Below are 461,373 nucleotides of genomic sequence, written 5' to 3'. Positions count from 1 at the left end.
CGGACACCGCTTGGTCGCCGGCGCGGACGAAGTGGGCCGCGGCGCCCTCGCCGGCCCGGTCAGTGTAGGGATGGTCGCCATCGACGCGACCTCGGCCAAACAGATCCGCGGCGTGCGCGACAGCAAGCTCCTCACCCCGGCCGACCGGGTGGCCCTGGTGCCCAAGATCCAGAAATGGGCACTGGCCTACGGGGTGGGCCACGCCAGCGCAGCGGAGATCGACGCGCTGGGCCTGATGGCGGCCCTGCGGCTCGCCGGCGCCCGCGCTTGGGGCCAAGTGGTAGCGACCGCCCGGCCGGACATCGTGATCTTGGACGGCAACCACGACTGGCTCTCCGCCGGGGAGCCGTCATTGTTCGACGACGCTGCCCAGCCGGGCTGCGACGCGCCGGTCCTGACCCGGATCAAGGCCGACCTGCAGTGCCTCAGCGTGGCTGCCGCCAGTGTGCTGGCAAAGGTGGAGCGTGACGCCATGATGACCGGCTACGCGACGGAGTACCCGGAGTACGCCTGGGACATCAACAAGGGCTACGCCACCCCCGCCCATCGCGCCGCCCTGCTAGGCATCGGCCCGTCCGACCTTCACCGCCGGAGCTGGCGGCTGACCCCGGAGCAGCCGTTTATGCCCGCCGTCGATATTGCTAACTAAACACCGCCAGTCAATCTGGGGCAGGATGGGAATATGAGCGCCGAAGACCTTGAGAACTATGAAACCGATATGGAGCTGCAGCTCTACCGGGAGTACCGCGATGTCGCCGGCCTGTTCAGCTACGTCGTGGAGACGGAGCGCCGCTTTTACCTGGCCAACCATGTTGATTTGCAGGCCCGCTCGGCCGACGGCGAGGTCTACTTCGACCTGACCCTGCAAGATGCGTGGGTCTGGGATGTCTACCGGTCCGCCCGGTTTGTGAAGTCCGTCCGCGTCATCACGTTCAAGGACGTCAACGTCGAGGAACTCACCAAGAACGACGACCTCACCCTGCCCAAGGACGGCCTCGGCGGCTGACGGGCTACCGGCCGCCGACGCCGTCAAGGGTGATGTAGGTTTTCCGGACGGTGTCGTGGACTTCCCACGTACCTTTCCAGCCGGCGGGCATGACAACGGTGTCGCCGGCTCGCGCTTCCACCGGCTTTTGCCCCTCCGCGGTGATGGTTACCCGCCCGGCGAGGATCTGGCAAACCTCGTGGTAGCCATCCCGCACCGCGGTGAACAAACCGGGGGAACACTCCCAGATGCCCACGTTCAGGCTGTCCGCGCTCCAGACCTCGCGGGATGCCTCCTGCTGGTCTTCAGTGATCGCCGTGGGCTTAGGTGCAGGCGCTCCGAGCACTGCGCTAGGTGCCGCCGGAAGGTGGATGGTGTCAATGGACATGGTTGAGCCTTTCTAGTCGTGATCCGGGCTGGTCGAGCAGCGGTGCTTTGCGCTGCTCGACCAGCGTGGGGTGCTTCAGGCGCGCCCGGAGATGAGGTCTGCAGCCTTCGCGATCGGGGACGTGGATGTGCGGCCGGAGTTCTCCGACTTGTCTGCGGCGTAGTACGCCGCGTACAGGGCTTTGACGGCAATCCAGCGCAGCGGTTCCACTTCCCACTCGCGCACCTGGCGGTTCACCCACGGCATGGTGGTCAATTCGCTCTCGGAGCCCAGGACAAGGTCCCGCAGCGTCCGGCCGGCCAGGTTCGTCGCGGTCACGCCGGTGCCGACATACCCGCCGGCCCAGCCGATGCCGGTCTCCCGGTCCAGGCCGACGGTGGCCTTCCAGTCGCGCGGGACGCCCAGCACACCGGCCCAGGCATGGTCGATCCGTGCGCCGCGGGTGGCCGGGAACATGTCGTGCAGGATCGCGGCCAGGTTCTGGATGGTCTCGGGCTGGGTGGCTCCGTCCGTATCCGTCTTGGAGCCAAACCGGTAGGGCACGCCGCGCCCGCCGAGCGCAATCCGGTTATCGGCCGTGCGCTGGGCGTACATGTAGGCGTGCGCCATGTCGCCCACAGTGTCGAACTCATTCCACCCGATCGCCGCCCAGACGTCGTCTCTGAGGGGCTCGGTGGCGATCATCGACGAATTCATCGGGAGCCATTCGCGGTGCGAGCCCTTCAGGTTCGCGGTGAAGCCCTCCGTCGCTCGCAGAATGTACTCGGCCCGGACGTCACCCCTCTCCGTCCGCGCCAGCCGGGGGCTGATTTCGGTGACGGCGGTGTCCTCGTAGATGCGGACGCCCAAGGCTTCCACGCTCTCCGCCAGGCCGCGCACCAGCTTGGCCGGATGGATTCGGGCACAGTGCGGCTGGTGGACGGCGCCGAGCGTGCCGGCAATCCGGACCCGCTCGTTGCTTTCGGCCGCGCTCAGCAGGCGGACGCCGGCCTCGGGCCACTCGGCCTCGGCTGCGGCCAGGGCCTTGAGCCGTTCCAGCTGGGCCGGATTGCGGGCCACATTCAGCTCGCCGCCCTTGCGGACACCGGCGTCGATGCCCTCCGCACCGGCGACCGCGATAACCTCGTCCACCGTCTCGTTCAGCAGCGTCTGGAAGCGGCCCACCAGCGCACGGCCGTGCGCCTTGACGTACTGGCCGCGGCCGCCGGTGATGCTGTTGGTCAACCAGCCGCCGTTGCGGCCCGAGGCGCCGAAGCCGGCGAAGCGGCTCTCGAGCACAACGATATCCAGCTCCGGCCGGGCCTTCTTGAGGTAGTACGCCGTCCACAGCCCGGTGTAGCCGGCGCCGACGATGGCGACATCGGCCGTCGTGTCGCCGGCCAGGGCCGACCGGGGCGCGGGCAGCCCGTCCTCGGCAAACCAGAAGGAGACGTTGCCGTTGACCGTCGTGGCCGTCTCGTTGATCAGTTTTTTGCTCATGGTGGGATTTCCTAGGTCGTGGAGACGAGGTCGGAGTCTTCGAGCAGCACGCCGTCCTGGGCGGACCAGTAGACAACGGCATCGTCTCCGGGCCGCAGACCGTTGCTTTCGGACAACGGGGTGCGGACGATGCCGGTTGACCCGTCAGCCAGCTGCAGCTCGTATTTGTGGCCGGAGCCCAGATAGATGTTCTGGACCACCTTGACCGGAACGGTGACAGCCCCGCCGGGGGCTTCCTCCGCCTTCGTGGCGACGCGCAGCTGTTCGGGCCGCAGGACCAGGGCGCCCTTGCCGGAGACGCTACGGCCGGCGGGGCCGCGGAGCCTGGTGCCGTGGAAGTCCATGGACCACTCCCGGCCGGACGTATCGACGTCGGCACGGAATATGGTGGACTCGCCCATGAACCGGGCCACGAACAGGCTGGCGGGGCGTTCGTAGAGCTCCGCGCTGGTACCGACCTGCTCGATCCTTCCATTGTTGAAGATGGCGATGCGGTCGCTGAGAATCAGGGCTTCTTCCTGGTCATGGGTGACGAAGACGAAGGTGCGGCCCACTTCTTGGTGGATCCGCTTGATCTCCAGCTGCAGCTTCTCGCGCAGGTTCTTGTCCAGGGCACCAAGCGGCTCATCCATGAGCAGCGCGCGAGGGTTGAAGACCATGGCGCGGGCGAAGGCGACGCGCTGCTGTTGGCCGCCGGAGAGTTCGCGTGGGTAGCGGTCTTCATAGCCGGACAGGCCGACGGTCTTCAGCGCCTCGGCAATCAGCGTTTGCTGCTTGGACTTGGGAGTCTTGCGCTGCTGCAGCGGAAACGCGATGTTCTCGGCCACGCTCATGTGCGGGAACAGTGCGTAGTGCTGGAAAACGACGCCGAGCCCGCGCTTGTGCGCCGGCACGTTGTCCACGCGCTGGCCGTCGATTTCGATCGAGCCGCTGGTCAGGTCGGTGAAGCCGGCCACGAGATTCAGTGTGGTCGTCTTGCCGCTGCCGGACGGGCCCAGCAGCGTGATGAATTCACCCGGCTCGATGGTCAGCGACACGTCGTCCACGGCGGTGGATTTGGCATAGCGCTTCGTGACGTTCTGGATGTCGATCCGGGTGCCGGCCCCGGTGAGCTTACTGGACACGTTTCCTCCTACGCATACTGAGCAGCCCGACGGCAATGATGATTGTCGTCAAGAGCATGATCATGGTTGCCGCGGCCGCGATGGTTGGGTCCGTGTCCCTAGTGACGGACGAATACATCTTGACGGGCAGCGTTTCCAAGTACGGACTTTTGATGAAGATCGACAACACGACCTCGTCGAACGAGGTCACGAAGGCGAAGAGTGCCCCCGAAACAACCCCGGGCAGAATAGCCGGCAAAATGACCCTCCGGAAGGTGGACCACCGGTTCGCGCCCAGGCTTGCGGCCGCCGTCGCCAGCCGCTGATCGAAACCGCTGAGGGCCGCCGTGACGGAGACCACCACGAAAGGCACGGCCAGGACCGTGTGGGCCAGCACGAATCCGGTCACGGTGCCCAGCATCTGCAGCCGCAGGAAGATCGCGTAGATGCCGATGGCGAGAATAATCGCAGGAACCACGATCGGGGCCAGTAGCAGCGCCTGCACCGTCTTGGCGGCCCGGCGCCGCACAAACTTCTGCAGCCCCATCGACGCCGCGGTGCCGATGACCGTTGCCACGACTGCAACAACGACGGCGATCAAGATCGAATTGCCAAGAGCCGACATCCAGGCCCGGTCGCTAAAGAAATTCTCATACCAGCGCAGCGACCAGCCCGACGGCGGGAAGCTCAGCGAGGCCTTGTCCGTGAAGCTCAGCGGAATGACGATCGCGGTCGGCGCGATCAAGATCACGGCCACCAGGCCCGCATAGAACAACAGCAGGGACCGGGTCAGCACGGAATGTTTCACAGCAGCCCTCCTTCATCGCCGGCGGCACGTTTGCTCTTGCGCAGCAGCAGCGCCAGCAGGCCCAGCAGCAGCAAAGTGGCAACGAGCAGGATGACGCCCAGTACGCTGCCGCGCCCCCACTGGAGTTGGCCATTGACCTGCACGTAGATGTATTGCGAGATCAGCATCTCGGACGGGGAGCCGAGCAGCGCCGGCGTGATGTAGAAGCCGAGCGCCTGGATGAAGACCAGCAGGGAGCCGGACACCACGCCGGGCATGGCCAGCGGCATGAAGATGCGGGTGAAGGAGACGAAGGGAACGGCGCCCAGGCTGCTGGAAGCCTGCAGCAGCCGCAGGTCCACGTTGCGCATCGACGCATACAGCGGCAGGACCATGAAAGGCAGCAGCACCTGGACCATGCCGATCAGGACGCCGGTGGTGTTCCGGATCATTTCGAATGGCCCCAGTCCCAGGAAGCCGAGCATGCCGTTGATCAGGCCGTTGTCCTGCAGCAGGATGATCCACGCGAAGCTGCGGATCATCAGCGAGGTCCAGAACGGTATGAGGACTATGACGACCAGTGCGGCGCGCACCTTCGGGCCGGAAATCACCATGAAGTACGCATAGGGGTAGGCCAGCACCAGGCAGATGGCTGCGGACAGCAGCGCCACCCACAACGTTCGGCCAAGAACGGCCCAGTTCCCGGCGTTGGAGGCAAACCATTCGTAGTTCTGCGGGCCGGGCACCGGGTCCGCCACGCTGCGCCACATAGCCTCCGCCAGCGGATAGGCGAACACGCCGACCATCAGCGCCAGCGCCGGCAGCAACAACAACAACGGACTCAGCCGCCTGCGCTCTCCGGCCATCGGTGCCGGGTCCTCTCCCTTCCCCGTCCGGCCAGCCGGGGCTGCCGGCCGGACGGGGTCTTTGACTGCGTTGCTCATTAGGAGACCCAGGCCGTCCAGCGTTCCAAGGTCGACGCGTAGTTCTCGCCCCACCAGGCGAAGTCAGAGACCAGGACCTTGTCCGCAATCTCAGGCTCGGTGATCAGGAACTTCTTGCCGTTCTCATTCACCGTCGGTTTGGCGTCCACGTGGACCGGGGAATACGACGTTTCCTCCGTGAGCTTCTCCTGCTGTTCCTTGCCCAGAGCGTAGTTGATCAGCGCCATCGAAGCCTTCGGGTTCTTGGCGTTCGTGGGAACAGCAAGGACGTCCATCACGACGACGCCGGTTTCCCAGACCGGCTCGAACGGGGCTCCGTTTTCCAAAGCTCCGAAGCCGCGGCCGGACCACACCAGGGCCATGTCCACTTCCTCGGCTTCAAGCATCTGCTGCGACTGGGCACCCGTGGTCCAATACACGAGGTTGTCCTTGATCGTGTCCACCTTTTTCAGCGCCCGCTCGACATCGAGCGGGTACAGGTCCTCCTCGGCCACTCCGTCTGCGATCAGGGCGCCCTCCAGAAGGCCGCCTCCGACGTCGGCGCCTTGGACGGCACGCTTGCCGGGAAACTTCTTGGTGTCGAAGAAATCCGCCCAGCTCTGTGGCGCGTCGCTGAACTTCTCGGTGTTGTACACCATGACCGTGGCGTACTGCATGGCCGGCACGTAGCAGTCACTGGCCAGGCCCTCGGGGATATTGGACTTGTCGATGATCGAGTAGTCCAGCTTCTGCAGGAGCTTCCCGCACTGCCCGGCCGCCCAGTTGGAATCGGTGTCAACGACGTCCCACGTCACGTTGTTCGATTCCACCTGCGCCTGGATCTTCGCATACTCCATCGGACCGTCAGACAAGACGTTTGCCCCGGACTCCTCGGCGAACGGCGTCACTGCCGCTGCCATCTGTCCGTCCTGGTATATGCCGCCGTACGAGGCAAAGGTCATGTTCAGGCCATCCAAGGCCCCGGGCTTGACCGTGCCGGCCTCCGCAGGACCGGGACCCAGATCGATCTCGGCCGAGGCCGCACTGCCCCCGCCGCCGCAGGCCGAAAGGAGCAGGGCGACTGCTGCCGCCATGCCAACCGGCAAGGCACGCTTGCGGCGGTGTGTGGTATCTGCTGACATTTCTTCTCCTCTTTGAGTGTGGAACGCTGACTGTCGAAATGTGCTGACTGGAATGTTTCAAATGGTCGGCGGGCTGATGATCCACATGACTTCGGATTCGCCGTGGGCCAGGTTTCGAAGACCGTGCGGCGTGGACGAGAGGTATTCGACGCTGTCCCCGGACTTCAGCACATGGGACTCGCCGGAGAGGCGGACCTCCACCCGCCCCTTCAAGCAGACGAGGACCTCCTGGGCGTTGCCGTGCGCATACAGCTCCTCGCCCGTCCCGCCGTGAACGTCGAGCTCGCCGGCGTAGACCTCCAGATTCCGCTGCGGCGAGCCGGTGAGCAGGTATTTGTTGAGACCGTCGCCTGAGTGAAAAACGGGCCGGTCGGCTTTGCGCAGTACCCGACCCTCGGGCCTGGTGCCGTCAATCAGCTCTGCCGTCGTTGTTCCAAGCGCCTCCGCAATTTTCTTGAGCGTGGCGACGCTGGCGTTCGAGTGCTCATTCTCCAGCTGGCTGAGGAAGCCCGAGCTGACTCCGGTCAGCTGCGCAAGGCCGCGCAGCGAGAGGCCACGCAGTTCCCGGGCCGCGCGAATGCGATGTCCGATGGACTGCTCGTTGTAGAGTGCATCGTTCACCGAACACCTCCCTAAGTCTTACCGAACGGACTGATTTGTGACACTAATCACTTTGTTTAGTCAGACCCTAGCCCGAGAGCCGTCGGGAGACAAGGGATTTGCCAGCGTTTTTCGTGGGCGGGACATGTCGCCTGTATCGGCCGATCGCCGGTGCCGCCCCTTGGGTTATGCATCCAGGTCAGTTCCGAGGTGTAGTCGGGCCGTCGACAGCAGCAGCGAATTGCTGTAGTGAGGCGTGACCTTCGGGTCCTTCGTGGCTACGGCCATAATCAAGCCGTCGATGAGGGCTACGAACAGGTCGACGATCTGTTCGACGGGAGCGGCGGGGGCGAAGCGGCCGGCTTCGACGCCTTCATCAATGGCTTGGGCGAGTGTCTGCCGCCAGATGTTGTTGGTGTGCAGCACGACGGGTTGCACCTCCTCGTACCTACTGGCGGCCGCGCAGGACTCCAGCCAGACGGTGCAGTGTTGCGGATCAGTGACCGCACCGGCGAGAAGCGCACGGATCTTCGCGGCCGCGTCCTCCTGCCGTAGTGCCGGTAGCTGCCATTCCGTGGCCCTGCGCTCACAGGCGGTCACCAGCATTTCGCGGACTACTGCGTCCCGGCTGGGGAAGTAGTGCTGGATCATCCCGATCGAAATCCCGGCTTCGGTTGAGATGTCCCGCAGGCGGATTCCGTCGTATCCCCGGGCGGCCAGCAGTCGTTCCGCTGCCTCGAGGATGACCAGGCGACGCGGCTGGTCATCCTCGGGCGGGGCAGTGTCGGGGGCGTTAAGGGGAGTCATGGTTCCCTCCAAAGGAGCTGTGATACGGTTCACAATAATTCATTATTAACGCTAAGGACAGTGACTAACGCCTTCCCCGCTGCGGAGCCTGACGAGGCTCGGCCAGAAGGCGGAAGGTGCTGCCGACACCGCGACGAGGCGTTGAGGCAGTCGTCGCGGGCTGTGGCGCCTGGTGTGCACCCGAAACTGCCACTAACAGAAGCGAGGAACCCATGGACCGGCTAGTTGACCGCACCATCAGCGCGACCGCCTTCACCGATGAGGCCCGCCAGCCGCTGCCCGCCCGGGCCCGCACCGTCGTCGTCGGCGGGGGAATTGTAGGGGCCAGCATCGCCTATCACTTGGCGGCGTCGGGGGAGACGGACGTCCTCCTGCTGGAAGGCAATGTTCTGGGCAGCGGCACCACGTGGCACGCGGCAGGCTTGGTAACCGGCGCGAGGACCACGACGGCGATGACCAAGCTGGCCCAGTACGGCCTCGAGACATACCGCATGCTCGAACAACGCTCCGGGCTCGACGTTTCGTTCCAGCAATGCGGCTCGGTGATGGTGGCGCGGACCACCGGGCGGGTGGATGAAATGCGCTACGCCTGCGACGTGGCACGCCAGAACGGCACCGAGGCGGAGATCCTCGACGCCGCCGGCCTGGGCCGGCTATGGCCGCTGGCCCGGACCGACGGTGTGCTCGGCGCTCTCTACCTGCCGCATGACGGGCACATCAATCCCGGCTACGCCGCGCTGTCCTTTGCCAAGTGCGCCCTCGAGCTCGGTGCCGCCTTGCGCGAAAACGTGTCCGTCACCGGCATCCGCCAAGTCCAGGGCCGGGTGACGGGGGTCGTCACGGATCAGGGGATTATAGAGAGCGAACGGGTGATCCTCGCCTGCGGGCTGTGGACGCGAGACCTGGCCGCGACCGCCGGGGCGCATGTGCCGCTGTACGCCGCCGAGCACGTGCACGTGAGGACCGAGGAGATCGACGGCGCCGTGCCCGAACTGCCCGTCTTCCGGGACCTGGACAACAGCTACTACATCCGGCATGAGTCGGGACGGCTGCTGGTTGGCGCCTTCGAGCCGGACGGGTTGCCGCGGCCGGTGGACGAGATCGGCCGAGGCGGTTTCGCGGAGTTCGAGGCCGACTGGGAGCACTTCGCGGCGATCCGCAGCAAGGCCGAGGCAGCGGTGCCGGTACTGGCGACCAGCAGCTACGACCGCTTCCTGAATGCCCCCGAGAGCTTCACCCCCGATTCCAACTTTGTGCTCGGGGAAACGTCCGAGGTGCTCAACCTCTTCGTTGCGGCCGGCTTCAACTCCCAGGGCATCATTTTCGCCCCCGGCGCCGGCCGGGAACTGGCCGAGTGGGTGATCTCCGGTTCACCGGGCTTCGATGCAGCCGCGGTCGACGTCCAGCGGTTCTCGCGGCACCAGAGCAACCGCCGCTACCTCCATGCACGGACGCGGGAGGGACTGGGACGGCTCTACGCCATGCACTGGCCGCAACTGCAGCCGGCTACCGCGCGCAACGTCCGACGCTCGCCGCTGCACTCCCGGCTCGCCGGGCTCGGCGCCTGCTTCGGGGAACTCAACGGCTGGGAACGGGCCAACTGGTATGGCGTCCCCGGGACCGCACCGGACTATGAATACAGCTACGGCCGGCAGAACTGGTTCGACCGCGTCGGTGAAGAGCACCGTGGAGCGCGGGAAGGGGTGGTGCTGTTCGACCTGAGTTCTTTCGCGAAGATCGAAGTGGCAGGTCCGGAGGCGCTGGCAGTGTGTCAGCAGGCCTGTACCGCGGACGTCGACGTCCGCGTCGGCAAGGCCGTCTACACCCTGATGCTCAACGAAGCCGGGGGGATCGAACTGGACGGCACCGTGACCAGGCTCGAAGCCGACAGATTCCTTGTGGTGACGCCTGCCTTCAGCCAGGACAAGACACTGGGGTACCTGCGGCGGTTGGCGCACGGCAAGGCGGCCGCGGTCTTCGATGCGACCGCCGGTTTGGCGACCATCGGGGTCATGGGGCCAAAGAGCAGGGAACTGCTCAGCCGCGTCTCGCCGGGGGACTGGTCGGACGCCGCCCAGGCATACACCGAAGGGCGGACCATGGAGATCGCCGACGGCTTCGCCTACTCCCTGCGGGTGAGCTTTGTCGGCGAACTCGGCTACGAGCTGTATCCGAGCGCGGACATAGCCGTCAATGTGTTTGACGCGTTGTGGGCAGCCGGCCAGGACCTCGGCGTGCGGCTGGCCGGATACCACGCCCTCGACTCGTTGCGCAGCGAGAAGGGTTTCCGCCATCTCGGGCATGACATCGGGCCCGCCGACGACCCCTACTCCGCCGGACTCGGCTTCACCGTGGCGCTGGCCAAGCCAGGCGGCTTCGTGGGCCGGGACGCTGTGGCGAAACTGGATGCGGCATCGCCCCCGTACCGGACCGTGTACGTGGCGCTGGAGGACCCGGAGCCGTTGTTCGTGCACGACGAGACCGTTTTCTGCGACGGTGTGCCGGTGGGCCGGATGACCAGTGGCAGCTACGGCTACACGCTGGGACGCGCAGTTGGGCTCGCCTCAGTCGCAGGGGATGCCGACCTGTCCGGAAGAATCACGGTCGAATGCAAAGGCAAACTCGTCGCGGCCACGGTCTCCCGCAGGCCGTTCTACGATCCGAAAGGGGAGCGGCTGCGGGGCTAGCAGCCGGGGGTTTCCGCCGCCGCTCAGCGGCCCAGCGCGGTCGGAACACCCCAGTCGGCACTTTCCCCGAAACTGAAACGGCTCAACCGGTAGGGGCTGATGTCAGCCTCGGGCTGCTTGTCCTCGACGAGGTCGGCGACAATGATGCCCATCAGCGCTGAATATTTGAACCCCTCGCCGGCATCCCCGCATGCCACCACAACGCCGGGGATTGGCGAGTCGACGACGAACCTGCCGTCGGGGTGTCGGTCCAGACACAGACTTGTGCATCGAGCACATCGGGCTGCAGCGCTGACAAACTGTGGCGCACTCTTTTCTGGATGATGCCGGTGCGCACCTGATCCGGGGACCTGTCGACGTCCCCCTCGACGTAGTTTCTCAGCGGACTATCCAGACCGACCTTGTAGCCTATGCCGGGGCTGCTCATGGCGTAGATGCCGGGCGCTTCGCCTGTTGGTCCGTCAAAAAAGCAGGGATAGCCGTCGGCGGCGCCCCGTCGACGTGCATCACCGAAATGGACCACCTGCTCCAGGTACGGCCGAAGCGGCGCAGGCAAACCGAGCTGCGAGAGCAGGTCGCCGCTCCCCGGCCCGGCCGCTATCACCACTACATCCGCGTCGATGCGCCTGCCGTCCGAGAGGGAAGCGCCGGCAGCCCCTTCCGTTGCCGAAACCTCCGACACCGTGGCCCCTCGCAGAAATGTGCCGCCTGCCGCGCAAAACAGCCGAAACTGAGCCTGCAGGCTCACGTCGGCCAAAACCACGCCCGCGTCCGGCTGCCAGACGGCATCCCGTCCATCCGGCCTCAGACCCGGCAGGAACTGTGCAACGTCGCCCGACTCGACCTCCTCAAAGGGCACATCTTCGGCGAGAAGCGTTGACCGCAGGCGCGGCAGAGACGTTGTGTCGCGCCACAGCAGGCCCTTCCGGTGGTAGACCGGCGTCCCGGCCCTGCTCGATAGCCGCTTCATGGCCTCCAGCCCCAACTCGGACAGCCGCACGCGACCGGGGTCCGGGTCGGCAATGCGCCACATGCGCGTCGGACCATATGAGGATGACAGGGGGTTCGATACACCGAAGCGGTCGATCAGGGTGACGTGGTGCCCCCGACCTGCCAGCTCGGCCGCTGCCGGCAAACCCCATGCACCAGCGCCGACGACAGTTATCCTCACTGTGAGCCCTTCCTTGTCCGTGGACCGTTCCTGTCAACGCCCTCCCAGCGTGCCAGCGGCCCGCATCCAGACGGCGCCCATGCGGGCGCCCGGAGGTTGAAATCGAGCACAGGCCAAGATGTGCTGCGCGTCACTCCTTACCTTAGCTGAGGCTATGGGCCCTGCCCCTCCCGCCCCTCTGGCGAGGCGCACCTGTTCTGGGTCTCCCGCGCCAACTGCCCGCCCGCGGTTACCTGTGGTCCATGGCCTCGATTCCGCCTTGTCCTGCACAGATTGCCGTCGGGGGCGGGTTGTCCACATTCCGGGGTTTGCTGAAGATACCTCCTGCTGCCTGCCACCAGGCTGGAGGCATGAGAGCGAAGGATGAACTCGGGCGGCGCGGCGAGGATATGGCCGCGGCTTATTTGTCCGGTGCCGGCCAACAGGTGATCGACCGCAATTGGCGCAGCCCGGACGGGGAATTGGACCTCGTCACGGTGGACGGGGCGTCCATCGTGGTCTCTGAGGTGAAGACGCGTCGCAGCACCGACTACGGACACCCATTCGAAGCCATCACCGAGGCCAAGGTCCGGCGGCTCCGGTCTTTGGGGCACCAGTGGCTGCGGGACCACGGCATGGCCGGCACCGGCATGCGCGTGGACGCGGTCGCCGTGCTTTACGGACAGGCTCGCTGGCCTGTGATCGAGCATCTGAAGGACGTCGGCTGATGGGCCTCGGGCGGACGTTCTCCGTCGCTCTGGTGGGCTTGAACGGCCACATCGTGGAGGTCGAAGCGGACATCGGCCAGACACTTCCGGCGTTTGTGCTCCTGGGCCTGCCGGACGCGTCTCTGTCCGAAGCCAAGGAGCGAATCAAAGCGGCCGCGAAGAACGCCGGCGTCCCGCTCAGCCGGCGCAAAATCACTGTCAACCTGGTCCCGGCCTCGCTGCCGAAAAAGGGTTCCGGTTTTGATTTGGCCATCGTGCTGGCAGCCCTTCAAGCAGCGGATGACATCCGCCCCACCGCCCGAACGGTGTTCCTGGCCGAGCTCGGTTTGGACGGGCGGCTCCGTCCGGTGAGCGGGGTCTTGCCGGCGGTCATGGCGGCCGTCGACGCGGGCTATTCACAGGTGGTTGTCGCTTCAGCGAATGCTGATGAGGCCGCTTTGGTGCCGGGCGCGGAAGTGCGCAGCTTTGAAACCTTGGCCGAGGTGCTGCTGGCGTTTGGAGCCGATCATGACCGGCTCAACGTCGTCGCATCGGGACCGCCGTTGGGGTCCATAGCGGCTGCGACTGGCCCTGCTGGTCCGGCACCGGATCTGGCGGACGTGGCGGGACAGCACGAAGCCCGAATGGCGTTGGAAGTGGCAGCAGCAGGCGGACACCACCTGCTGCTGGTCGGACCGCCCGGAGCTGGGAAGACCATGCTGGCTGAACGGCTGCCCGGTATCCTGCCCGACCTCCCCGACCATCACGCCATGGAGGTCACCGCCATCCACTCCTTGAGCGCCACAGCAGGGCCGCTCACCGAACTGATACGACGCCCACCCTATGAGAGCCCCCACCACACAGCCACCGCCGTTTCCATCATCGGCGGTGGTTCCGGCCTGCCTCGGCCGGGCGCAGCCTCAAGGGCCCACCGCGGCGTGCTATTCATGGACGAAGCGCCGGAGTACGACCGGCAGGTCCTCGACGCCCTGCGCCAGCCGCTCGAGAGCGGGAAGCTGGTGGTGCACCGGGCCGCCGGAAGCGCCGCCTACCCCGCACGCTTCCAATTGGTCATGGCCGCCAATCCTTGTCCGTGCGGGCTTTCCGGAGGAAAGGGACTGGACTGTACCTGCACGGCTGAGCAGAAGCGCCGTTATTTTGGCAAACTCTCCAATCCCTTGACCGACCGCATCGACCTGCAACTGACCCTGCAGCGGCTGACGGTGGGAATGATGGCCGCCGGCACCAGCCGGGAGAGCAGTGCGGCCGTCGCCGCCCGGGTCGCTGCCGCACGGTCGGCCCAGCAGGAGCGGTTGCGCCGGTGGGGGATCGGGCTGAATTCGGAGATCAGCGGGGAACTGCTCACCGGCAAGTTGCGGCCTTCGCCGGCTGTCACCCGCGATTTGGACCGGGCCATGGAGAGCGCCGTGCTGACCGGGCGGGGCTACACCCGGGTACTGCGCGTGGCGTGGACGCTCGCGGACTTGGCCGGCTTGGAGCGGCCGGACCGGGACGCAGTAAGCACCGCGCTGACGTTCCGCCAACAGGTCAAGGCGGCCTGAGCGTGCTTTCCCCATCAGCGCCAGTCAGCTACGAGGAGATGACCAGAATGACGCAATTGCCTTCCGACGACGAGCGTCTGGCCAGGGCGTCGCTTTCCCGGCTGATGGAGCCGTCGGACTGGATTGGACTGGCATTGGTTGCCGTCGCCGGACCCATCGATGCCCTTCGTATCGCCAGCGGACAGGTAAGCGCCGGGCACGGCCTGCAGGCGGAGTTGCTCAGGACTCTGGACCGTCAGGCCGCGGCGGGCACGCAGCCGCTGTCCGATGCCATGGACCGGTGGGCGCCGCGGGTCAAGGACCTGGCGCCGGAACGCGACCTCGCTGTCATGGGCAGGCTCGGCGGCGCGCTGCTCATTCCGGGAGATGCCGCCTGGCCGGCCGCCCTGGCAGATCTCGGACTCGGTGAACCGCTCTGCCTCTGGGCGAGGGGCCGGTTCACTGACGGGATTCCGGAGGTCGGAACAACGGTTGCCGTCGTTGGCTCCCGTGACAGCACCAACTACGGCAACCAAGTAACCGGTGACATCAGCACCGGATTGGTACAGCGGGGCTACTGCGTCATCTCCGGCGGCGCCTACGGCATTGACGCTCAGGCACATCGACCGGCGCTCGCCGCAGAGATGGACCATGTCTCTACCATGGCGGTCATGGCAGGCGGCCTCGACCGGTACTACCCGGCAGGTAATGAGGAACTGCTCCGGGCCATCACCAGCCGGGGCATCCTGCTGGCCGAGGTGCCGCCCGGTGCCGCACCGACGCGTTGGAGGTTTCTGCAGAGAAATCGGCTGATCGCAGCGTTGGCGGCGGCAACTATCGTTGTGGAAGCACGTTGGCGTTCAGGTGCTCTAAACACGGCTCACCACGCCGCAGGCCTCGGCCGGGGCGTGGGCGCGGTTCCTGGATCCGTCTACAGCGCGAACTCGGCCGGCACCCACCGCCTCTTACGCGAGGGAACTGCAACGGCCATAACCGACGCTGCGGAAGCAGCCGAACTGGCGGGTCCGATCGGGTCGGTTCAGGAGGCTGGTAACCAGGAAGTCCTCGCGGACCACGATGGCCTCGGCGTTGACGACTTGCTACTGCTCGACGCCCTGCCGGTTCGCCGAGGAAGCACCGTGGACAAACTCGCAACAGTCGCCGGACTGCCGGTCCGCACGGTACTGGCTGGCCTCGGCCGGCTGGAGGCGGCAGGGCTCGCCGTACAGGATGCCGGCGGCTGGCGGCGCGGACGGAGGGATTGAACGCGGACGGACGAGCTGAAGGCCAGTCGAAGGGAATCAGGGTGACCTCCGGTGCACGGCGGGGCCGGGCGGGACAGAAAGTTTTGGGCTGCCTCCGTGCGCCTGCTTGAGTTGGTCCGCCCCGGCCAGCAAAGTAAAGGGATGAGCTCTGCAGACAAACCCGAACCGCAGGGCACACTCTCACTTCCGGAGGCTTTTAATACGGCTCTGGACGGCTTCGCCCGCTATCTGAGCGCCGAACGTGCCCGCTCCGAACACACTGTCCGGGCCTATCTGGCGGACGTCAGGCATCTGCTCTTCCACGCCGCGGAGGTCGGAGCCGAAGCCCTTCCGGATATCACTCTGGGAACGCTGCGCTCTTGGCTGGGCGCGATGAACAGTGCCGGGATGGCCAGATCCACGCTGGCTCGGCGTACCGCGACCGCCCGCAGCTTCATGGCTTGGGCGCTGCGCGAGGAACTCATCCCCACGGACCCTTCGCTGCGGTTGAAGGCACCTAAACGCAACAGCTCGCTGCCGACCGTGCTGCGGCCGGCCCAAGTGGACGAGCTATTCCGCACCCTCGCGGAGGAAGCAGCGGACGGCCAGCCGCTGCCGCTCCGCGACCGGGCGATGATCGAACTGCTCTACGCCACCGGCATCCGGGTCAGCGAACTGGCGGGTCTCGACATCGACGACGTGGATAACGAACGGCGGACCATCCGGGTACTGGGCAAAGGCAACAAGGAGCGCACCGTTCCGTTTGGGCTGCCGGCCGCCGTCGCGATGGACGACTGGCTGCGCCGCGGGAGGCCCAAACTCGCCGGCGCGGAGAGCGGCCCGGCAGCTTTTCTGGGCCAACGAGGCAAGCGGGTGGACCCGCGCCAGGTACGCTCCGTGGCGGCCCGGCTCTTCGCGCTGCTGGGGGATACTTCTGCCACCGGACCACATGCGCTGCGGCACAGCGCTGCCACCCACTTGCTGGACGGGGGAGCGGACCTGCGGGCCGTGCAGGAAATTCTGGGACACAGCACGCTGGCGACCACGCAGCTCTACACACACGTCTCGGTGGACCGGTTGCGCCGCAGCTACCAGCAGGCGCACCCGCGGGCTTAGGTCGCAGGTAGCGGAACCAAGGGTAATCGAGCGGCAATGAGCCAAAGGAGATCGAGCGGCGAGCCGGGTGGCGGCAGCTACTGGAGGGAGTGGCGAGCCGGGTTGCGGCAGCTACTGGAGGGAGCGGCGAGCCAGGTAGCGGAGGCCACTAACCGCGGGTACGGCGAGCCAAAACCTCATGCCCATTGGAGGAAGTCGTCGGCCTGACACAGGCCTGCTGGGCCAGAATTCCCGACACGGAATGGCACATTGGTAGTTACACTGGCGCAACTCGCCGCCGTACGGCAGAATGAGGATCGAAAGCGTCGGAAACAGCAGTACTGACAAGTTCCATCTGTCTCAAGGCTGAAGGTCGTTGGGGAAGACGTACCTACAGCAAATGGAGGATGGGATGTCTGTTGTGATGACTCGTGGCGTGCTGTTTGTGCATTCAGCACCTTCGGCATTGTGCCCTCATATCGAGTGGGCCGTCGGATCCGTCGTGGATAAGCGAACGGATCTCGAGTGGACCGCTCAGCCCGCCGCGCCCGGAATGTACCGGGCCGAGCTGTCGTGGGTCGGGCCCCAGGGGACAGGCGCCATGCTGGCTTCTGCCCTGCGCGGCTGGGCGCACCTGCGCTATGAGGTGGCTGAAGAACCGAGTCCCGGCGTCGACGGCGGACGCTGGTCGCACACGCCCGAACTCGGGATTTTCCACGCGATGACCGATGTTCACGGGAACGTCATGGTGAGCGAAGACCGCATCCGCTACGCCTACGAAGCCGGTGCCGGAGATCCCGCCGCTGTCTATCACGAACTGTCCCTCGCTCTGGGCGAGGCCTGGGACGAGGAACTCGAGCCGTTCCGCCACGCAGCCGAAGGCGCCCCCGTGCGCTGGCTGCACCAAGTCGGCTAACCGCAGGCTTCCAACCCTCCTCCAGCAACGCAAAAGGGAGGGCGGCCGGTCAACACCGGCCGCCCTCCCTTTCGTGCTTTCGTGCTGCCCGCGGGCAGTACCTTTAGCGAGGCGCTGCGATTAGACGTTGCGGAACACGACGACGGCGTTGTGCCCGCCGAAGCCGAAGGAGTTGTTCAGCGCGATGATGTCGCCCTGCGGCAGGTCGCGGGCGGAGGTGACCACATCCAGCGGGATCTCCGGGTCCTGGTTATCCAGGTTGATGGTCACCGGTGCGCGGCGTTCGTAGACGGCCATCACGGTCATCACGGACTCCACGGCGCCCGAGGCTCCGAGCAGGTGGCCGGTCTGCGACTTGGTCGCCGAGACGGCAACGTTCGAAACATGGTCTCCGAGCGCTGCCTTCAGTGCGGTGTACTCCGGCTTGTCGCCCACCGGAGTGGACGTCGCGTGGGCATTGACGTGCACCACGTCGGTTGCCTGCGCACGGGCGTCGAACAGGGCGGCCTTCAGCGCCCGGGTGGCGCCCATACCCTCGGGATCCGGTGCCGTGATGTGGTAAGCGTCGGCGGTGACGCCGGAACCGGCGAGCTCGGCGTAGATGCGGGCGCCGCGGGCCAGGGCATGTTCCTCGGCCTCCAGCACCAGCGCACCGGCGCCTTCGCCCATGACGAAGCCGTCGCGGTCCAGGTCGTAAGGACGCGAAGCACGCTCGGGATCGTCGTTGCGCTTGGACAGCGCCTGCATGGCGCTGAAGGCAGCGATCGGCATCGGGTGGATTGCGGCTTCGGCGCCGCCGGTCATCACCACGTCGGCCTTGCCGGCCCGGATCAGTTCGATGCCCATGGACATCGCCTCGGTGCCTGAAGCACAGGCGGAGACGGGGGTGTGGGCACCGGCGCGGGCGCCCAGGTCCATGCTGACAGCGGCAGCAGGTCCGTTAGGCATCAGCATGGGAACGGTCATGGGCAGCACGCGGCGCGGACCGCGGTCACGCAGCGTGTCCCAGGCGTCCAGCAGCGTCCAGACGCCGCCAATGCCGGTAGCGAATGCCACGGCCAGCCGGTCGTGGTCCACGTCTTCGATGCCGGAATCCTTCCAGGCTTCACGCGACGCGACGACGGCAAACTGGGTGGAGGGGTCCATCCGCTTGGCTTCGACCCGGGTCAGTACTTCGTCGGGCCGGTTGCTGGCCTTGGCGGCGAACGTTACCGGCAGTTCGTACTTGGTTACCCAATCATCTTCGAGGGTATGGGCCCCGGAAACGCCCTTGAGGGCATTGCGCCACATCGTGGGGACGTCGCCGCCAATCGGGGTGGTGGCGCCGAGGCCGGTGATGACTACTTTGCGTGCCATTGATTCAGTCTCTCAATAGTGATTGGGCGATAAATCTGGTGCGGCGGCCGGACTGGGGAATCACCCGCCGGCCGCCGGATCCCGGGCGAGCCCGGGCAACGCGGAACTAGGCCTGGGCGTTGACGATGAAGTTGACGGCGTCGCCGACGGTCTTGAGGTTCTTGACCTCTTCGTCGGGGATGCGCACGCCGAACTTCTCCTCGGCGTTGACCACAATCGTCATCATCGAGATGGAGTCGATGTCCAGGTCGTCGGTGAAGGACTTGTCCATCTCGACAGCCTCCGGGGCCAGACCGGTTTCTTCGTTGACGATCTCGGCCAGACCGGCCAGGATTTCTTCGTTGCTAGCCATGGTGGCTCCTTTTCTTGTGCTGCCGGACGGTGTCCGGACGGGGTTTCAAACCGCGTTCTGCGGCCTGGTTCTGGTTGGAATGTGGGGGAGGCCCGACTACCGCAAGGCAGTCTACGGCAGGACGATGACCTGCGCGCCGAACACCAGGCCGGCGCCGAAGCCGATTTGCAGGGCCAGTCCGCCGGAGAGCTCGGGGTTTTCCTGCAGCAGGCGGTGCGTTGCCAGCGGGATCGAGGCGGCCGACGTGTTGCCGGCGTCGGCGATGTCGCGGGCCACCACTACGCTCTCGGGCAGCTTCAGCTGCTTGACCATCTCGTCGATGATGCGCATGTTCGCCTGATGCGGGACGAAAGCGGCCAGATCTTCCGGCTGCAGCCCGGCGGCCGCCAGCGCCTGCTTGGCCACCTTGGCCATTTCCCACACGGCCCAGCGGAACACGGACGGCCCGTCCTGGCGCAACGTCGGCCAGAGCTTGGTGTCCTTTTCGTCAAAGGTGTCCGAGACGGCGGACAGCGAGCCGGCGGCCTCGGCAGCCAGCGACAGCTCGCGCACGGAATTGAGCGAGTGGGTCATGCTGATGGTGTCCCACTTGCTCCCGTCCGAGCCCCACACCGGCTTGCTGATGCCCGGGATGTCGGAGGGGCCCACGATGACGGCGCCCGCGCCGTCGCCCAGCAGGAAGGAGATGGTGCGCTCGGTGTTGTCGATGACGTCGGAAAGCTTCTCCGCACCGACCACCAGCACGTAATCGGCGGTGCCGGACCGGACCAGTGCGTCGGCCTGGGCGATGCCGTAGCAGTAACCCGCGCAGGCGGCCGATATGTCGAAGGCGGGGGCCGGCGTGGCGCCCACTCGGTCGGCCAGGGCGGCAGCGGCCGACGGCGTGGCGTACGGGTGCGACACGGTGGAGACGATGACGGCGCCGAGCTGGTCGCCGGTGATGCCGGCCTGAGCCATCGCTTCCTTGGCAGCGCCTTCGGCCATGTCCAGTACGGAGGTGTTGGCGTTGGCCCGGTGGCGGGTGACGATTCCGGTCCGTTGGCGGATCCACTCGTCGGAGGAATCGATCCACTGGCAGACATCGTCGTTAGTAACGATGACGTCGGGGCGGTAGGCGCCGATTCCCAGCACGCGAGAGAAGTCGCGGAGCGGGGTCTGCTGAATGACGGGGGTGCTCACTTCTCGGATTCTCCAGACATGCTGTTCAGGACGGGGGTCTGTTCGGTGTGTTCGGCGATGAAGGCTTTAGCTGCGTCCAGATCGTCCGGCGACTTCAGCGACATGGTGGCCACGCCCTTCATGCCGCGTTTGGCCAGCCCGGTCAGGGTTCCGGCCGGCGGCAGCTCCAGCAGCCCGGTGATGCCGACGGACAGCATCTTCTCCATGCACTTGTCCCAGCGCACCGGACGCGAGACCTGCGCGATCAGGCTGTCCAGGTTCTCCTCGCCGCCGACGACGGGTTCGCCGTCGTAATTGGAGAGCAGGGTCAGTAACGGCATCGCCGGCTTCAACTGCGGGCGCAGGTTTTCCAAAGCGCTCACCGCGGGGGCCATGTGCTCGGTGTGGAAGGCGCCGGCCACCTTCAGCGGGATGACCCGGGCCTTGGCCGGAGGGTTCGCGGCGAACGCCTGCAGCTGCTCCAAGGTGCCGGCGGCAACCGTCTGGCCGCCCCCGTTGGCGTTGGCCGGGGTCAGGCCGGCGGCCTCGATGGCGGCCAGCACTTCGTCCGGATCGCCGCCGAGCACGGCGCTCATGCCGGTGGGAGTCTGCGCGGCGGCACGGGCCATCGCGTTGGCCCGCTCGCGCACTAAGTTCATGGCATCGTTCTCGGTCAGCGCGCCGGAAACGGCGGAGGCGGTGATCTCCCCGACCGAATGGCCCGCGACGACGGTGGACAGGTCCAGCGCCTCGTCTGCGGTCAGGGCGCGGGCGGCCAGCAGGCCTGCGGCAACGATCAGCGGCTGGGCGACGGCGGTGTCCTTGATGGTCTCCTCATCGGACACGGTCCCGTGGGAGAGCAGGTCCAGCTGCGCGATGTCGCTGAGCAGCCCGAGGTGTTCGGCCACGCCGGGTACCTCAAGCCAGGGACTGAGGAATCCGGGCGTCTGGGAGCCCTGGCCTGGGCAGACTATTGCAAGCACGTATTCAAGCTTTCCAAAGAGGAGATGGTTTCCACGGTGTTTCGGCACACGAAGCTCGCCGGACCGCTTTGTAGGAAGTCTACAAGGTAGTGCCGATTGTCGCAGGCTACTGACGGGATGGCGAGCGGTCCTTCGGGCTCCGCGCCGGAGCAATCAGCCGGCCCACGCCGAGCGCGGTCTGGAGCACGAAGGCTTCGCGCGGCAGCAGCGGATCCCAGCCGGTCACATCGCACACCCGGCGCAGCCGGTAGCGCACCGTGTTGGCGTGGACGAACAGTTCGCGCGCCGTGGCTTCCAGCGAGTGCCCTAGGGACAGGTAGCTGGAGAGTGTTTCGACCAGCCCGTTGCCAGCGTTGACCAGCGGAACGTAGATGTACTTGTAGAGGTCCCGCCGGGCAATATCATCGCCGGACATTACTCGCTCGGGCCACAGGTCGTTGGCCGCCACCGGCCGCGGTGCCGCCGGCCAGGCCTTCGCGGCGCTGAGTCCGGCGAACGCGGCCTGCGCCGAGGTGCTGGCGTCCACCAACGAGCGGGCCTCGGGCCCGTAGACCACGGGACCGGGGCCGAAAAGGTCGGCCAGACGGACGAACGCGGTGTCTTGGTCTGTCACGCCGCCCAGCACCAGGATCAGCCGGTCGCCTTGGATGCCCACCAAGGTGTCGGCGGCATAGCGGGAGCTGGCGCGGCGCAGCTCGGTGACGAAGCTCGGGCCCGGTTCACCGGGGGAGCCGCCCACCATCACCGTGATCGGGCCGGTGGTCTTCCAACCGACCGCGGCAATCCGGGAGCGCAGCGCATCGGAGCTTTCGCCGCGCAGGATCGCATCTACCACCAGCGCCTCAAGCCGGGTGTCCCACGAGCCGCGGGTCTCGGCCGCGCGGGCGTAAACGTCCGCGGCGGCGAAGGCCACTTCACGGGAGTAGCGCAGCACGGCTTCGCGCAGCTGGGCTTCGTCGCTGCCGCTGGCCAGGTCCGCGACTTCGTCCTCCACCGCTTCGACCACCACGCGGATCAGCTGCAGGGCGCGCTGCAGGCTGATGGAGCGGGTCAGCTCGGTGGGGGCGGTGCCGAAGACGTCGTTCATCACCCACGCGGGGGAGGTGGGGCGTTCGTACCAGGTGACAAAGGACGCGATGCCCTTTTGTGCCACCAGGCCCAGGGCGGACCGTTCGTCCGGCCGCAGTCCGCGGTACCAAGGCAGGTCCGAGTCCAGCCGCTTCAACGTGGCCGTGGCCAAGGCGCCGATTTTGGACCGTAGCCGGTCCAGCGTCTCCGGGTTGCCGGTGGCCGCGCGGTCGGCCTGCCGCCCTGTGCCGGCGCGGCGGCGGGCGGGGGATGTTGCCGCCGTCGGCTTGGTTTCGGCGGGCTTTTGGGCGGACTTCTCGGCCGGCTTAGCCGCGGCGGACTGTTCAGAGGTCTGCTGCGGGGCGGTATCCCGGCCCTGCTGGGTGGCCTGCTGCTCAGCCGGCTGCTCAGCATCGTTGGCGGTCTCGGTCCGGGCTTGGGGCATGCAAAGAGCATACGCACTCGGCGGTGCAAGCTCCATTCGGGCTTTTGTGTGGTTCCTACTAAAACAAGCGGCGGACCCTGCCGTGGAAGGCTGGGTCCGCCGCTTGGACAGTGGCGCTGTTGCCGGGTTAGGACTCGCCTCCGGCGTTGCCCGAGGTGCCGGCGTTGACGTCCATCAGCCGGTACTTCTCGAACGCATCCTTGGGCACGTTCGCATCCACCTCGCCGCGCCGGGCCAGCATCTGCAGCGCCCGGACCACAATCGAGTGGCTGTCGATCTTGAAGAAGCGCCGGGCAGCGGCACGGGTGTCGGAGAACCCGAAGCCGTCGGCGCCGAGCGTGGCGAACTCGTTCGGCAGGTACTGCCGGATCTGGTCCGGCACGGCAGCCATGTAGTCGCTGACGGCCACGATCGGGCCGGTGGCGCCTTCGAGCTGCTGCGCGACGAACGGCTTGCGCGGCTCCGAACCGGGGTTCAGGAAGGCTTCTTCCTCGGCGGCCAGGCCGTCGCGGCGCAGCTCGTTCCAGCTGGTCACCGACCAGACATCGGCGGAGACGCCCCAGTCCTCGGCGAGCAGCTGCTGGGCTTCAAGCGCCCACGGCACGGCCACGCCGGAGGCCAGCAGCTGGGTGCGCGGGCCGTCGATCTTGGCCGGAGCCAGCAGGTAGATGCCCTTGACCAGTCCCTCGACGTCCAGTTCCTCGGGTTCCGCGGGCTGGACGATCGGCTCGTTGTACACGGTCAGGTAGTACATCACGTTGGGATCCGGGTGGTTCCCGCCGTACATGCGCTCCAGGCCGGAGCGCATGATGTGCCCGATTTCGTAGCCGTAGGCCGGGTCGTAGGTCACCACGGCCGGGTTCGTCGAGGCCAGGATCGGCGACTGCCCGTCGGCGTGCTGCAGTCCTTCGCCGGTCAGGGTAGTGCGTCCCGCGGTCGCGCCGATCACGAAGCCGCGTGCCATCTGGTCGGCGGCGGCCCAGAAGAAGTCGCCGGTGCGCTGGAAGCCGAACATCGAGTAGAAGATGTAGATCGGCACCAGCGGCTCGGCGTGGGTGGCGTAGGAGGTGCCGACGGCGGTGAAGGCGGCGGTGGAGCCGGCTTCGTTGATGCCGGTATGCAGGATCTGGCCCTGCGGGGACTCCTTGTACGCCAGCACCAGATCGCGGTCCACGGACAGGTAGTTCTGGCCCTTGGGGTTGTAGATCTTGGCGGTCGGGAAGAACGAGTCCATGCCGAAGGTCCGCGCCTCGTCCGGAATGATCGGCACCACGCGGGCCCCGAACTCCTTGTCCCGCATCAGGTCCTTCAACAGCCGGACGAACGCCATGGTGGTGGCGGCCTGCTGCTTGCCGGAACCGCGCTTGGCCACTTCGTAGGCCTTGTCGTCGGGCAGGTGCATCGGCTTGTGCTCGGTCCGGCGTTCCGGCACGGCCCCGCCCAGGGCGGCGCGGCGTTCCATCATGTACTTGATCTCCGGGGCGTCGGGCCCCGGGTGGTAGTACGGCGGACGGTACGGATCGGCTTCGAGCTGCTCGTCGCTGATCGGGATCCGCAGGTGGTCGCGGAAGTCCTTGAGGTCCTGCAGGGTCAGCTTCTTCATCTGGTGGGTCGCATTGCGGCCCTCGAAGTGCGTGCCCAGGCCGTAGCCCTTGACCGTCTGGGCCAGCACCACAGTCGGCTTGCCCTTGAACTTGGTGGCCGCATCGTAGGCCGCAAAGACCTTGTGGTAATCGTGGCCGCCGCGCTTGAGGTTCCAGATCTGCTCGTCGGTCATGTCCGCAACCATTTCCTTGGTCTGCGGGGTCTTGCCGAAGAAGTGCTCGCGGACGAACCCGCCGGACTCGGCCTTGTACGTCTGGTAGTCGCCGTCGAGGGTGGAGTTCATGATGTCCACCAGCGCGCCGTCGCGGTCCTTGGCCAGCAGCTCGTCCCACTCGCGGCCCCAGGTCACCTTGATGACGTGCCAGCCGGCGCCGCGGAAGAAGGCCTCAAGCTCCTGCATGATCTTGCCGTTGCCGCGCACCGGTCCGTCCAGGCGCTGCAGGTTGCAGTTGATCACGAAGGTGAGGTTGTCCAGCTTTTCGTTCGCGGCCAGCTGCAGGAAGCCGCGCGACTCCGGCTCGTCCATCTCGCCGTCGCCCAGGAACGCCCAGACATGCTGGTCGGAGGTGTCCTTGATGCCGCGGTTGTGCACGTAGCGGTTCAGCTGCGCCTGGTAAATGGCGTTGGCCGGGCCGATGCCCATCGACACGGTCGGGAACTCCCAGAACTCGGGCATGGACCGCGGGTGAGGGTAGGACGGGAGGGCATGGCCCTCGCGGGACTTTTCCTGCCGGAAGCCGTCAAGGTCTTCCTCGGTGAGCCGGCCTTCCATGAACGCGCGCGCGTACATGCCGGGGGAGGCGTGGCCCTGGAAGAAGACCTGGTCGCCGCCGCCGGGGTGGTCCTTGCCGCGGAAGAAGTGGTTGAAGCCCACTTCGTAGAGAGTGGCCGCACCGGCGTAGGTGGAGATGTGCCCGCCGACTCCGATGTCGGGGCGCTGGGCGCGGTGCACCAGCATGGCAGCATTCCAGCGCATCCAGGCGCGGTAGCGGCGCTCGATTTCTTCGTCGCCGGGGAACTCCGGTTCCTGGTCCACCGGAATGGTATTCACGTAGTCGGTGGTGGTCACCATCGGCACGCCAACGCTCTGCGCACCCGCACGTTGCAGGAGGGAGCGGACAATATATTGGGCACGTTCAGTGCCCCGGGAATCCACCAGGCCGTCGAAGGATTCGATCCATTCGGCGGTTTCTTCGGGATCGCGATCCGACAGCTGGCTTGTCAGCCCGCTCAGGATGTGCGAGGTATCTTCTCCTGCGCTCACGTCCAACCTCTCATACGTGCAGATTGTGTCTGCGCTTTACGTGGCATAGCGACCCGGCGCAAGGTCCGGCCGGGAGGATATTCTTCACTGCCACTCTAACTGTTCACCGCATTACAGCGCAGCCGAAGCCCCGCATGCCAGTTATTACGACGACGGCGGGCGGGCACCGCCGTCGACCGCCTCCGCCGCACGCTTCTTTAAGCCGCTAGCGCCGCCCCCGGACCCGACCCACCAAGGCCGCGCGCACCGCCGTCGTCCCTCTTCTGTGTCCCCCAAAAGAGGGACGCGACGTGACAAAATTCCGCCCGGTCTTGCGGGTGGCTTGATGCGATGGCGATTAGGGTGTTGGCTTGTAACTAGCAACACGCTCACTTTTTCCGGTGGGCGGATCAATACGTTCCATACAGGAGGAGCACAGTGGGCGAGGCCGAAGCCGCCGCAGTAGAGAATGTGGCAGGCAATTTGGGTTTCAAAGACGGAGACCTAATCCAGGAATTCGGCTACGACGAGGACGTGGACTTCGATCTGCGCGACGACATCGAGGACCTCACCGGCTCCGAGCTGCTCACCGAGGACGACCACGACGTGGTTGACGCGGCGATCCTGTGGTGGCGCGACGGCGACGGGGACTTGGTGGACACGCTGGTCGATGCTCAGACGACGCTCGCCCCCGGTGGCGTGGTGTGGTTGCTGACGCCCAAGTCGGGCCGCGACGGCTACGTGCCGGCATCCGACGTGCAGGAAGCGGCGCCGACCGCCGGCCTGCACGTGACCACTTCTGCCGGCGTTTCCACCGACTGGTCCGCAAACCGGCTGGTCAGCAAGCGGACCAACAAGTGAGCGCGGCCGCACCGCAAGTGGGCCTTCCCGCGCCCGAATTCGAGCTGGTCAACCAGTTCGGCGAACCCATCCGGCTGTCTGCACTGCGCGGCGGGAACGTGGTGGTGGTGTTCTACCCGTTCGCGTTCTCCGGCATCTGCACCGGAGAACTGTGCGAGCTGCGCGACGACCTTGGCGCCTTCCGCAGCGAAAACGCCCGCGTCGTCGCGGTCTCCGTGGACCACAAGTTCGCGCTGCGTGCCTTCGCCGAGCAGGAAGGCTACGAGTTCGACCTGCTGGCCGACTTTTGGCCACACGGCGAGGTGGCCAAGGCCTACGGCGTGTTCGACGAGGAATCCGGCATGGCCCTGCGCGGCACCTTCATCATCGACGCCGAGGGCATCCTGCGGCACGAGATCCGCAACCCGCGTGCCCAGGCCCGCGACATCCAGGAATACCACCGCGTGCTGAAAGAGCTTTAGCCGCCATGGAGTTGCTGGCGCCGGCACTCGAGATCTTGGCCGGACGCCGTCTGGCCGTCTTGACCGGCGCCGGTCTCAGCACCGATTCCGGCATCCCTGACTACCGCGGCCCCACCTCGGTGCCGCGCACCCCGATGACCTACCAGCAGTTCGTCGGCGACGAGGAACTGCGCCGCCGCTACTGGGCCCGCAACCATGTCGGCTGGCGGCACATGCACCACGCCGCGCCCAACCCCGGTCACTACGCGCTCGCCGCGATGGAGACCAACGGCGTGGTGGGCGGCCTGATTACACAGAACGTGGACCGGCTGCACGAAGATGCCGGCAGCGTGAACGTGATCGATTTGCACGGCCGCTTTGACCAGGTCATCTGCCTTAACTGCGGCGACGTCACCACCCGTTCCTCGTTGGCTGCCCGGCTGGAGGAACTCAACCCGGCCTACGCCGCCACCGGGGACGACGGCGACGTGGCCCCGGACGCCGACGCCGACGTGGCCCACACCGCCCACTTCGTGGTGGCGGACTGCCTGGTCTGCGGCGGCATGCTCAAGCCGGACTTCGTCTACTTCGGCGAGAACGTCCCCAAAGACCGGGTCGCGGCCGCCTACGCCATGGTGGACGACGGCGAGGCGCTGCTGGTGGCCGGTTCGTCGCTGACCGTGATGAGCGGCCTGCGCTTTGTCCGGCACGCCGCCAAGCACGGCAAGCCGGTGGTCATCATCAACCGCGGCGCCACCCGCGGCGACAACCTGGCCGACGTGAAGCTGGAGGCCGGCGTCTCCGAGGCGCTGGGCTATCTGGCCGCCGAGTTGCCCGGCCTGCTCCAGCAGCCCGCCTGAACTGCTCCAGCAGCCCGTGCTAACTGCCACAGCAGTCCGCCCGAACTGCTCCTGAAACAGACGACGGCGGAGCCTGCCGATGGTGCCCTAGCCCACCTGAGCAGCCGATCAGGTTTAAGGATCCATCGTGTTGCTTGCCACTGAAGTTTGGTTGGCGTTCACGCCCATTTATCCGGTAGAGTAAATCCTCGTGATGTTGCGGCGGATAACGCTCCGCGGTCCCGCTTTCGACATTACAACGGGTCTTTAGCTCAGCTGGTAGAGCGCCACGTTTACACCGTGGATGTCATCGGTTCGATCCCGGTAGGACCCACCTGCAACCCCGTGTTCTCTCGCCAAACTGGCGGGAAAACGCGGGGTTTCTTCGTTCCCGACCTCGCCCATGGTTCACCCACCTGTGCACTCGATACCGGATCGTTCAGTCTTGATCAGATCTTTGGCTATTGCCCCATCATGCAGGTGTAACGTGTATCTCCCGGCGATGGCTACATGGGGGTAGGGAGAACCGGATTGATGAGGTAACGGCCCCGTCCTCCGTGGGGGAGGGGCGGGGCCGCTCGTCGATATTGGGAGACTGGGCTGGTTGCGGCATTCGCCTCCAAGACACCTCGGCCAAGAATCCTCGGCAAAGAATCCTCGAAGTCTGCACATTGGGGCTGGCGTCAACACAAACCCTGCCGTGTACCGGCAGGACCCGAGTGAGTGAACCCGTGATTACTGGTTTTTTGAGAGGGGCTGCATCAAACCGACTTGCTCAACACGGCCTAGTCGGACGCGTCGTCGAGGAAGGTGACGTTTTGGATGCCCATCGAGTTGAACATGCCGGTTAGCAGGACTTCGGCGTTTTTGGCAGCCTGTTTCCGCAGCTCCGATTCCTCCGCGGCGGTCGCCATTCTTGTTTCAGCGAGTTTGTAGAACTCGGCTTGCTCGGGCGTCTTGAACGCATCGGCCACCCGGTCCATAATGCCGCGGTCCTGGTCGTAGATATAAGACCGGTCAAAATTGAGGTTGGGCTTGTCGAGTTGCGGCTCTGGCAACCTGACGGTCAGCGACTTCCCATCCGCGGACAGCTCCAGGTCCTTGTCGGCGAGATCTGACAAATCAATATAGGAATTGACGGTGCCCGCCGCGACAAAAAGCGTGCGTCGTCCAGCGATGAACCCGGGCCAAGCGGGGTCGTCCTCAACGTCGAGCACCACCTCGAAGTTGCCCACCACTGAGTGGAGCTGACTAATCTCTTGTACCGACTTCAACAGCACAGGCTGACTTCGGTCGACCCGGTTGTTCTGGAACGGATTGAACCCAACCATGTTCACGACCCCGAGCGCGGCCACTGCCAGAACGACTAGGAACGCGATGCGTTTGAAAAGCTTGGCGATCATCGTCGCCCTTCTATGCCCGCGGAACGACATGATGCCGTTCCTGTCTATGCGCCTGTCCGGCGGGTGCCGGCAGCCAAATTCAGCCTCAGTGTAGCGCCCATGTTCGAGGATGCCGGCGAACCCACGCCGGGCTGCCGGCGCCGGGCGAATACGCAGTTTCCGGCAAAGGGAAAGGCACTGTCCCTCAATGAGGGACAGTGCCTTTCGGGCAGCCGTTAGATGGGGGATCAACGGGACTGCCAGGGGATCGGCGGTGCAGCGCTTGGAGATGGGGGCTCCAAGGCATTCAAAGGCAACCGCCTCGAGCCAGTCTGCCATGGCGATGGGCATTTCTCAACCACAATCATTGAGTTTTCCAACGTGTCGTCCCGGGGGTGCAGGGCCTGGCAAAAACCCGCACGAATCAGCCCCCGCGGCGTTCCAGAAAGGGCCTCTAAGAGACGGGATCGCGCAGATGCTGAGCGAAGGCTGAGGGGACGCTGCATCATGCAATAACGGTTAAGCAACAGCGCTCCCGAACCCTCCCCAAGCACCTGACTGTCTGCAAGGCTGTACCGGTCATGCTGGTTTTCGTTGGGGGCAACATTGGACAGATTCTGCCGCAGTGCGGGCCACACCTTCATCCACACGCGCACCGTGACGTCCAGGCGCTGTGCCTATTGCGGCACACACCGCTGGCCGTGGTCAGTCCAGGATCCGGGCCAGATGACGCGGCGGGACCTGTTGGAGGAAAGCGCACTGCTCGCAGAAACCCAGCGGGACGCGATCAGCCCCGAGGCTCCGTTCGCCGCCACACCCAATGTCCAAGCAGCAGAGGACGCGGCCGACGGCGCTGCCAGACCGGGAGCTCCCACAGGGGACGCCGCCGGTGATGATGCCCTTGACGCCTGGCTGCGCTTCCGCCCCTCTACCGCATCGGGTGAATGAGCCGAAGCTAACGTCGGCACGCTTAGCCGGTGCCGCCGGTCGCGACTAGGCTTGTTGAGGAACCTCGGCCCGCTCGGGCTGTTCGCTGACGTCCCTGCCCGCGGGGACCGCCCACACTTGGAGATTCAATGAGCGCACACATCGGTGTGACAGGTCTGGCCGTCATGGGTGCCAACCTGGCACGGAACTTTGCCCGCAATGGCTACACGGTCGCCCTGCACAACCGCTCGGTGGCAAAGACGGACGCGCTGCTGCAGGCGCACGGCGACGAGGGCGAGTTCATCCGCACCGAAACGCTGCAGGAGCTGGTGGACAACCTGCAGAAGCCGCGGCGCGTGCTCATCATGGTCAAGGCCGGCAAGCCGGTGGACTCGGTGATCGAGCAGCTGGTCCCGCTGCTGGAAGAAGGTGACATCGTCATCGATGCCGGCAACTCGCACTACGAGGACACCCGTCGCCGCGAAGCTTCGCTGGCCGAGAAGGGCCTGCACTTTGTCGGCATCGGCGTCTCCGGCGGCGAGGAGGGTGCGCTGCTCGGCCCGTCCATCATGCCCGGCGGCTCCCGCCAGTCCTATGACTCGCTCGGCCCCATGCTGGAAAAGATCTCTGCCAAGTACGACGGCGAGCCCTGCTGCCGCTGGATCGGCACCGACGGCGCGGGTCACTTCGTCAAGATGGTGCACAACGGCATCGAATACGCGGACATGCAGGTCATCGGCGAGGCCTACGATCTGCTCCGCACCGGAGCCGGCCTCGAGCCGCAGCAGCAGGCCGAGATCTTCACCGCCTGGAACAAGACCGAGCTCTCGTCCTTCCTGATCGAAATCACCGCGGAGGTCCTGGCCCATACCGACGCCAAGACCGGAAAGCCGTTCGTCGACGTCGTCGTTGACTCCGCCGGCCAGAAGGGCACCGGCCGCTGGACCGTCGTCTCGGCACTGGAGCTCGGTTCGCCGGTGTCCGGCATCGCCGAATCGGTCTTCGCCCGCGGACTGTCCTCGCAGCGCGGCCAACGTGGCATCGCCCAGGATGTCCTGACCGGGCACGAAGAGGACGTCGAGGTGCCGCAGAGCTTCGTCGAGGACGTGCGCCAAGCGCTGTTCGCTTCGAAGCTGGTCAGCTACGCGCAAGGCATCGACATGCTCGGCTCCGCCGCTGGCGAGTACGGCTGGGAGCTGAAGCTGGACGAGATCGCCTCACTTTGGCGGGCCGGCTGCATCATCCGCGCCGAACTGCTGGACGACATCATGAAGGCCTACGCCGGCGACTCCAAGCCGGAGAACCTGCTCTTCGCCCCGGCGTTCGCCGAAGCCATCGGTGCTGCCGTGCCGGCCTGGCGCCGGGTGGTGGCCACCGCCGTCCAGCTGGGCATCCCTGTGCCGGTGTTCTCGTCCTCGCTGGCTTACTACGACGGCCTGCGCCGCAAGCGCCTGCCCGCCGCCTTGACCCAGGGCCTGCGCGACCTGTTCGGTGCCCACACCTACGGCCGCACCGACGCCGAAGGAACCTTCCACACCCTCTGGAGCGGCGACAAGTCCGAAGTCCCCGCCGTCGACACCCACTAACCATGCGGTGACTCACCGAAGTCGCCCTCACCGGTGATCGACCAAGGTTGCTCTGCAACCGCGTGGAGATCCTTAGCACCGACGAACGCCCCGCAGCTGTTCAAGCAGTTGCGGGGCATTCGCGCCTATACATGTTGCCCTACCGGCTACTCCAGGACCGCGTCGTCCGTCTCGGTCGTCTTTTTGTCGCGTTTCTTCGACTTGAACAGCCTTCCGACACTTCCACCCACCGAGTCGGCTGCACCTGCAAGGGCGCCGCCGACCCCCTTTACCGCAGTGAGGGCCTGGGGCTCATCCGGAATTCCATCTCCGTCAATGTCCACACTCCGAAACACGCGTGTCACCGAGCTCGCTGCGGTGGCTACGCCGGTGCCAACTGCTACTGCTCCCGTAGCGACGCCGCCTCCGACTGTGCTGGCGGTATCGGCAACCCAGTTGCCCGTCAGCTTCGCCGCGTCCTCTAACGCGGCGAGAGCTCGATTCGGCTCGGTCTCACCGTCATCGGTGTCATGGTTAGCCTTTACAGGGATGGCCAGATGAGCGGGGAACTCATCAGGGGGACCGCCAAACGCGGCCCGGGCCGCTTTGATGACCTCGCCACCGAAGACGAAGCGCGTGACGCCACCCGCCACGGCCCCGACTCCGTAATCGACCGCTGCCTGCTGTTTCCCGGTCAAATTCTCCCGCACAGGGTCGAGCTGCCCTGTTTGAATGGTCCGAACAAGACTCTGCGCTGACCCCGCGGGAAGCGTGTCCGCTAGCGTGGTTGCCCAGTGGGACCAATCCGCGCGGCCAGCAGCTACTTTTTGACCAACGCCGACGGCACCTTCTGCAGACACGCTCGCAAGATCGGTAGCCATCTTCGCGATCTGCTTCTGGCTCACACGATCATTTGTCAGGCCGTAGACAAGGGCGTGAGCCTGATCCTGATCCAGGTTCATTCCGTGGATGTCGGCGATTGCAAGTCCGAAGATCGCGGTAATCTCGAACTGCAACTGCTCATCCCCAGCCGGGAGGAGCGCGGCTACGCGCTGAGCGCCAGTTTTCGCCGTGCTGAGGGCCATGTTCTTCGCAGCCATCTTCGCTGTCTGCTTGGCCGCAACCTTCACGGCTTCCTTGGAGGCCTTCTTGGCAGCCTGTTGGCCGACGCTTTTGGCACCGGCTGCCGCGGCCCCAACGCCAGGGATCATCGCGATTCCCACATCAGCGGCGATTGCACCGGCGGAAATGAGAGCACCTGCGGTGCTAACCGAGGCCGCGTAGTGGCGCTCGAGCAAACGGATCAATTCGGCCGGTGTCGCGTCCGGACGCCGCCGGCGAAGCCGCATAACATATTTGCGCGCGATCGAGTGGCGGGCGCTGACAGCCTTGGCGATGTCACGCGCGGCGTCCTCGTCGATGAGCTCCGCCTCAAGGTTGTTGGTTTCAACTTCAGTCATCGCTAGGTCCTCTCTAGTCCTTGAGTGATGGGATTGCGACGGCTTGCTCTTCGTTGTCTTTCGAGAAAATGCATCCGGCCGCTCCGGCCGGCCCTCACGGTCCGGGAGCACTCCGTGCGCAGTCAGCGGCTTTTTAGCAACACGGACTGGTGCGTCATTGCGCCCCAGTCCGGAACATCCGCTAGTTCCGTGCAGCGCGGTAGCCAGCTGCGCTGGCTGCGGCTCCTGTCGTGAAGCACTCTTCTGGGTTCGTAATCGAGTAAGAACCGCCACCCGGAACGTGATAAATCCACTCGCCGGATGAGCTTTGGTTCCCCTTAACCGGGTAGCCCGACGGGCAGTTCCGGCTGCCCGAGCCTGCGATGCGGCCGGGCTTCTTGCCCGACTTGATGGTCAGCCACTGGGTCTTCGTAGCGGTGCGTGTGGAGGCTGATGACGGCAGGCGGTACTTTACGGTGGTCGTGACTTTGTACTTGCCCGCTTTGAGCGAAGCCAATTTCTTGTTCTTAGCCACGGTCTTGTTGCCCAGCTTGACGGTCAGGGTCTTGGCAACGACCTTCACGCCCTTGGCAGCAGTAACGTTCGGCTTGATGGTCGCCTTGCCGTTGTACGGGACCTTCTTGCCGGCGATCGCCTTCACTGCCACGGCATTGCGAACGACCAGTTTCTGGGTCTTGCTAGTGCTCTTGGAAGAGGAGTAGACCGGCTGGCCATCCTCCATGGCATAAGTCTTGTACTTTACGGCGATCTTCACCGAGTACGTGCCTGCTTTAAGCTTCGCCTTGGTCTTGTTCTTGACCACGGTCTTGTTGCCCTGCTTGACCGTCAGGACCGTTGAGGTGACGGTGATCCATCCAGCGGTGGAAAGCGCCGGCTTCACGGTTGCCGTTCCCTTGACGGGCGCCACCGGGCTAGCGATCTTCTTGATGGCTAGGCTCGTCGTGGGCGCGCGAGTCGGAACCGTTTCGTCGACGGTCATATCCGCTATGGGCGTTGTAGCTGGCAATAGTGCCGCGTGGGCGGCGGAGACCGAACCAAAGAGAAGCGAGACTGCGGCAGCTGAGGCCGCCATGCCACGCATGAACGATGCGAGTTTCAATTTCCCCAACTTTCCCGGGCTAAGCCAGGTTAATAGTTTGACGGTGATAATCGTATGCCAAGTCACAAGACGAATGCGGGTGCGCGCAGCGACAGTGCCCCAAGGCTTCGTCGAGGACGTCCGTCAGGAGCTGTTGGCCTCGAAGCCGTTCAGCTACCCCCAAGGCAGCGACATGCTCTGCTCCGCCGCCGGCGGAGTAAAGCCCGAACCTGCCGGATTTTCCGGGGGCGGCCGCCCGCGCAGCCTACATCATCATTTCCGGGGCCATATACAGCCCGGGCAGCAGCCAGGGATGGGCCGGAACGAAGCAGGCGAAGGCAATCAGCGCTGCGCCGGTCGCCCGGCTGAAGACGATTCCGTGGCGCCAGGTCTTTTCCAGCAGGACGGCGGCCGCAATGGCGGCCATCCAGGCCAGATTCATGACGCCGACGGTGATCAGCACCAGCATCAGCCCCCAACAGCAGCCCACGCAGTACAGCCCGTGGTACAGGCCCACACGCACGTCGCGGAACGCCCCCTTATAGCTGGATACATGCAGCAGGAAGGCCACCGGCGAGCGGCAGTGCCGCAGGCAGAAGTTCTTCAGCGGCGTCAGTTGGTAGATGCCCGCGGCCACCAGCAGTCCTGCACCGACCCAAGCCGCAGCCACCGGGGCATCGGTGGCCAGCGTGCCGCCCAGCAGGGACACGACGTACGCCAGGATGCCGAAGCCGGTCCAGGTGAGCAGGTATCCAGCCGCCAGAGCGGCGGTCCGGACGGCATGGACCCGGCTGCTTTGCTCCGCGCGGATGGATCTCAGGTACACGGAGAGCAGCGGGGCCAGCGACGGCAGCATCATCGCGGTCATCATCAGCGCCCAGCCAGCGAGGAAACCGGCCAGCCCCAGCCCCATAGTGCCCGGGCCCGGCGGCATCCCGGCGGCCAGTTGCACCGTGAGGAACCAGGCAATCAGGGCGCAGCCAATGAGGGCGAGCAGACCCGGACGGAAGCGTACGGCAGGAAAAACGCGACCTGGCATCCTAGGCTGACCAGGTAAAGGGGGCTGAAAAGGAGTTCTTGCCCGCGTTGTCCCAGGTCATCCCGAATACGTCGACGCGCGCGGCGGTTGCTGTGCCGGCGCCCAGCGGGTCGGCTGGGAAGCCCACGCCGCTCACCTTCACTCCTTGCCCGGTCGGGTCCAGATGCGACACGAAGTCCTCGACGGCGATGTCGACCCCGCCGCCGGCCCGGACCTGGTGCCGGCGTCCATCGTCGGAGTAGTTCATGTCGACCAGGTCCATGCCGGCCATCTCACCGATCAGCGGAGCCGCGCCCGCCATGGGTCCGCCCCGCTGGCCGCCAAAGACGGCGCCGAGGGCCTGGGCCTGTTCTTCGGACGCGGAGGCGTCCATCAGCACGCCCACCTTCCAGCCACCTTCGCTCATCACGGCCGGAGTATCGGCCACGATGCAGACGGTCAGGTTGGAGACGTCGATGCCGTCAACTTCCCCGGTATCTACGTGGAAGGCCAATGCGACCTTGCAGCGCTCGTTATCCGCAGCCGCGGTCATACCCGAAGTCGTACACGGGCAGATCATGTCACAATTGCAGTTTTCGAAGTATGTACCTTCGATGTGCCAGGACATTCGAGGCTCCCTTCAAAGAGACACCCCTCCTCGAATTGTCCTCCGCTGCAAAAAACCGGTCAACAAGCCGGTAACGGCGGTCATATCCACATTGCCGGCCGATGTACCTGGCAGCCAGAACCACCGCCGGCTTCATCTCTCGCGGCGGTCCTGGTAGAGGAGGGCCGGCATGGCCGCTACTGGATTCGCTGCGGACGTAGGGCCGGTCTGGAGCGCTCGGCAGTGATGAAGTGGACTGCGTTGTCGTACTGGTTAGAGTAGTGCGGCGTGGTCACGACGGCCTCGGGGACTGCCGCGGGGTTGGAGCCGCTCGCGTGTTGGCCCGCTTGTTTGCTGATCCCCCTGCGCTCCGCGCTGTCGATCTGGCCGACGGCTTCCAATCGCAGCCTTGCCTGCAGTCGATCGTTATGACGCAGACTTCTGCACCTTGGAGTAGAAGAACTGGAGGAGATCGGAACCGAATTCGGCGGTGAACAGGGCCGCGGTCCACCGGGTCGGTTTGGGAGCTAACAGCAGGCCGAAGACAAAGCCGCTGGCCACCCATTGGCCCAGGCAGAAAGGACACGTCAGCAGTTCGCCAATGGCCTTCCGTGGTCCGGAGCCGCGTACGCCTTCAGCCAGTTCGGCTGCCCCGCTCTGCCCTTCGAAGGTAGTAAAGGGAGCCCGCAGCGGGCTGGTCACCGGGGCCTTGGTCAGCAGGCGGGAGAGCTTGTGGGTGGCAACGGAAATAAGCGCCAGATCGCTCCACCGGGGTGTGCCCGGCAGGGTGCGGCCGGAGCGGCGGACGGCTGCTGTCCCCAATGCGAGGCCTGTGCCATGCACGCCCATCAACAACAAGAATGAGCCCAGCGGCCTGTGCTCTCCGTGGGTGTATTCGTCCTTCTCTCGCCGCAGCAGTGCCCGTAATCCCTTAGCGTTTTCCTGAGCCATGTGGTGCTTGCCTTCCGAATTGGTACGTGCGGCGAGTGTATCCGCGCCCCGGGACCGGCAACAGGGCGGGACACCGTAGGAATTGCACGACCGACGGGCAAAATCCGCCCGGTTAAGCGGAAATCGGCCCCTCCCCGGAAAGTTAAGGAGGTGCCGATTTCAGCCAGCTGGATTGCTAAGTCGAGGGCTAGAGCAGCTCGGCGCGCAGTTGAGCGGCCGACTTGGGGGAGAGCAGGCCGGGCGGGACGTCGAAGACGGTCACGGCACCGAACTGGCCTTGCTGGTTCAGTCGGTGGACCGCCCGGGCGTAGGCCACGAGGACGCTGGCGGTGAATTCCGGGTTGCTCTCCAGCGTGAGGCCGTATTCGATGACCTGCGCGTGCTCGTCGCTGGTGTTGCCGCTGCGGATGGTCATGCCGCCGTGCGGCATCGCGCTGTGGTCGCGGGCCAGTTCGTCGGCGGTGATGAAGTGGACTTCGGTGTCGTACTGGTCAAAGTAGTGCGGCATGGTCACGATGGCCTCGCGGACCGACGCAGGGTCGGCGCCGTCGGCCAGCACCACGAAGCATTCGCGGGTGTGCTTCTGCCGGGTTTCCAGTTGCGGGCGGCTGCCGTTGCGGACCTGCTCGATGGCAGGCTCCGACGGCAGCGTGTACTGGACGCCGGCGGCTACACCGGGAACCCGGCGGATGGCGTCGGAGTGGCCCTGGCTCAGCCCGCGGCCCCAGAACGTGTAGGTGTCGCCGTCGGGCAGCAGGGCTTCGCCTAAGACCCGGTTGATCGAAAACATGCCGGGGTCCCATCCGGCCGAAATGAGCGCGGTTTTCCCAGCAGCGCGCGCCGGGGCGTCGACGGTCTCGAAGTACTCCGGGATGCGGGCATGCGTGTCGAAGCTGTCCACCGTGTTGAAACGGGCCGCCATCACCGGCCCCTGCTGCGGCAGGTCTTCCTTGGAGCCGCCGCACAGAATCAGCACGTCGATGCGGTCCTCGTACTCGGCGAGGTCATCCATCGCGTACACAGAGGTCTCCCCGCGCAGCGTGGCCACATCCGCGGGGTTCCGCCGGGTGAAGACCCCCTCCAGCTTCATGTCAGGGTTCTTGGCCACCGCGGCCTCCACGCCGCGGCCCAGGTTTCCGTAGCCGGCAATGCCAATGCGAATCGATTCACCCAAGGGTGCGTCCTCTCGTCAGGTTCAACGGTTGTCAGGCAGTGGGTGTTAGATCCACATCGCCGGATCGATGTATTCGGCCGGGTCCACAGCAGGCTTGGTTTCGCGCTGCGGGTCCCGGTGCCGGAAGGTAGCCGGAATGCCGGTGATGATGGATTCCGGCGGGGCGTCCTTCACGACGACGGCGTTGGCCCCGATCGCGCTGTCCGCGCCGATGACCACGGGTCCCAGTACCTTGGCGCCGGCGCCAATCACCACGCGGTCGCCGATGGTGGGGTGGCGCTTGACCTTGGCCAGCGAGCGGCCGCCGAGGGTGACGCCGTGGTAGATCATCACGTCCTCGCCGATTTCGGCGGTTTCGCCGATCACCACGCCCATGCCGTGGTCGATGAAGAACCGGCGGCCGATGGTCGCGCCGGGGTGGATTTCGATGCCGGTTAGGAAACGGCCGGCCTGCGAGATCAGCCGGGCCGGCAACCGCAGCGACGGATTGGCCCACATCTTGTGGGTCAGCCGGTGGATCCAGATGGCATGCAATCCGGAGTAGGCCAGAAAATTCTCGACGCGGCCCCGGGCCGCCGGGTCGTGCGACCGGGCGGCCTCGAGGTCTTCACGCAGTCGCGCTAGGAAACCCATGTGCTCTTTCTGATCGGACATCGCGCCGGGCGGGCGGGCCGGACACTGGGCCCGCCGCAGCCCGCTTGGCGCAGGGAATGGTTAGCCGCGGATGTCGTCGTACAGGAGCGTGGAAATGTAACGCTCACCGAAGTCGGGCACCACGGCCACGATCAGCTTACCGGCGTTCTCCGGGCGCTTGGCCACTTCCAGCGCGCCCCAGACCGCCGCACCGGAGGAGATGCCGCCGAGGATGCCTTCCTTGATGCCCAGATCGCGGGCGACGGCGACCGAGGCCGACGTCGGTGCATCCAGCACTTCGTCGTAGACGCTGGTGTCCAGCACCTCCGGAATGAAGTTCGCGCCGAGGCCCTGGATCTTGTGCGGGCCGGGATTGCCGCCGGTGAGGATGGCGGAGTCTTCCGGTTCGACGGCGATGATCTGCACGCCGGGCTTGCGCTCCTTGAGCAGGCCGCCGGCGCCGGTGATGGTGCCGCCGGTGCCGATGCCGGCCACCAGGATGTCCACCTTGCCGTCGGTGTCGGCCCAGATTTCCTCGCCGGTGGTGGTGCGGTGGATCAGCGGGTTGGCCTCATTGGCGAACTGCTGCGCCCAGATGGAGTTTTCGGTGTGGGCCACGATTTCCTTGGCCTTCTCCACCGCGCCGCGCATGCCCTCGGAGCCCGGGGTCAGCACGATTTCGGCACCGAAGGCGCGCAGCATCACCCGGCGTTCGGTGGACATGGTCTCCGGCATGGTCAGGATGACCTTGTAGCCGCGGGCAGCGCCGACCATGGCCAGCGCGATGCCGGTGTTGCCGGACGTGCCCTCCACGATGGTGCCGCCCGGCTTCAGCGCTCCGGCCTTCTCGGCCGCGTCAACGATGGCCACGCCGATCCGGTCCTTCACCGAGTTGGCCGGGTTGTAGAACTCCAACTTCACGGCCACCTGGGCCGGCAGGCCTTCGGTGAGCCGGTTTAGGCGCACCAGCGGGGTGCGTCCCACAACCTGGGTGACGTCGTCGTAAATCGGTGACATGGGTGTTCCTGCCTTCTGGCCCGGAGGCCGCTACAGAGATGGGAGTAACAAAACTTCTTCAAGCCTAGTCAGGCCGCTGAACCGCCTGTTATGCGGTGAGCCATTCGGCGTAATATTTTCGGGCCTTGGCCAGCTTGGGATTGATGATCACCTGGCAGTAGCCGACGTGCGGATGCTTGGCGTAGAAGTTCTGGTGGTAATCCTCCGCCGGGTAGAACTCCGGCAGCCGGACCACTTCGGTCACGATCGGGTCCTGCCAGTCAGGCTGGGCGCGCTCAATGGCTGAAACGAAGGTCTGCTTCTGCTCGTCGTCGATGTAGAACATCGAGGAGCGGTATTGCGTGCCGACGTCGTACCCTTGGCGGTTCAACGTGGTGGGGTTATGCGAGGCGAAGAACAAACCGAGGATGACCTCCTCGGGAACCACCGCCTCGTCGAAAGTGACGGCGACAACCTCGGCATGTCCGGTGATGCCGGCGCAGACCGCCTCATAGGACGGGTTCTTCACCGAGCCGCCGGTGTAGCCGGAGACCACCTCCGTGACGCCGCGGGTCATGTTGTAGACCGCGTCCAGGCACCAGAAGCAGCCACCGCCAAGCACAAAAGTCTTCATGGGTTAAACAATGTCACGGAGCCCTGGAATGTTCCCGGGGCGTGAAGTCTTACGCTCAGAGCGTGTAGGCGGGCCGGAAACGGATGGGGTAGAAAAGGACTATGGTCGACGACGAACAGCCGCGCACCGGGGGCGACGCTCCCGCGGGATCCACAACTTCAACGGGAACCGCAACCCCGGCAGGTGCCGAGACTGCAGCGGGTACCGAAGCCCCGGCGGGTCCCGAAGCCCCGGCGGGCACTGAAGCCGGCGCTCCGGTCGAAGAGCACCCGAAGACGCCGGTCCTTGGCGATGTGCTGCTGGCGATCGAGGAACTGTGGCCCGAATCGCTGGCGGAGCAGTGGGACGCCGTCGGCCCCGTCGTCGGACGGCCGTCGGCCGACGTGCGGAAGATCCTGTTCGCCGTGGACCCCACCGCGGACGTGATCACCGAAGCCATCGAGTGGGGCGCCGACCTGCTGGTCACGCACCACCCGCTGCTGCTGAAGCCGGTCAATTCGGTGGCCACCTCCAGCTTCAAGGGCGACGCCGTGCACCGGCTGATCGAGAACGGCTGCGCCTTGGTCACCGTGCACACCAACGGGGACAGCGCCGTGGGCGGCGTCTCCGACGTGCTGGCCGATGCCCTCGGCCTGCAGGACGTGCGGCCACTGGCGCCGGCCGACAACGGTTTGCCGGAGGAAGGCATTGGCCGGGTGGGTGAGTTGGCGGAAGCCAGGACCCTGGGCGAGTTCGCCGAGCAAGTGTTCAGCATCCTGCCGGCCGTCGCCGGGGGAGTGAAGGTGGCCGGCGACCGCAACGGAATCATCCGCAGCGTGGCCGTCTGCGGAGGCGCCGGCGACTCGCTGTTCGACCAGGTCCGGGCATCCCGGGCTGACGTTTATGTCACGGCAGATCTGCGCCACCATCCGGCCTCCGAGGCCCGCGAAGGAACAGTGGACGGCCGGCCGTACCTGATCGACGTCTCGCATTTCGGCAGCGAATGGCTCTGGCTGACCCCGGCGTCGGCGGCGCTGGACAACGTCCTGACCGACCAGGGGTACACGGTGGAGGTCAAGGTCAGTCACACCAACACCGATCCGTGGGATTTCGTCCTCACGCCGGGCTAACAGCGCCGCGTCCGGACGGTAGGCTAGGACGAGGCTGAACCGCAACGGTTCCGCAGCGTGTTGAAAGGACGTACATGGCGAAGGCACCGGCTTCCGAGCAACTGAGGTTGCTCGACCTGCAGGCACTCGATGGCAAGCTCACCCAGCTGAGCCGCCGCGCTGCAGCCACTGCCAAGAACGCCGAGATCGACGCGCTGGCGCAGAAGCTGGCCGCTGCCGACTCCTCGCTGGTCGCCCTGAACACCGAGATCGCGGACACCGAGCGTGAACTGAAGCGCGCCGAAGCGGACGTGGAAACCGTCCAGTCGCGGATCGAACGCGACCAGAAGCGGCTGGATAGCGGATCGGGCACGCCCAAGGACCTCACCGCGCTGCAGCATGAACTGGTGTCGTTGAACAAGCGCCGCAGCGATCTGGAAGACGTGGAGCTGGAAGTAATGGAGCGGCTGGAGACGCTCCGGACCCGGCAAACCGAGCACCAGCAGGCCAACGACCAGCTGCGCGAGGAACTGTCCGGCCTGGAACGTACCCGCGACGACGAACTCGCCGCGATTGAAAACGAACGCGGCACGGTGTCGGCGGACCGCAAGGTACTGGCCGCCGGCTTCGAACCTGCCCTGCTGGCCGTCTATGAAAAGACCCTGGCCCACCGCGGCATCGGTGCCGCCCGCCTGTTCCACGGCAAGTCCGAGGGCTCCGGCATGCAGCTCAGCGCCGGCGACCTGGCCGACATCCGCAAGGCCGCCCCGGACGACATCGTCTTCTGCCCCGACTCCGGCTGCATCCTCATCCGCTCGGAGGAGTGGGGCAGCTAGCGGTCATCTTCGGGCCGGTCTCGCACGGAGACCGCCGCTAGCGAACTAGTTGTGTGGTTGCGGAAGCCAGCCCAGGTTTCCGAGCTTGTCCTCGATAACGCCCCGCAGGACCGCATAGCCCTCCGCGTTCAGGTGTGCACTGTTGCTGGAGAGACTGGGCGGCTTGTTGCCCCTAGCCTGTTCCAGCAGGTCCTCCGGCGTCGGTTGGATGCCTGTCATCTCCCAGATCCCCGTATGGGTCAGCAGGCGGTCCAAGTCCAGGAACCGGGGGCCGTACCGCGACTTCAGGGCATCGTTCACCCGGTCGACGCGCCGGCGCACAGGCGACGCTGCCGGTGTCCCGGTATTGACGAACTGTCCCCAGACCAGCACGTGCCCGCCGGCGTCGGAAAGCCACCCGTCAGCCGCCTCCGTCCATTCGATGATGGTGTCCGGGTCCGTCGTTGCCCGGTGGTTGCCGGTGAGGTTGTTCTTGCCAATGCTCAGGTGGCTGATGCCGTCCCGGAACAACCTGCCTTCGGCCGGGATAAACGGTGTGCCGTCACGGAACGGCGCGCGCTTGCCGGGCTCGCTCCGGCGGAAGCTGTAGCCAGGCTGAGCGCCGTGGGCCTTGGACAGCTTACCCGGGACGCCCGCAAGGGTGCCCACAGCGCTGAACGATGCAGCACCCTCGGCGCTCATCGACGGCGAGGTCAGGAGGACGGAGCCGGAGGACGGTACGGCACCGGCATCAAAGCGCGCCGGCCGGGACCCCAGCCGGGCGAGAATCTGTTCAGCGGTCTGCCCGCCGGCGCCGCCATTGAAGTACGTCATCCCGTAGGCAGAGGCCAGGGACGACAATTCCCGGAACATTCCTGCAGCTGTCGACGAACCCCAGCAGGCCATCTCCAGCGCGCCCGAGCGCAACAGGCCGGCCGTCATCGGAACCGCCGGACTGCCGGGAAGATCGGCAGCTACCGCGCAGGGGACCGCGGCCAGTACCAGGCCCAGTACGGCTCGGCGCCGGACGGGGCGCTGAATCGAGGACATCATGCCTCCCGTTCGGTCAGACCGGCAGTGGCAGTGCCCCTGTCACCGATAAATGGCGCCGTTCGAGCGCACGCCCAATATAGGCCCTCAGCACGCTGCGGATAAAGTGCAGCCGGAGCTGTTCACCTCAGCACCAGGCGGGACAGCCGCCGTCTGATCTTCCGTCGAATCTTCCGCTGCAGTTCCCTCGGCCGGAACGAACCCAAACCCCGGCGCGCCAAGGGAGCGGTGTGGTGCAGGGAGGCAGTGGTGCCTTCGGCGTCGGCTGGGTGGATGTGGACGGTTTTGCCGGTGGGGAGGGCGTAGAGTCCGCCGGCGCAGCTGAGGCTGACGGAGGCGTGGTATGTGCCCGGCGGCAGTGCCGAGATGTCGACGCCGGCGCCTTTGCGGGTGCCGAAGTGCGCGCCGGAGTAGTCGCTGAGTGCGTCGCCGAAGACGTTCGGGTCGCCGCGGAATCCGCCGGCGGCCAGGGTGAAGGCCTGGGTGCCGGCGGGTCCGTGCAGCACCAGGTAGTAGCGGGCGGCCTTGCTGTCGGGGATTTCCACGCCGCGGACGGCGAAATCCCCGTCCAGGTGGACCCGGGGGCCGCGGGCCCAGCTGGTGCGCAGCCGGAAGTAGGCCTCCTGCGGTGCGGTGCCGAGGACCGGCCGCACATCCAGCACGGCGCGGCCAGGCCGGGTGCGGAAGCGGTACAGCCGTCCGTCCAGCTGTGATTCGGTGTAGAGCGGTGTGCTGGAGGCCAGTGGCAGCTCGGCCTCCCGTCCGGGGACCGCCAGCCGCAGCCGCAGCTGGTACGTTCCCGCCGGCAGCCCGGCCAGATCAATGCCGCGTCTGTCCGGGGAGGTGAACTTCGCCAGCTTGTAGTCGCAGGCGGCTTCCTCGTAGTACCTGAACGGGATTGCCGGATCACCGGCCCCGGCCAGCGCGTGCTCCTGCCGGAGGCTGTCGCCGGACAGGACAAGTGCGGCGGCCAGCGAGGAGCGGCTTCGGATGTCGTGTCCGCGCAGGAACCCCACACCCTCCGGGAAGAACACCGACCCGGCCAGCCGCACCCCGGTGAGATTGGCGACGGCGGCGCCGGCCTCCCGCTGCCGCGACAGCAGTTCGTCGCGCGTCTGGGACGGCATCCGGTAGCCGTTGCGCACTCTGCCAAACCGCGGCGGGGTGTTGTCGGCCACGGCGGCCATGATGGAGAGCATCAGCGGCAGGTTGTAGCGGATTTCCCCGGCATGGTCCCAGACCAGGTCTGAGTCCGTCTCGATGTAGTTGAAGTTCGGGTACTTGGCGAACAGCGCTAGCGCCCGGCCGGTCTGCGCCGCGTGCGACTGGTCCTGCCGGGAGCTGAAAAGGTAGATGTTCTTGTCCGTGCCCTGGTCGGCGGCAACGGCGTCCGGAATCAGCGCGTCGAGCACTTCCTGCTCCCGGTCCCCGCCGTCCCCGGTCATGTGCGCAAAGGTCTTGGGCCGGTTCCGCCGGGTGTGCGTGCCGACGTAGATTTGCGGGGCGCAGGCGATGATATTGCCGAAGTTGTACTTGATGCCGTAATACAGTGCGGGGAAACCGCCCTTGGAAATGCCCGCCAGCGTGCACTCCTTGCGGCTCAGGCCCAGCCGCAGCAGTTCCGCGTCGATCAGCGCAATCACCGCATCCTCGACGGCGAAGTTCATGTCACGGCACAGCGTGTAGGCGGGCTGCGGCCCGAACTTGTCTTTAATCCACAGCCAGTTGGCTTGGTTCTCCTGTGTGGACTGACCGTCGAAGTCGTAAGTATCCCGCGGGCGGAGCCCCGTGAACATGACGATCAGGTGGCGCCGGTCCTGCTTGGCTTCGCGCGTCTTGTATTCCACCAGCACGCCATTGTGCAGAAAGTCGTGTTCGCTTTGAGGCATGCCGACGAAGCTACCGCGCCCGGATGAACGCTATGGAAACGTCGCCCGACGGCCGGGTGCGGGATCGAGGTTACTGCCGAACCAGCCTGCGCTTGATCCGGCGCCGGAGCGCCGTCGGCGCGAGGTGCACCATCCGCTTCCGGAACGACGCCGGTCCGGGTGCAGTTTCGTGCAGGGTGGCGCTGGTGGTGCCTTCGGCGTCGGCGGAGCGGACGTGGACGGTGTTGCCGGTGGGGAGGGTGTAGAGTCCGCCGGCGCAGCTGAGGCTGACGGAGGCGTGGTACGTGCCCGGCGGCAGTGCCGAGATGTCGACGCCGGCGCCTTTGCGGGTGCCGAAGTGCGCGCCGGAGTAGTCGCTGAGCGCGTCCCCAAAGACGTTCGGGTCGCCGCGGAATCCGCCGACGGCCAGGGTGAAGGCGTGGATGCCGGCGGGTCCGTGCAGCACCAGGTAGTAGCGGGCGGCCTTGCTGTGGGGGATTTCCACGCCGCGGACGGCGAAATCCCCGTCCAGGTGGACCCGGGGGCCGCGGGCCCAGCTGGTCCGCAGCCGAAAGTAGGCTTCCTGCGGTGCGGTGCCGAGGACCGGCCGCACATCCAGCACGGCGCCGCCGGGCCGGGTGCGGAAGCGGTACAGCCGTCCGTCCAGCTGTGACTCGGTGTAGAGCGGTGTGTTGGAAGCCAGCGGCAGCTCGGCCTCCCGGCCCGGCACCGCCAGCCGCAGCCGCAGCTGGTACGTCCCCGCCGGCAGCCCGGCCAGATCGATGCCCTGGTGCTTGCGTGAGGAGAACCGGGCCAGCCGGTAATTGCAGTAGGCATGCTGGAAGTACCGGAAGGAGATGCCCGCGTCCTCGTTCGCGCCCAGCTCAAACTCATGTCGGGAGTCTTCCCCGCTGAGCACCAGCGAGCTGGCCATCTCCGCCCACTGTCCGGTGGGGTGCCCGCGGAGGAACCCCACGCCCTCGGGGAAGAACATGGAACCGACCAGCCTCGCGCCGGTGAGATTGGCGACGGCGGCGCCGACCTCCCGCTGCCGCGCCAGCACCTCAGTGCCTAGCTGCGGTTCCATCCGGTTGCCGTTGCGCACCGAGCCGAAGCGCGGCGCAACGTTCTCTGCGAGCGCGTAGAGCGTGGCCAGGATCAGCGGCACGTTGTAGCGGGTCACATCGGTGTGCTCGTTAATCAGGTCCGAATCTGTCTCGATGTAGTTAAAGTTCGGATACTTGGCGAACATGGGCAGCGCGGGCACGATTTGCGCCGCGTGGAACTGGTCCCGCGGGGAGCTGAACAGGTAAATGTTCTTCTCCGTCTGCACATCGGCTGCCACGGCATCAGGCAGCAGCCGGTCCAGCTCCTCCAGCTCGGCCTGCCCGCCGCCACCGGTCAGATGCGCAAAGATCTTGGGCCGGTTCCCGCGGGTATGCGTACCGACGTAGATCTGCGGGGCGCTGGCAAGGATATTGCCGAAGTTGTACTTGATGCCCAAGTAAAGCGCAGCGAACCCGCCCTTGGAAAAACCAGCCAACGTGCATTCTTCCCGAGTCAGCCCCAGCCGCTGCAGCTCTGCATCGATCAACGCGACCACTGCCTGCTCGATGGAGAAGTCCATGTGTCGGCACAAGTAGTACGCGTGCTGCCCGTCAAACTTGTCCTTGACCCAGAGCCAGTGCGCCTGGCTGTCGCTGGAAGCCCTGCCGTCAAACTCATAGCTGTCCAGCTGTCCTACGCCCGCAAACATGACGATCAGGTGCCGCCGGTCCAGCTTGGCCGTTCGCCGCTTGTACTGCACCAGCACGCCGCTGTGGACAAAATCCAGCTCTCCGTCTGCCATGCGCCCCAACGCCTCCATCAATGCTCCAAGTACTCGGTCGCACCGAAACTACGTGGCCTTGATGAACGTCAGGCAAACTCGCGGCGATCCCTGGACCGAACCCAGGCTCGGTCCTCCGGTGATCGACTCAGGGCCGCCAGGCGTGCTCACCCGGTGATCGACCAAGGGCAGCCAGGCTCGCTCACCCGGTGACCGACCAAGGGCCGCCAGGCGTGCTCACCCGCTGATCGACCAAGGGCCGCCAGGCCCGCGTGGAGATCTACTCGCTCAAAACAATGTTCAGCGCGTGCGCCTTGCGGGCCGTTCCGTCCACGAGCTCGGCCTGCCAGACTTCCTGCGCCGCCGTCAACAGCGCGGCCGGTGTCTCGGGCGCTTTGCCGCGGCGGGTCAGCAGGTGTCGGGCCAGTTCGCCGCGGGTGTGCTTGGCAAAGTGCGAGACGACTGTGCGCTTGCCGTCGCGTTCCTGGAACACGTTGACCACCACGGTGCGGGCCGGCTCCGGCGTCCAGGCCGCGGCGTAGGTGCTGGAGCGGCAGTCGACCATCAGGTGCCCCTCGGCGTGCGCGTCCAACGCTTTCGGCAGCCGCTTCTTCCAGTACGAGGCCAGCTTTCCGGTTTCCGGCAGACCCACGGCCATGGACAGCCGGTAGGCCGGGATGCTGTCCGCGAAACCGATGGCGCCCCAGAGCGCTGAGATAACGACGACGGCGGCGTCCGCCTTGCGCTTCTGCGTGGCCGTCATGGTGCGGTAACCGAGCGCGTCGTACAGCACGCCGGAGTAGACGGTGTGTGCCGGCGCGGACGGTTCGTCGTGCAGTCGGGTATTGCGCTCCACCTCAGCAGCCAACGACGCGCCGACGCCAAGCTGCGCCAGCGCGTCCGGGCTTTGGCTGATGTGCGCGAGGGCGGCCAGCACTTCCTCCCGTGCCGGATTTAGCTCCGGGAACTGCAGGTCCTGCAGTTCGAACGGACGTCCCTTGGCGGCAGCGGTTTTTCCTTCGGAAGGCGGGAGCAGAATCAGCACCGTAGCAGCCTACCGTCGGACGACGCCGCCGCACGAAAGGCGGGAGCACCACCGTCGTCATGCTGGGAAACCGGCAGAAGCCGCAAGATTACTGGCTGCGGGGGAGCAGGCCGTATCCTGAAGGCGGGACGGGTTGGCTGGGCGATCGCGTCGGACGGGTCTGTGAAGGTTCGTCTGCCGAGGAAAGTCCGGGCTCCGCAGGGCAGGGTGGTGGGTAACGCCCACTCGGGGAAACCCGCAGGCTAGTGCCACAGAAAACAGACCGCCAGGGCTGCCTCGTGCAGCACCTGGTAAGGGTGAAACGGCGGTGTAAGAGACCACCAGCGCGCCGGGCGACCGGGGCGGCTAGGTAAACCCCACCCGGAGCAAGGCCAGACAGGGCACGATCGAGGGCTGCTCGCCCGAGTGTCCGGGTAGGCCGCTTGAGGGCACCGGCAACGGTGCTCCTAGATGGATGATCGCACCCGGCGGCGGGCAACTGCCGCAGGTGACAGAACCCGGCTTATAGGCCAACCCGTCCCCCCTGTTTCCGCCCCCGAGCGTGACTGAAACGCTGATTCAGACGGAAGCAGTCCCGCCGGGTTGGGGTGGCCGACGGGACCGCTTCACTGCGGAACTCCGCAGCAGTGTAGGGGGCTGCGGCGGACTTCGCTACGGCACAGTCTCGCTGTCTTTTATCGCAGTAGGTACCCCCCAAAGTTGGTTAGAGCCATGACGGCATGCCTGAGGTATCAAATGCTGCTCTGCGCTTGATTTCCCGTTCCCTCCGGAGGCAGAGGTTCATTGATGGCAAGCGCAGCGGAAGAAGTTCATCACCTTCTGACGGCGTCAGCGTCTCGGTCGATAGGTATCAACAAGTCGACCGAATGGTGTCAACGCGCGAACGTTAGTAGGGGATTCACATCAGGGCAATTCATCACGGCTCCAAGGGGCTAATGCGCACCGCCGGAACACTTCTGACGTTCGTGGTCCTCATGGGCGCGAGTTTGCCTGCTGTCGCAGCATCCCAGGGTCCAGACAAAACAGTCGCAGAGTCCACAGCAACAGCAAATGGTCGCGAGCAGGCGGGGAATGCCGGATCCGCTCCGCAAACCACTTCGAACCCCGAGGAGGCTCCCGGTTCTTCACAGAGTGGTGAAGATGCAGCCTCAACGCCCGCTAGCCCACAAACCGAACCTACCGCGCCGACCTCCTCAGAAGCCCCTGTAAGTCGTGACCTGCCATCCAACGGCCCGGACAGCGACACCGCAACCGCGGAGCTTCCTGACAACGCGTCAAAACCTCAGCAGGACGAAGCACAGCAAAAGCCGGAGCCTACGCAACCACCGAAGCCTAAGACGCTCACTCTGGCTGAGCCGCAGAAAGATTCGCAACCCGTATCCGAAATACCCGCCGCTGGGCGCACGGCAATAGAAAAGCGGGCCGCGGCACTGGGCCTCGTCGCCGTTGATGATCTTAAATGCGGTCTCGCGGGTAATGGCTGCGTACGGACATATGAGTCGGGTCGCAGAGACGCCAAGAGGTTTGTTATCTACTGGACAGCAAAGACTGGCGCACATGCCGTCGACCTTGGTCACCCGATATACATGGTTTTCAAGGAATCGAACTGGGGAGCCGGCCGGTACGGCTACCCGATCGGAGCAATGAAGGTCTATTCGGACGGAAGTGCCCTCCAGCCGTTCGATAAGGGCACCATTAAGTACTCACCACCTAGAGTCGAAGCTGGCAAGAAGGCATTGGACGCGAAAGCGCGTTTTCTCAAGCTCAGTGCCATCGGTGGCTATAACTGCACGATCGCAGGCGGAGGATGCACCAGGAACTACAAGACCGCCCAGGGCGATCGCTTTGCGGTCTACTGGAAGTCGGGAGCAAAGGCGTGGGGCGTTCAACGCAGTCATCCAATTGGCAAGAAATTTAGTCAGGCCGGCTATCAAGGCGGCAGGCTGAGTTACCCCGTGACCGACATGTACTGCAACGGTTCGGGCAACTGTATTCAGAAGTTCGAGACCGGACATGTGGTCTACTCGCCGGCCACGGGGGCTCAAATAGTGTCCGGCCAGTTCCTCGTGCAGTGGAACAAAGAGGGAAGCTATAAGGGCAAGCTGGGCTATCCTCTGCAGCCCGCTAAATCACGCAGCGGTAAGGCGACCCAGGTCTTCCAAGGCGGTTCCCTCGTTGCACAGACCTCTGGTGCGGCGGTTTTTCCCAAGAATGAGTGCTGGGCGTTAGGTGCAGGGATGACACGGTACAAGCATTCTTATGCAGACCGTGTCTCCCTCACCATTGCCGAGAAGTACGGGACGTACAAGGCCAGTTTTATCAACTGCGTCCGGGTAGGGGCCGTTTACAAGCAGGAATGGAAAACGAGTAAAGCGACAGTGGGTCTCAAAGGGTTTAAGAAACCGGGTGTAGCTTCCGGGCACACCATGCACCGCTGGTCCCCGCAAGGCAGTTTCACTGTCCACGAAGCTTTCGGCGAGGGAAACCCCGGCACCGACCTCATGTACAAGAAATTGAACCAGAATTCCAGGTGGTCCGGCACACTCGGTTCTTCCTACAACAAGTACTACGAAGCCCGGTCCGTCGGCTACGAACGCTGGCCGGACGAGAACATGTGGTTCTACATGCGCCTTCCCAGCGGCGATTACCGCCAGGGCGCCGTGATCGACTACAACCGGGGACCGGGACAGAAGATCAAGCAGGGGGCGGGTTTCGCCATCTTCCTGCATGCCAACCCCGTGCCGACCGCCGGCTGCATCGCACTGGACCTGAAAAACGTCGCCCGCTACTTGAAGACGGCAGACCCGGGTGACCGGATCATCATGGGTGTCAGGAACGACATCTTCAAAGCCTGACCGTTGCGGGCGACGCGCGGTGCTTCCCAGATGGGAACACCGTCCGCCCGACGGCCATCAAGGAGTGGGAAAGCGGGCCTGCCGTTATGGTCTTGTAACGTATTGGCATGACTTCCCAAGCGTCGCAGCGAGACCTTCGACTTGATACGGCCAAGGGACTGCTGATCTTTGCGGTGGTGCTAGGCCACTTCCTCGAAGAAATCGGCTCCTGGAAGGCGGACGGCACTCGGCTGGCGCTTACGGGCATTTATATGTTCCACATGCCTGCATTTGTCTTTCTGGCCGGAGTGACCGCCAAGACAAGCCGGCTGGGCCAACGCATTGGAACGTTCGCTGTCATTCTGGTGGCGTTTCAGACCTTGTACTTTGTCTTCGTCAGCGTGCTGGGCATCGACCGGAACTTTTCCATCGAGAGGCCGTTTTGGATTCTCTGGTTCCTGCTCGGGATGATGTGGTGGCTCTTGCTGCTCCCGGTCGTTACGAGGTTTCCCAAGGCGGCTATTGCCCTGTCCGTAGTTATCGCACTGGTCGTCGGCGCCTTGGACTCGGTCGGCTACACGTTGTCGCTCTCGCGGGCTTTGGTTTTCTTGCCGTTTTTTGTGCTGGGTGCCACTTATGGAAAGCGCATTGTTCGTGCAGTGGGGGAGGCGACCTGGGTGTGGAAAGTCACTGCTCTTGTTGCTGCTTTGGCTGGCTGGCTGCTGGTCTACAGCCAAGACATCCCGCACCAGTGGCTGTATGGCTCTTTCAGTTTCGACAGGCTTGACGTTCCAGATGTCTTGGGTCTGGGCACTAGAGCGGCGCTGCTCCTGATTGCAGCGGTAGCGATCAGTGCGCTGCTCTGCATTGCACCCAACCGGCAGGGGTTCATTGCCCACCTCGGCCGGCACAGCCTTGCGATCTACGTCCTTCACGGGTTCGTTGTCCTTGCCGCGGCGGAGGTGTTGCCTCCCCTCCAGGAGCTGTGGGGGAGTGCAGGAGTCCTCGCGCTGGGGCTAGCGCTGGCAGCGGTCACCACACTGCTGCTGGCTCTTCCGGTCTTTGAGAACGCCATTCGGCGTGCGTCAGGCCAGATAGTGAGGAGCTACTCGGCGGCGGTTGCAGAGCCGAGCGGCGAACGGGTCAATGCTCGCTAACGTGAGGCAGTTCACCTGTAGGCGTACGCCGATGCTGTCAGCAGTCCCTAGAATGGTTAGCAGGTAGGTGTGTCCGACGCCGCTTGAACAAGCGGCCACGGTGCGCAGACCTCAAAGCTTCCCGCCGGCAGTTGGCGGTGGCGTGCCGTTGAAACGGACAGTATTGTCTGGCGAAAGCGGCGTCGTCGTGAAAATCCACGGCGGTTGACAACCGGGCTCGAGGGAGAACCCGGCTGATGTAGGAAGGTAATTCTGTGAACCAGATGTCAGAGTCGGCCCTAGATGCATGGAGCAACCGCCAGGCCCTTGCCGAAGCGATGATCCCGATGATCGGCCGGTTGTACCGAGAAAACAACGTGGTCACCTCCATCCACGGGCGTAGCCTGATTAACCAGTCCGTGGTGGGCATCCTCAAGGCACACCGTTTCGCCCGGCAGATCGATGACGCCGAACTTCCGCTGGAAGAAACCTTCCCGGTGGTCGAGGCGCTGAGCGAGCTGGAACTCGGCGCCGGCTCTGTTGACCTGGCCCGCCTGCTGGCGAAGTTCAAGAGCGAGGCTGCCGGCGCCGACCTGAAGGAGTTTGTCCGTGCTGAGCTGGCGGACATCGTCGGCAAGCACGGCGCGGACGAGCGCACCAGCACCGATGTGGTGCTCTACGGTTTCGGCCGGATCGGCCGCCTGCTGGCCCGCATCCTGGTGGGCCACGCGGGTGGCGGGCACGGACTGCGCCTGCGCGCCGTGGTGGTCCGCAAGGGCAGCGACGACGACCTGATCAAGCGCGCCAGCCTGCTACGCCGCGATTCGGTGCACGGCCCGTTCGACGGCACCATCTCCGTGGACGAAGAGAACAAGACCATTCAGGCGAATGGCACGCTGATCCAGTTCATCTACTCCAACGACCCGGCCTCGGTGGACTACACCCAGTACGGCATCAAGGATGCCATTGTGGTGGACAACACCGGCAAGTGGCGCGATGAAGCCGGGCTGTCCCAGCACCTGCAGTGCCCGGGCGTCTCGCGCGTGGTTCTGACCGCACCGGGCAAGGGCGGCCTGAAGAACATCGTGCACGGCGTAAACCACTCGGACATCACGGACGAAGACAAGATCGTTTCCGCGGCTTCCTGTACCACCAACGCCATTACGCCGGTGCTCAAGGCCCTCAACGACAAGTACGGCATTGCGCACGGCCACGTGGAGACGGTCCACTCCTACACGAACGACCAGAACCTGATCGACAACTTCCACAAGGGCACGCGGCGCGGCCGTTCGGCGGCGCTGAACATGGTGCTGACCGAAACCGGCGCCGCCAAGGCCGTGGCCAAGGCCCTGCCGGAGCTTGAAGGCAAGCTGACCGGCAACGCCATCCGCGTTCCCACTCCGGACGTGTCGATGGCCATCCTGAACCTGAACCTGGAGCAGGACGCCACCAAGGAAGACCTGAACGAGTACCTGCGCGGCATGTCGCTGAACTCGGATCTGCGCAAGCAGATCGACTACGTCAACTCGCCGGAAATCGTCTCCACCGACTTCGTCGGCTCGCGGCGCGCCGGCGTCGTGGACGGCCTGGCGACCATCGCCAACGGCAAGAACGCCGTGCTCTATGTCTGGTACGACAACGAGTTCGGCTACAGCTGCCAGGTGGTCCGCGTGCTGGAGGAGATCGCCGGGGTCAACCCGAAGATCTTCCCGGCCGTGATGGAGCAGGTGGCGGAAACCGTATAACCGGGCGTATCCAGCACTCACGACGGCGGAGGCCGGCGGCAGCGAATGCCGCCGGCCTCCGCTATGGCTTTAAGCCAGACTGCGTTCCTACAATGGCGGCATGGTAGAGATGACGCGATGGGAACGGGCGCAAGCCAACCACAAGGAGGCCCAGCGGCTGCTGAATGCGGCGCAGGATGCCTACGCCCGCGGCGATGTGCCGGAGAAGCGCGTGGGCGAGCTCAAACGGCTGCGCGACATTGCGCTGGAGGACTTGCACCGCTGCGAGAAGGACCACAGGTCCGGCCTTACCGACAGCTGACCTGCCGCGGCCTGCAGCCAGGCTCAGGGATCAGTGGCCGAATGGGTCCGGATCGACGCCGGGCAGCCAGGTGTTGCCGGGGACACCCCAGCCTTCTTTCCTGATGTTTTTGCGGGCCCGCTTGCTCCACCGGTCGTTGAGCCGGTCAATGTACAGCTTGCCGTCCAGATGGTCGTATTCGTGCTGCATCACGCGCGCGAACCAACCCGTTGCCTCGAAGTCCACCGGAGCGCCGTCCGCGTCGAAACCGCGGACCCGCGCCCACTCTGCCCGCTTCAATGGGTAGCTGTGGCCCGGTACGGACAAGCAGCCCTCGTTTTCCTCGTCGGGGTCCGGTTCCGCACCGGAGACCTTGCCGAGCACCAGCGTCGGGTTAACCAGCACGCCCCGGGCCGGGACGTCGTCGTCGTTGGCAAACTCGTAGGTGAAGATCCGCAGGCCAACGCCCACCTGAGGAGCAGCCAGGCCAACGCCGTGCGCTTCGTCCATCGTCTCGAACATGTCCGCTATTAGGGCCCGGAGTTCGTCGTCGAACTTTTCCACCTCGACGGCGCGGCGGTGCAGCACCGGTTCTCCGGTGACGGTGACGGGGCGGACGGTCATTTTTCTCCTTCACTCAGGATGAAGCTTCTGCGGCGGCCTCGACGGAGCTGTGCGCTAGCGGGACATGCAAAGAGCCGTCCCGACGTGCGGGACGGCTCTTTACCTTCCGGCTGCTGCCGGACCTTCGGGGTGAGTAACGGGGATTGAACCCGCGACCTCCTGGACCACAACCAGGCGCTCTGCCAGCTGAGCTATACCCACCATGTGCCCTCTTGTTCCTCCCGACGGGCCCCGCTCAAGCGGTTCCTGCCGGTCTCCAACCAGTAAGGCAACGCAGACCAGTTTACATGCTTTTCATCTGGCTTTTGCCACTTTAGACCATTCCCTGCGGGAAAGTGGTGCACCTAACAATCTAGTCCGCCGGGGTGGCACTGATCTCCGCTGCGATCTTCTTGGCGGTGGCGGAATCCGGGCCGGGGGAGGGCACGAAGACCGCTTGGCGGTAGTAGCGAAGTTCGTTGATGGAATCTTTGATGTCTCCCAGCGCGCGGTGTCCGCCGCTCTTGGCCGGGGACTGGAAATAGGCGCGCGTGAACCAGCGCCGGGACAGTTCCTTAATGGTGGAGACGTCGATGATCCGGTAGTGCAAGTGGTCGATGACGCGCGGCATGTCCCGGGCCAGGAACGTCCGGTCCGTACCGACTGAGTTGCCGGCCAGCTGTGCCTTGCGCGGCTCCGGCACCCACTGTGTGATGTATTCCATCACCTTGTCCTCGGCTTCCGCCATGGTCATGCCGTGCGGGAGTTCGTCCAGCAGTTTGGAGGTGGTGTGCATGGTGCGGACGAAGTCGTTCATCTGGGCCAGGGCCTCCGCGCTGGGCTTGATGACAACATCGACTCCCTCGCCCAAAACGTTGAGTTCCGAGTCGGTGACCAGCACGGCAACCTCGATGAGCGCATCCGCCTCGAGGTCCAGCCCGGTCATTTCGCAGTCGATCCAGACAATGTGTTCGTTAGAGATTGGCACCCGTCAAATGTATCGCGTCCAGGTCTTGCCTCGGGGGACCGGTTCGCAGGGGCGGGCGACTGGCCCGGTGCTAACATGCAGAAAGCACCATCAGCAGCTGCCTGCTGACGCTGCGTCCGCCTGACCGTTCTGAGGCGTGCGGACCCACCGCCGAGACGATGACCGCACCGGACCAGGTGTACCGACCCCGGAGTGATTGGACCGCCGAGACGATGACCGCGCAAAGACCTACGGCCGAGCCTTCCGTACCTCGGGACGGAAGCGACGTTAAGGAGCGGTCCACCCTGAGCATCGTCGAGGGTGCCGTCGGTTCCTTCATGATGTTCCTTGGCTCCCTGGGCGTCGGGTGGCTGGCCTCGGTCTCCGAACTGCGCCGCTGGCCGCTGCTGATCTTCCTGCGGGTGGAACTGGTCGGCGTTATCCTCTCGGTGGTCCTGCTGGCCCTGGGCGGCATGATCCTGGTCCGCGCGTGGCTGCGGCTGGGGCAACAGTTCACCGTCTGGGGTGCCGAGGCACGCCGGGCCACGCTGACCGCGATCGTCGCCTGGGGCGCACCGTTGGCGTTGAGCATCCCGCTGTTCAGCCGCGATGTTTACGCCTACATCGCCCAGGGCAAAGTCATGGTCAACAACCTCAATCCCTATGTGGATGGGTATGACCAGTTGCAGAATTACCTGCAGACCGGCGCCGACGATCTTTGGGCGCGCAGCCCAACTCCGTACGGCCCGATCTTCCTGTGGATGGAAGAGTTCATCGTCTGGCTCAGCGGCGGGCACCCGGAATACTCCATCGTGATGTTTCGGATCCTCGCCATCGCCGGCGCCGCGATGTGCGTCTATTACGGACCCAAACTCGCGGAACTGCACGGGATCAATCCGAACCGTGCGCTCTGGCTGGCCTGCGCGAACCCGCTGTTCCTGACCACCTTCATTGCCAGCATCCACAATGATGCCCTGATGCTCGGGTTGGCGCTGGCCGGACTCTACTACGCGGCGACCCGGCGGGTGTTGCTGGGCATCCTGCTGGTGACACTGTCCATAGGCATTAAGCCGATCACGCTGATCTTTTTGCCCTTTGTCGGGCTGCTGTGGGCGGGCAAGGGCGCTAGTTGGCCGCGCAAATTCGGCTACTGGGCGATGACCGCTGGCCTTTCGTTCGGAATGCTGGCGGTACTGGGCGTCATCAACGGTCTGGGCTTCGGCTGGGTCGGAGCGCTCAGCCAGCAAGGCGCCGGACTGATGATCTGGTACGCGCCGGTGGGCCTGCTGGGAATCGTCCTCGGGCTGATTTCCGGCGGACTGGGGTTCGACGGCGCTGCGGTGCAGTCCGCCGTCTACACGGCCGGGAAAGTCGTGGCAGTGCTGATAGTGCTCTACACCATGTTCCGCGGCAGCTACGACCGAATCGTCCGGCGGTTGGCGCTGGCACTGGCCGCAGTGGTGTTGCTCGGGCCGATGATCCAGCCGTGGTACATCGTCTGGCTGCTGCCGCTCTTCGCCGCCACCGGTATCCGAAATGACTGGCAGGTTCGCACGGTCTACGCGGTGACGTCGTTCCTCATGATCTACGCGATCACGGACCAGCTGGACATCTTCCCGTACATCGAGTTCGACCTCGACACAGCCCGCCTTTTGGCCTGCATTGTGGCGGTCGCCTTCGCCTTGTATCTGGTGTTCTTGGATCCGAAAACCCGCAAACTCTTCCGCAAGAAATACGCTGATGCAGACGACCAACGCCTCTTCTGAGGTGCTGAACTGCATGCGGCAGCTACCTAGGAGACCGTAGGCCCATGACCAACGACGCCGAACACATCATCGCCGCAGACTTTGACGTCACCGACTGGGTTCCGGAACCATACGAAGTCGAAGGGACCAACTCCGATCTGAGCCGCGTGCTCGTGACCAAGGTTTTTGACGGTTTAATCACAGGAACCAGCCGGGCCGAGTTGCTGATGGCTGGCAATGCAACCGGTGCCGGTTACGTCGCCTCCGAAGTCTTCACCGGAACTGTGGACGGCCGTGAAGGCACCATGGTGATCCAACACTGGGGCCTCGCCGAGGGCGAAGCCGCGGCCAGCGACGGCCACATCATCCCGGGTTCTGGCACGGGCGCCCTCGAAGGAATTGTGGGCAAAGCCATCTACGCCCAGGACGCAGCAGGGCAGCACAGCCTTGAACTGCGAGTGTTTTTCCGCGAGGACGAATCTACGGTTCGCAGTTGAATCAACTAAACTCGGTAGGTGCACCGCCGGCCCCTACGGAATGGCGACGCTGCCATCCACGCGTAAGTAAGGGAAACTACCTGGCATGAGCCTTGCCGAATATGCGAGCGAGAACCGCCTCCACCGAGTCGGCGCCCGGCCCTCCCTTTTCCGGTATCTTTCGGAAGCCTGGGCCCGGCGCGACTTTGCCATCGCGATGGCGAGGGGCAAGATTGAGGCCTCCAACCAGCGCAACCGGCTTGGCATGCTCTGGATCTTCATTAAACCCACGCTGAACGCGCTGATGTACGGTGCGATCTTCGGCATACTGCAAGGCGCCAACAGGCCTGAGAACTTCCCGATGTACGTGGTGATCGGTGTTTTCCTCTTCGAGTTCTTTGCCACCTCCATGAACAACGGCGCCAAGTCGATCACAGGAAATGGCGCCTTGGTGCAGTCGCTGGCCTTTCCTCGCATCACGTTGCCCGTCTCTACGGTGATCCAGAATCTGATGACGCTCGTTCCCATGCTCGCGGTGATGTTCATCTACATCCTGATCTTGGGCGCCCCGATCAGTGTGGAATGGCTGCTGATCATTCCGTTGGTTGCTATCTTCACGATCTTCAACTTGGGTGTAGCACTGATCGCCGCCAGACTGACCGTCCATGTCAGAGACCTGACCCAGCTACTCCCGCTCGTCACTCGGATCTTGTTCTACACCTCCGGCGTCCTGTTTGCCATCGACCGAATCCTGAAGCACCATCCCTGGGCTGTCAGGTTTTTCGACTTCCATCCATTGCATGAAATCCTCTCCATTGCCCGAGGGATCCTCATGCCGGGGATGGATTACGATCCGATTTACTGGCTCTACTTTTCCGTCTGGTCGGTGGTGGTCTTCCTAGCCGGAGTCCTGTTCTTTTGGGTAGCGGAGGAGCGTTATGGCCGAGTTGACTAAGACAGGAGAAGAGTTGACCGGCACAGATGCGGCAGCTGAGGGGCGCAAGCCCGTGGTTGTTGTCGACGACCTCCATGTGAAGTACCACGTCCACGCGGGCGGCAAGATGGTCAAAGGGGCCGGACGGTCGCTTCTTCAGCGTGGTGCCAGCAGGGTGCGTACGGTCCATGCCTTGAAGGGGATATCGTTCACTGCCTATGAGAATGAGTCCATCGGAGTGATCGGATCCAACGGATCAGGTAAGTCCACTCTGATGCGGACTCTGGTAGGCCTCACTCCGCCTGCACAGGGCGCTGTCTACGCAACGTCCCGCCCCAATCTGTTGGGCGTCGGTGCTGCCTTGATCCCTGACCTTTCGGGAGAAAAGAACATCCAGCTGGGCGGCCTGGCCCTCGGATTCTCAAAGCAGGAGATCAACGAACTCCGCGACAAAATTGTGGAGTTTGCCGAGCTGGAGGACTTCATCGATCTGCCGATGCGGACTTATTCATCCGGTATGCAGGCACGATTGAAGTTCGCCATTGCCGCTTCGAAACAACACGAGATCCTGATCGTCGACGAAGCCCTCGCCGTGGGAGATCAGCGCTTCCGCGAACGCAGCGAGGCCCGCATCCGCGAGATCCGCGAAAACGCCGGCACCGTATTTCTGGTGTCGCACTCCATGAAATCCATTCTGGATACCTGCAACCGCGTCCTTTGGATCAACAAGGGCGTACTGGAAATGGACGGCGAGCCCAAGGAAGTCGTGGCCGCCTACCGGGAGTCTAGAAAATAGTGGCTTCTGCTTCCGCCCTGCCTCCGTTGGAGGAGTGCCCCGCGGTGTCCTACGTCATGCCGGTCCTCAATGAGGAAGCGCATATCGAGGACGCGGTCCTCAGCATCCTCGGCCAGGAGTACGAGGGGACCAAAGAAGTCGTGCTCGCCTTGGGGCCCTCAACGGATGGCACGAATCGGATCGTCGCCGAACTTCAGGCGAGGGAGCCGCGGCTGCGCAGTGTCATCAGCCCGACCGGCCGGACACCAGCTGGACTTAACCTTGCTCTTCAGGCCTCGAGCCATCCGGTCATCGTCAGGGTGGATGCGCACACCGAACTGGAACCGCATTACACTGCCCGTGCTGTCGAAACGTTACGGCGCACCGGTGCCGCCGATGTCGGGGGCCTGATGGATGCACAGGGCAAGACCGCATTTCAGCGGGCCGTGGCCGCGGCGTATGTCTCCCCGCTGGGACTGGGCGGCGCCGCGTACCATAGCGGTGCGCCGGAAGGACCAGCTGAATCCGCTTATCTGGGTGTTTTCCGGCGTGAGGCCTTCGATGCAGTGGGGCTCTTCGAGGAGAGCCTGTGGCGTGGACAGGACTGGGACATGTGCCTTCGGCTGCGCCAGGCCGGCTACGACGTGTGGTTCGACCCGGAGCTTAAGGTGACGTATTGGCCGCGTGCCAGCTTCGGCAACCTTGTCCGCCAGTTCTACGCGGCCGGGATTTGGCGTGCCGAGCTGGCCAACCGGCACAAAGAGGGCAAGTCCGTCCGGCACTTCTTGCCGCCGCTGCTGGTCGCCGGCTTGGGCCTTGGCACGGCAGCTTCCGGGATCTTGGCTACCGGCTCGGCAACGAGATGGCCCGCAAGCCTACGGGCTCTGGCGGGTGCAGCAGCAGCCATCCCTGCCGTGTACGCGGCGGGCGTGGCCTACGCTTCCGCGAGCATGGCAGGCGATCTCGGCAAGCCCGAGCGCGTTCGGTTGCTGGCCGTGCTGCCTGGCATTCACATCAGCTGGGGGCTGGGCTACCTTCGCGGCCGGCTTTTCGGCGCCGCTGGCACGGTCGACACCAGCCGGAGGAAGTCATGACCGGCACCACCCGCCCGGCCCGTCCCACGCTTGAGCAGCTGCGCGCCGTGGCCCAGCCGCCGGAGGTGCGCAGCCGCAAGAACGCCGAGCACTGGACCGCCGAGCTGTACCTGCGGCACATCTCCATCTACCTGACCAGCGTGCTGGTGCGAACCCCGATCAGCGCCAACGGTGTGACGGGGCTGATGATCCTGTCCGGTTGGGCCATCTCCGCCTGCCTGCTCGTCCCAGGCGTCTGGGGCCCCCTGCTGGCAGTGTTCTTTTCCCAGCTTCAGCTGTACTTCGACTGCAGCGACGGGGAAGTGGCGCGTTGGCGCGGAACCCAAAGCCCCAAGGGCATCTTCCTGGACAAAATCGGCCACTACACCACTGAGGGCCTGATTCCCATCGCCCTGGGTTTGCGTTGCCTCGGGGACCTTGGCCTACTGGGCAGCGATCCTGGACGGGCGTACTTCCTGCTCTTCCTCGGTGCGGTGTTGGCGTTCCTGATCGTGCTGAACAAAGCCCAGAACGAAATGGTGCACGCTTCCCGGGCGCTGGCCGGATTGGACAAGCTGCCGGACACCGCCGCGGCCAAGGCAGTCCCGTCTGGGACGCTGGTCGGACGGCTGCGCCGGTTGGCCCGCTTCCTGCCCTTTCACCGGGTCCTGCATTCGGTGGAAATGAGCCTGCTGATTCTGGCCGCCTCGGTGGTTTCCCTGGTTGCCGGCGTGCCGGTGCTGGGGGAGCGCTGGCTGCTCTACGTGATGGTGCCGGCCGTGCTGCTGGTCAACGTCGGCCACTTCGTGGCCATTATGGCGTCACCAAGGCTGCGAAAGTGAGTGCCCCAATGCCGGACAAAAGTTCGACGGCGCACCGCGACTTCGCTGCGGTGCCAACCTTTGGTGTCGTCATCCTGACGCAGGGCACGCGGCCGGACGAGCTGCAGCGCGGCTTCGCCTCACTGCAATCTCAACGTGGTGTCAGCCTGGACGTGGTCGTCGTCGGCAACGGCTGGAAACCCGAAGGCGTGCCCACAGGCTTCAAGACCCTGCATCTGGAGGAGAACTTGGGTATTCCGGCCGGGCGCAACGCGGGCGTGCCCGAGGTGTCCGGGGAGTTCCTCTTCTTCCTCGACGATGACGCCTGGTTGCCGGACGATGACTTCCTGCTCTGCTGCGCGCGGTTGTTCAGCGACCGGCCCGATATCGGCATGGTCCAGCCCCGGATCGAGGACCCGGAGGATCTTGACGCGCCGCAGCGCTGGATCCCCAGGCTGCGGAAGGGCAGCGCTCATGCATCCAGCAACGTGTTTTCAGTCGTCGAGATGGCCATCGCCATGCGGCGCGACGTGTTCGATCGCACGGATGGCTGGCCGTCAACCTTCTGGTACGCCCACGAGGGGATCGAATTCGCTTGGCGGGTCTGGGACACCGGCTTCCGCACCTGGTATGCGGGGGACCTCCGCGCCGGGCACCCGGTGATTGACCCGCGCCGGCACGAAGAGTTCTTCCGCCTCAACGCGCGTAACCGGGTGTGGTTGGCGCGCCGCAACCTGCGCTGGCCGTTTAGTTGGGTCTATGTAGCATCCTGGACGGTGGTGCAGATCCTCCGCTCGAAGCGCGATCCCGCGCAACTGAAGCCCTGGTTCGCCGGTTGGCGCGCAGGCTGGCAGCAAGACCCTTGGGGGCCAGGGGAGAGCAGGCACAAGCTGAAGTGGTCCACCATCGTCCGGATGGGCGTGTCGGGCCGCTGGCCTGTGCTCTAGCGGTAGTGCCAGCGCTATAGCTAGTCCTGCCCTAAGATGGCATGCAGGCAAAACTGAGGCATATGGAAGAGACGGGAAACACTGGTGGGTAAAACGGTTCTTACCTATGGAACATTCGACTTGTTCCATATTGGTCATTTGAACATCCTCAAGCGGCTGAGCGATTTGGGGGACCGCCTGATCGTTGGTGTGTCCACGGATGAGTTCAATGCAGTCAAGGGCAAGAAACCTGTGGTCCCGTTCGAGCAGCGGATCGAGATCGTGCGCGCCCTCAGATGCGTGGACATGGCCATCCCGGAGCAAAACTGGGAACAAAAGCGTGAGGACATCGAAAAGTACAACGCGGACGTATTCGGCATCGGCGAGGACTGGAAAGGCAAATTTGACGACCTTGAAGACAGGGTAGAGGTCGTCTATCTGCCGCGCACCAGCGGCATCTCTACCACCGAGATGAAGCGCGTCCTGAGCGCCTTCGACGAACGTCACGTCGAAGAGCTTAAGCGCACGCTGGACAGCATCAGCCAGATCGTCAAAGAGCTCAGTTAGGCATGGCCAGTAATACGAGCGAGGCGACGGTTGGCTTCGCCACCGCCCTCAAGACACTCAAAAGCGACACGAAGAGCTTGGGTTCCAATCTCGTCCTTGGCATTCTGGCCGTTGGCGGCTGCGCCTTGGTTCTCGCATCGTCGACTATTCCTCTAGCGTTACTTGGGACAGCAGTTGCCGGATTGGCCTACTCGACCATTCTCTGGCTGAAGCGTGGTTCGCTTCGGCGCGTGGACCGAGGAAGGCTCCTGGCCACCTACGTTTCGTTGCGCGTCGTCCTGGCAGTCACCGCGGCCGGTTTTTATGCCCGTATGGTGCCCGAAGGTGCCGCGTGGAGCTGGGCTGCGCTCGGCCTGACCATCGTCGTCGTACTGCAGGAGCCTGTACTGAAGCGCATTCTGGGCGGAAAGCGGCAGCAGACGGCGAATTTGCCGGGCGCCGCAGTCGCGCCTCGACGGCCCTTCGCGGCTGGTAACCTCACCCGTAACACATTGGCGATCATCGGGCTGGCCGTGGTGCTGGCCGCGTTCCGAGTTCCAGGTTGGATCCTGTTCATCCTGGCGCTGGCGCAGTTGGTTCCTGTATATCGGGTGCTGAAATTCGCCTTCGTCTCGTTGGCCGTGAGCAAGCGAAACTTTGACCGGCTGCCAGACCTCCTGAAAGGCCACAAGCCGGAATTCGCCGTCTACTATGCCGCACTCAAAGGTGCCGAGTACCAGCTGGGCATGTGGCTTCCCTACTTAGAACGTTTGGACCGTCCGTTCGTCGTCATCACCAAGAACCCGGCCACGGTGCCGGTCATCGCACGCCTCACCAGCGCGCCGGTTGTCAACGTGATGGAAGGCGCCGTCGGTGCGCTGGACCGTTTGGTCGTTCCCACACTTCGGGCCGCCTACTACGTCCAGGGGAGCCCCGGCAACGCCGCCTTCCAGCGCTATCGCAAGCTAACCCACATTTGGCTTAACCACGGCGACTCGGACAAGGAAGCCAATTTCCACCCACGGCATGCAACGTATGACAAGCTCTTCGTCTGCGGGGAGCAGGGCGTAGCCCGCTACGCGGCCCACGGCATCGATATTCCGCGGGAGAAGTTCGAATTGGTTGGGCGGCCGCAAGTTGAAAACATCGAATTCCGAGAAAACGCGACCACTCCTGCTTCCCCGACGGTGCTTTATGCTCCCACGTGGCAGGGCGGCCGTCCCAGCACCAGCTACTCGTCCCTGCCTATCGGACCCGACATCGTCAAGGCTCTTCTGGCACGGGGCGCGACGGTGGTCTTCCGGCCACATCCGCTGAGCTACGGAATTCCGGCTGACAAGAAGCAGGTGCTAAAGATCCACGATCTGCTGCGGAAGGATGCCGGAGCTTCCGGGCGCAGGCACGTCTTCGGTCGCGCCGCCGAGAAGGACCTCGACGTGGCGGGTTGCTTCAACCTCTCCGATGCCTTGGTCACCGATGTCTCAAGCATCGCTTCTGAGTATCTGGCCTCGGGCAAGCCGTTCGCGATGGCAGCCATCACCTCCGGCGGTGAGGCGTTCCTGCGGGAGTTCCCGACCGCGCAGGTCGCCTATGTGATCGAGAAAGACCTTTCGACGCTGTCATTGGCTTTGGACGACATGCTCGGTGCCGACCCCTTAGCAGCCCAACGCGCAGAGCGCCGCCGATACTGCTTGGGCGACGTTATCGGTCCGCAGGCGGCGGATCCCTTCTTCGAGGCATCCTTGGCCATTATTGATGGCGTACCGGCCGCCCAATCTTCCGTGTCATAAGGCGCAGCTGCGCGGTCAGGGGTTCTCTTTCGAGAGTTCGCACACTATGATCACGCTGCGCGCGGTTAAAGGTTAATCCATCCCAAACGGTTCCTGGTCCTTGCGCTCCATCGTTCCTCTGGTCAAGCAAGGAAGCATTGTGGCACGACGAATTCTGGCCCTTCTCATCGCACTTTTCTTGACCGGGGGTGCGGTCCAACTGGTGATGCCTGCCGCCCAGGCCGCGGCGCCAACCAAGCCCACGGGGGTGACCGTAACGCAGGTCAACTATGAGAGCTTCGTCTTCCGTTGGAAACCGGTAGCCGGTGCCACCAGCTACACCGGGAAACTGGCGACCAATTCAAAGTTCACCAAGGGCGTCGAGCAGTTCAAGACCAGCAAGACCACCCGCAAGCCAGTCAGCCTGAAGAACTGCACTACTTACTACTTCAAGGTCAGGGCGAACAAGGGCTCGGCATCAAGCAGTTATTCGTCTCCAAAGAAGGTGACTCTGAACTGTTTCTGGCCTCGCGAGTTCTCCACTATCAAGGTTGCGCCCAAGTCCGGATCAAGCATCGCCCTCAGCTGGAAGCGGCCACAGTTCGCCACTCGGTTTGAAATCTGGCGGTCAACCGCCCGGGACTTCAGCGCCGACCTGGTCAAGGTGAAGACCAGCAAAGACTGGTACCTGGACACGGACCTGAAGGCTGCCAAACCGGGCAAGAGCTACTACTACCGGATTTTGGCTTTCAACAAGTCCAACACCAAGAACGTGCGGTACTCGCCGAAGCTTGAGGCTAATTTGAAAGCGTCCGTGCCCCAAGGGCTGAAGGTGGTCAAGACCTCGCCGAACGGGGCTACGCTGAGTTGGAACACCGCGTGGAACGCCCGCCAGTATGAAGTCAGGGCTGCCGCTGACGCTGGCTTCACCAGCAATGTGAGGACCCTGAAGACCACTGATGGCCGCAACCAGTTGACCTTCAACACTCTGGCGTCCGGAAAGAAGTACTACTTCCAGGTCCGGGCCATCAACGGCCTGAAGGAAAACATCGCCCGCAGCACCTACAGCGGGACAGTCTCCGGGACCACGCTCAGGGCAGGTGTTCCCCTGACCGTGATGTCGTTCAACGTCAAGTCGGCCAAGTATGACGACGGCGTGTGCAGCCGCCGCTGGAACACCCGCAAGCCGGCCATCGCGTACACGATCGGCAGCAGCGGTGCGGATGTTGTGGGTGTGCAGGAAGCCTACGCCTCCGATGATTATCCCGGCGGGGATGGGGTCACGCCCCAATGGGAGGACCTTCGTCGGACCCTGGCCCCGAAAGGCTACCAGCGCGCGTTGACCGGAACTGACGGCGTCTACTCTTACAGCCAATGCAAAAAGGACGGATGCTGGAAAGACGAATACAAGCTCGACGGCAACCACATATTCTACAAGACAGCTACGGTGAGGCCCATCGGCCAGGGCGGCAGCATTGTCCTGTCCAACCCGGACGGCCGGGGGAGCGGTTACACCGCCTCGTGGCAGGTCTTCGAAAAGCGCGACGGAAGCGGTGTCCGCTTCGCCGCCGTGGATACACACCTTTACTCATCAGGCATTACCAAGCGGGGCGTGTACGAGGACCGGCGGACCGCCCAAGTCAAAGCAATTCTCAGCGCACTGAAGGATAATCAGGAGTTGGCAGGACTGCCCGTAGTGCTGCTCGGTGACCTGAACTCGCACGGAGACCACAAGCCAGTCACTACATTTCTCGCCGGAGGGTTTGCGGACACCGCCGGACTGGACGTCCCGCAAACCAAGGCCAACTTCAACAGCAGCCACGGGTTCCAGAACCCCCCGCCGAGCACCTTCGGCACCCAGATCGACTACGTCTTGGTCTCCAACGACGTCGCTGTGAAGAAGTGGGAGTTGGTCGCCAACATCGATGCGAAGACAGGCAAGTTTGTAGGAACGATCCCATCCGATCACCATGCAATCAAAGCGGTTGTGACCCTGCCCCGGTAGAGATCGGGGCGATCTGTTGGTCAGCCGCGTTCGCCACGCACGCCCCGAGGCGACCGCGCGGAATGGAAGGACACGTTTGCCTTGGCAAAGTGGCATGTGAATAGCCGGTAAACTGTTCCGGGCGGCGCCCAACGGATTGATTAATTAGGAGTATGTCTTTGTCTCAGCTACGGAACGTTGCAGTTGTACTAGCCGGAGGCGTCGGGTCTCGTGTGGGCCTAAATATTCCCAAGCAGCTGATCAAAATTGCTGGCCGTCCGATCATGGAACACACTCTCGACGTCCTCAATAGCCACCCCGCCATTGACGAGGTCTTGGTCATGATGACTCCTGGATATCTGGACAAGGTGCGAGAGATTGTGAAGCGTAACAACTTTGCGAAGGTCACCCAGATTCTCGAAGGCGCGGACAACCGTAACGACACCACGCAGCGGGCGTTAGCTGCTTTGGACGACGAGGAGTGCAATGTCATCCTTCATGATGCTGTTCGCCCCCTCCTCTCTCCGCGCATAGTTACCGACGTGGTTAGGGCGCTGGATACCCACGGCGCGGTCGATGTCGCCATCCCTTCCGCAGATACCATCATCTCCGTGGCAGGCGCCGAAATTGACGGCTATCCGGTGATAAGTTCGGTCCCGCCACGCGCAATGCTGCGCCGCGGCCAGACCCCCCAGGCGTTCAAGCTCAGCGTCATCCGGTCTGCTTACGCTGAAGCGGCTAAGGACCCGGATTTCGCAGCTACGGATGACTGCACGGTCGTGCTGAAGTACAACTCGGCAGTCCCGGTGGCGGTTGTCCACGGCGACGACCGCAACATGAAGGTCACCGAGCCGATCGATATCTACATCGCGGACAAGCTCTTCCAGCTCACCAGCAACGATGTCCAGGCTCCTTTGAACGAGGAAGGGTACCGGGCAGCGCTGGAGGGGAAGACCGTTGTAGTCTTCGGCGGCTCCTATGGCATCGGCGCCGACATCGCAGCCGTGGCCGCGCGCTATGGGGCAACTGTTAAAACTTTCTCCCGATCCACCACTAAGACCCACGTGAACCGCCGCGAGGACATCGTGGCAGCCCGCGACCAAGTGCTCGCCGAAACCGGACGCATCGACTACGTGGTTAACACCGCAGGGGTACTGCCCCGCGGACTGTTGAGTGAGACTTCCGATGAAACTATTTATGAGTCGACCGAAATCAACTATATTGGCCCGGTCCTGGTTGCTCAGACGTTTTATCCAGAACTGAAGAAGACCGGCGGGTCCCTGCTGCTGTTTACTTCCAGCTCCTACACCCGCGGACGGGCCAGCTACAGTTTGTACAGCTCAGCGAAGGCCGCCACGGTGAACCTGACGCAGGCACTGGCTGACGAATGGTCCGAAGATGGCGTTCGCGTAAACTGCGTCAACCCCGAACGCACGGGGACACCCATGCGCACCAAGGCATTCGGGCAGGAAGACCCGGCTGGTCTGCTTGAATCTGAGACTGTTGCCCAGGCGTCCCTCGACATTCTTATCTCGGAGAAGACGGGCCACGTCGTCGACGTCCGCAAGACTGACCCTCTGTCCGTTGCGTCTCTCGAGTACGAAGCGGAAATCACCAGATAGCCCGCTCCATTGGCTTTGGGACATTTTGAGCAGTAAAGGGATAGACAGAAGTATGGCAGCGAACAAGCATGGAACCGCCCAGGCGACAAGGTTCAGACAAGCACAGCGGCGGTGGACCAAATATGTGCCCAAAGGCATCAGACGCACATACCGTGGGATGTTTCCATACAAGTCTCGCAAGAAAGCCGAACAACCGCTCTTATCCGTCATTGTCCCTGTTTACAATGTCGAGAAATATCTCGCTGACTGTCTTCAAAGCCTGACCAGCCAGTCTTATAAGAATATCGAGATCATCGTGGTAGACGACGGGTCGCCCGATAACTCGTTTTCCATAGCCAGTAAATTCGCGTCGTTAGATCATCGGATCAGAATTGTGCGGCGGGAGAACGGGGGCCTGGGAGCAGCACGGAACACAGGCATTGCAGAGGCGCGCGGCGATTTCATCACATTCGTGGACTCCGACGATGAGATACCTGCGGATGCGTATCAGCAAATGATTGCCTCCGCCATGCTGACCGGGTCTGAAGTCGTCGTTGGTGCGATGGTCCGCAGCCGTAACGGTAAAATCATCACGCCCGAGTGGGTCAAGCTTGTTCACAGCGAGGACCGGCTCGGCATCAATGCGGCTGATTTTCCAGAAATACTTCGCGACTTCTATTCTCCTAACAAGATCTACAGTCGATCTTTTTGGCAGCGTCAAAACTTTGCCTTCCGCGAGGGGGTTCTGTTTGAAGACCAACCGGTCATCACGAACGCGCTCACGGCTGCGCGGTCCATCGACGTTCTGAAGGCAACTACGTATCGCTGGCTCATCCGGGAAGACGGTTCGTCCCTCAGTCAAAATATGTATACGGCAGAGAAGATCCAAGCGAGGCTTCATGCCATCCAGTTGACGAAGACGTATCTAGATGAGCTGGATAAACCGCAGATCATGGCTGCGTGGAAGTGGACGCTGCTGCAGTACCATTTCCCCAATTATCTCGGTCAGGCACGTTCCCTTGATGAGGAAGCCTACGAAGCAGTGCACCAAATGGTCCGCTTCGTAGTTTCGGAAGAGGAACTGCTGGAGCATGAAAAAGTCTCACCGCAGAACCGCGTCCTGATGTACTTGGCACTAACCCAGCCCCGAGCAGTACTCGAGGAATTTCTCAACCGGCGCGGGCGGGACCTGCGGTCCCATCCGGTTGAACATGAGGGTGAAAACGTCTACTCCATCCTCCCGTTTAGCACCGAGCCGGCATACGCAATACCTAGGAGGCTCCTCCGCATTCCACAGGAGGATCTCCAAATTGAGTCAGTCCTTCAGAGGGTAAAGTGGCTGTCACCCGTCAAGCTCGAAGTATCTGGCTGGGCCTACTTGTCGAACACGGATCCAGTGCAGAAGTCGCAGTCAATCCACGTCGTCGTACGCGACGCCGCTCGAGGCGAAGTCGTTCGAGTTCCTGTGGCGCACACTCACAATCCCGAGGCCACCGTGCGGGCCCGGCACCACAGGGTGGATTACAGCGGGACCGCCTTCGATGCGGTGGTGGATCTGACAGATCTGCTTAACTCGCTGCCGGATGTTGACGGGAAAATGGCACGTTGGTCGATTTCCGTGGAGGTGCAGCTCGGATCTTTGGTAGTGGAGAGCCCGTTCGGATCGCGTACTTTGGGCGGATCCACCCAGTCTCTGTCTATGAGCCACACCCACGATCGCGTGGTTCTACGGCCTAAATGGACGCCTGACGTCGGCCTTCAAATCTTCGCCGACCGCCGGGCGGCTGTCGCTCGAAGTGTTCAGGTCCGTAGTTCGATGGTCACCATCCAGTTGGAAAGTCCCTCATCCGAATTCATGCCGATCGTGGCTCAAGTGAGGGCCAAAGACGCAAATCTGGCTCGGTCCTTCGCCATCACTTCCAGTTCGGCCGGGCACTACTCGATCGATCTCGATATGGACGAATTGGTCTCGCTAGGCCTGCCCTTGTACATCTCTCTGGTCGATGCAGCCGGCGTTCGGCGCAAGTTGCATGTAGGGTCAGCCGACTCAATCGCCAATCCAGGTGAGCTGTTTGAGATCACTCGATCGGCAACCGGGGTCATGTACTTGGGCGCGGCCGCGGAGAAGATCAATCTGTCCGGTTGTTCCATCACCGACGATGGCTATTTCATCATCGAAGCCCCCAGAACTTCCGCCAGTGACTCGGGAATCTTCATGGAGCTGGTGTCATCGAAGCTGTCTTCGCGGCCTGTGAGGGCCACTCGCGCTGGCGACAGCATGCGGTGGGCCATCCCGGTTAGCCAAGCGCGGCCAGGCACAGACCGAGTCACCGTGCTTCCGCAAGCGTGGTACCGCTTGGTGGCGTACCGCGTGACGCCGCGCGGAAGCCGCGAGGTCCTGCCGGTGGTGGCTGATCAGGCATTGACAGAGCAAATGCCTCTGCGGCTGGAAGCCGCACGCGTGTACGGACAGCTTCTCAACCGGGGCGGGGCTGTCGGTTTCCAAGTTCAGGCGGCTCTGAAACTAGCTGACCGTTCAATGTACAAGCGGACTCAGTATCAGATGGCTTCTAGAGGGAGCACGCCTCAACTCAAGAACGCTATTTACTTCCAATGCCTCATTGGTGATTGCGCGACCGACAGCCAACTTTCGATCCACAATTATTTACGGGCAAACCATCCTGAGATTGAAACCTATTGGGGAGTTGTGGATTATTCGGTTCCACTACCCGAGGGCGCCATCCCGGTTATTATCCACACCGAGGGCTGGTTCGACGCCTTGGCCACTTGCAAGTACATATGCGTCAATCATGAACTTCCTCCCGCCTACGAAAAGAAGCCCGGACAGGTGGTGGTCCAGACGTACCACGGTCATCCGTTCAAGCTTATGGGGCTGCCGCGGTGGAAATCGCAAAACGTCAGTAACGCACAGCAGGCACGGAATCTGGCAGACAGGGACCGGTGGGATTACCTGCTGTCGCCTAGTCCTGATGCGACGAAGATGTATCGTGAGTGTTTCCCTATCTCAGCGGAGATTGTTGAGGCAGGGCATCCTCGTAATGACGTGCTCGTCTCCGACGAAGTAGATCGACGCAGTGTTGTTCGGAAGCTGCTGGGTATCCGCGATGATCAGACGGCGGTCCTTTACGCGCCCACGTGGAGGGACTACGAGGCGACAAACCCATGGGTGTCCCGGATGGTCGAGCTGCTGAATCCATACGAGCTGGCTGCCACATTGGGCGACGGCTTCGTGGTGCTTCTCCGAGGTCATCCAGCACACCAAAGGCACTCCAGCAGGCCGGTTCATCAGACGGGTGTAGTCGTGGTGACTGATTATCCCGAAATTAACGACTTAATCTTGGCCTCTGATGTCGGTGTATTCGATTATTCATCTATTCGGTTCGATTATTCTGTGACCAAAAAGCCCATGATATTCTTCGTCCCGGATGAGGAAACGTACTTTGCGAAGACACCACCGCTTATCCCATACAGCGAGACCACGCCCGGCCCTCGCGTAGATGACAACGAAGGACTCGCTGAAGCGATCAAATCATTGAACGAGTACTGGGACCGCTACGGTCCGGAGTACGAGGCCTTCCTAGCCCGATTCAACCCGCTGGACGATGGCCGCGCGACCGAGCGGCTCGTCGAGAGGATCTTGGGAGGCGCCACCGGCACCAGGCCGTGATGGCGGAGTCACAGCATTTCTATTTCTGCGCTAGGCGGACGTAAGGCTAAGTACTCGGCGTATTTCAACAGATGCTGGTGATATCGCCAAGGGGCCGCCGGCCAATTGTTCTCTCTACACCTCTATAGGATCAATTATTATGAGTAACGAACAAGTTCGCCGGCTGGTTGTACATACCGCTCCGGTTGTTCTTCCACGAAATAGCGCCTTAGTTCGCCAGCCGCCCCGCCCATTGGAGAAGCGCCAGGCGGAGTATGATAAGCAGTTCGACTCCCACACTCTTTTCTACGATGTGTTTCGAACTGACGGGCGGATCGTATTATCCGGCCCGCCGCTCCTGAACCTGCTTGGTGAGTTTCGCCAGTGTTCGATTACTGATTCGTCTGGCAAGCCTGTGCGCGGAATCTTCCGCGATATAGACCGTACCCAGCAGTCATCTGTCTGGGGGGCTGGCAGCACCGATTTTTTGTCTTTCAGTAGTAGCTCACTAAATTTCACAGCCGCGGTGGGCCCAGACCTTACCCAACTTTGCCTCGACAAGAACGTTCTGTTGACCAAGTCGAAGAATAATAACCTGCTGTGGATTCGCGAGTGGGTTGCCTTTCATGTTTCTGAACAAGGCGTTAACGCCGCGATCATTTATGACAACGGATCGACTGACTATACTCCGCAGGACGTGCTGGAATCGCTTGATGGCATTCCAGGACTGGATGTGGCCATAGTTGTGCACTGGCCGTTTCCCTTTGGTCCGCAAGGCGGTAACTTGATTGGAATTAAGGGTGCGCCGTGGGACTCCGATTTCTGTGAATACGGAATTTTGGAGCACGCAAGGTTTCGCTTCCTGAGTGGGGCCAACGCTGTTATTCAGGCTGATGTGGATGAACTCGTGATTTCCAGTAGGGGAAAGACTGTCTTCGAACTGCTGGAAGAATCGAGCAGTGCAGCCCTGCTGTACTCCGGTCGCTGGATAGAGACTGCCGGAGGACCCCAGGAAGGAATACCGCGATTCTCAGATTACTTGTACTTCAACAGCGGTAGGGGGGCTACCACCATCAAGTGGACTGCGAGCCCGTCGAGGACTGCAACGGCGGACCAATGGAAGACGCACACTATCACCGGAGTCTCGACGTCTAAGACCGATCTCGTACGGCATCGCCACTTTATGGGGATAAGTTCTAATTGGAAGATTAAGCGAACCAACACCGTTCCAATTGATCCAGAAGTGCATATATTGGACGAAGTGCTTCGAGACGCGCTGGCGAAATCGAATGCAAGGCTGGACATGCCTCAGCCGACCCCCGAAAATATGGCTACGAAAGATTCGGGTGCCAACGAGCCGGTTTTGGAGTTGTTGCGCGCGGCAATCCTCACTGACCCTGCTACCTACGGATCCCCCGGGCGCGTATGGTTTTACCGACCTTCGTGTCTTGTGCTCGACTATTCGTGGGAAGGCGAACCTATAGCTTTCGATATGGTGCCAGTTTCCACGGGAATTCGAGTTGTATTCCATGGCAGGACAGCGGCGGCCAAAAAGATTGTGGCTGAACTCATGAGGAAGCATGAGGCCCAGGCGGTAGCAGGTCGTTTCACTTTAGGTGTGCTCGCACTCGACGGCAGCGACGAAGAGGTTGTGCAGGGGGCGAGAGCTATGGTCAGTGGGGCGCTTGGGCTGGTTGACGAACAGGTAACGGAATCCTCCGATATTGTCGGCGCCTTGCCCGCCGGCCTCCAAGACTCGATTAAATCAGTCAACCGCCCAAAGCGACGGATGCCAGGACTGCTCAAACGCTGGTTGTAAACCGCTGCCAACATTCGCGAACCGATTCCAGTTCACCTTTGCTGGCGCAAGCACTTCCTTGACGCTCACGACTCCGAGGTAATGGCTTCCGTGTCCACGGTCGAAGCTGGCACGGTGGCCAGGGCGGGAGCGGCATCGGTGGCCAACACCTGCCTGACCGCGGCCTCGAAGCACTCGGATCGACTGTGGTAGCCGGCTGAATCCTCGCTGTGCGGATTACGGCCGCGCTCTGCACATTCCATCAGCCCGTCCGCATCAGTGGGGGAGCGCAGCAGTTGCGCGGCCCGCAACGACGGATAGCGCTCTACCATGCCGTCAACGGTCTGGGTAATAACGCCAATTGGCTTGTCGGTGACCGTATAGTCCACTAAGACGCTTGAGATATCGGTGACCAGAGCATCCGAACTATTGAACAGTCCTATGAGGTCGGCAGCCCGGGCCTCGCCGGAGGTCATGTGCAGCCCCCCGTGGCGGAGCAACAGTTCGTCCACGGAGGCTACAAGCCTCCGCTCCTCGGGTGACTTGCTGCTGAAGGGGTGCGGCCGGAAGATAATCCGGGCTCCACCTGCAATGAGGCGCTCCATGTAGGGGCCGGCGTGCGCAAGCGAACTGAGAGTTGAAGCGTTGTTGTAGCCAAGCCACGTCGGTGCATAGAGCACAGTGATCGGCTCGTTCGGGCCGCGAGTTCGTGGTCCTCGGTCTGCCCCGCGCAGTTGCGGCCGTCCGACGATGGCGAACTTTTCTTCCGGGATCAGCACGTTGTTGGCATAGTATCGCTCGATGGCGGCCTGTCCTGCGACAAAGATCTTGTCGTACATGGCGTGGACCGGGTGCGCTGATATCTCTTTGTCAGAATCCCCGTGGCCGAGGTAGACATGCGTCAGGTGCCTGTAGCTGACCATGTTGATGTTCGACGCCACGGAATTCACGTAGAAGACCGCGTGGACGGAGGGGGTAATGACTTTGTCCAGTTCTGCGGTGTTCAGGCAGGCGATCAGCGGTGTGCCCGCCAGCGCCGGCCGCTTGTGCAGCGAATCGGCAGCCTCATTGTGTCGAGTGATGACGGCGAAGGGCACTTGGAGTTCCTGCAACGGCCCCAGCCACTGCTCGATCTGGTAGGCACCACCGTCCTTGCGCCCGGTGTATATCAGGAACCGCGGGCCGTAGCTGTCGAGGGCCTGCTGGACGGCGGGCCAGCGTTGGCGGCGTTGGCGAGCTAGCCAGTAGGCGTAGCCTCCGACGCCGGCCATGGCAGCCCCGATGGCTGCTAGCCACAGGATCCACCACAACACGCTCCATCCGGCGTTGAGAATGGCGGCGGTACCGAGCAAGCTGGCACCAGCCAAAACGCTCGGCACCCAAACCTGAGGGGCAGTGGGCAGTTTGACACCGGGCAACCCGTATGCGGTGACGTGGTGAACGGCAAGGACCCGGTGGGTAATCGGAACCAAGACAACACTGAGGGCCGTTCCGATTCCACCTAGCAGCACCCACCCCACCCCAGCGGAGCCTTGTAGCGCGAGCGAGGCGGCGAGGAACCCCGCTCCGGCACCAAGCACCACGGTACCCGCGGTGAGGGGCAGGACGGTACGGAGTGCGCGCCTCACAACGGCCGCCTGGGCGCGTCGATTAGTTCTCTAGCGGTTTTGAGGAAGCCCTCGGCGTAACTACCTGCCGGGAAGTCGCCAAGATAATAGACCCGGGATTCTTCCCGTTGTGCTGCCAATGGGTCATGGATCAGCAGATTGTCCAGCGCTTGGTCCAGGTTCGCCAGGTCCTCCGCGATGACATAGGCGGCCTTGGACGCCGGAGCCTCCGCTTCCAATTCCGCTATGGAACGTCCTACGGAGACGATCGAGAAGGGTTTGCCGGACTGTAAGTAGTCTGACACCATCGCAGAAACGTCGGAGACCATGGCATCAGAGGCGTTGAAACAGTCCACGACGCTCATATCTTGCTCAGCCGCCATCCCATAGACGTGTTGCCGGCCGGTGGCTTGGGTGTCCGCCGCCAAGAGAGCGCCGATCTCGGCGATCCACTTGGCTGCCTCGGGGAAGCGGTAGTTGAACGGGTGGGCGCGGAAAATGACTGTGCAGCCGCGAGCCAGCAGGGCCTCCACGATGCCCCGCCCAGCGGGTAGAGAGTACACCGCTGAGTCCGCGTACGGTCCGCGCCAGGTCGGGGCGTACAGCACCGTCGGGTTGGGTCCAGGCGCACCTTGGCGGCGCTGGATGTCCTCCACCTGGGGTCTTCCGACAATCCTGAATTTCTCCCTAGGAATTGCAACGCCATGGCGGGCGTAACGGTCCACGCCGGCCTGCCCGGCACTAAAAATGTGGTCATAAATGGCATGCACCGGGTTGTAGCAGGCCGGCTTTTCCGAGTCACCGTGGTTGAGCCAGACATGGCGCATTTCGCGTCGCTCAATGAAATGGGTGTTCTTGACCGCGTTGTTGACGTAGAACGCCACCTTCAGGCTAGGTGGTACGACCTCTTCCAAGCTGCGCAGCGTGGGCCTGTGGATGACCGGGGCCTCAGTCAGTGCGGCGATTGCACGCATCATCCTGAGGGTCCGCGTGATGACGATGTAGGGCCGGCCGATCCGGTCTAGGTACGGCAGCCACATGCCCGCCTGGTAGTCGGCGCCGACATTGGAGCCGAAGTACAGGGCGAATTCGGGTGCCAGCCGTTCCGTAGTCTGCGACAGCTGTGCCTCGTGGCGCAGGTTCCGGTGACTGCGCCACCAGCCGGCGCCCAAAACCTTTGTGCTGAAGCCCAGTAGCAGCAAGGCCACTACGACCGCTGTAGCCAGGCCACTGCCGGGGCTGAAGAGGACGGTCACGAAGCCCGCGCCGAGGCCAACAACGCTCAAAACCGCCACGCAGCCACGGGGTAGGATTTCATGGCCCTGCGTATTGATGCCCGGCAGATTGCGAGCATCCAGGCCACGGGGGCGCCAGGCCGTTGCCGCGTACTGCTCCATGGCCGTGGCCGCCAGCCAGCAGAACATGCCTGCCGCTACCCAGCCCGTGGCCCCTGTCCAGCCTGGCGAGCCCAGCTGAAGCAGGAGTGCCAAGACAAGCAAGGCCCGTGGGGCAAGGTCGTTGCCGAGCATGGCGTTCAGCGGTCGGCGGCGTCGGAAGGCCCGGCGGTGGAAGAACAAGGACACAGCCACCGTCGCCAGTCCGGCTGTGCAGACCAGCCACACCGACGCTGTCAGCAAGTACGCGCACCAAGTGACTACCGACCCGGCCGCGGGAAGGATGAAGCGCAGTCCGGCCAACAGTCTGCGGCGTCCAGTAAGCGCGCGGCCACCATCCGCGCCTGCCGTCTCACCATCCTGTGCCAGCGCTTGCACCTCGGATTCGGCGGCTTCTGACGGTACAACCTGGTTGGGGCGCGTCGATGCGACGCTGCGTGCTGCCTCGATGAAGACTTCGGTGTAGCCCTCCACCGGGAAGTCACCTAGATAATCGGAGCGCAGAGCGGACCGGACATCAGCCATCTCGTCGGCTCCCAGCAAAGAGTCCAGAACTTGGTCCACATTGGTTAGACCGCCGTCGAGCACGTAGGAAGCCCTGGCGATCGGGTACTGGCGGACAAAGTCCTCCGGCGCGGCATTGACCGCAACCATGGCGAACGGCTTGCCGGAGTAGAGGTAGTCCGAAACCACGCTCGAGACGTCTGAAACCATAGCGTCCGAGGCGTTGATGCAGTCGACAATGCCTCGGACCGACTCCGCCTCAGCACCCCACAGATGCTTGCGGCCGGTGTCTTGTGCGTCCTCTCGTAGGAGCTCCTGAATATTGCCGATTAGCGCGGCGTCCTCGGGAAAATCGTAGCTGAACGGATGCGGGCGAAAGATCACAGTCGCGCCGCGATCCAGCAGCGAGCGGACAATCTTCTCTCCCACGGGCAGCGAGTGGAAGAAGGTCTCTTCCACATGCCCCCGCCACGTGGGAGCGTACAAGACCACGGGAACATCGCCCCCACTAGGCCGCGCGGGCTGGACGTTTTCCAGTTGCGGGCGGCCGACAATCTGGAACTTGTCGCGTGGAATCGAGACGCCATGCTCGGCGTAGCGACGGGTGGCAGCTTCGCCGGCGGCAAAGATCCGGTCATACATGGCATGGGTGGGGTTGTAGGACGGTGGCTTGTCCGAATCCCCGTGGCCTAAGTAAACGTGGGTGAGTTCATGGAATCTCACCATGGCACCGTTGCCCGAGGACGCGTTGACGTAGAACACAGCATTGACGCTGGGCACCACCACGTCGTCGAGGTCTGCCACCCGTCGGCACATCACCACGGGAGCATCGGTCATCGCGGCCAGAGCCTCGGCGGGCACCATCGCGCGGGTGACAATGACGAACTTCTTCCCGGTGCGCTGCAGATAGGGAAGCCACATGGCCACTTGGTAGGAGGCGTCGTCGGGGCGGGAGGTGTAGATGATGAAGTCGGGGGCATACTGCCGTAGCGCGGCGCCGAGATTCAGGTCGATGGCACGGCTGGCCACTGCCCGCCGGTAGGCGTTCAGTCCGGCCGCTCCAAAGAACCCGAGGGCCGCCACCGTGGCGGCGCTCCAAAGCCAGACCGGCCAACCCAATGCGGCGGTCCCAGCGCCTAGGAACGGCAAGATGAAGGAGCCGATCACATAGATGTGGGCATGGCCCTTCAGCTTCGCCACTGCTGAGACGCCCGGTAGGTGCATGGCGAAGGCCTGCCGCGCGCTTACCGCGCGGAGCAGCAAGGGCTCCAGCAGCACCATGCCCAGGGCAGCACCGGCCGTGAGCGCCACGGTCCAGCGACCTGTAGTCGACGACGCGGCCTGCATCAGGAGCAGGGACGCAGCGGCGAACGCCGCCGTCCGGGGGACGGCGAGGTGCTCCAGTAGCTGGTCGGGCCGCAAGCCGGGCACCGCCAATTGGACGGTACCGGCGGCACCCAACGCCAGGAGCATGCTTGCGGCCAGCCAGTCCGGGCCGCCGGAAGCCGCGACAACAGCGGCGGCGGTGGCGAGCAGTGTTAACCCCAGCCCGTAACCTGCTTCGCCGGCCAGGCCGCGCATCACCCGCCGGGCGCTGGGAAGCGTTTCGGATTCTTCAGCTGATATCAGTGCCATGTCAAGCTTTCACTGGGGGCTGTTGGGGGAATTCTAGGCAACGTGAGGCCATGTGGCGCTCACCCGCGCTGTGCGTGTCGCTTCAAACGGCGGAGCCGGTCCAGCAGTCCGGACAGTCCGTTGCGTTTCGGCAATAGTCGGTTGCGGTCGTGATGCTGCCCGTTTGCTGCCTCAGCGGCTCCGACCGTTGGCTTGTCGCTAGTGGCAGGTCGCTTCAGCGGCGCAAGCGTGCCCTCTGTCAGGATCAAGGGGACCTGCGAGCTGGTTCTTTCGCACTCAAGCTGCAAAACAAACAGGGGGACCGCATAGTCTGCGGTCAAGAGCGCTTTACCAGGAAGCGTAGACGCATCCGGCAGCCGGACGGCCAGCAGACCGTCGGGCAGCAACTCGTGTTCGAGCTGGAGCCGCCCGTGGGCGGTCAGCAGGGCGGCACCACGGAACGTCCCGCTGCTCGTCGGCAGCGTCAGCTTCAGATCGCCGTCGACGGAGCCCGAAATTCTGACCGCCGTGAATTTCGGCTCCTGGCCTTGGCGCACGCTGAGGCTGCCATGGGCTGTGGAGTAGGCCTCCAGATAGGCGGGAGCACCGCCGTCCGGTGGCAAGATCACAACCGCGCTAGCTTGGGCGGTATCTTCGGCGCGGGGATAGGCAGCCCGGGACGAACTCAGCGGTCCGTTGCTGTCGGACAACACCAGGTGCGCGTCCCACACCACCGGGACCTTCGGAGCCTGGGGGAGCAGGTTTGACCCAAGAGCGAATTTCCAGCGCTGGTCTCCCACCGCTTGGCCGGCCACGCTGACCGTGACCGGGGGACTGCTTCGTGTTGTCAACTCCATCGCTGGCGCTTGCAGGGCCAGACCGGCGACCTCTGTCAGCGCGGTTTGCAGGCGGTAGGTGATGGCCAGTCCACTGTCCGTGCCATCCAGTCCATCGAGGCTGTGGCGGAGTTTGCCAGGGTCCGTGACGCGGCGCAGTTCAGCAGGGATCAAAGAGTTAAGCTCCGTGCCGAGGTCGAAGTGCAGCCTGCCATTCTCGGCGACGTAGGACGGTCCCTCCGTCAGCTGGCGGTTGAGGTTTGCCATCTGGGCCACGGTGCCCGTCCGCGCCACGGCCAGCCGCAGCCTGGACCTGTCTTTTGCCGCCGCTAGGTCTTCGGGGCCCATGCTGGGAAGGACTTCCTGCTGGATCCGGCTGAGAAATTCCTTTTGCTCATCGGCGGTGGCGGTCATGAACGGCTTGCCCAGTCCCGGGGCCAAGGTCCTGAAAATCACCCGGTGGAAAAACCTCTGCCTGCGCCGGCCCGGCTCCGTGTGAGCCATGATGATTTCGGCCATCCGGGTGGTGGTCAGCAGTTTGTTCCGCAGTGACTGCCGTTGTTTGGAAACGTTGCCGCCGTCCTCACGCCCACGCAGATGGTAATAGTCGTAGTCCGCCAAGGTGGAGACCTTTGCAGCAGCGAGGTAGCACTGGGCCACGAAGACTTGGTCTTCGCCTTGGACCATGTCTTCCGGGAATTCGACCCCGAGACGGCGTACCAAAGAGGTGCGGAAAAGCTTCCAGGGGGAAAGTGTCCGCCACGCGCCGTCGTCGAGCAGATCGGCGTCGTAGACGGTCTTCAGATAGGTGGCCTGCCGGACCGTCCGATTGTCACCCACGGCAAGCGCCACGACGACGTCGGACCCGTGCTCGCGCGCCGCCGCAACCATCCGTTCCAAGGCTTCCGGGGAAAACCAGTCGTCCGAGTCCAGGAAGAAGACGAACTCGCCGGTGGCAGCGGCCAGGCCGCGGTTGCGGCCCACGCTCGGCCTGCCGGAGTTCTCCTGCCGCAGTGCCATCAGGTTCGGGTGCTCCGCCCGCAGGGACTGCAGGTAGTCCCACGTGCCGTCGGTGGAACCGTCGTCCACCACGATGATCTCGATCTCGGACTGGGGCAACGTCTGGTTGAACACGCTTTCCAGACATTCCTGAAGCAGCGGTTGGCAGTTGTAGGTGGGGGTGACAATGGAAATGGTGGGCGAGTTCACGTGTTGCCTCTACTTGATGCCGGAAAGAAGGCCGGGAAACGCATCCTGCAGCGGGTCCGGGCTGAGCGTGTCGGCGGGCCGCCGGGCCGCCTGGGCCATTTTGACGAAGTCCGTTTCCGCGATCTGATCGGCGGCGACGGTGGCCTCGGCGACCTCATCGCGCGCCAGCACAGTGAAAAAGTCCTCGAACTTGAAGTCGTCTCCGTGCAATGCATGATCCCCGATCCGCAGCCAAGTCCAAGGGACTCCGTAGGCGTGGGCGAGGATAATCCCGTGCAGCGACGACGAAATGCAGTGGCTCGCGTGGGCGATCTGGGCCACCACGCGCTCCAGCCCGTTGCCAACGTTGACCACGTTCAGTTGCGGACCCTTGACGGCGGCGAAATAGGGCTTGTGCGAATAGTGCGGCACAATGGCGATCTTGCCGGCTTGCTTGGATGCTGCCGGTTCCATGAACTTCGGCAGCAGCAGGGCTGGATCCCCGTAGACTTCGGGCACATCCCAGCCGAGTTTGGTGGTGAGTTCGTGTCGGGTCAGCCGTCCCCGCACGGCGTGAATGGCCGCCGGTTTGTTCGGTCCGATCCGACCGGCCTTTTCGGTCCCCAAGGGGTTGATGATCCCGGAGCCCCACAGCTTGTGCCCGGGAACATTCAAGTGCCCCACGACAGATCCGACGGTAAAAAGCGAAGGCTGCTGCGGCTCGGTCCACTTGCTGTTGACCACCGGACGGCCGGTCATGGCATTTACCAGCCACGGGCCGATGGTGTCCCCGAAGTTTGGTTTTTGGTCCCACCAGTAGGTCAGCACATGGCCGCCGGGGACTGGGCGATCCGGAGCCGCCTCGTGCGGCAGGGTTTGCAGCCGGTCGGTCAGCCACTGCATCTTGGCCAGCGTTTCCTGAACGATGCGCGGACGCGCACTGCGCCCACCTAGCCATTGAGCCAGCACATGGCGCTCACCCTTGTCCCGAACCATCGGGGCCTGGCCCACGAGGGAGCTGCGCAGCACGCGTCTGGACAGGGCGTCACGGCCCACCGCCGATAATTCCACTCTGCTGCCCTTCACCCGCAGGTCGAAGGCATAGGCCAGTGCGCCGTCCTTGAAATCCAGGCACACGCAGGTTTCCGAGTGCCTCCGGACCTGGGCCAAGCCGGGCATCGCTGCGGCCCGCTGCCCAAGGCGGCTCTGCAGCGACCGCAGCGGGTCCGGGTCGATTACCCGTCCATAGGCGCGGACCAGCCGCTTTGCCTGGATGCGCAGAGCCGTGACAGCGGAGGGCGTGCCGTTATTCTGCATGGCGGTGTGGTGCTGCCTTTCGCGCGTTACGGTTGCCGGCAGCAGGCAGCGGTAACAATCATGCCTGGCAGGGGTGAGCCGGTCTTTGGTCCAGCGGCCTCAGTGGTGGCCGCCCGTACTTGCCTCCGGCGGTGCGAAGGGCTGGAGGCAAGTACCCATCATATACAGGCTTGGCTGCGGGCACGGGCGGCTGGGCCCGATATCACAACCTGCCGGCCGGCTTGCGCGAGAATAGTCCGCTGTGCTCAAAGCGGGTGCCCGCGAAGAACCAACCCGAGCCGTCCGTCTTGGTCACCAGGAGGTCCGGCTTGCTGTCCTGGTTAAAGTTGCCCACTCCGAGGATCCGGTTGAACTTGTCCCAGCCTTTGGACGCGATTTTCCTCTCGGCAGCGAACCAGCCGTTTGCGGCGGAATACGAGGTGTACCCGGAGAGCAGCCACAGCGAGCCATCACGTTTTCTCGCCACGAGGTCGACGGCTCCGTCCCCGGTGAAGTCCCCGGTGGCGGCCATCGCATCGTAGCTTTGCCAGCCGGAATCTATCCGGGACTTCTTCCCTGTGCCTCCCATGCCGGTGCCTGCGTACAGGTAGGCGGTGCCATCACTTTGGACGGCAACCAGATCCCGTTTGCCGTCGCTGTTGACGTCGCCGGCGCCGAGCAGATGGCTGAACTTGTTCCAGCCACTCTTACCGATACGGACCTTGTTTTGGAACACTTGCTGGCCTGCGGCAGCACGGCCGGTCCCTGGGTAGAGCCAGAGAGATCCCTTCTGCCCGCGTGCCAACACATCGTCCCGGCCGTCGCCGTTGTAGTCGCCGACGCCCACCAAGAGGTTGAACTTGTTCCAGCCACTCGGGCCGATCTTGACGCGGGCGCCGTAGCCGCCATTGCCATTGCCGGCGGCAAACCACAAGGAACCGCTGGGCTTGCGGGCCAACAGGTCGGGATCCCCGTCGCCATTGAGATCGCCCGCCGGGAGCACAAGGTCGTACGTGTGCCAGACGGACTGTCCCGCGCGCACGCGGCTCTTGACTCCTGCGGAGTCCTTCATCTGGGAGCCTGCGAAGAATCCGAGATTGCCGTCGGGAAGGGTGACGACGACGTCGGGCTTGCGGTCGCGGTTGTTATCGCCGAGGCCAAGGATCTGCGTGAACTTCTCCCAGCCCTTGGAGGCGACGCGCGTGGCAGCGGTGAAGGTGCCATCCAGTTTGACGGTCCGGGTACCGCGCAGCACCCAGAGGGAACCGTCGGCCCGGCGGCCCAAGACGTCCGCTTTGCCATCCCCGCTGAAGTCCCCGGGAGCGGCCAGTTGGTTGTAGCCGCCCCAGCCGGACGCCACCTTGGTACGGGATCCGAAGCGGCCGGTGCCGAGGCCGGGGAAGACCCAGGCAGTCCCGTCGGACATCGTCACCAGGACATCCCGCTTGCCGTCCCCGTTCAAATCGCCAGGCACCAGGATGGAATGAAACTTCTCCCAACCTTTCGCGGATATCTCCACTCCCTTCTTGAGGGTGGCGTTGGAGGTGCCCGCCATGAACCACAGGGAGCCATCTGTGTGTCGAGCCAAAACGTCCGGGAGCTTGTCACCGTTCAGGTCCCCGGCACCGACAATTGCATCGTATTTCTGCCAGCCGCCGCTGCTGATTTGGCGTGCCGCGCCGAAACCCCCGCGGCCGTTGCCGGGATAGAGCCACATGGTTCCGTCGCTGCGGCGCGAGAGTAGGTCCCCATTGCCGTCACCGGTCATGTCCCCGGGTGCGGTATTACGCAGCTTGCGGTCGTAAAGGCCGGCGAAGTTTTTAAGATCGGTCCAGCTGCCGCGCCAGACATTGGAGTCGCCCACGAACGGTCCCGTGGAGCTGTACTGCCAAATGTCCCAGCTGGTCCAGCCAGCAGGCAGCGGATCCGGGTAGGCGACCCCGTACTCGGCGATATGCAGCGGATGGTCGCGGAACGCGGTGCTGTTGCCGGTGCACTGGTTCCACCAGCCGGCAGTGGTATAGATCGCCGGGATTCGGCCGGTGCGGGATTTGATGGTGTTGGAGAAATCCTTGATCCAGGCCACCATCCGCTTGGCGCTCATGTTGTAGCAGGTGTTGCCCAGCTTCTTGTACGGGTTGTATTCAATGTCCAGCAGCGGGGGGAGCGTTTTCCCATCGGCCGACCAGGCACCGCCGTTCTTGAGCATGTAGTCCGCTTGTGCCTTTCCGGTGGACACACTGGGAATGGCGAAGTGGTAAGCGCCCCGGATCATGCCCTGCTTATAGGACCCGCCGTACTGCTGGCCAAAGTAGGGATTCAGGTACGTTGTGGCTTCGGTGGCCTTGACATACGCGAAGCGGGCACCGAGGTTCCACTCCGTTTTCCAGCTAACCGTTCCTTGGTGGCTGCTGACGTCGATGCCCTGGATCCCGACTGGCCGCGCTTTGTTGCGGTCCGGCGCAGCAAGCGGTTGTACCGCTGCCATCCGGTCGATGGATAAGGCATCAGCCTCAGGTGCCAGCTCCTGCAGCAGCTTCTGCTCGAGTTGTTCTTGCTGTTCCGGTTTCGCCAGTTCTTGGCGAAGCTGCAGGCCTTGGCCCATCTGGGCGCCGTCTTCTCCCTGCAGGGCCTTCATCAGGCCGTCCAGTTGTTCCTGCGTGAGCTCGTCAACGTCAACCTCGGCCGCAGGATCGAGCAGTGCCTCCATCGTTTCGCTGATGGGTTCTTCGACGGCGGGTTCTCTTGTCTCTTCGGTAGCGGCAGGGGTTGGGTCTTGTTCTGTCGTCGCTGTCTCGACCGGATCAGCCGTAGGTTCCACGAGATTCGTTCCGGTTGGTTCGACGGCAGGTTCGGTTGCTGGCTCTGCGGCCGGTTCAGGCCCGGGGCCTGCGGCGGCCGTGGTGGGGCTGGCACTGCCAGTCGCTGCATCCAACGTGCCTTCCGTGGTGTGTTCCGGTGGCAGCTCGGCGGCTCCAGCGGCTGGCGGAACCATCAGCAAGGTGGAGGAGGCCAATGCCACGGCTGTCAGGGCCGAGACCAACCAGGACGGATTGCGGCGAATGGATGGGGTGCCTGCGGACAAAATGTCGCGATTGCTCATAAAGCTTCTCCAAGGCTTCCATACCGCTGCAGTGCGACAGCGGTAGGAAATGGCTGGGCCGGATTGACGCTTCACCTTAACATCAGGATCCGCGCAAAGCCCGCCCTAACGCAGTGTCGGAGCAGATTTGTACAAAGAATTTACAAACCTCAAGAAAATCCGCTTCCGATGGCCGGGCGCCGCGGGGCTCTTTGGACCCGTTCGGCCGGATGATGATAAGCCCCACGGTCCCTTCCAGCACGACGGCGAAGGGACCGCACGCGGCTCACGAGTGCCGGAGACGCTGCGCAGCCTGGACCACGTTGTACGGTTCCACCAGGACCTGGGTGAGGAACCGGACTGGTCGGCTGACCGTCAGGATGCAGAACACTACGGACCCGGCGAGGAACACCAGCGTGCGGAGCGTCGGCGGTCCCAGCTGCACCAGCGTGGACGCCCCGACAATGGTCAGCAGTGGCAGGTGGAGTAGGTACGGATACATGGTGTGGCGGCCTGCCTCGGCCACCCATGCGCCCACGCGTGAGGGCGCTCCCGGACTGCCGGGCAGCACCAGCATGAAACCCGTTGCCATGGCCGCCCCGACCGCCAGAACCATCAGCCGAACCAGCATGCCCTCGAGGCTGTCGAGGCTGAGCTCCTCGTAGCCGGCGTTGCCGAGGAAGGGTCTGCGCCAGAACTCCTCGCCCTGGACTCCCACGACCACCGCGCCGGCCGCGAGCACAGCAGCACCGGCCAGACGCATTGGCGGGTGCGGGCGCCAGATGGCCACCCGCTCCACGACCCACGGCCCGGCCACGAACAGCGGCAGGAAGATGAAAACCCGGGACAACGAAAGGAAACCGCCAATATCCGGGCTCATCCCCGCCAGCAAGGCCAGGACCAGAGCGATGGGCACTGTGCCGCGCAGTCCACGGAACCAGGGGCCGACCAGCCGCCATGCAGCCAGGGCCACCAGAAACCAGAGGCCGAAGGTCTGCTCTGCGAAGGCCCAGCTGGGCGCCGTGCCTTCGAACCGGTAGTTCACCCCGAAGGCCACAAGCTGGAACAACAGGTACGGCAGCAGCAACTGCCACCAGATCCTCACCAGGTTTCGCCCGTTGGCCTCGGCGCGCCTGGCTCCCCAGCCAGCCAGCAGAATCAAGACGGGGATGTGGAACATGTACACGAAGTTGGACACCATGACGGCGATGCCGCTGCTGCTGCGCAGCAGGCCTGCCGCGTGGCCGGCGACGACCAAGACTATGGCCGCCCAGCGGGCTTGGTCGATCCAGGTTTGGCGGACTTTTACTTCGGTGGCCGGTCCAGCCGGTGAAATCGCACGCGGGCGGTTCGGGTCAGGGGCCAAGGCAGCTACCCTGCCCCGGGGCGGGGAGCCGCCAACGCCTTGCTGATCGGCCGCTCCAGGTACGGGACCAGTGAGGAGGCATAGGTGGCGGTGATGTGGGAACCATCCCGATAGGCAACCACCGAACCGATCGCCGCCGGGCAGACATCGTCAACACAGAAGTACTTGTCCAGGTCCACCCGGCTGATGCCTGGCGTGGACAGCCTGCGGACCGCCTCGTCCAAAGGGTCCATCCAGTGCCAGCTGGACGGCGTCCCTGAGCAGGCGGCGGGGTTGCCGGGGTTCGAGGCGAGGCAGTCGGGGATGTTGCTGATCTTGGTGCCAGGGTAGGGCGGGTCCTTGATCGCCAGCACGCGGGTGCCAGCCGCGGCCCACTGCTTTAGATACGATTCGTAACCGGCGAGCGCGGGTGCTTGGGTGGTGCCCCAGCTCTCGCCCTGGACAGGAACTGACTGGCGTTCGGACGTGATGACCAGGTCGAACTTGGTGCCCTTGGTCTGCTCCATCACCCAGTCCCCGTAGGCCAGGCAGTTCTGCGTCTTGGCCTCGCTGCCCAGCTCCAGCGGGGCGTCGGTCACATTGCAGCGGGATGCCAGAAAAGTGGTGATGGTCCAGCCGTGGCGCTTGGCCAGCGCCTGCAGCGCGGGCAGCCACTGTCCGGCATGGGAATTGCCCACAAGCGCGATTTGCACCGGACCATTGCCGTAACGGCACACCGGCCGGTTCAGGAAATCACTGACCGCCCAACAGCCATCCCGGTAGGCGTCCGGCAGGTCCTTCTTGGCCAGGGAGGGATCCGGCACGAGGGCCGCCTGCGGATCCTGCGGGCACTCCTCGAAGCCCTGTGCTGCGGCGGCCGCACCGATGCACGGTTCCCGGCTCTGTGTCACCGCCTCCAACTGGCTGGCCGCCAGTTGCTGGCGCACGCCAACTTCCGCCAACTGGGCGCTGCCGAGGACCGCCAGCGCTGCCATGCCGACTGCCGCAAAACGGTAGCTGGGCAGCAGCCGGGCCGACGGCAGCGACCGCCGGAATCTGTCTTCGACATAGGTTTTCGTCACTGCCGAGAGAGCCAGTGTGAGAGCAAGAGCCGTCAACTGGGCCGTCAACCCTGCACCCATATAGACAGACAGCAGCACGATCAGCGGCCAATGCCACAAATAGATCGAATAGGACGCATCGCCGAGCCACTGAACCGGGCGCGGCCGCAGAACCCCGGTGGGGGAGTACGTCCGGGTGGATCCGGATAGCACCACGAGCGCGGTGCCCAGCACCGGCAGCAGCGCGGTATAGCTGGGGAAGGGGGTCTGGGTCGAATAGGTAACGCCGGCCAGCACGATAGCCGCCACGCCCGCCCAGCCAAGCGCCGCCGTCGTCGGCTGTGGAAGGCGAGTGGAGGCGAGCGGTGCGAGGGTGGCGACGAAGCCTCCCGCGGCCAGTTCCCAGATTCGCGTTGGGGTGATGAAGTAGGCGCTCGCCGGTTCGGCCGCCGTTTCCAGCACGGAGAAGGCCAGCGAAAGTACTATCACTGCTGCCACCATCCAGCGAACCGCCACCACCGAACGGACGTGGCGTTGACGGGCAGCTGCGAAGACCAGCAGCATGAGCACCGGCCAGCCTAGGTAGAACTGCTCCTCCACCGAGAGGGACCAGAAGTGCTGGACGGGCGTGGGAGCGTCGTCGGCGGCCAAATAGTCCACCGAGCTATTGGCCAGCAGCCAGTTCTGCACATACAGCGCCGAGCCGATGATTTGCCGGGCCGTGTCCTCCCACTGGGTGGGCGGAGCCAGCAGCCGCGAGCCCACCGCCGTGGCGGCGAGCACAACGAAGGCTGCCGGCAGCAGCCGCCGGATGCGCCGGCCCCAGAACTGGAGCAGGTCCCGGCCGGTCCGCGGCCGCTTGCCGAGCAGATGGGCAGTCATCAGGTAGCCCGAGATGACGAAAAAGACGTCCACGCCAACGAAGCCGCCGGCTAGTGCCCCGGGCCAGAGATGGTAGACCACGACCATGGACACGGCGAGCGCCCGCAGGCCCTGGATGTCCTGCCGAAAGCCGGCCCTGCAGGCCGTGCTGCCGGAGTCCTGGTTGGTTCCGGCCGGGGATGTTAGCTGTGCTTTCGTTTTGGCTCCTGACGAAGGTCACGGCCAAGGTGCGGTGTGCCGGTCAGTCTACCCGCCGCTCCCTGCCCGTAACAGGGAGGAACTGCGTCATCTGTACTGGCTGTTCATCCAACTGATCCGGCTCTTCGTCCAACTGCGCAGGTAGCTGACTTCCTTCGGCCAGGAGCCTTTGACGATGTGGTAGTCGCGCAGCTTCTGCTTGACGTTCCACAGCTTGAAGTTTGCCGTTGCCGAATTCTTGACCAGTTTGCTTTGGCTGGCCAGATAGGAATCACTCTTCTTCAGCGAAGCGTAAACCTGCGTCCAGCGCTTGCTGACGGCCTTTCGGAAACCGGGATCGTCATTCAGCCGGTTGAACCAAGTGTCCGCGGACTGCCGTGCGGCGATCTTGAGCGGATCGCGGAGGTACCAGCTGTTCGCGGTTTCCAGCTTGCCACCCCGGTCGGCGTTCCCAGCTGCAATATCAAAGTCCCAGAGCGGACCGAAATACAGCTTTCCATCGGCTTTCTTGTACATGTAAACGCTGGCATACATGTTGCCGTCGAGGGGCTTCATGAGTTCCATGGCGATGTAATAGTCAACGGCTGAGGGAAGGCTGATGTACTTACGCCAGCCTTTAGTGGAGGACTTGAAGTCCTTGCCGAACAGAGCCTTGTCCGCGGCATCGAGGTACCCGTCGATGTATTTGACCTGTGCCGCTGTGATGCCTTTTCCAGTGTCCTTGCCAGCCTCGTCATAGTCGTTTTCGGGTTCCTTGATGCCCACATAGCCGTGTTTGCCGACTGTCACGTTGTGATCGGCTCCTTTACGGAAATCCCACTCGAGGACGTAGCCGCCGGTCTTGTTGGCCGAGCTTGAGTCCAGCTCCGGGACGCTGACCCGGACTGCGTCGCCGGGCTTCTTCTTGGCAGGGTCGGTGACCGCGATCCTCTCGATCAACAGGTAGGAACCGCGGTAGGAACCATTGATGTAGAGGTCCACCGGCTTGGATCTGGGGGTCCAGGCCAGCTTCGTCATCTTCGAGCCAACGAAGCCGGCGAGCGAATTGCGCAGTAGCGACTTGTCATAATGGTTTGCTACCAGAGCCCATTTCTTGCTGCCGCCCATCCCGCACAAATCGACCTTCTTGTCGAGCTTGATCGTGTACGACTTCTTATCGAAGGTCCAGGACGAGTTGCCCCGTCCCTTGGCCGCCGCCAACTGCGACGAGATGGCCTTGCAGCCGGCACCGGCCTTGATGGCAAACTTGCCTTCGAAATAGCGGCTGCGGGTGCTGATCGACTTGCCCTCGTTGGTGTTCAGGTACACCACGGGAAGCCCGGACTTCTTAGTGGCGGTCTTGGCCGCGTACTTGACAATGCCGGTGACCGCTGCGGTGCTGCCGGTGCCGCTTACTGCGCGGTACTCGTGCTTGACCTCCAGCGGGTTGGAGATGCTGAAGGTCGCCTTGCCGCTGGCCTCCTGGGCGCCGGTGGCAACCGTCTTCCATGTCGAAGACGTCACTTCAACGGTCATGGACGTGACGAGCGTTTTCACTTGCAGCTTCACCGCCTGGCCGGTTACAGCCGGAGTGAATTGAGCGGTAGCCTTGGCAGCGGTTCCCGGTCCGCCGTCGACAATGGCCAATGTTGCGGTCGCCGCGTCGGCCTGCGGCAATGAGGGCGGCATCACCACCAGACCGAGCGATAGGGCAACCATTGCGGCAGCAGAAAATAGGCGTTTCATGATTCCCCCGAATCAGCGCGCAACCCCAAGATGCGATAGTGCCCGAACACTACTCCTCAGGCTGCGATAGAACAACACCTCAACACCTCGCGCCAAGCCACCCGTTAACTGGGACAGGACAGCTGCTCCTCGGAGAGGTATTGACTTGGGGCAGCGGCAGGGCCTCAGCCCGCCCGCAGCACCCTCTCGACCGCATCCAGGAAACGTCGGGTCCCAGCCCCCGGTGCCGTGTCGCCGAAATGGTGTTCCACCAGGGCCATCTGCTCTTGTGGCACGGGCCGGGACAGCATGCCGGCGAGGATGCTCGGGATGTTTTCCGCATCTGCGGCGTCCAGTAACGGCACGACGGCGGTGATCCCGCCGTTCTGGATGTCGGCTTCGGGATCCACCGGACGGGTAAGCAGCAGGGGCTTGGCATGCGGCAGCCAGTCCATGGCCACTGCCGAGATGTCGCAAACACAGGCGTCCGCCTCAGCCATTGCAGCGGCCACGTCGGGACGGCTGTCCAGGCAATGTCCCGCCCCGGGATCCTGCTGCTGCGTCTTTTTGATCAGGCCGGTGATGTGGCGCACTGCTGCCCGGTGGGCAGGGACGCGGACGCCGGTGCGCGGGTGCGGGCGGAAGATCAGCCGGTAGCGGGCATCGGCCAGTAGCGCCGTGACCAGGGAGATGCCGTGGCTGTCCGCCGAACCGTAGGACATCGCGGGCCGGTCACCCTCCCACGTGGGGGCATACAGCACCGTGGTCCGGTCGCCGTCGTACACCTTGACGTTCCGTACCGGTGTGTCCAGCTGGGGCCTGCCGATCTCCACCAGCTTGGCGGGGTCCATACCGTGGAGGTGGCCGAGGATGCGCTCGCGGGAGGCGGCGCCGGCGATGAATGCGTAGTCGTAAGCCTTGAGCTGGTTGGATGCCATCGAGATCTTGTCGCTCTCGCCGTGGCTTAGGTGCACGTGACGCGGGCCAGCCAGGCGCAGGACGGTGAAATTGTCCCGGTTGTTGTTCACGTAAAACACCAGCCTGACGCGGTGGGAGGCAATGAAGTCCTCCACCTGACCAATGCCGGTGGTCAGGAACACCGGCAGTGGCGATTCCGGCAGCAGCGCCGCGGCCGTTGTCGGGCGGTGCACCAGCACGGCGGTGGGATGCGTCTTGGCTAGCTCCGCCAGCGGCGCCAGCCATTGCCGGAGCTGGTAGGCGCTGCCGGGATCATCAGCGAAATAGACCACGGCATCGAACCGTTCCGGCGCGCCGGTATTGGCGGCGGCGAGCCGGGTCCGGACCCGTCGTTCCAGCAGCGTTCCTGCGGCACGGTCGCGTGCTAGCTCCAGGGCTCGTCGGGCGGTGGCGGCGATGGTCAAGGGCTTTCCTGCTTTCCGTGGGACTGTTACCAGCCTAGTATTCCTGCTGAGGGGACTACCGGCTCGCTGGGGGGGGGGAGGGAAGCGTATGATCGCTGCAGTGCGGGGCTGGTTCGCACGCACCCTCCCCAGACCGATGGTGCGGGCCCTGTTCAACCTCGTTTACGGCAGGACCGGGATGCAGCGCGGCCTCAAGAGGGCTGCGGACCACACCCGGCTGCGGGTCCAGCGCACCGAGCTGACCGAGGGGGAGGCCGCTGTGTCGGTGGCAGGGGGGCTGCTGCCGGCCCGCTCTGTGTCACGGTTCAGCGCGGTTCAGGCCATTGCGGACAACCGTGCCTTGCTAGCCGGAGCCCTCGAGGCCGCCGGCATCGCCTTCCAGGAAGCATCGCTGCCCGGAGGAGCCCCCACGCTGGACATCGCACCCGAGCAACTGAGGGACGCCGTGGCGGCTGTGGCGCGTGCCTCGGAGGGGAGACCGGTCTATCTGCTCGCCGAAAAGGGGGACGGTCCGCACCCCGTGGCGGACGCCAAGCCGGAGCCGGGTGAGCCGTTGACCTTTTTCGAGGCGCTGGAGGCAGGGGGAGTGGTGCTGGCCGACCAGCGGCACGGTAGTGTCCTGAGCGTGGCCGCGGGTCCGCGCCGGACCCTGCCGTGGTATTCGGACGTCACCTTTCCTATCGACGCCGTCTACACCTGGGTGGACGGCTCCGATCCCGAGTGGGCCGCCGAGAAAGCCGTTGCCTGGCGGGAGGCTTCCGCCCTCGGCGGAGTCGGCGGAAGCCGGTACAGCGAGTACTCCGCGAACGAGGCCCGCTTTCGGCAGCATGACGAACTGCGTTTCTCGCTGCGCTCGCTGGACTATTTCGCACCCTGGGTCAACCACGTCTATCTGGTCACCTCCGGACAGGTCCCGGACTGGTTAAACCTCTCCAACCCACGAATCTCGCTGGTGCACCACCGCGATATCTTTGCGGACCCCGGCGTCCTGCCCACTTTCAACTCGCATGCGATCGAGGCCCAGTTGCACCGCATTCCGGGGCTAAGCGAACATTTCCTCTACCTGAACGACGATGTCTTTTTCGGCCGCTCTGTGGATCCTGATCTGTTCTTCCTCGGTAACGGGCTAACCAAGATGTTCCTGTCCAGCAAAGCTGTAGACTTTGGTCCCGACAGCCCGGAGGACCTACCAGTGGACAGCGCGGCACGCCGGAACCGCGAGCTGCTGGAGACGGCATTCGGCAGGACAATTGCCTATAAATTCCAGCACGTAGCGCACCCGGAGCGGGTCAGCACGTTGGCCCGGATCGAGCAGCAGTTTCCGGACCAGATCCGAGCGACGATAGCGGCGAAGTTCCGCACGCCCGAGGACATCTCGGTAGCTTCCGCGGTTGCACACTACTACGGGTACCTGATCGGCAAAACGGTGCCGGGACGGCTGAGTTACCGCTACTGCGACATCTCTCAGCCCTCCGCACAGGGCAAACTGCTGCGGCTACTCCGCGACCGCAGCTCGGATGTCTTCTGCCTCAACGAAGTTGATAGCACCGGGTTGAACCCGGCGGAGCTAGACCGGATGATGCAGGAGTTCCTCGCCGAGTACTTCCCGGTGCCATGCTCGTTCGAGGTGCAAGGGTGACCGCGCAGTCTTCCCTCCGGAGCCTGCTGCTCTCGGCCCGGCAGCGCGCCGAGCACGTCCTGGACCGCAGCGCGCCCGGCGCCCGGCTGGAGTTGCACCGGCTGGACATCTGCCAGCAGGGCACGCAGTTGGCGGTGGGCGTGAGGCTGTCCGTGGAACTGACTCCGGTCGCCCTGTGGACCAGATCCGGCGAGGAAATGGTTCGTCTTGCCGACCTGAGCCTGGTGGGTCCGGGCACAGGCCTGCCTCCGGCCCCGGGCAACGGCGCCTCGCAACTCGCCGGACACACAGGTCCCGAGTATTCGGCGCTGATCGAGCTCGTGGACTTCCCCGGCGTCGTCGCTCAGCCAGCCGATGACGGCGAGGGCGGCGTCCTGCCGGTGCTGCTCGAACTAAGGGCCGCCGCAGACCGGCTGCCGCGCTACGCATCGAGGATTGAGGCAGAGGACGGGGATTCCCGCGGCTTCGTCTCCGTGGGCAGGTTTCGGCGCACTATGATCGGCCCGCTGCGGCCGGTCACGTCAAGCTCCGGCGCCGTCCTGGCGCTCTATGTAAACCGAAATGGCTTTCTCCGGCTTGCGGTCGACCGGCCGCTCAAGCCCTACCACGCCATCTATGTGGAACGACTCTCGGTGGCCGGCGCCGTCGTCCGGCTCTCCGGGCGGCTGCGCACGCGCCATGGCGAGGTTGTCCGTGCCGAACTCGTGCTCATCGGACGCCGCAGCGGAACCCGGTATGCCGCCCCGGCCCGCGTTGTTCTGGATAGCACCGCGACCCAGCGCAATTTTGGCCTGCGCGAATACCGGCTCTCGGTCCGGCTGGATTTGGCCGCTCTCCCGGATGACGCACTGTCCAAAGACGGCATTCTGGACGCCTGGCTGGAGGTCCACGACCGGGAAGCCCTTCAACCTCACCGAGTGCGGGTCGGCCGCACCCGATACATCGTCCGGAAGCTGACCCGGCCCGGCTGGAAGAACCGCGGCGAGCGCACGCTGTGCATCATTCCGTATTACACCTTCAAAGCGAAGAAGACTTCCTTCCACATTGAGCTGCTGGACACTGATGCCTTCGAGTGCCTGCAGGAGCGCACCCGTGGACGACTACGCGGGGTGCCCCATGGTGGCCAGGCGACGGGCCGGCCGGTATGGCTGGTAGGCGAGCAGCCTTACAAAGCCCAAGACACCGGATTGGCCTTCTTTCAGTACCTGCGCAGCCACCACCCTGAGATCGACGCCTACTACGTCATCGATCCGGATTCCCCGGAGGCCCGAAACCTAGAAGGCTTAGGCCACGTGGTCGCCTATCAGTCCAAGGAACACGTGGAAGTGGCGCTGAAGGCCGAGCGGTTCATTGGCTCGCACCACCCCGACTTCCTCTACCCGACGAGGCTGCCGCAGTTCCATCGTTCGGTGCGGGCCGTGAAGGTCTTCCTGCAGCACGGAGTGATGGGGACCAAATGGATGGTCCCGAACTACGGGCGCAATGCCCCGGGCTTCGAAACGGATCTCTTCTTGGTCAGCTCGGAGCGGGAGAAGGAGTACATCGTCAGCGACTTCGGGTACCGGCCGGAGCAGGTCGCGGTCACGGGCCTGTCCCGCTTCGACACCCTCTTCGCCGGGGACGTTCCAGTCAAGCCGAACCAGATCCTGATCATTCCGACTTGGCGGGACTGGCTGCAGGACCCGGGCCGCTTCGCCGAGTCCGATTACCTGCGCGCCTGGTCCACCTTTCTCCGGGACCCCCGGTTATCCGCTTTAACCGGAAAGTACGGAGCAGAGCTCGTCTTCTGCCTGCATCCCAACATGCAGCAGTACCGCTCCTTCTTCGACGGCGTCCCGGCCCGCGTCATTTCACAAGGGGAAGTCAACGTTCAGTACCTGCTCAAGCAGAGCGCACTGCTGGTCACTGACTACTCCAGCGTGGGATTCGATTTCAGCTTCCTGGATAAACCGGTGATCTACTACCAGTTCGACCGGGAACGTTTCCTTGGTCCGCGGGGGTCTCATTTGGACCTGGACGCGGAACTGCCCGGCCGGATAGCGTTTGACCGTGACAGGCTGCTGGATCTGTTGGAGGAGGCGCTTGGCGCCGGCTGCGTCGTCACCCCCGAATACCAGCAGCGTGCCCGTCGGTTCCTCACGCACAAGGACCAGCAAAACTGCCGCCGCATCTTCGACGCAGTTGTCAGCGCCCGTCCTGCGGCGCCGGGACTGCGCGACGCCGGGGTGCCGGAAATAGTGCAAACCGTCGGCCGTCGCCTCCGTGGCAGCCGGTTCTATTTCCCGGCCATGCGGCGATTGTTCCGCGTGGTGTCCCGCATGCCGGTTTCCGAGGACCTCATCGTGTTCGAGAGCGGGCTGGGCACCCAGTACGCGGACAGCCCCCGCTACCTCTACGAGGAATTGGTGCGGCGCGGGGACCAGCGCCGCAAAGTGTGGATCTATCCCCGGAAATTGCCCGGCAGCTATCCTCGGACCAAGGTGGTGCGCCGGCTTTCGCCCGGCTATTTCTGGTACCTGGCCAGGGCCAAGTATTGGGTGAACAATCAGAGCTTCCCGCACTACCTGCGGCGGCGCCGCAACGGCGAATTCATCCAGACCTGGCACGGCACACCGCTCAAGCGCATGCTGCACGACCTGGAACAGGTCCACGGCCGGGACGAAAACTATCTGGACCGGGTCGACCAAGCAGTCCGGCAATGGAGCGTGCTGCTTTCGCCCAGTTCGTATGCCACACGCGCCTTTCGCAGCGCGTTCGACTACCGCGGGCCGGTGCTGGAGGAAGGCTATCCGCGCAATGACGTGCTGGCGCTGGGCCGCGAAAGCGATGCGGGCAAGGTGATCCGGGAACGGCTGGGCATTCCGCATGGCCGCCGGGTGGTGCTCTACGCACCGACCTTCCGGGACGACCAGTCCACCGGCACAGGGCGGTTCGGCTTTGAGCTGCCGCTGGATCTAGAGGCCTTCCAGCGGCAGTTCGGGGCGGACACCGTGCTCCTGTTGCGCATGCATGTGCTGATCGCCAACCGTGTGGTTATTCCCGAGAGCGTGGCGGGCTGCGTCCGCGACGTATCCGGCTACCCGGAGATCCAGGAACTGTTTCTGGCCAGCGATGTACTGGTCACCGACTATTCATCGGTGCTGTTCGACTATGCGATTCTGCGCCGGCCGATCGTCTTCTTCGCTTATGACCTGGAGCACTACCGGGACACCTTGCGCGGTTTCTACCTCGACTATGGTGCGGACCTCCCCGGGCCGGTGGTCCAAACCCAAGAAGAACTCTTCGACGCGCTGGCCGAGGCGGCTGCCCCGGATCCCGGCCGCGGGCTCCGGCTGGAGGAGTTTGCAGCACGCTTCGCCCCAAAGGATGACGGCGGCGCTGCTCGGCGCGTGGTGGACGCGCTGCTGCCGCCGGTTCTGCCCCGGCAGCATGACGATTCGATGGTCGCCAGCCCGCCGGGCGACGAAGACACCCCGTAGCCGACGCGATCCCCGCCAGTCCAAGCCTCCGTCATTTTCTGGCCGAGACTCCTGCTTAGAACCAGATTGGCGGCACACCGGTCCTCGGCGCGGCCGGCGTATGCGGCACAATCCTCGGGCCGCCCTCCACGCGGCTTGGCGGCTGGACACCTTGCTTGGCAGGTTCGGCGATGATCAGGTCCGCAACCACGGGCATATGGTCGGAGGAATCTGTATCAACCACCGTGGCCCGGCGAGCGGAGATCGGCCCTCTGGTAAGAATGTAATCGATCCGCCGGTCCGGGTCGTCGTAGGGAAAGGTGGGTTCCCCGCTTTTTCCTAGCTCAGCCAGCACATCGTGGAATTCAGTCTTGGCCAAGGCCACCACCCGGGAGAAGGGCTGCGAGTTGAGGTCGCCGACGAAGATCGACGGCTTGGAGGACTGCCGCGTAATCGCCAGGATTTCCTTCATTTCGGCGAGACGCTGTTCCTTGCGCTGGTGGTCCAGATGAGTGTTGTAGAAGCTGATCTTGGTGCCTTTGATGTCAATCACCACCTCCAGCATGCTGCGCTGCTTGGTGGGGCGGTGCTTGTATTTGATGTTGGTCAGCATGTGGTTGCGCGCCGAGAGGATGGGAAACTTGCTCAGCACAACGACTCCGTGCAGGCCCGGCTTTTTGTGCCCTTTTTTCGGCGGTGTCTTGCGGTTGAGCCCGAAAGCAAAATCCATGTGGAGGCGCTTCGCCAGCCACTTCGCCTGGTCTACGTAATCACTCCGGGAGGAGCGGTGCCGGTCTACTTCCTGTAGCCCGACGATCTGTGCCTTGGCGGATTCGATGTCGTCGGCGACGCTCTCCAAGTCGAGGTCGTTATCCTCATCCGTGCCGTGGCGGATATTAAACGTCATGACCCGCACGTCGATCTGTGGCGTTCCGGCGCTACCAGTGCTGCCTCCAGCCGCCTTACTCTGGCCGGGCGGGGTTAGGCCCCAGGCTGGGACGTCAGCGGACAGAAACGAGGGGGTCAAGACGCCGGCGACAAGGAGCATCGCGGACAGGAAAGTCGCCGATTTAGACGGCATAACCAATGTGCGTGTGCGCATGGCTCCACCCGCTTTTCCCCCATTGGCTGCGGGCTGAAGCCGCGGTCCTTTCCACGGAAAGCCGTGCAGACGTCAGCCAGTATGGACCCGTGCATGGGTGCTGTCAACGAAGAGGATTCCGACTCTTCCCTGGGACGGGGCTTGCTTCGGGGGACAGGATGTGGCCATCGAATGGATGCTAGGAGGAATGCGCACGGGCCGCGGAGTCACGTCTGAAAGGACGCGTTAAATACTGCCGCGGCTGGGCGCAGGGAGCGCCCAGCCGCGGGACGTGCTAGCTACTGACCAGTTCCGGCGTCGCCGCCACCAACGGACGGGGCGCCTTGCTCGGCGGGACCGGGTTCCGGGAGCTCGTCCGGCGCCGGGGCCTGAGTCGGTTCCGGGGCAGGCTCGACGGTTTCGCCCGTTGTCGGGGCAGGGGCAGGGGCCGGGACCGGGGCCTGTTCGCTGCCGTTTGAGCTGTCATTTCCCGGCTCTTCAGTTTCCGTTGAGGTCTTTCCGCCGACGGAAGGACCGTCCGTCGACACGGTTTCGTCGGCCGCACCATCTCCGGTCTTCGCTGTGTCCTCGTCCTGCTTGGCCGGCTTGTCCGTTTGATCCGGCGCCTCTTGGTTGCCGGTCAAGGATCCGAGGGTCGTCTTGTGGGCGCTTGAGGCACGGTCGATACCGGTAGCCGACGAAACCAGGCTGGAGATCGGCTGGCTGGTACCAAATTCGACCGCGGTGATGCCGACCATCGCGATGCCGAAAGCCGCGGCGCTGGCGAGGCCGACCTTGACCCACGTCTTAGGGGCGATGCGCTTCCTGGCAGGCTTAGTCGCCGGTTCGATCTCCTCGGACGGAGCGCTGGCGGCCACCTCTTCAATGCCCCGCAAGGCACCCACCCGAGCCTTGGGGATTTTCTTCAGGGCCACAGTGGCGGCGGAACTCAGCGTCCGGGCATAGAGTGCAGCGCCCACCGTGGCGACGATGGAACCAATTGCGGCACCGATCAGCGTTCCGGCGACGCCGAGAAAGGACCCCACTAGTGCGGAGGTCACCGCGGCCAGCGCGGAGCCAATAGTTTGGGTGCCACTTAGTCCGAGAAACGGTTTGGGCTTATCGTTGGCAGCGGAATCGTCAGCCATATTTCGTACCTAGTTCGATCGAGAATATTACGGATAGGTAACGATACCTGTATGAAGCCGGTTCCCGGCACGCCTGGCCTTTAACTGAGATGCTGCTCACTCCAGGGCGTTCCCACTCGGCCACAGTGTCACCCCGCCACTCGCCAGGCACGCGCCGACGCCGCGTATTCGGCTCGGGGGCCTTCGTGCCTGAACGGAAGAAGACGACACCAAAGGTCGCCTACCTCCCGCAGGAACAACCGACTGCTGCGGGGATGAGCCCGGCATGACTCGCTCATTTCCACGGGTCAGCTCGCCCAGCGATGGGGGAGGCGTCCCGAGCGGATCATAGGGCAGGCGAGAGCCGGCGGAATCCCTGGAGCATGGAAGCTCGGGCACGTCTGGCGCTTCATTGAAGCAGACATCGCAGCATACGAATATTGCAGAAAACAGGCAGCATCTTCGACCTCTCAGATGGCGCACAGCGGCACCGCAAAGAATCATAGGAGTGGACGCCCCCATGCCTGAGTGGAATCAGATGCCCCAAAAGCTTGCTTACACTTTCGAGGAAGCCGCCTACCAGTCCGGCTACAGCATCCGCACGCTGAAGCAGCATGTTGCAGACGGCAATCTGCTGGCCAGCTATGCGAATACTAAAGGCGTCATCCGCCACGAAGACTTGGCCGAATGGCTGGATAATCTGCCCGCGGAGTCCTGCTGATGCCCGAGTGGAAGGACTACCAGCACGCGAACTGCTGTCCATGCCACACCACGCGCCAGCTCGCCTACACCGTAGACCAGGCAGCAGTCAGGGTCGGCTGCAGCCCCGAGATGCTGCGCGCACAGATCAAGCATGGATACCTCATTGCACGTTACGTAAACACAAAGGCGCTCATCGAACACGACGAACTAGTGGGATGGCTTAGCCACCTGCCCACGGAAACCCGCTAATACCGCTTGCCGCCTTGGGCCCACCAGGTAGAGGCTATGGATTATGGGGGAGTGGATACTGCAGCGTCCAGCAAGCGATTCCCCGAAGAGGGTCTGTCGTGTGCATAGTATTACGACGATGAGATTGAGGTTCTACGGCCGCAGCACAAGCACAGAGGCCAAGAAGTTCGGGACGAGTACACCCTGAAGGTGATGCGTAAGTGGGTGAAAGAAACCTGCGATTAGCAGTCATGTATCAGGGGTTGTACCAGTAGACTGCGATCCGGACATGCGGGCGGGTGTCCTAATAGTCGTCACTGCCCGGTTGGGGGAACCTTGGCGTCAATTGCATCTTCTTCGTCTAAAGCTTTGACCGCGTTCAGTTCGCTGGTTGCCGCGGTCATGGTGCTCTCAGTGCTCCTTGCCGGAGCTCCACCGGCCCTGGCCATTGGAGGCGAAGCTCTCATTCAAGGCACCGTCACCGACGGCGGCGGCACGCCTCTCAAGGATATTCAGATCGTAGTCTTTGCGCCGGAAGCGCCGGAAGCAGGGCCGGAGTTCCATACCGTCGCCAGCGCCATGACCGGCACGGACGGCCGATTCAGCCTGTCTGTTTACGAAGCTGCGGACTTAAAAATCCAGTTCAGTGACCCTGGCAGCCATCTCCGGCTTGCAGGCACCTACATTACTGAGTGGTACCACGATGCGCGTGACAGTTCCACTGCGGTCCCGGTGGCTGTAGCGGGCGGCCAAATCCTTAAGCTCGGACAAGTAACGCTTGAAAAATTAGTCTTGGGCAAGGTCACCAACGCCGTTGTGCCAAGCATCATCGGCACCCCCCGCGCCGGTTTCACTCTGAGCGTGGCACCTGGCGAGTGGGACCCAGAGCCCAGCCAATACACGTACGAGTGGTACCGCGACGGCAAGTCGATGGGCTACGGAGGTTCATCCCTTCAGATCCATCCCTCCTACGCTGGCAGCGTCTACAGCGCTAAAGTCACCGCGGCGAAAGCGGGGTACGACGCGGCTACTGCGGGCTCTGCCAACGTGTTCGTCCCGATCGAGGAGATCTACCCTGTACCGGCCATTTCGGGCACACCGAAGGTAGGTCAGACATTGAGTGTTGCTCCCAAAATTGGTGCCACGATAGGAAACGGCATCGGCCGGCGGACGATCCAGTGGTACAGGTCTGGAACGCCGATCAGCGGCGCCACGGCCGACTCGTATCGGGCAACGGCAGACGATCTCGGCCACGCCTTGTCGGCAAAGATCACTGTGACCCAAAACGGCTACAACCCCGTATCGGCTACCGCTCCGGCCACCGCAGCCGTAACGATGGGCACGCTCACTCAGACCGGGCATTACGTTCACGGAGACAGTGTGTTTGGCGCCACGCTCACCGCTCACCCGGGCACTTGGACTCCAGGAACCACGCTGACATACCAGTGGTACCGGTCCGGGGCCGAAATACTGAATGCGGTCAGCCAGACATACAAGCCTTCCCTTGCCGATTTGGGGAAACGGATTACCGTCAGGATCTCCGGGTCCCAGGCCGGCTACGGCCCCACCTCCGTGGTGGCGACATTGGGATCAGTGGTCCATCCGGGCACATTGGATACCAAGCCTTATCAGACGATCACCGGAACAAAGAGGGTCGGCAATACGCTGACAGCCCGCGTTGACGGCTGGACACCCGGCGCGAAGCTGACATACCAGTGGTACCGGTCTGTCACCCAGCCCAGTAAATGGGCGCATCGACCTATCAAGGGCGCGACTGGCAAGACATACAAACTCACAGCAGCGGACGCGGGACACAACGTCTTGGTTTGGGTCGGCGCGTCCAAAGCCGGTTACTACAACTCCGGCCGCCATTCCTTCACCACGTCCACGATCGCGAAGGGTTCCCTCGCGACCAAAAAGCCGACAATCACGGGCACCCAAAAGGTCGGCCGCACTCTCACCGCAAAGGCCGGCGCCTGGACTTCCGGCACGACCTTCAAGTACCAGTGGTACCGTTCCGGCAAGGCGATCAAGGGCGCGGACAACCGGACCTACAAGCTCACCAAGAGCGACAGGTCCCGCAGCATCAAGGTCCGGGTCACCGGCTCGAAGACTGGCTATTATGCATCTGCGCGGTACTCAACCACCCATCGGATTAAGTAGCAGCCGGCGCAAGATCTGCTCTGAGGGGACTCAATTCGTGCGGTTCGCCTCGCACACGTTTTTTGAGGCTGGCCCTGTTCCTAAGCATCCCAACCGGGTGTAGCGTTGTGCCTCCGGCGAGGTCTACTTGGGGTAGGGGAAACCGGCTTGGGAAGGAAACAGCCCCGCCTGTTGGGGGGATCGGCGGGGCTGTTCCTTCGCGAAGCGCCTAGAGCCGCACCAGGTCATGGGGATATCCGGGGCACGAAATCGTAAGGCCGCTTGCAATAGTGTGGCACGGCTGCTTCGGTTAATCGAGTCAACTCCCCGTGGCGCCCCGTCCAATTAGTCGATGATGTCGTAGGGGTGGCGCCAGGATGATTCTGCGCGGGTGATCCGACGTACGGCGGTGGCCGGCACCCAACGGGTCTGCATCTTGATCGATTATCTATCATGAGTAGGCTCCGAAAGACCGCAACGAAGCGTGCGCGACACGCACGTCATCCGCTCCTTGCCCAACATCGTGCCCTGCGAAGACTACGCTCGGTCTCAGCTGCTCCATCGGGGAGCGGCATTATTAGTTCCAATCGGAGGGACACCATGTTGAGTCGTATCGCGCAAGAATTCGCTGCTGAGATTGCGAATCACGACTGGTCGGATGCACCGTACCGCGCCGACCGAGCCGGCCACCAGCGTCTCAAGGACAGCAAGGCTGGGAAAGACATCCTTGAGGAATCTGAGACTGACCTCGTCAAAATGAACGTGATGTGGGTAGCAGCTCAAGTTCTCATGCACGCAGACCCGAACATGGATATTCATGAGTTCGCGGTCGCGTGCGGCTTGCCCCGTCGCCTCACACATAACAAAGATGGGCGCCCTAGCGGAGCTCTTCTTGCCGGGATTCGGCACACACAGGACGGCATCGCTCGGCCTGGCTCCTTGGAATAAGCAATGCAAAAAAGCGCCCGCCACCAGTATTGGTGGCGGGCGCTTTGAATTAGCAAACTACTCGGCTACAACCTTGTTCTTGTTGGGTGTCGCGTAGACGGCAGCAGCGGTGATCACGGTTGCACAGGCTGCGGTTACCCATTCGCCGGACGTGATCGGTTCCCCGCCTGCTGATGCTTCGGTGACTGCGCTGGTGAGGATTACGGCGCCGGGTGCGATGAAGGCGACGACGGCCTTGAAGTAGGGGGCGATGGCGTTCATGCTTTGTCTTTCCCTTGGACGGTACGTTGACTTCTACAAGGTCGGCCATGGCTTCTCGGACGGCTGCGTTGATTTGTTCTTCGGTGCGGCCGGCGCGGGCGAAGGCGCGGACTTCACGGAGCATCTGGTCAAGCCACCGGAGTTGGGTCGCCTGGGTGATCTGTTGTTCCTTGCCGTCCGATCCCTTGACGTTGGCGGTGAGCTTGCCCCGCAGCGCGTACTTGCTGATCAGGTCGGCAATGTCCTCGCGCAGGGCCTGATGCAGCGCCTTGTGCTTGGCGTCGATGTACTCTTTGATTTCTTTGACTTCTGCGGTTGACAACGTGTCCTCCTTGATGGGTTTGATGGTCGCACCGGATGCGGCGCTGACGGTGGCTGGTTTGTTGCTGACCAGTACGGGCTTGGTGCGGTCGTACCAGCCGTTGCGGAGGTTAGGGTTCTTGGGGATGACCTCGAAGTGGAGGTGTGGGCCGCTGACCATGCCGGTGCCGCCGATCTTCCCGACGACTTGCCCAGCCTTCACTCGCTGCCCGACCTTGACCATGTTGTTGTCGTTGAGGTGCGCGTAAACGGTGTAGAAGCTGCCGTGGTCGATCATCGTGACGATGCCACCCTCTGAGATCCACGGATGCGTGTTGCCCCAGTCGGCCCACGTCACCAACCCGCCGCCGGCTGCATAGGCGTTGTTGTCAGGCCACTGCGCGTAATCTAAGCCATTGTGCCCGTTCCAACCGAGCTTCTGTTGGTAGAACCCCTGCGGATAGTGCACTCCGTTAAAGTAGTAAAACTCCGCCGCCCAACCCTGAGTCACCGGGTTGTTCGACGGTGCATAGAGCTTCGTCATGCGGACACGGTCCTTCGGGTTGGCTGGATTCGGGGTGTTCGATGCGCCACGCCCGGATCTGCTTGCTGATGATGGTGTAGGTGTTGAGCGCGATGGCGACGGCCACGAGCCCGCTCACGGCTGCTTCAGCCCATTCAGCTTGCTGCTTTGTGAGCGCTTCGATGAGGAAGAATCCAGCCAGGATGAACAGGCTGAAGAACAAGGCCATGTACGCTTTGCTGGCCCGGTGCAACCACCAGCGGGCGACCACCGTGTAAGCGCCCATCGTAAAGGCAGACAGGGTGAAGACGGTGAGAATTAGGATGCCTTCGATCATGTTCGTTTCTCTCTATAGAGTCCTTCCAGGGATTCACCGAAGTGGTTTCGTTCCCTGATCTGGTGAAGTTTCTGGGTGAGGGTCAAAGCTTCTTGGTGTTCTTCCACAGCCGCCTTGTGTTCGATGTCGGCTTGGATTTTCGCTGCCAACACGTCTGGCGAGGGTGCGTTGGGTTTCCGCTGGAGCCACTTCATTCGTCATCACCGGCCTTTATCTGCAGCTCGGTCATAACCTTTGCCACCGTCTCGCCGACGCCCCCCGCTAGGAGTCTGTTGGTTTCGGTTAGCTGGCTGATCGTGAGGTCTTTTTTGTCTGAGACTTCCCGCCAATACTTGTGTTCTCCTGCTCGGCGCGGACCCTTCCGATGGGTACGACGCGCTCGAAATAGAGCAGGAGTACGAGCAGGATGTAGAGACCCACGGGGGTAAGGGTTTCCACGCTTATCGGGATGCCGTCGATCATGCATTTCCCCCTATGGGTGTTACGTGGTCGAGATGTTCGCGAATAGTGAGAGTTGATAAGCTCGCGGTTAAACGTCTAATGCTCTGCGGTGCTCTCTTAGCCGGGCAAACAATTCAAGGAAGAGCAAAGTGGCTGTATTTTTGCGCGGCGAGGAAGTCGCCGATTACACCGATGACAACGGCAACCGCATCATCGGTAAACCACTCACGAACGGCGCTTCGGTGGTGGAGTTCGGCGCGAAGAACTGCACGCTCATCATTGGCGAGCGTGTCGGCTTCTACGGGCTTGTAAATTTTTTCCGTGACAACGCCACCGTGGTCATTGGCAACAGGTCCTCGTTCCGTGGCCGCATGAGCCTTGGCTTGGATTGCCGGATCAACTACGGCGAGGACATCTACTGTGGCCCGGACCTCCAGATCAATACTGCCGAAGGCGCCTCTGTCACCCTCGGAAACGACCTGCTGATTGGTCCGAACTGCCGGTTCAAGGGCGACGACTCACACCCGATCTATGACGGCGTGACGGGGGAGCGGATTAACCCGTCCCAGTCGATCACCATTGGAAACCACGTGTGGTTCGGACAAGAGGTGTTCCTCATGCCCGGCGCGCAGATCGGTGACGGCAGCATGATCGGGGCGCGTGCAATGGTCACCGGCTCCCGGCCCATCCCGCCACACTCGCTCGCGGTCGGAATGCCAGCCAAGCCAGTCCGGTCGAAGATCAACTGGGTTCGTAAGCACATCCAGCGGGACGCAAACCTGCCGGAAACAGTAGAACCGATCTTTCCGCAGGAACCTGCGGTGGAGGTCACGCGCCGTCGGCCACGTTGGGCGTCAGCCCTGCTTGGCACGTTCCGATGACAGCGCTCGCACCTAAACCTCGCGACCACCGCCTCGACGCAACAAAGGGCGTCCTGATTGTTCTGGTGGTCCTTGGCCACTTGCTTGAGCAGACGAATTTCTGGGAAGCCAGCAGCACCCGCCTGCCGCTAACTGCGATCTACCTGTTTCACATGCCAGCGTTCGTGTTCCTTGCCGGAGTCACCGCGAAAACGTCGCGGCTACTTGAGCGGGCCGGGACACTGCTAGTTCTGCTGCTGACGTTCCAGAGCTTGTACTGGGTATTCGATGCGGTGATTGACAGCCTGCACCAGTTCGGCCCCTTTCCGTTTTGGGTGCTCTGGTTCCTGTTGGCGATGATCTATTGGCAGCTGCTGTTACCGGTCGTCCTGCGGTTCCCGAAGTCGTCGATGATTCTGTCCGTCACAGCTGCGTGCTGCTCCGGGGCAGTCGACTCGATCGATAACGATATGGCCGTTTCACGGGCCTTGGTGTTCCTGCCGTTCTATGTGGCTGGAGCACTCTATGGGCGGCAGGCCCTCGCTCTGGCAGGCAGGGCATCTATTGCCATGAGGGCCGGTCTAGTGGTGGCGTCCGCCGCCGTGGTCTGGTTCGTGTTCAGTCAGCACCTAAATCCGCGCTGGTTCTTCGGCAACAGGTCCTTCCTCGGGTTGGACGTTGGCATCGCTGAGGGGATCGCCACCCGCGCCGGCCTGCTAACGGTTGCCGCGCTGCTGACGTTCACTCTGTTGTGCCTTGTGCGCAACAGGCAAGGTGCTTCCTCAATGGTTGGCCTGCGCAGCCTCGCGGTGTATCTGGGGCACCTCTTCGTGGTCATGGCCGTTACCCCGCTACTGCCCCTGGTCTGGGACGAAGCGGGCCGCACCGCGGCATTGGCCAACTGCGTGCTGTTCACGGTGCTGATCGTTGTGGCGTGCAGCCATCCGGCCTTGGATAAGGTAATCCGGTCTTACAGCGGTGGCGTCGTCCGGAAAGTAGCAGCACCGTTCGGCCGCCGAGAGCCGGCGAGTGCAGGCTCTCGGCGAGCCGACTAGGCGCGGGACAGATTTACATCGAACTACCCGTGCCCGCAAGCAACCGGAGATGGTAACTCGCGGGCTTCCGGGCCGCTAGGAGATCGTGATTTTCTTGATGGTGAATGCCGCGCTGGTGTCGGATGAGAAGAACGCCGCCGCGTGCAGGTAGCCGCCCCGGTACTGCGAGTCCGTGAACGTGGTCTTACCCTGCGGGACACCACCAACTACCTGACTGATTGACACAGTTGTTGGGGTGACTTCGATCCGCCCGTAAAGAGTTCCGTTGGCGGCAATGACAGGCCCGCCAGATACCGTCTCCGCACGCTTGATAGACGAACCGCTGACCCACTGCCAGATTGACAGGTTACCGGTGCGCTGCGCGATGAAGCACAAGTAGCCGGTCGGGTTCGCTTCCGCGTTCTTCCACGACCAGTCCTGTTGGGCGCAAATGTTGAACCCGAACCACGGGGCCGCAACATCCGGTCCTTCAAGCTCGACCTCGAAATCCATCGTGAAGGTTTAACTTCCGGAAGCAGTGGCGTTCCGCCCGCGATGAGATTGGTTTTCAGTGGGTCACTCCGCACACCTTCCGCAAGTCCGTGGGAACCCTGCTGGCCAACACCGAGGGCATGGCGTCGGCATCCGCCCAGCTGGGCCACTCCAGCGAGCAGATGACAAGCCGGCACTACGTGCAGAAGACCCACGAGGCGCCAGACATGACGGCAATCCTTGCAGTTATCGGTGGTCGTCCCTGATGGTTGTAAACGGCGACAGCGACGGCGGCTAGGTGGAACACGTGGACTGGGTTGGGATTGCTTCGATCTTGATGGCGACCATCGTCGCCTTGGTAGCGGTTTGGTTGCAGAACCGCCTGGACAGGGGCAGGCGGGTTCGCCAGAGCGTAGCAGAGATCATCCATGAGGCGGATCTGGCAGCGGCCGCATCTGCTTCGGCGCACGACCAAGCATCTCCTGAAGATGCCGACGGCGGGAAGGCTTCGACCGAGCGTGACCGGGGCATTGCAGCCGCTGCAGTACGCTCCATTCGAGAAAACAAGCGAAGAATGGACGCCCACGTCAGACTGCTCAGCCTTACAGCTAAGCCATGGGAGACGACGGCTGCGAATCAGGTGGTCTATTGGACGGGGACGCTGCTCGATTTCATGGTGGAAGCGGAGATCAGCGGAAGCATCATGCGTGGACCGCTGGCTCGGGATATCGCCGAATACGAGAGTGTTCGAGATGAGTTAGTGAACCGGTACGCCCGCAAAGACTCGGCCTGGTTTAGGGTTCGTGACTGGTGGTCGAACTTTTGGATGCACCTTCCTCAACGGTTGTCCTACTTGCGGGGCCGTATCCAGGGCAGTCGTCGAAGAGATCAGGTGTAGAACGAATCCGGTGGGTAAGCGGTGGATCGGCCCTGCGCGGAGCCAAATTGAAGCGGCTCCGACCAGGCATTGTGCCTAGTCAGAGCCGCTTTTATTGCGCCCCGGACAGGAATCGAACCTGCGACCAAGAGATTAGAAGGCTCCTGCTCTATCCGCTGAGCTACCGAGGCTGGTGGATCCACCCCGAGCCGCTGCGCGATCGCCCGGCTTGGGGTCAAATCCAGAATTTACTCTATCAAGCCGTCGAGCGCCCGGGCGGCGGTGAATAGGGTCTGTTCGAACAGCTCGGCATAAGTGTCCAGAGTCAGTTGAGCGGAGGCATGGCCGGCGATCCGCTGCGCCAGCTTGACGTCCTTGGTCGTGTGCAGGATCAGGCTGACGGCCGTGTGGCGCAGGTCGTGGAATGTGGGAGCCGGGTCCAGCCCGGCGCCGACTGCGGCCGGGCGTAGCACGCGGGCGGCGAAGTTGGAATGGTGCAGTCGCCCGCCGCTGCGGGAGCGGAACAGCAGGCCCTCGGGTGGCCGGGCGGCCAGCACCATGGCGGCGACCTTGTCCGGAACCGGGACGGTGCGTGTGCCGCCGCTCTTGGTGTTAGGCGACGGGGCGCCGGCGTCGCCATACTTCCATGAGCGCAGCACCTCCAACAGCCAGCCTTCGGGCGTCCTGCGGAAGTCCGGGGCGCGCAGTGCGGTGATCTCGCCCCACCGCAGTCCGGTGGTGCCGGCGAGCATGACCAGATCCGTCCACGGCGCACACTGTTCGGCGAGGGCCTGGAGTTCCGGCATGGACAAATAGATTCGCCGCTTCTCCACCGGGGCCCGGGGCACATAGCGGGCCCGGCCGGTGGGATCGGTAGCCGGGTTCTCGGGCAGCAGTTTCAGGTAGACGCTGTGGCGCATCAGCCGGATGAACATCAGCGCTACCCGGCGGCGGGTGTTGTTGCCGGACTGGCCGCGGCTGCCCGCCTGCAATCCGGCGATCCACTCGCCGACGTCGTGCCAGTGCACCTGGTCCACCGGAGTGGACGACCAGCGCGGCTCGATATGCCGGTGCCAGTTCTTCCGGTAGTTGGCCGCGGTGCTGGCCGCGATGGGCCCGCCGCGCAGTCCTTGGGTGACCAGCAGCCGCATCCAGTCGGCGTACAACGCACCGACTGTCGTGTCCCGCCCCTGCGGGTTGGCTCGCGGTCTGCCTGCGCCGCCGCCATTGCCGGCAGGCAGCCGGTAGCCGTGTAGCCCGTGAGCACCGGAAGGGACTGGATCCACGTCTTGAGGCTAGGACCAATGAGCAGGCCCGTGGCCCCGGCTTCCTGCGCTGTGGACAAAGCGATGCCTGCCGAGTACTCCTACACACCTGGACGGCGGGGTGGTCTGCTCCACAGCCGGGCGGGCGTAGCTTTTGCCAACCGCGCGGCTTGGGAAGAGTGGCTGCTGCCGGCGGCACCGCCGGCTTCGAGAAGATGGGAGGCAGGAGATGAGCGACTACATCACGGTCCGCGGCGTGCTCGGCACTGAGGTGCAGCGGAAGCGGACCAAGAAGGGTGACGCGGTGGCCGAGTTCAGGCTGGCGTCGTCGGGGGACTGGCTGAACCGGGACACCGGCGAGTGGGTCAAGGGCGTGACCAACTGGTACACGGTCCAGGCCTTCCGCGGATTGGCCGAAAACCTGTGGCGGAGCCTGTCCAAGGGCGACCCGGTGGTGGTGACGGGCAGGCTGAAACTGCGCCAGTGGGAGCTGCAGGACGGCCGCCGCGGCACCTCTCCGGAGATCGACGCCGATTCGATCGGGCACGACCTGCGCCGGGGCACCTCGGAGTTCATTAAGAACTGGACGGCAGCACCAATAGGTGCAACGGTTCCGGACGGCCAGGACGCGCCGCACCCGCGCTCCTCGGACTACCGGTCGATGGCCCTGTCTGACCACGATCCGGCCGGTTCCGTTCCGGACACGGAAGCCGGCAGCCCCTTTGCGGAGGGCCAGCCGGCAATGGCGGACCCGAATGAGGAGGCAGCAGCCGACGACCGGGAGAGCGGAGCCGACCTGCCGATGGCCAGTTGAGCAGCCCGTGGCGGGCGGAGGCCGCCTGCCCGTCACGGGACTGCAGGTGCGCTGAATATGTGATCGCAGGGCGCAGCGACTAGCCTTGAGGGCATGGCGGAATTCATTTACACGATGACCAAGGCTCGCAAGGCCGTTGGCGACAAAGTCATTCTGGACGACGTAAGCATGTCGTTCTTCCCCGGCGCCAAGATCGGCGTCGTCGGCCCCAACGGCGCGGGCAAGTCCACGATCCTGAAAATCATGGCGGGCTTGGACACACCGTCCAACGGTGAAGCCCGGCTCAGCCCCGGCTACACCGTAGGCATCCTGCTGCAGGAGCCGCCGCTGAACGAGGAGAAGACGGTCCTGGGCAACGTCCAGGAAGGCGTCGGTGAGATCTACGGGAAAATCCAGCGCTTCAACGAGATCTCCGAAGAGATGGCCAGCCCGGACGCCGACTACGATGCGCTGCTGGAGGAGATGGGCAAGCTGCAGGAGGCGATCGACGCCGCCGACGCTTGGGACATCGACTCGCAGCTGGAGCAGGCAATGGACGCACTGCGCTGCCCACCGGGCGACGCCGACGTGACCGTGCTCTCCGGCGGTGAGCGGCGCCGGGTGGCGCTGTGCAAGCTGCTGCTGCAGAAGCCGGACCTGTTGCTCCTCGACGAGCCCACCAACCACCTGGACGCCGAAAGCGTGCTGTGGCTTGAACAGCACCTGAAGTCCTACCCGGGCGCCGTCCTCGCCGTAACCCACGACCGGTACTTCCTGGACCACGTGGCCGAATGGATCGCCGAAGTTGACCGCGGTCACCTCTACCCGTACGAAGGCAACTACTCCACTTACCTGGAAAAGAAGCGCGCCCGCCTCGAAATCCAAGGCAAGAAAGACGCCAAGCAGGCGAAGCGGTTGTCCGAGGAACTGGACTGGGTCCGTTCCAACGCCAAGGGCCGTCAGACCAAGTCCAAGGCCCGTCTGGCTCGTTACGAGGAAATGGCGGCGGAAGCCGAGCGCACCCGGAAACTGGACTTCGAAGAGATCCAGATTCCGCCGGGGCCGCGGCTGGGCCAGTTGGTCATCGAGGCCAAGGACCTGCGCAAGGGGTTCGGCGACCGCGAGCTGATCAACGGTCTGTCCTTCTCGCTCCCGCGGAACGGCATCGTCGGCGTGATCGGGCCGAACGGCGTCGGCAAGACCACCCTGTTCAAGACCATCGTGGGCCTCGAGCCGCTGGATGACGGGGAACTGAAGATCGGCGATTCCGTCAAGATCTCCTACGTGGACCAGTCCCGAGGCGGCATCGACCCGAACAAGACCCTGTGGGAGGTTGTCTCCGACGGTCTGGACCACATCCAGGTGGGCCAGGTGGAAATGCCGTCTCGAGCCTACGTCTCCGCCTTCGGGTTCAAGGGACCGGACCAGCAGAAGAAGGCCGGCGTACTCTCCGGTGGTGAACGGAACCGACTGAACCTGGCACTGACCCTGAAGCAGGGCGGCAACCTGCTGCTCCTCGACGAGCCGACCAACGACTTGGATGTGGAAACACTGTCCAGCCTGGAAAACGCGCTGCTGGAATTCCCCGGCTGCGCCGTGGTGGTCTCGCACGACCGCTGGTTCCTGGACCGGGTGGCCACCCACATCCTGGCTTACGAGGGCACCGAAGAAGAACCGTCGAACTGGTACTGGTTCGAGGGCAACTTCGATTCCTACGAGCAGAACAAGGTGGAACGGCTGGGACCCGACGCGGCCAAGCCGCACCGGGTCACGCACCGCCGTCTGACCCGCGACTAGTTGCACGATGCGAGGAGGGCCGGGTTTCCGCAATTGCGGAAACCCGGCCCTTTGCTGGCTACTCCGGGATCCTGATCATGCCTTCTTGGGCGACGGTGGCGACCAGTTCGCCGTCGCGGTTGAAGATTTTGCCGACGGCCAGACCGCGGGCGCCGGAGGCGCTGGGGGAGGACTGGACGTAGAGCAGCCAGTCGTCCACCCGCACCGGGCGGTGCCACCACATGGCGTGGTCCAAGCTGGCGACGCTCATGCCGGGCGTCACCCAGCTGACGCCGTGCTGGCGGAGGATGGGTTCCAGCAGCGTGTAGTCGCTGCCGAAGGCCAGCGCGGCGCGGTGCAGGCCCTGGTCGTCGGGCAGCGGTCCCTTGGTCTTCATCCAGACGGCATTGACCGCCTGGCGCTCACCCTTGGCCTGGATGTAGAGGGCGTCCTGGACGTGGCGGACGTCGAACGGCCGGTGGTAGGCCATGTGCTGGGCCACCGGGTGGTCCACCTTGCCCAGCAGGTCGGCGGTGCTCGGCAGGGTTTCGGGGTCCGGGATGCCGTCGGGGAAGGCCTCCTGATGCTCCAGTCCTTCGGCGGGCGTCTGGAACGAGGCGATCATCGACAGGATCGGCACGCCGTTTTGGTAGGCATGGGTGCGGCGGGCGGAGAAGGACCGGCCGTCACGCAGCCGTTCGACGCCGAAGGTGATCGGCAGGTCGGCGTCCCCGGCGCGGAGGAAGTACCCGTGCATGGAGTGGATGGGCCGGTCCGGTTCCACCGTCCTCTGCGCCGCGATGACCGACTGGGCCAGCACCTGGCCGCCGAAGACCCGCCCACGCGGCTGCTTGTCGGAGACGCCGACGAAGATTTCCTCGTCCGTGTTGGCGCCGTCGGCGTCGGAAAGGTCCAACAGCTCCAGCAACACCGCCGTCGGATCGGCGTGTTCCTCTATGGCGGTCATCTGCTCTCCTTGCCGGTTACCCGCGGGTACGAACATCTCCGACACTAGTTCGCACCCGTCAACCACTCAACTCCGGCGCGGCCGCAGCGGGCAGGAACAGGCCCGACCGGCGGGCGGGTTAGTTGCGGCTGGCGGCCTTTGAGAAGATGGCAGCATGCCTACTGTTCCGCCGCATGCCCCGCGTTTTCCGATCCAGCTACGGTTCAGCGACATTGATTCCTATGGCCACGTGAACAATGTGACGTATCTGGGGTACCTGGAAACGGCCCGGGTGCTGCTGCACCAGATGCGGCCGGAACTTCCGGCAACAGCCGGCAGGGGGCCGACCGCGACCCTGCGTGAGCTGCGCGGCACCGACAATCAGACGCTGGTGGGACGGCAGGAAATCGAGTACCGCGTGCCGCTGGAGTTCCGGACCGAACCGGTGCATGTTGGCGTATGGGTGACCCGGATCGGCAACTCCAGCTTCGACCTGGGCTACGCCGTCGTTGATGAGGACCAGACCGGTACCGTGCATGCGCTGGGCGCATCGACCATGGTGCTGGCAGCTGCCGCGACGGGACGGCCGGTGCCGCTGCCCGACGGGTACCGTGCCGCCCTGCAGCAATGGGCCGGGCCGCCGGTCCCGTTCCGCGACAGCTCCCAGGCCGCCGGCGCCGGACAGGAGGCCACCCAGTGACCCCCACCGTGCCGCCCGTTCTGCAGCTGGCCGATGTCCAGGTTGCGGCGGATCTGAAGACCTATGTCAGCCGGGCCCGCGCCGCGGGTGAAAGCGCAATCCACCTGCAGGCGTTTGGCAGCGTGCTGGCTGCCTATGTGTGTCTGATGCGGCCGCGGATTCTGGGCGAGTCGACGCCAACGATCCTGGGCCTGCGGGTGATGCCGCTGGCCGCACCGGCCGGCGTGGAGGAGACCGTCCCGTTGGGTGCGGTCGGGGACCGGCTGGCGAGGATGGGAAATCAAGAAACCGGCCTGACCGTTCCGCCGACCACGGTGAACGAGTCGTGGACCGGGGTGCTGCCGCCGCGCTCCGGCTGGGAACACGCCGGCGTGCTGGAGTCCGCCGTATTGGAGGAGGCCGCCCGGGAAGGGATCCGGGAGGTCTCCGAGGCGCTGCCGGAGAACCCGGGGCAGCTGATGGTGAACAATGCCCGCGGCGCCGTCTGGAGCAGGCCGCTGCCAAGCACCGGCGGACTGCCGGCCGACGTCGTCATTCCCTCCGGAGCGGCGTTTGCCGCGCTGACGCTGGGCTTTCTGGATGGGAACCCGGCGGCCGTGTACCGGAACGGCCGGTGGCTGCGGGTGAGCACCGGCCGCGGGCACGTGCTGGTGCGCAGCGGCGCCTCGCTTTAGGGAGCGCTGCTAGGCGCTGTTGACCATGGAGTGGGCGGCGCGTTCGAAGTAGTCCCAGAGCGTCTGCTCGTGGAGCGGCGGCAGCTCCAAGGCATCGACTGCCTTGCGCATGTGCGACAGCCAGCGGTCGCGGGCGTCGAAGTCCACCTTGAAGGGCTGGTGCCGCATCCGCAGCCGCGGGTGGCCGCGCTGTTCGCTGTAGGTGCCCGGGCCGCCCCAGTACTGCTCGAGGAACATCCGCATCCGGACCTTGGCCGGCCCGAGGTCCTCTTCGGGGTACATCTCGCGCAGCACGTCGTCCTCGGCGATGCCGTCGTAGAACACGTCCACCAGTTTCACGAACGTCTCGTGGCCGCCGACCGCGTTGTAGAAGTTGTCCGTGTACTCGGGCTGCTTGAACGCGTTCGCGGCTGCCGGCGCCGGCGCGAGGGTGGCCAGCGGCTGGCCGAAACGGGACGGAATGGCCGAACCCTCCGCTGATTGTGCCGGGGCGGCGGGGGCGGCGGGCTGTGCGGGGTGCTGGGGTGTTTCGGTCATCGATGGTCTCTATTCGCTGATGCTGTCAGCAACCATTGTCTCAGCCGGGGACAACCACCGGTTCGTGGAGCACCGGGAAGTTCACACTGCGCGCAATAAAACAGACCTTGTTGGCGTCCACATGGAGCCGCTGCGCGAGGTCGGACTGCCCTTCATCCGCGATGGAAACGCGCGGCCGGAGCGTCACGGAGGTGAATTCGCCGCTGCCGTCCCGATTCAGGCGCAAGGTGCCCTCGGCGTCGTCGTCATAGGCGGTCACCACGATGCCGTTCTTCACCGCGATGTGCAGATAGGAGAGCATGTGGCACTGGGACAGCGCGGTCAGCAGCAGCTGTTCCGGGTTCCAGCGGTCTTTGTCGCCGTGGAAGGTCGGATCGGCGGTTCCGGCGAGGTCCGGCAGCCCCGCAGCGCGGACTACGTGGTCTCGCCCATAGCCGCGGTAGCTGGCGGTCCCGTCGCCCCGGTTGCCGGTCCAGTGGAGCGAGACAGAGTAGCGGTGCTGGGAGAGGTCCATGGGGCCATTAAACAACGTCAGCAAACCGCGTGAGAAAGTGCCTTTGCTCACTCAGCGTGAGAAGGAGCAGCGCAGGCCGTGATCTCGTAGATTGCTGCGCTGCCTTCGGAGGCAACCAATGAGAAGCCAGACGAGAAATCAACGTCCTGGAAGCCGGGCCATTGGCGGCGATCGTTCAATTGGTGTGCCCGGATGGGTTGATCATCGTAGACGTGCGTCGCGCCCAGCCTGCCCAGCGCCTCGCAGACCTTCGGGTCTTGGTTGATGTCCCGGAAGTGGTACCGGAGATAGTGCTTGTCCGCGCTCCCGGAACTATTCACCATTTGGAAGAAGACAACTTGGTGTCCGGTCAGCGAATAGATGTACGGCAAACCGTTGAAAGGGTCCCCGATAACAATCGCGTCTTCGGGCAGCAGAGGGCCGAAGGATTTGATGAATTCCTGCTCGGTGCCAACCAAGCCCCGGCCCGACGCGTCGGGCGTGGTGAGGTAGGGGGTGCCGGCAGCCGCCACGCGGACCTCGTAGCGGAACGAGGACGAAGCAATATAGGTGATCGCCAGTACAACCAGCGCAATGGCCGCCGTCATCTGCTGAAGCAAGCGGGGGCGCCGCCTCAGCGGTCGAAAGCTGCGGAGGAATCCATGAAAGAGCGCCTCCAGGGCGAAGGCGGCGAAGACACATCCGAAAATCAACACCAGCGGCGCCAGCCTCGGCGGATCCTTGTACCAGAACCCGCTCAGCCAGCGGAAGGGACCTTCTGGGCCTGCCGCCAACACGAACAGAAGCCAGGACATGGCCATCCCGCCCACGGCAGGCCTTGCTCTTCGTACGAAAAGGGCCAAGGCAGTACCAATAGTCATCAGGATGCCGACCACGATCCCATAACTAGCGGCGGTGGCGTCCTCATGATCGGGTGCGCGCGGCAGATCGAAGAGAACCCACGCCAGCGCGTCTTCCCACCCCGCTATGGCGCGGCGAGGATAGCTTATTACCCCCGCAAGAATGTCCGAATTGACGAGCATGACGGCGGCCAGCACGCTCGCTGCGACCAGGCTGGACGTCACGAGCACGCCTTGCCTCTGGTTTCTGACCCAGATTCCGCGGCACCAGAGCACGCTGAACCGGACCATATAGAGCCCGCCCAGGGCCAACAAGGCAAACAACGCGGAAGGATGTATCCACACTGCGCCGGCGGTGACGAGCATGAGCGCGACAAGCCTGGCTACCGTTCCCCGACGATCGGCTATAGTGCGGTGCGGCATGTGGCGCCCCGGAAGCACCGCATCGGGAGTCCACCTGACCCTGCTGCGGAATTGCATTTCGATTCCCAACGCGAGGACCGCTGGCAGCAGAGCGGTGGCGAACGAGTTCGGCCATTGACCGCTGCGGCCCATCTGGACGAAGGGAAAGGCCAGGAGCGAGGCTGCAACGATCGGCGTCACTATCCACATCACCGGCCTGTCGGGGAAGATCGCCCGGGAGAGGAGGCACATCGACGTCGGCCACACAAGGCCACCGATAACGAGGACGGATAGATTGCCGGCCACCACCACACTGCCGGGTACCAGCGAGACCATGGCATGCCAGCCGGACGGATAGAACGACGGCGGCGCACCTCCAAAGATCGGCCAAATACTCCAGGGGCTTGCCTGGCCGTTGTCCTTGATCCATTGCAGGACGTTGACGTGGTAGGTGGGGTCCCAGGCCTGAGCGACACGGTCCAGTTCGTGCATGGAGCCGAGAAGCACGGCACCGATGATCGTGGCCGCGGCAAGCAAAGAGCCCGCGACCAGCAGTCTGAGAATTCTTGAAACAGGGGGATTCGGAGGATCACTCGGCGCGGCGATCAGGCGACCGAGGAGAACGCAGACGGCGATGCACAGCGAGGCCACCATTCCGGCGGATATCCAAGTCCACCGCAATCCTGAGACAAGACAGAACATGGTTCCGGCTGCGGCGAAGGCCGCGCCCGCCGCCGGCGCCAAGACGGCCGCCGGGAGCGAAGGGAGCCGCAGACCCCGGAGCCCCAAATATCCCGGTACGTAGAAAACAATGAGGAGGGCCAAGAGCTGGCCGCCAACGTGAAGGGCGCTCATACCCTGTCGGGGTTCTTCCCTCCGGCTTCGGTGAGGCTTCGGGCCGGGTCAGGGAGAGCGGGATACATGAGTTCCTTACTAACAGGGTCGGTTCGCACTGCGGCGCTATCGACCGGTTCCAGCCGCCCCTTTTCCGCAGGCGTCCGGGCCAAAAGCCAGTATAGGCAGCTCCAGAGTTTGGAACGGGCATCCTGTGAGGCCGCGCATACAGGTGAAAGACAACCCTCGCCGCCGCAGTCGAGGTCAGTTGCAGGCGGTGATTTCGTAAAGCGCTGCGCTGCCGTGCGATGCGATGAGTCGGAAGCCGTGGGAGAAGTCGACGTGTTGGAAGCCGGGCCACTGGTGCTTGGCGCTGTGCTGGTAGCCGCGGATCGGCTCGTCGTCGTAGAGGTAGGTGGCACCCGTGCTCTGCAGCGCCGGGCAGACGCGGGGATCGGATGTGATGTTGCGGAAATGCCAGCGCAGGTAGTCCTTGTCCTTGTTCCCCGCGCTGCTGACGTTCTGGAAGTAGACGGTTTGGTGGCCGGTGAGGGAGTAGATATATGGCAGGCCGTTGAACGGGTCACCGATGACGATGGCGTCGTCGGGCAGCAGCGGCCCCAGCGAGCGGATGAAGTCCTGTTCGTCGCCCATCAGCGCCCGGCCGTCCCGGTGCTCGGTGATGCCGTAGCGGATGGAGGCCACGTCAACGCGCACGTCATGCCGGAAGGCGCCGCTGGTCACGAAGACCGCGGCCAGGATGGCGAAGGCCAGTCCCGCGGCCGCCAACATGTGGCCATGAGCGCGGCGGTCGGCGCGGTCGCGCAGCGGACGGATCAGCCGCACCAGCAGCGTGCACGACTGGTCCAGGGCCAGCGCGGCGAAGACCACGCCGAAGATGTGGACCAGCGGCGCGATCCGCGGCGGATCGGTGTACCAGACGCCGGTCAGCCAGCGGAACGGCCGGTCTTCCGGTCCCGCGGCGAGGATGAACAGCACGACGGCGGCCGCCATCCCGGCCACCGCGGGCCTGGTCCTCCGGTTGAAGCAGGCCAACAGCGCGCCGCAGACCATCAGGACGCCGACGGCGACGGCGTAACTCTGCGGAACTGCGTCGGCGCTGGCCGGCTGGCGCGGCAGGTCGAAGAGCAGCCACACGAGCGCGTCCGCCCAACCCGCCGTGGGCTGGCGCGGATAGGACATCACACCCGCCAGCAGTTGCGACTGGGCCAGAATGACGACGACGGCGGCCACGGCCGCGGCGAGCACCACGACGGCGGCAACGAACCGCCCGCTGTGGCTGTGCCACAGGCGAACCAGCCCGAGGAAAACGACGCGGGCCAGATAGACGCTGCCGAGCACCAGCAGGCTGGCAAGGGCCGAGGGGTGGATCCAGGCGGCACCAAAGGTGACCACCGCGAGCGCGGCGAGGTCCGCCGTCGTCCTTCTCCGGTCGGCATGCGGCAGGGAGCGTTGCCGGGCGCCGGGGCCGGTGCCTGCGTTGACAGTGCGCTCAGCGGCACGATGCCCCGCGGAGGGAGCCGGCAGCCGGCACTGCAACTCGATGCCGAGCGCGAGGATGCCCGGCAGCAGCGCCACCGCGAATGAGTTGGGCCACTGGCCGGCGCGGAACATCTGCACGAAGGGGAACGCCAGCATGGACGAGGCGAGCAGCGGTGTCAGGATCCAGACCAGCGGCCGTGCCGGGAACAAGGCGCGGGCGAGCAGCGAGAGCGAGGCCGGCCAGATCAGGCAGCCGATGACCAGGCAGGACAAATTGCCCGCCGTCACCACGTCGCCCGGCACCAGGGACACCATGGCGTGCCAGCCGGCGGGATAGAACGACGGCGCTGCGCCCCCGAAGATCGGCCAGATGCTCCACGGGCTGGCCTGGCCGTTGTGCTTGATCCACTGCAGGACGTTGACGTGGTAGGTCGGATCCCACGCCTGCGACACCCGGTGGATGGAGCCCATGGCCTGGAACATGACCCAGCCCAGGATCACGGCCGTGATGGCCAGCGACGCCGCCATCATCCACTTCACCGGGCGCGGCACGGCTGCGAGGCGGGCTTCGGGCGGGGCGATGGCCCGCCCAGCCAACCAGCACAGCCCAATGCCCAGCGCGGCCAGCACCGCGGCGGACAGCAGAGTGCAGCGCACGCCGGAGAACAGGCAGACCATGGTGCCGACCGCGGCCAGCGCGGTGCCGGCGGCCGGGGCGAGCACCAGGGCGCGGATCGCCGGTTGCCGCAGCCCCCGCAGCGCCAGGAACCCGGGCAGGTAGAAAACGGCCAGCATCACCGCCAGCTGCCCGGCAACCGTCAGCGGGCCCATGCCAGCTTCGGCCTCCGGCAGTCACCGGCCGGGGGCTGCCGATGGTCCCGTTGCGCACGGACGATCCGGCGTTGGCGGGACTGGCGGCTGGACATCTGGCTCCTTCCCATCCGCACTGTTGAGGCATTTTAGATCCGCGGGCAGCAGGTGCAGTACCTCTGCGCTGAGCGCTCGGCCCGTTCACCAAGCCGACGGGACGGAAAGGCGACTGCCCGCCGGAACGGTTGTTCCGGCGGGCAGTGTGTTGATGCGGCGCAGGTCTCCGCGCGGGACGGGTCTCCACGCGGCCGGGTCTCTACTCGGCGCTGGCGCGCCTTCATCGACCACCGGTGGGGCCTGGGGTCGACCACTGAGATGGGCCGGGCGCGGGAGCGCTAAGCGGCGCATCGCGGAGCGAGGAACGAGCGACGTGTCTAAGCCGCGTGCGGTCCCGCGCCCGGTGCGTGGGATTACCGGTCGGCGGCTTGGGCTTTGAGGGCGCGGACTACGGCGTCGCGGTTTTCCAGCACCAGGCGGCGCAGCGCGGGGGAGCGTTCCGCCAGCGAATCCAGCCATGCGTCGGTGGCGTCCACGGTGGCCTGGGTGGTCAGCTGCGACGGGTAAAGCCCCACCACGATCTGCTGCGAGAGCTCGTGCGTGCGCGTGTTCCAAATGTCTTCGATGGCGTCGAAGTACTTGGCCGCGTACGGCTCCAGCAGAGCGGTGTCGTGCACTCGGGTGAAGCCGGCGATGACCGACTGCTGGGTGGCGTTGGGCAGGTCGCCCTTGACGACGACGGCGTCCCACGCCGCTGCCTTCGCCTCCGCGGTGGGGATGGCGGCCTGGGCCAAGGCGGCGGCACGCTGGCCGGTGGCAGTGTGGTCGCGCTCCAGTTCGGCGTCGATCTCGGCCTGGCCGAAGCGGCCGCCGGCCACCAGCGAGGTGAGCAGTTCCCAACGCAGGTCCGCGTCCACGGTCAGCCCGTCCAGCTTGCGTCCGCCGTCCAGCAGCGCGGCGACGGTGTCCAGCTGTTCCTCGGTCTGCGCGTGCACGGCGAAGGCCTTGGCGAACTGCAGCTGCGAGTCGGATCCGGCGGCAGCTTCGCCGGCCAGGGCCCAGAGCCGGTCCGCGGCGGCGATGGTTAGCCGCTTGCGGTCGTCCGGGTTCACGTAGAAGGCCAGCGTGGTGGCCAGTTGGCGCAGCAGCACCAGCACCACCGAGGAGTCGGTCTCGTAGGCGATGTTGTTCAGCACCAGCGCCACGTACTCGCGGGCCGGCGTCTCGCCGTCGCGGGTGGCATCCCAAGCCGAGGCCAGCACCAGGGTACGCGGCAGCGACGCGGTGAAGTCCTTCAGGTGGGCCTTGGAGGTGGCCAGCGAGGCCTCGTCCAGGCGGATCTTGGCGTAGGCCAGGTCGTCGTCGTTGAGCAGCACCAGGGCGGGACGCGCCAGCCCGGCCAGCTGCGGCACCTCGGTGCGCTCGCCGTCCACGTCCAGTTCCTCGCGGTGCGTGCGCACCAGCTTGCCGTTGCCGTCCAGGTCGTAGAAGCCCACGGCGAGGCGGTGCGGCCGGATGGTCGGGTGGCCCTCCGGGGCAGACTGGAGGATGGCAAACGAGGTGATGGCACCGCCGTCGTCGGTGGAAATCTCGGCGCGGAGGGTATTCACGCCGGCGGTTTCCAGCCACTTGGCCGACCAGTCCTTCAGGTCGCGGCCGCTGGAAATCTCCAACTCACCCAGCAGGTCGGCCAGCTCGGTGTTGGCCCAGGCATGCTTACCGAAGTACTCGCGCACCCCGGCCATGAACTCCTCCTGGCCCACCCAGGCCACCAGCTGGCGCAGTACCGAGGCACCCTTGGCATAAGTGATGCCGTCGAAGTTGACCTGCACGTCCTCCAGGTCCTTGATCTCCGCGGTGATCGGGTGCGTGGAGGGCAGCTGGTCCTGCCGGTAGGCCCAGGACTTCTCCATGGACGCGAACGTGGTCCAGGCGTTCGTGTACTCGGTGGCCTCGGCGGCAGCCAGCGTGGACATGAACTCGGCGAAGGACTCGTTCAGCCACAAGTCGTTCCACCAGCGCATGGTGACCAGGTCGCCGAACCACATGTGCGCCAGTTCGTGCAGCACCGTGATTGCGCGGCGCTCCACCATGGCGTTGGTGGGCCGGGAGCGGAACACGTAGTTCTCCAGGAAGGTGACCGCGCCGGCGTTCTCCATGGCGCCGGCGTTGAATTCCGGCACGAACAGCTGGTCGTACTTGGCGAACGGGTACGGGGTGCCGAACTGCTTCTCGTAGAACTCGAAGCCCTGCCGGGTGAGCGTGAAGATGTTCTCCGCGTCCAGGTACTGCATGAGCGACTTGCGCGCGAACACGCCCAGCGGGATGGTGCGGCCGTCGGAGCTGGTCAGCTCGCTGCGCACAGACTGGTACGGGCCGGCGATCAGCGCGGTGATGTAGGAGGAGATCCGCGGGGTGGGCTCGAACGCCCAGGTGGCGGCAGCAGCGCCGTCGTCCGCGGAACCCACGTGCTGCGGCGCCGGGGTGGGGGAGTTGGAGATAACGTCCCAGTGCGACGGCGCGGTAACGGTGAAGCGGAAGGCCGCCTTCAAATCCGGCTGCTCGAACACGGCGAACATGCGGCGCGAGTCGGGGACCTCGAACTGGCTGTACAGGTAGACCTCGTTGTCCACCGGGTCCACGAAGCGGTGCAGGCCCTCGCCGGTGTTCATGTAGAGCGCGTCGGCGTCGATCTCCAGCACGTTGTGCTCGGCCAGGTCCGGCAACTGGATGCGCACGCCGTCGGAAACCTCGGCCGGATCCAGCGCGGTGCCGTTGAGCGTGACCGAGCGGACGGTGTCCGTGACGGCGTCGATGAAGGTGGAGCCGCCAGCGGTGGCGCTGAAGGTGACCACGGTGCGCGAGCCGAAAACCTTGGCGCCGCGGGTGAGGTCCAGCGTGACGTCGTACGACTCAACGTTGAGCAGTTCGGCGCGGGCCCGCGCTTCGTCACGGGTGAGATTCAAACCTGGCAAGATCGCCTCCAGTAATACATTGGTGTCCCCGTGGGGGACCGGTCGGACGTGCCCGGATCTGAAAGAACCCTTGCACAATGTGGTCATTGTCTCACCGCGATGGGCGGCGGCGCAGCAGTTGTGGAAAAAAGGCGAATAGTTTCGGTTCTGTGTCCCTTCGGACGGGTTTGGGTCCCTGCGGACGATGCGCGTCAGCCGGTCAGTGCCTTGGTCCAGCCGGTCACGTAGCTGGCTTCGTCGAACCGCTTCAGGGTTTCACGGCTGGCCTGCGCCATGCGCGCGCGCAACTCCGGATCCCGCATCAGCGCGAGGAGGCCGTCGGCCAGGGCCTGCCGGTCGCCGAACGGCACCAGGAAGCCATTGGCGCGGTGGCGGATCACGTCCCGCGGACCGTAATTGGCGTCGTAGGCCGCGACCGGGACGCCGAAAGACATGCTCTCCAGCAGGATCAGCGGGAAACCCTCGGAGGCCGAGGTGAGCAGCGTGGCACAGGCGGTGGCGTAGATGTCCGCCACATTGTTGGTGAAGGGCGGGAAGTCGACGGCGGCGCCGAGGCCCAGTTCGTCGATGAGCGCCCGGATGGTTCCTTCTTCCTCGTCGCCGTAGCCGAAGCCGAAGAGCTCCAGCCGGGCCTGAGGGTTGCTGTCCCGGACCAGGGCGAAGACCCGGATGGCCTCGTCCACCCGCTTCTTGGGGTGCAGCCGGGCGACCATGACCAGCCGGTCCGGATCGGTGGCCGGGGCGGCCGCGGTGGGGTGGTCCGGATCGGTGGCCGGGGCGGTCGCGGTGGGGTGGTCCGGATCGGTGGCCGGGGGCGGGCGCTCGGGGGGCGCCGGCTGTTCCGGCGGCGCCAGTTGCCCGATCGTGTGCAGCCGGTCGGCGTGGCCGAACTCGGCGGCGATGTCCTCACGCTGGGCATCGGTGTGCAGGACGAGTCCGTCCCACTGGTCCAGGTGCTCCAGCAGCCTGCGCCAGTTGCGGCTGACGCCCGAACCCACTACGTAGGGCGGTTCCAAGTGGTTGCTGTGCACGGCGGCGATGCGCCGCAGGTTGGGGTGCCGGATGCTGCCGACGGCGTCGTCCAAGGTCTTCCCTGGGAGGTTGTTCAGGTTCTCGCGGAATTCGGACGTAAGCACCGGAGCCTCTTCGGCCGCCAGCAGTTGCTCGAAGGCGTACCGGTAAAGGTCGGCCGGATCCGCGAAGGTGAGGGCATCGCCGTCGTCGTGCGGCAGGCCGTCGAACAGGTAGCTGCGTCCCCATTTGGGCGAGCCGGGATGCTGCGTGATCGTCAGGAAGCAGTGGCCGTCGCGGCCGATCAGGCGCTGCGCCGTGGGGGTCTTGGACGCTTCCAGAAAATGCTGCACCAGCACCAGCCGGCCCTGGTCGTCCATGTCCTCCCGGCGCAGCCGCGCGCGGTTCGGCGCCAGTTGTTCGACGGCGGCCAAGGTGCCGTCGGGCTGGAACCGCACGTAATACTCCTGGATCCCGTCGCGGAAGTATCCGAAGGCGAAGCCGGAGGTGCCCACCGGAACAATGTCGTAGTCGTCCTCCGGCGGCGGCTGGACCGGCTGGCGGGTGTCCGCCTCCGGGCTGGGATCCAGCCCATACAGGACGGTGCGGACCTTGACGTCCGGATGCAGATGGCCGTCCGCCTTCAGCTCGGCGACCTCGCGGGCCAGCCGGAACTGCAGGCCCAGCACCTCGATCCAGATCTCTTCCGCCGCGCGGTTCTTGGCCAGCGTGTTGGCCCGGGTGCGCACCGCCTTGACCAGGCCCCCGCGCTTGAGGGCCAGGGTGTTGACGGGGAAATGGATAGTGCGCGGCACGCTCGCATCCTGTCGGAACGGATGCCGCTATTCTGACGGCCAGCCGGGCGTGCGTAAAGGGGCGGACGACGGCGGCGCGCCTGCTCCAGTAGGCTGGAAGCCGCCATTCTCCCTCCCCACACGCCACAGAAGGACCCCATGCGCGTTCACATTGCCACCGACCATGCCGGCCTGGACCTCAGCCACCACCTGATCGAGCACCTGACCGGGCAGGGCCACGAGGTCATCGACCACGGGCCCACCGCGTACGACGCCGAGGACGACTACCCCTCGTTCTGCATCAACGCCGCGCTCGCCGTGGTGGCGGACCAAGCTGCAGGCGTGGACGCGCTGGCCATCGTGCTGGGCGGCTCCGGCAACGGCGAGCAGATCGCGGCGAACAAGGTCAAGGGCATCCGCGCCGCGCTGGCGTGGAACCTGGACACCGCCAAGCTGGCCCGCGAGCACAACGACGCCAACGTGGTGGCCGTCGGCGGCCGCATGCACAGCGTGGAGGAAGCCACCGCCATCATCGAGGCGTTCCTGGCCGAGCCGTTCTCCCACGCCGAACGCCACGCCCGCCGGATCGGCAAGATCGCCTCCTACGAAACCACCGGCGAGGTCCCGGCCTAACCATGCCCGAAGGCCATTCGGTCCACCGCCTGGCCCGCCAGTTCCAGGACGTTTTCGCCGGCGCGCAGCTTGCCGTCTCCAGCCCGCAGGGCCGGTTCGCCGCCGGCGCCGCCCGGCTCGACGGGGCCACGCTGCTGACTGCCCGCGCGCACGGCAAGCAGCTGTTCCTGCACTTCGACAACGGCTTGGTCCTCCGGGTCCACCTGGGCCTGTACGGGGCGTGGAGTTTCGGCGGCGATGCGACGTTCCGCGGCGCCTCCAGCATTGGCGCGCCGCGCCGGGTGGGGGAGCGGGAAACGTACGACGACGGTGCTCCGGTTGAGTACGACGGCCCGCCTAAGCCGGTGGGCCAAGTGCGGGTCCGGCTGGTGTCCGACCACGGATGGGCGGACCTCCGCGGCCCCACCGCCTGCGAGGTGCTCACGCCCGAGGAGGCGTCCGCCGTCGTCGGCAAATTGGGGCCCGACCCGCTGCAACATGAGGCTGACCCGCTGCAGCATGAGGGTGACCCGGCGCTGGATGGAACCGGCCGGGCCGCCGATGGGGCCGCCGAGTTCGTCCGGAGGCTGACCTCCAAGCGCACGGCCGTGGGGCTGTTGCTGATGGACCAGAACGTGGTGGCCGGCGTCGGCAATATCTACCGGGCCGAAACGCTGTTCCGCCGCGGGCTGAGCCCCTGGCTGCCCGGCCAGCAGCTCTCCCCGGAGGAGGCCGGGCTGTTATGGGCGGACATCGTGGACGTGATGAGCGACGGCGTCCGCGACGGCAAGATCATCACCACCCGGCCCGAACACCGGGACACCGACCCCGCCGGCCGGGTGCTGCCGGTGTGGCCGGACAACGCCTACTACGTGTACCAGCGGCAGGGCATGGCATGCCGGGTCTGCGGCAACCCGGTGGCGCTGACGGACATGGCCGCCCGCAAGCTCTACTGGTGCCCTTCCTGCCAGCCCGCCTGATGTCGGCGGGTGGCTCGGTCTTATTCCGGCAGGGTTCCGCCTGTTCGCGCGGCTTTCTCACCTGCCGGCCCTTCCTGATGCGGCGAGGGCGGGGTTTATCGGCCAGGGCAGGGGATATGCACCCTGCCCTCGCAGCAAAACCCTGCCCTCACAGCAAAACCCTGTCCTCGGCGGCAAACCCTGTCCCCACCGGGGCGCTGCGCTCTGGGGCTGGGGAGACGGCGCAGGAGCTGCGCGGATTAGTTGGACGGGCCCGGCGTGACTGCTCGGGCAGCAGCACGGTTTCCCCCAGTGGCGGCCGTGCCGATTTGTTGAACGGGGCCGCCGTCGTGCTAAAGTTTCAACGTCCTCGGGGATGTAGCTCAATGGTAGAGCCTCAGTCTTCCAAACTGATTACGCGGGTTCGATTCCCGTCATCCCCTCGCAGAGAGAGGCGGTCCGGTAGGGGCCGCCTTTTCTGTTAGCGGCGGCGGTGCCAGGGTTTCAATCGGCGCAGCCGCTCCGCGTGACGTAATTGTGCAGCAGGCCGGTATAGCCCGTAGACTTGCGTGTGCACTACGGGGCGTAGCGTAGTGGCTAGCGCGCCTGCTTTGGGAGCAGGAGATCGCAGGTTCGAGTCCTGTCGCCCCGACTCTGTATTCTTGGTGCAGATTTAACCCCTATAGCTATCAGGAGTCCTAACGCTGTGAAGAGCGCTGTCGAAACCCTCACCCCCACCCGGGTCAAGCTCAACGTTGAGGTCCCCTTTGAGGAACTCAAGCCCAGCATCGACGCGGCGTACAAGACCATCGCGGGTCAGATCCAGGTTCCCGGCTTCCGCAAGGGCAAGGTTCCGGCCAAGCTGATCGACCAGCGCGTGGGCCGCGGCTACGTGATCGAGACCGCTATCAACGAGGGGCTGAACGGCTTCTACCAGGGCGCCATCGAAGAGACCGGGATCCGCCCGCTGAGCCGCCCCGAGGTGGAAATCACCGAGGTTCCGGACCCGGCCGCCACCGAAGGGCAGCTGGCCTTCCACGTTGAGGTTGACATCCGCCCCGAGATCGAGCTGCCGGAGTACGCCGGCCTTGAGGTCACCGTGGAAGCCACCGAGGCCTCCGAGGAAGACGTGCAGAAGGCACTGGACGACCTGCGCGGCCGCTTCGGCACCCTGAAGACCGTTGACCGTCCGGCCGCTGCCGACGACTTCATCACCATGGACCTGTCCGCCAAGGTGGACGGCGAAGAGGTTGATTCCGCCGCCGACCTGTCCTACCAGGTAGGCGCCGGCACCATGCTCGAAGGCCTGGACGAAGCCGTCACCGCGCTGAGCGCCGGCGAGGACGCCACGTTCGAGACCAAGTTGGCTGGCGGCGAGCACGCCGGCAAGGACGCCACCGTCACGGTGAAGCTGAAGGCCGTCAAGGAGCGCGAGCTGCCTGAGGCCGACGACGACTTCGCCCAGCTGGCGAGCGAGTTCGACACCATCGCCGAGCTGAAGGAAGACCTGGCCAAGCAGGCCGCCGACGCCAAGGTCATGGAGCAGGGCATCGAGGCCCGCGACAAGGTGCTGGACAAGCTCATGGAGCTGGTCGAGGTTCCGGTGCCGGAATCCGTCGTCGAGGAGCAGCTGGAACAGCACTTCCGCCCGGAGAACAGCCACGGTGAAGACCACGACACCGAAGAGCACCGCGCCGAAGTCCGCGAGAACACCGCAAAGGCTTTCCAGAACGAGATCGTGCTGGACGCCGTAGCCGATAAGGAAGAGCTGGGCGTCAGCCAGGCCGAACTGATCGACTACATCGTCTCCTCCGCCGGCCAGTACGGCATGGACCCGAACCAGTTCGCGCAGTTGCTGGACCAGTCCGGCCAGGTCGGCATGATGGTGGGCGAGGTTCGCCGCCGCAAGGCCCTGGCCAAGGTGCTGGAGCTGGCCAAGGTCACCGACTCGAACGGCAACGAGGTGGACCTCAGCGACTTCGTCCGCCCCGCCGGCGACGAAGAGCCGAACATCGAAGACATGATCCAGGCAGCCGAGGCCGGCAACTCTGAGGGTGCTGAAGAAGCCGACGCCGCCGACATCGAGTCGATGGAAGACACCGAAGCCGAGGGCGCCGACGAAGCCGACGCCGCGGACAGCGACTCGATGGATGACACCGACGCTGCCGAAGAGGCCGACGAAGCAGAGAAGAAGTAGGCAGCATACTGCCGCATCGACGGACCGCCGGACTCCCCACAGGGGGACCGGCGGTCCGCCGCTTTAACCACCCCGCCGAGCGCGCGGCGAACGGCCCTGCGGAAGGCAAGCTCCGGCGTCGTCATTCTGCTGCAGGCAGAGGTTTTCCCGCGCCAACACTGGCCTGATGCGCCGTCAGCGAACAGTGCGTTGTCAGGGAGGAATCGGGCAGCTGAACACGTTACTGTCCAAGTAGGTAAACGACCCGAGGGCCACCGGATGACGGTTGGACCCCGGGAAGAAGCGAGAGGTATTTCAGCATGTCGAATGAATCCGCCACTCCGATGATGGCTTCGGTCGAGGCCGCCAGCCGTGAAGACTACATCTACAACCGCCTGCTCAAAGAGCGCATCATCTGGCTGGGCTCCGAGGTGCGGGACGATAACGCCAACGCCATCTGCTCGCAGTTGCTGCTGCTCTCGGCCGAGGACCCGGAAAAGGACATCTACCTCTACATCAACTCGCCCGGTGGTTCGGTCACGGCCGGCATGGCCATCTACGACACGATGAAGTTCATTCCGAACGACGTGGTGACCGTGGCCACCGGCCTGGCGGCGTCGATGGGACAGTTCCTGCTGTCCTCGGGCACCAAGGGCAAGCGCTATGCCACCCCGCACGCACGGATTCTGATGCACCAGCCGTCCGGCGGCATCGGCGGCACGGCCTCCGACATCCGGATCCAGGCCGAGCTGATCCTGCACATGAAGCAGGTCATGGCCGAACTGACCGCCGAGCAGACCGGGCAGACGGTTGAGCAGATCCTGATCGACAACGACCGCGACAAGTGGTTCACAGCCGAGGAAGGCCTGGCTTACGGGTTCTTCGACAAGATTTCCGCCCACGCCGGCGGCGTCACCGGCGGCGGCGGAACGCAGAACACCAGCTCAGAACCGACGGAATCCTGAGCCCACGCGCCACCGACCCGAATACAAGCAGGAGAATCTCATGGACTACAACTTCGGTGCCGCTGCCGGCGGTTATGCCGCGAACATGCCGCAGAGCCGCTATGTGCTGCCCCAGTTCGAGGAGCGCACGCCGTACGGCTTCAAGCGCCAGGATCCCTACACCAAGCTGTTCGAGGACCGCATCATCTTCCTGGGTGTCCAGGTGGACGATGCCTCGGCCGACGACGTCATGGCCCAGCTGCTGGTGCTTGAGTCGACGGACCCGGACCGCGACATCACCATCTACATCAACTCGCCGGGCGGCTCGTTTACCGCGATGACCGCGATCTACGACACGATGCAGTACATCCGCCCGGAGATCCAGACCGTGTGCCTGGGCCAGGCTGCCAGCGCCGCTGCGGTGCTGCTGGCGGCGGGTACGCCCGGCAAGCGGCTGGCGCTGCCGAACGCCCGCGTGCTGATCCACCAGCCGGCGCTGGGCGGCGGCGAACGCGGCCAGGCCTCCGACCTGCAGATCCAGGCGGACGAAGTCATGCGGATGCGCGCCTGGCTGGAGGACGCGCTGGCCCTGCATTCGGGCAAGGACGCGGCGCAGGTTAATAAGGACATCGAGCGCGACAAGATCCTCACGGCCGACGGTGCCCTGGAATACGGGCTGATCGACCAGGTGCTCGACTCCCGCAAGATCCACAAACCGGCGATCACCAAGTAACAACAGGTAAGATTGCTCAGATTGCCTTACTGCCCGTGGCGCGTCATATCGCACCACGGGCAGTGTGGTTACTGAAACTGTCGGCGCAGTGAATTAGAGTTGGTGTCAGCCAGCCTCGGCAGCGCAGCACCGGCTCTGTAAGAACGCAGCAGCTTTAAGCAGAGTCAGGGCACCAGCGCTGCCGCGGCAGGTGGCCGACGTAGGACCAAGTAAGGGGACGGATATGGCTCGCATAGGTGAGAGCGCTGACCTGCTCAAGTGCTCTTTCTGCGGCAAGAGCCAGAAACAGGTCCGGAAGCTGATCGCCGGCCCCGGCGTGTACATCTGCGATGAGTGCATCGAGCTCTGCAACGAGATCATCGAAGAGGAGCTGGCCGAGGTTTCGGACCTGGGCAGCTTCGAACTGCCCAAGCCGCGCGAAATCTTCGACTTCCTGCAGGAGTACGTGATCGGCCAGGAGCCGGCCAAACGCGCGCTGGCGGTGGCGGTCTACAACCACTACAAGCGGATCCAGTCCGGCCATGCCCCCAAGGGGACGGCCAACCTGTCCGATGCCAGCCCGCTGGAGGACGTGGAAGTCTCCAAGTCCAACATCCTGCTGATCGGTCCCACCGGCTGCGGCAAGACCTACCTGGCCCAGACGCTGGCCCGCCGGCTGAATGTTCCCTTCGCGGTCGCGGATGCCACCGCGCTGACCGAGGCCGGCTACGTGGGCGAGGATGTGGAGAACATCCTGCTCAAGCTGATCCAGGCCGCCGACTATGACGTCAAGAAGGCCGAACAGGGCATCATCTACATCGACGAGATCGACAAGATCTCGCGCAAGAGCGAAAACCCGTCGATCACCCGCGACGTCTCCGGTGAGGGCGTCCAGCAGGCGCTGCTGAAGATCCTGGAAGGGACCGTGGCCTCGGTTCCGCCGCAGGGCGGGCGGAAACACCCGCACCAGGAATTCATCCAGATCGACACCACCAACGTGCTGTTCATCGTGGCAGGTGCCTTCGCCGGGCTGGAAGAGATCATCGGGTCGCGGGCCGGCCGCAAGGGCATCGGCTTCGGGGCCCCGCTCAAGGACGCGGCAGCGGAAAAGGACAGCTACGGCGAGGTCATGCCCGAGGACTTGTTGAAGTTCGGCCTGATCCCGGAGTTCATCGGCCGCCTGCCGGTGATCACCACGGTATCCAACCTGGACCGCCCGGCACTGATCAAGATTCTGACCGAGCCGAAGAATGCCCTGCTGCGGCAGTACCAGAAAATGTTCCAGCTGGACGGCGTGGAGCTGAACTTCGAGCAGGAAGCGCTCGAAGCAGTGGCGGACCTCGCGCTGGAGCGGGGGACCGGCGCCCGCGGGCTGCGGGCGATCATTGAAGAGACTTTGCAGCCGGTGATGTTCGACCTGCCCAGCCGCGAAGATATTGCCTCCGTGGTGATCACCGCGGACGTGGTGCTCAACAAGGCGGAACCGACGCTGATTTCCCACGACGTGGTGGCCAAGCGGCGGAACAAGTCGGCCTGACGCGCCGCACCACTGACGACCACGGACGACCGCACGAGGACCAGACAAGGGGACACACTATGGCCCGCACCGCCGGAAGCGCGGAGCTTCTCACCTGCTCGTTCTGCGGAAAGAGCCAGAAGCAGGTCAAGAAGCTGATCGCCGGCGGCGGCGTCTACATCTGTGACGAATGCGTCGGGCTGTGCAACGAGCTGCTCGAGGAAGAATTCGGTGCCGGCGCGGCCGCCGCTGAACTGGGTGCGCTGCCCAAGCCGCGGGAGATCTTCGGGTTCCTGCAGGAGTACGTGATCGGCCAGGAGCCGGCCAAGCGCGCCCTCGCTGTGGCGGTCTACAACCACTACAAGCGGATCCGCTCCGGCCACGCTGCCCCGGGCAATGCCGCGCTGTCCGCCACCGGCGACCTGCAGGACGTGGAGATCTCCAAGTCGAACGTACTGCTTATTGGTCCCACCGGTTGCGGCAAGACCTACCTGGCCCAGACACTGGCACGCCAGCTGAACGTGCCGTTCGCGGTGGCTGACGCTACCTCCCTGACCGAGGCGGGCTATGTGGGCGAGGATGTGGAGAACATCCTGCTCAAGCTGATCCAGGCCGCGGACCATGACATCAAAAAGGCCGAACAAGGCATCATCTACATCGACGAGATCGACAAGGTGACCCGCAAGGGCGACGGCCCGTCCATCACCCGGGACGTGTCCGGCGAAGGCGTCCAGCAGGCGCTGCTGAAGATCCTGGAAGGAACCGTGGCCTCGGTGCCGCCGCAGGGCGGACGGAAGAACCCGCAGCAGGAGTTCCTCCAGATCGACACCACCAACATCCTCTTCATTGTTGCCGGCGCCTTCGCCGGGCTGGAAGAGATCATCGGTTCGCGGGCCGGGCGCAAGGGCCTCGGCTTCGGCGCCCCGCTGAGGGACGCCGCCCGGCAGCAGGACAACTACGGCGAGGTCATGCCCGAGGACCTGCTCAAGTTCGGGCTGATCCCGGAGTTCATCGGCCGCCTGCCGGTGATCACCACGGTGGCTGAACTGGACAAGCCGGCACTGATCAAGATCCTCACCGAACCGAAGAATGCGCTGATCCGGCAGTACCAGAAGATGTTCCAGCTGGACGGTGTGGAGCTGGTCTTCGAGCAGGACGCCCTGGATGCCGTGGCGGACCTGGCCCTGGAGCGGGGGACCGGAGCCCGCGGGCTGCGCGCGATCATGGAAGAGACGCTGCAACCGATCATGTTCGACCTGCCTGGCCGCGACGACATCGCCACCGCCGTGATCACCGCGGCGACGGTGCTGGACGGGGACGAGCCCACGCTCATCCCGCACGATGTGGAAGCCCTCCGCCGCCGCGACTCAGCCTGACCAAGCATCCCGTGCGGCCGCCGACGCCGCGCACCCACCTGCAGCGAACTGCGTTGCGGCGGAACAAAACCTCCGGCGGCGCCGTTACGCACAACAGCACCCATAACCGGTCCCACCAAGGAGTACTGCCATATGTCTGAAAACGCCGCACCGTCCACCGTTGACTTCTGGTTCGACCCGGCCTGCCCGTTCGCCTGGATCACCTCCCGCTGGATGCTGGAGGTCGAAAAGGTCCGCGATGTGAAGGTGGACTGGCACGTGATGAGCCTGGCCGTACTCAACGACGGCCGCGACGAACTTCCGGAAGAATACAAGGAGTTCCTGAAGCAGGCCTGGGGGCCGGTCCGGGTGATTATTGCCGCTCGGGAACTGCACGGTGAGGCCTACGTGGGGAAGCTCTACGACGCCATGGGCACCCGCATCCACAACGAGGGCAACAAGGACTACGAGTCCGTCACCGCCGCCGCTCTGGAAGAGGTCGGCTTGCCCGCTGACCTGGCCCGCTTCGCCACCTCGGACGAGTACGACGAGCAGCTGCGCGCCAGCCACGAGGAAGGCATCTCCAAGGTGGGCGACGAAGTCGGAACCCCGGTGGTGGCCTTCAACGGCACGGCCTTCTTCGGACCGGTGATGACACGGATCCCGCGCGGCGAGGCCGCCGGCCAGATTTTCGACGGCGCGGTGGCGCTGGCGGATTTCCCGTACTTCTACGAGATCAAGCGCTCCCGGACCACCAGCCCCGAATTCGACTGACCGGTTCCGCCGGAAGGCTTCCCGGCGGGGCCCACTGCCTTGAGCCGACGCGCCCTAGCAGCCGGAAATTATTTCCCGCACAGCTATGGCGTGTCGGCTTGCGCAGGAGTATAAATATCTATACGCATCCACCAAAAGATGCGGGACCGAACACCAAAGATTCAGTGACAGTAGTGGACTAGCTCCACAAACTGCCAGCCAGTGACGAGGCTAGGAAGACCTGAAATTCCGAGGAGTTCGCGAGATCCAAAGCCGTCACCTTTGGATCAAAAGAGTCGAAGCCCCACCAACGGCGAAACGCTGATGGGGCTTCCCCTCGTTAACGGCTCCGTCAACCGGCAGGTGACGGGTTACTCGGCCGTTGCCTCCGCGGCGGCAAGTTCCACCTTGGTGACCGTCAGTTCGCCCTCGGCCTCGGCCAGCATGACCTCGCGGGCATTGCCGGCGGCCTTGAGGTCTCCGAGCCCGGCCTCCAGTTGCGCAACCTGGGCGGCCGAACCGCTGATGGTCGCGGTGAGCACCTCGGTGCGCTGCTTGACCTTGGCTTCCGACTTCGCCTTGCGGATACCGCCCAGCGCCAGTCCGACCGTGCCCAGCAGGCCCTTGTCGGCGGCCGAGGCCACCGAGGCGAGCCCCGCCGTCGTCGGCCATTCGGCGCGGTGCACTGAACCGGCGCGCCACCAGCTCCAGACCTCTTCGGTGGCGAAGGGCAGGAACGGTGCGAACAGGCGCAGCAGTGCGTCCAGCGTGGTGGCCAGGGTGGCCAGCACCGAATCCTGCTCCGCCTGGCCGGCGGCACCGTAGGCGCGGTCCTTGATCAGTTCCACGTAGTCGTCGGTGAAGGACCAGAAGAAGCTCTCGGTGACCTGCAGCGCCCGGGCGTGATCGTACTTCTCGAACGCCGCCGTGGCGGTTTCCACGACATCGGCCAGCTGGCCCAGCAGCGAAATGTCCAAGGGGTTGGTGACCACAGCGGCGTCGTCGCCAATCACCGAGGCCTCGGTGGCGCCCAGGTTCAGCACGAACTTGGAGGCGTTGAGCAGCTTGATCGCCAGGCGGCGGCCGATCTTCATCTGCGCGACCTCGTAGGCGGTGTCCGCGCCGAGCTTGGCCGAGGCCGCCCAGTAGCGCACCGCGTCCGCGCCGAACTGCTCCAGCACGTCGGTGGGGACCACCACGTTGCCCTTGGACTTGGACATCTTCTTGCGGTCCGGGTCCAAAATCCAGCCAGAGAGCGCCGCGTGCTTCCACGGCGCGCAGCCGTTCAGCGCGTCGGCGCGCACCGCGGTGGAGAACAGCCAGGTGCGGATGATGTCGTGGCCCTGCGGGCGGACGTCGAACGGGAAGACGTTGTTGAAGAACGCCTCGTCCCGGCTCCACTTGCCCACGATCTGCGGGGTCAGCGAGGAGGTGGCCCAGGTGTCCAGCACATCGGCGTCGCCGATGAAGCCGCCGGGCTGGTTGCGCTGCGACTCCTCGTAGCCCGGTGCCGGCTCCGCGGCCGGGTCGACCGGCAGCATGTCATCGCTGGGCAGCACCGGGTTGTCGTAGTCCGGGTTGCCGGAGGCATCCAGCGGGTACCAGACGGGGATCGGCACGCCGAAGAAGCGTTGCCGGGAGACCAGCCAGTCGCCGTTGAGGCCTTCGATCCAGTTTTCGTAGCGCGAGCGCATGAACGCGGGGTGGAACTCGATCTCGCGGCCCCGGGAGATCAGCCGTTCGCGCCGGTCCTCGTCCCGTCCGCCGTTGCGGATGTACCACTGGCGTGAGGTGACGACCTCCAGCGGCTTGTCGCCCTTTTCGTAGAAGTTGACCGGGTGGGACATCTTCTTGGGCTCGCCGTCCAGCTCGCCGGCGGCGGTCAACAGCTCCACCACCTTCTCCTTGGCGGAGAACACGGTCTTGCCGGCCAGCTCGGCGTAGTTCGCCTTGCCTTCCTCGGTGGTGATCCACTCCGGCGTCTCGGCCATAATCCGGCCGTCGCGGCCCACGATGGAGCGGGTGGGCAGCTGCAGCTCTCGCCACCAGGTGACGTCGGTCAGGTCGCCGAAGGTGCAGACCATGGCAATGCCGGCGCCCTTCTCCGGCTTGGCCAGCGGGTGCGCCTTGACCTCCACCTCCACGCCGAACAGCGGGGACTTCACGGTGGTGCCGAACAGCTTCTGGTAACGCTCGTCGTCCGGGTGGGCCACCAGCGCCACACAGGCGGGCAGCAGCTCGGGGCGGGTGGTCTCGATGTGGACCTTCTCGCCGTCGGCGGTCTCGAAGGCGTAGCGGTAGTAGGCGCCGGGCATCTCCCGGTCCTCCAGCTCGGCCTGCGCCACGGCGGTGCGGAACGTGACGTCCCAGAGCGTGGGGGCTTCCGCCATGTACGCGTCGCCGGCGGTCAGGTTGGCCAGGAAGGCACGCTGCGAGACCGAACGGGACACGTCGTCGATGGTCCGGTAGGTCAGGTCCCAGTCCACGGACAGGCCCAGCGTGCTGAAGAGGTTCTCGAAGACCTTCTCGTCCTCCACAGCCAGGGTCTCGCAGAGCTCAATGAAGTTCCGGCGCGAGACCACGTCGAAGTCGCGCTGGTTCTTCGCCGGCGTGGCCGGCGGCTGGTAGTCCGGGTTGTACGGGACCGACGGGTCGCAGCGCACACCGTAGAAGTTCTGCACGCGGCGCTCGGTGGGCAGGCCGTTGTCGTCCCAGCCCATCGGGTAGAACACGTTCATGCCGCGCATCCGCTGGTAGCGGGCCAGAACGTCCGTCTGTGTGTAGGAGAACATGTGTCCCACATGCAGTGAGCCGGACGCCGTCGGCGGGGGAGTGTCGATCGAGTAGACCTGCTCCCGCGTGGTCTCGGGGTTGAACTTGTAGGTGCCCTCCGCGCGCCAGCGCCGGGACAGGGCGTCCTCGAGGCCTTCGAGGGCGGGCTTGTCGGGAACGTTTACGGAAACGGGCGTGTCTGTGCCCTGGGTATGTTCTGCCATGCTGGCCATTCTTTCATGCCGGGCACGGAATGAAGATTCACGACGGCGGTGCAACCTACCTGCCTCGGCCCGCCTCGCGTAGCATGCGGCTATGACGGACGTGCAGATCAAGCGGGTTTACGAACCGGCCGACGACGGCGACGGCTACCGCGTGCTGGTGGACCGCATCTGGCCACGAGGCATCAAGAAGGACGAGGCAGGGCTGGACCTCTGGCTGAAGGAAGCGGGAACATCCGCGGAGTTGCGCAAGGAGTTCAGCCACCAGCCCGAGAAGTTCGAAGCGTTTACGGTGGCGTACCGGAAAGAACTGGACGGTTCCGAGGCGCTGCAGCGCTTGCTGGAACTGGCCCGCGAGCATCCGAAGCTTTGCCTGCTTTATGGCGCCAAGGATGAGACACACAACCAGGCGGCGGTGTTGCGGGACCTTATCCTGGAAGAACTCGGGGAAGCCGGCTGACATGGCCCGGTGGGTGCGGGTCTCCAGGTTGCTTGGCGCAGGGGGCGCGTCCGCTTGGGCGAGCCGTGCTTGGGTGGGCCGTGCCGGCAAAAGCCGGACAGGGGGCAGACAGCGCTGCACTCGGGGCCATGGCGTCCTGGGACTGGCGGGTGCGGCGGTGCTGGGCGCTGCCATGTCAGGCTGCGGGGCTTTCACCGGGTTCGCGGCTCCGCCGTGTTCGCCGCCGGAGTATTCGGTAAGCCCCGGGGAGGCGAGTCCGGGGCAGACCGTGGCGGTGTCAGCGCCGGACGCCGGCTGCGACCCGCGGTACGGCAGCGACGCCCAGATCGAAGTGATGGTGAACGACGCCTCCGGCGCAGAAGTCCTGCGCGAAACCGCTCCCATGAACGACGGCGGGGGCTTCACCTATACATTCACGGTCCCCGCCGAAAGTGCGGCCGGCGAAGCCACTGTTACGGCGGTGCCCTACAACGTCGACTGGTGCGATGACACGGGCCGGAACAACCGCGCCGCAGAACCCCCTGTCCTCACCATGGAATGGGTGTCTTGCGCGATGCCCGTGAAGCCCCTCATCATCAGCCGCTAGGCCGGACAGGTAAAAAGACACCCGTTACCGGTCCGGCCGCGCTTTCCTGACCCTTCGTTCGCTTGCAAGGTTCTTCGGCCTCTCTGTGTCTGCCGTTACGCTGGGGTTCATGACCAAGCGCGCAGTAGTAACCGGAGCAAGTTCGGGTATCGGGGCAGCCACCGTAAAGGCACTGCGGAGCAGTGGCTGGGACGTGGTGGCGGTGGCCCGTCGCGCCGATAGGCTTGCCGCGCTCGCCGAAGAAACCGGTGCCGTTGCGATGCCCGGCGATGTGACCGACCAGGACTCCGTCGACCAGTTGGCGGCCGAGGTACTGGCGGACGGCGGGATCGACGCGCTAGTGAACATTGCCGGCGGCGCCTTCGGAGTGGACTCGATCGCCGAGGGCAAGTTCGCTGACTGGGAGAAGATGTACGACGTCAACGTGCTCGGCTCGTTGCGGATGATCCAGGCTTTCTTGCCCGCCTTGCGAGAGAACGGCCAAGGCTCCGTGGTGCTGCTGACGTCCACAGCAGGCATCGTGGCCTACGAAGGAGGCGGCGGCTACGTGGCTGCCAAGTTCGCCCAGCATTCCATGGCCGGCACGCTGCGGCTGGAAGAGGCCGAACACAATGTGCGGGTGATCGATATCCTGCCGGGCTTGGTGCAGACCGAGGAGTTCTCGCTCAACCGGCTTGGCGGCGACCAGGCGGCGGCGGACAAGGTCTATTCCGGGGTGGAGAAGCCGCTGCTGGCCGAGGACGTCGCCGACGTCGTGGCCTACGCGCTCAACCTCCCGCACCACGTAAACCTTGACCAGATTGTCATGCGCCCTGTGGCACAGGCGGCCGCGCACAAACTGATCAGGAAGTAGGAGAGACGTAGGCGTTCGAGGCGGCGGCCACAGCGTGACATAACCGGCGGGTCCGCCCCGGTTGGCGCCGCCAGCTTGGCGGCACCCGTTACCAATTGGGCTGTCGGCTTGGTGGGCCGACTACCCCTACACAATCGAGGAATCCGATTGCTTCGAATACATCTTCGAAGAAAAATGGGTGTATGGCTATCGCACCGCTCGAACAGAAACCAGGGATGCTTGCTTCCCTGGCTCGGGTGCGCGTCGAACTGACCAGCGAGGCCCGCAGCTTCGTGGCTGGAATGGACGCCATGTCCACCAGCGAGCTGGCGGCCACCGTGGCAGCCGTAGAGGACATCTCCAAGATCGTGGAGTTCTTCCAGCTTGCAGGCGCTTGGGCAGTAGAGCGGGCCGATGTTGCAAGTGTCGGGGAGCGGGACGGACTCTTCGGACGCACGGCTGCCGAGAGCCACGGCGCCGATTCATTACCGGATGCTGGCGCAGTCTCTGCGGCAGGTGCGGACACGAACGTGGACGTGCAAGAGCCAGGGTGGGCTGATCCCGCGGAGGCAATTGGGGCCGAAGCCGCGGCAAAAGGCAGCAGCGCCGGCCGGGGGACTGAGTTCCGCACGAATGCAGAGTATCTGCGGGCCCGGCTGGGGATTAGTGCAGGCGAGGCAAAGCGGCGGATCAGGGTCGGTCAGGCGGCGCTCGCCGGACGGCTGCCCTCCGGGGAACCGGGCAGTGTCCGGCTACCGGTGCTTGGTAAAGCGCTGGCGGAGGGCCGCATTGCGGGCAGGGCAGCGTCACTGATCACAGATGCGGTGGCGCGGGTGCGTCCGACTGCCGGGATGGACACTGCGTCGAAGATGGAGGCGGCGTTGGTGCTTCAAGCCGTGGAAGCCGACCAGGACGTTTTGGGCAAGATTGCCAAAACGTGGGAGGCGGCCGCCGACGCCGACGGGAAGGAGCCATCCGAGGCGGCGCTGCGCGCGAAGCAGGGCGTTTTTTATCGCGGGCGGCGCGGTGGCTTGCACTACTTCACCCTGGCGGCGGATGACGCTCAGTACCAGGCGCTGGCGACGGTGATGAATTCAGCGACCAATCCGCGGCTAACCGGGGAGAACGTGACTTCCGGCAACGGCACAGGCATGACCACAGCTGCCGCCGTAGATGCAGACGGTGAGGTGCCGGCTACTGCGGCCTTTTTGCCCGCTCCCGTGTCCGGGACAACAGGCGCCGTGTTTGAGGATGGGTCGACGGATCTGGACGCCGAGACGCTGGATCCGCGGTCGTTCGCGCAGAAGCAGTTGGCCGGTTTGGTGGCCGGGTGCGTGGTGGCTTTGTCTGCCGGAAGGCTGCCGGCCACCGGCGGGCACCGGGCACAAATCATGGTCACCACCGGCTACCAGGAACTGGCCGGCGAGTTAAGCGGACCGGCGCATCCGGTGTTCGGCCATCCCGTCTCGATCAAGACGGTCCGAAGACTGGCGTGCGACGCGTCCATCATTCCGGTGGTGCTAGGTTCGCAGAGCGAGGTCCTGGATCTGGGCCGCGCGTCACGGTTTTCACCCCAGGGGTTCGCAAGGCGCTCGTCGTCAGGGACTGCGGGTGCGCGTTCCCCGGCTGCACGATGCCGGCGGTTTGGTGCGAAGCCCACCACATCGTGCCCTGGTACCGGGGCGGCCGGACCAATGTCAACAACGGGGTGCTGCTCTGTATTTTCCACCACGACCTGATTGAACAGGGTGACTGGGAAATCGCGGTCCAGGCCGGCATCCCCTGGTTCATCCCGCCCGGCTATATCGATCCGCGCCGCCGCAGAAGACGCAACCGATATTGGCACACCGAAGTTCCGGATGTGCCGGCAGGGCGCCGCGTTTCGACAGTCGCGCCGGTGTGGCCCTAAACTTGAGCTACAAGCTTTGACCCGGCCATCACCGGCGAGCTTCCGGAAGAACGGCCCAGATAGCAACAGCGGGCTTAGTAGAGCCGGACGGGTAAGCCCGTCACAGCAGCGAACGAGTGGCTGTCCCTTTGCGCCGGTTCCGGCGCATCAGGCCAGCAAGTGAGGTGGTACCGCGGGTTCCGCCCGGCAGCAGGTTCGGCTTTTCAAGCCGCACCGGTGCGCCGGAGCAGGACACGTCCTCGCAGAAGTACCCACACTTGCCGAGCTGTCTTTCCAGGATGACGAAAATGCCACAGATCTATCCCAAGGCCTCCACTGCCGGCGCTGCCGCTGCCGAGAGCTCGCCCAAGTTCCCCGAGATCGAGGAACTGGTGCTCAAATACTGGCAGCAGGACGCTACGTTCCAGGCCTCCGTGGATGCCCGCGATGCCGGCGAAGACGGCGGGAACGAGTTTGTCTTCTACGACGGGCCGCCCTTCGCCAACGGCCTTCCGCATTACGGCCACCTGCTGACCGGCTATGTAAAGGACCTGGTGGCCCGCTACCAGACGCAGCGCGGCCACAAGGTGGAGCGCCGCTTCGGCTGGGACACCCACGGCCTGCCCGCCGAGCTGGAGGCGATGAAGCAGCTGGGCATGACGGACAAGAACCAGATCCTTGCCATGGGCATCGACAAGTTCAACGATGCCTGCCGCACCTCGGTGATGAAGTATGCCGACGAATGGCAGAACTACGTGACGCGCCAAGCGCGCTGGGTGGACTTCGAAAACGACTACAAGACGCTCAATGTCGAGTACATGGAGTCGGTCATCTGGGCGTTCAAGCAGCTGCATGAGAAGGGCCTGACCTACCAGGGCTTCCGCGTGCTGCCGTACTGCTGGCGGGACGAGACACCGCTGTCCAACCATGAACTGCGGATGGACGACGACGTCTACAAGATGCGCCAGGACCAGACGGTCACGGTCACCTTCCCGATCCTTGCCGAAGGCTCGGAGAACCCCCTGGCCGCAGAGCTGGCCGGCGTTAACGCGCTCGCCTGGACCACCACTCCGTGGACGCTGCCCACCAACGTAGCGCTCGCCGTCGGCCCCGACATCAGCTACGTGGTGCTGCCGGCCGGTCCGCACGGTACGCAGGCTACGGGGGAGAAGTTCCTGCTGGCGCAGGACCTGCTCGGCGCCTACGCCAAGGACCTGGGGTACGACGACGCCGCTGCCGCCGCCGAGGCAGTCGCCGCCACGTACACGGGCACCCAGCTGGCCGGCCTGCGCTACGAGCCGCTGTGGGACTACTACACGGACGCAGAGAAGTGGGGCACCGGCAACGGCTGGCAGATCGTGGTGGCCGACTACGTGACCACCACCGACGGTACGGGCCTGGTCCACCAGGCGCCGGCGTTCGGCGAGGACGACCAGAAGATCTGCGAGGACCACGGCATCCCGGTGATCGTGTCCGTGGACGAGGGCGCCAAGTTCCTGTCCACTTTCGCCGAGGGCCCGCTGGCCGAGATCGCCGGCATGCAGGTGTTCGAGGCGAACAAGCCGATCACCCGGGTCCTGAAGGCCGAGGGCCGGCTTGTCCGGCAGGCCAGCTTCGAGCACAGCTACCCGCACTGCTGGCGCTGCCGCACCCCGCTGATCTACCGCGCCATCTCCTCCTGGTATGTCGAGGTCACCAAGTTCAAGGACCGGATGGTCGAGCTGAACCAGCAGATCAACTGGATCCCGGAAAACGTCAAGGACGGTCAGTTCGGCAAGTGGCTGGAGAACGCCCGCGACTGGTCCATCAGCCGCAACCGGTTCTGGGGTTCGCCCATCCCGGTATGGGAATCGGACAACCCGGACTACCCGCGCCGCGAGGTGTACGGATCGCTGGCCGAGCTGGAGGAAGCGTTCGGCACCTTGCCGCGCAACCACGACGGCGAGGTGGACCTGCACCGTCCGTACATCGATGACCTGGTCCGACCGAACCCGGACGACCCGACCGGCCAGTCGATGATGCGCCGGGTGGAGGACGTGCTGGACGTCTGGTTTGACTCCGGGTCGATGCCGTACGCCCAGGTGCACTACCCGATGGAGAACAAGGACTGGTTCGACAGCCACAACCCGGCGGACTTCATCGTCGAGTACATCGGCCAGACCCGCGGCTGGTTCTACACCATGCACGTGCTGGCCACCGCACTGTTCGACCGGCCGGCGTTCCGCAATGTGATCAGCCACGGCATCGTACTCGGCTCGGACGGGCAGAAGATGTCCAAGAGCCTGCGCAATTACCCGGACGTGTCCGAGGTGCTGGACCGCGACGGTTCCGACGCCATGCGCTGGTTCCTGATGGCGTCACCGATCCTCCGTGGCGGTAATTTGATCGTCACCGAGCAGGGCATCCGCGACGGTGTCCGCCAGGTGATGCTCCCGCTGTGGAACGTCTGGCACTTCTTCAAGCTGTACACCAACTCCGCGAACAACGGCGTGGGCTACGAGGCGGTCTCCGTCCTCGGCGACACCGCCCGGATCGACGGGATGGAATCGCTGGACCAGTTCATCCTCGCCAACACCGGCGACCTGGTCCGCGACATGACCGCCGCGCTGGACGCCTACGACGTCTCCGGTGCTTGCGATGCGCTGCGCGAGTACCTGGACACGCTGACCAACTGGTACATCCGCCGTTCCCGCCAGCGGTTCTTCGACGAGGACCGCGATGCGTTCGATGTGCTCTACACCGCGCTGGAAACCGTGTGCCGTGTGGCCGCTCCGCTGCTGCCGCTGGTGACCGAGGAGATCTGGCGTGGGCTGACCGGCGGGCGGTCGGTGCATCTGACCGACCTGCCCGACGCCGGTGAGTTCCCGCAGTTGGCCGAGCTGGTGGAACTGATGGACACCACCCGGCAGATCTGCTCGTCCGGCTCGAGCCTGCGCAAGGGCGCGAACCTACGGGTGCGCCTGCCGCTGGCCTCGCTGACAGTGGTGGTCCCGGGCGCCGAACGGCTCTCCGGCCAGTACGCGGTGATGATCCAGGACGAACTGAACATCAAGTCCGTTCGCTTGATCGACGCCGCCGACGCTTCGCCGGAGGAGTTCGGCATTTCGCAGAAGCTGGTGGTCAACGCCCGGGCGGCGGGACCGCGGCTGGGCAAGAACGTGCAGCAGGCCATTAAGGCGGCCAAGTCCGGTGACTGGTCGGTGGACGACGACGGTGTGGTCACCGCCGGGGGACTGGTGCTGGAGCCGTCGGAATACTCGCTGGAAACGGTGGTCGCCGAGGACGCCGCGGCGGGTGCCGCCGTGACCATGCTGCCCGGCGGCGGGTTCCTGGTTTTGGACACCACCGTGACCGCGGAACTGGAGGCCGAGGGGGTGGCGCGCGACTACGTGCGCACCATCCAGCAGGCCCGCAAGGACGCCGGACTGGTGGTCAGCGACCGGATCCGCACCACGGTGACGGCAGACCAGTCCGTGCTCGACGCCCTCACCCTGCACCAGGGGCTGGTCTCGCAGGAAACCCTCACCGTGGACCTTGTCCTGGTGGCCGGGGACGGCGATGCCGTGTCCGTGGAAAAGACCGGATCCTGAAGGGGCACCGACCATGAGTGATGAATTCGGCGTTGAGAGCGTCTACGCGGAACTGCTGGGCCGCGCCCCGGAAAACAAGATGGAACCGCGGATGGAACCGCTGTTCCGTGCGATGGACATCCTGGGCGAACCCAACAAGGCGTTCGCCAGCATCCACCTGACCGGGACCAACGGCAAGACGTCCACGGCCCGGATCATTGAGGCAGGCCTGCGCGCCCACGGACTGCGCACCGGCCGGTACACCAGCCCGCACCTGTCCAAGGTCACCGAACGGATCAGCATTGACGGCGAGCCCGTCGCGGACGAGACGTTTGTGCGGGTCTGGGACGAGATCCGGCCGTACTTGGACATCGTGGACAAGGAACTGAACGCCGAGGGCGAACCGCGGCTGACCTACTTCGAGTGCGTGACCATCCTCGCCATCGCGATCTTCGCCGACGAGCCGGTGGAAGTGGCAGTGGTGGAGGTCGGCCTGGGCGGCATCACCGACGCCACCAACGTGGTGGACGGCCAGGTCTCGGTGATCACCCCGATCTCGCTGGACCACACGGACCTGCTGGGGGACACCACCGCGGACATCGCCCGGGAGAAGGCCGGCATCATCAAGAGCGGCGGCTTCCTGATCAGCGCCGCCCAGCCGCTGGACGCAGCCGAGGTGCTGCTCGAACAGGCTCGGGACCTGCAGGTGCCGTTCCGCTTCGAGGGCGTGGAATTCGGCGTCGAGTCGCGCATGGTGGCGGTCGGCGGCCAGCAGTTGACCATCAACGGGCTGGCCGGCCGCTACGAGGACCTGCTGCTGCCGCTGCACGGTGCGCACCAGGCCCAAAACGCCGCCGTGGCCGTGGCCGCGCTGGAGGCGTTCCTTGGCGGCGGGAAGAAAGAGCTCAACGTCGACGTGCTCCGCGAGGCGTTCCTGGAGGTCACCTCGCCGGGCCGGCTGGAAGTGGTCCGGACTGCGCCCACCATCATTGTGGACGCCGCCCACAACCCTGACGGGATGAAGGCCAGTGCACAGGCCATCCTGGAGGCGTTCAACTTCACCACGCTGGTCCCGGTGGTCGGCGTGCTGCAGGAAAAGGACGCCGTCGGCCTGCTCCAGCAGTTGCGCGAGCAGCTCATCGACCTGACCGACGAAATCTGCGTCACCACGTCCAACTCGCCCCGTGCCATTCCGGCCGAGCAGTTGGCCGAGGACGCTATGGCCGCCGGCTTCCCGGAAGATGCCGTCCACATTGCTCCCCGGCTGGACGATGCCATCGAATGGGCCGTCGGCCGGGCCGAAGCAAACAACGACCTCTCCGGCGGCGTACTGATCACCGGGTCCATCACCCTGGTGGCCGACGCCCGAATCCTGCTAGGAAAGTAACAAGATCCATGGCCAAACTGACCAAAGCCCAGCGTGAATGGCGTCCGGACGCGCCCAAGAAACGGCGCTCGATCAAGACCATGTTCGCCTCCACCGTGCTGCTGCTGGAAGCCTTTGTGGCCTTCTTCGCCACGCTGGTGGTGTTCGGGCTCTACCGCGACGAGGTGCCGCCGGCGCTGATCCTGGGACTCGGGATCGGCCTGAGCGCCGTGCTGGTGCTGTGCTGCGCGCTGCTGCGCCGCCCGTCCGGCTACGCCATCGGCTGGGGACTGCAAGTGCTGCTGATCGCCAGTGGGATCGTCGAACCGGTGATGTTCGTCGTCGGGGTGCTGTTCGCCCTGTCCTGGTGGTACGCGGTACGCACCGGTGGCCGGCTGGACCGCGAGAACGCGCAGCGCGATGCGGAGCAGGCGGCCTGGGAACGCGAGCACGGCGCGGAAGCAGGGGGAACCGGGGCACCAGGGGAGACCGGGGACGCAGGGGCTGCCGGCGGCGACGGCCGCTAACCAAGCGCCGCCCGGTATAGCGGCGCGCCTGCCCACGGCGACGGCGGCGCTGACCCGCGTTGCCCGGCGGAGCCAGGCGCCGCCCAGCGAAGGACGGCAAATTCCGCCCCAAACCGGGCACTCCCGGCCCGTCCCGTAGGATGAAACGGGGTTTTTGGAGCTAATCGTGAAGCAAGAGGAGAAATTGTGAGCGTTGAACGCACACTGGTACTGGTCAAGCCCGACGGGGTGTCCCGCGGTCTCACCGGCAGCATCTTGGCCCGCATCGAGGCCAAGGGTTACACCCTGGTTGAACTGAAGCTGGTGGAGGCCACCCGCGAGCTGCTGGAAAAGCACTACGAGGAGCACGTGGGCAAGCCGTTCTACGAGCCGCTGGTCGAGTTCATGCTCTCCGGCCCGGTTGCCGCCGCCGTGTTCGAGGGGCACCGGGTGATCGAAGGCTTCCGGTCCTTGGCCGGAACCACCGACCCCACCACTGCCGCTCCCGGCACGATCCGCGGCGACTTCGGCCGCGACTGGGGCGTGAAGGTGCAGCAGAACCTGGTCCACGGTTCGGACTCGCCGGAGTCCGCCGAGCGCGAGATCGGCATCTGGTTCTCTTAGCCTGCGCAACGCACAGAGGCCGCGACCCTGGACGGGACGCGGCCTCTGTGCGTTTAAGACGGTGCGTGAGCTGGTCAGCCCAGGAAGGCTTCGAGGAACGCCAGGAAAATGGTTCCGGCGGCCACGATCCACAGCAGCGCCGTGATGGTCCAGGCCCAACTACCGGCGAACCGGACCACACCTGCGGGCGCCTTGATGACTCCATGCGCCAGGTTCCGCGCCGTGGTGTGGGCCATCATCGGGATCATCGCAGCCCACACTCCCATGCAGTACAGGCACAGGATGTGGATGTCGTAGAGCGCCTGGCTCCACAGCCAGACGACGAAGATGAAGCCCAATGTGACGCCGCTTTGCAGTCCAATCCAAAACCAGCGGTGGAACCGTGCCCCGGCAAGGATCGCCACCGCCGTCGTGATCGGAACGGCAAAGGCGACGATGCCGATCAGCGGGTTCGGGAAGCCGAAGAGCGAGGCCTGCCAGTGCTGGAACACCTTGCCGCAGGAGACCCACGGGTTGATGTCGCAACTGGTCACATGGCCCGGATCTGCGTAGGTGGCCAGCCGCTCGAGCACCAGGATGCCGGACATGATCCAGCCGAACACACCGGTAGCCAGCAACAACCAGGCGAATGGTTTTTCCCGGGCAATGCCGGGAACCTCGCTGTCCGGACGGTGTCCGGAGGCGGTAGCGGCCAGGGATGTGGAGCGTTGCGCGTCGGTATGCACCGTGTTCCTCGAGCTCGGGGGCAATTGGCTCGATTCTACGCCGGAGCGATCAGCTAATACTCACCAAAACGGACCCGGTGTGAGAGAATGATCGTGGCTGATAGCGGCCCCACATGCTGCTATTGGTCCAGCGACAGGCTTCCAGGTCCGTCGGCGATGCTTCCCGAATAAGCAGCCCATCAATCCGGATGGGCGCTGGGAATCCGCCAGGCGGCCCTGCCGGTGAAGAGAACGTTACGGCAGACGGAAAAGCGCCGCTGGTCCCCGGGTGTGCCGCGCCCCACGTGATGGCGCGAGCTCGGGTGATACCAAGACGACTTTCGGTGACGGGCAGCCCAAGGCACCCGGATACCCGGCTACATGCCCCCGAGGGCACCGGGATGTGGCCGGTGCCGCAAGGGTTGGAGCATAACTATAAATGGACAATGAACAGGTAATGCCCGCTACCTCCACTCCGGCCGAGTTGCCCGAGGGAACAGCCAAAAAACCGCCGCGGCCCCGCCGCAAACCCGCTGTGTCCGCACCGCCGCAGGACCAGTTGGACGTTCAACTGCCCTCCGCGCCCGCTGATTCCACCAACGACGGCGGTGCCTCCGCCGCTGCACCCGGTCCCGATGTGTCTCCCGCAGGAGACCAATTGGACGGGCTGGTCACGGCCGGCAGCCAGCCGGAAGAACAAGCACCGGCAGCCACCACCCGGACGCGCCGGCCGCGCAAGACCGCTGCCGAGAAGGCCGCGGAGGCCGCGGCCACCCAGAATGCCCAGCCGCAAGCGGCTGCCGCTGCGGAAACTGGGTCTGCCGCGGAAACGCTGACTGCTGCCGCTAGCGCCGCCGAGCCCGTTGCCGCCCCGGTTGCCGAAGCGGCTCCCGCCGCCAAGACCAGAACCCGCCAGCCGCGCAAGACTGCCGCCCAGAAGGCTGCCGAAGCAGCAGCACAGGAAGCCGCGCTGCAGGAAGGTGCCGACGCTCAGCCGGCCGGGGAGCAGGCCGATTCTGCCGGCGGAGCCGCTCCGGATGGTGTCCTGGACCCGGCTAACGGGCAGACCGAGACCCAGGTTGATGGCGAAGCTGCGGGCAAGCCGGTCCGCAAGCGCCGCAGCCGTGCCGAGCAGCCGGTTGAGCAGCCCGTCAATGCCGACGGCATCCTGGAAGCCGAAGGTGCGGAGGAGTCGGCCGAAAAGCCGGCCGGCCGCCGTCGTACTGCCGGAACCACGCGTACTGCCTCTACCACTCGGACCCGCCGCAGCACCGCGGCGCAGGGCACCGAGGCTGCCGCAGCCGAACTGACCACCGCCGAAGGCGAAGCCCCGGCCGGCGGGCAGGAGCCCGTGGCCGCGGAAGCGACCGCTTCCGGTGCCGAGGCCACCACCGAGCCGGCCGCTACCACCGAGCCGGCCGCCGGCACCGAGGCAGCGGGCGAGCAGCCCGCTAAGGGACCCTCCCGCCGCCGTCGTTCCACCAAAGCCACGGCCTCCGCCGCCCCGGAAGCAGGGGAAGCCGCCGCGGAGCAGGTTGGCCCCGCAGCCGAAGCCGCAGCCAAGCCTGCCGCCGAAGCGGAGCAGGCCGAAGAAACAACGGCAGAAACTACCGACGCAGCGGAGGCCGGGCACGATCCGTTCACCATTCCGTCGTCGCCGGTATCCCTGCTCTTCCACGCACCGGATCTGTCCGCCGTCGCCGCCGCCAAGCAGGAACCGGCCGTGGCAGCGGACTCGGAGGAGGAAGACGAAGACGGCGGGCACCGGCGCAGCCGCCGGAACCGCCGCGGCCGCACCCGCAACCGTGCCGAGGTCGAGGCCGGCAACGCCGAGACGGGCGGAACGGAAGGGAACGACGAGGCCGCCGACACCGCAGAAGACAGCACGGCGGGGGAGACCGACGGCGTGACGTCGCGCCGCCGCCGCCGTAGGCGCCGCGGCGACGCCGATCTGGAACTGACCGGCGGCTCGGAGGATGATCCGCCCAACACGGTCACCCGGGTTCGGGCGCCGCGCCCGGTGGCCGAAACCGCACCCAGCAACAAGGTGGCATCGGTCAAGGGCTCCACCCGGCTGGAGGCCAAGAAGCAGCGCCGCCGCGAATCCCGCGAGTCCGGCCGCCGCCGCCAGGTGATCACCGAGGCCGAGTTCCTGGCCCGCCGCGAATCCGTGGACCGGCAGATGGTGGTTCGCCAGCGCGACGACAGGATCCAGATCGGCGTGCTCGAAGACGGCGTGCTCGCGGAGCATTTCGTGTCCAAGACGCAGCAGGACTCGCTGATCGGCAACGTTTACCTGGGCAAGGTGCAGAACGTGCTGCCCAGCATGGAAGCGGCCTTCATTGATATCGGCCGCGGGCGCAACGCCGTGCTCTACGCCGGCGAGGTCAACTGGGACGCCGCCCACCTGGACGGACAGCCGCGCCGGATCGAGCTGGCGTTGAAGTCCGGCGACTCCGTGCTGGTCCAGGTAACCAAGGACCCGGTGGGCCACAAGGGCGCCCGGCTGACCAGCCAGATCTCGCTGCCGGGCCGCTTCCTGGTCTACGTGCCGGGCGGTTCGATGACCGGCATCTCCCGCAAGCTTCCGGACGTGGAACGCAACCGGCTGAAGAAGATCCTGAAGGAACATGTTCCGGACGGCGCCGGCGTGATTGTGCGCACCGCGGCCGAAGGCGCCAGCGAACAAGAGCTGATGAACGACATCAACCGGCTGCGCGCGCAGTGGGAAGGCATCGAATCGCGTGCCGGCTCCACCAAGACGCTGGCACCGGAAATGCTCTACGCGGAGCCGGACCTGACCATCAAGGTGGTCCGCGACGTGTTCAACGAGGACTTCTCCAAGCTGGTGGTTTCCGGCGAGGAAGCCTGGGACACCATCGAGGCCTACGTCACCTACGTGGCCCCGGACCTGGTGGACCGGCTGGAGAAGTGGACGTCGGAGACTGACATCTTTGCCGCCCAGCGGCTGGACGAGCAGATCCACAAGGCACTGGACCGCAAGGTGTTCCTGCCGTCCGGCGGATCGCTGGTGATCGACCGCACCGAGGCGATGACCGTGGTGGACGTCAACACCGGCAAGTTCACCGGCTCCGGCGGCAACCTCGAAGAAACCGTCACCAAGAACAACCTGGAAGCTGCCGAAGAAGTGGTCCGCCAGCTGCGGCTGCGGGACATCGGCGGCATTATCGTCATCGACTTCATCGACATGGTGCTGGAATCCAACCGGGATCTGGTGCTGCGTCGGCTGGTCGAGTGCCTAGGCCGCGACCGCACCAAGCACCAGGTGGCCGAGGTGACCTCGCTGGGCCTTGTGCAGATGACCCGCAAGCGGATGGGCACCGGGCTGCTGGAAGTCTTCGGCGAGCAGTGCGAGCACTGCGCCGGCCGCGGCGTGATCACCCATGACGAACCGGTTGAACACCGCCGCACCGGCGCCGCTACCGAGCACCACCAGGTCCGGATCGAGAAGCGCTCGGAACGGCAGTCGCGCAGCGAGAAGCGCCGCAGCCGCGGCCAGGGCCAGCCGGAGCAGACCGTCGAGGCCCCGGCTGTCGTGGGGCAGGACGACGAGGCCGAGCGCAAGGCCAAGGCCGAGGCCGCCCGCGCGGCACTGGCCAACATCGCCGCCGCAGCCCACGCCGCCCACGAGGCGGAAGAGCACCCTGAGGCTGCCAAGGCGAAGCAGCACGACGGCGAAGCAGCCGCCGCTGCCGCCTCCGCACGCAAGCCCGACGCCGTCGGTGGAAACGCCCCGGCACAGGGCCAGCCTGCTGTCTCCGGACGCAAGCGCCGCTCGCGCCGTGCCGACGATTCCGGCATCGCTGCGGCCGCCGCTTCCCCCGCGGCGACCGGCGCCGAGGAATCCGGAGCCGGAGTGCTGAACATCAACGGCGAAACCGTGGCCATCCCGCGCGCCACGTCCGCTCCGGTGGCTGCCCGGGAAGAACCGTCGCTGACCTTGGAAAGCCTGACCGAAGCCTTCAACAAGGTTGCCCCGGTGGAGAAGCCGGTTGAGCAGTCGGTTGAGAAGCCGGTGGAGAAACCGGAGCCGGCCGCCCCTGCAGCCGCTCCGGAGCCGGCCGCCGCAGGCCGTTCCCAGGCCGTCGAGCCGCCGGTGGCGGCGGGGCAGGCCCAGCCGGAGCCCGCGCCGCAGGCTGCGGCGACCACCCCGGTCCGCAAGCCGCGCCGCCGTCGTGCTGCCAGCAGCCCGCAGGGGGCAGCCGACGCTCCGGTGGAGACCGTGGATGTGTCCACTTCCCCGGAGAACGACGGCGGCCACCGGCACGCCGCGTCCGCACCGGCCGCGCCCGCCTTGGCCGAGGCGGCAGCCGGAAAGACAGAAGCTGCCGCTCCGCTGGTGCTGGGTGTGGGAGTGCCCGCCTCGGAGCTATAGCAACTTGCATCAGCACAGGCCGCGGACTCCTCGGGTCCGCGGCCTGTGCTGCGTCTGGGCGGCAAAAGGTCTGTTGCCCGCCGTGTCGCGGAGCGGAAATGCACGCGTCTGGGTCTGGCGGCAGTAGTATTACTAGGTGCGCCCGAGCGGATTCCCGTCCGCTCGCGCCAGGTAAGGATCACGCACAGCCCCTCCGGCACTCCCGGAGCCGCTGGTTTGCGGCGAATAGCCGCAATAGCGTAATCTAGATCTTCGGTGCGTACGCCTTCGAAGGGTTTCCACCCGCAGGCGCGGATGCACAGTGCTTTCCAGGCCGTCATAGCGTGCCTGCGTATTCGAGCAACAACTGTAATAAACGTCTAGAGAAGTGAGTTCCCAAGTGGTGTACGCGATTGTCCGCGCCGGCGGCCGCCAAGAAAAGGTTTCCGTTGGAGACCTCGTGACCCTTGACCGCGTCCCCGGCGAGGCCGGTAGCACCATCGAGCTGCCTGCTCTGCTCCTGGTCGACGGCGACAAGGTCACCTCCGCAGCCGATGCCCTGGCCAACGTCAAGGTAACGGCCGAGATCGTCGAGAATCTCCGCGGTCCGAAGATTGTCATCCAGAAGTACAAGAACAAGACCGGCTACAAGAAGCGCCAGGGCTACCGCTCTGCACTGACCAAGGTCAAGGTCACCGGAATCGCCTAAGCGGTCCGCTGACTTTTCAAACGTTCCTTCAGACACAAAGGTAGGCAAAACAAATGGCACATAAGAAGGGTGCGAGCTCCACTCGCAATGGTCGCGATTCCAACGCACAGCGCCTTGGCGTCAAGCGCTTCGGTGGCCAGGTAGTTTCCGCCGGCGAGATCATCGTCCGCCAGCGCGGTACCCACTTCCACCCCGGCGCCAACGTCGGCCGTGGCGGCGACGACACGCTGTTCGCCCTCGAGGCCGGCGCCGTTGAGTTCGGCACGCGCCGCGGACGCCGCGTCGTAAACATCGTGGCTGCCGCTGCGGAGTAACCTCCAGCAGTAAACAGCTTTCCAGTGAGGCGGGCCGACGGTCCGCCTCACTGGTGTTTTAACCCGACTAGAATCACTGGTGGGCCGTTTCAGTTCTGGCCCATCGGCAAAGAGGAGATCGATCACGTGGCAACATTCGTTGACCGGGTAGTCCTGCATGTATCCGGCGGATCCGGTGGCCACGGTTGCGTCTCCGTCAAGCGCGAGAAATTCAAGCCCTTGGGCGGCCCCGACGGCGGCAACGGCGGCAATGGCGGCGACGTCATCCTGCGCGTGGACTCCCAGACCACCACACTGCTGGACTACCACCATGCGCCGCACCGGCACGCCACCAACGGCGGTCCCGGGATGGGCGACTGGCGGGACGGCAAGAACGGCGCCACGTTGGTGCTGCCCGTGCCCGACGGCACAGTAGTCAAGACCAAGAACGGCGACGTGCTCGCCGACCTGGTGGGCGAGGGAACCGAATTCGTCGCCGCCGCCGGTGGGCAGGGCGGCCTGGGCAACTCCGCGCTGGCATCGGCCAAGCGCAAGGCCCCGGGGTTTGCCCTGCTGGGCATTCCCGGCGACGAGCGGGACATCGTCCTGGAGTTGAAGTCCATTGCCGATGTGGCGCTGGTCGGCTTCCCCTCCGCGGGCAAATCCAGCCTGATTGCGGCGATGTCCGCGGCCCGGCCGAAGATCGCCGACTACCCGTTCACTACGCTGGTGCCGAACCTTGGCGTGGTGCAGGCCGGGGACACCCGGTTCACCATCGCCGACGTGCCCGGACTGATCGAAGGCGCCAGCGAGGGTAAAGGCCTGGGCCACAACTTCCTGCGCCATGTGGAGCGCTGCGCCGCGCTGGTGCATGTGCTGGACTGCGCCGCTCTGGAAGCCGACCGCGACCCGCTCTCCGACCTGGCGATCATCGAGCGCGAACTGGAACAGTACGCGGTGGACATGAGCTACGCCGGTGCCGACGGCGATGTGGTCCCGCTGAACCAGCGGCCCAAGCTGGTGGCCCTGAACAAGGTAGATGTGCCGGACGGCCGCGACATGGCCGAGTTCGTCCGGCCCGAGCTGGAAAAGCGCGGATACCGCGTCTTCGAAGTGTCGGCGTCCAGCCACGAGGGGCTGCGCCAGTTGGGCTTTGCCATGGCCGAGATCGTCAGCGCCGCGCGGGCCGAAGTGAAGGCTGCCCCGCCGAAGGTCGCACCTGCCGTGCTGCGCCCGCGGTCGGTGAACAACCGTGGTTTCATCATCCGCCGCGAAGAAAAGAACCTGGAACCGCTGTTCCGGGTGCTGGGCGAGAAGCCGGAACGCTGGGTCAAGCAGACCGACTTCAACAACGACGAAGCGGTGGGCTACCTCTCCGACCGGCTGGCCAAGCTTGGGGTTGAAGACCAGCTGTTCAAGTCGGGTGCCCGCCCGGGAGACACCGTGGTGATCGGCGAGGACGACGCAGTGGTCTTCGACTGGGAGCCGACCATGGCGGCCGGCGCCGAGCTGCTGTCCTCCCCGCGCGGCACTGACCTGCGCCTGATGGAATACATCCGGCCCACCCGTGAGGAGAAGCGCGAGCAGTACCAGGAGCGCAAGGAGGCCCGGGCTGCCACCCGCGCCGAGCTCGAAGCCGAGCGCAAGTCAGGCGTCTGGACCGAGAAGGAAGACCATGACGACGACGATGAGCTCTGAGCCGGCGACGGCGGCGGACCGGACGCTGCTGGCCACGGCCGAGCGTCTGGTGGTCAAGGTCGGCTCGTCCTCATTGACCTCGGTGGCCGGCGGCATCTCCGAAGAGGCGCTGCTGTCTCTGGTGGAAGTGCTGGCGGCCCGCCGCAACGCCGGCACCGAAGTCATCCTGGTGTCCTCCGGTGCCATCTCCGCCGGACTGGCCCCGCTGGGCCTCAGCCGCCGGCCGCGGGACCTGGCCACCCAACAGGCCGCCGCGAGCGTGGGCCAGGGCCTGCTGATGGCCCGCTACACGCAGGCCTTCGGCGCCCGCGGCATCACGGTCAGCCAGGTGCTGCTGACCGCCGAGGATCTGATGCGCCGCCAGCACTATGCCAACGCCTACCGGGCCATGCACCGGCTGCTGCACCTCGGCGTCGTGCCCGTGGTCAACGAGAACGACACCGTGGCCACTCACGAAATCCGCTTCGGCGACAACGACCGGCTGGCCGCGCTGGTGGCCCACCTGGTCAAGGCGGACGCGCTGCTGCTGCTGTCCGACGTCGATGCGCTCTACGACGGTCCGCCCAAGGACGGCGCGCAGCGGATTCCCCTGGTGGCCGGGCCGGAGGATTTGGACGGCGTTAACATTGGCCGCAGCGGTGCCGCGGGCGTCGGCACCGGCGGCATGATGACCAAGGTCGAGGCCGCCGCAATCGCGGCCGGCTCGGGCATCCCGGCGCTGGTCACGTCCACGCCGAACGCGGCCCGCGCGCTGGCCGGCGACGACGTGGGAACGTGGTTCGCGGTCAGCGGCACCCGCCGGCCGCCGCGGCTGCTGTGGCTGGCGCATCTGGCCTCCGTGCAGGGCCGGCTGGTGCTCGACGACGGCGCCGTGCAAGCCGTGCGGGACAAGCACCGCTCGCTGCTGCCGGCCGGCATCGTCTCGGTCAAGGGCGACTTCGAACCGGGCGATCCGGTGGAACTGGCCGACGGCGACGGCCGTGTGGTAGCGCGCGGACTGGTCAACTTCTCCTCCTATGAACTGCCGCGGATGCTCGGCCGCTCCACCAAGGAACTTGCGGCGTCGCTGGGCCGGCAGTACGAACGCGAAATCATCCACGTCGACGATCTGGTGGTGCTCTGAACCACCCGCCGGCCGGGGGCGCAAGCGTAACGTGACCTTCGTCGTCGTGCTTCGCTAGGCCCACCGGCTAAAATCGGCAGTATGACCCAGACAGCCTCTTCCCAGTCCACGGCCGAAACGTCCCAGGACAGCCAGAAGCCGGATGCCGCCGCCGCCGTTGAGTCCATCGCCATCCGGTCCCGGAACGCTGCGCGCCGGATGGCACGCGCCAACCGGGCGTGGAAGGACAAGGCGCTGCGGGAGATCGCCGAGTCACTGGTCGCCAAGCGGGACGTGGTACTGCAGGCCAACCGCCAGGACCTGGACGAGGGCAAGGCGAACGGCACCAGCGCCGCGCTGCTGGACCGGCTGAGGCTGGACACCAAGCGGATCGACGGACTGGCGGCGGCGCTGGAGAACCTGGCCGCGCTGCCGGATCCGGTGGGAACCGTGATGCGCGGGCAGACCCTGCCGAACGGACTGCGGCTCCGCCAGGTGCATGTGCCGATGGGCGTGGTGGCCGCCATCTACGAGGCCCGCCCGAACGTCACCGTGGACATCGCCGGCCTGGCGCTCAAGAGCGGCAACGCCGTGATCCTGCGCGGCGGCAGCGCGGCCCGGCACTCCAACGTTGCGCTGCTGGGCATCATCCGGGACGCGCTGGACCGGGTGGGCCTGCCCGCCGACGCGGTGCAAAGCGTGGACGACTACGGCCGCGACGGCGCCAACGCCCTGATGCAGGCGCGCGGGCTGGTGGACGTGCTGATTCCGCGCGGCGGCCGCGACCTGATCCAGTCCGTGGTCACCAACGCGAAGGTCCCGGTGATCGAGACCGGCGAAGGCAACGTCCATATCTTCCTGGACGAGTCGGCGGGCACGGAGATGGCCGTGGACATCCTGCTCAACGCCAAGACGCAGCGGCCGTCGGTATGCAACACGGTGGAGACCCTGCTGGTGCACCGCGATGCGGCCGCCACGGCCGACGTCCTCGCTGCCCTGTCCGGCGCGGGGGTGCGGCTGCACGTGGACCAGCGGGTGGCCGGCATCCTGCCGTCCGGCGTCGAGGCCACAACCGCCACGGACGATGATTGGGCCCGCGAGTACATGGACCTGGACCTGGCGGTGGGCATGGTGGACTCGATGGACGACGCACTGCGGCACATCCGGGCCTGGACCACGGGACACACCGAGGCGATCATTACCAACGACCTGCGCAACGCGGAGCGGTTCATCGCCGAGATCGATTCGGCGGCAGTGATTGTCAACGCGTCCACCCGCTTTACCGACGGCGGCGAACTGGGCCTGGGTGCGGAGGTGGGTATTTCCACCCAAAAGATGCATGCCCGCGGGCCGATGGGGCTGCGCGAGCTGACCACCACCAAATGGATTGTCCAGGGCGACGGCCAGGTCCGCGACTGAACCTGTAGCCAGCCGGCACCGCTCGGGGCTGAATCACGGTTCCGCTGGCGGAACGCGTACCATGGGTAGGAAGCCATATCCCGTCCGCCTGAGCGCGGCCGGACTGAAAAACATCAAGGGAGAATCATGCTGTCTCAGGTCCTCGACGCCGCACTCGTGGCTAGCGAAGCCGCCCACGTCGAACTTCCGGTCCCCGCATGGGCCGTCGGCGTCGGATTCATGACGCTGTTCGTGCTCCTGATGTTTGCCACAATCGCTTTTACCAGCGTTGGTCAGCGCCACTCGGCGGTCGAGGAGCAGGTGGACCCGCACCGCCAGTTCCCGAACAAGCACGACCACGGCCAAGCCGCACCGCGCCACTAGCCGTTCGTGCCCGCGCTGCCTGTCAAAGCCCCGCAAGCCGGAGCACTGCACCTCACTTACCCGGGGCGCAAGCTTCGGCTTGGCGTCATGGGCGGAACGTTTGATCCGATCCACCATGGCCACTTGGTGGCAGCCAGCGAGGTAGCGTCCGTGTTTGGCCTGGACGAGGTGGTCTTTGTGCCCACCGGCCAGCCGTGGCAGAAGACCGGGCGCGACGTCAGCCCGGCCGAACACCGGTACCTGATGACAGTGATCGCCACGGCGTCAAACCCGCGGTTCACGGTCAGCCGGGTGGACATCGAACGGCCTGGGCTGACCTACACCATTGATACGCTGCGGGACCTGCGCGCGGCGCGTCCCGACGCGGAACTGTTCTTCATCACCGGCGCGGACGCGCTGGCGCAGATCATGTCCTGGAAGGACATCGACGAGCTGTGGTCGCTGGCCCACTTCGTTGGCGTGACCCGGCCCGGGCACGAACTGCACAACCTGGGCCGCAAGGACGTCAGCCTGCTGGAGGTTCCGGCCATGGCCATTTCCTCCACGGACTGCCGGGAGCGCGTGGCCGAGGACCAGCCCGTTTGGTACTTGGTTCCGGACGGCGTAGTACAGTACATAGCCAAGTACGGTCTCTACCGGCACTCGTCGCACGGTGCCGCGGTGACGAGCCAACTTGAACCGAGCCAATGAAATTAGTCGTTTACTACTGGGTGATCAGCAAAGCATGAGCAATCAATCCCAGCCGCCGCCCAGCCGCCGGGACATCCGGAGGCAGCGCGACGGCGCCGGTACGGGCCCGGAGTCTGCCTCCGGGATCGTCCCGCAGAAACCGGATGCCCACGCAAGCGCCCCGGTCGACGGCGGGGGAGCAACTCCCGCAGCTTCCCGCGAACGCCAGGGCGAACGGACCTCGCAGACCCGAGCCCGCGAGCGTGAGGCACGCCGTGCGCTCAAGACCCTGACCGCCGCGCTGCCGCAGATCCCCGCGCCGGAGAGCGAACAGGTGCCGACCCGGCGCCAGTTGCGCCAACAGCAATTGCAGCGTGAAAACCGCGGGCTTGCCCCGGACACCCCGGTTGTTGGCCCTGACCGTACCCAGCCGGCGGGCGGCCGGTCCGGTGGCACCGGCGCTCCGGCTGCCGACCCTTCCAGCACCTCGGCCAAGCCGACCGGCCCTTCCAGCACCTCGGCCGACTCTTCCAACACCTCGGCCAAGCCGGCCGACGGCCGGGCCCGCACCTCGGCTGCTCCGGCCGATGCTCCGTATCAGCCGCAGCGTCCGCCGATCGAAGGCGGCCGCCGCGCCCGGCGCAACGGCGACACCGGCCGGCAACCGGTCCAGCCGCCGGGCGACGGGCAGGATCACCTGCTTTCCGCCGCCGGCCGCGAGGCAGTCGACGCCGGCGAGATGAGCGTGGAGCAGGCCTTGGCCGCCCGCGACCTGCTGATGGGCCAGGCCAAGAACATGGTCGCCACGATGGAGTCCAGGCAGGAACAGTCTCCACATGAGGTGGACTTGGAACTGCTGGCACAGCAGAAGGCTCTGGCCGAGCGTGCCGCAGTCCTCAATCGACGGGCTGCTGACAAGAAGCGGCTGAGCGACGAGAACGAACAGCGCCGGCACTCGGCCTCGGATCGACCGGTCGCGGACATTGTGTCGTCGCCGATGGAGTTTGTGGCCGTCCCGGGTTCCGACCAGCATGTGCTCCGGCCGTCCTCGACGTCCTATGTTCCTGTGGTGACGACGCCGGTGTCGAAGGCTCCGGCCCAGCCGGCTCCTGCCCGGCCGGCTCCTGCCCGGCCGGCTCCTGCCCGGGAACCGGTCCCGGCACGGCGGCGGCCGTCCGGGCAGGCCACGAAGACTGAAGCTTCCGCCGCCACCCAGGCTGTTCCTGCGCTGCGGGAAGAGAACCCCGCACCCCGGGCAGCCCAGACAAACGGTGCTGCACCACGGTCGAAGATCCTGGCCGAAGCAGAAGCGCTGGCTGGAGGACGCGGCACTGCCATCCACCCGCTGAAGGCCACCAGCGCCCACGGACTTGATCCACTGGACGCCCGGACCGCAGGGCTGGCCCGCGCCCACCGGATGCGGCTTGCGGTCGGTTCCGCTCTGGTGCTTGGCGCCGCCGCCTTCGCAGCGGGTATCGCCATGATGCTGGGACTTTTCGGCGGCTGAAGCCGCCAATCAATAGCTGGTTAACATTCAAGGAGACACATGACCGCACTCGAAAGCTCTATCGCCATCGCGCGTACCGCCGCCAAGGCAGCCAGCGACAAAATCGCCGAAGACATCGTCGCCATCGACGTCAGTGAGCGGCTGGCCATCACCGATGTGTTCCTCATCGCCTCTGCGCCGACCGAGCGGCAAGTCAACGCGATCGTCGACGGCATCGAAGAGGAACTGCACAAGCAGGACCTGCGTCCGGTCCGCAGGGAAGGGCGCTCCGAAGGCCGCTGGGTACTGCTGGACTACGCCGGGGTAGTCATCCACGTGCAGCACCAGGAAGACCGGGTCTTCTACGCCTTGGAACGGTTGTGGAAGGATTGCCCGCCCATCGACCTGCAGTTGGACGATAAGCCGGCGCCCACGGGGACTGAGTAGCCGAGGCGGAGCGTGGCACCTGCCGCTTGGTTCCGCCCTGCGCGGCGCCGGTGGCACGTTCCGGGGGGCGGTCTGCTGATTTGGAATCCGTGCCGGTGTCTGCATAGAATATTCAAGTTGCTTCGAAGGAAGCGGCACGGAATCCGCAAGGATAACGGGGCTGTGGCGCAGCTGGTAGCGCACCTGCATGGCATGCAGGGGGTCAGGGGTTCGAGTCCCCTCAGCTCCACTCGTGAAGACACGTTCAGTGATATTCACGCTGTGGAATACACGCGACGCGTGGGCATACTTCCATTCCAAGGGGCTGTGGCGCAGCTGGTAGCGCACCTGCATGGCATGCAGGGGGTCAGGGGTTCGAGTCCCCTCAGCTCCACTTGGGAACTGAGTAAGACATCCTTCACGGATGTTTCGCTCACCGTCAACACCCCGGTCCTCGGACCGGGGTGTTTTCTTTTGTCTGGTGGACCGTCCTTAGAGGAAGTCCGACAGCGCCGAAATAAGCCGGTCGATCTCAGTGTCGTCGTTGTAGGGGGCGAGTCCGACGCGCATGCCGGCATCGACGGAGAGTTGGAGCGCCTGGAAGGGCTCGTGGGCGTAGAAGCTGCCGGCAGGAGCGAGGATGGCGCGGTCTGCAAGGAACTGGGCGGCCTTGGTGGCGTCCTTGTCGCGGAAGGTGAAAAACAGTGTCGGGGTGCGATCAGCGGCGGTCGAGTGGACGGTGATGCGGTCCCCGAGACCGGCGATACCTTCTTCGATGCGCTGACGTAGCCGCACTTCGTGCTGCTCGATGAGGTGGTGGGCGGCAATGAGCCGTTCGCGGCGTGGGCCGTCGCCCGGCGCGAGGCCGGCGATGAAGTCCACGGCCGCGGTCGTGCCGTTCATGATCTCGTAGGGCAAGGTGCCGAGCTCGAACCGCTCGGGGACGTTGTTGGTCGACGGGAGCAGCTTGTCGGGTGTCAGGGTTTCCAGCAGATCGGGGTCGGCGGCGAGGGCGGCGCAGTGCGGTCCGAAGAATTTATACGGCGAACAGGTGAAGAAGTCCGCTCCCAGTGCCTTGATGTCGACTGCGGCGTGGGCGGTGTAATGGACGCCATCGACATAGACGAGGGCACCGACTTCGTGCGCGCGCGCCGCGATTCGTGCGACGGGGGGCTTGGTGCCCAGCAGGTTGGAAGCGGCAGTGACGGCGACCAGGCGGGTGCGCTCATTGATGATCTCGTCGACGGCGGACAGGTCAAGTTCCGCGGTGGCAGGATCCAACGGAATCCAGCGGACGGTGGCACCGACCGTCTGGGCGGCCTGGAGCCAGGGCCGGATGTTGGAGTCGTGGTCGAGCCCGGAGACGACGATCTGGTCATCAGGTGTCCAGGTTTTGGCCAGCGTGCGGGAGAAGTCGTAGGCGATCTGGGTGGCGCTGCGCCCGTAGACGATCCCCTCGGGCGAGGCGCCAAGCAGGTCGGCTACGGCGGTACGGAAACCTGCGACGGCGTTCTCGGCGTTGAGTTCACTGGCGACCAATGTGCCGCGGTTGGACAACGGACCGGTCAAGGTGCGGGCAATCGCCTGTCCCACCACGGCCGGCGTTTGCGTGCCTCCGGGGCCGTCAAAATGCGCCAGTCCCGATGTCAGAGACGGGAACTCTGTGCGTAGGGCGGAAACGTCGAACGTCATGCTTCTCCTTAGTTCGCTGTGCGCGACCTCCTCGCGTGTGTCGAGCGTGACACCCCCGGCGTCACTTGCCAAGCGGGCTTTCCGGTCGAACCGGGATCAGCCACGACTCGTCGGGCAGAATCTGTTGCGCAGGACGCATCTGCTTGCGAAACCAGCCAGTTTGGTGCGCCGCTGGTCACGATGACATAACTCCTTGGCAGCCGCGGGATTTCGGGGCCAAAGCGCTGCTAGCCTGCAATGACTTTACCGATTTCCGTCCGATATTCAGCTCACAGTGAATAACGGATTGTTACGGTGGGGACGTACAACCAGTAATACGAACAGCATGTGGCCAAGGCCATGCAGATCCGTGGCAGAGTCCACATGTGCTGGACGTCGAACTGGCGGTTGGGGGAGCTCCCGTCATCGCTTCGGCGAAACCGTCGTTCTGGGCGCCGCGACCGCGGCAACCCAGGAGCTTTATCAGTTTGACGCGTGTATTTGTCCGCAAAGACCAAGCACCAATCGTTGCCAAACTGCCTGCTCCTGGGGGCGCGGCAGCGTAGATGGGCCGTAGTGAACGAACAAATTGCACTGAGCGTACAGAATGTCTACAAGGTCTTCGGCAAGCGACCGGCCGAAGCCGTCAAGCGCCTGCAGGCCGGGAAGACGCGCGAGGAAGTCTCCGCGCTGGGCACTGCCGCGGTGATCGACGCGTCGTTCGATGTTCGGGCCGGCGAAATCTTCGTCGTGATGGGACTTTCCGGCTCCGGGAAGTCAACGCTGATCCGCACCCTCAACGGCCTCCAGCCGCAGACCGCGGGCAGCGTGGTGGTCGGCGGGACGGATATTTCAACGATCTCCGACGGAGAGCTTCGGAAAGTCCGGCAACAAAAGATTTCGATGGTCTTCCAGCACTTTGCGCTGATGCCCCACCGCACCGTGGCGGACAACGCTGCCTATGCCCTCGAGGTTCAGGGCGTGGCCAAGGCTGAGCGGTTGGCCCGCGCAGACAAGGTGCTGAAGCTGGTGGGGCTGGAAGGCTGGGGCGACAAGTTCCCGGCCGAACTCTCCGGCGGCATGCAGCAGCGCGTCGGGCTGGCCCGGGCGCTGTGCGCGGAAACCGACATCCTGCTGATGGACGAGGCCTTCTCTGCCCTGGACCCGCTGATCCGCCGCGAAATGCAGGAGCAGTTGGTCGCGCTGCAAGCGGATCTGGGCAAGACCATTGTCTTCATCACCCACGATCTGAACGAGGCCATGTTTTTGGGAGACCGGATCGCCGTGATGCGGGACGGCCGGATTGTGCAGATCGGCACCCCCGACGACATCCTGACCCACCCCGCGAACGACTACGTGGCGAAGTTCGTCCAGGACGTGGACCGGACCCGGGTGTTGACCGCAGGCTCCGTGATGGAGCCGGCCCGCGCCGTCGTCAATCTCTCCGGAGGTCCGCGCAACGCGCTGCGCACCATGCGCGACCTGCAGACGTCCGCAGCCTTCGTGGTGGACCGGCGCCGGACCTTCTTCGGCACGGTGCGCGACCGCGACGTGATGCAACTGGTCGAATCACGGGCGCCCGACCTGACCGCCGCCGTGCGCAACGGCAACGGGCCGGTTCGTGCCGAAACCCCGCTCTCGGAACTTTTTGGACTGGCGGTGGAGAGTCCCATTCCGCTGCCGGTGGTCGACGCCGAGGGTCGGTTGGTGGGCGCGATACCCCGGGTGACGCTGCTGGCTGCGCTTGGCAACGTACCCTCCAGCACCACCGACCTTCCGATCGTCGAGAGCGCCCCGGCGCCGATCCCCGAACAAGAAATCACCCGGACGCTCAACCGGACGTCGGCGGGCAACAAGACGTCGGCCGAAGGAGGAAACCGCTAATGGACCTGGAATTCCGCATCCCACTGGGTGACTGGGTCGACGTCGGCCTCGACTGGCTGCTGGCCACCTTCGCCGCCGTCTTTTCCTTCATCCGCACCGTCTTCCTCGGCGCCTACGACAGCCTGGAGTGGCTGCTCATCACCCCTCCTTCCTGGGTGATGATCATCGTGTTCGCCGCCATCGCCTACGCGGCCAGAGGCTGGAAGCTGGCGCTGGGCACCGCGGTCGGCTTCCTGCTGATCGTCGGGGTCAACCAGTGGGAGCACGCGATGGAGTCGTTCGCGCTGGTCATTGTGGCCACGGTAGTGGCGATCGCGCTCAGCGTCCCGGCCGGCATCCTGGCCGCCAGGTCTGCCACGGCCTCGGCGATCATCAGGCCGATCCTGGATTTCATGCAGACCATGCCCGCCATGGTGTACCTGATTCCGGCCCTGGTGATGTTCCGGGTGGGCGTGGTGCCGGGCATCATCGCGACCATCATCTTCTCGATGGCACCCGGCGTGCGGTTCACCGAGCTGGGCATCCGCGGCGTGGACAAGGAAGTGGTGGAGGCAGGCTACGCCTTCGGCTCCAGTCCCGGCAGCATCCTGCGCAAAATCCAGCTGCCGCTGGCGATGCCAACGATCATGGCCGGCATCAACCAGGTGATCATGCTGGCCCTGTCGATGGTGGTTATCGCCGGCATGGTCGGCGCCGGCGGGCTGGGCGGCGAAGTGGTTGCCAGCCTGAACCGGATCGACGCCGGCCTAGGTTTCGAAGCCGGACTGGCCGTGGTCATCCTGGCCATCTTCCTGGACCGCGTGACCGCCAGCGTGGGCAAGGCCTCCCAACCCGGACAGCGCCAGCGCGCCGGCCGGCGGGCGAAGCAAAGCATGCAGAACGCCTGACACCTGTGGCTTTTAGACCAATCAACGTGCCCACAGCGGGCATAACGAAAGGAACAACATGAAGCATTACAGCAAGCTCGCGGCCCTGGCCGCCGTCGCAGCCCTCGGGCTGACGGCGTGTGGCGGCGGTGGCGGCGAGACCGGCGGCCAGGCAACCAGCGGTCTGGACAACGGGGATAAGCAGGACGTCACCATCGCGGTCTTCAACGGCTGGGATGAGGGCATCGCCGCGTCGGAACTGTGGAAGGCCATCCTGGAGGAGAAGGGCTACAAGGTCACGCTGGAATATGCCGACCCGGCCCCGGTTTTTGCGGGTCTGTCTACCGGCGACTACGACCTGACGCTGGATACCTGGCTGCCGGTCACGCACGCCAGCTATCTGGAGGAATACGGCGACAAGATCACCGAGCTGGGGCAGTGGAACGACGAGGCCAAGCTGACCATCGCGGTGAACGAGGACGCGCCGATCGATTCGCTCAAGGACCTCGCGGCCAACGCCGACAAGTTCGACAACCGTCTGGTAGGCATCGAGCCCGGGGCCGGCCTGACCGAGGCCACCACCAAGAACGTCATCCCGACGTACGGCCTGGACAAGATGGAGTACCTGACCTCCTCGACGCCCGCCATGCTCTCCGAGCTGAAGTCGGCCACCGCCGCCGGTGAGAATATTGCCGTCACCCTGTGGCGCCCGCACTGGGCCTACGATGCCTTCCCGCTGAAGGATCTGGAAGATCCCGAGGGAACGCTCGGCGACGCCGAGGGCATCTACGCCTACTCCAGTACCAGCTTCGCGGAGGACTTCCCGACCCTGGCCGGGTGGCTGAAGAACTTCAAGATGGACTCCGAGACCCTGTACTCGCTGGAGAACGCCATGTTCAATGAGGCTGATACCGACGACTACGGCCCCGTCGTGGAAAAGTGGATCGGCGAAAACCAGGAGTACGTGGACGGTCTGACTAAGTAAGGCAGCCGGCCACCAACTGACCAGCGCGGCGCCGCCGGATCCCGTTCAGCGCGGGAACCGGCGGCGCTTGCGGTTTAAGGGGTGCTGCATCATAACGACGGCGGTGCCCGGCGCCTGCGCGGCAGGCGTTCCTTCAGGCGCGCCGGGTAGTGATGCTCATATCGCGCAGGATCACGGACAGTTGGTCCATGAACAGGCCCAGCTGCGCGTTCTGCCTGTCGTTGATCAACAGCGCGAAAATGTTTCGGGCCAAGCGGATTTCCGGGACGTCCAACACCACAATCCCGTCCGGTCCGTTGTACATGGCCAGCTCCGGGACCAGCGCCGCACCCAGCCCGGCCCCGGCCATGGCCAGGCTGGCATTGAAGTCGTCGCAGTAGGCCACCACGCGGGGATGCAGGTTGCAGCTGGCAAAGAGCCGCTCAATCACCGTGGCGTCCGCCGTGCCGGGGTGGTGCATGATCCACGGCATCTCGGCCAGCTGCGAGGCTGTCACCGAGGCGCCGGGACGGATGCCCCACGAGGCGGGCAGGACCACGCGGAAGTTGTCGTCGCCGATCCACTGCCGGCTCACGGTGTTGGGCCAGGCCAAGCCGCCTTGGCCCACTTGGAAGACCAGGGCGACGTCGAGTCCGCCGCCGGCCCGAAGCCCTTGGATCGTCTGGCCTGGCTCGGCGACGGATACTTTGAGATTGATCCCCAGGCCCGGCCATTCGGGCGCTTGCAGCAGGCGGGGGAGTACATACGTGGCCAGGCTGGGGAAGATGCCCAGCCGGATCTCCTGCGTGCTGGTGTCCTGGCTGCGGGCAGTGGCAGCCAGCAGGGCATCGATGTCCGTCAGCACCTTGGCCGCGTGCCGGGACATCACCAGTGCTGTTTCGGTCGGCTGGACGCTGCGAGCGGACCGCTCGAACAGCTTGGCGCCCGTTTCGCGCTCCAGAGCGGACATCTGCTGGGAGACCGCCGAGGCTGTATAGCCCAGATTGGCGGCCGCCGCCGCAAACGAGCCGCGCCGGGTCACTTCCAGCAGCGTGCGCAGGTGCACCGTATTGACCATCAGCTCTCCTGTCGCATCTTGGTGATTGTGCCAAGCCTACCTTGGGCTTGCCGGGCACCGGAGGTTTCGCGGCGCGGGCTGTGGGCCTCTTCGTTAGGAGAGCTGTCCAGGCGCGATTGCCTGCTGGCCGGAGGAATGTGCCGGCGTCCTGCAGTGTTCTATTAAGGGCTGCGAAAAGGTCTTGGTGGGGGATGGGAGTCGGAGCGCCTGCATCAGCCCGGGGTCGCGGTAGGGTCCCGCGAAAGTGTCCGACATGCACGCTATTGTGCGGATCACCATCGAGCGGTGAGCGTGGACACCTTCGGGATCGGGGACCACAACATCTAGTGATGGCCGCCCTACGAACGACACGCCGAGGAAGGGCCGACACGATACTTTCCCAAGCTGTGGGCAGGGAATCCACAGGCTGTGGACGGCGAGCCGGGAAGGCCGGAATATCAACTGTTTAACAGCCGAAAGATATCCCCACGGGCTGTGGACGAAGCAGGGAACGGAATGACATACTTGTAATACATCATCTTGGGGTTCTGATCGGCCGAGTCCACTAGATGTAGTATTGGAGCAGCTGCTGGGCAGTGCGTCAGGGTCTTCCACGGGAGGCCGCGCAGCCAAGAAAACAGCGGAAACGCCGTAACGATAATTAGGGGAGAAGGACCATGACTGTAACGGTTTACACCAAGCCAGCATGCGTGCAATGCAACGCTACATACCGGGCTCTGGACAAGAAGGGCATCGCTTACCAGAGCGTTGACCTGTCCCAGGATCCGGAAGCGCTGGAGCGTGTCCGTTCCCTTGGTTACATGCAGGCCCCCGTGGTCGTCACCGAGCAGGACCACTGGTCCGGGTTCCGCCCCGATAAGATCGAGGAACTGGCCCTGGCTGCCGCCTCCGTAGCCTGACCGGCGTCGAGCAAAACCAGAACCACACGTCATGACCGAGCTGCTGATGAGTGAAGGCACGCAGCAGGCAGGTCCGGCGGTCGGCGGGACAGCCGATGCGGACCTGATCTACTTCTCTTCCGCCTCTGGCTACACGGACCGATTCATGCAAAAGCTGGGGCTGCCGGCGGCACGGATCCCATTGCGCACCCAGCAGGAGACGCTGCAAGCGCTCCGGCCGTTCGTGCTGGTGCTGCCCACCTATGGCGGGGAATCCGGCCGGAACTCGATTCCGCCGCAGGTGATTAAATTCCTCAACAACGAGGAGAACCGGCGCCTGCTGCGCGGAGTCATCGGTGGCGGCAACACGAACTTCGGCACAACCTACTGCCTGGCGGCGGAGAAGATCGCAGCCAAATGTCAGGTGCCTCTTCTCTATCGATTCGAACTCATGGGCACGTCCGAGGACGTAGACCGGGTCAAGCAAGGATTGGAACTCTTTTGGAAACGACAGTCGCACACGCGCCCCTAGCCGACGCCAAGGCAGAGCTGCCGGCCGCATTCAAGGGTCTGGGCTACCACGAGCTCAACGCCATGCTCAACCTCTACGGCCCGGACGGGAAGATCCAGTTTGAAGCCGACCGCGAGGCTGCACACCAGTACTTCCTGCAGCACGTTAACAACAACACCGTCTTCTTCCACGATCTGGAAGAGAAGCTCGACTACCTGATCAAGAACGAGTACTACGAGCGCGAGACGCTTGACCAGTACACGATGAACTTCATCCGCTCGCTCTACGACCGGGCCTACAAGAAGAAGTTCCGCTTCGAGACGTTCCTAGGCGCGTTCAAGTTCTATACCTCGTACACGCTGAAGACGTTTGACGGCAAGCGTTTCCTGGAGCGCTACGAAGACCGCGTCTGCATGGTGGCCCTGCATCTGGCCCGGGGCAACGAGGCTATGGCCACCCAGTTGGTGGACGAGATCATCGACGGCCGCTTCCAGCCGGCCACCCCCACGTTCCTCAACGCGGGCAAGGCCCAGCGCGGCGAGCTGGTCTCGTGCTTCCTGCTGCGCATCGAAGACAACATGGAGTCGATCGCCCGCGGCATCAACTCCGCCCTGCAGCTGTCCAAGCGCGGCGGCGGTGTGGCCCTGTCGCTGACCAATATCCGCGAGCACGGCGCGCCGATCAAGCAGATCGAAAACCAGTCCTCCGGCGTCATCCCGGTCATGAAGCTGCTCGAAGACAGCTTCTCCTACGCCAACCAGCTCGGTGCCCGCCAGGGTGCGGGTGCGGTGTACCTGCACGCGCACCACCCGGACATCTACCGCTTCCTGGACACCAAGCGCGAGAATGCGGACGAGAAGATCCGCATCAAGACGCTCTCGCTCGGCGTGGTGGTCCCGGACATCACCTTCGAACTGGCCAAGAAGAACGAGGACATGTACCTCTTCTCGCCGTACGACGTCGAGCGCGTCTACGGTGTGCCGTTCTCGGACATCTCCGTCACGGAGAAGTACTACGAGATGGTCGACGACAGCCGGATCAAGAAGACCAAGATCAGCTCCCGCGAGTTCTTCCAGACGCTGGCCGAGATCCAGTTCGAGTCGGGCTACCCGTACATCATGTTCGAGGACACGGTGAACCGCGCCAACCCGATCGACGGCAAGGTCATCATGTCCAACCTGTGCTCGGAGATCCTGCAGGTTTCGTCGCCGTCGCTGTACAACGAGGACCTGACCTACGCCGAGATCGGCAAGGACATCTCCTGCAACCTCGGGTCGATGAACATCGCCAAGACCATGGACTCGCCCGACTTCGGCAAGTCCATCGAGACCGCCATCCGCGCGCTCACCGCCGTGTCGGACATGTCCTACATCAACTCGGTGCCCTCGATCGCCGAAGGCAACCTGCAGTCGCACGCCATCGGCCTGGGCCAGATGAACCTGCACGGCTACCTGGCCCGCGAGCGGGTCCACTACGGTTCCGAAGAGGGCCTGGACTTCACCAACATCTACTTCTACACCGTGCTGTTCCATGCGCTGCGTGCCTCGAACAAGCTGGCGATTGAACACCGCCAGGCCTTCGGCGGCTTCGAAAAGTCCAAGTACGCCTCGGGCGAGTTCTTCGACAAGTACACCGAGCAGGAATGGCTGCCGCAGACCGAGCGGGTCAAGGAACTGTTTGCCAATGTGGAAATCCCCACCCAGGACGACTGGCGGGAGCTGAAGGCTTCGGTGATGGAGCACGGCATCTACAACCAGAACCTGCAGGCTGTCCCGCCGACCGGTTCGATCTCCTACATCAACAACTCCACCTCCTCGATCCACCCGGTGGCGTCCAAGATCGAGATCCGCAAGGAAGGCAAGCTGGGCCGCGTGTACTACCCGGCGCCGTACCTAACCAACGACAACCTGGAGTACTACCAGGACGCCTACGAAATCGGCTACGAGAAGATCATCGACACCTACGCCGCGGCTACCCAGCACGTGGACCAGGGCCTGTCGCTGACGCTGTTCTTCAAGGACACCGCCACCACACGCGACATCAACAAGGCGCAGATCTACGCTTGGCGCAAGGGCATCAAGACCATCTACTACATCCGGCTCCGCCAGCTTGCGCTGGAAGGAACCGAAGTGGAAGGCTGCGTCAGCTGCATGCTGTAGCAGCCCCAGACAACTGAAAAGTACGACGGCGGGTGCCCGCCCGCCGTCGTACCTACACCGACGGGACGCCGGCAATCCGGCCCGCCCGCGGGCGACCGCCGGCCGCACCACGGCAGGCATTCGGGCACCATGGAACAACTCAGACTTTGGGAAGAAGGGGACGCGATGTCAGCCGAGAAGGTCAAGCTTCTGCATCACGTGGAAGCGATCAACTGGAACCGGATCGAGGACGAGAAGGACGTTGAGGTCTGGAACCGGCTCTGCAACAACTTCTGGCTGCCCGAGAAGGTCCCGCTGTCCAACGATGTGCAGTCCTGGGGCACGTTGACCGAAGACGAAAAGCTGCTCACCATGCGCGTCTTCACCGGTTTGACCCTGCTGGATACGCTTCAGGGCACCGTCGGTGCGGTCAGCCTGATCCCGGATGCCCTGACCCCGCATGAGGAAGCTGTCTACACCAACATCGCGTTCATGGAATCGGTGCACGCCAAGAGCTACTCCTCGATCTTCTCCACCTTGTGCTCCACCAAGGAGATTGACGAGGCGTTCCGGTGGTCCACCGAGAACGAGAACCTGCAGAAGAAGGCCCGGATCATTGAGGGCTACTACTACGGCGACGACCCGCTCAAGCGCAAGGTCGCCTCCACCTTGCTGGAGTCCTTCCTGTTCTACTCCGGCTTCTACCTGCCGATGTACTGGTCCTCGCGGGCGAAGCTGACGAACACTGCGGACCTGATCCGGCTCATTATCCGGGATGAGGCCGTCCATGGGTACTACATCGGCTACAAGTTCCAGAAGGGCGTCGAGGGGGAGTCCGAAGCGCGCAAGCAGGAGCTGAAGGACTACACCTTCGAGCTGCTCTATGAGCTGTACGAAAACGAGGTGCAGTACACCCACGACCTCTACGACTCGGTTGGCCTGGCCGAAGACGTCAAGAAGTTTTTGAACTACAACGCCAACAAGGCGCTGATGAACTTGGGCTACGAGGCCATGTTCCCGTCCACCGTCACGGACGTGAACCCGGCCATCCTCTCCGCCCTGAGCCCCAACGCCGATGAAAACCATGACTTCTTCTCCGGCTCCGGCTCCTCCTACGTGATCGGCAAGGCCGTCAACACCGAAGACGAAGACTGGGACTTCTAGGTCCTTGTGAGATGCAGGCCTAGTTGGAAGAAACACACCCTAGTTGGAAGAAATGCCTAGGATAGCTGGAAGTCTTCCAACTAGGTCTGCAATCTGGGCAGATGCGAGGCCTGTTGATGGTTGGCGGTTCGCTGGATAGCTGGCGGACCGTCTGAGCACCTCGAAAAGCACGACGTTCACTGCAGGCCGGGCAATCCCGACCGTCCGTCGACAAGTCCTAGGCACGACTCGATGCCTAGGTCGCAAAGTCTCGCGTCGGCCCGGCTGAGGCTGATGAACTGCACTTGCTTACACGCGGGGCCATCGCGTTCGCCCACAAAAGTCAAGCACCGCCGGCGACCGTCTTAAGGCCGGGGTCGCTGCCGAGTCGGCCGCCATAGTCGCCAACCTGCCCCGACGGGGGTCGACCCGTCCGTCGGGGGACCGGCTTATGCGACGGCTGTGTGCATGGTTCGGGATATGTTCCCTTTGGCTTATACATTGTCTGCAACCGAGCACTGCGCCGCGATTCCGCGAACGCCCCTACAGCACCAGACCAGGACTGTGTGGTGGATGGCTCATGAAGCTAAATATCCGAGACACCTGAAAGGACTTTGGGACTCGACGATCTCCTTGAGGCGCTGAATGCCGATCAGGCAGGCCATCACGGGGACGCCGAACTCAATCCGATCTCTAGGCGCCAGGAGGACATGTTATTCCGTGGCTGCCCACATGGTCTCGAAGTTCGTCTTGTACTACGTCCGTGAGGGCAGATCCTAGTCGCGGTTGGACAGGCGGTCAGGGGATCACCACACGACGTCCTCGCCGAAGGTGTCCAGCCGGAAGCCCTGCTGCGGCCGTTCGTCGACGACCTCGAAGGCGAGGGTCTCGGTGTGGTCGTTGCCGTAGCGGTCGGTCCAGACCACCTCGGCCAGGTGCATGCCGTTCTCGAGGTCGGCCGACAGCGGAATGCGCCACAGGTGCGGGGACCCATCGGCGAGGTTGCCTTCCACCGGGCGCGGTGCGGAGGGTCCGTAGACCTGGCCGTTGTACAGGTGCAGGCCCTGGGCCTCCGGGTTCCCGGAGGTTGACTGGTAGGACATCCGGGCGCCGGTGAGCTGGCGGATCAGCGCGGACGGGTCGGACCACTCGACGCCGCGCCGGACCTCCTCACCCGCCGCGGGCTGGGTGATCTCCGCGGTGGCGGGTTCGGCACCGTCGATCGAGACGTTGACGGTGGAGTCGGTGGTGCCCGCCCAGACGTTGGCGGTCAGGTAGGTGCCCGCGTCCAAGTCGTCGCGGGTGATCATGTTCTGATCCCCGAGATCACCCAGGGTGAGCGGGGGCACCGCGTCCTTGTGCTTGTTCTCCCAGGTGACGGGGTGCTCCTCGCGCCAGTCGATCAGGGTCTGCGCCCAGTGGCGGTAGTGCGGGGAGTTCAGGCCCAGGCCCATCTGGTCGCCGCCGCGGCCGGTGGCATGGAAGGCGTGCTGGTAGTCCGTGCCGGAGAAGTCGAAGGTCCAGAAGCCCGGCAGCGCGCCGTCGCCCTGGAAGCTCATCGGCTGGCCGTCCACGTCGTAGTCCCCGGCGTACCAGTCTCCCGACACGGCGCCGGCGACGAGGTGGTCGAACGGCACGGCCGTCACCCCCACGGCCTCCTTCCACGCCCCGAGGGAATCCCCCTCGGTAATCGACTCGACCCAGTGCGAATGACCGGACAGGGACAACGCCTCGCGTCCTTCGAGGAGTTCGTAGAGTGTGCGGACGTCGTCGGTCTGGTGCTGGGCGCTGTCCGCGCCGGAGTGGGACACCAGCGGGATGTGCGTGGCGACCACCACGCGCTTGTCCTTGGGCACGGTGGCCAGATCCTTCTCGATCCAGGCCAGAGTATCTTCCCCGAGGCGGCCGTTGTACGCCGGGGCGCTGGCCGGGTCCTCGCAGGCCGGCCGTTTGCCGTCGGCGTTGTCGTCCTCGGGCGTGCACGGGTATTTCACGTTGTTCAGCGCCAGCACGTGTACCTCGCCCACATCGTAGGAGTAGTTCTCCGGTCCCCAGTGCTGCCGGTAGGTATCGAGCGACCACCGGGCGTCTGTGGCGTCGAAGTCCAAGTCGTGGTTGCCGGGGATCGCGCGCACGGGCATACCCATCAGGCCCAGCGCCTCCTTCCCCCGGTCGTACATGCCCAGGTCATCGCCGGCGATGTCGCCCAGCAACAGGGCGCCGCAGTCGGCGGCATCATAGGACGCGGCTTCGCGCAGGGCACCATTGCGCGCATGGGAGATCTCCTGGTTGGAGTAGGTCTGCGGATCGGCCAGCACCAGGCACCGAATGTCCTCGCCGGCCGATGTGGGATTCTTGGTCAGCGGGAAGTTCACCGCGGCGGGCAGTTCCCCGGTGGGCTTGAGGCCACCGAAGCGCAACTCCTGCTCGGTGGTGCCCTTGGGTGCGTGGGTGTAGGAGAACTGCGCGATGTTGTTCTCATCGACCGGGGTGTCCCAGCCGGCGGGCTTGGTGACGAAGATGGTGTCCTTGTCCTGCGCCGGCAGCTCGTAGCGGCCCTTGGCATCGGTCTGGACCACTTCGCGACCGTTGGACACCGTCACCCCCGAGATGCCCTTCTCGCCCTTATCCCGGACCGAGTTCTGGTTGGTGTCATCGAAGACCACACCGTCCAGGGCATCCTCCCCGGTCTCGCCCTCGGTGAGGACTTCAGGACCGCCGACGTACATCGTGGGGTCCACCCCATCACCGACGGGCTTGTCCCCGCGGTGACCCTTGGCGGGGGCATGGGCCGGCGGGTTGCCACCCGCGCTGGAGTGCTTCGGCGGATCCGCCGAAGCGGTCTGCACGCCGAAGAACGCCATCGGTGCCAGCACAGCCAGGGCGGTGCCGCCCACCAGGGCACGACGACGCCGGGAGACAGGGGAAGACATACAGAATCCTTTCGCCAGAGTGATTGCTATCGGAAGCAACGCCTCAAGCTAGGACTTGCGTATGACGGGCCGGTCCCTGTTCCGCCACGACCAGGTGAACGGGCAGCGAACCCTGGCCTGCGCACGCGCCCGTGCCGGCACCGCCTCGGATCCGTGGTCGAACGTAGGGGCGACGGCCCGCAGCACCCCGTACGTGCACGCCGGGAACACAGCACCAATCCGGACCGCGCAACAACTATCCCCCCGTGCTCTGACTCGCTGCCTCAGTTGGGAAGCTCAAGCGTGCCGCGCTGGCTGCTGCGGTAGACGGTAGTGCGGAAAACGCTGAACAACTCTGCCGGCTCGGCCTGGGTGTGCTCTCCCACCCGGCGTGGGCGCCACCCCGACGAGTCCTAGTGGAGCCATTCAACCGCTTCCCGGGCAATGTCCGCGGGGATGGTGTGCTTGCCGGAAAATTCCGCGTAGTCCACGTCGTATCCGTCCCGGCGGAGGGCCGGGACGATACGGCGGCTGGTCGAACCGATCGGCAGGACGGGGTCGGCTTCACCGTGGGAGACGAAGACGGCCGGTTTCCCCACTCTCGGGGCGGGCGGGATGAAGCCGGGCGAGAAGGCGATGATCCTGCGGAAGACTTCGCCGTTTGCCAGGCCCAGGCCCAGGGCATAAGAGGCGCCGTCTGAAAAGCCGGCGATGCCGATACGCTCAGGGTCGACCGGGACCGTACGGAAGACCTGGTCCAGAGCGCGGTCTATCACCGAGACATCTGGCCCATAACTGCCTTTGAGGACGGCGTCCCACGTCGATCCGCGGGAAGCCGGTGCTAGGAGAACCAGGCCAAATTGGTCCGCTAGTGGAGCCAGCAGGGACAGGCCGCGGGAGGCGTCCCCGCCCGCGCCATGGAGGCTGACCAGGAGACCGGCGCGGACGCCCGGCCGGCGTTCCGGCGGAATTTGGAGCACGGAATCGCGCTCTCGCTCCAACCCCAGTCGGTGCTTGCCGGATCCAGGCAAAGACCGGGACGGGGGCACTTCGGGCAGGCGAGCAGTCAAGGCAGCGGCATTCTGGCCCAGCTGCCCCTGCCCAGCCACGCACCCTGCCAGTAGCCCCGCCTGCAGAAGCTGGGCTGACGTGATGAGAACGCGGCGTCGCGTCGGCACGGAACCATTATCGTTCAAAGGCCGGTTCGCGTCATGCAGTGCGCCGTACCGGCCCGGTCGGTTCCCGCATCCTCGCAGGACTCGAATTTCTTTGGTCCTGCGCCGCCCTACCCATGCCCTTTGCGGCACGGCCGCGGACATTACCAGAAGGCGGCGTGCTCAAACGGGAAGTATTGGGCCCCGCGGAGCTGGAACGCGACAGTGCCTCGGGCTATGCAAGAAGGTGAATACTTCTCCCTCATCTTGGTCGCGGGGGGGGGGGGACGAACACGCGACAGTGCGTCACCTTCGTCGGAAAGCAAACGTCCTACCCGTGGATTTGCCCGCGGTGTCGGCCCTTGAGCGGACGGGCGAGGTTCCCTCGAGTATCGCGACTTGACCGCTGGCGCCCTGCAAAACCAATATGAGTCAGGAAACTGGACTGAAGACTAGTTGGATGCCGTCGGCGAAGTGGAGGCGACGGACCCGGATCTTGTACACCGGCTCCAGAATCTCCGGGACCAGGACCTCGTACGGAGTGCCGCTTGCGACCAACCGGCTTTCGTCGAGCAGCAGGACGCGGTCACAGTAGGCTGCTGCGAGGTTGAGGTCGTGCAGAACCACGACGATGGCATGGTTGTTCGTCCTGGCTAGATCGCGGACCAGTTGGAGGATCTCGTGTTGGTAGCGGATGTCCAGATGGTTGGTTGGCTCGTCGAGCAGCAGGTGCGTGGCCTCTTGCGCCAGTGCCCGGGCGATCAGCACGCGTTGCCGTTCCCCGCCGGAGAGCCGGTCGAAGCTCTGGTCCGCCCTGTCCAGCATGCCGACCCGTTCCAGTGCCTGGGCGGCGGCCTTTTCGTCCCGCACGTCAGGCCGGCCGAGCCGCGATTGGTGCGGCGTGCGGCCGAGCAGGACCATATCGGAAACCAGCAGCGGCAGGTCGCCCGGCGTCTCCTGCACGACGACGGCGACCGTCCGGGCGCGCTCTTGGGCCTTGAGCCGGTGCAGCGTGGTGTGGTCAAGCATGACTGTGCCGCTGTGTGGGGCCAGCGACCCGTATAGGATCCGCAGCAGGGTGCTCTTGCCGCTGCCATTCGGTCCCACCAGACCGAGGACTTCGCCATGCCGCGCGTGCAGGTCAACACGGTCAAGGACGTCCCGGACGCCGTATGAGAAGGAGATATTTGAGGCGGCAATCATCGGGCGAACCGTTCGACAATCCGCTCGAGCCCGCTGATAGCCAGCGGCGAGGGCGGCTCCGTGAAGTTGAATAGTTGCACGAGGATGTCGCCGTTTTCAACGGCGGTGATGGAGGACGCGCCCTTCCACGATGTCACCGTTTCGGCAACCTTCCCCGGGTCTCCGGCGGAGTGGAGCAGGATCAGGACATCGGGGTTGCGGCCGATGAGTTCCTCGCGGGTGACCTCGAAGACCCGCTGGTCGACGTCGTCGAAAACGTTGTCCAGTCCGGCGGCCTTTAACTGCGGTTGGGCCATGGACTTGGTGCCGTACGCGTAGGTGCTCCCCCCGCCGGCTGTCGGGTACAGGACTGCTGCCGTGCGGCCGGTGCGGGCCGCTTTGGCGGTAATGTGCTCCACCTGGGCCTCGAGCTCGACGGCTGCCGCCGTGGCCCGTTCTTCGACGTCGAAGATTTTGCCGTAGGTGCCCAGCCGATCCCCGATGGTGCCAAATGACGGCGTTTCCGGGGCCGTGGGGCAAAAGGATGGTTCCTGCAGCACCGGTATGCCCGCGGCGGCGAGTGTTCCACGGTTGAGGTTTTCGGCCGAACCCAGGACCAGGTCGGGTTGCTGCGCCAGCACGACTTCCTGCGAGATCTGCAGGTGGCCCGTGGTGTCCAGACGGTCGGTCAGGAGCGGGATGCGTGCCAGTTCGGCCTGGGTGGCTTGATCGAAGTATTCGGACGGGTAGATACCTGCGCGGGCCACCACCTTGTCCAGGACCCCGAGTGCCGACAAGTAGGCCACCGGCGAACTGTCCAGCATGACAATCCGTTCCGGCGGTGCGTCCAGAGTGACCTCGACGCCGCAATTCATGATGGTCAGCGGGTAGCCGTCCGCCCGCGGTGACCCCGCGGACCCCACGGCGCTCCCCGCGCAGCCGGCCAAGCCGATGACCAAGGCCACCGGTGCGAGGGCGAACAGCAGACGGGCGGGGGTTTTCATGATTAGTCCTCTGGTAAGTGGATGTGCGGGGATGTGGGTGGCATGGAAGCGGAATTGCTTAGTCCGCCTGACGCGTCCTGCGGATGAGGTGGAGCAGGAAGGGAGCGCCGATAAAAGCAGTGATAATCCCGAGGGGCAGTTCCTGTGGCTGCAGCAGGATCCGCGCGAGCAGGTCGGCCCAGATCAAAAAGATCGCACCGAGCAGAGCGGAGACGGGAATGACCCGGGAGTGGGCGGCGCCGACCAGCCTCCGGGCGAGATGCGGAATGACCAGTCCAACGAAACCGATGGACCCCGCGGCCGCAACGACTACCCCGATGCACAGGGAGATGACGACCAGCAGTTGGGTGCGGAACCGGCCGGGTGCAACGCCGAGGATGTGCGAGGTCTCGTCGCCGATAGCCAGGGCGTCCAAGCGCCTGCCGGCAAGAGTCAGCAGGCAGCTGGTCACCAGGACCACCGCGACGACTATGGCCAGGGGGCTGCCCCACTTGGCAAGAGCCAAGGACCCCAGCAGCCAGAACATCACGGACCGGGCGCCCTCCGCGGAGCCCGAGGCGAAGATTAGGAAGCTGGTCACAGCCGTCAGTGCGTAGCCGATGGCAACGCCGGCCAGCAGCAGCCGGGTTGAGGTCACCCGCCCGGCCGCACGAGCGATCAGGAAGACCAGCATCGACGCAACCAGCGCCCCGAGGAAGGCGCTCACAGGCAGCGCGTGTTCCCCCAGACCCAAACCGACGCCGAACAGGATTATCGCAGCCGCACCGCTGGAGGCTCCGGAATTTATCCCCAGTAGGTGGGGGTCGGCGAGCATGTTGCGCACCATGGCCTGCAGCGCTGCCCCACATACCGCCAGCCCGGCACCGACGGCGCTCCCGAGAAGAACGCGGGGCAGCCGGACCTCCCAGACGATGGCAGCGGCTGTCGGATCGGGTTGATACCCGAACAGCGGGCCCGGCAGATGCGACCAGATCACCCCTGCCACAGTCGCGGTATCCAGCGTGACCGGCCCGGTCCCCACGGACACCACCATTCCGGCGACCAGGAGCCCGGTCAGTACCAGTACCCACAAGAGATGACGACGGCGTAGTGGTGCCCGCTGCAACGGGTCCGCGCCGCAGGCGGCCTCGGCGAGCATGCCGCCTTCGCGTGGGGCCGGGCCCCAAGACCGAAAGAAAATTAGTGCCTCCAGGGAAAGGAACGAGTTCTGCTAGGCGGATCCAGAGGCCTGACACCGTGCAACGCCCGGGCTGGACAGGACCCGGGCTGAATGGGTCTGCGGTCCGGCCGCCGGTGGAGCTGCCCTGGACGGGGCCGGGCCGCACTCAGGTACGGCGCGGGTCAATACTTGCGAAGATTCAGTGGTTGCTGGCCGAACCAGCGGTGACGGAGCAGGTCGGCGGCGGCGTGCAGCATGGCGTTCAGCGCGTCGGTGCTGCGGGACAGGGCGCGCAGGGCGAAGCCGGGCCCGTTCAGCAGCGACATGCCGAGCTGCCCGCCGGGATCCATCGGGGCCAACAGGTCCTGCAACTCGCGCACCAGGTCACCGTCCACCCGGGGGTCGACCACAAGCATCGAGCCCAGGTGCGAATAGTCCTCGAGGAAGAGCATGCTGGACAGCGGCGCGTCCGGATCGCCGGGGCGGATCAGCAGGTTGTCCAGGGCGAGCAGGCGGCCGTCGCGGTAGATGTCGTTGCGGATGCGCACCTCCTCATACCGGAAGGGCCTGCCGTCCGGGGACCAGCCGGGAGTGACCACGTCACACATCACGAGGGAGGAATCCGCGGCGAGTTCGACGACGGTCTGCTGGCGGTAGGTAGCGTCCCGGTACGCGATGAGCTGGTCCGGCAGGTACTCCAGGCTGGCGCCGGGGCCGAGCCGGAACCGGGTGTGCTGCACGGCCGGAGCGCCCGGCGTCCGGTAGATCTTGGTGGCGGACTGGGTGGTCAGCAACAGGCGGGCCTGGTCCTCGACCTGGATGTCGACCTCATAGACGTCCCCTCCAAGGTAGCCGCCCCCCGGATTGACGATCGTGTAAGCGACCTGCGCGGACGCGTCCAGGTAGTGCGGGCGGATGACCCGCAGCGCGCCCTGGTGGTATTGCGAGGTGGCGATCCCGCGGCCGCCGCGCCGGCCAACCGTCAGGCGCAGCTCACCGGTCGGAAGCTGCACGCATGCCGGTTGGGCCGCGCTCATTGCGCCAGGTCCTGCATCAGCACGTCGCGGCGGAGCCATTCGATGACCTTGTCCAGGCCCTCGTCCGTCTTCAGGTTGGTGAAGCAGAACGGCTTGTCTCCACGGAATTCCTTCGAGTCGGACTCCATCACCGACAGGTCGGCGCCCACGTGCGGTGCCAAGTCGGTTTTGTTGATGATGAATAGGTCCGACTTGATCATGCCTTGGCCGGCCTTGCGCGGGATCTTTTCGCCCTGCGCCACGTCGATGATGTAGATGGAGAAGTCCACCAGTTCCGGGCTGAACGTCGCCGAGAGGTTGTCACCCCCGCTTTCGATGAACACGACCTGCAGGTCCGGGTGCCGGTTCTTCAGTTCCTCCACGGCGGCGGAGTTCATCGAGGTGTCCTCGCGGATGGCCGTGTGCGGGCAGCCGCCGGTTTCGATGCCGATGATCCGGTCCAGCGGCAGCACGCCGTTTGCTGCCAAGATTTTGGCGTCCTCGATCGTGTAGATGTCGTTGGTGATGGCGGCCATGGAGATTTCGCCCGACAGGTGCCGGGTCAGGCGTTCGACCAACTGGGTCTTGCCGGCGCCGACGGGGCCGCCGATGCCGATCTTGATGGGTTCCATTGTCTTACTCCTTGTTCCGTGGGCCGGCCGCGGGGCGGCCGGGTCTTGTTGTGGGCGGCGGGTCAGGACATGAACATGCGGGCCCGCTGCCGCTCGTGGCGCATTTGGGCGATTTCCAGCCCGGGGGCGGCGGCGCCGAAGTCGTCGCGGTCCAGTCCGGAGATCCTGGCCGTGGCCGCGGTGATCCACGGATGGACCTGGCGCAGCACCCGCTGTCCGGCGTCTTGGCCGATCGGGATGCCGCGAATGGCGTTCTGCGTCAGCGAGGTCGCCGTCGAAAACAGGTACGTGCCCAGCAGTTCCGGCAGCGGAACCTGCAGGCTGCGCCCGGCGAGGGCGAAGGCCAGCGCCGGGTGCCCGCAGCTCGCGCCGCTGGCGACGTCCTCGCGGTACTGCTCGATCTCGTCGCTGTCAAGGATCACCGAGGCGATCTGGAGCATCCGTGCGCCCATTTTCACGCCGGCCTCGCGCACTTGCCGCGGCAGGGCCTGCGCTGCCAGCATCGCGTCCAGCTCCCGCAGTTCCGCCGTCGAGCGGGCTTCCAGGGCCAGCCGGATGGCCAGGCCGTCGCTGTACGTCAGCTGGGTGTGGATGAACTGGCCGAGCCACAGCGCGAAGGTCTTCTCGTCGCGCACCAGCCCGCGTTCCAGGAACGTCTCGAGACCGAACGAGTGGCTGAAGGCTCCGGTGGGCAGGGCGGAGTCGGCCAGCTGCAGCAGGGGCAGCAGGTATGACGACGGGTGGCGGCCGGGTGCCTCAGTGCGTGTGTTCGGCATATCGAAACGGCACGGGCATGACCCGTTCCTGCCGCGAGTAGGGCACCTGCATGTGCTTTAGGTAATCTTCGACGGTGTGGTCGTACTGCACCACCATGACCTCCGCACGGTAGTCGCTTCCGGCATCGAAAAATTGCGCCTGCAGGTGGCGGTTGCCCAGGCTGTGGGCCACCACGCCCATCTCCCGGATGGTGCGCGGGGCGATAACCAGAACGTCCGTGGGCAGGACGCTGACGACGATGACGTTCGACTCGTCGCGGAACAGGATGTCGCCGTCGCGCAGGTCGCCCGGCACGGCCAAGCGGATGCCGATTTCGCGGCCGTGATCGGTGGTGACGCGCTGGACGCGCTTGACCAGTTCGCTGCTGGGAAGCGCTACCTTCTCCTCGTGCAGGCCGGCAAGCTCCGTCTGCGGAAGATCGTGCCGGTTGGCGATGACGCGCTCAATAATCATCGACTACGTCCTTTCGGGGTATGGCTCGGTCTAGAACAGGAAGTAGCGCTGGGCCATCGGCAGCACGCTCGAGGGCTCGCAGGTCGCTACTTCACCGTTCACCGTGACGGTGTAGGTTTGCGGGTCGACCTGGATGTCCGGGGTCTCCCCGTTGTACTTCAGGTCGGCCTTGGTCAGGGTGCGGATGCCGTGGGCCGCGCGGACGGTCCGGCGCAGGTTCAGCCGGTCCGGGATGCCTTCGTCGATGGCGATCTTCGGCATGAACGTGATCGAGGACGAGTGCACGGCCTTGCCCAATGCCCCGAAGTTGTGCCGTAGGGAGCGAGGCTGCGGGGTTGGGATGGAACCGTTGGCGTCGCCCATGATGGACTGGACGATCTGTCCGCCCTTGATCACCATCTCCGGTTTGACGCCGAAGAAGGCCGGGTCCCAGAGCACCAGGTCGGCGAACTTGCCCACCTCAACGCTGCCGACGGAGTCGGCGATGCCGTGTGCCAGCGCCGGGTTGATGGTGTACTTGGCCACGTAGCGCTTGAGCCGGAAGTTGTCGCCAATTTCCGGGTCCAGCTCGAATTTTCCGCGCTGGCGCTTCATGGCATCCGCCACCTGCCAGGTCCGCAGCACCATCTCGCCGACGCGGCCCATGGCCTGCGCGTCGGAACTGGTGATCGAGAAAACGCCGAGGTCGTGCAGCACGTCTTCGGCAGCAATGGTCTCTCTGCGGATCCTCGAGTCGGCGAAGGCGACGTCCTCAGGGATGTCCGGGTTCAGGTGGTGCGCGACCATGAGCATGTCCAGATGCTCGTCGATCGTGTTGGTGGTGTAGGGCAGGGTCGGGTTGGTCGAGGCTGGCAGCACGTTGGGCAGCCCGGCGACCCGGATAATGTCCGGGGCGTGTCCGCCGCCGGCGCCTTCCGTGTGGAAGGTGTGGATCACCCTGCCGTCGATAGCGCGGATGGTGTCCTCCACGAAACCGCACTCGTTGAGCGTGTCCGCGTGGATGGCAACCTGCACGTCGAACTCGTCGGCGATCCGCAGCGACATATCGATCGAGGAGGTTGTGGCGCCCCAGTCCTCATGCACCTTGAAGCCGATGGCACCGGCCCGGATCTGTTCGGCCAGCGGCCCGCGTGCGCTGGCGTGGCCCTTGGCGAGCAGCCCGATATTGATCGGCAGGTCGTCAACCGCCTGCAGCATCCGGCCGATGTGCCATGGTCCCGGCGTCACGGTGGTCGCCTTGGACGCATCCGAGGGACCGGCGCCGCCGCCGATCAGCGTGGTGACCCCGTTGGCCAGCGCGACCGGCACCTGGTCCGGGTTGATGAAGTGCACGTGCGTGTCGATGCCGCCCGCGGTGAGGATCTTGTGCTCCCCGGCGATCACGTCGGTCGCGGCACCAATGGCGATGTCGACGCCGTCGGAGATGTCCGGGTTGCCGGCCTTGCCGATCTTGAAGATGTGCCCGTCACGCAGTGCGACGTCGGCCTTGTAAATTCCGCTGTAGTCCAGCACTACGACGTTCGTGATGACCGTGTCCGGAATGTCCTGGTCGCGCGTCCGCTGTCCGTTCTGGCCCATGCCGTCCCGGATGACCTTCCCGCCGCCGAAGACCACTTCCTCGCCGTAGCGGGTGTAGTCGTGCTCGATCTCGAGCAGCAGGTCGGTATCTGCGAGCCGAATGGCATCGCCGGTGGTCGGCCCGTACATCTCCGCATAATGCCTGCGGTTCATCTCGAAGCTCATCGTTGCTCCTCCCCGCCGTCGTCGGTCTTGGCGGCGGCGCCGCTACCGTCAGCTTGTTCGGCGGTATCGTCCCGCCCCGCCGGCTTCTTGCCCGCGCCGGCCTTCGGGCCGCGGGACTCGTCGACCAGGTCCATGCCGTACGTAGTGTGGAACCCGGCCGACTCGACGCCCACATTGGGCAGGTCGATGTCGTATTCGGCCGCCAGTTCGGGCTCGGCCTCGGCATCGATGCCGGCGGTGCCTCCGATGGCATCGGTGTAGGCCGGAGGGACGCTGGCCCCCAGCGACCCGTTCACGTGGTTTCGAAAGCCGTGGACCTCGCGGTTCCCAGCGATCTCCACCAGGTGCACGCTGCGCGCATCGCCCGGTTCGAAACGCACCGCCGTGCCGGCCGGGATGTCCAGCCGGAAGCCGCGCGCCGCCACCCGGTCCATGTCCAGCGCCGGATTGACCTCGGCGAAGTGGTAGTGCGACCCGACCTGGACCGGCCGGTCGCCCCGGTTGGTCACGTTCATGATGCGGGTCTCGGCGCCCTCATTGCACTTAATGGGCTCGCCGCGCAGGATGTATTCTCCCGGTTTCATCGGCATTCCTCTCCAGGCTCAGCGGATCGGGTTATGGACGGTGACCAGCTTGGTGCCGTCGGGGAAAGTGGCCTCGACCTGCACGTCGGGGATCATCTCGGCCACGCCGTCCATGACGTCGCTGCGGGAGAGGATCGTGGTGCCGTAGCTCATCAGGTCCGCGACCGTCCGGCCGTCGCGGGCGCCCTCGATGAGCTCGTAGGTGATGAGTGCCACCGCTTCGGGATGGTTGAGTTTGAGGCCGCGCTGCTGGCGCCTTCGGGCGAGGTCGGCGGCCACCACAATCATGAGTTTTTCGTGCTCACGGGGCGTTAAATGCATACAGAACTCCCTAGTCTTTTCAGGAAAAAGGTGTCCACCCGTTATCTACAACCGGTCTGAGATAAGACCGGGAGGCCCGTGGATAAGAGCAAGGATAGCCATACAATTTCCCACCGACAAACTGGTGAACCGAGGCGGGTCGGGAGGGAGGGAGCGTGTCCGTCGTGCGGCGTGTTTCGTCCCTTGCTTCCTTCAACGGACAGGAAAAACAACATGATGACATGGGATAACGCGAGGGACGCTGAGGGCGGTCAGCTGCTGCGGATCATCGGCCCCATCCTGGTGGGCGTGGTGCCGGGCTAGCCCGCCGCCGTCGTGCGGCGGGCGGCCGGGCTCGCCGCCGGTCTGGGCGCGGAGCTGGCCTGCGCCCACGTGGATACCAGCACGTATGAGGCGGTCCGGCAGGACGGCTCACATGTCCTGCCGCCGATCGACTACGACTACGACTACGTAGACGAGGCAGCAGAATAACTCAAGGCACATCTGGCCCGGATCTTGGCCTGCTCAGGGGTCGAATGGACCTTCCGCGACCTGGCCGGGGAACCGGCACACGCCTTGACCCGGGCCGCCGAAACGCTGGATGCCTCCATCATTGTGGTAGGCAGCCGCGAGGCGCGGCTGCCCCACAGGCTCGAGGAAATGCTCGCCGGATCGGTGGCGGTGCACCTGACCCATCATCAGCACCGGCCCGTCCTGGTCATCCCGCTGAACCCCCGCCCCTTCGATCAGAGGCACCGATGACAGAGGACAAGCGGGCACCGGCCCGGAACATGGTTGAACCGGATGCCGATACGCGCGGGCCGCGGCGCGCATCGCGGCCCCTGCACCTGAGGTTCAGCTATATCGGGCTGGTCTTTGCCGGCGGCGTGGTCGGCACGCTGGCGCGGTACGGGGTCAGCCACGTTGTGCCCGCCCAGGCCAACTGGCCGCTGCCCACGCTGACCATCAACCTGGGCGGGGCCTAGCAATATTCCTGAACCTCGAAGACAAGAACCGGCAATCTCTATAGCCTAGGGATGTGGAGGGCGTATGACAGTTCGCAGCGCAGGCATCCTGCTGTACCGGCGGAGCCTGGAAGGGCACTTGGAGGTCTGGATCGCCCATAATGGTGGCCCTCACTGGACCGGCATGGACACCCGCGCCTGGACAATTCCAAAGGGAATATACCTCGACGCGGAGGACCCCCTGGTGGCCGCGCTGCGGGAGTTCGCCGAAGAAATCGGGACGCCGGCGCCTCAGGCGGACTACCTTGAGCTGGGCGCTTTCCGCCAGCCTTCGGGGAAGGTCATCACCGCCTTCGCCGCCGAATCGGATTTCCAGCCAGAGCACATCACCAGCAACACGTTCCCGCTGGAATGGCCGAAGGGTTCCGGTGTTGTGCGGGAGTACCCCGAAATCGACGATGCCAGATGGTTCAGAGAGTCCGAAGCGCGCAGCAAACTGGCGAAGGGGCAGGTGCCGATCCTCGATGCCCTTGCCGAGTACCTCGGGAAGCTGGGCGGGTCCTGAGCTGGGCAGCTTTCAGGCGACATCGTTCTCCACACTGGCAGTAGTAACGAGCGTACGTATGGCGCCGGTGCAGAGCCTGGCCGTGCCGTTCAACCCGGCGATGGATGACCTGAGCTGGTTCGCCGCATCTAGGCATTGCTCAGTTTCGGTTCAAGCCAAACTTTCGGCTGACGGGGCCACGAAGATGTGTATCTTTCAGCCTTGAGCAGGGTGATACTTCGTAGTGCCCATCAGTTTCGCCAAATAGGTGAGTCAGCCGACATGGGCAGTAGTCCACCGAAACCGCGGAAACACGGTGATTCGCATCTGGCGCTAACCGCCAACTAGCCTCCGACCTCACCCCCCCTCGTCGAGCCGCCACGGTTTCTGTTCACCCTGGCTGGCTCAGGGAGGCGAACGAGCATGACAAAGGGGCACCCCGAGGGGTGCCCCTTTCGCGGCGGTGACTTGTGAGCCGCGGCTAGCAGCAGTTGGTGCAACAGCTTCCCTCGCAGGCCGGGTCGTCGCAGCATGGACAGGTGTTGGGTTCGAGCGTCACGAGTCACCTCCTTCGTTCTCTGGGGGACACCAGGTGCCCGGAAGCGGGTCGGGGCAATTATCGTCCGGCAGTCGAGCGACCATGGATTTCAAGTCCGAGTGGAGGGCGTTGAGCCGCGCGATCTCCCTTTCCAGTTCGTCAATTCGCCGCCGACGCAGTACGCCCGCCGGCTCACAAGGGCACTCGCCTGTATCGCGAACCTGCAGCAAATTGACGATGTCATTGAGCCTTAAGCCCAGCCGTTGACACCCCTGGATAAATTTCACCCGCTCTGCAGTGCTGCGCGGGTACAGGCGGTACCCAGCCGGAGAGCGCTCAGGAGCGGGCAGCAGGCCGGACCGTTCGTAGAAGCGAACCGCATCCGGGCTGAGCCCGCAGTTCCGCGCTAGTTCCCCAACCCTGAGCCCTGTTCGCTCCTGTACGTCGATCATGGATTCAGCGTAAACCTTGGAGTCGAGTCATAGGTCAAGCATTCCGCGGGGGGTTTGACCAGCATGGGATTAGTTAATGCCATCACCACGCGCATGCCGCTGAAGTTGGTGGCCCAACACCGGATTCCCTCGGAAAAGTTCTCCACCCATACGTTCCGCCTCACGGACATAGTGGATGCTTACGGCACCTTCTCGCGTGCTGAGGAAACCAAGGCTCTCAGAGTAGCCTTCACGCGTTGAGCAGATAGCCAGCCCAAACCTCTGACCAGCTGCCGGGCACTTCCTTCTACGAGCCGGTGCCCGTAAGAGGCGCGCCGTGAGAGTGACTAATTGCTGACCGCTGGCCTGCAGGTTCAACTTAGCTGATTATCTCGCGTTCGGCAGCGCCCTGCTCGTTCCGCAGTAAAAGGACGCGGCCAACGGCCGCTCATGGATCCTCTGCCTCCGGAGGCAAGTCTTCTCACGCCCCAGGAGGAAGGACACGGCTCCCGATCTGGAAGCGACACCTCAAGATCACTCCGCCATCCAGCAACCCGGGAATCACCATCATCCCGTAGCGATAATGCCGTTTTGCCTCCCGAGCAGGGGAGTTAAAAGGTTTCAAATCGAGATAAAACCTTTCAGTCAAAGTTGTAATCGTTTCACCATATCCGTCCTTCTAGCGAGCTTCCATCCGCTGTGCCATCGTTGGTGCTAAGCGCCCTTAGTGGTTGAGGTAGGGGCGATCACCAAGAAGAATCCTGTGCGGAGATGAGGCAAGCGATGGAAAATAAAGGAAAACTAGTTGGCATTCTGTTGGGCGGCTATTTGCTTGGTAGAACAAAGAAAATGAAGTTGGCTTTGACCGTCGCCGGGACCTTGGCTGGCCAGCGTTTAGGCGGGAACCGAACCCAATTGCTGGGCCAGCTCAACTCACTGATCCAGTCCAACCCAGAAGCGCAGCGTTTGGTGCATCAACTAACGGGCCAGTTGGCGGATGCGGCCAAGGGAGCAGCCCTAGCCGGGGCCAGCAAGGGAATCGAATCAGTAACCTCAAGCCTGCAGGACCGAAGCGAAAAGCTTAACGCCGCCGCCACTAGCCGCTTGAAGGACGCTGTTCCCGGAACCGGCAAGGACAAGCCCGCCTCTGAGGGCGAGGAGACGGACTCCACCGCAGAGAAGAGCCCTGGTCGAGGTGCGGACCAGCATGAAGAGGGCGATGAGGGTACCCGCGCCGACCAGCAGGAGGGAGCTGCTTCTGAGGGCGAGGCGGAGGGTGAGGAAGCCGGTCCTGAGGGCGAGGCGGAGGACGAGGAAGCCGGTCCTGAGGGCGAGGCGGAGGACGAGGAAGCCGGTCCTGAGGGCGAGGCGGAGGACGAGGAAGCCGCTCCTGAGGGCGAGGCTGAGGACGAGGAAGCCGCTCCTGAGGGCGAGGCGGAGGACGAGGAAGCCGGTCCTGACAACGAAGCTGAGGACGAAGAAGCCGCTCCTGACAAGGAAGCGGCGGACGAGACCGGCTCTAGGGATCAAGTCGCAGCCGGCGAGAAAAGCAGGTCGGATGACCGTCCGAAAGCTAGTTCGCCCCGTCCGGGCAATCAGTCAAACAAACCGCCGGTGAGGCCAGCCCGTAAGAGCCCGCCTTCTGCTGGTAACCGCAAGCCATCTACCAGATAAGGAGCCGTGCCATGCCTGAATCTAATACTGGTTCGATAACCGACAAACTTCCACTGACCGCGCTAAAAGAGAGTGCCATCGGCTATGGCAAGGCGCGGGTTAACAACTGGCTGGGCAAGAGAGCGGACAGCATTGCGGGTCTGACAGAGAAGATGATGAACCCCTCCAAGGGCTCCGAGGGCTCCGAGGGCTCGGAGGGCCCCGCAGGGATCAAGGAGAAGGCCGTCGCCGAGGGCGCCAAGGCCGCGGCCGAGGGTGAAAGCCCGGTCAAGGGTGCCGTCGGTGGCGTGTTGAGCGGCGTGAAGGACAAAGTGAAGGATGTTTTCACTGGCGGCGGCGGTAAGGGAACCAACCCGCATAAATTCACCAACATAGTCGAGTGGATTGAGGTCGGGGTGCCGGTCACCGTTGCCTATAACCAGTGGACTGAGTTCGAGCAGTGGCCGGACTTCATGAAGAAGCTCGAAAACGCTAAATACAGCCAGGACGACGGCAAGGTCAAGTTTAAGGGACAGGTTTTCTGGTCACACCGCTCATGGGAATCGACAATCGTGGAAATGGTGCCCGATGACCGCATTGTCTGGGTCTCCACGGGTGAGAAAGGATATCTGAACGGCTCCGTTACCTTTCACGAAACAGCTCCAAGGTTGACGAAGATTTGCATTGTTGTCGAGTATCACCCGCAGGGTTTCTTCGAAAAAACAGGAAATATCTGGCGGGCCGTGGGCCGCCGCGTGCGGGTGGAGATGAAACGGTACGTACACCGGGTGATGACCCACACCATTCTCAATCCCGACGACGTTGAAGGCTGGCGCGGGGAAATTCGGGACGAAGAAATCGTTCGTACGCACGAAGAAACCGTGGAACAAGAGCGAGCGGACGCAGAAGCCGCTGAACAGGGAGAAGCCGCTGAACAGGATGAATCAGAGGACGAGTACGACGAATACGAGTCGGGCTCTGAAAGAGACGGTTCACCTGAGGACGGCGGCGAAGCCCCTGAAGAAGGCCCCGACGACTCGTATGAGGACTACGAAGAAGAGGAAAGAGAATACGGGGAAGAGCCGGAAGCCCGTGCGGCTGACACCGACCGCGAACCGGGGGAGGAATACGACGAAGAACCCGTTGAAGACGAGGACTATGAACCGGAACCGCAAACGTCCGAAAGGAAGTAGCAGCAATCATGACTACCATGACTCAGTCCCGAGGCGGCTACATTGATCGTCCCCGATCCAGTTCACTAGCGGACGTCATTGACATCATTCTGGACAAAGGTCTGGTAATTGATGCTTACGTACGCGTCTCATTGGTGGGCATTGAAGTTCTGACCATCGATGCTCGTATCGTGATTGCCAGCGTGGATACCTACCTGCGGTTCGCCGAGGCGGTCAATCGGCTCGACCTGGAAGCAAAGGGCGGCAAGGACTTGCCGGAGATGATGGAGTCGTTGAACCAGAGCGGGTCCAAAGGCAAGACGAGTGGCGTCCTCTCCGGAGTGAAGGAAGCCATCGGCCGAGGGGGGGACAAGACGGATGACGGCAACGATCGAAAAGAACGAGAGCCTGAGCAGGAGGCATCGCGCAGGTCTTCCCGCTAACCAGGGAAAGAGCTGCGCCCCATGATGCAATACGTCTACGGAATCGTCCCGGCGGACAGCCTCATGCCGCCGGGGCTTTCCGGCGTCAACAAGGATCCGGTGCATCGATTGGTCCGCGGAGCACATGCCGCGCTCGTGACACCAGTAGAGGAGGCGGACGCTCTGGCATCAACGGAGAACTTGTTGGCACACGGGCAGGTGCTGGACCAGGTGGCCGCCACCGTCTCCGTCTTACCGATGACGTTCGGCACCGTAGTCCCCGACGCGGACACTGTCACCGAGGACGTGCTGCCGAGCATGCAGGAAGCGTATGCATCCCTGTTGCGCCGGATTGAGGGAGCGGTGCAATTCACAGTTCGTGTCCGGTACGAGCAAGAGACGGTTCTAGCAGAAATAGTGTCCGAAAACCCTGAGGTTGCCCGGCTGCAACAGGTCACAGCGAATCAAAATGAAAACGCGTTTCACTATGAACGTATCCGTCTTGGAGAACTTGTGGTGGAAGGACTCGAACGGAAGGCGGCTTTTGATTCAGGCCTGATAGAAGCGGCACTCGCCCCGTTGGCGCGGGAAACAGGACACCGGGAAACCAATCAACCCGGCGATGTGATTGACCTTGCCTTGCTTGTTGACCGAAAAGCTGCTGACGCCTTCGTCAAAGCAGTGGAAGATTCCGCTCGGCGGTCCTCGAAGCGCCTGAGGTACCGGCTCTTGGGTCCCCAGGCGCCATACGATTTTGTTGGGGAGTTGTAGGCATATGGGACTGTTCTCCGCAATCTTCGGCTTGCCGCTTGCGCCTGTGAAAGGGACAGTATGGATCGCCGAGCGCGTGCTCGAAGAAGCGGAGCGCGAGTACTTTCACCCCGCCGTCATCCGGCGGAAACTCGAAGAAGTAGCCGAGGCGAAGGCCGCCGGTTCCGTTTCTGAAGAAGAGGCCGCTGCCCTTGAACAAGAGCTGGTAAACCGGCTTATTCAAGCGAATCAGCGTCAGCGCCGGGAGGGAAGATGATGGCGAACGAGGAGAGGGCACCGGTCAAGAGGCGGCCCGCAAATGAAGGAGACGGTCCAGCGAGAAAGCCGGTTCGCCGTCCTTCCGAGGGCAGTGCCTCTCAGAAAAGACCGGAAAGCTCCGGCGAATCCCAGAGCCGGACGTCCAGCACCAGCCCTTCCCGGACGTCCAGCGCTTCGGAGCCGCGGCCACGGTCCAACTCGTCTGGAGAGCAGCGTCCACAGCGGGACTCTTCGCCCAGTCCTTCCACCGAACGTTCCTCTGCGCCGCGGAAAAGCGAGAACGGCCTGACAGCCGGCAAGGCGGCCCGCCGGGCGTTGGAGCAGTTGCAAGAGCTGACCAACAGGGATGTTGAGGGTGTCGTAGGGATCGACAAGAACGACGACGGCGGCTGGCAGATCACCGTGGAAGTCGTTGAATCACGGCGGATACCGGATACAGCAGATGTGCTGGCCGAGTACGAAGTGGTCCTTGACGCAGCCGGTAGTTTGGCCTCATACAGCAGACAAAAGCGCTATGTACGCGGACGAGGGCACTCCGACTAGCTCAGGTCCGCCATGCATCCACTAGGCGTAGACCCCACATCTCCGGCGAGGCGGGAGCACCCAACCATGAGTACCAGCAATACCCCCGGTTCTATGAGCCACACGCGCACGGCAGCGATGGAGCCGCAGAGAGACCGCGAGGGTACCTTGACGCACGTCATTGAAACGTTGCTGGACAAGGGGTTGGTGATCAACGCGGACATCATGGTCTCGGTGGCCGGCGTCGAACTGTTGGGCATTCGCATCCGTGCGGCACTGGCTTCCTTCGACACGGCGGCCCGGTACGGGCTGGAGTTTCCCGCTGGCACCAACCAGGACACGGTCGCATGGCAAAATTCTTTGGAGCAGAAGGAAACCTGCCCGCAGTGCGGCAAGCGAGCAGCTGTTCACCAGCTGCTTAACGAATTCTGTCCCTGGTGTGGTTGGCGAAGCGCGCAGGCACTTGAGCGGGACGGGCAAGGCTCCCGGGACCAAAACTCCATCGGAGATAAAAGCGGTGAGGATCGTGGCCACATCACTGGCTCCGACGTGGGGTCGACTGCTGCGGGCACTAGTTCCGACCGGGAGCAGTAGACAAATGGCACTAGCATCGGGAACCCGGACAGCCGGGGCACGATCTTTCCCTGATACACCAAAATCTGCCATGCAGCCTACCCGTGACCCCGGTGCCACCCTGCCCGACCTGGTCGAAGTCCTACTCAACAAGGGCGTATTTCTGAACCTCGATCTCATCATCACCGTGGCCGACATACCGCTGATCGGGGTCAACCTTCGCGCGACCATTGCCGGTCTTGAGACCATGCTCGAATACGGGATGATGCAAAGCTGGGATGCGCGCACCCGGGCGTGGGCACGTGATTCTGCATCCCGACACGTGGCGCTTGAGCAAGACGAAGAGATTGTGGCAAAAATGGTTGGCGGCTACTGCCCCGAGGAAACGCCCACGGTATGGTTGCCCGGCCACATCTACCTCACCACCCAGCGACTGATTGTGTACCGGCAGAATCCGCCTGAGGTGCTCTGGCAGGTACCGCTAGGGGACATCGCCAAGGTGCACCTGCAGGGACAGACGACCAGCGGCGGCCAATCCCGGCCCCGGTTGCTTTTGGAGAGGAACGACGGCAGTACTGGGCTTCTGTTAGCAGCCGACCCGGAGCGCCTGAGTGCCCTGATCCACAACACACAAACCAAAGACGGCCCGGAGAGCCGCCCAGCCACAGTCCGCAATGCCGAAAAACTGCCGGCACGGGAGGAACCCGACACCTTGTTGCTGCAGGGAGAACTTTGGTACGAGGAAGAACGATCCGGAAGCCGGACTTGGCGAGGCGGCACTGGAAGATACGACAGCGAAGAGGGATTTAGCTGGAAGGCTGCGTTGGACCGCCGCCCGGCTGTTCGGCTCCAACCAAGGGAGATCACTGCCGTCAGGGCGGAAGGCGGAAGAACCCCAGTCGGGGAATCATCAGTTCTGGTTCTGGAATCCGCTCAGGGCAAAGTACGGCTGGCCGGCGAACACATCCGCCAATGGGCTCTGCTCCTGCACGGAGTCAGCCAAGGTGAAGCCTACGACACGGAGGCAGACGGTGACACTCAAAGTCGATGAGGACAACCTCAAGCACGGGGTATTGACGCTTGTCGTCACCCTGGTCGAAATCATTCAAGAAGCACTGGAGACTCAGGCAATCCGGCGGCTTGAAGGTGGCGAACTGACCGAAGAAGAGCAGAACCGGCTGGGTGAGGCGTTACTCGAACTTGACGAGGCCTTGGAACAGATTAAGAACGACCACGGCATCACAGACTCGGTTGCTGACCTTCATCGCTCCCTTAACGACGTTGTGGATGAACTTGTGCAAAAGTTCATAACTCCCGAACTCACGGTTGAAGAACAGGGCAGAGGTACCAAATGAGCGAATCTGCTGATCTCGTCGGTGAAGGCCTTTATGTGTACGCCGTCGTTCCGGCAACCGTCTCGCTGGCCGATCTGGGAACCGGAATTGATGGCGCGCCATTGGAACTGATTGCCACAGATGCAGATATCGCAGCGATCGTACACCGCCATCGAACAGCTCCCTTCGAAGGCGCAGATGATGACGTAAAGCGCTGGGTGTCCGAGCACGGGGAAGTGGTCGAGCGAAGCTGGGAACAGGCCGGAACCGTTCTGCCGATGAGCTTCAATGTCATCGTGGCTCCTGACGGCCACACATCCGCTGAGGAACGCTTGGCCCAGTGGCTCAGCGAATCAGCTGGCCCGCTCAAGCAACGCTTGGAGGCACTGCGGGGGCGGGCTGAATTGCGGATTGAGATCTATTTGGACCAGCACGTTGCTGCCGCAGAGAACAGTGAAGTGATCGACCTGCGCGAAGAGATGCAACAACGATCTGCCGGTATCCAGCGACTGCTGCAGAAGCGATTGTATGCGGTGGAACGACGGATAGCGGACCAGCTTGCCGACGGGCTGTATCCACGGTACCGACACCGGATTGCACGTCAAAGTGAGGACTTGGCCGAGAACCGCCGAACGCACTTGGACGAAGGTTATGTACCGGTGTTGACAGTGGCGGTCTTGGTAGACCGTGCGCGGATACCGGACATCGGCGCTGAACTGACTGCAATCAAGGATGAGGAACCCAGCGCATTCATTCGCTTTCTAGGCCCGTGGCCTCCTTACTCATTCGCGGACGTGCCGGACCTCGCAGTCCCGGACACCGGAGCTTCTGCGTCATTCTCAGCAAATGGAGGTGTCCCTTAGGGATGAGCAGTCAACTGGCGGTCCGGTAAGGCTGTCTCGGGAACCTCGCGAAGCGTCTTCGTTGGCGGTCCCACTCGCGCCACTAGGTCCAGGACGCTGCCGCGCATGGAGGAATACCCGCAGCGGAAAGAGACTTAGTCGTGTCGCTTGGCGTAGTCGACGTATCCCGCCCAGTCGATGATTACGCACTGTTCGTCGCCGATAACCCATGCATCGTGACCGGGCGGGACCGACATATAGTCACCGGCCGCGAACTCGTTCTCTTCGCCGTCGTCCAAGACGATCTTCATCCGTCCGGACAGCACGTAGCCGGCATGTTCAGCTTGGCAGCTGTCAGTCTTGGCGATTGGCTTCACGTGCTTGGACCATTGCCAGCCCGGTTCGAAAACGGCCCGCCCGACGCCGCCGGCCTCCAGATGAACCAAATCGAGCTTTCCTTTACCGTCTTCGAAGGGCCGGGATTCTTCGGGTTCGTTTAGACTCTTGCGGATCATGCCAGCCATGAGGATCTCCTTTGAACCAACGGTGCGATGCTCAAAGTGTGGCAGTCTCCCCGGGAAGGGGTCAATGCGTTGTCCGCAGCCTGACGGCACAGGTCGGGACGCGCTTTCCCGCCGGTTTCCGGGTGCGGGCACGCCCGCTTCGGCGAGGCTAAGTCGGTTCGGAACCGGCCGGAGGCAGGTCTGGATTGAGGTCTTCGAGCCGCGGGTCCTCCGCGGTCCACACTTGCAACACGGCCCAAGCGACGGCGGCCAGCGGAACTGCCAGCACCGCGCCGATGATGCCGGCCAAGATCGTGCCGGCGGTCAGCGAGAAGAGGATCACCAGGGCATGCAGCTTCAGAGACCTGGCCATGACGACCGGCTGCAGCAGATGGTTTTCCAATTGGTTGACCGCAATCACGACGATGACCACGATCAGGGCAACGATCGGTCCCCGGGTCACCAGTGCCACCAGTACGGCCAACACGCCCGCAACTGTGGCTCCGACCAGTGGAATGAAGGCACCCAGGAAGACGATCATGGCTAGCGGAACGGCCAGCGGAACCTGCAGCACCAGCAGTGCGATCCCGATCGCCGTCGCGTCAATCAGCGCAATGGTGGCCGTGCCACGGACGTAGCTGCCCAGCACCTCGAGCGTCCGTTTGCCGGCACGGCGCAGCTTGGCTTCCCGACGGCCGCTGAACGGACGCAAGAGGAAGTCCCAGATTCTGGCCCCGTCTTTGAGGAAGAAGAAAAGGACAATAATCATCAGCGCGGTGCCGGCAAAAAATTCAGTGGCCACCGAAAGGCCCGACAATGCGCTGGAGCGTGCTTGGGCACTGGCCGCGAAATCGATTAGGGCCTGGCGCCCCTGTGCCAGTTGCTCCTGGCTTACGGGAAAGGGCCCGTTCAACAGGAAGGAATCGAATTGGTCGAGCCCGGAGGCGGTGGCGGCTACCAGCTTCTCCCACTGGCTGCGCACCGCCAGGACAATCAGGGTTCCCGTCGCCGCCAAAACCACCAATAAGCCCAAAAAGGCCAGCAGCGTTGCCGGTACGTCGGGTAAGCCTGCCCGGCGGAGCATGTTCACCGCCGGGCCGATCGCCGCGGACAGAATCAGGGCGATCAATACCGGTATGAGCAGCAGGCGGATTTGCAACAACGCGTAGACCGCCAAACTGACCAGAGCCAGGATCAGCAGGATCTGCGCGCTGCGGCTGCCCGCGCGTCCGAGCGGATCCCGCCATGGACTGCCCGGGGTATGAGACGTGGGATACCGCGAGGATGGTGCCATGTTTGGGTCCCTCCGATGGTGGAATCCCGGACTCTCCGTGTTTAGTCGCGCGGGTCGTCGGGGTCGAACTCGTCCAGCGACGCTCCCGGGCGGTCGTCCGGCACGCCGCCTTCGAGCGGGTCAGACACGGATCCGTCCACCGGCAGCTCGGACTCCGTGTCAACTCCTGCATCGACCAATTCCGGCGGGACCGCATCGACGCCTTCATCGGGAATGACCGGATCTTCACCTTGAATGGTCAACTCCGGATCCGGGAGATTCTGCTCGCCCTCCGGACGGTTCTGTTCGCTCATCGAGGCCTCCTTGGAACGTTGACGCATGGAGCGGTTAGTGTGCCAACTTAGCCGGAAGCTGCGCCAAGGGAAATAGGCAGGGGGCCGGAAACTGCCGCCGGTGCGGGAAGAGGCCGGATGGCGAAATCTGCGCTGGCACCCCGATGTCCAGACGGCAGGGACACGGACCTCGCTGCGGCCAGTGTCCTCACGTCGCGGCGGTCTGCCGGCGCTTGGGAAAGGGAATCACGTCCAAGTCCTGCGCCATGACGACGGCGGTGTCCCCGGCACGGGCGACGGCCTGCTCGCCGAGCGGGGACAAGTCGGCGTAGCGCGATGAGAAGTGCGTGAGCACCAGCATGCCCACATTGCCGCCGGCCGCGAGGCCGCCTGCCTGTCCCGCGGTGAGGTGGCGGTACTGCGCTGCCAGCGCGCCGTCGTCGTCGCTGAAGGTCGACTCCGCCACCAGAAGGTCCGCTCCGTCCGCGAGCTCCTCGGCGCCGGCGCATACCGCTGTGTCCATGACGAAGGCGAATCGCTGGCCTGGCCGCGGCACGCTGACGTCTTCCAGCCGCACCCCGTCCAGCGTGCGCTGGTGCTGCAGGCGTCCGACGTCGGGGCCGGTAATCCCGGCGGCAGCGAGCCGTTCGGGCAGCAGGGTGCGGCCGTCAGGCTCCGTCAGCCGGTAGCCGTAGGCCTCAATCCGGTGGTCCAGCGGGCGCACGTCCAGCCCATCCGCAACCGGACCGGCCGCGCCGTGCGGGTGCAGGTGCAGGTCCAGTCCCGGGGAAGCGAGCGAGACCAGCGCCCGGACCATGTCCTCGCCGGAGGCGGGGTAGTGCAGGTGCACCGGATGTTCAACGCCATCCAGCACCATGCGCGAAAGCACGCCGGGCAAACCGTAGCAGTGGTCGCCGTGCACATGCGTGAGGCAGATGCGGGTGATTCGGCTGGCGGATACACCAGCCAGGATCATTTGCCGCTGCGTGCCCTCGCCCGGATCAAACAGCAGTCCCTCGCCGTCCCAGCGCAACAGATAGCCGTTGTGGTTTCGGGTCCGGGTGGGAATCTGGGAGGCGGTGCCGAGGACAACGAATTCGCGCATGGCTCCGAGTCTGCCACCGCGCCTTCACGGTCTGCCACCGCCAGGCTTGCGCGTTCGGCGACGTGCGCGACCGCCCGTGACCGGCCGGGGTGCATTGCCGCGTGCAGAACGGGCTGGGAAAATACTTGCACAGGTTCTACGGAGGCGGTGAGGACAAATGGGCAGGGCAGCGGAGGACAACAGCCGGCGGTTGGAACGCGCCGCCGAATTGCGCGCCGCCCGGGAACACGGCCCAACCGGCGCGGAGGATACCGAACAGACCAAGGCGGAGGAGGAGAAGCAGCGGAAGATTCGGGAGCTGGACACCTCCAGGCGTGCTGATTACCTGGTCCGGGAGGCCATGGCGCGCGGCGAGTTCGACGATCTGAAGTATGCGGGCAAACCGATCCCGAACCTGGGCAACGGATACGACCCTGACTGGTGGCTTAAGGGGTTGATCGAGCGGGAGCACCTGACCGGGCTGGGCCCGGAAGCCCTGCTGTTGCGCACCGAGGACGCGGAGCTGGACGGCCGGCTGGACCAACAGCTTGCGGAACGGCAGGTCCGCGAGATCTTGGAGGACTTTAACGCCAGAGTGGTGAACGCACGGCGCCAGCTGCAGGGCGGCCCGCCGGTGATCACCAAGACCCGCGACGTTGAGTATGAAGTGGAACGCTGGCGCGAACGCCGGGCTGTGAGGGCCGCCGCAGCGGCAGCCGAAGTGCCGGAGCCGGAGCCGAAGCGTCCCTGGTGGCGCCGGATGTGGGATGTCACCGAATAGTTCGGAACGCTACCCTCGCCCGCCGACCGACAGCGGCTGCAACCCGGCCAGTTCCTTCTTCACCTGCCGCTTGGCGACGGCGCGGAACCCTGCGTCCAGGTAGCGTTCGCGCACGCTGCGTTCGGAGCGGAAGAGCGCCCAGCCGCGCTTGAGCAGGAACGGCAGCGGTTTGCGGTGCTCGCGCAGGTCACGGACCAGCCGGCGCACCGCCGTCGTGATGGGAGGGACCTGAATGAAGACGGCGTCCACCTCCACGCCGAGGCCGCGCAACGGGGCCAGCACGGTATCGGCGAAAATGCCCTCGGCGATCACCGGGCCTTCGGCGAGCCCCACGGTCCGGTAACCGGTGTAGCTGGAAGAGGCGATGGAGTAATTGGGGATCTCGGTGCGCCCGGTCTGCAGCAACTGCACCATCGCTCGGGCCGCGGCGTCGCTGTTCCAGGTGCCCGGATGGTCCCAGTCGATCTCTCCGTAGGATGTCTGCGGCAGCGGCGAGGCGGCGGTGTGCTCGCTGATCTCCCGGTAGAACCCGTCGAGCTCCACGTGCGGGCGGCCGAACCGGGCCGCCAGATAGGACTTGCCGGAACCGGAGGCGCCGCCGAGCAGAATGAGCGGAGTTTGGGGAGAAGGCACACCGCTATTATTCCGTGTCCAAAGCCGTGGCCCGCTCCACCCCTGCCAGAACGTGGGCAGGACGGCGCAGCCCGACGGCACGGGCGGCCGGCTGCGCCGTAAGATGGCAAGGGTATCCGCGCCTTCCGGCAGCGCGGAAGGGTACGTTGAGGAAGCAGGCATAACGTTGGAGCAGTCACCGCAAAGCGCCGGCAGGCTGGAATGGGTCCAGCAGCCCGAAACGTTCGGTGCCGAAGCGGATCTGCAGTACGGGCTGGACCTGCTGGCCGCCGCCAAGCAGGGACGGCTCGGCCCCACGCTGCGCGTCTACCGTCCAGCGCCGACGGTGGCGTTTGGCCAACGCGATGCACACTTGCCCGGCTTTGAGGAGGCAGCACGGCGTTGCCGCGAGCTGGGCTTCGAACCGCTGGTGCGCAAGGCCGGCGGCCGCGCCGCGGCGTACCACGAGGGCTGCTTGGTGCTGGACCACGTGGAGCCGCTGGCCGATGCCATTGCCGGCGCGAAGAAGCGTTTCAGCCAGTTCGGCGAACTCATCGCCGGGGGCCTGCGGGACGCGGGGCTGCTTGCCGCCGTCGGCGAAATTCCGGGGGAGTACTGCCCCGGCGAGTTCAGCATTCACGGGGCGCACGCCGGCGATCCGCTGCACCGGGTCAAGCTGGTGGGAACGGCCCAACGGGTCGTGGCCGGCGCCTGGCTGTTTTCCTCAGTGGTGGTGGTGCAGGATTCCACTCCGCTGCGCGAGGTACTCATGGCCAGTTACGACGCGCTCGGCCTGGACTGGGACCCGGCGACCGCCGGTTCGGCGGAAGACCTGGTCCCCGGGCTGACCGTCGCCACGGTGGAACAGTCGCTGCGGGCGGCCTACTCCGGTCACGCCGAGGTACGGGACGGGGCGTCCGCCGACCTGATGGAACGGGTGCCGCCGCCCGTTGTAGTCCGGGTGCAGCCAGCCTAGTCTGGAAGGGACTTCAAGCCCCGATAGGGTGGAGGCGCACCATGGACGGGCCAGCGCAGCACGGTCCGCACCCTCTGAACGACGCACTGGGCCGGCCACTGCGGGATCTGCGGATCTCGGTGACCGACCGGTGCAACTTCCGCTGCGTCTACTGCATGCCCAAGGAAATCTTCGGTCGTGACTTCGTTTTTCTGCCGAAAGACCAGCTGCTCAGCTTCGAAGAAATCACCCGGGTGGCCCGGCTGGGGGCCGCACTGGGCGTGGAAAAGGTCCGGCTGACCGGCGGCGAACCGCTGCTGCGGCGGGGAATCGAAAACCTGGTGGCCGGGCTGGCCGAACTGCGCACGCCCGACGGCCGCCCGCTGGATCTGGCGATGACCACGAACGGCTCGGTGCTGGCGCGCAAGGCGGAGGCGCTCAAAGCGGCCGGCCTCTCCCGGGTCACGGTCTCGCTGGACTCCGTCGATGACGCGACGTTCCGCCAGATGAACGACGTTGACTACCCCGTGGCCACGGTACTGGAGGCCATCGAGGCGGCGGCCGCCGCCCGGCTTGGCCCGGTCAAGGTGAACATGGTGGTCAAGCGCGGCATGAACGACGACGGCATCCTCGCGATGGCGCGCCACTTCCGGGGAACTGGGCACATCGTGCGGTTCATCGAATACATGGATGTGGGATCCACCAATGGTTGGAACCTGGAGCAGGTGGTCCCCTCGGCGGAGGTGGTGCGCCGAATCGATGCTGAGTTCCCGCTGGAGCCGCTGGCTCCCCGCTACGCCGGCGAGACCGCGACGCGCTTCCGGTACCGTGACGGCGGCGGCGAGATCGGCATGATTTCCAGCGTCACGCAGGCGTTCTGCCATGGCTGCACCAGGGCCCGGCTGAGTACCGACGGGAAGCTGTTCACCTGCCTGTTCGGAACCCGAGGCACCGATCTGAGGGCTCTGCTGCGCGGCGGCGCTGACGACGACGAACTGGCCGGCGTGCTCGCCGGTGTGTGGCGCCGCCGCTCTGACCGTTATTCGGAGCTGCGCAGCGCCGCTACCGCTGGCGTTCACCCTTCCGTGAGCGCTCCGGGGCAGGCCCCGCCGGCCGCCGGATGGCCGGGGCGCAAGGTGGAGATGCACTACATTGGCGGCTAGGGCGCACTTATCCACATCGGCGCAATCTCCGGTGCCCTTGCTGCGAGTCCGGATGCAGACTGGCTGGACGATCTGACCCGTCGGCAGAAGGAGCCTATGGTGTGCGAGATGTGCAACGGCATGACCCATCGGGAGGCCAGGGAGAAGACGCTGCGAACCATTCACAAGTATGGCTGGCAGTGCATGATCGTCGAAGGGGATGCGGATAACACTGCTTTTGGCTACACCATCGGGCTGACGCAGCAGCAGCACCCCGAGCTACTGGTCACGGGACGGACCCAGGCGGAAACCCACGCCATCCTCAGCCTGCTGGTGCACCGGGTGCTCCATCATGGCCGCACGCTGGTGGCCGGTATGGAGGTGGCGCTGCGGCCACGGAGAGCGGTGCTGGCCCGGATCGAGCGGCCGCAGGAGGTGCTGCTGGTCGCCGCGGACCTCTACAAGGGCCGGCTGCGCGGCCTGCAGGCTATCTGGGCCGACGAGGAAGGGCTGTTTCCCTGGCAGCAGGACGTTCCGGACGTGCTGACGCAGCCCCTCTACGGAACACCGCCCGTGCTCAAGCCGAAACCGACGTGAGCACGGGCGGTGCTTGGGTGCTGGATACGCGCGACTCAGTGGCCGCGGGCGATCCATTCATCCAGGTGCGGCGCCTCGGCACCGATGCTGGTGGAATCGCCGTGCCCGGTGTTCACCCTGGTGTCCGCCGGCAGCGTCAGCAGCTTGTCCTTGATCGACTCGATGATCGTCTCGAAGCTTGAGTAGCTGCGGCCGGTGGCGCCGGGGCCGCCGTTGAACAGTGTGTCGCCGCTGAACAGCACGTTCTCCGACGCCAGGTGGAAGCAGACCGATCCGGGGGAGTGGCCTGGGGTGTGGATGGCCTTCAGCTGTGCGCCGGCGACCTCGAACGTATCGCCGTCCTTTATGGCGTGGTCCGGGGTGCTGTCCGGGAAGACCGTGTCCCAGAGCATCCGGTCGGCGTCGTGCAGGTAGACCGGTGCCTTCACCAGGTCCCGGAATTCGCCGACGGCGCGGATGTGGTCGTCGTGGCCGTGGGTCAGCAGGATCGCCTTCACCGTCCGGGAGCCGACCGCGGCGGCGATGGCCTGCGGGTCGTGTGCCGGGTCGATGACGAAGACCTCGGCGTCGTCACCGACAATCCAGACGTTGTTGTCCACATCCCAAGTGCCGCCGTCGAGCGAGAAGGTACCCGACGTGACCAGGTTTTCGATGGCGACGCTCATGCGACCTCCACCACCGAACGCAGGACCTTGCCTTCGTGCATCTTGTCGAATGCGGCTTCCACGTCTTCCAGTTTGATCCGCTCGGTGACGAAGGCGTCCAGGTCCAGGTTCCCCTGCTTGTAGTGGCTGACCAGCATGGGGAAGTCGCGGGAAGGCAGGCAGTCGCCGTACCACGAGGACTTCAGCGAGCCACCGCGGCCGAACACGTCCAGCAGCGGCAGTTCGAGCTTCATCTCCGGGGTGGGCACGCCCACCAGCACTACCCGGCCGGCCAGGTCGCGGGCGTAGAACGCCTGCTTGTAGGTTTCCGGGCGGCCCACGGCTTCAATCACGACGTCGGCGCCGTTGCCGCCGGTGAGTGCCCGGATGGCCTCCACCGGGTCCTGTTCCTTGGAGTTGATGCCGTGCGTGGCACCCAGCGACTTGGCCAGTTCCACCTTGTTGTCGTCGATATCTACGGCGATGATCGTGGTGGCTCCGGCCAACTTGGCGCCGGCGATGGCGGCAATGCCAACACCGCCGCAGCCGATCACGGCCACGGACTCGCCGCGCTTGACCTCACCGGTGTTAATCGCCGCGCCAATGCCGGCCATGACGCCGCAACCGAGCAGGCCCACCGCGGCCGGATCGACGTCGTCGTCCACCTTGGTGCACTGGCCGGCGGCCACCAGGGTCTTTTCCGCAAAGGCGCCGATGCCCAGGGCGGGGGAGAGTTCGGTGCCGTCCTCCAGCGTCATCTTCTGCGTGGCGTTGTGGGTGTTGAAGCAGTACTGTGCCTGGCCGCGCTGGCAGGCCCGGCATTCACCGCAGACGGCGCGCCAGTTCAGGATCACGCGGTCGCCGGGGGCGAGGTTGGTCACGTCCGGGCCGACGGCGCTGACCACGCCGGTGGCTTCGTGGCCGAGCAAGAACGGGAAGTCATCGTTGATCCCGCCCTGCTTGTAGTGCAGGTCCGTATGGCAGACGCCGCAGGTGAGGATGTCCACCAGCGCCTCGCCCGGACCCGGATCCGGCACCAGGATGGTTTCGATGGAGACCGGCGCATTCTTTTCCAGGGCCACTACTGCCCGTACCTTGTGAACCATGCGGGAGTGATTCCTTCCTAGCGAAGTCTGGCGAGGCCGTCGTCGGCCACCTCTGCCCATCCTAGGAAGAAAACAGGGGCGCCACAATTTCCAAAACGATTGTTATGGAAACTGTGGCGCCCGGTTGCCCGCGGTTTGGAAACCGGCGGGCGGAGCCTGCGCTGCTAGACGCCCAAGCGCTCCTTGACCAGCGACAGCGGCGGGTTCGTCGCGCTGCTGCCATCCGGGAAGAGCAGCGTGGGGACCGTCTGGTTGCCGTCGTTGAGCTTCTCGACCAGCTCGGCGGTGCCTGGAACCTCTTCGATGTTGATCTCGGTGTAGCCGATGCCCTGCGCATCGAACTGGGTCTTCAGGCGACGGCAGTAGCCGCACCAGGTGGTGGAGAACATGGTGACGGTTCCGGCAGCAGGTGTGTAATCCAAGGTGGCTCCTTCTGGTGTGAAAGCTTGTGTACATGTCAACGTCGCACCGGCCGCGGTCATTCCCGGTGCTCGGTGTTGCCGCGGAGGTGCCTGCCCTGCCCGGTCTGGCTCCGCGGCACGTGCACCATAATGGAGGCATGTGTGGCAGATACGTCATGGCGCGGAGCACCGGCGACCTGGTGGCTTCATTCGACGTCGATGAATCCTATGTTGATGAGATCCAGCCTTCGTACAACATTGCACCGACTGACGAAGTCCCCCTGATCATCGACCGCATGGGGCACGACGGCGACGGGGTTTCCAGGAAGCTCATCACGGCCCGGTGGGGCCTGGTGCCCCCATGGGCCAAGGATCCTCGCTCCGGCGCACGCCTGATCAACGCCCGGATGGAGACCGTCACGGAAAAACCCTCGTTCCGCAAGGCTGCGGCGAGAAAGCGCGGACTGCTCGTAGCCGATGGGTATTTTGAATGGCAAAAGACCCCGGACGGCAAAATACCGACCTATCTGCACGGCCAACGCGAAGAGATGTTGGCATTCGCAGCACTCTTCGAGAACTGGCCGGACCCAGCCTTGCCCGACGACCATCCGGACAAGTGGCTGCGGACCTGCACCATCATCACCACCCAAGCCTCCGATGCGCTGGGACACATCCATGACCGGACGCCGCTGATCGTCCCGACTGACCTGTATTCGGACTGGCTGGACCCGGAGACAACAGCCGAGGCGGATGTACAACAGTTGCTGGCTGCCATGCCCGAACCGCATCTGGTTCCGCGGCGGGTCAGCTCCAAGGTCAACAATGTGCGCAATAACGGGCCTGAGCTCATCGACGAAGCGGCCTGAGTACCGGCTGGGCCGTTCGGAGGAATGATTTCTCCGGTTTCACTGGGGTCCGCCTTCCCAGTCGGCCTTCCACGACAATTCCGCCGAGCGTATTGTGCCCCGGCCCTTGCTGCTGGAAGCTAGGGGTGTAGCCGGACCGCGCCGCTTCGGGGCTGTCTGCGGGGGAGGAACCCATGACGGGAAAATTTGTTGCCAGTTCGACGACGACCATCGCGGCACCGCCCGATCGTGTCTGGTCGGTAATTACCGACCCCGAAGCCATCAAGGGGTTCATGTTCGGCACCGAGGTCCAGACGGACTGGAGCGTCGGGGGGCCTATCCGTTGGCGCGGCGAATGGGACGGCAAGGCCTACGAAGACAGGGGCCAGGTGCAGGAGTTCGAGCCCGGCAGGCGGCTGGTCGTCACACACTTCAGCCCGTTGAGCGGGCTAGAGGATGTGCCGGAGAACTACCACCGCCTCGTCTGGACGCTGGAGGAAGTTCCCGGCGGGACCGAGTTCACGCTGTCCCAGGACAACAACGCCAGTGCCGAAGATGCCGAACACTCCAAATTGATGTGGGACAAACTGGTCGGCGATGTGAAGTACCTGGCCGAGCAAGGCTAGAGCAGGGCCGCGTCCGTCCACATAGGACCACATCCAGAAGCATCGGCTGGAACAAGCATTGGCTGGAACGCTCCGGCGTCATTTACTCACCCTGATTTTGTCAGTGCCCATGCCTACGCTTGATCTTGGATTCGAACACATATTCGAATAGAATAAGAGGGTCAAGTTCTTCGGCAGGCGTGTTGGCGCAGGGGCGCGTGCTGCGGACTCTGACCCGTTGTCCAGATGAAAGGTGACTGGAACATGGGTGTTTTCAGTGAAGCTGTCGAAGTTGTTTGTTCCCCTGCCGGACAGCCGCTACGGCTGCGGTGGCAGGGCAGGAGCTACCGAATTGTCGCAGAGCCCGTGCGTTGGTACGAACGTCGCAAGTGGTGGGCGGAGGAACTGCGTGCAGAGCGGGGCAGGGGGCCCGGGTTGGTGGACCATGAAATCTGGCGTGTTCAGGCACGGCTGAACGGTAGGTCCCAGATCCGCACTTTGGATCTTTCTCACCAGGTGGATGCCGATCGCTGGCGACTGATCCGTGTCCATGATGCCGTCCGGGAACTGAGCGCCTGAGCATGCAATATTTTTTCGCCTCGGTTCCGCAGCTTCTTGCCGGATAACGATCCTGTGCCTTGATAAGGCGTTTGGAATGACCAATGAGCTTTACCCATCTGCATGTATCCACGGCGTTCAGCGCCCACTACGGTGTCTCCTGGCCTGATGAGTTGGCCGACGCGGCCGCTTCCTTCGGAGCGGACGCATTGGCCTGCACAGACCGGGATGGACTCTACGGAACGGTCAAGCACCTTAAGGCCTGCCTGGCAGCGGGGATTGATCCAATAGTCGGCGTGGACCTGGCGGTCCAGGACGACGGCGGCCGGGACACCGGGCGCGTTGTGGTGCTGGCGCATGGCGGGAACCAGGGCAGCGGCTACCATGCGCTCTGCCGCCTGATTTCGGCAGCTCATCACGGTACGGCCGGCAGCGGGCGGGGGAGTAGGCACCGGACGCCAGGGGTGACGCTGGAACAAATTGCCCGGTATGCCGGCACTCCGGACGGCGGGCCAACCTTAACGGTGCTGTTGGGTCCGATGTCCGGTGTCGGTCAGGCGCTGCGCCACCGCAGCTATGCCGAAGCGCGCCGGCTGGCCGGCCTCTGGCGTACCGTGCTGCCAGCCGGCTCGCTGGCAATGGAAATCGTTTCCCACCTCAGCGCCCCCGGCGAGAACCTGAGCACCGCCCACGCCGTACGGATGCTCAACCTCGCCGGGGAACTGAAGATCCCAGCAGTGCTGACCAATGCGGTGCGCTACTGCGAAGAGGACGGCGCAGCCACCGCCGATGTACTGGACTCGGCTAGGGCATTGACCGCCTTGTCCAAACTGCCTGACTTGCAGCCCAGTGCCCAGGGTTGGCTGAAATCCCCTGCCCAGATGCAGGCGCTGGCCCGGGAAATCGTTCAGGCAGCCGGGGGCGGAAGCCGGGACGTGCACCGACTGCTGTCCATGACGGAAGCCGTGGCGGACCGGTGCCGGATGGACCCTTACCAGGACATGGGCTTCAAACATCCCGTGGTCCCGGAAGCCTCGGTCATCGGGATCGACGGGGAACCGATGACCGAGCTGCTTCAGCGCTGTGAAACCGGCATCTCCGAACGGTTTGGTGGAATTTCCGGACGGGCAGAACAGGAGCTGCGGGACCGGTTGGCGCATGAGCTGGGCATCATCTCCCGGCTGGGCTTCGCCTCCTACTTCCTGACCGTGGCCGAAGTATCGCGAATGATTACCGGCATGGGCGTGCGGGCTTCGGCGCGAGGCTCCGGTGCCTCCAGTCTGGTGAACTATCTGCTCTACATCAGCCACGTCAACCCGCTGGCCCACGGGCTGATCTTCGAACGCTTCCTCTCCCAGGACCGCTCCACCCTGCCGGACATAGACATAGATGTGGAAAGCGCAGAGCGGCACAACGTTTACCAGAAGATCTTCGACCGATTCGGCAGCGAGCGGGTCACTCTGATGAGCATGCAAAACGGCTACCGGGCCCGCGGCGCGGTCCGCGACGCCGGCCTGGCACTTGGCCTGCCGGAGGATGAGATCTCCGGTATCGCCAAGCAGCTTTGGCGGTTCTCCGCGCGCAAATTCCGAGAGGCGATGGCCGAGAAGCCGGAGCTGCGCGCGTTTTCGGCCCAGGTGGAGCAGAACCAGCAACTGGATCTGCTGGTGGACCTGACCGAACGGCTGGACCGGCTGCCCCGGCATATCTCCATGCATCCTTGCGGGGTGATCCTGGGCGACACCTCGTTGCTGGACCGCACCCCCACCCAGCCCAGCGGATTGGGACTGCCGATGAGTCAGTTCGATAAACACGATATGGATCCAATGGGCATGCTCAAACTGGACGTGTTGGGTGTGCGGATGCAGAGCTCGATGGCTTACGCGCTCGCCGAAATCGCCCGCATCCATCCCAACAAGGAAGCGGTAACTGCAGCCGGAAAGCACCCGGTGGACGAGGACGGAGAGGGACCCGGATACATTGCCGCGAATGGGGCAATCAACTTGGAGCAGGTCCCGCTGGACGACGAACCGACCTATGAACTGATCCGCAGCACCCACACTCTGGGGTGCTTCCAGATTGAATCGCCGGGCCAACGCGAACTGGTGGGCAAGATGGCTCCGCGGGACTTCAACGACCTGATCATTGATATTTCGCTGTTCCGGCCCGGTCCCATGCAATCGGACATGGTCCGTCCCTTCCTGGAGCAGCGCCACGGTTGGGCTCCGGAGCGATTTCCTCACCCGGATCTGATCCCGGTTTTGAAGGAAACCCACGGCGTGACTGTCTTCCATGAACAAGTCCTGCGGACCTTCGATGTCTTCACCGGATGCGGGCTGGCCAAGGCCGACGAATTCCGTCGGCTGCTGGGCAATGAGGAAGCCGAACCCGCAGTGGAGGGTTATTTCCGCAAGGCTTCGCTTGACCGGGGGTATGCGCCGGATGTCGTGGATACGGTGTGGACTACCTTGAAGTCCTTTGGCAGCTTCGGCTTCTGCAAGGCCCACGGTGCCGCTTTCGCCGTCCCCACCTACCAGACTGCGTGGTTGAAAGCCCACCATCCTGAGGCGTTCCTCGCCGGGCTCTGGGAGCATGACCCGGGGATGTATCCGCGGCGCCTGCTGGTGGCGGAGGCACGGCGGCTCGGCATCCCGATCCTGCCGTTGGACATCAACCGCAGCACTGACCGCTACCGGGTGGAACGTGTTTCTTCCGGCGCAGAAGAAAAGCTGGGCATCCGGCTCAGCCTTGCCGGCATCTACGGGCTCTCAGCTTCCGAGCTCAAGCGCATTGTCGCCGGACAGCCGTACGAATCGCTGGCCGACCTCCGGGCCAGGGGCAAGGTCAGCAAACCCGTGCTGAAACGCCTGGCCCAGCTGGGAGCCTTCGACGAACTAAACCGGGCAACCGGCCAACGCGACGGCCGTGCAGCCAGCCGGACGGATCTTGTTTATCACCTGGACCAGCCAGCTGCACGCCCGGTGCCCAAACGCTACCAGCCCACCGAAGGCCAGCTGTCCCTGCCGCTGGGGGACCTGGAGCTGCGCCATCTCGTTCCGGTCTTCCCAGAACCGACGGCGGTAGACATGGTGCGCACCGAACTGGACTTGCTCTCGATCGACGCCAGCTCCCACTTGATGGAAAGCTATGCGCCGCTGCTGGCAAAACTAGGTGTCACCCCGGCTAAGGATCTGCTGGGCCTGCGCAACGGAAGCGAGGTGATGGTGGCCGGTATCCGGGTCGCCACCCAAACCCCGCCCATGCGCGGCGGCCGCCGGGTGGTTTTCATCAGCGTGGACGACGGGACCGGCTGCGTAGACGCCACCTTCTTCCAGGAGGCACAGGAGCGCTCCGGCTCGCTGCTGTTCGGGACCGAGCTGCTGCTCATCCGGGGACTGACCCGCAGGACCGGCCCTCAGGGAATCGGGTTGCAGGCGCTCGAGGCCTGGGACCTGTCCAACGCTGCCAGTCTGCCGCTGCCGGGAAACACAGTCCGCCCCGAACCGCCGCAGGTTCGTACCCCTGCCACATCGCGTGCCGGATCCCCTTCCACATCGCCTGCCGCTCCGCCTGCGGCGTCCCCTGCCGCTCCCGGTGCCGGACCACTGGGTACCGCCGAGCTCGCCCGTCGCATGGCCGAGGAAGGCCTGGACCACCGCGTCCCGGCAGAACCCTGGCTGGCCGGAAGCCGTTCGTCCCGGGCCAGGTGAAGGCACGCACTGCCCTGCGGTGGCACTGCCCCGCGCTAAGCACCTCTACACAGGCGTCCCTTGCCGTGCCTTGCCCACATAGGTGTTTCCACTTCTCCTGCCGCTTTCGAGTCCTTCATAGGCTTGATACATGGCGATCGAGGCAGTGGATGTAGCACCGGAAGCAGAACAGGATGATTCCGCTTTGCTGGCCCGGTTACGCTCCGAGCTCGCCGATTTCAATGACCGTCTTCGGGCAGATGGCCTGGCCCGCAGCACCAAATATGTGGCGCAAACGGCAGCGCAGGCTGAGGAGCTGGCCAATACGGCTGCCCAGACTCAGCTGATCGTGGCCCGGCTGGTCAGAGAGCAGAACATCGCTGCCGTCGGAGAGACCGACAAGCCCCACAACCCGGACGACCCAAACCTGCAAAAGCGCGGCGCCTTTAAGTCGAATGAAGACTACCTCCGGGCGAAACTCGGCATCGGGCGGCAGGAAGCAGCACGCCGGTTCCAACTCGCCGACGCCACCGAGCCACGGCAAGCCCGTGAAGGCAAACCGAGCGCACCGCCACGTATGCCGGTGCTCGCCCGGGCCTTGGACGAAGGACAGGTATCCGGCCAAGCCGCAAACCTGATCCGTAAGGCTGTCGACGGTATGCGCCGGGTGGCCGATTCGGACCGGCTGCGTCAGATGGAAGAGGCGCTGGTCAAGCATGCCTCGGAATACGACGCCGATTCGCTGCGGCTGCTGATTCGGCAGTGGGAAGGCGGCCTCGACCCTGCCGGAACGGACCCGACTGCGGCCGAACTGAAAGCACGCCAGGGACTGTTTTACCGCGGCCGGCGCAACGGACTGCACTGCTACGAGATCAACGCCACCGATGAGCAGAACGAGGTCTTGGCAACGGTCTACAACACGGCTACCAACCCTAGGTTGCGGGACGGGACAGCCACGGCTGGCACGGTCGGGTTCGACGGGGCCGGCACGCCCGCTGCCGCCCCTGCCACCAGCGACGACGCATCCGGCGAGGACGTTGCCGCCGCCGAACCCGGCCATGAGTTGGACGGGCGCACCCGGCAGCAGAAGCAACTGGACGGGCTTATCGGTGCCTGCAAGGTCGCGCTGACCACGGATCTGTTGCCGGCAGCCGGCGGACGCCGTCCCCAGCTGCTGGCCACCATCGACTACAAAGACCTGGCCTCCGACCTCGGCCGCCCGGGAACCAGCACTTTCTCCGGACCGCTGAGCGCGAAGACCATCCGCCGGATAGCCTGCGATGCGGACATCATCCCGGTGGTCCTCGCCGGCATGGGCGTGATCCTCGACGTCGGCCAGTCGCAGCGGCTGTTTCCGAAGTACATGCGGCTGGCAATCATCGCCAGGGACGGCGGCTGCGCCTTCCCCGGCTGCACCGCCCCGTCGCCCTGGACGGAAGTGCACCACATCCAGTGGTTTGAAAAAGGCGGCCCAACATCCACCGACAACGGCGTAATGCTGTGCAGCCACCACCACCACCTCATCCACGAAGGAGACTGGCGGATCGAGGTCATCAACGGCGTCCCCTGGTTCTTCCCGCCGCCCCACATGGATCCGGCGCAAAAACCCCTACGCAACCACGTCTGGCTCAAGGACGCCCAACTGCCCGAACGACTACCCGAGACGGCCCTGCTGGGCACCAACTCCCGGCAATCCGGTGGTCCCACACCGGATACAGCGTCCGCTGTTCAGGAGACGAATGCCCTGAATCCCTCGGCTCACGCCGCGAATCTGCCGCCGGCGCCACAGCAGGAAGAACTCGAGACGGGGCTGGTGCGCACAACCGAAACCACCCGCACGGGCAGGAATTCCAGCCCCTTTGACGGTTGGCCCGAGCAGCCGCAGAGTCCGCCGTTCTAAGGATGCCCAGCGGTGCGGCGGAGTGCTCCGCGGCAAGGGTGAACGGATCTCGCCGCGGGGTGAGGCGGGCTCGTGGTTCGGTTCTGCAGGGCCGGACGTTCGGAGCCTGTCTGCGCAGACCAAGGCAGCGATCATCCACGGCCCCCGGTTCAGCGGTGGTCGCGCCGGATCGGGCCGCGCCGGTGTTGGTCCGGCTACTCGTCAGCGGATACGATCGTAGAGGCTTGCAGCGCCCACGTATGTCGCTGCAGTAACGGCCGCAGCCAACAATTAGGAGACCTCTGTGTCAGCGCCCCAGAACATCACCCTCATCGTCGACGGCGAAGAGAACCAGGTGACCGAGGGCACGACGGGAGCCGACCTTTACGGCACCCGGCGGGAGGTCGTCGTCGTGCGCGTGGACGGCGAGCTGAAGGACCTGGATCAGCCCATCCCGGCCGGTGCCAAGGTCGAGGCCGTCACCATTGATTCGCCCGACGGGCTGAATGTGCTGCGCCATTCCACCGCCCACGTGATGGCCCAGGCCGTGCAGCAGTTGCGCAAGGACTCCAAGCTTGGCATCGGTCCGTACATCACCGACGGTTTCTACTTCGATTTCGACGTCGATGAGCCCTTCACCCCGGAGGACCTGAAGCAGCTGGAAAAGATGATGCTCAAGATCGTCAATTCCAACCAGCGTTTCGTCCGCCGCTCGGTCTCAGAGACCGAGGCCTTGGCCGAAATGGCCGGGGAGCCGTACAAGGAAGAGCTGATCGGGCTCAAGGGCCACTCCGATGAGGCCGGCGAGGGCGCCAGCATCGAGGTTGGCTCCGGCGAGTTGACCATCTACGACAACGTGGACGCCAAGAGCGGCGAAGTGGTCTGGAAGGATCTCTGCCGCGGCCCGCACTTGCCGAACACCAAGCTGATCTCCAACGCCTACGCGTTAACCCGTTCGGCCGCAGCGTACTGGCGCGGCAACGAGAAGAACAAGCAGCTGCAGCGCATCTACGGCACCGCGTGGCCCACCAAGGAGGACCTGAAGGCCTACCAGGAGCGGCTGGCGGAGGCCGAGCGCCGCGACCACCGTCGACTGGGCGCCGAACTGGACCTGTTCTCCTTCCCGGACGAACTGGGTTCCGGCCTGCCCGTTTTCCACCCCAAGGGCGGCATTGTCCGTAAGGCGATGGAAGACTACTCGCGGCAGCGTCACACCGAGGCCGGCTACGAATTCGTCTACACCCCGCACATCACCAAGAGCAACCTGTATGAAGTGTCCGGACACCTTGATTGGTACCGGGACGGCATGTTCCCTCCGATGCACGTGGACGAGACCCGCGACCCGGAGACCGGCGAGGTGGTCAAGCCCGGCCAGGACTACTACCTGAAGCCGATGAACTGCCCGATGCACAACCTGATCTTCCGCTCGCGCGGACGATCCTACCGTGAATTGCCGCTGAGGATGTTCGAGTTCGGTTCGGTCTACCGGTACGAGAAGTCCGGCGTGGTACACGGGTTGACCCGGGTACGCGGCATGACCCAGGACGACGCGCACATCTACTGCACCCGCGAGCAGATGAAGAACGAGCTGACCACCACGCTGAACTTCGTGCTGGACCTGCTCAAGGACTACGGGCTGGACGACTTCTTCCTGGAACTGTCCACCAAGGATCCGGAAAAGTTCGTCGGCTCCGACGAAGTGTGGGACGAAGCCACCCGCACCCTGGCCGAGGTAGCCGAAGCATCCGGTCTGGAACTGGTGCCGGATCCGGGCGGAGCCGCCTTCTATGGGCCGAAGATCTCGGTCCAGGCGCGGGACGCGATCGGCCGGACCTGGCAGATGTCCACCATCCAGTTGGACTTCAACCTGCCGGAACGCTTCGAGCTGGAGTACCAGGCCGCCGACGGTTCCCGTCAGCGGCCGGTGATGATCCACCGTGCGCTGTTCGGATCGGTGGAGCGGTTCATGGGCCTGCTGATTGAGCACTACGCCGGTGCGTTCCCGGCTTGGCTCGCTCCAGTCCAGGTGGTCGGCATTCCGGTGGCGGAGACCTTCAACGACTACATGCTGGAGATCGTGGCGAAGCTGCGGGCCCAGGGCATCCGCGCTGAGGCGGATCTGGGTTCCGACCGCTTCCCGAAGAAGATCCGTACCGCCAGCAAGGACAAGATACCGTTCGTGCTAATCGCCGGCGGCGAGGATGCCGAAGCCGGAGCGGTTTCCTTCCGCTTCCGTGACGGCAGCCAGGACAACGGCATTCCGGTCGATGAGGCAGTAGCGCGGATCGTTCAGGCCGTCGCGAGGCGCGGCAACTGACGATGGCAGGGACGACCAGGGAAGCAATGATGGGCCGGGCGGATGATGAGGCAACGGACAGTTTCGAGCTGCCCGGCGTCCCGGATGCCTTCCAGCGGCTCTGGACGCCGCACCGGATGGCCTACGTCAAAGGCGGCCAGGGGCAGTTCAAGAACAAGGACGAGTGTCCGTTCTGCGTGGCGCCCGCCCGGCCGGACGAGGAATCGCTGATCGTCCACCGCGGCGAGACCGCTTACGTGGTGCTGAACCTGTTTCCGTACAATCCAGGCCACTTGCTGGTCTGCCCGTACCGCCATGTCCCCGACTACACGGACATCACCCCGGCGGAGACCGCGGAGTTCGCCGAGCTGACCCAGACGGCGATGCGCGTGCTGCGGAAGGTGGCGAACCCCAGCGGCTTCAACCTGGGCATGAACCAGGGGGAAGCCGGCGGGGCGGGCGTCGCGGCGCACCTGCACCAGCACGTGGTGCCGCGGTGGGGCGGTGACGGGAATTTCTTCCCGATCATCGCGCAGACCAAAGCCATCACCCAGACCCTGGACGAGGTCCGCAAGCAGGTAGCCGACGCCTGGCCTGCACGGTAACGCGGCGATGCTGAACAAGTACGCGCGCGGATTCTTCGGCAAGCTCTTCACCCCGCTGGCCCGCGTCCTGATCCGGATGGGCGTCTCACCCGACGCCGTCACGATCATCGGGACGCTCGGGGTCTGCGCCGGGGCGCTGGTGTTCTACCCGCTGGGGGAGCTGTTCTGGGGCACGGTATTTATCACCGCGTTCGTTTTTTCCGACATGGTGGACGGCCTGATGGCCCGCATGCTGGAGCGCAGCAGCCGCTGGGGCAGCTTCCTGGACTCCACCCTTGACCGGCTGGCCGACGGCGCGGTGTTCGCCGGTGTGGCCATTTGGTTCTTTACCGGGGGAGAGAACCCGGCGATTGCGGTCTCTGCGCTCGTGTGCCTGTTGCTGGGCTCCCTGGTCTCCTACGCCCGGGCCAAGGCCGAGTCGCTCGGCTGCACCGCCGCCGTCGGCTTTGCCGAACGATCCGAGCGCCTGGTGGCCGTCCTGGTATTCACCGGCCTGACCGGGCTGGGCCTGCCGGAAGTGGTTCTGCTGGTGGTCCTGGTGCTGCTGGCCGCTGCCAGCCTGTTAACCGTGATCCAGCGGATCATGACTGTCTACCGACAGACCCGGCTGACCGCCTGATCGGCTGACCACTCGATCTACCGGAGGACGCAGGAAGGCGGTACGAGGACGGGAGGCGAGCGGCCGCCGTCGGGCGTTGACGAAGGTTACGTCACCGGTGAGCCGGTTCACTGCCCCGGACGTATGATGAGATGTACGCTTTCGACCGACTCCTAGGGGCTTTTAGTGTCCAGCAGTGAAGCAACCTCAACCCAAGCCCCCGTGACCGGCAGCAGCCGGGTAAAGCGGGGCATGGCCGAGATGTTGAAGGGCGGCGTCATCATGGACGTCGTAACGCCCGAACAGGCCCGCATCGCCGAAGACGCCGGTGCCGTGGCCGTGATGGCCCTTGAACGGGTTCCGGCGGACATCCGCGCGCAGGGCGGCGTGTCCCGGATGAGCGATCCGGATATGGTGGACGGCATCATCGAAGCCGTCTCCATCCCGGTCATGGCCAAGGCCCGCATCGGCCACTTCGTCGAGGCGCAGGTGCTGCAGTCGCTCGGTGTGGACTACATCGACGAGTCCGAGGTGTTGACCCCGGCCGACTACACCAACCACATCGACAAGTGGAACTTCACCGTTCCCTTCGTCTGCGGTGCCACCAACCTGGGCGAGGCGCTGCGCCGGATCAACGAAGGCGCCGCGATGATCCGTTCCAAGGGCGAAGCCGGCACCGGCGACGTCTCCAACGCCACCGGCCACATGCGGCAGATCCGCGCCGAGATCAAGCGCCTGTCCGCAATGCCCGAAGACGAGCTCTACGTGGCAGCCAAGGAACTGCAGGCCCCGTACGAACTGGTCAAGGAAATCGCCCAGACCGGCAAGTTGCCGGTGGTGCTGTTCACCGCTGGCGGCATCGCCACTCCGGCCGACGCCGCGATGATGATGCAGCTGGGCGCCGACGGCGTGTTCGTTGGCTCCGGCATCTTCAAATCTGGCAACCCTGCCGAGCGCGCCGCCGCGATCGTCAAGGCCACCACTTTCCACGACGATCCGGATGTCATTGCCAAGGTCTCCCGCGGCCTGGGCGAAGCAATGGTCGGCATCAACGTGGACGAAATCCCGCAGCCGCACCGCCTCGCAGAGCGCGGCTGGTAAGAACCAACGACCGCGAACGCCCGGTCCCGCACGAAGGTGCGGTACCGGGCGTTTGTCGTGGCCGCCCGGAAACCGCGAACACGAGCGGCGACGGTTTTTAGCCCAAGAACGATTCCGTCGCCGGTTGAAGAAGTCGCGAGCTGACCCTCTATGCGCCGCAGCTTGGCGCGCCGCCGTGTCGGCCTGGTCCGGGCCAGACGCCGCAATACACTGGCGGCATGACCGGACGGGAGGCACAGGGGAGCGGCCTGAACCCGCAGCCCACGTTGCCGCTGGCCAGGAGGGCGGGTGCCAGGAAGGCCGCCACCCTGGCGGTGGCGGTGCTGCTCCTTGCCGGCTGTACCAGCGGGTTGGACGGCGGAGGCCCGGGGGAGAGCGGCGCTTCGGGAACCGAAACCACAGCGGAGCATACCGAACCGGGCGCGCAGAAGACCGGCGCAGAGCGGACCGGACCAGACGGGAGCGGCACAGAGGGAACCGGCGCAGAGGGGAGCGCCGCTGCAGGGGAGGCACCGCCGTCGTCCTCCACAACGGACCCCGCCCCGGAGGTGACAGCCGGCGCAGGTCCGCAGTGTCCGGCAAGACGCTGCGCCACGGTGGCGATGACCGGCGATCTGCTGCTGCATGAAGCGCTCTGGGCGCAGGCGGCCGCAGATGCCCGGCGGACCGGCAACGGGAGCCTGGATTTCGAACCCATCCTGGCCGCGCAGCAGCAATACCTGGACACCGCCGACCTTGCGATCTGTCAGTTGGAAACGGCGCTGGCAGGCGAAGACGGCCCATATTCCGGCTACCCGGCGTTCAATGCTCCGCCGCAGATCCTCGATGCGGTCACCGCCGTGGGTTACGACGCTTGCACGACCGCCAGCAACCACAGCTTCGACCACGGCACCGCCGGGCTGGAACGGACCCTGGCCGCGCTAGACGCCCGCGGCCTGGAGCACACCGGGTCCTACCGCAGCGAAGCCGAGTCCGGAGAGGCGCTGATCCTGGCCACGCCGGCCGCGCGTATCGCCGTCATCACCGGCGCGTTCTCGCTGAACGGACTGGTGCCGGACGCACCCTGGCAGGTGGACATGCTCGATCCGCAGGCCATGATCGCCAAGGCCAAACAGGCGCGGGCTGACGGGGCGGACATTGTGTTGGGCGCCATCCATGCCGGCGACGAATACACGGACTATGCCAACCCGCAGCAGCAGCGGACTGCCCATGCCTTGGCTGACAGTGGCGAGTTCTCGCTGATTTACGGTCACCACAGCCACTCGGTCCAGCCGATGGAACGCTACAACGGCACCTGGATTGTCTACGGGCTGGGCAACGCCATCGCGGCCCATGCAACGCCCAACATCCGCAACACCGAGGGCCTGATGGTCCGCGCGCAGTTTGCCCAGCACGACGACGGCGGCGCCTGGAAAGTGGCGCGGCTTGACTGGCTGCCTGCCACCTTTGCCGGCCCCGAGCACCGCTGGTGTCCCGTGTCGGCCGAGGCGTTGGCCGCAGCGGCGGAATCAGGGAACTGGTGCGTCTCCGAAGAAGCAGATGCGGCCAGCCGGGAACGGACCAAGGCGACCGTGGAGTCGATGGGCGCCGCCGCGGACGCCGCCCGCGAGTGGCTGCTGGGCGACGAGTAAGGACCCGGGCAGCTCAGCGGGGCCGGGCAGCCGCGTCGGTCCTGGCGGCTGCCTCGTGCGGGATGTTCAGCGGCACATCGTTGAAGCTTCCATAGCGCCGCTCGGCCGCGTGCCGGATCAAATAATCCGCCACCGCAGGGTTCTTGGGCAGCAGGGACCCATGCAGGTAGGTGGCGATGACGTTGCGGTAGCGGGCGCCTTCGGTGCCGTCCGTGCCGTTGTTGCCCTCGCCCTTGGTGACCCGGCCGAACGGCTGGACCCCGGCGCCGAGCGTGGTCAGGCCGCTATGGTTCTCATACCCGATGACGGTGCCGAACTCGTCGCTTTCCAGCACGGTATTGCCGATCAACCGGGTGGGACCGCCGATGGTTTCGGCGTCCAGCAGTCCGATGCCGGTGATGACTTCGCCGGTGTGGGTGGTGAACCGGTGGCCGAACAACTGGTAGAGGCCGCACACGGCGAGCATGGGCAGGCCGTCGTCGGCCAGCTCGCGCAACCTGCCGCCCTGGGCAAGCAGGTCGGCCTGGATTTTGTTCTGGCCCGAGTCCTGCCCGCCGCCGCCCACCACCAAATCCACCTGCTCAGGGAAGGTGTCTCCGGGGTTGTACTCATGCAGCCGCACGTCGTAGCTACGCAGGGCCAGCCGCTTGCGGAGAACCAGGACGTTGCCCCAGTCGCCGTAGATGTTCATGTCCCGCGGGTACAGCTGGAGCAGGTCGATCACGGGTGCGTCCATCAGGAGACCACTTCCACTTCGGTCAGTTTGCCCAGCTCGCGGCGCAGCGCCAGCATGGCGGTGTAGGTGCAGTAGATGCGCTTGGGCGTATCAGGGGCGTCGGCGATGAACCGGTGCAGCGAAGCGTTCAGGTCCGTATCGACGCGGCCTACCGGCACGTCCTCGTAGAACAGTCGCAACCCCATGTCCTGGGCGCGGACACCGCTCACCTCGGCCACGCCGGTTTCGCGCAGCGAATCGAAGTCCACGTCCCAGAGCCAGGACATGTCCCGGCCATCGGCGTAGTTGTCATTGATCGCAATCATGGTCCGCGATCCCGCCGCCGGGAACGACTTGAGCGCGAGCCGGAAGCCGGCTGGGTTCTTGACCAGCACCAGATCCAGCGGCTGTCCGTTGACGGTGAGCGATTCGCCGCGTCCGAACGCCGGGGTGACGTTTTCCAGCGAGGCCAGCAGCGCCGGTTCGTCTACGCCGGGACCGAGCACGGTGCGCGCCAGCACCAGCGCCGCGGCGGCGTTGAACACGTTATAGACGCCGGTCAGCTTCAGCTCCACCTCGATTTCGCGTCCGTCCGCTTGGAACGTGGCGGCGGAACCTTCGCAGGCGGCCAGCACGACGTCGGCGTGCGGCCCCTGCGGCTGGCCCCCGACAGTTCCGGCGGGGGTGGCGCCGGGAACCTCGGCGGCCACGGCGTTGCGCATCTCATCGTCGTGCGGGAACATGTGGCGCAACTGCTGGGCCAGGCCAAAGTATTCGACCCGGGGTGCCGTCACCGCGTTGGCCAAGGCCAGGATGCGCGGGTCCTCACGGTTGAGCACCACAGCGTCGGTGGTGGCGGCGGCGATCTGCCGGAGGAATCCCGCGGTCGTCTCAATCTCGCCGAAGCGGTCCAACTGGTCACGCATGACGTTGAGCAGCAGGCTGTAGCGCGGCTGAACCAGTTTGACGAAGTGCACGGCGTGGGCTTCGTCCAGTTCCAGCACCGCAATGTCCGCGTCCAGCCGGCCGCGGGCGTCCGAATCGCCCAACACGGAAGCCACTACTCCGCGGGTGAAGTTGCTGCCGGTGCGGTTGGTGAACACTTTGAGGCCCTGGCCCTGCAGCAGCTCCACCACCATCTTGGTGGTGGTGGTCTTGCCGTTCGTCCCGCTGATCACGACGACGCCGCGCGGCAGTTTGCCGAGCGTGCGGGGCAGGAACTGCGGATCGATTTTCTCGGCCACGAGGCCCGGCAGCGCAGAGCCGCCGCCGCGGAGCCTGGCTACCGCCTTCACGGCCTTTCCGGCAACGGTCGCAAGGAGGTGTCGCATGAGTAGAGACTATACAAGCCGCCGGCACCGGCGCGGTGACGGATCCCGCGGGACAGTGGCCTGCCCCACAGCCGCGGCCTGGACGCTCGTAGCGCGGCTTAACACCGCAGGACCGGATGGTATTAGTGTTTTTCTGTACGGCCGCCGCACGCGCGGCCCGATCCGAGGAATCTCACCGTGGTCACGATTGGTGTGCTTGCCCTGCAGGGCGATGTCCGCGAACACATATCCGCCCTGGAACACAGCGGCGCCGCAGCAATGCCGGTGCGGCGGCCAGACGAACTGGATGCCGTGGACGGCCTGGTCATCCCCGGCGGGGAATCGACAACGATCGACAAACTCACGCGGATCTTCGAACTAGCCGATCCGTTGAAGAAGCGGATCGCGGCCGGCATGCCGGTCTACGGTTCCTGCGCCGGAATGATCATGCTGGCCCAGGAGCTCACGGACCCCGCCACCAATCTCAAGGGCGAGCCGCAGCAGACGCTGGGCGGCCTGGACATCACGGTGCGGCGGAACGCCTTCGGCCGGCAGCGAGAGTCGTTCGAAACGGATCTGGACTTCCACGGTCTGGAGTTCAGTGCCCCGTCCCCGGACCAGCCTCCCGCACCCGTGCACGCCGTCTTCATTCGCGCGCCATGGGTGGAACGGGTGGGCGAGGGGGTGGAAGTCCTGGCCACGGTGGAACCTTCAGAAGCGTCCCACACGGGGACTTTGCACGGGACAGCTAGAATTGTGGCAGTGCGTTCGCGGCATTTGCTGGCGACTTCTTTCCACCCGGAAGTGACGGGGGAGCGCCGGATCCACGAACTATTCATCCGCATCGTCAGAGGAGAAGCGTAGGAATGGCCGGACACTCCAAGTGGGCCACGACCAAGCACAAGAAGGCAGTCATTGATGCCCGCCGTGCCAAGTCGTTCGCCAAACTGATCAAGAACATTGAAGTGGCGGCCCGCAACGGCGGCGCCGACGTGGCGGGCAACCCGGCTCTGGAACTGGCCGTGCAGAAGGCCAAGAAGACCTCGGTGCCCAACGACAACATCGACCGCGCCATCAAGCGCGGCGCCGGCCTGACCGGCGAAACCATCGACTACACCGAAATCATCTACGAAGCCCGCGGACCGCAGGGCTCGGCCGTGCTGATTGAGTGCCTGACGGACAACAAGAACCGCGCAGCCTCTGAGGTGCGCCTGGCCATTACCCGCAACGGCGGCACCGTGGCAGACCCGGGCTCGGTCTCCTACATGTTCGCCCGGAAGGGCGTGGTGTCGTTGCCCAAGAACGGGCTCACCGAGGACGATCTGCTGATGGCCGTGCTGGATGCCGGCGCGGAGGAAGTCAAGGATCAAGGCGAGAACTTCGAGGTCCACTCCGATCCCACCGACCTGCGGACCGTGGTGGCTGGGCTGGAAGAGTCGGGCATCGAGTACGAAACGGATGAAATCGAGTTCGTCTCCTCGATGGCCGTGGAGCTCGACGCCGACGCCGCGCGGAAGTTCTTGAAGCTGGTGGACGCCCTGGAGGACCTGGACGACGTGCAGAACGTCTACTCCAATGCCGATATCAGCCAGGATGTTCTCGCTGAACTCGAGAACGACTGACGCCGGTCGGACGGCCGGGAGCAGCCTTGCGCGTACTGGGCGTGGACCCCGGCCTGACCCGGTGCGGCCTGGGCGTCGTCGACGTCGAGCCGAACCGCCGCTCCACCCTGGTGGAAGTGGGCGTGGTGGGGACCACTCCGGACATGCCGCTGGAACTGCGCCTGCTGAAGATCGCCGAGACCATCGACGAGTGGCTTGATGCGCATGCCCCGGACGTCCTCGCCGTCGAACGCGTCTTCAGCCAGACGAATGTCAGCACCGTGATGGGGACGGCGCAGGCGTCCGGTGTGGTGATGACTGCCGCAGCGCGGCGGGGGATCGTCGTCGCGTTGCACACTCCCACCGAGGTGAAGGCCGCGGTGACCGGCAACGGGCAGGCGGACAAAGCGGCGGTGACCAAGATGGTGACCCGGATTCTCCGGCTGGACACGCCGCCGCGTCCGGCCGACGCCGCGGATGCCCTGGCGTTGGCGATCACCCATGCGTGGCGCGGCGGCGCAACCAAGCCGACGGCTGGCGGCGGCATGACCGCCGCCCAAAAGCTCTGGGCGGAAGCCGAAGCGAAGGCCAAGCGCAACCGCCGTTGAGCTGCCGGGCGTGCGGCCGGGGGACTGGTGCCCTCGGTGTGGCGGTTGCCGGCAATGTCCGCGGCGCCCCGTAAGCTATTCGTAGATACGTTCGGACAATCCGTCCCGCGCTTCGGCCCGGGAGGAGGACCGCAGCCATTGCCGGGATTGGGAGTTGGACCATGATTAGCTCGTTGCGCGGCGTCGTCGCCCATGTGGGGTTGAATTCGGCCGTGATCGACGTTAACGGCTTCGGCATGCTGGTCCAGGCCACGCCGCAGACCCTCGGCACGCTGTTCGTCGGACGCGAAGCCCAGTTGGCCACCACCATGATCGTGCGCGAAGACTCCATGACTCTGTACGGGTTCGAGGACGCGGCGCAGCGGGAAGTGTTCGAAACCCTGATCTCGGTCAGCGGCGTCGGCCCGAGGCTGGGCCTGGCGGCACTGTCGGTGCATTCTCCCGAGGCCCTTCGCATTGCCGCCGCAGACGGCGACAATAAAGCCTTCAGCAAGGTGCCCGGCATCGGGCCGAAGCTCGCCGGCAGGATCGTGCTGGAACTGGCAGGCAAGCTAGTACCCACCGGCGAGGTGGCTCCGCAGCAGGCGAGCGGTTGGAAAGCGCAGGTGCAGCAGGCGCTCTCGGGTCTGGGCTGGTCGGACAAGGACGCTGCGGCGGCCGTGGACACCACCGCCGACGAACATCCGGAGGCAGCGGCCGCCGGCCACGTGGGCGATCTGCTGCGGCTGACCTTGCGGCGGCTGGGCCAGGACGGTGCCCGGACCGGCTCGGGCCGGCGCACCGCGGGAGTGAAGTAGCGTGGCCGAGGACGCCGGGGAGGGGCGGCTGGTCTCCACTGGGTCGGAGGCCGAAGAACGAGCCATCGAATCGGCGCTGCGGCCAAAGAACCTGGATGACTTCGTGGGCCAGGCGCGCGTCCGGCAGCAGTTGTCGCTGGTGCTTGAAGCCTCCCGGATCCGCGAGCGAACGGCCGACCACGTGCTGTTGTCCGGTCCGCCCGGGCTGGGTAAGACCACGCTGGCCATGATCATCGCCGCAGAAATGAACGCGCCGCTGCGCATCAGTTCCGGACCGGCAATCCAGCACGCGGGCGACTTGGCGGCAATCCTGTCCTCGTTGACTGAAGGGGAAATCCTCTTCCTCGATGAGATCCACCGGATGTCCCGTCCGGCGGAGGAAATGCTGTACATGGCGATGGAAGACTTCCGGGTGGACATCGTGGTGGGCAAGGGTGCCGGCGCCACGGCCATCCCGCTTGATCTGCCGCCGTTCACGCTGGTGGGGGCCACCACCCGGGCCGGTTTGCTCCCGGGACCGCTGCGCGACCGCTTCGGGTTCACCGGGCATTTGGAGTTCTACGCCGTCGAAGAGTTGGAACTGGTGCTTCGCCGCTCGGCGATGCTGCTGGACCTGAAGGTGAGTTCCGCAGGGTTCGCCGAGATCGCCGGCCGCTCCCGCGGCACCCCCCGGATCGCCAACCGTTTGCTCCGTCGGGTCCGGGACTGGGCCTTGGTGCACAAGATTGACGAAATCGACTCGCGGGCCGCAGCGGCCGCACTGGACATGTACGAGGTCGACGAGCGCGGTCTGGACCGGCTGGACCGCTCGGTGCTGACCGCGCTGATCACCAAGTTCGGCGGCGGGCCGGTGGGACTGTCCACGCTGGCCATTGCTGTGGGTGAGGAAACGGAGACGGTGGAGACCGTGGCCGAACCGTACCTGGTCCGGGAAGGGCTGCTCGGCCGGACGCCGCGCGGGCGGATTGCCACTGCAGCCGCCTGGCAGCACCTGGGGCTGGCGGTGCCGGACCACCTGGCCGCCGGGCAGACCGGGGACCTGCTCGCGGAACTGCTGGAGCCGGACACGGATTTCGCCGACAACTGAAGTGACCGTGTAAGCGCCGTCACCGCGTAGAATGGTAGGAACGTGCGGAGTGCGCCGTTCCGTGAGGAACCTGGCAGGCTGCGTACACGGTCCGGAATCTCCTGCCGGTCCGCCCCAGACTTCTAGGACGGAATCTTCCTGTGTTCGTAAATCTCCTCGCTGCTACCAATACCCAGCAGCAGTCCGGCGGTGGCATCGATGTGATGACCATCGGGCTGTTCGCCGTGTTCGCGCTGCTGATCTTCTTCATGTTCCGCAAGCAGAAGAAGGTCCAGGCCCAGATGCGCGAAAAGACCGAACGGCTCAAGGAACAGATGGTGCCTGGCACCGAGGTCATGACGCAGTTCGGTCTCTTCGGCACGGTCGTGTCCGTCGACGCCGACAACAACAAGGTGGTCCTGGAACTGTCTCCCGGCAACACCGCCACGGTGCACACGCAGGCAGTGAACGAAGTCGTGACGCCGGAGACCCCCGAGGTGCCGGACGATGCCTCCTCGCTGACCACGGAGCAGGCGGACCGGCCGGAAGAAACCGCCGAGGAGACCCTGAAGCGCCTCAACGAACAGCAGAACAAAGACACCAAGTAGGCCAGCGACGGCTTAGCCGCATCGGCATGCAGTGGCGGGGCATGCCCCGCCACTTCGCCGTGTACCGGCCGGTTTCGCCGGCCACCTGAGCCCGATAAGAGAAAGATCTTCCATGGCACGATCCGGTTCCACCAGCATTGCACGGCGGACACTTATTTGGCTCGGTGTGCTGCTTGCCGCCGGTACCGTCATCCTCGGCAGCGGTGTCTTCACCAACCAGGCGAGCTGGGCGCCGAAGCTCGCGCTCGACCTTGAGGGCGGCACCCAGATGATCCTGGCCCCGAAGGTCCAGGGCGCCGGGGGTGAGATCACCGGCGATCAACTGAACCAGGCCGTGGAAATCATTCGCCAGCGCGTCGATGGCTCGGGCGTGGCGGAAGCGGAGATCACCACGCAGTCCGGGCGCAATGTGGTGGTCAGCCTGCCTGGCATTCCGGACCAGCGCACCCGGGAACTGATCCAGGCGTCGGCCGACATGGAATTCCGCCCCGTCCTGACCTCTGCGACGGGTGCAGCTGTTCCTGAAGCAGAACGGACACCGGCGAAGGATATTCCGAAACCGACGGCCAAGCCGGAGAACGCCAGCGACCCGAATTGGATCACGCCCAAGCTTTACCAGGAATTTGAGGCGCTCGACTGCCTTAGCCCGGCCGCCGCGGAAAAGGAGGCCCAGCCTGCAGACCCGGCCAAGCCCGTAGTTGCCTGTGAACCGGATACCGGAATGAAGTACATTTTGGGTCCGGTGGAAGTACCTGGCACCGACATCGCCGGCTCCAGCTTCGGCCAAACCCGCGGCCAGCAGGGACAGACGCTGAACCAATGGGCAGTCAACATCGAGTTTAATAGCGAAGGCACCCGGACCTTCAAGGATGTCACCGAGCGGCTGTTCGGACTCTCCGGCGCCCGGAACCAGTTCGCTATTGTGCTGGACGGAAAGGTGATTTCCGCACCGCAGACCAACGCCGTCATCCCGGATGGCAAACCGCAGATCACCGGCAACTTCACCGAAGAATCGGCGCGCGGCCTTTCCGAACAGCTGAAGTACGGCGCGCTGCCGATCAGCTTCGAGATCCAGAGTGAGCAGCAGATTTCCGCCACGCTTGGCGCCGACCAGCTGCGGATGGGCCTGATCGCCGGCGTCATCGGCCTGGTCCTGGTCGCTGGCTATTCACTCTTCCAATACCGGGCGCTTGGCTTCGTCACGATCGCCTCACTGGTAGTGGCGGGTCTCATCACCTATCTGGCGATTGCGATATTGGGCTGGACCGAGAACTACCGCCTTTCACTGGCCGGCGTGGCCGGCCTGATCGTGGCAATCGGCCAGACAGCCGACTCGTTCATCGTCTACTTCGAACGTATCCGCGATGAGTTACGCGAGGGCCGGGGCCTGGTGTCCGCGGTGGACAACGGCTGGAAGCGTGCGCGGCAGACCGTGTTGGCCTCTAAGGCAGTGAACCTGCTGGCCGCCGTCGTGCTGTACTTCGTGGCAGTGGGCAACGTGCGAGGTTTTGCCTTCACGCTGGGCCTGACCGCGGTGGCCGACCTTCTGGTGGTCTTCCTGTTCACCCACCCGACCATGGTGCTGCTGGCCAAGACCAAATTCTTCGGCGAGGGTCACCGGTTCTCCGGCCTCGATCCGCGGTTGCTGGGCGCGGTTCCGCTGTACCGGGGTGCTGGGCGTATTCGCCAGCCGGACGAACGCAAAGTGCCGGTCCGTGCCAAGAACACCGCGGCGGCCGCCGAAGCGGGCCGCCGCCAGACCATTGCCGAACGCCGCGCGGCCGAGAGGCAGCAGGCGACCAGCGGTGCAGGCCGCGGCGCCAACAAGGAGAGCAACTAATGGCCAATTTTGCTAAGTGGGGTAACGACCTCTACACCGGCAAGCGCTCCTATGACTTTGTCGGCAAGTACAAGATCTGGTTTGGCATCGCTGTCGTCGCGATACTCCTGTCCATCGTGGTGCCGTTCGTCAAGGGCGGCTTCAACCTGGGCATCGACTTCCGCGGCGGTTCCGAGTTCACCGTTTCCAACGTTCAGAACACCGACGCCGGGCCCGGCGAGGCTGCCGTGGCCAAAGTAGCCTCGGAGGCTGACCCCCGGGTGACCAACATCGCGCCGGGCACCATGCGGATTCAGACCGAACGGCTGAACGACGACCAGACTCTTCAATTGCGCGATGAACTGGTTGGCGCTTACGGCGTCCAAGCCAACGAAGTGACCTCCTCGTACGTCGGTCCCACCTGGGGCGCAGACGTGACCCGGCAGGCGCTCTGGGGCCTGGTGGTGTTCGTTGTGCTGGCGGCCTTCATGATGGCGCTGTACTTCCGGACCTGGAAGATGTCGGTCTCAGCGCTCAGCGGGCTGGTGGTGGTGCTGGTCGTGACTGCCGGCATCTACTCGCTCAGCGATTTTGAGGTAACGCCCTCGGCGATTATCGGCTTCCTGACCATTCTGGGCTACTCGCTGTACGACACCGTGGTGGTCTTCGACAAGATCCGTGAGAACACCAAGGACCTGGACACGTCCACCAGGAGGACATTCGCGGAAGAGGTCAATCTCGCCGTGAACCAGACCCTGGTCCGGTCGATCAACACCTCGGTCGTGGCCGTCCTGCCCGTGGCCGCCATCCTGTTCATCGGCGCGTTCGTGTTGGGCGCCGGAACGCTGAAGGACCTGTCGCTGGCTCTGTTCATCGGCATCATCATCGGCGCCGCCACCACCATCTTCATCGCGGCACCGATGTACGCACGGATCCGGGCAAAGGAACCCGCGCTGGTCAAGCAGGCCCAGCGGGTGGAAGAACGACGCCGGAACGAAGCCGTCACCGTCTGACGCGGCTCGCGGTACCCGTCGCTGCCTGACGCGGCTCCTGGTGCCGTCACTGCCTGACGCGGCTCCGGATGCCGGGGCCCAGCAGCGGGCATAGACTGGACCTTGCGGGAACTCCATTGAGTTGGTGCTTCAACCGACGGCCGAAATAACCGGCGCCGGCGGGAGCTCTAGGACAAGTCGGAAAGGTGGGCAGGATTGGCCGAGAACCTCAGGTCGACTGAGCAAGCCAGTGATAGCGGCGCAAAGCCGGATCCTGGCTCCTCTGTGATGCCTGCGGCCAAGGATGCTTCGGCCACTGCACCGGTCCGCCATGCCTTCCCAGGCCGCCGGGAACGCACCATGTCCCGGCTGGCCCGGTTGGCCGGCAGGGGAGGTTCCGGCTATTCGCCCATCCTCGAGCCGTTGTTGCGCACCGTGCGGGCGAACAACCCCCGCGAGGACTTCGACCTGATCCAGCGGGCCTTCGTGGTGGCCGAGCGCAGCCACCGCGGCCAGAAGCGCAAGAGCGGCGATCCTTACATCACGCACCCGGTGGCGGTGGCCACCATCTTGGCCGAACTGGGCATGACCGGTACGACTCTGGCTGCAGCGCTGCTCCACGACACGGTCGAGGATACGGAGTACACCCTCGAGAATCTGAAGAGGGAGTTCGGGCCCGAAGTCGCCATGCTGGTCGACGGTGTCACCAAGCTGGACAAGGTGCAGTTTGGTGACGCGGCGCAGTCTGAGACTGTGCGCAAGATGGTTGTGGCAATGGCCAAGGACATCCGCGTCCTGGTGATCAAACTGGCCGACCGGCTGCACAATGCCCGTACCTGGCGTTTCGTGTCCCCGGAGTCTTCGGCCAAGAAGGCCCGCGAGACCTTGGAGATTTTTGCGCCGCTGGCCCACCGGCTGGGCATGAACACCATCAAGTGGGAGTTGGAAGATCTTTCGTTCGCAGCCCTGCATCCCAAGGTGTACGAGGAAATCGTGCGGATGGTGGGGGAGCGCACCCCCGAACGCGAGAAGTACCTGACCACGCTGCGCACCAAGATCGGCGACGATCTGCGCGCGGTGAAGATCAAGGCTACGATCACCGGCCGGCCGAAGCACTACTACTCCATCTATCAGAAGATGATTGTGCGGGGTAAGGACTTCGACGACATCCACGACCTGATGGGCATCCGCGTGCTGGTGGACACCGTCCGGGACTGCTATGCAGCGCTGGGCGCCCTGCATTCGCGGTGGAACCCGCTGCCCGGCCGGTTCAAAGACTACATCGCCATGCCCAAGTTCAATATGTACCAGTCGCTGCACACCACGGTGATCGGCCCGGGCGGCAAGCCGGTAGAAATCCAGATCCGGACCCACGAGATGCACCGTCGCGCCGAGTACGGTGTTGCGGCGCACTGGAAGTACAAGGACATCGCCCGCGGCGGCACAGCCGACGGCGGAGATATGGGTTGGCTGCGGAGCCTGATCGACTGGCAGCAGGAAACCAGTGATCCGGCCGAGTTCCTGGACTCCCTCCGGTTTGAAATCAACGCCAAGGAAGTGTTCGTTTTCACGCCCAAGGGCGAGGTGATGGCGCTGCCGGCCGGATCGACGCCGGTGGACTTCGCCTACGCGGTGCACACCGAGGTGGGCCACCGCACCATCGGCGCCCGCGTCAACGGCAAACTGGTACCGCTCAACAGCGAGCTCAATCACGGCGACTGGGTGGAGATTTTCACCTCCAAGGCGGAGGGCGCCGGGCCGAGCCAGGACTGGCAGGGCTTCGTCAAGAGCCCGCGGGCCCGGAACAAGATCCGGCAGTGGTTCACCAAGGAACGCCGCGAAGAGGCGATCGAAAAGGGCAAGGAACATCTCACCCGCGCCATGCGGAAGCAGAACCTGCCGCTGCAGAAGATGATGACGCACGACGCGTTGATGTCGGTGGCGCAGGAGCTCCACCACGCCGACGTATCCGCGCTGTACGCCGCGGTGGGTGACGGCCATACCTCCGCGCAGAACGTCATCGAGCACCTTGTTGGCCTGCTCGGCGGACAGGAGGCTGTCGAGGAATCCGAACCGGCCATCTCGACTGGGGTCAAGCGGCCGAAGCATCCGGACTCCGGCGTCACTGTTGTAGGCGTGGGCGATGTCTGGGTCAAGCTGGCGCGGTGTTGTACTCCGGTTCCACCGGATCCGATCGTCGGGTTCGTTACTCGAGGTTCGGGTGTCTCGGTGCACCGTTCCGACTGCCGCAACGTGGCCGAGCTGCGGGAAAGCCCAGACCGGATCGTCAACGTCGCGTGGGCGCCCACCCAGTCCAGCGTGTTCCTGGTGGAGATCCAGGTGGAGGCGTTGGACCGTAAGAGCCTGCTGTCCGACGTGACCCGCGTGCTGGCCGAGAACCATGTCAACATCCTGTCCGCGACCGTGCACACTTCAAGCGACCGGCTGGCAATATCGCGGTTCTCTTTCGAGATGGGCGACCCGAAGTACCTGAGCCACGTACTCAGCGCTGTCCGGCGCATCGACGGCGTGTACGACGTCTACCGCACCTCGGGCTCCCAGCGCCGCTGATCCATTCCGGACAGCAGTTGCGCGCAGTCCGCGCAGGGGAACCAGCCCGCGCAGGGCAGGACGATTCGGAAGCGGCTGCGGAGGCTGTGCGACGGGGACATTACGGCTGGCGGCTCCGCGCCCCTCGCTGGGTGGGATGTTCGGGCTACGGCTCCGCGCCCATCGCCGGGAGGGACGCTCGGGCTACGGCTCCGTGCCCATCGCAGCGTCGATTCGCTCCAGCGCCCGGGCTTTCCCCGGCAATCTAGGTCTGGCCTCGATTGCCTGCCGGATAACGTCCAAATGGCAGCCGAGTCCCTTGGCCCGGGCCAGCGCGCTCAAGACGCTGACCGCATCCTGTTCCGGAGCGTGCAATGCCACATCAAGAGCGGTCCTCAACGGAGTGCTGACCGGGACGCCGCCGATTGTCACAGTATCCAAGGGGCCCAGCGTCACTTCATGGATCAGGGCCATCCGATAGCGGCCCTGCGAGGTTGCCCGGTGCCGGTGATCCAGCAGGACCGAGAGCTTCTGGGGTTCCGGGGCACAGCCGTAGACCCAGGCCGCCGTCAGCCTCCCCAGCACCACCTTCCGGCGGACCTGCTCGGGCAGGCTGAAGAACGCGGCGGCCGCGCGGTGCCGGGGCGTGATCTGATCCCAGGGCAGCGCAAACCCCGTACCGTAGACGTTGACCAACAGGCCATCGAGCCGCATGCACTCGAGTTCGCTGCGACTGAACGGGTGCCCGGGTCGCAGGACCGCCGGCGACGCCTGCGAACCCCATGCGGCTGCCGTCGAGGCTTGGGGAGGGTGAAGGGCCATGTCAGCCAGCATGCCAAACGGCCCCATGCAGCCGAAGGGGCCGGGATCGCTTTGTGGAAAGCGTTCCCGGCCCCTCCGGTTGTGTAGGGCTTAGCTGCTAGGAGAAGTCCTGTGCAGAGCGCTTAAGGGTGTCCAGCCATTGGCGGCGCGCCTCCAGCGCCTCGCGGGCCGCGCTGATCCGTCGCTGGTCTCCGGCCCGTTCGGCCTGTGCCAAATCGTCCTCAAGCCCGGCAATGGCGGACTCGAGTTGGGATAGGGCACTGTTGGTGCGGGCTTTGGTTTCCGGGTTCGTCCGGCGCCAGTGGTCGTCCTCGGCAGACTTGACGGCATCCTCAACCTTGCGCAGGCCGGCGTCGATTCGCTGCATGTCGCCGCGGGGAACCTTCCCGGCTTCCTCCCAACGATCGCGGATCGACTGCAGGGACTTCTTAGCCGCGGCCAGATCGGTCACCGGCAGCAGGGCCTGCGCCTCGGCTAACAGCGCTTCCTTGACCGCCAGGTTTGCGGAGAACTCCTGATCGATCGCCTCATTGGCGGACTGACGCGCAGCGAAGAATTTGTCCTGGGCTGCACGGAACCTGGTCCACAGGGCGTCGTCATCCTTGCGGCTGGCGCGCTTGGAAGCCTTCCACTCGTCCATCAGCTTGCGGTACTCGGCGGCGGTGTGGCCCCAGTCAGTCGAGCTGGAAAGCTCTTCAGCACGCGCAATCAAGGCTTCCTTGGCAGCCTTGGCCGCGGCATTCTCGCTGTCGAGCTGGCTAAAGAAGGCGCGGCGGTGCCGGTCGAAGACCGTGCGGGCGGAGCGGAACCGCTTCCACAATGCGTCTTCAGTGCTGCGCCCCAGCCGGACGCCGTTCTTCTGGGCGGACTTCCAAGCGTCGAAGAGCTCGTTCATACGTGCGCTGCTGGTTTTCCACTGCACCGACGACGGTTCCTTGCCGGCAATCTCCTCGGCCTCGGCGACGATGGCCTCCCGGGCAGCCAGTTCAGCGGCCCGCTGGGCCTCCTGCCCGGCCTTCTCGGCCTTCTGCAGGTCGCTGATGGCAGTGCCCAGTGCCTCCAGCCGGGCCTCCAGTGCGGGGATGTCGCCCACCATGTGGCGCTCCGCTGTCTGCGCCTTGAGGTGATTCAGCGTCTTGTGCATATCGGTGGACGGAGCCTTGGCTTCCACGCGCTGTTCCAGCAGAGCGGCCTGGGCTGCAACGTCGTCGTACTTGCGAACAAAGTAGGCCAGTGCCTCGTCTTTGCTCGTGTCGGGATACTGCCCGACCGGGTGTTCCTGGCCGTCGATCAGCAGGAACACATGGCCGTCGTCGGTTACCCGGGCCCACTTGGACGCCTCGGACAACGGTGTGGAAGCGACCGCGGGAGCCGGGATGACTTGCTGTGCCGTAGTAGCGCCGGCGCTCTTTCCGGGCATGGCAGCCGGTGACGGCTTCGGTCCGGGCATGGGCTTCGGAGTCGGCTTGGCGGCCGGGCTCGGCGCTGCGGGGGAGGCTTCGGCAGCAGCCGGTGCCTGCTCTGCCGGAGCCTGCTCGGTCTGCTCAACCGGCGCTTGTTCAGCCGGCGCCTGCTCGGCCTCAGCGGGAGCTTGCTCGGTCTGCTCAACAGGTGCCTGGTCAGCCTCAGCCGGCGCCTCTTCAGCCAGTGCCTGCTCGGCCTCAGCCGGAGCTTGCTCGGTTAGTTCAACCGGTGCCTGCTCGGCCTCAACCGGAGTCTGCTCAGCCGGAGCCTGCTCAGCAGAATCCGCAGCGGCCACGGCCTGTTCGGTCTCGGTGGTCTGAGCTGTTTCGTCGGATTGTTGACTAGGTGTCACCGCTAGAACTCTTTCGCTTGTGTCCGGGGCCGCCATTGGCTGCGGCACCGTCGTGGTGATGGGCTCACTGGATGGTGAACGATTTTATTGTTACCGGTATTTTAGGCGGGCCGTCCTGGCTAGTGGCATCCTCAACGCCGCCGGCCGCAATCCGCTCGATCACGTCCAGCCCTTCGGTTACCTTACCCATAATCGTGTAGCCGCCGGTATCCTGCGGGATCGTCGAATCTTTCCACGCAATGAAGAATTGTGTCCCGTTGCTGTAGGTGCTCGCGCCGCGGGCGACGGCGATGGTGCCCGCTGGATAGACGCCGTCCTCCGGGGTGTTCTCCACGGGTCCCCACTGGTATTCGGGATCGCCGCTGCCGGCGCCGTCCACCGAACCGCATTGGAGCACGCCCATGCTGGTGGCCGTGGTGAGCCGGTGGCAGGTCTTGCCCTCAAAGAACCCGTCCTTGGCCAAGGTGCTGAAGACCGCCGTCGCCTGGGGAGCGGCCTTTCCATCCAATTCCACGCCGATGTCGCCTTCACTGGTAGCGATGGTGCCGGTGAACACCTTGCCCGCTGCGACCTCGGGCGAGGGAATGTGGGCGGCGTTGGCGGAGGACGACGGCGAGGGCGCGGCTGCGGGGGCCTCAAGGCCTTGACGGACCTGTTCCATTTGGGACGGAGTCGGGTTTGAGCCGAAGACGGTGAGCTGGACCGCCACGGCACCGGCAACCAGGGCTGCGATGGCCGTACCGGCCGCAATGTTGTCCCGTTTGCGCCGCGCCGATTGCTGCCGGCGCAGGTCGCGCTTGGCTTCCATCCGGGCAATACGCCGCCGGGCTTCGCGGTCCGGACTGTTCCGTGCCAATGCTCCTCCTGGTCTACGCTGACTGGGTTTGCCCCCGCCGGCGGGGCCGCGCCGACAGTGCGGTTTGGTTCCGCTGCCGCTGCAGGCCTTAAAATGGTCCAGCAGCCAGTTTAGCGATTCAGTCCTGCTGCGCGGTCGCCGGCTTCACAACGACCGGCCCTTCTTCACCCCTCATGTACTAGGAGATACGTCCGTATGGCACGCAAGGCCTCGCTGTCAGGCTTCCCGGAATGGCTTCCGCAGGAGAGGCTCGTGGAACTTCATGTGCTGGATTCCCTGCGCCGGACCTTTGAGCTGCACGGCTTCTCCTCCATCGAGACGCGCGCCGTCGAAACCGTGGCCCAGCTGCTGCGCAAGGGCGAGATCGACAAAGAGGTCTACGGCCTGCACCGGCTGCAGGCCGACGAAGCCGACGGCAAAGGCGACGACAAACTGGCCCTGCATTTCGATCTCACCGTGCCGTTCGCACGCTATGTGGTGGAGAACGCCGGCCATCTGGCCTTCCCGTTCCGCCGTTACCAGATCCAGAAGGTCTGGCGTGGGGAGCGCCCGCAGGAAGGCCGCGCCCGCGAGTTCACCCAGGCGGACATCGACGTGGTGGGCGACGGCGAGCTGCCGTTCCGCTACGACGTGGAACTGGCGCTGGTAATCGTCGAAGCGCTCAGCGCCCTGCCCATCCCGGACTTCAAACTGCGCGTCAACAACCGCAAGCTCGCCGAGGGTTTCTACCGCGGCATCGGCCTGACCGATACCGCGGGTGTGCTGCGGAGCATCGACAAGCTGGAGAAGATCGGCCCGGAAAAGGTCGCTGCGCTGCTGCAGGAAGAACTCGGGGCCACCGACGAACAGGCGCAGGCTGCGCTGAAGCTGGCCTCCATCCGCACCGAAGACACTTCCTTCGTGGAGCAAGTGCGGGCCCTTGGCGTTCAGCACGAACTGCTGGAGACCGGCCTGACCGAGCTTGAGGAAGTCATCGGCGAGGCGCACCGGCGGGCCCCCGGCAAGGTGATGGCCGACCTGAGCATCGCCCGCGGGCTGGATTACTACACCGGCACCGTCTACGAGACCGTGCTGGTGGGTCACGAACAGCTCGGTTCCATCTGCTCCGGCGGCCGCTATGACGCGCTGGCCACCAAGGGCAACCGCACCTTCCCCGGCGTCGGGCTTTCCATTGGCGTGACGCGGCTGGTGATGCGGATCCTGGGCCAGGAGTTCGCCACCGCGTCGCGGCATGTCCCGACGGCGGTGCTGGTCACCTTGGCGAACGAGGACAGCTGGTCGCAGGCCCAGGACGTGGCCGGTCAGCTGCGCGAACGGGGCATCAGCGTGGAAGTGGCCGCGAAGGCGGACAAATTCGGCAAGCAGATTAAGTACGCCGACCGCCGCGGCATCCCGTTCGTCTGGTTCACCTCGGTCGCCGAGGATGGCAGCCTCAGCCACGAAGTGAAGGACATCCGCTCCGGCGACCAGACCGCTGCCGATCCTGCCAGCTGGGCCCCGCCGGCCGAAGACTTGGTTCCGCAGGTCACCGCCGCGGCCCACTGACTCCGGACGCCTCCGGCATCGGTCACTTCCCGACTCGGCTGCGCCTGGCGGGGCCGCTCCGGCTGGAGCCGCCCCGCCAGGCGGGCAGCTACGGTGCGCTGCCCGCCCTAGGCGCCGGGCCGGCGGCGTGCCGGCGTTAAGGCGGCGCGGGCGATCACGCCGACGGCGAGGACTGCGACCATCAGCACCACCGAGGTTACCGGCAGCGTGAACGCCAGCAGCAGGCAGCCGACCAGCCCGGCCACGTTCAGCAGCTTCGGCGCATGCCACGGTCGCTCGTCCAGAGTCAGCGCCGCGGCATTGGCGATGCTGTAGTAGATCAGAACGCCAAAGCTGGAGAAGCCCACCACGGCCAGCACGTCCTGGGTGAGGAGCAGGAAAATCACGACGACGGCGACCACCACTTCCGCTGCCCACGGAACCTTGAAGCGGGTGCCCACCTTGCCGAAGACCCCGGGCAGGTCGCCCTCCCGGGCCATGGCAAAGGTGGTCCGGCCGACGCCGGCGATCAGCGCCAGCAGTGCGCCCAGGCTGGCGAGGGCCGCGGCCAGGGAAATGGCCGTGGTGCCCACGCCGCCGCCGACTTCCTCCATCACCGAGTGCAGCGGGGCTTCGGTCATCGACAGTAATTCCGGTCCGAGGTAGCGCAGCAGGCCCAGCCCGATCAGCACGTAGAGCACAAAGGTGATCAGCAGGGCGGAGAAGATGGCCAGCGGAATCAGCTTCTTGGGTTCGCGGATCTCTTCGCCCATGGTCGCAATCCTTGCGTAGCCGGCGAACGCGAAGAAGAACAGCCCCGCTGCCTGCAGAACCCCGTACGGGGAGAGCGCGCTATCCGTAGCCGGGGGACCGATGGGATCGGCGTCGAACGCCACCACAACCACGAAGACCAGAACGGCGGCCACGAAAGCCACGATCCAGCGGGTCACCCAGGCGGTCCTGGTGATGCCCAGCAGGTTGACCGAGGTCAGCACCACTACCGCGGCCACGGCGGCGGCGGTGGCGTAGTCGGGGAAAACGTAGATGCCGAAGGTGAGCGCCATGGCCGCGCAAGAGGCGATCTTGCCGGTGACGAAGCTCCAGCCGGCCAGGAAGCCGGGCCATTCGCCCAGCCGCTTGCGGCCGTAAACGTAGGCGCCGCCGCTGGTGGGATAGAGGGCGGCCAGTTGCGCCGTGGCGCTGGCATTGCAGTAAGCCACGAAGCCGGCGATAGCCAGCGCGAGCGGCAGCCACGGGCCGGCGGCAGCGGCCGCGGGGGTGAAGACGACGAAGACGCCCGCGCCGATCATGGAGCCAACGCCCACCGTGGTGGCGTCCACTCCGCCCAGCCGGCGTTCCAGCGATGATTCACTACTCACAGTTGCCACAGCTCCTTGCTGCGGGCCCGCGGGGCCTCCGGCCCGTCGGGCCGCTGGTGCGGTTTGGCCGGAGTCCGGGTCCGGGGCGCCGCGTGATCAACGGTAAACTCGTGTAGGTCTCCACTAACCATAGCCGTACGCCGCCGCCGCACCAGGTAAACAACAGCGGGCGGACAGCTGAGCAATTCGTTCTACCGGAAGGACTGTTGTGCTGCGCACACACGACCTCGGCACCCTCAGGGCCGAGCACATCGGACAAACCGTTACTCTCGCCGGCTGGGTGGCCCGCCGCCGCGACCACGGTGGTGTGGCCTTCCTGGATCTGCGCGATGCCTCCGGCGTGGCCCAGGTGGTGGTCCGCGAAGAGGATGTCTTCCATGCGCTGCGCAACGAATATGTGCTGCAGATCAAAGGCACCGTGGAGAAGCGCCCCGAGGGCAACGAGAACCCTGCCCTTGCCAGCGGCGAGGTAGAAGTCATCGCGGAGGACGTCGTCGTCCTCAATACCGCCGACCCGCTGCCGTTCCAGGTGGACGAGCACGTGGAGGTGGGCGAGGAAGCCCGCCTCAAGCACCGCTACCTGGACCTGCGCCGGCCCGGCCCGTCGAAGGCGCTGCGGCTGCGCTCGGAGGTCAACCGGGTGGCACGCGAACTGCTGCACGACGACGGATTCGTGGAGATTGAAACGCCGACGCTGACCCGGTCGACGCCGGAAGGCGCCCGCGACTTCCTGGTGCCGGCACGCCTGGCCCCCGGCTCCTGGTACGCGCTGCCGCAGTCCCCGCAGTTGTTCAAGCAACTGCTGCAGGTGGGCGGCTTCGAGAAGTACTACCAGATTGCCCGCTGCTACCGCGACGAGGACTTCCGCGCCGACCGCCAGCCGGAATTCACCCAGCTGGACATCGAGGCCAGCTTCGTGGACCAGGATGACATCATCGCGCTGGGCGAGCGGATCGTGCAGGCCCTGTGGCGGCTGATCGGCGTCGAAATCAGCACCCCGATCGCGCGGATGACCTACGCCGAGGCGATGGACAAGTACGGTTCGGACAAGCCCGACCTGCGGTTCGGCCTGGAACTGACCGAGCTGACCGAGTTCTTCAAGGACACCACCTTCCGCGTCTTCCAGGCCCCCTACGTGGGCGCCGTGGTGATGCCCGGCGGCGCCTCGCAGGCCCGCCGCACGCTGGACGCCTGGCAGGAATGGGCCAAGCAGCGCGGCGCCAAGGGCCTTGCCTACGTGCTGGTCCAGGAAGACGGCGAGCTCACCGGCCCGGTGGCCAAGAACCTCACCGACTTCGAACGCGAGAACCTCGCCGGAACCGTCGGCGCCAAGCCCGGTGACTGCATCTTCTTCGCCGCCGGCGACCGCTCCGCCTCCCGCGCACTGCTCGGCGCCGCCCGGGTGGAAATCGGCCACCGCACCGGCTTGATCAACGACGGCGACTGGGCCTTCGTCTGGATCGTGGACGCACCGATGTTCGAGCCGGCCGAAGCGGCCGTGGCGTCCGGCGACGTGGCCGTCGGCTCCGGCAAGTGGACCGCCGTGCACCACGCCTTCACTTCGCCCAAGCCGGAGTTCATGGACACCTTTGACACCGATCCGGAGTCGGCGCTGTCCTACGCCTACGACATTGTCTGCAACGGCAATGAGATCGGCGGCGGCTCCATCCGTATCCACAAGCGCGACATGCAGGAACGCGTGTTCAAGGTGATGGGACTGGACAAAGAGTCGGCCCAGACCAAGTTCGGCTTCCTGCTGGAAGGCTTCAAGTACGGCGCCCCGCCGCACGGCGGCATCGCGTTCGGCTGGGACCGCGTGGTGGCGCTGCTGGCCGGCGAGGACTCGATCCGCGAGGTCATCGCCTTCCCGAAGACCGGCGGCGGCTACGACCCGCTGACCGCCGCTCCGGCCGCGATCACGCCGCAGCAGCGCAAGGAAGCCGGCGTGGACGCCAAGCCACAGCCCAAGGAAGCTGCCAAGGACGCGGCCAAGGATCCGGCCAAGGACGCCACCAAGGAATCCGAGGCCAAGTAGCCCGGCACCTCGCCGGCATCGCATCCGGAGATGGACGACGGCGGGCGCGCACCTCTTGTGGTGCGCGCCCGCCGTGTTGTCTGCTGGGGGCATGACCACGGACACCGGTGCGAACGTTTCAATTGTGCCTGCGCGTGAGGCCTCCTGGGCCGAACTGCAGACAGTGCTGGGTGTCCGCGGTGAGGCGGCCCGCTGTCAGTGCCAGTGGTTCCAGACTCCTGCCGCGCAATGGCGCGAGGAACACGTCGAGGAACGGGCCTTCCGGCTCCGGGCGGCGACCGCCTGTGGCGATCCGGCAGCCGATTCCACCAGCGGCTTGGTCGCCTACCTGGACGGCGAACCGGCCAATTGGTGCGCGGTGGAACCGAGGCCGGCCTACCGGCGCTTGCGGAACAGCCGCGTGGTGTGGGCCGGCCGGGAGGAGGATCCGGACGACGCCAGCATCTGGGCCGCGGTCTGCTTTGTCACCCGGGCAGGCTTCCGGCGCCGTGGCATCAGCCGGGCGCTGGCCGCAGCCGTGCCGGGCTGGGCGCAGGACAACGGTGCCCGCGCCGTCGAGGGGTATCCGCTGATCCTGAAGCCCGGGCAGGAGATGACCTGGGGCGAACTGTACGTGGGCAGCCACAGCATCTTCGCCGCGGCCGGGTTCCGTGAAGTCAGCCGCCCGACCGTGCGCCGGGCCGTGATGCGGATCGACTTCTGAGCCGAGGCAGTGCTGCGCCGCGGAACGGATAGCCTTGACGGTGTGAGTGACTTGTTCAGTGCAGCGGCAGGCGACGACGAAGACTACGACGGCGAGGGCGACGGCCAAGGCCACGGAGCAGCGTCCGGCGACGACGGATCCACGCGTCCGCGCAGCCCGTTGGCGGTCCGGATGCGGCCCCGCACGCTCGATGACGTGGTGGGGCAGCAGCACCTGCTCCAGCCCGGTTCGCCGCTGCGATTGCTGGCGGCCGGCGGCGCGGCCACCGGGCCGGCGGGACCGTCGTCGGTGATGCTCTGGGGGCCGCCCGGCACCGGCAAGACCACGCTGGCGCATGTGATTGCCCGCGGCCCGGGCCGCAAGTTCGTGGAGCTCTCCGCGATCACCGCCGGCGTCAAGGACGTGCGCCGCCTGATGGACGAGGCGCTGACCGCCCGCGACCTGCACCGCACCACCACGGTGCTGTTCCTGGACGAAATCCACCGTTTCAATAAGGCGCAGCAGGATGCGCTGCTGCCGGGCGTCGAAAACCGCTGGGTGGTGCTGGTCGCCGCCACCACGGAAAACCCGTCGTTCTCGGTTGTCTCGCCGCTGCTGTCCCGTTCGCTGCTGCTGACCCTGAAACCGCTGACCGCCGACGACATCGAGCAACTGCTGGTGCGCGCGGTCCAGGACGAGCGCGGGCTGGCCGGCCGCGTGCAGCTGAGCGACGAGGCGCTGGAACACCTGGTCCGGCTAGCCGCCGGCGACGCCCGCCGCGGCCTGACCGCGCTGGAGGCCGCCGCCGGGGTGGCCTGGGGCGAGTCCGGCGGGGAAGGCGAAGACGGCGCCCCGGTCCGGGTGGAACTCAGCCACGCCGAACGTGCCATGGACCGTGCCGCACTGCGCTATGACCGTGCCGGTGACCAGCACTACGACATCACCAGTGCCTTCATCAAGTCCATGCGCGGCTCCGACGTGGACGCCGCGCTGCACTACATGGCGCGGATGCTGGAGGCGGGGGAGGACCCGCGCTTCGTGGCGCGCCGGATCATGGTCCACGCCTCCGAAGACGTGGGCATGGCCGACCCCACGGCGTTGCAGACCGCCGTCGCCGCCGCCCAGGCCGTGCAATTGATCGGCATGCCGGAAGCCCGGCTGGTGCTGGCCCAGGCCGTGGTTCACATCGCCACCGCACCGAAGTCGCCGGCCTGCCACGACGCGATCAACGCCGCCGTAGCGGACGTCCGGGCCGGGCGCGGCCAAGGGGTCCCCGTCCACCTGCGCGACTCCCACTACGCGGGGGCCAAGGGGATGGGCCACGGCAAGGGCTACGTGTATTCGCACAACGCCCCGCACGGGATCGCCACCCAGCAGTACGCGCCGGACGACCTGGTGGGCCGGAACTACTACGAGCCCACCACGAACGGCGCCGAGCGGGAAATTTCGGCGCGGGTGGACCGGCTGCGCAAGATCATCCGCGGATCATAACGACGGCGGCGGGGGGGTGCGACTTCCGACGACGGCGCCGTTTTTCCGCAGGCATGCCGTTTCAGCCGCGGCGCGGTTTGGCGAACTCTTCGGTATCCAAGCTGATGGTGAACGGACCGGAGTTAACCAGTTCCACCTCCATCATGGCGCCGAAGACCCCGGTCTCCACCCGGGCGCCCAAGCCGCGCAGGGCCGCGACGAAGTGTTCCAGCAGCGGTTCACTGACCTCGCCGGGTGCGGCCGCAGACCAGGACGGCCGCCGGCCGCGCCGGGTGTCGGCGTACAGCGTGAACTGGCTGACCACCAGCAGCGGAGCGCCGGCATCGGCGCAGGAGAGCTCGCCGTCCAGGATGCGCAGCCGCCAGATCTTCTCCGCCAGCAGCTCGGCGTCTTCCGCGGTGTCGGAATGGGTGGCGCCCACCAGGACCAGCAGGCCGGGGCCGGACAGGGCACCCACCACGGTGCCGTCGACGCTGACACTGGCGCGGCTGGCGCGCTGGAGAATGGCTCGCATCCAGCCAGCCTAGACGTGGCAGGCCGGCCCACCAGCTGATGCTAGAATGGTTGGCTGACTGGCAAGCCGTTCTTGCGCCGTCGATCCCTCAAGCAGTTCAGCGAAGGGGAGAGGCGTGTGCCCGGGACGGACTGTAGCTGAAGGTAGCGGTTGACCAACGCTCTCCGGGACTTGGAGGCCAGCAAACCATTGCACCGCACATAACTGGAAGGACATCGTGGCTAACAACACACGAGCCCGCCGCAAGGTCCGCATTTCGCGTGCCCTTGGCATTGCCCTGACGCCCAAGGCTGAGAAGTACATGGAGCGTCGTCCGTACGGCCCCGGCCAGCACGGACGCGCCCGCCGCAAGCAGGACAGTGACTACGCCGTTCGTCTGCGCGAGAAGCAGCGTCTGCGTGCCCAGTACGGCATCCGCGAAGCACAGATGACCCGTGTCTTCGAGGAAGCCCGCAACACCGCCGGTCTGACCGGTGAAAACCTGATCGAGCTGCTGGAAATGCGTCTCGACGCCCTGGTGCTGCGTGCCGGCTTCGCCCGCACCATCGCCCAGGCCCGCCAGCTCGTGGTGCACCGCCACATCATGGTCAACGGCAAGCGCGTGGACCGCCCGTCCTTCCGCGTTTCCGAGGGCCAGCTGATCCACGTGCACGAGCGCTCCGAAAAGATGCCCCCGTTCCAGGTGGCAGCTGCCGGCGCTCACCGCGACGTGCTCCCCAACGTTCCGCCGTACCTCGATGTCGCTCTGGAAAAGCTGCAGGCCCGCCTGGTCCGCCGCCCCAAGCGCTCCGAGGTTCCGGTGACCTGCGAAGAGCAGCTGGTGGTCGAATACTACGCTCGCTAAATAAGTAGTTCCGGGGCCTGAACACTCCGGAACCACCCTGCGAGATGCCGGCTCCGTGCACGGGGCGGCGCAGAACAGCCCGCGGCATCGGCCGCGGGCTGTTCAGTAGGTAAGGTGTTGAGAGCGGCGGGACGACGCCTGCACAAGGTGCGCCCCGCCGTCGTTAGCCGGACCCCTGCAGCAGAAGCCAAGCTGCGCGCGGACCGGAGTACGCAGTCAACCAACAAGAGGAGCGTTTGACCCTATGTCAGGTGGAGATATCGCCGGTCTGATCGCCGCGGGCGTGTTCGCGGTGCTGGTGGCCCTGCTGGCCATCCCGGTGTGGAAGCTCGGCAAAGTGTTCGATGAACTGCGCCAGGCCATCCGCGAGCTCAGCGACGGCACCACCCCGTTGATTGGCGAAGTGACCACCACCGTCAGCACCACCAACGAACAGTTGAAGAAGGTCGACGGCATCTCCAACAACGTGTCGGACGCGTCGGCCAACGTGTCCGCCCTGACCTCGCTGCTCTCCGCCACCCTTGGCTCGCCGCTGATCAAGGTGGCAGCCTTCTCCTACGGCGTGCGCAGCGCCTTCAACACCGCCGGCAAGGGCGCGCCCGAGGGCAAGCGCCGCCGCGGCCGCTAACCCGCGAGAGGAACCGACATGAAGCGAATGATCTGGATGGCCGCAGGAGTGGCAATCGGTGTGCTCGCGGTCCGCAAGCTCTCCCAGACGCGCGAAGCGCTGGGACCGGTTGGACTGAACCGCGCCCTGGGCCAGGTGGCCGATTCGGTGGCCAACTTTGCCGACGCGGTCCGGGACGGCATGGCCGAACGCGAAACCGATCTGCGTCTGGCCCTGGGCATCGATTCCGCCGACGACGTCCGCACGCGCTAAATTTTTACGGCAGCTCAAGCCACGCCCCGGCCCGCACCGGCCCTTTGTACCCTGGAAGGTAAGACACAGGCACCATGAAATCCCACGAGATTGTCCGCCGCTGGCTCGACTTCTTCGAGAAAAAGGGCCACGCCGTGGTCCCTTCGGCGTCCTTGGTGTCGCCGGATCCGTCGCTGCTGTTCACCGTGGCGGGCATGGTGCCGTTCATCCCTTATCTGACCGCCCGCGAGACGCCGCCGTACCCGCGCGCCACCAGCGTGCAGAAGTGCATCCGTACCGCTGACATCGAAGAGGTCGGCAAGACGGTCCGGCACGGCACGTTCTTCCAGATGTGCGGCAACTTCTCCTTCGGCGACTACTTCAAGGAGCAGGCCATCGCCATGGCCTGGGAACTGCTGACCAGCCCGGTGGAGCAGGGCGGCTACGGCCTGCCGCCGGAGAAGCTCTGGATCACCGTCTACGAAGAGGACGAGGAAGCCCTCGCCATCTGGCGCGACCAGGTGGGTGTCCCGGCCGACCGGATCCAGAAGTCCGGCAAGAAGGACAACTACTGGTCCACCGGCCAGCCCGGCCCCGCCGGCCCGTGCTCCGAAATCTTCTACGACCGCGGCCCGGAGTACGGGATCGAAGGCGGCCCGATCGCCGACGAGACCCGCTACATCGAAATCTGGAACCTGGTCTTCATGCAGTACCAGCGCGGCGCCGGCATTGGCAAGGAAGACTTCGAAATCCTGGGCGAACTGCCGCAGAAGAACATCGACACCGGCCTGGGCATGGAACGCCTCGCAATGATCCTGCAGGGCGTGGAGAACATGTACGAGACGGACCAGGTCCGCCCCGTGCTGGACAAGGCCGCGGAGATTTCCGGCAAGGAATACACCAGTGCCGAGTCCGACGACGATCCGCACCACACGGACGATGTGCGGCTGCGCGTGGTCGCCGACCATATCCGCTCCGCGCTGATGCTGATCTCCGATGGCGTGACTCCCTCCAACGAGGGCCGCGGCTATGTGCTGCGCCGCTTGATCCGCCGTGCCGTGCGCGCCATGCGCCTGCTCGGCGTGGAAAAGGCCTGCCTGCCTGACCTGCTGCCGGTCTCGCGTGACGCCATGAAGGGCACCTACCCGGCGGTGGCGGACGACTTTGAGCGGATCAGCCGTATTGCCTATGCCGAAGAGAAGGCCTTCCTGCGCACGATTGCCTCCGGCACCGCCCGGCTGGAAGAGGCCGTGAAGGAATCGAAGGCCGCGTCGAAGCCGATTTCCGGCGAGGACGCCTTCGCCCTGCACGACACCTACGGCTTCCCGATTGACCTCACCTTGGAAATGGCCGAAGAAGCGGGCCTGCAGGTGGACGAAGCCGGCTTCCGCACGCTGATGGCCGAGCAGCGCCAGCGTGCCCAGGCCGATGCCCGCGGCAAGAAGATGGGCCACGCCGACGTGACCGTCTTCCGCGAGATGCTGGCCGAGGGCGAGACCGTTTTCACCGGCTATGACGAACTGAACACCGAATCCACCGTGCGCGGCATCGTCCGCGGCGGAGAAGTGCGCGGTTTCGCCGGCCAGGGCGAGGAAATCGAGCTGGTGCTCGACGCGACCCCCTTCTACGCCGAGGCCGGCGGCCAGGCCGCCGACGTCGGACTGATCACTGGTGACGGGTTCGTCGTCGAGGTGCTGGACGTGCAGAAGCCGGTCAAGGGCCTGAGCGTGCACAAGGCCGTGGTCCGCGAAGGCGAACTGCCCGCCGGCGCCACGGTGCAGGCCGCAGTGGACGCGCAGCGCCGCCATGCCGGCGAGCAGGCGCACTCCGGGACGCACATCATCCATGCGGCCCTGCACCAGATCCTGGGCCCGGAGGCGCTGCAGCGCGGCTCCTTCAACAAGGCCGGCTACCTCCGCTTCGACTTCTCCTGGGGCGAGGGCCTCTCCGACGCCGCCAAGTCGGAGGTCGAAGAGGTTTCGAACCTGGCCATCCGCAACAACTTCGAGGTGCAGACCCGCGTCATGCCGCTGGCCCAGGCCCGCGAGCTGGGCGCGATGGCGCTCTTCGGCGAAGCCTACGGGGACACCGTGCGCGTGGTGGAGATCGACGGCGCCTGGTCCCGCGAACTCTGCGGCGGCACCCACGTGGAGGCCACCTCGCAGATCGGTTCGCTGACGCTGCTGGGGGAGGCCTCGGTGGGCTCCGGCAACCGGCGGGTGGAGGCGTTTGTGGGCATGGAAGCCTTCCGCCACATGGCCGCCGAGCGCGCGCTGGTGACCGAGCTGTCCGAAATGCTCAAGGTCCCCGGCGCCCAGCTTCCCGAGCGGATTGCCGCCACCCTGGCCAAGCTCAAGTCGGTGGAGAAGGAACTGGACAAGCTGCGCAAGGAACAGCTGGCAGCCTCCGCTGCCTCGCTGGTCTCCCAGGCCCAGGACGTGGCAGGCATCCGTCTGCTGGCGCACAACGTCGGCGACCTTAACGGTGCCGATGACCTGCGCAACCTGGCCCTGGACCTGCGGACCCGGTTGGGCTCCGAGCCGGTCACCGTGGCGATGACAGGTGTGGCCAACGGCCGGCCGCTGATCTTGGTCGCGACCAATGAGGCAGCCCGCGCCGCCGGTGTGAAGGCCGGTGCGCTGGTCAAGACCGCTGCCGGCGTGCTGGGTGGCGGCGGCGGCGGCAAGGACGACGTTGCCCAGGGCGGCGGGACCGACGCGGCCAAGATCGACGAGGCACTGGCCGCGGTGACTGCCGCGGTCGCGAACCGCTAGGGGCCCGCAGCGTGTCTCCTACCGGTTATCCGCGCGGCACCAAACTCGGTGTCGACGTCGGTACGGTGCGCGTGGGCGTGGCCAGTTGCGATCCGGACGGGATCCTGGCCACGCCGGTACGCACCCTCAAGCGCGACGCCAAGAAGGACAGCGACATCAGGGTGCTGGTGCGCGAGGCCGCCGAACGCGGCACCGTCCAGGTGTTCGTCGGGCTTCCGCGCACGCTGTCCGGCGGCGACTCGGCGTCCACCGAGATGGCCCGCAGCTATGCCCGGAAGCTGGCCGCAGCGCTGGCAGCCGCCGGGTCCGAGGCCAGCGTCAGCCTGATTGATGAACGCCTGACCACTGTCTCGGCGCACCGTGGACTGCGAGATGCTGGCATGGATACGCGTCAACATCGTAGAGTAGTTGATCAGGTAGCTGCAGTAGGTATCCTGCAGCAGGCCATTGACATGCAACGGGCCCAAGGACAGGACGTGGGGACACCTGTCGCACCACCCGCCGGCAGACCAGCGCCGGATGCCAGCCATGAGGAGCCGACGATTACGCACGGACATGATCGAAGCGGGGACCCGGGAACGTGACCAAGCACCCCGACGACTGGACCAATCTGCCTTCCCGGCGTTCCGCGCACGGACGCCAGTCAGCCGATCCGCGCTTTGACGACACCGTTCCGCCCTACTGGGACGACGACGCGGTACCCGAATGGGAAGAGCCACCACCCGCCGACGAGGCCTGGTCCGACCCGGCCAGCCAACCGGCGGCGCCCGAGCCCGCCGACGCACCAGCAGCGGAGGACCCGGCTGCCGGCTGGACCGACCCGGAGCCGGCCACCGAAATCCACCATCACGTGCAAGCCCTCGGTGGGCACCGCCGTCGTCCTCAGCCGGAGGCCCAACCCGAGGCGGACTACGCCGCGGTTTCCTCGGCAGACGAGCCAGAATATGCTCCGGTCTCCGCGGAACGCGGCTGGGAAACCGCCGACGCCGAGCAGGGCTACGCGGACGGCCAGAGCTACGCGGACGGTCAGGGCTACGCGGACGACGGCCAGATCTACCACGACGGTCGGCTGGACTTTTTCGAGGAAGCACCTCCCGCAGGCCCGAAGCGCCCGGTCCGCACCAAGAAGCGCGCCCGGCGCCGGCGCAACACCATCATGCTGGTGGTCTTCGCGGTCTTCGCCGCGGGCCTGGTCGGCGTGGTGCTGTTCCTGCAGAACCTTTTGGGCATGGGCGGCGGTCCCGAGGACTATGCCGGCCCCGGCGAGGGACAGGTGACCTTCACGGTCGAACAGGGCGCCGGTCCGCTGATGATCGCCGGCGCGCTGGTGGAGCAAGACATCATCTCCAACAGCGAGATTTTCATGGGCGAGTTGGCCAAGCAGGCCGACGGCCGCGAGGTGCAGCCTGGCCAGTACCAGATGAAGCATAAGATGCCGGCCGCGGCTGCCGCCGCCGTCCTGTTGGAGGACGTGGGGGAGAAGGTCTCCTACACCGCCATCAACCGCACGTTGCGCCAGGAAGAGGTCTTCGAGGTCCTCAGCAAAGGCACGCAAATTCCTGCTTCCGAGTTCGCCGAACTGGCCAAGAACCCGCAGCAGTTCGGGTTGCCGAAAGAAGCACGCAACCTGGACGGCTACCTCTTCCCGGGTGAGTACCGCTGGCCGCTGGGAACCAGTGCCAAGGACATCCTCACGGAACTGGTAGGCCGCACCGTAGACCGGCTGACCAAAGACGGGATTTCCGATCCGCAGGAGCAGTTCCGGGTGCTCACCATTGCCAGCATCATCGAGGCCGAGGCGGGCGAGGCCGACTATCGCACCGTTGCCGGCGCAATCCAGAACCGGCTGAAGCCGGACAACACCGAAACGAACGGCCTGATCCAGTCCGACGCCACGGTGACCTACGGCCTGGGCCGGAAGGGTTACGACATCACGCCTGAGGAAAAGGCGGACAAGTCGAACCCCTACAACACCTACGCGCACACCGGACTGCCCGCGGGACCAATCAACTCACCCGGCGGACCGGCCATCGACGCAGCCGCCAACCCGGCCGACGTGCCTTACTACTACTGGGTGACGGTCAATCTGGACACCGGCGAGACGAAGTTCGCCAAGACGCTGGAACAGCACAACGCCTTCACCAAGGAATACCAGCACTGGTGCAGCACGCAGAAAGAAGGCCGGTGCAGTTGATCGCCGGTCCTGCCGAGGGTCTGGCAGCCGGCGACGGAGTGGCAACCGGTGACGGCGTGTCAACCGGCGACGGCGTGGCAGCCGACGGCGTACCTGCCGGCGCGTTGCCGGCTGCGCACCAGTACCAGGCCGCCGTGCTCGGGCATCCGATCGGCCACTCGCGGTCGCCCGCGCTGCACCGGGCCGCCTATGAGCTGATTGGCTTCGACTGCAGCTACCGGGCCATCGACGTCACCGCGGACGACGTTCCGCAGTTCGTCCGGACCCTGCGCGCCGAGCCGGGGTGGGCGGGGCTGTCGGTGACCATGCCGCTGAAGGCGGCGATGGTCGGCCAGGTGGACAGCACCAGCCCGCTGGTGGATTTGCTGGGCGTGCTCAACACCGTGGTTCCCGAGTACGACGGCGAGGGGCGGGTGACGCTGTCCGGTCACAATACCGACGTGGCGGGCATCGTCGGCGCGCTGCGCCACGGTGGTGCCCGTGTGGGCCGGCCGGCAGTCATTCTGGGTGGCGGCGGCACCGCTGCCGCTGCTGCGGCCGCGCTGGCCGAGCTGAAACCCTCCGGCGTGACCCTGTGCCTGCGGGACCCGGCCAAGGCGGCCAATGTGCAGGCGATTGCCGAGCACCTGGGACTCCCGCTCCAGATAGCCGGCTGGGACCACGCAGCCGCCGCGGTGCAGCAGGCCGGCATCGTGGTCTGCACGCTCCCACCGCACTCTGCGGACCCCTTGGCTGCACGGTTGGCGGGCCAGGCAGCGGACCGCAGCGGTAACGTGCTGCTTGATGTTGCCTATGATCCGTGGCCCAGCGAGCTGGCGGCCGCCTGGCGGGCCCAGGGCGGCTCGGTGGTGCACGGCTTGGAAATGCTCATTTACCAGGCGGTCGAGCAGGTGCGCTTGTTCGCCGGTGACCGCTTCACCAACACCGCCGATGTCATAAATGTGATGTGTGACGCGGTGGGTGCACCGCGGCGCTGAACAGCCCGCTGAGGCATGGCAGTATTGAATCCATGTTGCGTTGGTTAACCGCCGGTGAATCCCATGGTCCGGCCCTGGTAGGAATTATCGAAGGCGTCCCCGCCGGCGTCGAACTGACCGCAGCGGAGGTCCAGGATGCGCTGGCGCGGCGGCGCTTGGGCTATGGCCGCGGCGCCCGGATGAAATTCGAACAGGACAAGGTCACCCTGGTGGGCGGCGTCCGCCACGGCCTGACGCAGGGCGGCCCGGTAGCCATCGAAGTAGCCAACACCGAATGGCCCAAGTGGGAAACCGTCATGTCAGCCGACCCGGTCGATCCTGCACTGTTGGAGGATCTGGCCCGCAACGCCCCGCTCACCCGGCCGCGGCCCGGCCACGCAGACTTCACCGGCATGCAGAAGTACGGCTTCCATGAAGCCCGTCCGGTGCTGGAGCGCGCCAGTGCCCGCGAGACAGCTGCACGGGTAGCCCTGGGAACGGTAGCCGCGAAGTTCCTCTCCGCCTTGGGGATTCGGTTGGTCAGCCACACCACCGCGGTCGGCGGGGTTTCGGTTCCCGAAGGCAGCCCGCTTCCCCTGCCGGACGACGTCCTGGCCCTGGACGAAGATCCGTTGCGCTGCTTTGACGCCGGGACCTCCCGGGCCATGGTGCAGGAAGTGGATCAGGCGCACAAGGAAGGTGAAACCCTGGGCGGCGTGGTTGAGGTGCTGGCCTACGGGCTGCCGCCGGGACTGGGCAGCTACGTGCATTGGGACCGCCGGCTGGACGCGCGCCTGGCCGCCGCGCTGATGGGCATTCAGGCGATCAAGGGCGTGGAGGTCGGGGACGGTTTCCTCACCGCGGCCCGCCGCGGCTCCGCTGCCCATGACGAAATCGTCCGCGACGAGAACGGCACCATTGTGCGTGCCAGCAACCGTGCCGGCGGCATCGAAGGCGGCATGAGCATCGGCGAGACGCTGCGCGTCCGCGCGGCCATGAAGCCGATTGCCACGGTGCCCCGTGCGCTGGCCACCATCGACGTCAGCACCGGCGAGCCGGCCAAAGCCCACCACCAGCGTTCGGATGTTTGCGCCGTGCCGGCCTCCGGCGTCGTCGCCGAGGCCATGGTGGCGCTGGTGCTGGCCCAGGCCGTCACCGAGAAGTTCGGCGGCGACTCCGTGGCCGAGACGGCACGCAACCTGCGGTCCTATCTGGCGGCCATTCCGGAGTCGCTGGATTCGATCGGCCACTAGTGGCAGCCGGGGAACCGTTGCGGCTGCGGCGCCACTTGGTGCTGATTGGTCCCATGGCGTCGGGCAAGTCGACGCTGGGCAGCCAGTTTGCCAGCCGGCACGGCCTGGCTTTCGCGGACAGCGACAAGCGGCTGGTCGAACGGCACGGTCCGATTCCCGCGATCTTCACCTCCATGGGCGAGCATGCCTTCCGCGAACTCGAAGCCCGCGAGGTAGCGGCGCTGCTGGGAGAAGGCAAACCGCCCGCCGTGGTCTCGCTGGGCGGCGGCGCCATCCTGGATACCGGCACGCAGCAGTTGCTGGCCAACTGCACCGTGGTCTTCCTGGACATCGATGTGGACACGGTGCGTCCGCGCATCATCAAGGACACCGGCAGGCCGCTGCTCGCCGGCGATCCCGTGGGCCGGTGGACCGAAACCCTCCGGCAGCGTCGGCCGGTATACGAGCGCCTGGCCGACGTGGTGCTGGACACCCGCGGCAAAAGCCAGCAGCAGTTGCTGGCCGAACTGAGACAACTGCTTGAGGAAAGGCACGAACCGTGAGCAACACCGAGGCAACCGTCATCCCCGTCACCGGGAACACACCCCAGGAGGCGTACGACGTCGTCGTCGGCCATGCGCTGCTGGGCCGGCTGCCGCAGGTGCTGGGGGAGCGGGTCCGCAAGGTGCTGGTGATCCATCCGCGGGCGCTGCGTGCCACCGGCGACGCCGTGCGCGAGGACCTGGCCTCGAACGGGATGGAAGCGCTGACCGCCGAGATCCCGGACGCCGAGGAGGGCAAACACATCCAGGTGGCTTCGTTCTGCTGGGAAGTGCTGGGCAAGAACGACTTCACCCGCTCGGACGCCATTGTGGCGGTGGGCGGCGGGGCGGTCACCGACGTGGCCGGCTTCGTGGCCGCAACCTGGCTGCGCGGCGTCAAGGTGGTGCACATCCCCACCAGCCTGCTGGGCATGGTGGATGCCGCAGTGGGCGGCAAGACCGGGATCAACACCGCCGAGGGCAAGAACCTGGTGGGCGCGTTCCATCCGCCGGCCGCCGTCCTGGCCGACCTGGACGCGCTGCAGACGCTGCCGCCCAACGAACTGATCACCGGCATGGCCGAAGCGGTCAAGTGCGGCTTCATCGCCGATCCCGCCATTCTGGACCTGATCGAGGCCGACCCGAAGGCTGCCAGCACCGCCGGTACCGCCCAGTTGCGGGAGATTATCGAGCGTGCCATCCGGGTCAAGGCCGAAGTGGTTTCCGCCGACCTGCGCGAATCGGGCCGCCGCGAATTCCTCAATTACGGGCACACGCTCGGCCACGCGATCGAGCTGGCCGAGCGCTACCAGATGCGCCACGGGGCGGCCGTTTCGATCGGACTGGCCTTTGCCGCCGAGCTGTCCCGGATGGTGGGCCGGCTGGACGACGCCACCGCCGACCGGCACCAGGCAATCCTGACGTCCCTCGGGCTTCCGGTCAGCTACCGCCGCGACCGCTGGGCCGCGCTGCTGGACGGAATGAAGCGGGACAAGAAGGCCCGCGGCGACCTGCTGCGCTTCGTGGTGCTGGACGGACTGGCCAAGCCCGGCATCCTGGACGTCCCGGACACCTCACTGTTGTTCGCCGCCTACCAGGAAATCGCCGAGTAGCCCCGGCGCCGAGTAGCACAGCTGCCGAGTAGCACTGGCCGCCTTCGTAGGGAGTAGCGCTTCGGCTCCCAGGACACGAGGGCGGGGTTTAGCTGCGAGTGCTGGGGTTATGGCCCCTGCCCTCGCAGGCATACCCTGCCCTCGCAGGCAAACCCTGCCCTGAAGGATAGGCTTTGCCGCCGCGCCCCGCCGCCGCACCACCCCGCACCCGATCATCTCCGGGTGCACCCAATGTCCTGCACCCAGCGGCCTCGGCCGGGGAGACCACCCGGTAACGCACCGGCATCAGGTGGCCGACCACTCGGGCCACGCACCCGCATCGGTGGGTCCGGCCACCTGAAACATGCGCTGCTTCGGGCGGGCAACGCACCAGCAGGTAGAATGTCTGCTGGACTTCGCTCCGGGCCGGGCGGACCTTCCGCCGGCGGCCCGCCATCATCAACGAAAGTGAAACTGTGGCCACAACCAACGACATCAAGAACGGCACCGTGCTGAAAATGGACGGCCAGCTTTGGAACGTCATTGAGTTCCAGCACGTGAAGCCGGGCAAGGGCGGCGCGTTCGTGCGCACCAAGATCAAGAATGTCGTCAGCGGCAAGATCCAGGACAAGACGTTCAACGCCGGCCTGAAGATTGAAACCGCCACGGTGGACCGCCGCGATTACACCTACCTGTACAAGGACGGCGACGACTTCGTCTTCATGGACGTGCAGGACTACGACCAGGTCACCGTTCCCGGTCCGGTCGTCGGCGAGGACGAGAACTTCCTGCTGGAAAACATCAAGGTCAACATCGCCATGCACGACGGCATCCCGCTCTACATCGAGCTGCCGGCCTCCGTGGTCATGGAGATCACCTACACCGAGCCCGGGCTGCAGGGCGACCGCTCCACCGGCGGCACCAAGCCCGCCACCGTGGAGACCGGCTACCAGATCCAGGTCCCGCTGTTCCTGGAGACCGGCACCAAGGTCAAGGTCGACACCCGCACCGGCGACTACCTGGGACGAGTCAACGACTAGTGAGTGCCCCTACTTCAGCCCGCGGCAAGGCCCGCCGCAGGGCCGTCGATGTCCTTTTTGAAGCCGAACAGCGCGGCGTGAGCGCAGCCGAGGCGCTGGCCGGCCGGGGCAAGACGGACCAGGTGATCAATCCCTACACCGCGCAGATCGTGGAGGGCGTTGCCGCCCTGCAGCCCACCATCGACGAGTTCCTGGCCACCTACGCCCAGGGCTGGACGTTGGACCGGATGCCCGCGGTGGACCGCATCATCCTGCGCGTCGGCTCGTGGGAACTGCTCTACAACGACGACGTGCCCGACGGCGTTGCGGTGAGCGAAGCGGTGGAACTGGCCAAGACGCTGTCAACCGACGAGTCGCCGTCCTTCGTCAACGGCCTGTTGGGCCGGCTGCAGCAGCTCAAGCCCACCCTGCTGGCCTGAGCCGCCGGTTCAGCCACCGTCCCGCGTACGACGGCGGGTGCCCACTTTGCGGGGCACCCGCCGTTGTCGTCTGCCGGTCCAGCCGGTTCGTTTTCCCCGCAGCCGCCACAGCCGGCCCGCCGTCCGGTGAGCTTGCCCACATCGGCCACGGATCGCCGTCGTGCAGCCGTCATGAAGCAGGCCGGCGGGGCCGGCCGTGGTAATTTTGAGGGCGCAAGCAACCTTTAAATTCCGTCCAGTGAGGCGGGGAAGGAGGCGGCAAAAGATGAACACGGGCTCACCGGCGCAACAGCCGGCATCGTCGCGAGTTGTACTTGCCGAAGCGGACATCAACCGCGCATTGACCCGCATCGCCCACGAGATCCTCGAGGCGAACAAAGGGTCCCAAGATCTGGTCCTGTTGGGCATCCCGCGCCGCGGTTATCCACTGGCCCGCCGGCTGGCCGCCAAAATCGCGGCCGCCGATCCTTCCGTCGCTGCCGAAGACATCATCGGCCAGTTGGACGTGACCATGTTCCGCGACGACCTCCGCCGCCACCCCACGCGCACCCCGCTGCCGACCCAGCTGCCGGCAGCCGGCATCGACGACAAGGTCGTGGTGCTGGTGGACGACGTGCTCTACTCCGGCCGCACCATCCGCGCGGCCCTGGACGCCCTGGTGGACCTGGGCCGGCCGCGGATCGTCCGGCTGGCCGTCCTGGTGGACCGAGGGCACCGCGAGCTCCCGATCCGGGCCGACCACGTCGGCAAGAACCTGCCCACCTCCTCGGTGGAGAAGGTCCGGGTCCGGCTGGCCGAAATTGATACGAACAACGGCAGCCCGGCCGCTGACGAGGTAGTGATCGAGGACTTCAGCGCATGAAACACCTGCTGTCCACCGCCGACCTGGCCAAGCCGGACGCGGTGCAGATCCTGGATACTGCCGAGGAAATGTCCGCCGTATCGCTGCGCGAGGTCAAGAAACTGCCCGTGCTGCGCGGCCGCACCGTGGTCAACCTCTTCTTCGAGGACTCCACCCGCACCCGCATCTCCTTTGAGGCCGCCGCCAAGCGGCTCTCGGCCGACGTGATCAATTTCGCCGCCAAGGGATCCTCGGTGTCCAAGGGCGAATCGCTCAAGGACACCGCGCAAACCCTGGAAGCGATGGGCGCCGACGCCGTCGTGATCCGGCACTGGGCCTCCGGCGCGCCGGCGCGGCTGGCCGCTTCAGGCTGGATTGACGCCACCGTGGTCAACGCCGGCGACGGCACCCACGAGCACCCCACCCAGGCGCTGCTGGACGCGTTCACGCTGCGGCGCACCTGGGCCAAGCTCAACGGCACCGGCTCAACCGGCACGGACCTGGCCGGCATGAAGGTGGCCATTGTGGGGGACATCCTGCACTCCCGGGTGGCGCGCTCCAACCTCTGGCTGCTGCGTACGCTGGGCGCCGAGGTCACCATGGTGGCGCCGCCGACGCTGCTGCCGGTGGGCAGCCGCGAGTGGCCGTGCACCATCAGCTACGACCTGGACGCCACGTTGGCGGCCGGCACGGACGCCGTGATGATGCTGCGTGTCCAGGGCGAGCGGATGAACGCCGCCTACTTCCCGTCCACGCAGGAGTACTCCAGCCGCTGGGGCTTCAACGACCTCCGGCTGGCAGCGCTGGACGCTTCCGGCCGCGACGGCACCATCATCATGCACCCCGGCCCGATGAACCGCGGGCTGGAAATCTCCTCGGCCGCAGCCGATTCGCCGCGATCCACCGTGCTGGACCAGGTCCGCAACGGCGTGGCCGTACGGATGGCCGCCCTCTACCTTCTGCTTTCCGGCGGCACCGAGTCCGCCGCTCCCGCACCGACCGCCGCCCAGGAGGCCAAGTGACCGCGTCCAAGACCGAGACCAGCTATCTGATCCGCGGGGCCTCGCTAACCGGCGGGGACCGGGCCGACCTGCTGGTTCGCGACGGGAAGATCGCCGAGGTCGGCAGCGCGCTCAGCGCGGCAGGCGCCGTCGTGGTTGACGCCGACGGGCTGATTGCGCTGCCCGGCATGGTGGACCTGCACACCCACCTGCGCGAGCCGGGGCGCGAGGACGCGGAAACGGTGGAAACCGGCACCCGTGCCGCAGCCCTGGGTGGCTTCACCGCGGTGCATGCGATGGCGAATTCGTCGCCGGTGGCCGATACGGCCGGCGTGGTCGAACAGGTGTACACGCTGGGCCGCACCGCCGGCTGGGCCGACGTCCGCCCGGTGGGCGCGGTGACCGTTGGCCTGGCCGGCGAACGGCTGGCCGAACTGGGCGCGATGGCCGATTCCCGCGCCCGCGTCCGGGTGTTCTCCGACGACGGCATCTGCGTCTCGGATCCGGTGCTGATGCGCCGCGCGCTGGAGTACGTCAAGGCGTTCGACGGCGTGATCGCCCAGCACGCGCAGGAGCCGCGGTTGACCGACGGCGCGCAGATGAACGAAGGCACCGTTTCGGCGGTGCTGGGCATGACTGGCTGGCCGGCCGTGGCCGAGGAAAGCATCATCGCCCGCGACGTGCTGCTGGCCCAGCACGTAGACTCGCGGCTGCACGTCTGCCACGTCTCGACGGCCGGATCGGTGGAGATCATCCGCTGGGCCAAGGCCCGCGGCATCAAGGTCACCGCCGAGGTCACGCCGCACCACCTCTGGCTGACGGACGAACTGGTCCGCAGCTACGACCCGGTCTACAAGGTCAACCCGCCGCTGCGCACCGACGAGGACGTGCAGGCGCTGCGCGCCGGCCTGGCCGACGGCACGATCGACGTGATCGGCACCGACCACGCCCCGCACCCCTCCGAGGCGAAGGAATGCGAGTGGGCGCAGGCGGCGATGGGCATGACTGGCCTGGAAACCGCGCTGTCCGTGGTGCAGCACACCATGATCGAATCCGGGCTGATCGGCTGGGCCGACTTCGCCCGGATCACCTCCGCCATGCCGGCGCGGATCGGCCGGTTGGCCGGCCAGGGTCAGCCGTTGGCAGCCGGAGTGGCGGCCAACATCACGCTGGTGGACCCCGCGGCCCGCTGGACGGTAGAACCGTCGGCCATGGCCACCAAGGGCCGGAACTCGCCGTTTGCCGGCCGGAAACTGCCCGGCCGCGTGGTGGCCACGTTCCTCAACGGACACCCCACCGTGCTGGACGGCGCCCTGAACACGCCCGCCCGCCCGGCAGAGGAGGGCTGATGGGCCAGATCCAAGCCGGCCTGGTGATGCTGGCCGTCGCCGTCGTGCTGATTGTGCTGGTGGCGGTGGGCTGGCGGAACCGGCTCAAGCGCCAGCAGGACATCGCGCCGCTGCCGCAGATCCCGGCGGACACCGCCAACCCCACCGGCTACTACGAAGGCATGTACGTGGTCACCACCACGGCGGGGGACTGGCTGGACCGGGTGGCCGTCCACGGCCTGGGCATCCGGACCAAGGCCTCGCTGCGGACCTATCCGCACGGTGTGCTGATCGAGCGGCCCGGCGCCACCGACCTCTACATTCCGGCTGCAACCATTTCCGGTGTCCGCACCGAGAGCGGCATGGTGGGCAAGTTCGTGGAATCCGAAGGGCTCGCCGTGATCACGTGGAAACTGGGGGAGCGCGACGTCGACACCGCCTTCCGCACCCGGCAGGCCGCCGATAAACAACCGCTGCTGGCGCAGCTGCAGACATACCTACCCGCCGTACAGGAAGACTAGGAAACATCGTGAGCGCAGAAACAACCTCCGCAACCGCACCGGCGCTGCTGGTGCTCGAAGACGGCCGGACCTTCCGCGGCCGCAGCTACGGTGCCCGGGGAACCACACTGGGCGAAGCGGTCTTCGCCACCGGCATGACCGGCTACCAGGAGACCCTCACCGATCCGTCCTACGCCCGCCAGCTGGTGGTGCAGACCGCACCGCACATCGGCAACACCGGGGTGAACGACGACGACGCGGAATCGCGCAAAATCTGGGTGGCCGGCTACGTGGTCCGCGATCCAGCCCGCCGCGCTTCCAACTGGCGCTCCGAGCGCAGCCTGGACGACGAACTGGTCAACCAGGGCATCGTGGGCATCCAGGGCGTGGACACCCGCGCGCTGACCCGCCACCTGCGCGAGCGCGGCGCGATGAAGGCCGGCATCTTCTCCGGCGACGCCGCAAGCCGCCCCGCCGCTGACCTGGTGGCCGAGGTCGCCGCGCAGCCGTCGATGGAAGGCTCCCGGCTCGCCGAAGAGGTCAGCGTCACCGAAGCCTACGTCGTCGAACCGGCAGAGCATGGCTGGGAGGGCGAGCCCCGCTTTACCGTCGCCGCCCTGGACCTGGGCATCAAGGCCATGACTCCGGTCCGGTTTGCCGAGCGCGGGATCCGGGTGCACGTGCTGCCCGCCACCGCCACCTTCGAGGACGTCCAGGCTGTCTCACCCGACGGCATGTTCATGTCCAACGGACCGGGCGACCCGGCCACCGCCGACCGCCAGGTGCTGCTGCTGCGCAAGGTGCTCGACGCCGGCCTGCCGTTCTTCGGCATCTGCTTCGGCAACCAGATCCTGGGCCGTGCGCTGGGCTTCGGCACCTACAAACTGCGCTACGGCCACCGCGGCATCAACGTGCCGGTGATGGACCGGCGCACCGGCAAGGTGGAGATCACCTCGCAGAACCACGGGTTCGCCGTCGACGCCCCGCTGGGCGGGCCGACACTGGCCCCGGAAGAGCGCTTCGGGCGGGTGGAGGTTAGCCACGTCTGCCTGAACGACGACGTCGTCGAGGGCCTGTCCTGCCTGGACATCCCCGCCTTTTCCGTCCAGTTCCACCCGGAAGCGGCCGCCGGGCCGCACGACGCGGCCACCCTGTTCGACCGCTTCACCGACCTGATGGATTCCCGCCGCAACCAGGCCGGGACCGCTTCCCCGACGGCTTCCCAGCCCGCTACCGAGACGACTTCCGAGACCACGAAGGACAGCAAGTAATGCCCAAGAGAGAAGATCTGAAATCCGTCCTGGTCATCGGTTCCGGTCCGATCGTGATCGGCCAGGCGGCCGAATTCGACTATTCCGGCACCCAGGCGCTGCGTGTGCTGAAGGAGGAGGGCCTGCGGGTCATCCTGGTCAACTCCAACCCGGCCACCATCATGACGGACCCGGAGTTCGCCGACGCCACGTATGTTGAGCCGATCACGCCCGAGGTGGTCGAAAAGATCATCGCCAAGGAGCGCCCGGACGCCCTGCTGCCCACGCTGGGCGGACAGACCGCTTTGAACACCGCGATCGCGCTGGACAAGAACGGTGTGCTGGAGAAGTACAACGTGGAGTTGATCGGCGCGAACATCGAGGCCATCGAGCTCGGTGAAGACCGGGAGAAGTTCAAGGGCGTCGTCGAACGCTGTGGCGCCGAATCCGCCAAGTCGGTGATCGTTCACTCGATGGACGAAGCTTTCGCCGCCGCCGAGGAACTGGGCTACCCCATGGTGGTGCGCCCGTCCTTCACCATGGGCGGCCTGGGCTCGGGCATGGCCTATAACGCGGAGGACCTGCGCCGGATCGCCGGAGCCGGCATCCAGTACAGCCCCACCAGCGAGGTGCTGCTCGAAGAGAGCATCCTGGGCTGGAAGGAATACGAGCTCGAGATGATGCGCGACAAGAACGACAACGTCGTGGTCGTGTGCTCGATTGAGAACTTCGACCCGGTGGGCGTGCACACCGGCGACTCGATCACGGTGGCGCCTGCCATGACGCTGACCGACCGCGAGTTCCAGAAGCTGCGCGACATCTCCATCGCGGTGATCCGCGAAGTGGGCGTCGACACCGGCGGCTGCAACATCCAGTTCGCCATCGAACCGGACACCGGCCGTGTTGTGGTGATCGAAATGAACCCGCGCGTCTCCAGGTCCTCCGCGCTGGCGTCCAAGGCCACCGGCTTTGCCATCGCGAAGATCGCCACCAAGCTCTCGCTCGGCTACACGCTGGACGAGATTCCCAACGACATCACGCAGCAGACCCCGGCGGCCTTCGAACCGACGCTGGACTACGTCGTCGTCAAGGTTCCGCGTTTTGCCTTCGAGAAGTTCCCGGCCGCCGACCCGACACTGACCACCACCATGAAGTCCGTGGGCGAGGCCATGGCGATCGGCCGCAACTTCACCGAAGCGCTGCAGAAGGCGCTGCGGTCGCTGGAGCAGAAGGGCGCCCAACTGGAGTTCGCCCCGGTCAACGACTTCGACGTCCCGGACCTGCTGGCCAAGGCGAAGTTCGGCTCCACCGAGCGGCTTTCGCTGGTGCAGCGGGCGCTGCTGGGCGGCGCGACCATCGAGCAGGTCTTCGAGGCCACCGCGATCGATCCGTGGTTCCTGGACCAGCTGCAGCTGATCAACGAAGTGGCCACCGAGATCCGCAAGGCCCCGGCGCTGACCGAGGACATTCTGCGGCTGGCCAAGCGGCACGGCTTCTCCGACCAGCAGATCGGCAAGCTGACCAATACCTCCGAGGCAGTGGTCCGCGGCGTGCGGCACGCGCTGGGCATTCGCCCGGTGTTCAAGACGGTGGACACCTGCGCCGCGGAATTCGCCGCCTACACCCCGTACCACTACTCGTCCTACGACGAGGAGGACGAGGTTGAGCTGCACGCCAAGCCGTCGGTGATCATCCTCGGCTCCGGACCGAACCGGATTGGCCAGGGCATCGAGTTCGACTACTCCTGCGTCCACGCCACCATGGCGCTGCGCAAGGCCGGGCACGAAACGGTGATGATCAACTGCAACCCGGAGACCGTCTCCACCGACTACGACATCTCCAACCGGCTGTACTTCGAGCCGCTCACGCTGGAGGACGTGCTGGAGGTCATCGCGGCCGAGGAACGCACCGGCGGCGTGCTGGGCGTGTTCGTGCAGCTGGGCGGCCAGACGCCGCTGAAGCTGGCGCAGGCGCTGGCCGACGCCGGCATCCCGATCCTCGGCACCTCGCCGGAGGCGATCGACCTGGCCGAACACCGCGGCGCGTTCCAGCGCGTGCTGGATTCGGCCGGCCTGATCGCGCCGAAGAACGGCACCGCCGTCTCCTTCGACGAGGCCAAGAAGATCGCCGACGAAATCGGCTACCCGGTGCTGGTCCGCCCGTCCTACGTGCTCGGCGGCCGCGGCATGGAGATCGTCTACGACGAGGCCAACCTCTCCCGCTACATTGCCAACGCCACCGAGATCACGCCGGACCACCCGGTGCTGGTGGACCGCTTCCTGGAAGACGCCATCGAGATCGACGTCGACGCGCTCTACGACGGCAAGGACCTTTACGTCGGCGGCATCATGGAGCACATCGAGGAGGCCGGGATCCACTCCGGCGACTCGGCCTGCGTGCTGCCGCCGATCACGCTGGGCGCCGAGGTGCTGGAACGGGTGCGCAACGCCACCGCCGCTATCGCCGAGGGGGTCGGCGTGCGCGGCCTGATCAACATCCAGTTCGCGCTGGCCGCCGATGTGCTCTACGTGATCGAAGCCAACCCGCGTGCCTCCCGCACCGTTCCGTTCGTCTCCAAGGCCACCGGCGTGCAGCTGGCCAAGGCCGCGGCACTAATCGGCACCGGCGTCAGCATCGGCATGCTGCGCAGCGTCCACAAGCTGCTGCCGGAATCTGGCGACGGTTCCCGGCTGCCGCTGGACGCTCCGGTGGCGGTCAAGGAGGCAGTGCTGCCGTTCAGCCGGTTCCGCACCCCCGAAGGCACCGTGGTGGATTCGCTGCTCGGCCCGGAAATGCGCTCCACCGGCGAGGTGATGGGCATCGACAAGTACTTCGACACCGCCTTTGCCAAGAGCCAGGCCGCGGCCGGCAGCGCGCTGCCGACGTCCGGCAAGGTGTTTGTCTCGGTGGCAAACCGGGACAAGCGCTCCATCATCATGCCGGTGAAGTTGCTGGTGGATCTGGGCTTCGAGATCCTCTCCACCGGCGGCACGGCGGAAGTGCTGCGCCGCAACGGCATCCAGTCCACCACGGTACGGAAGGTCGCCGAGGGGCGTTCCGACGACGGCGAAGGCACCATCGTTGACCTGATTACCGAAGGCCACATTGGACTGGTCCTCAACACCCCCTCCGGCGGGCAGGCCCGCGGCGACGGTTACGAGATCCGTGCGGCGGCCACCTCGGTGGGCACGCCGATCATCACCACGGTGTCCGAGTTCGGTGCCGCCATTCAGGCCATCGAAGCGATGCGGCAATACGAGTGGGACGTGACCAGCCTGCAGGAGCACGCCGAAAACCTGAAGGCCGCCTTCCATGCCTGAGCCTGACGCCCGGCCGCTGCCCAGCTTCGGGCAGCGGCTGCGGGCGACGATGGCGGCCCGCGGGCCGCTGTGTGTGGGGATCGACCCGCACCCGTCGCTGCTCTCCGCCTGGGGCCTGAACGACGACGCCGGAGGGCTGGAACGCTTCTCCCTCACCGTGTTGGACGCGGTGGGGGAGCAGGCTGCCGCCCTCAAGCCGCAGGTGGCGTTGTACGAGCGGCACGGTTCTGCCGGGATGGCCGTGCTGGAGAAGCTGCTGGCGGCCTCTGCCGAGGCCGGAGTGCTGACCATCGCCGACGCCAAGCGGGGCGACATCGGCTCCACCATGGCGGCCTACGCCGACGCCTGGCTGCGCGACGGTTCGCCGCTGGCTGCCGACGCGGTGACCCTGAGCCCGTACCTTGGTTACGGATCGCTGCGGCCCGCGCTGGACCTCGCGGCGGCGACCGGCCGCGGCGTGTTCGTGCTGGCGCTGACCTCCAACCCGGAAGGCGCCACCGTGCAGCACGTGGGCGGTGCCGAGTCGGTGGCACACCGGATTGCGGAAGCCGCTGCGGCCGACAATGCGGCGGCCGGACTCGACGGCGACTTGGGCTCGGTCGGCCTGGTGGTCGGAGCGACGGTCCGCGCCGACGTCCTGGAACGGCTGGGACTCGACCTGGCTGCTGTCAACGGACCGCTGCTGGCGCCGGGCCTGGGCGCCCAGGGCGCGACCGGAGCCGACATTGCGGAAGCCTTCGGCCCCGCCGTCGGGAATGTGCTGGCGACCTCCAGCAGGGACATCCTTAAAGCCGGTCCGGACAACGCCGCCCTGCGCCAGGCGACCGAACGCACCCTGGCCGGCCTGTCAGCCTTGTCCGGCTGATCAGCCGGCCTCCGCTCCGGCCCCGGCCCGCTTGGGCAACCAGGCTCCGCTCCGGCCCCGGCCCGCTGGCAGATGGCCTCCGCTCCGGCCTCGAGCCGGAGCGGTGCGGTTCTGGTAAGTTCGATTCATGCCCAAGGTGCCCGCCGGGCCCGCTTGTCCTACGGGCCGAATAGTCTGGAGGAGCTGTGGGTCTTCGACCGCTGACGGAGAGCGAGCGCACGGCCGCGCGGCTGAAGGCGACGGCAGCCCGGGCTGAACGCGCGGAAATCAAGGCCAAGGTGAAATCCGGAGCCATGACCATCGCCGAGGTGATCGACGCCGCCGGGTCGATGGAGTCCATCGGCCGGCTGCGGGTCGCCGAGCTGCTCGAGTCGTTGCCAGGAATCGGAGAGGTGCGCGCCGCCGCCATTATGGAGACGGTCGGCATCGCGCGCAGCCGCCGGCTGCGCGGCCTCGGCGTCCACCAGCGGCGTGCCTTGATTAACCACTTGGAATCCCAGTAACAGATGGAAGATATGTCCGACAAACCCCGCCTGACCGTTCTCGCCGGCCCCACCGCCGTCGGCAAGGGCACCGTTTCCACCTATATCCGCGACCATTACCCCGAGGTCTGGCTCTCCGTCTCCGCCACCACCCGTGAACCGCGCCCCGGTGAACAGGACGGTGTCCACTACTTTTTCGTCGGTCCCGACGAGTTCGACCGGCTGGTCGCTACCGGGGACATGCTGGAGTGGGCCGTGGTGCACGGGCGGAACCGCTACGGCACGCTGCGCCGCACGGTGGAGCGCGCCATGGCAGATGGCAAGTCGGTTCTGCTGGAGATCGATCTGCAGGGTGCCCGGCAGGTCAAGGAGTCCATGCCGGAAGCCACGTTCGTGTTCCTGGCCCCGCCCAGCTGGGACGAAATGGTCCGCCGGCTGGTGGGCCGCGGCACCGAAACGGCCGAGGAACAGCAGCAACGGCTGGAAACCGCTAAACTAGAACTTGCTGCCGAACCCGAGTTCGATTTCACCGTCGTTAATGACGATGTCCAACGGGCGGCAGACGAGCTCGTTTCACTGATGGGTCTTCTTCCGCACCCGCGCTAAGCAGGCCTTGGAAGAATTGTCCCGGAACTAATTGGAGATTTTGTGTCGACCAACCTCGAAGGCATCATCAACCCGCCGATCGACTCCCTGCTGGAAGCTGCGGACTCGAAGTACGCGCTGGTTATTTATGGTGCCAAGCGTGCCCGCCAGATCAACGCCTACTACTCGCAGCTGCACGAAGGCCTGTTCGAGTACGTTGGCCCGCTGGTGGACACCAAGCTGAACGAGAAGCCGCTGTCCATCGCGCTGCGCGAGATCAACGAGGGCCTGCTGGTCAGCAAGCCCGCTGAAAAGGTCGCAGAGTAACGTCCAACAGCGTTTAAAACCGGGGCAGGCATGCGGATCATTCTTGGCGTAGGCGGCGGCATCGCCGCCTACAAATCGGCATCCCTGCTCCGGCTGTTTAAGGAAGCCGGCCACGAGGTCACCGTCATCCCGACCGACGCCGCCGAAAAGTTTGTTGGCCGCGCCACCTGGGAGGCCCTCTCCGGCAACCCGGTCAGCAACAGCGTGTTCGACGACGTGGAGTCGGTGAACCACGTCCGGCTGGGGCAGGAAGCCGACTTGGTGGTGGTCTGCCCCGCGACTGCCGATCTGCTGGCCCGTGCCGCGGCCGGCCTGGCCGGCGACCTGCTGACCAACACGCTGCTGGTGGCCGCCGCGCCGGTGGTTTTTGTGCCGGCCATGCACACTGAAATGTGGCAGCATCCGGCCACCGTGGCGAATGTGGCCACGCTGCGCAGCCGCGGCAGCACCGTGATGGACCCGGCCGTCGGCCGGCTGACCGGCACGGACACCGGCCCTGGCCGGCTGCCCGAACCGGCGGATATCTACGATTTCATCACCGCCGGCCTCGCCGAAGGTACCCTTGCGCCGCGCACGACGGCGGTGCCCGCCTCGGCTCCGTCCCTCACCGCTTCGGAACCCGGCCCGCTGGCCGGCAAGCGCGTGCTCATCACCGCCGGTGGCACCCGGGAGCCGCTGGACCCGGTGCGCTTCCTGGGCAACCGCTCGTCCGGCAAACAGGGCGTCGCGCTGGCCCGTGCCGCCGCGGCCGCCGGCGCCGAGGTCGAACTGATCGCCGCGCACCTTGAGGTTGCCATCCCGGACGGGATCAAATCCAGCTCGGTGGAAACCGCCCTGGACCTGCGCGAGGCGACGCTGGAGGCAGCGGCTCGCTCCGACGTCGTCATCATGGCCGCCGCAGTGGCCGATTTCCGCCCGGCTGAAGTGACCGACAGCAAGATCAAGAAACGCGACGACGCCGCCGACCCGGTCATCACGCTGGTGCGGAACCCGGACATCCTGGTGGAGATCGTGCAGCAGCGCGGCTCCGGCGGCACGCCGCTGATCGTCGGGTTCGCTGCGGAAACCGGCGACGACCGCGGGAACGTGCTGGACTACGCGCGCAGCAAGCTCGAACGCAAGGGCTGCGACCTGCTGGTGCTCAACCGGGTGGGCCGCGACCTGGTGTTCGGCCAGGACGACACCGAGATCACCGTGCTGGCACGCACCGGGGCCGAACCGCAGTCACACCGCGGCAGCAAGGACAGCGCCGCCGCTGCGGTGATCAAGCGCATCATCGACGAACTCTCCGGCTGACGCCGTTTGCCGGCAGTGCTGCTGCCGTATGTCCCACTGTTTCACTTCATGACCGGCGTCGCGGCGCCGTGTCGATGGTTCTGTGGCGGTCCCCGCCAGCAAGTAAGGTATGTCTGTGACTTCTTCTGACAGCAATCTGCGGCTCTTCACGTCCGAGTCCGTGACTGAAGGCCATCCGGACAAGATCTGCGACCAGATTTCCGACGCCATCCTCGACGCCCTGCTGCGCGAGGACCCTGACTCCCGGGTGGCCGTAGAGACGCTGACGACCACCGGCCTGGTGCATGTGGCCGGCGAGGTCACCACGCAGGGCTACGTGGAGATTCCGCAGATAGTCCGGGACACCATCCTTGAGATCGGTTACAACTCCTCGGACAAGGGCTTCGACGGCGCCCGCTGCGGCGTGTCCGTCTCCATCGGCCAGCAGTCGCCGGAGATCGCCTCCGGTGTCTTCAAGTCCTTGGAAGTCCGCGAGGGCACCGGCCAGGACGAGCGCGACGCCCAAGGCGCCGGCGACCAAGGCATCATGTTCGGCTATGCCAGCGACGAAACCGACGTGCTGATGCCGGCCCCGATCTGGCTGGCACACCGGCTGTCCGAACGGTTGACCGAGGTCCGCAAGGACGCGACGCTGCCGTACCTGCGCCCGGACGGCAAGACGCAGGTGACCGTCGGCTACGACGGCGACAAGCCCATCACCGTCGACTCCGTGGTCATCTCCACCCAGCACGAGGCCGGCGTGGACCTTGACCATCTGCGCGCCGATCTGGCCTCGCACGTGATTGGGCCCGTGCTGGCGGCCAGCTCCCTCGACGCCACCGACGTGCGCCACATCCTCAACCCGGGCGGCGACTTCGTGATCGGCGGACCGGTGGGCGACGCCGGGCTGACCGGGCGCAAGATCATCGTGGACACCTACGGCGGCATGGCCCGCCACGGCGGCGGCGCCTTCTCGGGCAAGGACCCGTCCAAGGTGGACCGCTCGGCCGCCTACGCCATGCGCTGGGTAGCCAAGAACGTGGTGGCCGCCGGCCTGGCACGGCGGGCAGAAATCCAGATCGCCTATGCCATTGGCATGGCCCGGCCGGTGGGCATCTACGTGGAGACGTTCGGGACCGAGACGGTGGACCCGGCCCGTATCGGCCAGGCCATCAACGAAGTGTTCGACCTGCGCCCGCTGGGCATCATCAGCGACCTGCAGCTCAAGCGGCCGATCTACAAGCAGACGGCAGCGCACGGCCACTTCGGTCGCGAAATTCCGGACTTCACCTGGGAGCGGACCGACCGCGCCGACGCACTGCGCAGCTACTTCAACGCCTGAGCCCGATGGGCTCTGATCCGCATCAGCTGAGCCTGCTGCAAGGCTTCGGCGCGCCGAAGAAACCTCCCGGCACTTCGCCGGCCGCCGCCACAAACCCGGTGGCCCAGGTGCTGATCGAAACGTCGCTGCCGCACCTGGACCGCATCTTCGACTACTTGGTACCGGAGACGCTCGACGCCGAGGCGGTTCCCGGCGCGCGGGTCAAAGCCCGCTTCGGCGGCCAGGAGATGAGCGGCTTCATCACCCGCCGGACGTCCGAGGCGCCGGAAGGGGTCAAGCTGGCGCCCTTGGCCAAGGTGGTGTCCGCGCAGCCGGTGCTCAGCGATGAGCTGCTGCAGCTGGCCACCGCGGTGGCGGAACGCTACGCCGGCAACGTCAGCGACGTGCTGCGCGCAGCCATCCCTGCCCGTGTGGCCAAGGTGGACAAGGAGTTCGCCGCCCGGCCGCAGGAGCCTGTTGCACCGGATGCGACGCCTGCCGTTGGTGGTCCTGGCACCGGGGTTTCGGCGCCGGCCGGTGGTGGGCCGGGCACGGGGACGCCGGCGCCGGATGCAGCGGCGGCCGATGCTGCCGAACCCCATCAACCTTCTGCCGATGGTGCGCGGATGCCCGAACCGCCAGCGGGAGCTGCCGATGCTTATGCCGGCTACGAAGGGGCGGGTGATTTCCTCGCCCAGTTGGCCGCCGGTGCTGCGCCGCGGGCAGTGCTGGCCAGCCATAAGTCCTACGGCCGCGCCTCGTGGGCCGCGCAAGTAGCCCACGCCGTCGCCAGCGTTCGGCAGAGCGGGCGCGGCGCCGTTGTCGTTGTTCCCGACGCGAAGGACCTGGCCAGCCTGGAAGCCGAGCTGCAGCAGGTGCTCGGCGCGGACCAGTACGTGCGGCTGACCGCCGAAGACGGGCCAACCCCGCGCTACCGGAACTACCTGCGGCTGCTGCACGGCGAAGTTTCCGTGGCGGTTGGTACGCGCTCGGCGGCCTACGCGCCGGTGCAGGATCTTGGTCTGGTTGCCATGTGGGACGACGGCGATGATCTGCTGGTGGAGCAGCGTTCCCCGTACCAGCATGCCCGCGAAGTGCTGCTGCTGCGGACGGCACAGATCGGTTGCGGGGCACTGTTTGCCGGCGTCTCGCGCAGCGGCGAAGTGCAGCGGCTGGTTGAGAGCGGTTGGGCGACGGCGCTGATGCCGTCCCGGCCGTTCCTGCGCCAGGCGGCTCCACGCATCCTGAACACGGCGGACTCGTTCCAGCAGGAACGCGACCCGCTGCTGCGGCAGGCACGGTTGCCGCACGCCGCGTGGCGGGCAGCTAAAGAAGGGCTGGAACGCGGGCCCGTGCTGGTGCAGGTGGCGCGAACCGGCTTCTCGCCGGCGTTGTCCTGCCAGGACTGCCGCACCCCGGCCCGTTGCACCGACTGCAACGGACCACTGGCGCAATCGGGCCGCACCGCCACTCCCGCCTGCCGTTGGTGCGGGCGGCTGGCCACGAACTACTCCTGTGCCGAGTGCGGATCGCATCGGCTCCGTGCCTCGGCGATCGGTGCCCTGCGGACCGCCGAGGAACTTGGCCGCGCTTTCCCCGGCGCCACCGTGGTGTCCTCTTCAGGGGATCACATCAAGTCGGTTGTGGAGTCGAAGAAAGCCTTGGTGGTAGCCACCCCGGGTGCCGAACCGGTGGCCCCTGGCGGCTACGCTGCGGCCCTGCTGCTGGACGGGAACTCCATGCTCAGCCGCGAATCCCTGCGGACGCCGGAAGATGTGCTGCGCCGGTGGTTCCGTGCCGCCTCACTGGTTCAGCCTTCCTCGGAGGGAGGGCTCGTGGTTGTCACCGCTGACCAGGATGCGGTGGTGGCCCCGTTGGTCCGCTGGGACCCCGCGGGCGCCGCGGCCAGGGAAATGCAACTGCGGCGCGAGCTTCAACTGCCGCCGGCGGTGCGGATTGCGGCCTTGACCGGCAAGGCATCCGGGATCGAAGCCTTCATGGCGGACTTTGAACTCGGCGGCAGCCTGCGCAGCGTCGGCCCGGTTGAGCTGCAGGCGCGCGAGCTTCAGTCGCGGCCGGGGGAGAACGGCGAGCACCGGCTGCTGCTGTTCTTCAGCTACCAGGACGGGCCTCACGTCACGGCCGCCTTGCGCCACCGCAAGGCGGCGCTGGCCGCCAAGCGCGTTCCGGACCCGGTGCAGGTCCGTTGTGACGGTATCGACCTGCTTTAGCACGCGGACTCCTGCCACGGTTCGTTCTGGGTTTCCCGCCGGGTGTGCGGCTTGGTTTCTCCCGGGTTTTCTCCTGCCTTGTGCGCCCTGGTTCCTCCCGCGTTCCCTCCTGCCACGTGCGCTTGGGTTCGTCTCGCGTTCCCTCCAGCCACGCGCGCCCTGCTTCCTCCTGGCCGCGCTTATTAGAACACAACACCGATCCACAAGCTATTGTGTTCGTAGTCACATTCTAATAAAATAGGTGCATGGCACCCGCTTCGCTGGAACCTGACGAGCCGGACATCTCCGGCCAGGGAGGTGTGCCTGTTGAGCCACGGGACCGGGACAGCTCCAGTCCGCGTCCGGCTGCAGTACAAGGACGCGCTCCCGGCGCGGGTGGCGTGACGGCGCAGGCCCGCTGTTACGGTGCGGTGCAGGAGTTTGACGAGGACGGGATTCCGGTTGACCCGGATCCAGACTGGCTGTCGGGCCGCTGGGATAATTCTGCCGAAGCCGCGCAATATTGGGCGGAGATGGAAGCATCATTGGCCGCTTCAATGGACCAGCCGTGCGCGGATCCGCTAAACGGGTTGCTGCCGAGGGAGTACTTTGACGACGAAAGCTGCGACCGGCCCACCGATGCGGACCACCCTGAACAGGCCGGTTCCGCCGAATCGGCTGGCGGTGCCGGCCTTCCCCCCGGTGCCGCGGCCGACGTCTTGGTGGGCTGCACGGGTGCCGGGTTGCAGCTGTCCGGCCTTGAGCTCTTGTGTGTGGTGGGCCGGCAGGAGCCGGCTCTTATGGTTTACGAGGAAGCCGCGTGCGCGCTGGTCCAGACCGGGCGGGCTATGGCTTGGCTTGAGGCGCACAAGTTTAGCCTGCTCAATACCCTCTACCATCAGGCACTCGACGGGCAGGAGCATGCCTGGGCCACCCCGTATGAGCCGGAGGGCAAGCGCCCCAACGGCCATGATGCCGAGTCATCGGTGGTGGATGAGGCCGCCCGCGCGCTGCGTCTGGGGCGGAGGGCGGCGCAGGAAAAGCTCGCGTTGGCCCTGAAACTCAACGCAACTTTCCAGAACACACTGGCCGCCCTGGCAGCTGGCGATACCAGCGCTGGGATCGCCGAGGCTCTGGTGGATCAGGCCGGTTCAATGCCCGAGAACGCCCGGGGCGCCTTCGAAGCAGTGATGCTGCCGACTGCGACCGAGGACGCGATGACCCGGTCCAAGTTCGCTGCGCGGGCACGTACCCGGCGTGAACGCGAACACCCCGAGTCCATCACCGTCCGGAACACCAAGGCGCGCCGGGACCGGCGTGTCGAGCTGCACCCGGACGAGGACGGGATGGCATGGCTGAACGCGTACCTGCCGGCCGAGGAAGCGGTCGCGGCGTTCACCCGGATTCAGACCGCCGCCATCGCGTTGCAGGGCGCTGAAGAGCCGCGCACGCTCACCCAGTTGCGCGCGGACGTTCTCTCCGACCTGCTGCTGACCGGCATCTCTGCGGGTTCCCGGATGGGCAAACCGGGACCAAGGATCGCGGCCCACGTCAGCCTTACCGTGCCGGTGCTGACCCTGCTGGGACTGGGTGAAGAGCCGGCCGAACTCGACGGGTACGGTCCCATCGACCCGGACGTTGCCCGGCGGCTGGTCGGCGATGCGACCTCCTTCACCCGGATCTTGACCGATCCGGTCAACGGATCGGTTCTCGCGATGGACCGGAAGCAGTACAGACCCACCAAGGCGCAGCGCCGGTTCCTGCGCACGCGTGACCGGACCTGCCGGGCCCCCGGCTGCAACCGGGCAGCCGAACACTGCGAAATCGATCACGTCCACTCCTACTCCAGAGGCGGCAAGACGAACGTCAACTGCATGTGTTGTTTCTGCAAGGTCCACCACGCGCTAAAAACCGCGGGCTACGCCAAAGCTCGCCAACTGGACCAGGGCACCATCGACTGGACCACCGCGGCGGGGATCACCTACACCACCACCGCCGAACCGCTGGCGGTCACACCGCCGGGCGAACTGGCTGACATTTTCGAACGCCTGGAAATCAACGACCTCAACGAAAAACTCAGGAACACCTGGCACAAGCACCAAGCCGCGCACCCGCCCACGCCGCATGCCAGCGACAACGGAAATCCCGTCGACCTCACGCCGCCACCGTTCTGAATCCGCCACGGCTTGGAGCCGCCACGGTTCTGCGTGTCCACGCTCCGGGTGGTTCAGCGGGTGGCTACTTCGTAATCGACCAAACTGCGGCGCGAAACTCCGGGGGCGGGCTGCCACACCGTGCGCCGTCTATCGCGTTTGGCTCTGTCGCAGTTGGCGCCGGCGCTCCATGACTTCCTCGGCGGCGGCCACCAGTTGACGGGCTGATTCGTTCCAGTCGTAGGCGGCGGCCCGCGCAAGGCTCGCTTCGGACGCAACGCGGAAAGCTCCAGGCTGATCCAGGGCTGCCACCGAGGCGGCGAAGTCGGCCGGTTGGTCCGGATCGACCAGCGTGACGGCACCGTCGCCTACTTCGCGGAAGATCGGGATATCGCTGGCGATGACCGGCGTCCCGGCGGCCATGGCCTCGATCAGCGGCAGGCCGAACCCTTCGTCGCGGGAGAGAGTGACCAAAGCGGTGGTCCGTTCTAGCAGTTGCTGATATCCGGCGTCGGAAATTCCGTTGTGGAAAACCAATTGGCGCACATCAGCAGCCCGCGCCTCAAGTTCAGCCTGCCGGTCCGGGCGGATGGGGCTGAGCAGATGGAGTTGGTAGTCCGGGAGCAAAACCATGGCGTCGATGATGGTTTCCACGTTCTTGTAGGGCATGAACGAGCCCATGTAGAGCAAGGTCTTGTCCCGGCCGCCGGCAGGATCACGCGGCGCACCGTGGGGCTGGGCGGCGTTGGAGACGATCCGGATGGGCTTGCGGGTGAGCCGGCGGCGTTCCATCAGCGACTGCGTGGTCCGGCTAATCGTGGCGACGGTGTCCGCACGGTTCAGCAGCAGCCGCTGCGGCCAGTAGGCCTTGTGGTAGAGCCGCCAGAGCCACTGCACAGGTTTGGGCAGGAAGCCGGGAGGTTTCGGGTGCGAGTAGTAGATCAGGTCATGGAGGGTCAGGATGAGCCCGTAGTTGCGGCCGACGCTGCCCATGGTCTGCATGGGACAGACGACGACGTCGGCGCCTAGCTTGTTCACGCGGCGCGCCACGAAAAGTTCGGCGGGGGAGAGCGGGCTGTTGATCTTGGTCCACGGCACGTCCGGCAGGAACTGCAACTGACGCTCGTCGTTAATCAGCATGGCCACGTCCACCAACCGGGCGGTGGCTTCGATCAGGCTCGCACCGTAGCGGCTGATGCCGTCCAGTTGGTCGGTGCGGGTGAACCGGGCGTCAATCAGGAGTTTCATGCACTCATTCCGTCGATGAAGTCCCGGATGTAAGCGGCGGCCGGGGCCGGGGTTTCGTAGTGGATCAAATGCCCGACGGCGGGGATCACTTCCAGCCGGGCGCCCGGAATGGCTTCGGCTAGCTTGCGCTGGCTGGGCACGGAACCGATGTCGTCGCGTTCCCCGGCGATCAGGAGCACCGGGAGGTCCAGTCCACCGGAGACCTGGGCGACGTCGGCGGAGATGGACGCACGAAACGCTTCCAACACCACCCGGCGGTTAGCGAAGGCGCTGAAGTAGGCATCGTGCTGGGCATGGATGTAGGAGCGCAGTTGCGGGTCCCGGGTCTTGGCCATCATGATGCTCATCGCCCGAACAATCACCGGATTGCGCAGCAGCCCAAAGCCCAGCCGCTCGGGGAGCTTGGCGCCCGCCCAGTAGTAGAACCCAGCGAGCCGGGAGGCGATCGCCTTGGGCCCCTGCAACGCCGGTTGGCTGATTGGATTGACCAAGACGGCGGCGCGGAAGCTGCCCGGATGCGCCACCAGATAATGGCTGACCACGATGGACCCGAAGGAGTGACCCAGGATGTAGGTTTCCGGTCCCAGTTCAAGTGCCGCAGCCAGGCTGTGCAGAAACTGGGTATAACCCTCGATGTCGTGGCCGCTGGAGGGCAGCGGTTCGGACTCGCCAAAGCCGGGCAGATCCGGGGCGATGACGCGGTATTCGGGCAGTTGGTCAACCACCAGTTCCAGCCCGTGATGATCCCCCCGGAAGCCGTGGATCATCAACAGGGTGGGTGCGCCGTCGTCGTGCCCGGGATACTCCCAATAACGCACGCAGGCGCCGTCCAGCAGTAGTTCGCGCCGGAGCGCGCGATCGGCCACCGTGGTCACGTCAAGGTTCCTGCAGATTCCATGCCCTCGACTTTACCGATACGGCGGGGCGGCGCTGCGCAGCCGGACCATGTCGGCGGGGAGCGGCCTCGGGAACCGCCCCGGCAGAGGCGCGGCAATTGACGCTGCCGTATGCCGCCGGTTAGGTTCAACAGCAGCCGGGCACAGTTGCCCGGACAACCTTGGAGGGGCTTAGATGGCGGAGTTCGTGCTGGCGATCGACCAGGGAACCACGTCCACGCGCGCGATCATTTTCGACCGCAGCGGCACCCCGGTCTCCACCGGCCAGCGCGAGCACCGGCAGATTTTCCCGAACCCGGGCTGGGTGGAACACGACCCGCTGGAAATCTGGGATAACACCCGTGAAGTAGTGGGCACGGCGCTCTCCCGGGTCAGCCTGACCCGCCACGACATCGCCGCCGTCGGCATCACCAACCAGCGCGAAACCACGGTGGTGTGGGAGAAAAGCACGGGCAGGCCGGTGTACAACGCGATTGTCTGGCAGGACGTGCGAACGCAGCAGATCTGCAATGAATTGGCGGCCGACGGCGGTGACGACCGGTTTCGCGAGCAGACCGGACTGCCGCTCTCGCCCTACTTCGCCGGCACCAAGCTGGCGTGGATCCTGCGCAATGTCGACGGCGTCCGCGAACGGGCCGAGGCGGGCGAGTTGCTGTTCGGCACCACCGACAGCTGGGTGCTCTGGAACCTGACCGGCGGTCCCGACGGCGGCACGCACGCGACCGACGTCACCAACGCCTCCCGCACTCTGTTCATGGACCTCCGCACGCTGCAGTGGGATGAGGAGATCCTGGACGTCTTTGGTATCCCCAAGGTCATGTTGCCGCAAATCCGCTCCTCCTCGGAGGTGTACGCGGAGGTCCACGGTTCGCAGTTGCTGCGCCACGTTCCGGTGGCCGGCATCCTCGGCGACCAGCAGGCGGCCACGTTCGGGCAGGCCGCGTTCAAACCCGGAGAGGCGAAGAACACCTACGGCACCGGGTGCTTCGTGCTGGTCAACACCGGCGGGGAGATTGTCCGCTCCTCGCACGGACTGCTGACCAGCGTGGGGTACCAGCTGGGAACTTCCGCCCCGCAGTATGTGCTGGAAGGGTCGATCGCCGTCGCCGGCTCGCTGATCCAGTGGCTGCGCGACAACCTGGGCATGGTCTCCTCCGCCCAGGAGGCCGAGCAGCTGGCAAGCACCGTGAAAGATACCGGCGGCTGCTACTTCGTGCCCGCCTTCTCCGGACTTTTCGCGCCGTACTGGCGGCAGGATGCCCGCGGTGCACTGGTAGGCCTTACCCGGTTCGTGACCAAGGCGCACATCGCCCGCGCGGCGCTCGAAGCCACCGCGTTCCAGACCCGGGAGGTGCTGGATGCGATCAATGCGGATGCCGCGGTGCCGCTGACCGGTCTCAAGGTCGACGGCGGGATGGTTGCCAATGACGCCCTGATGCAGTTCCAGGCGGACATCCTCGGCGTGCCGGTGATGCGGCCGCGGGTCACCGAAACCACGGCCCTGGGCGCAGCCTACGCCGCGGGCCTCGCCGTCGGATTCTGGGAAGGAACGGAGCAGCTGGCCGGAAACTGGGCGCAGGACAAGGTGTGGGAGCCGCACATGCCCGCGGAGGAGCGGGAGCGCAGGCTGCGCTTGTGGAAGAAAGCGGTCACCCGGACCTTCGACTGGATCGACGACGATGTGCTGTAAACGTACGGTAAAGTGGTGCCATGTTCGCACTGCTCCTTAGCTAGCCGCTGCCGCGGGGTCCCGCACCCTGCTTCAGCGGCCCGCCCCTCCGATGTTGAGGGGCTTTTGTGTGTCTAGGGGAGTCAGGCCAGTGCGCAGTACAGACAAGAGGACGAGGCAAGCACAGTGAGTACGCAGTCGGGTACGGAACAGCACGAGTACAGTTTCTCCACCATGGAGGCCAAGTGGCCGGCCGTGTGGGAGGAACTTGATGTCTTCGCACCCGCCGACGACGGCTCGCGCGAGCGCCGCTACGTGCTGGATATGTTCCCGTACCCCTCGGGCGACCTGCACATGGGCCATGCCGAAGCCTTTGCAATGGGCGACGTGGTGGCCCGTTACTGGCGGCTGAAGGGCTACGACGTCCTGCACCCGATCGGCTGGGACTCCTTCGGTTTGCCGGCCGAGAACGCCGCGATCAAGCGCAATGCCCACCCCAGCGAGTGGACTTACGCCAATATCGACACCCAGGCGGCATCCTTCAAGCGCTACGCCATCAGCGCCGACTGGTCCCGCCGGCTGCACACCTCGGATCCCGAGTACTACCGCTGGACCCAGTGGCTGTTCCTGCGGTTCTACGAGCGTGGCCTGGCCTACCGGAAGAATTCGCCGGTCAACTGGTGCCCGAAGGACCTGACCGTACTGGCCAACGAACAGGTGGTCAACGGGGCTTGTGAGCGCTGCGGCACCCCGGTGACCAAGAAGAGCCTCAACCAGTGGTACTTCAAGATCACCGAGTACGCGGACCGCCTGCTGGATGACATGGACGAGCTCAAGGGCCACTGGCCGGAGCGTGTTCTGGCCATGCAGCGCAACTGGATCGGCCGGTCCGAGGGCGCGCATGTGCGCTTCACCGTCGAAGAAGCCGCCGGGCGCCCGGCGAAGGACGTCACCGTCTTCACCACCCGGCCGGACACGCTGCACGGCGCCACCTTCTTTGTGGTGGCCGCCGACGCGCACCTAGCACTGGACCTGGTCACGCCGGAGCACCACGATGCGCTGATGGACTACCGCGAAAAGATCAAGGCGCTCTCCGACATCGAGCGCCAGTCCACCGAACGAGAGAAGACCGGCGTCTTCCTGGGCCGCTACGCGGTCAACCCGCTCAACGGCGAAAAGCTGCCGGTCTGGGCCGCGGATTACGTGCTGGCCGACTACGGCACCGGCGCGATCATGGCCGTTCCGGCGCACGACCAGCGCGACCTGGACTTCGCCAAGGCGTTCGACCTGCCGGTGCGCGCCGTCGTCGACACCGGTGAAGAGGACCCGGCCGAGACCGGCGTGGCCACCAACGGCGAGGGCACGCTGATCAATTCCGGCGAGCTGGACGGCCTGTCCAAGACCGAAGCCATCGCCCGCGCCATCGAACTGGTGCAGGCCGCCGGCACCGGCGAGAAGACCGTGAACTTCCGGTTGCGCGACTGGCTGCTGTCCCGCCAGCGGTTCTGGGGCGCACCGATCCCGATCGTGCACTGCGAGGAATGCGGCGAGGTCCCCGTTCCGGACGACCAGCTGCCGGTGCGGCTGCCCGACGACCTGCGCGGCGAAGCGCTGTCCCCGAAGGGCACCTCTCCGCTGGCGGCAGCGGCGGACTGGGTCAACACGGACTGCCCGAACTGCGGCAACTCGGCGCGGCGCGATACCGACACGATGGATACCTTCGTCGATTCGTCCTGGTACTACCTGCGCTTCGCCTCTCCCAACTACACCGAGGGCCCGTTCGAGAAGGATGCCGCGGCGCGCTGGCTGCCGGTGGACCAGTACGTGGGCGGCGTCGAGCATGCGATCCTGCACCTGCTCTACAGCCGGTTCTTCACCAAGGTGCTCAAGGACATGGGCCTGATCGACTTCGACGAGCCGTTCCGTGCGCTGCTGAACCAGGGCCAGGTGCTCAACGGCGGCAAGGCGATGAGCAAATCGCTGGGTAACGGCGTGGACCTGGGCGAGCAGTTGGACAAGTTCGGTGTGGATGCCGTCCGCCTGACCATGATCTTTGCCTCGCCGCCTGAGGACGACGTGGACTGGGCCGACGTTTCCCCGTCCGGCTCGGCCAAGTTCCTGGCCCGCGCATGGCGGCTGGGCCAGGACGTCGCCTCAGCGCCGGGCACGGAGTACGACGGCGGCGACCGCGCCCTGCGCTCGGTCACTCACCGCACGGTCGCCGACGCGGCGGACCTGCTGGACGCCGGCAAGTTTAACGTGGTGATCGCCAAGCTGATGGAGCTGGTCAATGCGACCCGCAAGGCCATCGACGCCGGACCCGGCGCCGCCGATCCCGCCGTGCGCGAAGCCACCGAGGCGGTGGCGATCATCCTGAGCCTGTTCGCTCCCTACACCGCCGAAGATCTGTGGGCCCAGTTGGGCCACGAACCGTCCGTAGTGAAAGCCTCCTGGCCGGCCGTGGACGAGTCCCTGCTGGTGCAGGACACGGTCACCGCGGTGGTGCAGGTTGCCGGCAAGGTGCGCGACCGGCTGGAGGTAGCGGCCGACATCAGCGAGGACGAACTGGAGAAGCTCGCGCTGGCCTCGCCGCAGGTTATCCGCACCCTCGAAGGCCGCGACGTGCGCAAGGTGATTGTGCGCGCACCGAAGCTGGTCAACATCGTTCCGGCCTGATCGGGCGGGCACTCATGGATTGGCTCGAGCAACTGCTGCAGCGGTCCCGGCGGCTGCTTCAGCAGCCGCCTGCCCGCCCGGGCCAGCCGCCGCGGCACCTCGTCGCCGTCGTCACTGATTCGGCAGCGTCCCTGCCCGCGGACTGGGTCAACCAGCCGGACACCGCTGACTGGCTGCGGGTGGTGCCGATGCCGGTGATGATCTCCGGCCAGATCTATGGGGAAGGGGTCGACGACGTCGCTTCCGCCCTCGCGGTCGGTCTCGCCGAGGGGCGCGACATCAAGACGTCGCGTCCGTCGCCGGGGCTTTTGGAACGGACCTACCGTGAGCTCGAGGAGCTGGGCTTCGAGTCGATCGTCTCCATCCACCTCTCTGCCGAGCTGTCCGGCACCATCGAGGCTGCCGGACTGGCCGCGGACGGCGTCGATATCCCGGTGGAAGTAGTGGACACCCGAAGCGCCGCGCTGGGTCAAGGGTTCGCCGTTATCGACGCGGTCATAGCGGCGCAGAGCGGCTTCGACCGGCAAACCGTGGCGGAGCGCGCCAAGGCCGCCGCGGTCTGCTCCGACGTTTACTTCTACGTGCCCAGCCTGGACCAATTGCGCCGCGGCGGCCGGATTTCCACCGCCTCCGGCGTACTTGGTTCGTTGCTGTCCATCAAACCGCTGCTCGGCATCCGTGACGGTGCGATCATCCCGCTGGAGAAGGTCCGCACCGCCGCCCGCGCCCAGGCCAGGTTGCAGCAGTTGGTGGTGCGCCGGATCGAGGAACTCGACTACGAACCACGGGTTTCGGTGCACTACTTCGGCAATGAAGCCGAGAGCCGGGCGATGGCAGAAACCCTGCAGCAACACCTCAGCGACGACGTGCTGGTCACCCCGGTCCCCTCGGTCCTGGCCGCGCACACCGGACTGGGCGTCATCGCCGTGGTGATCGGGCCGCCGACGCCGCACTTCGGCTGAACGGTCCTTTCCTCCACAGCGTGTAAACGACGCACAAAGTTGGGTGCATTCGCGATCTGCCCCGGTTTCGCCTCCTAGAAGCTGATCAGGGGTTCACCAGCAGGTTCTGATGCAACTGGCGCCAACCATCGGCTAGTTCCGCGCTGGCGTCATAGCCGTCGACCACAAGCTTCGCTTTCACCCCGGTGGCACTGATCTCGACGCTGGGGAAGCGACCACAGCTGGCAGATGCGGTGTCTGCTTTCCGGTTCTCCACGACCACACAGATATCGCCCTTAGCGGGCTCGTTAGGTATAGCGGCGTAGAACGCGTGGTCGTCCTCTTTGACCAGCAGCCGCGCAGTGTCTGCCTTGACGCCGAAGAGATCTTTGGCGTCGCCGGTCAAAGTGTCGGCCGGTTCTGTCGGAGCCTCGAGAGCAACCAAGCTGGGCTGCGGATCCTCGAGACCGCGGACCAAAAGGTTGGGGTGCAGGTAGCGCCAGCCCTCGGCCAGCTCCTTGCGGGGGTTGTAGCCGGTGTATACCAGCTTCGCCTCTAGGAGATCGTCACTGTCACCAAACCCCATGCCTGTGTAGGGGTTGGTCTCGCCGCAGCCCATGGACTCGGTGCTTTCTTCAAACTGGATAATTACGCACAGGCGGCCGAGTTTGCTTTCAGTACTGCCTGCCACCGGAACCAAGGAATAGAACTTGTAGCTGCCCTCTTCTGCCAGCAGATGTTTGTTGGCTGAGGTGAGGGGCAGGTCCTTGAACTCGCCGGCGACGACCTCAGTAGAACCCACGTCAGTCGAACTGGCGGAACCATCAGGATCGGCCGGCGCAGGCTTGGGTCCACTGGTGCAGCCCGCCATCGCCAGAAGTACAGCAGCACCGGCAATCAATGTGGTCAGCGTGCGCATCCTGCCCCCGACTTTCCTGTAGCAACGTTCGTCTCAGGCTAAGCGCGAGGTAGCGAGCGCGGAAGAGCCCGCGCGGTTGCGAAGCAATAACTTTTCAACGCGGTGCGGGCTGAGTTGATAAGCCGGACGCGCCGCGACCTGTCACGGGCTTGGTACTGGTCTGGGTGATACCGGGCAACGGTTGGCCGTCATGCGGTTTTAGGCCGGGTGGTGTCCACCCAACCTCGTCGTGATCTTCCTCGCGGCAAGGCCGCAAGCGTTTGCTATCGACGCTAAATTGTCGGCTGGAACGCGGAATTTGGGCGCTGCGAGCATGACGCATGCAACAAGGTGGTCCCGGTGGTCATACACAGGCGCTGCTACACCTACTTCATCCGAAGAAGTCTCGCCGTAGTTGACGGCGTACCCGCGCGAGGAAACGGTGCCGAGCCGTTCAAGGTAATTCTCAATAGTGGATTCGTCGGCGTTAGGGAGGGTGACTTTTCCTGCCCTAAGCGCGGTCAGTGTTTGCTCGCGTGCAGTATTGGCGAGGAAGATCTGGACCGAGGAGCTGAGCGCATCGTTGTAACGAGTGCCCAAAGGAGTGGTGTGTTTTACTTGCTGCGGGCTCGCTATCTGTTCGACGCAGACAGCCTGACTTCCATCCCAGATCAGTAGGGCACTGGTTTCTCCGGTGCTGTCCGTGAGTGTCTGAAGCGCCGGGTATGCCGCACGGCGGACGTCGAGGTCCGCCAACAGAGGGCCCGTGACCGCAATCAGCCCGAGACCAAGTCGGAAGCGCCGGGTAGTGTGATCCCGTTCCACTAGGTTTTCCTGCTCCAGCGTCGCAAGGATTCGGGAAACGGTGCTCTTGTGGAGGCCAACGCGGGTGGCAATTTCGGTGACGCCGAGAAGGGGTGTATCGACGCTGAAACAGCGGAGGACTTCTATGGCGTTAAGTATGACCGAGGTTCCGGTCCCGTTTTTAGCTTTCGCGGCTTCAGCGGATTCTGTCATGGTGCATCTATTCTGGTCGATTTAAGTGCTAGACGGCGCAACCTGGTCTCGGAAGCGCCGTCTAGCTATCAGGTCGACAGGTGGTCAAGCCTGGATGATGTTGTTTTCCGGGCCGAAGCCGAACTTGGTGATGTTTTCGACGCTGTCTTCGCCGATCACCAGGATGTCGTGTTCGCGGTAGCCGCCGGCACCGGGTTCGCCGTCGGCGACGGTGATCATCGGTTCCATCGAAACGACCATGCCCGTCTCGAGGACGGTTTCGATGTCCTCGCGCAGTTCCAGGCCGGCTTCGCGTCCGTAGTAGTGCGAGAGGACGCCGAAGGAGTGGCCGTAGCCGAAGGTGCGGTTGGGCAGCAGGCCGTGGCCGATGTAGATCTCGTTCAGTTCCGCGGCGATGTCCTTGCAGACGGCGCCGGGCTTGATCAGTTCCAGGCCGCGGCGGTGGACCTCCACGTTGACGTTCCACAGTTCCAGGGAGCGCTCATCCGGCTCGCCCAGGAACAGGGTCCGTTCCAGCGCGGTGTAGTAGCCGGAGGTCATTGGGAAGCAGTTCAGGGACAGGATGTCTCCGCGCTGCAGTTTGCGGGTGGTGGCCCAGTTGTGCGCGCCGTCGGTGTTGATGCCGGACTGGAACCAGACCCAGGTGTCGCGGACTTCGCGGTGCGGGAAGGTGCGGGCGATCTCGTGCACCATGGCTTCGGTGCCGATCAGCGCCACTTCGTACTCGGTGATGCCTTCGCGGATGGCGGCCTTGATGGCTTCGCCGCCCAGGTCGCCGATCCGGGCGCCGTGCTTGATGACCTCGATTTCCTCGGCCGACTTGATCATCCGCTGGCGCATCGCGTCCTGGGAGACGTCGAGCAGTTCGGCGCCCTCGAACGCGGCCTGGATGCGCTGGCGGGTCATCAGCGGCAGTGCGTCGTCCTCGACACCGAGGCGGCGGGCGCTGACGCCGCGCTGGCGCAGGGCTTCCTGCAGGCCGAAGTAGAAGTTGTCACGCCGCCAGTCGGTGTAGACGATGTTCTCGCCGTAGCTGGTGCGCCAGGGCATGCCGGCGTCGATGTTCGCGGTGACGGTGACCGAGTCGTCTGCGGTGACCACCAGGGCGTAGTTGCGGCCGAACGTGGTGTACAGGAAATCCGAGTAGTACTTGATGCCGTGGTAGCTGGTCAGGATGACTGCGTCGAGGTCCTTGGCGGCCATGATGGCACGCAGCCCGGTCAGGCGGCGTTCGAACTCCGCATCGGAGAAGGTCAGTTGCTGCTTTTCTCCGTTGTGCAGGACCTTGAGGCGCGCGAGTTCGGAAACGCTGTTCACTGAGCTGGGGGCGATGGTCATGGAATCTCCTTCGTGGTGTTTCTTTGTGCCGTCCATCAGGATCGACGGGTCAGGGAGTAGGGCACCTTCTTAGTGCCGCAACGGTTGGTGGCTGGTCTCGCGGCTAAGGGCGACAGCGATAAGAGAGATAAGGGCAGCGCCCATCAGGTAGTAGGCAGGAGCCAAATCGTTGGCGGTGGCAGTGATGAGCAGGGTCGCCATCATGGGGGCCGTACCTCCAAAAAGTGCGTTGGAGAGATTGAAACTGACTGCGAAGCCGCTGAACCGAATTTTGGTGGGGAACATCTCGGCAAGGAAACTCGGCAGCGTGCCGTCGTTGAGGGTCAGCATGCCTCCGAGCAGGATCTGGACGAGGACGATGATCAGGAAGTTTCCCGTGCTCAGGAGGCTGAATGCCGGAACGGTGAGGAGAATGAACAGCACGGAGGCCGAGATCAGGACCTTCTTACGACCGAAGCGATCAGAAAGCATGCCGGTCAGGAAGATGAAGCCAATGTAGGTGAGCAGTGCAATAGTCGTGGCGACGTACGACTCGGTGGCTCCCAGCCCAACCTCTTCAGACAAGTACGTGGGCATGTAACTGAGAATGACGTAGAAGCCGACGGCGTTCAGCAGTACGGCGCCGACAGCCCGCAGGAGCTGGCCCCAGTGGTTGCGGAACAGGTCCTTAACGGGTGCCTTGATCGCCTCGTCTTCGGTCGCCAGGGCGCGGAAGGCAGGAGTGTCTTCCAACTTGGTGCGGATGTAGCGGCCAATCAAGCCCATGGGGGCGGCCAGCAGGAACGGCAGACGCCATCCCCACTCCTGCATCTGCGAGCTGCTGAGCAGCCCCGTCAGCAACGCGGCCAGCAGGGAACCCAGAAGCAGGCCGGTGGCCGTGCTGGCCGGCACGACCGCTGCGTAGAGCCCGCGTCGGTTTGGCGGCGCGTATTCCACCAAGAAGGCGGAAGCGCCTGCATACTCACCGGAAGCCGAAAATCCCTGGACCACCCGAATAACCAACAGCAGGATGGGCGCCCAGATGCCGATGGCTGCGTACCCGGGAATCAGCGCGATGCAGAAAGTAGCTGCGGACATGATCAGGATCGACCAAGACAGTGCTGCGCGTCGACCGATGCGGTCTCCAATATGTCCCCACACAAAGCCCCCCATTGGCCGCACCAGGAAGGACACGGCGAAAAGGGCGAAAGTCAACAAGAGACCGGTTTGTGGATCCGACTCCGGGAAAAACACGGCGCTGATAGTTACCGCCAAGTACCCGTAGACCGCGTAGTCAAACCATTCGACGAAGTTACCGATGAAGCTGGCCGCGATCACCTTGCGGCGAGTTTCCTTCCCCACTTTCGCTTCAAGGCGGCGTTGACCACTGAGGGAGGGATCGCCGCCATTAGAGAAGAGGGACGACCCCGGCGATCCAGGATCGGAGGAACCATTTTCTGCCGGATTGCTCAATTTCATGGGAAACCATCCATAGGGGAGGCGGGTTGTTGCATTTATTGCAACAGTGTTGCAACGAGCGTAGATGTGAGGCGGGTCACTGTCAAGGCTCGAATCCTCGTCGTCTGGAAGCGGATCCAGGAGACCAGAGGCCGTCGCTGGAAGCCAAGCCACACTCCGGCTCGCGCCGGGCGGAGGAAATAATCCCGCCGTCCCAGCACCTTCACGCGTGGAACGGCGATAAAATATAGACACGGTGATGGATCCCGCCGGAGCTCGCAGCTCGAACCGCCGTTTGGCTGATGGTTCCTACCTTCTGAGAAAGGTAGGCGGACCATGTCAGAGGCTCCAAGATTCCCGAGTTTCATTTCTCCTTCCGCCTACCGCTGGCTTCCCACACACCGTAGGGCGGCCTTGGCCTGTCTCCATTTTCTGTTCCCGCAGCAACTGAGCACCTCGGCGCACCACGTTAATTCCCGGCGTTCCAACGAGATCCCCTCAGAGACCCAGTCAAACGGCGGGATGAGCCGACCCATGCGTGAGCAACGGACCGAGGAGGACAAGTCGGATGTGCCGCGACCTGTCACGGGCCCCGTCTTGGTAGGGGTGATACCGGCACAACGGGCGGCGGTCGTGCGGCGTGCAGCCGATCTGGCCTCTGGCCTTGGAGTGGATTTGGTATGCGTGCACGTGGACGTCTCCACCTATGAGGAGACCTTGCCGGATGGGTCGCGGATTCTGCTACCTATCGATCCCGACAGTGACTTCGGCTTCGTGGAACAAACCGCCGAAGAGGTCCATGCCTTTCTGTCCGGTGCGCTGAAAGACTGCCGGGTGGTTTGGTCATTCCGGACTCTGGCCGGTGAACCGGCGCGCGCCTTGTCTGAAGCTGCAGATTCAATCGGCGCATCCGTGATCGTGGTGGGAACACGCGAACCGGGTGTCGTCCACGCGCTTGAGGAAGTTCTCGTCGGGTCGGTGGCCGTTCATCTCGCCCATCATCAGCATCGGCCGGTGCTGATCGTCCCGCTCGATCCCCGTCCCTTCGATTAGGGCAGGAGAACATTTTCCACAACGGTCCTTTCCTCCACAGCCCGCGCAGCCGGAGTGCCCGTCCACCATCGAGCGTCGGCCGGGTGAGGCGTCCCGCGCCTTGACCCTAGTGTTGCCGCATGGGCCGACACCGCTGGCTTCCCGCAGTTGCCCGCGACGGCACTGCACCACGGCAGGGGAGAACACCTCGCTTTCGCGTAGCCCTCGGGGCTGCCTTTGTCGTGGCTGGGCTGTGCCTCGGCTACGGGATTGTCTCGGTGGCGACCGCGGATCTGGACCGCTCGGCTGGGCCTGTTTTGGAAGCCATCCCCTTGCGGTCCGGGCCCGCATCGGCGCCGGCGCCAGATGAAAGTGGAAGGGATGCGCCAGCAGGTACCGGCGGTGATGGATCAGGGGAATCCTTGGGAGGCAGCGGCACAGGCAGTCGTGGCGAAGAAGGTATCGGTGCTGACGGCGGAGGCGGCGCGGGGGCACGCATCATTGTCCACGTGGCGGGAGCCGTCGCCTCACCGGGGATCGTCCGGCTGGTCGAGGGCGCCAGGGTGTTCGAGGCGATCGAAGCGGCCGGCGGCGCCAGGAAGGAGGCGCAGCTTGAGGCACTGAACCTGGCTGCGCCGTTAACCGACGGGCAGCAGATCTTTGTGCCCACGCCGGACCACGCCGCACCACTGCCGGTCTCGGGTACCGGAAAAGCCGACGGCGGAGCGGACGGACCCGGCACGGGTAGCGGCACCGTTGCCGGGCCCGCGGACAAAATCAACATCAACACGGCAGATGCGGAGCAACTGGCGGAGCTACCGCGCGTCGGGCCGGTGCTTGCCGGACGGATCGTCGAGTTCCGCGAGCAGCACGGGCCGTTCGGACAACCGTCCGATCTGGACGCTGTGCCGGGCATTGGACCGGTCATGCTGGAAGCGCTGGTGGATCTGGTGACGGTGTGAGCGGCGCACGGTGGCAGCGGTACGCAGATGCGGCCCGTCGGCCGGTCACCGCTGCACCGGAGCACGGCGCTGGCCCCGGCGGAGCGGAGCAAGCTGCCACCGACGCACGGGGCGCTGACGGGCGGACCGGCAGTCGACTGGCAGGAGGACGCCGTACTGAATGGCTGCAGGTGCTGCAGAAGCACTTCAAGCCGGATCCCTCCGCGGATTTGCAGGGGGAGACCCGGCGGCTGGATCTCCGCCTCGGACTCGCTGCGGTGGTCTGTTGGGCAGCAGCTCTGGCCTTGCCACACGTCCCGGCTGGCGTGGCGCTAGCCTCGGCGGCCCTGTTACTGGGTGTCGCCTGCGGCGCGTCCGTCTGCTTGCTGCTTCCGGCGAGGAGCCTCCGGAGCCGTTTCCGAAGGGCCGGGAGGTTGCTGCCGAAGATCCGGCCTGCGCCTGCACTTGATTCGGCGTCACGACGACTTCCTCCTCGTGCACTTCGTCACCCACACGGTAGCGAGCGCACCCGCCAGCGGAGGCGAGGCAGCGGCGGGACGGGAGCCACCTCCGTTGTGCTGGTGGTGTGCAGTTGCGCCGGACTGCTGGCGCTGACGGTGGGTGTGCAGCAGGCGCAGCGGCTGGCCGGACCGATCGAAGCGGCCATCACCGCCGAAAAGGCCATCACCGCCCGCCTCGTTGCCACCGGGGACGCTTCCCAGGTGCAGGCACCGCGGCAATTCGGCAGCGGACCGCGCTTTCATGTGAAGGCCACCATCGTGGAAGCAACGTCCGCGGGCACGCGGTTCGAGGCAGATACTCCCGTGCTGGTGCTGGGCGGCCAGGAATGGTCCGACGTCCATTATGGAGAGCGGCTCCGGGCGTCCGGCACGTTGGTCAGGGCTGACTCCGGTCAGGCGGTGGAGGCGCTGTTGATTGCGTCGACGGTACCCGGAGACCGCACGGCACCGCCGGTGGACGTCTGGGTCTCCGGGCTGCGCGCGCAATTCGTTCAGGCGCTGGCTCCACTGCCGCCGGACGCCCGCGGGCTCCTGCCCGGCATGGTGCTGGGCGACAAGGAGCACCAAACCGACGACTTGGAAGACGCCATGCGGCGCACCGGGCTGACGCACCTGCTGACCGTGAGCGGCGCGAACGTGTCCTACGTGCTGGGGTTCGTTTACCTGCTCGGCTCCGCCGCGAGGCTTCCCCGCTGGCTCAAGGCTGCTGGCGGGCTGGCGAGCCTCGCCGGGTTCGTGCTGCTTGTCCGGCCTGAACCCAGCGTCCTGCGAGCGGCGGTGATGGGCTCCATCGGGGTGGCAGCCGTGCTCAGCGGGAGGCGGAGGGCATCACTGTCCTTCCTGGCCCTGGCGGTGCTGGTACTGCTCGTCACGGATCCGTGGATGGCCGCGAACTACAGCTTCATTCTCTCGGTGCTGGCGACGTTGTCACTGGTGCTGCTGGGCCCAGCCTGTTCGCGCTGGCTGCGGCGGTTCCTCCCGGTGCCACTGGCGCACGCCGTGGCGATGCCGCTGGCGGCGCAGGTGTTTTGCGCCCCGGTGATCGTGCAGCTGCAGCCGGAGCTGGCCCTGTACTCGATACCGGCAAACGTGGCGGCCGGCCCGGTGGTTCCCTTCGTGACGATCGCCGGAATGTTTGGCACCGCCCTGCTGCCGCTGCTCCCCGGTGTCGGCACGTTCGCGCTGCATACGGCAGGATGGATGACGCTGTGGGTTGCCGGCGTCGCGCGGTGGTTTTCGGAGCTGCCGCTGGCCTCCCTGCCGTGGTCGGGCGGTCCGCTCGGGGCTGCCGGGGCAGCAGCGGCCGGCTTGGCGCTCCTTTGGAGTGTCCGGCGGGTATCGGTCGGCAGCAGCTCCGGAAGGAACCCGGGCCCGGAGGGCGGAACGAACACGGGCGCGGAAGGTAGGCCGGCCGGGAGCACGCCGCGCCGCCTCGTGCGCTCCAGCCGCATCCGCGGCGCGCCCGGCGCACGAGGACGGATTCTTCGGCTGGTCTGTTGGACCGCCGTTCCGGCGCTGGCGGCAGGAGCGGCGGCCGGCCTGCTGGTCAGCTTGCTGGCCCCGGTCGGATCGCAGGCGTCGTGGGAGGTAGCCGCCTGCGATGTCGGGCAAGGGGATGGCCTGGTGGTCCGCACCGGCGAGCGAAGCGCCATCGTGGTGGACGCCGGACCCGAAACAGACCTGATGGGCCGCTGCCTGGACGGATTGGGCGTGGAACGGATCGACGTCCTGGTGCTCACGCACATGCATCTGGACCACTACGGCGGGCTCGACGGCGTCTTGGCCGGACGCCAAACGGAGCGGGTCCTGTATTCGAGCGCGGAGGAAACGCTGCCCAAAGTGGTTCATGCCGCGCTTCAGTCCCACGGGCTGGCCGCGGAACGCGCCGCGGCCGGATTGACCGGTTCGTCCGGAGCGGCTCACTGGGCTGTGCACTGGCCTATGGAAGACAGCGTCGGCCTCTCCGAAAACGATGCCAGCCTCGTCGTCGAAATCAATCTGCGGGTGGACAGCGGGGGAGAGGTGAGGATGCTCCTGACGGGGGATCTGGAGGAGGAGCAGCTGCCCAATCTGACGCGGCGCCTGGGGGCGAATTTCACCGTGGACGTGCTGAAAGTCAGTCATCACGGTGCCCGCAACGGCGGGACGTCGCTCATCACCGCGCTGAGGCCCGCCGCCGCCCTGATTTCCGTAGGCGCCGAGAACGACTACGGCCATCCGGCGGCGGAAATACTGTCCGCACTGCGGGCCGCCCGAGTGCACGTCTTGCGGACGGACCAGCTAGGGACGGTCATGCTGGATGCCGACCGCGGGAAGCTCTCCGTGCTGACCGGCCACTAGGTCTCCGGACGGCTTTGGGCAAAAGCCCCGGATCGTGAAACTCTTGACCTGAACAAGGAGGAACCTGACGTGAACCCGCCCCCCGGATCCCGCGCTTCAGCCGCGAAGAAAAGCGCCGCGACTGTCTCTTGGCGCGACGTCGAGCCTGCCCCCGTTGTGCTCGTCAGCGGTCCGGAAGAGTACCTCGCCCACCGGGCCAAGGAACGTGTCCGCAACCTGCTGCGAGCCAAGCAGCCGGACCTCGAGCTGACCCAACTGGATGCCTCCTCCTACACCACCGGCGAGCTCACCATGCTGGCCAGCCCCAGCCTCTTCGGCGAAGCGAAACTCATTGAAGCATCGTCGCTGGCTCAGATGAATGATGAGTTCCTCGCGGATACGCTTGCTTATTTAGCGTCACCGGCCGACGAAGTCTGGCTTGTCCTGCACCACGGCGGCGGCACCCGCGGCAAAAAACTGCTGGACGCGGTCAAGGCTTCGGGCGCCCCCGTGGTTGACTGCCAGGCCATGAAAAAGGATGCCGACAAGCTGGACTTCGTCCGGCAGGAGTTCAAGGCCGCGCGGCGGGCCATCGAACCGGCCGCGGCCCAGGCGCTGGTGTCAGCGGTCGGGTCGTCCTTGCCCGACCTGGCGGCCGCCTGCTCGCAACTGATTTCCGACGCCGACAGCGCTGTCACCGAGGAAACGGTGGAGAAGTACTACGGCGGCCGGGTGGAAGCCACCGGTTTCAAGGTCGCTGACGCCGCCATATCCGGCCGCGGAGCCGCCGCGCTGACGTCTCTGCGGCACGCGTTGGCTACTGGCGTGGATCCGGTGCCGATCGTTGCCGTCTTGGCCATGAAGCTGCGCCAGATCGCCAAGGTCAAAAGCGCCTCGGCCAACGCACGGGACCTGGGCATGGCCCCTTGGCAGTTCGACCAGGCCCGCAGGGACGCACGGCTGTGGGAATCGGAGGCGCTGGCCCGTTGCATTCAGGTGCTGGCCGAGACCGACGCCATGGTCAAGGGCGAAGGCCGCGACCCGGAATACGCGGTGGAGCGCGCGGTCACGCTGATCGCCACCAGCGCCCACCGCTAGCCCTGGGGTTACCCTGTTCCCTCGGGGCCAAGGGAACTTGCCGGCTCGGCATTGACGTGCGCGACGCACTCCAACCCAGCCGCGGCGCCGGAATGGATATCGGCCAGGGCAACATCGGTGGAAGTGACCGGCTTGAGCGTGTACGTGGCTTCTTTTATCCCGAGGACCTGGCCACCGTCGCTGCGGATCACCGAAAACCTGACGGTGTAGGTGTTGGCAGTGGAACCCACATTGGTGAGACGCGCCTTGCCCCGCCAGACGCCGTCGTCGTTCGCGCCACATAAGAACCCGCTCAACGCACTGGGCTGGGTCGCCGCGGGTGAGGGTGCGGCTGAGGTTCCGCTGTTGCCGCCAGAAGTGCCGGAGCAACCTGCCAGCATGACGGCTGCTGCCGAGACTCCGGCTAGGAGCAGGCCCGCTTCATGCGCTTCAGGATAGAGACGGAGAGGATGGTGGGGATCACCCAAACAGGGTGAACTGCTCCGGCCCGGATCCGCACGCAAAAGCCGGAGGCCGCCACCCTGAGCGGATGACGGCCTCCGGCCTTGGTTTGAGGTTCGGCCTGTCGGCCGGACGCGCTTTAGAGCGCGTTGACCTGCTTCGCCAGTGCCGACTTGTGGTTGGCGGCGTTGTTCTTGTGGAGGACGCCCTTGCTGACGGCCTTGTCCAGCTTGCGGCTCGCGGCAACCAGAGCGGTGTTTGCGGCGTCCTGATCGGCGGACTGGATGGCGCCGGTGACGGCGCGGATGGCCGTCTTGAGCTCGGACTTGACCGAGTTGTTGCGCTGGCGTGCCTTCTCGTTGGTGAGAATGCGCTTCTTCTGGGACTTGATATTGGCCACGTAATAACTCTCTGTTGTTGAGGAACTTTGGTCTTTGAGGGCATTCGGTCCGGTCATTGACTGAGCGGCGTGGGGCACCGTAATGGCAACCGGCCCGAGGTGCCCGTCGACCTGCGCGGACACACAGCTATAAATGTTAGCAGATCCGCACTCCGGACGGGCGATCAGCGCTTCGCCGACACGCCGGCCGCTGTCAGTTCCAGCCGCGACGGCGCATGCCCTGGGCGACCAGCTCGAAGGTGGCCCGTGGGAGCACTGCTCCTTCGCGCCGCACGGCCTCAGGATCCAGTTGGAGAACACGGTCCAACTTAATCTCGCTCGGGCGGCCGCGGACGTCCCAGGGTCCGGAGCCAATGTCCACGTAATCCTCGTCACGGCTGCGGTCGTTGTTCCGGTCCCGGGAAGTCAACATGAGTGCCAGCAGGCGCCCGCGGTGGCTGCCGATCACCAGGACGGGGCGATCCTTTCCGCGTGAATAGTCTTCCTCATAAGGCACCCACGTCCAGACGATTTCACCCGGATCGGGGGAACCGTCGGCCACCGGGGAGTAGCTGATGGTCCCTGCGCCACGGTAGTCGCCGGCGTACCCGGAGCCGGCATTGGTGCCGGTCGTGCCGACGCCACCTGCGCGGCCGCCAACTGTGCTGCCGCCTTTTGTGCGGGCGCCGAAACCGCCGCCGCCGCGGGGCCGGGGCGCGTGGTCAGCAGTGGTTCCGCGCGTCCGCGCTGTGCTGCCGGAACCGGACAAGGCCCGGAAGGCCCGGACAGCGTTGCTCAGGAGCCGGTTGAGCCCCGGTGGGGAAAATGCCATGGCCCTAGGCTACTGACGGAGCCCGCCGCATGTCATCGCGGACCAGCATTGCAGTAAAGGACCACCACTGCAGTAAAGGTGCGCGGATACCGGACAGGCGTGGGACACTTATAGTTGAGCAAAATCTGTGTGCTGGTGGTACCGGCGCGCGCTTTGCCAGTCAGCTTGTCCGAGAGTAAGGAACCATCTGTGTCACCGATGGCCCGCACCGCACCGGTGCCCGCCGCCACCGATCCGGCGATCATCAGGAACTTCTGCATCATCGCCCACATCGACCACGGTAAATCCACTCTTGCCGACCGGATGCTGCAGCTCACCGGCGTTGTCCAGCCGCGCGATATGAAGGCCCAGTACCTGGACCGGATGGACATCGAACGCGAACGCGGCATCACCATCAAGTCCCAGGCCGTGCGCATGCCGTGGGAACTCGACGGCGCCAGCTACGCCCTGAACATGATCGACACCCCGGGCCACGTCGACTTCACCTATGAAGTCTCGCGCTCACTGGCCGCCTGTGAAGGTGCGGTCCTGCTGGTGGATGCCGCGCAGGGGATCGAAGCCCAGACCCTGGCGAACCTCTACTTGGCCATGGAAAACGACCTCACCATCATCCCGGTGTTGAACAAGATCGACCTGCCGGCCGCTCAGCCGGAAAAGTACGCCGCCGAGCTGGCTAACCTGATCGGCGGCGATCCGGAGGACGTGCTCAAGGTCTCGGGCAAGACCGGCGTCGGCGTCGAAGCGCTGCTGGACAAAATCGTGCGCGATCTTCCCTCCCCGGTCGGCGACCCGGACGCCCCGGCCCGCGCCATGATCTTCGACTCGGTCTACGACACCTACCGCGGTGTGGTCACATATGTGCGGGTGGTTGACGGCAAGCTGGCGCCGCGCGAACGCATCCAGATGATGTCCACCAGGGCCAGCCACGAACTGCTCGAAATCGGCGTCAGCTCGCCGGAGCCCACGCCGTCCAACGGCTTGGGCGTCGGCGAGGTCGGCTACCTGATCACCGGCGTAAAGGACGTCCGCCAGTCCAAGGTGGGCGACACCGTCACCAACCTGGCCAAACCGGCGGCGGAGTCCTTGGGCGGCTACGCAGACCCCAAGCCCATGGTCTTCTCCGGTCTCTACCCGATCGACGGCACGGACTACCCGGTGCTGCGCGACGCACTGGACAAACTGAAGCTCAACGACGCGGCACTGATCTACGAGCCGGAGACCTCCGCGGCCCTCGGCTTCGGCTTCCGCGTCGGCTTCCTGGGCCTGCTGCACCTGGAAATCACCCGCGAGCGGCTCGAGGCCGAGTTCAACCTGGACCTGATCTCCACCGCACCCAACGTGGTCTACGAGGTCACACTCGAGGACAAGAAAGTCCTGACGGTCACCAACCCGAGCGAATATCCGGACGGGAAGGTCTCCGAGGTCCGCGAGCCGATGGTCTCCGCGACCATCCTCGCGCCCAACGAGTTCGTCGGCACCATCATGGAGCTCTGCCAGTCCCGCCGCGGCGAAATGAAGGGGATGGACTACCTCTCCGAGGACCGCGTGGAGCTGCGCTACCGGCTGCCGCTGGCCGAAATCGTCTTCGACTTTTTCGACAACCTGAAGTCGCGCACCCGCGGCTACGCCTCGCTGGACTGGAAGGCCGACGGCGATCAAGTCGCCGATCTGGTCAAGGTGGACATCCTGCTGCAAGGCGAACAGGTGGATGCGTTCAGCGCCATCACGCACCGCGACAAGGCCTACAGCTACGGTGTGATGATGACCTCCAAGCTGCGCGAGCTCATTCCCCGGCAGCAGTTCGAGGTGCCCATCCAGGCCGCCATCGGTTCCCGGATCATCGCCCGTGAAAACATCCGCGCCATCCGCAAGGACGTGCTCGCCAAGTGCTACGGCGGCGACATCTCGCGTAAGCGCAAGCTGCTGGAGAAGCAGAAGGAAGGCAAGAAGCGGATGAAGATGGTCGGCCGCGTGGAGGTGCCGCAGGAGGCCTTCATTGCCGCGCTGTCATCGGACGATTCCAAGGACAAGGCAAAGAAGTAGTTCTGCAGTGCCTGTAAATACAACGACGGCGGAGGCTCGCCTCAGTGCCTAGCGTCCTGCCCGTAGGCGACCCGGCCCCGGCCAACGGCCTGCTGCCCGCGCAGTCGGCGGACGGTGCCGCGGACCGTGCATTCTGCCTGTATGTGCACATTCCGTTCTGCCGGGTGCGCTGCGGTTACTGCGATTTCAACACCTACACGGCCAAGGAACTCGGTTCCGGGGCCTCGCAGGATGAGTACTCGGGCACGCTGAACACCGAACTGGATCTGGCGGCGCGGGTACTGCGCGGTTCCGGCCTGCCCGACCGTCCGCTGGCCACCGTGTTTTTTGGCGGCGGCACACCGACCCTGTTGCCGGCGACTGACCTTGCAGGCATGTTGGCCCAGGCCGAAGGCTTGTGGGGGCTGGAGCCGGACGCCGAGGTCACCACGGAAGCCAATCCGGACTCGGTCACGCCGGAATCGCTGAAGATCCTGGCCGACGCAGGTTTCACCCGGGTGTCCTTCGGCATGCAGTCGGCCGTGCCGCATGTGCTGAAGGTCCTCGACCGGACGCATGACCCGGAACGGGTGCCGCAGGCGGTGCAGTGGGCCCGCGAAGCCGGGCTCAAGGTCAGCCTGGACCTGATCTACGGCACGCCGGGGGAGTCCATCGCGGACTGGGAGGCCAGCTTGGACTCCGCGATCGCCTGCGCACCCGACCATATCTCCGCCTACGCCCTGATCGTCGAGGACGGCACCAAGCTCGCGGCACAGATCCGCCGCGGCGAGGTGCCCGGCATCGACGACGACGAGCACGCCGCCAAGTATGAGATTGCCGATGCACGGCTGGCGGCAGCCGGGTTCGGCTGGTACGAGGTAAGCAACTGGGCCCGCACGCCCGACGACCGCTGCCGGCACAACCTGGCCTACTGGCGCGGCGATGATTGGTGGGGCGCCGGTCCTGGTGCACACTCGCATATGGGCGGCGTGCGCTGGTGGAACGTAAAGCATCCGGCGGCCTACGCCCAGCGCCTGGCCACCGGAGTCTCGCCCGCAGCCGGACGTGAAACGCTGGACGCGGGTACCCGGCAGTTGGAGCACGTCATGCTGCAGACCCGCATTATCGACGGGCTGCGCACCCAGGATCTGGGACCGAACGGCAGGAAGGCCGTAGCGGGACTGATCGCCGATGCCCTCGTCGACCCGGCCGCGGCCTTCGCCGGGACGATTCGGCTCACGCTCAAAGGACGGCTGCTGGCCGACGCCGTGGTCCGCCGACTGCTCGAGGACTGAGCTTAGCTAGCGCATCCCGTTCACGACCACTCTCCCCGCGTCGGGCCACGACGCCTGGTCAACCGGGTGAAGACGGCGCAGATCGGGACCGGACTCCAGCTAGGACGCGGCGACGGCGAACAGCCCGCCGATCCCTGCCAGATAGAAGATGAGGACGACGAACGAGTCGACTCCCATCCCGGCTATTCGTCTCCTGGGGCGGAATATCAGGCCGACGATGTAGACGAGGGAAAGCAACGCGGCAAGGGCGGTGAGATAGATGTCGCTCGCGTTCGCTGTCGGGAGGACAGCGTGGCCGGAGATGAGGGTGGCGACCAGGAAGAGGACCGGCAGGAAGGCGTTGCCGCCGAAGATGTCGCTCATGGCCAAGTTGTCGTCGCCTTGTTTGATCGCCTGTAGGCCCGTGGAGATCTCGGGCAGCGCGGTCGCGAGCGCCAGGATGGTGGCTCCGAAGAGGACTCCGGACAGACCTACCTGCTGCGCCGCGGCCTCGCCGCTGCGTTCCAGCGCGACGCCGGCGACCAGCGTGGCAAGGGCGGACCCAAGAAACACCAGCACAATTCTCGCCGTGCTCATGCTCTTGTGCGGGTGTTCCGGCTGACGGCGCCGGCGTCCCGCGGTATGCCGGGAGGCGTCAGGGGGCTGTCCGCTTTCCTGCCACGGCAGCCGTTTACCAGCGGCCTGTACCAGCAGGAGGCCGACGATCCACAGAGCGGCGATCAGCACCACATCCGGGGTCAACCTCGCGAATATCAGGTTGGCGGGCAGTTGGCTGCCGGCCATGACCACGGCCAGGACCGCCACGACGACGACGGCTTCGAGGACGAGCACGAGCGAAGCGGCACGGTAGGTGAGCGGTTTCACGTCCGGGCCGCGCTTCCCGAAGACATCCAGAATGACCAGGACGACTGTCTGGATGGCGATTCCGCCGAGGATGTTGCCGACCGCAACATCCAGGCTGCCCGCAAGGGACGCGCTCACGGTAATGGCAATTTCCGGCAGATTGGTGGCCACGGCGAGAACTATCAGCCCGCCAAAGGCGCTCCCGAGGTGAAACCGGGCGTCGATCACATCGGTTGTCCGCGACAATTGGATTCCGGCCACCCAGACCACCGCGGCAGCGGCGAGGAAGATGACCAGAAGCAACCAGAACGGCATCGAGTCCATGCGCCATTTAACTCCAGCCTAAAAAGTTACGCCAGTGCTCCGCCGGCAGCGCCGGAGCGGGAGTTACGAAGGCGCCGTAGGCTGCGTGAGGATTAAGCCTCCCTAGCCGTCCAGTGAGCGGCCGATCTGTCGGAGTGCCGCATCATAGGCCTCGTCCCAGCTCCAGCCTGCCGCCGGTGCGCCGGCTAGTTCCAGTGACACTAAGCCGTGGACTTGACCCCAGACGACGCCGACCGTTGAGGCGATCTTCTCCTCCGACGCCCCGGGCAGCGCGGCGGCGACGGCGGCAAACAGCGGCGCGATCGATGGCTCAGCCGCTCCCGGCGTCGGCTGGCACGGCACCTGGCCGGTCAGCGAGCCGCCGAACATGAGTCCATAGAGGACCGGATGGTCCAGCGCCCAGCGACGGTAGGCCCGGCCCAGCCCTTCGAGGCCGGCGGCGGCTGCCTGCTGCTGGGAGGCAGCAAAGGAGGCGAAGCCGTCGTCGAGCACGGCGGTCAGCAGCTCCGCCTTGCCACCGAAGAGTGAATACACTGCCGTCGTGGACGTCCCTGCCGCCGCGGCGATGCTGCGCAGCGACACAGAGGCAGCGCCGTCGCGGGCGATCAAGGAGGCTGCGGTGTCGAGCAGCCTGCGACGGAGGGTCTCATCGTGGATTACGGGTCTTGCCATAACTTCAGTATTGCATAACATTGTTCTATAACACCGTTATGAATGGAGAAGCTCATGCCGGAACAAGTGCACGCGGGACGATTCACTGCCGATCCCGGAGCGGGGCCGGTGACGGTATTCCTCATCGGGATGCGCGTCAACCGGTGGTCGAAGCTCGGGAAGGTGGCGCGGATCGGATCGGCCATGCCCAGGATGCTGGCGCACCTGGCCAAGACGCCGGAGGCCGGGCTGCTGGGATATCAGCAGTGGTTTGGCCGCACCACCATCCTGGTCAGCTACTGGAAGAGTCCGGAGCATCTGCAGCGGTTCGCGGCCGACCGGTCGGCCCCGCACCTGGAGCCCTGGCGCCGGTTCATGCGCGAATCGGCCGGCAGCGGCGACGTCGGGGTGTGGCACGAGACCTACGAAACAATGCCGGGCGGCAGGGAGAGCGTGTACAGCGACATGCCGGTCTTCGGGCTGGCGGCGGCCACCGGCCACGTGCCGGTGGCCGCGGGACTGAACACCGCCCGCCAGCGGCTGGCGGCCGACGTGTCAGGGCGGTCGCCGGGTCGGAGGTGACTGCCGGTCCTGCCTAAGGGTCTTCGCCCATTGCGCCCCTTCGTCCCTAGGCGGACAATGAGCCCGAGCACGGTGAAGCTATCCGGCCCAGGCGGTGACGTGGCGTAAGCACCAGCCATGGCATCGGGCCTTTGGATGTTGCCAGCCGACGCTCCGCTCTGTGGGGCCGGTGCGTGAGGAGCCGTGAAGGTCAGGTGATGCCATGGGGTTCGCGGACGTAGTAGAGGCAGCCGGCCGTCTCATCGACGCCGCAGGCATTGCCGCCATCGTGACCGGAGCGGTATTGGCTGCCCTGCTTGCCGTCCCGCGGCTGGTGCGGAGGCAGGCCGGAGTCTATGGGCAATTCCGCCGGTTTCTGGGGCGGTCAATCCTGCTCGGTTTGGAACTGTTGGTTGCCGCCGACATCATCCGGACCGTCGCCGTCAGCCCGACGCTGGAAAGCGTGGCGGTGCTGGCCGCAATCGTGCTTATCCGCACGTTCCTCAGTTGGTCGTTGGAACTGGAAATCACCGGCAGATGGCCCTGGCAAGGCAGGGCCGACCCCGTTCCAGATGTGGCTGCCGGGGCGAAGGAGGAGTGAGGGCCGGATCGTGGGGTGCGAGCAACGGCAGGACCAGCAGCGCCTGATGGGGCGGCCGCAGGGTTAGCGGAACAAGCGCAGGTTGTATGCGTAGCGGTACGGAACACCGCGGTTGCATTTGATGCCGGCGATCACGGAATAGACCGTGAGGAAAACCCATATGGCGGCGGCGATGACGGCAAAGATGCCGCTGACAGCGGGAATGACGATCAGCAGGTTCGCCACGATGGCCACCACGGTGGGCGGGACGGTGAAGTTCAGTGCCTCTTTGGATTCCTGGGCGGTGAACGGTCCGCGGTCCTTGAAGATCAGGTAGATCACCAGCGACGGGAAGCAGCCCAGGATCCCGCCGAAGTGTGCCATGGTTGCCCACTGACGATCCTCGGACGGGGTCAGCGGCAAGGCGGAAGCCGACGCGCTCTGGTACTGCGGGCGCGGAGCGGACTTGCGTTCCGGCTGCTGGTTGCGAGCAGAGTTGTCGGACACTGGACCTACCTTCGGAAAATCTGCTGATGGCTCACTGCTGTTCCTAGCCTAGCGGTTCCACCTTGTGGCACGGTGCATACCGCCGCCGCCGCGGACGCTGGAAACAGCTCAGACGGTGAGGAAATCGATGACTTCCTCCACCCGGCCCAAGAGGCTGGGCTCCAGGTCCGCGTAGCTGGTGACGCTGCCCAGCAGTCGCTTCCAGCCGTCGGCTACGTCGATCTGCGTCCGGTGCGGCCAGCCGAGACCGGCAAGGATGCCGGTCTTCCAGTCCGTGCCGCGCGGAACTACCGGCCACTGCGCCCGGCCAATCACCGAGGGCTTGATTGCCTGCCACACGTCAACGTAGGGGTGGCCCACAATCAGTACGTTACCGGCGGCCGCGGGGACGGCCATGGCGGCCTCGGCAATCCGCCACTCCTTGGAATGGGGGACCAAGTGGTCCACCAAAATCCCCAGCCTGCGCTGCGGGCCGGGGGAGAAGTCCGCCACCGCCGCGGCCAGGTCATCCACGCCATGCAGGGGCTCGACGACGATGCCCTCCACCCGCAGGTCGTCGCCCCACACCTTTTCCACCAGTTCGGCATCGTGCTTGCCTTCAACCCAGATCCGGCTGGCACGCGCCACCCTGGCTCGTTGTCCCTCCACTTTCACCGAGCCGGAGGCCGTCCGCTGGCGGACCGGAGCCTTCACAGCCGGTGCAGGAGGTACCACTTTCACCGGCTCGCCCTCAAGCAGAAAGCCGAATCCCAGCGGGAAGGAGCGCACCTTGCCCCGGCGGTCTTCCAGCGAGACCAGATGCACGCCGCCGGATTTCTCCACCCGGACCACGGCGCCAACCCAGCCGCTCTGTGCATCCTCCAGCACCAGCTCCGGCTCCACGGCGACTTCGCGCAGGGCCCGGGCCTTGGGAGCGGTGAGATCCTGGGGGCCCCAGCCGTAGCTGCTCATATGCTTCAAGTCCTTACACAGGTAGTACGTCTACGGCACCGCCGCGAAGACAATGCTAACAACGGGGGCAACGTATTAGACTTAGCACTTGGACGTGTTGAGTGCTAACAACCCGTCGTCAGGTTGAGCCGAAGACAGGAGGAGTGCAGTGAGCGAGGTCCGGAGGCTGGAAGTGCTCCGCGCCATTGTCGAGGACTATGTGCATTCACGGGAGCCGGTGGGCTCCAAGGCACTGGTCGACCGGCACAGCCTGGGCGTGTCGTCAGCCACGATCCGCAACGACATGGCGGCACTGGAGGAAGACGGGCTGATCGTCGCCCCACACACCAGTGCCGGCCGGATTCCCACGGACAAGGGCTACCGGCTGTTCGTGGACCGCATCTCCGACGTCAAGCCGCTCTCTGCCCCCGAGCGCCGGGCCATCCAGAAACTGCTGGACGGTGCCGACGACCTGGACGACGTGATGGAACGCACGGTGCGGCTGCTCTCCCAGCTGACCAACCAGGTGGCGGTGATCCAGTACCCGCAGTTGGGTGCTGCCAAGGTGCGGCACATCGAGTTCGTCCTGCTGGCTCCCCGTCGGGTGCTGGTGGTGCTGATCGCGGACAACGGCAAGGTGGATCAGCATGTGGCCGTGCTGCCGGGGGACGTGGCGGAGGATGCGCTGGCCACCCTGCGCACCGCCTTCCTGGCCGCCCTGTCCGGGAAACCGCTCAACGGAGTGCCCCAGCGGCTGAAGACCTCCCCGGTGCCGGCGGATCCCGCGCATGCGGGGATCGTTGAAGAACTGTCCGCAGCGCTGGCCCAGCTGGCCGCGGCCACCAGCGAGGAGCGGATCCTGATGGCCGGAACGGCCAACCTGGCCCGTTCCACGGTGGACTTCCCGTTGAGCATCGGCCCCATCCTCGAGGCGCTCGAAGAACAGGTGGTCCTGCTGCAGCTGCTCTCCGAAATGCACCAGGACGCCCACGGCATGTCGGTAAGCATCGGCCGTGAGAATCCGTACGGCTCCTTGGCGGAAACCTCTGTGGTTGCCACCGGCTATGGTCCGGGCGCCACCGCCAAGGTCGGCATTCTCGGCCCTACCCGGATGGACTATCCCACCACGATGGCGGCGGTGCGCGCTGTCGCACGCTATTTGTCACGGATACTTGCCGGCCAGCCCTAGGCCGCGCAATGTCCGCACCGGCCGTCGTCGCCGGTGAACCGATCTCCAGGAAGTGAAGTATTACAAGGTGAGCAACCACTACGACGCCCTCGGTGTCAGCCAGGACGCCTCGACCGAGGAAATCAAGAAGGCCTACCGCAAGCTGGCCCGCAAACTGCATCCGGACGTGAACCCCGGCCCGGAAGCAGCCGAGCAGTTCAAGCAGGTCAGCCACGCCTATGAGGTGCTCTCAGACCCGCAGAAGCGCCGCGTCTACGACACCACGGGCAATGAAAACGGTAATGACACCGGGTTCGGCGGCGGATTCTCCGGGTCCGGCTTCGCCTTCCAGGACATCTTCGAGAGTTTCTTTGGTGGACCCGGAGCGGGCGGCGGACCGGCCTCGCGTACCCGCCGCGGCCAGGACGCACTGATCAACGTGCGGATCGACCTCAAGGACGCAGTCTTCGGGGTGAACAAGAAGATCGAGGTGGACACCGCCGTCGTCTGCCCCACCTGCGACGGAAGCTGCTGCCGCCCCGGCACCAGCCCGCGTACCTGCGACATCTGCGGTGGCTCCGGGCAGGTCCAGCGGGCCGTGCGGTCCATCCTCGGCCAGGTGATGACGACGGCGGCCTGCGGCAGCTGTCAAGGCTTCGGCACGATCATCCCCGACCCCTGCAACGAGTGCAACGGCGAGGGGCGCATCCGCAGCCGCCGTTCACTGACCATCAAGCTTCCGGCCGGCGTGGGAACCGGAACGCGCATCCAGCTCGCCGGTCAGGGCGAGGCAGGCCCCGCGGGCGGCCCGCAGGGCGACCTCTACGTGGAAATCCGCGTCAACCCGGACAAGAACTTCATCCGTGAAGGCGACGACCTGCACGTCACCCTGGCCGTGCCGATGACCGCGGCTGCGCTGGGCACCGACGTCACGCTGGACACTTTCGACGGCGAACGCGAACTGAGCATCAAGCCCGGCACGCAGGCGGGGGAGACCCTCACGCTGCGCGGCCTGGGCGTGACGCACCTGCGCGGCTACGGGCGCGGCGACCTGCAGGTGCATGTGCACGTGGAGACACCCAGCAAGCTGGACGCGGAGCAGGAAGACCTGCTGCGCAGGCTGGCGCAGGCCCGCGGCGAGGAATACACCGAGGGCAAGCTGGCATCGTCCGGCACCGGCGTCTTCGCCCGGCTGCGCGACCGGCTCGGTAACCTCTAGGCGTGACCAGCCACTTGTTCTTCACCGCCCCGGGCGAGCTCGACGCGGTGGTCCCCGGCGATAGCTTCACGCTGGCGGGGGATGAGGCGCGGCATGCGGTCACGGTCAAACGGATCGAGCCCGGCGAACCAGTCGACCTAGCCGACGGCCGGGGCCGCCGGCTAGTCGGCGAGGCCGTCTCCGGCCGGTCCGGCGAGCTCACCGTCCGTGCCCTTCGGATGGAGCAGGAGCCGGACCCGGACCCGGAACTCGTGCTGGTGCAGGCGCTGGCCAAGGGCAACCGGGACGAACTGGCGATCGAGGCAGCCACCGAGCTCGGCGTCGACACCGTGGTCCCGTGGCAGGCCGAACGCAGCATCGTGCGCTGGAAAGCAGACAAGGCCGCCAAGGGCGCGGCAAAGTGGCAGACGGCGGTCCGCGCTGCCGCCAAACAGTCCCGCCGGGCGCGCGTGCCCGAGGTGCTACCGCTGGTGGAACGGGCCGGACTGTGCGCCATGATCCGGTCCAGCCGGTTGTCGCTGCTGCTGCACGAAGACGCCGCTGACAGCGTGGCCGACGCCGTGCAACGCGCCGGGTTGGCCAACCCAGGCGCCGCGCGGCCGCAGGCAGGGAACGACGGCGGTGCCTCGCCTGACGGCGGCGCCTCGCCTGACGGAGGTGCCTCGCCCGACGGCGGCAACGGCGGTGCGGCGCGGGTGCTGATGATCGTGGGTCCCGAAGGCGGGATCAGCCAGGCCGAAGTGGACGCCATGCTCGAAGCCGGGGCGGTGGCCGTGCGGCTGGGACCCCACGTCCTGCGTTCTTCCACGGCAGGACCGGCCGCCTTAACCTTGCTCAGTGAGATGTTGGGCCGCTGGCGCTAGACCAATGGCAGCGCGGCCACGCGCTGGCTTAGCGCGCTCTAGCGGGGCCACGTGCCAGTGGGGCCAACGTTTTGTGTGTGACTCACGGTCTGGGTGCGGGCGAGCCTACTTAATCGTGAAGACCTTGCTGTCCGGATTCTGCCGTTCTTCGGTCCGCCCGCTCACGTCCTCATGGAAGACATAGAGCTGGTAGGTGCCCGGGTCCAGCTTCTCGGTGAACTTGAACTCGCCGATTTCTCCGGCCGGTGCGTCAACGGAGACTGTTCCGGCCTTGACCAGCTTGCCCTTGCCGGCTTCCTCACCGGTGCGCGCAATCCGGTAGATCTGCCAGCGCAGCTGTGATTCGAAGGCGACGCCGCGGCCGAACACCTCCACGCGCCCGTCGGAGGTGGCGTCCTGGGCCGGGTCGATGATCCAGACCGGGGCCGCCAGGCTGCCGTCACGGGCCATCGGTTCGCCCAGCAGTACGTGGCCGAAGGCTTTATAGCCATGGTGGCCGTCAACCAGAATCACTACTTCGAGCGGGTTGTCGGAACTGCTGAGCCCTGCGTTGGCTGCGGCAGCGGTGGCCGTATAGACCAGCTGCTGCACAGCCCGCTCGGCGATGCCGGCATCCACCCGCCGCTTGAAGGCATCCGAGGAGATGTCCAGGGTGATGACCGAGCCGTTGGTAATGGAAGCGCCCACCTTGCTGGCGGGGCTGAGCGGATTGAAGTAGTCCGGATCCAGTGGCTGCATGCGGGTCAAGGCCGCCACCGCCGTCGTAATGGGGTCTCCGAGGTTCTCCGCCTCGCGGTATTCGCGGTACAGGAACACATTGTCTGCGTTGGTGCCCAGCCAATAGAGGGGGGAGAGCTCGGAGGAGCGCAGGGTTTCGACCGGTACGCTGGAGACCAGCGGACTGCTCGCCGCGGTGGGGGCGGTGGGGACCGGCATGGAAGTCTGCCCGCCGGTGGCGCTGCCTTGCGGGGTGCAGCCCAGCAGTACCAGCGAGGATGCGGTAATCAGCGCCAACCACGCGCCGAAGCGGCGTGCCGGGACCGCGCCCGAAGGCTGCCGGAGCTGGTTGCTGCTAATGCCTGGATCCCTTCTGGCTGGCCGGAACGACTGGATGAATGCGGGGGCAGAAACCGGTGCTCCCGGCTTTCCTGCCCCACTAGCTTGGCATAGGGCAGGGGGGTTGATGGCTGCTTTAACCAGCCCTCAACCGGACTGATGCACGATTGATGCAGGATCGATACCAAGGCGTTTTAGCCCCGCCGGAGGACGCTGGCGCGCCCCGTGCCGTAGCATGTACCTTGTACCGTCAGGGCTGGAACACTTCCGCCTCACCGCAAGCAGCGCCCACCGAAGGAGCGATGAAAGGCCGCATCGGCCGGACTATGTCCCAATCACGCCTGGATGTCGATCCGCTGGGATCAAGCAGCCGTTCCGTCCATTTCGATTCGCCGGAACACATGGTGAGGGCGCTCGGTGCCCACGATGAAGTGCTGCAGGTCATCGAGGCCGAGTTCAGCGATGTGAACCTGCATGTCCGCGGTAACGAGCTCTCTATTTCCGGCCCTGCCGACGCCGTCCAACTCACACTGAACCTGGTGGAGGAGATCCGCGCGCTGGCCGCCAAGGACACCCGGATCACGCCGCAAGTGGTCGCCCAGCTGCTGCGCATGCTTGGAGAGCAGTCAGCGCAGCGGCCTGCCGAAGTGCTGACGCTGAACATTCTGTCCTCGCGCGGCCGCAACATCCGGCCCAAGACGCTGAACCAAAAGAACTACGTCGAGGCCATCGACAACCACACGGTGGTTTTCGGCATCGGCCCGGCCGGCACCGGCAAGACCTACCTGGCGATGGCCAAGGCGGTGCAGGCCTTGCAGCACAAAGAGGTCAACCGGATCATCCTGACCCGTCCCGCAGTTGAGGCGGGGGAGCGGCTGGGCTTCCTCCCGGGCACGCTCAGTGACAAGATCGACCCGTATCTGCGCCCGCTCTACGACGCCCTGCACGACATGATGGACCCGGAGTCTATTCCGCGCCTGATGGCTGCCGGCACCATAGAGGTGGCGCCACTGGCCTACATGCGCGGCCGCACGCTGAACGACGCCTTCATCATTCTGGACGAGGCGCAGAACACCACGCCTGAACAGATGAAGATGTTCCTCACCCGGCTGGGCTTTGGGTCGAAGATGGTGGTGACCGGCGACGTGACCCAGATCGACCTGCCCGGCGGCACCAGCTCCGGTCTGAAGGTTGTCAGCGAAATTCTCGAAGGTGTCGACGATGTCCGCTTCTCCCAGCTCGATGCCAGCGACGTGGTCCGGCACCGGCTGGTCAGCGACATCGTGACGGCCTACAGCCGCTGGGACGAGAGCCGTCGCAGCGCGGGCAGCGCGGGTGGCCGCTCGCCGCACCGCGCGCCGGCCGCCCGGCGGAGGACTGAAACGGAGGCCGGCCCGGAGGGTGGAGCATGAGCATCGAGGTCAATAACGAATCGACAATCCCGGCCGATGAAGAAGAGCTGGTCCGGCTGGCGCGGTTCGTGCTGGATTCGCTCTATGTCCACCCGGAAGCCGAACTGTCCATCATCATGGTGGACACCGAGGCAATGGAACGGCTGCACATCGAATGGATGGACGAACCGGGTGCCACCGACGTGCTGTCCTTCCCGATGGACGAGCTGCGTCCCGGCACCGCCATGAAGCCCGGCCCGGCCGGCGTGCTCGGCGACATCGTGATCTGTCCGCAGGTTGCGCAGGAGCAGGCGCAGAAGGCCGGCCACGGGCTGCTGGATGAAATGCTGCTGCTGACCACGCACGGAATCCTGCATCTGCTCGGTTTTGACCATGCGGAGCCGGCCGAAAAGGAAGAAATGTTCGGCCTCCAGCGCCAGCTGCTTTCCTCCTTCACGGGCAAGGCTGCCCCCACCGAAACCACGCTCTAGAGCCGCGACGATGCTCTGGATCCTTGCCGGCATGACGCTGGCGTTCACGCTGTTCGCCGGCGCCCTCACCGCCGCCGAGGCCGCCTTTACCTATTTGCCGCGCCACGACGCCGAGCAGTTGCTGCGTTCCGGCCGGAGCCGCAGCCTGCGTGTCATCCTGGCCTCGCCGGCCGCGCACATGCACGCGTTGCGTTTCTGGCGGGTCTGGTTCGAGATGGCCGCCGCGGTGGCCATCGCGCTGCTGTTCCACGACCTGCTGGGCAACATCTGGCTGGCGGGGCTGCTGGCTACCGCAACCATGGCCGGCGTCGGGTTCGTGCTGGTCGGAGTGTCGCCGCGGCAACTGGGCCGGATGCACGCCGGCGCGGTCGTGCTCTCCACCGCGTTGCTGGTCCGGATGCTGTGCGCGATTCTCGGGCCGGTGCCGCAGTGGCTGGTGCGCCTGGGCAGCGCGGTTGCGCCGAATGCGCCCCGCGCCGACGCCGCCTTCTTCACCGAAGAGGAGTTCCGCGAGCTGGTGGACCGGGCGAACGAATCGGACATGATCGAGGACACGGAGGCGGAATTGATCCATTCGGTCTTCGAATTGGGCGATACCAAGGTCCGGTCGGTGATGGTGCCGCGCACCGACATGCTCAGCATCGATTCCGGCTCCACCCTGCAGGAGGCCATGACGCTGTTCCTGCAGTCCGGCTACTCGCGCATCCCGGTGATCATGGACACCGCCGACCAGGTCCGCGGCATCCTCTACCTGAAGGACGTCGCCGCCCGGATCCACGGCCGTGCCGACCACGGCGCCGGCATGCTGGTGGACCAGATCTGTCGCGAGGTCCGCTACGTGCCGGAGTCCAAGGCCGTGGGGGAGCTGCTGCAGGAAATGCAGCGCGAGTCCACGCATGTGGCCATCGTGATTGACGAGTACGGCGGTACCGCCGGACTGGTCACGCTGGAGGACCTGATTGAAGAGATCGTCGGCGAAATCGTTGACGAGTACGACACCGAGCGCCCCGAGATCGAGGCGCTGCCGGACGGACGGTTCCGCGTCAGCGCCCGCACCAGCATTGACGACGTCGGTGAACTGTTCGGTCTGGAACTGGACGATGAAGAGGTGGACACCGTCGGCGGACTGCTGGCCAAGAGCCTGGGCCGGGTGCCGATCGTGGGCAGCGAAGTCCTGCTGGACGGCCTGCACCTGCGCGCGGAACGGTTGGAGGGGCGGCGCAACCGCGTCAGCCACGTGCTGGCCTGGTATGACGGGCCGGCCCGGCCACAGTCCACTCATGACGACGGCGCTGCCGCCACCGACGCCGCGCGCCTGCCCGGGACAGAGAGGGAACGATGACAGAGAACACTTCCGATAAGGCGATGGCGATGCCCTCCAGCGGCTGGCCGGAGGACTACCGCGCCGGGTTCGTCTCACTGGTGGGCCGTCCCAACGCGGGCAAGTCCACGCTGACGAACGCTCTGGTCGGGCAGAAAGTGGCCATCACGTCCGCGAAGCCGCAGACCACCCGGCACACCATCCGCGGCATCGTGCACCGGCCGGATGCCCAGCTGGTGCTGGTGGACACGCCCGGACTGCACCGGCCGCGGACCCTGCTGGGACAGCGGCTGAACGACCTGGTGGCGGACACCCTCTCGGAAGTGGACGCCATCGGTTTCTGCCTGCCGGCCAACGAGAAAATCGGCCCCGGCGACCGGTTCATCGCCAACCAGCTGGCGGGCCTGGCCCGCAAGCCCGTGGTGGCGCTGGTGACGAAGACCGACCTGGTGGACAAGCAATCGCTGGCCGAACAACTGTTGTCCGTGGCCGGGCTCGGTACCGAAGTCTTCGGCGCCGACGGTTTCGCTGCCATCGTGCCGGTGTCCGCCGCCAAGGGCGACCAGGTGCAGACGGTGGCCGACGTCCTGGTCCAGCAGATGCCGTTGTCGCCGCCGCTGTATCCGGACGGTGAGCTCACGGACGAGCCCGAGGCCGTGATGGTGGCCGAACTCATCCGGGAGGCTGCGCTGGAGGGCGTGCGCGACGAGTTGCCGCATTCCCTGGCCGTGGTGGTCGAGGAGATCGTGCCGCGCGAAGGGCGCAGCGCCGACAATCCGCTGCTGGACGTGCGGGTGAACCTGTTCGTGGAACGTCCGTCGCAGAAGGCCATCATCATCGGCAAGGGCGGTAGCAGGCTGCGCGACGTCGGCACCCGGGCCCGCAAGGGGATTGAGGGCCTGCTCGGCACCCGGGTCTATCTGGACCTGCACGTGAAAATCGCCAAGGACTGGCAGCGCGACCCCAAGCAATTGGTGCGTCTGGGCTTCTAAGCTAGGTACAAACGGGGAACTTTCTCCCGCGCCAGGCCGTACAATACATAGCGGCCTGCGTTCCGACAAGGCCGCACGTGCATCAATCGTTCAACCGGATAGTGGGGAAAGCCAGTGGCTCATCGCGGCAGCTCCAGTGGTGAACCGCAGGCCGCGGCCGACTCCACCCCGCAGCGGCCAGCACCAGCGCGGCGTTCCACTCCGCGGCACATGGGCCGCGGCCCCCGCTTGTTGTGGCTGAAGATCGTGGCCGGTGTCCTGGCCTTGGCCCTGGTTGCGGGGGTCGGCGTCGTCGTGTTCAAACTTGTCGGCCTGCGGGACAGCATCACCACGTCGCCGCTGAACTTGAGCACCGATGGCCCGGGCCTTCCGGTGGATCTGAGCCGGGATCCCGTGCAGATCCTCATTCTGGGTACGGACACGCGGGACGGCACCGACGGCAAGTACGGTTCAAATGACTCGTCCGCGGGCTGGGGGAAATCGGACGTGATGATGCTGGCGAACCTGTCCGCGGACCGCAAGCGTGTCACCGTGGTCAGCCTGCCCCGCGACCTGCTCACCACCATCCCCGCCTGCACCGATCCGGAGACCGGGCAGGTCTATCCGGAGCAGCAGTCCGCGCAGCTCAACGAAGCCCTCAGCTATGGCGGACCGGGCTGCACCGTCGCGGCAGTGAACGAGATGACCGGCCTGCAGATTGACCACTTCATGATGGCCGACTTTAACGCGGTCAAGGAACTCTCCACGGTGATCGGCGGCGTGGACGTCTGCGTCAACGAACCGATCAACGACAGTTACTCGAAGCTGAAGCTGCCGGCCGGCGTGAGCTCGGTGCAGGGCGAGCAGGCGCTGGCTTTCCTGCGCACCCGCCATTCCTTCGGTGACGGGGGAGACCGCGGCCGGATCCGGGCGCAGCAGAGCTTCATGGCCTCCATGGCCCGCAAGATCCAGTCTGAGGGAACCTTGACGAATGTGCCCCGGCTGTATGCCATCGCCGAGGCCGTGGTCAACAACCTGACCGTGGACGAGGGACTGGCGGAGATTCCCCGGCTGCTGGCCCTGGCGGACCGGGTCAAGGCCGTGGACCTGGGCAAGGTGGCCTTCGTGTCGCTGCCCACCCAGGCATCTCCCGTGGACGGGAACCGCCTGGTCCTGGACGAGGAACCGGCGCAGGAGCTGTTCCGGATCCTGCGCGAAGACGGCGACGTCACTGCCCCCGAGGTCAATACCGCGGGATCGTCCCACGGTCAGTCCACCGGCAAAGCCACCGAGAAGGCCACCGGCAAGGCCACCTCTGATGCAGGCACCGAGACCCCGACGCCGAAGACCGAGGGCGGCGCCGCCGCCGGCGCGACCACGGAGCCGGGGAACGAACCCACCGCGGGCCACGACGTGCCCGCCTTCGACCCGGCCGTGCAGCCCGTGCAGGTGGTCAACGCCTCCGGTGCCCCCGATCGCGGCGAGGAACTGACCAAGCAGCTGCACGCGCTGGGCTACCTGTTGGCGACTCCGGCAGCCAGCGACGCGGAGCGGACTACTACCCAGCTGTACTACTCCGCCGGCTTCGAAGAGGTGGCCCTGTCCCTGGCCGAGCAACTCAACGTTCCCCGGGCCAACGTGCTGGTCTCCGGCGACTACTACGGCGTCGCGCTCTCGGTGGGGCAGGACTTCACCAGCGGTCAGCAGCTGGCGAAAACCGGCGGCGTCGCTGGCGGATTCAAGGGCCAGACTGCCGACCAGGTGACCTGCCAGCAGTCCGGCGCCTTCTAGCCGCCGGCTACCAGATCCGGACCCGTTCCTCCGGGCTGAGCCAGAGTCCGTCGCCTGCTGCGGTGCCGAAGGTTTCGTGGAAGGCATCCAGATTGCGCACCACCTGGTTGCAGCGGAATTCGTTCGGCGAATGCGGGTCGATCGCCAGCCGGCGCACTGCCTCCTCGGAGCGGATCTTCTGGCGCCAGCATTCGGCCCACGAGTAGAAGAACCGCTCGCTGCCGGTCAGCCCGTCGACCACCGGAGCCTCCTCGCCCTGCAGGCTCAACTGGTAGGCGCGGTAGGCGATGGCCAGACCGCCAAGGTCGCCGATGTTTTCGCCCAGCGTCAGTTCGCCGTTGACCATGCTGCCGGGAGCCTCGGCCGGGCTGAGCGCGGCGTACTGGTCCACCAGCCGGCCGGTGAGCCGGTCGAAGGCGGCCCGGTCCTCGTCCGACCACCAGTTCCGCAGCGCGCCGGTGCCGTCGTACTGAGAGCCCTTGTCGTCGAAGCCGTGGCCGATTTCGTGGCCGATCACCGCACCGATGGCGCCGTAGTTGGCCGCGGCATCGGCGTCGGCGTCGAAGAAGGGCGGCTGCAGGATGGCGGCCGGGAAGACGATTTCATTCATGGTCGGCATGTAGTAGGCGTTGACCGTCTGCGGGGTCATGTGCCACTCGGCGTCGTCGATCGGGCCGCCCAGTTTGGCCAGGTTTCGGCGGACCTCGAACTCGTTGGAGGCCTGCACGTTGGCCCAGACATCGTCCCCCGGTACAAAGCTGGAATAGTCGATCCACTTCTCCGGGTAGCCGATCTTGGTCCGGAAGCTGGCCAGCTTCTCCAGCGCCTTCTCGATGGTGCCCTGGGTCATCCACTCCAGGCCGGAGATGCTTTCCCGGTAGGCCGCCAGCAGGTTCGCGACCAGTTCTTCCATCCGTTCCTTGTGCGCGGGCGGGAAATGCCGGGCCACATATTCCTCACCGATGGCCTCGCCGAGGGCGCCTTCCACCAAAGCCACCCCGCGCTTCCACCGCTCCTTCAGCTCCGGGGTCCCGCTCAGGGTGCGCCCGTAGAAGCCGAAGTGGGTCTGGACCGCTTCATCGTGAAGGTAGGGCGCCGCCGTCGTCAGCAGTTGGAGCCGCAGCCAGGCCTGCCAGGTTTCCAGCGGTTCGCTGTCCAGCAATCCGTCCAGGGTGCGCAGGAAGTCCGGTTGGCAGACCACCATGTCGGTTGCCGCGGCTGCTTCCGGCCCCAGCGCGGCCAGCCATTCCGGCATCCAACCGGCCATGGCGGTTACCTGCTCATCGGTGCGCAGGTTGTAGGTCTGCTGCGGGTCGCGGCAGGACACCTTGTCCAGATGACCGGCCGCCAGCTTGTGCTCCAGATCCAGTGCCGCGTCGGCCTGCGCCGGGTCAAAACCGGCCAGCTCCAACATCTTCCCGGCGTAGCCGCGGTAGGCCTCCCGGATGGGGCCGAATTCGTCTTCGCGGTAGTAGGCCTCGTCCGGCAGGCCCAGCCCCGCTTGATACAGGTAGATCACGTAGCGGGTGGGGTCGCCGGCATCGTTGTTGACAAAAAAGGCCAGTGGATAGGCCGCACCGGTGCGGCTGAAGGCACCAACGACCTCGCGCAGCCCGTCCCGGTCGGAGATCTTCGCAATGGCGTCAAATTGCTCGGCCAGCGGGGAGAAGCCTTTGGCTTCCACCGTTTCAGTGTCCATGAACCCGGCATAGAGCATGCCGATCTTGCCTGCCGGACTGGCCGGGTCGGGGTGCTGGGCGGCGTCTTCGATAATGGCGTGCACGGCCTCTTCGGAAGCGTCGCGCAGGGCGGTGAAGGAGCCTTCCAACGCCCGATCGTCCGGGATGGCGGTCTCCGCGAGCCAGGTGCCGTTGACATGCCGGAAGAGGTCGTCCTGCGGACGGACGGCCGGGTCGACGTTGGACAATACGATTCCGGAGCGGCTCATGCGGCGCCTCATTTCATAGTTGTGTCAGGGTTTCCCTCACATCCTACGCACCGTGCTAGTGTGAAATTGTGCGCGCAGGAATGCTCCTTCTTAGCTGCCGCGGCGAGGCCACGCGAACTACTGTTTGACAGGCCGAACCCTCGCTGCGGAGTTTGTGTTGCCCGGCCAAAATTCTTCAATCAGCTCTCATGAGAAAAGGCCACACACCAAAATGCGAAACGCACAGAAGCCCTCCGGAATGCCCATCCATAAGTACATTCCGTTCCAGGACCAGATCACCGTAGAACTGCCCGACCGCACCTGGCCGGACAAAGTGATGACCAAGGCCCCGCGCTGGTGCGCGGTGGACCTGCGGGACGGCAACCAGGCGCTGATCGACCCGATGAGCCCCGAACGCAAGCACAAGATGTTCGACCTGCTGGTGCGCATGGGCTTCAAGGAGATCGAGGTCGGGTTCCCCTCGGCATCGCAGACCGACTTCGACTTTGTCCGCCAGTTGATCGAAGGCGACCGGATTCCCGACGACGTGACGATCCAGGTCCTGACGCAGTCCCGCGAGCACCTGATCGAGCGCACCTACGAGTCGATCGCCGATGCCGGCCGCGCGATCGTTCACCTGTACAACTCCACCTCGGTGCTGCAGCGCCGCGTGGTGTTCCGTGAAGACCAGGACGGCATCGTGGACATCGCGTTGCAAGGTGCCCGGCTCTGCCGCAAGTACGAAGAGGGCCTGAAGGGCACCGAGATCACCTACGAGTACTCGCCCGAGTCCTACACCGGAACCGAACTCGAGTTCGCCGCCCGGATCTGCAACGCCGTCACCGACGTCTTTGAAATTTCGGCGGACCGGAACGTGATCCTGAACCTGCCGGCCACGGTGGAGATGGCCACGCCGAATGTCTACGCCGATTCCATTGAGTGGATGTCGCGGAACCTGAGCAACCGGGAGCACGTGATCCTCTCGCTGCACCCGCACAACGACCGCGGAACCGGCGTGGCGGCTGCCGAACTGGGCTATCTGGCCGGCGCCGACCGGATCGAGGGCTGCCTGTTCGGCAACGGCGAGCGGACCGGCAACGTGGACCTGGTGACGCTGGGGCTGAACATGTTCAGTCAAGGCATCGACCCGATGATCGACTTCTCCAACATCGACGACGTCCGCCGCACGGTTGAATACTGCAACCAGTTGCCGGTGCCCGAGCGCTCCCCGTACGGCGGCGACCTGGTCTTCACCGCCTTCTCCGGCTCCCACCAGGACGCCATCAAGAAGGGCTTCGAGGCGATGGAGGCCGACGCCGCCGCCCAAGGCAAGACGGTGGACGAGCTGACCTGGGCGGTGCCGTACCTGCCCATCGATCCAAAGGACCTGGGCCGCAGTTACGAAGCGGTGATCCGGGTCAACTCGCAGTCCGGCAAGGGCGGCGTGGCCTACCTGCTCAAGCACGAGCACAAGCTGGACCTGCCGCGCCGTGCGCAGATCGAGTTCTCCGGCGTGATCCAGCGCCGCACCGACACCGTCGGCGGCGAAGTCAGCCCGGCGGAGCTGTGGGAGGTCTTTAACGACGAGTACCTGCCGACCCCGGAGAACAACTGGGGCCACTACACCCTGGGGTCGGTGAAGACCGACAGCGCGGAGGACGGAACCTTCCAGCTGACCGCCACCATGGGCGTGGACGGCGTGCAGAGCCGCCGTACCGCCGAGGGCAACGGACCGATCGCAGCACTGCTGGAGATCTTCCGCCAGGACGGCGTGGACGTACGGGTCCTGGACTACACCGAGCATGCGCTGTCCGAGGGCGGCAATGCACGGGCCGCCGCCTATGTTGAGTGCGCCGTGGGCGAGCGGGTGCTGTGGGGCGTGGGCATCGACACCAACACCACCATGTCCTCGCTGAAGGCAGTGGTGTCCGCCGTGAACCGTGCCATCCGGGACGAAACCGCCAAGAGCGTCAGTTCGCACTAGTTCCGGCGGTCCACCAACGTCCTTGCGGGCCTTCCTGCCGTATGGCGGCGGGAAGGCCCGCTTTAGTGGGAGAATAGACCGGTGTCCAACAGATCCTTCGCCTCCCGCACGTACCGGGACCAGGGCGTCATCCTGCGGACCCATAAACTCGGCGAAGCCGACCGCATCATCACCTTGCTCACCAAGCAGCACGGCCAGATCCGGGCGGTCGCCAAGGGTGTCCGCCGCACCAGCAGCAAGTTCGGCGCGGTGCTGGAACCGTTCATGGTGGCAGACCTGCAGCTGGTGTCCGGACGCAGCCTCGACATTGTCACGCAGGCCCAGATGGTGGGCCCCTATGGCCGGGACATCGCGGCCGACTACACCAAATACACCTCGGCCGCCGCGATCTGCGAGACGGCCGAAAAACTCACCGACGTCGACGGCGAATCTGCCGGCGCGCAGTACGGGCTGGTCATCGGCGCGCTCTCCGCGCTCAGCCGCAGCGTCCACGCGCCCGAGCTGATCCTCGATTCCTACCTGCTGCGCGCCCTGGCCACGGCGGGCTGGGCTCCCAGCTTCGACCAGTGCGCCCGCTGCGGTGCACCGGGTCCGCACACCGCGTTCAACGCCCCGCTGGGCGGAGCGGTGTGCCACGACTGCCGGCCGCCGGGATCTGCGTCGCCGGCGCCGCAGACCATGGAGTTGCTGGCCGCCCTGCTCTCCGCGGACTGGCCGGCCGCGGATGCCTCTGCCACCGGTCCGCGCCGCGAAGCTGCCGGGCTGGTGGCCAGTTATCTGCAGTGGCACCTGGAACGAACCCTGAAATCCCTGAAGCATGTGGAGCGAGTGTGACCCCAACTTCCCGGCAACCACAGCGGCCCTGGCCGCACCCGTCCGGCGCCCTGCCGCCCGCCCTGCCGCCGGCGCTGGTACCGGATCATGTGGCCATCGTGATGGACGGCAACGGCCGGTGGGCCAACCAGCGTGGCCTGCCCCGGACCGAGGGCCACAGAGCAGGTGAAGCGGCGCTGCTGGATGTGATGGCCGGCGCCATCGAGATCGGCGTCAAACACGTCAGCGTGTACGCCTTTTCCACCGAAAACTGGAAGCGGTCCCCGGAGGAGGTGCGCTTCCTGATGGGCTTCAGCCGAGACGTCCTTCGTCGCCAGCGCGACCAGCTGGACGCCTGGGGCGTGCGAATCCGCTGGTCCGGCCGCCGGCCCCGGCTGTGGAAGTCGGTGGTCAACGAACTGGAAGTGGCCGAGCGCCAGACGGCCGGCAACTCCACCTGCACGCTGACCATGTGCGTGAACTACGGCGGCCGGGCGGAAATCGCCGACGCGGCTGCCGCCATCGCCGCCGACGTTGCGGCCGGGAGACTGCGCGCGTCGTCGGTCTCGGAAAAGACCATCCAGCGCTACCTGGACGAGCCGGACCTGCCGGACGTCGATTTGTTCCTGCGCACCTCCGGGGAGCAGCGCTTCTCCAACTTCATGCTCTGGCAGTCGGCGTATGCCGAGATGGTGTTCATGGATACCCTGTGGCCCGACGTCGACCGGCGCACGCTGTGGGAAGCCATCGACATCTACGCCCGCCGCGACCGTCGCTACGGGGGAGCCGTGGACGCCGCCGTCGCGGGCGGCGCTTAGGCCGGCCGCTGCGGCAGCACGGGGTGCACGGTCTTCCCGCCCTGGAGCATGTAGGCCTGCGCCCAACGCTGCAGCCGCGCATAGGCGTCTTGGCGCACGTCCGCCCGCGAGAGGAACACATCGTGCAGGGCATCCTGCACCTGCTCGATGCTCACGCTGCGGCCCAGCCGCACCGCCCGTTCGGTCATCGTGCGGATGTCCAGCACCACGTCGGTGTTCTTCATGTCCTCGTGCCAGACCGGCCCGTTCATGCTGCGCGTGGAAGACATCACCAGCACCGGAATCTCTAGGTTGAGGCCCTTTGCGACTTTCGCCTGCCCGTCCCAGATGGCGCTGAGCCAGCCGGCGCGCACGGGGAAGGACTCCGGCGGGCGCAGCCTGGGGTCCAGATCCCATTCGCCCTCGGCCGTGCGGCTGATGCTGCGGTAATAGAAGCCGCGGACGGGGAGTTTGATTTCGGCCTCCGGCTTCAGCCGGGACAACGGTTCCAGCACGGCGCCCGCGGCGCGGCGGACCAAGGCGCTGCCGTGCATCTCCAGCCACGGGCTGTTCAGCACCAGTGCGCGCAGCCGGCCGGGATGTTCGGCCGCCCAGAGCGACGCCACCAGCCCGCCGGTCGAGTGTCCCATCAGCGTGATGTTGGTCTCGGAGCCGCCGTTTTCCTCGCCGATCAGCTCCAGCGCCAGGGAGATCTCGTCGTCGTACTGGCGCAGATCCGTCACGTAGCCCGCGGGATCGCCCTCCTGCAGGCTGCGGCCGTGGTGGTGCAGATCCAGCGCGTAGAACGCCACGCCTTGGCGGTGCCAAAACCGGGCCAGTTCGGTATTGAAGAAATAGTCGCTCCACCCGTGCACATACAGCACGGCATGGCCGCCGGGGGAGCGCCGCGGGGACTCCGGCAGGTAGCGGATCAGCGTGGCCCGCTGCGCCGCGCCGTCGATCGCCGGCACCTGCAGGACAGTGGACTCGAACTCCGGCCCAAGCATGTCTTCCTGCCAGTCGGCTGCCATTGCCAGGGTGGTCCTTCCTCTCGCCGGGGTCGCTGACCCCATGCTATCTCCCGGGCGACACGGTTTGGTGCGGCGGCGTGCACACGGAAAACTAGGACCATGCGCCTGTACCCAACCTTCTTCCGCGCCGCGTTCTCCTGGATGGACGCCGAGCGCGCACACCGTATCGGTTTCCAGCTCATCCGAACCGCGCACCGGTGCGGAGCAGGGGCCGTGCTGCGGCGCCTGACCCGTCCGCACCCCTCGCTGGCCACCCAGGCAATGGGGCTGACCTTCCCGTCGCCGTTCGGCCTGGCGGCAGGCTTTGATAAGGAAGGCCACGGCATCGAGGCGCTGGCTGACCTGGGCTTCGGCGCAGTGGAGATCGGCACCATTACCGGCAGCGCCCAGCCCGGCAACGCGCAACCCCGGCTGTTCCGGCTGATCGAGGACCGAGCGGTGGTCAACCGGATGGGGTTCAACAACGACGGCGCGGCGGCGGTTGCACCGCGGATCGGCGCCGCCCGTCGCCGCCTCGCCGCCCAGTACGGTGCGCTGCGTCCGGTCATCGGCGTCAACATCGGCAAGACCAGGGTGGTGGAACTGGACAACGCCACCGAGGACTACCTGAAGAGCACCCGGTTGCTGGCCTCGTCCGCGGATTATCTGGTAGTCAACGTGTCCTCGCCGAACACGCCCGGCCTGCGACTGCTGCAGAGCGTGGAGACGCTGCGGCCGCTGCTGCAGGCAGTGCGGGAGACGGCCGACTCGGTGGCCGGGCGCCACGTGCCGCTGCTGGTGAAGATCGCCCCGGACCTGAGCGACGAGGACGTCGACGACGTCGCCCGGCTGGCCCTGGAGCTGAAGCTGGACGGCATCATCGCGACCAATACGACGATTTCCCGTGACGGTCTGGTGTCCGACCCCTCTAAGGTCGCTGCCTGCGGCGACGGCGGACTCTCCGGCGCGCCGTTGAAGCAGCGGTCGCTGGAAGTACTGCGCCGGCTCCGCACCGCCGTCGGAAATGATTTGGTCCTGGTGTCCGTCGGCGGCGTGGAGACGGCCGACGACGTCCAGCAACGGCTGGATGCCGGCGCCACGCTGGTGCAGGGCTACACCGCGTTCCTTTACGAGGGGCCGTTCTGGGCCAGCCGGATCAACCGCAGCCTGGCCAAGCGGCGCGGCTGAACCTGGCGGTTCACGCTGGCGTCGCACGGTCCTTTCAGGAGGCCGGGCTGACCCGGCCTGTGCTGCCACGGCCGGCGCATCCAGCAGGCATGAAAAAGGGTCGGGAGCAGCTTTGCTCCCGACCCTTTGATTCAGTACTGTGCGAGCGGAATCAGCTGGGGTATTCGCCGCGCTTGACCTGCGGCTTCGGCAGGCGCATCCGACGCAGCTGCAGTCCGCGCATCACGCCGTACCAGACTGCGCCGCGCTCCACCTCGCCGAACTTGGCGGTCAGGCGCTTCTTGAGCTGTCGGCCCAGGATGAAGGCGTCAACTGCCACCAGCCCCAGCAGCACCCAGAAGCCCACCAGGATAAAGGCCTGCACGTTGAGGTCGCGGACAAAGCTCAGGATCACGAAGATCAGGGCAAAGACAATCAGGAATTCACCCAGCACCCAGCGGGCGTCGACGAAATCGCGGACGAAGCGCTTCTGCGGGCCCTTGTCGCGGAACGGCAGGTAGCGTTCGTCGCCGGTGTTCATGGCCTCGCGCATTTTCAGCCGCTGGTCCGCCTGGGCAAGGCGGTTGGCGTCGCGCGCTGCTTTGCGGTCGTTCGGGACCAGCGGGCGCTTGCGCGCAGCTTCCTGGTCCTTGCGCCGGGGCGTGGGGGCACCCTTGCCGTCGCGAGGCTGCGCCGCGGTGGCCTGGTCGATGGTTTCTTGGGGCGTGGAAGCCTCTTTTTTACGTCCGAACACCAGTCAAGAATACCGGACCGCCCGCGGGGATCGTCCCGTCTGAAAGCCGCGGCCCGGCGGCGATGCCACGGGCATCGGCGCGACCGCAACACGGGCGGTAGGGTGTCGGCTATGACCAATGTGAACGTAGAACAACTCGCGGCCGCAGTCGACTCCGGCATGGGACGCACCATCTCCTCACTGGAGCAGCTGGTCTCCATTCCGGGCATCGCGTGGGCCGCCTTCGATCAGCAAGACCTGGTCCGCAGCGCGGATACCGTAGCCGACATGGTCCGGGAGCTGGGACTGGACGACGTGCAGATCCTCAGCGTCCCGAACGGCGCATCGGCTGGCGGCCCCGCCGTGGTGGCCCGCCGGCCGGCCGCCGCCGGCAAGCCGACCGTCCTGCTGTACGCACACCACGATGTGCAGCCGCCGGGGGATCCCGCGCTGTGGCGGACCGAGCCGTTCAAGGCCACCGAAATCGACGGCCGGCTCTACGGCCGCGGCGCTGCCGATGACAAGGCCGGGATCATGGTCCATCTGGCATCGTTGCGGGCGCTGCTCGAGGTCATCGGCGACGACTTCGGGGTCGGCGTCACCTTCTTCTTTGAGGGGGAGGAGGAGGCCGGTTCGCCGACGTTCCGCTCCTTCCTGGAAACACACCGCGAATTGCTGCGGGCCGACGCCATCATCGTGGCCGACTCCAGCAACTGGAAGGTCGGCGTTCCCGCCCTGACCACCAGCCTGCGCGGCCTGGTGGACGGCACCGTGGAGCTGCGGGTGCTGGAACACGCTGTCCACTCCGGCATGTTCGGCGGTCCGCTGCTGGATGCACCCACCCTGCTCGCCCGGCTGATTGCCACCTTCCATGACGACGACGGTGCTGTCGCCATCGAGGGGCTTGTGACCGCTCCAGCCGCATCGGTCGACTATCCGGAGCAGGACTTCCGGCGCGATTCGTCGGTGCTGGACTCCGTACAGCTGGCGGGCACCGGCAGCATCGCCGACCGGCTGTGGAACAAGCCGGCTTTGTCAGTGATCGGCTTTGACGCTCCCAGCGTGGAACTGGCTTCCAACACCTTGATACCGGCGGCCAGGGCCAAGATCAGCCTGCGCCTGGCGCCGGGCCAGGACCCCGACCAGGCGATGGACGCGGTGGCCGCCCACGTGGCCGCGCACGCGCCGTTCGGGGCCGAGGCCACCTTCGTGCCGGGGGAGCGGGGCCAGGCCTTCGCCACCGATACCACGGCCCCCGTGGGCCGGGCCGCGCTGTGGGCGCTGGAACAGGCCTGGGGCACCCAGCCGGTGGAGGCGGGCATGGGCGGATCGATTCCGTTCATCGCCGATTTGACGGAGATCTATCCGCAGGCACAAATCCTGATTACCGGCGTGGAAGACCCCGATTCGCGGGCGCATTCGGCCAATGAGTCGCTGCATCTGGGGGACTTCCGCAACGCAATCCTGGCCCAGGCGCTGCTGCTGGCCCGAGTGAACGACGAGGGCATCTGAGGCGGTGCCCTGAAGGGCCAGGAGGCGGGCAAGGTTATCCCCTTTTGGGCGACGGGACGTACGATGGAACGGTAGCCCGACGCACCACTGAGTAATAGCAGCAGGTCACCGGACGGCCCGTCATAGATAAGGAAGTGCAATGAGCGCAACGACCAACTCATCCGCCCCGACCCCGGCACCCGAAACGGCAGAACTGCCCACGCACGAAGTGGCTCTGACCGATGTGGCAGCGGGGAAGGTACGCAGTCTTCTGGAACAGGAAGGCCGCACCGACCTGCGCCTGCGGGTAGCGGTGCAGCCGGGCGGATGCTCCGGCCTGATCTACCAGCTGTACTTCGACGAGCGGATGCTCGACGGCGACGCAGTCCGTGATTTCGACGGCGTCGAGGTGGTTGTGGACAAGATGAGCGTGCCTTATCTCTCCGGCGCCTCGATCGACTTCGAGGACACCATCTCCAAGCAAGGATTCACCATCGACAATCCGAACGCCGGTGGCTCCTGCGCCTGTGGAGACTCGTTCCACTAACAGCTGGCGGGGGCGTTCCCCGGCCGCCGGACGGCCGACGCACGGGGAAGCCTGTCACATGAAAGTCATGTGTGCGGGTAAGCTCTACAGTGAGTAGTAAAACTGGATATGAGGCCAGGGCTTTGCTCTGCCATGGCTCCATCACTTGCACGAAACAAAGAGGAAGGGCCGTCTGTGAGTTCGCAGGTTCGAACCGGCAGTCGACGCGCCAGGATTGCCAAGGCCACTGGCCTGGGTACCGTCGGTGCGTTGTTGTTGACGGGATGTTCAGAAGAAGTCCGCTTGGGCTGGTTGCCCACACAGCGGGACGTTACCAACCACACTCCCGAAATCATCGATTTGTGGGTTCACGGATGGATCGCCGCGTTGGCTGTTGGTGTCCTGACCTGGGGCTTGATCCTCTGGTGCATCATCGCCTACCGCCGGCGCAAGGGCGAGACCGGCTACCCCCGCCAGCTCAGCTACAACCTGCCGCTCGAAATCTTTTACACCGCGGTCCCGATCGTCATGGTCTTGGTCTTCTTCTACTTCACGGACAAGACCACGAGCAACATCACTGCCCGGACGGACAACCCCGACGTCGTCGTCGACGTGCGCGGTAAGCAGTGGGCTTGGGACTTCAACTACGTCAAGCAGGACAAGTACTTTGCCGGCGTGCAGGCCCACCTGACCGGTGAGACCGGCGTTCCGGAGACTCTGCCGACGCTGTACCTGCCGGTGAACAAGAGCGTGGAGTTGCAGATCAACTCCCGCGACGTCATCCACTCGTTCTGGGTGCCCGCCTTCCTGCAGAAGGTGGACATGATCCCTGGCAAGACCAACCACCTGAGCTTTACCCCGACCCGTGAGGGCATTTACGACGGCAAGTGTGCCGAGCTTTGCGGCGAATACCACTCCGAAATGCTCTTCCGCGTCGCTGTGGTCTCCGAGGCTGAGTTTGAGGCGCAGATGGCACGGCTCAAGGACGGCCAGATCGGCGAAGAGTACGACCGCAACCCCTACGCTGAAGCGTCGAAGTAAAGGAGCGAGGGCCACAAGTGTCAACGTACGAATACACAGCTGACGACCGGGGTACCACGGTAGCTCCGCGCGTCGTCCCGAGGTCCAAGGGGCGCATCGTCGTCAACTGGATCACCTCGACGGACCACAAGACGATCGGGTACATGTACCTGATCACGTCGTTCATTTTCTTCTGCCTCGGCGGCGTGATGGCCTTGGTCATCCGCGCCGAACTGTTCGAACCCGGCATGCAGATCCTGCAGACCAAGGAACAGTACAACCAGCTGTTCACCATGCATGGCACGGTGATGCTGCTGATGTTCGCCACACCGTTGTTCGCAGGCTTCGCCAACGTCATCATGCCGCTGCAGATCGGCGCTCCCGATGTTGCGTTCCCGCGCTTGAACGCGCTGGCGTTCTGGTTCTTCCTGTTCGGCAGCGTGATCGCGGTTGCCGGCTTTATCACCCCGCAGGGCGCAGCGTCCTTCGGCTGGTTCGCCTACGCACCGTTGTCCAACACCACGTTCTCGCCTGGTGTGGGCGGAGACCTCTGGGTCTTCGGCCTGGCGCTCTCCGGCTTCGGCACCATTCTGGGTTCGGTCAACTTCATCACCACGATCATCACCATGCGGGCCCCGGGCCTGACCATGTGGCGGATGCCGATCTTCACCTGGAACACGCTGGTCACCGGCATTCTGGTCATGATGGCGTTCCCGCCGCTGGCCTCCGCACTGTTTGCCCTCGGCGCCGACCGACGTTTCGGCGCGCATATCTTCAATCCGGAAAACGGCGGTGCCATCCTCTGGCAGCACCTGTTCTGGTTCTTCGGCCACCCCGAGGTGTACATCATCGCCCTGCCGTTCTTCGGCATCGTGTCCGAGATCTTCCCGGTGTTCAGCCGCAAACCGATCTTCGGCTACAAGGGCCTGGTCTACGCGACCATCGCGATTGCTGCCCTGTCCGTGACTGTGTGGGCACACCACATGTACGTCACCGGTTCGGTCCTGCTGCCGTTCTTCGCCTTCATGACCATGCTCATCGCGGTGCCCACCGGCGTGAAGTTCTTCAACTGGATCGGCACCATGTGGCGCGGATCGATCACCTTCGAAACGCCGATGCTGTGGAGCCTGGGCTTCCTGGCCACCTTCCTGTTCGGTGGACTGACCGGCATCATCCTGGCCTCGCCGCCACTGGACTTCCACGTCTCCGACACCTACTTCGTGGTAGCACACTTCCACTACGTGGTCTTCGGAACCGTCGTGTTCGCCATGTTCGCAGGCTTCTACTTCTGGTGGCCCAAGTGGACCGGCAAGATGCTCAACGAGCGCCTGGGCAAGATCCACTTCTGGATGCTGTTCCTCGGCTTCCACGGCACCTTCCTGATCCAGCACTGGCTGGGCGTCGAGGGCATGCCTCGCCGGTACGCCGACTACTTGCCGGAAGACGGGTTCACCGCAATGAACCAGTTCTCCACCGTCGCCTCCTTCGTACTCGGTGCCTCGATGATCCCGTTCTTCTGGAACGTGTACATCACTTGGCGCAGCGGCAAGAAGGTCGAAGTCGACGATCCTTGGGGCTTCGGCGCGTCGCTGGAGTGGGCTACCTCCTGCCCGCCGCCGCGGCACAACTTCACCTCGCTGCCCCGCATCCGGTCGGAGCGCCCTGCGCTGGACCTGCACCACCCGGAGCTCGCACCGCGGCACACCCCGACGACTCCGGTGCCGGCAGCCCAGCTGGCCGGTCCCGCTGACCAGAAGGACGCATAACTGTGAAGATTGAAGCCTGGCTATTCATCGCGCTTGCGCCGTTCTTCGCCATTGTTGCCACTGTTTACGGCTTCATGGGGGACTGGCACGAACCCGTAGGTTACCTGGCGTTGTATTTGACGGCCGGACTGTCCCTGATGATCGGCGGTTACCTCTGGTTCACGGCACGGCGCGTCGGCCCTCGTCCTGAAGACCGGGTGGACGCAGAAATCCACGAGGGCGCCGGCGAACAGGGCATGTTCAGCCCGTGGAGCTGGTGGCCGCTGGTCCTGGGCCTTGGTGCCGCCTCCGGCTTCATGGGCCTGGCAGTCGGCTGGTGGATCGTCTACATCGCCATCGGCCTGACCACGGTAGCCATCATTGGATGGGTCTACGAATATAGCCGTGGAGACCACGCCCACTAAGTAGATAGCAAGAGACGGAAGGGCCCGGAACCGCTTGGTTCCGGGCCCTCTCGCATGCCCGGGGGCCGCACGCCCCTGGGCGGCCGCAGCCCCCCGGTTCGTTGGTCTAGACCGGGTAGAATGGCAGGGACCCCAGGACCCTGAGCAGGAGGCTGCATGTCCATCAGTGCCGCTGCGATCGAGGGCGAGATCGACGCCTCCTCGCCTACTGCAAAGCACGTCCAGCTCCGGGACATCTTGCGCCGGCATGCCCAAGAACGCTGTGAACCCGGCGGGGCATTTCCCTCAGAGCGGGATCTCACTGAGCGCTTCGGAGTGGCACGGATGACCGTGCGGCAAGCCATTGATTCGCTCGTTGCGGAGCAGGTGCTCGAGCGCATCGTGGGGCTGGGAACGTTTGTGAGCCAGCCCAAACTGGACCTGCAGGTCAAGCTGACCTCGTACAGCGAAGAGATGCAGCGCCGCGGCATGGTCCCCGATGCCCGGGTACTCAGCTTCGAACAGATCGGCGCCACCCCTCTGGTGGCCCGTGAACTCCAGATTGAGGAGGGGCAGCCGGTTGTGCGTTTCCGCCGACTGCTGCTGGCGGATGCCGAGCCCATGAGCGTGGACGAAAACTTCATTCCCGCCCAGCGGGTGCCGGGGATCCTGGACGAGGGTCCGCCGTCGTCGCTGTACAACGTTTTGAGCGAGCGCTACGGCCTGATTATGGAGTGGGGAGAGGACACCATCGAGGCCACCGCGGCGCAGCCTTCAATCGCCCGGTTGCTGAACGTGGACATCGGGTCGCCGCTGCTCAAGATCCAGCGTCATGCCTACGTGTCCAAGACCATGGTGGACTTCTCGATCTCGTACTACCGGGCGGACCGCTACAAGCTCTGGGTGCCGCTGCAACGGCCTGGCGGACGCGCCCCGCGTTCGTACAACGTGAAGAGGTATTAAGCGCGCAGAACGGATCAGGCGCTCGTTCTGCGTAGCTTCTCCAAGCCATCAGCCGGCGCGGGTAGGGGAGTGGGCCTCCTGATGACGGCCCTGCTGCGTTCGGTCGGCTGTCGGCTCGACCCAATGGGCCGCATCAGTTGTAGACCCCCGGCAAACACAGGAATGGCCCCGGACTCGGTCCGGGGCCATTCCTGTGCATTCAGTTTTCTAGCGGGTGGTGACTTCGGCCTTTTCGGCAGGAGCCTCAACCTCGGCGTGGTGGCTGTGTGCAGCCTCCAGTTCGGCCGGGGTAACCGGTGCCACCCGATCCTCGAAGAAGAACCGCGACAGGGCGCCGCGCAGCTTCTCGGTCCGCTTGACGTGGCCCGCCCTGTTCGGCTGGGCCGGCAGCACCTCAGGCGACTCAAAGTTGACCAGGCGGTACAGCTTGTAGTCGTTCAGCGGTTCGTGGACCTCGATGAACTCACCATGCGGCAGGCGGACAATGCGTCCGGTTTCCCGGCCATGCAGGGCGATCTCACGGTCCTTGCGCTGCAGCGCCAGGCAAATGCGGCGCGTGATAATGAAGCCGAGAATCGGGCCCAGGAAGAACAGTGCGCGCAGCCAGTACGTCACATCGTTCAGCGACACGTGGAAGTGCGTGGCGATCAGGTCCGAGCTCGCAGCGGCCCACATCACCGAGTAGAAGACAATGCCTGCCACACCGATGCCGGTGCGGAACGGTGCGTTGCGCGGGCGGTCCAGGATGTGGTGCTCGCGGTTGTCCTTGGTGACCCAGCGTTCGATCCACGGCCAGGCGAACATCAGCGTGAACAGCAGGCCTGCCGGCCCGAGGGCGGGGAGAAGCACGTTCAGGGAGATGGTTCGGCCGAAGATCACGAACTCGCCGACACCGGGCATCAGGCGCAGTGCGCCGTCCACCCAGCCGATGTACCAGTCAGGCTGGGTACCGGCCGAGACGGGGGAGGGGTCGTAGGGCCCGTAGTCCCAGATGGCCAGGATCTGGAAGTTCGCCGCGATGACGGCCAGGATGCCGAAGACCACGAAGAAGAAACCGCCGGCCTTGGCCGCGTAGACCGGGCCAATCGGGAAGCCCACAACGTTCGATTCGGTCCGGCCCGGGCCGGGGTACTGGGTGTGCTTGTGCACTACAACCATGAACAGGTGGATGGCGATCATCAGCAGGATCAGTGCCGGCACCAGCAGGATGTGGAGTACATAGAGGCGTCCCACGATGTCTGTACCCGGGAACTCCCCGCCGAACAGCAGCAGCGAGATGTAGGTGCCGACGAGGGGAATTCCCTTGATCACGCCGTCGATAATGCGCAGGCCGTTACCGGAGAGCAGGTCATCCGGCAGCGAGTAGCCGGTGAAGCCGGCAGCCAGGGCCAGAATCAGCAGCACGCAGCCGACGACCCAGTTCAGCTCGCGCGGCCGGCGGAAGGCACCGGTAAAGAAGACGCGGAGCATGTGGAAGGACACCGAGGCAACGAACAGCAGCGCCGACCAGTGGTGCAGCTGGCGCATAAAGAGGCCGCCGCGGACCTCGAACGAGATCTGGAGGGTGGACTGGTAAGCGACCGACATCTCGACACCCTTGAGCGGGACGTACGGCCCGGTGTAATGGGTCTCAGCCATCGAGGGATCGAAGAAGAACGTCAGGAAGGTGCCGGTGAGCAGCAGGATGACGAACGAGTAGAGCGCTACTTCACCGAACATGAAGGACCAGTGGTCCGGGAAGATCTTGCGTCCGAATTCCTTGACGATCGACGAGCCGCCTACGCGGGTGTCGACGAAGTTGGTAATCCGCCCCACCCGTGTCTTGGGGGCGTAAGAATCAGTTGAAGCGCTCATGCTTAGCCACGCTCCCAGTAGCTCGGTCCGACAGGTTCGTGGAAGTCGCTGGTGGCGACCAGGTAGCCCTCGTCGTCAACGCTGATCGGAAGCTGGGGCAGGGCGTGAGCGGCGGGGCCGAAGATCACCTTGCATTCCTGCGTCAGGTCGAAGGTCGACTGGTGGCAAGGGCAGAGCAGGTGGTGCGTGTGCTGTTCGTACAGCGCCACCGGGCATCCGACGTGGGTGCAGATTTTCGAATAAGCAACGATGCCATTGTAGTTCCAGTCTTCACGACCTGGGGAGACATGCAGCTCGTCGGGATTCAGACGCATCAGGAGGACAACGGCCTTGGCCTTCTCTTCCAACTTGTGCTCCGCCTCGTTCAGCCCCTCGGGGATGACGTGGAAGGCCGAACCAATGGTGACATCCGAGGCCTTGATCGGGGTGCCGCTCGGGTCGCGGGTAAGGCGCACGCCGGCATCCCACATGGTGTGCCGCAGCACCTCCGGGTTCAGGTCCTTGGACAGGTCGCGGAAGATGCCGATGGCAGGCAGGATGGCCAGCACACCGGCGCCGATCAGGGTGTTGCGGATCAGCGGGCGGCGGGAAATACCTGACTCGTCAAGGACCTGGCCGATGATCTGCTCTGCGTCCCGGCGGTCCTCTTCGGTGCGGACCTCGTGGCGCTCTTCCACAATCTCGTGGTCGGGCATAAGCGTCTTGGCCCAGTGGACAATGCCGACGCCGATGCCCAGCATCGCGAAGGCCGTGCCCATGCCCAAGGTGAAGTTCTGAAAACGCAGCGTTGCGATGGTGTCATCCAAACGGATGCCAAAGTACCCGACGAAGAAAAGTACGGTGCCAATAATGGAGATTACGAAGAGTATCGCAACCTGGCGTTCGGCGCGCTTTTCCGCCCGGGGATCTTTGTCGGCACGGCGCGGGCGGTGCGGGGGAAGTCCAGGATCCTGAAACTTCTCCACGTCGCTCTGACCAGCCGTAGCAACGGTGCCCGAGGTGCTCGGACTGCCGTGACTATGGTCGCCCATGATCCCTCTCATCTTTCTCTAAATAGTTCAAAAACATATAGGACTGTTGACGCTTCTGCGGCGGCCACTCAGGCCGCCGTTCAGCGCGGGTTAGGAAGACCGCTGGGTCAGCCAGATGGTGAATGCAATGACGATTCCCAATCCGGCAGTCCACATCAGCAGACCCTCGGATACCGGGCCAAGCGAGCCGAGCGAGAAGCCACCCGGGGTGCCCTGTTCTTCGATCGTCTTCAGGAAGGCGATGACATCGCGCTTCTCCTCGGGGGAGATGTTCGCGTCACTGAACACCGGCATGTTCTGCGGGCCGGTGGCCATGGCTTCGTAAATGTGTGCTTCGCTGACGCCGGCCAGGGCGGGGGCGAACTTACCGCGTGTCAGAGCGCCGCCGGCAGCGGAGGCATTGTGGCACATGGCACAGTTGACGCGGAAGATCTCGCCGCCGGCGGCGGGGTCTCCCTTGGAAACGTCAAGGAGGTCTGCTTCCGGGATGGCCGGGCCAGCACCGAGGGAGGCCACGTACGCAGCCAGTTGCATGGTCTGCTCTTCGGAGAACTGGTTCGGCTTCTGCAGGGCCTGGGGGCCCGACATCTGCATGGGCATGCGGCCGGTTCCCACCTGGAAGTCCACAGCCGCGGCGCCGACGCCGATCAGGGCCGGACCGGCCTGATTGCCGTGCGCACCCTTGGGTGCCCCGATCGCACCAATTCCGTGACAAGTTGCGCAGTTGGCCACGAAGAGCTTTTCGCCCTCTTCGATGTCATGCGCGGAAAAATTGGTGGTCTGGGCCTTGGCCTCATTGACATTGCCGGCAACGGCGTACAAGCCGCCGGTGACCAGCAATCCCAAGAGCAACAGGGCAACGGCCGCCAGCGGGTGGCGTCGCCTCTGGGAGAGTGCCTTCACTTGATGGTTCCTAACTCTGCGGTGCGTGTGCGTAGATGTTCGGCCGGGCAACCCTGCAGCGGGATGCAGGCTCTGGCCGTCTACTTCAGGAAGTAGATGATGATGAAGAGAGCGATCCACACGACGTCAACGAAGTGCCAGTAGTACGACGTGACGATGGCGGATGTGGCTTCGAAATGACCGAACTTCTTGGCGACATAGGCGCGGCCGATGATCAGCAGGAAAGCGATGAGCCCGCCCGTGACGTGAAGGCCGTGGAAGCCGGTGGTGATGTAGAACGCTGACCCGTAGGCGTTGGAGGACAGCGAGACTCCCTCGGAGACGAGGACCGCGTACTCGTAGGCCTGGACGGAGACGAAAATGGCGCCGAGGAAGAACGTCAGCAGGAACCACTCGACCATGCCCCACTTGGCGACATTGAGCAGGCCACCGGTACGGCGGGCCTGGAGCCGCTCTGCGGCAAAGACGCCGTACTGGCAGGTGAAGGAGCTGGACACCAGAACAATGGTGTTGGCCAGCGCGAATGGAACGTTCAACTTTTCGGTTTCCATCGCCCACATCTCGGGGGAAGTGGCGCGGAGCGTGAAGTACATAGCGAAAAGACCGGCAAAGAACATCAGCTCGCTGGAGAGCCACACAACGGTTCCGACAGAAACCAGATTGGGGCGGTTCAGCGTTGGATGCGCCGGGGTACTGGGGGCGTGGGTTGCAGTTGTCACAAGGCCATTATGTCTATAAATCCGGCCAGTTCACCAATGCATTCGAACGCGCGGCGCGGCGTTTCGGTTCCCAACCCGCAGTATTCCGCGGAACGGCGCGGAAGTTAACAATCCGGAAGTTTCTACGAAACGTAGATAACCTAGTGGGGTGACGACGGAACCGAACGCTCAGAACACGCCCACCTGGCCGGAATTGATCTCGGCCCTGATCTCGCGGCAGGATCTCACCACCGCTCAAACGCAGTGGGCAATGAACGCGATCATGTCCGGCGGCGCCACCGACGCGCAGATGGCCGGCTTCCTCGTCGCGCTGCGCTCCAAGGGCGAGACAGTCGACGAGTTGACCGGCCTGGTGGAGGCCATGGTCGGCAACGCGCGGCCGATCGATATTCCAGGCGAGAAGTTGGACATCGTCGGCACGGGCGGAGACCGGCAGAATACGGTCAACATCTCGTCCATGGCCGCCTTGGTCTGCGCAGGGGCCGGCGCACGGATCGTCAAGCACGGCAACCGGGCCGCGTCGTCGTCCTCAGGGTCGGCCGATGTGATTGAAGCCTTGGGTGTCCGTTTGGATCTGCCGGTGGAGCGCGTGGCGCAGACAGCAGTCGAAGCGGGAATCACCTTTTGCTTTGCCCAGGTATTCCACCCGTCGATGCGCTACGCCGGTGCCGTCCGCGGGGAGCTGGGAGTAGCCACCGCCTTTAACTTCATGGGACCGATGACCAATCCGGCAAACCCCACGGCAGCCGCGATTGGCGTCGCCGATGCACGGCTCGCACCGCTGATTGCCGGTGTGCTGGCGGCACGAGGAATCCGTGCACTGGTGTTCCGCGGCGGCGACGGACTGGACGAACTGACCACGACGGGACCGTCGTCGGTATGGGAGGTCCGCGACGGTGCCGTCACGGAGCAGCAGGTGGATCCCCTGGACCTCGGCATTGCCAGGGCTACCCTGGACGACCTGCGCGGTGGGGATGCAGTTCACAATGCGCAGGTGGTACGCCGTCTGCTGGCAGGGGACAAAGGCCCGGTCAGGGACGCCGTCGTCCTCAATGCCGCCGCTGCTCTGGTTGCCAACGACCTCTCCGCCGACGCGCCGCTGCTGGAACGACTGGCGGGCGGCCTGGAGCGCGCTAACGCGGCCATCGACAGCGGGGCTGCGGCTGGGGCCTTGCAGCGCTGGGTCGACGCCACACGCTGATTCCTGCGGCAGTCGAGCGGTAGTCTCAGCCGCTTAAGGTTCAACCGCTTCAAGTGAAGTGCCGCGGGCGCCAGGTGTCGGTCACTGGCGTCCGCGGCACTTCTGCCGCCGCTGCGCTCTACTCGAATCCGAGCGAGAAAGCCGCATCCAGGTCGTGTTTTGAATAGGCACGGAAGGCGATGTGCGTGGTGGTGGCCTGCACGCCCTTGACCTTGGAGAGGCGGTCGGCAATCACATCGGCCAGTTCGTCGTGTTTGGCAACGCGGGCAACAGCGATCAAATCCCATTCGCCGGTGACCGAGTAGACCTCGCTGATGCCCTCGATCTCGGAGATTTCCTGGGCGCACTCCGGGATCCGGGTTGCGTCGGTCCGGATGAGAACGAATGCTGTAGCCACTGCACTGCCTTTCTGCTGGAACGGGTCTTTCCTATCACCGAGGTTATTCCACCCGTCGGCCGAAGCGTAGTTTCATGAACAGCGCGGCCAGCGCGCGCCATCCCAGCAGCAGCGCGCCGAGCACCAAGAACGTCACGATCTGGAATGACAGCGCAAGCCCACCGCCTGCCAGACCGCGCAAGGCGAGACCCACGACCACTGCCGCCAGCCAGACCACGACGCCGGTGGGCCAGATGGCTGCAGGGCGGCGCCAGGCACGCAAGGCTGCCCAGCCAGTCAGTGCCCCGATCAGGAATGGGGTGGCGGTGAGGAGGATGCCGGCGACGGCCAGTCCGTGTTCATGCGTGTTTCGGCCTGCTGCAGCAAAAATGACGATGGCGGCCAGATCCAGGGCCAGCCCACCTGCCGCCAACGGGCGTCCAGCGCGAAGCCGGGGGGAAGTTTCAATCACGACTCCACACTATCGGCCACCGGCGGGCGTACCATTCGGCGGGAGGGCCGAAGTGCCTGAAACAGGGCGGGCCGGAGGGGGAAGGGACATGAAGTTGGCGCAGGTAGCGCTGGGCGTGCAGGACCTCGCCCGAGCGACTGCTTTCTATACCGAACTGTTGGGCTATCCGCCGGCCGGCATCTTCGATCCTCCGGGACTGGTGTTCTTCGATCTCGACGGCGTCCGGTTACTGCTGGAGGTTGGCGCGCCGGCGGCGCTGTTGTACCTTCAGGTGGACTCGGTCCGGGACCAGGTGCAGGAACTGCGCGGCCGCGGAACACCGGTAGTCGAGGAGCCGCACGTGATCTTCCGGCATGCAGATAATGCCTTGGGGCCCGCCGGGATGGACGAGTGGATGGCTTTTGTCCGCGACTCGGAAAGCAACCTGTTGGGCCTTGCAAGTCACGAGCGGGCGGAGTAGAAAGCCGGCGGTTGCACGGGCGGACACAAACCTAGATACTTGTATTCACCAGTACAAGGAAGCAGGGTTGTATGTACGTTCTGACCGTTGACCAGCGCCGGTCGCGCAGCCGCGAGGATCTGGTTCAGGAGGCCATTGAAGCCCTGAACAATGATTCCGCGCGTCCCCTGCTTCGCGGGTTTGAACGTACTGCCGGGGATGAGATGCAGGCGGTGGTTGCAGACGCTTCCGTGGCGGGGGAGATTGCGCTGGAACTGGCTGCCAGCAACAACTGGAGCGTCGGTATCGGCGTGGGCAGGGTTGACGAACCGCTGCCGGACTCCACGCGGGCTGGCTCCGGGGAGGCCTTCGAGCGCGCGCGCGAAGCAGTGACTGCGGCCAAGTTCGCCCCGGGGAACATCGCCGTTTCCGGGGCGAGAGCGGAAGCTGGGCATGCGGAAGCTGTGCTGCAACTGCTGGTATCCGTGGCGCGCAAGCGCAGCAAGGAGGCCCGCGAAGCCGGGGAGCTCAGTGACCAAGGACTCACCCAGCAGCAAATCGCGGACCGGCTGGGCATCACTCAACAAGCTGTCTCTAGCAGGCTGCATAGTGGACTCTGGCACGAGTGGCGTCGGGGACAATCCGCTGCACAAGCACTGCTGGAAGGAGCTGATCGATGAGCGCTGTGGCACTTGTGGTGCTTTGCCTGGCCGCCGCCGTGGCCGGCCCCATGTACTTTGAGCGGTTTCAGGGCGCCGGTAACCGCTGGCTGTACGCCGCCAGCGCCCTCTCGCTGCTTCTTTTGGGGGGCGCCGCGCTGTTGGCGGCGCTGGGACCGGGCGGACTGGGGCCTGCCGCTTATGCCTTGGGCGTGGCGGCGGCCGCGATCGGCGGCGGCCCGGCGACCGTAACCATTCTGCGGTTGTCCTTCAATGCTTCGCACCCGGACAACCACACCGACCCGGAGGAGTCTCCGGTTCTGCGCGGCGGCGCCTGGATCGGAGTCCTCGAGCGGACGGCCATTGCGTCGACTCTGTTGGCCGACTGGCCGGAAGGTCTGGCTGTTGTCCTGGCGGTGAAAGGCTTGGGCCGGTATTCAGAACTCGGCCAGTCCGGCGCCGCCGAGCGGTTCATCCTGGGGACCTTCGCGAGCGTGCTGTGGGCGGCGGCGGCCACCGGTATTGCGGTGCTGGTGCGCTGAGCCGGCCGGGGCCAGTCAGTCCTCAAAGCGGGTGGTTGCCGCGCCGGAGAGCGGTTCGACGATGCCCTGAGCCACGTCACGGAGTTTAACGTTGCGTGCGTTGGAGGCGCGGCGCAGAATTTCCATGGCCTCGAGTTGGCTGCATGAGTTCTGGCCCATGACGATGCCAGCGGCGAGGTTGATGGTGGTGCGGGACTCCAAGGCTGCTGCCAAATGTGCCGTCCGCTTGGCCATCCGGTCTATCCGTTCAGCCAGCAGGAGCGGCTTGGCTGCGATGCGCGCATAGGTGGTGGCGGCAGCAAGAACAGCGCCAGAGAAGCCGTTGCCGCTGCGCTGATAGCAGGACACGACTGCACCTAAGCCGTCGTCGTCCACGCGGAGCGGTACAGCCAGGATGGAACCAATTCCCGCCGACGCCGCATCCGCCATTAACTCGTTCCAGCGGTCCTCCTGTCCGACGTCGCGCACCAGTACGGCGGCGCCGGTGCGTAAGGCGCTCAGGCCCGGGCCGTCGTCGTACTTGGGCTGGTATTCCGCCCATGAAGCCGGGCTGTGGGTGGGGGAGACAGTACGGTCTCGAGGACCGCGCAGCACAAGTACGCTGCACGTCAACTCTCCGCGATCACCAAGGGCGGCGGCGGCTAGCTGAGCCAATTGGTCGAGGAAGTCCTGCAGATCGTCGCTAATGAGCAGCGCGTCCTGCATCTGGTCGATCAACTGTGCCCCGAATTCGGCCTCACTCATGGCAGCCACCCCAGCAAGGCGGGCCATCGCCGGTGGGCATCCAGCCCGCGTTTCGTCCGTCCCGCAACATTATGACGTCGTTTGTTGCCCATGTCACACACCTCCTTTTATGATGGTCACCGGTCAAGGAGCGGCCATGGGGAACTCTTGAGGGGACTGACTATGGATCCCAAATTGCGTGTGGTCGTTCGGGTGGACATAGACCGGGAATCCGCCCAGATTGAAGTCCGCGGACATGTGACTACCCGGAACATCGTGGCGCTTTATTCGCTGGTACGGCGCACCAGCGCGCTGGCGTCCGGTTTGGACGTCATCATCAACCTGCAGCACGCTCGCATTGAAGCTGCGGCACTTGAGGAGCTGCACAACTGCAGCGAGAGCGAGCAATTGCCCGGTTACGTGGCCCCGGAGGGGGAGGGCTGCCGCCTTCAAATCATCGATCCGCCCGGCACCGGCGCCGCCGCAGCCCTAGCCATGGCTGGCTACGCAGGCTGAGCCGGGAGGCCGACAATGACGTTGACCACCGGCGGAGGTTCCGAACCCCAGCCCAGTGCGGACATTCCGAATGCGCCCGATTGCCGGCAGTGTGGCACAGACCGATATCTGATCGTCGAGGAATTTACTCCGCTGCGGATGCTTCCGGACAGCCAGCGGGTGCCGGCGAACGCGAGCTACAGCTGCAGCAGATGCGGTTCCTTCAGCGGGCATGAAGTGCCCGATTCGTGGCGGCCGGTCGGCTGGTTCTGGTACGCCTGAGCTCCTCGCACGTCCACTACATCTGGCACTTCCAACACATCCGGTACGTCCAACTCAGGGGGAGGAACCCACTATGCAGAAGATCACACCGTGCCTCTGGTTTGACGGCGAGGCCGAAGAAGCGGCGCAGTTCTACGTCAAGCTGTTCAAAAACTCGAACATTCTCGACGTTGCGCACTATGGCGAGAGCGGACCCGGCACGGAAGGTCAGGTCTTGACCGTCGAGTTCGAGTTGGACGGCCAGTGCTTTACTGCGCTGAACGGGGGAGCGCAGTTCACCTTCAACGAGGCGGTGTCGATGCAGGTGGACTGTGAGGACCAGGCGGAAGTCGACCGGCTTTGGGATGCCCTGACCGCCGATGGCGGGGCCGAGGGCCAGTGCGGCTGGCTCAAGGACAAATACGGCTTGTCGTGGCAAATCATCCCGTCTGCGCTGCCACGGCTGATCGGTGGACCGGATCCGCAGAAAGCCCAGCGCGCCATGGAAGCGATGCTGCAGATGAAGAAGATCGACATCGACGAACTGCAGCGCGCGTACGACGCAGGGTAGCAGCATCTCCGGGTGGCCGATGTGGCTCTCATGCCCTTGTGGCTTATCTAACGCGGGCGTATACCGGAGGTATGTTCAATCCGGTTGGTTCATTGGTGCATTGGCTGGAATTTTTCGCGTGGAGTGTGGCCCTTGTCGGGCTGGTGGTCTTCCTGCTTGCGGCGGATTCCATAGTGCTCTCGCACCCCCACGGCGGACGGCTGACACAGGACCGCTCCAGGCACGTCACGATGCTGGTAGCCGGTTGGCTTGCCGTCATCGGCGCAGTGACTGGATTCGTCCTGACCGCCATGGCTGTGTGGCACGGCGGTTACTGACCGCTCAAGCCTTCTGGCGTAGCCGCGCAGATGCCTCAGCGTCCGCGGTTATGTAGTTTCTGCCATCTCCTCTGGCAGCGCTATGACATCCACCAAGGCGCCCGACCTCAAGACGGTCATCGGAAACGGAACGCCAATCGCGTCGGCGAAGAGCAGCTTCTGGAGGCTTTCCGCGCTGGAGACATGGCGCCGGCCGGCATCCACCACCAAATCGCCGGGCTTGATCCCGGCGCGTTCGGCGGGGGAGCCGGCAATGACCTCAACCACTCGCAGGGCATCCCGCTGCCCCGAACGAAGGGCCATGTGCGCTGGAAGACGTACCGGCGTGCTCACCAAGCCAAGGTACGCGCGCCGCACCCGGCCACCGCTCATGAGTGCAGAGATGATGCGGCGCGTCGTGGCGTTAATCGGGACCGCCAATCCTAAACCGGTGCCGGCCAAGGCGGTATTGATTCCGACCACGCGTCCCTGGCTGTCGGCGAGGGCGCCGCCTGAATTGCCGGGATTGAGCGCCGCGTCTGTTTGAATCACGTCTTCGATCACGTGCCGGCCGCGGCGCGACCGGGTGGGAATCGAACGTCCCAGGCCGCTGACAACGCCCGCGGTGACCGATCCGGCCAGACCCAAGGGGTTGCCCACGGCAATGACCAGCTGGCCCACCCTTAGCGATTCGGCGTCGCCAAGCTCGGCGGGCGGCGGTGTGTTCGACAGGCCTCGTATGACTGCCAGGTCGGATAAGAGATCAGCGCCCACAATCTCGATCTCCGTTACTTCGCCGTCGGCAAAGGCGGCAGAGCCTGCTTTAGTGCCCGCAACGACATGGGCATTCGTCAGCATAAAGCCGTCCGCGGTGAAGACCACCGCCGAGCCGCTGCCAGCGAGAACCCGACTCCCGGGTCCGTTTCGCACATCGATGGCGGCAACGTGCGGGGTGACGATACCGGCAACACGCATGACTGTCTGGGAGTAGGTGTCCATCGGATCGTGGTCGGAACGATCCGGTTCTATTCCATTGGTGTCCATGGAATTCCTTGAGTACGTCGGCTGTGATGTTCCAACGATCTAGGGCCCGGAGCTAATCCTGAGACTGCTACGCCGTCAGTGAACGCAGCGGCCATCCGGAGGTTGAATGGAGCGAAGCGATGGACAGTCAGGGGAAGTGGCCAGATTCTGCTCACGCGACGGAACCGACCGAGAGTAGGGTGCATTCATGGTTCCGTTTGAGAACTTCTTCGCCTTCGTAGTCACGGCGGCGGTAATCATCGTGATACCCGGTCCCAGCGTGCTCTTCACCATCGGACGGTCCATCGCTTACGGCCGCCGGGCGGGAGTCCTCAGCGTCGCCGGGAACTCCCTGGGGATCATCCCAGCAATCCTTGCTGTCGCATTTGGTGTCGGAGCCATCATCGCAGCATCTGTCATCGCGTTCACCGTCCTCAAAATCGCTGGTGGTCTCTATCTCGTCTGGCTCGGCATTCAGGCCATTCGACACCGCCACGCGCACGTATCAGGAACACCCCGCGTCCCATCATCGTCCTGGAAGCTGCTGCGGCAAGGCTTCGTCGTCGGCTTCACCAATCCCAAAACCCTCGCCTTCTTCCTCGCCGTGCTGCCGCAATTCGTCGAGCCCGCCGCGGGTGCGGTATGGGCGCAACTCCTCCTTCTCGGGCTCACATTTCAAGCTATTGCGCTCGTCTGTGACAGCGTGTGGGCTCTTGCCGCGGGTTCCGCCCGGGCGTGGTTCGCCAGATCACCACGACGCATCTCCACTCTTGCCGGGGCGGGCGGCATGATGATGATCGGCCTTGGCGGCACGCTCGCACTCACCGGCTCCAAGAGTTGATGGGGCTCCGGTTCGCCGGGAAGCGAGGTGTTCCCGGAGTGCGCGGCGAACGGTGGGGTAGAGGTGCCATTGATGACCTAAGGGCAGGCAGGTTGTTTAGTGCTTGCGCAGTGCTGCCCAGGCTTGGAATCCGCCGATCAGGTCGGTCGCACGGGCCAGCCCCAGCCGTTGCAGGGTGCGTGCAGCGAGGCTGGAACTGTAGCCCTCATTGCAGACGACCACTATCCGCCGACCGGGGTCGTCAGCCATCGGGAGCCGGTGGGGGCTGGAAGGATCGAGTCGCCACTCGAGAACGTTTCGGTCAACGACGACGGCTCCCGGAAGTTCACCGTCGCGGTCCCGCAGCTCGACCGGCCGTGTGTCAACAACGAGGGCGCCCGCTGCCATCTCCCGCTCAAGATCCGAAGCGTGAACACGCTCGAGCCCGACGCGGCTCTCACGTAGCAATTGGTTGATCGTCAGAGTCCCGGGGGAGTCGCTCGGATCTGGACTGCACTGGCCGGTCGCGCCGCCGTCGTCGGACACAGGAATCTGCTTCACCGTTTTCCTCGCTTTGACTGCTGGTCGGTCGGTCGTTGCACCATGAAGCCAAATGATGAGCTACTTGGGGCTTCCATATCAAGGGTATGGAGGCTCTTGGGTAACCGGGAGATGCGAACGAGGCTCAAAGCCGGGCCCGCCCCTCAGGGAAGTACTACTTGACATAATGTGGATTATCGGCGTTACGAATAGGGCTGGGCGAGGAGCGTTATGTCGCAGCGCGCCAGCAAATCGGCATGCACTAACGCCAACGATCTAGACAGCTAAGGCTCGCAGAAATCTTTCCTCCCATATGGCGCGACGTCGGTTGGCCAGCACGAACCCATGTCTTGCTGCAGCGTCCACAAAAGCTGGCACGCATGACCAATCCGCCGCGAACGCCGATGCAGGTATCGATCACGAGGGCATGCTGAGTTTGCTAGCATCCCGCGAGCACCTCGTGTATGCGTGGCTGCCCCTGCCGCGTTGCAGCCCTCAGGCATCGGCCGGGCAAACCCATCCGGATACCGCCAGCTCCACGGACCCAGCCCCGGCTGGCACCGCCCCGCTCGGTCCTCGGCGGCCCGATCCGGCGTAGGTTGACATAATCCTGCGCCATGGCTGGCCGCCCGCATGGCGCAGGATCAGTATTGCGCTGTGGCAGTTCAGGCGCCGACGTACGCGGCGAGATGTTTACCGGTCAGGGTGGAACGGTCAGCAACCAGTTCGGCCGGCGTTCCTTCAAAGACGATCCGGCCGCCTTCATTGCCGGCGCCCGGACCTAGATCGATGATCCTGTCAGCGTGCGCCATCACAGCCTGGTGGTGCTCGATGACGATGACGGATTTTCCGGAGTCCACCAGCCGGTCCAGCAGGCCGAGCAATTGTTCGACGTCGGCCAGGTGAAGTCCGGTGGTTGGCTCGTCGAGGATGTAGATGTCGCCCTTTTCGGCCATTTGCGTGGCCAACTTGAGCCGCTGCCGTTCTCCTCCGGACAAGGTGGTGAGCGGCTGCCCCAAGGTGAGGTAGCCGAGGCCGACGTCCGCCAACCGGTCCAGGACCTTATGCGCAGCCGGAGTACGCGCCTCGCCGGAGCCGAAAAACTCTTCGGCCTCGGTCACGGACATCGCCAGCACTTCCGCAATGTTCTTCTCCCCCAGCGTGTACTCCAACACCGCCGCCTGAAAGCGCTTGCCTTCGCATTCCTCGCAGGTCGACTCGACGGTCTCCATGATGCCGAGCTCTGTGTAGATGACACCGGCGCCGTTGCAGACCGGGCAGGCGCCCTCCGAATTTGAGCTGAAAAGCGCCGGCTTGACGCCATTGGCCTTCGCAAATGCTTTCCGAATCGGCTCGAGCAGCCCGGTGTAGGTTGCCGGGTTGCTGCGCCGCGAACCGCGGATCGCACCCTGGTCGACCACCACCACGCCTTCGCGGCGGGCGACCGAGCCGTTGATCAGCGAACTTTTGCCGGAACCAGCGACCCCAGTCAGGACGCAGAGAACTCCCAGCGGAATATCGACGTCGACGCCTTGCAGGTTGTTCGTGGTAGCGCCGCGGACCTCCAGAGCACCCTTGGGATCGCGCACGGTTTCTTTAAGGGTGGCCCGGTCATCGAGGTGCCGGCCGGTCAGCGTGTCGCTGGCACGCAACCCGTCCACGCTGCCCTCGAAGACCACTTCTCCGCCCGCAGTGCCGGCGCGCGGTCCAAGGTCGATCGCGTGGTCGGCAATCGCGATGGTCTCCGGCTTGTGCTCCACGACCAGCACCGTGTTGCCCTTGTCCCGCAGCTGCAGCAGCAGCTGGTTCATCCGCTCGATGTCGTGCGGGTGCAGTCCAATCGTGGGCTCGTCGAAGACATAGGTCACGTCCGTGAGGGAAGAGCCGAGATGCCGGATCATCTTGGTACGCTGCGCCTCTCCCCCGGACAGGGTGCCCGAGGGCCGATCCAGGGAGAGGTAGCCGAGGCCAATTTCCCTGAACGAGTCGAGCAGGTGCTGGAGCCCGGCGACCAACGGGGCCACCGAAGGCTCGTCCAGCTCCCGGACCCAGTCGGCCAGGTCGGTAATCTGCATCGAGCAGAGGTCGGCGATATTCCGCCCCCGGATCTTCGACGACAGCGCCTCCTGGGCCAGCCGGGTGCCGCCGCAATCGGGACAGGTCGCGAAGGTGATCGCCCGGTCCACGAAGGCCCGGACGTGGGGCTGCATAGCCTCACGGTCCTTGGAGAGCATCGATTTCTGGATTTTGGGGATCAGCCCTTCATAGGTGAGGTTGATGCCCTCGACCTTGATCTTGGTGGGCTCGGCGTAGAGCAGCTGGTGCAGTTCCTTCTTGGTGTACTTGCCGATGGGCTTTTCCATCGGCAAGCCGGCACCGCTGAAAATACGGCCGTACCAGCCGTCCATGCTGTAGCCGGGCACGGTCAGCGCGCCCTCCGAAAGCGACTTGGTGTCGTCGTAGAGTGCGGTCAGATCGAAGTCACTTACCGAGCCCATGCCCTCACAGTGCGGGCACATGCCGCCCAGCCGGTGGAACGTGGCCTTTTCGGCCTTGGTCTTGCCCCCGCGCTCCACGGTAATGGCGCCGCTGGCCTTCACCGAGGGAACGTTGAACGAATACGCATTGGGTGAGCCGATGTGCGGGTCCCCCAGCCGGCTGAAAAGGATCCGCAGCATCGCGTTGGCGTCCGTCACCGTTCCGACAGTGGACCGCGGGTTGGCGCCCAGCCGTTCCTGGTCAACGATGATCGCCGTGGTCAGGCCTTCGAGCACGTCCACCTCGGGCCGAGCCAACGTGGGCATGAAGCCCTGTACGAAGGCGCTGTACGTCTCGTTGATCATCCGCTGGGACTCCGCGGCGATGGTGGCGAACACCAGCGAACTCTTGCCCGAGCCGGAGACTCCGGTGAAGACGGTCAGGCGGCGTTTGGGGATCGCCACGCTGATGTCCTTGAGGTTGTTCACCCTCGCGCCCTGCACGGTGATCAGGTCGTGGCTGTCTGCGGCGTGCATCGGCCGCGGCTGCGAGTCCGTCGTCGTGGCCGTGCTCATCGTGTCTCCATCCGTAGGCCGGGGTCACCGTTGCGGTCGCTGACGGTGAAAATATCCATGACGGTAATGCTAGCCGTGGCACGGAAGCCGGCGCTTCTCCATTCCTGACCGGTCTGACCGGTCTGGCCGGCAGCCCTCGTCGGCACCCGGGGCGCCCCAGGCCCCGCCTGTCAGGCGGAGGTCTCGCCGACTGCCGCCAACGCCTTGCGCGCGCGGCCCAGCGGCCCGCTGATGTTCAAATCGTCGGCCAGCCGGTCGAGCCGCTCCGCTTGGCCACTGTCCGGTGCCCTGAGACGGCTGTCAAAACTTCCGAGGTCCAGGTCCCGGACCACATTGACGACAGTGGGCGCGACCTTGAGGTAGTCGGCAGACTCGGCAATCTTGGCCCGAAAGCGCGCGGACATGGGGGCCTGCGGGTCTGCTGCCGCAGCGACGATCCCGTCCAAACTGCCATAGTCCTTCAGCAGCCCGGCTGCCGTCTTGTCGCCGATGCCGGACACCCCGGGCAGGCCGTCGGAGGTGTCTCCGCGCAGCGTGGCGAAGTCCGCGTACTGGACAGGCAGCACGCCGTACTTGCGCACCACGGACACGTCCGTCAGGACCTCCAGATTACTCATCCCCCGTGCGGTGTAGATCACGCGGACTTCCCGCTCGTCGTCCACCAGTTGGAACAGGTCCCGGTCCCCGGTCACAATGTCGACGGGAACGTCGGCTTGGGCTGCCAGGCTGCCGATCACGTCGTCGGCCTCATGATGGTCAGCTCCGACGACGGCGAGTTCAAGCGCGGCGAGCACCTCGCGGATCAACGGCAACTGGGCCACCAGCCCCGGCGGGGTCTCTTCAACGTCGGCGCCGCCCGGCACGGAGGAGGCAACGCGGTGGCGCTTGTAGGTCGGAAGCAACTCCACCCGCCACGAGGGACGCCAGTCGTTGTCCCAGCAGGCAACCAGGTGGGTGGGCCGGTAGTCGGTGACCAGCCGGGCCACAATGTCGAGCAACCCGCGCACCGCGTTCACCGGTGTGCCGTCCTTGGCCTTGATCGAGTCGGGCAAGGCATGGAAGGCACGGAAATACAGCGATGCGGTGTCAAGGAGCATGAGTCGTTCGTCCACAAGTTGCCCTTTCGCTGCTGGCGAGGACCAAGTCCACCGGAGTTGGTACTACCTTAGTGGCATGAATCACGGCAGCCGGAGGAACTGGAGTTGTTCGGTGTTGCTGGTGACAGCGGCAGCGTTGCTCACTGCATGTTCCGGCGCACCCGCAGACCTCTCCCCCGCCACCCCGGCCGCTAACCATCCAGTGTCGGCAGCGGTGGACCAAGGCCGCGCTCATTACACGGACCGTGTGGTCAACCTGCTGATCACCAACATTTCCGCAGAGCCCTTGCTGGTGACGTCAGCCAGCCTGCATTCACCGCTGTACGACGGAGCGGCGGACTGGAAGCCCACCCGCACCGGCGGGACCAGGGTCCCGGCCGGCTCAACGGTCAGCCTTCCGGCAGAGCTGCCGCCGGCCCAGTGCGCGGCCGGGCAGCCGGCTGCGGCACATCGGATAACAGTGACGATGGACAGTGAGCCCTCAGGGTTGACCACGGTGCAAGTCCAGGCCAGCGATCCGCACAACGTTCTCTCCCGCAACCACTCCGACGACTGCTTGGCGCAGGCTGCAGCTGCGGTGGCAGAACTCCGGATTCACCGGACGCTGGAAGTGTTGCCAGGCAGTGGCTCGGCAGTCGTTGGAATAGACGTGCAGCCGTCCGGCGGGAAGGATTCGATGGTCATCGAGTCTTTTGGCACCACCACGCTGCTGGACGAGGACGGCAAGCACGCGTGGCCCAGGAACCTCCGCGTGCACGGAACGGACCCGGCGTCCCGCCTGAGTCTGCACATTGTGCCGATGCGCTGCGACCTGCATGCCCTCGCCGAGGACAAACTGGGCACCAAGATTCCGGTGACCGTAACGGCCGGTAGCCGGCACGGCATCCTCCGGCTGAACGCCGGGCACGACTTTGACCGGGCGGTGTACCGTTTCATCACCGAAGCCTGTGCTGCTAGGGGCGAGACGGGGTGACGGCAGGCGGCTGCCTGTGCCGGGCGCCTTCCTCGGCGTGTGCCGGGCGCCTGCGGCGGCGCACCTGCGCCTAAACTGACAGCTGTGACCGACTACTCTGCCGAGCAACTGCGGGATCTAGTCCAGGCTTTGGCCGGCTCCGGTGAACCTGCCCCGATCCTGCAAATCGGCGACCCGATGCTCCGCCGCCCGGCCGCGGAGTTCGACGGGCAACTGGACGCTGCCGATCTCAGCGCCCTATTGGAGCTGATGCGCCGGACCATGCACGCTGCCCCCGGCGTCGGACTGGCCGCTCCGCAAATCGGTGTCCCGCTGCGGATTGCGGTCCTTGAAGATACGTTCGACGCGGGGCCTGAGGTGGCCGAAGCCCGGCAACGCGCCCCACTCCTCTACTTCGCGATCATCAATCCCTCCTACCGCGCCATCGGCGAGGAAACGGCAGCCTTCTATGAGGGGTGCCTGTCTTTCGCGGGATACCAAGGCGTGGTGGAACGGCACCGAAGCGTGGAGCTGGACTACGACCAGCCCGACGGCGGCCACCGGCGCGAAAACTTCACCGGCTGGCAGGCCAGGATCGTGCAGCACGAGACCGACCACTTGTCCGGCACCATCTACGTGGACAAAATGCTGCCCCGGTCGCTCTGCGGCAACGCCGAATACGTCCGCTACTGGGCGCAGCCAACAATTGACCGGGCACGCGCCGGCTTGAACTTCTAGCCGACGCCGTCCGAGCCGGAGGCCGCCCTACGTCCGAGCAGCGGCTTCCGCCCCGGCCACGGCCGCGGCCTCGCCGTCGTTGTTCTGCTGGGTTGGAAGGTAGGTTGCCCACCACCGCAGGATCTCGTCGAAGCGCTGCTTCCGGTGCCACGGGGTGCCGGCACGCGACAACTCATGGTTCTCGCCCGGGAAGATCAACAGCTGGGTGGGGATGCCGCGCTGCTTCAGTCCCACGTAGTAGCGCTGGGCCTGTTCCAGCGGACAGCGCAGGTCCTCTTCGGAGTGGATGACGAACACCGGAGTGCGCACCGCATCCAGCTGGGCAAACGGATTTTGGCCGCGGACCTGGTCCGGATCGCTGCCGGTGTATTCGTCGGAGAAGAACCAGCCGATGTCCGAAGACCCCACGAACGACGGCGGGTCCAGGTAGCCGCGCTCCACGATTGCCGCGGCAAAGCGATGGTCCTGGGACACCGTCCACGCGGTCAGATAGCCGCCGTAGGAGCCGCCCATAACGCCCTGCCGGTCCCCGTCCAACTGCGGGTACTTTCCGACGGCTCCTTCCAGGAACGCCAGCACATCCGCCATGTCGACCGTCCCCATGGCGCCCTTGATGGCCCGGCCGTGCGCCTGGCCGTAACCGGCGGAACCGCGCGGATTGCACATCACGACGGCGTAGCCCGCCTGGGCATAGACCTGCGCCTCATCGAACACCTCCCAGCCGTACTGGGCGAACGGCCCGCCGTGGATGTTCAGCAGCACCGGATGCGGCCCGTCGCCCTCGGGCAGCAGCACCCAGCCGTGCACCGGGTAGCCGTCCGCGGAGGCAAAGACGTCTTCGCTCGGTTCGCGGATGCCGGCGCGGCGCAGTTCGGCGGAGAAGTCGGTCCAACCGGACAGGCCTGCGCTGGACACCAGCGCCAGGTCCCCTGCCGTCCCGGCGTCGGAAAAACTGACCACTGTCCGGCCGGCGGCGCGGGCGGCAGCCGCGACGTTAAGCGGCCCGTCGACCAACACTGCGACGCCGCCGGCGGCCGCGACTTCCAGCAGCTGAGCCGAACCCCGGTGCCGGTTGATGGCCAGCACCGAGTCCGGCCCGGCGGAGACCAGCCCGCCCTCGGCCAGGTCCAACGTCTCCGGATCGGTCAGCCGGCGCACGTCCTGCGGAGCGTGGACGGGAGCCACATACAGTGCGGTGTTCCGGGCGACGAAGTTTGTCCCGCTGCCGATCGAACTGCCCAGGTAGAACAGCCAGGCGCCGTCGTCACTGGGCCGCGGGGCGCCGGTGCTCAGCGTCTCGCCGGACAGGTTGGACATGAGCCGCGGCTGACCGTCGGCGGCCTCCGGGTCCAGGGCGTAGACGTCGCGCCGCAGATCCTCGTCGGCGCTGTCGTGGAGGGCGGCGGTGAAGTACAGGGTCCGGCCGTCCGGGCTGAAGGCCGGGCTGTCGTGGTCTGCGTCCGCGTTGGTGAGCTGCCGGGCCGGGGCCACGGCGGAGAACTCTGCGCCGGCATCCGTCTTGCGCGCCCGGCCCACCGGCGCAACCGCCGGTTCGGCCTGCAGGTCCGGGGCGTCCACGATGAACAACTGGCTGCGCTTGTCGCCGGTATAGCCGACGCCGTTCATTCGGTACTTGAAGCCGGTGACCAGCCGGGCGTCCTCGGCGCCGGGGCCCACGCCGTCCACCGTGCCGTACCGGCCCTCCGCCGGGACGCGGGCAGCGAAGACCAAGCGGCTGGAGTCCGGCGACCAAGCGAAAGCCGAGACTCCCAGTTTCTGCTCAGAGACGGCCACTGGCTCTCCGCCGCGGCTGTCCACCACCATCAGCTGTGGCGGCTCCTCCGGTCCCGCCGCCCGCAGGAAAGCCAGCGAACCGCCGTCGGGAGCGTAAGCCGGGGTGGTGTCCCTGAAGCCGCGGGTCAGCCGGCGCGAGGCACCGCCGCCGTCAAGGGGAACTTCCCACAATTGCCCTACATAGCTGTCCGAGGCAAAGTCCGGATGCGTGACGGCAACTGCCGCGCGGCTGCCGTCCGGATGGAGTGTCGGGGCGGACAACGAATTTAATAAAGCGATGTCTTCAGATCTCACGCACGTGAGCCTAGTCTCATCGTCGGGCGGGAGCCAATCATCGCTCACAGCTTTGCCTAGGATGGAGCATGCCCTCCGCCGAACACCTCTTGGACCTGATTGCACTGATGCTTTGCCCGGTTTGCGGGGAACAACTGGAAGCCGCCGGGCAGCTTCCGGCCCAAGGACTCCGGTGTGCGGCAGGCCACCAGTACGACGGCGCCCGGCAGGGTTACGTCAATATGCTCACCGGCCGCGGCACCCGGTTCATTCCGGACACCGCCGAGATGGTGGCCGCCCGCGACGCCTTTTTGGCCGCCGGACATTACGCTCCACTGGCCCGGCAGTTGGCCGCGACCGCCAGCACACTGCTGGCCGGAACGCCGGCTCCGGTGCTGCTGGATGCCGGTGCGGGCACCGGGTACTACCTCGAGGCCGTGCTGCGAAACCTGGCCGGGGGCCGGGCTCTGGCGCTGGATCTGTCCAAGTTCGCCCTGCGCAGGGCTGCCCGGGCCGTGCCGGACGCCTTGTGCGTGGTCTGGGACTTGTGGAAGCCGCTGCCGCTGGCCGCCGGCAGCACCGACCTGATCCTGAACGTCTTCGCGCCTCGGAATCCGGCCGAGTTCGCCCGGGTGCTGAAACCGGGCGGGCATCTGGTGGTGGCCACTGCCGAGCCGGGGCACCTGGACGAACTGCGCGCAGTAGTACCGCTGTTGGCGGTCGATACCGACAAATCGGAGCGGCTGGGCGAAACGTTGGGCGATGTGTTCGCCCAAGTCCAATCGGAGGCGCTTCAGGTGCCGCTTCGGCTGGGCGCCGAGGATGTGGTGCGGCTGGTCATGATGGGGCCTAACGCCCACCATGTCGACGCGGAAAAAGTCCGTGCCGCCGCGGCGGCACGGGCAGCCCACGGCCAGCTGCCGGTGACCGGTCGTTTCACCGTGACGACGTATCGGCGCCGCAGCTAGCAGACATCGCGTGCCGTCGAGTTAGTCGCGGACAGGCTCGGCGGAGGCCTGCTTTCGAGCGCCAGGGTTCAGGTCGACGAACATCCACTTCAGAAACAGTTGGATCAAGGGTCCAATGGCCAGGACGAAGACCAGCGTGCCGAGCCCGACGACGCCGCCGAGCAGCCAGCCCGCCAAGGTCACCGCCGCTTCGATTCCCGTCCTGACAATCCAGACCTGCCACCCGGTGACTGCATGCAGGCCGGTCATCAGGCCGTCGCGAGGTCCGGGGCCAAGCCCGGCTCCGATGTACAGGGCGCTTGCGGCTGCCAGCAGCAGCAGGCCCGAACCGAACGACAGCGCCTGTGCGGCGAGGTGATGCCAGTGCGGAATGACCAGCAGGCCAATGTCGGCGAAAAAGCCGACCAGCAGTGCATTGGCGATCGTGCCCGCACCCGGCTTTTGCCGCAACGGGATCCACAGCAGCAGCACAAGCGCGCTGATGGCCACCGTTGCCCAGCCAAAGCTCATGCCCGTGGCGCGGGCAATGCCCTGGCTCAGCACGTCCCACGGCGCGGAGCCGAGATTGCCGCGGATCATTAGCGCGATGGCGATGCCGTAGGCGAAGAGTCCGGCAAACAGGCGCAGCGTCCTGAGTGCCAGCCGGTTGCTGGTCAGGACGGACTGCATGGCGGGCTCTCAAATGTGCGGCAGCGCGCGGTATATGGCACCGCACCATCCTATCCAGCAGGAGGCCTTGACCCGTCGGGCGCGGCCGTTCCGGTCACAACTTGGCCACGATACACGCAATAGCGCACCTAAGTGGCGAAATTCACGCCGCAGCGTCCCGCCGTCGGGCATGATGGAGGTATCAAGGGCAGCAGCAGTTCGCGGTGGGTGCCTGCGCGGCACGATGCAGGCTGAGGACACGGCGGCTGCTCCAACATCAGGGAGTGCTGATGATCGAATGGATTGTCGCTAACAGCTGGGTACTCTGGCTGGTCGTGTTTCTGATCCTGGCCATCGTCGAAATGATGACGCTGGACCTGTTCTTCATCATGATGTCCTCCGGTGCGCTGGTGGCTTTGTTCGGAGCCCTGCTCGGACTGCCCTTCTGGCTTCAGGTGGTCGTCTTCTGTGTTGTCGCCCTGCTGATGGTGCTGTTCGTGCGGCCGGTCGCGCTGCGACATCTACGCAGTGGGCCGCGGGACCTGGCCACGAACGTGGACCGGCTGATCGGCGAATCGGCCATGACGCTCGAATCCGTCACCGACCACTCCGGCGTGGTCAAGATCGGCGGCGACACCTGGACTGCCAGGTCGGCGGACGGATCGGCCATTCCGGCAGGCCAGCGCGTTTCGGTCGCCCGGATCGAGGGCGCTACCGCCGTCGTGACACCGCACCGCGCAGACGGGCCTCTACCGGCCCAGTAAACCCGTGCCGGGCTGGATTCCGGCGCAGTGAGCCACTGACACCACTCTTAGAGGGGAACTATGGATAGCAATCTCGCAATCTGGATCGTGCTGCTGGTCCTGATCTTGTTCGTCGTGATCGTGCTGGTCCGGGCCGTGCGGATCATCCCACAGGCACGCGCCGGCGTCGTGGAGCGACTGGGCAAGTACCAGCGCACTTTGAACCCCGGACTAACCATCCTGATCCCCTTCGTGGACCGGCTGCTGCCACTGCTGGACCTGCGCGAACAGGTTGTGTCCTTCCCGCCGCAGCCGGTGATCACCGAAGACAACCTGGTGGTCTCCATCGACACCGTGGTCTATTTCCAGGTCACCGATGCCCGTGCTGCTACCTACGAGATCGCCAACTACATCCAGGCCGTTGAACAGCTGACCACCACCACCCTGCGCAACGTGGTGGGCGGTTTGAATCTGGAAGAGGCGCTTACGTCCCGTGACCAGATTAACGGCCAGCTGCGCGGAGTCCTGGACGAAGCCACCGGCCGCTGGGGTATCCGCGTTTCGCGCGTGGAACTTAAGGCCATTGACCCGCCCCACTCCATTCAGGATTCGATGGAAAAGCAGATGCGGGCCGAACGCGACCGCCGCGCGGCCATCCTGACCGCCGAAGGCACCAAACAGTCCCAGATCTTGACCGCGGAGGGTCAGCGGCAGGCGGCTATCCTTGCGGCCGAAGGCGATGCCAAGGCTGCCATCCTCCGGGCCGACGGCGAAGCCCAGGCCATTCAGAAGGTGTTCGACGCTATCCACAAGGGCAACCCCACGCAAAAGCTGCTGGCCTACCAGTACCTGCAGACGCTCCCGAAGCTTGCCGAAGGCGAATCGAACAAGCTCTGGATCATCCCCAGCGAGGTCGGCGAAGCGCTCAAGGGCATCGGCAGCGTGCTGGGCGCCGCGGCTCCGGAGATCGGCGCAGCGGCCGTTTCCACGGCCGACGCTGAGCCACGCGCCTAGGTCCCGGGCCGGCACCAACGCAAGAACCGGGAGCCCGGGGTGTGCGCTCAGTCCGGGCCCCGGGGCTGCCGGTGCGGTTAACCAGAAGCACCGATGCGGACTATAATGGGTGGTTTGCCGGGAAGTTGCCGCTCATAACCATCCTTGACGTAGAGCAGATTGGCATTATCATCTGCGACCGGGAACAGACGGCCGCCCGCCAACGTTGAGGGTGTTAGCGAGCCATCGCGGACGTAATGCAACCACCAGGTCCGCCATAAGACAAGAGGGAGAGATCATGAGCGATCGTAGCCTGCGGGGTATGCGCCTCGGAGCGCAGAGTATGGAGACTGAATCCGGTGTTGAGCCGGCTCCGCGCCAGCGCGTTGAGTACCGTTGCGAGGATGGCGAGCAGGTGTTCGTCACTTTCGCTGCAGAGGCCGAGATTCCCGCAGTATGGGTCTCCAAGTCCGGCAAAGAAGCCCTCCTCGTCAATGGAGAAAGGCCCATTGACCCGAACGCCAAGCCCGTGCGCACCCACTGGGACATGCTTCTGGAACGCCGCAGCGTCGAGGAACTCGAACAGATTCTCGAAGACCGCCTGACCAAGCTCCGCGAACGCCGCGGGGAACGGCGCACTGCTTAGGACTCTGACTCTCAAGGCTTAACAGAAGAAGGGAGCAACCCGGCATCCGGGTTCTCCCTTCTTCTGTTGGGTCTGCGGGGATCAGGCCCGCTTGGCGCGAAGCCTGCGCCACTTGTCGGCAATCCCCCACTTGGTCACCAGGACAATCGACTCGGCCACAATCGAACCGCTCATTTTTGAGTCGCCGTACTCGCGTTCAACAAAGGTGATGGGCACTTCGCGAACCGTCAGTCCGGCCTTCAAGGTCTGCCACGTCAGATCGATCTGGAAGCAGTAGCCAACAGATTCCACCGCAGCAAGATCGATGGTGCGCAGTGTCTGGGCCTTGAAGGCGTTGTAGCCGCCGGTAATGTCGCGGATGGTCACGCCCAGCATGAGTCGCGAGTACAGGCTGCCCGCCAAGGAGATGGCTTTGCGGTGGATGGGCCAGTTGACCACTTTCCCGCCGGGAATCCACCGAGAGCCCTTAGCCATGTCTGCGCCCTCGCGCAGCGCGGACAGCAACCGATTCAGTTCCTCTGGTTGATGGGAGCCGTCGGCGTCCATCTCCACCAGCACGTCATAGCCGGCGTCGAGGCCCCAGCGGAAGCCGGCAATGTAGGCTGCGCCCAGGCCGGCTTTACCTTCTCGGTGGAGGACGTGGATGGCGGAATCCTCAGCGGCCATCCGGTCGGCGAGGGCGCCGGTGCCGTCGGGGGAATTGTCGTCGACCACCAGGATGTCGGAGCCGGGTTCGGCGGCGCGGAGGCGGGCTACTGTCTTCGGGAGGGACTCAATCTCGTTGTACGTCGGGATGATGGTGACGACCCGCACTCAGTGGCCTTTCGAACGTTGTGCTGCAAAACCGCAGATTTCATGACGCGTTAGATGCCCGGTGGGCTCCCACGTCGACGGTCCAGTATAGGCCATCGCCCGGTCAGGTCGGCCGCGGTGTCCACCGCCGGACGCTGGAAGATCTGACCTGTCGTGCCATCCTGCTCGGCTGGCTCCATGCCTACGTTCGACATTGAGCAGACCGCACCAGGACCGCGCACTCCTGGACTCACGCGTAGAGAGCGCCACACGCGCAAACCGGTAGCCTCTCCCCCAGTCCACCTGTGCACGGCAAAAGCTAAAGGTCGTCATATGGCAGCCGGGCGATGTTGCCCGCATGCTTGGTTGCTTGTTCAAAGGCCCTTGCAACGGCCAGAACACTTGATTCGGCGAAGGGCCTGCCGATGATCTGCAAGCCCAGCGGGAGGCCGGCGCTGGAAAAGCCGCACGGGACCGAGATGGCGGGCAAACCGGTTAGATTGGCGGGAGCGGCCATGCGTACATAGGCATCTCCGACCTCCTCGATCGAGCCGTCGGGCCAGTGGAAGTTCGGGTCGTCGACCGAGGCTGCGGGAGCCACTGTTGCCGGGGTAATGAGGATCTGGATGTTCCGGTAAATGTCTTTCCATGCCTGCTGCATGAGCCGGCGGACGCGGAGCGCATCGATGTAGTCGGTGGCAAGGATGGTTTGCCCGATTTCCAGCAGTCGGCGCACTTCTGGGGTGTAGAGCTCGGGCGTTTCGCCGATGGTCCGCCTGTGATAAGCGCTTGCCTCGGGCATCAGGATGCCCCATTCTGCAGCGAGGATGGTTTCTTCAAATGGAATGGTCACCTCGGCAAGTTCGGCTCCGAGGTCTTGCAGGATGCCAGCAGCTTCCGCCACCGCCGCCGCCACCTCGGGGTCGACGTTGTGTGTGAAGAAGTTTCTGGGCAGGCCGATAACCAGACCCTTAATGCCCTTGTCCAGGTCTATGGTGAAGTCCGGCACAGGCACGTCCGCCGACCCAGGGTCTCTAGGGTCATAGCCTGCGATGGCGTTAAGTACGAGTGCCGCGTCGATGACGTTACGGGTCAGGATGCCGACATGGTCCAGTGACCACGCCAACGGTGTGACCCCGAACCGGGACACCCGCCCGTAGGTGGGCTTAAGGCCGATGGTTCCGCACAGCGCCGCCGGAGTCCTGGTCGATCCACCAGTATCGCTGCCAGTGGCCGCATGGCATGAACCGGACGCCACAGCGGCACCCGACCCGCCGCTGGAACCGCCGGGAATTCTTGATGTGTCCCATGGATTCCGAGTCGGAGGAGTGGTTGTGCCGAAGGCAAATTCATGCGTGCGTGTTTTGCCGATCATGATCATTCCGGCCTGTCCGAGGGAGGCTACTACGGCACTGTCGAGATCCGGCACGCGGTTCGCGTGGACTCGGGAGCCGGAGGACGTGAGGACGCCAGCCGTGTCATAGAGGTCCTTAATCCCCACCGGGATGCCGTGGAGAGGGCCACGGTAGCGTCCGGAAGCTATTTCGTCGCCGGCAGCGCGTGCCCGGGCAAGGGCGATGTCGGCCGTCACTGTTGCAAACGCGTGGATATGGTTCTCGACCTCTTCGAGTCTTGTCAGCGCGGATTCGGCCAGCTCCAGGGGCGAGAGTTCCTTCTTCTTGATCGCGGCTGCTGCCTCCGTAAGCGTCAGCTTGAAGGGTTCCATGCCCGGTCCTGACCCAAGGGGTTGAATGTCACGGCCGGCGCAGCGTCCCCCAGTTCCACGCCGTCCAGCGCGGATAGGAGCGCATGGACCGGCGCCGCCGAGGCCGCCAAACCGGACAGCCGGTCCTCGACGACCGTTAGCCGAGACTGTCCGATGGTACCCCTGCCGGCGTCCTTGGGTTCGTGATCAGTCATCACTGTCCTCCCGGGATGAGGATTGCACGCAAGTTAGAGAGTGGGAGTTGCCCGCGACAGCGGTGTCGGCGGCTGAGAAGAGGTTGCGGGTCCGGTACTTGCGTTCGCTGGTCGCTGCCGAGGCCACATCCTTTACCTGCGCGGCGTTTCGGTGCTTCCGGGAACGGTGCGGGCGCTGCTGAATTCGGAAAGTATTTCCTCGGTGTGTTCTCCAAGCCGGGGAGGAGCCCGGCGCACGGATGTGTCGATGCTGCTGTAGTTCACCGGATGGCGGAGCAACCGGATTGTGCCGGCGTCGGGGTGCTCGATCTGTATGATCGGGTCGACTTCGGTGACGACCGGGTCTTCCAGGGCGGCGGCGAAGTCATTGACAGCATTACACCAGACGCCTCCCTTGCGTAGTTTCTCCACGATTTCGGTTGTCCTGTAGGAGGCAATCAGGGGCGCCAGGGCGCGGCGGATCTCGTCGCGGGCGCTCAAGGCTAGGGACGGGTCTTCGAAAGCTTCGAGTTGGGGGGCCCCGTCGAGGGCCTGCCGGACCGTGGCAACCGGGGACAAAGATATGGCAATGTTCCCGTCCTTGGTTTTGTATAGCCCGTAGGGTGCGGGGTGGAAGGGCGAACCCAGCTTCTCCTGGGGCAGGGATACCTGTCCTCCGTTCAGGTGGTAGGTGAGCGGTTCCGTCTGGAGGTCCAGTCCTGCCTGGATCATGTTCAGTTCAACATGCTGGCCTTTCCCCGTCCGCTGCCGGTGCAGGAGCGCCGCCAGCATGCCCATCGCCAGCAGCGCAGCACCGTGCTGGTCAATCACCGCGGCGCCGGCCGGAACCGGAGCTTCCTGCGCCGACCCGGTGTTGGCAGCAAGTCCGGTGATGGCCTGCAGGAGGAGGTCTTGGCCGGGCAGTTTACGGAAAGGCCCGGTACTGCCGTAACCGGAGGCTGAGGCGTAGACGAGGCGAGGGTTCTCTTCGTGGACGGCTTCGTAACCTAATCCCAGGGAATCCATCACTCCTGGTCGGAAGTTTTCGACCAGGACATCGGCGGTTTGGATGAGTTGACGGGCCGCTTCCAGCCCTTCCTGGCTTTTCAGGTTCAGGGTGATGCTGCGGGCGTTTCGGTGCGCGAGCATGAAGAACACGCTCACTCCGTTGAGGAACGATTCCCCCCCTGCCCAAGTCCGTTCCCAAGATCCGGCAGGTGGCTCGACCTTAACAACGTCGGCTCCTAGGTCAGCGAGGTACTGTACGGCCGCGGGACCGAGTAGAAATTGAGTGAAGCTGACGATCCGGACCCCTTCAAGCGGTCGCGTCACGTCCGGCTCTGGAACGGTCATTGATCTACCACCCTGAGGACGTTGATGGCGGCGGCGACCAGGTCGCCGTGCTGGTTGACGGCCGTGACGTTGGCGCGCATCTGGTGTTTTTGTTCGTCCGTTTCCTCGACGGTGTAGGTGACCGTCACGGTGTCACCGAAGAACACGGGACGGATGAAGCGGACCTTGTCGTAGCCGTAATTGACGGTCGGGGTATCTCCGAGCATTTCGATCAGGCGCGTCGAGCATGTAGACATCAGCCCGAGGGTCAACGCGCCGTGTGCGACGCGCTGCCCATAACGAGTGCCGGCCATGTACTGGGCGTTGGTATGGTTCGGGCCAATGTCGCCTGTAATGCCGGCGAACAGGTAGACATCGGATTCCGTTACCGTCCTGGCGAACGTTACGGTCGTACCGATCGGGGCCAGGCCTGCGGCCGTGAACGTTGGGGTGCCTGATGATGATGCGTCCACTGTTAGAACCCTTCTGCTTCGGCGTTGGAGGGTGTGGTCGACTGCGAGATGATGTCGGAGTACCGGCGTTTGATGTACTCGGCGCAGCGCAGGGCAACCGCACCGATGGTGCTGGTCGGGTTGACCGCTCCGCCGGTGGTCAGCGAACTGCCGTCGGCGATGAAGAGATTTGGAACGTCCCAGGTCTGGTTGTACCGGTTGGTGACCGAATCTTCGGGCGTGTTTCCCATCCGGCAGCTGCCCATCAGGTGGAAGCCGGGCGGTGGGAGCATCGTTCCCGTGGTTTCTATCCTCGTCAGCCCGCCTGCCGCTTCCGCCACCCTCTCGATTTGCTCGGTGCCGAAGTCGGTCAGGCGGATGTCGTTGTCGCTCAGCCTGTACTCGACGTGCGCTCCCGGAAGGCCGCTGCTGTCCGTGACCGCGGAGTCCAAGGTCACCCGGTTGGATCGAATAGGCAGGTCCTCCCCCTGGGTGTAGATGAGCATGTGGTGGCCGAAACGCTCCTCGAAGGAACCGTGGTGCCTCTCGCCCCAAGGCAGGGGCTTACCGGCGTTTGCGCCCATGGCGATGCCGGCCGGACCGGCGCTGCGGCCGCACTGGATGCTGAACCCGTTGACGAACCCCCGGTCGACATCGGTGTTGTAGAACTCAGTGGAGAATACGGTGGCGCTCCGATTCCCCTTATAGCCTTCCAGGGGGTCCTCGTACCAGCAGTCGGTCAGCGCCCAGGTATGGTGCATCAGATGCGTTCCCACGAGCCCGTTTGAGTTCGCCAGTCCGTCCGGGTGCCCTGCCTGAGCCGACATCAGCAGCATTCTGGGAGTGCCGATGCCGTTGGCGCAGAGCACGACGAGCCGAGCGCGGATCTCGTGCCTGGCCTCGGTGTTGCGTTCGATGTAGACGGCCCCCGTGGCCAGGCCGCGCCGGTTGAGGGTGATTTTTTCCACCCGGGCATTGGTGATCAGCCGCACGCCGGCGGCAAGGGCCTTGGGCCAGTAGACCAGATCGGCGGTACTGATTGATCCGCGTGGACAGCCGCTTTCGCAGTCGCCGCAGAAATTGCATGGCAACCGGTTGTCCTTGCGCCGTGTGATGATGGCGTTGTCGGAGGGCCACCAGTGCCAGCCCAGTTTCTCGAAGCCGCCGGCCACCTTGCGCCCGACGTTTCCCGGCGGCGGGGCCGGCGAGTAGCGCTCGGTCCGGGCCGGCATGGCAGGATCTCCGGCAAAGCCGGAGACGCCGATTTCGGCGTCGTTCATCTCATAGAACGGGGCAAGTTCCTCATAGGTGAAGGGCCAGTCGATGGTTCCTTCCAGACCGTGCTCGGTGCCCCTGCGGAAGTCCACCGGCTTGAAGCGCGGCCAGTGCCCTCCCATGTGAACCGTGCTGCCTCCCACGGCGTTATACATATAAGGCGTGGTCAGCCCGGTAACGGGGTAATCCTCCGGCGCCTTGCGGACGTTGGGGTCCAACGCCCATCCACGGTGCCGTTCGGTCTCCCATTCGTTGTGGTAGTGGGGATGGTCGGCGGGATGAACCCAGTCCCCTTGCTCGAGGCAGACCACCTTCAATCCTGCCTCACCCAGGTGCTTGCTGACCGCCGCGCCCCCCATGCCGGCTCCGATCACCAAAACATCGAACTCATCCATCGCTTTTCCCTCCGTATGGCGGCGCTTGGAGGCCACTCTTGGATCAGGCGGTCCCCGTCTCCAAGTCCGGGACTGCCTGCGGCGCGGGCTTCAATTGGTCCGGGCTCTGGCCAACGCGGATCTGGAAACTAACGTCGACCCGATGGACGTCCTCGGTCCGGATAAAGGATCCGCGCCCGTGCGAGAGTAATGCCGGGTCCCAGGGCTCTTCACCCGGATAGCCGTAGGGCTGGGGGGGACCGTGGAAGTCGCCGGCCGCGGGACCGGAGGCCTGGATCGCCCTCGTTACCTCGGGTTGGGCGTAGTAGGCGAAATAGACCAGCGCCTGAAAGATCACAAACAGCTTTTCGTTCTGTTCACTGAGCCGTTGGACCAAAACGTTCCGCTCTTCCCGGTCCGCGCTCAGAAAGTCCTTCCCCAACTGGTCCGCCAGGCGGTCCACCGAGTCCAGGTTGATGAACGGAAAGTGGACGGCCTCCACCCCGTGATCAACGATGTAACGGCCGAAGTAGCCCAGAATTTCGGTATGGCTGGGAGCGGGGAAATCCCCGGCGGGCGGGATGAGGACGTCTGCAAAGGCCAAAAGCACGTCCGCCTGCCCGCCGGAGAGCGGGACGGGCCGCAGCGATCCGCCTATGTTCGCCCTCAAAGGGACAAAGACTTTGTTGTTTTCAGGAGCGGGGGCTGCGTTTCGGGCCAGATCGTCAGCTTGCTGCGTCATGCCGGACCTCTCTTTCGTCTTCAGGCCGAATCCCTTCGGCCCAATCGAGTGCCCCTCGAAGGCTGAAGTTTTTGTGCTGGGCGAACTCCTCAAGGCTGGTTTCGAGTCCCTCGCGCCCGTTTCCGCTCAGCTTGTGACCTCCAAATCCGGCCAGATCAGGACGGAAAAGTCCTGTCCGGTTGATCACCACCTGACCCGTATCCAGCTCGGCCCCGAGGCTGAACGCACGCCTGAAGTCCGTGGAAAAAACGGCACCACTGAGGCCGTAGCTCGAAGCGTTGGCGATGGCCACGGCCTCTTCGTCGTCTCCAAACTCCACGATGGGAAGGACGGGACCAAAGACTTCCATATCCCGGGCGATCTCCATCTCCGGGGTGACACCGACCAGCACCGTGGGCTCATAGAACGCCCTCTCGGGCCGGGTCCCGCCGGTGGTGATGCGTGCCCCGGCATCAACGGTGGCGCCCACCTGCTCACCCACGCGGGACGCCGCCTTCTCATGGATCAGCGGACCTAGCTGGGTACGGTCCTCGCCGGGATCCCCCAGTTTCAAAGCGCCGAAACGGGACGTGAGGAGGTCGGTGAACTCCCTGGCGACGCTGCGCTGGACAATCAGCCTCTTGTTGGCGCAGCAGCATTGGCCGTTCGCCTCCTGCCTGCCTTGCACGGCCTGGTCGACGGCCAGTTCCAGGTCGGCGTCCTCCAAAACGATCAGGGGATCGTTGCTGCCCAGCTCCAAAGACACCCGCTTGAGGGTCTTCGCCGCGGAGGCAGCCACCCGAAGGCCCGTTTCGGTCGATCCGGTGAGCGACACCGCGGCCGGGATATCACTTTCAACCAGCCACGCGCCGACCTCGCCGCCGCCGGCGGCGATTTCGACGACCCCTTCGGGAAGCCCGGCCTCGGTCAGCAAAGCGGCCAGCCGCACGACGGTCAGCGGATCGTCCTCCGGCGGCTTAACGACTACCGCGTTGCCCATGGCGATAGCGGGCGCTACCTTGTGCCCAAACAGTTCTGCCGGAAAATTGAAAGGAATAATCGCCACAACGATCCCGAGAGGTTCCCGCCGAGTAATCATGAGGTCGTGTTCCAGACCCGCTTGGGAGTCCAGGAAGTACGCATTTTCTTTCATCGCGAGCATGCGCTCGGCAAATCCGCGAAATAACCGGGCGCAGACACTGATTTCCGCTCGCGTTTGCTGCAGTGTCTTGCCGCTTTCAGCGCACAGCAGGTGCGCCAAATTCTCGGCCTGCTCCGTCACGAGCTGGCTGAACCGGACCATAATGTCGTACCGGCGGTGGCGGGGAACCCGCTCCCAATGTGACTGGGCGAGGCGTGCTGCCACCAGCTTCTGCTCCGTCTGCGCACGGGAAGAGCGTTCGAGTTCGCCTACGGCTGTCCCGGTCGCCGGGTTGAAGACGCGAAGGGTGTCCTCGGTGAGTTGATCGATGGCCATCACAGGCCCTTTCTGCGGATGCGGATTGCGTCCACGAACACGGCAAACAGAATCAGAAGTCCGCCCGCGACCTGAACGAAGTAGGCCGAGACGTTGACGATCTGCAGGGCAACCTGAACGACTGTGATCAGCAGTGCCCCGCCGATGAGCCCGATGACCCGTCCCTGCCCGCCCCGGAGCGAGACCCCGCCAATAATGGGAGCCGCCACGGCATACAGGAGTAAGTCGGCGCCGATCGTCGGGTTGACGCTGGTGAGGTAGGAGGTCTGCAGGAAGCCTGCGATGCCGGCGATTGTTCCGGCTGCAATGAAGGTCTGCAGCCGGACCCGGTCCGTGCGGATACCCGCGGCTTCGGCCGAGTGTTGGTTTCCACCGGTGGCATAGATCCGCCGTCCCCACACCGTCCTCGAGAAGACGAGGCCAGCCGCCAGGCAGACGATGATCAGCACCAGCGGCATGAGCGGCCAGGTGCCGATACGGGTGTTGCCCACGAAGCTGTAAACAGGCGAGTCAACGACCAGGGTTTGGCCCTTGGTGATGGCCAGCACCGCGCCGGTGAGCACGAGGCCCATGGCCAGCGTTCCGATCAGGGAGTTCATGCGCAGCTTGGCAATGAAGAAGCCGTTTACTGCACCGATTACGGCACCTGTCAGGATCACCGCTGCAATGGCAAGGATCCCGGGCCATCCAGCACGCGCCAGCAGGATGCCCATCAGACCGCTGAACACCAGGTTGCCCACCACGGATAGGTCGATTTCTCCGATCAGCAGCGTCGCCCCGACAGCGAGGGCAAGCAGCCCCAGAACCGTAGCTTGGACAAGGATGTTCTGTAGGTTGGCTATCGTCAAAAAGAACGGACTCATGAGGCCCGCACCTACGGCGAAGACAACCAGAAGGATCCAGACGACATTGTCCAGTGCGAAATCTATGAGTTTGGAGATGCTCCAGGCTTGACCGCGCTTCGGCTTATCCGGCCGGGAGGTGCGCGATGATGGAGCCGCAATATTCGTCATTGTGTTTCCGCCTTCTTTGAGTGGGCGTGGGAAATGCTGGCGAGTACGTTCTCACCCGTCAGGGCATCCCCGCTCAGTTCATGGACCAGTTCGCCGTCGCGAAAAATCAGCGCCCGGTCCACCAAACGAACCAGTTCGGCCGGATCGTAGGCCACCAGGATGACGGCGACGCCCTGTTCGCTCAGATGATCCACGATGCGGTGGACTTCTTCCTTCGCCTCCACGTCGATGCCGGCGGTGGGCTCGTCCAGGATGAGCACCGTCGGTTTCGTCTCGATGAGCCGGCCGAGGAGAACCTTTTGCTGGTTGCCGCCCGACAGATTCTTAATCAGCTGACCGGGACCGCTGGTACGGATGTTGAACGCCGACTTCGCGTCCTGGAAGTTCCGCAGCATCCGCTTGAAGTCAAGAAACCCCCAGGGCTTACCCGCGGGCCAGTTGCCCACATGGAGGTTCTCCTGAACGCTGAACTCAGGTACCACGCCTTCATAGTTTCTGTCGCTGGGAAGGTACGCGATGCCGGCCTTCAACGCCTCAGCGGAATGTCTGATCGTGACCTCGCGGCCGCTGATCGACACCCTGCCGGATTCGATGCGCTCCAGTCCCGCAAGTGCTCGTGCCGTCTCGCGGGCGCCGGACCCGGGGAGCCCCACCAGTCCCAGGACTTCGCCTCTGCCCACGCCAAAGGTGATGGGTTCGCTCTGCGCGGTTTTGACCCCGTCCACCTCCAGCAGCGCGGCCGTCGCCGCGCGGCGGTCCCGCTCGAACTCGACGACGTCGGACCCAGTCACCAGCCTGGCTATTTCCCGCGCCGACAGGTTGGCGATGGAGCCACCCGCCCCGGTGACCCGGCCGTCCCGGAGCACCGTGTACTCATCGCAGAGTTCGATCAGGTCACGGTTGAAGTGGGTGATGTAGATGAAGGTCAGGCCCGCTTGGGTGAGGTCGCGGATCCAGGAAAAAAGCTCGGAGCGTTCTTCCCGGGACATGGAGGTAGTGGGCTCATCGAGAATGGCAAGTTTGCCATGGTCGCTAAGCGTTTTCACAAGGTTGAGCTTCCGCTGTTCGGGAAGGGTCAGGCTGCCAGCCAGCCGGCCGGGATCCACATCCAGGCCGAACCGGTCAAGTACCTCCCGGGCATGCCGGTTCACAGCGTCCCAGTCCACCAGCAAGGCCCGGCGGGGGTGATTGGGAAGGACAAGGTTCTCCGCAACGGTGAGCGTGGTGAAAACCTCGGAGTGCTGTTCCATGAGGTGGATTCCCAGCGACTGGCGCGTGTCGATAGGCAGGTGTGTGATGTCCTGGCCTTCGAAGAGCACACGGCCCTCGTCCGGGGTCAACGAGCCGGCGATTGCCGCCATCAGGGTGGACTTGCCGGCGCCGTTCTTGCCGAGCACACCGTGGACGGCGCCGGCCGAGACAGTCAGGTCCACCTTTGAGAGAGCAGGTACACCGCCGAAGTGCTTGGACAGTCCCTGCACTTCCAGCAGGGGGGAGTTCCGATCAGGTATGACGTTCATCAGGTCTCTTTCAGCCCCCAGTCGTTGGTCACGATGTTGGCCCACTGGCGGCGGTCGTCCGCCGTGTCGAGCGTGATCAAGTAGGGCGGCAGCACCATGCGGGGACCGCCCTTGGATTCAACCACCGGTGCCTTCTTCCAGATGTACTTATCGTTGGAGTAGTCGCCCAGTGGGATCGGCTGGCCCTTTACCGAGTACTTATCCAGCAGCTCCACGCAGACCTGCGCGTACGCGACCGGGTCTTGGGAGATTGACGCGTCGAGGGTCTTGTCCTTCAACCACTGGATAGCGATCGGGTCTCCATCGATGGATGTCAGGATGATATGCGCATCGTCTCCCAGGGGCTTGAGCCTATTCGCGCTTTTCATGGCCGGAAGAACCGCCAGGGTGAGCGAATCAGTGGGACCGTGGATGGCATCCAGGTCCGGGTACTGCGACAGCGTGGCTCCCGCGACCGAACGGGCATTTTCCTGCAGCGTCTCGGTTGGGCGGGAGATCACTTGGACGTCGGGATAGTCAGCGAAAGCGCCTTCAAAGCCGTCCTTGCGGTCCCGCCACACCGTGGCCGAGAGTGCACCGTAAAGGTTCAGGACCTTACCCTTGGGTTTGCCGTACTTTGTCTTAAGCGCTTCCAGTGTCCTCTCACCGGCCAGCTGGCCGCCCATCTTATTATCGAAGGCGATCGTGATGGAGGCGTCCCCGCCGCTCAGCGGTGTGTCGATGACCCCGACGGGAACCTGCATGCTTTTGGCCCGGGTGGTAAGCGGGATGAGGTTTTCGGTGTCGATGGGGTTAGTGATCAGGAATGCCGGCTTCTTCAGCAGCGTACTGTTGATCTGGTCGTACTGCGTGCTGGCGTCGCCCTTGGCATCAGTGGTTTCGAAGGCGTAACCGTGCTCCTTGTAGGACCGCTGCAACGCCTCGACCAGCACAGTGTAGAAGAAGAAGTTGAGGTTCTTGTTCGCGTAGCTGGCCGTCTTGTTGCCGTTGGCGGGGCCAGTGGCCCCGCCTTGTCCACCCGCTGAGCCGCAGGCTGAGAGGAGCTGCGCTGCGCCCAGTGCCAACGATCCTCCCACCCCGGCCTTGAGCAGCGTCCGGCGTGAGATCTCAGCCGATGCGAGCTTTGACTTTTGCATTGTTGTACTGCCTCTCTTATTGCGGCCGCTGCGGCCTAGGTGATGTGGCCGGCTCCGCGCAGCCGGCGAGCATCGGCTCCGAGGAGCCATGACAAGGCGCTGCATGTTTCCTGCACCGCCTCAACGTGTTCGTCGAGCCGCGCCAGCACTCTCGAGGAAGGAGCCGAAATGCTGATTGCCGCCGAGGTGATGCCGCGGTCGTCCGTGATAGGCGCGGCGATACAGACCAGCCCTTCCTCGACTTCTTCGCGGTCCACCGCGAAGCCCCGGGCACGCACGGAATCGACTTCCGCTTCCAGCCTGTATGGGTCGGTGAGGGTGTTCGGCGTCCGGGCTTCCCACCTATTGCCGTGAATTATCCGGTGGTTTTCGCCGGGTTCCAGTCCGGCGAGGAAGACCTTGCCGAGTGCTGTGCAGTTCAACGGAAGGCGTTTACCGACGGCGGAGGGCATGCGCAGTGACCATTTGCCCTCCACCTTCTCGACATACAGCACTTCCCCCGCATCTAGGACCGCAAGGTGCGCCGTTTCCCCGGTCCGCTCCGCGAGTTCCCGCAGAGATGCCAAAACGGTATTGCGAATACTCTCCCAAGCCACCACGGCCGCGGACAGTTCGAGGACTGCAAGTGAAAGCATGTAGCGTCCGCCGTCCACCTGGCGGATGAAACCCTCGTGCTCCAAGGTGGCAAGCAGGCGGTGTACGGTGCTCTTGTGGATGCCCAGTGTCCGGGATATCTCGCTGACTCCGAGCTCAGGGGTATCTACGGAAAAGCAGCGCAGCACACGAAGTGCCCGGCTCACCGAAGCGACGGGTTGAACGGTTTCCGTCGACGGCCGCAGTTCTTCTTTTTCCGGGATGGATTCATAAGTTTTCATCCCGAAATTATCCTCGACAACCTGCCCGCTCAAGCTCCCACCCCCTTGGCTGGAAGCGCGTTTGCGAACAATTCAGCGGCACGGACACGGCCGGTGGCCAGGGCCAGCGCGAGGCCGTAGTAAAAGTCCCCGTAGGGAGTGGCCCCGCGAACACCCAGGTCGTGTGGCTTGGAGTAGCAGGACCGCAGCAGGATGCCCTGGCTTTTGTCGTCCCGGCGGACGGCATTTGCGTCCAATTTGGCCAGCAGAGCCACCGCGGCCAACCGGCAGCCCTCCCGTGTTCCTTCGGAGGGGTGGCTCTCTGCCAGTAGCAGCGCGCCTAGGGCTGCGGCGGCCGATGCACTGGCATCCGGAACGGTATTTGGTGAGGTGTCCCCGAAGTCCCAAGGGACAACGCCGTCCGGTGGAATTCTCGCTTCGAAATACCGCCAAGCCCGCAGGGCCGCATCGCTGAACCTTTCGTCCCCGATGGCGCCGGAGGCCCAGGCGAAACCCGCAATGGCCCATGCCTGGCCCCGTGCCCAGCAGGATCCGGACGAGGCTCCCTGGAAAGTCCCTCGCTCGAGTAGTTCACCGGATTCGGGGTCGAAGCGGATCAGGTGGAACGTGGATCCGTCATCGCGGAAATACTTTGCAGCGGAGGTGATCGCATGGCGGTAAGCGACGTCGAGCATTCCCGCGTCGCCTGTCTGCCGGGCGGCCCACCACAGCAGCGGCAGGTTCATCATCGTGTCGATCGTGCTTGTGCCCGCCGACCGCGGATCGGTGCGGGCACCGAAAGCCTGTATGAATTGCCCCGCTTTGTTGAACCTGCCCGCCAGGACGTTCGCCGCGGTCAGGGCCGATTCGGCCTCTGAGGGGCTGAGACCGCCGAGAACCTGCCCCAGCGCGAAGGAAGGGTAAAAGAGGAAGCCCAAATCGTGGGTGGTCTCATCGAGTGCTCTTTTGCTGATGTCAGCAAGTGCACTTCTCATGACCGCACTGGGCTGGCTCTTTCCGGCGTCATCCAGTCGGCGCAGCCATGCGTCACCGACGCTGAAGCCCGCGGTCCAGTTGCCGTGGTCGTAGAAGGATTCGTCGACCCAGCCGCTCGTTTCATCGATGGCAGCCCTGTGCCACTGGCCGTCGACGGAGTAGTGCGGGTACCTTCCCGGGGTCTGCTCCAGTTGGCGCTCTTCATCCTCGGCCAGTTCCGCGAATTTCTTCCATGCGTTTTCCAGGTTCACGGCTGATCCTCCATCTGGGTAAACGAAGGAGAATTCGCCATGTGCGGTTTGTCAGCCCGTGATAAATCCACCGCGGTGTTTTCCAAGGATCCAATCCGGGTGCTGGTGATCGTCACGACGTCACCGTCCTGCAGAGTGAAATCCGGGGGCGGGACGAGGCCGGTGCCCGTCAGCAGAACGGACCCGTCGGGGATCGGGTTGTGCCGCGTGAGGTAGCCGACGAGATCCGCAAAGTGGCGGGTTAAGTCCGTGGTGGAGGTACTGTCCTGGTACCGCACTTCTCCGTGTGCCGAACGGATCGACACTTCGATCGGGAAAGGCGCCGCCTCGTCCGGGTCCGTTTCGCAGAGCAGGAGACAGGGTCCGAGTGCGCAGCTTAGGGAGAATATCTTGGCCTGCGGCAGGTAAAGGGGGTTCTGGGATTCGATGTCCCGGGCGGTCACATCGTTGCCCAACGTGAACGCGACCACCGTTCCGGAGCGGTCGAGAACGAGGGCGAGTTCGGGTTCCGGAACCGTCGAGAGGCTGTCCCCGCGAATGCCGATGTCGCCGTGGGGCCCAACTGTACGCCGGCACGAGCAGTCCTTGAAAAAAATTTCCGGCCTTTCAGCCGTGTAGATCCGCGAGTAGAAGTCTTTTTCACCGATGCTCTCTGCCTCGCGGGCCTCCCTCGACCGGCGGTAGGTCACGCCTGCACCCCAAACTTCCGGCGCCTGTACAGGCAGCGAGGCGGGCACCGATCCGTCCCCCGCCGAACGCGTGCCCCTGCCCATATCAACGGCAGCGAGCTCGGCTGAGGCGTCCGCAAGTCCCGCCACGAACCTGGAGAGAGGCACCTTCGCCTCCCTGGCATGGCTGATGGCCTCAGTCACGTCCCTCAGTCCGGACCGGCGCAGGCCCTCCGTTATATCCACGGGCGGGCCGCCGTCGTCCTTGGACGCTGCCACACGCAGACCATCGTCCGTGTGGAATTGCATCGTCCTCATATGGACCTGCTTCCAGCAAAATTGGTACGCTGTACCGAACGGAACGGTGTTCCAAATCACAATATGACGGCTTGCGAAGCGTCGTCAAGGATTGCCAAGGCGTCCCCTCGCCGCCCCAAGCCGAACTTTCTGCTCGCCTCCATAAGCCGAAGAAGAATCCGGAGTCGCAGGGAGGCTAGCGGCAGGAAGCCGCCCGTTCCGGCGGCGATTGTGTTCAGAGAAAAGGGTGAAAACCACATGACAGTTATTGCAGGAACGAACCCCTACACCGGTGAACCACTGGAACCGGTGGCTGAGGAGAGCACCCACGTGCAGGTCGACGCCACCGTGGAGGCTGCTGCCGCAGCCTCTGCGTATTTGCGCGCCATTGACCGCTCCGGGAGGGCTGGCCTGCTCCGGGCCATCGCAGCCGGCCTCGAAGCCAACGCTGAAGAGTTCGTCGGCGCGGCTGACCTGGAGACGGGAATCGGCCATGAGCGCCTGACTGCTGAGCTCAAACGCGCCGTCTTTCAGCTGCGCTTCTTCGCCGACGTGATCGAAGAGGGAAGTTACGTCGAGGCCACCGTCGACACTGCCGCAGACACCCCAATGGGCCCCCGGCCGGACCTCCGCCGGATGCTGGTTCCCGTCGGCGTGGTGGCGGTCTTCGGCGCAAGCAATTTCCCGTTTGCCTTCTCCGTTGCCGGAGGGGACACGGCCTCTGCGTTGGCCGCCGGCTGCTCTGTTGTGGTGAAAGCGCACAGCTCGCACCCGAAGACGTCCCGGTTGGCCTTCGACTTCATGTCCGCTGCGGCCAAAAACTACGGCGCGCCGGACGGGGTTCTGGGGATCGTCTACGGCCAGCAGGCCGGAATCGACCTCGTCTCGCACCCCAAAATCAGTGCCGTCGGATTCACCGGGTCTATTGCGGGAGGAAGGGCCCTGATCCACGCGATTGGTCGCCGGAACAGCCCGATTCCGTTTTATGGGGAACTCAGCAGCCTCAACCCGCTGGTGGTCTCCCAATCTGCCGCACACGAACGGGCTGACGAAATTGGCGCTGGCCTAGCAGCCTCGGTCACCACGGCAGCCGGCCAGCTCTGCACAAAGCCGGGCATTATTTTCATCCCGACCGGATCTGCCGGCGATCAGCTAACGTCGACCTTCGCACAGAAATTAGCCGAAACAGCCGTTTCCCCGCTGCTGAACCGGCGGATTTATGAAAGCTACGGCGAGATCCTCAGCGCTCTTCAGGCGGCACCTGGAGTCAAACAAATCGCAACCGGGCCGGAACCTTCCGCGGGCGGCTTCCGTGTTGCCCCAGCCCTCTACAGCGTCAATGCGCCAGATCTGCGGCCAGAAACCGCTAACGAGTGCTTCGGGCCGTCCGCGCTCATCGTCCGGTATTCCGGATACCCCGAGCTGGAAAGTGCCATATCGCATATTGACGACGGCCTCACGGTCAGCCTCCACATCGGCAGGGAAGAACCGGAAGTCACCCAGAAACTCACCGAAATGGCCCTGCCCAAAGCCGGCCGGGTCATCTACAACGGCTACCCCACCGGTGTCGCTGTCAGCTGGGCGCAAACTCACGGCGGCCCCTGGCCGGCAACAAACTCTTTGCACACATCCGTCGGCGCCACAGCAGTCCGCCGCTTTCTGCGGCCGGTGACGTGGCAGAATGCTCCTGAATCCGTCCTGCCACCTGAACTACGCGACGAAAACAGGCTGGTTCCTACTCGAGTTGATGGGCGTATGACCTTGCCCGGAGACTACCTTCAGGCAGGGATGCCGACGGCTAGGGAAACGCGCTGAAATCGCCCGAGGCAGCCTGGCCCCCCGGCGCCTCAACCGGCTGAACCTGGCCGAGGAAAACGAGGAACGACGGGCCGGGCCAAAAAGACTACGTACGGATCGCATCACTAAAGGAAACATGCTGATGCGTTGACTCCTCGCCGATGTGCCTGCGATGGCAACACAAGCACTTTCACCACGGGGTATGCTGTCGGCCTGAGACTATGCCCCAGCAGCTGGCAGGACGCCCGTGCGGCCGGAGCCGAGAGCCGGAGCCGGGAGGAAGGGGGCGGGTAGGTCCGCATGCCTTCGGGCCACGAAAGCAAACCTGTAGGGGAACGCAGACATGTTTTCTACTGACATACGGACCTACCCTGGAAAGTGCCGGTTCGTCAAGAGGCAAAGGGTGCAACCGCACAGAAGCGGGCTGCCGCCAGCTGCCACTCTCCCCGGCACGGGCCGGAATCCGCGAAGAAATACCGGCCCACTGAGAGTTCAGCCTACTGGCTATGTTGGAAGTGTCAATCCCGCTCTGACCTGCGGTTTTATCCAAACATGCACGTCAGAGCAGGGCTTCTTGAGCAGAAATTAAACATTTCATTCAGATTTTCGTCTTCCCTGTCCAGGCACGGCTTCATCGCCTCGTCCCCTAGATCGCGTCGTGAATGGTTACTCCGTTCACCACAGTCCGGACGCATTCCGGCAATCTGCCGTTGTCCAGCGACGGGAGCATCGGGGTTCCCGCGCGCGCGTCGGTGCTCCAGGCGGACACCCGCGAATCGGGCGTCTGGATGGACAACTCGTCAGCATCCCAGACGGCGAAGGTAGCCGGCGTCCCCGGAGCCAACTGCCCCTCCATCGGGTTGCGCTCCCCTGCGGCCCGCCAGCCTGCCCGCGTGTGCGCCAGAAACGCTGCCCGTGCCGACATTTGCTCGCCGCGATTGTGGTGTTCGAGACATGCCTTCACGGTGGCCCACGGGCTTTGTTCGGTCACGGGGGTGTCGGAACCGATGGCAACGGGGACGCCGGCGGTCTGCAAAGTTCCCACGGCGTTCATCGCCAGTGCAGCGTCGGCTCCAAGCCGGGTGGCATACATGCCCTCGGCGCCGCCCCAGTACGCGTCGAAGAGCGGCTGCATGCTGGCCGTCACCCCGTGCTGCAGCAACCGCTCCAGGGCGCCGTCGGGCAGCATTTCCAAGTGCTCCAGGCGCGGACGGGCCGATCGTACCGCCGCCTGCCCGATGCGTTCGGCGGCCAGATCCAAGGCGTCGAGCACCCGGAGGAGGGCGGCGTCGCCAATGACGTGGAACCCGGGTTGGATGCCCGCTCCGGCCGTCAACTCCAGATGCCTCGCAGCTGCCTCGGTTTCCAGGTACAGCGACCCATGTTCTCCGGACCTGTCAGCGTACCCGGCACTGACCGCCGCGGAACGGGATCCGATGGAGCCGTCCATGGTCAGGTCGCCGCCAAGCCCGCGCAGGCGCCCGGAAAAGCGCTCCATGGTTTCGCTCACCTGTGCAGCGGAGGTCATCAGCTCGCCCCAATACGGCAGGATCCGGGGCCCGGGTTCCGCATCGCTCAGCGCGAGCAATCCCACCAGGTCCTCGGCAGGTCCCAACTGCGGTGCGGCCATTTCCGTCAGTGCGACGTAGCCGCGCGAAGCAGCGTGCTGCAAAGCCCGGCGCTGGAGTTCTTCCCGCCGGCCGGCATCTGGGGTCTGCACGGCGTGCCTGGCCCGTTCCAGGGCCGGCCCGCTGATGGTGCCGTCGCCGGTCCAGCCGGGCAGCCCTGCGAGCCCCAACCGGGCCGCCAGTGCCGCTGAGACGACTGCGGAATGCACATCCACCCTGGTCAGGAATACTTCTGCCCCTTCCGCGGCACGGTCAAGTTCGGCAGCGCTCGGTGCTCGGTTCTCCGGCCACTGGGTTTCGTCCCAACCATGACCCAGCACGGGCGCAGCGTCCTGTCGCGCAGCTGCCGCAACGGCGTCGAGCAGTTCCCCCAGCGACGTACAGCCGGACAGCTCCAGCGAGGTCAAGGCGAGGCCGGTCTGGGTCACGTGCGCATGCGAATCCACGAACCCGGGGGCCACCAGCCGTCCGCCCAGATCGACGATCCGCATGGTGCTGTCCGCGATGGACGTGGCGGCGTGCTCGGAGCCGATCCACGCCACGGCGCCGCCGTCGACGAGCATCGCGGTAGCGTATGGGTCGGCGGCACTGTAGACGCTTCCATTGCGGTACATCGTGAGACCGGTAGCGGCGGGCAGGGCGGATTTACTCATGGAGATCCTTTCGGTGGTGCAGCGAGGTCCGGGCTATTCGGCCACGGCAGCGTACGCAACGACGCCGCGGCGGACCTGGCCGATGGCCTGCCTGCCGCGCGCCGCGAGCTGTGAATCGATGTTGGGAACCTTGACCAACTGGTCCAGCAGGTCGATCACCTGCTTGGCCCACCGGACGAAGTCGCCGGCAGCCAAATCCGTTCCCTTGAGCGCTGACTGCAGCGAGCGGCCGCTCGCCCACTTGTACATCGGCCAGACGAGCCCCAGCTCCGGCTCCCCGCTCAGCGGCAACCGGTGCTGTTCCTCAAGGTCGGTCAGCTGCGACCATTCGCGCACGGCGATGGTGACCGCAGCTTCCATCCCCGCTGAGGGCATCTTCGGCCGGATGCCGGCCTCTTCACGCTTGGCCTGGTAGACCAGGCAGGAGACGAAGGCTGCCAGTTCTGCGGCGGTGAGCCCCGCGAAGGCGTCCTGCTCCAAACAGAGCGCCACCAATAGGTCGCGGTCGCCGTAAATCCGCCGGAGGCGTTCTCCTGCCGGGCTGATGGCCACGCCGTCGCCGCCGGTCTCCAGATAGCCGTAGCTGTCCAGTACTTGGCAAACGCGGTCGAAGGTCTTGGCGATCGTGTTGGTCCGGCCCTGGATCTGCGAGACGAGCTGGTCGGTTTCCTTGCGGAGAGTCCACCACCGCTCGGCCCAGCGGGCATGGTCCTCACGGTCGCTGCAGCCGTGGCAGGGATGTGCCTTGAGCTTGCGGCGCAGGTCGTTAATCTGCCGCTCGGCCTGTTGTCCGCCGGGTACAACAAAATCACGGTGCTCGGTTCCGCGCCGCGGCGGACGCTTGTCATGCAGGGCATTGCGCAGCGAGGAGGCCAGATCGCGGCGTTCCTTGGGGCTGCGCGCGTTGAACGTCTTGGGAATGCGGATGCTGGAAAGGACCTCCACCGGGCCTTGGAAATCGTCAACCGAGATGCGCCGGATGTGCTTTTCCTGCGTCAGCACCGTCGGGCGGGGCTCGCGGGCTGATTCGTCCCGGTCCAGCACCACCGCGTAGCCCAGGCTCCGCCCGGCCGAGATGTCGATGATGTCCCCGCGGCGCAGCCGGTCCAGCGACGTTGCCGCCGCCGAACGAAGATGCCGGGACTGAGTGCGGGAGGCGCGCTTCTCGACGTCGTTCAGTTCCCGGCGCAGCCGCGCGTACTCGGTGAAGTCGCCCAAATGGCAGCTCATCGCCTGTTCGTAGCCGGCCAGTGATTCTTCCCGGCTGCGTACCTGCCTGGCCAGGCCGACCACCGAGCGGTCGGCCTGGAACTGCGCGAACGAGCTCTCCAGGATCTCGCGGGCGGGACCGCGGCCGAACTGGGCAATCAGGTTGATGCTCATGTTGTAGGTGGGCCGGAAACTGGAATTCAGCGGATAGGTCCGCCGCGAAGCCAGGCCCGCCACAGCCCCCGGGTCGGTACCGGGCTGCCACAGCACCACGGCATGGCCTTCGACGTCGATGCCCCGCCGTCCGGCGCGGCCGGTCAGCTGCGTGTACTCCCCCGCCGTGATGTCGACGTGTGCTTCGCCGTTGAACTTATCCAGTTTCTCCAGCACCACCGACCGCGCCGGCATGTTCACCCCCAGCGCCAGCGTCTCGGTGGCGAAGACGGCGCGCACCAAACCGTCGGCGAAAAGCTTCTCCACCACTTCCTTGAAAGTGGGCAGCATGCCGGCGTGGTGGGCCGAAAACCCGCGGGACAGCCCCTCGCGCCAGGTCCAGAAGCCAAGGACATCCAAGTCCTCTTCGGCAATGTCCTGTACGGCTTCGTCCACGCGGCGGACGATGGCGCCGCGTTCCTTTTCGGTGGTCAAAATCAGCCCGGACTCAAGGCACTGCTTCACCGCGGCGTCACAGCCGTTGCGGGAAAAAATGAAGGTGATGGCCGGCAGCAGCCCTTCGCTGTCCAGCTTGGAGATGACCTGCGGGCGGCTGGCGCGCCGGATCCGGGTCAGCGCCTGCCGCGGGGGCTCGGGAGCACGCCGACCGCGCCGTCCGCCGGATCGGCCCCAGTTGGCACTGCGGTTGAGCTTGTGCTCGGCCGAGGCCAGCTTCAGCAGCTCAGGGTTCACTTCATATGCCCGGCTGCTGCCGGTTCCGGATTCCGGCACCGATTCATCAAAGGCGATGTCCCCGGCGAACAGGTCGAACAGGTCGGAGCCCACCATTACGTGCTGCCACAGCGGCACCGGCCGGTGTTCGGACACCACCACGTCCGTATCGCCTCGGACGGTGTCCAGCCAGGCGCCGAACTCCTCCGCATTGGAGACGGTCGCCGACAGGGAGACCAGTTGCACGTCGTCGGGCAGGTGGATGATCACCTCTTCCCACACCGCACCACGGAAGCGGTCGGCCAGGTAATGGACCTCGTCCATCACCACATAGGCCAGGTCCAGCAGCGTGTCGGAGTTGGCGTACAGCATGTTCCGCAGCACTTCGGTGGTCATTACCACCACGTCCGCATGCGGGTTGACGGAGGTGTCGCCGGTCAGCAGGCCGACCCGTTCAGTTCCGTAGGTGGCGACCAGCTCGTTGTACTTCTGGTTGCTCAAGGCCTTGATCGGCGTCGTGTAAAAAGCCTTCAAACCCCGCTGCAGCGCCATGTAGACGGCAAACTCGCCGACGACGGTCTTGCCGGCGCCGGTGGGAGCGGCAACCAGCACGCCGCGACCACGTTCCAGCGCTTCGCAGGCCTCGCGCTGGAACGGATCGAGTTCGAATCCGAGAGTCTGGCTGAACGAATACAAACGGGTCTTGGAGAAGGCCACCCGTTCGGCGGCTGCCAGATAGCGTTCGGATGGAGAACTCATACCAAAAGACTATCCGTTTAAACCTGCTCCACTGGTGGGCGTTGTCGGAGAAGAGGAACGGCGGGCACTAATGGGCGCCGTCCGGCTTCGGCTCATCGGCTTTCAACTGGTCAAGCGGCGTGGGCCGGACAAGAGGTGTGGCCTGGTCGTCTTCGAGTTGGTCGAGTGGCATCGCCTGGTCAAGGCTGGCGGCGATCTCGGCTTCGCGCGCCGCGCGCCGCTTCTCGCGCCGTTTGTCGTTGATCAGACTGATGCCTGTAGCGATGAAGAACAGCGCCAGCAGCGGTCCAGCCAACAGGAACATGGACATGGCATCCGGGCCCGGCGCCGCCATTGCCGCGACCAGGCAGACCACAAACACCACGATCCGCCAGCTCTTGATCACTCGGCGGCCGGACAACAGACCGGCGAAGTTCAGGCCGACCAGGACCACCGGAAGCAAGAACGCGACGCCGAGCGACAGGAACATCCGCATGACGAAGGTCAGGTAATCGGTGGCCAGGATCTGGTTCACGCCACCCTGCGGTGTGAACATGGTCAAGACCTTCACGATTTCCGGGAGCACGATCCAGCCGAAGTAGATCCCGAGCAGGAAAAGCGGCACGGCGGCGAACATAAAGCCCAGCGTGTAGCGGCGTTCCTTGGCTTTGAGACCGGGCGTGATGAAGCCCCAGATTTGGTAGATCCAGATCGGTGAACTGATTAACAAGCCCAGGAAAATGGAGACCTGGATCTTCAGATCAAACGGGGAACCGACGCTGCCGTAGTTGATTTCGGCGCGCCGGCCCTTTTCCGCCGAGATTTCCATCAGCGGTTGTTGGACGGCCACCATGACCGGGTCATAGAGGAACCAGCCGACAACGGCCCCCAGCAGGACGGCGATGCCGGCAATGATCAGCCGGTTGCGCAGTTCTTTCAGGTGGGCCTTGAGCGGCATCCGCCCCTCAGGGTTGGCCTTGCGGCCCTTCTTACCGGCCACGGCCCTTACTGCTGGTGCGGCGATGGGGATCCACCGTTCGCATTCGGCGCCTGGCCGCGGTTATCAGTGTTGTTGCGCGGCGGGTTGACCACACGGCCCTCGACCGGCTCCTGGTCCGGAGCGGAAGCGGACGTGTCGTCGTCCTTCATCTGCTTCACCTCGGACTTGAAAATCCGCATGGACTGGCCCACGCTGCGGGCGAGGCCGGGAAGCTTCGGTGCGCCAAAGAGCAGCAGCACAATGATGACCAGAATGATGATGGTCGCGGGGTTATCGAAGAGTCGTCCCATGCCTGGTTCCTTTCGTCTACTACATCTTATGCCATGGCGGGATCAGGAAAGCCGCAGATCGCGCAGCGACTGGCGCTGTCCCCGGGCCGCCCGGCGGGCCACCCGACGCAGCCGCCGCTGCTCGCGGCGCTGCTCCTTGCCCGCGGCGTGTTCCTCCTTGAGCACGGCGGGATCGGCGAAGATGGCCAGCCGGGGATGGTGTGGTTCCGGCAGCGGTGGTTCCGCCTGCAGTCCACTCCCCAGCCGGTCCGCCGCCGACTCGAATTCACGCAAAGTTCGCATGAACTGGCGGAAGATCCGCCAGCCCAGCAGGCCGATGAAGACCAGGGCCAGCGCACAGAGGGCAACCCAAAGCAGAATCCAGAACCAAAGCGGCATGCTGTCCACTCTAGCTTCCGGAGCGAGCCGCGGCCGAGCGGTAGACGTCCAGCGCCTGCCGCAGCCATACCCGGGTCTGGTCCGCCACGTCGGCAGGCTCCAGCACCACCACTTCGCCGCCGTTGCGGGCTACCAAACCCGGCAGCACAGCCGTGCTGGACAATCGGATTTCGGCAGCCAGCGAACCGTCCGGCAGCACCGCCCGGCGCCGGGCGTTGTACTGGTCGGCCAGTTCGGCCAAGCGCTCGGAGATCCGCAGCACCACCATGTGGTCGGTCTCCCGCGGCGTGAACAGGCTGTCCGGGAACTCGCTGCTCCGCTCCGCCGGGGGCTCAAAATGTTCCCCGGTCTTGGTCAGCGAACGCATCCGGTCCACGCGGAATTGGCGCACTGCCTGCTGGCGGTGGCACCAGGCTTCCGTGTACCAGTGGCCGTCCACGGCGAAGACCCGCAGCGGATCGATCCGCCGGTTCGTCATTTCGTCCCGCGACGGCACCAGGTATTCGATCTCCACGCTCTGCTGCGCGGCCGCGGCTTCCTGCAGCGCGAGCACTTCGGGCGCGCGTTCCTCTGCGGCCAGATCCGCCGCGATCGCCGTGTGCCGGCCGGCAACCCCGCCGGCCGCGGCCAGCAGTTTGCTGAGCGCGCTGCGCAGGGCTGGCTGCTCCCCGACCCCGGGCACGGTCTCCAGGGCCTGCAGCCCCACCACCAGGGAAAGTGCCTCATCCAAGCTCAGCCGCACCGGCTTGTCGATCTCGTCGGCGTTGTTGATGGAGATGGTGCCGTCTTCCCAGAAGGCTTCGATCAGCTGGTCCGGACCATAGCCGGGCGTGCCGCAGACGAACAGCAGGTTCAGGTCCTTGATCAGCTGGGTGGTGCTGATCTCGAACTTTTGCGCGGTCTCTTCCAGCGGCACCCCCGGGTTGGCGGTGACGTAGGAAACCAAGTCCAGCAGCCGCGGAAGGTGGTCCAAGGAGCCCGTCTTCCGTGACGGCCGTGAGGTGTCCTCCTTGAGGGAGTACGACGGCGGGGCTTCGGCTGCGGCGGCCAGCGCGCCTTCCAGCCGCCGTATTACGGCGCCGCGCAGTTCCTCCGGCTCCTGCACCCATGCGTTGGCGCCATGCGAGGCAATCTCTTCGGCCAGCACTTCCACATCGCCGTAGCCAAGTTCCACCGCCTCCCAGCCCCTCGGCGGCCGCACGGCTGCGGCAGCCGTAGCGGCCGCCCGCAGCGAATTGGCCTTGTCCCGGCGGAGCAGCAGCACCGCCGTGCCATTGTCCTGCGGCACCTGCAGCCCCGCCAGCACGTCACGCATGGTGAAGCCCTGCGGGATGTTGTACGTCCCGGACAGCTTCTTGACCGTGGAGGTGACCCGGGAGAGCCGGAAGGTGCGCGGGGCATCCCGGTCCAGATCCCGGCCGGCCAGGTACCAGTGGCCGTATCGGTTGCCCAGTCCCCACGGCTCGACCCGCCGTTGCTGCGGCTGGCCGTCCCGGGGCGACCGGTAATTAAAGGAGACCGGCGTGTGCGCCAGCACGGCCTTGAGCATTGCCTCGAAAGCCGGTTCCGCGGTTCGGATGCGCGGCTCCACGCCGATCAGCGGGTCGCCCTCGGCCAACGCACCCTGTACGTCAAGCCGGCGGACGGCGCGCGCCGCGGCCGAACCCAGCGAGGCCTGCTGCCACAAGCGTGACGCGAGCGAGAGCACTGCGCTTTCCTGCGGGCTGAACTGCAGTTCCGGCAACCGGTACTTGTGCCGGTCGATCCGGTACCGGAGCCCGCTCTGGTCGTTTTCGTACAGTGTGTCGTCCGGGAACGTCTCCACCGGTACGCCCATTTCCCGCAGGTCTTCTTTGTCCCGCTCGAACAGGCGGTTGAAGGCATCGTCGCTGGTTGCCTTCTGGTACGGCGGAATCAGCGCGCGCAGTTCCTCTTTGCTGTAGCCGCGCCGGCGTTCCAGCAGCGCGATCAGCAGGTTCAGGAGTCGTTCGGTTTTGGAGGCGGACATACTTGAAACGTTACTGGTTGTGCGGCTTGCGGAACGAAGTTAACGTCCAGGGGCGGAGTAACGATGAACTAACGTTCACCGTTACTCCGCCCCTGGACAGGCTGTAGGAGGACCTAGCGGACGCCGAGCAGGTCGACCACGAAGATCAGCGACTCGCCCGGCGCGATGGCCGATCCTGCGCCGCGGTCTCCGTAGGCCAGGTGCGCCGGAATTTCCAGTCGGCGCCGTCCGCCCACCTTCATGCCCAGCAGGCCCTGGTCCCAGCCCTGGATGACCTGGCCGACACCGACGCGGAAGTCCAGCGGTGCGCCGCGGTTCCAGGACGCATCGAACTCTTCGCCGGTGGACCAGGCCACGCCCACGTAATGCGTGGATACGGTGTCGCCGGCCTTGGCCTCGGCGCCGTCTCCCACGATGATGTCTTCGATCACCAGGTCCTGCGGGGTTTCGGTCCCGGGAAACTCGATTTCAGGTTTGGTGCGGTCGTAGTCGCGCTTGCCAAAAGACATGCTAAACCTCTCTTGCTTGACGTGTATGCGGTGCTGCCCACGGCTACGTTACCGTACCGTGCGGCCTGCTCCGCTACTTCACGTCGGTCAGCTCCACGTAGAAGATGAGGTCTCCTACAGCATCCCCCTGGCCTTGGACGTAGGCCATTTCGGTGGGGATGGACAGCATGACTTTGGTGCCTTCTTTGAGGCCGGTCAGGCCCTTGGTCCAGCCTTCGATCACGCCATCAAGGGGGAACTCGGTGGCTTCTCCGCGGGAGAAGCTGGAGTCGAACTCCTTGCCTTCGGACCAGTTCCATCCGGCGTAATTGGCCTTCACGGTACTGTTTTCCGTGGCCCGCTTGCCGTCGCCTTCTTCGATCACCTTGACGACGAGGTCGTCCGGAGCGTCGTTGCCTTCAGGAATCTTGACGGAGGGAACGCCTTTTTTGTCGAGGGTGATCTCAGGCAGCTTTCCGGCCTTGTCCAGTGCGGCGACTTCGGCTGCATCGGCCTTGACGGCCTTGTCCCGGACGTCCTGCACGGTCAGGAACAAGAGTTGCGGGTGCTGCGCGGGTGCAGATGAGTCGGTGGCTTCCGGCGGCTGGACATAGTAGGCGATCTCGCTGCCGGGTTTGGAGCCGAGCAGGGCGTCGTACAGGGCCGGGTCAGCGCTCTTGAATCCCTCGCTCAGTTCCACCGTCTGGTCAACCGGTCCGGAGTACGTCTCGCCCAACTGTTCGCCGGAGACGGCGTCCTTGGCCAGCAGCCGGTACCGGATCCACTGGCCGTCGGCAGCGCCGTCGCCCTTGCCTTCGGTGATGACTTCGGCAGTTGACTCCGGCAGTTCCAGCGGGGCCGAGAAGTCCACTGTGGGCGCGGCGCCCTCGGCACCGGACTTCACAGTAATGTCATCCAGGCTGTCCGAGCCGGAGTCATCGCCGCCGCTGCACGCGGTCAGGAGCAAGGCTGCGGGCAGGAGGATGGAGAGTATTTTGCGCACAATCGACTTTCTTATCGTGGAACATGTGGGCTTGAAGGACATTCTCGCAGAGAAATCTGGATAACTGCTTGGAGCCACCGCCGGCAGGTCACAGGGTGGCGAGAAGGGCCTCCACCCGCGGGTCCTCGCTCTTGAACGGATCCTTGCACAGGATCGTCTGCTGCGAGCGGTCGTTGAGCTTCAGATGGACCCAGTCCACCGTGAAGTCGCGGCCGTTCTCCCGGGCAGCGCGGACAAAGTCGCCGCGCAGCTTGGCACGGGTCGTCTGCGGCGGATGGTCCATGGCGTTCTTGACTTCCTGTTCCTCCACCACTTTGGCCACCTCGCCGCGTGCCTGCAACAGGTGGTACAGGCCGCGCTTGGCCGAGATGTCGTGGTAGGTCAGGTCCACTTGCGCGATCCGCGGCGCATCCAGATCGATGGACTCGCGTTCCATGATCCGGTTAATCAACCGTTTTTTGATCGCCCAGTCGATTTCCCGCTCGATCCCGCTGTGGTCTCCGGACTCAACCGCCGCCAACGTCCGCTCCCACAAGTTCAGTATGCGTCCCACATGCGGGTTGTGCGCCCCGTTGGCTTCGACGAACCCCCGCGCTTTAGACAAGTATTCCTGCTGCATTGCCAGCGCAGACATCTCCCGCCCGCTGGCCAGCTTCAGCGGTTTGCGTCCGGTCAGGTCGTGGGAGATGTCGCGGATGCTGCGGATCGGGTTTTCCAGACGCAGATCGCGCATGATCAGTCCGGCTTCGACCATCCGCAGCAGCAGGTCCACAGACCCGACCTTGAGCATGGTGGTGGCTTCGGACATATTGGAGTCGCCGTTGATGACATGCAGCCGCCGGTAGTACTCCGCATCTGCGTGCGGTTCGTCCCGGGTATTGATGATCGGGCGCGACCGCGTGGTGGCCGACGAGACGCCCTCCCAGATGTGGTCGGCGCGTTGCGAGAACGCGTAGATGGAGCCGTTTTGGGTCTTGAGCACCTTGCCGGCGCCCACCAGGATCTGCCGCGTGACCAGGAACGGGATCAGGATGTCGGCCAGCCGGGAGAACTCGAGTTTGCGCGGGATCAAATAGTTCTCGTGGCTGCCGTAGGAGTTCCCGGCGGAGTCGGTGTTGTTCTTGAACAGATAGACCCTCCCGCCGAAGCCCTCGCGGGCCAGGCGTTCCTGGGCCTCGTTCATCAGGTCTTCGAGGATCAGTTCGCCGGCCCGGTCGTGCGCTACCAGCTGGGCGACGTCGTCGCACTCGGCGGTGGCGTATTCGGGATGGGATCCAACGTCCAGATACAGCCGGGACCCATTGGTCAGGAAGACATTGGAGGATCTCCCCCACGTGACCACCCTGCGGAAGAGGTAGCGGGCCACCTCTTCGGGCGAGAGCGGGCGGGAATCCGGCGCCGAATAGGAAATGCCGAACTCGGTCTCGATTCCGAAGATCCTTCTGTCCATGGCTAGCCGTCCATTCCCTCGCCTAAGATCTCGGTTAGTTCCGCGGTGCCCAGCCGGCGGAATGCACGCTGGCTCCCCCGGCTGGACAGCGGGTCGCGGTCCAAAACAGCAACTTCCAGTCCCTCGGGACGCAGTTCTTTGGCCTGTCCGGTATCCTGCTGGCCCGTCTTGCCGGACAAGGCGGCCACCGCGGAGCGTACTGCCCCGCCGTAGTCACGGCCGTCTGCCCAGTCTGCCCGGAGGGCTTCGCCCACCGCGTCCGCATCGCCGCCCATCACCACAAATCGGCGTTCGTCGGCGATGGAACCGTCGAAGGTGAGCCGGAACAGCCGGTCCTCGGCCGGCACACCGCCGACCTCGGCGACCGCCAGCTCCACTTCGAACGGTTTGGTGTCGGCGGTGAAGACCGCGCCCAGGCTTTGCGCGTAGACGCTGGCCAGGCCCCGCCCCGTCACGTCTTCGCGGTCATAGGAGTAGCCGCGCACGTCGGCGTAGCGCACGCCTGCTTGGCGCAGGCTCTCGAACTCGTTGTATTTGCCGACGGCGGCGAAGGCGATGCGGTCGTAGATCTCGCCGATCTTGTGCAGCGACGGTGAGGGGTTTTCGGCGACCAGCGCGATCCCGTCCGAGCAGCTGAGCACCACCACCGAACGGCCGCGGGCGATGCCTTTCCGGGCGAAGTCCGCCCGGTCCTTCATTAATTGTTCGGGCGATACGTAGAACTGCTGCGTCATGCCTACGCCTCCCGTCCGGCGACGGACCGCCCGGCGATCACGGCTTCGGACGTCGCGGCGAGTTCCAGCTCCGGGATGCGGCGCGCGCCGGCAGCGTTGACGGTGTAGACAACCGGCCATACTTGCCGGACGGTATCCGGGCCCCCGGTGGCGGAGTCGTCGTCGGCCGCGTCGTACAGGGCTTCGATGGCAACCCGAACAGCTGCCGCCTCCTCAAGATTGGGCTGCCAGAGCTTCTTCAGCGCGCCGCGGGCAAAGACCGAGCCCGACCCGACGCTGTGGTGCTCTTGCTCCTCGTAGCGCCCGCCGGTCACATCGTAGGAAAACAGGCGGCCCACCCGGCGCTCCGCATCAAAGCCGGCAAACAACGGAATGACTGCCAGACCCTGCATTGCCATCGGCAGGTTGGACCGGATCATTGCGCCCAGCCGGTTCGCTTTGCCCTCAAGGCTGAGCAGGGTGCCTTCAATCTTCTCGTAATGCTCCAGTTCCACCTGGAAGAGCCGGGTGATGTCGAGGGCAATGCCGGCCGTGCCGGCGATGCCCAGCACCGAATAGGAATCGGCCGGAAAGACCTTTTCGATGTGCCGGCTGGCGATCATGTTTCCCATCGTTGCCCGGCGGTCGCCGGCCATCAACACCCCGCCGGCGAACGTCATCGAGACGATCGTCGTGGCGTGGGGCACCATCGCTGCGGCTCCGGCGGGCAGTTGCTGGACTCCGCGGGCAGCCGGCAGCAGGTCCGGTGCCGTGCGTGCCAGATACTCGCTAAAGGACGCAGTGGCTGAATGGGAAACCTGGGCGAATACAGAGCCCGGACCGCCTGCCGGCATGTTCATCAATTACTGGCCGCCCTTCTGCACGAAACCGCGCACGAATTCTTCCGCATTCTGTTCCAGCACACCGTCGATCTCGTCCAGCAGATCGTCGGTGCCTTCGGTCTCGGCCTGTGCGGCAGGTGCGGCGGCAGGCTCAGGTGTGGGCTCGTCGTCGTACGCTTCGTCTTCGCGGCGGGAGTCCACGTTCTTGCGGTCCTGGGTTGCCATGATGACCTCCTTATGGTGTGAGGGTCTACTGTGTCCTCATGCTTATGTTGCCACGTGGGGCTCGGTGCTGGGCCCCAACAAGGCCGTAATAAATTCCTCCGCAGATGAGGCCTCCTCGAAAAGCTTGCCGGTCAGCTCGCGGTTGCCCCGCAGCGGTTCCCGGGTCGGGATCCGCTGCAACCGGCGCCGGTCGGGAAGGTCGAAAATCACCGAATCCCAGCTTGCGCCGACCACCTCCTGGGGGAAATGTTGAATGCATTTTCCGCGGAAGTAGGCCCGGGTATCTTCCGGCGGCTGGTTCACGGCAGTCTTGATCTGCTCGTCGGAGAGCAGCCGCTGCATCCGGCCGCGTGCGGCCAGCCGGTGGTGGAGTCCTTTTTCCGGCCGGACGTCGGCGTACTGCAGGTCGATCAGCCCTAGCCGCGGATCGCCCCATTCCAGGCCGTCGCGGTCCCGGTAGGCCTGCAGCAGCTTCAGTTTGGCCACCCAGTCCAACTGGTCCGCGGCTTCCAGCGGGTCGCGCCGCAAAAGGTCCAGCACCGAGGCCCAGCGCTGGAGCACCTCTGCCGTCTGACCGCTATCGGTACCGTGCCGCGTGCAATGCTCCACAGCGGCCTGCAGATAGATTTCCTGCAGGTCCAGGCCGGTGACCATGCTGCCGTCGCTGAGTGCGACTTTCTGCTGCAGCGACGGGTCGTGGCTGACCGCCTGCAGTGCCTGCACCGGGTCGGCCAGCTGCACGTCCGGGGCTTCACCATGTTCGATCATGGACAGCACCACGGCCGTGGTGCCCATCTTCAGGAAAATCGAGACTTCGCTCAGGTTCGCGTCGCCGATGATCACGTGCAGCCGCCGGTACTTGTCGGCCACCGAGTGTGGTTCGTCGCGGGTGTTGATGATCGGCCGGCGGATGGTTGTCTCCAGCCCCACTTCCGCCTCGAAGAAGTCCGCGCGTTGGCTGATTTGATACCCCGGTGTGCGGCCATTGGTGCCCAGCCCCACCCGGCCGGCCCCGCACACGACCTGCCGGGACACGAAGAACGGGACCAGGCCGGTCACAATCTGGTTGAACGGCAGGCTGCGGGGCATCAGGTAGTTTTCATGCGCTCCGTAGGAGACCGACTTGTTGTCCGTGTTGTTCTTGTACAAGTTCACCGGGGAGAACCCCGGCGTCGCGGCGATCCGGCGCAAGGCGGACAGCACGACCACGTCGCCGGCCTTGTCCCAGCGCACCGCGTCCAGCGGGTTGGTCACCTCGGGAGAGGAGTATTCCGGGTGCGCGTGGTCCACGTAGAGCCGGGCGCCGTTGCTGAGCACCATGTTCATCAGCACGCCGGAGGCCTCGTCGGTGTAGAAGTCGTTGGCCGCCGCCCGACCGCCGGCCAGTGCGATCTGTTCGGCATCCAGGATCGGCGGCACGTCCGTCAACTGCGACGGGTCGGCTTGGTCGCGCGAGAGGTCGAAGCCGCGCGCATCGTGCAGCGGCTCCTCGTCGGTATAGTCCCAGCGGGTGCCGGCCAGATTGCCCAGGCCCTTGCGCATGGTTGCCGCGTAGGCGTTGATTACCTGCGAGGAGAGTACCGTGGAGTTGGCCAGCGGTTCGCCCGGAGCATGGATGCCATACTCCGTCTCCGATCCCATCACCCGGTAGACGCTCACAGGTACTGCCCCGTGTTCGGCATCGTTTCGATGGACTTGCCGGCCTCCTGCCCGGCCTTGCCCTGCACGATGGTGCGGATGTAGGTGATGCGTTCGCCCTTTTTGCCCGAAATCCGGGCCCAGTCATCGGGGTTCGTGGTGTTTGGCAAGTCTTCATGCTCACGGAACTCGTCCACCACTGCACCCAGCAGGTGTTCGATCCGCAGGCCCTTTTGCTGATTGGTCAGCAGGTCCTTGATGGCATTCTTCTTGGCCCGGTCCACGACGTTCTGGATGACGGCGCCGGAATTGAAGTCCTTGAAGTAGAGCATCTCGGTGTCGCCGCTGGCATACGTGACTTCCAGATACTCATTCGACTTGTCCGTGGAGTACATTACCTCAACCGTGCGCTGGATCATCGCCTCAATCGTGGCCTTGCGGTCCTGGCCATGCTCGGCCAGATCTTCCGCATGGATCGGAAGGTTGGTGGTCAGGTACTTCGTGAAAATGTCCGCGGCGGCCTCGGCATCGGGACGATGGATTTTGATCTTCACGTCCAACCGTCCGGGGCGGAGGATGGCCGGGTCGATCATGTCCTCGCGGTTGGAGGCGCCGATGACGATCACGTTCTCCAGCTTTTCCACGCCGTCAATCTCGGAGAGCAACTGCGGCACAATCGTGGTTTCGACGTCGGAGGAAACACCGGTACCGCGGGTCCGGAAGAGCGAATCCATTTCATCGAAGAACACCACTACCGGGCTGCCATCGGAGGCCTTCTCGCGGGCCCGGGCGAAGATCAACCGGATATGGCGCTCGGTCTCGCCCACATATTTGTCCAGCAGCTCCGGTCCCTTGATGTTCAGGAAGTAGCTGCGGGTGTCCGTGCCGTTGCGTTCAATCGCCTTGGCCGCCAGTGAGTTGGCCACGGCCTTGGCGATCAGCGTTTTGCCGCAGCCGGGAGGACCGTAGAGCAGGATGCCCTTCGGCGCCTTCAGCCCGTGCTCGCGGTACAGGTCGGGATGCAGGAAAGGCAGTTCGACGGCGTCGCGGATCTGGTCGATCTGCGGCCCCAGTCCGCCGATGTCTTCGTAGGAGATGTCGGGCACCTCTTCGAGGATCAGGTTCTCCACTTCGCTGCGCGGGATCTTCTCCAGCGCGTAGCCGCTGCGGGCGTCGATGGAGACGGCGTCGCCGACGCGGAGCCGCTCGGACAGCAGGGCGCCGGACAGTTTAACCACGCGTTCTTCGTCCGCCCTTCCCACCACGAGGATGCGGTGGCCGTCGAGCATTTCCTTGATCGTGACCAGCTCGCCGGAACGCTCGAAGCCGAGCGCCGCGATCACCGTCAGCGATTCGTTGAGCAGGACTTCCTGCCCGGGCCCGAGCTGGTCCATGTCGACCAGAGGGCTGACCGCCACGCGGAGCTTGCGTCCGGACTGCACAATGTCCACACTTTCCTGCACCAGCGCGGCGTTGCTGATGCCCGGACGCGGCTTCTGCGCCATGTGGACGTCGGTAATGGTGGCAAAGCTGAAAGGTGTTTCGCCGTCGCGTTCAAGGGCAGACTTGAGCCGCACGATCTCCGTCTTGGCGGCCTCAAGCGTGGCGACCAAACGGGAATTGTTCTGCGTCGCTGCAGCGAGTTGCTTGTCCAGGTGGCGCAGTTTGTCGCGCAGGACGTTGATTTGGCGCTGCGCAACTGTCAGAGCGTCGCGCTGTTCGTCCTGTGGTTCAGCCGGTGCCGGTTCATTGTTCTGGTTCTGGTTGTCCTTCATCACCGCGACCCGCTTCCTTGAATCGGTTCCTTCACTAGACCCTAACGGGCACCTGAGCCGCCTGCACGTGTCTACGAAAAGAAACGCCTAATCGAGACATGGAATTCCAACGGCTGTCACGGAAGAGACCGTTGCGTGTTGTCGGATCATTACGCGGCATAACGAAACTGAGGCCGCGTTGGTGCCCGCCACGGTCCGGGTGGTGCCGGCTACGGCGAGGATGGTGCGCTTGACGCGAGGCCGCACCCGGCTCCCGGGTGCGGCCATGCAAGTTCTACGACTGCCCGGCCAAAGGCTTAAAACGCTCTGACCGGTTAATCTGCCACGCTAGTCGGTCTCGGGGTTGACGTCCTTAAACGCGCCGCGCTGGACCGTTGAGGCGGCGTCCTTGGCAACCCGGCGCAGCCGCTTGTCCGAAACGGTCCGCTCCCCCAGGGCCTCGGCGTTCCAGTCCTCCTCGTTGCCGGTCCACACCTGCACGTCTTCCGCGGCGAATTCGGTCTTGGACGGGCGGCGCTTGGGCGTCAATCCGGTCACGCCGCTGGCCAACCGCCGGGCGGTGAGCAGGAACCCGGTATGCGCCACCATCCGGTGGTCCGGACGCACGGCCAGGCCCTCCAGATGCCAGCCCCGGACCATGGATTCCCATCCTTCGGGCTCGGTGAACCGGCCGTCTTTGCGGATGGCTTCCGCCGTGCGGGACAACTGGGTGACCGTGGCAACATAATTGATCCATACCCCGCCCGGCGCCAGCACCGTGGCCACAGCGTCCAGGCATTCCCACGGCGCCAACATGTCCAGCACCACGCGGTCCACGCTGCCGGGTTCCTCGGCCTTGACCACTTCATCCTGGAAGTCGCCCAGCGAGATCTGCCACGCAGGGTGCGGTCCACCGAAGAAGGTTTCCACATTGCCGCGGGCGACGTCGGCGAACTCTTCGCGGCGTTCGAACGAATGCAGCCGTCCGGAGTCGCCCACGGCACGCAGCAAGGAAATGCTCAGCGCACCGGAGCCGACACCGGCTTCCACCACCCGGGCACCGGGGAAGATATCCGCCATGGTGACAATCTGCGCAGCGTCCTTCGGATAGACGACGGCGGCACCGCGCGGCATGGACAGCACGAAATCGGACAGCAGCGGGCGCAGCGCCTGGTACCGGTGGCCCACGGTGTTGGCCACCACGGTGCCTTCTTCCCGGCCGATGACGTCGTCGTGCGGCAGGAAGCCCTTGTGCGTATGGAAGGCACCCCCGGGTGTGAGGGTGATGGTGTTCATCCGGCCCTTTTCATCCGTTAGCTGGACCCGTTCGCCGGGCCGGAGCGGTCCGCGTCGCTGGTCGGCGCCGTGCGGGCTGGTGGAGGAGCTCATGCGTGAATCACTTCCGGTTGTTGTTGCGGGGCCGCGGCAGTACCAGCCGCCCGATTTTGTCGATTGTATTCCGACCGGCTGCGCCAGCTGCCGGTGCGGGCCGAGGGAAGGTCAGAGTCGGCCCGATTTGCCGGTGATGGCGCGGACCACGGTGCTTTGCTGTAGTACCCCGGTGACGCGGCCGCCGTCGTCGATCACCGCGTATTCGCTGCCGGTCAGCCGGGCCAGATACTGCACCAGTTCCTGTCCGGCGGCCACTTCCGGGACATAGGCGCCCGGAGCCAGTGCCCGGGACACGGCTGCGGCCGGGGTCTGTGGAGCCGCCGAGGGCGACACCTGGCTCAGTGCACCCCGGTCCACCACTGCTTCAGGCTGGCCGGTGGCCGCCGTGAGCACCACGCTGAGCCCGGGGTCGCGCTCCAGAAGCTGCTGGACCTGGGCCACCATGGCGGTGGCCGGCAGCGACGTTGCCGGAAGTTTGAGCTGGCCGGCGCTGACGGATGGCAGGCGCAGCCGCATCTGGGCGTGCTGGATGGCCGAACTGGCTCCCATCCAGAGGAACCCGCAGACCAGCACCATGAGCACCACCATTTGCAGGTCGGGTGTTTCGCCCCGCAGCAAGGGGATGCCGATCACGCCCATCACCAGCAGGACAACGATGACGCGGCCGGCCCAGCCTGCCGCCACGGTGCCTTTTTCCTGGCTGCCGGTCAGTTTCCAGACCGCGGTCTCCACCAGCCGCCCACCGTCCAACGGCAACCCGGGCAGGATATTGAAAACCGCCACCAGGAAGTTCGCCAGAATGAAGATATCGGTCAGCAGGAACGGAATCGGCTCGCCGCGGAACAGCGGCAGGACCAGCGAACCCAGGCCAGCCAGTGCAAAGTTGGCTACCGGTCCGGACAACGCCACCATCAAGGACTTACCCGGTGTGGCGTTAAAGTTATCGAACTGGGTGTGGCCGCCCCAGAGATTGAGCACGATCTTGGCCGTTGGCCAGTGGAAGGCCCGGGCTGTCAAGGCGTGGGCGAGTTCGTGGACCAGCACGGAGAACAACAGCAACAGCGCATAACCGAAGGCCACACCGTAGGCGCCGACGCCGAGTTCAGGCATCAAGCGCTGAACTTGGGGCCCGAAGATCAGCACGATGAACGCGGCGATGACAAACCAAGACCAGGCGAGCAGAACCGGCACGCCGAACATCCGGCCCAGCGGAATTCCTTCGCTGCGTTGCTTTTCCTCCGACGGCCGCGGTGTCTGTGTGCTCATACTCCTGCTTCCTGGGAAGCAGGCAACAGGAGCCGCTCCATGTCCATAAGGCCCTTCCCGGCCAAGCTGTCCCACTGTGGACGCCCGGGTGCTTGCGGAATTGGCACCACGTGCGGAATAGCCACCGTGACGAGGCCGGCGGCTTCGGCCGATGCGACTCCGGGGACGGAGTCTTCCAGCGCCACTACGTACCGCTTGTCTGCGTCGGGCATCTGGTCGCTGAGCCAGTCGAAGGCACGCTGGTATGGCTCCGGGTGCGGCTTGCCCTGGCCGACCATGTCTCCGGTGACCAGATACTGGAAACTGCCCTTGGGCAGCGCACGCACCACTTCGGTGGCCAATTTCGTCTCGCTCATTGTCACCAGCGCGGTGGGAATGCGCGCTTCGAACAGTTCCGCGAGCAACTCCCGGGCCCCGGGCCTCCACGGAATGCGTTGGCGGACCCGTTCGGTCACGGCGTCGATCAGCCGGTCGATGATCTCGCGGATGCTGAGCTCGACGCCTGCCTGCTGCAGCACCGCGGCGGATGTCTCCAGCGCGTTACCCACAAGCTTCAAACCCAGTTCGTCGCTCCAGGCACCGCCAAATGAGGCGACAAGTTCCGATTCGGCTTCGATCCAATACGGTTCGGTATCGACGAGTGTTCCGTCCATATCCCAGAACACCGCCTGCAGGCCTGGCTGGAGTGCGCCGGACGCAGCGGCGGAAGGGTCAAGTGCGGGCATGGCACCAGTCTACGGGCCTCGCAGGCCCTGCCGCGGCCGGGCGTTGGGAGCGGAATCCCGCCGCCCTTCTTTGCGCGAATCGCAAAGGGGCTCACTGACAAGCCGTGTCCGGAGGATTAGGGTGAAACCGTGAGTACTCAGGACAGTGGCGATCTGCCTACGGACGGACCCGGCGAGAAGCACGGCCTGCATCTGCTGTTCCCGCAAGCCAAGGCTGGCGAGGCTGGGCGGCGCTATACCGTGATGTTGGCTGCGTTTGAGGGCTGGAACGATGCCGGCGAGGCCGCCACGGATGCCGTCAAGTACCTCAGCCGGCTGTGGGACAGCCACAAGGTGGCCACGGTGGACCCGGATCTTTACTACGATTTCCAGTTCACCAGACCGGTAGTCCACCGCACCGGATCAGGCGAACGCCGGATCAAGTGGCCGACGACGAAGCTCACCCGCAGCAGCGTTCCCGACTCCCCGATCGACATCATCTTTGTCCACGGCGTGGAGCCGTCCTACCGATGGCGTGCCTACACCGCTGAGCTTTTGGCCCACGCCGAGGAGCTGGGAGTGGACTGCATCATCCTGGTGGGTGCGCTCCTGGCCGACGTCCCGCACTCGCGGCCCATTCCCGTGACAGTGACCAGCGACGACGACGACGTCCGGCGCGCCTTGAACACCGAATCCAGCCAGTACGAAGGTCCCACCGGAATCGTCGGAGTGCTGGCCGACGTTGCCTCGCTTGCCGGGATCCCGACCATGTCCGTCTGGGCCGCGGTGCCGCACTACGTGGGCCAGTCGCCCTCGCCCAAGGCGGAACTCGCGCTGCTGCACCGGCTGGAAGACATCCTCCAGGTGCCGCTGGAAGTATCCGTGCTCAGCGAAGAAGCCGAAGCCTGGGAGCGCGGCGTCGACGAACTGGCCACCGAGGACCCCGAGGTCGCCGCGTATGTGCGGCAGCTTGAGGAGGCCAAGGACACGGCCGAACTGCCGGAGGCCACCGGCGAGTCCATCGCCCGCGAGTTTGAGCGCTACCTCAAGAAGCGCCGCAAAGAGTAAAGGCAGGGAGTAACAGGCGGCCGGAGGCCGGAACAGCTAAGCCGCGCCTCGCCGAGCGAGGAACGAGCGAGGCGTCGAAGCGGTGTGCTGTTCCGGCGCAGGCCGCGTCTACAGCCGGATGCCCAGGAGCGCGTCGAGCAGGGCGGCGAACTGTTCGGCGCCGTCCTGCGGCTGCCCGTTGGCCTGCGCGCGGGAGTGCTCGGCAAAGCCGTCGACTTCGGCCAGCGCGGCGGGGGCGTTGAGGTCGTTGGACAGCGCGCGTCGGACCTGCTGCGCGAGCTCGGGAACCTGGTCCGCCTGCACATACTGGGCGGCGCCGCGCCAGGCAGCCAGCCGCGCCTGGCCCTGGTGCAGCAGTTCCTCGGTCCAGAACCAGTCGCTGCGGTAATGCCGGCCCAACAGGACCGTGCGGATGGCAGCCGGCTCCACGCCTTGCTCGCGCAGCGCCGACACCAGCACCAGGTTGCCCTTGGACTTGCTCATCTTTTCGCCGTCGAGGCCCACCATGCCGGCGTGCACGAAGTGCTTCGCCAGCGGTTTGCCGGCCAGCGCGTAGGCATGCCCGGCGCTCATTTCGTGGTGCGGGAAACTCAGGTCGGAGCCGCCGGCCTGGACGTCGAAGGTCTCCGGCAGGAATTTGCGGGCAATCACCGAACACTCGATGTGCCAGCCGGGTCGGCCATCGCCCAGCGAGGCACCGGGCCACTCGGGCTCACCGTCGCGGGCCACGCGCCACAACAGCGCGTCCAGCGGATGCTTCTTGCCCGGCCGTTCCGGGTCTCCACCGCGCTCGGCAAACAGCGGCAGCATTTGCTCTTCGGTCAGCCGGGAGGTGGCACCGTTGTGCCAGCCCGGGCCGGCGGCGGCCACGGAGTCGAAGTAGACGTCGCCGTCGGGCTCGCCGTCGGCGCCGGAGACCCGGTAGGCCAGGCCGCGGGCCAACAGGTCCTCCACGGCCGGCACAATCCATTCGATGGCTTCCACCGCACCCACGTACTGCTCGGGCGGGATCACGTTAAGTTCTTCCATGTCCGTGCGGAACAACTCGGTCTGGTCCTTGGCCAGAATCTGCCAGTCCACGCCGGTGGCGTCGGCGCGTTCGAGCAGCGGATCGTCGATGTCCGTCACGTTCTGAACGTAATGCACCGTGCGGCCGGCATCGCGCCAGTAGCGGTTGAGCAGGTCGAAAGCCACGTAGGTGGCGGCGTGCCCCATGTGGGTGGCGTCGTACGGGGTGATGCCGCAGACGTACAGGCTTCCGGTGGCAGACGGCTCAAGCGATACCAGCGACCCCACCGAGGTGTCGTGGATGGTCAGTTCGTCTTTGCCGCCCGGGATTTTGGGTACGGCATGGGCATTCCAACCAAGCACTCTTGAGTTTCCTTCCAATGAGGTGGACCGGGCGCTGAGGCGGCGGTCCCGCCGTCGAACATTTAAAGCTCCTAGCGTTTAAGGACGCAGGAGCCGGATAAATTCCCGCTCTGTCAGGCGTTGATGATCCCGAAGCCCAGCAGCACGAATAACAGTGCGCCCAGGCCGATCCGGTACCAAACAAACAGGCGGTAGCTGCGGGTGGACACGTATTTCAGGAACCAGCCAATGATCACGAAACCCACGCCGAATGCGACCACCGTGGCCAGCGCGGTCTCGCCCAGGCCGTACGGTCCCGGTTCTCCAAAGCTCTTGGCCAGCTGGTACAAGCCGGAGGCGAAGACCGCCGGAATGGCCAGCAGGAATGAATAGCGGGCCGCCGCGCCGCGTGTGTAGCCCATCAACAGGCCGGCGGTGATGGTGCCGCCGGACCGCGAGACGCCCGGGATCAGGGCCAGCGCCTGCGCCAGGCCGTACAGGATGCCGTGCTTGTAGGTCAGTTTGTCCAGCGTGCGGGTCTGGCTGCCGATGGAGTCCGCGATGGCCAGGAACACGCCGAAAACAATCAACATGGTGGCCACGATCCAGAGACTCCGGAAGGTGGATTCAATGTGGTCTTGGAACAGCAGTCCGAGCACGGCGATGGGAATCGAACCGATGATGACCAGCCAGCCCATCCGGGCGTCCGGATCGTTGCGCGGCACCTTGCCGGTCAGCGAGCCGAACCAGGCCTTGATGATGTTGACGATGTCGCGCCAGAAATAGACGACGACGGCGGTTTCCGTGCCCAGCTGGGTGATGGCGGTGAAGGCAGCACCCGGATCGGCGGCACCCGGCAGGAGTTCCCCCACGATGCGCAGATGCGCGCTGGACGAGATCGGGAGGAATTCTGTCAGGCCCTGCACGAGCCCCAAGATGATTGCTTCTAGCCAATTCACACACTCGACCCTATGGCACGCGGGCCCTAGAAACGGAACCAGACACAGCCCTGCGGGTGAAGTTCCGGCCGCGGTAGGAGGACGGATGTGCCTGCCGCGGGCGGGCAGAACCGCGGGCGCGGCGTCGGCGGGCCGCTGCCAAGAGCACGGCATCGCAGGCCATAAGCTGGCTGTATGGAGCACAAGCGCTTGGGTAACAGCGGGCTGAAGGTCCCGCAGCTGTCGCTGGGAACGATGACCTGGGGCGAGGAGACAGACGAGGAGGGCGCCGGTGCCATGCTGCGCACCTATCTGGACGCCGGCGGCACCTTGCTTGACACCGCCGCGCCCTACGCCGAGGGCCGCAGCGAAGCAATGCTTGGCGCGTTCCTGGGCGAGCTGGTCCCCCGGCAGGAAGTGCTGGTGGTCTCCAAGGCCGGCGTAACCCGGAGCGAGGGCCGGCGCGAGGTGGACACTTCCCGCGGTGCCATGCTCCGCAGCCTGGACGCCAGCCTGGCCCGGCTGGGAACCGACTACCTGGACCTGTGGCTGGTCCATCTCTGGGACGATGCCTCGGCACCGCTGGAGGAGACCCTCTCCGCGCTGGAACACGCCGTTACCTCCGGCCGTACGCGCTATGTGGGCGTGTCCAACTATTCCGGCTGGCAGCTGGCCCGGGCGGTTTCGGTCAGTCCGGTACCGCTGGTCGCGGTGCAGAACGAGTACTCGCTGCTGCAGCGCCGGCCGGAACACGAAGTGATCCCGGCTGCCACCGCGCTGGGCCCGGGTCTGATGGCCTGGTCGCCGCTGGGACGCGGCGTCCTGACCGGCAAATACCGCACCGGCACGCCGGCCGATTCCCGCGCCGCCTCCGAACAGCATGCACATTTCGTGGAACCGTACCTGGCCGGCCGGCCGGCCCGGATCGTGGATGCGCTGGCCACGGCGGCCCGCGGCCTGGACGTCCAGCCGCTGGACCTGGCGCTGAGCTGGGTGCTGCAACGGCCCGCCGTCGGCACCGCCGTGGTGGGACCACGGACGCCCGCGCAGCTGGATCAGATCCTCAAGGCTCCGCTGGACGCCTTGCCTGCCGAGATCGCCCAGGTACTGGACGAAATTTCCCTACCCTGAGCTGTGCCAGGGCTGAGCCCGGCGCCCGCTGAGGGCGCGCTGCTGCAGGTGCCCTGACCCGGGCGACGTCCGGCCTACTTTTCTTCGATTTCCAGATCGTCGTCGAACGGATCCACAACCTCGTCGGAGTCGTCCATGTCTTCGTCATCCGACTCGTCGTAAATGACCAGCGGCGTCACTTCGCCGTAAGCATCGTAGAGCGCGTCCTCATACGTCTCGAAGGATTCCATAATGGACGAGAACGCTGCTTCCACGGCAGGATCGTCTTCACCCCGGCGGCTCGAAGCGGCGGCCAGATGTTCCTGCAGCGCGGAAACCAGTGACTCGAGTGCGACACGCGGATCAATGCTCATGGTGTAGACGTTAGCCGCAATGTGGAGAATAAGTGAAGAGAACAGGAGGGCAATGAGAGAACAATTTCTGGGTGCCGCTGTCACCCGCGAACGCGACTACGCCCGGCAGTACGAATACCTGGTCCTCACCGTCAATAAAGACGAATCCATCGGGGAAGCACGCCGGGTCTTGACCGACCACGCCGAGTACGGCAAATGGGACTTGGTGCGCACCCGGCTGTATCTGGGCGGCGCCCGCAAGTACTGGCTGCGCCGCAGGGTGCTCAGGGTCGAACGCACCGCCTGACCCCGGCCAGGCGGTGCGCGGGCACCGCAGGACCCGCCCGGGTCAGTCGTCCAACGGCCCCAGCCAGGCCGTGGCAATGGTGCTGTGCGCCGACTCGTCGTCCGAGGGGTGGTACAGCCCGGCCAACACGTCGCGGTACAGCCGCTCGAGCTCCCCACCGCGGAAGTATCCCCCGCCGCCGGAGACACGGACGGCCTTCTCCACCACGTCCTTGGCGGTTTCGGTGGCCCTGATTTTGATGCCGGCCAGTTTGGCGAACCAGAGCGAGCCGTGGTCGGCCAACGTATCCACGTCGCGGGCGATGGTTGCCAGCTGCGGATACAGCCCGTCCATCGCGAGTGCGGCATCGGCCACCCGCCAGCGGATGTCCGGATCCTGCGCGTAGCTCTTGCCCGTTTTCAAGGAACGACGGCGGTGCACGGCTTCCACGGCCAGGTCCAGGGCGCGGGTGCCGATCCCCGCATACACGGACGACAACAGGATTTCGAAGCACGCGAAGATGCCGAAGATCAGCGCATCCGGGTTGGGGCCCACCGGCAGCTTCCGGAAGATCCGGTCCGGCGCCGCAACCGCGCCTTCCAGCACGGTGGTGTTGGACTGGCTGGCGCGCATCCCCAAGGTGTTCCAGTCGTCCTTGATCCGGTAGCCCGGCTTGTCGCGGTCGATGAACGCCCACACCAACTGCGGCTCCACGTCGGAGTCGTCCCGGCCAAAGATCCCCAGCCGGGTCCAGGCCGGAGAGAGGCTGGTGAAAACCTTCGTCCCGGTGAACTCGTAGCCGCCGTCGGCGCGCGGGGCCGCCACCGTCCGCGAGTCGAACAGGACCTGATCGTTGCCGGCTTCGGAAACGCCGAAGCCGAAGACTTCACCCCTGCCGGCCTCGGTCAGCACGTAGTCCAGGCTGTTGTCGCCGCGGGCTTGCAGCACACGGGCAACGCCGGTCCACACTAGGTGCATGTTGACCGCCAGCGCGGTGGCCGGGGCCGCGCCGGCCAGCCGCATCTGTGCCCTGACCGCCTCCTCCAACGAGTAGCCCAAGCCGCCCTGTTCTTCCGGCACAAACATTTTCAGGTAGCCGGCCTCCACCAGATCGGCGAAGTCCTCGTGGAAGAAGCTGTTCGCCTCGTCGTAGCCTGCGGCCCGTCCACGGATGGTTTCCAACAGGGCGTCCGGGAGCAGTTCTTCAACACTGGCGGGCATGCCGGTGGTCCTTTCGTCGTACATACAAAAATCAGTAGGTGGTGAGCAGACGCTGCAGCACGCGGGTGCCGAACTTCAGCGATTCCACCGGCACCCGTTCATCCACCCCGTGGAACATGCCGGTGAAGTCCAGATCTTCCGGCAGCCGCAGCGGTGCAAAGCCGTAGCCGGTGATGCCCAGCCGGGCCAGCGATTTATTGTCGGTGCCGCCGGAGAGCGTGTAGGGAAGCACCACCGCGTCCGGGTCCTCGAACGTCAGCGAGTCCACCATGGCGTCCACCAGATTGCCGGCAAACGGTACCTCCAGCGACCTGTCCTGGTGCACGTAGCTCACCTCCACGTCCGGACCGGCGAGCTCGCGGATGGTAGCCAGCACCAGCTCTTCCTGGCCGGGCAGGGTCCTGGCATCGATCCGTGCCTCGGCGAGGCCGGGAATCACGTTCTCTTTGTAGCCGGCCTTCAGCACGGTCGGGTTCGAGGTGTTCTGCAGGGTCGCGCCCACAAAGCGGGCCACTGTCCCCAGCTCCTTGAGCAGAATCTCGGGGTTGTCCGGATCAAACTCGACGCCGGTCAGCTCGGTCACGCCGTCCAAGAACTGCCGGGTGGTATCCGTCAACTCGATGGGCCACTGATGTGATCCGATTCTCGCCACGGCGGCGGCCAGCGTCGTGACCGCGTTGTCGGTATTGATTTGCGAGCCGTGGCCCGCACGGCCGGCGACGGCGAGGCGGAGCCAGGCAATGCCCTTCTCCGCGGTCTGCAGCAGGTAGGCCCTCCGGCCGCCAATGGTGGCCGAGAACCCGCCTACTTCCGAGATGGCCTCGGTGGCGCCGTCGAAAAGTTCCGGCCGGTTCTCCACCGCCCAGCGCGCCCCGTAGGTGCCGCCGGCCTCTTCATCGGCGAAGAACGCGAAGATAATGTCCCGGCGGGGCTGGATGCCGCTGCGGGCCATGTGCCGCGCCACCGAGAGGATCATCGCGTCCATGTCCTTCATATCCACGGCGCCCCGGCCCCAGATCAGTCCGTCCCGTTCCTCTCCGCTGAACGGATCAACCTGCCAGTCGGCGGCCTGCGCCGGCACCACATCGAGGTGGCCGTGCACCACCAGGGCAGGTGCCGAGGGGTCCGAACCAGCCATCCGCGTTACGACGGAAGCCCGGCGCGGCGCGGACTCGAACACCTCGGTGGCCAGCCCGGCTTCTTCCAACAGGCCCGCCGTATACTCGGCCGCCTGCCGCTCCCCCGGGCCCTCGTTGCCGCCGTAGTTGGAGGTGTCGATCCGGATCAGTTCCTGGCAGATCCGGACCACTTCATCGTGCGGGTTCGGTACGGTCATGGAGGCTCCCTCGAAGTCGATGTCTGTCCCCAGCCTATCCAGCAGCGGCGATAGAGGCAGCAGCAGCGCCGCGCTGCGCCTCTGCAACATCCACGCCGGCTCCCTGCGCGCCTCCGACGCCGCCGGCAGGCAGCGCGCCCGATTCAACACTTCGGACAAAACATGTTAGAGTTTTTCTCGCTGCTTTCGACGGAACCAGTGCGCCCGAGGGCCTCTGATCATCCATCGAAAAGTCCACCTGCGCGGGTGGCGGAATGGTAGACGCGCTAGCTTGAGGTGCTAGTCCTCTTATTGAGGGTGAGGGTTCGAGTCCCTTCCTGCGCACAAAGAAAGCCCCGGGATCCCGGGGCTTTTTTGTATCCGCGCACTCCCCGCCAGGTGGCGTCGGATCGCGGCTCAGAGGGATGTCACCTGCCCCTGGCCGATGTTCGCCAGTTCGCTGCACAGCATGGCAACAGCCTGCTGCACGATCTCACTGTGATCGCCCGCCGCTGCAGCCCGTGCCCGGCGCACCACCTCCTCGGTGTCGATTCCGGCGCGCACAGCCCTTAGCGGAGCCAGGACGGCGGCCCGGCGCAGCCAGGGGTCCGGCTCCCGCGCCCAGCGATCCAGGATTGACTGCGCCCGCGCACGGGACTGGTCCGTCAGCCCGTTGATCAACGGGCCCACCACGTCGACCGCGAGCGGATCCACCAGCGCGGCGGTGCGTGCCTCGCGCAGAAAACCTTCAATCCGGGTCAGGTCGGAGTTCCGCAAGAGCCGCTGGTTCGATTGCAGCAGCACCACAGCAGCCAGCCGCAGTTCGAAGACCGGTCGCTTCCACAATTCGGAACTGAGTGCTGTGACCTGGTCATGTGACAAAGGCCGGAACTTCCGGCCGGCATCGCGAACCGTGCCCCGCACGGCACCGACGGACGCCCCGTAGTAGCGCAGGCCGGCGCCCGAATCCTTTTCCGCCCGCGCCCGTTCCTCCGTGGCCTCGCGCTGCAAGGTGAAGTCGATGAACTCAGCCGCCTCACTCATCTGAAGAGTCTTTCGTGCACCGCCGGCGCTGTCGAGTCAGCTGTCCCGCGGCGCCCTACCCCGCGTGGCCGTTGCCGGACTCTTCCTGCTCGGTGTAGGTCCGCAGGAGGTTCTTGGCCCCATCGGCCGCCGGGCCCTCTTGCTCCAGCGCCTGCTCCATGGTTTCGGCCTTGTCGCGTCCGGCAGGGAACGGCGGGAGCAGCGGCACATCGGGATCGGCGACCACTTCGATCAGATAGGGCCGGTCGGCTGCCAGCGCCTCCTCCCAGGCTGCAGCGAGCTGTTCGGGATCTTCGACCCGTTTGCCCTGCAGCCCCAGCAGGCGTGCATAACCCGCGTAGTCGAAATCAGGCAGCGCTTGGCTGTCTGCAAAGCGCGGTTCGGACTCCATCTCGCGCTGTTCCCAGGTCACTTCGGCCAGTTCCCTGTTGTTCAAGACGCAAACGGCAAAACGCGGGTCCAGCCACTGTTTCCAGAGCCGGCTGACGGTGATCAGTTCGGCCAGACCGCTCATCTGCATCGCCCCGTCGCCACTGAGCACCACGACGGGCCGCTCCGGGGCCGCGAGTTTGGCGGCAATGCCGTAGGGCAGCGAACAGCCCATGCTCGCCAGGGTGCTGGACAAGTGTGCCTGGGCACCGGGCGGCAGGCAAAGTTGCCGGGCATACCAGTAAACAGAACTGCCCACGTCGACGGCGAGCCAGCCGTCGCGCGGAAACTTTTCGCTGAGCTCGAAAGCCACCCGCTCCGGGTTGACCGGCCGCGCCGGTGTCATCGCCCGCTTTCGCGTCAGTTCGCGCGACTCCCGAACCCAGCCTTCCACCTGCTCCCGCCACGCGGTGGACGTGCGGTCCCGCAGCAACGGCAGCAGCGCCTCCAGGGCGGTGGCCGAGTCACCGGTGAGTGCGGCTTCAACCGGATAGCGGTTGCCGATGGCGCCGGAATCGTTGTCGATCTGGACCGCCCGTGCAGCCCCGGGCGGCGGATAGAACTCGGTCCAGGGGTCGTTGGAGCCAACAATCAGCAAGGTGTCGCAGTTCCCCAGCAGGTGGCCGCTGGCTCCGGTGCCCAGGTGGCCCATCGTCCCGGCCGCGAAAGGCAGCGACTCATCCACATACGGTTTACCCAGCAGGCTGGTGGTGATGCCGGCGCCGAGCTTCTCTGCGACTGCCACCACCTGCTCGCCCGCGTCGCGGGCCCCTTGCCCCACCAGCAGGGCCACCCGCTCCCCGACATTGAGCACCTCGGCGGCAGCGCGCAGGTCCTCGGGACGCGGGACCATATGGCCCGGCCGCCACACCGGCGCGGTGGCCACGACGCCGTGCGTGTGCTCAAGCTCAGGAACGGGCTGCTTCTGGATATCGTGCGGAATGATCACGACGGCGGGGCCGCGGCCTGCCAGAGCCGCCTTAAAGGCCCGGTCCAAGACCAGCGGAACCTGCTCCGCGCTGCTGACTTGCTGCCGGAAGAGGGCAACATCCTTGGTGAGCGTGGACAGGTCCACTTCCTGCATGTACCCCGAACCGAGCACAGTGCGCGCCTGCTGTCCCACGATCGCCACCACCGGGACGCTGTCCAACGCAGCGTCGTAGAGTCCGTTGAGCAAGTGCACCGCCCCGGGTCCTTGCGTGGAGGTGACGACGCCCACCCCGCCCGTGTACTTGGCGTGGCCCACTGCCATGAAGGCGGCGTTTTCCTCATGCCTGGCTTGCACGAATTCCACGGTGCCGGCCCGCCGCAGCGCGCCCATGAAGGTGTTGATGCCGTCCCCGCTGTAACCGAAGATGCGGGGCACCTGCCACGCCTGGAGCCGTTCCACCATGAGGTCTGCGACCAGCCGCTGGGCCATGTTTGCTCCGCTCGTTATCATCAGGATGCTTACTTTCTACCATCGGTTTATGGCGTTATGAACCCTCCGGCCGCCCGCGCCGGCGCCCGCGTGCAAAGATGGCGGCATGGAACTGGACGGAGAACTGGCGGGTTATCAGCTGGGGCCGGATGCGCCGGACCAGCGGGACATCGACCTGTACCGCAGCCTGAGCGCGGATATTGCGTCGGGCGTCGCGGTGGCGTCAACACGCTGGCGGAACCGGGACTACGCGGCAACCGTCAGCGGTTATCTCTCCGTCTCCTATGACCCGCCCACCATGCTGGTCAGCCTCTTTGAGGAATCACGGATCTGCGACGCGGTGGCGAGCTCCGGGACGTGGGCCCTGAGCCTGCTGGCGGCCCATCACCAAGGCACCGCGAACTGGCTGGCGAGCCCCGGCAACCCGGTGGAAGGCCTGCTCAACCAGATACCGTACCGGCGCGGCCCGGCCACCGGTGCTGCCGTGATCGGCGGAGCTCCGGCGTGGTTCGAACTGAAGACCACCGCCGTGCATCCGGCCGCAACCCACTTACTGATCGTCGGCGAGGTGCTGGCGATGGGCCGCGACGCCTCCGGCACGGAGAGCGCCGATCCGCTGATCCACTTCGCTTCCTCGTACCATCGTCTGGGCCGGTAGCGACGCAGGCCGCCCACGTCGGGGAGGCAGCTGCCAGACAGGCTAAGGCAACGGCGGCGGTTCGGAGAAGCGACCTTCCCAGACCGCCCGCGATCCTGACTCGCCGGTCAGCACCACCGCCACCGTGGCGCCGGCACACACCGCCAGCACGACGACGACCATCACCGCCGCGAGGATGCGGTACCCGACGCCGAGCTTGCGCCGCCAGGACACTGCCGCCGTCGTTCCATAACGGAACCAGAGCCACAAACCCAGCGCGGCGAGAAACAGTCCGATGACCCAGGGCAGCATCTTGTCGCCCAAGCGCATGTGTTCCACGGCCAGCGGCGTCTGATCCATCCGCAGGAACAACCAATGACCAGCCTGCTGGGAGATCGGTACCAGCACCAAAGCCAACAGCGCGATCAGCGGGGTGACGATGCCCAGCCGGCGCCGGACCGCCGGCCAGAACAGGCTGAGCACAATGCACAGTGCGGCGAGCGGAATGAAGACCACCGTGGCGTGGACCAGGAGCACATGCAGCGGCAGGGCATTGACTTCGTAGTCCATCGGATTCCGCTCCTTAGCCTCCGGGCAGGGCCCTCATCCGGTAAGACGCGCGGCCCGGTGATGCGGTTCAGCCGGGGATCGGGGGCGGCCGGTCCATTGTTTTCCCCGGCAACCTGCCCTAAGAATGGACTATGACGGTCACGCTGAGGTCCTTGGAAACCGCTGTACCGGAAACAATCCTGATCCAGTCCGAGGCGCGTGACGTGTTTGCCACGCAGCCCGGGCTAACGCGCTTGGGGCAGCGGCTGGTAACCACGTCGTTCGACCAGTCGGGCATCGACACGCGGCACGCCGCCGTCGACGAACTCACCACGGCAAAGCGGGCCGAGAACCCGGTGTTCTTCGACGCCGGTTCCCGGCAACTGCTCTCCCCCAGCACCAAGGTGCGCAACGATATCTTCGCGGAAAAGGCAACCCCGCTGTTCATCGAGGCCGCCGGCAAGGCGCTGGCCGCCTGCGACGGGATCGGCCCGGAGGACATCACGCACTTGATCACCGTCTCCTGCACCGGATTCTTCAACCCCGGCCCGGACTACAAGGTGGTTCGGGCGCTCGGCCTCAATCCGTCCGTGCAGCGCTATCACCTGGGTTTCATGGGCTGCTACGCGGCCTTCCCGGCGCTCCGCGCAGCCAAGTCGTTCTGCGACGCCGATCCGCAAGCCGTGGTCATGGTGGTGAGCGCCGAACTGTGCACGCTGCACGTGCGAACGTCCAACGACCCTGACACGATTGTTGGCTCCTCGCTGTTCGCTGACGGTGCAGCCGCCGCGGTCATCACCGCACGCGATCTGGAGCAGACCGGGCCGGGCATCCGGCTGGACCACTTTGAAACCATCCTCACCCCGGTGGGCGAAGAGTCCATGGCCTGGAACATCGGCGACGAAGGCTTCGAGATGGTCCTCGGCACCTATGTTCCACACATCATCGACGAACACATCGTCGGCGCCCTGAAGCCGCTGCTGGCCCGTGAACCGGCGCTGGCGGCCAAACCCTACCGCGACATTGAGCACTGGGCGATCCACCCGGGCGGACGGAGCATTCTGGACAAGGTGGAGGCCAAGCTGGCGCTGACCGAGGTACAGTTGGTGCCGGCCCGCGAAACGCTGCGGCGGTACGGGAACATGTCCAGCGCCACCGTGATGTTCGTGCTCAAGCACATTCTGGAGCAGCCGCCCGGCGCCGCCGAGGAAAGGATTTGCTCCATGGCCTTCGGCCCGGGGCTGACGGTGGAGACCGGGCTGTTTACCAAGACAGTCCCGGCCACGACACCGCAGGCGCAACATGCTGCCGCTGCAGCCGCGGTATAGCCGGATCAAACCGCCGTGACCCGGCAGCCTTCGACACACAGCACATCACCATTCCTCGCCTCCCGCGCCACGGACGCGGTGGAGGAAATGGACAAACCGGACTGCGACCCTGCGATGCTCCGGCGCACCTATGCCCAGTTTCCGCTGATCAACTGGGCGGTCTCGGGCTGGCACGGCATCTACCGACGGCTGCTCCGGCCGCGCCTGGCCGAGGTCGAGCGTCCCACCTTGCTGGATATCGGCTCCGGCGGCGGCGACGTGCCGCGGATGCTCACGCGCTGGGCGGCCCGCGACGGCCTGGGGTTGCGGATCACCGCCATCGATCCCGATCCGCGTGCGCACGACTTCGCGCTGTCGCGGCCGCAACTGCCGGGGCTGGAGTTCCGCCAGGCTTTCAGTTCGGAGCTGGTGGCCGAAGGGCGGCGTTTCGACGCGGTGGTGTCCAACCATCTGCTGCACCACCTGACTGCCGCGGAACTGGCAGGACTGCTGGAAGACTCCGTGCAGTTGGCACGGTCGCTCGCTGTGCACAGCGACATCATCCGCAGCCGTCCGGCCTATCTGCTGTTCGCCGCCGGCACACTGCCGTTCTTCCACCGGTCTTTCATCCGCCGCGACGGCCTGACCTCCATCCGGCGCAGCTACACGCCCGGCGAACTGCGCTCAGTAGTGCCGGCGGATTGGCAGGTGCTGCGGGATTCACGGTTCCGGCAGCTGCTGGTCCGGCGGGCCGATGACTGAGCTGCTGTCCCCGCGGCGCCGGACCGGTCTGCGTCAGGCCGAGGGGACGTTGCACGATGTCGCCGTCGTGGGCGGCGGGCCGGTGGGACTGTTGATGGCCATCCTCCTTGCCCGACGCGGACTGGACGTGGCTGTGCTGGAGCGGCGGACGGCGCGCAGCAGCCATTCCCGTGCCATCGGGATCCATCCGCCGGCCTTGGCCGTGCTCGACGACGCGGGTGTGGGCCACGCGCTGCTCGCGGCGGGGGTCTGCATCCGCCGGGGCACCGCCCGCAGCCGCGGCCGCGAGGTGGCATCGCTGTCCTTCGAGGCCGTACCCGGCCGGCACCCCTACGTGCTGGCTGTGCCGCAAGTGATCACCGAACGGCTGCTGGAGGAACAGTTGGAAGCGCTGCGTCCGGGCGCCCTGCGACGCGGCGTGCACGTGTGCTGCGCGGACGACGACGGGGCAACCGTCACGCTGTCCTGCTCGCTGGGCGCTGGGCCTGGATCCGGGGCGCACGCCGGAACCGGGCCGGTAAGGGAAGCCCAGGGTCCGGGGCCGGCAGCGGGCCCGGATACCGCCACGGTCCGGGCCAGGCTGGTGGTTGCAGCCGACGGCGCGTATTCGGCTCTGCGCCGGCAACGTGGCGTCGCGGTGCGGACGCGGACGTACCCGGACGCTTACCTGATGGGGGATTTCGCCGACACCGGCTCAGACGGCAGCACCGCCGTGCTTTATCTGGAAGCCGGCGGAATTGTCGAATCCTTTCCGCTCCCCCGTGGCACCCGGCGCTGGGTGGCCAGGATGCCCGGTGTGGTCAGCCATCCAACCGCCACTGGCCTGGCCTCCCTGATCGCGCGGCGCACCGGCACCGGACCGGAACCGGACAGCTGCTCCATGCTCAGCGCCTTCTCGGTCAGTTCCAGGATGCCGCGCCGCCTGGTCGCCGGCCGGCTCGCGCTGATCGGCGATGCGGCGCATCAAATCAGCCCGATCGGCGGGCAGGGCATGAACCTGGGCTGGCTGGATGCGGCAGCGCTGGCTCCGATCGTGGCCGCGGCATTGCGCGGCGAGCCGACGGCGCGGGCGCTGCGGCAGTTCGAGGCGGACCGGCAGCGGGCCGCAGCCACCGCCATCTGGCAAGCGCATCTGAACATGGCCTTGGGACGCCCGCTGCCGCCGGCAGTGCTCGCCGCCCGGAACCAGTTGTTCGGCGTGCTCAACCACATACCTGGGGCGCACGACGCGGTCGCGAACCGCTTCACCATGCACTGACGTGTCATCGAGATGCACCCAATTGTCATCGAGCGGCCGCCAGGGGTCCGGAAGGCTAAAGTTGCTGCTAGACAAAATCGGCAACACGTCGGTTTTCCACGGCTGGAGAGGTACCGGCCGGGCACAATGCACGGAGGTGGAGCATGGTCGGCGTGGACCGCATCGCCGTGCTGTCGCTGCATACCTCGCCGCTGGCCCGGCCCGGCGGAGGCGATGCCGGCGGTATGAACGTCTACGTGCGTGCGCTGGCGAGGGAACAGGCAGCGCTGGGTACCGCCGTCGACGTTTTTACCCGCTCGCAACATGACGGCCAGGAGCCGGTGGAGCATCCCCGGGCAGGCGTGCGCGTGATCCATTTGGACGGGGCGCCGGCCGACGTCGTGGCCAAGGAAGCGGTGCCGCAGCGGTTGGCCGCGCTCGAGGCTTCGCTGCGACAGTTCACCCAGCGGGACGGGGCCAGGTATGACGTGCTGCACTCGCACTATTGGCTCTCCGGCGCGGTGGGATTAAGCCTGCAGCAGGACTGGCAGATTCCGCTGGTGCATTCGATGCACACCATGGGGCTGGTCAAGAACCTTCACCTGCAGCCTGGCGAGGCACCGGAGCCGGAATCCCGGGTCCGCGGCGAACAGGCCATTGCCTCCGGGGCGGGCCGGCTGATCGCCAACACGCTGAATGAAGCGTGCGAGCTGGTCGATCTCTACGGCGCGGACGAAGGGACGGTAGACGTGATCCCGCCCGGCGTGGACCTGCGGACCTTCCGTCCCGAGGGCCGGCGGGAGGACCGGGCGGCAGCCGGATTGGCGCCGGACACCTTCCACCTGGTCTTCGCCGGCCGTATCCAAACGCTCAAAGGACCGCAGGTGCTGTTGGCCGCGGCGGCGGAACTTCGCCGGCAGCAGCCAGACATCCGGCTGCGGATATCCATCATCGGCGAGGCCAGCGGAGCCGCCGAGCTGGACCTGCCGGCCCTGGCCCGGCAGCTGGGGCTGGACGACATCGTGGCGCTCTCGCCGCCGGTGGAGCCGGCCGAACTGGCGGCCACCTTCCGCAGTGCCGATGTGGTGGCGGTTCCCTCCTTCAGCGAATCGTTCGGGCTCGTGGCGCTGGAGGCACAGGCCTGCGGCACACCGGTGGTTGCCACCAATGTGGGCGGACTGCCGGTGGCGGTCAGCCACGGGCTCACCGGCCTGCTGGTGGATGGGCACGATCCTGCCCGTTGGGCCGGTGCATTGCGCGAACTGCACGACTATCCGGAGTTCCGCCGGCGGCTGGGCGACAATGCGGCCGTGCATGCCTCGTCCTTCGGTTGGGAGCAGACCGCTGCGCTGACAGCCCACAGCTATCAGTTGGCGGTGGACCACTTCCGCCGCTGACGAACGGCCGGTCCGGCGCCGCTAAGATGCATAGGTGCCAAGTTACCGCGTCCGCCGCGCCACCCGCGATGATGTTCCCGCAACCCTGGACATGAAGCTGGCTGCGTGGCGGGAATCCTACGGCACGCAGCGCCCGGCCTCCTTCTTCGCCGCCGAAGCCGCCAGGCGGAAGCAGCAGATCGACTGGTGGACGCGCGGTCTGGCGGCGGGAGCGGAGCTGTGGATCGCCGAGGATGCTCCCGGCCGGATCGTCGGTTGTGCCGGCGCCGGCCCCGCCCAGGACGACGACGTCGACGCCGGCGTGCCGTACGAACTGCAAATGCTCTACGTGCTGGAGCAGGCCCACGGCTCCGGGCTGGGCCTGCGGCTGCTGGACGCCGCGATCGGCAACCAGCCGGCGCTGCTGTGGGTCCTCGAGGACAGCCCCCGCGCCCAGGCGTTTTACCGTAAACACGGCTTCACTGCAGACGGACGCCGCGAACCCCTGACCGGCCACTGGGAAGGCCTGCACGAGATCCGGATGGTCCGCAGGGCCGGTTAGGCCCGTTCCAGCTCCGCGCGGATGGCCGCGATGCCGCGCCACACTTCCGCGAAGCTGGTGGACAGCGGCGAGAGGCCCAGCCGGATGCCGTCCGGTTCGCGGAAATCAGGGATCACTCCCTGTTCCCAGAGCCGTGCGGTGACATGCTTGAAAGCCGGATGGTCTATCGTGACGTGTCCACCACGTTCTGCCGGATCCAGCGGCGAGGCGATGACGACGCCGAAATCCGCCAAGGTGGCCTGCACTGCTTCGATGGCAAATTCGGTCAGGGCGACAGACTTGTCCCGGACGGCAGCCAGGCCGGCCTCGTCGATCAGCGCGATCATGTCCTGGATCGCGGTCATCCCGATGATCGGTGGGGTCCCGGACGTGAAGCGGCGGATGCCGCCGGCCGGTTGGTAGCCCTGGCCCATTTCGAAGGGTTCACTACTGCCCAACCAGCCTTGGATCGGCTGCTGGAAGTGCTGGTGTTGTGTCCGCACGTAGGCCCAGGCAGGCGCACCCGGCCCGCCGTTCAGGTACTTGTAGCTGCAGCCTGCGGCCAGGTCCACGCCCCAGGCATCCAGTTCCACGGGCAGCACGCCGGCGGAATGGCACAGATCCCACAAAACCAGCGCACCGGCGTCGTGCGCCGCGGTGGTGATGGCGGCAATGTCCGCAATGTAGCCGGAGCGGTACGCCACATGGCTGAGCAAGACCAGCGCCGTGTCCGGCCCGACGGCGGCGCGCACAGCTTCCGCCGTGACTCCCCCGCCGTGCGGCGGTTCAAGCCAGTCCAACTCCAAGCCGCATTCGGCAGCAATGCCTTCCACGATGAAGCGGTCGGAGGGAAAATTGTCCCGATCCACCAGGATGCGCCGCCGGCCGGGGCGGGCCGCAATGGCGGCACGGGCCAGCTTATAGAGCAGCACGGTGGTGGAGTCGGCCACCACGCACTGGCCCGGAGCGGCGCCCAGCACCACCCGGCCCAGTTCGTCGCCGATCCGCTCGGGCAAAGCCAGCCAGCCCTCGTCCCAGGCCCGGATCAGCCGGCCGCCCCATTGCTGCAGCATGACGTCCCGGACCCGGTCCAGGCTGGCGGCCAGCGGCCGGCCGAGCGAATTGCCGTCCAGGTAGGCGGTGACAGAGTCGTCGTCGTGGCCCACGAAACGGCTGCGGTATCCGGCCAGCGGGTCGGCGGCATCGAGCGTCCGGGCGCGGTCGGCAAGCTGAGCATCGGTGGTCATAGGGCCAGCATAAGGGTGGTGGTCGTGGCCGGAAGGAAGGCTTGCACGGTGCTGCGAAAAAAGTTTTCCGGCCGTGTCGATATCCAGGTTTACCGTTCGACGGCATAGTAGAAGGCGCACACCGCGTCCTCGTTCACCGAAGGAGATAGCCGTGAAGTACATGTTCATTATGCGGTCCACCGACGAAGCCCTTGAGGCTTCCAAGGCCATGCCGTTCGAAGAAATGATCAACAAAATGGGTGCCTACAACGAGTCCATGATCAACGCCGGCATCATGCTCGGAGGCGACGGCTTGGCGGACCTGTCCGACGGGACCGCCTTCGTCGTCGACTTCTCCGAAGATCCGCCGATCGTGACCGACGGCCCTTACGGCGAAACCCATGAGCTGTTCAACGGCTTTTGGATGGTCCAGGTGGCGTCCAAGGAAGAAGCTGCCGAGTGGGCCAGCCGCTGCCCGCTGGGGCCTGGTTCCAAGCTGGAGGTGCGGCGCGTGACCGAGGCCGCCGACTTCGCGGAGTATTCCGACAACGAGTACATCCAAAAGGAAGAGGGCTGGCGCGAACAAGAGGCGAAGCTGCGCGCGGAGAACGCCTAGCTTCACCGCAGCGGGAGGTCAGTCATGTCGGAGTCGGACGTGGACCAGGCAGCTGCCATCAGGCGCCGGATCGATGCCGTCTGGAGGATCGAAGGTGCCCGGATCGTCGCTGCCCTGGCCCGCGCCACGGGGGATGTTGGGTTTGCCGAGGACGTGGCCCAGGAAGCCGTCGCCGATGCCCTGCTCCAATGGCCGGTCGCGGGCGTGCCGCAGAATCCTGCCGCCTGGCTAACGGCCGTGGCCAAGCGCAAGGCGATCGACGCGTGGCGCCGGGCCGAACGCCTGGACGACCGCTACCAGATGCTGGCCCGCGGGCTGCAGGATGAAGACGCCGCCAACTGGGAACCGGTGCCGGACGACATGCTCCGGTTGGTCTTCACCGCCTGCCATCCGGTGCTCTCGCGGGAGGCCCAGGTGTCCCTGACCTTGCGGATTGTGGGCGGCCTGTCCACCGAGGAAATCGGCAGGCTCTTCGTGCTGCCGCTGGCCACTGTCCAGCAGCGCATTGTCCGGGCCAAGAAGACGCTGGCCGCGGCGAAGGTGCCCTTCGAGGTGCCGGAACCGCATGAGTGGGGGCCGAGGCTGGGCGGTGTCCTCCGGGTCATCTACCTCATGTTCACTGAAGGATATGCAGCCACCTCCGGGGACCGCTGGATCCGGCCGGATCTGGCCGGCGAAGCCCTGCGAATCGGCCGCGTCCTGGTGTCGCTGGTCCCTCGGGAAGCCGAGGCGCACGCGCTGGTCGCCTTGATGGAACTTCAGGCCTCCCGGTTCGGAGCCCGCACCCGGGCGGACGGGACGCCCGTCCTGCTGGCCGATCAGGACCGCACCCGCTGGGACCGCGCACAGATCGGACGTGGCCGCGCGGCGCTGGCCCGGGCGGACAGGCTGGGCCGCGGCCGCGGCAATTACGCCCTGCAGGCGGGCATTGCCGAGTGTCATGCCGTGGCGCCCAGCGTCGAGCGGACCGACTGGGCGCAGATCGTGCTGCTCTACGAGGCGCTCGGCCGGATTGCGCCCAGCCCGGTGGTCGAGCTCAACCGGGCGGTGGCCGTATCCATGGCGACCGGGCCCGCCACGGCACTGGCCATCGTGGATGACCTGGTCTCTTCCGGGGCGCTGCGCGGATCGCATCTGCTGCCCAGCGTCCGAGCCGAGCTGTTGGCCCGGCTCGGCCGGTCGGACGAGGCGAAGGCGGAGTTCGCCGCTGCAGCCGCCTTGGCCAAGAACGACCGGGCACGCGAAGTGCTCAAACGCAAGGCGGCTGCCACCTGAACCGGTGACGGCGGGGGTGCCGGGCTATCCCGCGAGCGTGTTGACGCTGCCCGTGAAGTGGAGCCGGTGGCTGCGCTCTCCCCAGCCGGTGAAGTCGGAGGCCTGCCACGATCCGTCCCGTTCCGTGTCATGGATCCGCACCGCCACCGTGGCGGGAAGGAAGACCGGAGCAGCGAAATCAATCCGCCAGCGATAGGGTTCGCTGGCCGCGGCTTCCACGCTGGTCAGTACCCGGGACGCCAGGTACATGCCGTGCGCGATGGACCGCTTGAGCCCCAGCATCTTGGCCGACACTGCGCTCAGGTGTATGGGGTTGAAGTCGCCGGAAACAGCGGCGTACTCGCGGCCGGCTTCGGGACCGAGCCGCCAGCGCGCCGTCGGCTGCGGCGGGATGAAATCGGAACGCTCCGGCCTGAAGGCCTTGTCCAGTCCGGGCAGGTAGACCCCCTTGGCCAGATAGTCCGATACGCCTTCCCACACGGCTTCGCCCCCGGACTCGATCCGGGTATGAAGTTCCACCTGGGTGCCGGCATGGTGGCCACGCAGGCCTTCCGCCCAGGCCGTCACGGTCAGCGGTTCGGCGAAGTGCACCGGCCGCAGGTGGTTCACCCGGTTGGCCAGATGCACCATGCCCAGCAGCGGGAGTGGGAAGTCCTGCCGCGTCATCACGCTCATCGCCACGGGAAAAGCCACCGAGTGCAGGAACACCGAGGGCAAGGTGTCCCGGACGGTGCCGTGCATCACTTGCTGGAAGCCGCTGACCCGCTCCGGGGCGATGTGCACGCCGCCAACGGTGTGCCGCACCGCCGGGAGCTGTTCGGTCTGCTGGCCGACGCCGAGCTTGTGCCGCGCTGCGGTGGAGGCCGCCGTCAGGTAGAGCCGCGAGAGCGTGGGCATCTCCCCGAGAATAACCTCACTCATGCGCCGACCATGCTCTGGCCGCAGACCCGCAGCGTCTGGCCGTTGATCCCGCCCGCGGCGTCACTGGCCAGGAAGGAGACCGCTTCGGCGACATCCAGCGGCCGGCCGCCCTGCTGCAGCGAGGACAGCCTGCGGGCCACCTCGCGGGTGACGAACGGCATCCGGGCGGTCATGTCCGTCTCGATGAAGCCGGGGGCGACGGCGTTGATGCTGCCACCGGCGTCGGCAAAGGCGGCCGCCGACGCGCGGACCATGCCGATGATGCCCGCCTTGGAGGCGGCGTAGTTGGTCTGCCCGCGGTTGCCGGCAATCCCGCTGGTGGAGGCCAGCGACACCACCCGCGGTGCTTCGCGGAGGACGCCCGAGGCCAACAGCTGCTCGTTCATCTGCAGCTGCGAGGTGAGGTTGACCGCGATCACCGAGTCCCATTTCGCCTGGTCCATGTTGGCAAGCAGCTTGTCCCTGGTGATGCCGGCATTGTGCACCACAATATCCAGCCCGTGGTTCCGCTCCGCGGCATGGGCGGCGATCTTCGCGCCCGCGTCCGGCGCGGTGATATCCAGTTGCAGGGCGGTCGCGCCCACCCGGTTGGCGACCCGGGCCAGCTGCTCCCCGGCCGCCGGGACATCGACGACGATGATGTGGGCCCCGTCCCGGTGAAGCGTCTCGGCGATGGCTGCGCCAATGCCACGGGCGGCACCGGTAACGACGGCGACCTTGCCGGCCAGCGGACGGTCCGGAGCCGCCGGCAGCGAGGCCAGCCCGGAGCCAACCAGAAGGAACTGCCCGTCGACGTAGGCGCTCCGACCGGAGAGCAGGAAGCGCAGCGCACCGAGGACGGCCGGTGCGCCGGCATCCACGCCGTCGCCCAGCAGGATCCCGTTGCCGGTGGCACCGCCGCGCAGCTCATGGGCCAGCGACCGCAAGGCCCCGTCCACCGCCTGGCGGGCCGCGGCCCGGGCAGGGTCCCCGGTGCCGGCTGCGGGCCGCGAAATCGTGACAATCCGGCCGCCCGCAGCCAGATCCCGCAGGCTGGCCCCGGCGGTGAGCATCGGGTCCGACAGTTCTTCCGGCGACGCCAGTTCATCGAGCACCAGCAGGATGCCGCCGAGCCGTTCCTTCGGCGCCACGTGCCGGCGGACATCCAGGTCCCAGCCGAGCAGCTCCTTGGCCAAGACGTCGGCGCCGGTCCCGGAGCCCAGCACCAGGACGGGCCCGGGCAACAGCGGTGCGCCCGGCCGGTAGCGCCGCAGCACGGCAGGCTGGGGCAGCCCAAGCTTCTTGGCCAGGCCCTTGACCGGCCCGGCGTTGACCAGATCCAGGTAGCGGTCTGCCATCAGTTTGCCTCCAGGATGGCCACCACGCCCATGCCGCCGGCGGCGCACACGGAGATCAGGCCGCGGGTGGTGCGGGACTCGGCGTCGGCCTTCTGGCGCAGCATCTTGCCGAGGGTGGCGACCACCCGGCCGCCGGTAGCGGCGAAGGGGTGTCCGGTGGCCAGCGACGAACCGTTGACGTTCAGCCGGGTCCGGTCGATGGGGCCCAGCGGCTTCTGCAAGCCCAGCTTATTGCGGCAGAACTCCTCGCTTTCCCAGGCCGCCAAATGGCACAGCACTGTGCCGGCAAAAGCTTCGTGGATCTCGAAGAAATCGAAGTCCGCGAAGGTCAGGCCCTGCCGGGCCAGCAGCCGTGGCACGGCATAGGCAGGCGCCATCAGCAGGCCTTCCTTGCCGTGTACGAAATCGACTGCTGCGGCTTCGGCGTCGACTACTTCGGCCAGCACCGGAAGGTCATTGCTGCGGGCATACTCCTCCGAACCGATCAGCACCGCTGAGGCGCCGTCGGTCAGCGGTGTGGAGTTGCCGGCGGTCATCGTTGCCTCGGCGCCCAGGTTCCTGCCGAAGACCGGCTGCAGCTTGGCCAACTTCTCCAGCGTGGTGTCGGCCCGCAGGTTGGAGTCCTTGGCCAGACCGCGGTACGGCGTCATGAGGTCGTCGAAGAACCCGCGATCATAGGCGGCCGCAAGGTTGCGGTGGCTGGCCAGCGCCAGTTCGTCCTGCGCCTCGCGGGTCACGTTCCACGCCGCCGTGGTCAGCGCCTGGTGCTCCCCCATCGACAGCCCGGTGCGCGGTTCGGCCGTACCCGGCGCGTTCGGGGCCAGGTCCTTGGGGCGGAGCTTGGCCAAGGCGGTGAGCTTCTGCTGCACGGATTTGGCGCGGTGCAGTTCCAGCAGCACCGCCCGGAGACCCTCGCTGACCGCAATCGGCGCATCGGAGGCGGAATCGACGCCACCGGCGATGGCGGAATCGATCTGCCCCAGCTTGATCTTGTTGGCCAGGCCGATCACTGTTTCCAGGCCGGTGGCGCAGGCCTGCTGCAGATCATAGGCGGGCGTTTCCGGGGACAGCGCGGATCCAATGACCGCTTCGCGGGTGAGGTTGAAATCGCGTGAATGCTTCAAAACGGCGCCGGCGGCCACCTCGCCGATCCGTTCATCCTGCAGTCCGAAGCGAGCCACCAAACCGTCCAGGGCGGCAGTGAGCATGTCTTGATTGCTGGCCTGGGTGTAGGCCCCGTTGGCCCTGGCAAACGGGATGCGGTTGCCGCCGATGACGACTGCCTTGCGCAGAACGTTGGCGGTGCCGGTGGCGTCAGGTGAAGCGGCCATGAAGGCTCTCCTCGTGAATCGGGTGCAGGTCGGAACGATGTCAGTTACCGTAACCAAGCGTACCTGATACGCTGGGTAACGTGAATAGCGCCACAGTCCGCACTGCGGCTTCGCCGGGGCCCGACGGCCGCTCCGCCCGCTGGGACCGCCACCGGACCGAGCGTCGCCGGGAACTGATCCGTGCCGCCCGCCATGCCGTGCACCGGCTGGGCCCTGACGCTTCGATGGAGGACATCGCGGCGGCGGCCGGGACCTCGAAGCCGGTTTTCTACCGGTACTTTGGCGACAAAGCCGGGCTGCAGCAGGCCATGGGCGAAGTGGTCGTGGGCCGGATGCAAGCCCGGCTCCAGGACGCCGCCGCCAGCGCCACCACGCCGCAGGAAGGCCTGCACGCCATGGTGTCGGTCTACCTCCAGATGGCCGAATCCTCGCCGCACGTCTACGCGTTCGTCACCCGCGGCGCGCCCTTCGATCCATCGGTTCCGCAGCTGCTGGTCGGCGGGCCGGCGCCGACCGAGGCTGCCCCGGAGACCGGCAGTTCCGCGGTACTTCATGACTTCTTCGCCAACGTGACGGCGATGATCGAAGCCCCGCTGCGCGGCCATCTGAGCGCATCCGCGGACAACGCCGCGGAACTGGCCGCCGCCTCCTATTGGCCGCGGGCCGCCATCGGCATGGTGCGTGCTGCCGGCGAACGCTGGCTGGCCGCGCCGGACAACGGCACCAAACCAAGCCGGGAGCTCATGACTACCTTGCTCACCCAGTGGTTGCTCCGCGGAGTCGCTCCCCTCCGAACGGAGCCGGAGGCAGCGTCCGGGCCGCCGGACAAGGTGCGCAGCGCCCCCGGCTGAGCCGGCCATGCTGCCGGCGGCACCGCGGCAGCAGCAGGTGACCATCCGACCTATCGTGACGACTGAAGGAACAACCGATGACGTATACCCCCACTGCCGAAACCCCGGAGCCGGTTGAAGACCGCGGCGCCAGCGTTGACGTGGCAGCGCTCGGCGAGGTCCTGCTGGGCCGCTGGGCCGACATCCGCAAGGCGGCCCGCGAGCTCGCCGGCCGTCCGGAGATCCACCGGATCGACGGCCTGCCAATGGAGGAGCACCGCGAGCGGGTGGTGGGCCAGTTGAAGTATCTGGTGGACGCCGGGGCCGTGCACCGGGCGTTCCCCACGCGACTGGGCGGGGAGGACAATCACGGCGGCAACATTGCCGGTTTCGAGGAACTGGTCACCGCCGACCCCTCGCTGCAAATCAAGGCCGGGGTCCAATGGGGCCTGTTCGGAGCCGCCGTGCTGCATCTGGGCACCGCGGAACACCACGACAGGTGGCTGCCGGACATCATGAGCCTGAAAACCCCCGGCGCCTTCGCCATGACCGAGACTGGCCACGGGTCAGACGTGGCCAGCATCGGCACCACCGCCACCTATGACCCGGAGACGCAGGAATTCGTCATCCATACCCCCTTCCGCGCCGCCTGGAAGGACTACCTGGGCAACGCCGCCAATGACGGTCTGGCCGCCGTGGTGTTCGCCCACCTGGTCACCCGCGGCGTGGACCATGGCGTGCACGCCTTCTACGTGCCCATCCGCGACGAGCAGCGCAACTTCCTGCCCGGCATCGGCGGCGAGGACGACGGCTACAAGGGCGGATTGAACGGCATCGACAACGGCCGGCTGCACTTCGACCACGTCCGCATTCCGCGCACCAACTTGCTGAACCGGTACGGCGACGTGGCCGAAGACGGCACCTACTCCTCCCCCATCGCCAGTCCCGGCCGCCGCTTCTTCACTATGCTGGGAACCTTGGTACAGGGCCGCGTCTCGTTGGACGGCGCCGCGGTGGCCGCCAGCAAGGTGGCACTGGCCATCGCCGTCCGTTATGGCACCGAACGACGGCAGTTCAACGCCTCCTCGGACATCACCGAAGAGGTGCTGCTGGACTACCAGCGCCACCAGCGCCGGCTGCTGCCCCGGCTGGCCACCACCTACGCGGCCTCTTTCGCACATGAACAACTGCTGCAGAAGTTCGACGACGTCTTCTCCGGCGCCCATGACACCGACGAGGACCGGCAGGACCTGGAAACCTTGGCGGCGGCGCTGAAGTCGCTCAGCACCTGGCACGCCCTGGACACGCTGCAGGAGTGCCGCGAGGCGACCGGCGGCGCCGGCTTCCTGGCCGAAAACCGGTTCGCCGCGCTGCGCGCGGACCTGGACATCTACGCCACCTTCGAGGGTGACAACACGGTGCTGCTGCAGTTGGTCGCCAAGCGCCTGCTGGCCGACTACGCCAAGGAATTCCGCCATGCCGACTTCGGCGTGATGGCCCGCTGGGTGGCGCACCAGGCAGCCGACGCCACCCTGCACCGCACCGGCCTGCGGCAGGTAGCCCAGACCTTCGCGGACAGCGGATCGGAGCGCAAGAGCGCCAACTACCTCAAGGATCCGGAAACCCAGCGCCAGTTGCTCACCGACCGGGTCTCCACCATGGTGGCGGGCATCGGCGGCGCGTTGCGCAACGCCACCAGACTTCCGCAAAAGGAGGCCGCGGCGCTGTTCAACGAACACCAGCACGAGCTGATCGAGGCGGCCCGCGCGCACGCCGAACTGCTGCAGTGGGAAGCCTTCACCGCCGCACTCGACCAGATCGATGACCACGGCACCCGGCAGGTGCTGACCTGGCTGCGGGACCTGTTCGGGCTGTCGCTGGTGGAGAAGAACCTGGGCTGGTACCTGATGTACGGCCGGCTGTCGGCACAACGCGCCCGCATCCTCGGTACCTACATCAACCGGCTGCTGTCCCGGCTGCGCCCACACGCCCGCGACCTGGTGGACGCCTTCGGCTACGGCCCCGAGCACCTGCGCGCGAAGATTGCCGGCGGCGCGGAGCAGGAACGGCAGGACAAGGCCATGGCGTATGCCCGCTCCCGGCGCGCCAGCGGCGAAGCCCCGGTGGACGAGAAGGTACTGATCGCCCGACGCAGGGCCGAGGACAAGCTCGCCCAGAAACGGCAGAAACCGGAAGCCAAGGGCTAGGACAACGACGGCGGGGCTCCGCCAGGCGACACGGCTCGCCTTGGCGGGGCCCCGCCGTCGTGAGTGGAGCCAAACCAGCTAAGATTTTCTGGGCCCGCTACTCCCTTCCGCGGGCGGAAAGCACCTCCATGTCCTTCACCCAGAATGCCCTTGCCCGCTGGCAGGAGCTGCAGGCCCTGGCTGCCACGCCCGGCCTGAAGCTCGCGTCCGCCAGCCCATGGGTGCCGGCGCTGTTCAGGACCGCTTTCACCCGTTCCAGGCCGCAGCTGCCGCTTGAAGAGTTTCACCGCAGCACCGACTCGTTCCTGGCTGAGCTGCGCCGGGCCGGGGTGGAACTGCGCACGGACTGGTCTGCCCGCCAATATGCCGATGACTGGGTGGCCCGGCGCTACCTGTCCCGGCTGCGCGAGGACGGCCGATTCGTCTACGAACCGACCGAAACCACGGTGCGGTTCCTGGAGTACCTGGATGGCTTGACCGGGACCTCCTCGTCGCTGAACAGCTCCCGCCTGGCCACGCTGCTCACTCGCGTTGAAGCGCTGGCGCACGAGACCGATCCTGATCCCGAGGCCCGGATCGCCGTGCTGCAGGCTGAAATCTCCCAGCGGCAGGAAAAGATCCGCGCGCTGGAAGCCGGCGACGCACCGGCGTCGTTGCCCGACGCCACGGCGGTAGAGGCGGCCCGCGACGTCTTGGCGCTGGCGGCCGGGCTGCCGGCGGATTTCAAGCGGATGCGCGACGGCCTGGAGCTGATGCTGCACACGCTGCGCGCCGAGATCGTGGAGTCGAACGCCACCAAGGGCATCACCATGGGCGAGGTCCTCGAGGCAGACAAGCGTCTGCGCGGCACCAGCGAAGGCCGGACGTACGAGAGCTTCACCGCCTTCTTGAACGACGAGGAGCAGCAGCAGCGCTTCCGGCAGGCCATCGCCGCGGTGCTCGAGCGGGACTTCGCCGACGCGCTGGAGGCCGAGGACCGGCGGGCGCTGCAGCGGCTGATGCCCCAGCTGCGGGCGCAATCGGCGGAGATCCACCGGATCTACGGGCGGCTGTCGGAAAGCATGCACACCTTCGTGCAGTCGGACGACGTCCGCGAATCAATCCAGCTGCGGCAGGCAATCCGTGCGGCCGAGACCGCCATCCTCAAGTCCCGGCACAGCCTGCCGGGCCGCCGCGCCGTGATCCCCGCACCGGAGCTCTTCGGCTCCGGATTTGAGTCGGTGAGCATGGTCCGGCTCTATGATCCGCAGAGCCACCAGGCACCTGCCAAGCTGCCGGCGCCGCCGGCGTTCACCGAAGCAGACATCCACCGAGCGGTCCGCACGCCGCAAGCGGACGCAGCGGTTCTCTCCGACGCCGTGCGCACCGCAGTGGAGGCCCGGGGTCCCGTTCCGTTGTCCGCGGTCTATGCCCAGCTGGAACCGCAACACCGGCACCTGAACAGCCTGCGTTGGCTGCTGCAGCGTGCCTTGAATTCCGGTGGCTCGCTGGACCCGCAGGAAACCGACACCGTGACCTTGATCCAGATCGACGGCAGCGAACGCACCGCAGTGCTGCCAGCCGTCACCTTCACGAAAGCTGCAGATTGATGAACGAGTTGACCGAGGTCCGCCTTGCCCCCGCCGGAGGTCCGTCCGGTGACGTCGCGCTGGAAGAAGCCGTGGAGCTTGACGACCAGGCCGGGTTTGCGGACCGGGTGGAGCTTGCGGAGCCTGACGACCTGGCGGAGCTTGACGACGCTGCGGAGCCTGACGCATCGTCTGCCCGGGACGAGGTCCAGGACGGGCCCGAATTGTTCGACGGCGATACCGGCACGCTGCCGCTGAAGCTGCGCCAAGCCCTCATCAGGCTGCTGCGCGGCCCTTACCTGGACGCAGGTTCCACCGATCGGGTCTACGACACCGTGGTGGAACACCGGCGGATCCTCGCTTCCCGGCTCAGCGAGCTGTTCCTGCAACTGGTCATCGACGAAGACCGCAAGGTCGCGATGCTGCGCCCGGTCCCGATGGCCGAGCCGCACACCACCGCCCTGCAACGGCAGCGGGATATGACCCGGGAAGAGACGCTGCTGCTGCTGCGCATGCGCCTGGTCCAGGACCGGCACTCCGGCACCGGGACCGAGCCACTGATCAGCCGCGCCGACGTCATCGACGTGCTGCAGGACTACGTGGATCCGGAGCAGCGCGATGCCAAGCACGTGGAGGATCTGGCCGACGCCTCCATCCGCAAGCTGGCCAACGAGCGCCGGCTGCTGCAGGCAACCGAGCTTCCCGATGTCTGGGTCATTTCGCCGGCGCTGCCGCTCGCCTTGCCGTTCGAAAACATCGGCGACATCCCCGCGGTGATTGATTCGCTGGCCGGCGCCGACCTGCCAGCGGGCAGCGAACCGGAGGCGGACCAGTTGGCTTTCGACGGCGGAGAGGCCTGAGCATGAGCATTGAGACAATCCTGCCGATGGACGGGCTGCTCAACCCCGGCCAGCACCGGCTCACATCCGTACAGCTGGTCAACTGGGGCACCTTCGACGGCGCCCACACCATCCGGGTGGACCGCGCCGGCACGCTGTTGACCGGTGGCTCCGGCGTCGGCAAATCCACGATCTTCGACGGCATGCTCCAGGTACTGGACGCCCGGCCAAAGATGAACGAGGCCGCGCAGACCAGCTCCGGCCATGCATCCGAGGAACGGCGTACCGCATTCAGCTACATGCGCGGACGGCTGGGCGCCACGCCCGCCGACGGCGACGAATCGCAAACCGCAACCTTCTACCAGCGTCCCGGAGCCATCTGGTCGGCGGTCTGCCTGACCTTCGATAATGTCCTGGGCCAGACCACCAGCCTGGCGGTGATGCTGGACCTGCCGGCCAACGGCACCGAACACAACGTGGGCCGTTTCTACGTCCTCCACGACAAGCCGCTGGACATCCCCCGTCTGGAGTCCGGGATGAAGGGCCGGTTCAGCAAGACCTCCCTGGAGGCGCTGCTGCCGGGCAGCCAGGTTTTCGATTCGCACAAGGCCTTCGCGGAACGTTTCCGGCAGGCACTGGGCATCGACCAGGAAAAAGCGTTCGGGCTGCTGCGCACGCTGCAGACCGGCAAGGGCCTGGGCGGCACCGTCAACGATTTCTTCCGCAACCACGTGCTGGATACGCCGCGGACGCTGGCCGCGGCCGAAGAGGCAGTGCAGGACTTCAGCCACCTGCGCAGCATCCGGCGGCAGCTGGAACGTGTCCGGCAGCAACGGGACCTGCTGGCTCCGGTGCCTCGGCTGCACCAACAGCTGCGCCAGGCGCAGGCGCAGCTGGACCGCAACATCCTCTTGGCCGACGTCGCCCTGCCGATCTACCGCCGCCGCCTGGCACTGGAGTGCCAGGACCGGCAGATCGACCTGTTGGACGCGGAAGCGGCCACTGCGGTGCAGGAGCTGGCAGACACTGAAGCGGCACGCGCCGACCTCAAGGCGAAGGCTGCACAGCTGACCGCACGGTACGGCAGCGAGGGCGGCGCCGCCGTCGCCACCTTGGAGCGGGAGCTGGCTGCGGCCCAGTCCGAGCTGCGCGCCCGCCAGTCCGTGGAAGATGCCTTCCGGGCCGATGCGGAGGCCGCGGGCCTGGACGCCGATTTCAGCCCCGGTGGGCTGGCGGCAGCGCGCAGCCGCGCCGCGGTGCTGGTCAAGGAGCTGCTCACCGAAGCCGAAGCCGTCCGCGAACGCAGCAACGATGCCCAGGGCGAAGCCTGGAGCCTCAGAGGACAGATCCGGGCGTTGGAGCAGGAAATCGAGTCCTTCCGCCGCCGCACCAGCAACATCCGCCCGGAAAGCCTGGAACGTCGACGGCAGATCTGCGCGGCGACCGGCATCGCGGAAGAGGACCTGCCCTTTGCCGGCGAGCTGATCGACCTTGACCCCGCCGAAGCCCGCTGGCGGCCGGCAGCCGAACGCGCACTGCGCTCCCTGGCCTCTGCGCTGCTGGTGCCGGGCGAGCGGATGAATGCCGTCACCCGGTACCTGAACGAGCACAATATCCGCGGTTTCCTGCGGGTTATCGACGTCAGTGCACCGCTGGACGGCAAGGCCGAGGCCGATCCGGACGACCTGGTCACCAAGCTGGTCACCAAGGACACCGCGATGGGCCAGTGGATCCGGCGCAAAATCACGGCGCATTACGACTACGTCTGCGTCGAGGAGCCGGAGCAGTTGGCCTCGGTTCCCCGCGGCGTCACCTTGGGCGGCGCGGTGAAGCGCAGCAGCAGCACCACCGAGAAGGACGACCGGCACACCGGGGCTTCCGACCACCTGCTGGGCTTTAATAACCAGGACAAGATCGCCGCACTCGCCACCCGGCTGCTGGAGCTGCGGGACACCTACGGCACCGCCGATTCCGAATCCGCCGAACGCGCCCGGGAACAGCAGGACCTGGGCCGGCGGCTGGCCGCGGCCAAGGCCGTCGCTGCCGACACCCGGAGCTGGGAGGAAATCTCCACCGACGCGCACGCCGCCGCGGTGGCTGCGGCGGTTGAACGGTTGGAGCAGGCCCGGGACGCCAACACAGACCTGGAACAGCTGAGGTTTGAACTGGAAACGGCCGAACTGGACCTCACGGCTGCGACGGAGAAGATCGGGGTGCTCAAGGGCGAAGCCGCCCGCTTGTCCGCCGGGCTGGCAGCCGCGCGCCACCGCCGCGAGGGCCTGGCCGCGGGCGGCGAATCGGACGGGGAACTGACTGAGGAACTGGCGTCCGCACTCGACGCCATGTTCGCCCCGCACGGCGAAGTGACCGATCTGGAGTTCCTCGGCGATGTCTGCACCAAAGTCGAGCGCGAGCTGCTGACCTCCCGCGGCACGCTGGAACGGGCCAACCTGGAGGCCAGCAACCAGCTGGTCAAGATCTTCGAGGCCTACAACCGGCAGTGGGGGTCTGACTACGGCACCTCGCTGGACGCCGCCGCCGATTACGAGGCCCGCTACCACGACATTGTGGGCGAAGGTCTGCCGCAGCGGGAGGCAGAGTTCCGCGAGTACTTCAACAACCGCACGTATGAACGTTTCAGCGACCTGCTCCAGCTGCTGGATGAAGAACGCCGGAGCATCGCGTCCCGGCTGCAGCCGCTGAACCAGATCCTGCGCCGGGTCAACTATCACGCGGACAGCCACCTGCAGATCGAGATCGCCAACGCCGTACCGGACGCTTCGCACAAGTTCCGTACCGACCTGAAGAACGCGCTGCCGGTGATGGGCCGGCGGCAGACCGGCGAAGACATGGACGCCCGCTACCTCGCCTTGGACCGCATCGTGGAGCGGCTGGCCTCGGAGGAGGATCGCCGCTGGCGTGCCGAGGTTTTGGACGTGCGGTCGCACGTGGACATCACCTGCACCAACCTGCTGGCCGACGGCCGGGCGTACACCAACCTGCAGGCCAGCCTGATGTCCGGCGGCGAGGGCCAGCGCTTCACCGCGTTCATCATGGCCTCGGCACTGGCCTACCAGCTCGGGATTGCCGGCCAGGGCTTCAGCACCTTCGGCACGGTCATGATGGACGAGGCGTTCGTAAAGTCGTCGCTGGCCTTCGCCGAGGCCAGCATCAACGCGCTGCATGAGTTCGGTTTCCAGCTGCTCTTGGCGGCTCCGGAGGACAAGGTGGACCTGGCCCGTTTCCTCGGCTCCGTCACCGAAGTCCTGCGCGACGAATCCGCCAACCGCTCCGGCATCCTGGAACGCGGCCGCTCGCTCTCCCGCCCGGTGGACATCGTCCTGCGCTGATCCGCCCGGGCGCCGCTTCGCGCCGGCACGACGACGGCGCCGCGGACGCCGCTTCGGCCGGGAACCGGGCGTTGCAGGCCAGGGCAGTGGTATGACTAGGGCATGTCGAAGGTGCAGGCGGGGATGTCCGGCTGGCCGTCTCCCCGGTCACTGAGCATCCGGAGGGTCACGGCCGGTCTGCTGCTGGCCGTTGTGCTGCCGGCCGGTTTGCAGTTCCTGCTGCTGCAGGTTTGGCACGCCAATCTGACCACCGCGTCCCTGGTCCAGCTCACCGGAACAGTTGGCGCGGCACTGGTGGGCGGGATCTGGCCTGCCCTGGTGGCCGCTCTGTGGAGCAGCCTGCTCTTGAACTACTTAATGACCGAGCCCACCGGCCAGCTGCTGATCCATGACACCGCCATGGCCGTGGCCTTGCTGTGCTTTGTCGCTGTCGCCACGGCCGTGTCCTGGGTGGTGGATGTCTTTGCCCGTCGGGCCGCACGGGCACGCCTGGCGGGCGCCGAGGCGGCAGCGCTGAATGAACTGACCCGGGTGGCGATCGCCGCCGAAGACCCCCTGCGCAGCCTGCTGGAACAGGCCCGGCAGGTGTTCCACGCCGAAGCGGCGGCCTTGTTCGTGCGGCCTACCGGCGGAACGGACACCGGTGATGATTCCGGCTGGGTGCTGCTCGCCGGTGTGGGGCAGCAAATGGGGTCTCCGGACGCTGCCGACACGGTCGAACGAGTGGACGACAACACCGTGATGGCCTTGCTGGGTCCGCACCTGCCGACGGCTGAGAGTCAACTGCTGAAGGCGTTTGCCGCGCAGGCCACAGCCTTGCGCGCACGCCAGCAGTTAATGATCAGCCGGCTCGAAAACGAGCGCCTGGCCCAGGACAACATGATGCGCGGTTCCATCCTTCAGGCGGTCAGCCATGATCTGCGCACTCCGCTGGCCGGCATCAAATTCTCGATCAGCAGCCTGCTGCATCAGGGTGGTTCGTTCAGTTCGGAGGAGCAGCGCGAGCTCCTGCAGACTACCGATGTTTACGCCGACCAATTGGGGTCGCTGGTGGAGAACCTGTTGGACATGTCCCGCATCAGCAGCGGATCCGTCGGGCCCTTGCTCGGGCCGGTCCACTGGGAAGACGTGCTTCCAGGCGCCTTGCGCTCAGTGCCGCCCGGGTCGGTGACCTTCCAGATTGCCGACGATAGCGCTCCGGTCGAAGCCGACCCCGGGCTGCTGGAGCGCGTGATTGCGAACTTGGTCGAAAACGCGGCCCGGCATGCTCACCCCTCGGTCATCACGCTGCAGGCAGGGGAACCCCCTGTAAACCGGGAACATGGTGAGTTGCGGATTATCGACGCCGGGACGGGTCCGCTGCCGCAGGATCTGGAAGAAATGTTCAAACCCTTCCAGCGGATGACCGACTCGGGGGAAGGCGCCGGCGTCGGGCTGGGCCTCGCGGTCGCCCGGGGATTGACGGAAGGATGGGCGGAACGCTGAACCCTGAACGCACCGCTGGCGGCGGCCTGACGATGGTGTTGCGCCTACCCCTGGCCGGTCCCCGTGCACCATCCACGGCCCAGGCCATCCGCCAGCAAGACCGGTGACCACCATCCTCGTCGTAGAAGACGAGCGCCGCTTGCTGCGGGCGCTGCAGCTCACGCTGCGGGCCAATGGGTACGCCGTCGTTGCCGCGCCGACGGGAAGCAGCGCCCTGGCATCGTTGGCCGAAGGGCCAGTTGACGCCCTGGTGCTCGATCTGGGGCTGCCGGACATGGACGGGGTCGAGATCATACGCCGTGTCCGGTCAGGCACGCAGACCCCGATTCTGGTGCTGTCTGCGCGCCATGCCTCCGCGCAAAAGGTCAGCGCCCTGGATGCGGGGGCCGATGATTATGTGACGAAACCGTTTGGCCTGGACGAACTGCTCGCGCGCTTGCGGGCGCTGCTGCGCCGCGGCCGGGCCGGCGCTCAGGACGACATCGTGGAGGCCGCCGGCTTCACGCTTAATTTTGCTGCCCGCCGGGCCGAGAAGCAGGGCACCGCCGTCAAACTCACGCCGACGGAATGGAAGATCCTTGAGGTGCTGACCCGCCAACCCGGCAGGCTGGTGCCCCATCGGCAGGTGCTGGAGCATGTGTGGGGACCGGCATATGTGAAGGAGACCCAGTATTTGCGCGTGTACATCGCCCAGTTGCGCCGGAAGCTGGAAGCTGACCCGGCCCGGCCGAAGCATCTGATCACCGAGCCCGGGATCGGTTACCGATTCGATCCCTGAACCGGGCGGGCCGGTGTGGCGGCAGCGGTTCCCGGGCGGGCCGGTGTGGCGGCAGCGGTTCCCGAACCACGGTTAGCCCACGTGCACCCAGGGCCGGTTGGTCACATCCGGTTCGGCTTCCCGCAGGATTTCCCGGGTGACCGGGGCGATTTCGCCTTCGCCGAAGACCAGGAAGCGCAGCAGGTTGTTGATCGGATTGCCCTCCGTCCAGCGGAAGTAGACGTGCGGCATCAGCCCGGTGATGTCGCGGATGTGCAGCAGCACCGAGGCGATGGTGTTGGGCACCACGGGGCCATGGACTTCAAGGATGTCGTAACCATGGCGGCTCACCCCGTGAACGTCCAATTCGGTCTCGAAGTCGGATGAGTCATCCACGACGACTTCCAGGAACAGGGGCACTTCGTCGGGCGGCAGGTTATTGACCACGCGGGCGGCTGCCAGCTTTTTGCGGTAGGCCTCCGCGTCCAGCCGTTTGGGTTCATGCGCGATGAACAAGAGCGGCCCGGTATCGGACTGCGCGATCAGCTCTACCGCACGCTCGTCGAAATGCACGTGCGTTGCATGCAGCTCGAACGAGCGTCTGGTCCGCGAGATGAACGAGATGACAACGATGCCCAGAATGAACAGCGACGCGATGCGGATACCTTCGGGCCGTTCCACGATGTTGGCGGCCGTGGTGTAGACGAAAGCCACCGTCACTGTCCCGAACGCCCAGGCGAGCCGTCGCTGGCCTCGCGACCGTGCAGAGAGCGTGACAGCCGCGGCTGCGGACGTAATCAGGACCAGCACACCGGTGGCATAGGCGCCTCCCTGGGCATCGACGTCGGCGTTAAAGACCACCGTGACCAGGAAAGCGATGGCGCAGAACACCAGCACCAGCGGGCGGGAGGCTTTCGACCAGCCGGGTGCCATGCCATAGCGCGGCAGGTACCGAGGCACCACGTTGAGCAGCCCGGCCATCGCTGAGGCCCCCGCGAACCACAGGATGGTGATGGTGCTGGCGTCGTACAGCGACCCAAAGAACGGGCCCATCAGCTCGTGCGCCAGGTACGCCAATGCCCGCCCGTTTGCGGCTCCTCCGGGCTGGAATTCCTGCGTCGGAATCAGCAGGATGGTGACAAAGCTGCTGGAGATCAGGAACCCGCTCATGATCAGCGCCGCCGTGGTCAGCAGCCGCTGCGTCCCGCGGATCCTGTCCGCCAACTGCTCTTGGGCTCCCCGGCCCTTTCCGCGGATCTGCGGCATGACGGCGACCCCGGTCTCGAAACCGGACAGGCTCAACGCAAGCTTGGGGAACACCAGCACAACGACGGCGGCGATCAGCAGCGGATTGCCGTGCGAGGTGGTCAGCGCCTGCCACCAATCCGCCACCACCGGAGGATGAGCCAGCACGTCAACCAGGCACACGGCCACCAGCACCGCGTTCAGCGTCAGATAGGCGGCGACTACGACGACGGCAACCCCGATGGCTTCCCGGAAGCCGCGGAGAAACACCGCGGTCAGAGCGCCCAGCAGAACCAGCGTGATCGCCACATTCTGGCCGGCGAGCCACTGCGGCAGCAAGGGATTCTCGATCAGGTGGGCGGTGGCGTCCGCGGCGGACAACGTCATGGTGATCATGAAGTCCGTGGCCACAAACCCCAACAGCGCCAGCACCAGCAGCTTTCCCCGCCAGCGCGGCAAGAGCCGTTCCAGCATGGCAATGGAACCGGAACCGTGCGGGCTTTCCTCCGCCACCCGGCGGTAGACCGGGAGCGCGCCGCACAGGGTGACCAGCACCACCAGCATGGTGGCCAGCGGAGAGACGGCGCCGGCAGCCAGCGCAGCAATAGCCGGCTGGTAGCCCAGCGTGGAAAAGTAGTCCACGCCGGTCAGGCACATCACCTTTCCCCACGCGTGACCGTGTTCCAGCGGATCCACCGTCCCATGCGGTCCCAGCTTCACCCCGGTGGCCGGCAGGTCGTGCAGCATCCACCCGCGCAGCCGCACCCCCATCGGGGCCCGTGGTGCTGATGGATCGAACGGAGGCAAACTCAAAGTGGTCATCGAATGCCTTTCAACACGGTCCAATTTTGTGGACCCGTTTGTCACGGTAAACGCGCTACAGCCTGCCGCACGCAGTCTTTATGCGTTCTTGATGCCGCGGCGGAGACGTTATTCTCCCCAATGGCCCGGCCCCCTAATGCCCGCTTGGGGACTAAAGTTCTGTCATGGGAACGCCGTGGGATCCCGCACTTCCAGGCGTGCTGCGGCTGCCGTCGGGGCGGCTGGTGCGCGGACGCGCTTTGCTCAAGCCGATGCCGGTGGGCCCCCCACCGGAGTTCGCCCTCTATCTGAAGTACGGGCGGCCGTTGCCCACCGAATGGGAACAACGCTGGGTGCGCTGGCGCGACCTTCGGCTGCCGGATGATTTCCACGATGCCGCAGCCGCCTTCCGCGAGGCATGGCTGCGGGCACAGGATGAGCGGGTGGAGGTGGCCTGTTTCGGCGGCCGCGGGCGGACCGGCACGGCTTTGGCCTGCATGGCCATCCTCGACGGCGTCCCGCGGGCCGAAGCCGTCGAGTACGTCAGGGCGCGTTACCGGCCGGGCGCCGTCGAAACACCGTGGCAGCGGCGGTTCGTGCGCAGCTTTCCTCAGCCCAGTACGCTGCGGTAGACCTCCAGGGTCTTGTCGGCTATGGAGTCCCAGGAGAAATGCTCCTCGGCCCGCCGGCGGCCGGCCTCGCCCTGTTGGCGCGCTGCGGCCGGGTCGGCCAGGGTCTTATTCAATGCCGCGGCGAAGTCACGCACGAACTGTTCCTCGTCCAGCGGCGTTCCGGTCCCGTCGTCCATCTGTGCCAACGGAACCAGCGCGCCGGTGACGCCGTCGTCGACCACCTCCGGGATGCCGCCGGTGGCGCTGGCCACGACCGGTGCTCCGCAGGCCATCGCCTCCAGGTTGACGATGCCCAGCGGCTCGTAGATGGACGGACAGGCGAAGACGGTCGCGTGGCTGAGCACCTGGATCAGTTCGGCGCGCGGGAGCATCCGTTCGATCACCACGACGCCGTTTCGGGTTTCGCGCAGGCCAGCGATCAGCGCGTTGACCTCTGCTGCCAGTTCGGGGGTGTCGGCGGCGCCCGCGCAGAGCACCAGCTGCACTTCCGGCGGCAGCAGTGCCGCGGCGCGCAGCAGGTACGGCACGCCCTTCTGCCGGGTGATCCGCCCCACGAAGACCACGCTGGGCCGGCCCGGGTCAATGCCCAACGCACGCACGGCGTCGTCGTTGAGGTCCGGTTTCCACTGCTCTACATCCACCCCGTTGTGGACCACCTGCACCCGGCCGGGATCCACGTCCGGGTAGCAGCGCAAGATGTCCTTGCGCATTCCGGCCGACACCGCGATGACGGCGGCCGCTGCTTCGTAGGCGGTGCGCTCCACCCAGGAGGAGAGCCGGTAGCCGCCGCCCAACTGCTCTGCCTTCCACGGGCGCAACGGTTCGAGTGAATGGGCGCTCAGCACGTGCGGGACATGGTGCAGCAGCGAGCCCAGGTGCCCGGCCATATTGGCATACCAGGTGTGGGAATGGATCAGCTCCGCGCCCGCGAAGCCGTCCAGCATCTGCAGGTCGACGCCGAGCGTCTGCACGGCCGGGTTGGACTCCTTCAGCCCTGCCGGAACCGCATAACTTCGCACGGTTGCGCCGTGGAAGTCGGACGGCCGCTGAGCCCCGAAGGCATGCACGTGCAGGTCCAGCCGTCCGGCCAGCACCCGGCTGAGTTCGGCCACATGCACACCGGCCCCGCCGTAGATCTCCGGTGGGAATTCTTTTGTCACAATGTCTACGCGCACGGAACCTAACGTAGTGCACGCGGGAGGCTTCCTCTAGTGTGAGGTGGAAGGGGGATGTCACGTTTCGGCCCGAAAAGGGCCGCGGCAACTGCGAAGGGGGAAAAACATGCCACAGAAGAGGGTCCTGGCCGTTGTACTCGCCGGCGGCGAGGGAAAGCGGCTCATGCCGCTCACTGCGGATCGGGCTAAACCGGCGGTGCCGTTTGCCGGCAGCTACCGTTTGATCGACTTTGCGCTGTCCAACCTGGTGAATTCCGGCTACCGGCAGATCGTGGTGCTGACCCAGTACAAATCGCACAGCCTGGACCGGCACATCTCGGAAACCTGGCGGATGGCCGCACAGCTGGGCAACTACGTGGCTTCGGTCCCGGCCCAGCAACGGCGCGGCAAGAGCTGGTTCTTGGGCAGCGCCAACGCGATCTACCAGTCCCTGAACCTGATCCACGATGCCAAGCCGGACATCGTCGTCGTGGTTGGCGCCGACCACGTCTACCGGATGGACTTCTCCCAGATGGTGGAAGAACACATCGCTTCCGGCGCGGCTGCCAGCGTGGCCGCGGTACGCCAACCGCTCTCTCTGGTGAACCAGTTCGGGGTGATCGAAACGGAACCCGATACACCCACCAAGATCCGTGCCTTCGTCGAGAAGCCGGAGACCACTGCCGGACTGGCCGATGATCCGCACAGTTTCCTGGCGTCGATGGGAAACTACGTCTTCAACACCGATGCCCTGCTGCGGGCGTTGGAGTCCGACGCCGAGCGGTTGGATACCGACCACGACATGGGCGGCGACATCATCCCCTACTTCGTGGAACGCGGCGAGGCGGCGGTCTACGATTTCACCGCCAACGCTATTCCCGGCGCCACCGGGGCGGACCAGCAGTACTGGCGCGACGTCGGCACGCTGGACTCCTACTACGAGGCACACATGGACCTGATCAGCCCGCTGCCTGCCTTCAACCTGTACAACCTGCAGTGGCCGATTTACACGCGGCAGTCGGTATCGCCCCCGGCCAAGCTGGTGCGCGGGATCAGCGGCGCTGCCGGCACTGCCCACGACTCCCTTTTGTCGCAAGGCGTGGTGGTTTCGGGGGCCGAGGTCAGCGAATCTGTGCTGTCGACCGACGTCTTCGTTGCCGAGGGCGCCCAGGTCCGCGGCAGTGTCCTGATGGACAATGTGACGGTGGGCGAAGGCGCCGTGGTACGGAGAGCCATTGTGGACAAAAACGTGCACATCCCGGCCGGGGCCACCATCGGCGTGGACCCGGAGTTGGACCGCGCCCGCGGCTTCACGGTGACGGACTCCGGTTTGACGGTCTTGAGCAAAGACGAGCGCGTGCTGCTTACGGTCCCGACCGAGGCCGAATCCACACACAAATCCTCAGGCTTGTAGTCAGACCCACAAAGCCTCGCCCTTGTGAACCCGAAACGGCCGCCGGAAACCGCTAGCGCCCCGACGCCTCCACCGCAGGAGCCGGCTGTCTCCGGGTCTCCTGTCGAACGGTGGATGCGCCGTGCTGGGCCGGGACTTTTGCTGGCGGCAACGGCCGTGCTCGTGTCCTTTGGCCTGCACTCGCTGGTGCCGGCAGTCCCGGTGATGAGCTTCGCCGTCGTGCTGGGAATTCTGGCAGCCAATGTGCAGCCGACAGCCGCGTGGACCGGCGGCACGGGGCGGCCCGGTCTCGCCTTCTGCGGCCGGACGCTGATGCGCGCCGGGATTGTGTTGCTCGGCGCCCGGCTGGCGCTGTCGGATCTGGCAGAACTGGGCTGGTTCGCGCTGCTGCTGGTGGTCTTGGTGCTGCTGCTCGCGTTTGCCGGAACCTACCTGCTGGCGCGATGGCACCGCCTGCCCGGGGACCAGCCGGTGTTGTTGGCCGCCGGATTCGCCATTTGCGGGGCTTCGGCCATCGGCGCCGTCGCTGCCGCGCGCGGCAGTCGTGGCCAGGACAGCCTGATGCCCGTCGCTCTGGTTACGCTGTGCGGCACCCTGGCCATCGGGGTGCTGCCGGCTGTCATGGCCGTCACCGGCATGCCGGCGGAAGTCTTCGGCTTTTGGGCCGGAGCGTCCGTGCACGATGTGGGACAGGTGGTGGCCACAGCGCAAAGTGCAGGCACCGCGGCGCTGACCATCGCCGTCGTCGTGAAGCTGGCACGCGTGGTGATGCTCGCGCCGCTGGCGGCCGCCGTCGCGGTACACCGGCGCCGCACAGCCAGGGCGCCCCGGGGTGCCGGTTCGCCGGGCAAGCAACCCCCCGTGGTGCCGCTGTTCGTTCTCGGTTTCCTGGCGCTGGTGCTGCTGCGCAGTACGGGATGGCTGCCGCAGCCGGTGCTGGACGGCGCCGCCCTCATGCAGGAAATCTTGCTGGCCGCTGCCCTGTTCGGGCTGGGATCTGCCGTCCGACTCCGGGAACTGCTCCGGTCCTCGCTGCCGGCGATCTCCACCGCGCTGCTGTCCTGGCTGCTGATCGCCGCGCTGGGGCTCGGCGCAGCCTGGCTGGCCATGGCCGCCGGCTGACCCGCAACTGGTGAAAACGCGGCGGCGGATACGGCTTCGGGCTTTTCCGCACACATCTCGACGACGGGACCAGCCGACCGGCTGCGAGCGCGATCAGCGACACCTCAGGCTGGGCCGTGGACTTGGCCACGTGCTCCCGCAGCGGGTTCCAGCCCCACCTGTCCGGGGCCTCCCCCGTCTTGGCACCGGCCATCTCAGCGGCGACGTGTCGCAGACCTGCTCCGGGAGGATAGACTGCCACCGTCTCCGTGTCGTAGCCACCGTCTCCGTGTCGTACTAGATAGGGACCACATGAAGCTGAGCCTGCCCCTGAAATCAGGTCTCGTCATCTCACCGGGCGAGGTTCCCGCCGTGTACGAGCATCTGAAGAAGTTCCAGGCCCTGGCCGAGGAGCACGGCGACCGTGCCGCCGGCACGTTCGGGTACGAGGCCGCGGCCCAGTACGTCGAACACCAACTCGCCAGCGCTGGCTATCGCAGCACGCGCCAGTACTTCACCTTCAAACACCGCGGCGAGCAGATCGAGACCTTCAACATCCTCGCCGAGACCGCATCCGGCAGCGACGAGAACGTGATCATGCTCGGGGCCCACCTCGACGGGGTGCCGGGCTGTCCGGCGATCAATGACAACGGCTCTGGGGTAGCGGCCGTGCTGGAGGCCGCCAAAGCACTCGGCCGGCAGGAGGGCCTCATCAACACGGTGCGCTTCGCCTGGTGGGGGGCCGAGGAGTACAAGAAGGAGTACGGGTCCCGGCACTACGTCAATCACCTGGCCAACAGGGACAGCGAGGCACTCGACCGGATCGCCGCCTACCTCAACTTCGACATGATCGCCTCGCCCAACCCCATCATCGGGATCTACAACGCAAAAGACCCCAAGCCCCATCACGAAGTGCCCGAAGGGTCGACGGAGATCATGAACGTCTTCACCGACTACTTCGACACCCACGGCCAGCCCTGGGTCGCCACCGATTGGGACATGGACTCGGATCAGTTGTCGTTCGTCAAGAAGGGTGTCGCCGTGGGCGGGCTGTTCACCGGAGACGACGAGAAGAAAACCACCAAGCAGGCCCGCCTCTTCGGCGGCACCGCCAAGCGGCCCTGCGATCCGAACTACCACCGGCCGGGCGACGACCTCAGGAACGTCAACCTGGAGGCGCTGAGCCTGATGACCGACGCGATCACCCACGCCGCCACCCGCCTGGCCCACGACCACAGCGGCCTCAAGCCAGCGGGGCACCGGTAGCACCCCTCCCCAAAGACCGAGGTGAGCCAGACTGCCCCGGCCACAGGGATGGTGACCTCATACCGCGACGATCGCGCTGACGGCGCTGATTGGCGTGGTGATCAACCGGACCTCTGCTCACCCGGCGCGGCCAGGAATGATCCGGACCAGGGGACTGCAGCTGGGACCCCAGCAGTTTTGCGGTGGCTGTTCTTTGCGGCACGGAGCGTCCGACGATGCGCTGCTCCCCGTCGATAGGCAGTCCGGCTTCGAGGCACCTCCCCGGCCAGCCGGCCGCCGCATGGTTAAATGGGCCGGATGACGAACCAGAACCTCAGCCGCGACGAAGCGGCGGCCCGGTCAGCCATCCTGCGCGTGGAGGGCTATGAGGTCTCGCTGGATTTGCGCAGCGCCGAGGACCAGGACGAACCGGGCTTCACCTCCAGCACCGTCATCACCTTCAGCTGCAGCGAACCGGGCGCCACCGTGTTCGCTGACTTCATCCACGGCGGCGTCCACTCCGTGCTGCTCAACGGGCGCACGCTGGATCCGGCCGAAGTGGTGGACGGCTCGCGCATCATGCTGCCCGGGCTGGAGGCGCAGAACCAAGCCACCATTACGGGTACCGCACTGTACAGCAACAGTGGCGAAGGCCTGCACCGGTTTGTTGACCCTGCCGACGGGAAAACCTACCTCTACACCCAGTACGAGCCGGCCGACGCGCGCCGGGTCTTCGCCAACTTCGAACAGCCCGATCTGAAGGCCTCTTTTTCCTTCCAGATCGCCGCGCCAGAGGGCTGGACCGTCGCCTCGAACGCCGCGGTGGCCGCGGCCGAGCCGCTGGCGTCCACGCCCGGGCACTCGGTCCGCCGTTTCCACCCGACCCAGCGCATCTCCACCTACATCACCACCGTGCTGGCCGGTCCGTACCATGTGGCCAGGGACAATTGGCAGCGCACGCTGCCCGACGGCGGTGAGCTGCAGGTGCCGCTCGGCGCCTACTGCCGTGCCTCGCTGGCCGGCTCCTTCGACCCGGAGCAGATCTTTGCGGTCACCAAGGCCGGGCTCGATTTCTTCCACGACCTCTTCGACTACCCGTACCCGTTCGGCAAATACGAGCAGGCCTTCGTCCCCGAGTACAACCTCGGCGCGATGGAGAATCCCGGCCTGGTCACCTTCACCGAGGCCTACGTCTTCTCCTCCCGCGCCACTGATGCGCAGTACCAGGCCAGGGCCAACACCATCCTGCACGAGATGGCGCACATGTGGTTCGGTGATCTGGTCACCATGAAGTGGTGGGACGACCTCTGGCTGAAGGAATCGTTCGCCGACTACATGGGTGCGCTCGCCTCGGCCGAGGCCACGCAGTGGAGCAACGCATGGATCACCTTCGCCAACCGGCGCAAGGGCTGGGCGTATGTGCAGGACCAGTTGCCAACCACCCACCCCATCGTCGCCGACATCCGCGACCTGGAAGCCGCCAAACAGAACTTCGACGGCATCACCTACGCCAAGGGCGCCTCGGTGCTCAAGCAGTTGGTGGCCTATGCCGGCTTCGACTCGTTCATCGGTGCCTCGCGCCGCTATTTCCGCGAGCACGCCTACGGCAACACCTCGCTGGCCGACTTTCTCACCGCCCTGAGCGCGGCCTCCGGCCGGGACATGGAGCACTGGGCGCACCAGTGGCTGCAGACTGCCGGCATCTCCACCCTGGCACTGGATCTTCAGCACGACGGCGGGGCAATCGCCGCTGCGGCCATCGTCCAGGATGCGGTGGATCCGGTGACGGACGAACCCGCGCACCGCCCGCACCGCTTGCGGCTGGGGTTCTACAACCCCGATCCGTCCGGCCGGCTGCTCCGCACCGACCAACTGGAACTGGACGTGGCCAGTCCGCGCACGGAGCTTCCCGAACTGGCCGGCCGGGAACTGCCTGCACTGCTGCTGCTCAATGACGACGACCTGACCTACGCCAAGGTGGTGTTCGACCAGCACTCGCTGCAGACAGTCCTGTCGTCGCTGGACCGGCTGAACGACCCTCTGGCCCGCGCGCTCTGCTGGTCCAGCCTCTGGAACATGACGCGCGACGGGCTGCTCCCGGCCGCAGAATATGTGGAGGCCGTGCAGCGGTTTGCCCCCGCTGAAACCGAGAACAGTGTGCTGCAGGTGGTTTTGGACTGTGCCAAGACAGCCATGGACCGGTACGCACCGGCAGCCCGCCGCCAAACCCTGGCGGCAGCGTTCGTCGCTGCTGCACGGCGGCAGGTCGAAGCGGCGGATCCGGGCAGCGACCAGCAACTGACCTGGGCAAGGTCGCTGGCCGCGGTGGCCCGTGCTGAGGACAGCCAGGCCCCGTTCCTGCGCGACCTGCTGTTGGGCAACGCGGCTGTTGCCGGCCTCGCCGTGGACACGGATCTGCGGTGGCGGTTCTGGCAGGCGCTGGCCGCCACCGGTCACGCTGGCGTGGCTGAACTCGATGCGGCGCTGGAAGGTGACCGCACCGTCGCCGCACGAGCAGGCCACCTGGCTGCCTCGACGGCCCGGCCGGTACCCGAGGTGAAGGCGGAAGCGTGGCGCACGGCCGTGCATACTAATTCGCTATCCAACCAGCTCCTGGACGCCACGATCGACGGGTTCTGCCAGGGTCCACATGACCTGCTCGACGAGTACGTGGATCCCTACTTCGCGGAACTCGTCCGGATCTGGTCGTCCAAGAGCATTGAGATCGCGGCCCGACTGGTCCGCGGGCTCTACCCCGGCGGGCAGGATCTGGCCGACGGCCAGGCACCGGCCGATCACCCCGTCGTCGTCCGCACCGACGCCTGGCTGGACGGCAACCGCGATGCACCGGCCGCGTTGCGCCGCATCGTCATCGAACAGCGCGACCACTTGGTCCGCGCCCTCCGCGCCCAGCAGATGGGCAGCCTCACGGAGGGCCGCGGCTAACCGCTGCTGAAGGCCGGTCAGTTCCCCGCACCCCTGCGTTGCACTACACTGACAACTTCCGCAGGACCCGGTCTGGCTTGGTTATCCGGGCTTCGGTGGCAGGAGGATCAATGCCTAAGCTGCGTGTCCACAATTTTGCCGTTTCCCTGGACGGCTATGCCGCCGGTCGCCACCAGTCCTTGGAAAACCCGTTGGGTGTGGGCGGCGAACAGCTGCACGAGTGGATGTTCCAAACCGAGGCCGGCAAACGGATGATCGGTGAAAGCGGCGGTTCAACAGGCCCTGACAACGACTTTGTCCTCGCCGGCGAGCGCGGGATCGGCGCCACCATCATGGGCCGGAACATGTTCGGGCCGGCTCGCCGCGACCAGGCGTCCTCGGAGTGGAAGGGCTGGTGGGGCGATGACCCGCCCTTCCACCACCCGGTCTTCGTGCTGACCCACTACGCGCAACCGCCGATCCGCATGGCCGGCGGGACCGTCTTCCAGTTCGTCGACGACGGGATCGAATCCGCGCTGCGGCAAGCCGCCGCCGCTGCCAACGGGCAGGACGTCCGGCTCGGCGGCGGAGCCTCCACGGTCAATCAGTACCTGCGTGCCGGCCTGGTGGACGAATTGCATCTGGCCATCGTTCCGGTCCTGCTGGGCGGCGGCGAGCGGCTCTTCGAGAATCTCGATGCCGTGGCTTTGGGTTATGCATGCGTCCAATCCATCGCTTCCCCCACTGTGTCGCACGCCCTTCTGGCCAGGAAGGCGCGCTAACCACGCAGCTGGGCCGGGGACTGCCAGCCACCAGCCACCGGCGGCCGGTTATGGCACGCGGTGCAGCCACTCCTCCGTGCTGAACTTGGTGTCCACGAGTTCGCGGGCCATCGCCAACTCCTCGTCGGAGAAGCCGCTGTCAGCGGCGGCATAGCGGTCCTTGAAGGTCCGGATCATCACGTCGATGATCTCTTCCCGGCTCAGGCCGGTTTGACGCCGCAGCGGGTCGACGCGCTTCTTGGCGCTGGTAATGCCCTTGTCGGAGATTTTCTCCTTGCCGATCCGCAGCACGTCGGTCATCTTGTCCGCGTCGATGTCGTAGGACATGGTCACATGGTGGAGCACCCCGCCATTGGCCAACCTCTTCTGTGCAGCGCCGCCGATCTTGCCCTCCGGCGTCGCGATGTCGTTGAGCGGTTGGTAGAACGCCTTGATGCCGACCTTCTCCAGCGAGGCCATGACCCACGCATCGAGGTAAGCATAGGAGGCTTCAAAGCTTTGCCCGTCCACCAGGGTCTGCGGGAGGTACAGCGAGTAGGTGATGGCGTTCCCCCGCTCCATGAACATGGCCCCGCCGCCGCTGATCCGGCGCACCACGGTGATGCCGTGGCGTTCGGCTCCATTCGGATCCACCTCATTGCGCACCGACTGGAAGCTGCCGATCACCACGGAGGGCGTCTCCCACTCCCAGAACCGCAGCGTCGGCGGCCGTTTCCCGGCACCCACCTGGCGGGTCAACACCTCGTCCATCGCCACATGCATGTGGGTGGGCAGCGGAGTGGGCGGAATAACCTGCCACTTGTGGTCCAGCCACCCGGTGGCCTTGTTCAGGGCCCGGCGCACGGCAACGGCAACGGCATCTGCGGAGAAACCAAACATCTGGGCGTCGGGCCGCAACGCCGCAGTGATGGCTGCAGCATAATTGGCGTGGCTGCTTTCGGTGCTCATGCCGTCCAGCGCCGTGTTGATGTCTGCCAGGGCTTCATCCGGTTCCAGGAAGAAGTCCCCGCTGACTGACGGGCGGATGATCTTGTGATCCATCACGTCAAAATCAACAACAACAAGCTTGCCGCCCTGGACCTTGTACTCTCCGTGGCGATGGTCGGACATTTACGCTCTCCTTGCTCAGGTTGGCCAGGTTGCCGCCGTCGGCTCGGCTGGCGGTGGTTGAAGGCCACCACAGTCTTATCACGGCGTCGGGCCCCCACGGCGTCGGGCCTGCCGTCGTCGGGCCGACTTCGCTTCCGGCGCCCGCTCGGCTATCTACCCAGCATTCTCCCAGCTGCTGCCGGGGCTGTGCCCAGACGCTTCCGGTAGTGTCAGAGACACCTCATCACGGTGCGAGTGAAAAAGAGGGGCCGGACGTGCCCGGTCCAAGCGCCGGCGGGTAGTGGAGAGACTCCCCCCAACCTCCACTTACCTGCCGGCGCTTTTTCATGCCTTCGCGTCGCCCTTCTGGTCGCCCTGGCCGTCAACCAGCTTGAGCCCGATGACGCAGCCGATGATGCCCGCGACGAACAGCAGCTTCAGCACACTCGCCGGCTCTCCGCCGAACAGCATGGAGTAGCCTACGGTGAGCGCCGCCCCCGTTCCGGTCCAGACAGCGTAGGCAGTCCCCAGCGAGATACCGCGCATGGCGTAGCCCAAGCCCAACATGCTCAGGGTCACGGCCACGAAAAACACGACCGTAGGCAGCGGCTGGTTGAAGCCCTCGGACAGGCTCAACGCAGTGGCCCACACCGCTTCCAAAACGGCGCTGACCAACAAAACAATCCAATGCATGATGTGCTCCCGCTAGCCGATCGCCTTGAGGCCGACCACGCAGCCGATGATGCCCAGCAGCAGCAGGACCCGGATCAGCGAGGCTTTTTCGGCCCCGATAACCATGGCCACGGCGGCCGTCAGCACTGCACCGATGCCTACCCAGACCGCATAGGCGGTTCCGACAGGGATAGCGGTCATGGCGTAGGCCAGGCCGGCCATGCTCAACGCCATGGCCACCACAAAAATGATGGACGGCCACAACCGGCGGAAGTTCTTGGACGCGCCCAGTGCCGTGGCCCATACAGCTTCCAGCACACCGGACAGGATGAGAATGACCCATTCCACGATTGAAATCCTCTGGCCAGTCTTGTCGCACACCGGGTACTGAACCGTCGTCCGGAGACCTAGGAATGAGGTCTTGATCCCAAAACTAGCAAAGCGCGACGTCGATGCGCAGCTTTGGTGGCGGGCCTCACCAGCGCGCCGCTCGGGTGTGGGCTGCGTGAGGATCGGTGGTGGATCACTCGTTGATGGCTTCGACGCCTTGCCGCTTGAGTTCTTCGAGATGGTTTCGCATCTTCTGCAGTACCTCGGGCGGATGTGGTTCCCACCCGACGACCTCTTCGATGATGCGCAACGGCTCCCTGGTGCGGTAGGACCTCGTGGGGTTGCCCGGGAACCGCCGGTCTGTCAGGTTGGGGTCGTTTTCAAACGGGCCGGTGGGTTCCACCCGGTAGATTCTTCCCGGTCCCTCCCCTACTCCGAGTTCGGCTCCCCACGTTGCGGCGTCCAAGGTTGCGGTGAGGTAGACGAAGTTCGCCTTTGTCCGCTGCCCATAGTTCGAGCTGAAGCCCGGTTCCAGCAGATCGCCCGGCGCCAAATCAGCTTTCGTACCGTGGTAGAAAGGGCCGGCGTCGCTGGCCTCGGCCGGTATCGGTTCCTTGTTCATTCGCCATCTCCTCGCTGTGGGCCCACTGTAGTCGCCGGACTGCGCGCTATCACTTCACCGTCGCCGCTCATCGCTGCAGCAGCCCGGCAACGAGCGCGTCGATGACGTCGTCGGTGGATGAGCCAGGATCCAGCTCAGTGGTGAGGCGGTCGAGCAGAAAGCCTTCCACCGCGTAGTAAAAGAGCGCAACCTCCCGACGACCGCCGGGAAGCCCTGCCGCGGCGTGGAACGCGACGTCGGCCTCGAAGGCCGCCTTGTGCCAGTCCGCCAGGACTGCCGCAACAGCTGGGCGGCGCGTGCCTTCCAGACGGAGCTCGAGCAGCGCGAGCGTGACCTCCCGCTCCGCGGTAAGCCGGCGCAGCATTGCGCGCAGGTAGTCGGCGAACAGTTCGCGGCTTGGCGGTGCGGCCGCGAGGCGTTCGAGGTCCATCGGATCCGGAACCAGCCGCTCGCCCATGCGGTGGACGAGGCCGGCAATCAAGCCATCGCGGCTGCGGAAGTAATTCGAGGCGGTCCCGACGGGGACGCCCGCTGCTTCGTCGACCGCGCGGTGCGTTAACCCGCGCGCACCGTCACGAGCGAGAACGGCCAAGCCTGCGTCGGCGAGCAGCCGTCTCCGCTGCTCATTCTTTGCCATGCCCCATCGTATCCGGACCGCTCATCCGGTCCGCTGTCCATCACCTGGACCGTACGGTCTGCGGATGCCCGGGCGTGCCACCGTCACGGACCGTCCTGCGGGAAGGCCACGCCTTCGCCGACCACCCGCAGGCAGAGCTCTGTCCCGGGCTTGGTGATGGAAGCGTTCCAGTGCCGGATGGTGATGACCTCGCCGCCGCCCGGGTACCGGTGCCCGTTGCCGGAAGCGGCGCGGTGAGCCGCATTAGTCTCGGCCAGCTTAATCCGGACAGTGGTTTCCGGACCGAAGTAGTCGGTGTCGACGACGACGCCCCGGATGGGGCCGTCCGGCGCGATGCGGATCTGCTCCGGGCGGAGCATGAGCTGGACCTTACCCTGCGCCGGCGGCCGGCGGACCGGGACTCCGCCCAGCGAGCAGGTGGCCAGGGAACCCTCCATCCACGCATCCAAAATCACCGCGTCGCCCAGAAACTCGGCCGTGGCGCGGTCGGCCGGCCGCGTGTAGACCACGAAGGGGTTGCCAATCTGCGCCAGCCTCCCGCCGCGCATGATCGCCACTTGATCCGCAAACGAGAGCGCTTCGGCTTGGTCATGGGTCACCAGGATGGTGGTTACCCCGGCTTCACTGAGCACCTTGGCGACGGCGCGGCGGGTGGCCACCCGGAGACCGGCGTCCAGTGCCGAGAAGGGCTCATCCAAGAGCATCAGTTCGGGCTTCCGGGCCAGTGCGCGCGCCAAGGCAACGCGCTGTTGCTGGCCGCCGGACAATTGGTGTGGTCGCCGTGTCGCCATCGCGGCGTCCAGGGACACCATTTCGAGCAGTTCCTTAACCCTTGCGTTCACGGCCCGTCGGCCGCCGTCGAGTTTTCCAGCGTTGAGACCGAAAGCGATGTTCTGTCCCACGGTCAGATGCGGAAAGAGCGCCCCGTCCTGCGCGACGTAACCGACATGCCGCTTGTGGGCGGGAATCCAGACACCGTCTCCGGCAACCGGTGAGCCGCTGAGCCTGATACAGCCGGTATCCGGATGTTCAAAGCCGGCAATCAGCCGCAGCAGCGTGGTCTTGCCGGACCCCGAAGGACCCACGATCGCCGTGGTTCCGCCTTTGGCTACAGAAAGATCGACGCCTTTGAGCACCGACTGGGAGCCGAAGTTCTTGGTGACGTCGGAAATCTCCAGGTGCGCATTCGTGGTCGGCGCCACGGAGGGCGCTACACGCGGTGCCGGGAGCCTGGAAGGGGATTGTTCGGTCACTGTCCGGCCACTTTCTTGGACTGTTGGAAGAGCAGGTAGGTCATGGGTGCTGAGAGCAGGATCATCAGCAGCGCGTAGGGTGCCGCGCCGGTGTAGTCGATCTCGCTGCTCTTGCTCCAGAACTCCGTGGCAAGAGTCCTGGTCCCGTTCGGCGAAAGGAGCAGCGTGGCGGTCAGTTCGTTGACGATGGCAAGGAATACCAGAGCGGCGCCGCCGGCAGCAGCCGGTGCGGTGAGCCGCAGCGTCACCCGTACGAAAGACGTCAGCGGCGCTTTGCCCAGGGACTGCGCTGCTTCGTCAAGTTCCTTGGGTGCCTGTGCCAGCCCCGAGCGGAGGTTCACCAGCGCCCGGGGAAGAAAGAGAAGCACATAGGCGGCAATCAGCACCCCCGCCGTTTGATAAATCCCCGGGACCGCCCGGATGCTGACCGTGACGAACGCCAGGCCCACGACGATGCCCGGAAGCGAGCTGGTCACGTAGTTGGAAAGTTCGAGGAGCTTGCTGAACCCGCTGGGTCGCCGCACCGCCAAGTACGCCATGGGGAAGGCCACCATTGTGGTGACGGCAGCCCCGACGGCCCCGTACATCAGCGTCTGCAGCAGCGCGGGCAGGAATTCGTCTGCAGCCCAGACCTCCGATCCGCCCGCGATGATCCACCGCAACACGAACCAGACGGGCAGCCCGAAGGCCAGCACCGTGACAGCGGCCAACGCGAGCTGCGAGGGCAACTGGTAGTGGCCAAGGCCCAACCGGGTTGGCTTGGCCGGCGCACCGGAGCCGATGCGGGCGTAGCGCGCGTTGCCCCGGCTCTTTACCTCAGCCAGCAACAGAATGAGGCACAGGAACACCAGCACACTGGCCAGCATGTTGCCGGCGGTGCCGTTGAACGTCGACTGGAACTGGACCATGATCGCCGTCGTGAAGGTATCAAAGCGGATCATCGCGAAGGCGCCGTACTCCGCCAAGAGGTGCAGGGAAACCAGCAGTGCACCGCCGCTGAGCGCGATGCGGAGCTGCGGGAGTACCACGCGGAAAAAGACAGCCCACGGCCCCAGGCCAAGTGATGCCGCGGATTGCTCTATGGCCGGATCAAGACGGCCCAAAGCCGCCGCCGCTGGTATGTACACCAACGGGAAATAGGACAAGGTGGCGATCAGCACGCCGGACCAGATTCCCCCGAGGGAGGGAACGGCGGAGACCCACGAGTAGCTGTTGACGAACGCCGGAATGGCCAGTGGCGCGGCCAGCGCAACCGCCCACCAGCGGTGCCCCCGCAGCGTGGTGCGCTCCACCAGCCAGGCTCCGCCCGCGCCAAGGATCAGGCACAGCGGGACCGTGAAGACGGTCAGCATGACGGTGTTCAGCAGCAGTTCGCCGACGCGCGGACGGAAGATGAGCTCGACGGCGGTGTCCCACCCGGTTGCCACCGTCATGTAGGCGACGTACCCCAACGGGACGAGCGAAAACAGCGCGATGAGGACCGCCAGCACGGACACCGTGGAGACGCCGAAAGGCGGGCGAAGGCGCTTGCCCTCACCCGCCGTCGTGGTTCCCGTACGAAGCGTAGTGGGAGCCGATAGATCAGTTGTCACAGAACTACAGTAATCCTGCCTTGGTCATCAAATCCGTGACCTGGGTGGAGTTCAGCTTGGCCGGGTCCACCGTGGGGGCCTCGAGGTCCTTGATCGGAACCAGGGCCTCGTTGGAGTCCACCTGCGAGCCGACGGCGTATTCGAACGAGGTGCCGTTTTTCAGGATTTCCTGGCCCTGCTTGCCGGTGATGAACTTCAAAAAGGCCTGCGCGTCTTCTGCCTTCTTGGAGGACTTCAGCACGCCGCCGCCGGACACCGAAAGGAAGGCACCCGGATCCTGGTTCTTGAAGTAGTAAGGCGTGACGTTGTTGGAGTTCTCGCCGGTCTTGGCCTGATCGCCGTAGTAGTAATAGTGGTAGATCAGGGCCGCGTCGACTTCACCGGCATTGACTGCCTTCATGGCGGTGCTGTTGCCCTTGTAGGCCTTGAAGTTTTCCTTCATGCCAGCCAACCAGGCCTCGGTGGCGGCTTCACCCTTGAGTTCAAGCAGGGCGGAGACGATGGCCTGGAAGTCGGCGCCGGTTGGCGAGGCAGCCCACTTGGTCTTCCACTCAGGTTTGGCCAAGTCCAGCATCGACTTGGGCAGTTTGTCTTCGCTGATCTTGTTCTTGTCGTACACCAGGACCGTGGAACGGGCGGCGATGCCGGTCCACTTGCCGGTGGAAGGACGGAATTCCGCGGGAACCTGGTCGATGGTGGCCTGGTCGACATCTGCGAAGAGTCCGGCGTTCTCAACCTGCGTCATCGCAGGGGAGTTCTCCGTGAGGAACACATCGGCCGGCGAGGCGTCGCCTTCCTGGATGATCTGGTTGGACATTTCGGTGTCCGAGCCCTGGCGGACAGTGACCTTGATGCCAGTCTCCGCGGTGAAGGCGTCGACCCATTCCTTGGTGAGGCTCTCATGCTGGGCGTTGTAAACCGTGATGCCGTCGGCGGCGGCAGATCCGGATGCAGCGGAGTCAGTGTCGGCGTTCGAACCACAGGCTGCGAGGCCGAAGGCAGCGGTGGCAGCTACTGCGATGCCGACCAGAGTGTTTGTGCGGAGCTTCATAGAGGCAGCTTCTTTCTGCAAACAGTGAGGGATGTTTGGGACCCTCCACGAGCTTAGGTTAGGCAGTCCTAAGTAGCCAAACCGACGAGGCAACTTTTTTGCCAGGTTGATATTTATGACACAGCGGGGAAGCAGGCTTGGCCGGTTGGTGGCCGGGTGCGACGGATGGTGCCCTGCACCGTTACACTCAGCCGCCGTCAACCCTTCACTTAGTTCGAACGTGTGTTCTACAGTTAACCCATGGACCGGGACGCAGCGGCGAAGCTCGCTGCCCGTTATGCCAAACGGGCAGAGCCGGTGTCGCTGACGCCGGAGGAGCTGGATCTTGAGCATTGCCAGGTGACCCGCGTGGTGCCCGGCGTGCCGGTGTGGGCGTGGATCCGTTTCCCGGGGTCGGCCGAACTGGTCCAAGGTGAAGCATTCGGCTGGACGTCGCGTGCGGTTGAGGTCGCGTGGACGGATGCCGGAAACCGGAAGGTGACCTGGGTCTGGGCGTCTGCTGTGCGTCGACGCGACGATCAGGTCCGGAAGACGGCTTTGGGAGACAGGACCGACCCGAGTCCCTGAGGCCTACGGCCCCGCTGTGCAGTACAGCTGCAGTTCGGCTTCGCCGTCCCGGATGTAGTGCAGCCCGGTAAACCCGTGGCCACCGCTGAAGCGGGATGCCAGGGACTTCCCGTCCGCCAGCTGGTACAGCACGCTGGCAAGCATTTTGCCCTCAGCGTTACGGACGGATAGCGAGACTGCCCGACCGTCGGGGGCATCCCCGATGTAGCTTCCTGACAGCCGGAATGTGCCCGTCGACAGTTCCTGTCTGGTGGCTGTCGGCCCGTCGACCCGCGGCAGGACGAGTTGCGCGGTCCTCTCTCCAGCGCTGCTGCCGACGTTCGGACGGTACTGCGTGGTGCAGCTGATCGCATCGGGCAGTTGCTCTGGCTCAGCGGCACAGCCGGTCACCATGAGCGTCAACAAGGGCAGCGTGCTCAGCACGGCGAAAGCCCGGCTTCCTGGACCGCTCACCCGAGGCCGCGCCGACGGGACCGTGCTGCTGCTGACTGGGCTTGCCATGCCAGCAGCGTAGCGGCAGTGCCGGCGTCGCCAGGGGATGCGCGGGCTGACACTCCCGCCCGCCGGCTCTGCCTGATGGCCGTATTAAGCAGCACAGCCCGCACCAAGCGGTGCGGGCTGTGCTGAAAGGCTGGGGGCGAAGAGTTACTTCTTGCCGCCGAAGCCCTTGAAGCGTGCGTTGAAGCGCTCCACGCGGCCGGCGCTGTCCATGATGCGCTGCTTGCCGGTGTAGAACGGGTGGGACTCCGAGGAAATTTCAACCTCGATCAGCGGGTAGCTGTTGCCGTCTTCCCACTCCACCGTCTTCTTGGACGTAGCGGTGGACTTGGTCAGGAAGGAAACGCCGGAGGCCAGGTCGCGGAAAACAACCGGGGCGTATGCCGGGTGGATATCAGACTTCATAGTTGTACCTTTTCTACACGCCCCTGGATTTTGCCAGCGGCTAGAAGGATGGAAAGAGGGCAGCCCCATCAGGGCCAGCACACCACTCTACCGCATCTGCCGGGCCCGCGTCGAAGCGACACGTAGCTTCCGCGCGACAGGGGATCCGAAGCCTAGTCCGGCCGGCAGGCCCAGAACGCAACGGCGCTGGCCGCGGCGACATTGAGCGAATCGACACCGGCCCGCATCGGGATCATCACGGTCAGGTCCACCTGTGCCAGCGTTTGCGGCTGCACGCCGGCGCCCTCGGTGCCCAACACCAGGGCCAGTTTGTCAAAAGAGCGCCGTTCCAGCTCGTCCAAGGTAATGGCGTTCTCGGCAAGTTCCAGCGCCGCCGTCGTGAATCCCTCGCTGCTCAACACGGCCAGCCCGGCGGGCCATTCCGGCAGCCTCGCCCAGGGGATCTGAAAAACAGTGCCCATGGAGACCCGGATGCTGCGCCGGTACAACGGGTCGGCACACTGCGGGCTCAGCAGTACGGCGTCCATGCCCATGGCGGCAGCGGATCGGAAGATCGCGCCGACGTTGGTGTGGTCCACGATGTCCTCCAGGACTGCCACCCGGCGGGCGCCGGCCAGCACTTGGCGCGCGGACTGCGGCGCGGGCCGGTGCATGGCGGCCATGGCTCCGCGGTGCAGGTGGAATCCGGTGATTGCCTCCAGTACCTCCGGCGTGCCGACGAACACCGGAACCTCCGGGAAGCGGGCGATCACATCGCGCAGGTCGTCCAGCCACTTGTCGGTCAGGAAGAAGGACCGCGGGATGTGGCCGGCGGCAACGGCCCGGCGCAGCACCTTGGAGCTTTCGGCGATGTACATCCCTTCGGCGGGTTCCCGACGGCGGCGCAGCGCGGTGTCGGTCAACTGGGTGTAGTCCGCCACCCGCGGGTCCTCGGCGGAATCCAGCCGGACCAGGTTCATGCGAAGAGGTTCCTGACCAGTACGACCAGCGCCACCAACCCCAGCGTCACAATCACGCCGCGCAGCACCACCGGTTTCAGCCGGCGCCCCACGGCGGATCCGATCAGCGCGCCGATCAGCGAACTGATGGCGATGACCAGTACCACCGGCCACTCGATCCGGTCGAAGGCGAACAGCATGTAGGAGATCGCCGCAATGATGTTCACGCCGAGGACCAGCACGTTCTTCATGGCGTTGGCCTGCTGCAGCGTGCCGTGCAGGAAGACGCCGAGGATGCCGACCAGCAGCACCCCCTGGGCGGCCACGAAGTAGCCGCCGTAGACTCCGGCGAAGTACACCAGTCCCAGCAACAGCCAGGGCCTCGGGCGGGTACGCGCCTGCGCCGCCTGCCGTTCACGCACCCAAGCCTGCAGCTTCGGTTGGAACACCACGAAGAACAGCGCCACCACGATCAGGAACGGCGCAGCGATGCCGAACACTTCCTCCGGCAGGTGCAGCAGCAGCCACGCCCCGGTGATTCCGCCCAGCAGCGACGCCGGCAGCAGGATGGCCACGGTGCGGCGCAGCCCGGTTAGTTCCCGCCGGTAGCCGTAGACCCCGCCCACGTTGCCCGCAATCAAGCCGATGGCGTTGGAGATGGTCGCCGTTACCGGCGCATAGCCCAGCGCCACCAGGACGGGGAACGTGACCAGCGTGCCGGATCCGACGATGCTGTTGATGGTGCCGGCCCATAGCCCGGCCAGCCCGATCAGGGCAGCGTTGAGCACATCCATGGGGCAGGGACCGCCTAGGCGCGCTTGGCTACGGCAGTGTAGCGGCCGCCGTCGTGCTTCAGGCTGAGCGGCATGTCAAAAGCGGTGCTCAGGTTGTCTTCGGTCAGCACCTCGTCGATGGGGCCCTGGGCCACCACGCCGCCCTCGCGCAGCAGCATGGCATGCGTAAAGCCCGGCGGGACTTCCTCCAGGTGATGGGTGACCAGCACCAGCGCCGGCGCGTCCTCATCCTGTGCCAGTTCGCTCAGCCGTTCCACGAGGTCCTCGCGGCCGGCCAGATCAAGGCCGGCTCCCGGCTCGTCCAGCAGCAGCAGTTCCGGATCGGACATCAGCGCGCGGGCAATCTGCACGCGCTTGCGTTCGCCTTCGCTGAGCGTGGCGAAGGTGCGGTTCATGAAGGTGGACATCCCCCACGCGTCCAGCAGGCGGAACGCGCGGCGCTCGTCCATCTTGTCGTACTGTTCGCGCCAGCGGCCGGTCACACCGTAGGAAGCGGTGACCACCACGTTGAGCACCTGCTCCTGTTCCGGGATCTGGTTGGCCAGTGCGGCGGAGGCCAGGCCGATCCGGGGCCGGAGCTCGAACACGTCCACCTTGCCCATGGTCTCGTCCAGGATGCCGGCAATCCCGCGGGTGGGGTGCAGGCGCGCGCCGGCGATCTGCAGCAGCGTGGTCTTGCCCGCCCCGTTGGGGCCCAGCACTACCCAGCGCTCCCCCTCCTTGACCTGCCAGTCGACGCCGTCCAGCAGGGTTTTCCGCCCGCGGACAACAGTGACCCCGGCAAACTCAAGTACATCGCTCATATCAGTAGACAGTAGGCTAAAACGCGTAGTAATCGCCAAACGCGATGCCGGACCTGCCATGATGGATCCGGCCATCCCCTCCAGCTCTGTGCAGAACGGAATCACCATGCCCTCGCTCCTCCGCGTTGTCTCTTACGGCCGGGAACTGCCCGATGCCTATCTTGCAGCCGTGCAGGCCGCGGTCACCGGGGCCGGCGGAAACATCGTGGAACTGGAGAACGCGGCCAACGGCCGTTTCCAAGTCACCGTGCTGATCGTGGAGTACGACGGCGGTGCCTCCGACGGCGTCGCGGCTTTGCGGGCGGCGGTCGCTCCCCTGCTCACCGATCAGCTGGGCACTGCCGTGATGGACGCGTCGCTGGCCGGGCCGCAGCGCAAGCTGTTGCTGATGGATGTGGACTCCACGCTCATCCAGCAGGAAGTGATCGAACTGCTGGCGGAGCACGCCGGCAAACGGGACGAGGTTGCCGCCGTGACCGAAGCGGCGATGCGCGGCGAACTGGACTTCGCCGAGAGCCTGCACGCCCGCGTGGCCACGCTGAAGGATCTTCCGCTGGGCGTGATCGAGCGGGTGCGCGCTTCGCTGTTGTTGACGCACGGCGCCAAGGAAGTGGTGGAGGCCTTCCTGGCCGCCGGCCACGCGGTGGCGGTGGTCTCCGGCGGCTTCAGCCAGATCCTGGACCCGCTGGCCGAGGAACTCAAACTGACGTACTACCGGGCCAACCTGCTGGGCACCGACGCCGACATGCTGACCGGCACGGTTGACGGCGATGTGGTGGACCGGGCAGCGAAGGAAGCCTCGTTGCGCGAATGGGCTGCCGCGGAAAACATCGACCTGGCCCAGACCATTGCCATCGGCGACGGTGCCAACGATTTGGACATGCTGGCCGCCGCTGGCCTGGGGGTCGCCTTCAATGCCAAGCCGGCCGTCCGCGAGGCAGCCGATGCCGCCATTAACATCCCCTACTTGGATGTGGCGCGCTACTTCGCCGGAGTCTGACGCCGAACCAGACGCAGCCGCAGGCCTGCTGATCACGGATACCCACTTGGCCCTGTCGCCGGACCACGTACGGGAGTAGGGTCGGGTTGAACATCCCCCGGACGGTGCTGCCGCTGAGGGCAGCGGGGCCCGGGATTCCCTGAACCTTCCGTGAAGGAGAGTCAGTGATGAGCACCGACTCCGCGTCCACCACCACCTGGGATCAGAGCCTGGCGGAGACCTGCCGCGCGCTGGCCGCGCAGCTGCGGGTCGATTCAATCCGCGTCACTACCCGGGCAGGATCCGGCCACGCTACCTCATCGCTCTCGGCGGCCGACCTCATGGCTGTGCTGTTGGTGAACCATCTCCGCTATGACTGGCAGCGCCCCGAGCTGCCCGCGAACGACCACTTGGTCTTCTCCAAGGGGCATGCCTCGCCGCTGCTTTATGCCATCTTCCGGGCTGCCGGAGTGGTCGACGAAACCGAGCTGCTTAATACCTATCGACAGTTTGGCGGCAGGCTGCAAGGACATCCCACACCTGCCCTGCCCTGGGTGGACGTGGCGACCGGATCCCTGGGCCAAGGACTGCCGGACGCGGTCGGCATTGCCCTGGCCGGCAAGTACCTGGACCGGCTGCCCTATCAGGCGTGGGTGCTGTGCGGTGACAGTGAACTGGCCGAAGGGTCCATGTGGGAGGCGTTGGACAAGGCAGCCTACTACCGGCTGGGCAATCTGACCGCGATTGTCGATGTGAACCGGCTGGGCCAGAACGGGCCGACCGAGCTGGGGTGGGACCTGGAGCGGTACGCCGAGCGGGTCAGGGCCTTCGGTGCGCAGCCGCTGCCGATCGACGGCCATGACCTGAACGCGATCAACGACGCCCTCGCCACCGCCCGCGCAACCACGGACCAGCCGAGCGTCATCTTGGCGCGGACGATCAAGGGCAAGGGCGTGCCCGAGGTGGAGGACAAGAACGGCTGGCATGGCAAGGCGCTGCCGGAGGACATTGCCGAACCTGCCATCAAGGCGCTGGGCGGGCCAACCCAGATCCGGGTCACCACCCATCCCCCGGAATCAGGCGTACCTGCCATCAAGGCCAACCCGTCGGCCGCCATCAATCTTCCCACCTATACCGTGGGCGACTCCGTCGCGACCAGGACCGCCTTCGGCGATGCGGCCTCTGCGCTGGCCGCACGGCCCGAGGTGGTGATGTTGGACGGTGAAGTGGGCAATTCCACCAAGGCTGGTGAATTCAGCAAGGCCGCCCCGGACCGCTTCTTCGAGATGTTCATTTCCGAACAGCAAATGGTGGCTGCGGCGGCAGGGCTCTCCGTGCGCGGGTATGTGGCGTTTGCCTCCAGCTTTGCGGCGTTTCTGGTGTCCCGCGGGTACGACTTCATCCGGATGGCCGGTGTTTCCGAGGTGGATATCCGTCTGGTTGGCACCCATGCAGGCGTCGAGATCGGCCAGGACGGTCCTTCCCAGATGGCGCTCGAGGACCTCGCCGCGATGCGTGCGATCCACACCTCGACCGTTCTCTACCCTGCCGATGCAACCTCGACCGCACAGCTGGTCCAGACCATGGCGGATACGCCTGGCATCTGCTACTTGCGCGCCACCCGCGGCGACTACCCCGTGCTCTACGAGGCGGACGAGGAGTTCCCGCTGGGCGGTTCGAAGGTGCATGGAGCCACCGGCGACGACGCGGTCACCCTCGTCGGCGCGGGGGTCACCGTGCACGAATGCCTCGCCGCTGCTGCCCAACTCGCCGATGAAGGCATCGCCGCCCGGGTGATCGACCTGTATTCGATCAAGCCGATCGACCAGGAAACCTTGCTGGCTGCGTGCCGGGCCACCGGCGGGCGGATCATCACGGTCGAGGACCACTATCCCGAGGGCGGGCTCGGGTCAGCGGTCGCCGACGCGCTGACGCAGGCCCAGGTCCCGGAACTGAAGCTGGTCCGCATGGCTGTGCAAGGACTGCCCACCTCCGGGGCACCGGAGGAGCTGTTGGACGCGGCAGGAATCTCCGCGCGGCACATCACCGAGGCGGCGCGCAGCCTGGTTGGCGGTTAACGCCCTGGGCGCAGACGCCCCGGGCGCACACGCCCGGGTCGGGGTGCCAGGGGCAAAGGCCGCTTATGCCGCCAGGGCGGCCGCCGCGGACGGGCAGGGCCATTCCACGAGCCGGACCAGGTTGCCGTTCTCGTCGTAGGAGCAGTCCTCGCAGATGGCCGGTGCGGGCAGTTCGTCGCAGGCATCACAACGTCCGCAGGCATTCGGTTCCATGAAGTCGATACCGACGCCGCGGGAATGTGTCTTTTCCATCTTCGTCACCCTCCTGAAGATCCAAGGTTGCGGCCAACGTAGCACCCGCTGCCGACAGTTTTCGGAATTTCGCCCCGGCACGCCCGGTACTGATGCGTCACGGCGTTCTGTTCACGGCGTTCAGGGCACACCTTCCAGCGGCACAGCTTGATGGCACGGCGGCGATCCAGCAACCGGTGCCACCAAGCTGCTGCCGGTGTCCAGTTAGCCCTGGGACTGGAAGGACTCGGCTCCGCCCACGTATTCGGTGTGCCCCGAGGGGACGTCGGCGGTAACCATCTTGGCCACCTCTGCGCCGAACTCTTCCACCGAGTAAAGCTTGCCGGCCTCCGCGCGGCGGGCTTCGAGGGCACCGGGGCGTGCGCGGTCCAGCAGGGTCGCGGTCACGGTGCCTTCGATCATGTCGCCGGAGACCACGACCAGCGAGATGCCCTTGGCTTCCAACTCCGGCAGCAACTCGCGCAGCGCGTCCTCGCCGGCGCGCTTGCTCAACGCCACCGGCTCGTATTCCGGCATGGTCGGCACGGTGCGGATGAAGTGTGCCTGATGGCTGGTCACGAAGACCACCCGGGAGCCCGCCGGCATCACCTCGGCCGCCGCCTTGAGCATGTTCACCTGCGCGTCGCGGTTCAGGCGGAGAGCATAGTCCTCGCCCATGCTCGTCTCCATGCCGCCGGAGGCGTTGAGCACCAGCAGGTCCAGCCCGCCGAAGTTCTGCCGGGCGGCGTCCACCAGTGCCTGCGCCCCCTCGTCCGCTGTGAGGTCGGCAGCAACGGCGACGGCGCGGCCGCCCGCTTCCTCGATCTGCGCCACGACTTTGTTGGCCCTCGGTGCCTTTTGGCGGTAATTGACCACTACCGCTGCGCCCTCGGCTGCGAGCAGCTTGGCCACCTCGGCGCCGATGCCGCGGGATGATCCCGTTACGATTGCTGCTTTGCCATCCAGTGCGGCCATGGCTGCTCCTTTAAGGTTCGGTTCTCTGGGTTGTGCCGGTCCGGCGGTTGTAGGAAACGCTTAACCGGAAAAGGCTTCGGGTTCCATCTTGCCAGCCCCCGAAGCCTTATCCGTTGTAGAAAGCCCACAAAAGGCGGGCCGCCCATCTGCTGGCGCTTTTAGTGGCCCATGCCCAGTCCGCCGTCCACCGGGATGACAGCGCCGGAGATGTAGGCTGCTTCGTCACTGGCAATCCACCGGACCACCTTCGCCACTTCCTCGGGTTCGGCGAAGCGGCCCGCCGGGATCGAAGACAGGTAGCTCTTCTGCGTGTCCTCCGGCAGCACGGCGGTCATCTCCGTGTTGACGAATCCCGGAGCCACCACGTTGGCGGTGATGTTGCGGGAGCCAAGTTCGCGGGTCAGCGAACGGGCAATGCCCACCAGGCCGGCCTTGGACGCGGCGTAGTTGATCTGGCCGGGCGAGCCGTAGAGCCCCACCACCGAGGAGATCAGCACCACGCGGCCCTTGCGCAGCCGGATCATCCCCTTGGAGGCGCGCTTGATCACCCTGAACGCGCCGGACAGGTTGGTGTCCACCACGCTGGTGAAGTCTTCTTCGCTCATCCGCAGCAGCAACGTGTCCCGTGTGACGCCGGCGTTGGCCACCAGCACCTCCACCGGGCCGTGCGCTGCCTCGACCTCGCTGAATGCGGCATCCACAGATCCGGCGTCCGTGACATCGGCCTTCACACCCAGAAGGCCGTCGGGCACGTCACCGCTGCGGTAGGTAATCGCTACCTTGTCGCCATTCGCTTCGAAGGCCCGGGCAATGGCGAGGCCGATGCCCCGGTTACCGCCGGTGACCAGCACGCTGCGGCCGGTCTGCTGTTCATTGCTCACATTTACCTCCATGAAGCTGCTGTTTTCCTAAGGAATCCTAGCCCGGGAGGTCCTGCGGCAGGGGACTCGTTGCGTCGGCTTTAGACATTCCGGCCATCGTGGGAGAATTGATACAGCCCTGATGGAGTGTGATGAGCAAGCAGTCTGACGAGAAGCCGGAAGTCCTGAGCATTACGGACGTCCCCGAAAGCCACACCGATGAGATGCACCGGCGCATGGTCAAATACACGCTCGCCATGGGCATCCGGCTGGCCTGCTTGCTGCTCTTCTTCTTCATCGACAGCTGGTTCCGCTGGTTCTTCGTGGCCGGCGCCGTCTTCCTGCCATGGATAGCCGTGATCATCGCCAATGGCGGGAGCGACAAGTCGCACCTGACGCACAGCGCTGCGCTGCTGGACCAGGCCCCGATGCCGGAGCTGGAAGCCCCCTCGACCACCGCCACCGGCGGAGCGGCCGAGGACGGCGACTTCCTGGCCGGCGAGGTTGTCGACGATGCTGCCCAGCCCCCGGCCACTGGCCAGAGTCCCACAACCGGCACGCACGAACGGCGCACTCCCGCAGATGCGGCCCCGGAGCAACCGATGGCATCGGCGGCTGCAGACGCAACCGCCAGCCAACCGCCGCCCAGTCCCGCCGAGCAAGACGACCATGACCAGTCGGCGGCGTTTATGGGAAGCCTGAGCCCTGTGGTCAAGCGACGCCGACGGAAGACTGCCGCATGAACCTCTTAGGCCAGCTTGGCGGACCAGTGGCCGCCGAGACACCGATCTGCTCGCGGAAGGGTTGCCGCGGGGACGCCCAATGGCAGCTGCTGTGGAACAATCCGAGAATCCATACGCCCGAGCGCCGCAAGATCTGGCTCGCCTGCGACGGGCACCGCGAGTGGCTGCAGGACTACTTGGTCCAGCGAAGCCTGTGGAAGGAAACGCTTCCCGTGGAAGAACCAGCTACGCCGGAAAGCGGTGCCTGAATGTCCTATCGTTTCCTGCTCAGCGCCAAGTGGCTGGGCTGGCTGCTGATCGTCGCCCTGCTTGCCGCGGTCTGCGTGATGCTGGGCAACTGGCAAATGGACCGCCGGGACCAGGCGCTCGCCACCATCACCGCTGTGGAGACCCATTACGACGCCGATCCGGTGCCGTTCAGCAAGGTTCCGAAGATTTTCGCCACTGCCGATGACGCGGTGGAATGGACCCCGGTGGTCCTCAACGGCGAGTATGACACCGCGGGCCAGCGAATTGTGCGGAACCGGCCTCTGAACGGTCGGCCGGGTTACGAAGTGCTCATCCCGCTCCGCCTCAACGACGGGCAAGCCGTGATCATCAACCGCGGCTGGTTGCCGATCGGAAACAACCAGGCCGGCCACCCGGACGCCATCCCCGCCGCCCCCCAAGGCAAGGTCACCGTCGTCGCCCGTGTTAAGCCGGGCGAAGGGACGGTCAGCCGCGGTGCCCCCGAAGGACAGCTAGCATCCATCCAGCTGGACGCCTATGCGGCCCAACTGGACTACCCCGTCTACACCGGCAGTTACGGCTTGATGGCGTCGGAGTCCCCCGCTGCCGCCGATCGGCCCGTCCAGATCCCCAAGCCCGCCATCGATGAAGGCCCGCACCTGTCCTACTCCATGCAGTGGTATGCCTTCGGCGTGCTGCTGTTCGTCGGCTACGGCTACGCCGCTCGGCAGCACGCACACCATGGCCGGTTGACCGAGGAAGAAGAGGCGCTCAGCGGCTACCACCAGGCCAATCCGGCCCCGCGAGCCGCCGCTGCCCCGAAGCGCCACCGCAACCGGCCCACCTCCGAAGAAGAGGAAGACGCGCTGCTGGACGCCCAGGGTTTCCGGACCGACGGTTCCCTGCTCAGCCGCGACGACTAGCCGCTGCACTGCCTGAACCGGAATTGCTAAGGCGCGCATCGCCGGGAACGAGGGCAAGAGAGCAGCTGAGGGACCCGGCCTGAGCTTGCGAAGGCCGGGAAGCTGCGACCGCTAAGCGCCGTGCAGTTGCGGTTCGAGGCCGCGCCCGGAATCAGGCCAGAGTGACCAGGTCCAGGTAGTCCTCGTTCCAGAGGTCTTCCACGCCGTCCGGCAGCAGCACCACGCGCTCCGGATTAAGTGCCTCCACCGCGCCTTCGTCGTGGCTGACCATGACGACGGCGCCGCTGTAGTTGCGCAGTGCGCCGAGGATTTCCGCGCGGCTGGCCGGGTCCAGGTTGTTGGTGGGCTCGTCCAGCAGCAGCACATTCGCCGAAGACGCCACAATCGTGGCCAGGGCCAGCCTGGTTTTCTCGCCGCCGGAGAGCACCCCTGCCGGCTTGTTGACGTCGTCGCCGGAGAACAGGAAGGAACCGAGGATGTTCCGCACTTCGGCATCCTGCAGGTCCGGGGCAGCGGTGCGCATGTTCTCCAGCACGGTCCGCTCCACATCCAAGGTGTCATGTTCCTGGGCGTAGTAGCCGATCTTCAGACCGTGGCCGGGCAGCACGTCGCCGGTGTCCGGGGTGTCCACGCCGGCCAGCATGCGCAGCAAGGTGGTTTTGCCCGCGCCGTTCAGCCCCAGGATCACCACCCGGGAGCCCCTGTCGATGGCCAGGTCGACGTCGGTAAAGATCTCCAGCGAGCCATAGGACTTGCTCAGGCCTTCGGCAGTGAGCGGAGTCTTGCCGCACGGTGCCGGGTCGGGGAAACGCAGCGCCGCCACCTTGTCCTGCGCCCGGACCTCGTCCAGCCCGCTGAGCAGGCGTTCGGCACGTTTGGCCATGTTCTGCGCGGCCACTGCCTTGGTGGCCTTGGCCCGCATCTTGTTCGCCTGGTCCATCAGGACCTGGGCCTTCTTTTCCGCGTTGGCGCGCTCGCGCTTGCGCGCGCGTTCATCGGTTTCGCGCTGCAGCAGGTAGCGCTTCCAGTTCATGTTGTAGATGTCGATGGTGGTGCGGTTGGCGTCCAGGTGGAAAACCTTGTTGACGGTCGCCTCCAGCAGGCCGGTGTCGTGGCTGATCACAATCAGTCCGCCCTGATGGTTTTTCAGGAACTCGCGCAGCCAGCTGATCGAATCGGCGTCGAGGTGGTTGGTCGGCTCATCAAGCAGCATGGTTTCGGCACCGGAATACAGGATCCGTGCCAGCTCCACGCGGCGGCGCTGGCCACCCGACAAGGTCCTCAGCGGCTGGTTCAGGATTCGCTCCGGCAGGGCCAGGTTGGAGGAAATGGCCGCTGCTTCGGCCTCGGCCGCGTAGCCGCCGCCGGAGATGAACTCGGCCTCCAACCGGTCATAGCGGCGCATCGCCTTGGCCTGCACATCAGCGTCACTGCTGGCCATGTCCGACTGCGCTTCACGGAGCTTGCGGGTCACCACGTCCAGTCCGCGGACCGAGAGGATCCGGTCGCGGGCCAGCTGCTCCATGTCAGGCGTCCGTGGATCCTGGGGCAGGTAGCCGATCTCACCGTTGCGCACCACGGTACCGGAGGCAGGCAGGCCTTCACCGGCCAGAACCCGGGTCAGCGTGGTCTTGCCGGCGCCATTCCGGCCCACCAGCCCCACCTTGTCGCCCTTGTCCACACGGAAGGACACCGCCTCCATGAGCAGACGGGCTCCAGCACGCAGCTCAAGATCGTTGACGGTAATCACAGTGGAAGGCCTTTCCATAGGGGCAGGGGGCGGGACGGATGCCCGGGCACGTCCATGGCGGGACGGGGGCGGAAATCAACCTTTCCAGTCTACCGGCATCGGCAACCGGCACCCACCAGTCCGCTCCCCGCAGGCAACATGCTCCCGGCCCGGAGCGTCGGCAGGCGCGCACTGGCCCGAGTCGTGGCCGTTATCCTTGGCTCATGAGTTTTTCCCGCGGCTCCCGGCTGGACACGTCCCAGGTGCAGGACCGCCGAGGCGGCCTGGGCGGCAAGATCGCCATTGGCGGCGGCGGTCTGCTAGTGCTTATTGCCAGCCTGCTCGGCGTGCCTGCAGACGTGTTGGAGGGATTCGGGCTGGGCGGCAGCGGTCAGGAACAGCAGCAAATTGGTGGCCCGGGCCTGCAGGAGGAATGCCTCACCGGCGCCGACGCCAACGAACGCACCGATTGCCGCATCGTGGGAACCGTCAACAGTCTCAACGATTTCTGGGCCGGCTACCTCCCCCGCTACAACATGCAGTACCCCGTCCCGCAGACCGTCCTGTTCGACGGCGGTGTCAGCACCGGCTGCGGCAGGGCGAGCAGCGCCGTGGGCCCGTTCTACTGCCCGAGCGACCAGACCGCGTACTTCGACACCTCTTTCTTCGCCGAGCTGACCAGCCGGTTCGGCGCCAGCGGCGGACCGTTGGCGGAGGAGTATGTGGTGGCGCATGAGTTCGGACACCACATCCAGAACCTGACCGGGGCCATCGACTACTCCCGGCAGGATCCGCAGGGCCCGGAATCCGGGGCGGTTCGGGTGGAGCTTCAGGCAGACTGCTATGCCGGCGTCTGGGCAGCGAATGCGACCGAGCAGATTGACGAGCGGACCGGAGAGCCGTTCATGCAACCGCTGACGGAGCAAGACCTGCGGGACGCTCTGTCCGCCGCCAGCGCCGTGGGCGACGACCGCATCCAGCAGTCTGCCACCGGGCAGGTCAACCCGCACACCTGGACGCACGGCTCCAGCGAGCAGCGCCAACGCTGGTTCCTGCAGGGCTACCAGACCGGCGATGCCGGCCGCTGCGACACGTTCTCCGCGGCGAACCTCGACCGGCCTGCCTGACGCTAGAGGCCCGCCTGACGCCAGAGGCTAGAGGCTAGAAGTCCCGCGGGTCCACCGGACCGGGCTCATGCGTGCCTTCCGCGAACGGCAAGCCGTCCGAACGTTTTCCCTCGGTGGAGTCAGCCGGTCCGAAGCCCGGAAGATAACCGTCGGGCTCACGTCCCATGGTTGAGTCCAGCAACAGGAAAACCATGGTGGATCCCAGCCACAGCAGGATCAGGCCGATGCCCATCATCAGCAGCTGCCCCGCGGGCGGCACCGGGCCGGTGGCATACGGTAACCAGCCGGTGGCGGCTCCCCTGAGGCCCGTCCACAGCAGCCAAAAACCCGGGAAGACCAGCCCGAGGGTCACTGCGCCGGTACTGATGCGCGGACGGGGACCAAAGATCAGCCAGCCGGTTACCACGACCACCGGCAGCGCATAGAGCAGCAACCGGTCCGCCATCACCCCGGCCACCGTCATTTCTGCGGTGTCGGGCAGTCCGCGCAACGGCGTGAACTGGGCCAGGAAGACCAGCAGCATGGCTGCCAGCGTGGCCGTGCGGGCCGCACGCCAGAGCCGTCCGCCGACCATGGTCGAGTCCATCAGCAGGGTCAGGCTCACCACGAAGACCAGCAGTGCCGCCTGGACCCCGGGCGCGCTGGCAAAGTTCCACCAGGAATGCGCTGGCGCGGCGGCATATCCGGGCGCTGCCGGCACAGCCGTGATTCCGAGGGCAATACCGACCACCGCCAGCAGGGCCGTCAGCCCGTGGAAGGCCGCGGCCACATGGACCTCGTCATAGCGCCCGCGCTCCCGCGCCTTCCCCACCGTGGATACTCCCATATGCCGATCCTAACGCTGCTGCCGCAGGGGCAGACAGAGGCGGACCGGCCACCCGAAAGTGACCGGTCCGCCGTCGTCAATTGACACAGTGGGTCAGATGTTGAACCCCAGCGCGCGCATCTGGTCGCGGCCGTCGTCGGTGATGCGCTCCGGACCCCACGGCGGCATCCATACCCAGTTGAGGCGCCACTCGTCGACGACGCCGTCCAGCGCCTTGCCGGTCTGCTCTTCGAGAACGTCGGTGAGCGGGCAGGCGGCGGTGGTCAGCGTCATGTCGATCAGCAGGGCGCCGTCCTCGGCGTACTTCAGCCCGTACAACAGGCCGAGGTCCACGATGTTGACGCCCAGCTCAGGGTCGATGACGTCCTTGAGCGCTTCTTCGACGTCCTCCAGGGACGTCTGCGGGGCATTGACTTCAGTCATCATTAGGCCTTTGCTGCGGTCAGGTAGCGGTCGTAGCCCTCTTCTTCCAGCCGGTCGGCCAGTTCGGGGCCGCCCTCTTCGGCGATGTGGCCGTCGACGAAGACGTGCACGAAGTTGGGCTTGATGTAGCGCAGGATCCGCGTGTAGTGGGTGATCAGCAGGGTGCCCATGGCGCCTTCGGCGTGCACCCGGTTGTGGCCTTCGGAGACCACCTTGAGCGCGTCCACGTCGAGACCGGAGTCGGTCTCGTCCATGATGGCGAACTTGGGCTTGAACAGTTCAAGCTGCAGGATCTCCACGCGCTTCTTCTCGCCGCCGGAGAAGCCTTCGTTGACGTTGCGCTGGGCGAAGTCGGCGTCGATGCGCAGCTGGCTCATCGCTTCCTTGACGTCCTTGGTCCAGTGACGCAGGCTCGGGGCCTCGCCGTCGAGGGCGGTCTTGGCGGTTCGCAGGAAGTTGGTCATGGTCACGCCGGGTACCTCAACCGGGTACTGCATGGCCAAGAACAGGCCGGCGCGGGCACGCTCGTCCACGCTCATGGACAGCACGTCTTCGCCGTCAAGGGTGATGGTGCCGGAGTCGACGGTGTAGCGGGGGTGCCCGGCGATGGTGGAAGCCAGGGTGGACTTGCCGGAACCGTTCGGGCCCATGATGGCGTGGATTTCGCCGGTGTTGATCGTCAGGGACACGCCCTTGAGGATCTCCTTGCTGCCCTGCTCAGTCTCGATGCTGACGTGCAGGTCCTTGATTTCAAGAGTAGACATTTGTCTGCTTTCTCCTTTGCACCCGGTGGAGGCGGGCGTGAGTTCGCGTGTTGAAGTTTTTAGTTGAGGTCCGGAGCAGGCGCCCCGTTGAGGACGTTGGTGACATCCACGTAGACGCTGTCGCCGTCGAGCGTCAGCGCGAAGACCGGGACGGGTTCGAACGCCGGCAGGCTGAGCGGCTCGCCGGTGCGCAGGTCGAACTGGGAGCCGTGGCCCCAGCATTCGATCGTGCTGCCTTCGACGTCGCCTTCGGAGAGTGATACGTCCGCGTGCGAACAGGTGTCCCCGATGGCATGCAGTTCGCCTTCGGAGTCCCTGACGATGGCTACCGGATAGTCACCGACCAGGATGCGCACTGCCTGATTGACGTGTACGTCGGAGGCGTTGCATACCAGTTCGCCGCGCGGAGTTTCGCTCATTAAAGGTTGCCCGCCTCGAGTTCGCGTTCCAGCGATGCGTTGAGGCGCTCTTCCAGGGCGGGAACCCGGATCTGCTGGATGATCTCATGGAGGAAACCGCGGACCACCAGGCGGCGGGCGACGTCCTCGGGGATGCCGCGTGCCATCAGGTAGAACAGGTGCTCGTCGTCGAAGCGGCCGGTGGTGCTGGCGTGGCCGGCACCTGCGATCAACCCGGTTTCGATCTCGAGGTTCGGCACTGAATCGGCGCGCGCTCCGTCGGTCAGCACCAGGTTCCGGTTGGCTTCGTAGCTGTCGGTGCCTTCGGCTTCCTTGCGGATCAGCACGTCGCCCACCCAGACGGTGTGCGCGTTCTTACCCTGCAGGGCTCCCTTGTACAGCACGCGGGACTTGCAGTTGGGCACTGCGTGATCCACGAACAACCGGTGCTCAAGGTGCTGTCCGGCGTCGGCGAAGTAGAGGCCGAACATTTCCACGTCGCCGCCGGTGTCGGTGAAGCGGGTGGACGGCGTCACACGGACCAGATCGCCGCCGAGGCTGACGGTCACGTGCTTGAACTTCGCGTCGCGGCCCACGCGGGTTTGCTGCGAGGAGGCGTGAACGGCATCGTCGGCCCATTCCTGCACCGAGACAACGGTGAGGTCCGCGCCGTCCTGCACGTCGATCTCCACGTTCTGGGAGACGGTCGCGCTGCCCTTGTGGTCCAGCACGACGACGGCCTTGGAGAACTTTTCGGCCACGATGACCAGGTGCTGGGCGGACAGTTCGGTGCTGGTGCCCTCAATCACGACGGCGACCCCGGTGTCCAGCTGCGCCTCGGCCGGGATGGTCACCACGGTGGCCTCCTTGAAGGCCTCCCAGGCGGCTGCCGAAACGCGGTCCTCGGGAATGCCGGCAACGCCGATGCGCGCATCGTCCCGGCCGACGGTTTCAACGACGACGCCGGCGGGGAGCTCGGTGCCTTCCGGCCCGCTGACGGTGACCGCCGGGGCAGTGCCGACCAGCGCGTCGCTCTGCAGGCCGCGCAGCCGCTTCAGCGGGGTGAACCGCCAGTCTTCCTCGCGCCCGGTCAGCGGACCGAAGTCGTCCGCCTTGTAGGAGGTCAGGCGTCCGGCACGGGAGCTGTCCGGAACCCCGACGCCGCCGCCGTGGCTGTGGCTCTTGGCACTGGCGCCCGCCAGCGGACCCGCCGCGGCGTTGGCCGGGGAGAGGTTTTCGCCCTCTTCGGTGAATCCGTCGATGGCCGGAGCACCGATACGTGCCTTCTCAGTGATCTCAGTCATTAACCTACGGACCCTTCCATCTGCAGTTCGATCAAGCGGTTCAGCTCAAGTGCGTATTCCATCGGCAGCTCACGGGCGATCGGCTCGATGAAGCCGCGCACGATCATGGCCATGGCCTCGTCCTCGGCCAGGCCGCGGGACATCAGGTAGAACAGCTGCTCTTCGCTGACGCGGGACACGGTTGCCTCGTGGCCCATGGTGACATCGTCTTCACGAACGTCAATGTACGGGTAGGTGTCCGAGCGCGAGATGGTGTCCACCAGCAGGGCATCGCACACCACGGAGTTCTTGGTGTTCTTCGCGCCCTCACGGACCTGCACCAGCCCACGGTAGGCCGAACGGCCGCCGCCGCGGGCCACCGACTTGGCCACGATGGCACTCGACGTGTTCGGGGCAATGTGGACCATCTTGGAGCCGGTGTCCTGGTGCTGGCCCTCGCCGGCGAAGGCAATGGACAGGGTCTCGCCCTTGGCGTGCTCGCCGGTCAGGTAGACGGCCGGGTACTTCATGGTCACCTTGGAGCCGATGTTGCCGTCGATCCACTCCATGGTGGCGCCTTCGTGCGCAATGGCGCGCTTGGTCACCAAGTTGTACACGTTGTTCGACCAGTTTTGGATCGTCGTGTAGCGGACGCGGGCGCCCTTCTTCACAATGATTTCGACGACGGCGGAGTGCAGCGAGTCCGAGGTGTAGATCGGTGCCGTGCAGCCTTCGATGTAATGCACGTAGGAGTCTTCGTCGGCGATGATCAGGGTCCGCTCAAACTGGCCCATGTTCTCCGTGTTGATGCGGAAGTAGGCCTGCAGCGGGATTTCGACGTGGACGCCCTTGGGCACGTAGACGAAGGAGCCGCCGGACCAGACGGCGGTGTTCAGCGAAGCGAATTTGTTGTCGCCCACCGGGATGACCGATCCGAAGTACTCCTGGAAGATCTCCGGGTGTTCCTTCAATCCGGTGTCGGTGTCCAGGAAGATCACACCCTGGGCCTCCAAGTCTTCGCGAAGCTGGTGGTAAACGACCTCGGACTCGTACTGGGCGGCAACTCCGGAAACCAAGCGCTCACGCTCGGCCTCGGGGATACCGAGCTTTTCGTAGGTGACCCGGATGTCCTCGGGCAGGTCCTCCCACGTCTTGGCCTGCTTCTCCGTGGAACGGACAAAGTACTTGATGTTGTCGAAGTCGATGCCGGACAGGTCCGCGCCCCAGGTGGGCATCGGCTTGCGGTCGAAGTACTTCAGGCCCTTCAGACGCAGATCCAGCATCCACTGGGGCTCGTCCTTCTTGGCGGAGATGTCGCGGACCACTTCTTCATTCAGCCCGCGGCGGGCATTGGCGCCGGCGGTGTCGGCGTCGGCCCAGCCGTATTCGTAGGTTCCGATGCCGTGCAGCTCGGGGTTTTTTTCCAGGATTTCGGAAATGGTGGTGTCGGCTACGTCGGTCGTCCCGACCGCGTTCCTCATACTCTGATCCACTTGGTCCGTCATCACGGCCTCTCTTGCAGATTGATGGATACTCGTCTGGTTCCTGTCGCCGGTTCGACGGGTCGAACCGCAGACCTTGTTCGGCCCACGGGGATGTGGGTCGTACAAACATGTCCCCCGCCAGCCAGAGTGGAGAGTCGCCTGACATCCACCCCGAGCAGCCGGGAAAAAACTTCAGTTTCGCTGTCGCAGAAATCCGGGAAGTCCGCTGCCAGCTGTTGCACCGGGCAGTGCCCCTGGCAGAGCTGGACGGCCAGCATGGTGCTGTGCGGCGCCTTGGATCCGACCACCGTGGTGGATCCAACGAAGCCGTCTGCGCTCAGCGCCTCCGCCAGTGCCTTGGCCCGCTCTTCGATTCCGGGCCCCGCTGCCTCCACGATCGGGCGGTAGCGCTCCTCCATGTCCCGGTACCGGTTCCGGGCGAATTCTGCGACCGCTTCGCTGCCGGCAGCCTCACTGAGGGCCGCCAACGCCGTGCGGGCAATATCCAGATAGTCATCGCCCAGGCGGGTCTGGCCCTGCCGGCTGAGTACGTACTTTCGGGCGGGGCGTCCGGCGCCGGTGGAAGAATTTGCGGTGAGCTTGACCTCGATCAAGCCCTTGCGGGACAACGCGTCCAAATGTCGACGCACGGCCGCGGGCGTAAATCCGAGGATGCGGCCGAGACCGGCTGCGCTGACGGGTCCGTGTTCCAAAACAGCATTCAATACCCGGTCCCGGGTCCGCTCCTCGGACTCGGGTGCCTGGGCACGCAAAGAAGCACTACTGGTCATGGAATACACAACACAATCATGACGTATTCTATTCCGGCCTACCAGTAAGGCAGTCCTTAGCATGGGCCCCTCCCTTAGCATGGGCCGCTCTACGTCCCGTAGAATGTTCGGGTGCCTACCTCCGAACCCTGCCTCGACGTCCAGGGACTCGTGAAAGATCTGGGGCCGGTCGAGGCTCTGGATAACAAGATGGTCCGCGTCATTGACGGGGTCCATCTACGCGCCTACCCCGGGCAGGTTACCGCACTTCTCGGACCTAACGGTGCCGGCAAAACCACTACCTTAGCTTGCGCGCAGGGTCTGATGTCTCCCAACGGCGGGACCGTCCGACTACTCGGCCAAAATCCTTACCAGGCGGGAGCAGCGCTGCGCAGCCGCGTGGGAGTCATGCTCCAAGAAGGCGGACTTCCGCAGGCCATCCGGCCGCTGGCGTTGCTGCAGCACGTCGCAGGGATGTACCAGAACCCGCGCAGCGTGGACGAGCTCGCGGAACGGCTTGGCATTCGGGGCTTCGCCAACACGCCCATCCGCCGACTGTCCGGTGGAGAGAAGCAGCGGGTAGCGCTGGCGGCCGCATTGGTGGGCGATCCGGAAGTCCTCTTCCTCGACGAGCCGAGCGCGGGGCTGGACCCACAGTCCCGGGCCGTGGTGTTCGATTTGATCCAGGAGCTGCGCGCCGAGGGCCTGGGCATCATCCTCACCACGCACCTCATGGACGACGCGCAGCGGCTGGCTGACTATGTCTTCATCATCGACGCCGGCCGGACCGTGGTGCACGGCACCGTCGCGGAACTGACCGCGGCCACGGACGAAAGCGCCGGCGTCGAACGTTTGCTCACCTTTGACGCTCCCCCGGGACTGTCGCTCGACCTGCCCGAGCCGTTCGCCGCCGTCGAAAATGTTCCCGGGCGCTACACCGTGGCCGGCCAACTGACCCCCGCAGTGCTGGCCGCGTTGGCCGCGGAATGGGCAGCCCACAATGTCATGCCGGCGTCGATCCACATGGCGCCGCGCTCGCTCGAGGACGTCTTCCTCGATATCTCCGGGAAGGATCTGCGATGAGCGCACCCGCCGCCTTGGTCCGCCGGATCGCACTTCAAGGCCGCTACGAGACGATGGGCATGCTGCGCAACGGCGAACAGTTGCTGATTGCCATCATCCTGCCGCTGCTGGCGCTCATCGGCCTGACCGTCACACCGCTGCTCGACACGTACACGGACGACCGGATAGCCATGGCAGCCCCGGGAGTGCTGGCCTTGTGCACCGTCTCCACGGCGCTGACCGGCCAAGGCATTGCCACCGGTTTTGACCGCCGTTACGGCGTCCTGCGGTTCCTGTCCACTACCCCACTGGGGCAGAGCGGACTGATCCTCGGGAAGATCATTGCGGTACTCGCCATCATGGTCATCCAAGTTGTGGTGGTGGGCGGAACTGCCCTGTTCCTCGGCTGGCAGCCAGCGCTGGGCGGCCTGCTGCCGGCGGCTGCGCAGCTGGTGCTGGGCGCCGCGGCTTTCACCTCGTTGGGGCTGCTGATCGCCGGCACGGTCCGGCCGGAAGCCACGCTGGCCATCACCAACCTGCTCTGGGTGCTGCTGGCTGCTGCCGGCGGTATCCTCTTCCCGGTGGCCAGCTGGCCCGACGTTTTCGAGCCCGCGGCCCACCTTTTGCCTTCGACCGCACTGGGCGACGCGCTGCGCAGTGCGCTGATCGACGCGCAGTTCAATCTCACCGCATCCATCGTGCTGCTGGTCTGGACCGTAGTGGCCAGCCTTGCCGCCATCCGCTGGTTCAAATGGAGCTAAGTCAATGACCACCGCCACCCCCAAGTCCCACGACCTCCTGGACCGGCTGCCGACCTCCGTCAACCGCACCGTTCATGGTCTGGCGATCGCGTCGCTGGTTTCGCAGATCGGCATCATCATTACCGGCGGCGCCGTGCGGCTGACCAAGTCAGGCCTCGGCTGCTCCCAGTGGCCCAATTGCGTGCCAGGCTCCATGACGCCGACGCCGGAGATGGGCATCCACGGGCTGATTGAATTCGGCAACCGCACCCTGACGTTCATCCTGGCCATCATCGCAGTGGCCATGCTGGTCTCGCTGTGGCGCATGCGCCGGCAGCACCGCACCCTGTTCGGCCTGGCCGTGGGACTGCTCTGCGTGATCCCGGTGCAGGCCCTGATTGGCGGGATCACTGTGTGGACCGGCCTGAACCCGTGGGTGGTCAGCCTGCACTTCCTGGCCTCGGCCTCGCTCGTGGCGGTGGCCACCCTGCTGGTCAACCGGACAGGAATGTACTTGCGCGGTGGCACCGCTGTAGCCGTGGCCCCGGTCCCGAACATTGAACGCACGCTGGGCTGGACCATCGCCGCAGCATCCGCCGCCTCCATCGTGTTGGGCACCATCGTGACCGGCACCGGTCCCCACGCAGGTGACGCCAGCGCCCCGCGCCATGATTTCAACGCAGACCTGGTCACCCGAATCCATGTCGTCCCGGTCTACCTGCTGGTCGCCGCTACCGTGCTGGCGCTGGTGCTCGCCTACCGCCGCGCAACCTCACATCAGCTACGCGCCGGTCTGTGGTGGCTCGCTGCGGTGATTGTGCTCCAAGGCGGCATTGGCTACCTGCAGCACTTCACCGGCCTGCCTATCGGCCTGGTGCTGCTGCACATGCTCGGTTCGGCGCTGCTGACCGTGGCTGCGACGAACGTGTGGGACCGTTCGACCGGCAAGTTCCCGCTCTAGCACCTGGCGGGCGGACGAGTCGACAAGGTGCAGATATCCGGACGAGTCGACAAGCGTGCCCCCTGCCCAGCGCCGGCGCCGCCGCTCTCCCGTCGCCACGGACCGGTCACTCAAGACCACTCCACCTCCCTTCAAGAGACCGTCAGATGGCGGGGCCCTTACAGCTTCTCCGGGGTCGGTGAAGGGCTTCATCAACATCGCTGAATCGGTTGTCCCTCCTTAGCCCCTTGCGCCCTTTACCCGTGACTGATAACCCGGTCGCAACTGCATTCGATCCGCGAAAACAGTTGCAACGTCAAGGGAAAGTCATGATATTTGAAACAAAAAACAGACGGGGCGTGCTTGCGAGTCTGGTGCTTGCAATGGCCCTGGCATTATTAGGTGGCGGAGGCTTTGGCGTTGTCGGCCCTCCGCCCGCCGCCGCTGCCCCAAGCAAGCAGACGGCACCTGAAGACAACCAGATGGGCGGCACTGAGGCCGGGCACGGGGAGCAGACAGCCGGGGATAGTTTGCCATCCGGGCTAACCCCGCCCCGGACGGTGTCAGGGAACGATACTTCTGCTGCCAATGAGGGCCCGGCCGGGAACAACACGAGCGCCATCTCATCGGAAGAGTTGGTCGCCGATATTGCGGCAGCCCAGACGATCACGGATCAATTTTGGCGCACGCATTGGAGTGAGCTGTTCACTGGGACGTACACGCCGCCTACGGTCGTGGGCATGTACGACGGCAGAGACCCAAGCAACGCACCCACATGCGCGGGCCAGCCACTTCAGCCGGGCAACGCCTTCTACTGCGTTCCAGAGGATTACGTGGCCTGGGACGCTTCGCTCATGGAGCGCGGATTCCAATTCGGAGACGCTTGGCCTTACTTGGTCATCGCCCACGAATGGAGCCATGCGATCGCGAATCGGCTCGACCCTAGCCTCCGGTCTCCGGCCTATGAGCTGCAGGCTGACTGCTTGGCGGGCGCGACCCTGTATGGGGCGGCTGCAGACGGAACTCTCATTTTTGAACAAGGTGACCAGAACGAACTGGTTACTGCACTGAGTGCGCTCGGCGGAAACACCCCGTGGACGAACCCGCAGGACCACGGCAGCTCCTCCGAACGGGTTGCGAACTTCAATGTCGGACGCACCGGCGGCGTGCTGGCATGCTTACCGTCACAACGATGAGAAGTCTTTCCAACTGGCCTAACCTCTGTGAGCATCGTTAGAAACATCTGTGCGCATCCTTAGAACGGTGGCGGGTCCTGCCGGCGGTGGGTTGTCGGCGGTTTGTCCTGGTGGCCGTCTCCTGCCTGGCCGTTAGATGTGCGGTGCCAGGACGGCAGCCAGCCATTATTGATGGCCCTGCCCTCTGGTTCGGGCCCCGTCGGCGGGTCTACGATCATCGGTTCGATTCGTTGTCGCTGCTCGTTCGGGAGCGCGGCGGCGACGGCGGGCGGGTAGTGGGGTTGGCCGGGAGGGTCGTTGTCTTCGCCGGGCCGGTCGGTGTAGGTCCGGCCGGCCGGGGTGGTCACTTCGAACACCCCGGGTGCGGGCTGTGTCATCTGCCAGCCGGCGCTGGTTTTCAGCCGGTGGTGGGTCTCGCACGGCGGGCCGAGGTTCCCGGCGTCGGTTTCGCCCTGGGCGCCGTCGGCGCGGAAGGCCCGGGTGTGGTCGATCTGGCAGGCCTTGCCGTGTTTGCGGCAGCCGGCGAATGGACACACCTCGTCCCGTT

General features: G+C 65.4%; 413 protein-coding genes, 8 tRNA genes, 1 other RNA gene, 3 pseudogenes and 2 riboswitches (1 of these 427 only partly in view). Of the genes and pseudogenes, 234 read left to right on the top strand and 191 right to left on the bottom strand.

The features are described 5' to 3' along the window. Window positions 1–649, top strand: the 3' portion of a protein-coding gene (gene rnhB / locus AC5RWX_RS07535) for a ribonuclease HII (RefSeq protein WP_493943346.1). Its footprint begins 50 nt before the window's first position; only the last 649 of its 699 coding nucleotides appear in the window; the start codon falls outside the window, past its left edge; its stop codon occupies window positions 647–649. Between the two features lie 33 nt (window positions 650–682). Then, window positions 683–1,006, top strand: a complete 324-nt coding sequence (locus AC5RWX_RS07530) for a DUF2469 domain-containing protein (RefSeq protein WP_127514805.1) — start codon at window positions 683–685, stop codon at window positions 1,004–1,006. 4 nt (window positions 1,007–1,010) lie between these two features. On the opposite strand, the gene AC5RWX_RS07525 is transcribed toward AC5RWX_RS07530, so the two are convergent. The 8 genes from AC5RWX_RS07525 to AC5RWX_RS07490 form a co-directional block, all read right to left on the bottom strand. Beyond that, window positions 1,011–1,373 (bottom strand): cupin domain-containing protein, encoded by a 363-nt coding sequence (locus AC5RWX_RS07525; protein WP_493943345.1) that lies wholly within the window; start codon window positions 1,371–1,373, stop codon window positions 1,011–1,013. Window positions 1,374–1,448: 75 nt separating this feature from the next. Further along, window positions 1,449–2,852: an NAD(P)/FAD-dependent oxidoreductase gene (locus AC5RWX_RS07520; protein ID WP_494097173.1), complete on the bottom strand. Its 1,404-nt coding sequence runs from the start codon at window positions 2,850–2,852 to the stop codon at window positions 1,449–1,451. Window positions 2,853–2,863: 11 nt separating this feature from the next. Beyond that, the gene (locus AC5RWX_RS07515) at window positions 2,864–3,976 is read right to left on the bottom strand and encodes an ABC transporter ATP-binding protein (protein ID WP_494097172.1); all 1,113 of its coding nucleotides are present in this window, start codon (window positions 3,974–3,976) and stop codon (window positions 2,864–2,866) included. Continuing rightward, a complete protein-coding gene (locus tag AC5RWX_RS07510) occupies window positions 3,966–4,763 on the bottom strand; it encodes an ABC transporter permease (RefSeq protein WP_493943342.1) in 798 nt (265 codons plus the stop codon). Before AC5RWX_RS07510 ends, AC5RWX_RS07515 begins: the two co-directional genes overlap by 11 nt. After that, window positions 4,760–5,686, bottom strand: coding sequence for an ABC transporter permease (locus AC5RWX_RS07505; protein WP_494097171.1), 927 nt, complete (start codon window positions 5,684–5,686; stop codon window positions 4,760–4,762). The genes AC5RWX_RS07510 and AC5RWX_RS07505 overlap by 4 nt, the downstream gene beginning before the upstream one ends. Continuing rightward, window positions 5,686–6,807 carry an ABC transporter substrate-binding protein gene (locus AC5RWX_RS07500; protein WP_494097170.1) on the bottom strand — a complete coding sequence of 374 codons (1,122 nt, stop codon included), beginning with the start codon at window positions 6,805–6,807 and terminating at the stop codon, window positions 5,686–5,688. The genes AC5RWX_RS07505 and AC5RWX_RS07500 overlap by 1 nt, the downstream gene beginning before the upstream one ends. Window positions 6,808–6,864: 57 nt before the next feature. Further along, window positions 6,865–7,428 carry a helix-turn-helix domain-containing protein gene (locus tag AC5RWX_RS07495; RefSeq protein ID WP_494097169.1) on the bottom strand — a complete coding sequence of 188 codons (564 nt, stop codon included), beginning with the start codon at window positions 7,426–7,428 and terminating at the stop codon, window positions 6,865–6,867. A 165-nt stretch (window positions 7,429–7,593) separates the two neighbouring features. Continuing rightward, window positions 7,594–8,214, bottom strand: coding sequence for a TetR/AcrR family transcriptional regulator (locus AC5RWX_RS07490; RefSeq protein WP_494097168.1), 621 nt, complete (start codon window positions 8,212–8,214; stop codon window positions 7,594–7,596). 212 nt (window positions 8,215–8,426) lie between these two features. Here AC5RWX_RS07490 and AC5RWX_RS07485 point away from each other — a divergent pair, with 212 nt between their 5' ends. Continuing rightward, complete coding sequence (locus AC5RWX_RS07485; RefSeq protein WP_494097167.1) at window positions 8,427–10,901, top strand: GcvT family protein; 2,475 nt, start codon at window positions 8,427–8,429, stop codon at window positions 10,899–10,901. Window positions 10,902–10,924: 23 nt separating this feature from the next. Here the strand turns inward: AC5RWX_RS07485 and AC5RWX_RS07480 are convergent, their stop codons facing one another. Beyond that, window positions 10,925–11,053, bottom strand: a complete 129-nt coding sequence (locus tag AC5RWX_RS07480; protein ID WP_494097166.1) for a hypothetical protein — start codon at window positions 11,051–11,053, stop codon at window positions 10,925–10,927. Continuing rightward, on the bottom strand, window positions 11,053–12,072 hold the full coding sequence (locus AC5RWX_RS07475; RefSeq protein ID WP_494097165.1) for an NAD(P)/FAD-dependent oxidoreductase: 1,020 nt from the start codon (window positions 12,070–12,072) through the stop codon (window positions 11,053–11,055). The genes AC5RWX_RS07480 and AC5RWX_RS07475 overlap by 1 nt, the downstream gene beginning before the upstream one ends. A gap of 350 nt (window positions 12,073–12,422) precedes the next feature. Here AC5RWX_RS07475 and AC5RWX_RS07470 point away from each other — a divergent pair, with 350 nt between their 5' ends. The 5 genes from AC5RWX_RS07470 (at window position 12,423) to AC5RWX_RS07450 (ending at window position 17,554) form a co-directional block, all read left to right on the top strand. Further along, window positions 12,423–12,779 (top strand): YraN family protein, encoded by a 357-nt coding sequence (locus AC5RWX_RS07470; protein WP_493943335.1) that lies wholly within the window; start codon window positions 12,423–12,425, stop codon window positions 12,777–12,779. Beyond that, window positions 12,779–14,320, top strand: a complete 1,542-nt coding sequence (locus AC5RWX_RS07465; RefSeq protein ID WP_493943334.1) for a YifB family Mg chelatase-like AAA ATPase — start codon at window positions 12,779–12,781, stop codon at window positions 14,318–14,320. The genes AC5RWX_RS07470 and AC5RWX_RS07465 overlap by 1 nt, the downstream gene beginning before the upstream one ends. Before the next feature lie 38 nt (window positions 14,321–14,358). Continuing rightward, complete coding sequence (gene dprA, locus AC5RWX_RS07460; RefSeq protein ID WP_493943774.1) at window positions 14,359–15,564, top strand: DNA-processing protein DprA; 1,206 nt, start codon at window positions 14,359–14,361, stop codon at window positions 15,562–15,564. Window positions 15,565–15,705: 141 nt separating this feature from the next. After that, window positions 15,706–16,659 (top strand): tyrosine recombinase XerC, encoded by a 954-nt coding sequence (locus AC5RWX_RS07455; protein WP_493943333.1) that lies wholly within the window; start codon window positions 15,706–15,708, stop codon window positions 16,657–16,659. A gap of 391 nt (window positions 16,660–17,050) precedes the next feature. Further along, complete coding sequence (locus tag AC5RWX_RS07450; protein WP_353918298.1) at window positions 17,051–17,554, top strand: DUF3145 domain-containing protein; 504 nt, start codon at window positions 17,051–17,053, stop codon at window positions 17,552–17,554. Window positions 17,555–17,674: 120 nt separating this feature from the next. Here AC5RWX_RS07450 and fabF read toward each other — a convergent pair whose 3' ends face one another. The 6 genes from fabF to aceE all read right to left on the bottom strand — a co-directional run bounded on the left by fabF (window position 17,675) and on the right by aceE (window position 25,785). Beyond that, complete coding sequence (gene fabF, locus AC5RWX_RS07445) at window positions 17,675–18,910, bottom strand: beta-ketoacyl-ACP synthase II (RefSeq protein ID WP_493943332.1); 1,236 nt, start codon at window positions 18,908–18,910, stop codon at window positions 17,675–17,677. 106 nt (window positions 18,911–19,016) lie between these two features. Continuing rightward, a complete protein-coding gene (locus AC5RWX_RS07440) occupies window positions 19,017–19,262 on the bottom strand; it encodes an acyl carrier protein (RefSeq protein ID WP_127514824.1) in 246 nt (81 codons plus the stop codon). A gap of 111 nt (window positions 19,263–19,373) precedes the next feature. After that, the gene (locus AC5RWX_RS07435) at window positions 19,374–20,441 is read right to left on the bottom strand and encodes a beta-ketoacyl-ACP synthase III (RefSeq protein ID WP_494076974.1); all 1,068 of its coding nucleotides are present in this window, start codon (window positions 20,439–20,441) and stop codon (window positions 19,374–19,376) included. Beyond that, window positions 20,438–21,403: an ACP S-malonyltransferase gene (locus tag AC5RWX_RS07430; protein WP_494097164.1), complete on the bottom strand. Its 966-nt coding sequence runs from the start codon at window positions 21,401–21,403 to the stop codon at window positions 20,438–20,440. The genes AC5RWX_RS07435 and AC5RWX_RS07430 overlap by 4 nt, the downstream gene beginning before the upstream one ends. A gap of 106 nt (window positions 21,404–21,509) precedes the next feature. Next, a complete protein-coding gene (locus AC5RWX_RS07425) occupies window positions 21,510–22,916 on the bottom strand; it encodes a PucR family transcriptional regulator (RefSeq protein WP_494097163.1) in 1,407 nt (468 codons plus the stop codon). Window positions 22,917–23,043: 127 nt separating this feature from the next. Then, window positions 23,044–25,785: a pyruvate dehydrogenase (acetyl-transferring), homodimeric type gene (gene aceE / locus AC5RWX_RS07420; protein ID WP_494076972.1), complete on the bottom strand. Its 2,742-nt coding sequence runs from the start codon at window positions 25,783–25,785 to the stop codon at window positions 23,044–23,046. A 417-nt stretch (window positions 25,786–26,202) separates the two neighbouring features. Here aceE and AC5RWX_RS07415 point away from each other — a divergent pair, with 417 nt between their 5' ends. From AC5RWX_RS07415 to AC5RWX_RS07400, 4 genes are all read left to right on the top strand, one after another. Beyond that, window positions 26,203–26,625, top strand: a complete 423-nt coding sequence (locus AC5RWX_RS07415; protein ID WP_493942126.1) for a DUF3052 domain-containing protein — start codon at window positions 26,203–26,205, stop codon at window positions 26,623–26,625. Then, window positions 26,622–27,086 (top strand): peroxiredoxin, encoded by a 465-nt coding sequence (locus AC5RWX_RS07410; RefSeq protein ID WP_494097162.1) that lies wholly within the window; start codon window positions 26,622–26,624, stop codon window positions 27,084–27,086. Before AC5RWX_RS07415 ends, AC5RWX_RS07410 begins: the two co-directional genes overlap by 4 nt. 5 nt (window positions 27,087–27,091) lie before the next feature. Continuing rightward, on the top strand, window positions 27,092–27,925 hold the full coding sequence (locus AC5RWX_RS07405) for an NAD-dependent protein deacetylase (protein WP_494097161.1): 834 nt from the start codon (window positions 27,092–27,094) through the stop codon (window positions 27,923–27,925). A gap of 240 nt (window positions 27,926–28,165) precedes the next feature. Beyond that, window positions 28,166–28,238, top strand: a tRNA-Val gene (locus AC5RWX_RS07400). Window positions 28,239–28,689: 451 nt separating this feature from the next. Here AC5RWX_RS07400 and AC5RWX_RS07395 read toward each other — a convergent pair. After that, window positions 28,690–29,637: a DUF4230 domain-containing protein gene (locus tag AC5RWX_RS07395; RefSeq protein WP_494097160.1), complete on the bottom strand. Its 948-nt coding sequence runs from the start codon at window positions 29,635–29,637 to the stop codon at window positions 28,690–28,692. Between the two features lie 375 nt (window positions 29,638–30,012). Here AC5RWX_RS07395 and AC5RWX_RS07390 point away from each other — a divergent pair, with 375 nt between their 5' ends. Both AC5RWX_RS07390 and gnd read left to right on the top strand, forming a co-directional pair. Next, window positions 30,013–30,234: a hypothetical protein gene (locus AC5RWX_RS07390; RefSeq protein ID WP_494097159.1), complete on the top strand. Its 222-nt coding sequence runs from the start codon at window positions 30,013–30,015 to the stop codon at window positions 30,232–30,234. A gap of 128 nt (window positions 30,235–30,362) precedes the next feature. Beyond that, window positions 30,363–31,799 (top strand): NADP-dependent phosphogluconate dehydrogenase, encoded by a 1,437-nt coding sequence (gene gnd / locus AC5RWX_RS07385; protein WP_494097158.1) that lies wholly within the window; start codon window positions 30,363–30,365, stop codon window positions 31,797–31,799. A gap of 146 nt (window positions 31,800–31,945) precedes the next feature. On the opposite strand, the gene AC5RWX_RS07380 is transcribed toward gnd, so the two are convergent. The 9 genes from AC5RWX_RS07380 to msrA all read right to left on the bottom strand — a co-directional run bounded on the left by AC5RWX_RS07380 (window position 31,946) and on the right by msrA (window position 40,329). Then, window positions 31,946–33,238, bottom strand: coding sequence for a hypothetical protein (locus AC5RWX_RS07380; RefSeq protein WP_493943322.1), 1,293 nt, complete (start codon window positions 33,236–33,238; stop codon window positions 31,946–31,948). A gap of 181 nt (window positions 33,239–33,419) precedes the next feature. Continuing rightward, window positions 33,420–34,403 (bottom strand): sunset domain-containing protein, encoded by a 984-nt coding sequence (locus tag AC5RWX_RS07375; protein WP_494097157.1) that lies wholly within the window; start codon window positions 34,401–34,403, stop codon window positions 33,420–33,422. 178 nt (window positions 34,404–34,581) lie between these two features. Beyond that, window positions 34,582–35,355, bottom strand: a complete 774-nt coding sequence (locus AC5RWX_RS07370; protein ID WP_493943320.1) for a DUF2182 domain-containing protein — start codon at window positions 35,353–35,355, stop codon at window positions 34,582–34,584. 1 nt (window position 35,356) lies between these two features. After that, window positions 35,357–35,962 carry a DUF1326 domain-containing protein gene (locus tag AC5RWX_RS07365; RefSeq protein WP_493943319.1) on the bottom strand — a complete coding sequence of 202 codons (606 nt, stop codon included), beginning with the start codon at window positions 35,960–35,962 and terminating at the stop codon, window positions 35,357–35,359. Between the two features lie 405 nt (window positions 35,963–36,367). Beyond that, window positions 36,368–36,892 (bottom strand): DUF1360 domain-containing protein, encoded by a 525-nt coding sequence (locus tag AC5RWX_RS07360; protein WP_493943318.1) that lies wholly within the window; start codon window positions 36,890–36,892, stop codon window positions 36,368–36,370. Window positions 36,893–37,079: 187 nt separating this feature from the next. Next, window positions 37,080–38,066 carry a diaminopimelate dehydrogenase gene (locus AC5RWX_RS07355; RefSeq protein WP_493943317.1) on the bottom strand — a complete coding sequence of 329 codons (987 nt, stop codon included), beginning with the start codon at window positions 38,064–38,066 and terminating at the stop codon, window positions 37,080–37,082. Between the two features lie 45 nt (window positions 38,067–38,111). Further along, window positions 38,112–38,699, bottom strand: a complete 588-nt coding sequence (gene epsC / locus AC5RWX_RS07350; protein ID WP_136786967.1) for a serine O-acetyltransferase EpsC — start codon at window positions 38,697–38,699, stop codon at window positions 38,112–38,114. An 81-nt stretch (window positions 38,700–38,780) separates the two neighbouring features. Further along, complete coding sequence (cysK, locus tag AC5RWX_RS07345; RefSeq protein WP_493942044.1) at window positions 38,781–39,716, bottom strand: cysteine synthase A; 936 nt, start codon at window positions 39,714–39,716, stop codon at window positions 38,781–38,783. An 88-nt stretch (window positions 39,717–39,804) separates the two neighbouring features. Further along, window positions 39,805–40,329: a peptide-methionine (S)-S-oxide reductase MsrA gene (gene msrA, locus AC5RWX_RS07340; protein ID WP_493943316.1), complete on the bottom strand. Its 525-nt coding sequence runs from the start codon at window positions 40,327–40,329 to the stop codon at window positions 39,805–39,807. A gap of 101 nt (window positions 40,330–40,430) precedes the next feature. Here msrA and AC5RWX_RS07335 point away from each other — a divergent pair, with 101 nt between their 5' ends. Continuing rightward, complete coding sequence (locus tag AC5RWX_RS07335) at window positions 40,431–41,438, top strand: Nif3-like dinuclear metal center hexameric protein (RefSeq protein WP_494076961.1); 1,008 nt, start codon at window positions 40,431–40,433, stop codon at window positions 41,436–41,438. Window positions 41,439–41,512: 74 nt separating this feature from the next. Then, window positions 41,513–42,253, top strand: coding sequence for a zinc ribbon domain-containing protein (locus AC5RWX_RS07330; protein ID WP_493942047.1), 741 nt, complete (start codon window positions 41,513–41,515; stop codon window positions 42,251–42,253). Window positions 42,254–42,298: 45 nt separating this feature from the next. On the opposite strand, the gene AC5RWX_RS07325 is transcribed toward AC5RWX_RS07330, so the two are convergent. The 4 genes from AC5RWX_RS07325 to AC5RWX_RS07310 form a co-directional block, all read right to left on the bottom strand. After that, complete coding sequence (locus AC5RWX_RS07325; RefSeq protein ID WP_494097156.1) at window positions 42,299–43,282, bottom strand: SGNH/GDSL hydrolase family protein; 984 nt, start codon at window positions 43,280–43,282, stop codon at window positions 42,299–42,301. 122 nt (window positions 43,283–43,404) lie between these two features. Continuing rightward, on the bottom strand, window positions 43,405–45,171 hold the full coding sequence (locus AC5RWX_RS07320) for an accessory Sec system protein Asp2 (protein WP_494097155.1): 1,767 nt from the start codon (window positions 45,169–45,171) through the stop codon (window positions 43,405–43,407). Window positions 45,172–45,241: 70 nt separating this feature from the next. Continuing rightward, window positions 45,242–46,999 carry a hypothetical protein gene (locus AC5RWX_RS07315; RefSeq protein ID WP_494097154.1) on the bottom strand — a complete coding sequence of 586 codons (1,758 nt, stop codon included), beginning with the start codon at window positions 46,997–46,999 and terminating at the stop codon, window positions 45,242–45,244. Between the two features lie 259 nt (window positions 47,000–47,258). Then, complete coding sequence (locus tag AC5RWX_RS07310; RefSeq protein WP_494097153.1) at window positions 47,259–48,023, bottom strand: YaaA family protein; 765 nt, start codon at window positions 48,021–48,023, stop codon at window positions 47,259–47,261. A gap of 129 nt (window positions 48,024–48,152) precedes the next feature. Here AC5RWX_RS07310 and rnpB point away from each other — a divergent pair. The 5 genes from rnpB to AC5RWX_RS07285 all read left to right on the top strand — a co-directional run bounded on the left by rnpB (window position 48,153) and on the right by AC5RWX_RS07285 (window position 54,039). Continuing rightward, an RNA gene (gene rnpB / locus AC5RWX_RS07305) (RNase P RNA component class A) lies at window positions 48,153–48,544 on the top strand. A gap of 414 nt (window positions 48,545–48,958) precedes the next feature. After that, a complete protein-coding gene (locus AC5RWX_RS07300) occupies window positions 48,959–50,878 on the top strand; it encodes a L,D-transpeptidase family protein (protein WP_494097152.1) in 1,920 nt (639 codons plus the stop codon). A gap of 107 nt (window positions 50,879–50,985) precedes the next feature. Beyond that, window positions 50,986–52,014, top strand: coding sequence for an acyltransferase family protein (locus AC5RWX_RS07295; protein ID WP_494076956.1), 1,029 nt, complete (start codon window positions 50,986–50,988; stop codon window positions 52,012–52,014). A 263-nt stretch (window positions 52,015–52,277) separates the two neighbouring features. Continuing rightward, window positions 52,278–53,738, top strand: coding sequence for a glyceraldehyde-3-phosphate dehydrogenase (locus AC5RWX_RS07290; protein WP_494077291.1), 1,461 nt, complete (start codon window positions 52,278–52,280; stop codon window positions 53,736–53,738). A gap of 100 nt (window positions 53,739–53,838) precedes the next feature. Beyond that, window positions 53,839–54,039, top strand: coding sequence for a hypothetical protein (locus AC5RWX_RS07285; protein WP_493941982.1), 201 nt, complete (start codon window positions 53,839–53,841; stop codon window positions 54,037–54,039). 30 nt (window positions 54,040–54,069) lie between these two features. Here AC5RWX_RS07285 and def read toward each other — a convergent pair whose 3' ends face one another. The 3 genes from def to orn all read right to left on the bottom strand — a co-directional run bounded on the left by def (window position 54,070) and on the right by orn (window position 55,609). Further along, window positions 54,070–54,642 carry a peptide deformylase gene (gene def / locus AC5RWX_RS07280; protein WP_494076955.1) on the bottom strand — a complete coding sequence of 191 codons (573 nt, stop codon included), beginning with the start codon at window positions 54,640–54,642 and terminating at the stop codon, window positions 54,070–54,072. Between the two features lie 128 nt (window positions 54,643–54,770). Then, window positions 54,771–54,843 (bottom strand) — tRNA-His (locus tag AC5RWX_RS07275). Window positions 54,844–54,994: 151 nt separating this feature from the next. After that, entirely contained in the window at window positions 54,995–55,609 is a 615-nt protein-coding gene (gene orn / locus AC5RWX_RS07270; protein WP_494097151.1) for an oligoribonuclease, read from the bottom strand. Window positions 55,610–55,821: 212 nt separating this feature from the next. On the opposite strand from orn, the gene mptB reads away from it, so the two are divergent. The 13 genes from mptB to AC5RWX_RS07205 all read left to right on the top strand — a co-directional run bounded on the left by mptB (window position 55,822) and on the right by AC5RWX_RS07205 (window position 73,724). After that, on the top strand, window positions 55,822–57,354 hold the full coding sequence (gene mptB / locus AC5RWX_RS07265; protein WP_494097150.1) for a polyprenol phosphomannose-dependent alpha 1,6 mannosyltransferase MptB: 1,533 nt from the start codon (window positions 55,822–55,824) through the stop codon (window positions 57,352–57,354). A 44-nt stretch (window positions 57,355–57,398) separates the two neighbouring features. Next, the gene (locus tag AC5RWX_RS07260) at window positions 57,399–57,830 is read left to right on the top strand and encodes a DUF3224 domain-containing protein (protein WP_494097149.1); all 432 of its coding nucleotides are present in this window, start codon (window positions 57,399–57,401) and stop codon (window positions 57,828–57,830) included. A gap of 85 nt (window positions 57,831–57,915) precedes the next feature. Next, window positions 57,916–58,764 carry an ABC transporter permease gene (locus AC5RWX_RS07255; protein ID WP_494076951.1) on the top strand — a complete coding sequence of 283 codons (849 nt, stop codon included), beginning with the start codon at window positions 57,916–57,918 and terminating at the stop codon, window positions 58,762–58,764. Continuing rightward, window positions 58,748–59,539, top strand: a complete 792-nt coding sequence (locus tag AC5RWX_RS07250; RefSeq protein ID WP_494097148.1) for an ABC transporter ATP-binding protein — start codon at window positions 58,748–58,750, stop codon at window positions 59,537–59,539. Before AC5RWX_RS07255 ends, AC5RWX_RS07250 begins: the two co-directional genes overlap by 17 nt. Before the next feature lie 44 nt (window positions 59,540–59,583). Next, entirely contained in the window at window positions 59,584–60,612 is a 1,029-nt protein-coding gene (locus AC5RWX_RS07245; protein ID WP_494097147.1) for a glycosyltransferase family 2 protein, read from the top strand. After that, window positions 60,609–61,433: a CDP-alcohol phosphatidyltransferase family protein gene (locus AC5RWX_RS07240; protein WP_494097146.1), complete on the top strand. Its 825-nt coding sequence runs from the start codon at window positions 60,609–60,611 to the stop codon at window positions 61,431–61,433. The genes AC5RWX_RS07245 and AC5RWX_RS07240 overlap by 4 nt, the downstream gene beginning before the upstream one ends. An 8-nt stretch (window positions 61,434–61,441) precedes the next feature. Further along, window positions 61,442–62,359, top strand: a complete 918-nt coding sequence (locus AC5RWX_RS07235; protein ID WP_494097145.1) for a glycosyltransferase family 2 protein — start codon at window positions 61,442–61,444, stop codon at window positions 62,357–62,359. Between the two features lie 84 nt (window positions 62,360–62,443). Then, window positions 62,444–62,905 (top strand): FAD synthase family protein, encoded by a 462-nt coding sequence (locus AC5RWX_RS07230; RefSeq protein WP_494076946.1) that lies wholly within the window; start codon window positions 62,444–62,446, stop codon window positions 62,903–62,905. Between the two features lie 2 nt (window positions 62,906–62,907). After that, window positions 62,908–64,674 (top strand): CDP-glycerol glycerophosphotransferase family protein, encoded by a 1,767-nt coding sequence (locus AC5RWX_RS07225; protein WP_494097144.1) that lies wholly within the window; start codon window positions 62,908–62,910, stop codon window positions 64,672–64,674. A gap of 139 nt (window positions 64,675–64,813) precedes the next feature. Continuing rightward, a complete protein-coding gene (locus AC5RWX_RS07220) occupies window positions 64,814–66,658 on the top strand; it encodes a fibronectin type III domain-containing protein (protein ID WP_494097143.1) in 1,845 nt (614 codons plus the stop codon). A 152-nt stretch (window positions 66,659–66,810) separates the two neighbouring features. After that, window positions 66,811–68,259 (top strand): SDR family NAD(P)-dependent oxidoreductase, encoded by a 1,449-nt coding sequence (locus AC5RWX_RS07215; protein ID WP_494097142.1) that lies wholly within the window; start codon window positions 66,811–66,813, stop codon window positions 68,257–68,259. A 52-nt stretch (window positions 68,260–68,311) separates the two neighbouring features. After that, window positions 68,312–71,926, top strand: a complete 3,615-nt coding sequence (locus AC5RWX_RS07210; protein WP_494097141.1) for a bifunctional glycosyltransferase/CDP-glycerol:glycerophosphate glycerophosphotransferase — start codon at window positions 68,312–68,314, stop codon at window positions 71,924–71,926. Between the two features lie 139 nt (window positions 71,927–72,065). Further along, window positions 72,066–73,724, top strand: a complete 1,659-nt coding sequence (locus tag AC5RWX_RS07205) for a glycosyltransferase family protein (protein WP_494097140.1) — start codon at window positions 72,066–72,068, stop codon at window positions 73,722–73,724. Between the two features lie 65 nt (window positions 73,725–73,789). Here AC5RWX_RS07205 and AC5RWX_RS07200 read toward each other — a convergent pair whose 3' ends face one another. From AC5RWX_RS07200 to AC5RWX_RS07160, 9 genes are all read right to left on the bottom strand, one after another. Beyond that, complete coding sequence (locus AC5RWX_RS07200; RefSeq protein ID WP_494097139.1) at window positions 73,790–75,331, bottom strand: CDP-glycerol glycerophosphotransferase family protein; 1,542 nt, start codon at window positions 75,329–75,331, stop codon at window positions 73,790–73,792. Beyond that, window positions 75,328–78,843 (bottom strand): CDP-glycerol glycerophosphotransferase family protein, encoded by a 3,516-nt coding sequence (locus AC5RWX_RS07195; RefSeq protein WP_494097138.1) that lies wholly within the window; start codon window positions 78,841–78,843, stop codon window positions 75,328–75,330. Before AC5RWX_RS07195 ends, AC5RWX_RS07200 begins: the two co-directional genes overlap by 4 nt. Before the next feature lie 59 nt (window positions 78,844–78,902). Continuing rightward, window positions 78,903–80,867, bottom strand: coding sequence for a glycosyltransferase family 2 protein (locus AC5RWX_RS07190; RefSeq protein ID WP_494097137.1), 1,965 nt, complete (start codon window positions 80,865–80,867; stop codon window positions 78,903–78,905). A 9-nt stretch (window positions 80,868–80,876) separates the two neighbouring features. Then, entirely contained in the window at window positions 80,877–82,163 is a 1,287-nt protein-coding gene (locus AC5RWX_RS07185; protein ID WP_494097136.1) for a polysaccharide pyruvyl transferase family protein, read from the bottom strand. A 202-nt stretch (window positions 82,164–82,365) separates the two neighbouring features. Then, window positions 82,366–85,245, bottom strand: coding sequence for a GH25 family lysozyme (locus AC5RWX_RS07180; protein WP_494097135.1), 2,880 nt, complete (start codon window positions 85,243–85,245; stop codon window positions 82,366–82,368). Between the two features lie 265 nt (window positions 85,246–85,510). Next, window positions 85,511–86,590: an acyltransferase family protein gene (locus tag AC5RWX_RS07175; RefSeq protein ID WP_494097134.1), complete on the bottom strand. Its 1,080-nt coding sequence runs from the start codon at window positions 86,588–86,590 to the stop codon at window positions 85,511–85,513. A 5-nt stretch (window positions 86,591–86,595) separates the two neighbouring features. After that, on the bottom strand, window positions 86,596–88,620 hold the full coding sequence (locus AC5RWX_RS07170) for an acyltransferase family protein (RefSeq protein ID WP_494097177.1): 2,025 nt from the start codon (window positions 88,618–88,620) through the stop codon (window positions 86,596–86,598). A 177-nt stretch (window positions 88,621–88,797) separates the two neighbouring features. Next, the gene (locus tag AC5RWX_RS07165) at window positions 88,798–90,435 is read right to left on the bottom strand and encodes a CotH kinase family protein (RefSeq protein WP_494097133.1); all 1,638 of its coding nucleotides are present in this window, start codon (window positions 90,433–90,435) and stop codon (window positions 88,798–88,800) included. A 164-nt stretch (window positions 90,436–90,599) separates the two neighbouring features. Next, window positions 90,600–91,796, bottom strand: coding sequence for a CDP-glycerol glycerophosphotransferase family protein (locus AC5RWX_RS07160; RefSeq protein WP_494097132.1), 1,197 nt, complete (start codon window positions 91,794–91,796; stop codon window positions 90,600–90,602). Window positions 91,797–91,884: 88 nt separating this feature from the next. Here AC5RWX_RS07160 and AC5RWX_RS07155 point away from each other — a divergent pair, with 88 nt between their 5' ends. Then, a complete protein-coding gene (locus AC5RWX_RS07155; protein ID WP_494097131.1) occupies window positions 91,885–93,435 on the top strand; it encodes a stealth family protein in 1,551 nt (516 codons plus the stop codon). Then, a complete protein-coding gene (locus tag AC5RWX_RS07150) occupies window positions 93,432–96,914 on the top strand; it encodes a CDP-glycerol glycerophosphotransferase family protein (RefSeq protein ID WP_494097130.1) in 3,483 nt (1,160 codons plus the stop codon). The genes AC5RWX_RS07155 and AC5RWX_RS07150 overlap by 4 nt, the downstream gene beginning before the upstream one ends. Window positions 96,915–96,969: 55 nt before the next feature. Here AC5RWX_RS07150 and AC5RWX_RS07145 read toward each other — a convergent pair whose 3' ends face one another. Continuing rightward, entirely contained in the window at window positions 96,970–97,800 is an 831-nt protein-coding gene (locus AC5RWX_RS07145) for an endonuclease/exonuclease/phosphatase family protein (RefSeq protein ID WP_494097129.1), read from the bottom strand. A gap of 473 nt (window positions 97,801–98,273) precedes the next feature. Then, on the bottom strand, window positions 98,274–99,122 hold the full coding sequence (locus tag AC5RWX_RS07140) for a hypothetical protein (protein ID WP_494097128.1): 849 nt from the start codon (window positions 99,120–99,122) through the stop codon (window positions 98,274–98,276). A gap of 499 nt (window positions 99,123–99,621) precedes the next feature. On the opposite strand from AC5RWX_RS07140, the gene AC5RWX_RS07135 reads away from it, so the two are divergent. The 4 genes from AC5RWX_RS07135 to AC5RWX_RS07120 all read left to right on the top strand — a co-directional run bounded on the left by AC5RWX_RS07135 (window position 99,622) and on the right by AC5RWX_RS07120 (window position 103,121). Next, a complete protein-coding gene (locus AC5RWX_RS07135; protein ID WP_494097127.1) occupies window positions 99,622–99,822 on the top strand; it encodes a hypothetical protein in 201 nt (66 codons plus the stop codon). Beyond that, a complete protein-coding gene (locus AC5RWX_RS07130; protein ID WP_494097126.1) occupies window positions 99,822–100,052 on the top strand; it encodes a hypothetical protein in 231 nt (76 codons plus the stop codon). The genes AC5RWX_RS07135 and AC5RWX_RS07130 overlap by 1 nt, the downstream gene beginning before the upstream one ends. 315 nt (window positions 100,053–100,367) lie before the next feature. Then, a complete protein-coding gene (locus tag AC5RWX_RS07125) occupies window positions 100,368–102,194 on the top strand; it encodes a hypothetical protein (protein ID WP_494097125.1) in 1,827 nt (608 codons plus the stop codon). Between the two features lie 579 nt (window positions 102,195–102,773). Beyond that, window positions 102,774–103,121 carry a hypothetical protein gene (locus tag AC5RWX_RS07120; protein ID WP_494097124.1) on the top strand — a complete coding sequence of 116 codons (348 nt, stop codon included), beginning with the start codon at window positions 102,774–102,776 and terminating at the stop codon, window positions 103,119–103,121. 49 nt (window positions 103,122–103,170) lie between these two features. On the opposite strand, the gene AC5RWX_RS07115 is transcribed toward AC5RWX_RS07120, so the two are convergent. The 4 genes from AC5RWX_RS07115 to AC5RWX_RS07100 all read right to left on the bottom strand — a co-directional run bounded on the left by AC5RWX_RS07115 (window position 103,171) and on the right by AC5RWX_RS07100 (window position 105,004). After that, complete coding sequence (locus tag AC5RWX_RS07115; RefSeq protein ID WP_494097123.1) at window positions 103,171–104,226, bottom strand: M23 family metallopeptidase; 1,056 nt, start codon at window positions 104,224–104,226, stop codon at window positions 103,171–103,173. Then, entirely contained in the window at window positions 104,156–104,542 is a 387-nt protein-coding gene (locus AC5RWX_RS07110; RefSeq protein ID WP_494097122.1) for a putative phage holin, read from the bottom strand. The genes AC5RWX_RS07115 and AC5RWX_RS07110 overlap by 71 nt, the downstream gene beginning before the upstream one ends. Further along, window positions 104,539–104,736 (bottom strand): DUF7620 family protein, encoded by a 198-nt coding sequence (locus AC5RWX_RS07105; RefSeq protein WP_494097121.1) that lies wholly within the window; start codon window positions 104,734–104,736, stop codon window positions 104,539–104,541. Before AC5RWX_RS07105 ends, AC5RWX_RS07110 begins: the two co-directional genes overlap by 4 nt. 88 nt (window positions 104,737–104,824) lie before the next feature. Beyond that, window positions 104,825–105,004 (bottom strand): hypothetical protein, encoded by a 180-nt coding sequence (locus AC5RWX_RS07100; protein WP_494097120.1) that lies wholly within the window; start codon window positions 105,002–105,004, stop codon window positions 104,825–104,827. Window positions 105,005–105,132: 128 nt separating this feature from the next. Here AC5RWX_RS07100 and AC5RWX_RS07095 point away from each other — a divergent pair, with 128 nt between their 5' ends. Then, entirely contained in the window at window positions 105,133–105,864 is a 732-nt protein-coding gene (locus AC5RWX_RS07095) for an acyltransferase (RefSeq protein ID WP_494097119.1), read from the top strand. Next, window positions 105,861–106,898 carry an acyltransferase family protein gene (locus AC5RWX_RS07090; RefSeq protein WP_494097118.1) on the top strand — a complete coding sequence of 346 codons (1,038 nt, stop codon included), beginning with the start codon at window positions 105,861–105,863 and terminating at the stop codon, window positions 106,896–106,898. The genes AC5RWX_RS07095 and AC5RWX_RS07090 overlap by 4 nt, the downstream gene beginning before the upstream one ends. Window positions 106,899–106,973: 75 nt before the next feature. Here the strand turns inward: AC5RWX_RS07090 and AC5RWX_RS07085 are convergent, their stop codons facing one another. Next, entirely contained in the window at window positions 106,974–107,390 is a 417-nt protein-coding gene (locus AC5RWX_RS07085) for a hypothetical protein (protein WP_494097117.1), read from the bottom strand. A 23-nt stretch (window positions 107,391–107,413) separates the two neighbouring features. Between AC5RWX_RS07085 and AC5RWX_RS07080 the strand changes: the two are divergent. Continuing rightward, window positions 107,414–107,635: pseudogene (locus AC5RWX_RS07080) on the top strand (tyrosine-type recombinase/integrase); the annotation flags it as partial. 41 nt (window positions 107,636–107,676) lie between these two features. Beyond that, entirely contained in the window at window positions 107,677–108,267 is a 591-nt protein-coding gene (locus AC5RWX_RS07075) for a hypothetical protein (RefSeq protein WP_494097116.1), read from the top strand. A 97-nt stretch (window positions 108,268–108,364) separates the two neighbouring features. On the opposite strand, the gene AC5RWX_RS07070 is transcribed toward AC5RWX_RS07075, so the two are convergent. Next, a tRNA-Arg gene (locus AC5RWX_RS07070) sits at window positions 108,365–108,437 on the bottom strand. 57 nt (window positions 108,438–108,494) lie between these two features. Continuing rightward, window positions 108,495–109,532: a tyrosine-type recombinase/integrase gene (locus tag AC5RWX_RS07065; protein WP_494097115.1), complete on the bottom strand. Its 1,038-nt coding sequence runs from the start codon at window positions 109,530–109,532 to the stop codon at window positions 108,495–108,497. A 208-nt stretch (window positions 109,533–109,740) separates the two neighbouring features. Here AC5RWX_RS07065 and AC5RWX_RS07060 point away from each other — a divergent pair, with 208 nt between their 5' ends. Both AC5RWX_RS07060 and ettA read left to right on the top strand, forming a co-directional pair. Next, window positions 109,741–110,325 carry a single-stranded DNA-binding protein gene (locus AC5RWX_RS07060; RefSeq protein WP_494097114.1) on the top strand — a complete coding sequence of 195 codons (585 nt, stop codon included), beginning with the start codon at window positions 109,741–109,743 and terminating at the stop codon, window positions 110,323–110,325. A 93-nt stretch (window positions 110,326–110,418) separates the two neighbouring features. Further along, window positions 110,419–112,101: an energy-dependent translational throttle protein EttA gene (gene ettA / locus AC5RWX_RS07055; protein ID WP_493941992.1), complete on the top strand. Its 1,683-nt coding sequence runs from the start codon at window positions 110,419–110,421 to the stop codon at window positions 112,099–112,101. A gap of 58 nt (window positions 112,102–112,159) precedes the next feature. Here ettA and AC5RWX_RS07050 read toward each other — a convergent pair whose 3' ends face one another. Continuing rightward, window positions 112,160–113,047 carry an acyl-CoA thioesterase gene (locus AC5RWX_RS07050; protein ID WP_493957736.1) on the bottom strand — a complete coding sequence of 296 codons (888 nt, stop codon included), beginning with the start codon at window positions 113,045–113,047 and terminating at the stop codon, window positions 112,160–112,162. A gap of 154 nt (window positions 113,048–113,201) precedes the next feature. On the opposite strand from AC5RWX_RS07050, the gene AC5RWX_RS07045 reads away from it, so the two are divergent. Together AC5RWX_RS07045 and AC5RWX_RS07040 are read left to right on the top strand one after the other, a co-directional pair. Continuing rightward, window positions 113,202–113,726 carry an acyl-CoA thioesterase gene (locus AC5RWX_RS07045; RefSeq protein ID WP_494097113.1) on the top strand — a complete coding sequence of 175 codons (525 nt, stop codon included), beginning with the start codon at window positions 113,202–113,204 and terminating at the stop codon, window positions 113,724–113,726. After that, a complete protein-coding gene (locus tag AC5RWX_RS07040; RefSeq protein ID WP_494097112.1) occupies window positions 113,723–114,400 on the top strand; it encodes a DUF8185 domain-containing protein in 678 nt (225 codons plus the stop codon). Before AC5RWX_RS07045 ends, AC5RWX_RS07040 begins: the two co-directional genes overlap by 4 nt. A gap of 9 nt (window positions 114,401–114,409) precedes the next feature. Here AC5RWX_RS07040 and AC5RWX_RS07035 read toward each other — a convergent pair whose 3' ends face one another. The 6 genes from AC5RWX_RS07035 to AC5RWX_RS07010 all read right to left on the bottom strand — a co-directional run bounded on the left by AC5RWX_RS07035 (window position 114,410) and on the right by AC5RWX_RS07010 (window position 124,697). Next, entirely contained in the window at window positions 114,410–114,937 is a 528-nt protein-coding gene (locus tag AC5RWX_RS07035) for a globin (protein ID WP_494097111.1), read from the bottom strand. Window positions 114,938–114,977: 40 nt separating this feature from the next. Further along, the gene (locus AC5RWX_RS07030; protein WP_494097110.1) at window positions 114,978–115,451 is read right to left on the bottom strand and encodes an OsmC family protein; all 474 of its coding nucleotides are present in this window, start codon (window positions 115,449–115,451) and stop codon (window positions 114,978–114,980) included. Window positions 115,452–115,498: 47 nt separating this feature from the next. Then, on the bottom strand, window positions 115,499–117,547 hold the full coding sequence (locus AC5RWX_RS07025; protein ID WP_494097109.1) for a DUF6541 family protein: 2,049 nt from the start codon (window positions 117,545–117,547) through the stop codon (window positions 115,499–115,501). A 243-nt stretch (window positions 117,548–117,790) separates the two neighbouring features. Beyond that, a complete protein-coding gene (locus AC5RWX_RS07020; RefSeq protein WP_494097108.1) occupies window positions 117,791–119,860 on the bottom strand; it encodes a DUF6541 family protein in 2,070 nt (689 codons plus the stop codon). Window positions 119,861–120,309: 449 nt separating this feature from the next. Beyond that, entirely contained in the window at window positions 120,310–122,862 is a 2,553-nt protein-coding gene (gene pepN, locus AC5RWX_RS07015) for an aminopeptidase N (protein WP_494097107.1), read from the bottom strand. A gap of 200 nt (window positions 122,863–123,062) precedes the next feature. Beyond that, a complete protein-coding gene (locus AC5RWX_RS07010; protein WP_494097106.1) occupies window positions 123,063–124,697 on the bottom strand; it encodes a glycosyltransferase in 1,635 nt (544 codons plus the stop codon). A 138-nt stretch (window positions 124,698–124,835) separates the two neighbouring features. Between AC5RWX_RS07010 and AC5RWX_RS07005 the strand changes: the two genes are divergently transcribed. The 10 genes from AC5RWX_RS07005 (at window position 124,836) to AC5RWX_RS06960 (ending at window position 133,724) form a co-directional block, all read left to right on the top strand. Next, window positions 124,836–125,309: a ribose-5-phosphate isomerase gene (locus AC5RWX_RS07005; RefSeq protein WP_494097105.1), complete on the top strand. Its 474-nt coding sequence runs from the start codon at window positions 124,836–124,838 to the stop codon at window positions 125,307–125,309. Between the two features lie 2 nt (window positions 125,310–125,311). Next, entirely contained in the window at window positions 125,312–126,268 is a 957-nt protein-coding gene (locus AC5RWX_RS07000; protein WP_494097104.1) for an Fpg/Nei family DNA glycosylase, read from the top strand. A 351-nt stretch (window positions 126,269–126,619) separates the two neighbouring features. After that, window positions 126,620–126,690: transfer RNA gene (locus AC5RWX_RS06995), tRNA-Gly, on the top strand. 136 nt (window positions 126,691–126,826) lie between these two features. Further along, a tRNA-Pro gene (locus tag AC5RWX_RS06990) sits at window positions 126,827–126,899 on the top strand. Window positions 126,900–126,953: 54 nt separating this feature from the next. Beyond that, window positions 126,954–128,444, top strand: coding sequence for a trigger factor (gene tig, locus AC5RWX_RS06985; protein ID WP_493957727.1), 1,491 nt, complete (start codon window positions 126,954–126,956; stop codon window positions 128,442–128,444). Between the two features lie 299 nt (window positions 128,445–128,743). Beyond that, the gene (locus AC5RWX_RS06980) at window positions 128,744–129,388 is read left to right on the top strand and encodes an ATP-dependent Clp protease proteolytic subunit (RefSeq protein ID WP_494097103.1); all 645 of its coding nucleotides are present in this window, start codon (window positions 128,744–128,746) and stop codon (window positions 129,386–129,388) included. Window positions 129,389–129,428: 40 nt separating this feature from the next. Then, window positions 129,429–130,100, top strand: coding sequence for an ATP-dependent Clp protease proteolytic subunit (locus tag AC5RWX_RS06975; RefSeq protein ID WP_493941699.1), 672 nt, complete (start codon window positions 129,429–129,431; stop codon window positions 130,098–130,100). Window positions 130,101–130,323: 223 nt separating this feature from the next. After that, the gene (clpX, locus tag AC5RWX_RS06970) at window positions 130,324–131,616 is read left to right on the top strand and encodes an ATP-dependent Clp protease ATP-binding subunit ClpX (RefSeq protein WP_414958766.1); all 1,293 of its coding nucleotides are present in this window, start codon (window positions 130,324–130,326) and stop codon (window positions 131,614–131,616) included. Window positions 131,617–131,675: 59 nt separating this feature from the next. Continuing rightward, window positions 131,676–132,971 carry an ATP-dependent Clp protease ATP-binding subunit ClpX gene (gene clpX, locus AC5RWX_RS06965; protein WP_494097102.1) on the top strand — a complete coding sequence of 432 codons (1,296 nt, stop codon included), beginning with the start codon at window positions 131,676–131,678 and terminating at the stop codon, window positions 132,969–132,971. 132 nt (window positions 132,972–133,103) lie between these two features. Then, window positions 133,104–133,724, top strand: a complete 621-nt coding sequence (locus AC5RWX_RS06960) for a mycothiol-dependent nitroreductase Rv2466c family protein (protein WP_494097101.1) — start codon at window positions 133,104–133,106, stop codon at window positions 133,722–133,724. A 350-nt stretch (window positions 133,725–134,074) separates the two neighbouring features. Here AC5RWX_RS06960 and valS read toward each other — a convergent pair whose 3' ends face one another. Beyond that, window positions 134,075–136,699: a valine--tRNA ligase gene (gene valS, locus AC5RWX_RS06955; protein WP_494097100.1), complete on the bottom strand. Its 2,625-nt coding sequence runs from the start codon at window positions 136,697–136,699 to the stop codon at window positions 134,075–134,077. A gap of 91 nt (window positions 136,700–136,790) precedes the next feature. On the opposite strand from valS, the gene AC5RWX_RS06950 reads away from it, so the two are divergent. The 9 genes from AC5RWX_RS06950 to ndk all read left to right on the top strand — a co-directional run bounded on the left by AC5RWX_RS06950 (window position 136,791) and on the right by ndk (window position 146,527). Next, window positions 136,791–137,156: a DUF488 domain-containing protein gene (locus tag AC5RWX_RS06950; protein ID WP_493942737.1), complete on the top strand. Its 366-nt coding sequence runs from the start codon at window positions 136,791–136,793 to the stop codon at window positions 137,154–137,156. Between the two features lie 274 nt (window positions 137,157–137,430). Then, on the top strand, window positions 137,431–137,742 hold the full coding sequence (locus AC5RWX_RS06945; RefSeq protein WP_494097099.1) for a hypothetical protein: 312 nt from the start codon (window positions 137,431–137,433) through the stop codon (window positions 137,740–137,742). 109 nt (window positions 137,743–137,851) lie between these two features. Further along, window positions 137,852–138,595 (top strand): SDR family oxidoreductase, encoded by a 744-nt coding sequence (locus AC5RWX_RS06940; protein ID WP_493957722.1) that lies wholly within the window; start codon window positions 137,852–137,854, stop codon window positions 138,593–138,595. 182 nt (window positions 138,596–138,777) lie between these two features. After that, entirely contained in the window at window positions 138,778–140,313 is a 1,536-nt protein-coding gene (locus AC5RWX_RS06935; protein ID WP_494097098.1) for a DUF222 domain-containing protein, read from the top strand. Further along, entirely contained in the window at window positions 140,208–140,483 is a 276-nt protein-coding gene (locus tag AC5RWX_RS06930; RefSeq protein ID WP_494097097.1) for an HNH endonuclease, read from the top strand. The genes AC5RWX_RS06935 and AC5RWX_RS06930 overlap by 106 nt, the downstream gene beginning before the upstream one ends. A gap of 278 nt (window positions 140,484–140,761) precedes the next feature. Continuing rightward, the gene (gene ileS / locus AC5RWX_RS06925; protein WP_494097096.1) at window positions 140,762–144,052 is read left to right on the top strand and encodes an isoleucine--tRNA ligase; all 3,291 of its coding nucleotides are present in this window, start codon (window positions 140,762–140,764) and stop codon (window positions 144,050–144,052) included. Window positions 144,053–144,065: 13 nt separating this feature from the next. Next, window positions 144,066–145,418: a bifunctional folylpolyglutamate synthase/dihydrofolate synthase gene (locus tag AC5RWX_RS06920; protein WP_494097095.1), complete on the top strand. Its 1,353-nt coding sequence runs from the start codon at window positions 144,066–144,068 to the stop codon at window positions 145,416–145,418. Window positions 145,419–145,426: 8 nt separating this feature from the next. Further along, window positions 145,427–145,924, top strand: coding sequence for a DUF4233 domain-containing protein (locus AC5RWX_RS06915; RefSeq protein ID WP_493941051.1), 498 nt, complete (start codon window positions 145,427–145,429; stop codon window positions 145,922–145,924). A 186-nt stretch (window positions 145,925–146,110) separates the two neighbouring features. Further along, window positions 146,111–146,527, top strand: a complete 417-nt coding sequence (ndk, locus tag AC5RWX_RS06910) for a nucleoside-diphosphate kinase (RefSeq protein WP_493941050.1) — start codon at window positions 146,111–146,113, stop codon at window positions 146,525–146,527. A gap of 74 nt (window positions 146,528–146,601) precedes the next feature. Here ndk and AC5RWX_RS06905 read toward each other — a convergent pair whose 3' ends face one another. Further along, window positions 146,602–147,252 (bottom strand): vitamin K epoxide reductase family protein, encoded by a 651-nt coding sequence (locus AC5RWX_RS06905; RefSeq protein ID WP_494097094.1) that lies wholly within the window; start codon window positions 147,250–147,252, stop codon window positions 146,602–146,604. A gap of 418 nt (window positions 147,253–147,670) precedes the next feature. Between AC5RWX_RS06905 and AC5RWX_RS06900 the strand changes: the two genes are divergently transcribed. From AC5RWX_RS06900 to AC5RWX_RS06845, 12 genes are all read left to right on the top strand, one after another. Then, on the top strand, window positions 147,671–151,627 hold the full coding sequence (locus AC5RWX_RS06900; RefSeq protein ID WP_494097093.1) for an Rne/Rng family ribonuclease: 3,957 nt from the start codon (window positions 147,671–147,673) through the stop codon (window positions 151,625–151,627). 379 nt (window positions 151,628–152,006) lie between these two features. Further along, window positions 152,007–152,315, top strand: a complete 309-nt coding sequence (gene rplU / locus AC5RWX_RS06895; protein ID WP_136785500.1) for a 50S ribosomal protein L21 — start codon at window positions 152,007–152,009, stop codon at window positions 152,313–152,315. A gap of 53 nt (window positions 152,316–152,368) precedes the next feature. Beyond that, window positions 152,369–152,629 carry a 50S ribosomal protein L27 gene (rpmA, locus tag AC5RWX_RS06890; protein WP_136785451.1) on the top strand — a complete coding sequence of 87 codons (261 nt, stop codon included), beginning with the start codon at window positions 152,369–152,371 and terminating at the stop codon, window positions 152,627–152,629. Between the two features lie 126 nt (window positions 152,630–152,755). After that, window positions 152,756–154,306, top strand: coding sequence for a GTPase ObgE (gene obgE, locus AC5RWX_RS06885; RefSeq protein WP_494062244.1), 1,551 nt, complete (start codon window positions 152,756–152,758; stop codon window positions 154,304–154,306). After that, a complete protein-coding gene (gene proB / locus AC5RWX_RS06880) occupies window positions 154,284–155,429 on the top strand; it encodes a glutamate 5-kinase (RefSeq protein ID WP_494097092.1) in 1,146 nt (381 codons plus the stop codon). Before obgE ends, proB begins: the two co-directional genes overlap by 23 nt. Before the next feature lie 81 nt (window positions 155,430–155,510). Further along, window positions 155,511–156,827, top strand: a complete 1,317-nt coding sequence (locus tag AC5RWX_RS06875; protein WP_494097091.1) for a glutamate-5-semialdehyde dehydrogenase — start codon at window positions 155,511–155,513, stop codon at window positions 156,825–156,827. 126 nt (window positions 156,828–156,953) lie between these two features. Further along, window positions 156,954–157,190, top strand: coding sequence for a hypothetical protein (locus AC5RWX_RS06870; RefSeq protein WP_493957714.1), 237 nt, complete (start codon window positions 156,954–156,956; stop codon window positions 157,188–157,190). Window positions 157,191–157,235: 45 nt separating this feature from the next. After that, window positions 157,236–157,880 carry a nicotinate-nucleotide adenylyltransferase gene (nadD, locus tag AC5RWX_RS06865; protein WP_493941058.1) on the top strand — a complete coding sequence of 215 codons (645 nt, stop codon included), beginning with the start codon at window positions 157,236–157,238 and terminating at the stop codon, window positions 157,878–157,880. Window positions 157,881–157,914: 34 nt separating this feature from the next. Beyond that, on the top strand, window positions 157,915–159,366 hold the full coding sequence (locus AC5RWX_RS06860) for a hypothetical protein (RefSeq protein WP_494097090.1): 1,452 nt from the start codon (window positions 157,915–157,917) through the stop codon (window positions 159,364–159,366). A 39-nt stretch (window positions 159,367–159,405) separates the two neighbouring features. Next, window positions 159,406–159,792 (top strand): ribosome silencing factor, encoded by a 387-nt coding sequence (gene rsfS, locus AC5RWX_RS06855; protein WP_493941042.1) that lies wholly within the window; start codon window positions 159,406–159,408, stop codon window positions 159,790–159,792. A 156-nt stretch (window positions 159,793–159,948) separates the two neighbouring features. Next, window positions 159,949–160,021, top strand: a tRNA-Ala gene (locus AC5RWX_RS06850). A gap of 71 nt (window positions 160,022–160,092) precedes the next feature. After that, window positions 160,093–160,165: transfer RNA gene (locus AC5RWX_RS06845), tRNA-Ala, on the top strand. 98 nt (window positions 160,166–160,263) lie between these two features. On the opposite strand, the gene AC5RWX_RS06840 is transcribed toward AC5RWX_RS06845, so the two are convergent. Next, a complete protein-coding gene (locus tag AC5RWX_RS06840) occupies window positions 160,264–161,463 on the bottom strand; it encodes a cysteine desulfurase-like protein (RefSeq protein ID WP_494097089.1) in 1,200 nt (399 codons plus the stop codon). Between the two features lie 555 nt (window positions 161,464–162,018). Here AC5RWX_RS06840 and AC5RWX_RS06835 point away from each other — a divergent pair. The 3 genes from AC5RWX_RS06835 to AC5RWX_RS06825 are packed head-to-tail and all read left to right on the top strand — an operon-like array spanning window position 162,019 to window position 165,177. Then, window positions 162,019–163,326, top strand: a complete 1,308-nt coding sequence (locus AC5RWX_RS06835; RefSeq protein ID WP_493943256.1) for a quaternary amine ABC transporter ATP-binding protein — start codon at window positions 162,019–162,021, stop codon at window positions 163,324–163,326. Continuing rightward, the gene (locus tag AC5RWX_RS06830; RefSeq protein WP_494062239.1) at window positions 163,326–164,213 is read left to right on the top strand and encodes an ABC transporter permease; all 888 of its coding nucleotides are present in this window, start codon (window positions 163,326–163,328) and stop codon (window positions 164,211–164,213) included. Before AC5RWX_RS06835 ends, AC5RWX_RS06830 begins: the two co-directional genes overlap by 1 nt. Window positions 164,214–164,271: 58 nt before the next feature. Further along, entirely contained in the window at window positions 164,272–165,177 is a 906-nt protein-coding gene (locus AC5RWX_RS06825; RefSeq protein ID WP_494097088.1) for a glycine betaine ABC transporter substrate-binding protein, read from the top strand. Window positions 165,178–165,310: 133 nt separating this feature from the next. Here AC5RWX_RS06825 and AC5RWX_RS06820 read toward each other — a convergent pair whose 3' ends face one another. Continuing rightward, complete coding sequence (locus tag AC5RWX_RS06820; protein WP_493941037.1) at window positions 165,311–166,234, bottom strand: LysR family transcriptional regulator; 924 nt, start codon at window positions 166,232–166,234, stop codon at window positions 165,311–165,313. A gap of 656 nt (window positions 166,235–166,890) precedes the next feature. On the opposite strand from AC5RWX_RS06820, the gene nrdH reads away from it, so the two are divergent. From nrdH to nrdF, 4 genes are all read left to right on the top strand, one after another. Further along, window positions 166,891–167,133: a glutaredoxin-like protein NrdH gene (gene nrdH / locus AC5RWX_RS06815; RefSeq protein ID WP_494097087.1), complete on the top strand. Its 243-nt coding sequence runs from the start codon at window positions 166,891–166,893 to the stop codon at window positions 167,131–167,133. A gap of 46 nt (window positions 167,134–167,179) precedes the next feature. Continuing rightward, window positions 167,180–167,644 carry a class Ib ribonucleoside-diphosphate reductase assembly flavoprotein NrdI gene (nrdI, locus tag AC5RWX_RS06810; protein WP_493941057.1) on the top strand — a complete coding sequence of 155 codons (465 nt, stop codon included), beginning with the start codon at window positions 167,180–167,182 and terminating at the stop codon, window positions 167,642–167,644. Between the two features lie 17 nt (window positions 167,645–167,661). Beyond that, the gene (gene nrdE / locus AC5RWX_RS06805; protein WP_493941056.1) at window positions 167,662–169,782 is read left to right on the top strand and encodes a class 1b ribonucleoside-diphosphate reductase subunit alpha; all 2,121 of its coding nucleotides are present in this window, start codon (window positions 167,662–167,664) and stop codon (window positions 169,780–169,782) included. Window positions 169,783–169,947: 165 nt separating this feature from the next. Further along, window positions 169,948–170,925 carry a class 1b ribonucleoside-diphosphate reductase subunit beta gene (gene nrdF / locus AC5RWX_RS06800; protein WP_493941036.1) on the top strand — a complete coding sequence of 326 codons (978 nt, stop codon included), beginning with the start codon at window positions 169,948–169,950 and terminating at the stop codon, window positions 170,923–170,925. 785 nt (window positions 170,926–171,710) lie between these two features. Here nrdF and AC5RWX_RS06795 read toward each other — a convergent pair. From AC5RWX_RS06795 to AC5RWX_RS06740, 12 genes and pseudogenes are all read right to left on the bottom strand, one after another. Continuing rightward, on the bottom strand, window positions 171,711–173,837 hold the full coding sequence (locus AC5RWX_RS06795; protein WP_494097086.1) for a calcineurin-like phosphoesterase C-terminal domain-containing protein: 2,127 nt from the start codon (window positions 173,835–173,837) through the stop codon (window positions 171,711–171,713). Window positions 173,838–174,229: 392 nt separating this feature from the next. Then, window positions 174,230–174,796 carry an alpha/beta hydrolase gene (locus AC5RWX_RS06790; protein WP_494097085.1) on the bottom strand — a complete coding sequence of 189 codons (567 nt, stop codon included), beginning with the start codon at window positions 174,794–174,796 and terminating at the stop codon, window positions 174,230–174,232. Between the two features lie 606 nt (window positions 174,797–175,402). Then, window positions 175,403–176,173: an ABC transporter ATP-binding protein gene (locus AC5RWX_RS06785; RefSeq protein ID WP_494097084.1), complete on the bottom strand. Its 771-nt coding sequence runs from the start codon at window positions 176,171–176,173 to the stop codon at window positions 175,403–175,405. Then, entirely contained in the window at window positions 176,170–177,156 is a 987-nt protein-coding gene (locus AC5RWX_RS06780) for an ABC transporter substrate-binding protein (RefSeq protein ID WP_493943220.1), read from the bottom strand. The genes AC5RWX_RS06785 and AC5RWX_RS06780 overlap by 4 nt, the downstream gene beginning before the upstream one ends. Window positions 177,157–177,214: 58 nt before the next feature. After that, on the bottom strand, window positions 177,215–178,294 hold the full coding sequence (locus tag AC5RWX_RS06775) for a FecCD family ABC transporter permease (RefSeq protein ID WP_494097083.1): 1,080 nt from the start codon (window positions 178,292–178,294) through the stop codon (window positions 177,215–177,217). A gap of 203 nt (window positions 178,295–178,497) precedes the next feature. Continuing rightward, the gene (locus AC5RWX_RS06770) at window positions 178,498–179,352 is read right to left on the bottom strand and encodes an urease accessory protein UreD (protein ID WP_494097082.1); all 855 of its coding nucleotides are present in this window, start codon (window positions 179,350–179,352) and stop codon (window positions 178,498–178,500) included. After that, window positions 179,349–179,963, bottom strand: a complete 615-nt coding sequence (gene ureG, locus AC5RWX_RS06765) for an urease accessory protein UreG (RefSeq protein WP_493940768.1) — start codon at window positions 179,961–179,963, stop codon at window positions 179,349–179,351. The genes AC5RWX_RS06770 and ureG overlap by 4 nt, the downstream gene beginning before the upstream one ends. Before the next feature lie 62 nt (window positions 179,964–180,025). After that, window positions 180,026–180,739: an urease accessory protein UreF gene (locus tag AC5RWX_RS06760; RefSeq protein ID WP_493943217.1), complete on the bottom strand. Its 714-nt coding sequence runs from the start codon at window positions 180,737–180,739 to the stop codon at window positions 180,026–180,028. After that, window positions 180,720–181,193: an urease accessory protein UreE gene (gene ureE, locus AC5RWX_RS06755; RefSeq protein WP_493940766.1), complete on the bottom strand. Its 474-nt coding sequence runs from the start codon at window positions 181,191–181,193 to the stop codon at window positions 180,720–180,722. The genes AC5RWX_RS06760 and ureE overlap by 20 nt, the downstream gene beginning before the upstream one ends. A gap of 30 nt (window positions 181,194–181,223) precedes the next feature. Further along, the gene (gene ureC, locus AC5RWX_RS06750; protein WP_493940765.1) at window positions 181,224–182,936 is read right to left on the bottom strand and encodes an urease subunit alpha; all 1,713 of its coding nucleotides are present in this window, start codon (window positions 182,934–182,936) and stop codon (window positions 181,224–181,226) included. A gap of 149 nt (window positions 182,937–183,085) precedes the next feature. Continuing rightward, a pseudogene (locus tag AC5RWX_RS06745) lies at window positions 183,086–183,520 on the bottom strand (urease subunit beta); the annotation flags it as partial. An 18-nt stretch (window positions 183,521–183,538) separates the two neighbouring features. Then, on the bottom strand, window positions 183,539–183,841 hold the full coding sequence (locus AC5RWX_RS06740; RefSeq protein WP_493943216.1) for an urease subunit gamma: 303 nt from the start codon (window positions 183,839–183,841) through the stop codon (window positions 183,539–183,541). A 315-nt stretch (window positions 183,842–184,156) separates the two neighbouring features. Between AC5RWX_RS06740 and AC5RWX_RS06735 the strand changes: the two genes are divergently transcribed. The 4 genes from AC5RWX_RS06735 to AC5RWX_RS06720 all read left to right on the top strand — a co-directional run bounded on the left by AC5RWX_RS06735 (window position 184,157) and on the right by AC5RWX_RS06720 (window position 185,350). After that, entirely contained in the window at window positions 184,157–184,312 is a 156-nt protein-coding gene (locus tag AC5RWX_RS06735; protein WP_494014791.1) for a hypothetical protein, read from the top strand. Between the two features lie 24 nt (window positions 184,313–184,336). Next, window positions 184,337–184,582, top strand: coding sequence for a universal stress protein (locus tag AC5RWX_RS06730; protein WP_493940762.1), 246 nt, complete (start codon window positions 184,337–184,339; stop codon window positions 184,580–184,582). Continuing rightward, window positions 184,579–184,806, top strand: a complete 228-nt coding sequence (locus AC5RWX_RS06725) for a hypothetical protein (RefSeq protein ID WP_493940761.1) — start codon at window positions 184,579–184,581, stop codon at window positions 184,804–184,806. The genes AC5RWX_RS06730 and AC5RWX_RS06725 overlap by 4 nt, the downstream gene beginning before the upstream one ends. A 64-nt stretch (window positions 184,807–184,870) precedes the next feature. Continuing rightward, window positions 184,871–185,350, top strand: coding sequence for an NUDIX hydrolase (locus tag AC5RWX_RS06720; protein WP_493940760.1), 480 nt, complete (start codon window positions 184,871–184,873; stop codon window positions 185,348–185,350). 534 nt (window positions 185,351–185,884) lie between these two features. On the opposite strand, the gene AC5RWX_RS06715 is transcribed toward AC5RWX_RS06720, so the two are convergent. Next, entirely contained in the window at window positions 185,885–186,319 is a 435-nt protein-coding gene (locus AC5RWX_RS06715; protein WP_493943215.1) for a MerR family transcriptional regulator, read from the bottom strand. 63 nt (window positions 186,320–186,382) lie between these two features. On the opposite strand from AC5RWX_RS06715, the gene AC5RWX_RS06710 reads away from it, so the two are divergent. The 6 genes from AC5RWX_RS06710 (at window position 186,383) to AC5RWX_RS06685 (ending at window position 190,572) form a co-directional block, all read left to right on the top strand. Beyond that, window positions 186,383–186,559, top strand: a complete 177-nt coding sequence (locus AC5RWX_RS06710) for a hypothetical protein (protein ID WP_493940758.1) — start codon at window positions 186,383–186,385, stop codon at window positions 186,557–186,559. A 588-nt stretch (window positions 186,560–187,147) separates the two neighbouring features. Further along, window positions 187,148–187,972 carry a hypothetical protein gene (locus AC5RWX_RS06705; RefSeq protein WP_494097081.1) on the top strand — a complete coding sequence of 275 codons (825 nt, stop codon included), beginning with the start codon at window positions 187,148–187,150 and terminating at the stop codon, window positions 187,970–187,972. 11 nt (window positions 187,973–187,983) lie between these two features. Next, window positions 187,984–189,144 (top strand): SRPBCC family protein, encoded by a 1,161-nt coding sequence (locus AC5RWX_RS06700; RefSeq protein ID WP_493943213.1) that lies wholly within the window; start codon window positions 187,984–187,986, stop codon window positions 189,142–189,144. An 8-nt stretch (window positions 189,145–189,152) separates the two neighbouring features. After that, window positions 189,153–189,566, top strand: a complete 414-nt coding sequence (gene gvpJ / locus AC5RWX_RS06695; RefSeq protein WP_493940755.1) for a gas vesicle protein GvpJ — start codon at window positions 189,153–189,155, stop codon at window positions 189,564–189,566. Between the two features lie 21 nt (window positions 189,567–189,587). Beyond that, on the top strand, window positions 189,588–190,316 hold the full coding sequence (locus AC5RWX_RS06690) for a GvpL/GvpF family gas vesicle protein (RefSeq protein ID WP_494097080.1): 729 nt from the start codon (window positions 189,588–189,590) through the stop codon (window positions 190,314–190,316). Window positions 190,317–190,320: 4 nt separating this feature from the next. Further along, a complete protein-coding gene (locus tag AC5RWX_RS06685; protein ID WP_493940753.1) occupies window positions 190,321–190,572 on the top strand; it encodes a gas vesicle protein GvpG in 252 nt (83 codons plus the stop codon). Between the two features lie 100 nt (window positions 190,573–190,672). On the opposite strand, the gene AC5RWX_RS06680 is transcribed toward AC5RWX_RS06685, so the two are convergent. Continuing rightward, window positions 190,673–190,822: a hypothetical protein gene (locus tag AC5RWX_RS06680; RefSeq protein ID WP_493943799.1), complete on the bottom strand. Its 150-nt coding sequence runs from the start codon at window positions 190,820–190,822 to the stop codon at window positions 190,673–190,675. A 19-nt stretch (window positions 190,823–190,841) separates the two neighbouring features. Here AC5RWX_RS06680 and AC5RWX_RS06675 point away from each other — a divergent pair. The 5 genes and pseudogenes from AC5RWX_RS06675 to AC5RWX_RS06655 all read left to right on the top strand — a co-directional run. Then, window positions 190,842–191,117: pseudogene (locus tag AC5RWX_RS06675) on the top strand (gas vesicle protein GvpO); the annotation flags it as partial. A gap of 66 nt (window positions 191,118–191,183) precedes the next feature. Continuing rightward, window positions 191,184–191,690: a gas vesicle protein gene (locus AC5RWX_RS06670; protein ID WP_493940752.1), complete on the top strand. Its 507-nt coding sequence runs from the start codon at window positions 191,184–191,186 to the stop codon at window positions 191,688–191,690. Window positions 191,691–191,760: 70 nt separating this feature from the next. After that, a complete protein-coding gene (locus tag AC5RWX_RS06665; protein ID WP_494097079.1) occupies window positions 191,761–192,720 on the top strand; it encodes a gas vesicle protein in 960 nt (319 codons plus the stop codon). Further along, the gene (gvpK, locus tag AC5RWX_RS06660; RefSeq protein ID WP_493940750.1) at window positions 192,701–193,024 is read left to right on the top strand and encodes a gas vesicle protein GvpK; all 324 of its coding nucleotides are present in this window, start codon (window positions 192,701–192,703) and stop codon (window positions 193,022–193,024) included. Before AC5RWX_RS06665 ends, gvpK begins: the two co-directional genes overlap by 20 nt. Beyond that, window positions 193,021–193,866 carry a GvpL/GvpF family gas vesicle protein gene (locus tag AC5RWX_RS06655; protein ID WP_494097078.1) on the top strand — a complete coding sequence of 282 codons (846 nt, stop codon included), beginning with the start codon at window positions 193,021–193,023 and terminating at the stop codon, window positions 193,864–193,866. Before gvpK ends, AC5RWX_RS06655 begins: the two co-directional genes overlap by 4 nt. Window positions 193,867–194,000: 134 nt before the next feature. On the opposite strand, the gene AC5RWX_RS06650 is transcribed toward AC5RWX_RS06655, so the two are convergent. From AC5RWX_RS06650 to AC5RWX_RS06635, 4 genes are all read right to left on the bottom strand, one after another. Then, a complete protein-coding gene (locus tag AC5RWX_RS06650; RefSeq protein WP_494097077.1) occupies window positions 194,001–194,369 on the bottom strand; it encodes a cupin domain-containing protein in 369 nt (122 codons plus the stop codon). Between the two features lie 148 nt (window positions 194,370–194,517). Further along, window positions 194,518–195,642, bottom strand: coding sequence for an AI-2E family transporter (locus tag AC5RWX_RS06645; RefSeq protein ID WP_494097076.1), 1,125 nt, complete (start codon window positions 195,640–195,642; stop codon window positions 194,518–194,520). A 41-nt stretch (window positions 195,643–195,683) separates the two neighbouring features. Continuing rightward, complete coding sequence (locus AC5RWX_RS06640) at window positions 195,684–195,935, bottom strand: hypothetical protein (protein WP_494097075.1); 252 nt, start codon at window positions 195,933–195,935, stop codon at window positions 195,684–195,686. A 187-nt stretch (window positions 195,936–196,122) separates the two neighbouring features. Further along, the gene (locus AC5RWX_RS06635) at window positions 196,123–197,019 is read right to left on the bottom strand and encodes a ribonuclease Z (protein WP_494097074.1); all 897 of its coding nucleotides are present in this window, start codon (window positions 197,017–197,019) and stop codon (window positions 196,123–196,125) included. A 157-nt stretch (window positions 197,020–197,176) separates the two neighbouring features. Between AC5RWX_RS06635 and AC5RWX_RS06630 the strand changes: the two genes are divergently transcribed. Further along, a complete protein-coding gene (locus AC5RWX_RS06630) occupies window positions 197,177–197,779 on the top strand; it encodes a DnaJ family domain-containing protein (protein WP_494097073.1) in 603 nt (200 codons plus the stop codon). A gap of 9 nt (window positions 197,780–197,788) precedes the next feature. On the opposite strand, the gene AC5RWX_RS06625 is transcribed toward AC5RWX_RS06630, so the two are convergent. Beyond that, entirely contained in the window at window positions 197,789–198,412 is a 624-nt protein-coding gene (locus AC5RWX_RS06625) for a uridine kinase family protein (RefSeq protein ID WP_493940743.1), read from the bottom strand. A gap of 166 nt (window positions 198,413–198,578) precedes the next feature. Here AC5RWX_RS06625 and AC5RWX_RS06620 point away from each other — a divergent pair, with 166 nt between their 5' ends. From AC5RWX_RS06620 to AC5RWX_RS06610, 3 genes are all read left to right on the top strand, one after another. Beyond that, entirely contained in the window at window positions 198,579–199,367 is a 789-nt protein-coding gene (locus AC5RWX_RS06620) for a lipoate--protein ligase family protein (RefSeq protein WP_494097072.1), read from the top strand. Window positions 199,368–199,408: 41 nt separating this feature from the next. Continuing rightward, window positions 199,409–200,509, top strand: coding sequence for a GTP 3',8-cyclase MoaA (gene moaA, locus AC5RWX_RS06615; protein ID WP_494078424.1), 1,101 nt, complete (start codon window positions 199,409–199,411; stop codon window positions 200,507–200,509). Between the two features lie 108 nt (window positions 200,510–200,617). After that, entirely contained in the window at window positions 200,618–201,085 is a 468-nt protein-coding gene (locus AC5RWX_RS06610) for a DUF4262 domain-containing protein (protein ID WP_494097176.1), read from the top strand. Window positions 201,086–201,120: 35 nt separating this feature from the next. On the opposite strand, the gene AC5RWX_RS06605 is transcribed toward AC5RWX_RS06610, so the two are convergent. The 3 genes from AC5RWX_RS06605 to AC5RWX_RS06595 all read right to left on the bottom strand — a co-directional run bounded on the left by AC5RWX_RS06605 (window position 201,121) and on the right by AC5RWX_RS06595 (window position 203,257). Then, window positions 201,121–201,750 carry an MBL fold metallo-hydrolase gene (locus AC5RWX_RS06605; RefSeq protein WP_494078422.1) on the bottom strand — a complete coding sequence of 210 codons (630 nt, stop codon included), beginning with the start codon at window positions 201,748–201,750 and terminating at the stop codon, window positions 201,121–201,123. Next, a complete protein-coding gene (locus AC5RWX_RS06600; RefSeq protein ID WP_493943201.1) occupies window positions 201,747–202,835 on the bottom strand; it encodes an S-(hydroxymethyl)mycothiol dehydrogenase in 1,089 nt (362 codons plus the stop codon). The genes AC5RWX_RS06605 and AC5RWX_RS06600 overlap by 4 nt, the downstream gene beginning before the upstream one ends. Before the next feature lie 164 nt (window positions 202,836–202,999). Next, entirely contained in the window at window positions 203,000–203,257 is a 258-nt protein-coding gene (locus AC5RWX_RS06595) for a glutaredoxin domain-containing protein (RefSeq protein ID WP_127512700.1), read from the bottom strand. Between the two features lie 137 nt (window positions 203,258–203,394). Here AC5RWX_RS06595 and AC5RWX_RS06590 point away from each other — a divergent pair, with 137 nt between their 5' ends. The 10 genes from AC5RWX_RS06590 (at window position 203,395) to AC5RWX_RS06545 (ending at window position 217,043) form a co-directional block, all read left to right on the top strand. Further along, window positions 203,395–204,102: an SOS response-associated peptidase gene (locus tag AC5RWX_RS06590; protein ID WP_494078421.1), complete on the top strand. Its 708-nt coding sequence runs from the start codon at window positions 203,395–203,397 to the stop codon at window positions 204,100–204,102. Between the two features lie 173 nt (window positions 204,103–204,275). Continuing rightward, window positions 204,276–204,707, top strand: coding sequence for an SRPBCC domain-containing protein (locus tag AC5RWX_RS06585; RefSeq protein ID WP_494078420.1), 432 nt, complete (start codon window positions 204,276–204,278; stop codon window positions 204,705–204,707). A 225-nt stretch (window positions 204,708–204,932) separates the two neighbouring features. Then, a complete protein-coding gene (locus AC5RWX_RS06580; protein WP_494062212.1) occupies window positions 204,933–205,265 on the top strand; it encodes a DUF6504 family protein in 333 nt (110 codons plus the stop codon). Window positions 205,266–205,348: 83 nt separating this feature from the next. Continuing rightward, window positions 205,349–208,954: a DNA polymerase III subunit alpha gene (locus AC5RWX_RS06575; RefSeq protein WP_494078419.1), complete on the top strand. Its 3,606-nt coding sequence runs from the start codon at window positions 205,349–205,351 to the stop codon at window positions 208,952–208,954. Between the two features lie 130 nt (window positions 208,955–209,084). Next, window positions 209,085–210,833: an HNH endonuclease signature motif containing protein gene (locus AC5RWX_RS06570; protein ID WP_494097071.1), complete on the top strand. Its 1,749-nt coding sequence runs from the start codon at window positions 209,085–209,087 to the stop codon at window positions 210,831–210,833. 283 nt (window positions 210,834–211,116) lie between these two features. Continuing rightward, complete coding sequence (gene thrS / locus AC5RWX_RS06565; RefSeq protein ID WP_494097070.1) at window positions 211,117–213,129, top strand: threonine--tRNA ligase; 2,013 nt, start codon at window positions 211,117–211,119, stop codon at window positions 213,127–213,129. Between the two features lie 2 nt (window positions 213,130–213,131). Next, a complete protein-coding gene (locus AC5RWX_RS06560; RefSeq protein WP_493940731.1) occupies window positions 213,132–213,713 on the top strand; it encodes an HIT family protein in 582 nt (193 codons plus the stop codon). A 7-nt stretch (window positions 213,714–213,720) separates the two neighbouring features. Beyond that, window positions 213,721–214,332 carry a phosphatidylinositol phosphate synthase gene (gene pgsA, locus AC5RWX_RS06555; protein ID WP_493943196.1) on the top strand — a complete coding sequence of 204 codons (612 nt, stop codon included), beginning with the start codon at window positions 213,721–213,723 and terminating at the stop codon, window positions 214,330–214,332. 165 nt (window positions 214,333–214,497) lie between these two features. Continuing rightward, complete coding sequence (pdxS, locus tag AC5RWX_RS06550; RefSeq protein WP_493943195.1) at window positions 214,498–215,412, top strand: pyridoxal 5'-phosphate synthase lyase subunit PdxS; 915 nt, start codon at window positions 214,498–214,500, stop codon at window positions 215,410–215,412. 218 nt (window positions 215,413–215,630) lie between these two features. Next, a complete protein-coding gene (locus tag AC5RWX_RS06545; RefSeq protein WP_493943194.1) occupies window positions 215,631–217,043 on the top strand; it encodes a CapA family protein in 1,413 nt (470 codons plus the stop codon). Between the two features lie 13 nt (window positions 217,044–217,056). On the opposite strand, the gene AC5RWX_RS06540 is transcribed toward AC5RWX_RS06545, so the two are convergent. Next, window positions 217,057–217,779, bottom strand: coding sequence for a type 1 glutamine amidotransferase (locus AC5RWX_RS06540; protein WP_494062204.1), 723 nt, complete (start codon window positions 217,777–217,779; stop codon window positions 217,057–217,059). Next, window positions 217,779–219,089: a MurT ligase domain-containing protein gene (locus tag AC5RWX_RS06535; protein WP_494097069.1), complete on the bottom strand. Its 1,311-nt coding sequence runs from the start codon at window positions 219,087–219,089 to the stop codon at window positions 217,779–217,781. The genes AC5RWX_RS06540 and AC5RWX_RS06535 overlap by 1 nt, the downstream gene beginning before the upstream one ends. 177 nt (window positions 219,090–219,266) lie before the next feature. Here AC5RWX_RS06535 and pdxT point away from each other — a divergent pair, with 177 nt between their 5' ends. The 9 genes from pdxT to AC5RWX_RS06490 all read left to right on the top strand — a co-directional run bounded on the left by pdxT (window position 219,267) and on the right by AC5RWX_RS06490 (window position 229,130). Further along, on the top strand, window positions 219,267–219,932 hold the full coding sequence (gene pdxT / locus AC5RWX_RS06530) for a pyridoxal 5'-phosphate synthase glutaminase subunit PdxT (RefSeq protein WP_493957675.1): 666 nt from the start codon (window positions 219,267–219,269) through the stop codon (window positions 219,930–219,932). A gap of 2 nt (window positions 219,933–219,934) precedes the next feature. Next, window positions 219,935–220,690: a YebC/PmpR family DNA-binding transcriptional regulator gene (locus tag AC5RWX_RS06525; RefSeq protein WP_494097068.1), complete on the top strand. Its 756-nt coding sequence runs from the start codon at window positions 219,935–219,937 to the stop codon at window positions 220,688–220,690. Between the two features lie 26 nt (window positions 220,691–220,716). Further along, a complete protein-coding gene (ruvC, locus tag AC5RWX_RS06520) occupies window positions 220,717–221,277 on the top strand; it encodes a crossover junction endodeoxyribonuclease RuvC (RefSeq protein ID WP_493942088.1) in 561 nt (186 codons plus the stop codon). Between the two features lie 161 nt (window positions 221,278–221,438). Next, window positions 221,439–222,074, top strand: coding sequence for a Holliday junction branch migration protein RuvA (ruvA, locus tag AC5RWX_RS06515; protein ID WP_493943189.1), 636 nt, complete (start codon window positions 221,439–221,441; stop codon window positions 222,072–222,074). A gap of 1 nt (window position 222,075) precedes the next feature. Continuing rightward, entirely contained in the window at window positions 222,076–223,161 is a 1,086-nt protein-coding gene (gene ruvB, locus AC5RWX_RS06510; protein WP_493942086.1) for a Holliday junction branch migration DNA helicase RuvB, read from the top strand. A gap of 140 nt (window positions 223,162–223,301) precedes the next feature. Then, window positions 223,302–223,748 (top strand): preprotein translocase subunit YajC, encoded by a 447-nt coding sequence (yajC, locus tag AC5RWX_RS06505; protein ID WP_493942085.1) that lies wholly within the window; start codon window positions 223,302–223,304, stop codon window positions 223,746–223,748. Window positions 223,749–223,860: 112 nt separating this feature from the next. Continuing rightward, window positions 223,861–225,588 (top strand): protein translocase subunit SecD, encoded by a 1,728-nt coding sequence (gene secD, locus AC5RWX_RS06500; protein ID WP_493943187.1) that lies wholly within the window; start codon window positions 223,861–223,863, stop codon window positions 225,586–225,588. After that, a complete protein-coding gene (gene secF, locus AC5RWX_RS06495) occupies window positions 225,588–226,580 on the top strand; it encodes a protein translocase subunit SecF (RefSeq protein WP_493942533.1) in 993 nt (330 codons plus the stop codon). Before secD ends, secF begins: the two co-directional genes overlap by 1 nt. A 267-nt stretch (window positions 226,581–226,847) precedes the next feature. Beyond that, window positions 226,848–229,130 (top strand): RelA/SpoT family protein, encoded by a 2,283-nt coding sequence (locus AC5RWX_RS06490; protein WP_493943186.1) that lies wholly within the window; start codon window positions 226,848–226,850, stop codon window positions 229,128–229,130. 183 nt (window positions 229,131–229,313) lie between these two features. Here the strand turns inward: AC5RWX_RS06490 and AC5RWX_RS06485 are convergent, their stop codons facing one another. From AC5RWX_RS06485 to AC5RWX_RS06475, 3 genes are all read right to left on the bottom strand, one after another. Beyond that, window positions 229,314–229,931 (bottom strand): type IV toxin-antitoxin system AbiEi family antitoxin, encoded by a 618-nt coding sequence (locus AC5RWX_RS06485; protein ID WP_493957672.1) that lies wholly within the window; start codon window positions 229,929–229,931, stop codon window positions 229,314–229,316. A gap of 97 nt (window positions 229,932–230,028) precedes the next feature. Further along, window positions 230,029–231,747 carry a DUF349 domain-containing protein gene (locus tag AC5RWX_RS06480; protein ID WP_494097067.1) on the bottom strand — a complete coding sequence of 573 codons (1,719 nt, stop codon included), beginning with the start codon at window positions 231,745–231,747 and terminating at the stop codon, window positions 230,029–230,031. Between the two features lie 64 nt (window positions 231,748–231,811). Next, window positions 231,812–232,603 (bottom strand): peptidylprolyl isomerase, encoded by a 792-nt coding sequence (locus tag AC5RWX_RS06475; protein WP_493943183.1) that lies wholly within the window; start codon window positions 232,601–232,603, stop codon window positions 231,812–231,814. Window positions 232,604–232,798: 195 nt separating this feature from the next. Here AC5RWX_RS06475 and hisS point away from each other — a divergent pair, with 195 nt between their 5' ends. Further along, on the top strand, window positions 232,799–234,148 hold the full coding sequence (gene hisS / locus AC5RWX_RS06470; protein ID WP_493943182.1) for a histidine--tRNA ligase: 1,350 nt from the start codon (window positions 232,799–232,801) through the stop codon (window positions 234,146–234,148). Between the two features lie 107 nt (window positions 234,149–234,255). On the opposite strand, the gene AC5RWX_RS06465 is transcribed toward hisS, so the two are convergent. Next, window positions 234,256–235,506 (bottom strand): APC family permease, encoded by a 1,251-nt coding sequence (locus AC5RWX_RS06465; protein WP_493943181.1) that lies wholly within the window; start codon window positions 235,504–235,506, stop codon window positions 234,256–234,258. A gap of 208 nt (window positions 235,507–235,714) precedes the next feature. On the opposite strand from AC5RWX_RS06465, the gene aspS reads away from it, so the two are divergent. From aspS to AC5RWX_RS06450, 3 genes are all read left to right on the top strand, one after another. Beyond that, on the top strand, window positions 235,715–237,541 hold the full coding sequence (gene aspS / locus AC5RWX_RS06460; RefSeq protein WP_493943180.1) for an aspartate--tRNA ligase: 1,827 nt from the start codon (window positions 235,715–235,717) through the stop codon (window positions 237,539–237,541). Window positions 237,542–237,632: 91 nt separating this feature from the next. Next, window positions 237,633–238,244 carry a GNAT family N-acetyltransferase gene (locus AC5RWX_RS06455; RefSeq protein ID WP_494097066.1) on the top strand — a complete coding sequence of 204 codons (612 nt, stop codon included), beginning with the start codon at window positions 237,633–237,635 and terminating at the stop codon, window positions 238,242–238,244. Between the two features lie 42 nt (window positions 238,245–238,286). Continuing rightward, entirely contained in the window at window positions 238,287–239,714 is a 1,428-nt protein-coding gene (locus AC5RWX_RS06450; protein ID WP_494097065.1) for a replication-associated recombination protein A, read from the top strand. A 61-nt stretch (window positions 239,715–239,775) separates the two neighbouring features. Here AC5RWX_RS06450 and dtd read toward each other — a convergent pair whose 3' ends face one another. Beyond that, window positions 239,776–240,228: a D-aminoacyl-tRNA deacylase gene (gene dtd, locus AC5RWX_RS06445; RefSeq protein ID WP_493957670.1), complete on the bottom strand. Its 453-nt coding sequence runs from the start codon at window positions 240,226–240,228 to the stop codon at window positions 239,776–239,778. 217 nt (window positions 240,229–240,445) lie between these two features. On the opposite strand from dtd, the gene rpsD reads away from it, so the two are divergent. The 26 genes from rpsD (at window position 240,446) to AC5RWX_RS06315 (ending at window position 269,658) form a co-directional block, all read left to right on the top strand. Continuing rightward, window positions 240,446–241,072 (top strand): 30S ribosomal protein S4, encoded by a 627-nt coding sequence (gene rpsD / locus AC5RWX_RS06440; RefSeq protein ID WP_493941709.1) that lies wholly within the window; start codon window positions 240,446–240,448, stop codon window positions 241,070–241,072. Between the two features lie 244 nt (window positions 241,073–241,316). After that, on the top strand, window positions 241,317–241,700 hold the full coding sequence (locus tag AC5RWX_RS06435) for a DUF948 domain-containing protein (protein WP_493941708.1): 384 nt from the start codon (window positions 241,317–241,319) through the stop codon (window positions 241,698–241,700). An 18-nt stretch (window positions 241,701–241,718) separates the two neighbouring features. After that, a complete protein-coding gene (locus tag AC5RWX_RS06430) occupies window positions 241,719–241,952 on the top strand; it encodes a DUF6167 family protein (protein ID WP_493941707.1) in 234 nt (77 codons plus the stop codon). Between the two features lie 74 nt (window positions 241,953–242,026). Further along, on the top strand, window positions 242,027–244,705 hold the full coding sequence (gene alaS / locus AC5RWX_RS06425; protein WP_494097064.1) for an alanine--tRNA ligase: 2,679 nt from the start codon (window positions 242,027–242,029) through the stop codon (window positions 244,703–244,705). Between the two features lie 11 nt (window positions 244,706–244,716). Beyond that, a complete protein-coding gene (gene ruvX / locus AC5RWX_RS06420; RefSeq protein ID WP_493941084.1) occupies window positions 244,717–245,289 on the top strand; it encodes a Holliday junction resolvase RuvX in 573 nt (190 codons plus the stop codon). Then, window positions 245,286–246,899, top strand: coding sequence for an endolytic transglycosylase MltG (gene mltG, locus AC5RWX_RS06415; protein WP_493957669.1), 1,614 nt, complete (start codon window positions 245,286–245,288; stop codon window positions 246,897–246,899). Before ruvX ends, mltG begins: the two co-directional genes overlap by 4 nt. Before the next feature lie 74 nt (window positions 246,900–246,973). Then, window positions 246,974–247,876, top strand: coding sequence for a shikimate dehydrogenase (locus AC5RWX_RS06410; protein ID WP_493957747.1), 903 nt, complete (start codon window positions 246,974–246,976; stop codon window positions 247,874–247,876). A 32-nt stretch (window positions 247,877–247,908) separates the two neighbouring features. Next, window positions 247,909–249,108: a chorismate synthase gene (aroC, locus tag AC5RWX_RS06405; protein ID WP_493957668.1), complete on the top strand. Its 1,200-nt coding sequence runs from the start codon at window positions 247,909–247,911 to the stop codon at window positions 249,106–249,108. Next, window positions 249,108–249,650: a shikimate kinase gene (locus tag AC5RWX_RS06400; protein ID WP_493941081.1), complete on the top strand. Its 543-nt coding sequence runs from the start codon at window positions 249,108–249,110 to the stop codon at window positions 249,648–249,650. The genes aroC and AC5RWX_RS06400 overlap by 1 nt, the downstream gene beginning before the upstream one ends. Further along, complete coding sequence (aroB, locus tag AC5RWX_RS06395) at window positions 249,647–250,741, top strand: 3-dehydroquinate synthase (protein WP_493957667.1); 1,095 nt, start codon at window positions 249,647–249,649, stop codon at window positions 250,739–250,741. Before AC5RWX_RS06400 ends, aroB begins: the two co-directional genes overlap by 4 nt. A gap of 455 nt (window positions 250,742–251,196) precedes the next feature. Continuing rightward, window positions 251,197–251,760: an elongation factor P gene (gene efp, locus AC5RWX_RS06390; protein WP_493941079.1), complete on the top strand. Its 564-nt coding sequence runs from the start codon at window positions 251,197–251,199 to the stop codon at window positions 251,758–251,760. Next, entirely contained in the window at window positions 251,760–252,179 is a 420-nt protein-coding gene (gene nusB / locus AC5RWX_RS06385; RefSeq protein WP_493941078.1) for a transcription antitermination factor NusB, read from the top strand. Before efp ends, nusB begins: the two co-directional genes overlap by 1 nt. A 265-nt stretch (window positions 252,180–252,444) precedes the next feature. Continuing rightward, window positions 252,445–253,041 carry a bifunctional pyr operon transcriptional regulator/uracil phosphoribosyltransferase PyrR gene (pyrR, locus tag AC5RWX_RS06380; RefSeq protein WP_493941077.1) on the top strand — a complete coding sequence of 199 codons (597 nt, stop codon included), beginning with the start codon at window positions 252,445–252,447 and terminating at the stop codon, window positions 253,039–253,041. After that, window positions 253,038–254,042 carry an aspartate carbamoyltransferase catalytic subunit gene (locus tag AC5RWX_RS06375; RefSeq protein WP_493941076.1) on the top strand — a complete coding sequence of 335 codons (1,005 nt, stop codon included), beginning with the start codon at window positions 253,038–253,040 and terminating at the stop codon, window positions 254,040–254,042. The genes pyrR and AC5RWX_RS06375 overlap by 4 nt, the downstream gene beginning before the upstream one ends. Continuing rightward, window positions 254,039–255,370, top strand: a complete 1,332-nt coding sequence (locus AC5RWX_RS06370; RefSeq protein ID WP_493957666.1) for a dihydroorotase — start codon at window positions 254,039–254,041, stop codon at window positions 255,368–255,370. The genes AC5RWX_RS06375 and AC5RWX_RS06370 overlap by 4 nt, the downstream gene beginning before the upstream one ends. Next, window positions 255,370–255,870: a PH-like domain-containing protein gene (locus AC5RWX_RS06365; protein WP_493943170.1), complete on the top strand. Its 501-nt coding sequence runs from the start codon at window positions 255,370–255,372 to the stop codon at window positions 255,868–255,870. Before AC5RWX_RS06370 ends, AC5RWX_RS06365 begins: the two co-directional genes overlap by 1 nt. An 8-nt stretch (window positions 255,871–255,878) precedes the next feature. Then, window positions 255,879–257,120 (top strand): glutamine-hydrolyzing carbamoyl-phosphate synthase small subunit, encoded by a 1,242-nt coding sequence (gene carA, locus AC5RWX_RS06360; protein ID WP_493957664.1) that lies wholly within the window; start codon window positions 255,879–255,881, stop codon window positions 257,118–257,120. Continuing rightward, window positions 257,120–260,419, top strand: a complete 3,300-nt coding sequence (gene carB / locus AC5RWX_RS06355; protein WP_493957663.1) for a carbamoyl-phosphate synthase large subunit — start codon at window positions 257,120–257,122, stop codon at window positions 260,417–260,419. The genes carA and carB overlap by 1 nt, the downstream gene beginning before the upstream one ends. Continuing rightward, window positions 260,412–261,284 (top strand): orotidine-5'-phosphate decarboxylase, encoded by an 873-nt coding sequence (pyrF, locus tag AC5RWX_RS06350; RefSeq protein ID WP_493957662.1) that lies wholly within the window; start codon window positions 260,412–260,414, stop codon window positions 261,282–261,284. Before carB ends, pyrF begins: the two co-directional genes overlap by 8 nt. Before the next feature lie 185 nt (window positions 261,285–261,469). Beyond that, entirely contained in the window at window positions 261,470–261,787 is a 318-nt protein-coding gene (gene mihF / locus AC5RWX_RS06345) for an integration host factor, actinobacterial type (protein ID WP_493941070.1), read from the top strand. A gap of 12 nt (window positions 261,788–261,799) precedes the next feature. Then, on the top strand, window positions 261,800–262,372 hold the full coding sequence (gene gmk, locus AC5RWX_RS06340; protein ID WP_493941069.1) for a guanylate kinase: 573 nt from the start codon (window positions 261,800–261,802) through the stop codon (window positions 262,370–262,372). A 42-nt stretch (window positions 262,373–262,414) separates the two neighbouring features. Continuing rightward, entirely contained in the window at window positions 262,415–262,678 is a 264-nt protein-coding gene (rpoZ, locus tag AC5RWX_RS06335) for a DNA-directed RNA polymerase subunit omega (RefSeq protein ID WP_493941068.1), read from the top strand. Window positions 262,679–262,708: 30 nt separating this feature from the next. After that, window positions 262,709–263,974 (top strand): bifunctional phosphopantothenoylcysteine decarboxylase/phosphopantothenate--cysteine ligase CoaBC, encoded by a 1,266-nt coding sequence (coaBC, locus tag AC5RWX_RS06330; RefSeq protein WP_494097063.1) that lies wholly within the window; start codon window positions 262,709–262,711, stop codon window positions 263,972–263,974. Between the two features lie 115 nt (window positions 263,975–264,089). Then, window positions 264,090–265,295, top strand: a complete 1,206-nt coding sequence (gene metK / locus AC5RWX_RS06325; RefSeq protein ID WP_493941066.1) for a methionine adenosyltransferase — start codon at window positions 264,090–264,092, stop codon at window positions 265,293–265,295. Window positions 265,296–265,300: 5 nt separating this feature from the next. Continuing rightward, on the top strand, window positions 265,301–267,505 hold the full coding sequence (locus AC5RWX_RS06320) for a primosomal protein N' (RefSeq protein WP_494097062.1): 2,205 nt from the start codon (window positions 265,301–265,303) through the stop codon (window positions 267,503–267,505). Between the two features lie 245 nt (window positions 267,506–267,750). Beyond that, window positions 267,751–269,658 carry an HNH endonuclease signature motif containing protein gene (locus tag AC5RWX_RS06315; RefSeq protein ID WP_494097061.1) on the top strand — a complete coding sequence of 636 codons (1,908 nt, stop codon included), beginning with the start codon at window positions 267,751–267,753 and terminating at the stop codon, window positions 269,656–269,658. Between the two features lie 129 nt (window positions 269,659–269,787). Here the strand turns inward: AC5RWX_RS06315 and AC5RWX_RS06310 are convergent, their stop codons facing one another. After that, window positions 269,788–270,885 (bottom strand): glycosyltransferase family 4 protein, encoded by a 1,098-nt coding sequence (locus tag AC5RWX_RS06310; RefSeq protein ID WP_494097060.1) that lies wholly within the window; start codon window positions 270,883–270,885, stop codon window positions 269,788–269,790. Further along, window positions 270,882–271,760: an alpha/beta fold hydrolase gene (locus AC5RWX_RS06305; RefSeq protein ID WP_493941062.1), complete on the bottom strand. Its 879-nt coding sequence runs from the start codon at window positions 271,758–271,760 to the stop codon at window positions 270,882–270,884. The genes AC5RWX_RS06310 and AC5RWX_RS06305 overlap by 4 nt, the downstream gene beginning before the upstream one ends. 196 nt (window positions 271,761–271,956) lie before the next feature. On the opposite strand from AC5RWX_RS06305, the gene glpK reads away from it, so the two are divergent. From glpK to AC5RWX_RS06290, 3 genes are all read left to right on the top strand, one after another. Then, window positions 271,957–273,471, top strand: coding sequence for a glycerol kinase GlpK (gene glpK / locus AC5RWX_RS06300; protein ID WP_493957660.1), 1,515 nt, complete (start codon window positions 271,957–271,959; stop codon window positions 273,469–273,471). Window positions 273,472–273,636: 165 nt separating this feature from the next. Further along, entirely contained in the window at window positions 273,637–276,126 is a 2,490-nt protein-coding gene (leuS, locus tag AC5RWX_RS06295) for a leucine--tRNA ligase (RefSeq protein ID WP_493957659.1), read from the top strand. 14 nt (window positions 276,127–276,140) lie between these two features. After that, window positions 276,141–277,088 (top strand): DegV family protein, encoded by a 948-nt coding sequence (locus AC5RWX_RS06290; protein ID WP_493957658.1) that lies wholly within the window; start codon window positions 276,141–276,143, stop codon window positions 277,086–277,088. A gap of 85 nt (window positions 277,089–277,173) precedes the next feature. Here the strand turns inward: AC5RWX_RS06290 and AC5RWX_RS06285 are convergent, their stop codons facing one another. The 4 genes from AC5RWX_RS06285 to AC5RWX_RS06270 all read right to left on the bottom strand — a co-directional run bounded on the left by AC5RWX_RS06285 (window position 277,174) and on the right by AC5RWX_RS06270 (window position 281,778). Then, window positions 277,174–277,986, bottom strand: coding sequence for a hypothetical protein (locus AC5RWX_RS06285; RefSeq protein ID WP_493957657.1), 813 nt, complete (start codon window positions 277,984–277,986; stop codon window positions 277,174–277,176). Between the two features lie 198 nt (window positions 277,987–278,184). Further along, window positions 278,185–278,982, bottom strand: a complete 798-nt coding sequence (locus AC5RWX_RS06280) for an IclR family transcriptional regulator (protein WP_493942521.1) — start codon at window positions 278,980–278,982, stop codon at window positions 278,185–278,187. Window positions 278,983–279,066: 84 nt separating this feature from the next. After that, window positions 279,067–280,320, bottom strand: coding sequence for an aminopeptidase P family protein (locus AC5RWX_RS06275; RefSeq protein ID WP_493957656.1), 1,254 nt, complete (start codon window positions 280,318–280,320; stop codon window positions 279,067–279,069). Between the two features lie 69 nt (window positions 280,321–280,389). After that, the gene (locus tag AC5RWX_RS06270) at window positions 280,390–281,778 is read right to left on the bottom strand and encodes an MFS transporter (RefSeq protein ID WP_493942406.1); all 1,389 of its coding nucleotides are present in this window, start codon (window positions 281,776–281,778) and stop codon (window positions 280,390–280,392) included. A gap of 225 nt (window positions 281,779–282,003) precedes the next feature. Continuing rightward, window positions 282,004–282,076: riboswitch (Fluoride riboswitch) on the top strand. A gap of 215 nt (window positions 282,077–282,291) precedes the next feature. On the opposite strand from AC5RWX_RS06270, the gene AC5RWX_RS06265 reads away from it, so the two are divergent. The 4 genes from AC5RWX_RS06265 (at window position 282,292) to holA (ending at window position 287,668) form a co-directional block, all read left to right on the top strand. Beyond that, window positions 282,292–282,810 (top strand): universal stress protein, encoded by a 519-nt coding sequence (locus tag AC5RWX_RS06265; protein WP_493942407.1) that lies wholly within the window; start codon window positions 282,292–282,294, stop codon window positions 282,808–282,810. Between the two features lie 401 nt (window positions 282,811–283,211). Further along, on the top strand, window positions 283,212–283,751 hold the full coding sequence (locus AC5RWX_RS06260; RefSeq protein WP_493957655.1) for a ComEA family DNA-binding protein: 540 nt from the start codon (window positions 283,212–283,214) through the stop codon (window positions 283,749–283,751). A gap of 554 nt (window positions 283,752–284,305) precedes the next feature. Further along, window positions 284,306–286,591 carry a ComEC/Rec2 family competence protein gene (locus AC5RWX_RS06255; protein ID WP_493957654.1) on the top strand — a complete coding sequence of 762 codons (2,286 nt, stop codon included), beginning with the start codon at window positions 284,306–284,308 and terminating at the stop codon, window positions 286,589–286,591. 69 nt (window positions 286,592–286,660) lie between these two features. Further along, entirely contained in the window at window positions 286,661–287,668 is a 1,008-nt protein-coding gene (gene holA / locus AC5RWX_RS06250) for a DNA polymerase III subunit delta (protein ID WP_493939101.1), read from the top strand. A gap of 8 nt (window positions 287,669–287,676) precedes the next feature. Here holA and AC5RWX_RS06245 read toward each other — a convergent pair whose 3' ends face one another. From AC5RWX_RS06245 to AC5RWX_RS06235, 3 genes are all read right to left on the bottom strand, one after another. Next, complete coding sequence (locus AC5RWX_RS06245) at window positions 287,677–287,964, bottom strand: hypothetical protein (protein WP_493957653.1); 288 nt, start codon at window positions 287,962–287,964, stop codon at window positions 287,677–287,679. Window positions 287,965–288,248: 284 nt separating this feature from the next. After that, complete coding sequence (gene rpsT / locus AC5RWX_RS06240; RefSeq protein ID WP_493939099.1) at window positions 288,249–288,509, bottom strand: 30S ribosomal protein S20; 261 nt, start codon at window positions 288,507–288,509, stop codon at window positions 288,249–288,251. Window positions 288,510–288,702: 193 nt separating this feature from the next. Next, a complete protein-coding gene (locus AC5RWX_RS06235) occupies window positions 288,703–289,320 on the bottom strand; it encodes a type II toxin-antitoxin system PemK/MazF family toxin (protein WP_493943152.1) in 618 nt (205 codons plus the stop codon). Between the two features lie 189 nt (window positions 289,321–289,509). Here AC5RWX_RS06235 and lepA point away from each other — a divergent pair, with 189 nt between their 5' ends. Continuing rightward, window positions 289,510–291,363 (top strand): translation elongation factor 4, encoded by a 1,854-nt coding sequence (gene lepA / locus AC5RWX_RS06230; RefSeq protein ID WP_493939097.1) that lies wholly within the window; start codon window positions 289,510–289,512, stop codon window positions 291,361–291,363. Between the two features lie 44 nt (window positions 291,364–291,407). Continuing rightward, window positions 291,408–292,637 (top strand): radical SAM family heme chaperone HemW, encoded by a 1,230-nt coding sequence (gene hemW / locus AC5RWX_RS06225; protein ID WP_493943151.1) that lies wholly within the window; start codon window positions 291,408–291,410, stop codon window positions 292,635–292,637. Between the two features lie 99 nt (window positions 292,638–292,736). On the opposite strand, the gene AC5RWX_RS06220 is transcribed toward hemW, so the two are convergent. Further along, a complete protein-coding gene (locus AC5RWX_RS06220; protein ID WP_493957652.1) occupies window positions 292,737–293,804 on the bottom strand; it encodes a sodium:calcium antiporter in 1,068 nt (355 codons plus the stop codon). A 102-nt stretch (window positions 293,805–293,906) separates the two neighbouring features. After that, window positions 293,907–294,476 carry a TetR/AcrR family transcriptional regulator gene (locus tag AC5RWX_RS06215; protein WP_493943149.1) on the bottom strand — a complete coding sequence of 190 codons (570 nt, stop codon included), beginning with the start codon at window positions 294,474–294,476 and terminating at the stop codon, window positions 293,907–293,909. 54 nt (window positions 294,477–294,530) lie between these two features. Between AC5RWX_RS06215 and AC5RWX_RS06210 the strand changes: the two genes are divergently transcribed. Together AC5RWX_RS06210 and AC5RWX_RS06205 are read left to right on the top strand one after the other, a co-directional pair. Then, on the top strand, window positions 294,531–295,037 hold the full coding sequence (locus AC5RWX_RS06210) for a DUF4188 domain-containing protein (protein WP_493943148.1): 507 nt from the start codon (window positions 294,531–294,533) through the stop codon (window positions 295,035–295,037). Window positions 295,038–295,239: 202 nt separating this feature from the next. Then, window positions 295,240–295,617 carry a DUF1622 domain-containing protein gene (locus AC5RWX_RS06205; RefSeq protein WP_493943147.1) on the top strand — a complete coding sequence of 126 codons (378 nt, stop codon included), beginning with the start codon at window positions 295,240–295,242 and terminating at the stop codon, window positions 295,615–295,617. Window positions 295,618–295,680: 63 nt separating this feature from the next. Here the strand turns inward: AC5RWX_RS06205 and AC5RWX_RS06200 are convergent, their stop codons facing one another. Both AC5RWX_RS06200 and AC5RWX_RS06195 read right to left on the bottom strand, forming a co-directional pair. Beyond that, window positions 295,681–296,103: a DUF4870 domain-containing protein gene (locus tag AC5RWX_RS06200; protein ID WP_493939091.1), complete on the bottom strand. Its 423-nt coding sequence runs from the start codon at window positions 296,101–296,103 to the stop codon at window positions 295,681–295,683. A 108-nt stretch (window positions 296,104–296,211) separates the two neighbouring features. Beyond that, window positions 296,212–297,054 (bottom strand): DUF3097 domain-containing protein, encoded by an 843-nt coding sequence (locus AC5RWX_RS06195; RefSeq protein ID WP_493943146.1) that lies wholly within the window; start codon window positions 297,052–297,054, stop codon window positions 296,212–296,214. Window positions 297,055–297,202: 148 nt separating this feature from the next. On the opposite strand from AC5RWX_RS06195, the gene hrcA reads away from it, so the two are divergent. From hrcA to AC5RWX_RS06180, 3 genes are all read left to right on the top strand, one after another. Beyond that, entirely contained in the window at window positions 297,203–298,222 is a 1,020-nt protein-coding gene (hrcA, locus tag AC5RWX_RS06190; protein WP_493957651.1) for a heat-inducible transcriptional repressor HrcA, read from the top strand. 67 nt (window positions 298,223–298,289) lie between these two features. Beyond that, window positions 298,290–299,420: a molecular chaperone DnaJ gene (gene dnaJ, locus AC5RWX_RS06185; RefSeq protein ID WP_493939088.1), complete on the top strand. Its 1,131-nt coding sequence runs from the start codon at window positions 298,290–298,292 to the stop codon at window positions 299,418–299,420. 2 nt (window positions 299,421–299,422) lie between these two features. Further along, on the top strand, window positions 299,423–300,283 hold the full coding sequence (locus AC5RWX_RS06180) for a 16S rRNA (uracil(1498)-N(3))-methyltransferase (RefSeq protein WP_493943144.1): 861 nt from the start codon (window positions 299,423–299,425) through the stop codon (window positions 300,281–300,283). A gap of 105 nt (window positions 300,284–300,388) precedes the next feature. Here AC5RWX_RS06180 and AC5RWX_RS06175 read toward each other — a convergent pair whose 3' ends face one another. Then, window positions 300,389–301,297, bottom strand: coding sequence for a GerMN domain-containing protein (locus tag AC5RWX_RS06175; protein WP_493943143.1), 909 nt, complete (start codon window positions 301,295–301,297; stop codon window positions 300,389–300,391). Window positions 301,298–301,665: 368 nt separating this feature from the next. Here AC5RWX_RS06175 and AC5RWX_RS06170 point away from each other — a divergent pair, with 368 nt between their 5' ends. The 5 genes from AC5RWX_RS06170 to AC5RWX_RS06150 all read left to right on the top strand — a co-directional run bounded on the left by AC5RWX_RS06170 (window position 301,666) and on the right by AC5RWX_RS06150 (window position 307,304). Then, entirely contained in the window at window positions 301,666–302,751 is a 1,086-nt protein-coding gene (locus AC5RWX_RS06170) for a PhoH family protein (protein ID WP_493943142.1), read from the top strand. Further along, entirely contained in the window at window positions 302,748–303,221 is a 474-nt protein-coding gene (gene ybeY, locus AC5RWX_RS06165) for an rRNA maturation RNase YbeY (protein ID WP_493939085.1), read from the top strand. The genes AC5RWX_RS06170 and ybeY overlap by 4 nt, the downstream gene beginning before the upstream one ends. A gap of 10 nt (window positions 303,222–303,231) precedes the next feature. Continuing rightward, window positions 303,232–304,563 carry a hemolysin family protein gene (locus AC5RWX_RS06160; RefSeq protein ID WP_493943141.1) on the top strand — a complete coding sequence of 444 codons (1,332 nt, stop codon included), beginning with the start codon at window positions 303,232–303,234 and terminating at the stop codon, window positions 304,561–304,563. Beyond that, a complete protein-coding gene (gene era / locus AC5RWX_RS06155; protein WP_493939083.1) occupies window positions 304,560–305,534 on the top strand; it encodes a GTPase Era in 975 nt (324 codons plus the stop codon). Before AC5RWX_RS06160 ends, era begins: the two co-directional genes overlap by 4 nt. Window positions 305,535–305,648: 114 nt before the next feature. Further along, the gene (locus tag AC5RWX_RS06150; protein WP_494097059.1) at window positions 305,649–307,304 is read left to right on the top strand and encodes an LCP family protein; all 1,656 of its coding nucleotides are present in this window, start codon (window positions 305,649–305,651) and stop codon (window positions 307,302–307,304) included. A gap of 7 nt (window positions 307,305–307,311) precedes the next feature. On the opposite strand, the gene AC5RWX_RS06145 is transcribed toward AC5RWX_RS06150, so the two are convergent. Beyond that, complete coding sequence (locus AC5RWX_RS06145) at window positions 307,312–309,252, bottom strand: M13 family metallopeptidase (protein ID WP_493957650.1); 1,941 nt, start codon at window positions 309,250–309,252, stop codon at window positions 307,312–307,314. 211 nt (window positions 309,253–309,463) lie between these two features. Between AC5RWX_RS06145 and leuA the strand changes: the two genes are divergently transcribed. The 3 genes from leuA to AC5RWX_RS06130 all read left to right on the top strand — a co-directional run bounded on the left by leuA (window position 309,464) and on the right by AC5RWX_RS06130 (window position 312,846). Beyond that, the gene (leuA, locus tag AC5RWX_RS06140) at window positions 309,464–311,215 is read left to right on the top strand and encodes a 2-isopropylmalate synthase (protein ID WP_493943138.1); all 1,752 of its coding nucleotides are present in this window, start codon (window positions 309,464–309,466) and stop codon (window positions 311,213–311,215) included. A gap of 81 nt (window positions 311,216–311,296) precedes the next feature. Next, window positions 311,297–312,049 carry a DNA repair protein RecO gene (gene recO / locus AC5RWX_RS06135; protein WP_493943137.1) on the top strand — a complete coding sequence of 251 codons (753 nt, stop codon included), beginning with the start codon at window positions 311,297–311,299 and terminating at the stop codon, window positions 312,047–312,049. Then, on the top strand, window positions 312,046–312,846 hold the full coding sequence (locus tag AC5RWX_RS06130; protein ID WP_493943136.1) for an isoprenyl transferase: 801 nt from the start codon (window positions 312,046–312,048) through the stop codon (window positions 312,844–312,846). Before recO ends, AC5RWX_RS06130 begins: the two co-directional genes overlap by 4 nt. On the opposite strand, the gene AC5RWX_RS06125 is transcribed toward AC5RWX_RS06130, so the two are convergent. After that, complete coding sequence (locus AC5RWX_RS06125) at window positions 312,843–313,856, bottom strand: alpha/beta hydrolase (protein ID WP_493943135.1); 1,014 nt, start codon at window positions 313,854–313,856, stop codon at window positions 312,843–312,845. The two genes, AC5RWX_RS06130 and AC5RWX_RS06125, sit on opposite strands and share 4 nt — an antisense overlap. A gap of 99 nt (window positions 313,857–313,955) precedes the next feature. Here AC5RWX_RS06125 and AC5RWX_RS06120 point away from each other — a divergent pair, with 99 nt between their 5' ends. Then, window positions 313,956–315,023, top strand: coding sequence for a quinone-dependent dihydroorotate dehydrogenase (locus tag AC5RWX_RS06120; RefSeq protein ID WP_493943134.1), 1,068 nt, complete (start codon window positions 313,956–313,958; stop codon window positions 315,021–315,023). A gap of 151 nt (window positions 315,024–315,174) precedes the next feature. Here the strand turns inward: AC5RWX_RS06120 and AC5RWX_RS06115 are convergent, their stop codons facing one another. Further along, window positions 315,175–315,756: a DUF3043 domain-containing protein gene (locus AC5RWX_RS06115; protein WP_493943133.1), complete on the bottom strand. Its 582-nt coding sequence runs from the start codon at window positions 315,754–315,756 to the stop codon at window positions 315,175–315,177. 111 nt (window positions 315,757–315,867) lie between these two features. On the opposite strand from AC5RWX_RS06115, the gene AC5RWX_RS06110 reads away from it, so the two are divergent. The 6 genes from AC5RWX_RS06110 to AC5RWX_RS06085 all read left to right on the top strand — a co-directional run bounded on the left by AC5RWX_RS06110 (window position 315,868) and on the right by AC5RWX_RS06085 (window position 321,884). Then, a complete protein-coding gene (locus AC5RWX_RS06110; protein WP_493943132.1) occupies window positions 315,868–317,247 on the top strand; it encodes a dipeptidase in 1,380 nt (459 codons plus the stop codon). 139 nt (window positions 317,248–317,386) lie between these two features. Further along, window positions 317,387–317,773: a HesB/IscA family protein gene (locus AC5RWX_RS06105; RefSeq protein WP_493939073.1), complete on the top strand. Its 387-nt coding sequence runs from the start codon at window positions 317,387–317,389 to the stop codon at window positions 317,771–317,773. A gap of 174 nt (window positions 317,774–317,947) precedes the next feature. Beyond that, the gene (gene ctaC, locus AC5RWX_RS06100; protein ID WP_493939072.1) at window positions 317,948–318,793 is read left to right on the top strand and encodes an aa3-type cytochrome oxidase subunit II; all 846 of its coding nucleotides are present in this window, start codon (window positions 317,948–317,950) and stop codon (window positions 318,791–318,793) included. 17 nt (window positions 318,794–318,810) lie between these two features. Continuing rightward, on the top strand, window positions 318,811–320,538 hold the full coding sequence (gene ctaD, locus AC5RWX_RS06095; RefSeq protein ID WP_493939071.1) for an aa3-type cytochrome oxidase subunit I: 1,728 nt from the start codon (window positions 318,811–318,813) through the stop codon (window positions 320,536–320,538). Between the two features lie 2 nt (window positions 320,539–320,540). Continuing rightward, a complete protein-coding gene (locus tag AC5RWX_RS06090) occupies window positions 320,541–320,942 on the top strand; it encodes a cytochrome c oxidase subunit 4 (protein ID WP_493939070.1) in 402 nt (133 codons plus the stop codon). Between the two features lie 156 nt (window positions 320,943–321,098). Next, window positions 321,099–321,884, top strand: a complete 786-nt coding sequence (locus AC5RWX_RS06085) for a GntR family transcriptional regulator (RefSeq protein WP_493943131.1) — start codon at window positions 321,099–321,101, stop codon at window positions 321,882–321,884. Between the two features lie 207 nt (window positions 321,885–322,091). Here AC5RWX_RS06085 and qcrB read toward each other — a convergent pair whose 3' ends face one another. From qcrB to ctaE, 4 genes are all read right to left on the bottom strand, one after another. Beyond that, window positions 322,092–323,738: a cytochrome bc1 complex cytochrome b subunit gene (qcrB, locus tag AC5RWX_RS06080; protein ID WP_493939068.1), complete on the bottom strand. Its 1,647-nt coding sequence runs from the start codon at window positions 323,736–323,738 to the stop codon at window positions 322,092–322,094. A gap of 2 nt (window positions 323,739–323,740) precedes the next feature. Continuing rightward, a complete protein-coding gene (gene qcrA / locus AC5RWX_RS06075) occupies window positions 323,741–324,769 on the bottom strand; it encodes a cytochrome bc1 complex Rieske iron-sulfur subunit (RefSeq protein ID WP_136785314.1) in 1,029 nt (342 codons plus the stop codon). A gap of 90 nt (window positions 324,770–324,859) precedes the next feature. Beyond that, window positions 324,860–325,672: a cytochrome bc1 complex diheme cytochrome c subunit gene (gene qcrC / locus AC5RWX_RS06070; protein ID WP_493939067.1), complete on the bottom strand. Its 813-nt coding sequence runs from the start codon at window positions 325,670–325,672 to the stop codon at window positions 324,860–324,862. A gap of 80 nt (window positions 325,673–325,752) precedes the next feature. Beyond that, window positions 325,753–326,391 carry an aa3-type cytochrome oxidase subunit III gene (gene ctaE, locus AC5RWX_RS06065; RefSeq protein WP_493939066.1) on the bottom strand — a complete coding sequence of 213 codons (639 nt, stop codon included), beginning with the start codon at window positions 326,389–326,391 and terminating at the stop codon, window positions 325,753–325,755. A gap of 148 nt (window positions 326,392–326,539) precedes the next feature. Here ctaE and trpD point away from each other — a divergent pair, with 148 nt between their 5' ends. Beyond that, the gene (gene trpD / locus AC5RWX_RS06060) at window positions 326,540–327,592 is read left to right on the top strand and encodes an anthranilate phosphoribosyltransferase (protein WP_493957649.1); all 1,053 of its coding nucleotides are present in this window, start codon (window positions 326,540–326,542) and stop codon (window positions 327,590–327,592) included. Between the two features lie 118 nt (window positions 327,593–327,710). Here trpD and AC5RWX_RS06055 read toward each other — a convergent pair whose 3' ends face one another. Then, entirely contained in the window at window positions 327,711–327,989 is a 279-nt protein-coding gene (locus AC5RWX_RS06055; RefSeq protein ID WP_493939064.1) for an Lrp/AsnC family transcriptional regulator, read from the bottom strand. 43 nt (window positions 327,990–328,032) lie between these two features. Next, window positions 328,033–328,440: a DUF3054 domain-containing protein gene (locus tag AC5RWX_RS06050; protein ID WP_493939063.1), complete on the bottom strand. Its 408-nt coding sequence runs from the start codon at window positions 328,438–328,440 to the stop codon at window positions 328,033–328,035. A gap of 88 nt (window positions 328,441–328,528) precedes the next feature. Here AC5RWX_RS06050 and AC5RWX_RS06045 point away from each other — a divergent pair, with 88 nt between their 5' ends. From AC5RWX_RS06045 to AC5RWX_RS06035, 3 genes are all read left to right on the top strand, one after another. Next, complete coding sequence (locus tag AC5RWX_RS06045) at window positions 328,529–328,900, top strand: VOC family protein (RefSeq protein ID WP_493957648.1); 372 nt, start codon at window positions 328,529–328,531, stop codon at window positions 328,898–328,900. A gap of 71 nt (window positions 328,901–328,971) precedes the next feature. Continuing rightward, window positions 328,972–329,559 (top strand): sigma factor-like helix-turn-helix DNA-binding protein, encoded by a 588-nt coding sequence (locus AC5RWX_RS06040; protein WP_493939061.1) that lies wholly within the window; start codon window positions 328,972–328,974, stop codon window positions 329,557–329,559. Further along, a complete protein-coding gene (locus AC5RWX_RS06035) occupies window positions 329,556–330,080 on the top strand; it encodes a hypothetical protein (RefSeq protein ID WP_493939060.1) in 525 nt (174 codons plus the stop codon). Before AC5RWX_RS06040 ends, AC5RWX_RS06035 begins: the two co-directional genes overlap by 4 nt. Window positions 330,081–330,095: 15 nt before the next feature. Here the strand turns inward: AC5RWX_RS06035 and AC5RWX_RS06030 are convergent, their stop codons facing one another. Further along, window positions 330,096–330,824, bottom strand: a complete 729-nt coding sequence (locus AC5RWX_RS06030; protein WP_493957647.1) for a GAF and ANTAR domain-containing protein — start codon at window positions 330,822–330,824, stop codon at window positions 330,096–330,098. 162 nt (window positions 330,825–330,986) lie between these two features. Between AC5RWX_RS06030 and AC5RWX_RS06025 the strand changes: the two genes are divergently transcribed. The 3 genes from AC5RWX_RS06025 to AC5RWX_RS06015 all read left to right on the top strand — a co-directional run bounded on the left by AC5RWX_RS06025 (window position 330,987) and on the right by AC5RWX_RS06015 (window position 332,447). Further along, a complete protein-coding gene (locus tag AC5RWX_RS06025; RefSeq protein WP_493943125.1) occupies window positions 330,987–331,319 on the top strand; it encodes a hypothetical protein in 333 nt (110 codons plus the stop codon). A gap of 334 nt (window positions 331,320–331,653) precedes the next feature. Next, on the top strand, window positions 331,654–332,130 hold the full coding sequence (locus AC5RWX_RS06020; RefSeq protein ID WP_493939057.1) for a VOC family protein: 477 nt from the start codon (window positions 331,654–331,656) through the stop codon (window positions 332,128–332,130). Between the two features lie 71 nt (window positions 332,131–332,201). Next, window positions 332,202–332,447, top strand: coding sequence for a hypothetical protein (locus tag AC5RWX_RS06015; RefSeq protein ID WP_493939056.1), 246 nt, complete (start codon window positions 332,202–332,204; stop codon window positions 332,445–332,447). A 48-nt stretch (window positions 332,448–332,495) separates the two neighbouring features. Here the strand turns inward: AC5RWX_RS06015 and AC5RWX_RS06010 are convergent, their stop codons facing one another. Beyond that, the gene (locus AC5RWX_RS06010; protein WP_494097058.1) at window positions 332,496–333,470 is read right to left on the bottom strand and encodes a S1C family serine protease; all 975 of its coding nucleotides are present in this window, start codon (window positions 333,468–333,470) and stop codon (window positions 332,496–332,498) included. A gap of 187 nt (window positions 333,471–333,657) precedes the next feature. Here AC5RWX_RS06010 and AC5RWX_RS06005 point away from each other — a divergent pair, with 187 nt between their 5' ends. Beyond that, complete coding sequence (locus tag AC5RWX_RS06005) at window positions 333,658–334,290, top strand: LysE family translocator (RefSeq protein ID WP_493957645.1); 633 nt, start codon at window positions 333,658–333,660, stop codon at window positions 334,288–334,290. A 96-nt stretch (window positions 334,291–334,386) separates the two neighbouring features. Here the strand turns inward: AC5RWX_RS06005 and AC5RWX_RS06000 are convergent, their stop codons facing one another. The 3 genes from AC5RWX_RS06000 to AC5RWX_RS05990 form a co-directional block, all read right to left on the bottom strand. Next, window positions 334,387–334,830 (bottom strand): rhodanese-like domain-containing protein, encoded by a 444-nt coding sequence (locus AC5RWX_RS06000; RefSeq protein ID WP_493957644.1) that lies wholly within the window; start codon window positions 334,828–334,830, stop codon window positions 334,387–334,389. Between the two features lie 644 nt (window positions 334,831–335,474). Continuing rightward, window positions 335,475–337,862, bottom strand: coding sequence for an ATP-binding cassette domain-containing protein (locus AC5RWX_RS05995; RefSeq protein WP_493957643.1), 2,388 nt, complete (start codon window positions 337,860–337,862; stop codon window positions 335,475–335,477). A gap of 170 nt (window positions 337,863–338,032) precedes the next feature. Beyond that, window positions 338,033–338,959 carry a 5'-3' exonuclease gene (locus AC5RWX_RS05990; RefSeq protein WP_493939052.1) on the bottom strand — a complete coding sequence of 309 codons (927 nt, stop codon included), beginning with the start codon at window positions 338,957–338,959 and terminating at the stop codon, window positions 338,033–338,035. A 112-nt stretch (window positions 338,960–339,071) separates the two neighbouring features. Here AC5RWX_RS05990 and AC5RWX_RS05985 point away from each other — a divergent pair, with 112 nt between their 5' ends. Then, entirely contained in the window at window positions 339,072–339,932 is an 861-nt protein-coding gene (locus tag AC5RWX_RS05985) for a hypothetical protein (RefSeq protein WP_493957642.1), read from the top strand. Between the two features lie 84 nt (window positions 339,933–340,016). After that, on the top strand, window positions 340,017–340,649 hold the full coding sequence (locus AC5RWX_RS05980) for a peptide deformylase (protein ID WP_493939050.1): 633 nt from the start codon (window positions 340,017–340,019) through the stop codon (window positions 340,647–340,649). Window positions 340,650–340,676: 27 nt separating this feature from the next. On the opposite strand, the gene AC5RWX_RS05975 is transcribed toward AC5RWX_RS05980, so the two are convergent. After that, window positions 340,677–342,737, bottom strand: coding sequence for a S9 family peptidase (locus tag AC5RWX_RS05975; protein WP_493939049.1), 2,061 nt, complete (start codon window positions 342,735–342,737; stop codon window positions 340,677–340,679). A gap of 68 nt (window positions 342,738–342,805) precedes the next feature. On the opposite strand from AC5RWX_RS05975, the gene AC5RWX_RS05970 reads away from it, so the two are divergent. After that, complete coding sequence (locus tag AC5RWX_RS05970) at window positions 342,806–343,684, top strand: putative RNA methyltransferase (RefSeq protein WP_493939048.1); 879 nt, start codon at window positions 342,806–342,808, stop codon at window positions 343,682–343,684. Between the two features lie 21 nt (window positions 343,685–343,705). Here AC5RWX_RS05970 and yczE read toward each other — a convergent pair whose 3' ends face one another. Continuing rightward, the gene (gene yczE, locus AC5RWX_RS05965) at window positions 343,706–344,353 is read right to left on the bottom strand and encodes a membrane protein YczE (RefSeq protein WP_493939047.1); all 648 of its coding nucleotides are present in this window, start codon (window positions 344,351–344,353) and stop codon (window positions 343,706–343,708) included. Between the two features lie 269 nt (window positions 344,354–344,622). Here yczE and AC5RWX_RS05960 point away from each other — a divergent pair, with 269 nt between their 5' ends. The 3 genes from AC5RWX_RS05960 to AC5RWX_RS05950 all read left to right on the top strand — a co-directional run bounded on the left by AC5RWX_RS05960 (window position 344,623) and on the right by AC5RWX_RS05950 (window position 346,714). Further along, a complete protein-coding gene (locus AC5RWX_RS05960; RefSeq protein WP_493939046.1) occupies window positions 344,623–345,096 on the top strand; it encodes an NfeD family protein in 474 nt (157 codons plus the stop codon). Window positions 345,097–345,156: 60 nt separating this feature from the next. Next, a complete protein-coding gene (locus AC5RWX_RS05955; RefSeq protein WP_493939045.1) occupies window positions 345,157–346,089 on the top strand; it encodes an SPFH domain-containing protein in 933 nt (310 codons plus the stop codon). A gap of 277 nt (window positions 346,090–346,366) precedes the next feature. Beyond that, window positions 346,367–346,714 (top strand): RNA polymerase-binding protein RbpA, encoded by a 348-nt coding sequence (locus AC5RWX_RS05950; protein WP_452035649.1) that lies wholly within the window; start codon window positions 346,367–346,369, stop codon window positions 346,712–346,714. An 81-nt stretch (window positions 346,715–346,795) separates the two neighbouring features. On the opposite strand, the gene AC5RWX_RS05945 is transcribed toward AC5RWX_RS05950, so the two are convergent. From AC5RWX_RS05945 to AC5RWX_RS05880, 14 genes are all read right to left on the bottom strand, one after another. Continuing rightward, window positions 346,796–347,527, bottom strand: a complete 732-nt coding sequence (locus AC5RWX_RS05945; protein ID WP_493939044.1) for a polyprenol monophosphomannose synthase — start codon at window positions 347,525–347,527, stop codon at window positions 346,796–346,798. Window positions 347,528–347,825: 298 nt separating this feature from the next. Further along, window positions 347,826–349,232 (bottom strand): amidase, encoded by a 1,407-nt coding sequence (locus tag AC5RWX_RS05940; protein ID WP_493939043.1) that lies wholly within the window; start codon window positions 349,230–349,232, stop codon window positions 347,826–347,828. Next, window positions 349,214–349,426, bottom strand: a complete 213-nt coding sequence (locus AC5RWX_RS05935; protein WP_493939042.1) for a hypothetical protein — start codon at window positions 349,424–349,426, stop codon at window positions 349,214–349,216. Before AC5RWX_RS05935 ends, AC5RWX_RS05940 begins: the two co-directional genes overlap by 19 nt. A 132-nt stretch (window positions 349,427–349,558) precedes the next feature. After that, window positions 349,559–350,758 (bottom strand): CaiB/BaiF CoA transferase family protein, encoded by a 1,200-nt coding sequence (locus AC5RWX_RS05930; RefSeq protein WP_493939041.1) that lies wholly within the window; start codon window positions 350,756–350,758, stop codon window positions 349,559–349,561. Continuing rightward, complete coding sequence (locus AC5RWX_RS05925; protein ID WP_493939040.1) at window positions 350,755–351,210, bottom strand: MaoC family dehydratase; 456 nt, start codon at window positions 351,208–351,210, stop codon at window positions 350,755–350,757. The genes AC5RWX_RS05930 and AC5RWX_RS05925 overlap by 4 nt, the downstream gene beginning before the upstream one ends. Window positions 351,211–351,212: 2 nt before the next feature. Then, window positions 351,213–352,859 carry a GMC family oxidoreductase gene (locus AC5RWX_RS05920; protein ID WP_493939039.1) on the bottom strand — a complete coding sequence of 549 codons (1,647 nt, stop codon included), beginning with the start codon at window positions 352,857–352,859 and terminating at the stop codon, window positions 351,213–351,215. A 43-nt stretch (window positions 352,860–352,902) separates the two neighbouring features. Beyond that, complete coding sequence (locus AC5RWX_RS05915; protein WP_493939038.1) at window positions 352,903–353,580, bottom strand: hypothetical protein; 678 nt, start codon at window positions 353,578–353,580, stop codon at window positions 352,903–352,905. Then, window positions 353,564–355,036 (bottom strand): aldehyde dehydrogenase family protein, encoded by a 1,473-nt coding sequence (locus AC5RWX_RS05910; protein ID WP_493939037.1) that lies wholly within the window; start codon window positions 355,034–355,036, stop codon window positions 353,564–353,566. Before AC5RWX_RS05910 ends, AC5RWX_RS05915 begins: the two co-directional genes overlap by 17 nt. Next, window positions 355,036–356,049, bottom strand: a complete 1,014-nt coding sequence (locus AC5RWX_RS05905) for an ABC transporter permease (RefSeq protein ID WP_493939036.1) — start codon at window positions 356,047–356,049, stop codon at window positions 355,036–355,038. Before AC5RWX_RS05905 ends, AC5RWX_RS05910 begins: the two co-directional genes overlap by 1 nt. After that, window positions 356,046–357,569, bottom strand: a complete 1,524-nt coding sequence (locus AC5RWX_RS05900) for a sugar ABC transporter ATP-binding protein (RefSeq protein ID WP_493939035.1) — start codon at window positions 357,567–357,569, stop codon at window positions 356,046–356,048. Before AC5RWX_RS05900 ends, AC5RWX_RS05905 begins: the two co-directional genes overlap by 4 nt. Next, on the bottom strand, window positions 357,569–358,705 hold the full coding sequence (locus tag AC5RWX_RS05895) for a sugar ABC transporter substrate-binding protein (protein WP_493939034.1): 1,137 nt from the start codon (window positions 358,703–358,705) through the stop codon (window positions 357,569–357,571). Before AC5RWX_RS05895 ends, AC5RWX_RS05900 begins: the two co-directional genes overlap by 1 nt. A 35-nt stretch (window positions 358,706–358,740) precedes the next feature. Further along, window positions 358,741–359,580 carry an IclR family transcriptional regulator gene (locus AC5RWX_RS05890; RefSeq protein WP_493939033.1) on the bottom strand — a complete coding sequence of 280 codons (840 nt, stop codon included), beginning with the start codon at window positions 359,578–359,580 and terminating at the stop codon, window positions 358,741–358,743. A gap of 29 nt (window positions 359,581–359,609) precedes the next feature. Next, window positions 359,610–360,806 (bottom strand): glycoside hydrolase family 88 protein, encoded by a 1,197-nt coding sequence (locus AC5RWX_RS05885; RefSeq protein ID WP_493939032.1) that lies wholly within the window; start codon window positions 360,804–360,806, stop codon window positions 359,610–359,612. Then, window positions 360,803–361,792, bottom strand: a complete 990-nt coding sequence (locus AC5RWX_RS05880; RefSeq protein WP_494097057.1) for a fumarylacetoacetate hydrolase family protein — start codon at window positions 361,790–361,792, stop codon at window positions 360,803–360,805. Before AC5RWX_RS05880 ends, AC5RWX_RS05885 begins: the two co-directional genes overlap by 4 nt. Window positions 361,793–362,029: 237 nt before the next feature. Here AC5RWX_RS05880 and AC5RWX_RS05875 point away from each other — a divergent pair, with 237 nt between their 5' ends. Beyond that, window positions 362,030–363,586 (top strand): aldehyde dehydrogenase (NADP(+)), encoded by a 1,557-nt coding sequence (locus tag AC5RWX_RS05875; RefSeq protein WP_493939030.1) that lies wholly within the window; start codon window positions 362,030–362,032, stop codon window positions 363,584–363,586. Window positions 363,587–364,214: 628 nt separating this feature from the next. Here the strand turns inward: AC5RWX_RS05875 and AC5RWX_RS05870 are convergent. From AC5RWX_RS05870 to AC5RWX_RS05790, 17 genes are all read right to left on the bottom strand, one after another. Further along, window positions 364,215–365,849 (bottom strand): amidohydrolase, encoded by a 1,635-nt coding sequence (locus AC5RWX_RS05870; RefSeq protein ID WP_493939029.1) that lies wholly within the window; start codon window positions 365,847–365,849, stop codon window positions 364,215–364,217. Window positions 365,850–365,882: 33 nt separating this feature from the next. Further along, window positions 365,883–368,702, bottom strand: coding sequence for a DEAD/DEAH box helicase (locus AC5RWX_RS05865; protein ID WP_493939028.1), 2,820 nt, complete (start codon window positions 368,700–368,702; stop codon window positions 365,883–365,885). A 67-nt stretch (window positions 368,703–368,769) separates the two neighbouring features. After that, window positions 368,770–369,639, bottom strand: a complete 870-nt coding sequence (gene tatC, locus AC5RWX_RS05860; protein WP_493939116.1) for a twin-arginine translocase subunit TatC — start codon at window positions 369,637–369,639, stop codon at window positions 368,770–368,772. Window positions 369,640–369,686: 47 nt separating this feature from the next. After that, window positions 369,687–369,971 (bottom strand): Sec-independent protein translocase subunit TatA, encoded by a 285-nt coding sequence (tatA, locus tag AC5RWX_RS05855; RefSeq protein WP_493939027.1) that lies wholly within the window; start codon window positions 369,969–369,971, stop codon window positions 369,687–369,689. Window positions 369,972–370,013: 42 nt separating this feature from the next. Further along, window positions 370,014–370,349 (bottom strand): hypothetical protein, encoded by a 336-nt coding sequence (locus tag AC5RWX_RS05850; protein ID WP_493939026.1) that lies wholly within the window; start codon window positions 370,347–370,349, stop codon window positions 370,014–370,016. Between the two features lie 10 nt (window positions 370,350–370,359). Further along, entirely contained in the window at window positions 370,360–372,357 is a 1,998-nt protein-coding gene (locus tag AC5RWX_RS05845; RefSeq protein WP_493939025.1) for a helix-turn-helix transcriptional regulator, read from the bottom strand. A gap of 113 nt (window positions 372,358–372,470) precedes the next feature. Next, window positions 372,471–372,866 (bottom strand): FKBP-type peptidyl-prolyl cis-trans isomerase, encoded by a 396-nt coding sequence (locus tag AC5RWX_RS05840; RefSeq protein WP_136786737.1) that lies wholly within the window; start codon window positions 372,864–372,866, stop codon window positions 372,471–372,473. 73 nt (window positions 372,867–372,939) lie between these two features. Beyond that, window positions 372,940–373,848, bottom strand: coding sequence for an FKBP-type peptidyl-prolyl cis-trans isomerase (locus tag AC5RWX_RS05835; RefSeq protein ID WP_493939024.1), 909 nt, complete (start codon window positions 373,846–373,848; stop codon window positions 372,940–372,942). Between the two features lie 88 nt (window positions 373,849–373,936). Continuing rightward, window positions 373,937–375,298 carry a Pup--protein ligase gene (gene pafA / locus AC5RWX_RS05830; RefSeq protein WP_493939023.1) on the bottom strand — a complete coding sequence of 454 codons (1,362 nt, stop codon included), beginning with the start codon at window positions 375,296–375,298 and terminating at the stop codon, window positions 373,937–373,939. A gap of 2 nt (window positions 375,299–375,300) precedes the next feature. After that, on the bottom strand, window positions 375,301–376,032 hold the full coding sequence (gene prcA, locus AC5RWX_RS05825) for a proteasome subunit alpha (protein WP_493939022.1): 732 nt from the start codon (window positions 376,030–376,032) through the stop codon (window positions 375,301–375,303). A 2-nt stretch (window positions 376,033–376,034) separates the two neighbouring features. After that, the gene (gene prcB / locus AC5RWX_RS05820) at window positions 376,035–376,871 is read right to left on the bottom strand and encodes a proteasome subunit beta (protein WP_493939021.1); all 837 of its coding nucleotides are present in this window, start codon (window positions 376,869–376,871) and stop codon (window positions 376,035–376,037) included. Window positions 376,872–376,874: 3 nt separating this feature from the next. Then, entirely contained in the window at window positions 376,875–377,078 is a 204-nt protein-coding gene (locus tag AC5RWX_RS05815; protein WP_414959812.1) for a ubiquitin-like protein Pup, read from the bottom strand. Window positions 377,079–377,120: 42 nt separating this feature from the next. After that, window positions 377,121–378,719, bottom strand: coding sequence for a depupylase/deamidase Dop (gene dop / locus AC5RWX_RS05810; RefSeq protein ID WP_493939115.1), 1,599 nt, complete (start codon window positions 378,717–378,719; stop codon window positions 377,121–377,123). A 14-nt stretch (window positions 378,720–378,733) separates the two neighbouring features. Next, window positions 378,734–380,491, bottom strand: a complete 1,758-nt coding sequence (gene arc / locus AC5RWX_RS05805; RefSeq protein ID WP_493939114.1) for a proteasome ATPase — start codon at window positions 380,489–380,491, stop codon at window positions 378,734–378,736. 327 nt (window positions 380,492–380,818) lie between these two features. Then, window positions 380,819–381,859, bottom strand: coding sequence for a tRNA (adenine-N1)-methyltransferase (locus tag AC5RWX_RS05800; protein ID WP_493939020.1), 1,041 nt, complete (start codon window positions 381,857–381,859; stop codon window positions 380,819–380,821). 111 nt (window positions 381,860–381,970) lie between these two features. Beyond that, on the bottom strand, window positions 381,971–383,128 hold the full coding sequence (locus tag AC5RWX_RS05795; protein ID WP_493939019.1) for a site-2 protease family protein: 1,158 nt from the start codon (window positions 383,126–383,128) through the stop codon (window positions 381,971–381,973). Further along, a complete protein-coding gene (locus tag AC5RWX_RS05790; protein WP_493939018.1) occupies window positions 383,125–383,853 on the bottom strand; it encodes an HAD family hydrolase in 729 nt (242 codons plus the stop codon). Before AC5RWX_RS05790 ends, AC5RWX_RS05795 begins: the two co-directional genes overlap by 4 nt. A 186-nt stretch (window positions 383,854–384,039) precedes the next feature. Between AC5RWX_RS05790 and AC5RWX_RS05785 the strand changes: the two genes are divergently transcribed. Beyond that, complete coding sequence (locus AC5RWX_RS05785; protein ID WP_493939113.1) at window positions 384,040–384,900, top strand: PAC2 family protein; 861 nt, start codon at window positions 384,040–384,042, stop codon at window positions 384,898–384,900. Between the two features lie 108 nt (window positions 384,901–385,008). On the opposite strand, the gene mshC is transcribed toward AC5RWX_RS05785, so the two are convergent. Together mshC and AC5RWX_RS05775 are read right to left on the bottom strand one after the other, a co-directional pair. Then, on the bottom strand, window positions 385,009–386,271 hold the full coding sequence (gene mshC, locus AC5RWX_RS05780; protein ID WP_493939017.1) for a cysteine--1-D-myo-inosityl 2-amino-2-deoxy-alpha-D-glucopyranoside ligase: 1,263 nt from the start codon (window positions 386,269–386,271) through the stop codon (window positions 385,009–385,011). 113 nt (window positions 386,272–386,384) lie between these two features. Beyond that, window positions 386,385–387,209: an undecaprenyl-diphosphate phosphatase gene (locus AC5RWX_RS05775; RefSeq protein WP_493939016.1), complete on the bottom strand. Its 825-nt coding sequence runs from the start codon at window positions 387,207–387,209 to the stop codon at window positions 386,385–386,387. A gap of 174 nt (window positions 387,210–387,383) precedes the next feature. Here AC5RWX_RS05775 and AC5RWX_RS05770 point away from each other — a divergent pair, with 174 nt between their 5' ends. Next, the gene (locus tag AC5RWX_RS05770) at window positions 387,384–388,319 is read left to right on the top strand and encodes an aldo/keto reductase (protein WP_493939015.1); all 936 of its coding nucleotides are present in this window, start codon (window positions 387,384–387,386) and stop codon (window positions 388,317–388,319) included. A 74-nt stretch (window positions 388,320–388,393) separates the two neighbouring features. Here AC5RWX_RS05770 and AC5RWX_RS05765 read toward each other — a convergent pair whose 3' ends face one another. Next, window positions 388,394–388,672, bottom strand: a complete 279-nt coding sequence (locus tag AC5RWX_RS05765; RefSeq protein WP_493939014.1) for a hypothetical protein — start codon at window positions 388,670–388,672, stop codon at window positions 388,394–388,396. Between the two features lie 52 nt (window positions 388,673–388,724). Here AC5RWX_RS05765 and AC5RWX_RS05760 point away from each other — a divergent pair, with 52 nt between their 5' ends. After that, complete coding sequence (locus AC5RWX_RS05760; RefSeq protein WP_493939013.1) at window positions 388,725–388,958, top strand: DUF5703 family protein; 234 nt, start codon at window positions 388,725–388,727, stop codon at window positions 388,956–388,958. A gap of 42 nt (window positions 388,959–389,000) precedes the next feature. Here the strand turns inward: AC5RWX_RS05760 and AC5RWX_RS05755 are convergent, their stop codons facing one another. Both AC5RWX_RS05755 and AC5RWX_RS05750 read right to left on the bottom strand, forming a co-directional pair. Continuing rightward, on the bottom strand, window positions 389,001–390,158 hold the full coding sequence (locus tag AC5RWX_RS05755; RefSeq protein ID WP_493939012.1) for an acyl-CoA dehydrogenase family protein: 1,158 nt from the start codon (window positions 390,156–390,158) through the stop codon (window positions 389,001–389,003). 31 nt (window positions 390,159–390,189) lie between these two features. Further along, window positions 390,190–391,494 (bottom strand): M20/M25/M40 family metallo-hydrolase, encoded by a 1,305-nt coding sequence (locus AC5RWX_RS05750; protein ID WP_493939112.1) that lies wholly within the window; start codon window positions 391,492–391,494, stop codon window positions 390,190–390,192. A gap of 240 nt (window positions 391,495–391,734) precedes the next feature. On the opposite strand from AC5RWX_RS05750, the gene AC5RWX_RS05745 reads away from it, so the two are divergent. Next, window positions 391,735–391,818, top strand: a tRNA-Leu gene (locus AC5RWX_RS05745). Between the two features lie 72 nt (window positions 391,819–391,890). Here AC5RWX_RS05745 and AC5RWX_RS05740 read toward each other — a convergent pair. Continuing rightward, a complete protein-coding gene (locus AC5RWX_RS05740) occupies window positions 391,891–392,517 on the bottom strand; it encodes a DNA alkylation repair protein (RefSeq protein WP_493939011.1) in 627 nt (208 codons plus the stop codon). A 55-nt stretch (window positions 392,518–392,572) separates the two neighbouring features. After that, on the bottom strand, window positions 392,573–394,366 hold the full coding sequence (locus tag AC5RWX_RS05735) for a thiamine pyrophosphate-requiring protein (RefSeq protein ID WP_493957640.1): 1,794 nt from the start codon (window positions 394,364–394,366) through the stop codon (window positions 392,573–392,575). Between the two features lie 106 nt (window positions 394,367–394,472). Here AC5RWX_RS05735 and AC5RWX_RS05730 point away from each other — a divergent pair, with 106 nt between their 5' ends. Next, window positions 394,473–395,024 carry a flavin reductase family protein gene (locus AC5RWX_RS05730; RefSeq protein WP_493939009.1) on the top strand — a complete coding sequence of 184 codons (552 nt, stop codon included), beginning with the start codon at window positions 394,473–394,475 and terminating at the stop codon, window positions 395,022–395,024. Between the two features lie 42 nt (window positions 395,025–395,066). On the opposite strand, the gene AC5RWX_RS05725 is transcribed toward AC5RWX_RS05730, so the two are convergent. Continuing rightward, the gene (locus AC5RWX_RS05725; RefSeq protein ID WP_493939008.1) at window positions 395,067–395,573 is read right to left on the bottom strand and encodes a hypothetical protein; all 507 of its coding nucleotides are present in this window, start codon (window positions 395,571–395,573) and stop codon (window positions 395,067–395,069) included. Window positions 395,574–395,704: 131 nt separating this feature from the next. Between AC5RWX_RS05725 and AC5RWX_RS05720 the strand changes: the two genes are divergently transcribed. The 5 genes from AC5RWX_RS05720 (at window position 395,705) to AC5RWX_RS05700 (ending at window position 400,796) form a co-directional block, all read left to right on the top strand. Further along, on the top strand, window positions 395,705–396,880 hold the full coding sequence (locus AC5RWX_RS05720; protein WP_493939007.1) for a type III polyketide synthase: 1,176 nt from the start codon (window positions 395,705–395,707) through the stop codon (window positions 396,878–396,880). 15 nt (window positions 396,881–396,895) lie between these two features. Next, on the top strand, window positions 396,896–397,621 hold the full coding sequence (locus AC5RWX_RS05715; protein WP_493939006.1) for a class I SAM-dependent methyltransferase: 726 nt from the start codon (window positions 396,896–396,898) through the stop codon (window positions 397,619–397,621). Continuing rightward, window positions 397,614–398,879, top strand: coding sequence for an FAD-dependent oxidoreductase (locus tag AC5RWX_RS05710; protein WP_493939005.1), 1,266 nt, complete (start codon window positions 397,614–397,616; stop codon window positions 398,877–398,879). The genes AC5RWX_RS05715 and AC5RWX_RS05710 overlap by 8 nt, the downstream gene beginning before the upstream one ends. Window positions 398,880–399,022: 143 nt before the next feature. Next, the gene (gene mshA, locus AC5RWX_RS05705; RefSeq protein ID WP_493939004.1) at window positions 399,023–400,255 is read left to right on the top strand and encodes a D-inositol-3-phosphate glycosyltransferase; all 1,233 of its coding nucleotides are present in this window, start codon (window positions 399,023–399,025) and stop codon (window positions 400,253–400,255) included. Between the two features lie 34 nt (window positions 400,256–400,289). Continuing rightward, window positions 400,290–400,796 carry a GNAT family N-acetyltransferase gene (locus tag AC5RWX_RS05700; protein WP_493939003.1) on the top strand — a complete coding sequence of 169 codons (507 nt, stop codon included), beginning with the start codon at window positions 400,290–400,292 and terminating at the stop codon, window positions 400,794–400,796. On the opposite strand, the gene kynU is transcribed toward AC5RWX_RS05700, so the two are convergent. Continuing rightward, window positions 400,793–402,022, bottom strand: coding sequence for a kynureninase (gene kynU, locus AC5RWX_RS05695; RefSeq protein WP_493939002.1), 1,230 nt, complete (start codon window positions 402,020–402,022; stop codon window positions 400,793–400,795). The two genes, AC5RWX_RS05700 and kynU, sit on opposite strands and share 4 nt — an antisense overlap. 151 nt (window positions 402,023–402,173) lie before the next feature. Between kynU and AC5RWX_RS05690 the strand changes: the two genes are divergently transcribed. Next, window positions 402,174–402,617 carry a YciI family protein gene (locus tag AC5RWX_RS05690; protein WP_493939001.1) on the top strand — a complete coding sequence of 148 codons (444 nt, stop codon included), beginning with the start codon at window positions 402,174–402,176 and terminating at the stop codon, window positions 402,615–402,617. 24 nt (window positions 402,618–402,641) lie between these two features. Then, window positions 402,642–403,892 (top strand): RNA polymerase sigma factor, encoded by a 1,251-nt coding sequence (locus tag AC5RWX_RS05685; RefSeq protein WP_493939000.1) that lies wholly within the window; start codon window positions 402,642–402,644, stop codon window positions 403,890–403,892. A gap of 24 nt (window positions 403,893–403,916) precedes the next feature. Here AC5RWX_RS05685 and AC5RWX_RS05680 read toward each other — a convergent pair whose 3' ends face one another. Genes AC5RWX_RS05680 through AC5RWX_RS05670 form a run of 3 tightly spaced genes read right to left on the bottom strand, consistent with a single transcriptional unit; the run spans window position 403,917 to window position 407,481 of the window. Continuing rightward, the gene (locus tag AC5RWX_RS05680; RefSeq protein ID WP_493938999.1) at window positions 403,917–404,813 is read right to left on the bottom strand and encodes a MaoC/PaaZ C-terminal domain-containing protein; all 897 of its coding nucleotides are present in this window, start codon (window positions 404,811–404,813) and stop codon (window positions 403,917–403,919) included. Then, window positions 404,810–406,150, bottom strand: a complete 1,341-nt coding sequence (locus AC5RWX_RS05675; RefSeq protein ID WP_493938998.1) for a 3-oxoacyl-ACP reductase — start codon at window positions 406,148–406,150, stop codon at window positions 404,810–404,812. Before AC5RWX_RS05675 ends, AC5RWX_RS05680 begins: the two co-directional genes overlap by 4 nt. Next, window positions 406,150–407,481, bottom strand: coding sequence for an acetyl-CoA C-acetyltransferase (locus tag AC5RWX_RS05670; protein WP_493938997.1), 1,332 nt, complete (start codon window positions 407,479–407,481; stop codon window positions 406,150–406,152). Before AC5RWX_RS05670 ends, AC5RWX_RS05675 begins: the two co-directional genes overlap by 1 nt. An 80-nt stretch (window positions 407,482–407,561) precedes the next feature. Between AC5RWX_RS05670 and AC5RWX_RS05665 the strand changes: the two genes are divergently transcribed. The 7 genes from AC5RWX_RS05665 to AC5RWX_RS05635 all read left to right on the top strand — a co-directional run bounded on the left by AC5RWX_RS05665 (window position 407,562) and on the right by AC5RWX_RS05635 (window position 418,538). Beyond that, window positions 407,562–408,332 carry a TetR/AcrR family transcriptional regulator gene (locus tag AC5RWX_RS05665; protein ID WP_493938996.1) on the top strand — a complete coding sequence of 257 codons (771 nt, stop codon included), beginning with the start codon at window positions 407,562–407,564 and terminating at the stop codon, window positions 408,330–408,332. 77 nt (window positions 408,333–408,409) lie between these two features. Beyond that, window positions 408,410–410,518 (top strand): acyl-CoA dehydrogenase family protein, encoded by a 2,109-nt coding sequence (locus AC5RWX_RS05660; RefSeq protein WP_493938995.1) that lies wholly within the window; start codon window positions 408,410–408,412, stop codon window positions 410,516–410,518. Window positions 410,519–410,646: 128 nt separating this feature from the next. Further along, window positions 410,647–412,107 (top strand): DUF3375 domain-containing protein, encoded by a 1,461-nt coding sequence (locus AC5RWX_RS05655; protein WP_493938994.1) that lies wholly within the window; start codon window positions 410,647–410,649, stop codon window positions 412,105–412,107. Continuing rightward, window positions 412,107–412,946 carry a DUF4194 domain-containing protein gene (locus AC5RWX_RS05650; RefSeq protein ID WP_493957639.1) on the top strand — a complete coding sequence of 280 codons (840 nt, stop codon included), beginning with the start codon at window positions 412,107–412,109 and terminating at the stop codon, window positions 412,944–412,946. Before AC5RWX_RS05655 ends, AC5RWX_RS05650 begins: the two co-directional genes overlap by 1 nt. A 2-nt stretch (window positions 412,947–412,948) precedes the next feature. Next, the gene (locus AC5RWX_RS05645; RefSeq protein WP_493938992.1) at window positions 412,949–416,275 is read left to right on the top strand and encodes an ATP-binding protein; all 3,327 of its coding nucleotides are present in this window, start codon (window positions 412,949–412,951) and stop codon (window positions 416,273–416,275) included. A gap of 102 nt (window positions 416,276–416,377) precedes the next feature. Continuing rightward, entirely contained in the window at window positions 416,378–417,760 is a 1,383-nt protein-coding gene (locus AC5RWX_RS05640; protein WP_493957638.1) for a DUF4118 domain-containing protein, read from the top strand. A 103-nt stretch (window positions 417,761–417,863) separates the two neighbouring features. Further along, window positions 417,864–418,538 (top strand): response regulator, encoded by a 675-nt coding sequence (locus tag AC5RWX_RS05635; protein WP_493938990.1) that lies wholly within the window; start codon window positions 417,864–417,866, stop codon window positions 418,536–418,538. Between the two features lie 72 nt (window positions 418,539–418,610). Here the strand turns inward: AC5RWX_RS05635 and AC5RWX_RS05630 are convergent, their stop codons facing one another. After that, window positions 418,611–420,584, bottom strand: coding sequence for an APC family permease (locus AC5RWX_RS05630; protein ID WP_494097056.1), 1,974 nt, complete (start codon window positions 420,582–420,584; stop codon window positions 418,611–418,613). A 164-nt stretch (window positions 420,585–420,748) separates the two neighbouring features. Here AC5RWX_RS05630 and AC5RWX_RS05625 point away from each other — a divergent pair, with 164 nt between their 5' ends. Next, window positions 420,749–421,195, top strand: coding sequence for a protein-tyrosine phosphatase family protein (locus AC5RWX_RS05625; RefSeq protein ID WP_493938988.1), 447 nt, complete (start codon window positions 420,749–420,751; stop codon window positions 421,193–421,195). Here the strand turns inward: AC5RWX_RS05625 and glgA are convergent. Continuing rightward, window positions 421,174–422,370, bottom strand: a complete 1,197-nt coding sequence (gene glgA, locus AC5RWX_RS05620; RefSeq protein WP_493938987.1) for a glycogen synthase — start codon at window positions 422,368–422,370, stop codon at window positions 421,174–421,176. The two genes, AC5RWX_RS05625 and glgA, sit on opposite strands and share 22 nt — an antisense overlap. Before the next feature lie 106 nt (window positions 422,371–422,476). On the opposite strand from glgA, the gene glgC reads away from it, so the two are divergent. From glgC to AC5RWX_RS05595, 5 genes are all read left to right on the top strand, one after another. Continuing rightward, window positions 422,477–423,763, top strand: coding sequence for a glucose-1-phosphate adenylyltransferase (gene glgC, locus AC5RWX_RS05615; RefSeq protein WP_493938986.1), 1,287 nt, complete (start codon window positions 422,477–422,479; stop codon window positions 423,761–423,763). Between the two features lie 114 nt (window positions 423,764–423,877). Then, on the top strand, window positions 423,878–424,885 hold the full coding sequence (locus AC5RWX_RS05610; RefSeq protein WP_493939111.1) for a YeiH family protein: 1,008 nt from the start codon (window positions 423,878–423,880) through the stop codon (window positions 424,883–424,885). A 291-nt stretch (window positions 424,886–425,176) separates the two neighbouring features. Beyond that, window positions 425,177–426,130 carry a M28 family peptidase gene (locus AC5RWX_RS05605; RefSeq protein ID WP_493938985.1) on the top strand — a complete coding sequence of 318 codons (954 nt, stop codon included), beginning with the start codon at window positions 425,177–425,179 and terminating at the stop codon, window positions 426,128–426,130. 297 nt (window positions 426,131–426,427) lie between these two features. Further along, a complete protein-coding gene (gene pepN / locus AC5RWX_RS05600) occupies window positions 426,428–429,055 on the top strand; it encodes an aminopeptidase N (protein ID WP_493938984.1) in 2,628 nt (875 codons plus the stop codon). Between the two features lie 110 nt (window positions 429,056–429,165). Continuing rightward, the gene (locus AC5RWX_RS05595; protein WP_493938983.1) at window positions 429,166–429,816 is read left to right on the top strand and encodes a dihydrofolate reductase family protein; all 651 of its coding nucleotides are present in this window, start codon (window positions 429,166–429,168) and stop codon (window positions 429,814–429,816) included. Window positions 429,817–429,864: 48 nt separating this feature from the next. On the opposite strand, the gene lplAB is transcribed toward AC5RWX_RS05595, so the two are convergent. The 8 genes from lplAB to AC5RWX_RS05555 all read right to left on the bottom strand — a co-directional run bounded on the left by lplAB (window position 429,865) and on the right by AC5RWX_RS05555 (window position 437,062). Beyond that, on the bottom strand, window positions 429,865–430,926 hold the full coding sequence (gene lplAB, locus AC5RWX_RS05590) for a lipoate-protein ligase LplAB (protein WP_494097055.1): 1,062 nt from the start codon (window positions 430,924–430,926) through the stop codon (window positions 429,865–429,867). Window positions 430,927–431,250: 324 nt separating this feature from the next. Beyond that, window positions 431,251–431,598, bottom strand: a complete 348-nt coding sequence (locus AC5RWX_RS05585; RefSeq protein ID WP_493938981.1) for a DMT family transporter — start codon at window positions 431,596–431,598, stop codon at window positions 431,251–431,253. 12 nt (window positions 431,599–431,610) lie between these two features. Beyond that, window positions 431,611–431,925, bottom strand: coding sequence for a DMT family transporter (locus tag AC5RWX_RS05580; protein WP_493938980.1), 315 nt, complete (start codon window positions 431,923–431,925; stop codon window positions 431,611–431,613). An 11-nt stretch (window positions 431,926–431,936) separates the two neighbouring features. Continuing rightward, window positions 431,937–432,002, bottom strand: a riboswitch (guanidine-III (ykkC-III) riboswitch). A 98-nt stretch (window positions 432,003–432,100) separates the two neighbouring features. Continuing rightward, window positions 432,101–432,529, bottom strand: a complete 429-nt coding sequence (gene arr / locus AC5RWX_RS05575; protein ID WP_493938979.1) for an NAD(+)--rifampin ADP-ribosyltransferase — start codon at window positions 432,527–432,529, stop codon at window positions 432,101–432,103. 67 nt (window positions 432,530–432,596) lie between these two features. After that, on the bottom strand, window positions 432,597–433,166 hold the full coding sequence (locus AC5RWX_RS05570; protein WP_493938978.1) for a TetR/AcrR family transcriptional regulator: 570 nt from the start codon (window positions 433,164–433,166) through the stop codon (window positions 432,597–432,599). Window positions 433,167–433,249: 83 nt separating this feature from the next. Then, window positions 433,250–434,419: an ABC transporter ATP-binding protein gene (locus tag AC5RWX_RS05565; RefSeq protein ID WP_493938977.1), complete on the bottom strand. Its 1,170-nt coding sequence runs from the start codon at window positions 434,417–434,419 to the stop codon at window positions 433,250–433,252. Further along, window positions 434,416–436,011: an ABC transporter permease gene (locus AC5RWX_RS05560; protein ID WP_493938976.1), complete on the bottom strand. Its 1,596-nt coding sequence runs from the start codon at window positions 436,009–436,011 to the stop codon at window positions 434,416–434,418. The genes AC5RWX_RS05565 and AC5RWX_RS05560 overlap by 4 nt, the downstream gene beginning before the upstream one ends. A 4-nt stretch (window positions 436,012–436,015) precedes the next feature. After that, the gene (locus AC5RWX_RS05555; RefSeq protein ID WP_494097054.1) at window positions 436,016–437,062 is read right to left on the bottom strand and encodes an iron ABC transporter substrate-binding protein; all 1,047 of its coding nucleotides are present in this window, start codon (window positions 437,060–437,062) and stop codon (window positions 436,016–436,018) included. A 240-nt stretch (window positions 437,063–437,302) separates the two neighbouring features. On the opposite strand from AC5RWX_RS05555, the gene AC5RWX_RS05550 reads away from it, so the two are divergent. Continuing rightward, on the top strand, window positions 437,303–437,629 hold the full coding sequence (locus AC5RWX_RS05550; protein ID WP_493938974.1) for a hypothetical protein: 327 nt from the start codon (window positions 437,303–437,305) through the stop codon (window positions 437,627–437,629). 3 nt (window positions 437,630–437,632) lie between these two features. Here the strand turns inward: AC5RWX_RS05550 and AC5RWX_RS05545 are convergent, their stop codons facing one another. From AC5RWX_RS05545 to AC5RWX_RS05525, 5 genes are all read right to left on the bottom strand, one after another. Next, window positions 437,633–438,130 (bottom strand): hypothetical protein, encoded by a 498-nt coding sequence (locus tag AC5RWX_RS05545; protein ID WP_493938973.1) that lies wholly within the window; start codon window positions 438,128–438,130, stop codon window positions 437,633–437,635. Window positions 438,131–438,274: 144 nt separating this feature from the next. Then, window positions 438,275–438,532: a type B 50S ribosomal protein L31 gene (locus AC5RWX_RS05540; RefSeq protein ID WP_493938972.1), complete on the bottom strand. Its 258-nt coding sequence runs from the start codon at window positions 438,530–438,532 to the stop codon at window positions 438,275–438,277. Window positions 438,533–438,684: 152 nt separating this feature from the next. Beyond that, the gene (locus AC5RWX_RS05535) at window positions 438,685–439,491 is read right to left on the bottom strand and encodes a TrmH family RNA methyltransferase (RefSeq protein WP_493938971.1); all 807 of its coding nucleotides are present in this window, start codon (window positions 439,489–439,491) and stop codon (window positions 438,685–438,687) included. Further along, complete coding sequence (locus tag AC5RWX_RS05530) at window positions 439,488–440,264, bottom strand: sulfite exporter TauE/SafE family protein (protein ID WP_493938970.1); 777 nt, start codon at window positions 440,262–440,264, stop codon at window positions 439,488–439,490. The genes AC5RWX_RS05535 and AC5RWX_RS05530 overlap by 4 nt, the downstream gene beginning before the upstream one ends. Window positions 440,265–440,278: 14 nt before the next feature. Beyond that, window positions 440,279–441,067, bottom strand: a complete 789-nt coding sequence (locus AC5RWX_RS05525; protein WP_493938969.1) for an ABC transporter ATP-binding protein — start codon at window positions 441,065–441,067, stop codon at window positions 440,279–440,281. Window positions 441,068–441,173: 106 nt separating this feature from the next. On the opposite strand from AC5RWX_RS05525, the gene serB reads away from it, so the two are divergent. Then, window positions 441,174–442,067: a phosphoserine phosphatase SerB gene (gene serB, locus AC5RWX_RS05520; RefSeq protein WP_493938968.1), complete on the top strand. Its 894-nt coding sequence runs from the start codon at window positions 441,174–441,176 to the stop codon at window positions 442,065–442,067. Window positions 442,068–442,234: 167 nt separating this feature from the next. Then, window positions 442,235–444,124, top strand: a complete 1,890-nt coding sequence (locus AC5RWX_RS05515) for a transketolase (protein ID WP_493938967.1) — start codon at window positions 442,235–442,237, stop codon at window positions 444,122–444,124. Between the two features lie 63 nt (window positions 444,125–444,187). Here the strand turns inward: AC5RWX_RS05515 and AC5RWX_RS05510 are convergent, their stop codons facing one another. From AC5RWX_RS05510 to AC5RWX_RS05500, 3 genes are all read right to left on the bottom strand, one after another. Continuing rightward, complete coding sequence (locus AC5RWX_RS05510) at window positions 444,188–444,376, bottom strand: hypothetical protein (RefSeq protein ID WP_493938966.1); 189 nt, start codon at window positions 444,374–444,376, stop codon at window positions 444,188–444,190. 204 nt (window positions 444,377–444,580) lie between these two features. Then, the gene (locus AC5RWX_RS05505; RefSeq protein WP_493938965.1) at window positions 444,581–445,330 is read right to left on the bottom strand and encodes an SDR family oxidoreductase; all 750 of its coding nucleotides are present in this window, start codon (window positions 445,328–445,330) and stop codon (window positions 444,581–444,583) included. 158 nt (window positions 445,331–445,488) lie between these two features. Further along, window positions 445,489–446,223, bottom strand: a complete 735-nt coding sequence (locus tag AC5RWX_RS05500) for a beta-ketoacyl-ACP reductase (protein WP_493938964.1) — start codon at window positions 446,221–446,223, stop codon at window positions 445,489–445,491. Window positions 446,224–446,342: 119 nt separating this feature from the next. Here AC5RWX_RS05500 and AC5RWX_RS05495 point away from each other — a divergent pair, with 119 nt between their 5' ends. The 3 genes from AC5RWX_RS05495 to AC5RWX_RS05485 are packed head-to-tail and all read left to right on the top strand — an operon-like array spanning window position 446,343 to window position 448,084. Beyond that, the gene (locus AC5RWX_RS05495; protein ID WP_493938963.1) at window positions 446,343–446,933 is read left to right on the top strand and encodes a DUF3099 domain-containing protein; all 591 of its coding nucleotides are present in this window, start codon (window positions 446,343–446,345) and stop codon (window positions 446,931–446,933) included. Next, window positions 446,930–447,181, top strand: coding sequence for a hypothetical protein (locus AC5RWX_RS05490; protein WP_493938962.1), 252 nt, complete (start codon window positions 446,930–446,932; stop codon window positions 447,179–447,181). The genes AC5RWX_RS05495 and AC5RWX_RS05490 overlap by 4 nt, the downstream gene beginning before the upstream one ends. After that, window positions 447,182–448,084: an SURF1 family cytochrome oxidase biogenesis protein gene (locus AC5RWX_RS05485; RefSeq protein WP_493938961.1), complete on the top strand. Its 903-nt coding sequence runs from the start codon at window positions 447,182–447,184 to the stop codon at window positions 448,082–448,084. It begins immediately after the preceding gene. 151 nt (window positions 448,085–448,235) lie between these two features. Here AC5RWX_RS05485 and AC5RWX_RS05480 read toward each other — a convergent pair whose 3' ends face one another. After that, window positions 448,236–449,834 (bottom strand): ABC-F family ATP-binding cassette domain-containing protein, encoded by a 1,599-nt coding sequence (locus AC5RWX_RS05480; RefSeq protein ID WP_493938960.1) that lies wholly within the window; start codon window positions 449,832–449,834, stop codon window positions 448,236–448,238. 203 nt (window positions 449,835–450,037) lie between these two features. Between AC5RWX_RS05480 and ypfJ the strand changes: the two genes are divergently transcribed. Beyond that, window positions 450,038–450,940: a KPN_02809 family neutral zinc metallopeptidase gene (gene ypfJ, locus AC5RWX_RS05475; RefSeq protein WP_493938959.1), complete on the top strand. Its 903-nt coding sequence runs from the start codon at window positions 450,038–450,040 to the stop codon at window positions 450,938–450,940. Window positions 450,941–450,974: 34 nt separating this feature from the next. On the opposite strand, the gene AC5RWX_RS05470 is transcribed toward ypfJ, so the two are convergent. The 7 genes from AC5RWX_RS05470 to AC5RWX_RS05440 all read right to left on the bottom strand — a co-directional run bounded on the left by AC5RWX_RS05470 (window position 450,975) and on the right by AC5RWX_RS05440 (window position 456,909). Beyond that, window positions 450,975–451,766, bottom strand: a complete 792-nt coding sequence (locus AC5RWX_RS05470) for a Pr6Pr family membrane protein (protein ID WP_493938958.1) — start codon at window positions 451,764–451,766, stop codon at window positions 450,975–450,977. A gap of 93 nt (window positions 451,767–451,859) precedes the next feature. After that, window positions 451,860–452,189: a metal-sulfur cluster assembly factor gene (locus AC5RWX_RS05465; RefSeq protein WP_493939110.1), complete on the bottom strand. Its 330-nt coding sequence runs from the start codon at window positions 452,187–452,189 to the stop codon at window positions 451,860–451,862. Window positions 452,190–452,191: 2 nt separating this feature from the next. Continuing rightward, window positions 452,192–452,953: a Fe-S cluster assembly ATPase SufC gene (sufC, locus tag AC5RWX_RS05460; RefSeq protein WP_493938957.1), complete on the bottom strand. Its 762-nt coding sequence runs from the start codon at window positions 452,951–452,953 to the stop codon at window positions 452,192–452,194. A 59-nt stretch (window positions 452,954–453,012) separates the two neighbouring features. Continuing rightward, window positions 453,013–453,372, bottom strand: coding sequence for a non-heme iron oxygenase ferredoxin subunit (locus AC5RWX_RS05455; protein ID WP_493938956.1), 360 nt, complete (start codon window positions 453,370–453,372; stop codon window positions 453,013–453,015). Beyond that, a complete protein-coding gene (gene sufD, locus AC5RWX_RS05450) occupies window positions 453,372–454,655 on the bottom strand; it encodes a Fe-S cluster assembly protein SufD (protein WP_493938955.1) in 1,284 nt (427 codons plus the stop codon). Before sufD ends, AC5RWX_RS05455 begins: the two co-directional genes overlap by 1 nt. Next, window positions 454,655–456,139, bottom strand: coding sequence for a Fe-S cluster assembly protein SufB (gene sufB / locus AC5RWX_RS05445; protein WP_493938954.1), 1,485 nt, complete (start codon window positions 456,137–456,139; stop codon window positions 454,655–454,657). The genes sufD and sufB overlap by 1 nt, the downstream gene beginning before the upstream one ends. Beyond that, the gene (locus tag AC5RWX_RS05440; RefSeq protein ID WP_493939109.1) at window positions 456,139–456,909 is read right to left on the bottom strand and encodes a helix-turn-helix transcriptional regulator; all 771 of its coding nucleotides are present in this window, start codon (window positions 456,907–456,909) and stop codon (window positions 456,139–456,141) included. The genes sufB and AC5RWX_RS05440 overlap by 1 nt, the downstream gene beginning before the upstream one ends. Before the next feature lie 111 nt (window positions 456,910–457,020). Between AC5RWX_RS05440 and AC5RWX_RS05435 the strand changes: the two genes are divergently transcribed. From AC5RWX_RS05435 to AC5RWX_RS05420, 4 genes are all read left to right on the top strand, one after another. After that, entirely contained in the window at window positions 457,021–457,971 is a 951-nt protein-coding gene (locus tag AC5RWX_RS05435) for an ABC transporter ATP-binding protein (RefSeq protein ID WP_493938953.1), read from the top strand. Then, window positions 457,968–458,711, top strand: a complete 744-nt coding sequence (locus AC5RWX_RS05430) for an ABC transporter permease (RefSeq protein WP_493938952.1) — start codon at window positions 457,968–457,970, stop codon at window positions 458,709–458,711. The genes AC5RWX_RS05435 and AC5RWX_RS05430 overlap by 4 nt, the downstream gene beginning before the upstream one ends. Window positions 458,712–458,715: 4 nt before the next feature. Further along, complete coding sequence (locus AC5RWX_RS05425; protein ID WP_493938951.1) at window positions 458,716–459,651, top strand: COX15/CtaA family protein; 936 nt, start codon at window positions 458,716–458,718, stop codon at window positions 459,649–459,651. A gap of 242 nt (window positions 459,652–459,893) precedes the next feature. After that, entirely contained in the window at window positions 459,894–460,826 is a 933-nt protein-coding gene (locus AC5RWX_RS05420) for a neutral zinc metallopeptidase (protein ID WP_493938950.1), read from the top strand. Window positions 460,827–460,885: 59 nt separating this feature from the next. On the opposite strand, the gene AC5RWX_RS05415 is transcribed toward AC5RWX_RS05420, so the two are convergent. Further along, window positions 460,886–461,373: HNH endonuclease signature motif containing protein (locus AC5RWX_RS05415; protein WP_494097053.1), on the bottom strand; the 488-nt coding region annotated here is incomplete at its 5' end.

It is taken from the genome of Arthrobacter sp. SPT-J7, assembly GCF_059089965.1.
Note: the sequence above shows the minus strand (reverse complement) of the source record. Positions and strands in the feature narration are given on the sequence as shown.

Coding starts and splice junctions, on each gene's coding strand:
- AC5RWX_RS07530 (WP_127514805.1), top strand. CDS start 683: ATGAGCGCCGAAGACCTTGAGAACTATGAAACCGATATGGAGCTGCAG.
- AC5RWX_RS07525 (WP_493943345.1), bottom strand. CDS start 1,373: ATGTCCATTGACACCATCCACCTTCCGGCGGCACCTAGCGCAGTGCTC.
- AC5RWX_RS07520 (WP_494097173.1), bottom strand. CDS start 2,852: ATGAGCAAAAAACTGATCAACGAGACGGCCACGACGGTCAACGGCAAC.
- AC5RWX_RS07505 (WP_494097171.1), bottom strand. CDS start 5,686: ATGAGCAACGCAGTCAAAGACCCCGTCCGGCCGGCAGCCCCGGCTGGC.
- AC5RWX_RS07500 (WP_494097170.1), bottom strand. CDS start 6,807: ATGTCAGCAGATACCACACACCGCCGCAAGCGTGCCTTGCCGGTTGGC.
- AC5RWX_RS07490 (WP_494097168.1), bottom strand. CDS start 8,214: ATGACTCCCCTTAACGCCCCCGACACTGCCCCGCCCGAGGATGACCAG.
- AC5RWX_RS07485 (WP_494097167.1), top strand. CDS start 8,427: ATGGACCGGCTAGTTGACCGCACCATCAGCGCGACCGCCTTCACCGAT.
- AC5RWX_RS07480 (WP_494097166.1), bottom strand. CDS start 11,053: ATGGGCATCATTGTCGCCGACCTCGTCGAGGACAAGCAGCCCGAGGCT.
- AC5RWX_RS07470 (WP_493943335.1), top strand. CDS start 12,423: ATGAGAGCGAAGGATGAACTCGGGCGGCGCGGCGAGGATATGGCCGCG.
- AC5RWX_RS07465 (WP_493943334.1), top strand. CDS start 12,779: ATGGGCCTCGGGCGGACGTTCTCCGTCGCTCTGGTGGGCTTGAACGGC.
- dprA (WP_493943774.1), top strand. CDS start 14,359: ATGACCAGAATGACGCAATTGCCTTCCGACGACGAGCGTCTGGCCAGG.
- AC5RWX_RS07455 (WP_493943333.1), top strand. CDS start 15,706: ATGAGCTCTGCAGACAAACCCGAACCGCAGGGCACACTCTCACTTCCG.
- AC5RWX_RS07450 (WP_353918298.1), top strand. CDS start 17,051: ATGTCTGTTGTGATGACTCGTGGCGTGCTGTTTGTGCATTCAGCACCT.
- fabF (WP_493943332.1), bottom strand. CDS start 18,910: ATGGCACGCAAAGTAGTCATCACCGGCCTCGGCGCCACCACCCCGATT.
- AC5RWX_RS07440 (WP_127514824.1), bottom strand. CDS start 19,262: ATGGCTAGCAACGAAGAAATCCTGGCCGGTCTGGCCGAGATCGTCAAC.
- AC5RWX_RS07425 (WP_494097163.1), bottom strand. CDS start 22,916: ATGCCCCAAGCCCGGACCGAGACCGCCAACGATGCTGAGCAGCCGGCT.
- AC5RWX_RS07405 (WP_494097161.1), top strand. CDS start 27,092: ATGGAGTTGCTGGCGCCGGCACTCGAGATCTTGGCCGGACGCCGTCTG.
- AC5RWX_RS07395 (WP_494097160.1), bottom strand. CDS start 29,637: ATGCCCATCGCCATGGCAGACTGGCTCGAGGCGGTTGCCTTTGAATGC.
- AC5RWX_RS07390 (WP_494097159.1), top strand. CDS start 30,013: ATGACGCGGCGGGACCTGTTGGAGGAAAGCGCACTGCTCGCAGAAACC.
- gnd (WP_494097158.1), top strand. CDS start 30,363: ATGAGCGCACACATCGGTGTGACAGGTCTGGCCGTCATGGGTGCCAAC.
- AC5RWX_RS07380 (WP_493943322.1), bottom strand. CDS start 33,238: ATGACTGAAGTTGAAACCAACAACCTTGAGGCGGAGCTCATCGACGAG.
- AC5RWX_RS07370 (WP_493943320.1), bottom strand. CDS start 35,355: ATGCCAGGTCGCGTTTTTCCTGCCGTACGCTTCCGTCCGGGTCTGCTC.
- AC5RWX_RS07365 (WP_493943319.1), bottom strand. CDS start 35,962: ATGTCCTGGCACATCGAAGGTACATACTTCGAAAACTGCAATTGTGAC.
- AC5RWX_RS07360 (WP_493943318.1), bottom strand. CDS start 36,892: ATGGCTCAGGAAAACGCTAAGGGATTACGGGCACTGCTGCGGCGAGAG.
- epsC (WP_136786967.1), bottom strand. CDS start 38,699: ATGGGTTTCCTAGCGCGACTGCGTGAAGACCTCGAGGCCGCCCGGTCG.
- cysK (WP_493942044.1), bottom strand. CDS start 39,716: ATGTCACCGATTTACGACGACGTCACCCAGGTTGTGGGACGCACCCCG.
- msrA (WP_493943316.1), bottom strand. CDS start 40,329: ATGAAGACTTTTGTGCTTGGCGGTGGCTGCTTCTGGTGCCTGGACGCG.
- AC5RWX_RS07335 (WP_494076961.1), top strand. CDS start 40,431: ATGGTCGACGACGAACAGCCGCGCACCGGGGGCGACGCTCCCGCGGGA.
- AC5RWX_RS07330 (WP_493942047.1), top strand. CDS start 41,513: ATGGCGAAGGCACCGGCTTCCGAGCAACTGAGGTTGCTCGACCTGCAG.
- AC5RWX_RS07325 (WP_494097156.1), bottom strand. CDS start 43,282: ATGTCCTCGATTCAGCGCCCCGTCCGGCGCCGAGCCGTACTGGGCCTG.
- AC5RWX_RS07320 (WP_494097155.1), bottom strand. CDS start 45,171: ATGCCTCAAAGCGAACACGACTTTCTGCACAATGGCGTGCTGGTGGAA.
- AC5RWX_RS07315 (WP_494097154.1), bottom strand. CDS start 46,999: ATGGCAGACGGAGAGCTGGATTTTGTCCACAGCGGCGTGCTGGTGCAG.
- AC5RWX_RS07300 (WP_494097152.1), top strand. CDS start 48,959: ATGCGCACCGCCGGAACACTTCTGACGTTCGTGGTCCTCATGGGCGCG.
- AC5RWX_RS07295 (WP_494076956.1), top strand. CDS start 50,986: ATGACTTCCCAAGCGTCGCAGCGAGACCTTCGACTTGATACGGCCAAG.
- AC5RWX_RS07290 (WP_494077291.1), top strand. CDS start 52,278: ATGTCAGAGTCGGCCCTAGATGCATGGAGCAACCGCCAGGCCCTTGCC.
- AC5RWX_RS07285 (WP_493941982.1), top strand. CDS start 53,839: ATGGTAGAGATGACGCGATGGGAACGGGCGCAAGCCAACCACAAGGAG.
- def (WP_494076955.1), bottom strand. CDS start 54,642: ATGACCGTCCGCCCCGTCACCGTCACCGGAGAACCGGTGCTGCACCGC.
- mptB (WP_494097150.1), top strand. CDS start 55,822: ATGACCGCGCAAAGACCTACGGCCGAGCCTTCCGTACCTCGGGACGGA.
- AC5RWX_RS07260 (WP_494097149.1), top strand. CDS start 57,399: ATGACCAACGACGCCGAACACATCATCGCCGCAGACTTTGACGTCACC.
- AC5RWX_RS07255 (WP_494076951.1), top strand. CDS start 57,916: ATGAGCCTTGCCGAATATGCGAGCGAGAACCGCCTCCACCGAGTCGGC.
- AC5RWX_RS07250 (WP_494097148.1), top strand. CDS start 58,748: ATGGCCGAGTTGACTAAGACAGGAGAAGAGTTGACCGGCACAGATGCG.
- AC5RWX_RS07240 (WP_494097146.1), top strand. CDS start 60,609: ATGACCGGCACCACCCGCCCGGCCCGTCCCACGCTTGAGCAGCTGCGC.
- AC5RWX_RS07235 (WP_494097145.1), top strand. CDS start 61,442: ATGCCGGACAAAAGTTCGACGGCGCACCGCGACTTCGCTGCGGTGCCA.
- AC5RWX_RS07225 (WP_494097144.1), top strand. CDS start 62,908: ATGGCCAGTAATACGAGCGAGGCGACGGTTGGCTTCGCCACCGCCCTC.
- AC5RWX_RS07215 (WP_494097142.1), top strand. CDS start 66,811: ATGTCTTTGTCTCAGCTACGGAACGTTGCAGTTGTACTAGCCGGAGGC.
- AC5RWX_RS07210 (WP_494097141.1), top strand. CDS start 68,312: ATGGCAGCGAACAAGCATGGAACCGCCCAGGCGACAAGGTTCAGACAA.
- AC5RWX_RS07205 (WP_494097140.1), top strand. CDS start 72,066: ATGAGTAACGAACAAGTTCGCCGGCTGGTTGTACATACCGCTCCGGTT.
- AC5RWX_RS07195 (WP_494097138.1), bottom strand. CDS start 78,843: ATGGCACTGATATCAGCTGAAGAATCCGAAACGCTTCCCAGCGCCCGG.
- AC5RWX_RS07185 (WP_494097136.1), bottom strand. CDS start 82,163: ATGCAGAATAACGGCACGCCCTCCGCTGTCACGGCTCTGCGCATCCAG.
- AC5RWX_RS07180 (WP_494097135.1), bottom strand. CDS start 85,245: ATGAGCAATCGCGACATTTTGTCCGCAGGCACCCCATCCATTCGCCGC.
- AC5RWX_RS07165 (WP_494097133.1), bottom strand. CDS start 90,435: ATGAAACGCCTATTTTCTGCTGCCGCAATGGTTGCCCTATCGCTCGGT.
- AC5RWX_RS07155 (WP_494097131.1), top strand. CDS start 91,885: ATGATCGCTGCAGTGCGGGGCTGGTTCGCACGCACCCTCCCCAGACCG.
- AC5RWX_RS07145 (WP_494097129.1), bottom strand. CDS start 97,800: ATGACGTTTAATATCCGCCACGGCACGGATGAGGATAACGACCTCGAC.
- AC5RWX_RS07140 (WP_494097128.1), bottom strand. CDS start 99,122: ATGGCTGACGATTCCGCTGCCAACGATAAGCCCAAACCGTTTCTCGGA.
- AC5RWX_RS07135 (WP_494097127.1), top strand. CDS start 99,622: ATGCCTGAGTGGAATCAGATGCCCCAAAAGCTTGCTTACACTTTCGAG.
- AC5RWX_RS07130 (WP_494097126.1), top strand. CDS start 99,822: ATGCCCGAGTGGAAGGACTACCAGCACGCGAACTGCTGTCCATGCCAC.
- AC5RWX_RS07120 (WP_494097124.1), top strand. CDS start 102,774: ATGTTGAGTCGTATCGCGCAAGAATTCGCTGCTGAGATTGCGAATCAC.
- AC5RWX_RS07115 (WP_494097123.1), bottom strand. CDS start 104,226: ATGACGAAGCTCTATGCACCGTCGAACAACCCGGTGACTCAGGGTTGG.
- AC5RWX_RS07110 (WP_494097122.1), bottom strand. CDS start 104,542: ATGATCGAAGGCATCCTAATTCTCACCGTCTTCACCCTGTCTGCCTTT.
- AC5RWX_RS07105 (WP_494097121.1), bottom strand. CDS start 104,736: ATGAAGTGGCTCCAGCGGAAACCCAACGCACCCTCGCCAGACGTGTTG.
- AC5RWX_RS07100 (WP_494097120.1), bottom strand. CDS start 105,004: ATGATCGACGGCATCCCGATAAGCGTGGAAACCCTTACCCCCGTGGGT.
- AC5RWX_RS07090 (WP_494097118.1), top strand. CDS start 105,861: ATGACAGCGCTCGCACCTAAACCTCGCGACCACCGCCTCGACGCAACA.
- AC5RWX_RS07085 (WP_494097117.1), bottom strand. CDS start 107,390: ATGGATTTCGAGGTCGAGCTTGAAGGACCGGATGTTGCGGCCCCGTGG.
- AC5RWX_RS07060 (WP_494097114.1), top strand. CDS start 109,741: ATGAGCGACTACATCACGGTCCGCGGCGTGCTCGGCACTGAGGTGCAG.
- ettA (WP_493941992.1), top strand. CDS start 110,419: ATGGCGGAATTCATTTACACGATGACCAAGGCTCGCAAGGCCGTTGGC.
- AC5RWX_RS07050 (WP_493957736.1), bottom strand. CDS start 113,047: ATGACCGCCATAGAGGAACACGCCGATCCGACGGCGGTGTTGCTGGAG.
- AC5RWX_RS07045 (WP_494097113.1), top strand. CDS start 113,202: ATGCCTACTGTTCCGCCGCATGCCCCGCGTTTTCCGATCCAGCTACGG.
- AC5RWX_RS07035 (WP_494097111.1), bottom strand. CDS start 114,937: ATGACCGAAACACCCCAGCACCCCGCACAGCCCGCCGCCCCCGCCGCC.
- AC5RWX_RS07030 (WP_494097110.1), bottom strand. CDS start 115,451: ATGGACCTCTCCCAGCACCGCTACTCTGTCTCGCTCCACTGGACCGGC.
- AC5RWX_RS07025 (WP_494097109.1), bottom strand. CDS start 117,547: ATGAGCGCCCTTCACGTTGGCGGCCAGCTCTTGGCCCTCCTCATTGTT.
- AC5RWX_RS07020 (WP_494097108.1), bottom strand. CDS start 119,860: ATGGGCCCGCTGACGGTTGCCGGGCAGCTGGCGGTGATGCTGGCCGTT.
- AC5RWX_RS07005 (WP_494097105.1), top strand. CDS start 124,836: ATGCGCGTTCACATTGCCACCGACCATGCCGGCCTGGACCTCAGCCAC.
- AC5RWX_RS07000 (WP_494097104.1), top strand. CDS start 125,312: ATGCCCGAAGGCCATTCGGTCCACCGCCTGGCCCGCCAGTTCCAGGAC.
- AC5RWX_RS06980 (WP_494097103.1), top strand. CDS start 128,744: ATGTCGAATGAATCCGCCACTCCGATGATGGCTTCGGTCGAGGCCGCC.
- AC5RWX_RS06975 (WP_493941699.1), top strand. CDS start 129,429: ATGGACTACAACTTCGGTGCCGCTGCCGGCGGTTATGCCGCGAACATG.
- clpX (WP_414958766.1), top strand. CDS start 130,324: ATGGCTCGCATAGGTGAGAGCGCTGACCTGCTCAAGTGCTCTTTCTGC.
- clpX (WP_494097102.1), top strand. CDS start 131,676: ATGGCCCGCACCGCCGGAAGCGCGGAGCTTCTCACCTGCTCGTTCTGC.
- AC5RWX_RS06960 (WP_494097101.1), top strand. CDS start 133,104: ATGTCTGAAAACGCCGCACCGTCCACCGTTGACTTCTGGTTCGACCCG.
- valS (WP_494097100.1), bottom strand. CDS start 136,699: ATGGCAGAACATACCCAGGGCACAGACACGCCCGTTTCCGTAAACGTT.
- AC5RWX_RS06950 (WP_493942737.1), top strand. CDS start 136,791: ATGACGGACGTGCAGATCAAGCGGGTTTACGAACCGGCCGACGACGGC.
- AC5RWX_RS06940 (WP_493957722.1), top strand. CDS start 137,852: ATGACCAAGCGCGCAGTAGTAACCGGAGCAAGTTCGGGTATCGGGGCA.
- AC5RWX_RS06935 (WP_494097098.1), top strand. CDS start 138,778: ATGGCTATCGCACCGCTCGAACAGAAACCAGGGATGCTTGCTTCCCTG.
- AC5RWX_RS06930 (WP_494097097.1), top strand. CDS start 140,208: ATGCCGGCGGTTTGGTGCGAAGCCCACCACATCGTGCCCTGGTACCGG.
- ileS (WP_494097096.1), top strand. CDS start 140,762: ATGACGAAAATGCCACAGATCTATCCCAAGGCCTCCACTGCCGGCGCT.
- AC5RWX_RS06920 (WP_494097095.1), top strand. CDS start 144,066: ATGAGTGATGAATTCGGCGTTGAGAGCGTCTACGCGGAACTGCTGGGC.
- AC5RWX_RS06915 (WP_493941051.1), top strand. CDS start 145,427: ATGGCCAAACTGACCAAAGCCCAGCGTGAATGGCGTCCGGACGCGCCC.
- AC5RWX_RS06900 (WP_494097093.1), top strand. CDS start 147,671: ATGGACAATGAACAGGTAATGCCCGCTACCTCCACTCCGGCCGAGTTG.
- rpmA (WP_136785451.1), top strand. CDS start 152,369: ATGGCACATAAGAAGGGTGCGAGCTCCACTCGCAATGGTCGCGATTCC.
- proB (WP_494097092.1), top strand. CDS start 154,284: ATGACGACGACGATGAGCTCTGAGCCGGCGACGGCGGCGGACCGGACG.
- AC5RWX_RS06875 (WP_494097091.1), top strand. CDS start 155,511: ATGACCCAGACAGCCTCTTCCCAGTCCACGGCCGAAACGTCCCAGGAC.
- AC5RWX_RS06870 (WP_493957714.1), top strand. CDS start 156,954: ATGCTGTCTCAGGTCCTCGACGCCGCACTCGTGGCTAGCGAAGCCGCC.
- AC5RWX_RS06860 (WP_494097090.1), top strand. CDS start 157,915: ATGAGCAATCAATCCCAGCCGCCGCCCAGCCGCCGGGACATCCGGAGG.
- rsfS (WP_493941042.1), top strand. CDS start 159,406: ATGACCGCACTCGAAAGCTCTATCGCCATCGCGCGTACCGCCGCCAAG.
- AC5RWX_RS06840 (WP_494097089.1), bottom strand. CDS start 161,463: ATGACGTTCGACGTTTCCGCCCTACGCACAGAGTTCCCGTCTCTGACA.
- AC5RWX_RS06830 (WP_494062239.1), top strand. CDS start 163,326: ATGGACCTGGAATTCCGCATCCCACTGGGTGACTGGGTCGACGTCGGC.
- AC5RWX_RS06825 (WP_494097088.1), top strand. CDS start 164,272: ATGAAGCATTACAGCAAGCTCGCGGCCCTGGCCGCCGTCGCAGCCCTC.
- AC5RWX_RS06820 (WP_493941037.1), bottom strand. CDS start 166,234: ATGGTCAATACGGTGCACCTGCGCACGCTGCTGGAAGTGACCCGGCGC.
- nrdH (WP_494097087.1), top strand. CDS start 166,891: ATGACTGTAACGGTTTACACCAAGCCAGCATGCGTGCAATGCAACGCT.
- nrdI (WP_493941057.1), top strand. CDS start 167,180: ATGAGTGAAGGCACGCAGCAGGCAGGTCCGGCGGTCGGCGGGACAGCC.
- nrdF (WP_493941036.1), top strand. CDS start 169,948: ATGTCAGCCGAGAAGGTCAAGCTTCTGCATCACGTGGAAGCGATCAAC.
- AC5RWX_RS06795 (WP_494097086.1), bottom strand. CDS start 173,837: ATGTCTTCCCCTGTCTCCCGGCGTCGTCGTGCCCTGGTGGGCGGCACC.
- AC5RWX_RS06785 (WP_494097084.1), bottom strand. CDS start 176,173: ATGATTGCCGCCTCAAATATCTCCTTCTCATACGGCGTCCGGGACGTC.
- AC5RWX_RS06780 (WP_493943220.1), bottom strand. CDS start 177,156: ATGAAAACCCCCGCCCGTCTGCTGTTCGCCCTCGCACCGGTGGCCTTG.
- AC5RWX_RS06775 (WP_494097083.1), bottom strand. CDS start 178,294: ATGCTCGCCGAGGCCGCCTGCGGCGCGGACCCGTTGCAGCGGGCACCA.
- AC5RWX_RS06770 (WP_494097082.1), bottom strand. CDS start 179,352: ATGAGCGCGGCCCAACCGGCATGCGTGCAGCTTCCGACCGGTGAGCTG.
- ureG (WP_493940768.1), bottom strand. CDS start 179,963: ATGGAACCCATCAAGATCGGCATCGGCGGCCCCGTCGGCGCCGGCAAG.
- AC5RWX_RS06760 (WP_493943217.1), bottom strand. CDS start 180,739: ATGCCGAACACACGCACTGAGGCACCCGGCCGCCACCCGTCGTCATAC.
- ureE (WP_493940766.1), bottom strand. CDS start 181,193: ATGATTATTGAGCGCGTCATCGCCAACCGGCACGATCTTCCGCAGACG.
- ureC (WP_493940765.1), bottom strand. CDS start 182,936: ATGAGCTTCGAGATGAACCGCAGGCATTATGCGGAGATGTACGGGCCG.
- AC5RWX_RS06740 (WP_493943216.1), bottom strand. CDS start 183,841: ATGCATTTAACGCCCCGTGAGCACGAAAAACTCATGATTGTGGTGGCC.
- AC5RWX_RS06725 (WP_493940761.1), top strand. CDS start 184,579: ATGACAGAGGACAAGCGGGCACCGGCCCGGAACATGGTTGAACCGGAT.
- AC5RWX_RS06720 (WP_493940760.1), top strand. CDS start 184,871: ATGACAGTTCGCAGCGCAGGCATCCTGCTGTACCGGCGGAGCCTGGAA.
- AC5RWX_RS06715 (WP_493943215.1), bottom strand. CDS start 186,319: ATGATCGACGTACAGGAGCGAACAGGGCTCAGGGTTGGGGAACTAGCG.
- AC5RWX_RS06710 (WP_493940758.1), top strand. CDS start 186,383: ATGGGATTAGTTAATGCCATCACCACGCGCATGCCGCTGAAGTTGGTG.
- AC5RWX_RS06705 (WP_494097081.1), top strand. CDS start 187,148: ATGAAGTTGGCTTTGACCGTCGCCGGGACCTTGGCTGGCCAGCGTTTA.
- AC5RWX_RS06700 (WP_493943213.1), top strand. CDS start 187,984: ATGCCTGAATCTAATACTGGTTCGATAACCGACAAACTTCCACTGACC.
- gvpJ (WP_493940755.1), top strand. CDS start 189,153: ATGACTACCATGACTCAGTCCCGAGGCGGCTACATTGATCGTCCCCGA.
- AC5RWX_RS06690 (WP_494097080.1), top strand. CDS start 189,588: ATGATGCAATACGTCTACGGAATCGTCCCGGCGGACAGCCTCATGCCG.
- AC5RWX_RS06685 (WP_493940753.1), top strand. CDS start 190,321: ATGGGACTGTTCTCCGCAATCTTCGGCTTGCCGCTTGCGCCTGTGAAA.
- AC5RWX_RS06670 (WP_493940752.1), top strand. CDS start 191,184: ATGAGTACCAGCAATACCCCCGGTTCTATGAGCCACACGCGCACGGCA.
- AC5RWX_RS06665 (WP_494097079.1), top strand. CDS start 191,761: ATGCAGCCTACCCGTGACCCCGGTGCCACCCTGCCCGACCTGGTCGAA.
- AC5RWX_RS06655 (WP_494097078.1), top strand. CDS start 193,021: ATGAGCGAATCTGCTGATCTCGTCGGTGAAGGCCTTTATGTGTACGCC.
- AC5RWX_RS06650 (WP_494097077.1), bottom strand. CDS start 194,369: ATGGCTGGCATGATCCGCAAGAGTCTAAACGAACCCGAAGAATCCCGG.
- AC5RWX_RS06645 (WP_494097076.1), bottom strand. CDS start 195,642: ATGGCACCATCCTCGCGGTATCCCACGTCTCATACCCCGGGCAGTCCA.
- AC5RWX_RS06640 (WP_494097075.1), bottom strand. CDS start 195,935: ATGAGCGAACAGAACCGTCCGGAGGGCGAGCAGAATCTCCCGGATCCG.
- AC5RWX_RS06635 (WP_494097074.1), bottom strand. CDS start 197,019: ATGCGCGAATTCGTTGTCCTCGGCACCGCCTCCCAGATTCCCACCCGG.
- AC5RWX_RS06630 (WP_494097073.1), top strand. CDS start 197,177: ATGGGCAGGGCAGCGGAGGACAACAGCCGGCGGTTGGAACGCGCCGCC.
- moaA (WP_494078424.1), top strand. CDS start 199,409: ATGGACGGGCCAGCGCAGCACGGTCCGCACCCTCTGAACGACGCACTG.
- AC5RWX_RS06610 (WP_494097176.1), top strand. CDS start 200,618: ATGTGCAACGGCATGACCCATCGGGAGGCCAGGGAGAAGACGCTGCGA.
- AC5RWX_RS06605 (WP_494078422.1), bottom strand. CDS start 201,750: ATGAGCGTCGCCATCGAAAACCTGGTCACGTCGGGTACCTTCTCGCTC.
- AC5RWX_RS06600 (WP_493943201.1), bottom strand. CDS start 202,835: ATGGTTCACAAGGTACGGGCAGTAGTGGCCCTGGAAAAGAATGCGCCG.
- AC5RWX_RS06590 (WP_494078421.1), top strand. CDS start 203,395: ATGTGTGGCAGATACGTCATGGCGCGGAGCACCGGCGACCTGGTGGCT.
- AC5RWX_RS06585 (WP_494078420.1), top strand. CDS start 204,276: ATGACGGGAAAATTTGTTGCCAGTTCGACGACGACCATCGCGGCACCG.
- AC5RWX_RS06580 (WP_494062212.1), top strand. CDS start 204,933: ATGAAAGGTGACTGGAACATGGGTGTTTTCAGTGAAGCTGTCGAAGTT.
- AC5RWX_RS06575 (WP_494078419.1), top strand. CDS start 205,349: ATGAGCTTTACCCATCTGCATGTATCCACGGCGTTCAGCGCCCACTAC.
- AC5RWX_RS06570 (WP_494097071.1), top strand. CDS start 209,085: ATGGCGATCGAGGCAGTGGATGTAGCACCGGAAGCAGAACAGGATGAT.
- AC5RWX_RS06560 (WP_493940731.1), top strand. CDS start 213,132: ATGGCAGGGACGACCAGGGAAGCAATGATGGGCCGGGCGGATGATGAG.
- pgsA (WP_493943196.1), top strand. CDS start 213,721: ATGCTGAACAAGTACGCGCGCGGATTCTTCGGCAAGCTCTTCACCCCG.
- AC5RWX_RS06545 (WP_493943194.1), top strand. CDS start 215,631: ATGACCGGACGGGAGGCACAGGGGAGCGGCCTGAACCCGCAGCCCACG.
- AC5RWX_RS06540 (WP_494062204.1), bottom strand. CDS start 217,779: ATGGACGCACCCGTGATCGACCTGCTCCAGCTGTACCCGCGGGACATG.
- AC5RWX_RS06535 (WP_494097069.1), bottom strand. CDS start 219,089: ATGCGACACCTCCTTGCGACCGTTGCCGGAAAGGCCGTGAAGGCGGTA.
- AC5RWX_RS06525 (WP_494097068.1), top strand. CDS start 219,935: ATGGCCGGACACTCCAAGTGGGCCACGACCAAGCACAAGAAGGCAGTC.
- ruvA (WP_493943189.1), top strand. CDS start 221,439: ATGATTAGCTCGTTGCGCGGCGTCGTCGCCCATGTGGGGTTGAATTCG.
- secD (WP_493943187.1), top strand. CDS start 223,861: ATGGCACGATCCGGTTCCACCAGCATTGCACGGCGGACACTTATTTGG.
- secF (WP_493942533.1), top strand. CDS start 225,588: ATGGCCAATTTTGCTAAGTGGGGTAACGACCTCTACACCGGCAAGCGC.
- AC5RWX_RS06490 (WP_493943186.1), top strand. CDS start 226,848: ATGCCTGCGGCCAAGGATGCTTCGGCCACTGCACCGGTCCGCCATGCC.
- AC5RWX_RS06485 (WP_493957672.1), bottom strand. CDS start 229,931: ATGGCCCTTCACCCTCCCCAAGCCTCGACGGCAGCCGCATGGGGTTCG.
- hisS (WP_493943182.1), top strand. CDS start 232,799: ATGGCACGCAAGGCCTCGCTGTCAGGCTTCCCGGAATGGCTTCCGCAG.
- AC5RWX_RS06455 (WP_494097066.1), top strand. CDS start 237,633: ATGACCACGGACACCGGTGCGAACGTTTCAATTGTGCCTGCGCGTGAG.
- dtd (WP_493957670.1), bottom strand. CDS start 240,228: ATGCGAGCCATTCTCCAGCGCGCCAGCCGCGCCAGTGTCAGCGTCGAC.
- AC5RWX_RS06435 (WP_493941708.1), top strand. CDS start 241,317: ATGTCAGGTGGAGATATCGCCGGTCTGATCGCCGCGGGCGTGTTCGCG.
- AC5RWX_RS06430 (WP_493941707.1), top strand. CDS start 241,719: ATGAAGCGAATGATCTGGATGGCCGCAGGAGTGGCAATCGGTGTGCTC.
- alaS (WP_494097064.1), top strand. CDS start 242,027: ATGAAATCCCACGAGATTGTCCGCCGCTGGCTCGACTTCTTCGAGAAA.
- aroC (WP_493957668.1), top strand. CDS start 247,909: ATGTTGCGTTGGTTAACCGCCGGTGAATCCCATGGTCCGGCCCTGGTA.
- pyrR (WP_493941077.1), top strand. CDS start 252,445: ATGAACACGGGCTCACCGGCGCAACAGCCGGCATCGTCGCGAGTTGTA.
- AC5RWX_RS06375 (WP_493941076.1), top strand. CDS start 253,038: ATGAAACACCTGCTGTCCACCGCCGACCTGGCCAAGCCGGACGCGGTG.
- AC5RWX_RS06365 (WP_493943170.1), top strand. CDS start 255,370: ATGGGCCAGATCCAAGCCGGCCTGGTGATGCTGGCCGTCGCCGTCGTG.
- carB (WP_493957663.1), top strand. CDS start 257,120: ATGCCCAAGAGAGAAGATCTGAAATCCGTCCTGGTCATCGGTTCCGGT.
- pyrF (WP_493957662.1), top strand. CDS start 260,412: ATGCCTGAGCCTGACGCCCGGCCGCTGCCCAGCTTCGGGCAGCGGCTG.
- gmk (WP_493941069.1), top strand. CDS start 261,800: ATGTCCGACAAACCCCGCCTGACCGTTCTCGCCGGCCCCACCGCCGTC.
- coaBC (WP_494097063.1), top strand. CDS start 262,709: ATGCGGATCATTCTTGGCGTAGGCGGCGGCATCGCCGCCTACAAATCG.
- AC5RWX_RS06320 (WP_494097062.1), top strand. CDS start 265,301: ATGGGCTCTGATCCGCATCAGCTGAGCCTGCTGCAAGGCTTCGGCGCG.
- AC5RWX_RS06315 (WP_494097061.1), top strand. CDS start 267,751: ATGGCACCCGCTTCGCTGGAACCTGACGAGCCGGACATCTCCGGCCAG.
- AC5RWX_RS06310 (WP_494097060.1), bottom strand. CDS start 270,885: ATGAAACTCCTGATTGACGCCCGGTTCACCCGCACCGACCAACTGGAC.
- glpK (WP_493957660.1), top strand. CDS start 271,957: ATGGCGGAGTTCGTGCTGGCGATCGACCAGGGAACCACGTCCACGCGC.
- AC5RWX_RS06290 (WP_493957658.1), top strand. CDS start 276,141: ATGGATTGGCTCGAGCAACTGCTGCAGCGGTCCCGGCGGCTGCTTCAG.
- AC5RWX_RS06285 (WP_493957657.1), bottom strand. CDS start 277,986: ATGCGCACGCTGACCACATTGATTGCCGGTGCTGCTGTACTTCTGGCG.
- AC5RWX_RS06280 (WP_493942521.1), bottom strand. CDS start 278,982: ATGACAGAATCCGCTGAAGCCGCGAAAGCTAAAAACGGGACCGGAACC.
- AC5RWX_RS06275 (WP_493957656.1), bottom strand. CDS start 280,320: ATGACCATCGCCCCCAGCTCAGTGAACAGCGTTTCCGAACTCGCGCGC.
- AC5RWX_RS06270 (WP_493942406.1), bottom strand. CDS start 281,778: ATGAAATTGAGCAATCCGGCAGAAAATGGTTCCTCCGATCCTGGATCG.
- AC5RWX_RS06265 (WP_493942407.1), top strand. CDS start 282,292: ATGCGTGAGCAACGGACCGAGGAGGACAAGTCGGATGTGCCGCGACCT.
- AC5RWX_RS06235 (WP_493943152.1), bottom strand. CDS start 289,320: ATGGCATTTTCCCCACCGGGGCTCAACCGGCTCCTGAGCAACGCTGTC.
- AC5RWX_RS06220 (WP_493957652.1), bottom strand. CDS start 293,804: ATGGACTCGATGCCGTTCTGGTTGCTTCTGGTCATCTTCCTCGCCGCT.
- AC5RWX_RS06215 (WP_493943149.1), bottom strand. CDS start 294,476: ATGGCAAGACCCGTAATCCACGATGAGACCCTCCGTCGCAGGCTGCTC.
- AC5RWX_RS06210 (WP_493943148.1), top strand. CDS start 294,531: ATGCCGGAACAAGTGCACGCGGGACGATTCACTGCCGATCCCGGAGCG.
- AC5RWX_RS06205 (WP_493943147.1), top strand. CDS start 295,240: ATGGGGTTCGCGGACGTAGTAGAGGCAGCCGGCCGTCTCATCGACGCC.
- AC5RWX_RS06195 (WP_493943146.1), bottom strand. CDS start 297,054: ATGAGCAGCTACGGCTGGGGCCCCCAGGATCTCACCGCTCCCAAGGCC.
- AC5RWX_RS06170 (WP_493943142.1), top strand. CDS start 301,666: ATGTCCCAATCACGCCTGGATGTCGATCCGCTGGGATCAAGCAGCCGT.
- ybeY (WP_493939085.1), top strand. CDS start 302,748: ATGAGCATCGAGGTCAATAACGAATCGACAATCCCGGCCGATGAAGAA.
- AC5RWX_RS06160 (WP_493943141.1), top strand. CDS start 303,232: ATGCTCTGGATCCTTGCCGGCATGACGCTGGCGTTCACGCTGTTCGCC.
- era (WP_493939083.1), top strand. CDS start 304,560: ATGACAGAGAACACTTCCGATAAGGCGATGGCGATGCCCTCCAGCGGC.
- AC5RWX_RS06145 (WP_493957650.1), bottom strand. CDS start 309,252: ATGAGCCGCTCCGGAATCGTATTGTCCAACGTCGACCCGGCCGTCCGT.
- leuA (WP_493943138.1), top strand. CDS start 309,464: ATGCGAAACGCACAGAAGCCCTCCGGAATGCCCATCCATAAGTACATT.
- AC5RWX_RS06125 (WP_493943135.1), bottom strand. CDS start 313,856: ATGGCAGCCGACTGGCAGGAAGACATGCTTGGGCCGGAGTTCGAGTCC.
- AC5RWX_RS06120 (WP_493943134.1), top strand. CDS start 313,956: ATGCGCCTGTACCCAACCTTCTTCCGCGCCGCGTTCTCCTGGATGGAC.
- AC5RWX_RS06110 (WP_493943132.1), top strand. CDS start 315,868: ATGACCAATGTGAACGTAGAACAACTCGCGGCCGCAGTCGACTCCGGC.
- AC5RWX_RS06105 (WP_493939073.1), top strand. CDS start 317,387: ATGAGCGCAACGACCAACTCATCCGCCCCGACCCCGGCACCCGAAACG.
- AC5RWX_RS06085 (WP_493943131.1), top strand. CDS start 321,099: ATGTCCATCAGTGCCGCTGCGATCGAGGGCGAGATCGACGCCTCCTCG.
- qcrB (WP_493939068.1), bottom strand. CDS start 323,738: ATGAGCGCTTCAACTGATTCTTACGCCCCCAAGACACGGGTGGGGCGG.
- qcrA (WP_136785314.1), bottom strand. CDS start 324,769: ATGGGCGACCATAGTCACGGCAGTCCGAGCACCTCGGGCACCGTTGCT.
- AC5RWX_RS06045 (WP_493957648.1), top strand. CDS start 328,529: ATGAAGTTGGCGCAGGTAGCGCTGGGCGTGCAGGACCTCGCCCGAGCG.
- AC5RWX_RS06040 (WP_493939061.1), top strand. CDS start 328,972: ATGTACGTTCTGACCGTTGACCAGCGCCGGTCGCGCAGCCGCGAGGAT.
- AC5RWX_RS06035 (WP_493939060.1), top strand. CDS start 329,556: ATGAGCGCTGTGGCACTTGTGGTGCTTTGCCTGGCCGCCGCCGTGGCC.
- AC5RWX_RS06030 (WP_493957647.1), bottom strand. CDS start 330,824: ATGAGTGAGGCCGAATTCGGGGCACAGTTGATCGACCAGATGCAGGAC.
- AC5RWX_RS06025 (WP_493943125.1), top strand. CDS start 330,987: ATGGATCCCAAATTGCGTGTGGTCGTTCGGGTGGACATAGACCGGGAA.
- AC5RWX_RS06020 (WP_493939057.1), top strand. CDS start 331,654: ATGCAGAAGATCACACCGTGCCTCTGGTTTGACGGCGAGGCCGAAGAA.
- AC5RWX_RS06015 (WP_493939056.1), top strand. CDS start 332,202: ATGTTCAATCCGGTTGGTTCATTGGTGCATTGGCTGGAATTTTTCGCG.
- AC5RWX_RS06010 (WP_494097058.1), bottom strand. CDS start 333,470: ATGGACACCAATGGAATAGAACCGGATCGTTCCGACCACGATCCGATG.
- AC5RWX_RS06005 (WP_493957645.1), top strand. CDS start 333,658: ATGGTTCCGTTTGAGAACTTCTTCGCCTTCGTAGTCACGGCGGCGGTA.
- AC5RWX_RS05995 (WP_493957643.1), bottom strand. CDS start 337,862: ATGAGCACGGCCACGACGACGGACTCGCAGCCGCGGCCGATGCACGCC.
- AC5RWX_RS05990 (WP_493939052.1), bottom strand. CDS start 338,959: ATGCTCCTTGACACCGCATCGCTGTATTTCCGTGCCTTCCATGCCTTG.
- AC5RWX_RS05970 (WP_493939048.1), top strand. CDS start 342,806: ATGCCCTCCGCCGAACACCTCTTGGACCTGATTGCACTGATGCTTTGC.
- yczE (WP_493939047.1), bottom strand. CDS start 344,353: ATGCAGTCCGTCCTGACCAGCAACCGGCTGGCACTCAGGACGCTGCGC.
- AC5RWX_RS05960 (WP_493939046.1), top strand. CDS start 344,623: ATGATCGAATGGATTGTCGCTAACAGCTGGGTACTCTGGCTGGTCGTG.
- AC5RWX_RS05955 (WP_493939045.1), top strand. CDS start 345,157: ATGGATAGCAATCTCGCAATCTGGATCGTGCTGCTGGTCCTGATCTTG.
- AC5RWX_RS05950 (WP_452035649.1), top strand. CDS start 346,367: ATGAGCGATCGTAGCCTGCGGGGTATGCGCCTCGGAGCGCAGAGTATG.
- AC5RWX_RS05940 (WP_493939043.1), bottom strand. CDS start 349,232: ATGGAACCCTTCAAGCTGACGCTTACGGAGGCAGCAGCCGCGATCAAG.
- AC5RWX_RS05935 (WP_493939042.1), bottom strand. CDS start 349,426: ATGACTGATCACGAACCCAAGGACGCCGGCAGGGGTACCATCGGACAG.
- AC5RWX_RS05930 (WP_493939041.1), bottom strand. CDS start 350,758: ATGACCGTTCCAGAGCCGGACGTGACGCGACCGCTTGAAGGGGTCCGG.
- AC5RWX_RS05920 (WP_493939039.1), bottom strand. CDS start 352,859: ATGGATGAGTTCGATGTTTTGGTGATCGGAGCCGGCATGGGGGGCGCG.
- AC5RWX_RS05915 (WP_493939038.1), bottom strand. CDS start 353,580: ATGACGCAGCAAGCTGACGATCTGGCCCGAAACGCAGCCCCCGCTCCT.
- AC5RWX_RS05910 (WP_493939037.1), bottom strand. CDS start 355,036: ATGGCCATCGATCAACTCACCGAGGACACCCTTCGCGTCTTCAACCCG.
- AC5RWX_RS05905 (WP_493939036.1), bottom strand. CDS start 356,049: ATGACGAATATTGCGGCTCCATCATCGCGCACCTCCCGGCCGGATAAG.
- AC5RWX_RS05900 (WP_493939035.1), bottom strand. CDS start 357,569: ATGAACGTCATACCTGATCGGAACTCCCCCCTGCTGGAAGTGCAGGGA.
- AC5RWX_RS05895 (WP_493939034.1), bottom strand. CDS start 358,705: ATGCAAAAGTCAAAGCTCGCATCGGCTGAGATCTCACGCCGGACGCTG.
- AC5RWX_RS05890 (WP_493939033.1), bottom strand. CDS start 359,580: ATGAAAACTTATGAATCCATCCCGGAAAAAGAAGAACTGCGGCCGTCG.
- AC5RWX_RS05880 (WP_494097057.1), bottom strand. CDS start 361,792: ATGAGGACGATGCAATTCCACACGGACGATGGTCTGCGTGTGGCAGCG.
- AC5RWX_RS05875 (WP_493939030.1), top strand. CDS start 362,030: ATGACAGTTATTGCAGGAACGAACCCCTACACCGGTGAACCACTGGAA.
- AC5RWX_RS05870 (WP_493939029.1), bottom strand. CDS start 365,849: ATGAGTAAATCCGCCCTGCCCGCCGCTACCGGTCTCACGATGTACCGC.
- AC5RWX_RS05865 (WP_493939028.1), bottom strand. CDS start 368,702: ATGAGTTCTCCATCCGAACGCTATCTGGCAGCCGCCGAACGGGTGGCC.
- tatC (WP_493939116.1), bottom strand. CDS start 369,639: ATGCCGCTCAAGGCCCACCTGAAAGAACTGCGCAACCGGCTGATCATT.
- tatA (WP_493939027.1), bottom strand. CDS start 369,971: ATGGGACGACTCTTCGATAACCCCGCGACCATCATCATTCTGGTCATC.
- AC5RWX_RS05850 (WP_493939026.1), bottom strand. CDS start 370,349: ATGCCGCTTTGGTTCTGGATTCTGCTTTGGGTTGCCCTCTGTGCGCTG.
- AC5RWX_RS05845 (WP_493939025.1), bottom strand. CDS start 372,357: ATGTCCGCCTCCAAAACCGAACGACTCCTGAACCTGCTGATCGCGCTG.
- AC5RWX_RS05840 (WP_136786737.1), bottom strand. CDS start 372,866: ATGTCTTTTGGCAAGCGCGACTACGACCGCACCAAACCTGAAATCGAG.
- pafA (WP_493939023.1), bottom strand. CDS start 375,298: ATGGACAGAAGGATCTTCGGAATCGAGACCGAGTTCGGCATTTCCTAT.
- prcA (WP_493939022.1), bottom strand. CDS start 376,032: ATGACGCAGCAGTTCTACGTATCGCCCGAACAATTAATGAAGGACCGG.
- prcB (WP_493939021.1), bottom strand. CDS start 376,871: ATGAACATGCCGGCAGGCGGTCCGGGCTCTGTATTCGCCCAGGTTTCC.
- AC5RWX_RS05815 (WP_414959812.1), bottom strand. CDS start 377,078: ATGGCAACCCAGGACCGCAAGAACGTGGACTCCCGCCGCGAAGACGAA.
- dop (WP_493939115.1), bottom strand. CDS start 378,719: ATGGGATCGGAGACGGAGTATGGCATCCATGCTCCGGGCGAACCGCTG.
- arc (WP_493939114.1), bottom strand. CDS start 380,491: ATGAAGGACAACCAGAACCAGAACAATGAACCGGCACCGGCTGAACCA.
- AC5RWX_RS05800 (WP_493939020.1), bottom strand. CDS start 381,859: ATGAGCTCCTCCACCAGCCCGCACGGCGCCGACCAGCGACGCGGACCG.
- AC5RWX_RS05795 (WP_493939019.1), bottom strand. CDS start 383,128: ATGAGCACACAGACACCGCGGCCGTCGGAGGAAAAGCAACGCAGCGAA.
- AC5RWX_RS05790 (WP_493939018.1), bottom strand. CDS start 383,853: ATGCCCGCACTTGACCCTTCCGCCGCTGCGTCCGGCGCACTCCAGCCA.
- AC5RWX_RS05770 (WP_493939015.1), top strand. CDS start 387,384: ATGGAGCACAAGCGCTTGGGTAACAGCGGGCTGAAGGTCCCGCAGCTG.
- AC5RWX_RS05765 (WP_493939014.1), bottom strand. CDS start 388,672: ATGAGCATTGATCCGCGTGTCGCACTCGAGTCACTGGTTTCCGCGCTG.
- AC5RWX_RS05760 (WP_493939013.1), top strand. CDS start 388,725: ATGAGAGAACAATTTCTGGGTGCCGCTGTCACCCGCGAACGCGACTAC.
- AC5RWX_RS05755 (WP_493939012.1), bottom strand. CDS start 390,158: ATGCCCGCCAGTGTTGAAGAACTGCTCCCGGACGCCCTGTTGGAAACC.
- AC5RWX_RS05750 (WP_493939112.1), bottom strand. CDS start 391,494: ATGACCGTACCGAACCCGCACGATGAAGTGGTCCGGATCTGCCAGGAA.
- AC5RWX_RS05740 (WP_493939011.1), bottom strand. CDS start 392,517: ATGAGTGAGGCGGCTGAGTTCATCGACTTCACCTTGCAGCGCGAGGCC.
- AC5RWX_RS05735 (WP_493957640.1), bottom strand. CDS start 394,366: ATGGCCCAGCGGCTGGTCGCAGACCTCATGGTGGAACGGCTCCAGGCG.
- AC5RWX_RS05730 (WP_493939009.1), top strand. CDS start 394,473: ATGGAACTGGACGGAGAACTGGCGGGTTATCAGCTGGGGCCGGATGCG.
- AC5RWX_RS05725 (WP_493939008.1), bottom strand. CDS start 395,573: ATGGACTACGAAGTCAATGCCCTGCCGCTGCATGTGCTCCTGGTCCAC.
- AC5RWX_RS05720 (WP_493939007.1), top strand. CDS start 395,705: ATGACGGTCACGCTGAGGTCCTTGGAAACCGCTGTACCGGAAACAATC.
- AC5RWX_RS05710 (WP_493939005.1), top strand. CDS start 397,614: ATGACTGAGCTGCTGTCCCCGCGGCGCCGGACCGGTCTGCGTCAGGCC.
- mshA (WP_493939004.1), top strand. CDS start 399,023: ATGGTCGGCGTGGACCGCATCGCCGTGCTGTCGCTGCATACCTCGCCG.
- kynU (WP_493939002.1), bottom strand. CDS start 402,022: ATGACCACCGATGCTCAGCTTGCCGACCGCGCCCGGACGCTCGATGCC.
- AC5RWX_RS05685 (WP_493939000.1), top strand. CDS start 402,642: ATGTCGGAGTCGGACGTGGACCAGGCAGCTGCCATCAGGCGCCGGATC.
- AC5RWX_RS05680 (WP_493938999.1), bottom strand. CDS start 404,813: ATGAGTGAGGTTATTCTCGGGGAGATGCCCACGCTCTCGCGGCTCTAC.
- AC5RWX_RS05675 (WP_493938998.1), bottom strand. CDS start 406,150: ATGGCAGACCGCTACCTGGATCTGGTCAACGCCGGGCCGGTCAAGGGC.
- AC5RWX_RS05670 (WP_493938997.1), bottom strand. CDS start 407,481: ATGGCCGCTTCACCTGACGCCACCGGCACCGCCAACGTTCTGCGCAAG.
- AC5RWX_RS05660 (WP_493938995.1), top strand. CDS start 408,410: ATGACGTATACCCCCACTGCCGAAACCCCGGAGCCGGTTGAAGACCGC.
- AC5RWX_RS05655 (WP_493938994.1), top strand. CDS start 410,647: ATGTCCTTCACCCAGAATGCCCTTGCCCGCTGGCAGGAGCTGCAGGCC.
- AC5RWX_RS05650 (WP_493957639.1), top strand. CDS start 412,107: ATGAACGAGTTGACCGAGGTCCGCCTTGCCCCCGCCGGAGGTCCGTCC.
- AC5RWX_RS05645 (WP_493938992.1), top strand. CDS start 412,949: ATGAGCATTGAGACAATCCTGCCGATGGACGGGCTGCTCAACCCCGGC.
- AC5RWX_RS05640 (WP_493957638.1), top strand. CDS start 416,378: ATGTCGAAGGTGCAGGCGGGGATGTCCGGCTGGCCGTCTCCCCGGTCA.
- AC5RWX_RS05630 (WP_494097056.1), bottom strand. CDS start 420,584: ATGACCACTTTGAGTTTGCCTCCGTTCGATCCATCAGCACCACGGGCC.
- AC5RWX_RS05625 (WP_493938988.1), top strand. CDS start 420,749: ATGGGAACGCCGTGGGATCCCGCACTTCCAGGCGTGCTGCGGCTGCCG.
- glgC (WP_493938986.1), top strand. CDS start 422,477: ATGCCACAGAAGAGGGTCCTGGCCGTTGTACTCGCCGGCGGCGAGGGA.
- AC5RWX_RS05610 (WP_493939111.1), top strand. CDS start 423,878: ATGCGCCGTGCTGGGCCGGGACTTTTGCTGGCGGCAACGGCCGTGCTC.
- AC5RWX_RS05605 (WP_493938985.1), top strand. CDS start 425,177: ATGAAGCTGAGCCTGCCCCTGAAATCAGGTCTCGTCATCTCACCGGGC.
- pepN (WP_493938984.1), top strand. CDS start 426,428: ATGACGAACCAGAACCTCAGCCGCGACGAAGCGGCGGCCCGGTCAGCC.
- AC5RWX_RS05595 (WP_493938983.1), top strand. CDS start 429,166: ATGCCTAAGCTGCGTGTCCACAATTTTGCCGTTTCCCTGGACGGCTAT.
- lplAB (WP_494097055.1), bottom strand. CDS start 430,926: ATGTCCGACCATCGCCACGGAGAGTACAAGGTCCAGGGCGGCAAGCTT.
- AC5RWX_RS05585 (WP_493938981.1), bottom strand. CDS start 431,598: ATGCATTGGATTGTTTTGTTGGTCAGCGCCGTTTTGGAAGCGGTGTGG.
- arr (WP_493938979.1), bottom strand. CDS start 432,529: ATGAACAAGGAACCGATACCGGCCGAGGCCAGCGACGCCGGCCCTTTC.
- AC5RWX_RS05570 (WP_493938978.1), bottom strand. CDS start 433,166: ATGGCAAAGAATGAGCAGCGGAGACGGCTGCTCGCCGACGCAGGCTTG.
- AC5RWX_RS05555 (WP_494097054.1), bottom strand. CDS start 437,062: ATGAAGCTCCGCACAAACACTCTGGTCGGCATCGCAGTAGCTGCCACC.
- AC5RWX_RS05550 (WP_493938974.1), top strand. CDS start 437,303: ATGGACCGGGACGCAGCGGCGAAGCTCGCTGCCCGTTATGCCAAACGG.
- AC5RWX_RS05545 (WP_493938973.1), bottom strand. CDS start 438,130: ATGGCAAGCCCAGTCAGCAGCAGCACGGTCCCGTCGGCGCGGCCTCGG.
- AC5RWX_RS05540 (WP_493938972.1), bottom strand. CDS start 438,532: ATGAAGTCTGATATCCACCCGGCATACGCCCCGGTTGTTTTCCGCGAC.
- AC5RWX_RS05535 (WP_493938971.1), bottom strand. CDS start 439,491: ATGAACCTGGTCCGGCTGGATTCCGCCGAGGACCCGCGGGTGGCGGAC.
- AC5RWX_RS05530 (WP_493938970.1), bottom strand. CDS start 440,264: ATGGATGTGCTCAACGCTGCCCTGATCGGGCTGGCCGGGCTATGGGCC.
- AC5RWX_RS05525 (WP_493938969.1), bottom strand. CDS start 441,067: ATGAGCGATGTACTTGAGTTTGCCGGGGTCACTGTTGTCCGCGGGCGG.
- serB (WP_493938968.1), top strand. CDS start 441,174: ATGCCCTCGCTCCTCCGCGTTGTCTCTTACGGCCGGGAACTGCCCGAT.
- AC5RWX_RS05515 (WP_493938967.1), top strand. CDS start 442,235: ATGAGCACCGACTCCGCGTCCACCACCACCTGGGATCAGAGCCTGGCG.
- AC5RWX_RS05510 (WP_493938966.1), bottom strand. CDS start 444,376: ATGGAAAAGACACATTCCCGCGGCGTCGGTATCGACTTCATGGAACCG.
- AC5RWX_RS05505 (WP_493938965.1), bottom strand. CDS start 445,330: ATGGCCGCACTGGATGGCAAAGCAGCAATCGTAACGGGATCATCCCGC.
- AC5RWX_RS05500 (WP_493938964.1), bottom strand. CDS start 446,223: ATGGAGGTAAATGTGAGCAATGAACAGCAGACCGGCCGCAGCGTGCTG.
- AC5RWX_RS05495 (WP_493938963.1), top strand. CDS start 446,343: ATGAGCAAGCAGTCTGACGAGAAGCCGGAAGTCCTGAGCATTACGGAC.
- AC5RWX_RS05490 (WP_493938962.1), top strand. CDS start 446,930: ATGAACCTCTTAGGCCAGCTTGGCGGACCAGTGGCCGCCGAGACACCG.
- AC5RWX_RS05485 (WP_493938961.1), top strand. CDS start 447,182: ATGTCCTATCGTTTCCTGCTCAGCGCCAAGTGGCTGGGCTGGCTGCTG.
- ypfJ (WP_493938959.1), top strand. CDS start 450,038: ATGAGTTTTTCCCGCGGCTCCCGGCTGGACACGTCCCAGGTGCAGGAC.
- AC5RWX_RS05470 (WP_493938958.1), bottom strand. CDS start 451,766: ATGGGAGTATCCACGGTGGGGAAGGCGCGGGAGCGCGGGCGCTATGAC.
- AC5RWX_RS05465 (WP_493939110.1), bottom strand. CDS start 452,189: ATGACTGAAGTCAATGCCCCGCAGACGTCCCTGGAGGACGTCGAAGAA.
- sufC (WP_493938957.1), bottom strand. CDS start 452,953: ATGTCTACTCTTGAAATCAAGGACCTGCACGTCAGCATCGAGACTGAG.
- AC5RWX_RS05455 (WP_493938956.1), bottom strand. CDS start 453,372: ATGAGCGAAACTCCGCGCGGCGAACTGGTATGCAACGCCTCCGACGTA.
- sufD (WP_493938955.1), bottom strand. CDS start 454,655: ATGACTGAGATCACTGAGAAGGCACGTATCGGTGCTCCGGCCATCGAC.
- sufB (WP_493938954.1), bottom strand. CDS start 456,139: ATGACGGACCAAGTGGATCAGAGTATGAGGAACGCGGTCGGGACGACC.
- AC5RWX_RS05440 (WP_493939109.1), bottom strand. CDS start 456,909: ATGACCAGTAGTGCTTCTTTGCGTGCCCAGGCACCCGAGTCCGAGGAG.
- AC5RWX_RS05430 (WP_493938952.1), top strand. CDS start 457,968: ATGAGCGCACCCGCCGCCTTGGTCCGCCGGATCGCACTTCAAGGCCGC.
- AC5RWX_RS05425 (WP_493938951.1), top strand. CDS start 458,716: ATGACCACCGCCACCCCCAAGTCCCACGACCTCCTGGACCGGCTGCCG.